Source organism: Nocardioides sp. NBC_00368 (assembly GCF_036090055.1).
Taxonomy (GTDB): Bacteria; Actinomycetota; Actinomycetes; order Propionibacteriales; family Nocardioidaceae; genus Nocardioides.
Genome location: NZ_CP107970.1, coordinates 1,924,267 through 2,379,936, shown reverse-complemented (window position 1 = coordinate 2,379,936; position 455,670 = coordinate 1,924,267). Strand labels below are relative to the sequence as shown.

Sequence of the window (455,670 nt, the reverse complement as noted above, 5' to 3'; positions counted from 1 at the left end):
CTGCTCGACGGATCCTGGTGGGTCGGTGTGGCGCTCGGCGTGGTCGCCTGCGTGATGGCCGTCCTCGGCGACCTGGTCGAGTCGGTGATCAAGCGTGACCTCGGCATCAAGGACATGAGTCAGATCATCCCCGGACACGGCGGCCTGATGGACCGCCTCGACTCGCTCCTGGCGACCGTCGCCCCGGTCTGGCTGATCCTCCACTACGCGGTTTTCTGAGGGCGCGTCTTCTGATGCTCCACCTCGTACGTCACGGCCGACCCCTCCAGGTCCGCGGCGTCGCTGCGGAGCACTGGGAGCTCGATCCGGCCGGGTTCGACGACGTCTGGGCCCTGCGTGATCGTCTCCCTGCCGTCGCGGCCTGGTACTCCTCGCCCGAGCCCAAGGCGCAGCAGACCGCTCAGCTGCTCACCGATGGTGAGGTCGGCGTGGTCGACGCGCTGTGCGAGCATCGCCGCGGTGCCGCCTGGATCGATGACTTCGGGGCCACGGTCGAGCGCGCCTTCGCGGAGCCGACCGTGCCCGCGTACGACGGCTGGGAGCCGCTCGAGGAGTGCCGGGCCCGCGTGGCCAAGGCGGTGTCCGGGATCCTCTCGGCACATGCGGGCGAGGATGTCGTGCTCGTCGGTCACGGCACCGCATGGACCATCGTGGCGAGCGAGCTCACCGGCACGGCCCCGGATCTCGCCCGGTGGCGCGACCTCGGCCTCCCCGACGTGATCACCGTCGACGCGTGACCTCGGATTCCCCGAGTTCGCCACGGCAGCGATTCTTTACCAAAGACGGGCTTGGTTCGGCGCTACGGTTGAAGAGTGACCCAGCGTCCCGCGGACCTCGACGTGGACCCCGATCCAGACGTCGAGGCTGATCACGGCCCGGAGGAGGAGTCCTCGGGGTCCGGTGGGCTGTGGGCGTGGCTGCACGACTCGCACCCGACTGTGGCCGCCCTGGTCGGGTTCTATCTCGGCCTGGCGTACGCGATCCTGGTGCCCGGCACCTGGGGTGCCCTGCTGACCTGGGTCGTCGGCCAGGAGCGGGCCGAGGAGCTGTTCCCGTGGGTCGCGCTGACCCTGCTCGTGCCGCTCGCCCTGCTGATCCCGCGCAAGACCCGCCGCCTGGCCCAGTTCGTCTGGCTGGGCATCGTCCTGACCGTGCTGGTCGTGGTCGGCGTCGGCTCTCTGGTGTTCTGGATCCTGCTCAAGACGGGCTGACCGGGCGGGCCGGATCGAGGTTTCGCCGTACGCCGCACCCCGGTGGGACACTGGAGGCGTGACCGAGCCCGACCCCGTGACCGTACCTGCCCCGCACAGCCCCGAGGCAGAGGCCGCCGCGATGGAGGGGCGTCGCCTGCCGTTGGTGATGGCGCCGCCCAAGGGTCGCGGAAAGCCGCCGCGCCACCTGGCCGACCTCGACCTGGCCGGCCGCCAGGACGCGGCGAAGGAGGCCGGGCTGCCGGGCTTCCGCGCCAAGCAGCTCTCGGTGCACTACTTCGAGCGGTTGGTCGACGACCCGGCCAAGATGACCGACCTTCCGGCCAGCCAGCGAGAAGAGCTCGTCAACACCTTCCTGCCCGACCTGATGACGCCGATCCGTCAGCAGGAGGCCGACAAGGGCACCACCCGCAAGACGCTGTGGAAGCTCTTCGACGGTGCCCTGGTCGAGTCGGTGCTGATGCGCTACACCGACCGCGCCACCGTCTGCATCTCCTCCCAGGCCGGCTGCGGCATGGCCTGCCCGTTCTGCGCCACCGGCCAGGGCGGCCTCGAGCGCAACATGTCGACCGCCGAGATCGTCCACCAGGTCGTCGTCGCCGCCCGGCAGATGGCCAGCGGCGAGATCCCCGGCGGCCCGGGCCGTCTCTCCAACGTGGTCTTCATGGGCATGGGGGAGCCGATGGCCAACTACAAGGCGCTCATGGGTGCCGTACGCCGCCTCACCTCGCCCGCGCCCGAAGGCCTGGGCCTCTCCGCCCGCCACGTGACCGTCTCGACGGTCGGCCTGGTCCCGAGGATGAAGCAGCTCACCGAGGAGGGCATCCCGGTCACCCTCGCCCTCTCGCTGCACGCGCCCGACGACGAGCTGCGCAACGAGCTGGTCCCGATCAACACCCGCTTCTCGGTCGCCGAGACCGTCGAGGCCGCCTGGAACTACGCGCGCGTGACCAAGCGCCGCGTCTCCATCGAGTACGCGATGATGCGCGGCATCAACGACCAGGCCTGGCGCGCCGACCTCCTCGCCGACGTCCTCAACTCCTACGGCGACTGGGGCTGGGTTCACGTCAACCTGATCCCGCTCAACCCGACCCCGGGCTCGAAGTGGACTGCCTCCGACCCGGCCGACGAGCGCGAGTTCGTACGCCGTCTCGAGGCCAAGGGCATCTCGACCACCGTCCGCGATACGCGGGGCCGCGAGATCGACGGTGCCTGCGGTCAGCTGGCCGCCGCCGAGTAGCCGCCTGGGCCGTGTCCTCGCGCTACGAGGACTGCACGATCGGCCGGCTCAAGCCTCTGGTTCGGGCCGTTGCTCGTGGCCGCCTCGACCTCGGGTGCGGCGGACCTCCTTCAGCTCCGACTCGTAAAGGTGACGCTTGCCTTCGACGAGAGCGTCGCGAGCCTCCTTCTCCAGCCGCTTGAAGGTCGCGTAGTAGCCGTCGTCGTACTCCTCGACGATCTGAAACGTCCACCTGCCGTAGAGCACGTTGCGTCCTACCAGCTCGCGCTCGAACGTGTCCGCCAGCTCGGTGTGGCCGGCCTCGCGCAGCTGCTGGACACCCTTGCCGAGGGTGAAGTCGGCGGTGCCGGTGATGCGATGCAGTGCGTACAGATGACCTCGGGCGATCTCGATCGCTTCAAGTGCCTCACTGATGGTGCCGAGTGCCTCGACGGTGAGGTCGTCGACGCCTTCTGGCCGGATGTGCTCATCGTCGGTGGTCATGCCGCGATCGTGGCAAGACGCACGGGCGGGCGGCAACCCCTTCGTGGCCGATCGGCATCACGTACGCGGACCGGCGCCAAGGCCCGGCCCGCGTACGTCCCCCTTCACGATGCCGCGCGCAGCACAATCGCGAGCCTAGGAACGGGGGCTTACCGACTTCTGTCGGCGACGACGGTGCGATGACAGATTTCTGAGAGTCACGCAGCGTTTCCGCTGATGACACCGCCTGGACTATCTGTCGTCCGGCACGGAGTTCTGGCCACGGTAGGTTCACCGACCCGTCAACCAAGTCGGGGATCACGTTGCCGGACGGCACTCACGATCAGAAACATGAGCATCAGCCTCGATCGGGTCCCGATGGTCGCCGCCAACTCGGAGCCGCTCCGTGTCCTCATCGTCACGGAGTCGTTCCTGCCGCAGGTCAACGGGGTGACGAACTCCGTACGCCGCGTTCTGGAGCATCTCGCGGTCGACGGTCACACCGTCGAGGTCGTGGCCCCCACCGGGCCCACCGAGTATGCCGGTTTCCCGGTGACCCGGACCCGAGGTGCGACGTTCTGGGTCTACAAGGACTTCCGCGTCGGTCTCGAGACGCGGCGCAAGCTGCGCGCGGTGATGCGCCGGTTCGCCCCCGACGTCATCCACGTCGCCTCGCCCGCGCTGCTCGGCCGGCAGGCCGTGCTGGTGGCCAAGGAGCTCGGCATCCCGAGCGTAGCGATCTACCAGACCGATCTGGTGGGCTTCTGGGACAAGTACAAGGCGGTCGGTGGCCCACAGGCCGCCGCAATGCTCACCCGGCAGGCCCACTCGGCCGCCGACCGCACCCTGGCACCGAGCTCCTCGGCCCTCACCCAGCTCGAGGGCCTCGGCGTGCAGCGCACCGGCCTGTGGCCGCGTGGTGTCGACGTCGAGCTGTTCCACCCGAGCCGCGTCGACCACGACCTGCGCGCCCGGCTCGCGCCCAACGGCGAGACGATCGTCGGGTACGTCGGCCGCCTCGCCCAGGAGAAGGAGTTGCACCTGCTGGCCGCGCTGGCGCACAACCCGGCGTACAGCGTCGTGCTCGTGGGCGGTGGCCCCCAGGAGCGTGAGCTGCGCCAGCTGCTCCCGAAGGCGACCTTCCTGGGCGTGCTGCAGGGGGAGGAGCTGGGGGCTGCGTACGCCTCGCTCGACGTGTTCGTGCACACCGGCTCCCACGAGACGTTCTGCCAGGCGGTCCAGGAGGCGCTCGCCTCCGGCGTCCCCGTGGTGGCGCCGCGCTCCGGCGGGCCGCTGGACCTGGTCGCCGAGGGCGTGACCGGGTTCTTCTACGAGCCCGGCAGCCGCGACGACCTCGGCTCACATGTCGCGCTGCTCCACAACGACCCGCAGCTGCGGCTGCGGATGGGACGCGAGGCCCGCAAGAGCGTCGCGCACAAGTCCTGGGGCGCGGTCAACGCGGCCCTCGTCGACCACTACCGCGACGTCATCCGGTCACGCCGGCTGCGATGACCTCGAGGACCTCCTCGGCGGTGTCGACGAGGTGGACGTGGTCCTCCATCGCACGGCCACGGGCGAGCGCCTGCAGGAGCGGCCAGACCGGCAGCTCCTCGGTCCAGTAGCGCCGACCGACCAGCACCATCGGCGCGACCGCGCTGATGTCGGCGTAGTAGTTCTCGCAGGCGTCCTGGAAGACCTCTTGCACGGTGCCGCCGGCGCCTGGCAGGAACACGATCCCGCCGTCGCAGACCTCCAGCAGCACCGCCTCGCGGGTGGCGTTGCGGAAGTACTTCGCGATCGCGCCGGCGAACACGTTGGGCGGCTCGTGGCCGTAGTGCCACGTCGGGATCCCCAACGACCGACCGGGCCTGCCCTCGACCTGGTTGCGTACGTCGAGGGCCACCTGTGCCCAGGCCCGGATCGAGGGCCGGAACGACGGCACCGTGGCCAGCGACTCGAGCGCGTCATCCAGGGCCGTCTTCGGTGCCCCGGCGAGGAAGGCGCCGAGGTTGGCGGCCTCCATCGCCCCGGGGCCGCCACCCGTCGCGACCACGTGGCGGCTCGCCAGGTGCTGGGCCAGGCGGGCAGCGGTCGCGTACGCCTCCTCATCCCGGTGCAGCGCGTGCCCGCCCATCATCCCGACGATCCGCGTCCCCTCGTCGCGTCGTGCGCGCACCCACGCCTCGAGTGCGGAGTCGATCGCATGGTCGTGCAAGGTGATCGCCAGCTCGTCGTCGGCGTCGAGCGGCTGCTGCAGCCAGGCGTACGCCTTCGCGTCGAGGCTCCGGGCGTAGATCGGGTCGTCGTAGAGCTCCTCGGGCGTGTAGAGCCGGGAGCGGTAGACGTCGACCGGTGCCTCCGGGATCACCGGCATGACCAGCGCACCCTCGTCCTCGGCGTAGTCGACGTCCCCGGGGGCGAACGTGCACCCGAGGAACGTCGCCCCGGCGAGCTCGGTCTCGCGCAGCGTGGCAGAGCGCGAGCTCAGATCCAGTGCCCGCAGCCGCCATCCCTTCAGGCTGTCCGCCCCGGCCGCCAGGTGCCCGTCCAGCTCCGCGACGGACTCGATGTCGACGTGCCGTCCCCGGTGATGCTTCATGAGATCAACCTACCGACCGGCAGTGGGGATATCGTCTGCACACGGCCCGACATCGGGCTGCCGGTAGGGAGGTGGTCGGGTGTCGCTGGCGAGGTTCCGCCGGGTGGCACGCTCCCACCCGGTGCTGGTGGAGATCGGCGTCGGTCTTGTGGTCTTGTGCGTCTGTCTGCTCATGGCCGGGATCGCCATCCGGGAGCTGGCTGCTGACAGCACACCTGAGATCGTCACCGACGAGAAGGCGCTCGATGCGCGACGGGAGCGGCTCGCGCCGCATCTGGAGCAGGTCAACGCGATTCCGACGCCGGAAGGTCTGCGCTGGACGCGTGACGCCGACGTCGGGGAGTGCGGCTACGACTCGTCGGACGGACGGCTGGTCCAGGCGGAGGCGTGGTTCGAGTGGAAGGCGACGGAACCCGTTGCCTACGACGAGGTGAGCCGGCCAGCGGCTGTCGGGTATGTCGAGATCCTCGACCACCTCGTCGAGCACGGATGGCGGATCAGCAAGCGTGAGAATCTGAACGGCATGGTCAGCGCGGCCAACCCCGACTTCGAATCCGCCGACCTCGTGCATCCCTCAGGCGTCAAGATGCGCACACAGCTGCTCGGCGACGTGATTCTGGGACGCCTCTTCTTCAGAGGGGCTCCCAAGGTCTGTTCGCTCGCCTGAGCCACCGCGGTGTGATGCCAGGAGCGATGTTCAGGTCGCTCCTGGCATCACACGAGCGGATTCAGAAGGCGTGCGCCATCAGGTCGGCGTAGACCTCCTGCTCATCGACCTCCAGGCCCCTGGCCTGGAACCACTTCGCGACATTGGTGATGTCGCGCAGCAGGAAGTCGAAACCCAGCGGATTGCCGACGAGGTCGATGATCTGGGGGAGGTCGATGATCACGAGCCGGTCCTGCTGGGCCAGGATGTTGTAGGGCGAGAGGTCACCGTGGACCAGGCCCGCCTGCACCATCGTGGCCAGCGCCTCGACCAGCCCGTCCCACCACATCTCCAGGACGTGGCGCTCGGGGCGGGTCTGCGCGAGACGCGGCGCCGTCTCCAGCTCGCCGTTGCCGTCGTCGACCGCGATCCACTCCATCAGGATCTCGGTCCCGTCGATCTGCACCGGATAGGGGACCGGAAGGCCGAGGTTCCAGCAGCGTACGAGCGCGTTCCACTCGGCGTTGGCCCACTCGGCCTTGGCGACCTCGCGGCCGAACGTCGAGTTCTTCTTCAGCGCGCGCTCGTCACGGGAGCGCTTGACCGAACGGCCCTCGGTGTAGCTCGCGGCCCGGTGGAAGGTGCGGTGGTCGGTGTCGCGATAGCGCTTGGCGACCATCAGCGCCTCCTGCTCGGGAACGAGCGGGTCGGCGCGCACGATCAGGAAGGCGTCGGCCTCCTTGCCGGTCTTGAGAATGCCGAGCTCGGTGTCGATGGCGCCCTGAGAGGTCACCACCCAGTCCGGGCGCGGCTCCGGTCCACGGGAGAGCGGCTCTACGGAGAGCCAGGTGGACCAGCGCTGTCCGTCCTCGAGGTCGTCGTAGGCCTGGAAGTCGAAGACGAAATTCGGGTCGATCCCTGCCAGAGAGTCGGATACGGCGGGATCAGCGGAGATGTTCTCCTGAGTCACTTCGGGTGCTCCTGATACGAGAGATGTGGTCTGTGGGCAGGCACAGGACAACGACAGTCATCGGTCTGCTCCTCTCGATCAGTGCGCCTCGTGGACGAGAACGCCGGTCGCGGTCCATGGTGGAGGACCGCGACCGGCGTACGCAACAGGTTTATTCGGTCAGGGTCAGTGACCGCCGACGAGCGGCGCGACGGCCCGGGCGACCAGGGATCCCTTGCCGGTGGCGGTCTCCTCCACGTCGGCCACGGTCATGGCGCGCAGGCCGGCGTTGACGCCGAGCCACCGCAGCGGTTCCGGTTCCCAGCGCGGGGAGACGTGGCCGACCCAGGGGAGGACGGTGAGGTCGGAGTCGGTGCCGAGGATCAGGTCACGCAGCGTACGGCCGGCGAGGTTGGTGGTCGCCACGCCGTCGCCGACGTAGCCGCCGGCGTGGGCGATCCCGTTGGCGGGGTCGTAGCCCACCGAGGCGTGCCAGTCGCGCGGGATGCCGAGGACCCCGCCCCACCGGTGGGTGATGCTGTGGCCGCGTACGGCCGGGAACAGCTCGACCAGGGTCTCCTGCAGGCGACGGTGGGTGCGAAGGTCGGAGGAGTCGGCGTGGGTGATCTTCGAGCCGAAGGAGTACGGAGCGCCCCGCCCGCCGAAGACGAGCCGGTCGTCCGCGGTGCGCTGCCCGTAGATCAGCAGGTGGCGGCCGTCGGAGAAGGTCTCGCGCTCCTCCAGGCCGATGCTCGCCCAGACCAGGTCGGTGAGCGGCTCGGTGGCGACGATGAGGGAGCGGACCGGGATGACCTCGCGCTCGAGACCGGCCAGCGTCGGGGTGTAGCCCTCGGTGGCGCGTACGACGACGTCGGCGCTGACCACGTCGCGTTCGGTCCGCAGCAGGTGCGGCTCGATCGAGGTGACCCGGGTCTGCTCGTAGATCGTGACTCCGCGGGCCTCGACGGCGCGGGCGAGCCCGCGGACGAGCTTGGCCGGGTGGATCGCGGCGCAGTCGGGGGTGTAGGTGGCGCCGAGGGTGCCGGTCGCCGCGAGCCGCTTCTCGGCGGCCTCCTGGTCCAGGAGCGAGAGCTCGGCCTCGCCGAGGCCCCAGGAGCGGGCGTGCTCGACCTCGTGCCGGGCGCGCTCGAGCTGGGCGGGCGTGCGCGCCACGACGACCGTGCCGCCCTTGGCGATGTCGGCGTCGATGCCCTCCGCCGCCGCCACGCGAATCACCTCGTCCACGGTCTCCCGCATCGCCCGGTCCTGGGCGAGCGCGGCCTCGCGGCTCGAGCCCGCCGCCACCTTGTCGAGCGAGGCGGGGAAGAGGGCCGAGCACCAGCCGCCGTTGCGGCCGGAGGCGCCGAAGCCGGCGACCTCGGCCTCGAGGATCGCGACCTTCAGGTCGGGTCTGGCCTCGGCCAGGTAGTAGGCCGTCCACAGGCCGGTGTAGCCGGCGCCGACGATCGCGACGTCTACCTCGAGGTCGCCCATCAGCGCGGGACGCGGCTCCCAGTCCTCGCCCGCGGTCTCGTGCCACAGGCTGATGCCGGCGTAGTCACTCACCGAACGCCCCAGGCGTAGGTCTGCTTGTGCAGGTGGAGGTACATGAACGTCTCGGTGCTCACCACGCCCTCGATGGCGCGGATCTTGCTGGAGACGAGGTTGAGGAGCGCCTCGTCGCTCTCGGCCACGACCTCGACGAGGAGGTCGTAGGAGCCGGCGGTGATGACGATGTAGTCGACCTCGTCGAGCTTGCCGAGCTCGTCGGCGATGCCCTCGATGGGTCCGGAGGTGCGTACGCCGATCATGGCCTGCCGAGCGAAGCCGAGCTCGAGCGGGTCGGTGACCGCGACGACCTGCATGACGCCGCTGTCGACCAGGCGCTGCACCCGCTGGCGCACCGCGGCCTCACTGAGGCCGACCTCCTTGCCGATGGCGGCGTAGCTGCGCCGGCCGTCCTGCTGGAGCTGCTCGATGATCAGCTTGTTGACCTCGTCGAGGTGAGCGCCCCCGTTGCGCTTGCGAGTGGTCATGGCGCCCAGTCAACCTGCTTGCCTTCGCCGGATGCAACGAAATCCGTCGTGTGTAACGAACAATTTCCATGATTCCGTACATTCTGTGTGGCTGAAGGCCTCCGGAGTTGTCATAGTGGGCGTCGTGAACCATGTGTCGCTGACCGATGCGAAGCCCGCCGTCTACTGGCTCGACGACCCTGCGCGACCCGCTCCGCTACCGCCGCTGCTCGGCGTGGAGTCGGCGGATCTGGTGGTCGTCGGAGGCGGCTACTCGGGGCTGTGGACGGCGCTGCTGGCCCGGGTGCGGTTTCCGTCGCGGTCGGTGGTGGTGCTCGAGGCCGGCCGCTGCGGCGATCAGGCCTCGGGACGCAACGGCGGTTTCGCCGAGGCGTCCTTGACCCACGGCTTCTGGAACGGTCTGGAGCGCTGGCCCGACGAGCTCGCGACCCTGGACCGGCTCGGCCAGCAGAATCTCGACGAGATGGCCGCGACCATCCAGGAGCACGGCATCGACTGCGACTGGCAGCTCACCGGCGCCCTCAACGTCGCCACCCGGCCCCATGAGGTCGACGACCTCGCCGAGTGGTCCGCGGCGCTGACCGAGCACGGCATCAAGCACCGGCTGCTGGACCAGGCGGGGACGCGGGCCGAGCTCGACTCGCCGACCTTCCTCGGCGGGCTGGAGGTGCTCGGCGACACCGCCACCGTCGAGCCGGCGCGGCTGGCCTGGGGGCTGCGGCAGGCATGCCTCGACGCCGGCGTGGTGATCCACGAGGGCTCCGCGGCCACCGGTCTCGCCCGCGACGGTGCCGGGATGCGGGTCTCGACCCTCACCGGGTCGGTGCGGGCCGGGCGGGTGGCACTGGCTACGAACGCCTTCCCGCCGTTGCTGCGGCGGCTGAAGATGATGACGGTGCCGGTCTACGACTACGTACTCATGACCGAGCCGCTCTCACCGGCGCAGATGGACGCCATCGGCTGGGCCAACCGGCAGGGAGTCAGCGACTCCGCCAACCACTTCCACTACTACCGGCTGACCAGGGACAACCGGATCCTGTGGGGCGGCTACGACGCGATCTACCACTTCGGCTCGAAGATCTCGCCGGAGCTGGAGACGGGTGAGACCCACGACAAGCTCGCGAGCCACTTCTTCGAGACGTTCCCGCAGCTCGAGGGGCTGCGCTTCACCCACCGCTGGGCCGGTGTCATCGACACCTGCACCCGCTTCTCGGCCTTCTTCGGCAAGGCGTACGCCGGCCGCGTCGCCTACGCGCTGGGCTACACCGGTCTCGGCGTCGGGGCCACCCGCTTCGGTGCCCAGGTGATGCTCGACCTGCTCAGCGGTGAGCAGACGGAGCGTACGTCGCTGGAGATGGTGCGCTCCAAGCCGCTGCCGTTCCCGCCCGAGCCCGCGCGCTACGCGGGGATCTCGATGATGGTGCGCTCGCTCGGCAAGGCGGACGCCGACGGCGGCCGGCGCGACCTGTTCCTGCGGACGATGGATCGGCTCGGGCTCGGCTTCGACTCCTAGGCGCGAGTCACTCGAGCCTCATCAATCACCGCGTACAGGCAGTTCCTGCACTTCTCAGGTGTTGCATTGCCTGAGAAGTGCAGGGATACCCGGTTGACCGGGTATCCCTGCGACGCGCTCAGGCCGCGTTCTGCGCAGCCGCGACCCGCTCGCGGAGCTTGGCGTGGATCTCCTCCGGCGTGCGCTGCGTACGCTGACGGTGGTTGCGCGCGATGATGACGCCTGTCGCGGTGACTCCGGCCAGACCGGCGAGACCGACGATCTTCCACACGCGTGCACTGCCCAAACCCATTGAGGACCCCCTGCTCAAGATGTCTGACGAGACCACTATCTCCCTCGAAGACGCCGTGGACCAGACCCGGACCGGCGATCTGTGGCTCTTCCGCGGCCGGTCGGTCGCCGACCGGGCGATCAGGATGCTCAGCAACGCCCCGGTCAACCATGTCGGGATGGCGGTCGTGCTCGACGACCTGCCGCCGCTGATGTGGCACGCCGAGCTCGGCAAGGGGCTGCTCGACCTCTACACCGGCACCCATCACCGCGGCGTACAGCTCCATGACCTGCGGGCCGCGGTCGAGCAGTGGGCCGGCCGCTACGAGCAGCAGGTCTGGCTGCGCCAGCTCACCGCCGACATCGACCGCGAGCGCGAGGATGCCCTGCTCCGCACGATCGCGCGCCTCGACGGCACCCCGTTCCCCTCGACGGTGAACCTGGCCGGGCGCTGGGCCCGGGGGAGGGTCCGCTCGAAGGCCGGCATCGAGCAGGTCTACTGCGCCGAGGTCGTCGCGGCCACCTACCAGGAGATGGGGCTGCTCGACGACGAGCGGCCCACCAACTACTACGACCCGGGTCGGTTCTGGTCCGGCGACCACCTGACCCTCCAGGACGGCGCGGTCCTAGGGAGCGAGGTACGCGTCGTCGGCTGACCCGCGGCCGGCAAGGCGTAGAGCGACCTCGACCTCGCCGCTCTCGACCAGAGTGCCGATCACGAGGGCACGCAGCCCGCGTAGCAGGCTGTCGGGCTCGACCAGCTCGGGGGCCGCGAGAGCGTGCAGCAGATAGCCGTGCACGAGCGCGAGCAGGGAGCCGGGATCGGTCCGGGTCGCTCCGGCGACGGTCGCCGCACGGTCCGCGACGTCGCGGCCGGCGGTGAGCACCTCGGCCACGACCGGGCCGAACTGGGGGTCGCGGGCGGCGTGGAGCAGCCCCTCGAGGAACGCGAGCGAGTCGGTCGGCGGCGAGATCAGCGCCGCCGCGAACGCCTCCGCCATCACGTCGGTGCCGGGCGAGGTCTCGGCGAGCTCGTCGGCGAGCGTACGCAGCCGGGCGACGTCCTCGGCCACGCCGGTACGCAGCGCCTCGGCGGCCAGGTCGGAGATCGAGTCGAAGAAGTAGCCGACGGTCGCCAGCGGAAGCCCGGCCCGCTCGGTGACCGCACGGTGGGTGACTCCCGCCATGCCCTTCTCCGCGGCCACCTCGATCGTGGCGCGGACGAGGGCGTCGCGTCGCTGCCTGGCGCTGTCGCCGTGCCGTCGCTTCATGGGCAGAGTGTTTCACGAGGGCAGATCGAAAGTCTGGAAGATCTTCTAGACTTTTGGGGGCGGATCCAGCACGCTGTTCGACATGACCGCACCGACCCGCGTACACGCCTTCGCCGACGACGCCCTCGGCGACCACGACGCCGTCGAGCTCGCCCGTCTGGTCCGGTCCGGTGAGCTGAGCGCGGCGGAGGTCGAGTCGGCGGCGGTCTCCCGGTTGCGCGAGGTGGCCCCGGAGCTGCACGCGATGGCGTACGAGGCCTACGACGCGCCCCGCCGCGCCGTGGACGCGAGCGGCCTCCTGCACGGCGTCCCGACCCTGCTCAAGGACAACACCGACCTGCTCGGGATGCCGACCAACCACGGATCGGAGGCTTTCCGGGCGCGCCCGGCCACCCGCGACGGGCGCTACACGACTCAGTTCCTCAGCACCGGGATGACGGTGCTGGGCAAGAGCCGGATGCCGGAGTTCGGGCTCAACGCGACCACGGAGTTCCGCAGCGGACCGCCGACGACCAACCCGTGGAACACCCAGCACTCCGTCGGGGCATCCTCCGGTGGCGCGGCGGCCATGGTTGCGGCCGGAGCGGTCCCGGTCGCGCACGCCAACGACGGCGGCGGGTCGATCCGGATCCCCGCCGCGGCTGCCGGTCTCGTCGGGCTCAAGCCCAGCCGCGGCCGGCACATCGACGGCGAGATGGCCCGCACCTTGCCGATCAACATGGTCAGCGAAGGCGTGCTGACCCGCACCGTCCGGGACACCGCGGCCTTCCATGCGGCGCTCGAGCGGCACTGGCGCAACCCGGCCCTTCCGCCGCTCGGCCTGATCGAGGGGCCCGCGCGGCGTCGGCTGCGGGTCGCGATGATCATGGAGTCGGTGACCGACGCCGTCGTGGACACCCCGACGAAGGCGGCGGTGGAGAAGACGGCCACCCTGCTCGAGGAGCAGGGCCACACGGTCGAGCCCGTTCCGATCCCCGTCGACGCGCGCTTCGGCGACGACTTTCTCGAGTACTGGGGCCTGCTCGCCTTCCTCGCCGGCAACCTGGGCCGTCTGACCATCGACCGGACCCTCGACGCCACCCGCCTCGACGGGCTCACCGGCGGCCTTCGTCGCAGCTTCACCTCCGGTGGCTGGCGCCGGACGCCGGCCGCGCTGCACCGCCTGCGCCGGGCCGCGGCGGCGTACGCGGCCGTCTTCGACCATCACGACGTCGTCCTGTGCCCGGTCGTCGCCGGGGTCACCCCGCCGTTGGGTCACCTCTCCCCGAACGTCCCGTTCGAAGATCTGGTCGACCGGCTGCGGCGGCACGTCGCGTTCACGCCGCTGCAGAACATCACCGGTGCGCCGGCGATCTCGCTGCCGATGGCGCTCAGCGAGGAGGGGCTGCCGATCGGGGTGCAGGTCTCCGCGGCGTACGGGGACGAGCGGACGCTTCTCGAGCTCGCCTATGCCCTCGAGGAGCAGTCGCCGTGGCCGCCCATCCAGGACAGCTGAGCCAGCGCTGACCCGGGTCAGAGCATCGTCGAGGCCTTCTCGAGCACCCGGCGCAGGATCTGCTCCATCTCGTCGAACTCGGCCTGGCCAACGGTGAGCGGCGGGGAGAGCTGGATGACGGGCTCGCCGCGGTCGTCGGCGCGGCAGTAGAGGCCCTCGGACCACAGCGCCTTGGAGACGTACCCGTAGAGGATCCGCTCGCACTCCTCCGCGGTGAACGTCTCGCGAGTCTCGCGGTCCTTGACCAGCTCGATGCCGTAGAAGTAGCCGGTGCCGCGTACGTCGCCGACGACCGGCAGGTCCTTCAGCTTCTCCAGCGTGGCGCGGAAGGCGGCCTCGTTGCGGCGTACGTTGCCGAGCAGGTCCTCCGCCTCGAAGAGGTCGAGGTTGGCCATCGCCACCGCGGTGGAGACGGGGTGACCGCCGAACGTGTAGCCGTGGTAGAACGTCTCGTCACCGGTCAGGAAGGGCTCCATCAGCCGGTCGGAGATGATCGTGGCGCCCAGCGGTGCGTAGCCCGACGTCAGCCCCTTCGCTGAGGTGATCATGTCGGGGACGTAGCCGAACCGCTCCGCGCCGAACATCGTGCCCAGCCGCCCGTAGGCGCAGATGACCTCGTCGGAGACGAGGAGCACGTCGTGCTCGTCGCAGATCTCCCGCACCCGCTGGAAGTAGCCCGGGGGAGGCGGGAAGCAGCCGCCCGAGTTCTGCACCGGTTCCAGGAAGACCGCGGCCACGGTGTCGGCACCCTCGGCGCGGATCGCGACGTCGATCTGGTCGGCGCACCAGCGGCCGAACGCCTCCGGGTCGCTCCCGTCCATCAGCCCGCCGGTGATCTCGTGGGCCCGGTAGATATTGGTGTTCGGCACCCGGAAGGTCGAGGGGACCAGCGGCTCGAACGGCGCCTTGATGTCGGCCAGCCCGGTGATCGACAGCGCCCCGTGGGTGGTGCCGTGGTAGGCGATGTTGCGCCCGATCACCTTGTGCTTGCCCGGCTTACCGCGCAGCTTGAAGTAGTTCTTGGCGAGCTTCCACGCGGTCTCGATGGCCTCGGAGCCGGAGTTGGTGAAGAAGACCCGGTTGAGGTCACCGGGAGCGAGCGAGGCCAGCCGCGCGGCCAGCTCGATCGCCGGCTCGTGCGCGTAGGACCACAGCGGGTGGAAGGCCAGCTGCTTGGCCTGCGCCGCGCCGGCGTCGGCGAGCTCGGCGCGCCCGTGGCCGACCTGGGTGACGAAGAGGCCGGCGAGGCCGTCGAGGTAGCGGTTGCCCTCGATGTCGTAGATGTAGGCACCCTCGCCCCGGGCGATGATCGGCACATCCGCCTCGGCGTAGCTCGAATGCCGCGTGAAGTGCATCCAGAGATGGTCCTTGGCGTCGCGCTGCAGCTGCTCGTGGTTGCCGGTCATGACTCCATGGTCACCTACCGCATCTCGCTTTCGCAAGCGAATCCGTTCCAAAGTGCGAATATCACTTCGGATTCAGTTGTGACATCCCTGTTACAGGAAGGAGTTAGTCTCTACCGCATGGCTGACCAGATCTTCAGGAACGTGATCGGCGGCGAGCTGTGCGGGGCCGCCGACGCCGCGACGTACGACGTCGTCGACCCCGCCACCGGTGAGGTCTACGCCCAGGCCCCGATGTCGACCGAGACCGACGTCGACAAGGCGTACGCAGCCGCCGCATCGGCCTTCGAGACCTGGGGTGAGACCACGCCCCAGGAGCGCAGCCTGGCCCTGCTCCGGATCGCGGACGCGATGGAGGCGCGGGCCGAGGAGCTGACCGCGGTGGAGGTCAAGGACACCGGCAAGCCCTACCAGCTGACCCTGGAGGAGGAGCTGCCCCCGACGATCGACCACCTCCGCTTCTTCGCAGGCGCCGCGCGGACGCTGGAGGGGAAGAGCGCCGGTGAATACCTGCCGGACCACACCTCCTGGATCCGCCGCGAGCCGATCGGCGTGATCGGGCAGGTCACGCCCTGGAACTACCCGCTCGCGATGATGTCGTGGAAGATCGCGCCCGCGCTCGCCGCCGGCAACACCGTCGTGCTCAAGCCCTCCGACACCACCCCGGCCAGCTCGTCCCTGCTGGCCGAGCTGGCCCAGGAGTTCCTGCCACCCGGCGTGCTCAACCTCGTCACCGGTGACCGCGACACCGGCCGCGCGCTGATCCGCCACAAGACTCCGCAGATGGTCGCCATCACCGGCTCGGTGCGCGCCGGCATGGAGGTCGCCGCGACCGCGGCGGCCGACGTGAAGCGGGTCCACCTCGAGCTCGGCGGCAAGGCGCCGGTGATCGTCTTCGACGACGCCGACATCGACAAGGCGGTCGCGGGCATCGCCGCGGCCGGCTACTTCAACGCCGGTCAGGACTGCACGGCCGCGACCCGGGTGCTGGTGCAGGCAGGCGTCCACGACGAGTTCGTCGCCGCCCTGGCCGAGGCGGCCCGCAACACCACCGTCGGCCTCCCCGCCGACAACCGCGACGTGGGTGCGCTCAACAACCCGGGACAGCTCGCCCGGGTCGCAGGCATGGTCGAGCGACTCCCGGACCATGCCACGATCGCGGCCGGGGGAGCGCCGGCACGGGTGGAGGGCGGTGAGAACGGCTACTTCTACCAGCCCACGGTCCTGGCCGGCCTGCGCCAGGACGACGAGCAGATCCAGAACGAGATCTTCGGCCCGGTGATCACCGTGCAGCGGTTCGCCGACGAGGTCGAGGCGCTCCGGTTCGCCAACGACGTCGACTACGGTCTCGGGTCGAGCGTGTGGACCAGGGACCACGGCACCGCGATGCGGGTCAGCAAGCGCCTCGACTTCGGCGTCGTGTGGATCAACACCCACATCCCCTACATCTCCGAGATGCCCCACGGTGGCTTCAAGCACTCCGGCTACGGCAAGGATCTCTCCGTCTACGGCTTCGAGGACTACACCCGGATCAAGCACGTGATGTCGTTCATCGGCGAGTAATCCGCTAGACAAACATGTGGGTGTGCGACCCTCGATGTGCGGCCCGGCAGGGTCCGTGAAAGCATCGAGCGCCGTTTCGCGTACCTCCGCGACGCGGTGCCAGCAATGGAAGCAGTCGAACCCCCCACACGAGGTGCACCCCACATGTCAGCCAAGCAATGGCGGACAGATGTCCAAGGTCTCCGGGCCATTGCCGTAGGTCTGGTCGTCGCTGCCCATGCGGGCATCCCGTACACCGAGGGCGGCTTCGTCGGCGTCGACGTCTTCTTCGTGCTCTCCGGCTTCCTGATCACCACGCTGCTGCTGCGCGAGGCCGACACCTCGGGCACGGTCAGCATCCCGCAGTTCTACGCCCGCCGCGCCCGCCGCATCCTGCCGGCGGCCACCCTCGTGATCCTGGTCGTCCTGGCGTACGCCGCCTGGCAACTACCCACCACGCGGCTGACCGACGCCGCCGCCGACGGCACCTGGGCGGCGTTCTTCCTGGCCAACGTGCACTTCGCCGCCGAGGGCGTGCAGTACTTCCAGCCCAGCGAGCCCTCGCCCTTCCAGCACTACTGGTCGCTCTCGGTCGAGGAGCAGTTCTACCTGGTCTGGCCGGTGCTGGCGCTCCTGCTCATCCCCAGGCTCGGCCGCAAGGGCTTCACCGTCATCGCCGCGGTGATCGCGGTCGCCAGCCTGGCGTGGTCGATGTACGCCACCGGCGAGAACCCCACCGCCGCCTACTTCTCCACGCCCGCACGCGCCTACGAGCTCGCCGCGGGAGCGTTGCTGGCCTGCTGGGGCGGCCGGCTCAAGGGTGCCGCGAGCGTCGCCGCCGGCCTCGGCGGAGCGGCGGCGATCGTCGTCTCGACGGTCGTGTTCAGCGAGACCACCCCGTTCCCCGGCTGGCAGGCGCTGGTGCCCACGCTGGGCACGGTCGCGCTGCTGGCCTCGGGTGCGAACGCCCCGACGGCGAAGCTGCTCGCCGTGCGCCCGCTGCGCTACGTCGGGGACATCTCCTACTCGCTCTACCTGTGGCACTGGCCGCTGATCGTGCTCGGCCCCGAGCTCCTTCGCCTCGGCAACGCCGCCCTCGAGATGACGGTCTCGGTCGCCGCCGCGCTGCTGCTCTCCGCGCTGAGCCACCGCTTCGTCGAGCTCCCGTTCCAGCGCAAGCAGGTGCCGATGCTCTCCCACGGTCTGCGCTCGCTGGTCCTGTGGCCGGTCGCGCTCGTGCTCGCGGTCGGCAGCGGCTGGCTGACGACCGGCTACGCGGCGTACGCGGAGAAGGAGCGTGCCGCCCAGGCGCGGGCGTGGTTCGCGGCCAACGAGGTCCCGGACACCGCTGCGGAGACCGGCGGTCCGCCTCAGGTGCAGCGCGAGCTTCGCGCCGCCCTCGAGATCGCCGATCGCGGCGGACCGATCCCGCCGGCCGTGATCGGCGAGGAGATCACCGAGGACCGGTGGCAGAAGACCTACGGCGGCTGCTACGCCAACTACGGCGAGACCCGCGGCGCCGACTGCACCCTCGGCGACGCCGACGCGAAGAAGACCGTCGCGGTCGTCGGCGACTCCCACGCCGGCATGTGGCTGACCGCCTTCGACGACCTCGGCAAGGAGAACGGCTTCCGGGTCGTGCCCGTCGTCAAGGTCGGCTGTGCGCCCTACCCGGTCCAGCACCGCGGCAAGAAGATGACCCAGGCCGAGTGCGACGACTTCCGCGACTGGTCCGCGGACCGCCTCGAGCGCCTCGACCCCGACGCGATCGTCTCCACGGCCCGCGGCCAGCTCTTCATGCCCAAGACCTACGACGGGATGGACCGTGACGAGCAGTGGTCGCAGGCCGTACGCAGCACGGTGAAGGCCTACCGGGAGATCTCCCGCAAGGTGGTCGTCCTCGGCGACGTCCCTTCCGTCGACCACGATCCGGCCGACTGCCTCAGCGCCCCCGAGGCCGACCAGCTGTCCTGCCTCAGCGACCGGGACTCGCGCGAGACCAGCAGCAACGAGCTCACCGAGGCGGCCCTGAAGGGCACCCGTGCGGCGTACGTCGACACCCAGCGCTTCGTGTGCGCCGAGGACCGCTGCCCGCTGATCGTGGGGGAGAAGGTCACCTACTACGACGACTCGCACCTGACCGAGTCGTGGGTCCGTCACGTCACGCCGCGGCTCGGCGTCATCCTCGCGCCGTTGATCTGACGCAGATTTAACTGGGACGCGCGTTTCAGGATTTGCCTTCACGTGCATCTTTGTGGCTTAATTGTGGCCAGACGTTGCAAAACGTTTCATGCACAGCCCTGGACCCGTGGGGGAGTCCGGGGCTGTTGCTATTTCCCATGAAGTTTTCCGGGTCGCAGCCCGGCCGCTTGGCGCCCTCTCAGCCTCTGCTGGGAGAATGATCCGGTGAACGATCAGCGACCACGCGACGTGGTGATCCTCGGCTCGACCGGGTCCATCGGCACCCAGGCGCTCGACCTGGTGCGAGCCAACCCGGACCGGTTCCGGGTCGTCGGACTGACCGCGGGCGGGTCCAACAAGGAGCTGTTCGAGGCCCAGGTGGCCGAGTTCGCGCCCAAGCTCTCCGGACTGGGGGAGGAGGCCTCGGTCGAGGCCGCCGCCCAGCCCGCCGACGTGGTGCTCAACGGGATCACCGGCGCGGTCGGACTTCGCCCCACGCTGGCCGCGCTCGAGGCCGGCAACACGCTCGCCCTGGCCAACAAGGAGTCGCTGATCATCGGCGGGCCGCTGGTCAAGACGATCGCGCGCGAGGGGCAGATCGTCCCGGTCGACTCCGAGCACTCCGCGATCGCGCAGTCGCTGCGCGCGGGCTCCGCGAACGAGGTGCGCAAGCTCGTGCTCACCGCCTCGGGTGGCCCGTTCCGCGGCCGCTCCCGTGACGAGCTCGCCCAGGTCACCCCGGCGCAGGCGCTCAAGCACCCCAACTTCGCGATGGGGCGGGTGATCACGACCAACTCCGCCACCCTCGTCAACAAGGGCCTCGAGGTCATCGAGGCACACCTGCTCTTCGACGTACCCTTCGACCGGATCGAGGTCGTCGTCCACCCGCAGCAGTACATCCACTCGATGGTCGAGTTCACCGACGGTGCCGTGGTCGCCCAGCTCGGGTTGCCGACGATGCTGGTGCCGATCTCGATGGGGATGGCCTGGCCCGAGCGGGTGCCGGACGCCGAGACGCCGATCGACTGGACCAAGGCCGCCGACTGGCGCTTCGAGCCGCTCGACGACGACGCCTTCCCCGCGGTGCGACTGGCTCGTGAGGCCGGCACCCGCGGCGGCACCCACCCAGCCGTCTACAACGCCGCCAACGAGGTCTGCGTCGACGCCTTCCACGAGGGCCGGATCCCGTTCACCGGCATCGTGGACACGATTGCGGAGGTGATGGCAGCCCACCACGGCGTACGCTCTGAAAGCACGCTCACCATCGACGACGTGCTCGCCGCCGACGCCTGGGCGCGCGAAGAGGCCACCCGCATCCTGGAGACCCGCCCATGAGCTATCTGCTCTACACGTTGGCCGTGATCGGCTTCATCGTCGCGATCCTGGCCTCGATCGGGCTGCACGAGCTCGGCCACATGATCCCGGCGAAGGCGTTCGGCGGGAAGGTGACGCAGTACTTCATCGGCTTCGGGCCGACGGTGTGGTCCAAGCAGATCGGCGAGACGGAGTACGGCCTCAAGGCGATCCCGCTCGGTGGCTACGTCAAGATCGTCGGCATGCTGCCGCCCGGCGCCGAACAGCTGGGGGAGCGCACCGAGGACGGTGCCCTCCGGGTGCGCAAGTCCAACACCGGCATGTTCACCCAGCTGATCAGCGACGCGCGCTCGGCCGAGTGGGAGCTGATCCGCCCCGAGGACGAGCCGCGGCTCTTCTACAAGATGTCGTGGTGGAAGAAGGTCATCGTGATGGCCGGCGGGCCCTCGGTGAACATCGCGATCGCGTTCTTCGTGCTGTGGGGTGTCTTCGGCATCTACGGAGTCCGTGAGCCCGTCGTCAACGAAGGCCATCCGGTCGTCTCGAGCCTGCAGGAGTGCCTGCTGAGCTGGGAGGACCAGGGCCGCGAGTGCCGCGCCGGCGACAAGCCGACGCCGGCCGCCGACGCCGGCCTGAAGCCGGGCGACGAGCTGATCTCGTTCAACGGCACCGAGCTGACCTCGTGGTCGGTCGCCCAGAAGCTGATCCGCGACAACATGGACGGCGACGCGACGATCGTCATCGATCGCGACGGTGAACGGATGACGCTGCACACCCAGACCGTCGTCCAGGAGCGGGTCAAGGACGTCGACGACACCAGCGCCGATCCGGAGACCGCGAAGGTCGGCTTCTTCGGGATGTCTCCCGAGTCGCACATCGTGACGACCAAGGAGGGCCCGGTCTACGCGCTGAAGGAGATGGGCGCGATGGCCGAGAACGCCGTCCACTCGCTCCTGCGCCTGCCGGTCAAGGTCTGGCACGTCGCGCTCGCGATCGTCGGTGTCGAGGAGCGCTCGGCCGACAGCCCGGTCAGCATCGTCGGCGGCGGCCGGATCGCCGGTGAGATCGCCGCCCACGAGGGTCTCGACGTCGCCGAGAAGGTCTCCAGCTTCGCGTTCCTGGTCGGCGGCTTCAACCTCTTCATCGGCATCTTCAACTTCGTCCCGCTGCTGCCGCTCGACGGCGGTCACATCGCGACGGCGCTGTGGGAAGGCATCCGCCGCGCCTTCGCCAAGGTCTTCCGGCGTCCCGACCCGGGGCATGCCGACCCGGCGAAGCTGCTGCCGGTGGCGTACGTCGTGGCCTCGGCGCTGCTGGTGATGGGTGTTGTCCTGATCGTCGCCGACCTCGTCGTCCCGCTTCATCTCCAGGCCTGACCCGCACGTAGAATCGGTAGACATGACGTCGATCCCCACGCCGACAAGCCTCGGTATGCCGGAGGCACCCGCCCCGGTGCTCGCCCCCCGCCGCAAGACTCGCCAGATCAAGGTCGGTTCGGTGGGCGTCGGCAGCGAGAGCCCCATCTCCGTGCAGTCGATGACGACCACGCTGACCTCCGACGTCAACTCGACGCTGCAGCAGATCGCGGAGCTGACCGCGTCGGGCTGCGACATCGTCCGGGTCGCGTGCCCGAGCCAGGATGACGCCGACGCATTGCCGGCGATCGCGAAGAAGTCGCAGATCCCGGTGATCGCCGACATCCACTTCCAGCCGAAGTACGTCTTCGCCGCCATCGAGGCCGGCTGTGCTGCGGTCCGGGTCAACCCGGGCAACATCCGCAAGTTCGACGACCAGGTCAAGGAGATCGCCGCCGCGGCCAAGGATCACGGCACCTCGATCCGGATCGGCGTGAACGCGGGCTCGCTCGACAAGCGGCTGCTGGAGAAGTACGGCAAGGCCACCCCCGAGGCGCTGGTCGAGTCGGCGATCTGGGAGGCCTCCCTGTTCGAGGAGCACGGCTTCCACGACTTCAAGATCTCGGTCAAGCACAACGACCCGGTCGTGATGGTCCGCGCCTACGAGCTGCTCGCCGAGTCCGGCGACTGGCCGCTCCACCTCGGTGTCACCGAGGCCGGCCCGGCCTTCCAGGGCACGATCAAGTCGTCGGTCGCCTTCGGCTCGCTGCTGTCCAAGGGCATCGGCGACACCATCCGGGTCTCGCTCTCCGCTCCGCCGGTGGAGGAGGTCAAGGTCGGCCTGCAGATCCTGGAGTCGCTCAACCTCCGCCCGCGCCGCCTCGAGATCGTCTCCTGCCCGAGCTGCGGCCGCGCGCAGGTCGACGTCTACAAGCTCGCCGACGCGGTGACCGCCGGCCTCGACGGCCTCGAGGTCCCGCTGCGCGTCGCGGTCATGGGCTGCGTCGTCAACGGCCCCGGTGAGGCCCGCGAGGCCGACCTCGGTGTCGCCTCCGGCAACGGCAAGGGCCAGATCTTCGTCAAGGGCGAGGTCATCAAGACCGTCCCCGAGGCCGCCATCGTCGAGACCCTGATCGAGGAGGCGATGAAGATCGCCGAGGGCATGGAGCCCGTCGAGGGCGCCGGCGCTCAGGTCTCGGTCAGCGGCTGAGGTGTGTGCGGATGTTCACCGAGGTAACTCGGTGAACGGTCACTTCCTTCGCGGAACTCCACGAGGGCAGTGCGCGCTCACCGAGGTAACTCGGTGAACATCCCGCGGCGCTCACGCGCAAGAAGGCCCGGTCCGAACTCTCGGACCGGGCCTCTTCGTCTGCTTCGCGGCGTCCCCCTCGCGTACGTCGCGAAACCATGTCGGCGGTGTCACCAGTGCATCAGCCTGGAGACGACGCCGAGGAACCCGAGGTGGAGGAGTGCTCCGACCGGGTCCGTGGTGATCAGGTGGCCCCAGGCGAGCGCGGCCTGGCCCATCTGGTTCCCGAGAGCCGTGGCGAAGCCGTCGAGCCCGCCGTGGGTCCACAGGTGGACGACGACGAACCGGAGACCCGGCACGACCAGGAACAGGACGAGTGCGGCCTTGACCGGAAGGATCCAGGGCAGCGAGCCGCTGCCGGTGGAGCTCAGGTTGCTGCTGCGCACCCAGCGGGTGCCGCTGGTGCCGTTGAAGCGGACCTTGGTGCGGCCTGCGGCGGTGGCGACGACGACACCGCGCTTTCCGGAACGGACGCCGCCGCGGGCCTTGACGGTATCGCCGAGGCGCAGGAAGTTGCGGGTCATGACAGCGCTCCTTCCGTGAGGACGACGGACACGGACGAGGTGCCGGCGGCTGCCTGGCACGTGGGCGGCTCGGCGCTGAGCAGCTGGTTGAAGCCGAACACGACAAGAAGCGTGACGGCGAAGGTGGCGATGCTGAACTTGTGGTTCCTCATGGTCATCATCTCCTTCAGCGGTGGGGCCCGGTAGGTGGGGCCGGCGCTGTCCCGGTGGGGACATCTCCAAGGTGGCGGAGCCCACATCCGTCCCGCCAGAGGGCGGGCGGGAGTGGGGACGATGTGAGGACAGTCCCAGGTGAGTTGGGACGTTTCTGGGACAGAATTGGGACGCCTGCGGGATACTCTCAACCGCGAACGCGGGCGACTCGGCGAGGGGCAATGACCGACGAATCTCTCTCACCAGAGCAGTTCAACAGCGAATTGCGCGCCTGGGTCCGGCAGGTGACCGGAAAAGCTGACGGCGGCGCCGGTGTGGCGATGGCCAGAAGCACCTTCTACCGGCGTACGTCCGGATCGAAGCTGATGCCGCTCGACGAGCTCATCCGCGTCGTCGGCGGTGCTGTGCCCCGCACCCTCGACCCGGCCCATCGCGGCGAGTGGATCCGGAAGAACACCGGCATCTGGCAGGCGAAGTGGTGGAAGGCGTACGCCTGGCGCGACCAGGACGCCGAGCCACCCGGTCCCGTGCTGACCCCGGTGGCCCCGGCGACGGCGGCTCCCGCGGCACCGATGACGGCACCCACCGCCAGCTCCCGGCTGACCTTCCCACGAGCCCGGGTGGCGGCGCTGAGCGGACTGACGACCGAGCAGGCCACGATCCCGCTGATCGAGGCGCTGGGTCGGTGGCTCGAGAACACCGAGTCCAACCTGTTCTTCCTCACCGGGCCCTCGGGCTCGGGCAAGACGATCGAGATCAGGGACTGGACCGCCTCGCAGGAGCAGGTGCGCTACATCAGCCTGCGCGACGGCGCGGTCGACTACGGCGACCTCGTCGGCGAGGACCGCTCGCCGATCGTCATCGACGACTTCGACCTGATCTCCTCCAGCGCCGAGGAGCACGGCGTCACCCGACCCGACCTGAGCGAGCTGCGCTCCGCGTTCGGCCGCGGCGGCCGGTTCGTCGTGATCAGCAAGCGCAACCTGCAGACCGAGCGCGACGAGCTCGCCGAGCAACTGCGCAGCCCGGCCCGGCTGGAGGACCTCGGGGTCGAGTCGGCCGTGGTCGTACGTGTCGAGCCGATCTCCCCGGTCGAGGTGCGCGCCCTCGGGGAGGAACGCGGCGGTGACGAGAAGCTGCGCAACCTGGCCGCGGAGATGGAGCGCGGGGGAGGGTTCTTCCCCGCGACTCCGATGGTGCTCAAACAGCTCTACGCCTCCATCGAGGAGGGCGCACCCGCTCCCCGCACCCAGTGGGACGGCTACACCGTCCACCTCAAGCACGTCTGCGGACAGCCGTGGGACCGGAAGAGCTCACGCATCCCCAGCCGGGTGCGGTTCCAGACCTACCGCGACATCGCCTGGGACCTGTTCACGGGGATGGACGAGCCGGCCTCGCAGGAGCAGGACCTGATCCCGGTCCCGCGCGTCTCGGAGTGGCTCTTCGCCAACCTGCAGCGCGACCTCGACATCACCCGGCAACGGGACTTCCTGACGTACGAGTGGATCGCCGATCTGCTCGACCACTCCGAGGTCTTCGGCGTGACCGGGCGGACCAAGGACTCGGTGGAGTCGGCGGAGTTCGCCCACGAGACCTTCTACCAGTACTTCGTCGCCGAGGGCATCCGCGACCGGCTGCGCGACGGGCACGGCATGGCCCTCGACGGCGCCCGCTTCGCCGACATGCACATGGGGCCGTTGGTGATGACGTTCCTCAAGGCCGGGTTCCAGCCCGGCGACCTCGACGCCGTGGCCCGGCTGAGCGTACGCGAGAGCCTGTCCTGGATGGACCGGTTGATCTGCCTCTACCTGACCGAGGAGCGCGAGGACTACGGCGAGCTCCTCGCCCAGGCTCCCGAGCGCTACTGGGACGAGCTGGAGTTCGTGCTGGAGGCGTTCCGGTCGCTGTTCCTGCGGAAGGCGGCGATGTACCAGCTGATCCTGCAGGGCCGGGTGCCGGTCGACGGCTACCTCGAGATCCTGGAGCGGGAGGAGGACCCCGGAGCCGTCGCCCGCGAGCGCGACGTGCTCGGCTGGGGCACCGACATCACCCAGGCCCTGGTCCGCCGGCTGCATCATCCGGTTCTGACCCCGGCGATTCCGATTACCGCGTACCGGCTGGGGCAAATGGGTGATATCACTTGCCTGAGCCATCTCGAAGGTCTCACTGGTCTGCCGCCCGCCCATGAGGACGTGGTCCGGTCGGCGATCCACCGGATCAAGGAGCGCCATGAGCACCAGCACTCAGACTGAGCGATCGCCGACGCTCGTCCTCGGCGCGACCGGCGACCTCGGCAGCGCGGTCGCGCGCCGGCTCAGCGCGGAGGGCACGCCGGTGATCCTGCATGCCTTCAGCCGCACCACCGAGCTGGCCTACCTGGCCGACGAGACCGGTGCCGTCGCGCGCGTGGCCGGCGACCTGACCACCGATGACGGCGTGAACGCCCTGGCCGAGACGCTCACCGGGTTCGACACGCTGTCGGGCCTCATCAACTGCTCCGGCATCAACCCCAGCCCCGACACCGTCGCCGAGATCGACCGCTCCGAGTGGCAGCTCACCCTCGACCTCAACCTGACGTCGGTGTGGCGCACGGCCTCGCTCGCGCTCCCGAAGCTGCGGGCGGCCCGGTCCGGCGCGGTCGTGCTGGTCAGCTCCGTCTTCGGGATCCGTACGCCCTCACGACGGGCCGCCTACGGGGTGTCGAAGCATGCACTCACCGGGCTCGCCCAGGCGATCGCGCAGGAGGAGGAGGGCATCGTCCGCGCCAACGTCGTGGCCCCGGGGCCGATGTGGAGCGAGTCCTCCCGGCAGGTCTTCGTCAAGCACGCTCGGAAGGAGGGGGTGACCGTCGACCAGTACATCGCCTACCGGGCGGCGCGCATCCCCGGACACCGGTTCGTCACCGCCGATGCCGTCGCCAAGGTGTGCGTCTTCCTCGCCTCCGACGGCGCGAGCGCCATCAACGGCCAGTGTATCGTCGCGGACGGCGGGGAGTACTGACGGGCCGCGCCCGCGACCCGAAATCTGCAATTAACCCGAGATGCCGCTGATGCGAGCTCGCACTGCTTAGGCTTCGCCTAGCGCCTCCACACGTCTTCTTCTTCCCTTCTCAGACTGGCGACAACAGTGACCAATTTCTGGCTTGCCATCGATCACGCGGACGACGCGCTGTTCCGCACCTCGGACTCCACCGACATCAGGTCCGAGCTCCTCGATCTGGTGGCCCACACCCCTGGCTGGGGCATCGTCGTGCGCCCCACGCAGGGGCACGGCGACGTACGCCGCGAGCTCGCCTGCGCCGGGCTCCCGGACATCGATGCCGTCGATGATCTCGTCGTCCCGGAGAGGTCGACGGACGCGGTGAAGGTCGGGTTCGACGACCACCGGGGCGGCTGTGCGCCGATGGCGCTGGACATCCTGGACCGCCTCCCGAGCTACGACCGGGTCTTCCTCGAGCCCTACTGCGCGACGCCGGGCTGCCTCGACGATCTGGCCGTCCTCGGCGCGCGGTCGCGGTGCGGCGGCATCGTGCTGAAGCTCAAGGTCAACGACGAGGGACTCGCCGCCATCGAGCGCGCCGACATCGGCAGCGCTCCCTGGGTCGCACGGTCCGACGGCATGGCCTGGGACGACTTCAGCGCCCGTCTGCCCCGGGTCCGAGAGCTCGGCGCCCGCGGCGTGATGGTGGGCCGGGCGGTCTGGGGAGACACCGGCGAGGCCGGCCAGGACGTACGCCTCAAGACCATCCGCGAGCGCATGCACACGATCGAACGCGCCTTTGCTTAGCGGTCGCTCCGGCGCGGTCTCTCGATCCGGCCAGCGAGCCGTGGCGCGACGTACGACCAGATTGGCCCTAGGCTCGGAGACATGCTGACGACGCGCCAGGGGATCCGCCCGCTGCATGCGGGTGATCTCGGTGCGTTCCTGGAGCTGACCGCCCTGGACCCGGTGGTGAACGTGTTCGCCGAGTACCGGGCCCGCACCACCAACCTCGAGCCCCGCTGGCTGGGCGGCGAGATCTGGGGACGCTGGGACGGCGGCGACCTCGTCGCCGCCTGTCACGTGGGCGCCAACCTGGTCCCCATCCAGGCCACCGAGGACGACGCCGCGGCCTTCGGCGAGCGCGCCCGCAGCCGGGTCCGCACCGTCTCGACGATCGTCGGGCGGCAGCCCGCGGTGCGCTCGCTGTGGGGGTCGATCGGCGATGCCTGGGGGGCGCCGCGCGACCAGCGCTGGGAGCAGCCCCACCTCGAGCAACAGCTGCAGAGTCTGGTCGAGCCCGACCCGTTCGTACGCCGCACCGTCCGCGCCGACATGGACGTCCTCTATCCGGCGTGCGTGGCGATGTACACCGAGGAGGTCGGCATCTCGCCCGAGACCGGCGGCGGCCGCGACCTCTACCGGGCCCGGGTGCTCCAGCTGATCTCACGCGGCTGGTCCTTCGCCCGGATCGAGGACGGCGAGGTCGTCTTCAAGGCCGAGGTCGCCTGCGCGACCCCCGAGGCCGCCCAGATCCAGGGCGTCTGGGTGCCTCCGCACCGACGCGGCGAGGGCCTCGCTGCCCGCGGGATGGCCGCGGTCTGCGACATCGTCCGCAGCGAGATCGCCCCTCGTATCTCCCTCTACGTCAACGAGTGGAACGCCCCCGCGCGCCGTGCTTACGAGCGGGCCGGCTTCCTCGAGACGGCCCGCTTCTCCACCATCATGTTCTGAGCTGTTCCGAGCTCAGTACGCCTGCCAGGCCCGCTCGCACACGGTGCCGTCGCAGCGGACCAGCCAGTCGACGCCTGAGTAGGGTGCCGACTCGATCAGGACCCGGGTGCTGGTCTCCCAGCCGTGCACCCAGACACCGTTGGGGTTGCGATAGTTCGCCAGCAGGGTGCCGCGGACGCTGCGGCGGCGTACGACCGACGAGTCGTCGCGCCACGCGATCGGGCTCGTGGCGATCCGGGCACCGTCGGGGGAGAAGGCCCCTACCGCCTCAGCACACGATCGCCACAGCGTCGTGCCCGGCTGGGAGATGCTCGACACGACGCTGCAGGCGTCGGAGTCGAACGGCTTCGCGGTGTAGGCCGCCAACCGGTCGGAGCCGAAGGCGCCGGCATAGGCCGCCCGGGACGCGATCGTCCGGATCGTGCCGGTGCTCCAGTTCCAGACCATCGTGCGCGCGGGGGAGAACCCGCCGATGAGCACACGGGTGCCGCTGACGTCGATCGGGTTCGGCTCGGTCGTGTTCCGGAAGGTGTGCCGGGCGACGACGGCACCGGTGACCGCGTTGCGGACCTGCAGCTGCGTACCGCTGGAGACGAAGGCCGTCCTCAGCAGATACCGGTTGTCGGCCGACATCCTGGTCAGCGACTGGTAGTGGATCCCGTCGATGAGCGTGCGCTGCGGCTTGTCCAGCTCGGCGCGGATGAGCCAGTCGGTCCGGTAGTGGACCCGCAGCAGGAACCCGTTGCCCGACCTGCCCACGAGCGTGACCGAATCGGCCTCGCCGATGGTGAACGGGGTCTTCATGCCCGTCTTCGGGTCGACCACCGACCAGGAGTCGTCGGAAGGATGGTGCAGGTAGGGGACCGCCGGCGGGCTGCCCTTCGGCAGCGACCCGGGACGTACGTCGACATCGGTGGCGGCGGATGCCGGTGAGGTGGTCAGTGAGAGCGCGGTGGCGGCCAGGGTGAGGCCCGCCAGGACGCGGATGAGTGTCGTCTTCATGTCAGGTCCTCGATGTGTCCCTTGGCGGCGCGCTCGCAGGCCGCAGCCTCGCAGCGGACGAGCCAGTTGGTCGTTCGGTCGTTGGGGTAGGACTTCAGCAGGATCCGGGAGTTGGTCTCCCAGGCCGCTGCCCAGACCCCGTTCATGTTGGTGTAGGTGGTCAGCAGGGTGCCGTTGAGGCTGCGGCGCTTCACGTTCGCGACGCCGCCATCATTCGGTTCGGTGGCGATCCGAGCGCCGTCCGGGGAGAAGGAGGCGACCTTCTCGGTGCACGTGCGCCAGGTCGTCGTCGCCGGGGTGGAGATCTTCGAGACGTACGTGCACTCCGGCTGTCCCGAGAAGTCGTCGTAGGTCGCGAGCCGGTCGGAGGCGTAGGAAGCCACGTACGCCGTCCGGTTCCCGATCGTGACGATGGCGCCGGTCCTCCAGTTCCAGGTGAGGGTCCGGGCAGGCGAATGGGCCCCGACCAGGACCGTCGTCCCGCGTACGTCGAGGGGAATCACGCGAGAGCGGACCCGGAACGTGCGGCGAGCGATCTGCTGTCCCGTCGTGGCGTCCAGGACCCGCGCCACGGCGTTGTCGTTCGGATAGGTGAGCAGCAGCAGGTAGCGGCCGTCGGACGAGAGCCTCGCGTCCTCGGCCAAGTCCAGGTCGGCGAGCTGCTTCGGAGCCTTCCCCGGCTCCACACGCACGATGCGGTGCTCCGGGAAGACGCGCACCAGATAGCCGTTGCCCGAGGCTCCGAGGAGATTGGCGTGGCCGGAGTCCGGCATCGGGATCGAGAGCCTTGTGTCCCCGTCGACGACGTCGTAGTCGCCCACCGAGCCGGCGATGTAGGGGACCGTCGGCGGTTCTCCCATGGGCAGCGGGAGCGGACGGACGCTCACGGATGTGGCGGCAGAAGCCGGCGACAGGAGCGTCACCGGGAACATGAGAGCAGCAAGGATGGCCGTGGCCAGTGCCGGGATTCGGATACCTCTCATGAAAGTAAAGATGCGCCGGGCGCCGAACCGGTTGCAACGCCAATTCCAACCGGTTCGCGACAGCGGTCCTGCGAGCCGTACGCTTGCCCGCATGATCGCCCGTATGTCGACCCTTTTCGTGCGGACCCTGCGTGAGGATCCCGCCGACGCCGAGGTCGCGAGCCACAAGCTGCTTGTCCGTGCCGGCTACATCCGCCGCGCCGCGCCGGGGATCTATTCCTGGCTGCCGCTGGGACTGCGCGTGCTCGGCAAGGTCGAGCAGATCATCCGCGAGGAGATGGCCGCGATCGGCTCCCAGGAGGTGCACTTCCCGGCGCTGCTGCCCCGCGAGCCCTACGAGGCGACCGGCCGCTGGACGGAGTACGGCGACGGCATCTTCCGGCTCAAGGACCGCAAGGAGGCCGACTACCTCCTCGGTCCCACGCACGAGGAGATGTTCACGCTCCTGGTCAAGGACCTCTACGGCTCCTACAAGGACCTGCCGCTGTCGATCTACCAGATCCAGACGAAGTACCGCGACGAGGCGCGTCCGCGCGCCGGCCTGCTGCGCGGCCGTGAGTTCATCATGAAGGACTCCTACTCCTTCGACGTCACCGACGAGGGTCTCGAGGCCGCCTACCAGGCCCACCGCGAGGCGTACGTCAAGGTCTTCGACCGCCTCGGCTTCGAGTACGTCATCGTCAAGGCGACCTCCGGCGCGATGGGAGGCTCGGCCTCCGAGGAGTTCCTGGCGGTCTCCGAGGCCGGCGAGGACACGTTCGTACGCTCGCCCGGCGGCTACGCCGCCAACGTCGAGGCGGTCACGACGCTGGCCCCCGAGCCGATCTCCTACGAGGGCGTGCCCGCTGCCCACGCCGAGGACACCCCCGAGACCCCGACGATCCAGACGCTCGTCGACCACCTCAACGAGGCGTTCCCGCGTGAGGACCGTCCCTGGGAGGCCGGCGACACGCTGAAGAACGTGCTGGTGACGCTGCGCCACCCCGACGGCACCGTCGAGCCGCTCGCCATCGGCCTGCCCGGTGACCGCGACGTCGACATCAAGCGCCTCGAGGGTCAGCTGGAGCCGATCGAGGTCGAGCCCATGGACGACGTCGAGCTCAAGAAGCACGCCTCGCTCGTGAAGGGCTACATCGGGCCCGAGGTGCTCGGCGAGAAGTCCGAGTCCGGGATCCGCTACCTGGTCGACCCGCGCGTGGTCACCGGCACCCGCTGGGTCACCGGCGCCAACGTCGACGGTCAGCACGTCATCGACCTGGTCGCGGGCCGCGACTTCACCCCCGACGGCACCATCGAGGCCGCGGAGGTCCGCGAGGGCGACCTGGCTCCGGACGGGAGCGGTCCGCTGACGCTGGCCCGCGGCATCGAGATGGGCCACGTCTTCCAGCTCGGCCGCAAGTACGCCGACGCGCTGGGCCTGCAGGTGCTCGACGAGAACGGCAAGCTGGTCACGGTCACGATGGGCTCCTACGGCATCGGCGTCACCCGCGCCGTGGCCGCGATCGCCGAGGGCACCCTCGACGAGATCGGCCTGGCCTGGCCCCGCAACGTCGCTCCGTACGACATCCACCTCGTCGCCACCGGCAAGGACTCGGCCGTCTTCGAGGCCGCAGCCACGCTCGCCGAGGAGCTCGAGGCCGCCGGCATCGACGTACTCTACGACGACCGTCCCAAGGTCTCGCCCGGCGTGAAGTTCAAGGACGCCGAGCTCATCGGTGTGCCGACCATCGTCACCGTCGGCAAGGGCCTGGTCGAGGGCAAGATCGAGGTCAAGGACCGCAAGAGCGGTGAGAAGACCGAGGTCGCCCTCGCCGACGCCGTCGCTCACCTCACCGAGGTCGTCGCCGGCTGACATAATCGGGACTTCTCCGGTGTTTCCTGCACTTCTCGGGTGTTGCATTGCCCGAGAAGTGCAGGAATACCCGGTTAACCGGGGATCCCAACCGCCCCGAATGCGGCAAGATCGACCCCATGACGGGGGACAGGATTCTTGACCGTAGGCTCGCTTGGCGAGTGGCGAGCGCGGCCGAGGCGGCCGAGCAGATCATGCCGGGGGAGACGGTCGGGTTCTCGGGCTTCACCGGAGCCGGCCACCCGAAGGCGGTGCCGGAGGCGTTGGCGCAGCGGATGTTGTCGGCACACGAGCGCGGCGAGGAGTTCCGGGTCCAGGCGTGGACCGGAGCCTCCACGGCACCGGGCCTCGACGGTGTGCTGGCCGGCGTCCACGGCGTCTCGAAGCGGCTGCCCTACAACGGCGACCCGCTGCTGAGGAAGCAGATCAACGCTGGTGAGGTCGAGTACGTCGACGTACACCTGTCCCACGTCGCCCAGCACAGCTGGTTCGGCTTCTACGGCGACCTCGACGTCGCCGTCGTCGAGGTCGCCGCGATCCTCCCCAACGGGCTCCTGGTCCCCACGTCGAGCGTCGGCAACAACAAGACCTGGCTGGAGAACGCCGACAAGGTGATCCTCGAGGTCAACAGCTGGCAGCCGCGCGGGTTCGAGGGCTTCCACGACATCTACTACGGCACCCGGCTGCCACCGCAACGAGCACCGATCCAGCTGACCACACCGATGCAGCGGATCGGCGACCCGTACCTCCGGGTCGATCCCGAGAAGGTGGTCGCCGTCGTCGAGACCGACCAGCCCGACCGCAACTCGCCCCTGCGCCCGATCGATGACGACAGCCGCGCGATGGCGGACCTCCTCGTCGACTTCCTCCGCCACGAGGTACGCAACGACCGGCTGCACCAGAGCCTGCTCCCGCTCCAGGCCGGCGTCGGCAACGTCGCCAACGCGGTCCTAGCCGGCCTCCAGGACGCAGAGTTCGAGCACCTGACCGCCTACACCGAGACGATTCAGGACGGCCTGCTCGACCTGCTCGACGCGGGCAAGCTGATCGGAGTCTCATCGACATCCTTCGGGCTCTCCGAGGCGGGCGCGCAGCGGTTCAACGACGACATCCATCACTACAAGGGGCGGATCCTGCTGCGGCCACAGGAGATCTCCAACCATCCAGAGATCATCCGCCGGCTGGGCCTGATCGCGGTCAACGGGATGGTCGAGGCCGACATCTACGGCAACGTGAACTCGACCCACGTCGCCGGCTCCTCGATCGTCAACGGCATCGGTGGCTCGGGCGACTTCGCCCGCAACGCCTATCTCAACTTCTTCGTGTCGCCCTCGACCGCCAAGAACGGCGCGATCTCGTCGATCGTGCCGTTCGTGAGCCACGTCGACCACACCGAGCACGACGTGCAGGTCGTGATCACCGAGCAGGGGCTGGCCGACCTGCGTGGTCTCTCGCCACGGGCGCGGGCACGGAAGGTCATCGCAAACTGTGCCCATCCCGACTACCGCGACCGGCTCACCGACTACTTCGAACGCGCCCAGCGGGAGCGTCCCGACGCGATGCACACGCCGCACCTGCTCGGCGAGGCGCTCTCCTGGCACCGCTCCTATGTGGAGACAGGGCACATGTGAGTCGGGGCGTCGGTAGGGTCGTGGCCATGGCGATCGACGCGGTGATCTTCGACTGGGGCGGCACGCTGACGAAGTGGCACGACATCGACTTCCACGCCGAGTCGCTGGCGCTCGCTCAGGCGGTGAGCGGTGCCTGCGACGACGATCACCCGGTCAATGCGACCAGGCTCCACCAGGCCGGCGAGACGATCTGGGCCCGGAGCCGCGACCATCAGCAGAGCTCGGCGATCGGCGACCTCTTCGACGAGGCCGGTCTCGAGCACGACCCGGAGCTGCTCGACGCCTACTACGAGTTCTGGGAGCCGCACACGCTGACCGACCCCGAGGTCGAGCCGCTGTGGGAGGCGCTCCGCGCCGACGGCGTACGTGTCGGGGTGCTGTCCAACACGATCTGGCCGCGCGCGTGGCACCGAGGGTTCTTCGAGCGCGACGGGGTGCTCGACCTGCTCGACGGTGACGTCTACACCTCCGAGGTCCCCTGGACGAAGCCGGCCGAGGAGGCGTTCCACGCGGCGATGGACGCGGTGAAGGTCTCGGATCCATCTCGATGCGTCTACGTGGGGGACAGGCTCTTCGATGATGTGTACGGTGCTCAGAAGGCTGGTCTGCGGGCGATCCACATCCCGCACAGCAACATCCCGAGCAGCCAGGTGGGCCACAGCGAGGGCCTCCCGGACGCCGTCGCCGAGCGATTGAGCGACATACACCACATCGTCCGCTCCTGGGAATGACGCCAGAAAAGTTGCAAGTTCTTGCAATGCGATTTTGCGGGTCTGGGCCGCTCTGAGCGGGGATTGCATACTTCTGCAAGAGAGGTTCCGCCAAAGGCGACTTCTCAGGCCTCGTGTCCAGGCCAAAACCTGGCCCGCGAGCCGCCCGGTCTCGGGAGACATCTCGGGAGTCTCCCGCGCCGGACGGTTCGCGGGCCACTCGGCTTTTTGGGACCTGACCGGCTCAGGTCCCCGGGAACGCGGCCGGCTCGGCACCGAGGTCGAGCTGGCGCGCGGCCGCCCGGCACAGCAGCTGGATGAGCAGGTTCCGGTCGGTGCCGGTCGCCTTCGGTACCAGCGACAGATAGGTCGCGGTGGTGTCCTTCTCCAGGCGCAGGGCCGCAGCGCCGATGCGGGCCTCCGTGCCGATCCGGCCGGGCAGGTCGTAGACGGCCGAGGGTGCGACCGGTTCGATCCCGGCGGCCACCACGCGCGCGGCCAGCGCCTCCCGGGCGTTCACGTGGTCGTCGTAGGCGTCGGTCAGCGCTCGCGCCAGGTCCGGTGCGGAGGAGGCGGAGGTGAGCCCGCCGAGCGCACCGAGGACGTAGATCGCGGCGTGCTCGACCGCGAGCGCCGCCTGGACGGCCTCGGTCGAGGCGGTGTCGGCGGTCGTCATGCGAGCCCCCGTCCGTGCAGGAGCTGCTGCTGGCCGGCGGCAGCCGAGGCGAGCAGCGTGATCAGCCGCGGGTCCGCCGCACGCCCGGCAGCGGCGGTGAGCGTCGTGACCAGGGCGACCTGGCGGTCCTGCCAGCGCCCGCTCGCCGGAGCGGCGGCCACGCCCTTGGTCGGAGCCAGTGCCTCGATGTGCACCCGATGCAGCTCGGCGAACGCCGAGGGCGCTCCGTCGTCGGCGCCGAGGATCTCCGCGACCGTGGCGTCGATCACACTCTGGTCGGGGTTGGCGGGGGCCGGGGGAGTGCTGGGTGGAGGGGCTTTGACATGATCCAGCGTCTCCGAGGCCGAACACGCCGAGGCGGCCAGCGGAGCGACCACGGCAGCACCCACGGCGGTGCGCCGAGAGAGCATCCGGGAGGCACGTGCGCTGGTCACGTGAGGAACCCTAACGACACCCGGCGGGAGCCGCGTCAGCGGCTTTCCAACACAGCCGCGCGGCGTTCGAGACACCCGAGGCGTACAGGTATGGTGTCACCAGAGGCGCCGCGTGCTCGGAGGCGCACACACAACAGGACCGGACAACAGGATGCAGGGGGAGATCGCGTTGAGTGCTGAGCGGAAGGACGCGATCGCGAGTGCCATCGAGAAGGCCCTCGCCGACCCGCTTCTGGCCCTGGGTCTCGACATCGAGGCCGTGGAGATCACGCCGGCCGGCAAGCGCCGGATCCTGCGGATCGCCGTCGACAAGGATGGCGGGATCACCCATGAGGAGGTCACCGAGGCGACCCGTGAGGTCAACCGGGTCCTCGACGAGTCCGACGTCATGGGCGAGCAGCCCTACACCCTCGAGGTGACCTCTCCCGGTGTCGACCGGCCGCTGACCCTGCCGCGCCACTGGCGCCGCAACAAGGGTCGCCTGGTCAAGGTCACCGCCATCGACGGCTCCGCGTTCACCGGACGCGTCAAGGAGTCCGACGAGGAGCGGGTGAGCCTCGAGGTGAGCGGGAAGCGCCGTGAGGTGGCGTACGCGGACGTGAAGAAGGCGCTTGTGCAGATCGAGTTCAAGCGGATCGACGAGGGGGAGTAGGCCATGGACATCGATATGAGCATCCTGCGGATGCTGGAGCGGGAGCGTGAGATCTCGCTCGATGTGCTCGTCGAGGCGATCGAGCAGGGGCTGCTGACGGCCTACCACAAGACCGAGGGCGCCCAGACCAAGGCGCGGGTCGACCTGGACCGCAAGACCGGTCACGTCCGCGTGCTGGCCTCCGAGGTCGATGACCAGGGCAACGTCATCGGGGAGTACGACGACACGCCCGAGGGCTTCGGCCGGATCGCGGCCACCACGGCCAAGCAGATCGTGCTGCAGCGGCTGCGCGACGCCGAGGACGACGTGAAGTTCGGTGAGTTCTCCGGCAAGGAGGGCGACATCCTCTCCGGCGTCATCCAGCAGGGCCGCAACCCCGACGACGTGCTCGTCGACCTGGGCCGGCTCGAGGGTGTCATCCCGCTCTCCGAGCGTGTGCCGGGCGAGGACTACGGCCACGGCACCCGGATCAAGGCCCTGGTCGTGAGCGTGCGGAAGGGCATGCGCGGCCCGCAGATCACGCTCTCGCGCTCCCACCCCAACCTCGTGAAGAAGCTCTTCTCCTTCGAGGTGCCCGAGATCGCCGACGGCACCGTGGAGATCGCCGCGATCGCTCGCGAGGCGGGCCACCGCACCAAGATCGCGGTCAAGTCGACCGTCCCCGGCGTCAACGCCAAGGGTGCCTGCATCGGTCCCATGGGCCAGCGGGTCCGCCAGGTCATGTCCGAGCTGCAGGGCGAGAAGATCGACATCGTCGACTGGTCCGAGGACCCGAAGGTGCTCGTCGCCTCCGCTCTGTCGCCCGCCCGCGTCTCCTCGGTCGAGATCATCGACGAGGTGACCAAGTCGGCCCGCGTCGTCGTGCCCGACTACCAGCTCTCGCTGGCGATCGGCAAGGAGGGCCAGAACGCCCGCCTCGCCGCGCGCTTGACCGGCTGGCGCATCGACATCCGCTCCGACGAGGAGACCCCGGTCGCCTGAGCCGGCGCGACGCTAGCCTGTGCGCATGTCCAGCGTGCGTGAGACCACTCTGACCGGCCCCGAGGGCGTCCTGCTGGAGCCGGAGGGGGCCGGCACCGGCGTACTCGTCCTCTCGGGGTCCTCAGGACGGATCGAGACCGACCGGTGCCGGATGCTCGCCTCCCACGGGGTCGCCGCGGCGTCGATCCGCTACTTCCGTGGCCCCGGCCAGCCGGGAGAGGCCCGGCTGGTGCCGCTGGAGACGTTCGACGACGTCCTCACCGACCTCCACTCCCGCTACGAGCGGCTGGTGGTGCTCGGGACCTCCTGGGGTGCCCAGGCCGCGCTGCTGCTCGGCACGCTGCACCCCGAGATCGACGCCGTCGTCGCGATCTCCCCGACGTACGTCTCCTGGGCCGGTCTCAGCGACGAGCGGCCCCAGCGGTCCTCGTGGACGCTGCGTGGCGAGCAGGTGCCGTTCGTGCCCTTCGACGACGAGGCGATCGAGGATGCGGTCAAGGAGGCGGATGGGGAGCTCCCGTCGTTCTGCGAGGTCTACCTCTCCGCCCTGGAGAAGTACGCCGACCGTGTCCCCGCCGCGACCATCCCGGTCGAGCGCATCGCCGGTGAGGTCGTCCTGGTCGCCGGGGGAGACGACGCGCTGTGGCCCTCGGTGCTCTTCGCCGAGGCGGTCCGGCGGCGACGTACGGCCCACGACCTGGAGACGATCGTGGTCACCCATCCAGAGGCGGGTCACCGGGTCGTGCTGCCGGGGGAGCCGGTGCTTCCGCCGAGCCAGAGGCTCGCCTGGGTCGGGTCGGAGCGGGCCGACCGCGAGCTCGGTCTGCTGGCCTGGCCGGAGATCGCCGCGGTCCTCTGACACCGATCTGCCCCGACCGGCCGGTGAGCGCGGGTCACGGAATAAGAACGACCTGTGCCCCGGTTTCGTCTACCGAACCCCCGAAGCGGTAGTGTTAAGGATCGGTGGCACGCCTCGAAGAAACTACGCAGCACGGACCTGTCCGTACGTGCGTGGGTTGCCGGAAGCGGGCCGCCAAGCGCGAGTTGTTGCGGGTGACCGCCGGCTCGGACCGCAACGGCCAGCCGGCCGTGGTGCCCGATCCGACAGCCACCGCACCCGGGCGAGGGGCGCATCTGCACCCCACGCGTGAGTGCTACGAACTCGCGGTGCGCCGGAAGGCGTTCACCCGGGCCCTGTTCCCGAAAGGTAAGGGGGCCGAGGGCGGGCTTTCCAGCGCACCGGTGGAGGACTACCTCGACACGCGCCAGACATCCACGACCGTCGCCGACGGTCAACTGACCAGGAATTGGAGCAAAAGCTCATGAGCACTCGATGAGTACTTCGCGATGAGCGTGTTCTACATCCACTAGTGGTCACAGTTTCACCCGGATTTGGGTCTGTGGCCAGAAGGAGAAACGTGGCTAAGACCCGAGTCCACGAACTCGCCAAAGAGTTCGGAGTCGAGAGCAAGTTCGTTCTCGAGAAGTTCAAGGAGATGGGTGAGTTCGTCAAGTCGGCGAGCTCGACCGTCGAGCTGCCTGCGGAGATGCGTTTCCGCAAGGAGATCGGCCCCGGCCTGAAGGCCGGCGGCAAGGGTGGTTCTGCGTCCACCGACGAGAAGCCCGCCCCCAAGCCCGGCCCCAAGCCGGCTGCGCCCAAGCCTGCAGCCCCCAAGAAGGCTGCCGACACGGCGCCCGAGAAGCCTGCCGAGGCGCCTGCGGCGTCCAAGCCGGCCGCGCCGAAGCCCGGCCCGAAGCCCCCGGCCAAGAAGGCCGAGGCTGCGCCGGTCGCCCCCGCGGCGTCGGCATCGGCTCCGGCCGCGGCCAAGCCCAGCCCGAAGCCGGGTGCGCCCAAGCCCGGTGCCCCGAAGCCCGGCGCTCGTCCGCAGGCCCCCGCGGCCCGCGGTGGCGCGGGTGGTACCGGTGGCGCCGGTGCCGGTCGTCCCGGACCGCGTCCGGTCGGCAAGCCCGGCGCTCCGCGCCCGGGCAACAACCCGTTCTCCTCCAACCAGGGCATGGGGCGTCCGCGTCCCGGCGGCCAGGGTGGGGGCCAGGGCGGCGGCCAGGGCGGTGCCCCGGCCGGTGGCGACCAGCGTCCGCCGCGTCCCGCGGCTGCCCGTGAGGGTGGCCAGGCCGGCGGCGGCCGTCCCGGCATGCCGCGTCCCAACCCGGCGATGATGCCGAAGTCCCCGGCTGCGTTCGGTGCCCGTCCCGGTGGCGGCCCCGGTGGTCGTGCCGGTGCCCCGGGTCGTCCCGGTGGCGGCGGTCGTCCGGGCGCCGGTGGGCGTCCCGGTGGCGGCGGCGGTGCCGGTCGTCCCGGTGGCGGCGGCTTCGGCGGCGGTCCCGGTGGCGGTCGCCCCGGTGCCGGTCGTCCCGGCGGTCGCGGAACGACCCAGGGTGCCTTCGGTCGCCCGGGTGGTCCCTCGCGTCGCGGCCGGAAGTCGAAGCGGGCGCGTCGCCAGGAGTTCGAGGCCATGGAGGCCCCGACGATCGGTGGCATCCGCGTACGCAAGGGCAACGGTGAGACCGTTCGCCTGGCTCGCGGCGCGAGCCTGACCGACTTCGCCGAGAAGATCAACGTCGACCCGGCCCAGCTGGTGCAGATGCTGTTCGGCCTCGGTGAGATGGTCACCGCGACCGAGTCCGTCAACGACGAGACCCTCGAGCTGCTCGGTGAGGAGCTCAACTACGTCGTCCAGGTCGTCTCCCCCGAGGACGAGGACCGCGAGCTGCTGGAGTCCTTCGACATCGAGCTCGGCGACGAGGGCGACGAGTCCGACTGGACGGTCCGACCGCCGGTCGTCACCGTCATGGGTCACGTCGACCACGGTAAGACCAAGCTGCTCGACGCCATCCGTGACGCCAACGTCATCGAGGGCGAGGCCGGTGGCATCACCCAGCACATCGGTGCCTACCAGGTCTCGACCGAGGTGGACGGCGACGAGCGCAAGATCACCTTCATCGACACCCCGGGTCACGAGGCGTTCACCGCCATGCGTGCCCGTGGTTCGCAGTCCTCGGACCTCGCGATCCTCGTGGTCGCGGCCGATGACGGTGTGATGCCGCAGACCATCGAGGCGCTCAACCACGCCAAGGCGGCCGGCGTCCCGATCGTGGTCGCGATCAACAAGATCGACAAGCCGGAGGCGGACCCGACCAAGGTCCGTGGCCAGCTGACCGAGTACGGCCTCATCCCCGAGGAGTACGGCGGCGACACCATGTTCGTCGAGATCTCGGCGAAGTCGCGGATCAACATCGATGGCCTTCTCGAGGCCGTCGTGCTGACCGCCGACGCCTCGCTCGACCTGCAGGCCAACGCCAGCCAGGACGCGCAGGGCATCGTGATCGAGGCTCACCTCGACCGCGGTCGCGGCCCGGTCGCGACCATCCTGGTCCAGCGCGGCACGCTGCGTGTGGGTGAGTCCATCGTCGCCGGTCCGGCCCACGGCCGTGTCCGCGCGATGATCGACGAGTACGGCCACGAGATCACCGAGGCGACCCCGTCGCGTCCGGCGATGGTCCTGGGTCTCTCGGCGGTGCCGGGTGCGGGTCAGAGCTTCCTGGTCGTCGAGGACGACCGGATGGCTCGCCAGATCGCCGAGAAGCGCGAGGCACGCGAGCGTGCCGCGCAGCAGGCCAAGCGCCGCGTACGCCGCACGCTGGAGGACTTCATGGCCTCCATGGAGAAGGGCGAGAGCCAGGAGCTCAACCTCATCCTCAAGGGCGACGTGTCCGGTTCGGTCGAGGCGCTCGAGGACGCACTGGCCAAGATCGACGTGGGTGGCGACGAGGTCTCCATCCGGGTCATCGACCGCGGTGTCGGTGCGATCACCGAGACCAACGTCGACCTGGCTGCTGCCTCCGACGCGATCATCATCGGCTTCAACGTCCGCCCGCAGGGCAAGGCGACCGAGATGGCCGACCGCGAGGGTGTCGAGATCCGCTACTACTCGGTCATCTACCAGGCGATCGAGGAGATCGAGGCGGCCCTCAAGGGCATGCTCAAGCCGGAGTACGAGGAGAAGGTCCTCGGCAAGGCGGAGATCCGTGCGATCTTCCGCTCGTCGAAGGCCGGAAACATCGCCGGTTGTATGGTCACCGAGGGCCTCATCCGCCGCAACGCCAAGGTGCGCGTGCTGCGCGACGGCGCCGTGGCGGCCGACAACCTCGACCTCGCCTCGCTGCGCCGTGAGAAGGACGACGCCTCCGAGGTCCGCGAGGGCTTCGAGTGCGGTCTGGTCCTGAAGAACTTCCAGGACATCAAGGAAGGCGACATCATCGAAGCCTTCGAGATGGTGGAGATTCCCCGGGGCTGATCCCCAACCCCTGCCGAGTCGGCGCATCTGTCCCGCACAGATGCGTCGACTCGGCGCGTTTGTCCCGGGCGTGCGAGTCGAGTCGGCGCGTCTGCCCCGGGAATACGCGCCGACTCGGCGCCAGTTCGTGAGACATGAGCGCCGACTCGGCGCTTCGAGTTGAGACATTAGCGCCGATTCGGCGCGGTTTGAGAGAGTGTGAACATGAGTAGCCCACGGGTTCGCCGGATCGCTGACCGGATCAAGGTCATCGTGGCGCAGATGCTGGAGCGGCGGATCAAGGATCCGCGGATCGGGTTCGTCACCGTCACCGACGTGCGGGTGACCGGCGACAGCCAGCAGGCGACGATCTTCTACACGGTGCTCGGCGCCGACTCCGAGGCCGAGCTGGCCGGCACGGCCGCGGCGCTGGAGTCGGCCAAGGGGCTGATCCGTTCCGAGGTCGCCAAGCAGCTCGGCACCCGCACCGCCCCGACGCTGGAGTTCATCCACGACGCGCTGCCGGAGACGGCCCGTCACCTCGACGACGTGCTCGCCCGCGCCAAGGCGCAGGACGACGCGGTCGCCGCTTCGCGTGGGGCGACCTACGCGGGCGAGGCCGACCCCTACAAGAAGCCTCGCGAGGTCGAGGACGAGTGGGACGAGGACGACGAGGACGACGACGAGTGACCTCTGCCGTCCCCGGGCTCGTCATCGTCGACAAGCCCGCCGGCGTCACCTCCCACGACGTCGTCGCGCGCGTACGCCGGCTGGCCGGCACCCGCAAGGTCGGGCATGCTGGCACGCTGGACCCGATGGCCACCGGCGTACTCGTCCTGGGGGTGGAGCGGGCGACCCGTCTTCTCGGTCACCTGATGCTGACCGAGAAGTCCTACGACGCGACCGTGCGGCTCGGGGTCTCCACCACCACTGACGACGCCGAGGGCGAGGTGACCGGGACCAGGTCGGCGGCCGGCCTCGACGAGGAGCGCGTACGCAGCGCCTTCGCCGCCCAGGTCGGCGACATCCTCCAGGTGCCGACCACCGTCTCGGCGATCAAGGTCGACGGCAAGCGGGCCTACCAACGCGTACGCGACGGCGAGCAGGTCGAGCTGAAGGCCCGGCCGGTCACCGTGCACGAGCTCACCGTCGGTGAGCTCCGGCACGGGGGCGACGTGGTCGACGTCGACATCTCGGTGCGCTGCTCCTCGGGCACCTACATCCGCGCGATCGCCCGCGACGTCGGGGAGGCGCTCGGGGTCGGCGGACACCTGACGATGCTGCGCCGCACCGCGGTCGGGCCCTACGGACTCGACGTCGCGAAGACGCTCGACGAGCTCGCCGAGGACTTCGCCGCGCTGCCGCTGGCCGAGGCCGCCCGCGCCGCGTTCACCTCCTACGACCTCTCCGAGGAGCAGGCCCAGGACGTCCGCTACGGACGCAAGCTCGGGCTCGCGCTCGACGGGATCACCGCCGTCTTCGCCCCGGACGGGGAGTTCCTGGCGCTCTACGAACCGGTCAGCGCGACGACGGCGAAGGCGAGCGCGGTCTTCGTCGGGTGACCGAGGAACGGTAAAGCCTGCGAGGATGACGCGCTTGTGAAGCAGAACGGACCTGCCGAAGCGCTACGGCTCACCGACTCGTGGTTCCGCCACAACGGCCTGACCTACTTCGTTCCCGAGGAGCGGGTCGCGGTGAGAGCGGCGATGCGGCCGCGGCGTACGGTCCGGGTGGGCTTGGTGGTCGTGGTCGTCGCGGTGGCGGCCGGGGTCGCGCTGGCGTGGACCACCGGTGACATCGGGGCGGCGCCGGCGCTCCTGCTGACCCTGGGCGGGGCCGCTGCCGGGTGGTACGCACTGACTGCGATGCGGTTCCGGCCGATCCTGGTGTGGGCGATGGGGCGTACCTTCGGGTCGCTGACCAGGCTGCTGCCGATGGCCCTGCGGGCGCTGCCGCTGCTGCTGCTCTTCATGACGTTCCTGTTCATCAACGCCGAGGTCTGGGAGATGTCGGCGAACCTCGACCTGGGTGCGTTGTGGCTGGTCACGTTGCTGTTCGCCGGGTCGGCGGCGGCGTTCCTGCTGGTCCGGCTGCCCGAGGAGGTGGACCGGATCGACGACGACGTGGACGCCGCCTTCCTGACGCGTACGTGCCGGGGAACGCCTCTGGAAACCGCCTGTGCGGAGCTCGTGGAGGATGCCCGGGAGGGCCGCGGTGCCGACCCCGCGGAGCTCGCCCAGGTGACGGGTTTCGAGCGCTGGAACCTGGTGCTGGCCCTGCTCGTCATCCAGGCGACCCAGGTTGTGCTGATCGCGGTCGCCGTCTTCGCGTTCTTCCTGCTCTTCGGTGCGATCGTGATGACCGACGGGGTGCAGATGGGCTGGACCGGTCAGCAGTCGCTGCACAACCTGTCCTGGCTGCCGAACGTGTCGGGCGAGCTGGTCAAGGTCGCGCTGTTCCTCGCCGGGTTCTCCTCGCTCTACCTCACCGTCTCGACCGTCACGGACGAGACCTACCGCGAGCAGTTCTTCGGTACGGTGCTGCGCGAGATCGAACGAGCCGTCGGCATGCGGGCGGTCTATCTCGCGCTCCGTGCCCGACAGACGGCCCAGGTCACGTCCGAGTGAGCACGCCCCGATATTCTGTGGCCGTGTTGTGGCGAAGTCTGAGTGAGGTGCCGGCCGGCCTGGGGCGCACGTGCGTCGTCGTCGGCAACTTCGATGGCGTCCACCTCGGGCACCAGCACGTGATCAGCCGGGGGCGCGAGGTGGCGGACGCCAAGGACCTCACCCTGGTGGCGGTCACCTTCGACCCGCACCCGATGGCGGTGCTGCGGCCCGAGCACGCCCCGGGTGTGCTCACCACGATGGAGGAGCGCGCCGAGCTGCTGCACGCGGCCGGCGCCGACGCCGTGCTCGCGCTGCCGTTCGACATGGAGATGGCCAACTGGTCGCCCGACGATTTCGCGCAGCGGGTCCTCGTCGACGCGCTGCACGCCGAGGCGTGCGTGGTCGGCGCCAACTTCCGCTACGGCTGCAAGGCCGCCGGCGACGTGGCCGACCTGATCGCCTACGGCAAGATCCACGACTTCTCCGCCGAGGGGATCCCGCTCGACGGCGGCCCCCAGGTGTGGTCCTCCACCTACATCCGTACGTGTCTGGCGACCGGGGACGTCACCGGTGCCGCCGAGGCGCTGGGCCGTCCCTACTCGGTGCGCGGGGTCGTCGTGAAGGGCGACCAGCGGGGCCGCGAGCTCGGCTTCCCGACGGCCAACGTGCCCACCGACTCGCTGACCGCGGTGCCGCCCGACGGCATCTACGCGGGCTGGCTGACCCGGCGCGACACGGGGGAGCGGTTCCCCGCCGCGATCTCGGTCGGCACCAACCCCACCTTCGAGGGCGTGGTCGGGCGCCGGGTGGAGTCCTACGTGCTCGACCGCGACGACCTGGAGCTCTACGGCGTCGAGGTCGAGGTCGCGTTCGTGGAGCGGCTGCGGGGCATGGTCGCCTTCGACGGGATCGATGCGCTGGTCGAGCAGATGCGCGCCGACGTGGTGCGGGCGCGCGAGATCCTCGAGCAAGGTCTTACCGAGTCGTAGATCAGGCGGCCTGTTCAGCGGGGTCCGGGTGCGGTTGAATTGTTGGTCATGGATCCCCACTCCACGCCCACGTCCGTCTACGAGACCGAGGTCGAGGCCGAGCGCGCCCGCGGCGGCATCCCGGCCTTCCTCAACGCGGTCCTCGTCACCGGTGGGCTCTGGGCCCTGCAGTTCCTCTCCGGATCGGCCCCGTTCTCGACCTGGGCCGACGAGAACGGCACCAACTCGGCCGGCTGGGTGGCCTCGCTGCTCGGCGACCGGCTCACCTACTTCGGCAACGGCGCCTTCGACGACCTCTTCGCCGGTGACGCCCTGGTGCACTCGGTGATCCTCACCGCGACCGTCTTCGTGCTCACCTGGCTGCTGACCTGGCTCGGCACCGTCGGCATCTGGCCGCGCGCGTTCTGGCCGGTGTTCCTCGGCTGCTGGTTCGCCGCGATCGTCGCCACCGCCGCCGGTCAGGCCGCCGAGAGCCTCTACGCCTACTTCAGCGACGGCCGCCCCGGCTGGCTGGTGGCCTCGCTCGACGACGTGATCGCGTCGGGGGCTGCGTACGGGCTGACCTACGGGTGGGCGATCGGGTTCCTGATCGCGCTGATCTGGCTCGCGGTGCCCGGGAAGAGGGACGAGGTGGAGGAGTACACGCCGATGTCCTCGCTCATCTCCGGCGGTTCCGGGGGTGCGCCCGGGGGAGCACCTGGTGCGCCTGGCGGGGCACCGGGCGGCTACGGCCAGCAGCTCCGTGCCAGCGTCGCCCTTCCGACCGCCCAGACGAGCCTCGCGCCCGGCTCGCCCTCCGGGCGGCCCGCGCAGCCCGTGCAGGTGCGCACCTTCACCGGCCCCGTCCGCGGCGGTTCCGGACCGGCCGGCGACACGGCAGCCTGGAAGGACTTCGTCCGGGACGTGCGCGGCCGCTCCTAGACGCCGCTCGGGGCTGGATCCTCGCCGCCGAGCTTCTCGGCGGCGCGCGGTGCAATGCTCTGGCAAGTAGTGCGCACTGCGTAGTAGTGTGCGAAGCATGGATACCACCCAGCTGCTCAAAGGGGTGCTCGACCTGACCGTCCTGGCCGTCGTCGACGGTGAGGACGCCTACGGCTATGACATCGTCCGCAAGCTCCGCGACAGCGGGCTCACGGACGTCGGGGACGCGTCGGTCTACGGGACCCTGCGGAGGCTGTACGCCGCAGGCGCCCTGACCTCCTACGTCGTGCCGTCGGAGTCCGGTCCGCACCGCAAGTACTACGGCATCACGCCCGCCGGGCAAGGCCAGCTCAAGCAGCAGAGCGAGGACTGGTCCCACTTCTCCACCACTGTCACCGAGATCCTCCAAGGGGCACGAGCATGACGACCACAGATGCAGAGGCGAACGTCGCACCGGAGGTGCGGCTCTTCCTGGCTCGCGTACGCCGTGAGCTCGCCGATCTCGACCCGGAGGTGCTCAGCGACATCACCGACGGACTCGAGGCCGATTTCACCGAGCTGGTCGAGGACCGTGGTCCGGACGCGCTCGGCGACCCGGTCGAGTACGCCAAGGAGCTGCGGGCAGCTGCGGGGATCCCGGCGGGCCAACCGGTGCCCCGGGGGTTCGGCGAGCAGGTCGACGGGTTCCTCGACGCCGGCCACGACCGCTTCGACGCCGCGGTCGCCAAGCTCGGTGAGCTGCTGCGTACGGATCTGGGGCCTGTGGTCGCCTGGCTGCGGCCGCTGTGGTGGATCGTGCGCGCGTGGGCGGCGGTCGCGCTGGTCTCCGCGGTGTTCGGGCTGAGCATGTCGAGCGCGCCGGCGGTCGTCCTCCTCATCATGGCGGTGGCGGTCAGCATGTTCATCGGCGCCGGCCGGGTCTGGCCGGGCGGCGAGCGGGGGACCCTCGCCCGGGTCGTCCTGCTCGGCCTGAATGTCTTCGCCGCGTTCGTGCTCTTCATGACCTGGGCGGCGTGGGGTGGCGGTGGCGCCGACTACGACCGTGGCTGGAGCGACGGCTTCAACGAGGCCGGCGGCGCCTATGGTGCGCCGATCGACGAACAGGCTGGCGTCTACTCCGAGGGGAAGTGGGTCAGCAACATCTACCCGTACGACGCCTCGGGCAAGCCGCTGACCGGTGTCCAGCTCTTCGACCAGGAGGGGCAGCCGATCGACGTCGTCACCCAGCCCGACTGCACCTCGACGAGCGCAGCTCCGCTGCCGCCGCTGCCTGCCGACGACCTGGACATGGCCGAGGTGGCCTGCACCGACGAGATGACCGGCGAGCCGCTCCAGGCGCGGATCTTCTACCCGTGGTCCAACGGCGCCGCGCAGCTCTACAACGTCTTCCCGCTGCCCAGCCGGGTCCAGCCGGGGACCGCGCTCGACCCGAACGCGTTCGCGGACGGGAGCGAGGACGCCCCGGCGATCCAGGAGCCCCCGCTGGCCACCGTGCCGAAGGTATCGCTGCCCGGGGTGACGACGAGTTCCCCGAGCGCATCTCCGAGCGCATCCCCGAGTGCGTCCGCGGGTACCGCCGACAAGCCATGACCCGACCGATGCAACCGATCCCGGTCCTGCAGCGTCGATCCAGATGGCGGAGAGACGAGGGCGAGGGTGATGAAGCGATGAAGCTGTGGTGGAGGTTGCGGCGGCTGGTGGCACGGCTCGTGCTCGTGGCCTGATCCGGCGGCGATTCGGGGCGCACCCCGGCTCGCTGTTAATCTTCTCGGGTTGTCGTCCCATGGGGTCGGCAGCTCAAGCCGTGAAATCGGCCGCGGACCAAGAGTGCCCCGGTGAACAGGCCCGGGCGCGCCGCGCAACGAGTAGGCCCACGGGCCGGAAGGGAGCCTTCGCATGGCAGTTGGAACTGACGCGGAGACCAAGAAGAAGATCATCGCCGAGTACGCCACGACCGAGGGTGACACCGGCTCGCCGGAGGTGCAGATCGCGCTGCTGTCGCACCGCATCTCCCACCTGACCGACCACCTCAAGGAGCACAAGCACGACCACCACAGCCGTCGTGGTCTGCTGCTGCTCGTCGGCCAGCGCCGCCGCCTTCTCAACTACCTTCAGAAGAAGGACATCGAGCGCTACCGCTCGATCATCGAGAAGCTCGGCCTCCGCCGTTGATCTCCTGATCTTCGTGAGCAACGGGCCGTCCCCACTCGGGGGCGGCCCGTTCGCCTGTTTTGGGGTGGTTCGAGCGGGTGCCTCGGGCGCAGGCTTGAGACCGTGCATCGACAGATCGCGGGGACGCTGACCGGGCCCAGGACCAAGTACGTCGTCGTGGTGCTCTGGCTGCTCGCGCTGGTGGCCTTCGGTGGATTCGCCGGGAAGCTCACCGAGGTGCAGAACAACGAGGCGGCCTCATGGCTCCCGGCCTCCGCGGAGTCGACCCGAGGCTTCGAGAGGATGAGCCCGTTCCAGAACCCCAACGCGATCCCGACCACGCTCGTCTACACCTCGACCGCGGTCACCGGGGACGACCTCGCCGCGGTCGCCTCGGGCGACATCGCCGAGCTCGGCGGGCTCGACGGGGTCGAGGGTGAGATCGCGCCGCCGCTGCTGTCGAAGGACGGCGAGGTCGCCCAGCTCACGGTGACCTTCGACCTCGGCTCGGACGGCTGGAGCAGGATGCCCGGCACCGTCGACGACATCCGTGAGATCGCCGACCACGACGACGTACGGCTGCACGTGACCGGCCAGGGCGGCTCCGCCGCCGACGCCGCGGAGGCGTTCGGCGGCATCGACACGACGCTGCTGGCGGCCGCGCTCGTCGTGGTGGTGGTCATCTTGCTCTTCGTCTATCGCAGCCCGGTGCTCTGGGTCTTCCCGATCGTCTCGGTGGTGGTCGGTCTGGGCGTGACGATGGGCCTGGTCTACTTCCTGGCCAAGGACGCGGGGCTCACGGTCAACGGCCAGAGCCAGGCCATCTTGAGCATCCTGGCGATCGGCGCCGGGACCGACTACGCGCTGCTGCTGGTCTCCCGCTATCGCGAGGAGCTGCGCAAGTTCGAGGACCGCCACGAGGCGATGGCGCACGCGCTGCACCGCGCCGCGCCGGCGATCCTCGCCAGCGCCGTGACGGTCATCCTGGCCATGCTGTGCCTGACCTTCGCCGAGATGAACTCGACCTCGGGGATGGGACCGGTCGTCGCCGTCGGGATCGCGGTGACCTACCTGGCGATGGTCACCCTGCTGCCGGCCCTGCTGGTCATCTGCGGCCGATGGGTCTTCTGGCCGAGGCGGCCGGCGTACGGATCGGCGGAGCCGACCGAGACCGGCATGTGGGCGAGGCTCGGCGCGATGATCTCGGTCCGGCCGCGCGTGATCTGGATCGCCACCACCGGTCTTCTGCTCATCGCCTGCCTCGGTCTGCTGAGGCTCGACGCCAACGGGCTGGCCTCGGACGAGACCTACACCGAGGAGTTCGACTCGATCACCGGCCAGCAGGTCCTGGTCGACCACGACATGGCCGACCAGTCCAACCAGCTGCTCGTGGTCGCCGACGCGTCATCGCAGACGCAGGTGCAGCAGGCGCTCGACGGGGTCGAGGGGCTGGTGCCCACCGAGACCCCGGCAGGGGAGGTGAAGAGCTTCCCGCTCGGCCCGGCTCAAGACGGCGTCGTCGCGATCGCGGCGGTGATCGACGCCGACGTGACCTCGCCCGAGGCGTACGACATCGTCGATGCCGCCCGCTCGGCGGTGCACGGCGTGGACGGAGCCGGTGCCCTGGTCACCGGCACCTCGGCGATGATGCGCGACACCCTCGAGGCCAGTCAGCGCGACGACCTGGTGATCATCCCGATCGTCTTGGCGGTCGTGCTCCTGGTGCTGATGGTGCTCCTGCGTGCGCTGGTCGCGCCGCTGATCCTGCTCGGCACCGTGATCCTGTCGTTCGGTGCGGCCCTCGGCATCTCGGTGCTGCTGTTCGAGTTCGTCTTCGGGTTCGCCGGGACGGACCCGTCGTTCCCGCTGTTCGCCTTCGTGTTCCTGGTCGCGCTGGGGATCGACTACAACATCTTCCTGATGACGCGGGTGCGGGAGGAGGCTCAGGTCCGAGGCACCCGGGAGGGATCGCTCGTCGGCCTGACCTCGACCGGCGGGGTGATCACGTCCGCGGGGGTCGTCCTCGCCGCGACGTTCCTGGTGCTCGGCTCGCTGCCGATGGTCTTCCTGGCCGAGATCGGGGTGACGGTCGCGCTCGGAGTCATGCTCGACACGATGATCGTCCGGTCGATCCTGGTCACGGCCATCAACCTCGACATCGGGGACCGGATCTGGTGGCCGAGCAGACTGGCGAAGCACTAACACGAGTAAGTTAGTCATGTTAATATTTGGGCATGACGCTCCCAGGTCTGAACCGACGCACCTTCCTCACCACCGCTGCGCTCGGGGCGGCCGCCGGGGGTGCGACCCAGGCGACTGACGCGGTCCTCGCCGACGCGGTGGCAGGTGTTCCCGCGATCCTCAAGCCGCTCCCGGCGGAGCGGTTCATCGACTACGGCACCAACGCCGAGACCCGGTGGGACTCGGTCGACCCGCGCCGCTACCTGACCCCGCAGGCCGACCTGTTCGTGCGCAACCACACCGCGACCCCGCGGATCGACCCGGAGACGTACGAGCTGGAGATCTTCGGCGACGGGCTGCGCGATCCCGCCGGCGTGCGCCTCACTCTCGACGACCTCAAGGCCTTCCGGCACGTCGAGACGACCTCCGTCCACGAGTGCACCGGCAACGGCCGCAGCTTCTTCACCACCCAGCAGGGCCAGGAGGTCAGCGGCACGAAGTGGAAGCTCGGTGCGGTGGGGGCGGTCCGCTGGAAGGGCGTACGCCTCCACGACGTCCTCACCGCCGTCGGTGTCCGCCGGGACGCGGTCTCGGTGCAGGCGACCGGGCTGGACGCCAGCTATGTGGACAAGGGTGTCGACCACGGCCGGGTGCGCCGCCCGTTCCCGATCGAGAAGGCCTACGACGACGCCTTGCTGGTGTGGGGCGCCAACGGCGAGGCCCTGCTGCCCGACCACGGCTTCCCGCTGCGGCTGCTGCTGCCGGGCTGGATCGGGATCGCCTCGATCAAGTGGCTCGGCTCGCTGGAGGTGTCCACGAGCGTGCTGACCTCGCCGTGGGACACGAAGTGGTACAACGTCGACGGTCCGCTGACCGTCAACCCGGTCCGCTCCGCCCTCGAGCTGGAGTGGAACGCCGAGATCCCGGCGGGGGAGCGGATCGTGCTGAGCGGCCGGTCCTGGTCCGGCGCGGCCCCCATCGCGCGGGTCGAGATCAGCACCGACGGCGGTGAGACCTGGTCGCCGGCCGTCCAGCACGCGCCGGGCCGCCCCACCGGCGGCCACGGCCTCGGCTGGGCGCAGTGGGACTTCACCTGGCGCGACCCGGCGCCGGGGGCGTACGAGATCCTCGTCCGCGCCACCGACCGCGCCGGCCGCACCCAGCCCGACGTCGCCGCCCACAACCCCGGCGGCTACTTCTTCGACGCCGTCGTACGGCACCCGGTCACGGTCGTCTGAGACACGCGTCCAGAACTCGTTACAGCCGCGCGTTCCACGTTTCGGGCGGTCGGCGGATAGGCTGGACCGAGAGTGCTACGGCCACCGGCCGGCGTACGAAGAAAATGATCATCACCAGGAGCGGCCCGCCCGTCCGGCTCGGTCCTCGGTAGTGACTCCCAGATCTCGGCAGATGCCGAGAAGGCTGAGGGTCTCGATCGAAGACCGGCCCTGTGCGTAGCGAACGCACACGCCCGGCGCGGGGGCGCTCCGCGACAAAGACTAAGGACGAAATCCTTGACCGAACCAGTCATCACTGCCGTCGAGACCACCATCGACAACGGCAAGTTCGGCACCCGCACCGTCAAGTTCGAGACCGGGCTGCTCGCCCGCCAGGCCGCGGGTTCCGTGACCGCCTACCTCGACGACGAGACGATGCTGCTGTCGGCGACCACCGTCTCCAAGCAGCCGAAGGACCACTTCGACTTCTTCCCGCTCACCATCGACGTGGAGGAGCGGATGTACGCCGCGGGCAAGATCCCCGGCTCCTTCTTCCGTTCCGAGGGTCGCCCGGGTGAGGACGCGATCCTCACCTGCCGCCTCATCGACCGCCCGCTGCGCCCGACCTTCAAGAAGGGTCTGCGCAACGAGGTCCAGGTCGTCATCACCGTCATGGCGCTCGACCCCGACCAGCCCTACGACGTGCTCGCGATCAACGCCGCGTCGATGTCCACCCAGCTCTCCGGCCTGCCGTTCTCCGGCCCGGTCGGCGGCGTGCGCGTCGCCCTGATCGAGGGCCAGTGGGTCGCCTTCCCGACCCACAGCCAGCTCGAGAACGCCGTCTTCGACATGGTCGTCGCCGGCCGCGTCACCGACTCCGGCGACGTCGCCATCATGATGGTCGAGGCCGAGTCCACCGAGAAGACCTGGGACCTGGTCCAGTCCGGTGCCCAGGCCCCGACCGAGCCGATCGTGGCCGGTGGCCTCGACGCCGCCAAGCCGTTCATCAAGCAGCTGGTCGAGGCCCAGGCCGAGCTGGCCAAGCAGGCCGCCAAGCCGGTCCAGGACTACCCGGTCTTCCTGGACTACCAGGACGACGTCTACGAGGCCGTCGAGGCCACCGTCGGCGCCGACGTCACCGACCTCTACAGCGTCAAGGGCTCGCGCGAGCGCGTCCTGACCAAGCTGGAGCGCGAGGAGGAGGGCGACCGGATCAAGCTCGCCCTGCTCGAGAAGCTCGGCGCCCAGTTCGAGGGTCGCGAGGGCGAGATCGGTGCGGCCTACAAGGCCATCACCAAGAAGGCCATCCGCACCCAGGTCCTGCGTGACAAGGTCCGCATCGACGGTCGCGGCCTGGCCGACATCCGTCCGCTGCACTCCGAGGTCGGCGTGATCCCGCGGGTCCACGGCTCCTCGCTCTTCGAGCGCGGCGAGACCCAGATCCTCGGTGTCACCACCCTCGACATGCTGAAGATGGAGCAGCAGCTCGACACCCTCTCCCCGGAGAAGTCGCGCCGCTACATGCACAAGTACGTCTTCCCGCCGTTCTCCACCGGTGAGACCGGCCGGGTCGGCTCGCCCAAGCGCCGCGAGGTCGGCCACGGTGCGCTCGCCCGCCGCGCGCTCCTGCCGGTGCTCCCGAGCCGCGAGGAGTTCCCCTACGCGATCCGCCAGCTCTCCGAGGCCATGGGCTCCAACGGCTCCACCTCGATGGGCTCGGTCTGCGCCTCGACGATGTCGCTGCTCAACGCCGGTGTCCCGCTGAAGGCCCCGGTCGCCGGTATCGCGATGGGCCTGATCTCCGGTGAGATCGACGGCGAGACCAAGTACGTCGCGCTCACCGACATCCTCGGTGCCGAGGACGCCTTCGGCGACATGGACTTCAAGGTCGCCGGCACCGCGGAGTTCGTGACCGCGCTGCAGCTCGACACCAAGCTGGACGGCATCCCGGCCGAGGTCCTCGCCCAGGCCCTCAACCAGGCCAAGGACGCGCGTACGACCATCCTGGACGTCATGCACGAGGCCATCGGCGGCGTCGAGGAGATGGCCCCGACCGCTCCGCGGATCATCACCGTGAAGGTCCCCGTCGACAAGATCGGCGAGGTCATCGGCCCGAAGGGCAAGGTGATCAACCAGATCCAGGAGGACACCGGCGCCCAGATCTCCATCGAGGACGACGGCACGGTGCTCATCGGTGCGACCGACGGCGCTGCCGCCGAGGCCGCCCGGGCGGCGGTCAACGCGATCGCCAACCCGACCATGCCCGAGGTCGGCGAGCGCTACCTCGGCACGGTCGTGAAGACGACCAACTTCGGTGCGTTCGTCGCCCTGCTCCCGGGCAAGGACGGCCTGCTCCACATCACCAAGCTGCGCGCCCTCAACGGCGGCAAGCGGGTGGAGTCGGTCGAGGACGTCGTCGAGGTCGGCCAGAAGATCCAGGTCGAGATCGCCGAGATCGACGACCGCGGCAAGCTGTCGCTCGCCCCGGTGCTCGAGGAGGAGGCTCCCGCCGAGGAGACTCCGGCTGAGACCGCCACCGAGGCCGCAGACGAGGAGTGACCTTGGCGTCACGCACCACTGAGTGGAACGCCTCTGGCTCCGCTTCGGCACGAGGGACCGGTCGACACACGGGTGTCGGCCGGTCCTCCGGCTATAACCAGGAGCCCGGCACCACCGTCACGCTCGAGCAGACCGAGGTCAACGGCGCGGTGACGTCGCTGGTGCGACGTACGGTCCACCCCTCGGGCCTGCGGATCGTGACCGAGCAGATGGCCGGGGTCCGCTCGGCGGCCGTGGGCGTCTTCATCGGCGTCGGGTCCCGGGACGAGACCGCGCGTCAGCACGGCTGCTCCCACTTCCTCGAGCACCTGCTGTTCAAGGGCACCCCGTCGCGTACGGCCTTGGAGATCTCCTCCTCGCTGGACCGCGTCGGCGGGGAGTTCAACGCCTACACCGCCAAGGAGTACACCTGCTTCCACGCGCGTGTGCTCGACGTCGACCTGCCGCTGGCGATCGACGTCGTCGGCGACATGCTGACCTCCTCGCTGATCACCGCCGAGGACGTCGAGGCCGAGCGTGACGTGATCCTCGACGAGATCGCCATGCACGACGACGATCCCGACGACGTGATCCACAACCTCGTCGCCGCCCAGGCATGGGGCGCCGAGACGCCGCTCGGGCGGGGCATCGCCGGCACGGAGGCCTCGATCTCCGCGCTGACCCGCGAGGAGATCGACGACTTCTACCGGGAGCACTACGTGGCGCCCAGGATGGTCGTCTCGGTCGCCGGCAACGTCGACCACGACGAGGTCGTGGCGATGGTGGAGAAGGCGTTCTCCGGCTCGGGCTTCCTGACAGCCGCGGCCGCTCCCGTGGCGCCGCGTGAGGGGTCACCGCTCGAGGTCGCTCCCGGCGAGACCAGCGCCCAGCGCCCGCTGGAGCAGGTCAACGTGATCCTGGCCCGCGAAGGCCTGCAGCGCGGCGACGACCGGCGCTTCGCCTTCGAGGTGGTCAACACCGCCGTCGGCGGGGCGACGTCCTCACGGCTCTTCCAGGAGGTCCGCGAGCACCGGGGCCTGGCCTACGCGGTCTACTCCTACGCCTACAGCCACGCCGAGACGGGGCTCTTCGGGGTCCAGGTCGGGTGTCTGCCGGCCAAGCTCGACGAGGTCCTCGAGGTCGTACGCTCCGAGCTGGCCGCCGTCGCCCGCGACGGCATCACCGCCGAGGAGCTCGAGCTCGGCAAGGGCCAGCTCCGCGGCGGGCTCGTGCTGGGCCTGGAGGACTCGGCCTCCCGGATGTCCCGCATCGGCCGTGCCGAGCTGGTCCACCGCGAGCTCTACTCGATCGACGAGGTCCTGGCGCGCATCGACGCGGTCACGCTGGAGGACTGTCGCGAGGTCGCCGCCGAGATCCTCTCCCGGCCCGAGATCCTCGCGGTCGTGGGACCGGCCTGAGAGCCGGGCGGCCTCAAGGGATACCCGGTCGACCGGGTATCCCTGGGGTTGACGGGCACCGAAACACCCGACAACCCCGAGAACTCCCCGTCAACCTGGCGGGAACGTCTCGGGATGTGGACGTCGGTGGCTACCGCTTGCCGATGATCCCGACCGCGGCCGGGACCTTGGAGTCGACGATGGAGACCCGGAAGCCGGCGTCGGCCAGGGCCTTGCTCGACTTCTCGATGATCTCGGGGACCTGCTCACGCTGGGTGGCCTCGTAGAAGAGGTTGACGGTGCCGCCGGGGAGGACGCGCTCGTGGAGCAGCGCGATCTCGGCGGATGCGTCCCGCACCCAGAACAGGTTGACGTTGAACGCGAAGACCTTCGTCAGCCGCTTGACCGGCACCCGCAGCGTCGCGAGGTCGATCTGGCGAACCGTGAGGCGTCCTGCCTCCAGGTATTTCGCGCAGCGTCGCTTCGTACGATCGACACCCGACTCCGAGCGGTCGATCGCAAACAGCTTTCCGGTCTCCAGCCGGCTACAGATCAGCTCGGCACCAGCCCCCGGACCGCAGCCGATCTCAAGGACATGATCGTTCGGTTGAATGTCCATGAAGTCAACGGCCCAACGGATCCGAGCAGGGATCGTCTGCACCACCATGGGTCCAAGACTGCCAGATCCTTCTACGGTTCTGCTCACGACCCTCGCCAGACAGTGTTCACCGGATGCTGGTGGATCGTTGCTCGAGCGTGATCTATAGGGTTTCGCCCATGACTAAGGTGGCTGTTCTCGGTGCACGTGGCAAGCTCGGTTCGGCGGTCTGCGATGCCGTCGAGTCCGCCGACGACCTCGAGCTCGTGGCTCGGATCGGCCGTGGCGACGAGCTGTCGATGATCACCGACGCCGGCGCCGAGGTGGCCGTCGACGTGACCACGCTCGAGGCCGTGATGGGCAACGCCGAGTTCTGCCTGTCCCACGGCGTGCACACGGTGATCGGCACCTCGGGCTTCGGCCCCGACCGCGTCGAGCAGCTCGAGACCTGGCTGGCGAAGTCCCCGGGTGTCGGTGCGATGGTGGTCCCCAACTTCTCGGTCGGTGCCGTGCTGATGATGAGGTTCGCCGAGCTCGCCGCGGCCCACTTCCCGTCGGTGGAGATCGTCGAGACCCACCACGAGCGGAAGGCCGACGCTCCCTCCGGTACGGCACGCAGGACCGCCGAGCTCGTCGCTGCGGCGCGCCGGGAGGCCGGCGTGGGCCCGGCACCCGACGCGACCACCTCGGCGCTCGACGGCGCCCGTGGCGCCTCCGTCGACGGCATCCCGGTCCACTCGCTGCGGATGGCCGGGTCGGTCGCCCATCAGGAGGTCGTCCTCGGCGGCGTCGGGGAGCTCCTGACCATCCGCCACGACTCGCTCTCCCACACCTCCTTCGCCCACGGCGTGCTCGCCGCGATCCGCGGCATCGGCTCGCGGCCGGGGCTCACCATCGGTCTCGAGGACGTCCTCGGGCTGGCCTGAGCGCGGTGGGGGAGCCGGCTCAGCGCGGGCAGAGCTCCTTGCCTCGCAGCCGGTCGGCCGTGGGCTCCCCGGCGGCCCCGGCGGCCTCGGCGGGGTCGGCGAGCAGGCTGCGGTAGTCGTCGTGCCGCAGCGGTCCGTCGGCGAGCTCGCCCGAGGAGCGCGGCACCTGCAGCGGCTCGGCGTCGTACTCCATCTCCACCCGGTCCACGCCCGGGATCGAGGTCAGCGACAGCACCGTCTGTGCCGTCGCGAGCACGACCCGGTTGGTGGCGATGGTGTCGTCGGCGGAGGCGCGGAGGTGGGCGGTGCGGTCGGTGATGGCCACGAGCTCCAGCCATCCCTGCGGGGGAAGGGCGGTGCCGAGGCCAGCACCCAGCTCGCGCCCCGAGGGGCCGTCACCGAGCTGGCCGAGAATGTCCCTCGCGACCCCGGTCAACGTCTTCGCGCAGAAGCTCGCCGCGGGCCGGCCGACGAGCCGGTCCTGGGCGTCCACCCAGTAGAGCCGCGGTCCGGCGGCCCCGGTCTCCGCGCCCGAGGGCACCTCGCCCGCGTCCTCGAGCAGGTGGTAGGGCACCTCGGAGGGATCGACGGTGCGCACCTGGTCGTCGTCCGGCACACCGCACGCCGCGAGCAGGAGCAGCCCCGCGGCCACTGCCGCCCAGGACGTACGCACCGCCCTCATGTCACCTCCCGGCCCGACCTGGACCGCGCCGTGGGCGCCAGCGGGAGGGAGAGCACGAAGTCGGCGCCGCCGGAGGCGGTGTCGCGACACCAGACCGAGCCGTCGTGGAGCTGGGCGGTCTGCTCCACGATGCTCAGCCCGAGTCCGCTGCCCGTGGTCGCGCCGCGGGCGCCCAGCCGGGCGAACCTGTCGAAGATGCGCTCTCGTTCCGCGGCGGGGACGCCGGGACCGGAGTCGACGACGTGGATCTCGGCGTGGCGGCGCCGGGAGGTGGCGCGGACGGCGGTCAGGCCACCGCCGTGGGTCTCGGCGTTGCGGACCAGGTTGGCCAGCGCCCGGTGGACCTGGAGCCGGTCGGCATAGATCTCGAGGTCGGCCGGCACCTCGACCACCACCTCGTCGCCGATGCGGGCCTCGCGGAGAGTCGCGGCGACGAGGTCGGCGACGCCCAGCAGCTCCCACTCCGACTCGCGTACGCCGGCATCGAGCCGTCCCAGCGTGATCAGGTCCTCCAGCGCCCCGCGGAACCGGGCCAGCTCGCCGGCCATCAGCCCGACGGCCGTCGCGGAGCTCGGCGAGAGGCTGCGGTCGCCCTGCAGGACACCGAGGCTGGTGGTGAGGGTGGCCACCGGCGTACGGAGCTCGTGGCTGACGTCGGCGGCGAAGCGGGCGTCGTGGTCGAGGCGTTCGACCACGGTGTCCACCATCGTGTTGAACGACCCGGTGAGCGTCGCCAGGTCGGGGTCGTCGGTCGCCTCGACCCGGGTGTCGAGCTCGCCGGCGGAGATCCGGGCAGCGGCGAGCGCGACCTGCCGCAGGGGGCGCAGCACCCGCCGGGCGGCGTACCAGCCCAGGATGCCGCCGGCGACGGTCGTGAGCGCCGCGGAGATGGCGAGGGCGTAGCCCATCGTGTCGAGCGTCTGGCTGAGCTCCTTGGCGTGGGTGACCTCGTAGTAGTCGGCACCGACGCCTTCGAGGGGGATCCCGACCACGATGTTGGGCCGGTCGCCGGCATCGTTCCAGGCCAGCGCCACGTCGCCGGCCTCGACGCTCCTGGCGACGCTGCTGGTGGCGTCGTGGACGGGAGTGGTGAGGTCGGAGGAGTACCACTGGCCGTCCTGGTGGACGAGGACCGTGGTGCGCCGCGGCTGGGCGATCTCGGTGAGGACGTCGGCCACGTTGACCCCGTTCGTACGCAGCCTCTCCTTGACCAGCGCGGCGTCGATGTAGGCCTGCTGCAGAGCGTTGCGCTCGCGCTGCACGATCAGGTAGTGACGCGCGGAGAAGTAGGTGCCGAAGGCCAGGATCAGGCTGATCAGCAGGGCTCCGGCGGCGAAGGCAGTGACCACGTTGGTGCGCAGCCCCCGGCGGGGCGGGCGCCGGCTCATCGCGGATCCAGGCGGTAGCCCAGTCCGCGGACCGTCGAGATGACGCCACGAGCCGACGGGTCGGTGTCGACCTTGGTGCGCAGCCGGCTGACGTGCACGTCGACGACGCGGACGTCGCCGTGGTGGCCCTCCGGCCACATCTGGCTGACCAGGTTCTCGCGGGTCATCACCCGGCCCGGACTCGTCGCCAGGGCGAGCAGGAGCTTGAACTCCGTGCTGGTCAGGTGGAGGTCCTCCGCTCCTCGGCGCAGGGTCGCGCCCGCGGGGTCGAAGACCAGCGGTCCGTCGGTCGAGTCGAGCACGATGCCGCCGGCGGGCGTGTAGCCGCTGGTGGAGGGGACCAGCGGGTAGTCCGGGCGCCGCAGCGCGGCCTTGATCCGGGCGCGGACCTCGGCGACGTCGAAGGGCTTGCGTACGTAGTCGTCGGCTCCCGCCTCCAGTGCGGCGACCACGTCCTTGGCGCCGTCGCGGGCGCTGATCACGATGATGGGGGCGGTCGTCCGCGGCCGGACGGAGCGGATGAAGGTGAACCCGTCGATGCCACCGAGCATCAGGTCGACCAGCATCACGTCGAACGACCGCTCGGCGTCCAGCTCGAGGGCGACCTCGGCGTCGTCGGCCTCGCCGACCGCGTATCCCTCCTGCTCGAGGAAGAGCCGGAGAGACGTACGCAGCCCGTAGTCGTCCTCCAGGATGAGCACTCGTCTGGCTGCCTCTTGCACGTCGGGCATCGTCTCACCCGGGTGGTGACGACACCGGGCTGTTGCGCTCGGCCGGCCCGAAGTGACACGAAACTGACACGAAACTGCGAAGACACCTCCATACAGCGCCGTCAGTGTGGGCCGCATGAGCGAGGCTGACTTCTACCCGGTCGAGGAGACCGTCGTCGTCCCGTTCTCGGACGTCACCTGCCGGCGGGCGATCCACAACCTGCGCTGGCGGCTGGCCGAGATGCTCGCGAGCGCTCCCGAGGCGGTCGTGGTCGACCTGACCGGGCTGACCCGGTTCTCCTCGACGACGGTCGCCGCCCTGCTCTGGGCGAAGCGGCGCTGCGGGACCCGGGGTGTGCCCCTGCGTCTCCGCAACGCCGACCCGGCGCTCGCCGGCCGGCTCCGCCGGGCCGGTCTCGACACCATCTGGGACATCCAGACGGCCCCAGCCACACCATCCCCCACCCGAGAGGTCAGTTGATGAGCAACCACGTCCACGAGACGGACCGCGAGCAGGCATCCGGCCTGCTGACGCCGGACCAGGCGATGAGCCAGGTGCGGGCGTGGACGGACTCACGTGTCGTCGGCGACCGGGCCGCGAACCGGCTCGAGGTGCTTGCCGCCTTCGGCGTGCACGTGGCCGCCTCCAGCCTGCCCGGCGAGATCTGGGTCAAGCTGGCCTGGCGTACGCCGACCCGGGTCGAGCTCTCCACGGTCTGGACGCTCACCTCGATGCCCGCCGCCACACCCGAGCCCTACATCGCCGAGAAGCTCACCGACCTGACCAGCTCGTGGAGCTTCCAGGAACGCGCCGGCGGCGCCAGCCTGGTCTGCGAGGTCGAGGACCCTCCCGGGTCCGACGAGACTCAGCGGTAGTCGTCGGGGAGCTGGGCGCCGATCTTGACCTGCGGCTTGGGCAGGCGCAGCGGACGGATCTGGATGGCCCGCATGATCGCGTAGTAGGTCGTGCCCTTGAGGTCGTTGTCGGGGAAGCGGCGCCTGAGCTCCTTGCGCAGCAGGAAGCGCAGCGCGATCAGGTTGACGATCACGGTGGCCATCACGACGAGGGTGAAGAGCTGGGAGTACATCGCCAGCTCGACGCTGACGTAGGGCACCACCAGCGCGATGATCAGCACCGGGAGCACGATCTCGGCGAAGGTGAAGCGGGCGTCGATCCAGTCGCGGATGAACCGCTTGACCGGGCCCTTGTCGCGCAGCGGCAGGTAGCGCTCGTCGCCGGTCTTCATCGCCTGGCGCATCTTGTCGCCCTGCTCGGCCCGCTGGGCGCGGTTGGCGGCGTTGATCTCCTTGCGCGTACGCGGCTGCTTGAGGCGCGCCTTGCGAGCCGCCTCCGCTTCCTTGCGCGTGGGGGTCGGTCGACCCTTGCCGGTCTCCTTGACCGGGCTCTCGGGCTCGACGACCTGCGGGGCGGGGGACTTGCGACCGAACAACTTAAGTGACCTCTTACCTGTTGGCTGGGACACACACAGGATATCCCGTGCGGCCTTGACAGCGAGTTTTGTGGACCCGACCTAAGGTGAGAGGCAACACTTGTCCTAGGACGACGAGAGTCCAGCGGCAAGCGACGACGCGGGGCGGCCGGCGGTCGGCCGCATATGAGAGGCGTAAAGGGAACCGATGAGTGTGATGAAGCGGCTGAGCCTGGTCTTCAAGGCGAAGGCAAACAAGGCGCTCGACAAGGCCGAGGACCCACGGGAGGTGCTCGACTACAGCTACCAGAAGCAGCTTCAGATGCTGCAGCAGGTGCGTCGCGGCGTCGCGGACGTCGCGACCAGCCGCAAGCGCGTCGAGCTGCAGATCAACGGGCTCAAGCAGCAGTCCGACAAGCTCACCGGTCAGGCCCAGAAGGCCATCGAGATGAACCGAGAGGACCTCGCTCGCGAGGCGCTGACCCGCAAGTCCGGTCTGACCAGCCAGATCAACGATCTCAGCACCCAGCTCGCGACCCTCCAGGGTGAGGAGGAGAAGCTCACCCTCGCCCAGCAGCGGCTGCAGGCCAAGGTGGAGTCCTTCCGCACCAAGAAGGAGACCATCAAGGCGACCTACACCGCCGCCGAGGCGCAGACCCGGATCAACGAGGCCGTCTCCGGCATCGGCGAGGAGATGGGCGACGTCGGCCTGGCGATGCAGCGTGCCGAGGACAAGACCCTCGAGATGCAGGCCCGCGCCGGCGCCGTCGACGAGCTGCTCGCCTCGGGTGCCCTCGACGACCTCACCGCCGGCCCCTCCGACGACATCACCCGCCAGCTCGACGCGCTCAGCTCGACCAACGACGTCGAGGCCGAGCTCGCCGCGCTCAAGGGCCTCAACGCCCCGCAGCAGACGCAGGCGCTGCCCGGCGCCGACGCCAACGCGCCGGTGATCGACGTGGAATCGACCGAGAAGAAGGCCGAGCAGTGATCGTTCGCATCCTGGGCGAGGGGCAGTACGACGTCGACGACGCCGCTGTCGACAAGCTCAACGAGCTCGACGCCGCTGTCGAGGCTGCCTGCCAGGGCACCGACGAGGCCGTCTTCGAGGCGGCGCTCGCCGCGCTGCTCGACAGCGTCCGTTCGCTGGGCACGGCCCACCCGGTCGACGCGATCGACTCCTCCGACCTGATCCTCCCCGGACCCGGCTCCACACTCGCCGAGGTCTCCGAGATGCTCGGCGACGAGGGCCTCATCCCTGGCTGAGCAGCATGTCACGCTTCCAGGGTGATGCCGGGCTGACCGTCCGGATGACCACGGTGATGTTCCTGCTCGGCGCGCTGTTCGTCGGGCTCATCGTGGCGCTGATGTTCGTGCTGCCCTCCCAGTGGGCGCCGATCATCGGCATCGTCGGGCTCGGCATCGCCTGGTGGCAGTGGTACTCCTCCGACACCCTCGCGATGCGCGCCATGCGCGCGCGAGAGGTGTCCGCCCAGGAGGCGCCGGAGCTGCACGCGATGATCGACCGGCTGTGCGCACTGGCCGACATGCCGAAGCCGCGGGTCGGGATCGCCTACACCGACATGCCCAACGCCTTCGCCACCGGCCGCTCGCCGAAGCGGTCCGCGGTCGTGGTGACCACCGGCATCATGCAGCGGCTGAGCGCCGAGGAACTGGAGGGCGTGCTCGCCCACGAGCTCTCCCACGTCGCCCACCGCGACGTGCTGGTGATGACGGTCGCCTCCTCGGCGGGCATCGTCGCCGGGATGCTGAGCCGCGGCTCGCAGTACGGCGCCTACGCCGGTGGCGGCCGCCGCGACAACAACAACGGTCTTCCGGTGTGGCTGGTGGTGCTGCTGGTCTCGCTCGCGGTCTACGCCGTGTCCTGGCTGCTGCTGCGGATGCTCTCGCGCTACCGCGAGCTGGCCGCCGACCGGGCCGGCGCGCAGCTGACCATGAAGCCGGCCGCGCTAGCCAGCGCGCTGCAGAAGATCACCGGCGAGATCTCCGCGATCCCGAGCCGGGACCTGCGGTCCTCGCAGGCGATGAACGCGTTCTTCATCGCCCCCGCGATCAGCGGCCAGTCGCTGCGTACGCTGACCTCGACCCATCCGTCGCTGGAGCAGCGTCTGGAGCAACTCGCCCGGATCGAGGCCGAGCTCGGCCGTCCGGCGCAGTAGGGTCGGCCCCGTGGGCTTCTGGGACGTCATCACGGGTCGTACGCGACCGAAGCAGGCCAACCTCGACGCGCTGTTCGCGGTGCCGACCGCCGCGCTCACCATGCAGACCTCGCTCGGACTGGTCCCGACCGGCGACGGCGCGGTCTGCTACCGGGCCGCGGCGGGCGCCGGGTTCGCCGGCACCCAGAACGACGTCGTCGAGCTGCTCGGCGCCTCCGAGAACGCGCCGAAGGTGACCACGAGCGTCGACGAGTTCGGCTTCACCTGGCTCAGTGTCGACCGCGAGCCGCTGGACCCGGACAACCCCGACATCACCGGCCTGGTCACCGACCTGCACGCGGTCAACACGACGCTGGAGATGAACGGCTTCGGCCCCGGGCTGCTGTGCTCCCTGATCGCCTTCGAGGGCGCCGACGGGCGGCGGGTCGGCCTGATCTACCTCTACAAGCAGGGCACCTTCTACCCCTTCGTCCCCACCGGCCCGCAGCAGCGCGACAACCTCCTCGAGATCAACGTCCGCACCGCGGTCGAAGGCGACCTCCCGGTCGAGAAGGATCTGTCCCGCTGGCTCGCTGTCTGGGGCGCCCCCGGGCTCTGACCGAGAGGCGGTCGAGATGGAACGCGCACGGAGCTTCGGAGCGGTCGCGGAGGACTACGAGCGCTACCGTCCCGGCTATCCCGAGAGCCTGGTCGCGCTGGTGAGCGAGGTCGCCGACGGACCGGTGCGCCGGGCGATCGAGATCGGCGCCGGCACCGGGAAGGCGACCCGCACGTTCGCGGGCGCCGGGATCGAGGTGGTCGCGACCGACCCCGACGCCGAGATGCTCACCGTGCTCCGCCGCGAGTGCGCCGGGCTGCCGGTGACCACCGTGCGCGCCGCACTGGAGGACCTCGACCCGGCCGACCACCAGCCGTTCGACCTGCTCTACGCGGCCGCGGCCTGGCACTGGACCGCGCCGGAGACCCGGTGGGACCGGGCCGCCGCCCTGGTCCGCGACGGGGGAGCGGTGGCCTTCTTCGGTGGTCCCTTCGAGCTCGCCGACGACGAGGTCGCCGCCGTCGAGAAGGAGATGATCGCGGCGTACGCCCCGGAAGGCCGTCACCTGCCGCCGCCGTCGCCGCCGGACGCGCCGATGCTGTTCCCCGGGGACGAGATGCTGGCCGACGACCGGCTGCGTGACGTACGCCAGTGGGAGGTGCGCCGCCGGTTCGTCCTCGCCCGCGAGGACTATCTCCGCCACCTCGACACGATCTCCGCGATCCGGATCCTCCCGGACGCCGGTAGGTCTGCGCTCTTCGCCGACCTGGCCGCGGGGCTCCCCGAGCAGGTCGAGGTGCGCGCCGACCTGATGCTCCACACCGCCCGCCGCGTGAGCGGGAGCGCGTCGGATTCACAGTCTCCGCACAGCGGGAGCCGACCTCCCGCATAGCCGCGCTCACGACAGTCCTCTCGTCAGACCTCCGGCGCCCGCCGGGGCGTAGGAGAGAGGCAGTGTGGTGCGCAGGAGACTCACGGAGCGGTGGCGGAGGCTGGGGCGTACGGCCCGGATCCTGCTCGCCGCCGGGGTGGCGGCCGTGGTGGTCGGTGGGGGAGCGGGCGCCTGGGCGCTCACCCGCGAGGACACCACGCAGTCGCAGGCGATGCAGGTCCAGGCGACGTCGGGGACGGTGAAGGAGACGGTGTCGGCCAGCGGCACCGTGGAGGCGGCCGAGACCGCCGACCTGTCGTTCGAGGTCTCCGGCACGGTGACGAAGGTCTACGTCGCCGAGGGCGACACCGTGAAGAAGGGCGACGCCCTGGCCGGGGTGGACGACACCACCCTCGTCGCCAACCGCACCGCGGCCGAGTCGGCCCTCACCGCCGCGCAGGAGCAGCTCGACACCGACGAGTCCTCGGGGGCCTCCGACGTCCAGATCGCCTCCGACCAGGCCGCCGTCGCGGCCGCAGAGGCCGACCTCGACTCCGCCCGCCAGGCCGTGAAGGACGCCGTCCTGCGGGCCACCATCGGCGGCACCGTCACCGCCTTCGACATCGCCGTGGGCGACGTCGTCGGCTCCTCGTCGGGCTCCACGGACTCGGGCTCGGGTGGGTCCGGTGGCTCCGGTTCGTCGATGGGCGGCGGCTCGGAAGACACGGGCACCGACAGCTCCACGGGCTCCTCCGACACCGGGACGGTCTCGATCGTCTCGGCGGGCAGCTTTGTCGTCGAGGCAACGGTCAGCGCCGACGACGCGGCTTCGCTGAAGAAGGGCCTGCAGGCCACGGTCACGGTCAACGGGGTCGACGAGGAGGTCTTCGGCACGGTCGCGACGGTCGGCAAGGTCGCCGAGACGAGCTCCTCGGGCGCCGCGGTCTTCCCGGTGAGCATCACGGTGACCGGGGAGCGCGACGACCTCTACCCGGGCACGTCCGCGACCGCCGAGATCACCGTCGAGCAGCGCGAGGACGTCCTCACCGTGACCAGCGCCGCGATCACGACCGAGGGCGACCAGGCGTACGTCCAGAAGGTCGTCGACGGCAAGACGGTCAAGACCAAGGTGACGATCGGTGAGGTGTACGGCACCACGACCGAGATCACCGAGGGGCTCGCCGAGGGCGACACCGTCGAGATCGAGGGCTTCACCCGTCCCGCAGGCGGGGGCTCCGGGTCCGGGAACCGCGAAGGCGGCGAGGAAGGCGGCTTCGGCGGCTTCGGCGAGGACGGGCAGCCGGGGCAGCTGCCCGGTGGCGGGCAGTTCCCCGGTGGCGGGATGACGGGCCAGACGGGAGGCGGTCAGTGAGCGCGGGCGCCGCGGTCGTCTGCCTGGGGGGCGTGCGGAAGACGTACAGCTCCGGCTCGATCGAGTTCGAGGCCCTGCGTGGTGTCGAGATGGAGATCGACGCGGGGGAGTACGTCGCCGTGATCGGCCCCTCCGGCTCCGGAAAGTCGACCCTGATGAACATCCTCGGCTGCCTCGACGTGCCGACCGAGGGCAGCTACCTCCTCGGCGGCGAGGACGTCTCGACGATGTCGGAGGCATCCCTCGCCCACGTACGCAACCGGCGGATCGGCTTCGTCTTCCAGCAGTTCAACCTGCTGCCGAGCCTGCCCGCCTGGCGCAACGTCGAGCTCCCGCTGACCTACGCCGGTGTCCCCAGGTCGCAGCGCCGCGAGCGCGCCGCCCGGGCGCTGGCGAGGGTCGGGCTCGGCGACCGGCTCGAGAACCGTCCCGGTGAGCTCTCCGGCGGCCAGCAGCAGCGGGTCGCGGTGGCCCGGGCGCTGGTCACCGAGCCGGACATCATCCTGGCCGACGAGCCGACCGGCAACCTCGACTCGGGCTCGTCCGAGGCCGTGCTGGCGCTGCTCGACGAGCTGCACGCGAGCGGGCGGACCATCGTGCTGATCACCCACGAGCACGACGTCGCCGCGCGTGCCGGCCGCAACCTGACCATCCGCGACGGCCTGATCACGGCCGACGAGCCGGTGCTCGCCGGAGGTGCGCGATGAGCTGGGCCGAGACCCTCGCGACCGCATGGGACGCGGTGCGCTCGCACCGCCTGCGGTCGCTGCTGACCATGCTCGGCATCGTCATCGGCATCGCCTCGGTGGTGCTCACCGTCGGCCTCGGCCAGGGGGCGCAGGACCAGGTCAAGAGCCAGATCAGCGTACTGGGGAGCAACCTGCTGATCGTCTCGCCGGGCTCGTCCACCGACTCCTCGGGCGTACGCGGCGGCTTCGGGTCGGCCTCCACGCTGACCCTCTCCGACGCCGAGGCGCTCGCTGACGACGAGGCCGCTCCCGACGTGAAGGCGGTCGCCCCGGTGACCACCTCCAACGCCCAGCTCGACACCGCCTCCACCAACTGGACGACCTCGCTGGTCGGCGCCACCACCACGTGGCCCGAGGTCCGCAAGCGCGAGGTCGCGACCGGCCGGTTCTTCAACTCCCAGGAGGTCGCCTCCGGCGCGAAGGTGGTCGTGCTCGGCGCCGACACGGCCGCCGAGCTCTTCACCGGGCCGGCCAGTCCGGTCGGGGAGACGGTCTCGGTCGGTGGCACCGCTCTGACCGTGATCGGGGTACTGGAGTCGACCGGAGCGAGCTCATCGGGCTCGACCGAGGACGACACCGCGGTCACCCCGATGGGCACGGCCAAGGCACTCACCGGCTCGACCGACGGCTCGGTCTCGACCGTCTACGTCGAGGCGGTCTCCGACGAGGCCCTGGCGGCCGCCTACCAGGAGATCGACGCGCTGCTGCTCAACCTGCACGGTGTCACCGCGGAGGAGGCCGACTTCTCCATCTCTTCGCAGGACTCGCTGGTCGAGACCGCCAACGCCACCAACAAGACCCTGACGGTGCTGCTCGGCGGCATCGCGGCCATCTCGCTGCTCGTGGGCGGCATCGGCGTCATGAACATCATGCTCGTCTCCGTCACCGAGCGGATCCGCGAGATCGGCCTGCGCAAGGCGCTCGGCGCGACCCCGGCCGTGATCCGGCGCCAGTTCCTGGCCGAGGCATCCCTCCTCGGCCTGGCCGGAGGCATCGTCGGCATCGCCATCGCCGCCGTCGGCGCCTGGGGTCTGCCCGGCCTGATCGACCAGCCCGTGTCCCTGTCTCTCCTCGCGACCGCCGCCGCCCTGGTCACCTCCCTGGCGCTCGGCGTCGGCTTCGGGGTCTACCCCGCCGGCCGGGCCGCTCGCCTGACCCCGATCGACGCGCTCCGCAGCGAGTGACATCACCATCTCGACGTACGAAGGAACCTCGATGACCACCACGTTCACACCCGGCGTGCGCCGGGCCGGCCCGCTGCCGTTCGTCGCCCTCGCCGCGGCCGGGCTCCTCGTCCTGAGCGGCTGTGGCGCCGCCGACGACTCCGCCACGGACCTGCAGAGGCAGGGGTACGGCCAGGGCCAGGGACAGATCCGGGGGATGGGTGGCGGGATGCCGGGCGCCTCCGGTGAGATCGCCGCCATCGACGGCAGCACCCTGCAGGTGCAGAGCAGCGACTCCCAGACCGCGGTCACCTATACCGACGAGACCACCATCAGCCACCAGGTCGAGGCCGCGCTCGCCGACGTCACGGTCGGCAGCTGCGTCATGGTCACGACTGCGGACGGCTCCGAGCCGGGCGAGACCGCCGTGGCGGCGGGCACCGTCCGGATCACCGAGAAGACCGACGGCACCTGCTCCGATGGTGGAGGGTTCGGAGGCGGGCAGCGGCCCGAGGGAGCGCCCAGCGATATCCCCAGCGATATGCCCAGTGACATGCCCGACGGGATGGCCTCGGGCGGCCCCGGTGGCAGGGGCACCTCGGGTGAGGTGACCTCCGTCAGCGCCACGGGCTTCACCGTGGCGGCGACCTCGCGCGACTCCGAGGAGACGGCCTCGGTGAACGTCACGGTCGGCGCGGACACCACCTACGCGACCACCGAGACCGCGACCAAGAGCGCGCTGACCGTGGGCAGGTGCGTCACCGCCACCGGCGAGACCGACGAAACCGGCGCGGTCACCGCCGAGCGGATCTCGGTCTCCGACCCGGTCGACGGCGAGTGCACCACCGGATTCGTGGGCCGTGGCGGCATGCCGGGCGGCGCACCGAGCCAGGACGGAGCGTCGTCGTGAGGCGCGTTTCCCGCACCTGGGTCAAGGCGGCCACCGGAGCGGCGGCACTGATCGTCGTCGCGGGTGGTGGCTACACCGCGTACGCAGCCACCACCTCCGGCTCGGCCGGCTACCGGTCCGCCGCGGTCACCACCGGTGACGTGGAGCAGACGCTCTCGCTGGCAGGCACCGTCGCGCCCAACGGCCGCACGGATCTCGCCTTCGCCACCGACGGGACCGTCGAGTCGGTCCTGACTGAGGGCGACACGGTGAAGAAGGGCCAGGTGGTGGCCCGGTTGGAGCGTACGTCGCTGAAGAAGTCGCTCACCTCCGCCAAGGCCACTCTGGCCGCTGCCCGTGCGCAGCTGCAGAGCGACAAGGAGGCCCAGGTCTCCGGCGTCACCTCGACCTCGTCGGAGACGACCGCGTCGCCGAGCTCGGCGGGCGGGTCCTCCGGTGAGAACCTCGCGGCGGTCTGGACCGGGTCGGCGTCTGCGGCCACCGCGCTCGGCGCGTCGACCGACGCCACCGCCGAGCTCGTTGCCGAGATCCGGAAGCTCCAGGACGCGGTCGTCTCGGCCCAGAAGGCGCTCGACACCGCCGACGACGAGCTCGGCACCGCGCAGGCCGACCTCGCCTCCGCTCTGGAGAAGCTGACCGCCCTGGTGGCGGCCGGCGGCACCCTCGACGAGAACGGTGAGCTCGCCACGGCGCTCGCGGCAGCCCAGGCGTCCTGTGCCGACGACACCTCGACGTCGTGCGACGAGGACCTGGAGACCGCGCTCGGCGCTCAGCGGAAGGCCGGTGGGACCGTGACCGAGGCCGCGGCTCTGCTCGGCTCGGCCCAGGGTGCCGTCGCCGAGGCGAAGAAGGCGGTGACGAGCGCGAAGGAGGACCTGAAGGACTACAGCGCGCAGCTCGACCAGGCCCTCGCGAGCGCGGGATCGCCGGGTGGAGGGAATCCGGACCAGCCCGGCGACGGGCAGACCCAGGAAGGCTCCGGGCAGCCCTCGGGCGGATCAGCCGAGATGCCCGGGGGCGCGCCGGGAGAGCGGAGCGGAGGCAGCCCGAGCGGATCGGGAGGAGCCGGCGGCTCCGACACGTCAGGCTCTCCCGGCACGTCCGACGGCGCCGGCGGAGGCGGTGGAGGCGAGAGCGTGACCGCCGCGACCCTGGCCGAGGACCAGGCCGAGATCGACCGGGCGAAGGCGGACGTCGCCGCGGCCGAGGCAGCGCTCGCGGGTGCGGTGCTGAAGGCTCCGGCGGCGGGCACGGTCGCCTCGGTCGCGGTGAAGAAGGGTGACAGCGCCTCGGCCGGCACCCAGGCGGTCACACTCATCGGGGAGGGCCTGACCAGCGTGGAGCTGACCGTCAGTGCCACCCAGGTCGAGCAGCTCGAGACCGGGCAGGTCGCGACCGTCACGCCGGCAGGAGCCGAGAAGGCTCTCCCGGGCACGGTCACCCTCGTCGGAAGGGTTCCCGACACCTCCTCGGGCAGCAGCAGGTTCCCGGTGACCGTCACCCTCGACGAGAGCGGCCTCGACCTGCTCGCCGGCAGCACGGCCACCGTGGACGTCGTCGTCGGGTCCGCGGAGGACGTCGTGACCATCCCGGCCTCCGCCCTCTCCGACGGCTCGGTGACGGTCGTCGACGGCGACTCGGCCGAGCGCACGCCGGTCACCACGGGTCTGGTCGGCGACACCAGGATCGAGGTCACCGACGGTCTCGAGGAAGGGCAGCGGGTCGCGCTGGCTGACCTGTCCCAGGACCTGCCCGGCGGCGACACCTCCGGGCAGGAAAGCTTCGGGCGCCAGGGTGGTGAGGTCCAGAGGTTCGTCGGTCCGGGCGGACAGGTGCCCGCCGTGCCAGGTGGCCGGCGATGACATCGACACACCACAGCGACCTCACAGGCGCCACACAGCAAACGGACGCATGATGGGGTCATGACCGGAGCACAGGACCTGACTCGCCCCGACGGCTCGCCCCTTCGGGTGCTCGTCGTCGACGACGAGGTGAACATCGCCGAGCTGATCTCGATGGCGCTGCGGTTCGAGGGCTGGGCCGTCACCATGGCCCATTCCGGCTCCAAGGCCGTGGCCGCCGCGAAGGAGACCGCCCCCGACGCCATCGTGCTCGACTGGATGCTGCCCGACTTCGACGGGCTCGAGGTCCTGCGCCGGGTGCGGGCGACCAGCCCGGACGTACCCGTCCTCTTCCTCACCGCCAAGGACGCGGTCGAGGACCGGGTCGCGGGGCTGACCGCGGGTGGTGACGACTACGTGACCAAGCCGTTCTCGCTCGAGGAGCTCGTCGCGCGGCTGCGTGCCCTGATGCGGCGGGCCGGCGCGACCCGGATCGAGGAGCACTCGGTGATCCGCGTCGGCGACCTCACGATGGACGAGGACTCCCGAGAGGTGCACCGCGCGGGGGAGGAGATCGGCCTCACCGCCACCGAGTTCGAGCTGCTCCGCTTTCTGATGCGCAACCCGCGGCGGGTGCTGTCCAAGGCCCAGATCCTCGACCGGGTCTGGTCCTACGACTTCGGTGGTCAGGCCAACGTCGTCGAGCTCTACATCTCCTACCTGCGCAAGAAGATCGACGCCGGCCGGGAGCCGATGATCCACACGATGCGCGGCGCGGGGTATGTGCTGAAGGCCGCTGAGTGAGCCGGCTGAAGCGGCTGGTCGCGCCGCTCATCTCGCGCCTGGTCATCACCGCGGTCTCCTTGGTGCTGGTCGTCTCGCTCCTGATCGCCACGTTCGCCACGATCGCGCTGCGCCAGACGCTGATGGAGCGTCTCGACCGGGACGTCAAGGAGATGGCGCGCTCGGTGAACCGTCCGGGGCCCGCGGGCATGGCCAACGTTCCGCCGGGTGCGATCCGCGCGGTCATCCCGGCGTCGTCCGCGCCCGACAGCCAGATCGGTGGCTTCGTCCCGGATGCGGCCGACGAGCTGTCGGACGCCGACCTCGATGTTCTCGAGGACGTACGCGTCGACGCCCGACCCCACGACGTCGAACTGCCGAATCACGGCAACTACCGTGTGGTGGCCGAATCCGGCTTCCTCGACACCGGTGAGCAGGCGGTGCAGGTCGTCGGGATGTCGACTGGCGAGGTCGAGAACACCATCGACAGCCTGATCTACTGGGAGGCCCTGCTGATCCTGCTGGGCGTCGTGGGCGCGGCAGGTGCGGGCTACCTCGTCGTACGCCGCCAGCTCAGCCCCTTGCGCGAGGTCGCCGCCACCGCCCACACCGTCGCCGGACTGCCGCTGTCCTCCGGCGAGGTCTCGGTCACCGAACGGGTCCCTGGGCGGCTCACCGACGAGGACACCGAGGTCGGCCAGGTCGGCGCCGCGCTCAACTCGCTGCTCGATCACGTCGAGACCTCGCTGGCCGAGCGCCACCGCAGCGAGCAGCAGGTACGCCAGTTCGTCGCCGACGCCTCCCATGAGCTGCGCACCCCGCTGACCACCATCCGGGGCTACACCGAGCTCGCCCAGCAGCGGCCCGAGGCGGTCCCGACGGCGCTCGGCAAGGTGGAGGAGGAGTCGCTGCGGATGACCGCGCTGGTCGAGGACCTGCTCCTGCTCGCGCGCCTCGACCAGGGTCGCCCGCTGGCTCGTGACTCGGTCGACCTGACCCGGCTGCTCCTGGAGGCCGTCGACGACGCCCGCGTCGTCGACCCCTCACACACCTGGCGGCTCGAGCTGCCCGCCGACGCCGACTCCGGTGACGCCGAGGTGATCGTCACCGGCGACGCCCAGCGGCTCCACCAGGTGATCAGCAACCTGCTCACCAACGAGCGGCGGCACACGCCGGCCGGCACCACGGTCACGGTCCGCGTACGTCCTGACGGCTTCGACGTCCACGACGACGGCCCCGGCTTCCCGCCCGCTCTGGTCCCGCACGCCTTCGAGCGCTTCACCCGGGCCGACGAGGCTCGTCAGCGCGACGGCGGCGCCGGCCTCGGCCTCGCCCTCGTCCACGCCATCGTCACCGCCCACGGCGGCACCGTGAGTCTGACCAGCGTCCCCGGCGACACCACGATCGCCGTACGTCTCCCCACCAGCTGACCGCAGCCGAGGCGTCACGCACGTCGGCCGAGGTGGCACCGGAGTGCCACCTCGGCCGACGTAGCCGACGCCTCGGCTGGAAGGGGTCAGTCGTCCTGCGTCTTGCCGGGCAGGTCGAGCATGCGCTGGAGGGCCAGCTTGGCGTAGTGCTCGGTCTCCGCGTCGACCTCGATGCGGTTGACGACCTGGCCCTCGACCAGGGACTCGAGAGCCCAGACGAAGTGGGGCAGGTCGATGCGGTTCATCGTCGAGCAATAGCACACGGTGCGGTCGAGGAAGACGATCCGCTTGTCGGGGTGGGCGGCGGCCAGGCGCTTGACCAGGTTGAGCTCGGTGCCGATCGCCCAGGCCGTGCCGGCCGGAGCGGCCTCGATCGTGTTGATGATGAACTCGGTCGAGCCGACCAGGTCGGCCTTGAGGACGACCTCGTGCTGGCACTCGGGGTGGACCAGGATCTGCACGCCCGGGATCTCGGCGCGCAGGTCGTCGATGGTGTCGGGGGAGAAGCGGCCGTGGACCGAGCAGTGGCCCTTCCACAGGATCACCTTCGCCGCCCGGAGCTCCTCGGCGCTGACGCCGCCGCCGGGCTTGAGCGGGTCCCAGACCACGCAGTCGTCCAGCGACATACCGAGCTTCAGGACCGCGGTGTTGCGGCCGAGGTGCTGGTCGGGGAAGAAGAGGACCTTGGCGTCGTCCTTCTGCTCGAAGGCCCACTCCAGCACGGCCTGAGCGTTGGACGAGGTGCACACGACGCCGTCGTGGCGGCCGCAGAACGCCTTGATGTCGGCCGAGGAGTTCATGTAGGTCACCGGCACGACCTGCTCGGCCACACCCGCCTCGGAGAGCGCCTCCCAGGCCTTCTCGACCTGGCCCAGCCGCGCCATGTCGGCCATCGAGCAGCCGGCGGCGAGGTCGGGGAGGATGACCGCCTGCGACGGCGAGGTCAGGATGTCGGCCGACTCGGCCATGAAGTGCACGCCACAGAAGACGATGTACTCCGCGTCCGGCCGGGCAGCCGCGTCACGCGCGAGCTTGAAGGAGTCCCCGGTCACGTCGGCGAACTGGATGACCTCGTCGCGCTGGTAGTGGTGTCCGAGGACGAACACCTTCTCGCCCAGCTTCTCCTTGGCGGCGAGAGCGCGCTTCACCAGGTCGGGGTCGGAGGCCGCCGGCAGGTCGCCGGGGCACTCGACGCCACGCTCGGAGTTCAGGTCGGTGCCGCGCCCCAGGGGGAGCAGCGGGAGGTCGACAGTCGTCATGATGACGATAATACATGTCGAGGGCTCGACGCCCCGGTGGCGTGGGTCACATCGTGGTCCGGGCGGTGCGCTCGTCAGGCGCGCAACGGGCGGACGGCGTCCCAGGCCGGGTCGGTGTCGACCCGGGTGATGACATCGCCGTGGACCCAGCCGCCGACCGTCTCCTCGAGCCGCTGCGGGGCAGAGGTGGTGGGGTCGACGTAGGCGTGGAGAAGGCGTACGCCGTTGGTGGTCTCGTGCGCCACGACGCGGCCGTCGGGACCGAGGTTCATGGCGAGCCGGTCCTCGAGCTGACTCAGCTCGTGCAGCGCGTCGGCCGAGGGGAGGCCGCGCTCGGCGAAGCCGACGTAGGGCACCATCACACCGACGTGATGGGTCAGGTTGGGCGCCGTCACCGGGTGCAGCGGCACGACCGCGCTCGCGATCACCGGACCCCGGGGGCTCTCCCCGTGGAGGAGCACCCAGGCAGGGTTGCCGTCGGGGTCGACGTACTCCTTGCGGAGGTTCCGCACCGCTGCCCGCAGCCCGTCGAGCCCGAAGCCGTCATGGGGACGGACCGTGGTGGTCTCGACCTCGCCGATCCACAGCTCCGTGCTGGACTCGCCCAGCGTGGTGTCGAGAGCGTGGAAAGCGACCTGCAGCCGGGCGTCCTCGGCGAGGTCGAGGAAGGCCGGGTGGAAGAGGGTGAGATCGAAGTGGGCGCCCTTCTGGCGGGCACCGACCAGCACGTCGGCGAGCCGGAGCGCGTCGCCCCCGGGCGTGGTGAGCACGGCCTCGACCGGATCGTCGACCGGCGGGCGCTGGTCGCTGAACTCCCACGGCGAGACGCCGTCGGGCTCGGGGGCGGCGAGCAGCCAGCGGCGCGCGAGCGCGCGATGGTCCGGGTTGCCGGCGGCGGAGACGACCAGCAGCCGTCCGCCCAGGGGGCCGGGGCCGACCTCCCAGCTCAGGCCCGCCTCCATCGCGTCGACCCGTCGTGCCAGCAGGGTGACCAGGGCGTCCTGGTCGTCGGCGTCGAGCGCGGCACCGCAGGCCAGCGCGCCCTTCTGGGCCCACCAGGTCCAGAAGGCGCTGATCCGCCTGCTCTCTGAGTCCCTGGCGCCGCGCCGCCCGAAGATCCGCACGAAACGACCTTAACGCGACGCATGCGCATTGGTTACGACGTCGACAGCGGTCCTGGGCCGCCCCTCGACTTCTGTGCGCGGGTAGGTTTCGGCCATGCGAGTGCTGATCGCCCCCGACAAGTACGCCGGCACGCTCACCGCCTCCCAGGCGGCCTCCGCGATCGCGGAGGGGTGGCGGCGTACGGCTCCCCGAGACGAGCTCTCGCTGGCCCCGATGGCTGATGGAGGACCGGGATTCCTCGAGCTGCTGCACGACGTGCTGGGCGGCGATCTCCGCGAGGTCGAGGTCAGGGGGCCGCACGGTGAGCCGGTGTCGGCGCAGGTGCTGGTCGACGGCGCCACCGCCTATGTCGAGTCCGCCCAGGCCGCCGGTCTGCACCTGACCGGTGGGGAGGGCGCCGAGCAGGCGACCTCGTACGGGGTGGGGCAGCTGCTCCTCGCCGCCCGCGACGCCGGGGCGAGCACGGTCGTGGTCGGTCTCGGCGGCTCGGGCACCAGCGACGGGGGAGCGGGGCTGCTGGCCGCCCTGGGCGCCACCGCGGACCGGCCGCTCGACGCCGGTGTCGCCGGGCTGGAGGGCGTCACCGAGGTCACGATGCCCGAGCCGCTGGGCCTCGACATCGTCATCGCCAGCGACGTGGACAACCCGCTGACCGGGCTCTTCGGCGCGGTCAAGGTCTACGGTGCGCAGAAGGGGCTGGCCGAGGAGACCATGCCGCGCTGGGACGGCGCGCTCCAGGACCTGGCGGCCGCGACCTCGCGCAAGATCGCGACCGAGAAGGGCGCGGGCGCGGCCGGCGGGATGGGGTTCGCGCTGCTGCTCCTCGGGGCCACGCGCCGGTCCGGTCTCGACGTCGTCGCCGACCTGCTGGGGCTGCCCGAGCTGGCCGCCCGGGCCGATCTGGTGATCACCGGCGAGGGGTCCTTCGACCCGCAGAGCGCCGCCGGAAAGGTGCCGGCCGGGGTGGCGCGGCTCGCCGAGCAGGCGCTGCGGCCCTGCATCGTGCTGGCGGGGAAGGTCAGCATGAGCGGTCGGGAGATGCGGACGCTCGGCATCGATGCCGCCTACTCGCTCGTCGACAGCGTCGGGGAGGAGCGGGCACTGAGCCAGGCGTACGACTCGCTGGTCCAGGTCGCCGCCCGGGTCGCTCGGACGTGGTCCGCCGACCACCGGGAATAACCGCGGATGTGCGACGATTGACCTTGAGACACAACCCGCACCCACGCACAGGGAGCCCAGCTACATGACCGAGCAGACGACCGAACGCCGCGCCGACTCCATCAACCTGAGCGACGTTGCCGCCGCGAAGGTGAAGAGCCTCCTGGAGCAGGAAGGCCGCGACGACCTGAGCCTGCGCATCTCCGTGCAGCCCGGTGGCTGCTCCGGCCTGCGCTACCAGCTCTTCTTCGACGAGCGCACCCTCGATGGTGACGTCGTCACCGACTTCGACGGTGTGGCCGTCGTCGTCGACCGGATGAGCGTTCCCTACCTCAACGGCGCGATGATCGACTTCGTGGACAGCATCGAGAAGCAGGGGTTCACCATCGACAACCCCAACGCCACCGGCTCCTGCGCCTGTGGTGACTCGTTCCACTGAGCCGAACCTGGTCCAGTACGTCAGCAGCCCCTGCCGCAAGGCAGGGGCTGCTGGTATTTGGTGGCCCCCGATCGGGGGCCGAGACCGGTCAGGTCAGGGCGAGATCGTCGGCGACGTGCCCGATCGCCTCGAGCATGGCGGCGTCGCGCGGCTCGCGGGACTGCATCCGCACCGCCGGCGCCGGGCGGGCCGTCTCGCGCGCCCGTGGCGCGGGCAGGCGCAGCGCGCTGTCGGCGGCGGCGCAGTCGGCGCAGAGCTGCGCGGGGCTGTCGAGGTCGTCGTACGGAACGCGCATGTCTGTCATGCAAACGACGGTAAGCACTACCAACGGGTAGTAGAAGGCCGACTCGGCGGTAATATTCATCTCCCGTCCACGGTCGAGCCTTAACGTCGCCCGAGGCCTCGCCGGTAGGGTTCCGCGCATGTCCGGTTCACTCCTGATCGCAGGCTCCATCGCCACCGACCACCTGATGAGCTTCGGTGGAAAGTTCGCCGACTCGCTGGTCGCCGACCAGCTCGACAAGCTCTCGGTGAGCTTCCTGGTCAACGACCTCGAGATCCGCCGCGGTGGCGTCGGTGCCAACATCTCCTTCGGCCTGGCCAACCTCGGCCTCGCGCCGGTGCTCGTGGGTGCGGTCGGTGAGGATTTCGCCGACTACCGCTCCTGGCTCGAGCGCCACGGCGTCAACTGCGACCACCTGCGCGTCTCCGAGACGCTGCACACCGCGCGGTTCGTGTGCACGACCGACACCGCGATGGCGCAGTTCGCCAGCTTCTACCCCGGCGCGATGGCCGAGGCCCGTGAGATCGAGCTCGGCCCGATCGCGGAGAAGGTCGGCGAGCCGGCCTTCGTCCTGGTCGCTCCTGACGACCCCGACGCGATGAAGCGCCACACCGAGGAGGCCCGCCAGCGGGGCTACACCTTCATCTCCGACCCGAGCCAGCAGCTCGCCTTCGGCGACGGCGAGCTGATCCGCGAGCTCGTCGACGGCGCCGCCTACCTGTTCACCAACGAGTACGAGTCTCACGTCCTCGAGCAGAAGACCGGCTGGTCGGCCGACGAGGTCCTGGCCCGGGTCGGCACCCAGGTCACCACGCTCGGCAAGGACGGCGTACGCATCCAGCGCAAGGGCGAGGACCCGATCCAGCTGCCGGCCGCGAAGAACGTGAACGCGATCGAGCCCACCGGCGTCGGTGACGCCTTCCGCGCCGGGTTCCTGGCCGCACTGGCCTGGGACTGCGAGCTCGAGCAGGCCGCCGAGGTCGGCTGTGTGCTGGCTGCCTACTGCGTCGAGACCGTCGGCCCGCAGGAGTACTCCTTCACCGCCGAGGAGTTCGTCGCCCGGGTCCGCGAGTCCTACGGCGACACCGCCGCCGACCAGATCGCCTCGCACATCAAGGCCTGAACTTCTCTGGCAATTCCTGCACTTCTCTGGCATTGCAACGCCTGAGAAGTGCAGGAATACCCGGTGAACCGGGTATTCCGACCGCCGCTCAGCTCAGACGGCGTATCCGATACACGGGTACGCCGTCTTCTGCCTCCACCTCGCCGACGAACTCCTGCCCGCGCATCCGGGCCCAGGCGGGCACGTCGTGGTGGGCGGCGACGTCGTCGGCCGCGACGGCGATGACCTCGCCGACCTCGACGTCGCCGAGGTGGCGGCCGAGCTCGATGATGGGCCGCGGGCAGGCCTGGCCGCGGCAGTCGAGGGTCACGACCGGGCCGTTCACAGCCCGGCCTCGGCGCGCAGGTCCTTGACGATCTCAGGCAGTGCGTCGAGCACGCGCTCCACATCCTCTCGCGTCGTGTCGCGGGTCAGCGACAGCCGAACGTTACCGTGTGTCAGCGCTCCCATGGCAGCAAGTACGCGAGACGGCTCACGGGTGTCGGAGGTGCAGGCCGAGCCGCTCGCGACACCGGCGCCGAGGCGGTCCAGGGCGGTCACCAGCGCCTCGCCGTCGACGTACAGCGCCGAGAACGTCACCAGGTGGGGCAGCCGGCCCTCGTCGGGGCCGGCGACGTCCACGTCGGGGATCTCCACCCTGACCCGTTCCCGGACCAGCGAGATCAGCTCGTGCTGGCGGGAGTTGACCTCCTCGCGCTCGGCGACGACCGCTTGGAGCGCCGCCGCGGCGGCCAGCGCCCCGGGGATGTTCGTGAACCCCTGATCCGTACGCGACCACTCATCGCCCGGGAACGGCCAGCGCCACCGCGCCGACCTGCGCACGACCAGCACTCCCACGCCGCCGGGGCCACCCCACTTGCGGGCGGAGCCGGCGATCGTATCGCCGACCGAAGGCAGCGGCAGCCGCCCCATGGAGGCGCAGGCGTCGACGAAGAGCGAGACCGGGGCGGCGGCGGAGGCGACGTCGTCGAGCGGCTGCAGCGTGCCGACCTCGTGGTTGGCCTGCTGGACGGCGACCACGTCGATCTCTCCGGTCGCGACCGCGTCCCGCACCGCGGCCACGTCGACCCGGGCCTCGCCGTCGACGGCCAGCTCGGTGACGGGGGAGCGTTGCGACCAGCGCGCGGCGTCGATGACGGCCTGGTGCTCGACGGCACTGTGACCGATGCCACGTGATCCGAGCCCCAGCAGGCCCGCATGCACGGCGGCGGTGCCCGAGGATGTGAAAAGCACCTCATCGCGACGTACACCCAACGCCTCGGCCACGACCTCGCGGGCGTTCTCGAGCAGCAGACCCGCGTTACGGGCCGGCCGGTGGAGGCGGCGAGGGTCGGCATACCCCTGCTCTGCCGCGGCCAGGAGCACGTCGCGGGCCGCCGGATGGAGCGGTTCGGCCGATGCGGCGTCGAGGTAGGTGAAGCTGTCGGTCACAGAACCCAACGTTAGAGGTTCCACGCGCGGAACCTCTGTGCCATACGCGACATGAGGAACCCCTGAAGATGAATCCGGAGGCGCTCGCGGTAGTCTGCCGACATCTGAGTGTTCGCATGAGAGAGAGGCTCGTAGTGGGTCTGCACTTGCCAGGGGCCGGATCGACTCCGTCCCACTCCCGCGCCCGACGTGGTGCGCTGGTGGCGACGCTGACGGCCGGCGCCCTCCTGCTGAGTGGTTGTTCGGACGAGGCGGCGCGTTTCGGCTTCCCCGAGCCACGTTCTGAGCAGGGGGAGCACAACCTCGCCCTGTGGCAGGGCGCATGGATCGCCGCGCTGCTGACCGGCATCCTGACCTGGGGGCTCATCTTCTGGGCGATCTGGCGCTACCGGCGCCGCAGCGACGCCGACATCCCGGTCCAGACGCGCTACAACCTGCCGCTGGAGATCTTCTACACGATCGCTCCGGTCCTGATGGTGATCGTGTTCTTCGACCACACCGTCAAGGTCCAGAACGAGATGCTGGACGAAGGGTCGCCCACCAACGTGATCGAGGTCACCGGCCAGCAGTGGCAGTGGACCTTCAACCACGGCATCGGCGAGCTGGACGCCAGCGCGGACGACAACCTCGTCGACGACGAGTTCCCCTACGACAGCTACGGCTACGTCGTGGGCACCGGCTCGCACATCCCGACGCTGGTCCTCCCGGAGAAGACCACCACGCGCTTCAACCTGCGCTCGGCCGACGTCATCCACAACTTCGGTGTCCCGGAGTTCGGCATGAAGATGGATGTCATCCCGGGTCGGGTCAACCACTACTCGATCACCACGAAGGAGGCCACGGCCACCTTCGACCCGGGTGCCAACGACCTCATCGAGGGCAAGACCTTCCGCGGCGCCTGCTACGAGCTCTGCGGCGTCTACCACGCCCGGATGATCTTCAAGGTCGCGATCCTCTCCGAGAGCGACTACAAGTCTTACGTCGACGCGCTGGCGCAGAAGGGCTTCGAGGCCGAGCGCCCGCTGCTCGGTGGTGGCAAGTCCACCCGCACCACCGACGACATCGCGAGCCACAACGAGGAGGAGGGCGAGTGACCGCCACAGCTGCGCGCCCGGTCACCGGGGGCCCCAAGCCGCTCGGTAAGCACATCTACCAGCTGCTGACCACCACCGATCACAAGCTGATCGGCAAGATGTACCTGGTCACGTCGTTCGTCTGGTTCCTCGTCGGCGGCCTGATGGCGCTGCTGATGCGCTCGGAGCTGGCCTTCCCTGGTCAGCAGGTCGTCAACGACGAGCTGTTCAACCAGCTGTTCACCATGCACGGCACGATCATGCTGCTGCTGTTCGCGACGCCGCTGTTCTTCGGCTTCGCCAACGTGATCATGCCGCTGCAGATCGGCGCCCCTGACGTCGCGTTCCCGCGGCTCAACATGTTCAGCTACTGGCTCTACCTCTTCGGTGGTCTGATCGCGGCCAGCGGCTTCTTCACCCCGACGGGCGCGGCTGACTTCGGCTGGTTCGCCTACACGCCGCTCTCCAGCGCGCAGTACTCGCCGGGTGTCGGTGGCGACCTGTGGATCATGGGCCTCTACATGGGTGGTCTGGGCACCATCCTGGGCTCGGTCAACTTCATCACCACGATCATCTGCATGCGTGCGCCGGGCATGACCATGTTCCGGATGCCGATCTTCACGTGGAACGTGCTGATCACCGCCCTGCTCGCGCTGATCGCGTTCCCGATCCTGGCCGCCGCGCTGCTGATGCTCGAGTCCGACCGCCAGTTCGGCTCCCACGTCTTCGACGCCGCCCATGGCGGCCCGATCCTGTGGCAGCACCTGTTCTGGTTCTTCGGTCACCCCGAGGTCTACATCATCGCGCTGCCGTTCTTCGGCATCATCTCCGAGATCCTCCCGGTCTTCAGCCGCAAGCCGATCTTCGGCTACATCGGCCTGGTGGCCGCGACCCTCGGTATCGCGATCCTCTCGGTCGCGGTGTGGGCGCACCACATGTTCGTCACCGGCGCGGTCAACCTGCCGTTCTTCTCCGGAATGACGTTCCTGATCGCCGTCCCGACAGGTGTGAAGTTCTTCAACTGGATCGGCACGATGTGGGGTGGGTCGGTCAGCTTCGACACCCCGATGCTGTGGTCGATCGGCTTCCTGACGACCTTCCTCTTCGGTGGTCTGACCGGCATCATCCTGGCGAGCCCGCCGCTCGACTTCCAGGTCTCCGACTCCTACTTCGTGGTCGCGCACTTCCACTACGTCGTCTTCGGCACCGTGGTGTTCGCGATGTTCGCCGGCTTCTACTTCTGGTGGCCGAAGATGACCGGCCGGATGCTCGACGAGCGCCTCGGCAAGGTCCACTTCTGGCTGCTGTTCGTCGGCTTCCACGCGACCTTCCTGGTCCAGCACTGGCTCGGTGTCGAGGGCATGCAGCGGCGTATCGCCGACTACCTGCCCAGCGACGGCTTCACCTTCCTCAACCAGTTCTCGACCGTGGGCGCGTTCCTGCTGAGCCTGTCGATGCTGCCGTTCTTCTACAACCTCTACGTCTCGCGTCACGCGCCGATCGTCGAGGTCGACGACCCGTGGGGCTGGGGCCGTTCGCTCGAGTGGGCCACCGCCTGCCCGGCGCCGCGTCACAACTTCGTCTCCATCCCGAAGATCCGCTCGGAGTCCCCGGCCTTCGACCTCCACCACCCGGAGATCGCCGCGCTGGAGCACGATGAGGACGATCTCGTCTCCACCAGCTCCAACAAGGAAGGCTGAGCCCGATGAAGTCTGAAGCCTGGATCTTCGGGGTCTGCACCGCCTTCATGGTGCTGGTCACCCCGGCCTACTGGTTCGTCACCGCGGCCTCCTCCGAGGGTGGCGACTGGACCGGCACCTCGGCGCTGGTCATGTGCACGCTGCTGTTCACCATGATCTGGATCTACCTCGGCTTCCACGCCATCAGGATGGATCCGCGCCCCGAGGACCGCGAGGACGGCGACATCGCCGAGGGCGCCGGCGAGTACGGCTTCTTCCCGCCGTTCTCCTGGTGGCCGCTGTGGGCCGGCCTCACCTTCGGTCTGGTGGTCCTCGCCGTGGCGATGGCCGCCTGGTGGCTGGTCATCATCGCCGCCGTGCTCGGCATGCTGGCCACCGCCGGCTGGAACTTTGAGTACTACCGAGGCGAGTTCAAGCACTGAGAAGTGACGTACGCGGGGCCTGATCCATCACGGATCGGGCCCCGCTGCCGTTCTTGGGCGGCTCTTGGCAATGCCCGATAGGGTTATCGCGCCCGCGTCCCGGTTCAGAGCGCTGGGTTCACAATTTCAGGTCTGGAGCAGTCTCACCGTGTCAACGCAGTCACCGTTTCGCCGCCCGTCCCTGCTGGCCCGCCGCGGGGTGCTGTTGACCACCGCGACAGCGGTCCTCACGCCCGTGCTCGCCGCGTGCGGGGCCGATCCCGCCTCGAAGGAGCCGAAGAAGCCGGCCGAGCCGACGGTGCAGATCACGCCCAACGTGGAGAACGAGGCCACCGGCGTCGCGGTCGACAAGGTGGTCAAGGTCGACGTGGTCAAGGGACGTCTCGACGAGGTGATGCTGAAGGGAGCCAAGGGCACGAAGGTGCGGGGCACCATCACCGAGGACGGCCTCAGCTGGAGCGCCGGCGAGGTGCTCGAGCCGACCGCCTCCTACACCCTCTCGGTCACCGCCACCGGCGACGACGGGCTGGAGAAGAAGAGCCAGATCACCTTCTCCACCGAGGACCTCGGCCTGGACCGTCAGACCTACCCGTCGATCGCACCGCTCGACGGCGAGACCGTCGGTGTCGGGATGCCGATCATCGTGACGTACGACCTGCCGGTGAAGAACAAGGCCGCCTTCGAGAAGAAGATGGTGGTCGAGTCGACGCCGAAGCAGGAGGGGTCGTGGTACTGGGTGAGCGACAAGGAGGTCCACTACCGTCCGCGCACCTACTGGCAGGCGAACTCCACGATCAACGTGAAGCTCAACATCAACTCGGTCCCGGCCGGCGGCGGCATCTTCGGCCAGAAGAACCGCGAGATCACCTTCAAGACCGGCGATGCGCACATCTACCGGGCCAACGCGAAGACCTACCAGATGGAAGTCTTCAAGAACGGTCAGAAGATCAAGACGATCCCGATCACGACCGGCAAGGAAGGGTTCATCACCCGCAGCGGCGTGAAGGTGATCATCGAGAAGTTCAAGCGCAAGACCATGAACTCCGAGACCATCGGGATCAACCAGGGCGACCGGGAGTACTACAACATGGAGGGCGTGAAGTGGGCCATGCGGCTCACGTTCTCCGGTGAGTTCATCCATGGCGCGCCGTGGTCGGTCGCGCAGCAGGGCAACGCCAACGTCTCCCACGGCTGCACCGGCATGAGCGACGAGAACGCCAAGTTCCTCTACGACATGACCCGTCGCGGCGACGTCGTCGAGACCGTGGGCACCAACCGCGAGATGACCTTCAGCAACGGCTGGGGCGACTGGAACACCCCCTACGAGGAATACCGGGCGGGATCCGCCCTCGCCTGACCCGGCGGCACGCCGGGCGTCGCCTGAGCCTTCGGCACGGTCCGAGTCGATAAAGTGCACTGCAGTAAATAGCGTGTGACACCAAGCGGTTGCTGCTTGCGTCCTGAAGCGTCTTTACCTACGTTCCAGTTAACACGTAATCGCGTTGCGCAGGGCCGACCCCGACGGCCCGCGCCTGGAAGGTGGACTCGTTGCCTCGGCCTGTGCTGGTGCTCGATCTGGACGGCACGGTGTGTCTCGGAGACACACCGGCACTTCTCTACGCCGAGAGGGTGGCGGCCCTCACCAAGGCCCCTGAGGCGCTCCTGGAGACCGCTGCGGCCTTCCTGGGGCAACGGCTGCCCGAGAGTGCGCCGAAGACGCTCACAGGCGCTCAGGACGGCTATGAGGCCGTCAAGATCCTCGGCCTGGCCGCTGGCGTCACCGAGGAGGAGCTGAGCGCTGCGTACGTCTTGAGCAGGGCGGAGATGAGCGCGAACCCGGGCGACATCCACACGCCCGAGGGACTGGTCGACCTGCTCGCCGGAATCGACGCGCACCGGGTGATCCTGACCAACTCGCCGGGCAGCGGGCTGGACGCGGTCCTCGATCACCTCGGTGTGCTCGACGTGGTGGACGAGGTGCGCACCGACGCGCTCAAGCCGACCCGGATGATCGGCCACCTCGACGCCTTCCTCGACGCCTTCGACGCCGTCGACAAGCCGGAGCGGCTGATGTCGGTCGGCGACATCTGGCGCAATGACCTCGCTCCGGCCGTCGAGCGTGGTTGTGTTGCTGCGTACGTTGACGCCTTCGACCGCCGGCAGGGACCGGCACATGTTCGTGCAGGATCGTTCACCGATCTGTACTCCGCAGTCTCGGACTGGTCGAATGACCCGTCGTCCTTCATCGCAGCTCACCCCCTCAAGGAGTCTGTCCAATGTTGAGAACCCCCAGGAACCGGTTGCTGGCGGTCGGTGCCGCCGCATCGCTCGCCCTCTCGCTCGCCGCCTGCGGCGGCGGTGAGGACAGCGCCGCGCCCGCGGAGGATCCCGATGAGATCGTGCTCTCGCTGGTGCCCTCCGGCGACGTCGACTCGATCACGCAGAGCGCGAAGGGCCTGGAGTCGTTCCTCAGCGACCAGATCGGGATCCCCGTACGCGCCGAGGTGACCGAGAGCTATGCCGCCGCGATCGTGGCGATGAAGGCGGACCAGGCGCAGGTCGCGATGCTCGGCCCGATCGGCATGGTGCAGGCCGAGGACCAGGCCGGCGCGGTGCCGGTCCTCCAGTCGGTGCGCTACGGCTCGGGGACCTACCACACCCAGTGGTTCACCAACGACCCCGAGACCTACTGCGCCGACGAGGTCAAGGTGGTCGAGGGCTTCAAGTACTGCAACGGCACCGATGCCGCCAAGACGGGCCCCGCCGGTGAGGAGGCGATCGCCAAGATCAAGCCCGGCACCTCGATCGCCTTCGTCGACCAGGGCTCCGCCTCGGGCTACTACTACCCGGCCACCCAGTGGAGCCAGGTCACCGGCGGCGACGCGCTCGTCGACCTGGACGCGCAGTTCGCCGGCGACCATGACGCCGCGGTGCTGGCCGTGGCACGCGGCGACTACCCGATCGGGGTCAGCTTCGACGACGCCCGCGAGGAGGTCGCGGCCGACGAGCCGAAGGTCGCCTCCGAGGTCGTGGTCTTCGCCTACTCCACCGAGATCCCCAACGACGGCATCGTCGTCGCCGGTGGCCTCTCCAAGGAGCTGCGTACGAAGGTGACCGACGCGTTCACCGCGATGGCGAAGGACCCCAAGGGTCTCAAGACGCTGGAGGCGGTCTACGAGATCGAGGGTCTCGAGAAGGTCGACACGGCTGCCCTGAAGAAGGCGAAGTCCGTGGAGGAGAACTTCGGCGAATGAGCGGCTCGGATCCCGGAGACAGGACCGCCGGTGGTCACAGCATCGTCTTCGACGATGTCTCGGTGGTCTACCCGAACGGCGCCCGCGGCCTGGACGAGGTCTCCCTGACCATCCCGGCGGGGGAGTTCGTCGTGGTCGTCGGGCTCTCCGGGGCGGGCAAGTCGACGCTCATCCGCACGATCAACGGCCTGGTTCCGGTCACGTCGGGCTCGCTGTCCGTCGGCGGGACCGAGGTGGCCACGGCACGCGGCCGCCGGCTGCGCAGGCTGCGCGCCGAGATCGGGATGATCTTCCAGGGGTTCAACCTGGTCACCCGTCGCTCGGTCATGGGCAACGTGCTCACCGGTCGCCTGCACGCCCAGTCGTGGCTGCGCTCGGCCCTCGGGCTGCACACGAAGGCCGACAAGGAGATCGCCTTCGAGGCGCTCGAGCGCGTCGGGATCGTCGAGAAGGCCTGGGTACGCGCCTCCGAGCTCTCCGGCGGACAGCAGCAGCGGGTCGCGATCGCCCGGGCGCTCGCGCAGCAGCCCTCGGTGGTGCTCGCCGACGAGCCGGTCGCCTCGCTCGACCCGCCGACGGCCAACCTGGTGATGCGCGACCTGCAACGGATCAACCGGGATCTCGGTATCACTACCGTGGTCAACCTGCACTTCCTCGATCTCGCCCGGCGCTACGCCGACCGCATCATCGGCATGCGCGCGGGTCAGGTGGTGTTCGACGGCCCCACGGCCGAGGCCGACGACGCGATCTTCGAGAAGATCTACGGTCGCTCGCTGACCGCCGAGGACGTCTCAGCATGACCCAGGCCACCCTCGAGCGCCCGAGCGGTCAGCCGCGCCCGGTCCGCCCGCAGCAGCCGCCGCCGAGCCCGCTGCTCGTCGGTGGCGTTCTCGGCGCCGTCGCGGTCACGGTGGTGGCGGGCTGGGCGATCGACTTCTCGCTCGCCCCGGTGATCGAGCAGTGGCCGAAGCTGGCGATGATCCTCGAGGAGGTGGTCCGTCCCGAGTGGAAGGAGATCACCGACCCGTCCTCGCGGCTGTGGACCGCGCTCATGGAGACGGCCGCCATCGCGGTCATCGCGACGTTCGTGGGCTCGCTGATCGCCCTCGGCGTGGCTCTGCTGGGCTCCAAGGTCAGCGCGCCGCCCGCGGTCTACCGGGTCACCAAGTCGGTGATGTCGGTGATCCGGTCGCTGCCCGACATGGCCTACGCGCTGGTCTTCGTCGCCGTCGTCACCGGTCCGCTCCCCGGGATCCTGGCGCTGACCATCTTCAACATCGGCATCGTCGCCAAGCTCACCGCGGAGAGCATCGACGCCGTCGATCCCGGCCCCCTGGAGGCGCTCGACGCCGCCGGGGCGACCCGCTGGCAGCGGGCCCGCGCCGCGATCGTGCCGCAGATCCTGCCCAACTACGCCTCGTACGTCCTCTATGTCTTCGAGCTCAACATCCGCGCCTCGGTGGTGCTGGGTGCGGTCGGGGCCGGCGGGGTCGGGCAGCTGATCATGCTCTACTTCAACCGGGCCGACTACGCGCGGCTGGCGGCGGTCGTCATCGTCATCTTCGTGGTCGTCATCGCCATCGACCTGCTCTCACAGCTCCTGCGCCGGAGGCTGGTGTGACCGCGGAGACCGTGGCGCGGCCGAAGCCACCGCCGAAATGGCCCTACACCCTGGCCGGGCTGACGCTGATCGGCATCGTGCTGATCGCCGGTTGGTCGCTGGACGACGCCAAGTGGGAGCGGCTGCCGCTGTTCCCGGGAGAGATCCTGCAGTACGCCGGCCAGATGCTCGACGGCGTGCTCACCTGGCCGGGGGCGCATCCCGAAGGCCAGGCCGACCCGGAGCTCACCTACGGAGACTGGTGGCTGCAGTCGCTGAAGCTGATGGGGGAGTCGGTGGCGCTCGCCTGGATCGGCACCTGCGTCGGAGCGCTGTTCTCCTTCCCGCTGGCCTTCCTGGCGGCCTCCAACACCGCGCCGCTCGTCCTGCGGGTCCCGGTGCGGCTCTTCTTCAACGCCATCCGTGCGGTCCCGGAGATCCTGCTCGCGGTGATCGTGATGCTGCCGCTGTTCGGGCTCAACCCGATGGCGGGGGCGATGGCGATCGGCGTCCACTCGATCGGATCGCTGGGCAAGCTGACGCTGGAGAACATCGAGGCGGTCGATCCGCGCCCGGTCGAGGCGGTCGCCGCCGCGGGTGCGTCCTGGTGGCAGCGGGTCCGAACGGCGGTGATCCCGCAGATGCTTCCGGAGACGGTGGCGTTCTGGCTCTACCGCTTCGAGGTGAACATCAGGGCAAGCGCGATCCTCGGTGTCGTGAGCGCCGGTGGAATTGGTGCGTTACTAAACCGTGTCCTTCGGGGCCGGGAGTGGGAATGGGGTGGAATCATGCTAGCTGTGATCATCATCGTGACGATCCTGGTAGACCAGCTGTCCGCAGCGCTGCGTCACCGGATCCTGCACGGCGCCGAAGCCACTGTGGTGGCGGTATGACAAGCGCGCCGGTTCTTCCAGCCATCCGAGCCGCGATGCCGCGGCTCAACCCGTCCGAGCGCGCGGTCGCCGAGGTCGTGCTGACCCGCTCGGAGTGGGCCATCGAGGCGACCACCGCCGAGATCGCCGCCGAGGCATCCGTCTCGACCGCGACCGTGGTCCGTGCCGCGCAGAGACTCGGGTTCCGCGGCTTCCCGCACCTCAAGGTGCTGCTGGCGCGCGACCTGGGTTCGGCCAAGACCGAGACGACCGAGGGAGGCAGCCCGCTGACGGTGGTGCGCTCCTTCTTCGCCGACATCGCCGACTCCGCCTCCGACATGGTGGGGCTCCTCTCCGAGGAGCAGGTCAGCCGGGCCGTGGAGCTGCTCGCCGAGGCTCGCTCGATTCTGGTCGCCGGCACGGGGGTCTCCTCGCCGGTCGCTCAGGACATCGCGATGCGGCTGGGCTCCCAGGGGCTCAGCACGGTCGCGCCGAGCGACCACCTCGACCAGCTCATCCGGGCCCGACTGCTCCAGCCGGGCGACGTCTGCGTCGTCGTCAGCGGCACCGGCGCCACCGCGCCCACGATCCAGGTCGCCCAGGCGGCCGTCGCCGGGGGAGCAGCCGTGATCGCGCTGACCTCCTTCACCGGCACCCAGCTGACCAAGCTCGCCGAGGTCGAGCTGGTCACCCCGCAGGGCGGCCGCGCCGGGTTCCGTCAGGAGCTCGACTCGATCATCCGGATCCCGCAGCTGATCCTCGGCAACGCCCTCGTCGCCGCTGTGGCGGCCCGTGACCCCGAGGCCGCGGCCAACGTACGCGCGCGGGTGCTCGAGGTCGTCGGCGGCGAGCTCGACCCCCAGGGCTGAGCCCCTCCAACCACGCCGAGTCGGCTCGTTCGTACGCGAAGAAGCGCTGAGTCGGCGCGTCAGAACGCGCCGACTCGGCATGCTTCAGAGGTACGCCGCGAGCAGCTCCGCCTCGGCGCGGAGCTGCTCCGCCTTCTCGCCCGCGCCGTGGGACTCCAGGTCCGTCGCTGCGCTCAGCCGCTCGGTCTGCTCCGCGGAGATGATGCGCCGGACGTCGTCGTCGGTCAGGGCGCGTCTCGCGGCCTCGGTGGCGCCCACGCCGCTCGTGGCGCCGGCGATCGGCCCGTCGCCCGAGAGGGCGGCCTCTGCCACCGGTAGGGCCTCTGCGTTGGCGATGGCCGACAGCGTCGAGCGGAGCACCGCTGTGGCCGCGGTGTCGCGGGACTTGCGGGCGGTCAGGAGGTCGGCTCGGAGTCGAGCCTGGAGGCCGGTCATGTGCTGGACCCTAGGACCGGCGCCGGAGCGTGGGCAACCGGGTTTCGTGCGGAAAAACGCACGTGGCGCCGTCCCCGGAGGGAACGGCGCCACGTGGCGTACGGCTTCAGCCTCAGTGGCTGAGGGGCTCCTCGATCGCCGAGTGGCGGTGATCGTCGAAGTCGTGACCGTCGACCTGGTGACCCTCGTGGGCGGCCAGCTCGTGGGCCTCGTGCTCGGCGTGGTGGTGCGCCTCGCTGAGCTCCTGAGCGGTCGGCTTGTCCACGTCGTGGTCGTAGTAGAAGGCGCGGAGCTTGGCGCGGAACGACTGCTTGCCGTTCTTCTTCAGCTCCGGCTCCTCGCCGACGCGGCCGCGGTCGCGAACCGTCATGGCGTAGGCCTCGTCCTCGGGAAGCGGCAGGTGCTTCTCGTGGTAGGCGCCCTCCGGCGTGCGGATGACCGTGCCGGTCTCGTAGCCGTGCAGCAGCTTCTCGTTGTCGTGACGCTGCAGCGAGATGCACCAACGACGCGTGATGATGAACGCCGCGATCGGACCCAGGAACACGAACGCCCGCAGGAAGTAGGTGATCTGGTTGATCGAGAGGTCGAACTTGATCGCGATGATGTCGTTGCCGCCGGCGGCCCAGAAGCCCGCGTAGAACGTCATCAGGGCGACGAACGTGGCGGTGCGGGTCGGAGCGTTGCGCGGGCGCTGGAGCAGGTGGTGCTCGCGCTTGTCGCCGGTGATCCAGGCCTCGATGAAGGGGAGCATCAGCACGACCATCCAGGCCGCCATCGGCAGCACGATGACCGGGAAGAAGATGTTCCACGACCAGGTCGAGCCCCAGAAGTGCGACTCCCAGCCAGGCATGATGCGCAGCGCGCCGTCGGGCCAGCCCATGTACCAGTCAGGCTGCGAGCCGGCGGTGACCTTGGTCGGGTCGTACGGTCCGAACTTCCACACCGGGTTGAGCGAGAAGAAGGCACCGAGCAGGGCGGTCACACCGAAGGTGATGAAGAAGAAGCCGGTCATCTTGGAGATGTAGTTCGGCACCATCGGGTAGCCGACGACGTTCTTCTCGGTGCGGCCGGGTCCAGGCCACTGGGTGTGCTTGTGGTAGATCAGCAGGATCAGGTGGGCACCGATCAGGGCCAGCAGCAGCGCCGGGATCAGCAGCACGTGGATGGTGAACAGGCGTGGGATGATGTCGTCGCCTGGGAACTCGCCTCCGAACAGGAAGAACGAGATATACGTCCCCACGATCGGGATCGCCATCATGAACCCGTCCGCGGCCCGGATGCCGGTGCCGGAGAGCAGGTCGTCGGGCAGCGAGTAGCCGGTGAAGCCCTCGAGCGTGCCGAGGAGCAGCAGCGTCGCGCCGATGACCCAGTTGATCTCACGCGGCTTGCGGTGCGCGCCGGTGAAGAAGACGCGCATCATGTGGATCATCATCGAGGCGATGAACAGCATCGCGGCCCAGTGGTGGACCTGACGCAGCAGCAGACCGCCGCGTACGTCGAAGGAGATGTCCAGCGTCGAGGCCATCGCCTCGGACATGTCGATGCCGCGCAGCGGCGCGTAGGAGCCCTGGTAGGTGATCTCGGCCATCGAGGGCTTGAACCACAGGGTCAGGAAGACGCCGGTGACCAGCAGGACCACGAAGCTCCACAGCGCGATCTCACCCAGCATGAACGACCAGTGGTCGGGGAAGATCTTGCGGGAGAGGAACTTGCTCAGGCCACCCAGGCCCAAGCGCTCGTCGGCCCAGTTGGCCGCCGCGCCCGCCTTGGTCGGCTTGCCCGCCGGCGTTGCCGGATTGGTGCCGTTGCTGGCGGCAACCTTGGACGTGTCGGTGCTCACTGTCCGCCCTCCTTGTAGCCGTACTGCTCAGCATCGGCGGCGTGGTTCTTCGACCAGTCGTCGAAGATCTCGTCGATGTCGTAGGTGTTGCGCTCCCAGTAGCTGACGCCCACAGGCTCAGGGTAGTCCGAGAGGGCAACCAGGAAGCCGTCCGCGTCGACGCCCAGCGGCAGCTGGGGCAGGTGACGGCCGGCCGGACCGAAGATGACCTTGCCGTGGTCGGCGAGGTCGAAGGTCGACTGGTGGCACGGGCACAGCAGGTGGTGCGTGGTGCGCTCGTTCAGCGAGATCGGGCAACCGACGTGGGTGCAGATCTTCGAGTAGGCCACGATGCCGTTGACCGACCAGTTGCGGGTCACGTCGTGGTCGATGTCGTTGGGGTCCATCCGGAGCAGGATGGTGGCGGCCTTCGACTTGGCGATCTGGAGCGGCGCGCCGTGCAGGCTGCCGTCGAAGATCGTCGCCGGCTCGGCGTTGACCAGGTCCCCGACCTCCAGGTCGCCCGGGCGGATCGGGGTGCCGACCACGTCGCGTACGACTCGCACGCCGGCGTCCCAGACGGTGTGCTCGAGGCCGGCGCCGGGGTAGGGCTGCTCCTCGGTGATCTGGGCGTTGGTCTGACCCAGGTCCTTGAGCATCACGATCGCGGGCAGACCCAGCAGGGCGGCCGAGCCGATCATCGCGTTGCGGATGAACGGGCGACGAGCCATACCGGACTCGTTGAGCGCGGCCTTGAGCTCGGCGATGGCGACCTCGCGGGTGGCGGGGGAGGAGGCGGCCGGGTGGCGGTCCTCCGCGTGCTCGATGTCGACGACGAGCTTGCGAGCCCACTGGATGACACCGATGCCGAGGAAGAGGAGCGCGAAGCCGAGGGTCGAGCCCAGCGCCAGGTTGGAGGCGCCGTAGCCCGCCCAGACGTCACCGTCGTAGCCGGGCTCGATGGTGAAGTAGGCGACCACGAACAGCACCGAGCAGAGCGCGGAGAGACCGAAGAAGAGGCTCACCTGACGCTCGGCGCGCTTCTCCGCCTTCGGGTCGACGTCGGTAGGACGCCAGTGATGCTCGTGCATACCCGGGTCGGGCAGCAGCGCGTCCGTGTGCGCGTTGAGCTCGGGGTGCGAGTCGTCGTGCTTCTCGATCTCGCTGAGGTCGCTGCTCACTTGGCAGATCCCTTCTTGGTCTGGTTGGTGCGCGTGGTGTGCGAGGCGATCCACACGGCGAAAGCCACCAGGACGCCGAGACCGACGACCCAGGCGACGATGCCCTCGGTCACCGGACCGAGCGAACCGTTGTTGAAGCCGCCGTAGTCGGGCTGCTCCTTCATCGACTCGACGTAGGAGATGACCGCCTTCTTCTCCTCCGGGCTGATGTTGCCGTCGGAGAAGGTGTCCATGGACTGCGGACCGGTCAGCATCGCCTCGTAGATGTGCTTCGGGTCGGTGTTGAGGATGCTCGGAGCCTCACCGCCGCGCGGCATGGCGCCGCCGGCACCGGTGAAGTTGTGGCACGCGGTGCAGTTGGTCAGGAAGATCTGGCCACCGAGGGTGACCGCCTCCTCCTTCTCCTTCTCGGACGCGTAGGTCTCCGGGTCGTACTGCTCCTCGTCCGGGATCGCCGGGCCGGGGCCGAGGCTGGCGACGTACGCGGCCATGGCGTCGATCTCGTCCTGGTTGAAGCTCGGGTCCTTGACCTCGACCTGGGCGCCGGGCTGAGCCATCGGCATCCGGCCGGTGCCGACCTGGAAGTCGACGGAGGCGGCACCGACACCGATCAGGGAGGGGCCGTAGAGCTTCCCGTTCTGGGTGGTGATGCCCTCACCGTTGGAGCCGTGGCAGGTGGAGCAGTTGATCATGAAGAGCTCTTTGCCCTCGGCGACGAGGGCGGCGTTGTCCTTCTCCTGCTCGGCCTGGGAGGCCGGGGCGAGAGCGGCGTACGCACCGCCGGTGCTCAACAGGGCGACCAGGAGCACGGCGGCACCGGCCAACGGGCGGCGACGGTGCCGCGACAGTCGACCGACGGAGCGGTTCAGTAGACGCACATTCAGTCCTTGGTCACTTGAGGAGGTAGATGGTCGCGAACAGGCCGATCCACACCACGTCGACGAAGTGCCAGTAGTAGGACACGACGATCGCGGAGACGGCCTGCTCGTGGGTGAAGCGCTTGGCGACGTAGGTCCGGCCGAGCACGAAGAGGAAGGCGATCAGACCGCCGGTGACGTGCAGGCCGTGGAAGCCGGTGGTCAGGTAGAAGACCGAGCCGTAGGGGTCGTCAGGACCGGTGATGCCCCGGTTGAGGGCGATGCCTTCCTGGACCAGGGCCGCGTACTCCGTCGCCTGACCGGCGATGAAGACCGCGCCCATGAGGTAGGTGAGGATGAACCACTCACGCAGGCCCCACAGGCGGATCGCGAGCAGGGAGCCCTTACGTCCGACCTGGCCGCGCTCGGCGGCGAAGACGCCGAACTGGCAGGTGAACGACGACAGCACGAGGATGGTCGTGTTGACCGCCGCGAACGGGATGTTGAGTCCCTCGGTGTTTGCCTCCCACACCTCGGGGCTGACCGCGCGGATCGTGAAGTAGGCCGCGAACAGCGCCGCGAAGAACATCAGCTCGCTTGCGAGCCAGATGATCGTCCCCACGCTGACCATGCTCGGACGGTCGTGATGCCCGTGCAGGCGGGCTGTTGGAAGAGTCGATACTGTCGCCACGCCCGCCATTATGTCCTGCCCCTTTCCCAGAGTCTTCTTGGGACCCTGTGTGTCGTGTCCGAGGGTGCCTTCACACCCCTTGGACACCGCTCAGGTTCGGTGTGTGACATGTGGCCGCGGACCCTGGTGTTGGCGCTAGCATCGGGGTGTGACCGACACCACCTCGAATTCTCTGAAGATCCTCGTCTACAGCGACGACATCGACGTACGCAAGCAGGTGATCCTCGCTCTCGGACGCCGTCCGCACCCCTCCCTCCCGGAGGTGGAGTACGTCGAGGTGGCGACCGAGCCGGCCGTGCGCGCGCAGCTCGACGCCGGCGGCCTGGCACTGGCCGTGCTCGACGGGGAGGCCGCTCCGGCCGGCGGGCTTGGGATCGCCAAGGCGGTCAAGGACGAGGTGCCGGACGCGCCGCCGATCGTGGTCCTCATCGGTCGTCCCCAGGATGCGTGGCTCGGCACCTGGTCGCGTGCGGAGGCCACCGTCGCCCACCCGCTCGACCCGTTCGAGCTGGCCCGGACGGTCGTGGGACTGTTGCGGCCCGTTAACGTTGGCGCATGACGTCCGCCCCCAACTCCTGGCCCGAGGTCCTCACCACGCTGGTCGCGCGACGGTCCCTGTCCGCGCACCAGGCGGCGTGGGCGATGGGGGAGATCCTCTCCGGCGAGGCGACGAGCGCGCAGATCGCCGCCTTCGCGGTGGGACTGCGCGCCAAGGGCGAGACCGTCGACGAGCTCGCCGGGGTCGCCGACGGGATGCTGGCCAAGGCCAACCCGATCTTCGTGCCCGGGCGCGTGCTCGACATCGTCGGCACCGGTGGTGACCGGTCGTTCTCGGTCAACATCTCCACGATGTCGGCGATCGTCGCGGCCGGTGCCGGCGCCAAGATCGTCAAGCACGGCAACCGGTCCGCCTCGTCCAAGTCGGGGTCGGCCGACGTGCTCGAGGCGCTCGGGATCCGGCTCGACCTCGATGTCTCGCGCGTCGGTGAGGTGGCCGAGGAGGCCGGGATCACCTTCCTGTTCGCCGCGGCCTTCCACCCCGCGATGCGTCATGCCGCCGCCGCGCGGCGTGAGATCGGCATCGCCACCGTCTTCAACCTGCTCGGCCCGCTGACCAACCCGGCGCGCCCCGCGTCCTCCGCGATCGGCTGCGCCGATGCCGCCGCGGCGCCGGTCATGGCCGGGGTCTTCGCCCGCCGTGGCGTCGACGCCTGGGTCTTCCGTGGCGACGACGGCCTCGACGAGCTCACCACCACCACGAGCTCCCACGTGTGGATGGTCTCGCAGGGTGTCGTGACCGAGGCGAGCGTCGAGCCGCTCGACCACGGCATCGCCCGCGCCACCGCCGAGGACCTCCGCGGCGACGACGCCGTCTACAACGCCTCCGTCGTCCGTCGTCTGCTGGCGGGGGAGAAGGGCGCCGTACGCGACGCCGTGCTGCTCAACGCCGGTGCCGCTCTCGCGGTCCACGACGCCGGCTCCGGCAGCGTCGACGAGCGGCTCTCCGGCGGGATCGCCCGGGCCGCGGATGCCATCGACTCCGGGGCGGCGCAGGCTGTGCTCGACCGGTGGGTCGCTGCTACTTCTCGTTGATCTAGATGATCACGCGCCGACTCGGCGGCACACGACGGGCTTGCGCCCGTTGCCCGTCAGTCCAGGCCGATGGAGAAGGCGGCTTCCAGGTCGACCTGGGAGTAGGTGCGGAAGGCGATGTGGGTCTCCGTCTCGAGCACGCCGGGGACCTTGTTGATCTTGTCGGCGACCACCGTGGCCACCTCCTCGTGGGCACGGACGCGCACCAGGGCGATCAGGTCGATCTGGCCGGTCACGGAGTAGACCTCGCTGACGCCGTCGATGGCGGCCACGGCCTCTGCCACCTCGGGGATCTGGGAGACCTCGGCATTGATGAAGACGATCGCTGTGATCACGCAGGTCACGTTAGCCGATCGGCCTAGAGGCTCGCTGCCCGCCGGCCCGCACCGCCGATCGGGCAGGTCCACTCGCCCTCGATGTGAGCGAGGCGTACGCCCGGGGACTCCAGCCAGCGCAGCACCAGCTCGGTCTCCTCGGCGCTCGCGGCCGGCACCGGCCCGGGTGCGTCCAGGACCGTCTCCGCGCTGAGCTGGAGGCCGGCGACGTAGGCGTGCGCGTTGGCGTCGCGGGGGATCACCCCGGCCGCGGCGAGCCGCCCGTGGCGGACGACGTGGACCGCCCAGCGGCCGTCTTCCTCCCGTCGGATCGCGGTGAGGTCGGGCACCCGGGTCAGGGCGCTGAGCCGCTGGGTGCGGGCTGCGGCGCGCAGGTAGGAGGTGAGCCGGTCGCGGTGGACGGCCGCCTCCTCGAACCGCTCCTGCTCGGCCAGGCCGGTGAGCCGCTCGGTGATCGTCTCGACGACCTCGTCGGGCCGGTGGAGCAGCGACTCGCGGACCCGGGCCACCAAGGTCGCGTACGTCTCGGCCGGGACGCTCTGGTCGCACGGGCTCAGGCAGCGGTGGAGCTCGGCGAGGACGCACGGGGTCTTGCGCGGGAGCAGCGGGAGCCGGTCGGAGCACTGCCGGATCGGGAACGTGTCGTGGAGCGCCTGGAGCGCCTTCTCGGCGACCTTCTTGGACCCGAACGGCCCGAGGTAGTCGGCGTCGTCGTCCAGCACTCGCTTCACCAGCGAGAGCCTCGGCCACGGCTCCTGGGTGAGCTTGACGAAGTGCATCTTCTCCGGCCGCCGTGAGCGGCGGTTGTAGGGCGGCTTGTGCTCGCCGATGAGCCGCAGCTCGCGCACCCCGGCCTCCAGCGCCGTGGCGCACTCGATGCCCTGCACGGTCGCCGCCAGCCCGACCATCTCGCCCATCCGGGATCGGGTCTCGGAGGCGGTGAAGTAGGTGCGTACGCGCGTGCGCAGGTCCTTCGAGGTGCCGATGTAGAGCACCCGGTCCTGGCTGTCCTTGAACAGATAGACGCCGGGCGCGTGCGGCAGGTCCTCGGCCAGGTGGCGCTTCTTGCGCTGGGCGGTGGTGACCTTGGCCGAGAACGCGGCCAGGTCCTCGAGCGTCAGAACGCCGAGGTTGCCGAGGCGCTCCATCATCCCGTGGAGGACGTCGACGGTCGCCCGGGCGTCCTGGAGCGCGCGGTGGTTGGGGGTCGTGGGGGAGCCGAAGACCCGGGCGAGCGAGCCGAGCTTGTGGTTGGGCGCCTCGTCGCGGGTGATCACCCGGCGGGCGATCTTCACCGTGTCGAGCACCTCGAAGCGCGGCCACGGCCGCTCCTGCTTCGCGGCGAAGTGCTTGAGGAAGCCCACGTCGAAGGGGGCGTTGTGGGCGACCAGCACGCAGCCCTCGGCGAACTCGAGGAACGCCGGCAGCACCGACTCGATCGTGGGGGAGGAGGCGACCATCGAGTTGGTGATGCCGGTCAGGACCGCGATCGACGGTGGGATGCCGGTGTGTGGGTTGACCAGGGTCTGGAACTCGCCCAGCACCTCGCCGCCGCGCACCTTCACCGCGCCGATCTCGGTGATCATGCCGCCGTTGTCGGGGCTGTTGCCGGTCGTCTCCAGGTCGACCACGCAGAAGGTGAGGTCGCGCAGCGGTCGGCCGAGCTCGTCGAAGCCGCGCTGCGCCTCCCAACGGCCAGCGGTCTCCTGGTGCCGGCGTGCCACGGCTCGGGCGCGCATCTCCTTCCGCGCCTCACGAACCGCCGCACTGCTCATGTTCGAACACACTAGCGGGTCTCACCGACAGTTCTTGATGCGATTGCTTCGCAATTCGCGCAGCGCCTGCGCTTGATCCTCGTCTTCCTCCGCTCCGTTCGTCGCTGCGCTCCTCACTGCGCTGCGTCCAGACGAGGAGCGCTCTGGCGCTGTACTTGATGCGATTGCTTCGCAATTCGCGCAGCGCTTTCGCTTGATCCTCGTCTTCCTCCGCTTCGTTCGTCGCTGCGCTCCTCGCTGCGCTGCGTCCAGACGAGGAGCGCTCTGGCGCTGTACTTGTGGCGATTGCTTCGCAATTCGCGCAGCGCCTGCGCTTGATCCTCGTCTTCCTCCGCTGCGCTCAGTCGCTTCGCTCCCTCGCTCCGCTGCGTCCAGACGAGGAGCGCTCCGGCGCTGGGTTGTCGGCGATTGCTTCGCAGTTCGCGCAGCGCGGTCAGCCGAGCAGAGGCGAGAGGGAGGAGAGGGGGACGGTGCGGGCGCCGGCGCGGCGTACGTCCTTGATGATCTCGGCGTCGTCGGTGGCGACGAGGATGATGCGGCCGGCGGGCTCGGCGTCGACGAGGTCGCGGATGACGTCGTCGGCGATGACGCCCTCGGGGGAGAAGAGGACCTTGACGCCGCGCGGAGGCACGGCGGTGGGACGTACGGACGCGGAGTGGGCGTCGAAGACGACGGTCGTCTCGGCGCCGGTGCGGGCCGCGATCGGAGCGATCGCGCGCAGCAGCCGCAGCCGCTGGGCATCGAGCGCGGAGTCGGGCCACAGGGCCTTGGAGACGTTGTAGCCGTCCACGATCAGCCGGACCCTGGGCATCGCCAGGAACTGCTCGAGGTGGGCGCTGCTGGTGACTCCGGCGCCCGCGGCGGCGTCCGCGGAGGCCAGCTCGGCCTCGACTCGCTCGCCCGGGGTGCCGGTGACCGGGGGCAGGGCGAGCTCGCGGCGGAGTCCTCCGGCCGCGTCGAGCAGGGTGTCGAGCAGGAAGCGGGCCCGCAGCGAGGCGTCCTCGCGATCCGTCTTCGAGGTGCGCCGCTCCGCGGCCGCCTCGCGCTCCAGCTTGTCGACCTGGCTGCGGAGCTGGCGCAGCTGCCGGTCGCGTGCGGCCAGCTCGTCCTGGGCGCGGGCGAGCGCCTCGCGCGCCTCGGTCAGGGCCTCGTCCAGCCCGGTGCCGGCCTCGCGGGCGGCGGCCCGGGCCTCGCCGAGCTTGCGTCGCAGCGTGGTGTTGTCGGCCTTGAGCTCGTCGAGACGGGCCTTGCGGTCGGCGCGCACCTCACGGATCTCGTCCTCCGCGGCGGCGAGCTTGCCGCGCAGGCGCGCGACCTCGGCGTCGACCGCCGGGACCGCGGCCGCGTCCAGCCGGTCCAGGGCCTCCTTGAGCGAGACCTCCCAGCCGTCGGGCCGGACGAGCCACACGACGGCGGCCGCCTCGGCCGGATCCTCGGGCAGCGTGAGGTCCTCGGCGGAGCCCTCGGAGACGTACGCCGGGCGCAGCTGGCTCCCGACCTTCTCCCGCACCTCGTCGTCGGTCTCGAGCACCGAGGCGATCATCGCGCCGCCGGCCTTGGCGCGCCGGGCGGGGGCGAAGTCGGCGATCCGCTTGAGCGCGGGCGGGAGGCGCACCACGTCGGGAAGCACCCCGGCCGTGAGCGCGACGATGCGCCCCCGGACCGTGTCGGGGAGCGTCGCGTACGCGGAGACCTCCATACGTCAAGTGTAGAGACCGGGCCGACGATCGCCGCCTCGAATACCGCGCTGCGATGGTGGTGACACGCCGCACGCAACCGTACGAAAGCAAAAATGTCGGTGGTCGGTGAGACCGTCGCAGCATGACGACGAGAATCGACTGTGACACCTGCCTCGTGCGCGGACTGGCGTGCCACGACTGCGTGGTCACCGTGCTGCTGGGCCCGCCTCCGGAGCTGACCATCGAGGACGAGGAGCGCCGGGCGCTCGACGTGCTCGCCGATGGTGGGCTGGTCCCGCCGCTGCGGATGGTGGCTCTGCCATTAGTGGAGGGTATGTAGCCGAACTTTTGGGCGTGGGTGGTTGGCAGGTGGGGGATCCCGTCGGCTAGTGTGCGCAGGAACTTGGCACTCGTGGGAGTGAGTCAACCGACTCACGCGAGTGTCGCGCTTAGTCCAGGCCCGCTTCGGGGCGGGCCAGGAGCCGGGGAACCACACCGGTCGTACGCCGCAACGCGGAGTGCGATCACCTGGGGTGCATCCGCCGCAAGGGCGATCTGGGGGACCAGGTCGAGGAGCGGTGGTAGGGCAGGTCGTGCCTGAACCCGTCAGCTCACCCGGTAGGCGTTCAACGACTACACAAGGAGACCGTCCGCTCGTGACACGCGACCGGAAGCGACTCATTGCCGGAGCAGCCGGCATCGCCGCCATCGGTGTCGCCGGGATCATTCCCGCCGCGACCCCCGCCCAGGCCGAACCAGACATCGACGACGTTCGCAAGAAGGTCGACAAGCTCTACACGCAGGCCGAGGCGGCCAACGAGGACTTCAGCAACGCCAAGCTGCGGCTGCAGGACCTCAAGGACCAGCTCGAGGACCTCAACGCCGACGAGAAGCGCCAGAGCAAGGAGCTCGACAAGATCCGCGCCGAGCTCCGCGACTCCGTGCTGCGCCAGTTCGAGGGCTCCGACGTCTCTGCCGTCGGCCAGGTGATCACCTCCGAGGACCCGCAGGAGTTCCTCGCCGGTCTCGCCACCGTCTCGTCCTACAACGCGCTGCAGGCCGACCTGCTGGCCCGCTACAACACCGAGGCCGAGGCCCTCCAGGTGCGTCGCGAGGCGACCGAGGACGCCAAGGCCCAGATGGCCAAGGTCAAGACGACCATGCAGCAGAAGAAGAGCGAGATCGACGAGAAGTTCGAGGCGGCCCAGGCCGAGCTCGACGAGCTCGAGGCCGATGAGCTGGAGGCCATCCAGTCCACCGACACCAGCATCCCGTCCAACCTGCCGCCGCCCTCGGGCCGCGCCAAGGTGGCCGTGGACTACGCCCTCGCCCAGGTCGGCGACGCCTACGTCTACGGGGCCACCGGCACCGAGTCGTGGGACTGCTCGGGCCTCACCATGGGTGCCTGGGGTCAGGCCGGTGTCTCGCTGCCGCACTCCTCCTCGGCGCAGTACAGCAGCGGCCCCCAGGTCTCGCGCGACCAGCTCGCCCCCGGTGACCTGGTCTTCTTCTACAGCCCGATCAGCCACGTCGGCATCTACATCGGCAACGGCCAGATGGTGCATGCGTCCAACCCGAGCACCGGTGTGAAGGTCTCGCCGATCGACGAGATGCCCTACACGGGCGCCGTCCGCCCGGGCTGAGTTGACCCAGGACCCCGAAGAGGCCGATCGTTCGCAGGTGCGAACGGTCGGCTCTCTTCTTTCCCGCCTCCAGGCCCGCCCCGCTCTCATCGGGGCCGCGCTGGTGCTGGTGATGCTCCTCGCCGGGTTCGTCGGGTGGCGGCTCACCGGCGGGGGCGAGTACGTCGCGCCCACTCCGACCACCGCGCCGGTGGTTCGCGCCGACACCGCGGGCGCCCGGGCCTCGCTGGAGCAGCTGGTCGCCGGCGTACGTGAGGGGGCGGAGCCCGACGGCGAGGACGCCGCCTCGGTCGCGGTGCGCAACGCGCTCGCCATCGGCCTCGAGGACGTCACCGCGAGGTACGTCGCCGAGGCGGGCAACGTGGAGCAGGACGGCTCCTTCATGGCCGACGTGGAGATGTCGTGGCGCACGCCGGGCGACCCGGCGCTGACCGAGGAGCTCAGGGTCGGTTTCGACGCCGAGGGGGCGATCACCGGGTTCTCGGCGTCCCAGGGCACCCGGATGCCGTTGTGGCTGAGCGGTCCCGTCGAGGTGCGCCGCAGCGGCTCGAGCCTCGTGATCGTCCAGGCCTCGGCCGAGGTCGCCGACCGCTACGCCGAGCTGGCCGCCACCGCGGTCACCCAGGTCCGCAAGGTGATCCCGTGGGACCAGCCGCGTCTGGTCCTCGAGGTGCCCGCCACCGGCCTCGACTCCGCGCTGGGCGCCCAGCAGGGCACCTACACCGCCGTCGCCGCGGTGACCGCGACCGTCGACGGGTCCACGAAGGCCGGGACACCCCTGCACGTGTGGGTCAACCAGGGCGTCATCGGCGACCTGGACGCACCCGGCGCCCAGGTGGTCATCACCCACGAGGCCACGCACGCGGCCACCGACGCGGCGACCAACACCCGTCGGCCGATGTGGCTCATCGAGGGCTTCGCCGACTACGTCGCGCTGCGCGACACCACGCTCCCGTTGAGCAAGACCGCCGGCCAGATCCTGGCCCAGGTCCGCGAGAACGGCGCCCCCGACCACCTGCCGGGCAAGGCAGAGTTCAACACCCGCTCGGAGCACTTCGGCGCCGAGTACGAAGCCGCCTGGCTGGCCTGCGAGGTGCTCGCCGCGGCCGGCGGCGAGCAGGCCCTGGTCGACCTCTACGAGGAGACCGGCCGCGGCATCTCGCTGGAGAAGGCGCTGCAGGCGAGCTTCGGCTTCGGGGAGGACGAGCTGACCGCCCGCTGGCGGACCCGTCTGTCACACTCTGCGTCGTGAGCGAGCGTCAGCGAGTGAACGATGTGTACGACACGGCGCCGCGTCCGTATTCTGGCGCTTGCGCTACGGACGTGGCGTCGTGAGTGAGCGTCAGCGAGTGAACCATGCGTGCGACGTGATCAGCACGCGGCGTACGTCCTGGGTGGTTCTCGTCCTCGGCGCGGTGGCGTTCGTGGTCCTCGCGTGGGCGTTGATCCCGTGGCATCCCTACCCGGGCGGCCCGCTCGACCTTCCCGACGAGCGCGACGTGTTCACGGCCGAGGAGCTGGAGCGGATGCTCGCCTACTCCGGCACCGCGCGTTGGCTCAGCCGGGCTTCGCTGGTCGTCTCCCTGGTGATCGCCTGCGTGCTCGGGTTCACCTCGCTCGGGAGGCGCCTGGTGGCTCGGCTGCGCGGACCGTGGCTGCTCCGGGTGGTGCTCGCGGTCGCCGTGGTCACGCTCCTCGGCTGGATCGCGACCCTGCCGTTCGGGGTGGCGCTCCACCGGCTGCAGGTGCGCTACGGGCTTTCCCGGCAGGCGTGGGCGCCCTGGCTGACGGACTCGCTGCTCAACCAGGTCGTCGGCATCGTGACCACGTCCCTGGCGCTGCTCGCGCTCTTCGCCTGCATCCGTCTCGGCCGGCGTTGGTGGCCGGCCCTCGCCGCCGGTCTGGTCGCCGCCCTGGTGGTGCTCGGCTCCTTCGTCTACCCGGTCGTCATCGAGCCGCTGTTCAACGACTTCGAGCCGCTGCCGCGCGGCCAGTTCCGCACCGAGGTGATGGCGATCGCCGAGCGCGAGGGCGTCGATCTCGACGATGTCCTGGTGGTCGATGCCTCCCGGCGGACGACGTCGCTCAACGCGTACGTCACCGGCTTCGGCTCCACCCGCCGGGTCGTCCTCTACGACAACCTCGTCGACTCGCAGCGAGGCGCGGCCGCGCGCGGGGCGGTCCTCTCCGTGGTCGCCCACGAGCTCGCCCATGCCAAGCACGACGACGTCCTGGTCGGCACCGTCATCGGCGCCGCCGGAGCGGTCACCGCCGTCGGTCTGCTGGGCCTGCTGCTCTCCTACCGCCGCCCGGAGGAGTACGCCACCCCCGAAGGCATCCCGATGCTGCTGGCGGTCTTCGCGCTCGCGAGCGTGCTGGCGATGCCCGTGCAGAACGGGCTCAGCAGGCAGGTCGAGGCCCGCGCCGATGTCGACGCGCTCCACGCCACCGGCGACCTGAAGTCGTTCACGCGGCTGCAGCACGCCCTCGGCGTACGCTCGCTCTCCGACCCGTCGCCGCAAGCCTGGTCGCAGTGGTGGTTCGGTTCGCACCCGACGACCCTGCAGCGGATCGCGATCGCTCGGCGGGTGCTGGACTGAGTTAAGGCCGAGTCGGCGCATCCGACCCCTCTGGCTCGCTTCGCTTCGCCAGGCACGGGGTCAGATGCGCCGACTCGACGCCACTGGAACAGCCTTTACTTTGCGTAGAGCGCGTCGACCTCGTGGCTGAACTCGCGCATGACCACGTTGCGCTTGAGCTTGAGGCTGGGGGTGAGCTGGCCACCCTCCTCGGTCCAGGAGTCGGGGATGATCACGAACTTGCGGATCGACTCGGCCTTCGAGACCGCCTTGTTGGCGTCGTCGACGGCGCTCTGGATCACGGCGCGCAGGTCCTCGTCCTCGACGAGATCCTCGATGTTGCCGGACTTGCCGTTGGCCTCGGCCCAGGTGGGCAGGGCCTCGGGGTCGATGGTGACGATGGCGCCGATGAACGGCTGGCCGTCGCCGACGACGATGCACTGGTCGACGAGCACGTGGGCGCGGAGGCGGTCCTCGAGGACGGCCGGGGCGACGTTCTTGCCGCCGGCGGTGACCAGGATCTCCTTCTTGCGGCCGGTGATCTTGACGAAGCCCTCGTCGTCGACCTCACCGAGGTCGCCGGAGTGGAACCAGCCGTCGCCGGTCTTGGCCTCGGCCGTGGCGTCGGGGTTCTGCCAGTACTCCTTGAGCACCTGGCCGCCCTTGAAGAGCAGCTCGCCGTCGTCGGCGACGCGCACCGAGGTGCCGGGGATCGGCCGGCCGACGGTGCCGATCTTGAGCGCCTCGGGCAGGTTGACGGTGAGGGCGCCGGTCGTCTCGGTGAGGCCGTAGCCCTCCAGGACGGTGACGCCGATGCCGCGGTAGAAGTGGCCGAGGCGGTCGCCGAGCGGAGCACCGCCGGAGACGGCGTAGGAGCAGTTGCCGCCGAGCGCGGCGAGCAGCTTGCCGTAGACGAGCTTGGAGAACAGCTTGTGCTTCGCCGCGAGGAGCAGCGGCGCCTTGCCGGTCTCGGTGGCCCGGGAGTAGTCGATCGCGACCTCGGTCGCCATGTCGAAGATGCGGCCCTTGCCGTCGGCGACGGCCTTCTGCGAAGCGGTGTTGTAGACCTTCTCGAACACCCGCGGCACGGCCAGCACGAAGGTCGGCTGGAAGGTGCCGAGGTCGGCGACGAGGTTCTTGATGTCGGGGGTGTGGCCCAGGCGGGTGCGGGACTTGATGCAGCCGACCTGGATGATCCGCGCGAAGACGTGCGCGAGCGGCAGGAACAGCAGCGTGCTGCGGCCCTCGATGCTGAACAGCCCGTCGAGCGAGTCGACCACGACACCGAGCTCGAACATGAAGTTGCCGTGGGTGAGCACGCAGCCCTTGGGGCGTCCGGTGGTGCCGGAGGTGTAGATCAGGGTCGCGGCGTCCTCGGGCGTGACCGCGCTGCGGCGGGCCTCGAGCTGCTCGTCGGTGATGTCGGTGCCGAGCTTGACCAGCAGGTCCACGGCGTTGTCGTTGATCGACCAGACGTTGTTGAGCGCGGTGCAGCTCGCACGGACCTCGCTGATCCGGCTCATGTGGCCGGCGTCCTCGGCGACGACCGCCACGGTGGCGGAGTCCTGGAGGATCCACTCGATCTGCTCGGCCGAGGAGGTCTCGTAGATCGGCACGGTCGTCGCGCCGGCGAACCAGATCGCGTAGTCGATCAGCGTCCACTCGTAGCGCGTCTTGGAGAGCAGCGCCACCCGGTCTCCAGCTCCGACGCCCGCCGCGATCAGGCCTTTGGCGACCGCCGAGACCTCGGCGAGGAACTCCGCGGAGGTGACGTCGACCCAGGTGCCGTCCGGGCCCGGGCGGCTGAGGACGGCCGCATCGGGCGCCTCGGCGGCGTTACGCACGACGTCGTCGCTCAGGTTGCCGGTGGGGGGAACAACGTACGTCGCGGGCGTGGAGAACTCGCGCACAAGGGCCTCCGCATACTGATGGTAGGTGGGTACGAACCGGAGGTTACCCCCGTCACAGCCCGACCATTTCACCGGGATGCTATCCGGTACGCTCCATGCCACCTAGCAAGTCAGGGAGTGAGGACACCACCGATGGCCGATCAGACCACCTCGACGATCGTGATCGAGGCCGCGCCCTCGGCAGTGATGGCGGTGATCGCGGACTTCAAGTCCTATCCGGCGTGGGCCAAAGGCATGCAGGAGGTCAACGTCATCGAGACCGGCGTCGACGGGCGGGCCGAGCAGGTCCGATTCGTGCTCGACGTCGCGCCGATCAAGGACGAATACACCCTGGCCTACGACTGGGACGACGACCGCCAGGTGACCTGGTCGCTGGTGAAGGGCAACCTGCTGCGGTCGATGGACGGCGCCTATGTGCTGCGCGACCTCGGCGGCCGCACCGAGGTCACCTACCGGCTCGCGCTCGACCTGAGCATCCCGCTGATCGGCATGCTCAAGCGCAAGGGCGAGAAGGTCCTGATCGACACCGCCCTGCGAGGCCTCAAGCAGCGGGTGGAGAAGTAGGGCATGCCTTCGTGAGAATCCTTCTCTTCACCGGCAAGGGCGGCGTCGGCAAGTCGACCGTCTCGGCCGGCACCGCGGCGATGTCCGCGGCCCGCGGGCTGCGCACGCTGGTCCTCTCGACCGACGCCGCCCACTCCCTGGGCGATGCCTTCGGCCTCGAGGCAGCGCTCGGCTCCGAGCCCGTGCAGGTCTCCGACCATCTCTACGTCCAGCACGTCGACGCGCAGCGCCGCTTCGAGGAGTCGTGGGCCGAGGTGCAGGGCTATCTGCTGAGCGTCCTGGACACCATCGGGGTGGACCGGATCGCGGCGGAGGAGCTGACGGTCATCCCGGGTGCCGAGGAGGTCTTCGCGCTCCTGGAGCTGCGCCGGATGGCCGTGTCGGGGGAGTGGGACACGATCGTGGTCGACTGCGCCCCGACCGCCGAGACGCTGCGTCTGCTCGCCCTTCCCGAGGCCCTGGGCTGGTATCTGGAGCGCATCCTCCCGGTCCAGCGCAAGATGGTGAAGGCGCTCAAGCCCGTGCTCACCAAGGCCGCCGGGGTGCCGATGCCCGGCGACTCCGTCTTCGACGCGCTCGTCCGGCTCCACGACGAGCTCGCCGACGTCCGCGCCCTGCTGTCGGGCCCCGAGGCATCCGTACGCATCGTGCTGACCCCCGAGCGGGTCGTGCTCGCCGAGGCACGACGGTCGTGGACGACGCTGTCCCTCTACGGCTACCGCGTCGACGGTGTCGTCGCCAACCGGATCTTCCCGGCGGGCGGCTCCGACGACTGGCGGGCCGGCTGGGTCAAGGCCCAGGACGACGTGCTCGGCGACATCGGCGCCTCCTTCGAGGGGCTGCCGGTGTGGCGCTCGTTCTACCGGCCCTCCGAGCCCGTGGGCGTCGAGGACCTGCGCGAGGTCGCCGAGGCGGCGTACGCCTGGTCCGGCAGCATCGACCCGCTGGCTGTCCCCGAGACCGCGGCTCCGTTCCGCACCGAGACCACGGGCGAGGCCACCGTCGTCCATCTGGCGTTGCCCGGGCTGGCCCAGTGGGTGGAGCGCGACCAGGTCCAGCTGGGCCGCAACGGCGACGAGCTGGCGATCACCGTCGGGGCCTACCGGCGGCTGCTGACCCTGCCCGCCGCACTCGCCCGGATGCGCGTCAGCGGGGCGCGCGTCGAGGGTGGGGAGCTGCGAGTAACGTTTTCTCGGCAGACGACGAACATCGAGAGCGAGTAATCGTGAGCGAGCAGCGCCACGAGTGGGCGGACGAGCCGTTGGGCTCGACCGCCGAGGAGCTCGGCCGGCTGATGGAGGCCATCGGCGAGTGGGCCAAGGACTCCCGGATCGGCCACCTCACCGAGGGGCTCGGAGAGCATCTCGGAACGGGGGCACCGGAGTGCACCTACTGCCCGTTGTGCCGTACCGTTCATGTCCTCCGGGAGTCGAGCCCGGAGGTCAAGGTGCATCTGGCCAGCGCTGCCGCATCGTTGATGCAGGCCGTGGCCACGGTGCTCAACGCGGCGGCCACGAGTCCGGGTGCTGGCCCTAGTGAAGGCGAGGATGCTCACAGTGATGGCGTGCGGGCTGAGGAAGATGCGACCCGGGACTGGGCGCGACGCTCGGAGAAGGTCGAACGGATCGATCTCGACGGCTGGAGCTGAGGCATGACGACGACGAAGAAGCTGGCCTGCGGTGTCGACGTGGGCGGCACCAAGATCCTCGGCGGCGTCGTCGACCACGACGGCAACATCATCGAGGACCACCGGGTCGAGTCGCCGGCGAAGAGCCCGGAGGCCATCGAGGCGGCCATCGTCGAGGTGGTCCAGGAGCTCAAGACCAAGCACCCGATCGAGTGCGTCGGCATCGGCGCCGCGGGCTACATCGACAAGGGCCGGTCGACGGTTCTGTTCGCCCCCAACATCGCCTGGCGGGACGTGCCGCTCAAGGAGCGCCTGGAGAAGGTCCTCGAGCTGCCGGTCGTGATCGAGAACGACGCCAACGCCGCCGCGTGGGGCGAGTTCGAGTACGGCGCGGGTGCCGAGGTCGACAACATGATGCTGGTGACCGTCGGCACCGGTGTCGGCGGCGGCCTGGTGCTCGAGGGCGACCTCTACCGTGGTGCCTTCGGCGTCGGCGCCGAGATCGGCCACATGCGGGTCGTGCCCAACGGTCACCTGTGCGGCTGCGGCAACCGCGGCTGCTGGGAGCAGTACGCCTCGGGGTCGGCCCTGGTGCGCAACGTCCGCGCCGCGGCGCGCGGCGGCTCGCTGCTCGCCCGCGAGGTCCTGGACCGGGCCGAGGGTGACCTCGACAAGATCAAGGGCCCGCTGATCACCGAGGCTGCCCGGGACGGCGACGCCTTCGCGATCGAAGCGCTGACCGACCTCGGCATCTGGCTCGGCGAGGGGATCGCCTCGATCGCCGCGGTGCTCGACCCGGCCGTGGTGGCCATCGGCGGCGGCGTGGCCGAGGCCGACGACCTGCTCCTCGGGCCTGCTCGGCGTGCGTTCCTGGCGCAGCTGACCGGCCGCGGCCACCGGCCGATGCTCGACATCCGCAAGGCGACGCTGGGCAACGAGGCAGGGCTGATCGGCGCGGCCGACCTGGCCCGCAGGTGAGCCGGATCCAGTGAGCCTTGATCCAATGAGCCGGGTCCAGTGAGCCTGCACATCGGTGTCGACATCGGTGGCACCAAGGTGCTCGCGGCGGAGGTCTCGCCGGCCGGTGAGGTGCTCCGCACCGCTCACCGCAGCACTCCGGGGCGGCGGGTCGAGCTCGAGCTGGTGGAGGACGCCCTGACCGAGGCGGTCACCGAGGTGGCCGCCGGCCGGCCCGTCGCCGGGGTCGGGCTCGCTGCGGCCGGGTTCGTCGACGCGGCGGGGGAGCGGGTCATGTTCGCTCCGCACCTGCCCTGGCGCGGCGAGCCGACCCTGAGCCGGCTGTCCGCGCGCTGGGGCACCCGGGTGGCGCTCGACAACGACGCCAACTGCGCCGCTCTGGCCGAGCTGGAGCTGGGCGCCGCCCGCGGCGTCGACTCCGCCCTGCTCATCACGCTCGGCACCGGCATCGGCGGCGCCGTGATCCTGGACGGCAAGGTCGTGCGCGGTCGCAACGGCATGGCCGGGGAGTTCGGCCACATGCAGGTCGTGCCCGGCGGGCTGCCCTGCGAGTGCGGTCTCACCGGCTGCTGGGAGCAGTACTCCTCCGGCAACGCGCTGGTCGCCTTCGTGCGCGCCCGGGTGGAGACCGAGAAGCATGCCGGTGGCCCGCTCGACGAGCTGGCCGCGGGCGATCCGCTCAAGATCACCGGCCCGGCGGTCACCGCCGCCGCGGCCGGCGGCGATGCGCTCGCGCTCGCTGCGTACGAGTCGGTGGGGTCGTGGCTGGGCGTCGGGCTGGCCGGCCTGGTGGCCGCCTTCGACCCCGAGCTGCTGGTCGTCGGCGGCGGAGTCTCGACCGCGGGCGACCTGCTGCTGGCGCCCGCCCGGACGGCCTTGGAGGCCTCGCTCGTCGGTCGCCTCCACCGCGAGGTGCCGCCGATCGTGGAAGCCGCCTTCGGTGCGGAGGCCGGGGTCGTGGGGGCGAGCATCCTGGCCCGCCGGGCCACCGCGGGCTAGACGCGGGCGCCGTCGTCCCAGGGATCGCGGGGCTCGGACGGCATCGTCATCAGCAGGTAGACGAACCCGGCGATGAAGGCCGCGACCAGGCCGCCGATGACCCAGCTGTCGAAGTGGCGGTCGGTGATCTGGGTGACCACGATCAGCACGAGCACGGCGACCGGTGCGCCGAGCACACCGATCCAGGCCAGCAGGCGCGCCGGGGTCGGCTTCGGCAGCGGCGGCGGAGGCGGCGGGACATAGCCCTCCTCGTCGTCGCGCCACATGTCCTCGGAGGGGTCCGGGTCCTCGACGGGCTCGACGATGTCGATCTTCTTCTCGAAGAGACCACGGGAGACTGGCTCCTCCTCGAGGGCGGGGCGGTCGCCGTAGTTCTCGACGATCTCGCGCCAGGCTTCCTCGTCCGACGACGGTCCGTCTGCAGGCACGGAGGCGTCGTCGGAGGCCCCGGTCGTGTCCTCGGGCCGGTCGTCTCGGTCACTCACTCTTCCAGCCTAGCCGGATCTCATGACAGGGTGCGCGAGTAGAAGTACCTGTCTCGTTATAGGCTCATCGGTCGAAGGCAATTTGGGAAGGCGATGGGGTGTCGACGAAGCTCTTCTACTCGTTCTTGAAGTGGGTCGCTGTCGGGCCTCTGCTCCGGGCTGTTTTCCGCCCGACCTGGGAGGGTGTCGAGAACATCCCGCGCAAGGGCCCGGCGATCCTGGCCGGCAACCACCTCTCCTACGCCGACTGGCTCTTCATGCCGCTGGGCTCACCGCGGATGGTGCGGTTCGTGGCGAAGGCGGAGTACTTCACCGGCACGGGCGTGAAGGGTTTCCTGCAGCGTACGTTCTTCAGCGGCACCGGCAACGTGCCGATCGACCGGTCGGGGGCGACTGCGGCCGAGGGCGCCCTGATCGCCGCGAAGCGGGTGCTCGGCGACGGCGAGCTCTTCGGGATCTATCCCGAGGGCACGCGTTCCCACGACGGCAAGCTCTACCGGGGCCGCACCGGCATCGCCCGGCTGGCTCTGGACACCGGCGCTCCGGTGATCCCGGTCGCGGTGATCGGCACCGACGTGATCGCGCCCCCGGGCAAGAAGCTCGGCAAGATCGTCCGGCCGCGGATCGTCTTCGGCAAGCCGCTGGACTTCTCGCGCTACGAGGGCATGGCCAACGACCGCTACATCCTGCGGGCGATCACCGACGAGATCGTCTACGAGATCCTGAAGCTGTCCGGTCAGGAGTACGTCGACATGTACGCCACCGACGCCAAGAAGCTGGCCACCGGTGAGAAGCCGGCGAAGAAGTCTTCGAAGTCTTCGCGGCCGACCAAGGACGTAGCCTGACGATCCACTCGTCCCACCCGTTCCCGACGCCGGAGGATCCGGTACGCCGGTGGCGCGGTCGTCTGGGTGGGCGGGTCTCGCTGTGGACCTCCGGCTCTGCTGGTTCTTGGGCCGGGCTCACGGTCTCCTCGCTGATGATGGCCAACGGGGCGCCCGGCGCCGTGCTCGGTCTGCTCGACCCCGACTCGGACCTGCGGGACGAGCTCGAGGAGACCGGCGTCGGCGTCGTGTCGCTGCTCCACTGGCGTCACCGCGACCTGGCCGAGGCGTTCGGCGGCACCGCTCCCGCTCCTGGCGGCGCGTTCCGGCTGGGGTCGTGGGAGACGACCGAGTTCGGCCGCCGCCTCACCGACGCCCCGACCTGGGCCGGCGTACGCCTGGTCTCGATGACGGAAATCGGTTGGTCGGCCCTGGCGACGTGCGAGATCGTGTCGCTCGAGGTCGGCGACGACGCCGACCCGCTGGTCCACCGGCACGGGAGGTACGAACGGTGATCGACGGCTATCTGCGACGGCTCGGCATCGAGGGACGGCCGGAGGCGACGTACGAGACGCTCGTCGATCTTCACCACCGCCATCTCGACACGCTGCCCTACGAGAACCTCTCGATCATGCTCGCCGCCATCGGAGCCACGGGGATGCCCGACGCTGTCGACCCGGCGGAGACGCTCGAGCGGGTGGCGGCCGGGCGCAACGCCGGCTACTGCTTCCACAACAACGGCGTCTTCTCGCTGGCGCTGGCAGAGCTGGGCTTCGACGTCGTACGCCGCACCGGCCAGATGCTCGAGGCGACCGGCGCCTCGGGGACCCTGGACCATCTGGCGCTGGAGATCCGCGGTCTGCCGACCGCGGCCAACCCCGGTGGCCGGTGGGTGGTCGACGTCGGCTACGGGGACGGCTTCCGCGACCCGTTGCCGCTGGTCGAGGGACATTTTCGGCAGTCCGGGTTCGTCTACCGGCTGGCCCGCGTGGGGGAGTCGGGATGGACCTTCCACCATGACCCGCACGGCTCCTTCAACGGCTCGTTCGTGCGCGGGAGCGTGACGCAGGAGGAGATCGAGACCTCCCACGTGCGTCTCTCCACCCCGCCCGACGGTGACTTCACGCGCAAGCTCGTGGTGCAGCGGCGGGACGCGTCCGGAGCTGAGACGATCCGCTCGATCCGGCACGCGCGCAGCGGCGAGGGGGCCTTCGAGCGCGAGCTGCGCGACTTCGAGCAGTGGCGCACGGCTCTCGCCGGGATCGGGCTGTCGTTCCAGGGCATCGAGGACGACGCGCTGCGCGAGCTCCACAAGCGACAGGCCGCCGAGTACGACGAGTGGTTGCTGACGCGATAGTCGGCGACGTGCTGAGATGGCGGACATGAGCGACGACGCACCTGCTCCCGACCTGCTCGACATCGCGGCCGAGCTCTACGGGCTGCCGCTGGGCGACTTCACCCCCGAGCGCGACGCCCGCGCCAAGGGGCTGAAGGGCACGCCGCTCGCGGGGCCGGTCAAGGCGCTCAAGAAGCCCTCGACCGCGGCATGGGTGGTCAACCTGCTCGTGCGCTACGAGACCGAGCAGGTGGAACAGGTGATCTCGGTCGGTGCGCTGCTGCGCGAGGCGCAGACCGGGATGGACGCCGCCCAGCTGCGCGAGCTCACCAAGCAGCGGCGACAGCTGACCGCGGCGGTGACGACCCGCGCCCGCGGCCTCGCGCGCGAGCACGGTCTGCGGGTGACCGAGGCGGTGGCGACCCAGGTCGAGGCGACGCTGACCGCGGCGATGATCGACGAGTCCGCCGCCCGGGCCGTACGCAGCGGCCTGCTCGTCTCCGCGCTGTCGGCCACCGGCGTCGACGCCGTGGACGCGGCGTCCGTCGTCGCCCTGCCGGACGCGTTGGGCTTCGAGGTCCCCGAGGTCGTCCCGCCGCCTCCCGAGCCGCTGCGGGCGGTCCCGGACCTGCCCGACACGGCGGCGCTCGACGAGGCTCGAGAGGCGCTCGAGGAGGCGGAGTCGGCGCTGTCCGGTGCCGAGGCTCAACGGGACAAGGCCGTCTCGGCGTTCAAGGACGTCGAGGCGCGTTCGCTCCAGGTGAAGTCCGAGATCGAGGAGCTCCGCCGCCGGCTGGCCGATCTGGAGGAGACGGCGCTCGAGGTCGAGGACGAGCTCACCGAGGCGGAGGACGCACGTGACTCCGCCGAGACCGCGGTCTCGGACGCGGCCGCCGCCCGGGACTCGGCGGCCGAAGAGGTGGAGCGGCTCGGCGGGTAGGCATGGCAGACTCCCGGGCCGTGAGCACCGACTGGCAGCAGTGGCACGAGCGCTACGAGGACCCGGGGTCCAGCCTCGTACGGCGCCTCGAGAACGTGCGCAACGAGATTGAGCGTCTGCTCGCAGACCGTGGTGGTGCACGCACGTATGTGGTCAGCATCTGCGCCGGCGACGGCCGCGATCTGCTGCCGGTCCTGGCATCGGCGGACGGCGACGTCCACGCCGTTCTCGTCGACCTCGACGCGGAACTCGCCGAGCGTGCGCGGGCCGATGCTGCGGCGCTGGGTCTGGACCGTGTGGAGGTGCGCACCGCCGACGCCGGGCTTGCGAGCGTGTTGGCCGGGTTGCCGCCGGCTGATGTCTTCCTGGCCTGCGGCGTCTTCGGCAACATCACCGACTCCGACCTCGAGACGACGATCAGCGCACTGCCCGCTCTCGTGGCGCCCGGGGGTGCTGTGATCTGGACACGCGGCGCCCACCTCGGAGACGACGAGTTGAGCGCGTTCGCAGGGGATCCGGCAGACCTCGTCCGAGAGATCTTCGCTCGTCACGGGTTCATCGCGGAGTCGCTCGTACGCCCTGACGACGCCGGGTTCCGAGTCGGAGTCCATCGACGCTCTGCAGATGCTTCGGCAGGGACTCTGCCGGAGCGGCTCTTCTCGTTCGCGCGTTGAGAGTCAGACGGTGACGGCTTTCCGCATCCGGACCAGCGGGACTGGAGCACCGCCGCGGTCGTCCTCGATCCGTTCGACGGCTCGGAAGCCGTACGCCTGGTAGAGAGGCTCGCCCGACAGGGTGCCCATCAGCTCGAGGGTGGTGAAGCCCTCCGCTGCCGCCGCGCGCTCGCACAGGTCGAGGATGAGCCGGCCGACGCCGCGTCGGGCGAAGGCGGGGTTGGTGTACATCGCTCGCACCCTGGCCGGGTCGGTCGCGGGATCCAGGAGCGCCGGCTCGCGGCCGGGGGTGTGGTCGCCGCCGTAGAGCGTCGCCCTCCTGCTCCAGCCGCCGCAGCCGGCGATCTCGTCGCCCTCCTCGACCACGAAGTAGGTGCCGTCCTCGATCAGCTGGGTGTCGATACCCATCACCATCCTGCTCGACGCGATCTGGGCCTCGCTCAGGAACGCCTTCTGGAGCTCCGCGATCGAGGTGTCCATGATCGCGGTCAGGGCGGGAACGTCGTCCGGTGTCGCTCTGCGGTGGGTGAAGGGCACGCGGGTGAGCCTGTCATGTCGGCGCCTGCGGGTCGTAGGGGTTTTGTGCCGACAGGATTCCTGTGTGAGGAATGTCACGCAAATCGGCTTCAATCTATTGACGCTGTAAAACGATGTCGATAACGTTTTCGACCGAGTTCGCGCGAGCTCTGAGGTACCACCGACCGCCGTTCAATCGAGAGAACAGGATCGATGATGACCCGAGTTCGAGTTAGACCCGTGCGTGCCCGGATGGCCCGAGGAGCCGCCGTCGCCGCCATGCTGATCGCCAGTGGCATCGCTGTCGTCTCTGCGGCCGCTCCGGCCCAGGCCGACGGCTCCACCCTGCAGGCCGCTGCTGCCGAGTCCGGCCGCTACTTCGGCACCGCCATCGCGGCCAGCCGGATGTCGGATTCGCAGTACACGACCATCGCGAACCGCGAATTCAACATGATCACCGCCGAGAACGAGATGAAGATGGACGCGACCGAGCCGTCGCAGAACCAGTTCAGCTTCTCCTCGGGAGACCAGATCGCCAACTGGGCCCTCCAGAACGGCAAGCGAGTCCGTGGGCACGCGCTGGCCTGGCACTCCCAGCAGCCGGGCTGGATGCAGAACATGGAGGGCAGCTCGCTTCGCAACGCGATGCTCAACCACATCGCCGGTGTCGCGGGCCACTACCGGGGCAAGATCTACGCCTGGGACGTCGTGAACGAGGCCTTCGAGGACGGCTCCTCGGGGGCCCGCCGCAACTCCAACCTGCAGCGCACCGGCAACGACTGGATCGAGGCCGCCTTCCGTGCTGCCCGCTCCGCCGACCCCAACGCGAAGCTCTGCTACAACGACTACAACACCGACAACTGGAGCCACGCGAAGACGCAGGCCGTCTACAACATGGTCCGCGACTTCAAGTCGCGCGGCGTACCCATCGACTGCGTCGGCTTCCAGGCCCACTTCAACTCCGGCAACCCGGTGCCAAGCAACTACCACGTCACGCTGCAGAACTTCGCCGACCTGGGCGTCGACGTACAGATCACCGAGCTCGACATCGCCGGCTCCGGCACCTCGCAGGCCGAGCAGTTCCGTGGCGTCACCCAGGCCTGCATGGCGGTCACCCGCTGCACGGGCATCACGGTCTGGGGCGTACGCGACACCGACTCGTGGCGCGCCTCGGACACCCCGCTGCTCTTCGACGGGTCCGGCAACAAGAAGCTCGCCTACGGCTACGTCCTCGACCAGCTCAACACTGCCGATGGTGGGACCACGCCGCCGCAGGGAAGCTGCGCGGTGACCGTCACCCGGACCGAGTCGTGGGGCGACCGGTTCAACACGGTCTTCGCGGTCAGTGGCACCAACAACTGGGTCGTCAGGATCAGCACCGGGTCGGGGCAGAGTCTGCAGAACTCGTGGAACGCCACCGTCTCGGGGACCTCGGGGACTCTTACCGCCACGCCGAACGGCAACGGTAACCAGTTCGGGATCACGCTCTACTCGGGCGGGAACACCTCGACGCCGACTGCTAGCTGTACTGCGGTCTGATCTTGAATGGGCGGGGCCTTGGTCGGGGGTTTGCGGCCGGGGTCCCGCTCGGCTTCGGGTGCGCCGTCGGAGCTGGTGGGCGGAGGCGTGTCGAGACCCGGTACGCCGGTGGTCGAGCACCGGTGGTCGAGCTTGTCGAGACCACCCCTTGAGGAAACCTCGCTTAGCGACTGCTTCTTCGATTCAGGGTTCGCCGCCGACCCGTTCTCTAGTGTTTCTCGATCGCGCGCCGCGTCAAGGACGGGCTTCGCCCGCCGCTTCGCGGTGGCCTTCGGCCATCCTTGACCCGGCACCCGATCGAGAAAGATTTCGCCTGTATCGGGGCGGCGGCGAGGGTGTGGCGCAGCACTCACGTGACTTGTTCGCAGACTGCTTAACTGGCTGCTGACCAGCAAAAATAGGTGGCACTATGCTGCTCGATAGCATATAATAAGCACTATGTACGAGACCCTCGACCGCCTCCTCGACGGGCCACCACCGGGTGCGCCCGAGGGTGAGCTGGTCGACTGGATAACTCGTCTCGAAGCGGTGAAGTGCCGCGCCGAGGCGGTCCAGGCAGAGGCTTCGGTACGTCTGGAGGAAGCTGTTCGGGCACGACAGGCCCAGGCCGGGGTTCCTGCCCGGAAGCTCGGCGAAGGGGTGGCCTCGCAGGTTGCGCTGGCGCGGCGGGTCTCACCAGCCAAGGGTGCGAAGCTGCTCGGGCTGGCGAAGATCCTCCTCGCCGAGATGCCCCACACCTTCAGCCTGATGAAGGCCGGGTTGTTCTCGCAGTGGCAGGCCACCATCCTCGCCCGCGAAACCGCCTGCCTCTCACGCGAGGACCGCCGGGTCATCGACCACGAACTCTGCGCTATCGGGTCGGACGGGCAGTCGGCGAAGGCGGTCGCGATGGGGCTGCGACAGCTCGAGAACGCCGCCAAGAAGCTCGCCATCACCCTCGACCAAGCCTCCGTCGTCGCTCGCGCCGCCAACGCCGAGAAAGACCGCCGGGTGGGTCTGCGGCCGGCGCCGGACACGATGACCTGGCTCGGCGCCCTGCTCCCGGTCAAGGACGGCGTCGCCGTGTTCGCCGCCTTGGATCAGGCCGCCAACGCCGCCCGTGCCGCCGGTGATGAACGGACCCGGGGTCAGGTCATGGCCGACACCCTGGTCGACCGCGTCACCGGCCGCGAGACCGGGGCGAAGCCGCGGATCGAGGTCAAGATCGTCATGACCGCCGACTCACTCGCCAACACCAGCGACCAGCCCGCGTTGGTGGAGGGCTACGGCCCGGTCCCCGCCAGCTGGGCGCGGGAGGCGCTGGCCGATGCCGAGGTGTTCGTGCGCCGCCTGTTCACCGACCCCGCCGGGCAACTCGTTGCGATGGAATCACGCTCCCGCAAAGCCCCCGACGGACTCGCCGAGTTCATCACCACCCGCGAGAGCGGGATCTGCCGCACCAACGGCTGTGACGCCCCGATCCGCAACATCGACCACATCGAGCGTCACGCCGATGGCGGAGAAACCAGCGCCCAGAATCTGCAGGGGTTGTGCGAACGATGCAACCAAGCCAAAGAAGCCCTCGGCTGGCAAGCCCGACCCGGCCCCGACGGCAGCATCACCACCATCACACCCACCGGCCACACCTACACCACCCCACCACCCGACACCTGGACACCCGACCCACCAACGCTGTCCCGAGACGAGTTCGTGCTGCGCGACCTACTCCTCGACTACCCGGCCGCTTGAGCGTGGCGGTGGTAGACCTTGTTCGCGATCTTCCAGGCGCCGTCGACGTGCACGAGCAGGAAGACGTCCGTGAACGTGTCGGGGCCGTGGATGAGGGTCATCGTCGCAGCGCCGACGGTGCCGTGGACCTCGACCGAGTCGAGGCGGCGTACGCGGTCCTTCTCATCCGGAGCGGGTGAGCCGGTGAAGAGGGTGGAGTAGTCCTCCAGCGGCCAGGAGACGAAAACGCCGCCGCGGATGCCTTCGATGTGGGCCGAGGGGAGGAACGCGTCGCGGAAGTGTGCCGGGTCGCCGGTGGCGTGGCCGCGTACATAGGCGTTCAGCGGGCGGAGGACACGGTGGTCCAGGCCAGCGGGCACGCCATCCGTCATCAGCAGAGTCATGGCGCACAGGTTGATGTGTCGGCTGGCCGGTGACAAACGGTTTTACCGGAAGATCACCGATATCAGAGCTCTTCGAAGGCGTCGTTGCCGGAGGCGGCGTCGTAGAGGTAGACCTGCTCACCCGCCCTCGGGTCGCGGGCGGAGATCACGTGGAAGGTGGGGGAGGCCGGGTCGGCGAGGTCGACGACGGAGGCGCCGGCACCGAGCACGCCGCGTACGAGATGTGGGGGTGCGGTGGTGTCGATGCGGGTGACGACGCCGGGGGTCACCCAGACGGGGATGCCCGCAAGGAAGCCGCTGACCTGGAAGTGGAGGTGGCCGGCGAGGAGCGCGCGTACGTCGCTGCCGCGCACCACGCGGCCCAGGGCGGAGATGTTGCGGAGGACGACGTCGGCGACCCACGGGCGGGAGGCCAGGTGGAGCGGCGGATGGTGGAGCACCAGGACCGTCCCGTCGCGCGTCGGGGTGGCCAGCTCGGCCGCGAGGCAGGCCAGCTGGTGCTCGTCCAGGAAGCCGTGGGTCTGGCCCGGGACGAGGCTGTCGATGGTGACTACCCGGAGCTCGCCGAGGTAGCTGACCGACGCGCACAGGTCCGACTCCGGGGCAAGCAGCCGACCGCGGTCGCTGCCGTCGGCGTCTCGGTGCCCGCTGCCGAGCACCTCGCGGAACGGTCTGCGGGCGTCGTGGTTGCCGGTCGAGTAGATGTGCGGGATGCCGCGCTCAGCAGCGAACGCCCCGACCCGCTCCAGGACCGCCCGGCAGCCCTCGGCCGAGCCGTCGTCGGCGATGTCACCGCTGACCACGACCGCATCCAGGCCGGGCAGGTGGCGGGCGTCGCGCAGGATCGCCTCGAGCGCGGCCACCGCGTCGACGCCATCCATGTCGACGCCGCTCGCGGAGACGTGGGTGTCGGAGAGATGCAGGATCCGGGTCAACGAGGACTCACGCCCACTGCCGGGAACGTTCGACGGCCCTGGTCCACGAGGCGTACGCCTCGTCGGCCGCGGCGCGGCGCGAGGCGTCGGGGGAGAAGGTGCGGTCCAGGGCCCAGGTCTCGCGGATCTCGTCGAAGGACGACCACACGCCGACACCGAGACCGGCGAGGAACGCGGCGCCAAGGCCGGTGGTCTCGACGTGACGTGGCCGGGAGACGTCGACACCGAGCTGGTCGGCCTGGAGCTGGCACAGCAGGTTGTTGGCGGCCGCGCCTCCGTCGACGTTGAGCGAGGCGACCGGTGTCGGCATGGTGGCCATCACGTCGCGTACCTCGAAGGTGATCGCCTCCAGGGTCGCCCGCACGATGTGGGCTCGGGTGGTGCCGCGGGTGATGCCGATGATCGTGCCGCGGGCGTCGGGGTCCCAGTGGGGCGCGCCGAGACCGGTCAGGGCGGGTACGAACACGACGCCCTCGGACGAGGTGACCGTGCTCGCCAGGGCCTCGGTCTCCGCGGCCGAGCCGATGATCTGGAGGCCGTCACGCAGCCACTGCACCGCGGCCCCGGTCACGAAGATCGAGCCCTCGAGGACGTAGGTGACCTCTCCCGACGGCGACATCCAGCCGGGGGAGGTGAGGAGCCCGGAGTCCGAGCGCTTCGCCTCGGAGCCGGTGTTGGTCAGCACGAACGAGCCGGTGCCGTAGGTGCACTTGGAGTCGCCCACCTCGAACGCCGCCTGCCCGAACAGGGCAGCCTGCTGGTCACCGGCCACGCCGGCGATCGGCAGCGAGAGGTCGAGGAACGAGCGCGGGTCGGTGACGACGCCCTCGCCCCAGTTGGGTCCGATCTCCGGCAGCGCGTCGCGCGGCACTCCGAACAGGTCGCACAGCTCGTCGGACCAGTCGTTGGCGCCGATGTCGAACAGCATCGTGCGCGACGCGTTGGAGACGTCGGTGACATGGTGCAGTCCCCGGGTCATCCGGGCGATGAGGTAGGAGTCGACGGTGCCGATCGCGTAGCGACCCGACTCCACGTGGGTCCAGGTGTGCGGCTCGTTCTCACGGATCCAGGCCAGCTTGGTGGCGGTGAAGTAGGGGTCCAGGCGCAGGCCGGTCAGCTCGCGGACCCGGGCGTCGTGGGACGCCATCGCGGAGCACATCGCCGTCGTACGCCGGTCCTGCCACACGATCGCGCGCCGAGGCGACCCCAGCGTCTCGCGATCCCAGAGCACGACCGTCTCGCGCTGGTTGGTGATTCCGATGCCGACGAGGTCGTCGCGGCCGTGGGCCGCGAGCACCGTACGGCACGCCTCGAGGGTGGCCTGCCAGATCCCCTCCGGCACGTGCTCGACCCAGCCCGGCCTGGGGAACTGCTGGTCGAACTCCTCATACCCCCGAGCCGCGACCTCGCCCTTGTCGGTGACGATCAGCGCGGTGACGCCGGTGGTGCCGGCGTCGATGGCGAGGATGGAACTCACTTCGGGGTCCTGACGATGTCGAGGATGCGCCGGTCGATCCAGGAGAGATCCTCGGCCACCCGCATCTCGTAGTTCTCGGTGGCCACCCAGGCGAGGAAGCCGGTGGCGCCCTGCGCCGCGGCGTACGTCTCCACCTCGGCCTCGATCTCCGGTGTGACCTGCACCTTCTCGGCCTCGGTCGACGCGGTCAGGTAGAAGTCGCTGAGGTCGAGGAGCCGCTTCAGCTCGGTGATCGGCGCCGCGTGGTCGTCGACGCGGAGGTCGGCCGCGATGTCGTCGTTGCCGCCGTAGCCGGCCTCCTCGCGCACGACCAGGAGGGCCGCGCTCTGCCGGCCGCGGCTGTCGCCGCCGGCCTCGTCGCCCGCGGCCAGGGCCGCCAGGAGCCGGTGCTGCAGCGGCTCGTCGGGGGAGGAGGCGAGCCAGGCGGCCTCCATCGCCTCGACCACCTCGGGGCCGGTCAGGATGTTGCCCTGGATCGCGTAGCCGTCGCCGGTGCGGCCGCCCGCCCAGTCGAAGCAGGACGGTCCGGTGTGGGAGACGGCGTTGCCGTCCACGTCGACGATGCCGACCTGGCGATGGTCGCGGCGCTCGTCCTCCTCCAGCAGCCTCTCGAGGGCGACGTCGGCGGTCGCGCCCTCGTCGAGGTGGGCGAGCGCGAGACCCTTGTAGGCGACGTTGGCCTCGGCCTGGGTCGCGATCGCCCCGACCCCGGCGACGGCGGCCGGAACGGCCGATCCGACGGCGAGGAACTTCGAGGCGACGGCCACACCCCAGGTGGGCTCCCCGGTGCCTGGATCAACTGCTCTGGCGACGATGGAGAAGGTCATGGCAGCGACCCTATCCACGAAATTTCGTCCGGTTACGGCGTGTTGACGAATTGTCGTACACCTGACGGCGAGGTTGGGCTTTGATTGAGGGATCCCTTCATCCCAATTTCGGAACTGAGTTTCGAACGTGACCAGGAAGGACATCATGACAACCCTGGCGAAAGAAGAAACACCCGAATTGAAGAGAGTGATGGGGCCCTGGCTCCTGCTGCTCTTCATCGTCGGTGACATCCTGGGAGCCGGCGTCTACGCCGTCACCGGGACCATGGCCGGTTACGTGGGCGGCATCTTGTGGCTGCCGTTCCTGCTCGCCTTCGTCGTGGCCACCATGACGGCGTACTCCTACCTGGAGCTGGTGACCAAGTATCCCAGCGCGGCCGGCGCCGCGCTCTACACGCACAAGGCGTTCGGGTTCCACTTCCTCACCTTCATGGTGACCTTTGCGGTCGCCTGCTCCGGCATCACGAGTGCGTCGACCTCGGCCAACACCCTGGCGCAGAACTTCTTCGGTGGTCTGGAGATCAACGGCTGGATGGACGCGCCCAGCGAGGGCGCCGTCACCCTCCTGGCGTTGGGCTTCATGGTCCTGCTCGCGCTGATCAACCTGCGTGGCGTGGGCGAGAGCGTGAAGTTCAACATCATCCTCACCCTCGTCGAGATGGTCGCCCTGTGCATCGTCATCGGCGTCGGCTTCTTCGTGATCGCCCAGGGCAAGGCCGACATGGCCGAGCTGATCTCCTTCGACGACTACAACAACATGGGCGTGGTCTTCGCGGTCACCGCGGCGACCTCGGTCGCCTTCTTCGCGATGGTCGGGTTCGAGGACGCCGTCAACATGGTCGAGGAGACCAAGGAGCCCGAGCGGATCTTCCCGCGCACCATGCTGATGGGTCTGGGCGCGGCGGCCCTGCTCTACATCCTGGTGGCGATCTCGGTGGTCAGCGTGCTGACGCCGGGTGAGCTCGAGACGATCCGTGAGTCCGAGGGCCGGGCCCTGCTCGAGGTGGTCGGCAAGGGTGCTCCCGACTTCCCGATCGACAAGGTGTTCCCGTTCCTGGCGGTCTTCGCCGTCGCCAACACGGCGCTGATCAACATGCTGATGGCCAGCCGGCTGGTCTACGGCATGGCCAAGCAGCGGGTGCTGCCCAAGCAGCTGGGTGCGGTGCTGCCCGGCCGTCGCACGCCCTACATCGCGATCGTCTTCACCACCCTGCTGGCCCTGCTGCTGATCTGGTACGTCTCCAGCGACCCGGACAGCAACATCGTCTCCAACCTCGGCTCGACGACCGCGCTGCTCCTGCTGTGCGTCTTCGCGATCGTCAACATCGCCTGCGTGGTGCTCCGCAACCGCCGCGCCGACACCGACAAGGCGTTCTTCACCGCACCGAGGTGGCTGCCGCCGATCGCCGCGATCCTGTGCATCTACCTGGCCGGCCCGTGGGTCGACCGCGACGGCATCGTCTACGAGATCGCCGGCGGCCTGATGGTCATCGGTGTGATCCTGTGGGCGATCACCTGGCTGATCAACAAGTTCGCCAACAAGGACGACGAGCCGCCCCACTTCACCGACATCGAGCACATGGACGTCAACCCCGAGGACGACTAGTCGCGAGGTGACACCGACCGGGGCCGGCGCACGTTCTCCTGAGGACGTACGCCGGCCCCGCCGTGTCTGAGATGACTTCGTAACAACCGGGTGATCCGCGTACCCTGAGGCTCGTGAACGACGCCTTCCCCTCCCTCGAGCAGCTGCACGCCATCGGAGCCCTTCAGCAGCCGACCTATTCCGACCCGGTCGCCCTGGCCGCGGCGGTCGAGAAGCTGAGGAACCAGCCGCCGCTCGTCTTTGCGGGGGAGTGCGACCAGCTCAAGAGCTCGATCGCCGCCGCCGGCCGCGGCGAGGCGTTCATCCTGCAGGGCGGCGACTGCGCCGAGGTCTTCGCCGAGGCGACCGCCGACAACACCCGCAACAAGCTCCGCGTGCTGCTGCAGATGGCAGTGGTCCTGACGTACGCAGCCTCCGTTCCGGTCGTCAAGATCGGTCGTCTCGCGGGGCAGTACGCCAAGCCGCGCTCCTCCGACACCGAGACCCGCGACGGGGTCACCCTGCCGGCCTACCGCGGTGACGCGGTCAACGGCTTCGAGTTCACCGCCGAGTCCCGAATCCCCGACCCGCAGCGGTTGCTGGACGTCTACCACGCGTCCTCCTCGACCCTGAACCTCGTGCGTGCCTTCACCACCGGTGGCTACGCCGACCTCCGTCAGGTGCACACCTGGAACTCCGAGTTCGTCCGCAACTCGCCCGTCGGCGCGAAGTACGAGGCGATGGGCTCCGAGATCGAGCGCGCGATCGCCTTCATGGAGGCCATCGGCGCCGACCCGGAGGAGTTCCACCGGGTCGACTTCTACTCCTCCCACGAGGCGCTGCTGCTCGAGTACGAGCACGCGATGACCCGCATCGACTCGCGCACCGAGACGCCCTACAACGTCTCGGGCCACTTCGTCTGGATCGGTGAGCGCACGCGCCAGCTCGACGGTGCCCACGTGGAGTACTTCCGCCACCTCAACAACCCGATCGGCTGCAAGCTCGGCCCCACCGCGACCCCTGATGACGCGCTCGCGCTGGCCGCCAAGCTCAACCCGAAGAACGAGGAGGGCCGGCTCACCTTCATCACCCGCTTCGGTGCGGACAAGGTGCGCGAGGGGCTGCCCGGTCTGGTCGAGAAGATCACCGCCGAGGGCGTCAACGTCACCTGGATCTCCGACCCGATGCACGGCAACACCTTCTCCACCTCCAACGGCTACAAGACCCGCCGCTTCGAGGACGTCCTGGATGAGGTCCAGGGCTTCTTCGACGTCCACCACGCCCTCGGCACCGTCCCGGGCGGCATCCTCGTCGAGAACACCGGCGACGACGTCACCGAGATCATCGGCGGCGGCGAGGAGCTCGACGAGGCCGGCCTCGTGCACCGCTACGAGTCCGTCGTCGACCCCCGCCTCAACCGCGTCCAGTCGCTCGAGATGGCCTTTCAGGTCGCGGAGATGCTGCGAAATCGTTAGTCACATGCGTCGCAGGAATACCCGGTTAACCGGGTATTCCTGCACTTCTCGGGCATTGCAACACCTGAGAAGTGCAGGTTTCACCGGTGAACCGGGTATTCATTCCCGCGCCCAGGCGAGCTGCATGATCTCCTCACCGTCGTGGAGCGTGCTGCGGTTGCCGGTGTCGGTGAACCCGGTGCGCTCGTAGAGGCGCTGGGCGCGGCGGTTGTCGGTGCGGGTCCAGACGCTGAGGCCCTCCCAGCCGCGCGCCTGGAGGTCGCGGATCATCTCGGTGCCGACGTGGGAGCCCCAGACGGCGGGATCGACGAAGACCATCGAGATGTGGCCGTAGCCGGGTAGCGGCACGCCGTCGACGAGATAGGTCTCGGCCACGAGCATGCCCGCGGGCCGGGTGCCGTAGTGGGCGAGCAGCGCGAGCTCGGCACCGGCCAGCTTCTCGCGGACCCGCCGCACACGGGCCTCCGTGGCGGTGCGGCGGCGTGCGGCGTTGGCCGCCCGCCAGACGACGTCGAGGGCAAGGGCGCGCTGGTCGTCGCTGTCGATCTCGGCGACGATGATTCTCGGCATACAGGCGCTACAGCGTCATCAGCCAGACGCCGAGCACGAACATGACGATCATGAAGATCGCCCCCACCCACAGCAGCACGATCCAGGTCGACGGGTTGTCCTCGGGCTCGGTGGCCATCAGCGAGGAGACGTACTCCTGCTGGACGCCGTAGTCACCGAAGTCCTGCTCGATCGGCTCCTGCTCGCCGGCATATCCGTAGCCGTTCTGCCAGTCGGCCCCGCCCTCGGCGGCGGCGTAGGCCTCCTCGGCGTAGCCGGTCGCATAGGCAGGCTCGGTCTCGTAGAGCTGGTCGGCCGCGCTCTCCGCCACCACCGTCTCCGGTGGCGCCCAGTGGCGGGCCTGACCGTTCCGCGCCTCCTGGACGAGCATCCCCGAAGGCTGGACGAAGGGCTGGTACGCCGCCTCCACCGTGGCCTCGGAGACCGGCTCGGGCTCGGGGTCGGGCACAGGATCGGGGCCAGGGACCGGCTCGGGCTCGGGGACGGGTCCCGGCTCGGGGATCGGGGTGGGCGTCGGCTCCGGGTCGGGGACGGGGTCGGGCCCCGGCACGGGCTCGGGCTCCGGGAAGGGCGAGGGGTCCGGGATGGGCTTCGGCTCCGGCTCCGGGATCACCGCCTCCGCTGCTGCCGGCTCGTGGGCCGGCGGGGGAGTGGACGGCGGCGGGGCGGTCGGTGGTGCGTACGACACACGGATCGCGGTGGAACCGTCGGGCTCGTCGGTGTCGAGCTTCTCCTCGACGTCGGGCGACTGACGCCTCGAGGTGCGCTCGACGGGCTCGTCGTCGGTCGTGGCGATCGACGACGCCGGTCCCGGTCGGTCCTCGTCGCCGTAGGCGCTGATCCGGGGCAGGCTCAGCGAGGTCTGCTCCGCGTCGGGCACGTCCTCGACGGCCTCCGGGGCGGTCGACTCGACGGGCTTGCGGATCACGGTGGCCTCGTTGGGCTCGTCGAGGTCGTCGTCCGCAGCGGGATCGATGGCTTCGGGCTCCGCTTCAGCGGCGTGCGTTGCTTCGGGCTTCGCTTCAGCACTGGACACGGGTGGCGTCCTTTCCTCTACATCGATGGAGTCAGCCTCGGCTGCTCGGTCGGGTTCCGTGGCTACCTCGAGACCACACACCTGACACGTCGGCTCTCCGGACAGCCGGTGTCCACACTGTGCGCAGCTGGTCATGCCACCCCCATGGCGTCGAAGATCACTCCCGTGCGTCACCAAGCCTAGGTCACACGCCTTGACGGTGCGCCGAAGCCCGCAGATCGCGGAGCAGCGGGATATCGGGGTTCTCCGCGTCGCGGGAGCCGGGCGTCTCCAGGATGAACGGCACCCCAGCAGTCGCCGGATGGGCGAAGAGCTCCTCGAAAGCCGTCGTCCCGATGTGGCCGCGCCCGATCTGCTCGTGGCGGTCGAGGTTCTTGCCGCGTACGTCCTTGGAGTCGTTGGCATGGATCAGCCGGAGCCGCCCCGCCCCGCCGATCTCGACGATCCGGTCGACGCAGGCGGTGGCGCCACCGGGCTCGTCGAGCGGAGCCCCGGCGGCGAAGACATGGCAGGTGTCCAGGCAGATCCCGGCCTTGGGGTGGAAGTCGACGGCCTCGAGGTAGGCGGACAGGTCCTCCACGCCCGCGCACAGCGACCGTCCCTGGCCCGCGGTCGGCTCCAGCAGCAGCCAGGGAGCGTCCTCGGCGGAGATCTCCTCGAGCACGGGCAGCAGCGCCTCGCGCACCTGCTTCATCGCGGTGGCGTACTTCTCCTCTGCGTCACCCTCGGGAGAGACGAACGACCCGGTGTGGATGACGACGCCCTCGGCGCCGATGTCGGCGGCGCGGCGCAGGTTGTGGGCGACCAGGGCGGCCGACTTCTCGTAGGTAGCCGGGGTCGGCGAGCCGAGGTTGACCAGGTAGGGGGCATGGACGAAGGCGCGCATCCCACGCCGTTCGAGCTCGGCCCGGAAGGCCTTGTCCTCGGCCGGCTTGCCGGCCGACAGGGCCCAGCCACGCGGGTTGCCGACGAAGATCTGCAGCGTCTCGCCGCCGACGGCATCGGTGTTGGCGAGGGCACCGGCGACGAGGCCCTTGCCGACCTGTACGTGCGTGCCGATCGGGTTGCGGAGGACCGAAGCGGAGCCCGAGAGAGGTGAGGTCAAGGTCAGTTCAGCCAGATCGTGATCTCGGAGCCGTAGGGAGCCTCGCCACCGGCGGGCTCCTGGCGGGTCACGTAGTTGAACCCGAGCGAGAAGTCGTCCTTCTCCTCCTTGACCTTGAACCCGGCGGCCTCGAGCGTCTGCTTGGCGGTGTCCTTGTCGTTGCCGACGACGTTGGGGACGGCGACCGCGTCGGGGCCCTTGGCGACGACCAGGGTCACCGTCTCGCCCTTGGGGAGGGTGCCGGAGTTGGGGCTCTGGCTGAGCACGGTGCCGGGCCGGGCCTCCTGGTTCTCCTCCTCCTGGATCTCGACGTCGAGCCCGTCAGCCTCCAGCGACTTCTTGGCGCGCTCGGCGTTGCGGCCCGTCCAGTCGACGATGTCGACGGGGGCCGGCCCCTTGCTGATCACCAGCACCACCGTCTTGCCGGGCCGCACCAGCGTGCCGGCGCGGGGCTGGGAGTTGATGACGTTGCCCTCGGGAACGTTGTCGTTGAACTTCTCGATCGGATCGCCGACGGTGAGGCCGAGGTCCTGGATCTTGTCCTGGGCGTCGTCGGCGAGCATGCCCTTGACCTTCGGCACCGAGTATTCCTCGACGCCCTTGCTCACGCTGATCTCCACGGTCGAGCCGGGCAGCGCCTTGTCGTCGCGACCGGGGTCGGAGTCGATCACGACGCCCTCCTCGACGGTGTCGGAGAACTCGGTGTTGGCCGAGACCTCGAAGCCCGCGTCCTGCAGCTGCGTGGTCGCGGCGGCCTTGGTCAGACCGGCCACCGAGGGCACCCGCTCGTAGCGGCCGTCGATGAACCACCACATCCCCGTCGCCACCAGGGCGACGGCGACCACGGCGGCGCTGATCGCGATCGGGCCCTTCCAGGTCGCCGGCATGCTCCAGCGCTGCTTGGGCTGCGTGGGTGTCGGGGCGATGCGTACGTTCTCCTCGGGCTCGCTCAGCGAGAGCCGCGTGCCGGCGGGGAGGCCGACGCCCGGAGGAGGCGGTCCCAGCGGCCCCGTGGGCCGGCCCGGCGGGGGACCTGACGGACCGGAGGGTGAGAGTCCGAGCGGGGGGAGGACGGCCGTCGACTCGGAGCTGGACTCGGCGTGGGGCCGCGCCGGGGCGTCGGTGCCGTTGCCGGCCCGGCCGCCGCGCTCGGGCTCCCCGGCCGTCGGGAGCGCCAGGTCGGCGGTGAGGTCGGGGTCGTCGAAGATGCCCGCGGACAAGGTGGCCATGACGCGGGTGACCATCCGCAGGAGGACACCCGCGTCGGCCGGGCGCAGCTCGGGGTCGCGGGCGGTCGCACGGGCGACCAGGGCGTCGACGTATCTCGGGATGCCGGGCGCGGCCTTCGAGGGCGGCGGTACGTCCTCGTGGACGTGCTTGTAGGCGATGTCGACCGGCGAGGGCCCGCTGTGGGGCTTGCGGCCGGTGAGCAGCTCGTAGAGCACGACGCCGGCGGCGTAGACGTCGGTGCGCGGCCCGGACTTCGACTCGGTGACCAGCTCGGGCGCGAGATAGGAGACGGTGCCGACCAGGTTGCCGGTGGTGGCGTCGTTGGAGTTGTTGGTCATCACCCGCGCCAGACCGAAGTCGGCGACCTTGACCCGCTGCGAGATCGAGGCGGCCCCGGTGGTGATGAGGACGTTCTCCGGCTTGATGTCGCGGTGCACGATCCCGATCGCGTGCGCGGCGCTCATCGCGCTCAGGATCGGCTCGATGTAAGCCAGCGCCTTCGCCGCGCCCAGCGGCGCCTGCGAGGCGATGGTGTCGCGCAGGGTGTGACCCTCGATGTACTCCATCGCGAGGAAGGCGACGCCGTCGTCCTCGTCCTGGTCGTAGACGGCGACGACGTTGGGGTGAGACAGCTTCGCGGCCGACCTGCCCTCGCGGACGAACCTCTCGGCGAAGTTGCCCTCCTCGTCGAGGTTCTGGTGCATGACCTTGACGGCGACGATGCGGTCCAGCCGCATGTCGTGAGCGACGTATACCGTCGCCATGCCGCCCTTCGCGACCTTCTCGACGATCCGGTAACGCATCCCCAGGACCTTGCCCAGAAGGGGGTCGGATGCGGTAGCCGAGCCTCCGCCGTGGCGCCCGATCACGCCCTCGCGGGGGTCCGCCTCACTAGCCACGCGATCCTCCTGTCTCCGGTTGGAGAAGTATTCCGGACCGGGCAATGGTACGGACCAGCGGGTCCCACTCACGACTTTCCGGCCCGGCTACCCGGGCCGGTAATGTGATCGTTATGAGCGAGATGCGGTTGGCGGAGCAGGATCTGGGTGTCCTGGTGGAGGAGTGGATCGACTGGGCCACCGCTGCGTCGTTGCTCGGCGTGACGGTGGGGAAGGTGCGCACCATGATCCGCGAGCACGAGCTCGCGGCGGCGGTGCCTCCGGGCATCAAGGGCCAGCACATCCCGGCCCTGTTCATCCAGGACGGCCTGCCGGTCAAGGGCCTGGGCGGGCTGCTGCACGTGCTCCACGACGGCGGCTACGACGACCGCGAGATCATCGCCTGGCTCTTCCTCGACGACGACCTCCCCGGCCGCCCGATCGACGCGCTTCGGGAGAACCGCGGGTCGGAGGTCAAGCGCCGGGCCCAGGCCATGGCACTCTAGGCCGACCCTGTCCGTACGTCTCGGAGGACCGTCGTGAGGTCGAAGTCTGCCCTGGCCGCCCTGCTGCTGGCAGCGGTGATGGCGCTGCTCGCCGGATGCTCCGGTTCCGGCTCGGGCGAAGTCGGCGACGGCGGAGGCGGGCGGACCGGCACCGATCCCGACAGCGGTCTGATCTGGATCGCGGAGTCCGACCTGCCGCCCGAAGGAGTGGAGACGCTCCGGCTGATCGACGACGGCGGCCCGTTCCCCTACCCGGGCAAGGACGGCAGCACCTTCGGCAACCGCGAGGGGATCCTGCCCGAGGAGCCCTCGGGCTACTACGCCGAATACACCGTGCCGACGCCCGGCTCCGACGATCGGGGTGCGCGGCGTATCGTCACAGGCGAGGGTGGGGAGTTCTACTACACCGAGGACCACTACGAGTCGTTCGCACGGATCGACCGGGGGTGATGGGGCAGATGAGTGGACTGGCAGGTCTCCTGGCCGGGAGGATCGATCCCGGCGTCTACCGCTGGCACACCGAGCTGGCGGCCGCCGACCTCGCCGAGTCGGTGACCGGTGCCGGCTGGTCGCTGAAGCAGATCGCGGACGTCGCCGAGACCAAGGACGAGGTGCTGGGCGCCATCGGCGCCGCGCTCGGTTTCCCGGCCCACTTCGGCCGCAACCTCGACGCGCTGTGGGACTCGCTGCGCGACCTCTCCGCGCCCACGGTGCTGCTGTGGGAGACCTGGGGATGCGCCGCCTATGCCGACCGCGCCGGTTTCGACAAGATCGTCGGGGTCCTGAAGGACCGCGCCGCGGAGATCTCCGAGGACCGTCCGGCGTTCACCGTGCTGCTGCGTGGCGACGGTCCCGATACGGACCTGGCCGACCTGGGCTGATCACCCGACCGTGACGGTCCGGGTGGGGTAGCCGGTGGCTCCGTCGGGAGCGGGCGGCACCTCGTTGCCGGTCTGCGGGGTGCCGGTGCGGTCGAAGGCCCGCGCCTGGATCCGGTGCTCGCCCTCGGTCGCGTCCCAGCGGTAGGTCCACTGCCGCCAGGTGTCGACGCTGTCCTCGGCGGCGAGCGTGGCGGGCTGCCAGGGGCCGTCGTCGATGCGTACCTCGACCTTGCTGATCCCACGGTGTTGTGCCCAGGCGACCCCGGCAACGGTCCGCTGACCCGGCATGACGTCGTCGCCGGGGATGTCGATGCGGCACTGGGTCTTGATCGGCCCCTCGGCGGACCAGCCGCGGTCGGTCCAGTAGGCGCGGAAGTCGGCGAAGCGGGTGACCTCGAGCTCGGTGAGCCACTTGGTCGCCGAGACGTAGCCGTAGAGGCCGGGGACGACCATGCGCACAGGGAAGCCGTGGTCCTGCGTCAACGGCTCGCCGTCCTGGGCGATCGCGAGCAGGGAGTCGCGGCCGTCGATGAGGGCCTCGAGCGGGGTGCCGATGGTGATGCCGTCGGCACCGGTGGACTTCACCGCGTCGGCATCGGGGTCGAGGCCGGCGCGCTTGAGGACGTCGCGGATGCGTACGCCGGTCCAGGTCGCGTTGCCGATCAGATCGCCGCCGACCTCGTTGGAGACACAGCAGATCGTGACCCGGCGCTCGTAGAGCGGCATCGCGAGCAGGTCCTCGTAGGTCAGCTCGACCGGGTTGTCGACGAGGCCGTGGATCTTGAGCCGGTAGTCGGCGATGTCGACGCGTGGGGTGAGCAGGGCGATATCGATGCGGTAGAAGTCGTCGACGGGGGTCAGGTGGGGCGTCAGCCCGTCGATCCGGAGCTCTGCGCCGGCCGGGAGGGGCGCGGCGGGGGAGACGGCGGCCGGGATGGCCAGCCTCGTCGCCGGACGACGGCGGGCGATGACCACCTTCGCGCCGACGCCGCCGGCCGCTCCGACCGCGGTCACCGCCGCCGCGGCGACGAGGAACCGGCGCCGGTCGAAGCCGTCGGGCGCCACCGCCTCGGTGGGTGTCTCGCCGGACTCCCGCAGACGCCGCGTCAGCAGGACCAGCGCCGCGACGCCGACCGCCAGCCCGATCACCAGCGCGACGATGCCCATGGTGCCGTTGCCGGCCCGGTCGGCCAGGAGAGCGGCGATGTCGACCGCACCGAGGAGCAGCAGCATGCCCGCGCCGAGCGCGGGGCGGCGTACGGCCAGGGCGCCGGCCACGCCGAGGAGCACCAGCGTGACCAGCGCGACGCAAGCAAGCAGGATCGGCTTGTCGGCCGTGCCGAAGGTGGCGACCGCAGCCTCCTTGAGCCAGCGCGGGGTGAGGTCGATGACCCGGTCGCCGAGCGCGAGCAGGGGAGAGGCCCCGCGCGCGAGGGCGGCGATGAGCTCGGCGACGCCGAGGCCGAGCACGCCCGCGGCGATGCCCGCGACGGGACCGCTCGGGAGACGTCCGAGGAAGGTGCGGGATGTCATGCTGTGTGTTCGTGGCCGATCGGTGGTCGGATGGGACCAATCCTCCCACTTCTCGGCTGCGAACCCGGGGTGAGATCTGTCATTCGTCGGAAGGGGTGCGTGTGCGCCGAGCGCTGCGGGTGGTGGGCGATTCGCCGGGCCCCCAGGGCCTTGACCTGGCGGGGGTGCTCACCGCGGTCGCTGGTGGCGACCTGGACGCCTTCGGGATCCTCTACGACGAGATGGCTCCGCTCGTCTTCGGTGTCGCCCGGCGGGTGGTGCGCGACCCCTCGCGGGCGGAGGAGGTGACCCAGGAGGTGTTCACCGAGGTGTGGCGCCAGGCCGCTCGGTTCGACCCCTCGCGCGGCTCGGTCCGCACGTGGGTGCTGACGATCGCGCACCGGCGGGCCGTCGACACGGTGCGCTCCTCGCAGGCGTCGCGTGCCCGGGAGGAGCAGGTCGCCCGACGCGAGCCGGCGGAGGTCGCCGGCCCCGAGGAGGCGGTGGTCACGGCGGCCGAGCACGAGGGCGTACGCCGCTGCATGGAGTCGCTCACGCCGCTGCAGTCGCAGGCGGTCCAGCTGGCCTACTACCAGGGCTTCACCTATCCCGAGGTCGCCGAGCTGCTCGGCCGGCCGCTGCCGACGGTGAAGACGCGGATGCGGGACGGCCTGATCCGGCTGCGCGACTGCCTGGCGGAAGCGGAGCCCGAGGCGAAGGCGGGAGGGGCTCGCGATGGCGCCTGACGTGCACGGACTGGTCGGGGCCTACCTCCTCGACGCCCTGGTGCCCGGGGAGAGGGCCGAGTTCGAGGCTCACCTGGCGGTGTGCCCGGAGTGCCGCGAGGAGGTCGACTCGCTGCGGGCGGCCACCGCCTCCCTCGCCGCCGAGGTCGCCGCGACGCCGCCGGTGGCGCTGCGCGGCCGGGTGCTGCGTACGGCATCGGAGACTCCGCAGCTGCGGCCCGTCGTCGCCGCGGGCAGTCCCCGCCGACGCCGGCTCATGGGCGTCGTCGCCGCGGCGGCTGCGGTGATCGTCGGTGCCGGGGTGACGGTCGGAGTCGTCGTACGCGAGGACGACCCGCCGCCGATGACCGCCGCCCAGGTGATCTCGGCCCCCGACGCCAGGATGCACAAGGAGGAGACCTCCGACGGCGAGCTGATGGTCGCGATGTCCCACGAGATGCACATGGTCGCCGTGGACACCGCCCACCTCACGCGCCCCGAGGGGATGACCTACCAGGTCTGGTGGCACACCGACGACGGCATGGAGTCCGCCGGCGTCCTCGACGAGGAGGTGTCCGTCGCCGTACCGGTCGAGGACGGCGACCTCATGGTCACCATGGAGCCCATGGGTGGCTCCGACGAGCCGTCCGAGAAGGTCCTCTTCCAGATGCCCGCCGAGCGCCTCTGACGCCTCGGCCTCAGACCGTGCGCTGGGTGGCGGCGGTCGCGAGCGAGCGGAGGGTGCCGGCGGCGCCTGCGTCGAGGGTGCCGGCGGACCTGGCGTCGTCCAGCGCGGTGAGGCCCTGGTCGGCGAGCTCCGTGATGGTCTTCTCGACCTGCTGCTCGGCGCCGGAGGTGGTGATGATCGTACGCAGCTCGGCGACCTGCTCCTCGCTGAGCGGCCGGCCGAGGGCGCTGTCGAGGCGGTCTGCGTCGGCGGGGGTCGAGCCCGCCAGGGCGAGGGCGACGAGGACGGTGCGCTTGCCCTCGACGAGGTCGTCGCCGGCGGGCTTCCCGGTGACCGAGGGATCGCCGAAGACGCCGAGGAGATCGTCGCGGAGCTGGAAGGCCTCACCGACGGGAAGACCGTAGGCGGACAGCGCCTCGATCTGCTCGCGCGAGGCTCCGGCCAGGGCGGCGCCGACGTGGAGGGGACGCTCGACCGAGTACTTGGCCGCCTTGTAGCGCACCACCTTCATCGCGGCCTCGACGTCGGCGGCGCCGCGCGCCTGCACGGTGATGTCGAGGAACTGCCCGGCGATGACCTCGCTGCGGGTGTGATCGAAGACCGACAGCGCGGCGGCGGTCTCGGCACCCCCGAACCCAGAGGTACGCAGCAGCTCATCGGCCCAGGTCAGCAGCAGGTCTCCGAGGAGCACCGCAGCGGCGTCGCCGTAGGCGCGGGACCGGCCCGGCCAGCCCGCGGCGGCGTGGTCAGCCTCGAACGCGCGGTGCGCGGCCGGCGCACCGCGCCGGGTGTCGGAGTCGTCGATGACGTCGTCGTGGACGAGCGCCGAGGCCTGGAGGAGCTCGAGCGCGGCGGCCGCCCGCACGAGCGACTCCTCCTCCGCGGGGGAAGGGGAGGGACGGACCGCGTGGAAGCCCCAGTAGCAGAACGCGGCCCTCAGCCGCTTGCCTCCGGACATCGACTCACGCGCCCGGCGCAGCAGCGGTTCGACCTCGTCGCCGAGCGGGGCCAACCGCTCGGTCTGGGTCTCGAGAAAGCTGTCCAGCGCTCCCTGGACGCGACTGCGGAATTCATCGGCGTCCCACGTTTCATTCACTCTCCGAGCCTAGGGCACTCACTACGATGGCCCGATGGTGACTGGACGTGGACGCTCCTTGGCGGAGCTGATCAACCAGGGCGAGCGCTCGTTCTCCTTCGAGTTCTTCCCGCCGAAGGACGAGGCCGGCGAGGAGCAGCTGTGGAACGCCGTGCGCGCCCTGGAGCCCTATCGGCCGACCTTCGTGAGCGTCACCTACGGTGCCGGCGGCTCGACCCGTGACAAGACCGTGGCCATCACCGGCCGGATCGCCGCGGAGACCGAGCTGCTGCCCGTCGCCCACCTGACCTGCGTCGGCCACACCCGCGAGGAGGTCGCCGGGATCCTGGACTCCTACGCCGCCCAGGGTGTCGCCCACGTGATGGCGCTGCGCGGCGACCCCGCCGAGGGTCCGCGCGCCGAGTGGACCCCGACCCCCGGTGGCCTCGACTACGCGATCGACGTGGTGCGGCTGGCCAGGGAGCGTGGCGACTTCCGCATCGGCGTCGCCGCCTTCCCTGAGGGCCACCCGGGCGCCGAGTCGATCGAGGCCGACGCTGACGTCCTGGTCGCCAAGGCGAAGGCCGGGGCGGAGTTCGCGGTCACCCAGATGTTCTTCCGCGCCGCGGACTACTTCGGTCTGGTCGACCGGGTCCGTGCCCGCGGTGTGGACATCCCGATCCTGCCGGGGATCATGCCGATCCTGAACCTCGCCGCCATCCGCCGCCAGAGCGAGCTCATCGGCGCCGAGGTGCCCGACGAGATCGTCGAGCGCATCACCGCGGCCGGTCCGGACCCCGCCGACATCCGTGCCGAGGGGATCGCGGTCGCCGCCGAGCTGTGCCAGGAGCTCCTCGACGGAGGCGCCCCCGGCCTGCACTTCTACACGCTCAACCGGTCCAAGGCGACCCTGGAGATCTTCGCCAAGCTCAACGTCACCGTCTAACGGGCCGACCCGATCGACTGCGCGACCAGCGCGGCCGACAGCCCGGCGAACGGCAGCCCGGCCCCCGGCGTGGCGTGGGCACCGGCGGCGTAGACGTTCGGGATCGGGGTGCGCGGGCCGAGGCGCTGGAACACCGTGCCGCGCCCCGCCCACTTCACGCCCAGCGGGGACCCGCGCCAGCGGCGTACGAGCTCGGCGGCGCCCAGGTCGACGCGGTGCACGACGTGCTCGCGGACATCGATCTTGTGGCGTGCCAGCGCCAGCAGGACGTCCTCCATCAGCTTGCCGTGGGAGTGGATCGTCCAGGCGTGCTGTCCTTCGGGGGCCAGCCCACGCGTGCGTACGACCAGGGTGGGCTCGCCGTGGAGAACCAGCTCGTCGGGAAGGTCGGTGAGGTGCTCGGGCAGCGACTCCAGCCCGAGGTGGAACGTCATCGGTGGGATCGCCGGCAGGGTGCGCTCCACCAGCGGCCGCAGGGCCGGCAGCGAGCGCGGGTCGAAGGCGACCACGACCGCGCCGTCGGCGCCGAGGTCGATCTCGCCGGCGGCGGTGCTGACCGCGACCGCTCGGCCCTCGCGTACGACGATGTCCTCCACCCGGGTCGCAGTCTGCACCGAGACCCGCCGCGTGGCCATCCGGGCGGTGAGCACCTCGGCGACCACGCCCATCCCGCCCTCGACGCGCCAGGCGCCGAACCGCTGCTCGAGGTAGGCGGTCAACCCCGCCCAGGCAGGTACGTCACGCAGCTCCTGGCCCGCGGCGACGAACGGGTGCGCCGCGACCAGCCGGAGGCGCTCGTCCTTGAACGTCTTGCGCAGCCGCTTGTGGAGGGTCTCGCGGGACCTGAACCGCTCCGCGACCGCGGACGGCAGCGCCGAGGGCTCCCAGGGCACCTCGAAGTAGTGCTGGCGCAGCACCTCCCAGTCCTCGCTGAACCGGGCCACGTAGTCGGTCCACAGCCGGCCCGTGCCGGGCGCCAGCTCGTCGAAGGCCGCCAGCTGGGCGCCGCGGGTGCCGCCCGGCACCGTGACCGAGGTCTTGTCGGCGAACCGGTGCTCGCGGACCACGTCCATCGGCACCAGCTCGAGCTCACGCTCCGCGGGCCGCCCGGACTTGCGGAACAGGTCGCGCATCACCGCGGGCAGCAGCGTCGAGGTCGCCGAGGCGTCCCAGGTGAACCCCTCCTCGCGCACCGGCACCAGGGCGCCGCCGAGCTGTCCGGAGGCCTCGAGCAGGGTCACCGAGTGGCCGAGCTTGGCCAGCCTGGCGGCGCTGGCCATCCCGGCGTACCCGCCCCCGAGGACGACGATGCTCGTCACTGGACCGGGTAGGGCAAGGTGTCACCGCCGGAGGGCCCGTCCGGTGGGGCGCCGCGTCGTCCGCGTCGGGTCAGCTTGCGCCAGCCACCGCGAACGGCCCGGACGATGAGATAGACCAGCACCAGCCCGGCCACCAACAGCACCGCGGCGACGCCCGCCGCGGCCAGCGGGTGCTCGGTGGCGAACCAGACCACACCGAGGACGAGGCCGTCCTCGACCACGCTGACCACCGAGTTGGAGACCGGCTCGGGGGAGGTGTTGACCGCCAGCCGCTCGCTGGCCTTGACCAGATGGGACATGAGCGCCGTCGTGCCGCCCACCACGCCGCCGACGGCCTCGTTGAGCGAGTCGGCCTCACCGGCGAGCAGGACGCCGATCACCGCGCCGATGGTGGGTCGGATCACCGTGGAGATCGAGTCCCAGGTCGAGTCGACGTAGGGCACCTTGTCGGCGACGAACTCGATCGCGTACATCAGCCCCGCGGCGGCCAGCACCGGCCACGTGCCGAGCACGTCCGGGATCGCCTCGGCCCCCGTCGTACGCTGCACGACGCCGAGCACCAGCACGACCAGGTAGGCGTTGATGCCACTGGCCCACCCACTGGAGAAGGTCAGCGCTAGAGATTCCATGAGGACATCTTGGCCTACGCCACCGACATCCGAGCCTGCGACCGCGCGAGGAACGAGCGCGGTCGCAACGGGAGGAGGTCGAGCGAGCGCAGCGACTGAGCTTGCGAAGCCGCGAAGCGTGTCGAGACCGAGTCGCGTCGGCCCGAGACCGAGCGCACGCGATCCGTATTTACCTACGTTGCACCCCGTACGGCAGAATGGGCTGATCAACGGAGACTGAACCCCCACGTCGCAAGGAGACCGGATGACCATGACGACACCCGACGAGAACGAAGGTGTGGTCGTGAGCGAGGGCCCGGAGGTCGCTTTCGAGGTGGCAGCGCTCGCTGCCGAGCCCGTACCGCGCGAGATGACGTGGGCGATCCGGCTGATCATCGGCCTGATCGCCTTCAGCGCGGTCGTGGTCGTGGTGATGGTGCTGCGCTCCGACGACCTCGTGCGCGCCTGGGCGGAGGGCAACCCCTCGGCCAAGCGCATCCTGGAGACCGAGGGCCTCGACGCCCTGATCAACCCGCCGACCGACAACCGGGTCAGCGCGCCGGCCTTCATCGCCCCCGCGATCACGCTGTTCGGGGTGATGGCCATCATGATGGGGGTGCTCGCGGTCTTCCTCCGCAACGGCTTCGAGTGGGCCCGGATCACGATCACGTTCCTGGTGTTCATCTCCGCGGTCGCCAGCATCGGCGGCATCCTGACCGGCCCGCCGGTGATCATCAGCGTGCTCACCGGGATCGCGATCGTCATCGCCGCCGGGCTGCTGGCGGTCATGTGGCTACCCGCGAACACCCGCTACATCCACCCGCCGCACCGGATCCGCGGCGCCGTCGCCGACGACTGAGCGGCCACCGGCACCACCTCGACACGCCCCGTCACCGAAACGTCTTGTGACTGTCGGTGGCGGGGTGTAGTTTGATCCCGTGTTCGAACAAATGTTCGAACAACCAGGCTCTGGCGGGCGTCGTCCTCGACCCCCGACGCCCGCCGGAGCCGTCCACTGCGGGGTCGACCTTGAGCGAGAAGGACGACCCGATGCATCTGCTGCCGGCGACGACTCACAGCTACCTCTTCCGCGCCACCGAGTCTCTCTCGGAGGCCATCGCGGCCGACGACGTGCCGAGCAGGTACGCCATGGCGCATGTCGCCGCCCTCCAGGCCGCCGCAGCGCTGATCGCCGCCCGCACCGATCCGGTCGAGGCCGCGACCCGGGCCGGCCGCCGTCGTCCCTGGAACGCCTGGGTCCGTCTCAAGAAGGTCGCGCCCGAGCTCTCCGTGTGGGCGGAATACTTCGCCGCGGGCGCCGCCAAGCGCGCCGCCGCGGAGGCCGGCTCCATCCGAGCGGTCACCGCCGAGGAGGCCGATGAGCAGGTGCGCGACGCCGACCGCTTCCTCGCTGTGGTCGAGGAGTCCCTCGGGCTGATGGCCCACACCTCCCAGGTCACCCGCCTGCGTCACGACCGCCTCGTGGGCTGATTCAGGTGAGGTGGGATCAGGGCCTACGCTTGGCCCCATGGCAGCTGGCTCCGCATCAACCAGTCGTCGGGCAGGCGCCCGGACCGTCGCCGTCTGGGACGCGCTCGACCCGGTCCTGGCCTCCGGCTCGCTCGACGTCCTCGACATCGGCGGAGGCACCGGAACCTCAGCCGTACGCATCGCCGGGCTCGGTCACCGGGTCACCGTCGTCGACCCCAGCCCGGACGCGCTGGCAGCCCTCGACCGCCGTGCCCGCGAGGCCGGCGTCACCGTCGACGCACGCCAGGGTGACCTGGCCGCCCTCTCCGACGTCGCCGACCCGGGCGGTGCCGACCTGGTGCTCTGCCACGGCGTCCTCGAGGTCGTCCCCGACCCGGAGGACGCACTGGCGGGGATCCGCGAGGTGCTCCGCCCCGGCGGCACCCTCAGCCTGCTGGTCTCCCAGCGCACCGCCGCCGTCCTCTCGCGTGCCCTGGCCGGCCACTTCGCTCAGGCCGCCGAGCTGCTCGACGACACCGCGCCGCAGGGCCGCTCCGGTCGCCGGTTCGCTCTCGACGAGGTCACCCGGCTGCTGGACGCGGCGGGCTTCGAGGTCACGGACGTCCGTGGCGTACGTGTCTTCGTCGATCATGTTCCGGGGTCGCTGCTCGATGTCGAGCCTGGTGCGACCAATGCGCTGGTCGATCTCGAGCAGGCCGTCTCCACGCGGCCGGACTACCTGCCGTTCGCGTCGCAGGTGCATTTGCTCGCTTCGCTTCGCTGAGGGCTCGCTTCGCTTCGCATTCGGCTCGCTTCGCTTCGCTGACGGCTCGCTTCGCTTCGCCCACGGGCGCCGACGCGGCGCAAAGGTCCCACCTCCGCTAGCGCTCCGGCGTGACATTTGCGCCGAGTCAGCGCTGGTCCGCGTCCTCGGAGGATCGGGGTGACCTCCTCCGCTGGCGCTCCGGAGGTCACCCCGATCCTCCATGTCGACATGGACGCCTTCTTCGTCTCGGTGGCGATCCGGCACCAGCCCGACCTCTGGGACCAGCCGGTGGTGGTGGGCGGGCATGCGCGAGGCGTGGTGACCTGCGCCAACTACCCGGCGCGGGCCTACGGCATACGTGCCGCGATGCCCGGCTCGATGGCGAGGCGCCTGTGCCCGCAGCTCGTCTCGGTCCGTCTCGACTTCGGGGAGGTCGCCGAGGTCTCCAAGCAGGTCCGCGAGATCTTCCGCCGCGCCACCCCGCTGGTGGAGGTGGTGAGCGTCGACGAGGCGTTCCTCGACGTCAGCGGGGCGACCAGGCTCTTCGGGAGCCCGGAGAGCATCGCCCAGCGGATCCGGCGCCAGATCGCCGAGGAGCTGAGCATCACCTGCTCGGTCGGCGTCGCGCCGACGCCGAGCGTGGCCAAGGTCGGCAGCCGCAAGGCGAAGCCCGACGGGGTGGTGGTCGTGCGGCCGGAGGACATCCCCGGATTCCTGCACCCGCTCGACGTCGGGGAGCTCTACGGCGTCGGGCCGAGCACGCGCAACCGGCTTCGGCGGCTCGGCTTCGAGACGGTCGGCGACATCGCCCGCACTCCCGTCCCGACGCTCCACCAGATCCTCGGTCCACGCCTCGGCGGCCACCTGCACCGGCTCGCCACCGGCACGGACCGGCGCGAGCTGACCGGACGGCTCGGCCCCGACCTGCCGGACCGGTCGACCGGCGCCCAGGAGACCTTCGGTCACGACCTGAGCGATCGCGAGGACATCGTGCGTGAGCTGCTGCGCCTCTCGGCCCGCGTCACCCGGCGGATGAGGAGGGCCGGCACGGTCGGCCGCACGATCGCGCTCACGGTCCGGTTCACCGACTTCAAGACCATCTCGCGTTCCCGCACGCTGCCCGACCCCACCGACGTCACCCAGGAGGTGCACGCCACGGCGGTCCGGCTCTACGACGAGCTGAACCTCCGCGGCCGCGCGCTACGCCTGGTCGGGGTCCGGGTGGAGCATTTGATCACCCGCGAGGGCACCGACCGGCAGCTCGTGCTGGGGGAGCGGGAGCGAGGCTGGTCCGAGGCCGACCGTGCCGTCGATCAGGTCGCCGAACGCTTCGGGTCCAGCCTCGTGCGCCGGGCGAGCCTGCTCGACCACGGCCGGGGTTGACGCAAATGCCCATTCGCTTGACACAATCGGCTGTGGTTGTGCCATGTGGCAGAACGTCGAGGGGCAAGAATTTTCCGGGCTCACTACCGCCTTCAGGATGGCGTGCCTAGACTTGGAGATGCCCCAACAGGACATGGGAGGTACGGTGCCACTCTCGGAAGAGGAGCTTCGCCTGCTCGAGCAGATGGAGCGCGCGCTCTCGGCGGAGGACCCGAAGTTCGCCTCCGCCCTCCGAGGCACGGCCCTGCGCCGTGCCCAACGTCGACACGCGGTCATCGCGGGCATCGTGCTCGCTGCTGGAGTCGCGTTGTTGATGACCGGTGTGATCTCACGGATGTGGATCGTCGGGGTGGTCGGCTTCCTGGTGATGCTGGCCTCGACCTCCGTGCTGCTCACCGCCCTGCGCGGTGCCGCCGCGGTCGAGGAGGACGACGGGAACCACGCTCCGCGCAGCTCGTTCCTCGACCGCGCCAGCGAGCGTTGGAAGCAACGCCGCCGCGGCGACAACGACCTGTAGAGATCAGGACGAGATCAGCTCCCGCTCGGACCGCGCCGCCGGTCCGTCGGTGGTCGGTGCCGCCGGTCGCCGGAAGACCGATGCCGGCCACAGTCGTGCCCGCCTCCGTGCCCGCCGGTCGGCCTGCTCCCTGAGCGCGGCCGAGACCAGGCGTACGTCGTCCCCGACCGCCGCGCTGTCGCGATGCTCCGCATAGCGTTTGCGCTCGACGGCGGCCACGATGCGCTGCAGCGCGAGCATCGGCTCGCGGCTCTGCAGGTGCGGGGCCAGGCCGGTGGCCTCCTCCCGCGGTGAGCGGGTGCCGGTCCAGGGCAGGCCGAGGTCGATCGCGGTGTCGCCGAGCTCGGTCCAGCCGGCCTCCGCGTCGCCCACGAGCCGCGTCGTCCGCCGCCGGCGCCGGATGACCGCCGGTGCCGCGAGCGCGACCATTCCGACCAGCGCCACGATGCCGAGACCTGCCCAGACGGCGCCGGTGTTGGACTCCTCGGTGCCGGTGTCGGCGACCTCGGGCAGGTCGGGCTCGTCGCGCTGTGGCCGGTTGGGCACCGGGGCCACGCTCGTGCCGGCGCTGGGAACAGGCGCCTCCGGCTCGTTGCGGGCATTGCCCAGCGCACCGGTCGTGTAGCCGGGCTCTCGGGTGTCGGCGGCCGCCGGCGTGGGCTCGAAGCGAACCCAGCCGATGTCCTCGAACCACAGCTCGGGCCAGGCGTGGAGGTCGCGGCCGCGGAACTGCCAGACGCCGTCCTCGTCCTGGTCCCCGTTCAGGAAGCCGACCGAGACCCGGGCCGGGATACCGATCTCGCGGGCGAGCACGGCCATGGCCGTCGCGTACTGCTGGCAGTAGCCGACCTTGTTGGTCGTCAGGAACTCCAGCAGGGCCGCACTGTCGGTGCCGACGTCGCGCTCCAGGCTGTAGACGAACTCCCCGCTGTGGCGGAACCAGTTCTGCAGGGCGACGGCCTTGGCGAAGGGCCGGTCCTGACCGGCGGTCCGCTCCAGGGCGATCTCCTCGATCTCGTCGGGGAGCAGCGGCAGGTCGGTCATCCCCGGCGGCGCTCCGATCCCCGGCTCGCCCGCCGCCAGCAGGCGCTGCTGGGACGGCTCGACGGGAGCTGCGGTCATCCGCCAGCTCTCGCCCGCGACGGTGTGGTCCCGGCCCTCGGTGGACATGAAGTCGAGGGTGTCCTCGTCATAGCGCCACGGACCCTTGGCGGTGATCTCGAGCGGGTGTGTGAAGACCGGGAGCCAGGTCGACTCGAACTTGTCGCTGGCCCGCATCTGGTAGGTCATGGGCTCGCCCAGCAGCGTCTCGTCGGACATCGGCGGTTCGAAACTGGCGACGCCCGTCTGGTCGGCAGGGACGTCGCGGTCGCCCGGGGTCCACTCGGTGCCGGTGAACTTCGTCAGCGTCAGGATCCGCAGGTAGGAGGGCGACGAGACGGGCTCGTCATAGACCGGGGTGGCCGTGACCATCACCTCGTCGGACTGCCTGCGCAGGTCGCCGTAGAGCCCGACGGTCGGGTTGATCACCCGCAGCTGTCCGCTGCCGTCGCCCGGCCCCAGGCCGGGGAGGGTGACGTTCGGGCTCGGCATCCAGGCCGGGGTGAGAAGAGCGATGGCGACCGCCGAGACACCGATGACGGCCGGTCCGGCGGCCGGCACGACCGGGAGATCCTCGTCGAGACGCCGCCCCCAGCGACCGAGCTGCTGGGCGCGGTCGAAGCGCAGCATCACCAGGAACGCGGTCGCGGTGAGCACGAAGACGACCCACGAGACCCCACCCCAGCCGCCGGCGCCGATGATGCTGAACGGCACCGTGAACACGCCCAGCACGACGAGGCCCATCATCGGCGGCCGCCGCAGGGAGACCGCCAGGACATCGGCCAGGAACACGGCCGCGACGCCGCCCGGGACGAGGTAGGCAGCCACCTCCGGCGCGGACATCGGCAGGTCGAAGGGGTTGAAGGCGGCGTAGGCCTCGGTCATCGCGGCCGAGACCTGAGCCCGCCCGCCCGCGGTGACGGGGAACGGGTGCTGGACGACCAGCAGGCTGGTCGCGATCGTGCCGAGGAGCAGCTGCAGCAGCACCACGACCGAGCCGTGCACGCGAAGCAGCCGCGCGGAGATGCCGGTACCGACCACGAGCAGGCCGGCGACCAGGACCGGGCCGAGGTAGGAGAAGCGGGTATTGGTGAACGAGCCCCACGAGGAGAGCGCGAACAGGACGGTCACGAAGCACGTCAGCGGCACCGCCATCGCGGGGACGACGCCGCGTACGTCGGAGGAGGTCATCATCGCGCGGCCCCCGCTCCCGCGGCCGCGCCCCGGGTGCCGAGCTCGCGCCAGCGCGTCGCCACCGAGTCGCCGATGCCGAGCTCGACCGCCTTCCAGCCGTGCTGGATGAGCAGAGGTACGCCGCTGGGCCGCCGCTGCTCGGGGGCCAGGTGCACCGCGCTCCAGCCGTCCACGGCGAGCGAGAAGGCGAGGGCGGCTCCGGTGTGGTGCCGCACCCGGCGAAGGACGCGAGCGTCCTCCTCGTCGAGGGAGCCGAGCACCGCGACGGTGACGCCGCCCTGCCCGGCCTCGCCGATCCAAGAGGCGTCGATGTGATGGTGCTGGACGGTCTCGACCACGGCGAGCGCCTCCAACAGCGCGGCCGCGTCGGCCTGGCCCTCGCGGTCGTGCCAGCCGGCGTTGATCTCGCCGGCCGCGCCGGTCCCGGGGGTGGCGCCGCCGGAGGTCACCAGGCGCACGGAGTAGCCGGCCTCGACCAGATGCACGGCGACCGAGGCGGCGACGACGACGGCCTGCTCGAAGGAGGAGCCGGCGCCCTGGCCCCGATGGACCGAGCGCCGGTTGTCGAGGAAGACGGTGGCCCGGGCCTGCCAGGGCTGCTCCTCACGGCGCACCATCAGCTCGCCGAGACGCGCCGAGCTGCGCCAGTGCACCCGCCGCAGCTCGTCGCCGCGGCGGTACTCCCGCACCGTGACGTCCTCCGCGCTGCCGCCGAGGAAGGCCCGCGGCCGGGAGTCGCCGGAGGCGGTGGCGTTGCCGGTCAGCGGCGTGGACGGCAGCGGGATCACCCGCGGCGTGACCGTGAACGGAAGCGTGGAGTGGAAGGCGCGGTTGAGCTCCACCAGGCCGAACGGGTCGGCCACGGTCACCCGCATCGGGCCGATGTCGAAGCGGCCGCGGATCTCCGAGCGGATCTGGTAGCCGAGCTTGTGACGCCAGCCGAAGCCGATCCGGTCGACCACGAAGCGCGGACGTCCGCCCAGCGCGTAGGGCACCGTCTCCTCAAGCAGGAGGGTGCCGGTGGGGATCCGGCCCTCGTTGGCGATGGTGAGCTCGACCCTGGCGGGCTGGCCGGCCTCGGTCAGGTGCGGCTCGATGTGGCGCACGAGCGCGAGCCGGTAGCGGCCCCAGGCGGCCACCACCGCGGTGACCAGCGGCAGCGCGACCAGCAGCATCCCGATCCTGGACAGCGTCGACTGGTCCAGCAGGATCCCGCAGATGATCGCGGTGATCCCGGCGGCCAGGAACGCCCGGCCCCGGACGGTCAGTCCGGACAGCGCCTCACGCATCGCTTCCCTCCGTGGGTCTCGGCCCGGCAGGTCAGGTCTGCGGCACCGGCACGGCGGACACGACGGTCTCGAGGATGTCGGTGACCGACCGGCCGTGCATCGCCGCGGAGGCACTGGGGAGGAGACGGTGGGCAAGGACCGGGCCGGTCAGCCTGCGTACGTCATCGGGAAGGACGAACTCGCGTCCGTGCAGAGCGGCATGAGCCTTCGCGGCCCGCAGCAGGTGCAGGCTGGCCCGGGGCGAGGCACCCAGGGCGAGCTCGTTGTTGGCGCGGGTCGCCGCGGTGAGGGCGACGGTGTAGCGGCGCACGGAGTCGGCGACGTAGATCTGGTTGACGACGCCGACGAGCTTGCGGATCTCCGCGGCGTCGGTCACCGGGTCGAGGTCGTCGAGCGGGTTGGACGCGCTGTGGCTGGCCAGCATCGCGATCTCGGAGCCGACCGGGGGATAGCCGATCGAGACGCGCGCCATGAACCGGTCGCGCTGCGCCTCGGGGAGGGCGTACGTCCCCTCCATCTCGATCGGGTTCTGGGTCGCGATCACCATGAACGGCGACTCCAGCTGGTAGGTCACGTTGTCGACGGTGACCTGGTGCTCCTCCATGCACTCCAGCAGCGCCGACTGGGTCTTGGGGGAGGCACGGTTGATCTCGTCGCCGACCACGATGTTGGCGAAGATCCCACCCGGACGGAACTCGAACTCCCGGGTGTTCTGGTTGAAGATCGACACCCCGGTGACGTCGCTCGGGAGCAGGTCGGGCGTGAACTGGATGCGGCGCACCGAGCAGTCGATCGAGCGCGCCAGCGCCTTCGCGAGCTGGGTCTTGCCGACTCCAGGTACGTCCTCGATCAGGAGGTGCCCCTCCGCGAGGAGCACGGTCAGCGTGGAGTCGACGACGTCGGTCTTGCCTTCGATCACCTTCTCGATGCTGTCGCGAATGCGGCCCGCGACCCGCACCAATGTCTCGATCTCTGCCCCATGCACTGGGCCCGATCCTGGGGCCTCCAACGGCGTCGTCACGTCGCGTCCTTCCGACTCACACCTGCTTATGGGAACACCGTACGGGGTAGCGCCTACGGGCGTCTGCGCCATTGACCCGACTGTGACCTGCCTGGGGGACGCGCGGCCGGCGGTCGACGACCTGGCCGCATCGGGCTGCGGGGAGCGGCAGGTGGTGCGAAAACACCTCGTGGGGGAGGAAGGTGGTTTGAATGTGGGGGATTGTGGGGTACGGTGGGGCAAAGTGGAGGAACGATCCACGTTGAGCTGACCGCGGGGGCGAGCACATGTTCTTCATGGGCACGTACACGCCGAAGCTCGACGAGAAGGGCCGGATCTTCCTTCCCGCAAAGTTCCGAGATCGACTGGCGGAGGGGGTTGTCGTGACGCAAGGTCAGGAGAACTGCCTCGTGGTGTGGCCCGAGGACGTCTTCATGCAGGAGGCGCAGCGGGCCCAGCAGACGCCGCTCACCTCTCGGGACGCACGCGACTACGCCCGTGTCCTCTTTGCGGGGGCCGAGCAGACGACACCGGACAAGCAGGGCCGGATCGGCATCCCGCCGCTCCTGCGTGACTACGCCGGGATCGTCAAGGACGTCGTCGTGATCGGTGTGATGGACCGGATCGAGATCTGGGACCCGGCCAAGTGGGCGGAGTACTCCGCGGGTGCACAGGCCAAGTTCGCAGACCTCGACGAGTCGACGGACTGATAAAGGGACAGATCGACAAAGCGACAAGCAACAAGACAAGTCAACAGCGGATCCGCAGGACGAGGTCTCAGTCCCGCTCCACTCATCCAGCCATCCGGGGCACCTTCCCCGGTTCCGGACGGCACTTGGTGGTGACGGAGCGGGCATGAGACCTGGCTCTGCGGATTCGTGGCGTTGTCAGCCCGTGGCTCTGCCGAAGAGGCGGGCGAGAACACACACCAGACGAAGCCGTGCGATGGGGGTCGAGGCGGTGACGAACCAGAAGCACGTGCCGGTGATGCTCGACCGCATCGTCGACCTGCTCGCACCCGCGCTCGCCGACGGCGGCGTCCTGGTCGACTGCACGACCGGCCACGGTGGTCACACCGAGGCGGTCCTCGAGCGGATCCCCGGGTCCCGCGTGATCGGCATCGACCGCGACACCTACGCCCTCGGCATCGCGGGGGAGCGGCTGGCGCGCTTCGGCGACCGGTGGACAGGAGTCCACGCGGTCTACGACGAGATCCTCGACGTGGTCGCCGGGCAGGGTCTGGACGAGGTCCAGGCGGTGCTCTTCGACCTCGGTGTCTCCTCGATGCAGCTCGACCAGCGTGAGCGTGGGTTCGCCTACGCCGAGGACGCTCCGCTCGACATGCGGATGGACGCCACTCGTGGCCAGACCGCGGCCGACGTGCTCAACACCTACTCGGCGGCGGACCTGACCCGGATCCTGCGGGACTACGGCGAGGAGAAGTTCGCCAAGAAGATCGCCTACGCCGTGGTCAAACGTCGGGAGAAGCAGCCGTTCACGACCTCGGGCCCGCTCGTGGAGCTCCTCTACGCGGAGATCCCGGCACCGGCCCGTCGCACTGGCGGACATCCGGCCAAGCGCACCTTCCAGGCGCTGCGGATGGAGGTCAACGACGAGCTCGGGGCGCTGCGTACGGCACTGCCGGCCTCGCTCGAGGCCGTCGGCGTCGGTGGCCGCGTGGTGGTCGAGTCCTACCACTCGCTGGAGGACCGGCTCACCAAGCGGGCCTTCGCCGAGGCGACCAAGCTGGACGTACCTCCCGACCTGCCGTTCGTGCCGCCCGACGCCGAGCCGTCCTTCCGCCTGCTCACCCGTGGTGCCGAGCAGGCGACCGAGGCGGAGATCGAGGAGAACCCGCGCGCCGCCTCGGTGAGGCTGCGCGCGGTGGAGCGCGTCAAGCCCCGATCCAACCCAAGAGACAACACAGCCAAGTCAACCCCTGGAGCAACCAGATGAGCATCGCCGCCGCGCCACAGGCGCCTGCGCGCCGCCCGGACCGGGCGGCCGAGACGACCCAGCCACGGCTCGCCGCCGTCCCGGCGCCGCTGCCGGCGCCGATGGCCCCGCGGCTGCCGTTCGTCGTGCTCGTCTCGATGCTGCTCGTCGGTGGCGTCGTGGGTCTGCTCGTCTTCAACACCTCCATGCAGCAGTCGGCCTTCCAGGAGCAGCGTCTCCAGGAGCAGGCGACCACGCTCGCCGCCCGCGAGCAGGCGCTCGACGGCGAGCTGAAGAAGATGGAGGACCCGCACAAGATCGCCGCCGAGGCGAAGGACCTGGGCATGGTCGTTCCGCAGAACGCGGCCATGCTGCGGGTCCCCGAGGCCAAGATCGAGGGCGAGGCGGCCCCGGCCGACCGGTCCGCGACGCCGCCGCTCCACCCGAAGGTCGCCAAGCCGTACAGCGTGCTGGTCGCCGAGCAGAAGGCGGCCGCGGCCGCCGCCGCGAAGAAGAAGGCGGCCGAGCTCGCCGAGAAGAAGCGCGAGCAGGAGGCTGCGGAGAAGCAGGCGACCGAGGAGCAGCGTACGTCGTCGGGCGAGGCCCGGTAGGGGAGGGGAACGATGGCCAGGCGACAGGTCCAGCGGAAGGTCCGCCGGCCGGCGCGACGGCCTGCCCCGCGGCCAGCATCCGCGGTGACGCGGCGACGCGGACCGGTGCACATCCGGCTCCGCGTCGGCTTCATCCTGGTGGCGATGGTGCTCTCGGTCTTCGGTGGCCGGCTGGTGCAGCTGCAGGGCATCGACCCGCACTCGTACGCTGCGATGGCGGCCGCCGAGAACGTCGTCGACGTCGTGCTGCCGGCCGAGCGTGGCGAGATCCTCGACCGCGACGGGGAGGCGCTGGCCGACTCCTCCGACGGGCTGATGGTGCTGGCCGACCCGAAGCAGACCAAGAAGGACGCCCCGGCGATCGCCGCGTTCCTGGCCAAGGAGCTCGGCGTCGACTACGCCTCGGCGCTCGCCAAGCTGCGCAAGGACGGCAGCCGGTTCCAGTACATCAAGCGCCAGGTGCCCGCGACCCAGGCGACCGCCGCGGTGGAGAAGGCCTCCAAGGAGGGCTACCAGGGGCTGTGGACCAGCCGCGACCCGCTGCGCAACTACCCCAACGGCGACGTCGCGGCCAACCTGGTCGGCTTCATGGGCAACGACGGCCCCCTCGCCGGTCTCGAGGCCGCCTTCGACAAGCACCTGGCCGGCAAGGACGGCCACGCCGAGTACGACGCGACCAGCCCGGTCAGCGGCACCCGGATGCCGCTGGGTACCAACAACCGCGTCGACCCCGTCGACGGCAACGACCTGACCCTCACCATCGACCGCGACCTGCAGTACTACGTGCAGCAGACCCTGATGGACGCCGTGCAGAACTCGCGCGCGGAGTCCGGGATGGCCGTGGTCATGGACACCCAGACCGGCGAGATCCTCAGCCTGGTCGACTACCCGACCTTCGACGCCCGCGACCCGGCCGCCTCTCCCAAGTCGCTGCGGGGTAGCAACGCCCTCTCCAACGTCTACGAGCCGGGCTCGGTCCAGAAGGTGCTCACCGTGGCCGGCCTGCTCGACCAGGGGCTCGTCTCGCCCTCGACCCGGATCCGGGTGCCGGAGTCCTACATGTCCGGCGGCGCCCCGATCCGCGACTGGTACCCCCACGGCGTCGAGAAGCTCACCCTCGCCGGCGTGATCGCGAAGTCCTCCAACATCGGCACCGTGATGGCCGCGGACAAGTACGCCGACGGCCAGCTGCGCGAATACCTGTCCGCCTTCGGCCAGGGCCGGCGCACCGGGCTGGGTCTGGACACCGAGTCGGCGGGCCTGCTGGCCTCTCCGGAGGCCTGGAGCGACGCCAACGAGGACCGCATCGACTTCGGTCAGTCGATCTCGGTCAACGCGGTGCAGATGACCGCGGCGCTCAACACGATCGCCAACGGCGGCGTACGGATCGACCCCAGCCTGATCGTCGGGAACGCGACCAACAACTCCGGTGCCGAGGTCGGCACCGACACCGCCCAGCGCAACCGGGTGGTGTCCCAGGAGGCGGCCTCCCAGACCGCGGAGATGATGGAGCGCGTCATCAACGACCCGGTCAACGGCACCGCCAAGCAGGCCGCCGTCCCCGGCTACCGCGTCTCCGGCAAGACCGGCACCGCGCAGCGGGTCAACTCCGAGTGCAAGTGCTACGACGGCACCAACACCGTCTCCTTCGGCGGCTTCGCCCCCACCGACGACCCGCGTTTCACGGTCTACGTGGCGATCCACAACCCCGGCAACGGCGGGGGTGGTGGCTCCGTGACCGGTCCGGTCTTCTCGCAGATCATGTCCTTCGCCCTGCGGCGCTACGGGGTCCCGCCGACCGGCACCGAGCCGTCGAAGATGCCCACTGGTTGGTGAGGCTTGTCCCAGGGATACCCGGTCGACCGGGTGTCCCTGGGGTTGACGGGCACTGAAACACCCGTCAACCCCACGATGTGCCCGTCAAGCACGCCGCGCCATCTCGCGATGCGGATCGAGCACTTCGATTGGCATCCAATACATAAGTGAGTTATGTTTTTGGGGTGAGCGCAGCATTGACCGGCCGGGACCTGGCACCCACCATGGAGCGCCTCGTGCGACTCGTGCGTGAGGTGTCGACGGCCGGCGAGGTCTCCACGACCGGTGCCGCCGTGCTCGCGCGGCTTGGCCGGCTCGGTGGCCAGCGGATCACCGACCTCGCCCGGGCCGAGGGCGTGTCCCAACCGGCGATGACCCAGCTGGTCAACAGGCTCGAGCAGGACGGGCTGGTGCGGCGTACCGCCGACCTTGCCGACCGCCGGGGAGTGCTCGTCGAGACCACCGACCGTGGTCGTGAGGTCACCACCGCCAGGCGTACGCAGCGGGCCGAGGCGCTCGAGGCGGCGCTGGAGCGCCTCGACGGGGGCGACCGGACGGCCATCGCGGCCGCCCTGCCCGCGCTCGACCGGCTCGTCGACGCCGTGCTCGATTCCTGACGCGCCGGCCTGCCGGCGACGCGTACGAACAACGTCTGAGAAGAGGCAAGAAGTATGAGCTCCCACCAAGGGGCAGCTGCCGCAAGTCCGTTCAAGCAACCTCGCGCCGTGTGGGCGGTCGCGTTCGCGTGCGTGGTGTCGTTCATGGGGATCGGGCTCGTCGACCCGATCCTGCCGGTGCTCGCCGAGGAGCTGAAGGCGACCCCCGCTCAGGTCTCGCTGCTGTTCACCAGCTATCTGGTGGTGACGGCTGTGGCGATGCTCGGGGTCGGCTGGGTCTCCAGCCGGATCGGCGCGAAGTGGACGCTGATCCTCGGTCTGGTCCTGATCGTGGTGTTCGCCGGGCTGGCCGGCACCGTCGACGGCGTGGACGGCATCGTCGGCTTCCGGGCCGGCTGGGGTCTGGGCAACGCCCTGTTCATCTCCACGAGCCTGGCGGTCATCGTCGGCTCGGCGACCGGGGGATTCGCGGGGGCGATCATCCTCTACGAGACCGCGCTCGGCCTCGGCATCGCGGTCGGTCCGCTCCTCGGCGGGGTGCTCGGCGGCATCTCCTGGCGCGGCCCGTTCTTCGGCGTCTCCGCGCTGATGGCGGTCGCCCTGGTCGCCACGCTGGTCTTCCTGCCGCCGACGCCGAAGCCGGAGAAGAAGGTCTCGCTGGTGGCCCCGCTGGCCGCGCTGCGCCACCGCGGGCTGTTGACGATGGGCATCATGGCGCTGCTCTACAACTGGGGCTTCTTCACCCTGCTCGGCTACGCGCCCTACCCGATGGGGCTGCACGACCCGCTGCAGCTCGGCTGGGTCTTCTTCGCCTGGGGCATCCTGGTCGCCGTCTTCGCCGTGTGGGGCGCGCCGTGGGCGCAGCGCCGCTTCGGCACCGCACCGACCCTCTACGTCAACCTGCTCGGCCTCGGCGTCCTGCTCGCCGTCATCGGCCTGGGCGTCTCCTCGCCGACCGTGGTGATCGTGGCCGTGATCCTGTCCGGTGTCTTCGTCGGCCTCAACAACACCCTGACCACCCAGGCGGTCATGCTGGTCTCGCCGGTGGAGCGGCCGATCGCCTCCTCGGCCTACGGCTTCGTACGCTTCATCGGCGGTGGCCTGGCCCCGTTCGCCGCGGGCAAGATCGCCGAGGCGACCGACCAGTCGGTGGCCTTCTACGTCGGCGCCGCCGCGTTCCTGGTCGCGATCCCCGTCCTGGCCAGCGGCCACAGGCTGATCACGGCCGCCGAGTCGGCCGAGACCGCCGAGCCGGTCGCGCCGACGCTGGAGCCGGTGGGACCCGTCCGCGGTGAGGGTCGCCCCGTGCTGGTCGCCGTCGGGGCCACCCTCGACGCCGACGCGGTCGTCGACCGGGCCGCCGAGATGGCCGCGGCCGAGGGCGCCCCGCTGGAGGTGGTCCACGTCCGCGAGACCGAGGTCGTCGAGGAGCTCGCGATCGACGCCGAGGAGCCCGAGACGGCCGCCGCGACCGTACGTGCCCACCTCGACCGCCTCGCCGCCCGCGGCGTGACCGCGACCGGACTCGTGCTGCACAGCGTCGGCGACCACGCCAGCGCCGGGACGGTGCTGGCCAGGTACGCCACCGAGGCCGGGGCCCGCACCATCGCGCTCGGCTCCTCGCCGCGGGGTCGTGCCGCCCAGCTCGCCGACGGTTCGATCACCTCCGCGGTCGTGCGCAACGCCGGCGTACCCGTCGTGCTCGTCGTCCCCGGCCAGGAGCCGCGCGAGCTCAGCGCCGCGGCACTGGCCCACCTGCGCCACGCCTGAGCGCCACGCCTGAGGTCGGCCCGGCGGGACCTCGTCCCGCCGGGCGGATAACCTTCGCGGGTGAGCAGTGCGTACGAGACGGCGGATCCCCAGAGCCCGACCCGCCCACGAGTGACCGAGCCGGTGACGCTGGCGGAGCTGGCCGGCGAGCTCGGCCTGGACGTACGCGGCGAGGCCCGTGTCATCGGCGTCACGCTGAGCTCCCAACGAGTGCTGCCCGGTGACCTCTACGCAGCGCTCCCCGGCAGCCGAGCGCACGGCGCGGACTACGCCGCCGGTGCCGTCGAGGCCGGAGCGGTGGCGGTGCTGACCGACGCGGCCGGTGCCGCCGCGCTGGAGGACCAGGGTCTCGGCGAGGTGCCGATGCTGCTCGTGGAGCAGCCGCGCAAGGTGCTCGGCGCCCTCTCGGCCCGCGTCTACGGCAACCCGTCCAGCAGGCTTCGGCTGATCGGCGTGACCGGCACCCAGGGCAAGACCACGACCACCCGGCTCGCCGAGAGTGCGCTGCTCGACGCCGGCCACCGTGCCGGTGTCATCGGCACGGTCGGCACCCGGATCGGCGGGCGCGACGTCAAGACGCCGCTCACCACGCCCGAGGCGCCCGACCTGCACGGGCTCTTCGCCCGGATGGTGGAGGAGGGCACCGAGGCCTGCGCGATGGAGGTCTCCTCCCACGCGCTGGTGATGGGACGTGTCGACGGGGTCGTCTTCGACGTCGCCGTCTTCCTCAACCTCGGCCGCGACCATCTCGACTTCCACGAGACGGTCGAGGACTACTACGCCGCGAAGGCCGACCTGTTCACTCCCGAGCGGGCGAAGCTCGGCATCGTCAACATCGACGACGAGCACGGCCGCCGGCTCGCGGCCGAGGCCAACATCCCGATCCTCACCTACGCCCTGCACGACGACGCCGCCGACTGGCGCGCCACCGACATCGAGCTGCGCCCCGACGGCTCCAGCTTCACCGTCCACGGCCCCGACGGCCTGTCGTTCCCGGCCGCGAGCCCCCTGGCCGGCGACTACAACGTGAGCAACACCCTCGCGGCCCTGGCGAGCATCCACCACGCGTACCAGGCTGGGCACGATGCCTCGGGCTCCGCTTCGGCAGACGTCGTACGCAGCGTCGCCGCCGCCCTCGCCAAGGGCTCCGGTGTCCCGGGGCGGCTCGAGCGGATCGACGAGGGCCAGCCGTTCACCGTGGTGGTCGACTACGCGCACAAGCCGGACGCGGTCGAGGCTGCGCTCGGCACGCTCCGCCCGCTGACCGAGTCCCGGCTGATCGTGGTGATCGGGGCCGGGGGAGACCGCGACACCGGCAAGCGGCCGATCATGGGCGAGATCAGCGCGCGCCTGGCCGACCACGTCATCGTCACCGACGACAACCCCCGCACCGAGGACCCGGCGAGCATCCGGCGACAGGTGCTGGCGGGCGCCACCGGCGGATCCGCGAGCGTCGAGGAGATCGGCGACCGGCGGGCTGCGATCGAGCGGGCGATCAGCCTCGCCCAGCCCGGCGATATCGTCGTCGTCGCAGGTAAGGGCCATGAGACGGGCCAGGAGATCAACGGCGTCACCCACCCGTTCGACGACCGCGAGGTCGTCCGCGAGGCGTTGGCGCAACACTGATCGATGCGCTGATACGGCGGGGTGCCGCAGAGCCGGCGAACCCGTAAGGAAGAATGCCTGAGGCCGGTGTCTTCGCTATGCACACCGGCCCGGGGGCAAGGACATGGAACGGCATGGCAAGGAAGGCACCCGGCTGACATGAGAGCGATCTTGCTGAGCGGAGCGATTGCGCTTCTGTTCTCGCTGCTCGGCACCCGATTTGCGATCGTACAGTTCACGAAGTTGGGCTACGGCCAGGAGATCCGCGAGGACGGGCCGACGACCCACCGCACCAAGCGCGGCACCCCGACCATGGGTGGCGTCGCGATCGTGATCTCGGTCCTCGTGGGCTTCATCGCGGCCAAGCTGCTGACCGGCGACGCCCCGAGCGCGACGGCCTACCTGCTGCTCTTCCTCCTGGTGGGCATGGCCGCCGTCGGCTTCGTCGACGACTTCATCAAGGTCTTCATGCAGCGCAACCTCGGTCTGCGCGCGTGGTCCAAGATGGTCGGGCAGACGCTGGTCGCGGTGGGCTTCGGCGTGGTGGCGATCCATCCGGCGATGGAGAACGAAGACGGCATCACACCGGCCGCCGACCAGCTCTCCTTCATCCGTGACTTCGGTCCCCATTTCCTCGGTGGCGACGGCCTGCTCTTCTGGCTCGGCGGCGCGCTGCTGCTGGCGATCTTCTGGGTGATGGTCACCGGCACCTCGAACGCCACCAACCTCACCGACGGGCTGGACGGCCTGCTGGCCGCCTCCTCGGCGATCGTCTTCGCCGCCTACACGATCATCTCGATCTGGCAGAACAACCAGCGGTGCGGCCGTCCCAGTGTGGAGATCGGCACCTGCTACGAGGTCCGCGACCCGCTCGACATGGCGATCCTCGGCGCCGCGATCAGCGGTGCCTGCATCGGCTTCCTGTGGTGGAACGCCAGCCCCGCGAAGATCTTCATGGGCGACACCGGCTCGCTCGCGCTCGGCTCCGTGCTCGCCGGCTTCGCGATCCTGTCGCACACCGAGTTCCTGCTGATCATCCTCGGCGGACTGTTCGTCATGGAGACCTCGGCGGTGATGCTCCAGGTGGGCTGGTTCAAGCTCTCCCGCCGCCTGACGGGAACACCGAAGCGGATCTTCCGGATGACACCGATCCATCACCACTTCGAGCTGCTCGGCTGGGAACAGGTCACCGTGGTGATCCGGTTCTGGATCATCACCGGCTTGTTCGTGGCCGCGGGCCTGGGAATCTTCTACGCCGAATGGGTGGCGACCATCTGATGACTGAGCCCGAGAACATGGCTGAGAAGCTCGACAAGCTCGGCCGCAACGACTCCTGGGAGGGCGTGAAGGCGGTCGTGGCCGGCTTCGGCGTCTCCGGGTTCGCCGCCGCCGACAACCTCACCCACCTGGGTGCCTCGGTGATCGCACTGGACGAGTCCCCGGGCGACGAGGAGCGACAGGAGAAGGCCAAGCTCCTCGGCATCCTCGGTGCCGACGTACGCCTCGGCGAGGGCGCCACCCACGTGCTGCCCGACGACGTCGACGTCGTGGTCACCTCGCCCGGCTGGCGGCCGACGGCCCCGCTGCTGGCGCAGGCGCGCGAGCGCGGGATCCCGATCTGGGGCGAGGTCGAGCTGGCCTGGCGGCTGCGCGACCCCGACAACGCCGCGCCCTGGCTGGCGGTCACCGGCACGAACGGCAAGACCACGACCGTGCAGATGCTCGACAACATCCTGCGTACGGCCGGGCTCCGGTCCGTGGCCGTCGGCAACGTCGGCCTGCCGATCGTCGAGGCCGTGATGGACCCCGAGCCCTACGACGTCTTCGCCGTCGAGCTCTCCTCCTTCCAGCTCCACTACACCTCCTCGATGGCCGCCGAGGCCGCCGTCGTGCTCAACATCGCCGAGGACCACCTCGACTGGTACCCCTCGATGGAGGACTACGCCGCCGACAAGGGCCGCGTCTACGAGGGCGTCGAGCGGGCCTGCGTCTACAACGTCGCCGACGAGGCCACCATGCACCTGGTCGAGGAGGCCGACGTCGTCGAGGGCGCCCGCGCGATCGGCTTCACGCTCGGCACCCCGGCCGTCGGTCAGGTGGGGGTCGTCGAGGACATCCTGGTCGACAGGGCCTTCATCGAGGAGCGCCAGACCTCCGCCGCCGAGCTGTGCCAGATCTCCGACCTGGCCTCCTCCGCGCCCCACTACGTCCAGAACGCGCTGGCCGCGGCCGCGCTCGCGCGTGCCCACGGGGTCTCCCAGGCCGCCGTACGCGACGGGCTGAAGTCGTTCCGCCCCGACGGCCACCGCATCGAGGTCGTCGCCGAGGTCGGCGGCGTCACCTGGGTCGACGACTCCAAGGCGACCAACCCGCACGCCGCCCAGGCCTCGCTGCAGGCCTACGACCCGGTGGTCTGGATCGCTGGCGGGCTGGCCAAGGGCGCCCGCTTCGACGACCTGGTCGCCTCCATCCACGACCGGTTGCGCGCCGTCATCCTGATCGGTCAGGACCGTGACGTGATCGCCACGGCTCTCGCCGCCCACGCCGGTGACCTGGAGATCGTCGAGCTCGACGACCCCGACGGCGAGGCCGCTCTCGCGGAGGCCGTCGAGATCGCCGCCGCGCTGGCCAAGCCCGGTGACACCGTGCTCCTGGCCCCGGGCTGCGCCAGCCAGGACCAGTTCCGCGACTACAAGGCCCGGGGCGACGCCTTCGCCGACGCCGTCCGCCGCACCGTCTGACCCTGCTCGCCGGCGGGGAGCCGACACGCGGGGGAGATGCGCGGGGAACGCCGCGACGGCGGCCAGAATGTAACGGACGTACTGGGACAGGAACGGGGAGGTAGGACCGTGACGACCACCAGCCCCGACCAGACCGGTGCCGGCTCGGCCGAGCAGGCCAAGGCGTACCCGAAGTCGGTCCTCGGCTACCTCAAGGCCTGGTTCCATGCGCTGCGGGTGGCCCTGAACCGGCCCCTGGCCGCCTACTACCTGCTGCTCACCAGCACCTCGCTGCTGCTGACCATCGGCCTGATCATGGTGCTGAGCGCCTCGAGCGTGTGGGCCTACCAGTACCTGGGCAACTCCTACGCCATCGTCGGGCGGCAGGTGCTCTGGGTGATCATCGGTATCCCGTGCGCGTTCATCGCCTCCAGGGTCCGGCCCAAGCACCTGCGCCGGCTCGCGTGGCCGGGCTACGTCGTGGCCTGCGTGCTGCTCTTCCTGACGATCTTCCTGGGCCACGACGTCAACGGCCAGCAGAACTGGATCGGCGCCGGCCCGGTCAAGATCCAGCCGTCCGAGATCGCCAAGCTGGCGATCGTGCTGTGGTCCGCCCACGTCTACGCGCTCAAGGACCGCCGGCTCGACAGTCTCCACGAGGTGCTGATGCCGGTCCTGCCCGGCATCGCGGTGGCCACGGGACTGGTGCTGGCCGGCAAGGATCTCGGCACCGCGCTGGTCTTCTTCGCGATCGTGCTCGGGATGCTGTGGGTGGTCGGCGCGCCCGGCAAGCTCTTCGGGATCGCGATCTCGATCATCGGGGTCTCGGTGTTGTTCCTGATCAGCACCGACACCGAGCGGCTCGCCCGGCTGACCAGCTTCGCGGACCCGTTCAAGGACTACCACGGCCAGGGGTGGCAGCCCTCCCACGGTCTCTACGCGCTCAGCTCCGGCGGCGTCCTGGGGCAGGGGATCGGAGCCTCCCAGCAGAAGTGGGGCGACCTGCCCGAGGCCCACACCGACTACATCTTCGCGGTGCTGGGCGAGGAGCTCGGCCTGGTCGGCACCCTGCTCGTGGTCGGCCTCTTCCTGACCCTCGCCTTCGCGCTGATCAAGGTCGCGCGCCAGACCGACCGGCCGTTCGTGCGCTACTTCAGCTTCGGTGTGCTGGTCTGGCTGCTCGGCCAGATGATCATCAACGTCGGCATGGTGCTCGCGCTGCTGCCGGTCATCGGGATCCCGCTGCCGCTGGTCTCCTACGGCGGTTCGGCGCTGATCCCGTCGATGGTGGCGCTGGGCGTCGTGATCGGCTTCGCCCGTCGTGAACCGGCAGCAGCGGCGGCGCTGAAGCAGCGTAAAGCCTTGGCAAAGGATCGCGCGCGCCAGGCAGCCGCTTACCGGTCCGCCCAACGCAACCGATAAGTTCGGACGCATCATGAAGGCCCTCCTCGCCGGCGGTGGCACCGCTGGACACACATCCCCCCTGCTCGCCACGGCTGACGCCCTGCGCCGACTCGACCCCAGCGTGGAGGTGACCTGCCTCGGCACGCCTCGCGGCCTGGAGAACCAGGTGGTTCCCGCCGCGGGCTACCCGCTCGAGCTGATCCCGCCGGTCCCGATGCCGCGCCAGCTCAGCAGCGACCTGCTGAAGGTGCCGGCCAACCTCAAGGGCGCGGTCGACGCGACCTACGAGGTGCTCGACCGGGTCCGTCCCGACGTCGTCGTCGGCTACGGCGGCTACGTCTCGATGCCGGCCTACCTCGCCGCGAAGCGGCGCCGCATCCCGATCGTCGTGCACGAGGGCAACGCGATGCCCGGGCTCGCCAACAAGGCGGGAGCCCGGGTCGCCGACCGGGTCGCGGTGAGCTTCCCCGACACCAAGCTGCCCAAGGCCGAATACATCGGCCTGCCGATCCGCCGGATGATCTCGACGCTCGACCGCTGGGCGCTGCGCGCCGAGGCGCGCAGCTTCTTCGGGCTCGACCAGCACCGTCCCACGATCGTGGTCACCGGCGGCTCGCAGGGCGCCCGGACCATCAACGAGGCGGTCTCCGGCGCCTACCCGACCCTGGCCAGCAACGGGATCCAGGTGCTTCACGTGATCGGCCCGAAGAACGAGCTGGCCTCGCCCGGCCCCGGCTACCACGTGCTCAACTACGTCGACCGGATGGATCTCGCGCTGGCCGCCGCCGACCTGATGATCTGCCGCTCCGGCGCCAACTCGGTGATCGAGGCGAGCGCCGTGGGTGTCCCCGCCGTCTACGTACCTCTCCCGATCGGCAACGGCGAGCAGTCGCTCAACGCGCGCGCGGTCGTCGACGCTGGTGGCGCGGTGCTGGTCCCCGACGCCGAGATGAACGCCGCGTGGGTCACCAGCCACGTACCCCCGATCGTCACGGACCGTGCCCGGCTCGAGGCCATGTCGAAGGCGGCCAGCGACCTGGTCCCGCGCGACGCCGACGAGCGGCTGGCGCGGATGATCTTCGAGGTCGTCGCAGGAGGTAAGTCGTGAGCGAGCGTCAGCGAGCGAACCGCGGGCACAACATGCCGACGCGTCCGTATCCTTTCTCTTCCGCAACGGAGGTGTCGGCATGAGGGTTCCGGTTCCCGAGCAGATCCTGCCCGCCGAGCGGCTGGGCAGGGTCCACTTCATCGGCATCGGTGGTGCGGGCCTGTCCGCGATCGCCCGGGTCATGCTGGCCCGCGGGATCGAGGTCTCCGGCAGCGACGGCGCCGACTCCTCGATGGTCGCGGCGCTGCGCGAGGAGGGCGCGACCGTCTACGTCGGCCACGAGGCCTCCCAGGTCGACGGCGTCGACACGTTGATCGTGTCCACGGCGATCCGCGAGGACAACCCGGAGTACGTCGCGGCTGTCGAGAAGGGCCTGCGGATCTACCCGCGCTCGGCCGGGCTGGCCTCGGTGATGGAGGGCCGCCGCGTCCTCGCCGTCGCCGGCACCCACGGCAAGACCACCACCACCTCGCTGCTGACCGTCTCCCTGCAGGCCGCGGGCGCCGCGCCGACCTACACGGTCGGTGGCGAGCTGGCCGCCTCGGGCACCAACGCCGCCGAGGGCTCCAGCGACCTGTTCGTGGCCGAGGCCGACGAGTCCGACGGCGCCTTCCTGGTCTACAAGCCCTACGCCGCGGTCGTCACCAACGTCGAGGCCGACCACCTCGACCAGTGGGGCACCGAGGAGGCCTACCGCGAGGGCTTCGCCCAGTTCGTGGGGCGGCTGGCGCCCGACGGGTTCCTGGTCGCGGTCATCGACGACCCCGGCGCCGCCGACCTGCGCCATGTCGCCCACTCCCTGGGCCGCCGCTTCGTCGGTGTCGGTGAGTCGGAGCTGGCCGACGTACGCGCCGTCGACGTCGTCCTGGAGGGCACCACCTCCTCGTTCACCGTCGTCGACGGGCTCGACGAGCTGGGCCGCATCACGCTGCAGATCCCCGGGCATCACTACGTCGCCGACGCGCTCGCCGCGCTGACGGTGGGCCTGCGCCTGGGTCACTCCTTCGACCTCCTGAAGGCGGGCCTGGAGTCGTTCACCGGCACCCGGCGGCGGATGGAGCGCAAGGGAGAGGCCGCCGGCGTACGCGTCTACGACTCCTACGCCCACCACCCCTCCGAGATCACCGGCGACCTGGTCTCCGGCCGATCCGTGGCGGGGGAGGGGCGGCTGATCGTGGCCTTCCAGCCCCACATGGTCTCGCGCACCCGGATCTTCGGCGAGGAGATGGGCCGCGTGCTCGGCGCGGCCGACGAGGTCGTCGTCCTCGACGTCTACCTGGCCCGCGAGGACTACGACCCCGAGGTCACCGGCAAGCTCGTCGCCGACGCGGTCCCGCTGCCGCCCGACCGGGTCGTCAGCGTCGCCGGGCTCGAGGAGGCCGCTGCCGAGCTGGCCCGCCGCGCGCGTCCGGGTGACCTGGTTCTGACTCTCGGAGCGGGTACCGTGACGGAGGTGGGCCCGATGGTGCTTGCCAGGCTACGTAAGGCCGAGCAGTAACGCTGGGGGAGGCGAGCATGGGGGACAAGGGGTCGGAGACCGAGATCGCCGAAGCCCTGGAGATCGCCCGGTCGGCGTCCGGGGAGCGCGAGATCGACCTCGAGACGGAGGAGGCCACGGCCGGGTCGAGCACCGGGTCGAGCACCGAGGAGAGCACCGAGGGGAGCACCGAGGCGGCCGGAGGGCCGGACCTGGATCCGGACGCGGAGGTGGACTCGGAGGAGGAGCGGCCGGCGGTCGATGCGGCCACCCTCAAGAGCCGCCGGGCCTTCGCCCGCCGGCAATGGCGCCGACGCTGGCTCGCGTGGCGCTACCTCATCGTCGGCACCCTGGTGATCGCCCTCCTGCTCGGCGGGATCTGGGCCGTCTACTTCTCGACCTGGCTGCAGGTCAAGGGCACCTCGGTGCACGGCACGATGAAGATGACCAGCGCCAAGGCGGTCGCCGAGTTCGCCGCGGCACCCGTCGGGGAGCCGCTGGCCACCGCCGACCTGGAGGCCGTGCAGGTGCGGGTGCTCAACGGGCTGCCCATGGTGCGCTCGGTCAACGTCTCCCGGGAGTGGCCCGACAAGATCCGCGTCGACGTCACCGAACGTACGCCGGTGGCGGTCGTCTCCATCGGCGGCCGGCTGCGGGCCCTGGACGAGACCGGCGCCGTCTTCTGGGACTACGAGAAGGCGCCGCGCGGCCTGCCGATGGTGAACACCGTGACCGGCACCAACTCCGATGCGCTTCGCGAGGCCGCCGCGGTGGCCTCGGCGCTCCCCGCCGACCTGGCCAAGCGCGTCGACTACGTCGAGGTGACCACCGTCGACTCGATCTCGCTGGAGCTGCGCAACGACAAGCGCGTGGTGTGGGGGAGCAGCGCCCAGTCCGACACCAAGGCCGACGTGCTGGTCGCGCTGATGAAGGCGGAGCCCGACGTGGCGCGCTACGACGTCTCCGTGCCCGGCCAGCCGGTCACCAGCAAGAGCGTCGGCTGATCCCGGACCGTCGATTCTCCACCGGTCGGCTCTGCCACATTGCCCCTACCGGAAGGCACGAGATCGGCACAACTGATCCGCATCCGCGTGTCGTGCCAGTTAGAGCACGTACGTCTGCCTACTGTTCTGAGAACGGCGAGGTTGACATAACTATAACCCTCAGCCTGAGGGTAAGGGTTGAGAAGCCCGCCGTAAGGACCAACCAGCGATCGAAGGGGCGACCACCGTGGGAGCTGCACAGAACTATCTGGCGATCATCAAGGTCGTCGGCATCGGTGGCGGCGGCGTCAACGCTGTCAACCGGATGATCGAGGTCGGCCTCAAGGGGGTCGAGTTCATCGCCATCAACACCGACGCCCAGGCGCTGCTGATGAGCGACGCCGACGTCAAGCTCGACATCGGCCGTGAGCTGACCCGCGGTCTCGGTGCCGGCGCCAACCCGAGCGTGGGGGAGAGCGCCGCCGAGGACCACGCCGACGAGATCGAAGAGGTCATCAAGGGCGCCGACATGGTCTTCGTGACCGCCGGCGAGGGTGGCGGCACCGGCACCGGTGGCGCCCCGGTCGTGGCTCGCATCGCCCGCAGCCTCGGCGCGCTGACCATCGGTGTGGTGACCCGCCCCTTCGCCTTCGAGGGTCGCCGTCGCGCCAACTCCGCCGAGGAGGGGATCAGCAAGCTCCGCGAGGAGGTCGACACCCTCATCGTCATCCCCAACGACCGGCTGCTGTCGATCTCGGACCGCAACGTCTCGGTCATGGACGCGTTCCGCCAGGCCGACCAGGTGCTGCTCCAGGGCGTCTCCGGCATCACCGACCTGATCACCACCCCCGGCCTGATCAACCTCGACTTCGCCGACGTGAAGTCGGTCATGTCCAACGCCGGCTCGGCGCTGATGGGCATCGGGTCCGCGCGCGGTGAGAACCGCAGCGTCGAGGCCGCCGAGATGGCCGTCTCCTCGCCGCTGCTCGAGGCGTCCATCGACGGTGCTCACGGCGTGCTGCTCTCGATCGCGGGCGGCTCCGACCTCGGTCTCTTCGAGATCAACGAGGCCGCCGCGCTGGTCGCCGACGCCGTCCACCAGGAGGCCAACATCATCTTCGGCGCGACCATCGACGACGCGCTCGGCGACGAGGTCCGGGTCACCGTGATCGCAGCCGGCTTCGACGGTGGCATGCCCAAGCGCCGCGAGGGCGCCTCGGCGCTCGGCAGCGTGCAGGGCCGGTCCACCAGCTCCCAGCCTGCCAACAACGGCGAGACCGCCGCCGTGGCCACCGCGGTCGCGACCCGGCGCGCCGAGGAGGCCGAGGAGACCCCGGCCGCTCCGGCCAAGCCCGCCAAGCCCGCGCCGGCCGCACCGGCGACGCCTCCGCCGGCGACCCCGCCGGCCGAGCCCGCTCCGGTCGCCAAGAAGCCCGCCCCGAGCGTGCAGTTCAGCGATGATGAGCTCGACGTTCCCGATTTCCTCAAGTAAGCACAGTGTGAAGTAGGGCCCTCTCTTGTATTCGTTCCGAGCCTCCGCAGGCCTCGTCGACCTGGCGTTCACCGACAGGTACGGCGGGGTCAGCCGTGCTCCGTACGCCGAGCTCAACCTGGCGGTCAACGGCTCGGACTCGCCGGAGGCCAAGGCCGAGAACCACCGGCTGCTGCTGGCCGACTTCGCCGACGGCGCGCCCTACGCCGACCTCTATCAGGTCCACGACAACGCGGTCGTCGACGCGGAGTGCGGTGCTCGCCCGGAGGCGGACGGCATCGTCACCACGGAGCGCGACCTGGTGCTGCTGGTCCGGACCGCCGACTGCGTACCCGTGCTGTTCGCCGACGAGGAGGCCGGCGTCATCGGCGCGGCCCACGCCGGACGCAAGGGGATGGCCGTCGGGGTCGTGCCCGCGACGATCGCCCGGATGCGCGCTCTCGGCGCGACCCGGATCAAGGCCTGGGTCGGACCGCACGTGTGCGGCAAGTGCTACGAGGTGCCCGCCGAGATGCAGGAGGAGATCGCCGCGGCCGAGCCGGCCACGCGCGCCACCACGAGCTGGGGCACCCCCAGCCTCGACGTCGGCGCCGGAGTGCTCGCCCAGCTGGCCCGCGAGGATGTCGAGGCGGTCGACGCCAGCCGCTGCACCCGTGAGTCCGAGGACCTCTACTCCTACCGCCGCGACGGCGCCGGCATGTCGCTGGGCGCGCTGATCCGGCTGCGAGGTGCCTGATGGCAGATCGCGCCGATGAGATCGCGGCCGGGCTCGCCGAGACCCGCGAGCGGATCGCCCTGGCGGCCAAGGCCGCCGGTCGCCCCGCCGAGGACGTCCACCTGGTCGTGGTCACCAAGTTCTTCCCCGCCTCCGACGTACGCATCCTGGCCGGACTCGGCGTCACCGACGTCGGCGAGAACCGTCACCAGGAGGCGGCGGCCAAGGCGGCCGAGTGCGCCGACCTCGGCCTGCGCTGGCACTACATCGGTGGGCTGCAGTCCAACAAGGCGGCCGCCGTGGCCGGCTACGCCGACGTGGTCGAGTCCGTCGACCGCTCCTCGCTGCTGCCCCGGCTCAGCCGCGGCGCAGGCGAGCGCGGCCAGATCCTCGACGTGCTCCTGCAGGTCTCCCTCGACCCGCCCGGGCGTGAGGGGCGTGCCGGGGCGGATCCCGATGACGTACGCGACCTCGCGGCCGAGGTCGAGGCGACCGACGGGCTCCGCCTGCGGGGCCTGATGGCGGTCGCTCCGCTGGGCGAGGACCCGGCGCCGGCCTTCGTCCGGCTGGCACGGATCCGAGAGGACTTCCTGGTCGAGTACCCCGAGGCGACGGTGCTGTCGGCAGGGATGAGTGGCGACCTGGAGGAGGCGATTGCCCATGGCGCGACACACGTACGTGTCGGGTCTGCGGTCCTCGGAGAGAGGCCAACTGTCAAGTAATGTCTCGGTCAGCAATACTTTGGGGAAGGTGGCAGCATGAGCGGCGCGATGCGCAGGTTCGGTGAATACCTCGGCCTGTTGGAAGACACCGGGTACGACGACGACGTCTACGAGGGTGATGACGACGAGACCCGCTCCCACGAGGCCGTCAAGGCGCCGGTGCGGTCGAAGCAGTCTCGTCCGGCCCCGGTGGCTGACCTTTCCGAGCGGCGACGAGCAACGGTGGTGCCGGCAGTGACAGAGCTTTCCAAGATCATCACGCTGACACCGACGTCCTACAACGAAGCGCGTCAGGTCGGCGAGAACTACCGCGACGGCACGCCGGTGATCATGAACCTCACCGAGATGAACGATGCCGACGCAAAACGGCTTGTCGACTTTGCGGCCGGCTTGATCTTTGCTACCTATGGGAACATCGAGAGGGTCACCAACAAGGTGTTTCTTATCTCACCTGCGAACGTTTCGGTCACGGCTGAGGCCAAGCAGAGGATCGTTGAGGGCGGCTTCTTCAACCAGAGCTGAGGCCTTCGACACCTGCCTGTGGGTGCCTGGATGCGGTCCGCATCTGGCATGTCTACGGACAGGCGCTAGAGTTTCGACAGCATTAACCTGATGCCGCCCCCCGGCGGTGCAGTCCGTACGTCTGAGTCAACCGAGTAATGAATGGGTGAGGTCATGCCGCTGACGCCAGAGGACGTGAGCAACAAGCGCTTTACTCCCGTCCGGCTCCGCGAGGGCTACGACATGGGCGAGGTGGACCAGTTCCTCGACGAGGTCGAGGCCGAACTGGCACGTCTCACCCGGGAGAACGACGACCTTCGCGGGAAGTTGGCATCTGCGCAGTCGGGTGGGGGTCCGTCCTTCCCGATGGCTCCCGAGCCGCCTGCGCCTGAGCCGATGCCGGCCCCCGAGCCGGTCTCGCACCAGATGCCGATGTACCAGGAGGCACCGCAGACCGGCGGCATCGAGACGATCCGGGTCGAGACCGTGCCGGAGGCCTCCAACGCCGCGGCGCGGCTGCTCGAGCTGGCCACGCGCAACCACGACGCGCTCATCGACACGGCCAAGAACGACGCCGACAAGATCGTCGGGGAGGCCCGCACCAAGGCCGAGCGCCTCGAGGCCGAGTCGAAGGCGAAGGCCGACCGCATGGAGGCCGACGCGCGCACCCGTGCGCAGATGCTCGACAGCGAGACCGCCGAGCGTCGTCAGCAGCTCTTCGGTGAGCTGGAGCGTGAGAAGGACAACCTGACCACCGAGGTCGACACGCTGCGCAACTTCGAGCGTGAGTACCGTTCGCGCCTGAAGAGCTACTTCACGCAGCAGCTCGACGCACTGAACAACTCGGCTGAGTCTCAGGCGCCCGTCATGGCGGCCGCCGTCAACGAGTCGGGCCCGGCGCCGAAGCGTCTGCGCTCCATCCTGGGGGAGGACGAGGGCTGAGGTCCTCGTAGTCAGGCTTCCATCGGCCGGTCCCGCGACGCGGGGCCGGCCGATGCGCATGTCCGCGCCCTCTGACGGGTACGGCGCAGAAACGCGTTGTAGCAGGTGAGATGGGTCCTGTAAGAGGATTCCGCGGTTTTTCCGCGCTGCGGACCAATATGAGTGCAGTTTCGGTGTGTTAGTTGAGTGGAGCCCGATCCCGGGCTACATTCCGGGCACGCACTCCGCACCGACTCGGCGGCGCGAAGTGATGGCAGGAGAAAGGGGACTCCATGTCCGTACCTATGAACGGTCGCGTCGTCGCGACCGTCGGGCGCGTCCACGCGATGCCGCCCGAGCTTTCTGGGAATACCAGTCTCGCAGTCATGGCTTCCACGTCGGTGGCCACGGCGAGCGCCTAGCCAAACCTTGATCACCGTGCGGCCCGGGGGGCCGTGTCTCACACCAGAAAGCGAGTGCCGTGCCTAAGAAAGCAACCAAGACCGTCGTCTCTCCTGACCAGCTGAAGGTCAAGGACGGCGAGGACCCGTGGACCAAGGACGAGCTCAACGAGGTCGTCGACGAGCTCCACGAGATGAGGGCTCACAGCCTCGAGGTGCTCACCGCTCTCGAGGCCGAGCTGTCCGGCCTGATGAAGGACTCCGGCGACGGCGCCGGCCAGGACCAGGCCGACATGGGGGCGACCAGCTTCGAGCGTGACCACGAGCTGACCGTGGTCAACAGCGAGAAGGACAAGCTGGCCCAGATCGAGCGGGTCCTGGGATACCTCGAGGACGGCACGTACGGCATCTGCGAGTCCTGCGGTGAGCCGATCGGCAAGATGCGGCTCATGGCGTTCCCCCGTGCCACACTGTGCATGACATGCAAGCAGCGCGAGGAGCGTCGCTGAGCGACGCACACACCGGTCCAGAGTCCGACGTGCGCCCTGTTCGGTGGGCAGAGTTCGCGACCGTTGCAGTGCTTCTCCTGGTCACCGACCAGCTGACGAAGCTCTGGGCGGTCGCGACGCTCGTTCCCGGGCAGCCGCAAGAGCTGATCGGCTCCGTGCTGCAGCTCAACATCATCCGCAACCCGGGAGCCGCCTTCTCGACGGGGACCGGGTTCACCTGGTTCTTCACGACGCTCTCGATCGTGGCCACGATCGGCGTGCTCTGGTTCGCGCGCCGGGCGCGCCACCGGGGCTGGGCGTTCGCGCTCGGCATCCTCGTCGCGGGCATCAGCGGCAACCTGATCGACCGGCTGCTGCGTGAGCCCGGGTTCTACGTCGGCCACGTCGTCGACTTCCTGCAGCTGCCCAACTGGCCGATCTTCAACGTCGCCGACATGTGCATCAACGTCGCCGCGGTGATGATCGTGATCCTCTCGTTCAAGGGGATCGGGCTCGACGGGTCCGTCGACGGCGGCGCTGCGGACAAGGCCGAGGACGCCTCCGAGGGCGAGGCGAAGTGAACTTCGGTCACGCCGACCAGCGCACGCTGCTGGTCCCCGACGGTCTGGAGGGGGAGCGGGTCGATGCCGCCATGGCGCGGCTGTTCGGCCTCTCCCGCACCCGGGCCGCCGAGCTCATCGCCGACGGTCTGGTGACCGTGGACGGCTCGGTGGTGGCCAAGAGCGACCGGGTCAGCGCCGGGTCGATGCTCGACGCCACCATCCCGTCCCAGGCCGACCCGCTGGAGATCAAGCCCGAGATCGTCGAGGGCATCAAGATCATCTACGACGACGACGCCTTCGTGGTGATCGACAAGCCCGTCGGCGTGGCCGTGCACCCCTCGCCGGGCTGGCAGGGCCAGACCGTCGTCGGTCACCTCGCCGCGGCCGGCTTCCGGATCTCCACCTCGGGGGCCAAGGAGCGCGAGGGCATCGTCCAGCGCCTCGACGTCGGCACCTCGGGCGTGATGGTGATCGCCAAGTCCGAGCATGCCTACTCCGTCCTCAAGAACGCGTTCCGGCAGCGTACGGTCGACAAGACCTACCACGCCCTGGTCCAGGGCCACCCGGACCCGCTCGAGGGGACGATCGACGCCCCGATCGGGCGCAACCCGAAGTACGACTACAAGTTCGCGGTCCGCGCCGACGGCCGCCACTCGGTGACCCACTACGAGACGCTCGAGGCGCACCGCTTCGCCTCGCTGCTGAAGATCCACCTCGAGACCGGGCGCACCCACCAGATCCGCGTCCACATGTCGGCGCTGAAGCACCCGTGCGTCGGCGACCTCACCTACGGTGCCGACCCTGCCCTCGCCCGCCGCGTCGGGATCGAGCGGCAGTGGCTGCACGCGGTCCAGCTCGGCTTCGAGCACCCGGAGACCGGCGAGTACGTCACGTTCGAGTCGACCTACCCCGACGATCTCCAGCACGCGCTCGCCTGGATCCGTGAACAGCACTGAATCCGCGACTCCCACCGAGGCGGTGCTCCGCCCGGCCGAGGCCGAGGACATCGCCGAGATCGTCAGCACCTACGTCGAGGCACGTGCCGCCGCGCCGATGCCGCCACCGATCTACCCGGTCTCCGACATCCGGGAGTGGCTCGCGGTGAAGGTGCTCGCGCCCCAGAAGGGATCACAGGTCTGGGTCGCGGAGGTCGCCGGCGAGGTCTCGGCCTTCGTCGCCTTCACCCCGACCTGGCTCGACGACCTCTTCGTCCACCCCCGTGCCCAGGGCACCGGCGTCGGCACCATGCTGCTCGACCTGGTGAAGTCGCTGGCCCCCGACGGCTTCGGCCTGTGGGTCTTCGAGATGAACACGCCCGCGCGAGCCTTCTACGCCCGCCGCGGTCTGCGTGAGGTCGAGCGCACCGACGGCTCCGCCAACCAGGAGAAGACCCCCGACGTACGGATGGCCTGGCCCTAGCCGAGGCGTCACGCCTCGGCCTGCAGGTGGGACATCTCGGAGGCGATGAGGGCGATCTCGGCCGGACCGACGCGGCAGCAGCCGCCGAGGTACGTCGCGCCGGCCCGCGCCCAGGAGAGCGCCTCTCCCGGCCGGAAGTGAGGGGTGCCGGTCCAGGCGCCGTCGGCGTAGGTCTCGCCGGTGTTGGGGTAGACGACGGCGGGCTCGCCGGTGGCGGTGGCCAGCTGGACGGCGGCGGGGACGTCGGCCGGGTCGCAGCAGTTGACGCCGACGGCGACCACGGAGCGGATCCCGGCGGCCAGCGCCAGGGCGTCGGCCAGCGGCTGGCCGGCCCGGGTGCGGGTGCCGGCGCAGGAGTAGGAGAACCAGACCGGCAGGCCGATGTCGTCGAGGAGGTCGACGAGCACCTCGGCCTCCTCGATGTCCGGGATGGTCTCGACCGCGATGAGGTCGGGGTCCTCGGTCTCCAGCAGCGCCAGCCGAGGCGCGTGGAAGTCGCGCAGCGTCGCCGCGGAGACGCCGTAGCGGCCGCGGTACTCCGACCCGTCGGCCAGGTGGGCGCCGTAGGGTCCGACCGAGGCGGCGACCAGACGCCCGGGCGCCTCGGCGGCGACCTCGCGGGCGACGCGGACGCTGCGGCGCAGCAGCTCGGTGGCGTACGTCTCGCTCATCCCGGCCTCCACGAAGCCGGGCACGCTGGCCTGGTAGCTGGCGGTCGTGGCGACGTCGGCCCCGGCGGCGTAGTAGGCGCGGTGGACGGCGGCGATCTCGGCGGGTGACTCATCCAGCAAACGGGCCGTCCACAGGGCCCCTGAGACATCGTGACCGCGCGCTTCCAGCGCGTTGGACAGGCCGCCGTCGAGGATCGTCACCACAACTGAAGACTGTACGGCCAGCCGCCCGAAAAACTGTCGGTGGCGCCAGATAGTCTGTAGTCCTTCCCCCAGGTCGTCCGTTGTTGAGCACGGGCTCCTGCGCCCGCTCCATCCGTTCGACCTCGAGGAGGGCTCCACGCCAATGGCGGCCGGCTCCAAGGACTCATTCGTCCACCTGCACGTCCACACCGAATACTCGATGCTGGATGGTGCCTCGCTCCTCGACGGACTGTTCAAGCGGACCAGCGAGCTCGAGATGCCGGCGATCGCGATGACCGACCACGGCAACATGCACGGGGCCTATGACTTCTGGAAGAAGGCGAAGGCCCACGACGTCAAGCCGATCATCGGCATCGAGGCCTACATCACCCCCAACACCCCGCGCTCGGAGCGCAAGCGGGTGCGGTGGGGCAAGGGCGACGCGGCTCAGGAGGGCGGCGACGACGTCTCGGGTGGTGGCGCCTACACCCACATGACGATGTGGGCGGAGAACACCGAGGGGATGCACAACCTCTTCCGGCTCTCCAGCCGGTCCAGCCTCGAGGGCTACTACTTCAAGCCCCGGATGGACAAGGAGATCCTCGCCGAGCACTCCAAGGGGATCATCGTCTCCACCGGCTGCCCCTCGGGCGCGATCCAGACCCGGCTGCGGCTGGGCCAGTGGGAGGAGGCGCTCAAGGAGGCCGGGGAGCTGCAGGACATCTTCGGGAAGGACAACGTCTTCCTGGAGCTGATGGACCACGGCATCTCCATCGAGAAGCGGGTCCGCGACGACCTGCTCAAGCTCGGCAAGACCATGGGCATCCGCCCGGTCGCCACCAACGACTCCCACTACAACAACCCCGAGGACGCCGGCGCCCACGAGGCGCTGCTGTGCGTCCAGTCCGGCAGCCGGATGACCGAGCCGCCCTACTCCAAGGGCGGCAAGCGGTTCGCGTTCGAGGGCAGCGGCTACTACATCAAGACCGCCGCCGAGATGCGCGAGCTGTGGGGCCAGCAGGACCTGATCGAGGCCTGCGACAACACCCTGCTGATCGCCGAGCGCTGCGACGTCGAGTTCACCGAGTCGACCGGTGGCTACATGGCGCGCGCCGACATCCCCGAGGGCGAGACCGAGGAGTCCTGGCTGCGCAAGGAGACTTGGCGCGGCATCGAGCTCCGCTACCCGGGTGAGAAGCTGACCCAGGAGGTCAAGGACCGCGTCGAGTTCGAGATCGACGTCATCCTGCAGAAGGGCTACCCGGGCTACTTCCTCGTGGTCGCCGACTTCATCCAGTGGTCGAAGAACAACGGCATCCGGATCGGACCGGGCCGTGGTTCGGGTGCAGGGTCGATCGTGGCGTACGCGTTGAAGATCACCGACCTCGACCCGCTCGAGCACGGGCTCTTCTTCGAGCGGTTCCTCAACCCCGAGCGTCCCTCGATGCCCGACTTCGACATCGACTTCGACGACCACCGCCGCGGCGAGACGATCAAGTACGTCACGGAGAAGTACGGGGCGGAGAAGGTCGCCCAGATCGCCACCTTCGGGCGGATCAAGGCCAAGCAGGCGATCAAGGACGCCGCCCGCATCCTCGACCACGGCTTCGCGATCGGCGACCGGATCACCAAGGCGCTGCCGCCCGACGTGATGGGCAAGGGGGTGCCTCTCAAGGAGCTGTTCAACCCCGACCACAAGCGCTACGGCGAGGGTGGCGACTTCCGTACGCTGCACGACACCGATCCCGACGTCCGCAAGATCTACGAGACCGCGCTCGGTCTCGAGGGCCAGATCCGGCAGACCGGCATCCACGCGGCGGGCGTGATCATGGCCTCCGAGCCGATCATCGACATCGTCCCGCTGATGGAGCCCAAGCAGGACGGCCAGGTCGTCACCCAGTTCGAGTATCCGACCTGTGAGTCGCTCGGCCTGGTCAAGATGGACTTCCTGGGCCTCTCCAACCTCCACACCCTCGAGGACGCGCTCGCCAACATCCGGTCCAACCGCGACATCGACCTGGTGCTCGAGGAGGTCCCCTTCGACGACAAGCCGACCTACGAGCTGATGCAGCGCGGCGACACGCTCGGCGTCTTCCAGCTCGATGGTGGTGGCATGCGCGCCCTGCTGCGGTCGATGCTTCCCGACCGCTTCGCCGACATCACCGCGGTCTCCGCGCTCTACCGGCCCGGCCCGATGGGCGCGGACTCCCACAACAAGTACGCGCACCGCAAGAACGGCCGTGAGCCGATCGTGCCGATCCACCCCGAGCTCGAGGAGCCGCTCGCGGAGGTGCTGGGGGAGACGTACGGCCTGATCGTCTACCAGGAGCAGGTGATGTCGATCGCCCAGGTCCTGGCGGGGTTCTCGCTCGGACAGGCGGACAACCTGCGCCGCGCGATGGGCAAGAAGAAGAAGGCCGAGCTCGACAAGCAGTACGCCGGGTTCCAGGCCGGCATGCTCGAGCGCGGCTACTCCCAGAGTGCGATCGACACCATCTGGGAGATCCTGCTCCCGTTCTCCGACTACGCGTTCAACAAGTCGCACTCGGCGGCCTACGGCGTGGTCACCTACTGGACCGCCTACCTGAAGGCCAACTACCCGACCGAATACATGGCGGCGCTCTTGACCTCGGTCAAGAACGACAAGGACAAGATGGCGATCTACCTCAACGAGTGTCGCCGGATGAAGATCGCGGTGCTGCCGCCCGACGTCAACGAGTCCTCCCACGACTTCACCGCCGTCGGCAGCGACATCCGCTTCGGCCTGACCGCGGTCCGCAACGTCGGCGCCCAGGTGGTCGACGGGATCGTGGAGGCGCGCACCAGCAAGGGCCGCTTCGAGGACTTCAACGACTTCCTCGCCAAGGTGCCCGACCGGGTCTGCAACAAGCGCGTGATCGAGTCGCTGATCAAGGCGGGCGCCTTCGACGACATGAAGCACCTGCGCCGCTCGCTGGTGGCGATCCACGAGACCGCGGTGGACCAGTACGTCGACATCAAGCGCAACGAGGCGATCGGCCAGGACTCCCTGTTCGGTGGTCTCGACGACGGCGACGGGGTCGAGTTCGGGGTCTCGGTCGCCATCCCCGAGATGGACGAGTGGGACAAGATGACCCTGCTCGGCCACGAGCGCGAGATGCTCGGCCTCTACGTCTCCGACCACCCGCTGATGGGGCTGGAGCACGTGCTCGCCAACGGCACCGACTGCACCATCGGCCAGCTGATGACCGACGAGTCGCGGCCCCACAACTCCACCGTCACGGTCTCCGGCCTGGTCACCAACGTCAACCGGCGCATCACCAAGAAGGGCGACGCCTGGGCGACGGTGACGCTGGAGGACCTGGAGGGCTCGGTCGAGGTGCTGCTCTTCCCCTCGTCCTACCAGCTGGCGGCGCCGCACCTGGTCGAGGACTCGATCATCCGGGTCAAGGGCCAGCTCTCCCGCGACAAGGACCAGCCCGAGCTGCGCGGCCAGGAGGTCACCGTCCCCGACCTGACCGGCGGGCCGGGTGCTGCCGGGGGACCGGTGGTGATCACGCTGCCGTCGACGCGGTGCACGCCGCCGGTGATCGCATCGCTGCGTGACGTACTGACCACCTACCCCGGAGTTGCCGAGGTCAGGCTACGGTTGATGACACGGGACGCGACCCGGGTCATGAAGCTCGACGACCGGCTGCGGGTTACACCGACTCCCGAGCTGTTCGCCGACCTCAAACACCTCCTCGGACCAGGATGCCTGACAATCTGATCGTGCCGCCGCCGCCCAGTCTCTACGTGACCGGCCGCCGCTCCGCCCGCCCCGACCTGTCCCGCCCGGTGCTGGTGCAGGTGGCGATCATCGTCGTCGCCTTCGTCGTCGGCGGTCTCGCCGCCGGTCTCGCCGCGGCGACCCTGTGGACCCCGCCGACCGGGATGGTGCTCGAGGACAAGTGGTACCGAGGACTCATCGCGATCGACCCGCCGACCATCGCGCAGAACATCGACCAGGGTGTCTTCGCGGCGACCGCCTGGTTCTCGGTCTGCGCGATCGTGCTCGGCCTGCTGGTCGGCATCGCGGCCGCGGTCTGGCTCAATCGCTCCGAGCTCGTCACCCTCGCCGCGGTGACGATCGGGGGTGCGGTCGGTGGTGGCCTGATGCTGCTGGTCACCTCGCTGCTCTCACCCGAGGACCCCAACGGTCTCGCCAAGGGAGCCGCCGACGGCACCGTGCTCCAGGACAGCTTCCAGCTGGCCTCGCCGTGGCTGGTCCTGCTCGTCCCGGGCTCGGCGATGCTGGCGCTGATGGTGATCTTCCTGATGTGGGCGCCCCACGAGGACGCCGACCCGGAGCGCCTGCCCCACTCCTGAGCATCGAGTCGGCGCGTCATGACGAGCCGACTCGGCGGGTCATCTGGCGATCGGGGCGGTGGTGGCGTCGGTGATCTTGATCAGGTCCGTCGGGGCCAGCTCCAGGTCGAGGCCTCGGCGGCCGCCGGAGACGTAGACGGTCTCGTACGCAGTGGCCGACTCGTCCACGACGGTCGGATGCGGACGCTTCTGGCCGACGGGTGAGATCCCGCCGGCGACGTACCCGGTGGCGCGCTCGGCCGTGGAGACCTCGGCCATCTGCGCCTTGGAGCCACCCAGAGCGCGAGCCAGGGCCTTGAGGTCGAGCTGGCCGGTGACGGGGACGATGCCGACGACGAGCTTTCCGTCCAGCGACGCCATCAGGGTCTTGAAGACCCGCGCGGGCTCGACGCCGAGGGCCTCGGCGGCCTCCAGGCCGTAGGACTCGGCGCGTGGGTCGTGCTCGTAGGGGTGGAGGACGTAGTCGATCCCGGCCTGAGTGAGGGCGACGGTCGCCGGGGTGCCGCCACCGGCCTTCTTCTTCGCCATCAGTTGGGCGACCACTTCGTGCGTGCGACCTCGGTGGCGGGCAGCGAGGGGATCACGTTCATCGCCCTGAGCTCGGCTCGGAGCAGGTCGGTGGCCATGCCCAGGCGCAGGGCGGCGTCGGGTGCCTCCAGGAGAGCCTGCCGGTCGGGCATCGGCAGGGGAGTGGTGGCGGAGATGGTCCAGGAGAGGAACTCCGGGTCCTTGGGGAGCGAGCCGGTGAACGGGTCCTCGCGGAACTCCAGCAGCGCAGCGCGGTAGGCGGTGAAGGTCGCCCGGGCGGTGTCGACGACGCTGCTCGGGACGGTGACGTGGTCCTCGGGGAGCTCCTCGACGTCGGCGACGGGGAAGTCGCCCGAGCTGACCAGGCTGTCCATCCGGATCCGGTCGACGGCGAGCACCTCGAGGTCGAAGGAGCCGTCCTTGTGCTGCTCGACCTCGGTGATCAGCAGCCGCACACCGACGCGGTAGAGCGACTGGGCGCCGGTCTCGCCGACCTCGTAGCCCTCGCGGATCGCCACCGAGCCGAAGTGGCGCTCCTCCTCTTCCTGGCGGAGCAGGTGGTGCACCATCGCGCGGTAGCGGTCCTCGAAGACCCGCAGCGGCAGTGTCACGCCGGGGAAGAGGACCGCATTGAGCGGGAACATCGGGAGTCGCTCATTCACGGGACCAACCTATGGGTGCCGCGGGGGTGTTCGCCCGCGAACCCCCGCCCCGTGTCTCCTTCTGTTCCCGCTCCGCCTGGTCCGAGCTGTCAGTCCTCGTACGCCGCGCGGTCGATCTTGATGTGGTAGCGCTGGCCGGTGGCTGCCCCGAGGAGCGCCCCGACGAGCATCACGACCAGGAGCACGACACCGGCGATCAGCGCGCCCCAGCCGAGCTGGTCGGTGCTCACTCCCACGTTGGGCAGGTCGAGCCGCTGCATGATGTCGTAGCTGGAGCCGAACAGTGCGCCGGCGACGGCGGCGATGATCATCACCGCGATGGCGACGATCCACACACCCAGGCCCTGCCTGCGGGCGTCGAAGCGGGACATCCGGGCGGCTACGTACCCGCCGGCGTAGTAGCCGACGAACATCACCACGGCGAGCGTGATCGCGGCCGCGATCCCGACGGAGTCGGCCATCGACTCCAGGTCGGTCTGGGTCCAGTTCTGGTCGGCGCCGATCGCGGAGGCGACGGCGCTGATGATCGCTCCGAGCAGGACGGTCACGCCGACCGCGACCAACCAGCCGAAGAAGCAGGCGCCCCAGTTGATGCCGCCGTAGGTGTCGTGGAGGGCGGCGCGGCGGCTGTCCTCGGCGTGACGGTAGTGCTCGACGCCGGCTGCCTCGTAGCCCCTGCCGGTGCCCCCTGAGGTGTCCCTGTCATGCACGTGGCCGACATCCTCGTTGGCCCGGTGCGGGCGCTCGACGTTGTCGTCGTGGCCGACGACCGCGGGGCCGCCGGGGTAGGGATCACGAGTCTCGGCGTGGTTCACGTCGGTCTCGGGGTAGCTCTCGTCGGCATGCTTGTCGTGTCGGTGGAAAAGTCCAGGGCGTGCCATGGCGATCCTCCTTCGTGGGTCAGTCCTCCGGGTACCCGGATCGGCGCGCCGTATGCGCTTCCCGGCCGCGTCCACGTGGCGTCGGCAGATCGGCTCACGGGCCTGCCGACTCGTAGACTTGGGGCATGATCCGCCGCATCGACCTGAGGGGTGCCGACAGAGGCACCGTCGACTACCGCGCCGCCGTGCCGCGCGCCGAGTTCGACATCGAGGCGGCCACTCATGCGGTGCAGCCGATCATCGACGCCGTCCGCGAGCGCGGACAGGAGGCGATCGCCGAGTTCTCCGAGAAGTTCGACGGCGTACGCGTCGACGACATCCGGGTGCCGCCAGCCGCGCTGACCAAGGCTCTCGACGAGCTGGACCCCGAGATCCGTGCGGGGCTGGAGGAGTCGATCGCGCGCCTGCGGGCGACCTGCACCGCCGAGCTCGAACAGGACGCGGTCACCGATCTGGCGCCTGGCGCCCGGGTGACCCACCGCAAGGTGCCGGTGGGACGCGTGGGACTCTACGTGCCCGGCGGCCTGGCTCCGCTGGTCTCCTCGGTGCTGATGAACGTCGTCCCGGCCCAGGTCGCCGGCGTGCCTTCGATCGCGCTGGCCTCGCCGCCGCAGAAGGAGTTCGGTGGGCTGCCGCAGCCCACGATCCTGGCCGCGTGCGCACTGCTCGGCGTCGACGAGGTCTACGCCGTCGGCGGCGCCCAGGCGATCGCGATGTTCGCCTACGGCGTCGACCCCTGTGAGCGCGTCGACATGGTCACCGGGCCCGGAAACATCTACGTCGTCACCGCGAAGCGCCTGCTCAAGGGCCAGGTCGGGATCGACTCCGAGGCCGGTCCGACCGAGATCGCGATCCTCGCCGACGACACCGCCGAGGCCGCCTACGTCGCTGCCGACCTGATCTCCCAGGCCGAGCACGACCCCCTCGCAGCCTCGGTGCTGGTCACCGATTCCGAGACGCTCGCCGCCGACGTGGAGGCCGAGCTCGAGAAGCAGGTCGCTGCGACCAAGCACGTCGAGCGCATCCGTACGTCGCTGACCGGCGCCCAGTCCGGCATCGTGCTCGTCGACGGCGTCGACCAGGGCGTCGATGTCGTCAACGCCTACGCCGCCGAGCACCTCGAGATCCACACCGCCGACGCGCTCACGGTGGCCGGGCGGATCCGGAACGCGGGGGCGATCTTCGTCGGTCCGTTCGCGCCGGTGTCGCTGGGCGACTACTGCGCCGGGTCCAACCACGTGCTGCCCACCGGCGGCTGCGCCTGCCACTCCTCGGGCCTCTCGGTGCGTGCGTTCACCAAGTCGATCCACGTCGTCGACTACTCCCGCGAGGGGCTGGCGGCGGTCAAGGACCACGTCGTCACGCTGGCCGAGGCCGAGGACCTCCCTGGTCACGGCGCCGCGGTGTCGGTGAGGTTCTCGTCATGAGCTGGCCACCGATCCGTGCCGAGCTCGCCGGGATCGAGCCCTACGGCGCGCCGCAGCTGGATGTCCCGGTCCAGCTCAACGTCAACGAGAACCCCTACCAGCCTTCCGCAGAGACCGTCGCCGACATCGCGGCCAGCGTCGGCGCCGCGGCGCGCAACCTCAACCGCTATCCCGACCGCGAGTTCGTCGCGCTGCGGGAGGGGCTGGCCGCGTACCTCCGGGCCGACGTGCCCAAGGCGCAGATCACGCGCGAGCAGGTATGGGCGGCCAACGGGTCCAACGAGGTGATGCTGCAGCTGCTGCAGGCTTTCGGTGGGCCGGGGCGCACCGCGATCAGCTTCGCGCCGACCTACTCGATGTATCCGGAGTACGCCCGCGACACCAACACCGAGTGGGTCGTCGGGCACCGCGAGACCGACTTCGCGATCGACCTGGAGAAGGCGCGGGCGCTGGTCGAGGAGACCCAGCCCCACGTCGTGCTGCTGCCCTCGCCCAACAACCCCACCGGCACCGCGCTGCCGCCGGAGGCGGTCACCGCGCTGTGCGAGGCGGTCGGTGACAGTGGGATCGTCGTGGTCGACGAGGCGTACGGCGAGTTCCGACGGACCGGGGTGCCCTCGGCGCTCGAGCTGCTCTCCACCCACCGCAACCTGGTGGTCACCCGCACGATGTCGAAGGCCTTTGCCGGGGCGGGGCTGCGGCTCGGCTACCTCGCGGCCGACCCCGCGATCTGTGACGCGATCCGTGTCGTACGACTGCCCTACCACCTCTCCGCGGTGACCCAGGCGGCGGCGAGCGCCGCACTGCGGCACGCGCCGGAGCTGCTGGGATATGTGGCCTCGCTCCGTGCGGAGCGGGACTCGCTGGTCGAGTGGCTGCGCGGCGAGGGCCTGGAGGTGGCCGACTCGGACGCCAACTTCGTCCTCTTCGGCCGCTACGCCGACCGGCACGCGGTGTGGCAGGGGCTGCTCGACCATGGCGTACTGATCCGCGAGACCGGGCCCGAGGGGTGGCTGCGGGTCTCGGTCGGTACCCCGCGCGAGATGAACGCCTTCAAACAAGCTTTGACCGATGTGAACGGAGCACGCGCATGAGTTCGGCAAGGACTGCCCGCATCGAGCGGGAGACCTCGGAGTCGAAGGTCGTCGTCGAGGTCGACCTCGATGGCACCGGACGGGTGGACGTCTCGACGGGAGTCGGGTTCTACGACCACATGCTGACCGCGTTCGGGCGCCACTCGCTGGTCGACCTGACCGTCCACTCCGAGGGCGACGTGCACATCGACGCCCACCACACCGTCGAGGACACCGCGATCGTGCTCGGCCAGGCACTGCGCCAGGCGCTCGGTGACAAGAAGGGCATCCGCCGCTACGGCGATGCGACCGTGCCGCTCGACGAGGCGCTCGTGCGCTGCGTCGTCGACGTCTCCGGGCGGCCCTACTCGGTCCACACCGGTGAGCCGGAGGGGCAGCAGTACGTGCTGCTCGGCGGATCCGGGGTGCCTTATCTCGGCTCCCTGACCCAGCACATCTTCGACTCCATCGCCCACCACGCCCACCTGACCATGCACGTCAACGTGCTTGCCGGGCGCGAGCCCCACCACATCGTGGAGACCCAGTTCAAGGCGTTCGCGCGGGCGTTCCGCGACGCGATCGCCTACGACCCGCGCGAGACCGGGATCCCGTCGACGAAGGGTGCGCTGTGAGTGCTCCTTCGGTGGTCGTGCTCGACTACGGGTCGGGCAACGTACGTTCCGCCGTCCGCGCCGTCGAGCGTGCCGGTGCCTCGGTAGAGCTGACCGGTGACCTCGACGCCGCGATGGCGGCCGACGGCTTGCTGGTGCCTGGTGTGGGCGCGTTCGAGGCCTGCATGAAGGGCCTGCGGGCGATTCGCGGCGAGCGGATCATCGCCCGGCGGCTGGCCGGTGGGCGTCCCGTGATGGGCATCTGCGTCGGCATGCAGATCCTCTTCGAGACCGGCATCGAGCACGGGGTCGAGACCGAAGGGTGCGGCGAGTGGCCGGGCGTCGTCGAGCGCATCCAGGCGCCGATCGTGCCCCACATGGGCTGGAACACGGTCGATGTCCCCGCGGGCTCGTCGCTGTTCGCCGGCGTCGAGAAGGAGCGGTTCTACTTCGTCCACTCCTACGGCGTGCGCGACTGGACCCTGGTCACCAACGACCGCACCGTCGCCCCGCTGGTCACCTGGGCCGAGCACGGTGGTGACCGGTTCGTGGCGGCCGTCGAGAACGGGCCGCTGAGCGCCACCCAGTTCCACCCGGAGAAGTCCGGCGACGCCGGCGCCGCGGTGCTCCGCAACTGGGTGCAGTCCCTGAAGGCGGCATAGGTGGCCCAGACCGGGGCCCGCGCGAAGGCCCGTGCCGAGCGCGAACGGCTCGCCGCGGCCGCCGCCGAGTCCCGGGCCGCGCGCGAGGCCAAGGAGGCCGCGCGCCGGGCCCGGCGGAAACGGCTCCTGGGGTGGGTTCCGGCTCGCCGGTCCCGGCCGGCGAGTGCGCTCGCGGAGCGCCGGCGGCGCAACGTACGGATCCTTGTCGTCGTCCTCCTTCTCCTCAATGCGCTGGTCTACCTGGTCACCGAGGACGTCGGCACGACGGTCTTCGCGGCCATCGCCTCGGTGCTGGTCGCGCCGGTGGTCTACACGCTGTTGTTCCGCCGCTAGAGTGGCGGGATGGCGGCCAAGACGACCTGGACCGACGCGGACCCGGTGGGTTTCGTCGAGGCCGTCTCGCCTGAACCGCGTCGTCGGGACGCAGTTACGCTGCTGGAGCTGATGCGACGCGCCACCGGCGCCGAGCCACGGATGTTCGGGACCTCGATCGTCGGCTTCGGCGAGTATCACTACACCTACGCCAGCGGCACCGAGGGCGACGCGCCGGCCGCCGCCTTCGCGCCCCGCAAGGCAGCCTCGGTCGTCTACCTCAACGACGGCATCTCGGCCCACCACGAGCGCCTCGACCGCCTCGGTCCCCACCGGACCGGCGTCGGCTGCCTCTACCTCAAGGACCTCGCCGCTGTCGACCTGGAAGTCCTTGAGGAGATCGTCCGGCACTCGTACGTCACGCTGACCCGCGACACCTACGGCAAGCGCGCCGCGGAAGGATGAGCGTGGTGATCGACGACTTCGCGAAGGCTCATCTGCACGACAAGCTCCGCGGTGTCCGAGAGGCGCTGGTGTGGAAGCTCGAGGGGCTGCCGGAGGATGACATCCGCCGCCCGATGACGCCCACCGGCACCAACCTGCTCGGCCTGGTCAAGCACAACGCCCTCTCGGATGCGCGCTACTTCGGCGAGGTCTTCGACCGCACACCGCCGATCGACCTCCCACCGTGGGACACCGCTGGGTGGTGGGACGCCAGCCATCGGGCCACTGAGCACGAGAGCCGCGCCGACATCCTCGACCTCTCCCACAGCGTCTGGACGCACGTGGACGCCACCGTCGAGGCACTCCCGATCGACGCCCCCGGCTACGTACCGTGGTGGGACGAGAAGGTCGTGCTCTTCAACGTCATGGCCGCGCGTCTCTGCGACGCCACCCGTCACGCGGGCCACGCCGACATCCTCCGCGAGACCATCGACGGCTCCGTCGGTGTCAACCCCGAGAGAGCCTGAGTGCCGGCGTCAGGGGTGCATAGCTGGGCGATACCCGACCCGGACCGCGCTGGAGGCACGCGATGGCGACCTGCTCGTCGACAAGACCGAAACGAGCGCGCTCTTTCCGGGCAGCTGCGGTATCGCACGATCCTGGTCGCCGATGCCACCGCTGGTCGCAACGACGAGTCCCACAACGCGACGCTGACGACCATCTATCGCACCTTTGGAGACGTACGCAGCACCGAAGACGTTCTCGAACTCGTCGCCGCAGGCGTACTGTCGTGACATGACCGACTACGAGGTCTCCAGGTCCGGGGTCCTGCCGTGCGACATCGGACGCGCTCACGCGCTGCTCGACGACTTCCACGAGTGGCCGTCGTGGTCGCCGTGGGAGGAGCTCGATCCGGACATGTCGCGCACCTACTCGGGTGCGGACTCCGGTGTCGGCGCCCGCTATGCCTGGTCGGGCAACAAGCGGGCGGGCGCCGGGGCGATGGAGATCGTCGAGTCGAGGCCCGAGCACATCGAGGTCGCGCTGGAGTTCCTGAAGCCGTTCAAGAGCCGGAGCACGGTGAGCTTCGACCTGGCCACCGTCGCCGACGGCACGCGCCTGACCTGGACCCACACCGGCTCGGTGAGCGGGGTGATGGGGCTGATGACCAAGTTCTACTCGATGGAGAAGGCGATCGCGCCCGACATGGAGAAGGGACTGGCCAAGCTCGCGACCGTGGCTGCACGGCCTGCGAACGCCGACTGATCTGCCGCGATCCGGCTATCCGTCGAGGTCCTCGCTCCGGTCGACTCTGTCGTACGGGTCGATCGAGCCGGTGACCTGACGGCCGAGTCCGGTGAACTCGGCCTGCTCGGCCAGCTTCTCGTTGCCGTCCCATTGGAGCGGGATCTCGGTGACGGCCCAACGGTCGAACTCGATCATCCTGCCGTTCTTCATCCAGCTGTGGCCCGACCGGTACGGGTCATCGACCTCGCCGGTCAGCCGATCGCCGTCCACCTCGACGATCTTCAGGTAGGGAGTGTCACCGTGCCATGCGTCCACCGGGTCGGACGGTGTGGCCGGTGCTCCATCAGGTGAGGTCGCCTGGATCTGGATGCGCACGATGTTGCCCAACCCGATCGACTGCCTGATCTTGGGATCCAGCTGTTGCCCGGACCAGTCGTTGATCTCCTCGGGTCGCGGCTGAAACACCTCGAACTCATCCGTCACATCCGTCAACCTAGTTCGGCGCCATGGACTTTCTCGGCATTCAGGTGGGCTCCCGAGTGGCTCCGAATCCGGTTGTGCAAGCGGCCGGTCAGGTCCTACGTTGCCGGTCATGACACCTCGGCGGTTCGGGATCTGCATCGACGCCAACGACCCGGAGCGGGTCGCGGGATTCTGGGCGGCGGTGCTGGGCCGCGAGATCGAGACCGGAGACGACGAGGTCAGGCTGGCGCCACGGGCCGAGGAGGATCTCCGGATCCGGTTCCTGCCCACGGACACGCCCAAGACGTTGGCGAACCCGCACCATCTCCACCTGACCAGCCGATTGCCCGAGGACCAGCAGCGGACGGTGGACCGGCTGATCGGCCTCGGCGCCACCCACCTCGACGTGGGCCAGCTGCCGGAGGAGGACCACATCGTGCTCGGCGACCCGGAGAGCAACGAGCTGTGCGTCATCCCGGCCGGCAACAGCTGGCTGGCCGGCACCGGGTTCCTCGGCGAGGTCGCTGCCGACGGATCCCGGGAGAACGGGATGTTCTGGAGCGCCGCGCTCGGCTGGCCCCTCGTCTGGGACCAGGACGGCGAGACCGCGGTCGCGACCCCATCTGGAACTGCCAAGGTCGCCTGGGGCGGGCCGCCGCCGGTGCCGCGCGGACCCCGGGACCGGTTCCGTTTCGACCTGATCGCGACCGAGGAATCGGTTCCCGAGGACGAGATCCGTCGCCTCGTCGATCTCGGTGCGACCCTGATCGACGAGACCGGCGGTGCGGGTCGATGGGCGAGGATGACCGACCCGGATGCGTACGAGTTCGAGGTGCTGGCGCCTCGCTGAGTCGGTCTGTTCATCAAGGTATGCAGCCGAAGCATCGCTTCCCGTGAGGAGCTCCACGAGGGAAGTGACGGTTGGCCTGCATACCTTGCTGAACATACCGCCGTCTCGCAGCCGGACGGCGGGGCGGGGGTGGCGGCGTACAGAACATAGGATCGTCCCCATGGGTGACTATCTCGAGCTCCTGCCGGCCGTCGATGTGAAGGGCGGGCAGGCGGTGCAGCTGGTCCAGGGCGTGGACGGGTCGGAGAAGCGGTTCGGCGATCCCTTCGAGGCCGCGCTGAGGTGGCAGGAGACCGGCGCCGAGTGGATCCATCTGGTCGACCTCGACGCCGCGTTCGGTCACGGCAACAACCGGGAGATCCTCGCAGGGATCGTCGGCAAGCTCGACATCAAGGTCGAGATGAGCGGTGGGATCCGCGACGACGAGTCGCTCGAGGCCGCGATGGCGACCGGCTGCCGCCGCGTCAACATCGGCACCGCCGCGCTGGAGAACCCGGAGTGGACCCGGCAGGCGATCGCGACCTACGGCGACCGGGTCGCGGTGGGTCTGGACGTCCGCGGCCGCACCCTCGCCGCGCGCGGCTGGACCAAGGACGGCGGCGACCTCTACGAGACCCTCGCCCGCCTCGACTCCGAGGGCTGCGCGCGCTACGTCGTCACCGATGTCAACAAGGACGGCATGCTCCAGGGCCCCAACCTCGACCTGCTCCGCGCGGTCTGCGAGGCCACAGACCGTCCGGTCGTGGCGAGCGGGGGAGTGACCACGATCGACGACATCGAGGCGCTGATGGGCCTGGTGGCGGTCGGCGTGGAGGGCGCGATCGCCGGCACGGCGCTCTACACCGGCTCGCTGGACCTCGCCGACGCGCTCGACCTCACCCTCGGTCGGCAGCGCGGGGACCTGTCATGAGCCTTGCCGTACGCGTCATCCCGTGCCTCGACGTCGACGCGGGTCGCGTCGTCAAGGGGATCAACTTCAAGGAGTTGCGCGACGCCGGCGACCCGGTGGAGCTGGCCGCGACGTACGACAAGGAAGGCGCCGACGAGCTCACCTTCCTCGACATCTCCGCCTCCCACGAGGGGCGGGCGACGACGCTCGAGATCGTCACGCGTACCGCCGAGCAGGTCTTCATCCCGCTGACCGTTGGCGGCGGGATCCGCAGCGTCGACGACGTCGACCGGATGCTCCGCGCAGGGGCGGACAAGATCGCGGTCAACACCGCGGCGATCGTACGTCCCGAGCTGATTGCCGAGATCGCCGACCGCTTCGGCAACCAGGTCCTGGTGCTCTCCGTCGACGCCAGGCGGGCGCCGGGGACCGACTCCGGGTTCGAGGTGACCACTCACGGCGGCCGCAAGTCGGCCGGGATCGACGCGATCGAGTGGGCGGCGAAGGCCGTCGAGCTCGGCGCCGGCGAGATCCTGCTCAACGCGATGGACGCCGACGGCACCGAGGACGGCTTCGACATCGACCTGATCAAGGCCGTACGCAGCGAGGTGACCGTCCCGGTCATCGCCTCCGGCGGCGCCGGCAGGTCCGAGCACTTCCCGCCCGCGGTCGAGGCCGGCGCGGACGCCGTCCTCGCAGCCACCATCTTCCACTTCGGCAAGGTGCGGATCGGCGAGGTCAAGCAGGCGCTCTCCGGCGCCGGCGCGCCGGTTCGCTGACGAGTCGCCGCAAGCACTTTCCCGCCATGGCGGGGAAGTGCTCTGTCTGTGCGCCGGATGACGCCGCAGAGTCCCGTCATGACGGGAATCTGCGGCGTCAGACCGGGATTATCCCGGCGCGCTATCGCACAGCCTCGTCGCCAGTGCCGCCATTGCACAGCCGCCGCGAAGCGCGGACCCCGGCCCCGAGGCCGGGACCGGGCTCCCGGTGCCTAGCCGAGCAGCGAGCTCGGGATCTGCCCGTGGCGTACGCGCTGGGGGTGGTTGCCGACGTCGAGGTAGGCGAGCTCCTCGCCGGTGCGGAAGTCGATCACGGCGACCGCATCGGCGTCCGAGAGCGACGCCCAGCAGGTGTGGCCGAGGCCCTCGGTGGTCCAGTAGGGCTTGCCGTAGTAGTGGCCGGTGGTCTCCTCGTCGAGGGTCTTGAAATCACCCGTCGCACGGTCGACCATCGCGACATAGTCGTCCATCGTGCCCGCCGCGCACAGCGTCTCGCCCTTGGCGTCGATCGAGAGACCGTGGTGGGCGGAGTCGTTGACGTAGAGCTCGCGCGGCAGCTGGGTGCGCTTGGGGAGCGGGATGACGCGCGTGACGGCACCGGTGCGGGGCTCCTCGATCGCGCCGGTCGAGTAGCCGACCTTGCCGTCGATGTCGGCCGCCCGGGTGTCGAACTCGACCAGGCCGTGCAGGAACGACATCTGGAAGTAGATGAACCGCTCACCGGGCGCGACCGCCATGGGACGTACGGCTGAGGAGATCGAGGGATAGCCGGCCTCCTCGAGCTCCTTGCCCATCTCCCAGCGCTGGGAGATCTCGAAGGTGGACTCGTCGACGATCTCGAACCAGCGATCGCCCTTGATCGCATCGTGGATCGGGCCGATCTTGACCGGCGGGAGCAGGTCGGTGCCGGGGATGGTGCCGAGGCCGAGCTGATCGAGGCTGATCAGCGGTAGCGAGTCGAGGGAGATCTCCTTCTGGTCGCCGGGGAGGTAGACGCGGCCGATCGAGGCGTGAAAGATGCGCGAGCCGTCCTCGGAGTAGTTGTTCTCGTGGGGCGTCTCGCCCGACTCGAACGTACGCAGCCGTTCACCCGTCCGCGGGTCGCCCGCGCCACCCATCCAGTACTCGTGCACCGTCCGCGAGGTCGAGTCGGAGACCAGCAGCTTGGTGCCGTCGGGGGAGAGGCCCATGTGGTCGGTGCGGTGACCGTCCATCTGCTGCTCGACCACGACGGAGTCCGGGGAGCCCGCGAGCGCCTTCTCGATGTCGATCCAGACCACGTCGGCGAGGCTCGGCCGCGAGACTGCCAGCAGCTTGCCGTCCCTGGTGGTGAACATGTCGTCCACGAGCTGGTCGTTGCCTTCGCCAGGGCCGTAGCGGACCAGGTAGTAGTAGGCCAGCCGCTCGGGATCCTGGTGGATCTCGGCGATCTCCTCGTCCTTGTCCGGCACCAGGTCGATGCCTTTGCGCAGCACCTCGAAGCTGCGGGCATCGACGATCGAGGCGGTCCCGTCCCAGTTGTTGCCCACGAGCATCACGTCCCGCAGTTCCGGGCTCGCGCTCATCGCTGGGCCGGCTGCGGTGAGCGAGAAGACGAAGAGCATGGCGACGGTGACTGCTGCCGCACGACGCATCGTGGGACCTCCTGGGGGATTCGGTTATCTGAGACACAACGTCTCGGGCCGCCGGGAGGTTACGGCCGCCACATCGGGAACAGGTCGTAACAAGGATGCATCCGAAGAAGGTGTGCGCGTCATCGCGACAGCGACAGGCGCACTGCTGCCGGGCGGGGCCGCCTCTGGGTCCCTCCCCGATGCGGATCAGGCCGGCGACTGCATCAGCTCGGCGAAGGTCATCGCGTCCTTCGGGGCCTCGATCTCGTACGTCTCGCCCCAGCCGGTCATGATCATTTCGAAGCTCTGACCGGCGATCCCGAAACTCACCTTCTGCATCAGATCATCTGCGTCGAGCCAATAGTCATAGACCAGGCCGTCTTCGAGGTCGACCTTCTTCAGGATCTCAGGATCGATGCCGGCGTCCTCGGGAACTTTCTCGGGGTCAACGGTCACCTCGTAGTGGGTGGTGCTTGTGCCCGCGAGTTTCTCCTCGCCGATCTTCTTCACGTCAGTGACCGCGGGCTTGATGTCCTCGGCCTGGGATGCCGGGTTCAGCGAGCCCATCTCCGAGATCGCTGCGCCGAACGGGTCGTCGGGGTCGTCGGGGTCGCTGACGATCCACCGATCGCCAAGGTCGGCGCTGTGGACGTACCACTTCTCCTTGACCAGCACGATCTTCATCTCGTCACCATCGAAATCAACGATCATGTCCACGGCCAGGTCAGCCTCGTTCTCGGTGAGGACCAAGTCGGCCTCCATGCCACCCGCTGTGCCCATATCCATGACGAGGTGGACACTGCCCTCGTCGAGGCTTGCCGCGACGATCCGGTCCATGAACTCCGCCGGCGTCGGTGACGCGGCTGACCCGCCGCCCGTCCCTGTCGATCCGCAGGCACTCAGGACCAACGTGGCCGTTCCGGTTAGGGCGGCGATACGGACCGGATTCGTAGGTTTGCACATGTGTCTTTTTCTTTGCATGAGGACCCGAAGAATGGACAGCAAATAAGATCAGATTTGCGAGTACCCAGCCATAGTCCGTTCGGGCTTTGTGGGATAGCTCGAACGGCTATGCGAAGCAGTTCGCGGTGCGAAGCTGCGCGGCGTGAGCTGAAGAAACGCTGGACCGCGGAGCCAGTGATCTCGAATGGACCTGACGAAGCGGTACGTCAGGAAGACTCGAGCATTCCGAGTTCGGCTGTGGTGCGCGCCGCGATCGGCGCCTCGACGTCCTTCGGCATGCCCCACTCGGACATATGCACCCTGTCGGTGCGGTCTGCAACGTCGAAGGTGACCTCGACCATCAGGTCGTTTTCATCGATCCAGAACTCATAGACGAGCTTGCCCTGATGGCCTTGGGCACGCAGTCCCTCGGCATTGATCGTGCTACCACTGGTCGCCAATTCGGGATCAAGGGTCATCGAATAATGAGTGGTGTTGGTTCCATCGACGACCTCGGTCCCCACACGGGTCAGCGCAATGGCGATGTCACGCGCGTCCTTGACCAGCGTCACTGGATTCAGAGTCCGCACGTAGCCGAACTGGGCTCCGACGGGATCGCGAGGATCGGTCGGATCGGCCGCGACCCAGCCTTTGGCAAGAGACTTGTCCTTGATGTAGATGCGCCCGTTCTTCCACCGCACGAGGAGCGGTTGGCGGGTGGACATGCTCAGATCGGATGCAAGCATGTCCGACTCGTCGTTGAGCACGATGTCAGCCCTGATGCTGTCGCCACCGCTGTCGATGCGCATTTGCAGGGTGTTGGCCTTGAGAGCGGCACTGATGACCCGATCAGCGAACTCCTCGCGACCGATCGCCGAACTGGTGTCAGGAGTGGCGTTGCCGCAGCCGGTGATGGCAAGGACGGTAGCGGTAGCGATCAGGAGACGGGCCCGACCGCGGAGGCCGTAAGAGCGCGGCTGATGGCTCGTGTGCATGAGGCTACTTCCGTCGTAGAACCTGAATGTGCAGGTCAACCTAGCAATGTAGGGGCGCACCCCGGCGAATTCAAAAGCCGAGACTGGCATTCTCCAGCTGAGTGATCCGCTCAGCCGGACCATCGAAGGACAAGCCGCGTACTTCATGACGGCCGAAGCAGAAGAGCATGAGCTCGCCGACCGGGCCGGTGATGGTGACGGGCTCGTCGCCGGATCGGAGGGTGGCGGTGTCGGTGCCGTTGCTGATCACCACCGGGGTGCCGGCGGAGCGGACCAGGCCCTTGCCGACGAGCTTCAGGGTGCGCCAGAGGTCGCGCTCGGCAGCGGCGGGGAGCGTACGCGGCTCCCAACCCGGCTGCGCACGGCGGAGATCCTCGTGGTGGACGAAGAACTCCACGGTGTTCACGGCCTTCTCGATGGGGCCGAGCGCGAAGGGCGTGCCCTTCGGGTCGCGGAGGCGGGCCGCGAGGGCGTCGAGCGGCTGAGCGGCGTATGCAGCCTCCGCCTTCCGCAACACCGGCGCGAGCGGCGGCAGGAGGATGCCCGCGGCGGCCCACGGGCGGCGCTCGCGCACGAGCAGGTGCACCAGCAGGTCCTTGACCTCCCAACCCTCGCAGAGCGTCGGGGCCGCAGGCCCCAGCGAGACGGCGGTGTCGCACAGGGCGAGGCGCTCGGAGCGCGCGAAGGAGACCACGGCCTGCACCCTATCGACCCCTTCCAGGGTGGGTGGTTCAAAAAAATTCGTCCCATTCACCGCACTGACCTAGGCTTTACCCGAGATGAGCGACGATGATCCGACACCCCAGAGGGCGACGACGACCGACGGGTTCAAGGTTCTCGGAGTCGCCATCCGGCGCGAGCGGGCGGTCTTCACGCTCTCGACCCTCGGGTCCGCGCTCTTCGGTGCGCTGACGGTTGCCGACGCGTGGGTGCTGGGCTGGTCCACCGACCACGTGCTGGTGCCGGCGCTGCGCGACGGCGAGATCGGTGCCGGCTGGCTGTGGGCGGTGGTCGGACTCTTCGTCGGAGTCGCGATCCTGCGTGCGGTCGGGGTGGTGGCGCGGCGGCTGGGTGCCGGAGTGATGCAGTACCGCATGCAGGCGCACTCGCGCCGCGCGGTCACCCGGCAGTATCTGGCGCTCCCGCTCGCCTGGCACCACCGGCACCCGACCGGTCAGCTGCTCTCCAACGCCAACTCCGACGTCGAGGCGTCCTGGTCGCCGATCGCTCCGCTGCCGATGGCCGTCGGCACCCTCGCGATGATGGTGATCGCGGTCGGGCAGATGTTCTGGACCGACGTCGTGCTCGCGTCGGTCGCGATCCTCGTCTTCCCCGCGGTCGTGGTCGCCAACCTCGTCTTCCAGCGTTTCTCCTCGCCGCTGATGACCCGCGCCCAGCAGCTGCGCGCGGAGCTCTCCGGGATCGCCCACGAGTCCTTCGACGGCGCCCTTGTGGTCAAGACGCTGGGGCGTGAGGCCGAGGAGACCACCCGGTTTCGCGAGAAGGCCCAGGAGCTGCGCGACGTCAACATCCGCGCCGGCCGGCTCCGTGCGGCGTTCGACCCGATCCTGGCCGCGCTTCCCAGCATCGGCGTCCTGGCCGTGCTGGCCGTTGGCGTCGGGCGCGTCTCGAGCGGCGGCGCGGCACCCGGCGACGTCGTCCAGATCGGCTTCCTGCTCACCATCGTCGCCTTCCCGATCCGCTCCTTCGGGTGGCTGTTGGGAGAGTTCCCGCGCAGCGTCGTCGGCTACCGGCGGGTGCGGAGGGTCCTGGATGCGACCGGCCGTCTCGCCTACGGGTCGGCGCGCACCAGGCGCGAGCCGACCGGTGCGCGGGTGCAGGTCGACGGCGTCTCCTACGCGTATGCCGACGGCCCGACGCTTCTCGACGGCGTCGACTTCGAGGTCGAGCCCGGCCGCACGGTCGCGATCGTGGGCGAGACGGCCTCCGGCAAGAGCACCTTGACGATGCTGCTGGCCCGGCTGGTCGACCCGGCGACGGGCCGGATCACCCTCGACGGCACCGACCTGCGCGACCTGGCCCCGGGGGAATGGGCCCGAGTGGCGGCGCTGGTGCCGCAGACCGCCTTCGTCTTCGACGACTCCGTGCGCGGCAACGTCACCCTCGGCGCCGACCTCACCGACGACGAGGTCTGGTCAGCCCTGAAGGCGGCCCAGGCCGACGGGTTCGTCGCCGCGCTGTCGAACGGCCTCGACACCACCCTCGGCGAGCGCGGTGCGAGCCTCTCCGGCGGGCAGCGTCAGCGCCTCGCGCTCGCGAGAGCCCTCGTCCGCCGCCCACGGCTGCTGATCCTCGACGACGCCACCTCGGCGGTCGACCCCGAGGTCGAGCAGCGCATCCTCGCGGCGCTCCGTGACGGCGCCGGCGACACCAGCCTGGTCGTGGTGGCTTACCGCAAGGCCACGATCGCGCTCGCCGACGAGGTCGTGCACCTCGAGGACGGCCGGATCCGCGACCGCGGTACCCACACCGAGCTGCTCGCCCGCGACGAGTCCTACGCCCGCCTCGTCAACGCCTACGAGACCCCGGAGACGGCCCAGTGACCGCGACCCTCGAACCCGAGACCCGGGTCGGCAGCGGCGAGGACCTCGGCGCCTTCGAGACCATCCGCCGGGGGATCAAGCACTCCCCGGAGTTGGTCGAGGGCATCCGCGGCACCTTCGCGCTGGCCGTGCTCGCGAGCATCGGCCAGGTCGTCGTCCCTGTCGTCGTCCAGCAGACCCTCGACAACGGCCTGAGCGGTCCGGACGGACCCGACCTCGGCTACGTCCTGCGGGCCGGTCTGGTCGCGCTGGTCGCCATCGCCGTCACGGGCGTGGCCTCCTACCTGATGACCAGCCGGCTCTTCACCGCCGCCGAGCGGGGCCTGGCGACGCTGCGTACGAAGGCCTTCCGGCACGTCCACGACCTGCCGATGCTCACCCAGTCGACCGAGCACCGCGGCGCGCTGGTCTCGCGGGTCACCAGCGACGTCGACCAGGTCAGCCAGTTCATCGTCTTCGGCGGGCTGCTCTTCATCGTCAGCATCGGGCAGATGCTGATCGCCACCGTCGTCATGGTGGTCTACTCCTGGCAGCTCGCACTGCTGGTGTGGCTCTGCTTCGGCCCGCTCTTCCTGAGCCTGCGGTTCTTCCAGCGCAAGCTCTCCGCGGCATACACGCTGTCGCGCCGCCAGGTCGCCAAGATGCTCTCCGCGGTCTCCGAGCCGGTCGTCGGGGCGGCCGTGGTCAAGGCGTACGCCGTGGAGGACCGCACCCAGCAGCGCATCGACCGCGAGATCGACGCCACCAGCGCTGCCCAGACCAGGGCCCAGGCCTACACCTCGATCTTCTTCAGCCTCGGTGGTCTCTCAGGCGGTCTCGCCAACGCCGGTGTGGTCGTCGGCGGCGTGCTGCTCGCGCTCGCCTACCGGGGCACCGGCGGCGAGCTGAGCGTCGGCGAGATTCTGGCGTTCGCCTTCCTGGTGACGCTGTTCGTCGGCCCCGTCCAGATGGGTACGCAGATCCTCACCGACGCGCAGAACGCGATCGCCTCCTGGCGGCGCACGATCGGGATCCTGGACACGCCCGCCGACCTCGTCGACCCGGGTGCCGACGGGGCGGTCCTGCCCCGCGGCCCGCTCTCGATCGAGTTCGACGACGTCACCTTCGCCTACCCCGGCGGCCGCCCGGTCCTCCACGACATCTCCTTCGAGATCGCCCCCGGCAGCCGGGTCGCGGTGGTCGGTGAGACCGGGTCGGGGAAGTCGACGATCGCCAAGCTGCTCACCCGGGTGATGGACGTGACCTCGGGGAAGGTGAGCCTCGACGGCGTCGACGTCCGCGACATCGGCAACGCCTCCCTGCGCACCAGCGTCGTGCTCGTCCCGCAGGAGGGCTTCCTCTTCGACTCCACGCTCGCCGAGAACGTCCGCTACGGCCGCCTGGACGCGACCGACGAGGAGATCGTCGAGGCCGCCGGAGTGCTCGGCCTGGGCGACTGGCTGGCCGGTCTGCCCGACGGGGTCCGGACCCACGTCGGGCAGCGCGGCGAGTCACTCTCGGCCGGCGAGCGTCAGCTCGTGGCGCTGCTGCGGGCCCAGCTCGCCGACCCCGACCTGCTGGTCCTCGACGAGGCCACCTCGGCCGTCGACCCGCGTCTGGAGATGCGGATCAACCGTGCCCTGGAGCGGCTGATGAGCGGCCGCACCTCGGTCACCATCGCCCATCGACTCTCCACCGCGGAGGCCGCCGACGAGGTCATCGTCGTCGACGCCGGCCGACTGGCCCAGCGTGGACCGCATAGCGATCTGGTGGCGCAGGCCGGCTCGACGTACGCGCGCCTGCACGCCTCGTGGGTCGCCCAGCAGGGCAGTTGACTCTTGCCGGAGTGATCAGGCGGCCAGCACCGTGAACGGCGGCCAGGGCAGGTTGCGGAGGACCGTGAAGACGACAGTCAGCGCCAGCCAGGTGTGGAGCGCGGCGGGGGAGCGGGCCCAGCCGGGGGCCGGGCGGCCGCCGACGCGCCCGCGGAGCCAGAAGAACCAGAGCAGTGCGAGCATCGGCAGCCCGAGCAGGACCATCAGCGCGTTGTGGCCGACCGCGCCGGCGACGTCGCCCGACAGCAGGGACATGGTTCCGCGGGTCATCCCGCAGCCGGGGCAGTCGATACCGGTGAGCGCGTGGATAGGGCACGGCGGAACGTAGACGACGAGCCCGGGGGAGGTGGCGAAGACGGCCGCGAGGCCCGCCCCGCCGGCCACGACGGCCAGCGGGACGAGCCCCGCGCGCACCCGTGAGGGTGTGGTGATCACATGCTCCCCGACTGGGCGGCCATGCCGAGCCCGAGGACGACCGAGGCGATGATGTAGAGGACGATCACGACGACGCCGGTGACGGCGCCGATGATGCCCCACTTCTTGGCGCCCTCGGCGTCACCCTGAACGGCCTTGACGATCGAGACGATGCCGAAGGGCAGGCAGCAGAAGATCGTGACCAGGATGCCGATCACGAGGGCGCTGGTGTCGGTCTGCTTCGCCGGTGCCGGCTGCGGGGTGGGGTTAGCCATGATGCGGTGTTCTCCAGTTTGAATAGTCGACCCTGAGGGTCGGCTGACAGGGCCGTACCGAGACCCGGCCCAGATGACCGAGAGAGTGTGGCAGGCCGGCGCGCCGACGGCCTTCGATTGGCGTCACGACATGCCGGTTGTGTCCGTACTGTTGCCCAGCGGGATACTGGAGGCGTGACTACTGGACCTACGGGCGAGGGACTCGACCCCGCCATCGCCGACCGGCTCAAGCGCGACCCCGACGGGCTGGTGCCCGCGGTGGTGCAGCAGCACGACACCGGCGAGGTGCTGATGCTCGGCTACATGGACGACGAGGCCCTGGCGCGCACGCTCGCGACGGGCCGGGCGACCTACTGGTCCCGCAGCCGTCAGGAGTACTGGGTCAAGGGGGAGACCTCCGGCCACCGGCAGTACGTCAAGGAGGTCCGCCTGGACTGCGACGGCGACACGATCCTGCTCAAGGTCGGCCAGGAGGGCCCCGCCTGCCACACCGGCGACCACACCTGCTTCGACGCCGGCCTGATCTCGTGAGGTCGTTCGGCCTCACCGTCACAGCCGGCCTCGCCGGCGCGGCTCTGGCTGCCTGGGCCGGCTCCAACGAGTGGGTGAAGGTCACCGCGCCGGCCCAGATGCCGGCCGACCTCAACGACTCCCCGGCCACCACCGGCCTGGCCCTGGTCGCCCTCGCGGCCTGGGGCGTGATCCTGGTCACCCGAGGTCTCGTACGCCGTCTGGTGGCGGCCCTCGCGGGCCTGGCCGGGATCGGCGTGATCATCACCTTCTTCGGCCACGCCGGGATCGACGCACTGGGCCGGGCGATCGACTCCGAGGTCGTCTGGGGTGAGACCGAGCACACCACGACCCCGTGGCCCTACCTCGCGCTCCTCGGCGCGGTCCTGACCGTCGCGGCGGCCGTCGCGGCCGTACGCCTGGCTCCCTCGTGGCCCGAGATGGGCCGCAGGTACGACGCCCCCGCCGACGCCAAGCCGGAGCGGAAGCCGCTGGAGGAGCAGTCCACGATCGACGTCTGGAAGTCGTTGGACGAGGGTCGGGACCCGACAGCCGGGGATCAATGAATACACTGCACCCAAGCAAAGTGAACTCGTAGAGGAGCATCGAATGTCCGCCAGCCACGGCAACACCCCGGCAGCCTGGATCGCAGTCGCGGTCGGCCTCCTCGGCTTCCTCATCGGCAGCGTCGCCATGATGCTCGACCCGATCAGCTGGCTCGTCTTCTGGGTCGGCGTGGCCGTCACCGTCGCCGGTGGTCTGCTCTTCATCGTGCTCGCCAAGCTCGGCTTCAACGTCGAGTCACACTGAGCCTGAGACAGCGAGGCCCCCGGCGGATCCGCCGGGGGCCTCGCTGATTCCAAGAGCCGAGCTCAATGGGCCGAGCTCAGTAGGTGCTGGTGCTGCCGCTGAAGTCGAGTGCACCGGAGAGGTTCAGGATGATCCCGATGATGCCGAGGACGACGGCGACGATGCCGAGGATGAAGCCGGCGGTGGCCATGCCACGCCCGCCCTGCGCGCCGCCGGAGGCGTCGATCTCGTTCTGGGCCATCTTGCCCAGGATGATCGCCGGGATACCGGTGAAGAAACCACAGCAGACACAACCGAGGATGCCGAGGACAAGTGCCCAGATCGCCTTCTTGTTGTTGCCCGCAGGCTGGCCGGGCTGCCCGGGTGCCGGCGAACCGTACGGCGGCGGTGGCGGCGGAGTTCCGTAGCTCATGTGTCTGACCTCCAAAGTCAGGCGAGTTGGGTTGAGGTGAAAGAAACTTAACGTTTCCCGCCCGCACTGTGGCGCCAAATCGGGCGTGTCACGGTTCGGGTGAGAGGCTTTGCACGTGGGTCTTACCCAGAAACGAGAGGTTTAAACATGTCGGTGCTCGAAAAGATCATCGACGGCGTACGTCTGGACCTGGCACAGCGTCAGGAGACGGTGTCGGAGGCGGACCTGCGGGCCCGGCTGGCCGACGTCGACGCGCCGCGCGACCCGATGCCGCACTTCCGTGCGCCGGGCAGCAGCGTGATCGCCGAGGTGAAGCGGAAGAGCCCCTCCAAGGGCGCTCTGGCCGACATCCCCGACCCGGCCGAGCTCGCCCAGAAGTACGCCGCCGGCGGTGCCGCCGCGATCTCGGTGCTCACCGAGGAACGCCGCTTCGGAGGGTCGCTCGCCGACCTGGTCGCGGTCCGCGCGGCCGTCGAGACGCCGATCCTGCGCAAGGACTTCATCGTCGAGCCCTACCAGCTGCTCGAGGCCCGGGCCGCCGGAGCGGACCTGGCGCTGCTGATCGTGGCCGCGCTGGACGACGACACCCTGCGCCGCCTCTACGACCGGGCGGGTGAGCTGGGGCTGACCGTGCTGGTCGAGACCCACGACGAGGACGAGGTCGCCCGGGCGGTCGACCTCGGCGCCGAGCTGATCGGCGTCAACGCGCGCAACCTGAAGACCCTGGAGATCGACCAGGACGTCTTCGGGCGGCTCGCCCCGCTCATCCCCGAGGACCGGGTGAAGGTCGCCGAGTCGGGCATCTTCACCGCCACCGACGTCAAGCGCCACGTCTCCGAAGGGGCCCGCGCGGTCCTGGTGGGGGAGGCGCTGGTCAAGCACGGCGACCCGCAAGCCACGGTCGCCGAGTTCACCGGAATCCAAGGCTGAGGCCAAGAGTAGATCCGAGAGCAGATACAGCCATGACAACTCACATCCACGAGACGACTTCCTACGACGCCGACGAGTTCGGCTGGTTCGGTGGTGAGGCCGAGGGGTTCGGCGGCCGCTTCATGCCCGAGGCGCTGATGAAGGCGCTCATCGAGCTCGACGACGCCTGGCAGAAGGCGAAGGCCGACCCGGAGTTCGTGGCCGAGTTCGACGCGATCCTGCGGGACTACGCCAACCTGCCGAGCCCGCTCTACCACGCGACCCGGCTCTCCGAGCAGCTCGGCGTACGGGTCCTCCTCAAGCGCGAGGACCTCAACCACACCGGCGCTCACAAGATCCGCAACGTGCTCGGCCAGGCCCTGCTCACCAAGCGGATGGGCAAGACCCGGGTGATCGCCGAGACCGGTGCCGGCCAGCACGGCGTCGCCTCCGCGACCGCGGCCGCCTACTTCGGCCTCGACTGCACCGTCTACATGGGCAAGGTCGACACCGACCGCCAGGCGCTCAACGTCGCCCGGATGCGGCTGCTCGGCGCCGAGGTCGTCCCGGTGCCCTCCGGCAGCGGCACCCTCAAGGACGCCATCAACGAGGCGCTGCGCGACTGGGTCGCCAGCGTCGACCACACCGCCTATCTGTTCGGCACCGCCGCCGGGCCCCACCCGTTCCCGACGCTGGTGCGCGACATCGTGCGCGGCATCGGCGACGAGGCCCGGGCGCAGTCCATCGAGCAGTTCGGCGGCCTCCCGAACGCCGTCGTCGCCGCGGTCGGTGGCGGCTCCAACGCCATCGGCCTCTTCACCGCGTTCCTGGACGACGAGGATGTCGAGATCCATGGTTTCGAGGCGGGGGGAGACGGCTTCGAGACCGGCCGTCACGCCGCCACCATCCAGGCCAACGACCCGGGCGTGCTCCACGGTGCCCGCACCTACGTGCTCCAGGACGAGGACGGCCAGACCATCGAGTCCCACTCGATCTCCGCCGGTCTCGACTACCCGGGCGTCGGCCCGCAGCACGCCTGGCTGGCCAAGTCCGGCCGGGCGCGCTACACGAGCATCACCGACAAGGAGGCGATGGACGCCTTCGCGCTGCTCTCCCGCACCGAGGGCATCATCCCGGCGATCGAGTCGGCCCACGCGATCGCGGGCGCCATCAAGATCGCCCCGGAGATCAAGGAGCGCCACGGCGAGGGCGCCACGATCCTGATCAACCTGTCCGGTCGCGGCGACAAGGACATGGGCACGGCCATCGAATACTTCGGGTTGGGCGACGAAGGAGCCCAGGCCCGAAGCGACAAGCACAGCGGATTGGGAGACGCAAAGTGAGCACGTCGGTAGCGTTCGAGAAGGCGAAGGCCGAGAACCGTGCCGCCCTGGTCGGCTACCTGCCGGCGGGTTTCCCGTCGGTCGAGGGCTCGATCGAGGCGCTGACCACGATGGTCGAGGCCGGCTGCGACATCATCGAGATCGGCCTGCCCTACTCGGACCCGGTCATGGACGGCCCCACGATCCAGGACGCCGTGCAGCAGGCGCTCGACGGCGGCGTACGTGTCGACGACGTGTTCCGCGTCGTCGAGGCCGTGGCCGCGACCGGGGTGCCGACCCTGGTGATGACCAGCTGGAACCCGATCGAGCGTCGTGGCGTGGACCGCTTCGCCCAGCAGCTGCAGGACGCCGGCGGCGCGGGGCTGATCACGCCCGACATCACCCCCGACTTCGCGCCGGAGTGGATCGAGGCCGCCGACGCCCGCGACCTCGACAAGGTCTTCCTGGTCGCGCCGAGCAGCACCGACGAGCGGATCGCGATGACCACGGCCCAGTGCCGCGGTTTCGTCTACGCCACCGCGGTCATGGGCGTCACCGGCGCGCGTGCCAAGACCTCCGACCTGGCCGCCCCGCTGGTCGCCCGTACGAAGAAGACCACCGACCTTCCCGTCGGCGTCGGCCTCGGGGTCAGCAACGGCGCCCAGGCGGCGGAGATGGCCGCGTACGCCGACGGCGTCATCGTCGGCTCCGCCTTCGTGCGTACGCTGCTGGACAACCGCTCCGACGAGCAGGCGGCGCTCAAGGCGCTGGCGAGCCTGACCGAGGACCTGGCCGCGGGAGTCCGCGCGCGTTGAGGTTTCTCGTCCTACCCGTCCTGCTCGCTCTCGTCGGAGTCCTCAGCGGCTGCGGCGCGGCCGGCACCGGCCAGGCGCCGGCCTCGGCGATGACCGGGCAGGAGCACACTCCCTACCGGCTCTCCGACACCGCGCTGACCGACACCGACGGTGAGCCCTTCTCGCTGGCCACCGACGCCGACAAGCCGTTGACGCTGGTGTTCTACGGCTACACCCAGTGCCCCGACGAGTGCCCGCTGGTGATGTCGAGCCTGACCGCCGCCCTGACCCGCCTCGACGACACCGACCGGGAGAAGATCGACGTCGTGTTCGTGACCACCGACCCGGCGCGCGACACGACCGAGGTGCTCGAGAAGTACCTCGAGCGCTACGACGACGACTTCATCGGCCTCACCGGAGACCTGAAGGACATCGTCACCCTGGCCGAGTCGATGCGGCTCTACATAGGGGAGGCCGACCGGCTACCCAGTGGGGGCTACGATCTCGGGGTCCACGACACCCACGTCTCCGCAGTCACCGGGGGAGAGGCGCGGGTCGTGTGGTCGATGAACACCTCGCCCAAGCAGTTCGCCGACGACATCCACCACCTTCTTGAGGAAGAAAACGCCGCATGATGCTCCCGATGTCCATCCCCAGCCCGGCCGAAGGCGTGCTCTGGCTCGGGCCGGTTCCGCTGCGCGGCTACGCCTTCGCGATCATCCTCGGCATCATCGTCGCCGTCTGGGTCTCCGAGCGGCGCTGGCAGGCCCGCGGCGGCCGGGCCGGCGACATCCAGGACATCGCGCTGTGGGCGGTGCCGTTCGGACTGGTCGGTGGCCGGATCTACCACGTCATGACCGACTGGCAGCTCTACTTCGGCGACGGCGCCAACCCGATCGAGGCGCTCTACATCTGGCGCGGTGGTCTCGGCGTATGGGGTGCGATCGCGCTCGGCGCCGTGGGCGCCATCATCGGCGCCCGGACCAAGGGCATCAAGATCGTCCCGCTGCTGGACACCATCGCCCCGACCTGTCTGCTGGCGATGGGCATCGGCCGCTGGGGCAACTGGTTCAACCAGGAGCTCTACGGCAGGCCCACCGACCTGCCCTGGGGTCTGGAGATCGACCCGTCGCGCTTTCCCGACGGCCCCAGCCAGTTCCCCGTCGGCACCACGTTCCACCCGACGTTCCTCTACGAGTTCCTCTGGGACATCGCGCTCTTCTTCGTGATCGTCTACCTGCAGAAGAAGCTGCGCCTGGGCGGTGGCCGCGTGGTCGCCCTCTACGTGATGGCCTACTGCCTCGGCCGCGGCATGATCGAGACCCTGCGCATCGACAACGTCCAGCTGGTCGACGTGCTCGGCCTGCGCTGGAGCGAGTGGATGTCGATCATCCTGTTCGTGCTGGCCGCAGCATGGTGGGCGTACGCCACCTTCACCGGCCGGGGTAAAGTCGAGGACGAGGTCTACAGCGATCCTGCCAAGGCCCCGGCGAACGAGACCGAGATCGACACCGAGATCGAGACCGACAGCGACTCCGTCGGCGATGATGCCGACAACGGGACCGACGACGAGGAATCCTCGACAAAGGCCTGATCAGACGCAGATGTTGGGCGCAAAGTCGCGCCCGGCGGGAGGGTGTCCGTGGATGGACCCTCGTTCGCAACCTACGCGTGACACAGTGGTAACCTAGCCGCACTCGCGCGGGCCAACGCTGTCCCCTGCAGATTGCCAGTTTCATCCCCGCAAGGGCGCGCGCACCTGTCGCAGAACATCCCCACGCTCCGGACCCGGCTCGAAGCAGAGTCGGAAATCCGGGGCTATTGGGCTGCGTCGGATCGTGCGTTCCCGAGCCCGGACAGACGGGAGATCCCGGTGCCGTACGAGCACTCGTATCCATCCCCCCAGGGCCTCTACGACCCTCGGTTCGAGAAGGACGCCTGCGGCGTCGCCATGGTTGCAACACTGACCGGCGTCGCCAGCCACGACATCGTGAAGCAGGGCATCCGTGCCCTGGTGAATCTCGACCACCGCGGCGCCGCCGGCGCCGAGACCAACTCTGGCGATGGCGCCGGGATCCTGCTGCAGGTTCCCGACGCGTTCCTGCGTGAGGTCGTCGACTTCGACCTTCCGGCCGAGCGTGCCTACGCCGTCGGCACCGCCTTCATCCCGGGCGACGTCGACCAGGTCGAGCGCACCATCAAGCTGGTCGAGGACATCGCGACCGAGGAGGGCCTCGAGGTCCTCGGGTGGCGTGACGTACCGGTCAACCCGGAGTCCCTCGGCGCCACCGCGAAGGCGGTCATGCCGACCTTCCGCCAGCTCTTCGTCGCCGGCGCCAAGCAGCGCGTGACGGGGCTGGCCCTCGAGCGGCTCGCCTTCTGCCTGCGCAAGCGCGCGGAGAAGGAGACCGACGTCTACTTCCCGTCGCTGTCGAGCCGCACCATCGTCTACAAGGGCATGCTCACCACGCCCCAGCTGGCCGAGGTCTTCCCCGACCTCCTCGACGAGCGGGTCGCCTCCGCGATCGCCGTCGTCCACAGCCGGTTCTCGACCAACACCTTCCCGAGCTGGCCGCTGAGCCACCCGTTCCGGTTCATCGCCCACAACGGCGAGATCAACACCGTGATGGGCAACCGCAACTGGATGAAGGCCCGCGAGGCGCTGCTCTCCTCCGAGCTGATCCCGGGTGACCTGGAGCGGCTCTTCCCGATCTGCACCGAGGGCGCCTCCGACTCGGCCTCCTTCGACGAGGTCCTCGAGCTCCTCCACCTGGCCGGCCGCAGCCTGCCGCACGCCATGCTGATGATGATCCCGGAGGCGTGGGAGAAGCACGAGGAGATGGACCCCGCCCGCAAGGCGTTCTACGAGTTCCACTCCTCGCTGATGGAGCCCTGGGACGGCCCGGCGTCGGTCGTGTTCACCGACGGCACCCAGATCGGCGCGGTCCTCGACCGCAACGGTCTGCGTCCCTCCCGCTACTGGGTCACCGAGGACGGCCTGGTCGTGCTCGGCTCCGAAGCCGGCGTGCTCGACGACATCGACCCCGCCACCGTGGTCCGCAAGGGCCGCGTCCAGCCGGGCAAGATGTTCCTGGTCGACACCGCCGAGCACCGCATCATCGAGGACGACGAGATCAAGTCAGAGCTCGCCGCGGAGCACCCCTACGACGAGTGGCTCCACGCCGGTCTCGTACGCCTCGAGGACATCCCCGAGCGTGAGCACATCGTCCACACCCACGCGAGCGTGACCCGCCGCCAGCAGGTCTTCGGCTACACCGAGGAGGAGCTGCGGATCCTGCTCGCGCCGATGGCCAACACCGGCGCCGAGCCGATCGGCTCGATGGGCACCGACAGCCCGATCGCGGCGCTGAGCGACAAGCCGCGGATGCTGTTCGACTACTTCGCCCAGCTCTTCGCGCAGGTCACCAACCCGCCGCTGGACGCGATCCGCGAGGAGCTCGTCACGAGCCTCAACGGCACCATCGGCGCCGAGTCCAACCTGCTCAACCCGGGCCCGGCCTCGTGCCGGCAGATCGTGCTGCCGTTCCCGGTCATCTCCAACGACGACCTGGCCAAGATCCGTCACATCAACCGTGACGGCGACATGCCGGGCTTCCAGGTCCACATCGTCCGCGGCCTCTACGAGGTCGACGGCGGTGCCGAGGCGCTCCGCACCCGCCTGGACGAGATCTCGGCCGAGGTCTCCCAGGCGATCGAGGACGGTGCCCGGATCATCGTCCTCTCCGACCGCCACTCCACCCAGGAGATGGCGCCGATCCCGTCGCTGCTGCTCACCGGCGCCGTGCACCACCACCTCGTCCGCGAGCGCACCCGCTCGCAGGTCGGCCTGCTGATCGAGGCCGGCGACGTACGCGAGGTCCACCACGTCGCCCTGCTGATCGGCTACGGCGCCGCGGCGGTCAACCCTTACCTGGCGGTCGAGTCCGTCGAGGACCTCGCCTACGAGGGCTACTACGTGAAGGCCGACGCCGAGAAGGCGATGGCCAACACGATCAAGGCGCTCGGCAAGGGTGTCCTCAAGGTGATGTCGAAGATCGGCGTCTCCACGGTCGCCTCCTACACCGGCGCGCAGATCTTCGAGGCCGTCGGCCTGTCGAAGGAGGTCGTGGACCGCTACTTCACCGGCACCACCTCCAAGCTCGGCGGCATCGGTCTCGACGTGATCGCCGAGGAGGTCGCCAAGCGGCACGCCACGGCCTACCCGCGCGACGGCGTCGCCAACGCCCACCGCGCGCTGCCCATCGGCGGCGAGTACCAGTGGCGTCGCGAGGGCGAGCCGCACCTGTTCGACCCGGAGACGGTCTTCCGTCTGCAGCACGCCACCCGCAGCGGCCGCTACGACGTCTTCAAGCAGTACACCGACCGCGTCAACGAGCAGTCCGAGCGGCTGATGACGCTGCGCGGGCTCTTCAAGCTCAAGAGCGCCGAGGAGCTGGGCCGCCAGAAGATCTCGATCGACGAGGTCGAGCCCGTCGAGGCGATCGTCAAGCGCTTCTCCACCGGCGCGATGTCCTACGGCTCGATCTCCAAGGAGGCTCACGAGACGCTCGCCGTCGCGATGAACATCCTCGGCGGCAAGTCCAACACCGGTGAGGGCGGCGAGGACCCCGAGCGGCTCTACGACCCCGAGCGGCGCTCCTCGATCAAGCAGGTCGCCTCGGGTCGATTCGGTGTGACGAGCGAATACCTGACCAACGCCGACGACATCCAGATCAAGATGGCCCAGGGCGCCAAGCCCGGCGAGGGCGGTCAGCTGCCGGGTCACAAGGTCTACCCGTGGGTGGCCAAGACCCGTCACTCGACGCCCGGCGTGGGACTGATCTCCCCGCCGCCGCACCACGACATCTACTCGATCGAGGATCTCGCTCAGCTGATCCACGACCTGAAGAACGCCAACCCGAGCGCTCGCGTCCACGTGAAGCTCGTGGCCGAGGTCGGCGTCGGCACCGTCGCGGCGGGTGTCTCCAAGGCCCACGCCGACGTGGTCCTGATCTCCGGTCACGACGGTGGCACCGGTGCCTCCCCGCTCACCTCGCTCAAGCATGCGGGTGGCCCGTGGGAGCTCGGCCTCGCCGAGGCGCAGCAGACGCTGCTCCTCAACGGCCTGCGCGACCGGATCGTGGTGCAGACCGACGGCCAGCTCAAGACCGGCCGTGACGTGGTCATCGCCGCGCTGCTCGGCGCCGAGGAGTTCGGCTTCGCCACCGCGCCGCTGGTCGTCTCCGGCTGCGTGATGATGCGGGTCTGCCACCTCGACACCTGCCCGGTCGGCGTCGCCACCCAGAACCCGGTCCTGCGTGAGCGGTTCACCGGCAAGGCGGAGTACGTCGTCAACTTCATGCGCTACATCGCCGAGGAGGTCCGCGAGCTCCTCGCCGAGCTGGGCTTCCGCAGCATCGACGAGGCCGTCGGTCACGCCGAGGCGCTCGACGCCCGCGACGCGATCGACCACTGGAAGGCCTCCGGGCTCGACCTCTCGCCGATCTTCACCCGCGTGGAGTCGCCGCAGCAGTTCTCCGACCAGGCCCTCTACAACACCAAGGGCCAGGACCACGGTCTGGAGAAGTCGCTCGACGTCAACGAGCTGCTGCCGCTCGCGGCGCCGGCACTCGAGCGCGGCGAGCCCGTACGCGCCCAGCTGCGGATCCGCAACGTCAACCGCACCGTCGGCACGATCCTCGGTCACGAGATCACCAAGCGCTACCGCGGTGAAGGCCTGCCCGAGGGCACGATCGACATCACCTTCACCGGCTCCGCGGGCCAGTCCTTCGGCGCGTTCATCCCCAAGGGGCTGACGCTGCGCCTGGAGGGCGACGCCAACGACTACGTCGGCAAGGGCCTCTCCGGCGGCCGCGTGGTCATCCGACCGGAGCGTACGGCCGGGTTCAGGGCCGAGGAGCACATCATCGCCGGCAACACGCTGGCCTACGGCGCCACCAGCGGGCGGATCCACATCCGCGGTGGCGTGGGGGAGCGGGCCGCGGTCCGCAACTCTGGTGCCAGCATCGTCACCGAGGGTGTCGGCGACCACGGCTGCGAGTACATGACCGGTGGCCGTGTCGTCGTGCTCGGCCCGACCGGCCGCAACTTCGCGGCCGGCATGTCCGGCGGCATCGCCTGGGTCCTCGACTTCGCGGAGCAGCGGCTCAACGGGGAACTGGTCGACGCCACCGGCGTCGAGGAGAAGTACGCCGCCGAGCTCGAGCAGCTGGTGCGCGACCACCTCGAGGAGACCGGCTCGGCCGTCGCCGAGGCGCTCCTGGCCGACTGGCCGAACTCTCTGACCCGCTTCACGCAGGTCATGCCCAGTGACTACAAGCGCGTGCTCGAAGCCCAGGAGGAGGCCCTCGAGGAGGGCCTCGACGAGGACGAGGCCGCGCAGCGAATTATGGAGGTCCTCCATGGCTGACCCGAAGGGTTTTCTGAAGAACGGGCGTGAGGTCGCGACCCGTCGTCCCGTCGACGAGCGGGTCAAGGACTGGCACGAGGTCTACCCGGGCAAGATCGGCAAGACCCTGCTGCCGATCATCAACACCCAGGCCTCGCGCTGCATGGACTGCGGCATCCCGTTCTGCCACCAGGGCTGCCCGCTCGGCAACATCATCCCCGAGTGGAACGACCTGGTCTGGCGCAACGACTGGGAGGGTGCCTCGGAGCGTCTGCACGCGACCAACAACTTCCCCGAGTTCACCGGCCGGCTCTGCCCGGCTCCGTGTGAGGCCGCCTGCGTCCTGGGGATCAACCAGCCCGCGGTGACGATCAAGAACATCGAGGTCTCGATCATCGACAAGGCCTGGGACTCGGGCTTCGTCAAGCCGCAGCCGCCCGAGTGGCTCTCCGGCAAGGCGGTCGCCGTCATCGGCTCCGGGCCCGCGGGCCTGGCCGCCGCCCAGCAGCTCACCCGGTCGGGCCACACTGTGGCCGTCTACGAGCGGGCCGACAAGATCGGTGGGCTGCTGCGCTACGGCATCCCGGAGTTCAAGATGGAGAAGTCGCAGGTCGACCAGCGCCTGGCGCAGATGCGCCGTGAGGGCACGGTCTTCCGGGCGGGCGTGAACGTCGGCACCGACATCACCGGCGCCCAGCTCCAGGACCGCTACGACGCCATCGTGCTGGCGAACGGCTCCACCGTCGGCCGCGACCTGCCGGTCCCCGGGCGCGAGCTCGACGGCATCCACCAGGCGATGGAATACCTGCCGCAGTCCAACCGGGCCTCGCTCGGCGAGGCGGTCCCCGACCAGATCCTGGCCGAGGGCAAGCACGTCGTCATCATCGGTGGCGGTGACACCGGCGCCGACTGCCTCGGCACCGCGATCCGTCAGGGCGCCGAGTCGATCACCCAGCTGGAGATCATGCCGCGTCCGCCGGAGGAGCGCCCCGAGGGTCAGCCCTGGCCGACCTACCCGATGACCTATCGGGTGGCCTCCGCGCACGAGGAGGGTGGCGAGCGGGTCTACTCCGTGTCCACCAAGGAGTTCCTCGGCACCGAGGACGGCCGCGTACGTGCGTTGAAGCTCGTCGAGGTCGAGTTCATCGACGGCAAGCTGACCGAGAAGGAGGGGACCGAGAAGGAGATCCCCGCCGACCTGGTCCTGCTGGCGATGGGCTTCACCGGCCCGGAGAAGGACGGCCTCCTCACCCAGCTGGGTGTGGAGTACGACGCTCGCGGCAACGTCGCCCGCGACGACTCCTTCGCCACCTCCGTCCCCGGCGTGTACGTCGCCGGCGACGCGGGCCGCGGCCAGTCGCTGATCGTATGGGCGATCGCCGAGGGCCGTGCCGCCGCGGCCGCGGTCGACACCTACCTGACCGGCTCGACAAACCTGCCGGCGCCGATCCGTCCGACGGACCGGCAGCTGACCGTCTGAGGCCGACAGGCCTAGGCACAACGGCGTGCCGACCACTGGCCCGGCACCTCCCCTTCGGAGGTGTCGGGCCAGTCGGGTCTCAGCCACCGGATCGGACGATCCGACAGAGTTCGTACACACTTGTGACGACGAGTTTGTGGCACACGTGCATTGCCCGGGTCTGCGGTGAGCCGCTAGCTGCCGGCGACCTCGCGCCGGGCCCAGCGTGGAGGGACGACATCCGACGCGGACCAGGGCGAGAACCTTGGATGAACGGCCTGATCAGGACGTGGTCCGGGTGCTGGTTTGAACGATCCAGAGGGGTAGTCTGGGCTCCCGTGAGAAGAGCGAAGATCGTCTGCACCCTGGGACCCGCCGTCGGGACGGAGCGTCGCATCCGCGAGCTCGTCTACGCAGGCATGGACGTGGCCCGGATGAACATGAGCCATGGGTCCCACGACGACCACTCCAGCAACTACGCGCTGGTGCGGGAGGCGGCTGCGGCGAGCGGGCACAGCGTCGGCATCTTCGCCGACCTGCAGGGGCCCAAGATCCGCCTCGAGCGCTTCGAGGAGGGGTCGACCACCCTGCACCGGGGTCAGGCCTGGACCATCACCACGCGGGACGTGACCGGCACCGACAAGATCTGCGGCACGACCTACAAGGGCCTTCCGGGCGACGTGAAGGTCGGCGACCCGATCCTGATCGACGACGGCAAGCTGCGCCTGCGGGTCACCGCGGTCGACGACACCGACGTCCACACCGAGGTGCTGGTCGGCGGCCCGGTCTCCAACAACAAGGGCATCAACCTGCCCGGCGTCGCGGTCTCCGTCCCGGCCCTGTCCGAGAAGGACGAGGAGGACCTCCGGTTCGCGCTCCGGCTCGGCGTCGACATGGTCGCGCTCAGCTTCGTGCGCAACGCGAAGGACTACGAGGACGTCCGCAAGATCATGGACGAGGAGGGGCGCGTCGTCCCGGTCATCGCCAAGATCGAGAAGCCGCAGGCGATCGACAACCTCGACGAGGTCATCGCCGCCTTCGACATGTTCATGGTCGCCCGCGGCGACCTCGGCGTGGAGTGTCCGCTCGAGGAGGTCCCGTTCCTGCAGAAGCGGATCATCGAGCTGGCGCGCCTCAACGCCAAGCCGGTCATCGTCGCCACCCAGATGCTCGACTCGATGATCTCCAACCCGGCGCCGACCCGCGCCGAGGCCAACGACGTCGCCAACGCCGTCCTCGACGGCGCCGATGCCGTGATGCTCTCCGCCGAGACGAGCGTGGGCGACTATCCGATCCACACCGTCGAGACGATGGCCCGCATCATCGCCGCCACCGAGCGCCACGCCTTCTCCCGGGACGGCTCCGCCGCCGCCGAGCTGAGCCGCATCGACTGGGACCCGCACACCCGCTCCGGTGTCATCGCCAAGGCCGCCGCCGAGGTGGCCGACCGGGTCGGCGCCAAGTACCTGGTCGCCTTCACCACCTCCGGCGACTCCGCCCGCCGCCTCTCCCGGCTGCGCGGCTCGATCCCGCTGCTCGCGTTCACCCCCTCCGATGCCGTACGCAGCCAGCTCGCGCTCAGCTGGGGCACCGAGACCTTCCGCACCGACGAGGTCGAGCACACCGACGAGATGGTCCGCCAGGTCGACGAGAACCTGCTCAAGCTCGGTCGCGTCGAGGAGGGCGAGCTCGTCGTCATCATCGCCGGCTCGCCTCCCGGCATCCCCGGCTCCACCAACGCCCTGCGCATCCACCGCATCGGCGACGCGATCAACGAGGTCGCGCCCGCCTACGAGCGCAAGGGCTAGCTCTTCGGGCCGATCAACGCGTCGAGCGCCGCGACCGCCTCGCGGCGCGAGACGCTGATCGTCTTCCAGGAGGACTGGCGCCACGGGATGTCGACCAGGTCGAGCGCCCAGGTGCACAGGCCGCGGATGTCGTCCGAATGATTGACGAACTGCCAGCGGCCGTACTCGTAGCGCTTCTTCTCTCCGGCGACGATCCGGGTCGCCCAGTTCGACACCCGGCACCCGTCAGAATGGAACAGCCCACGGAGGAACGGGCCGGGGTGGGCTGACACGATCTCCTGCTGCCATGGCTCCAGGACGATCTTGCGTTCGTGCTTGCGGCCGGGGCCGTGCTGCGGGAAGAGGCAGGGCAAGTGCTGCCAATTCAGCTGAACGTCCACACAGCCGGGCTTCCTGACGATGAATACGTTGCCGCCCGGCCTGATTCGGCCGAGCAGGTCGACTACGTCGTCGATGATCCGGGGATGGGCCAGGTCGCACGTGATCCGGAGGAAGTAGTAGCGCGCGGCTTTCGCGATGTGGCCGTCGCCGAGGTAGAAACCGAGAAGCGCGGCGTACGCCTCCTGGTCGATCGGACGGCCGTCGCACCGCGGACAGGCGCCCGGTCTCTCACCCGGCTTGCTGTCTCGCCACTCGCGGATCGTAGATCGGGCAACTCCCGTAGCCCGCGCCGCTGCAGACAGCGACTCGCCCTTGAAGCAGGGCGAGTGCCTCGACGCGGACACGGGCTGCGTACATGGTCGTAGTCTGCGCTCGAGCACCGACACTTTCATGGAACGTACGAGCGAATTCTGTGCCCCGGGTCGGATTCGAACCGACACTTGATGTGGTTTGAGCACATTTCCTCTGCCGTTGGGATACCGGGGCTCCCGGGAGCCAGAATGGGCTCCGCGCGGGAAAATCTACCGGACCGTGGGCGGAATCACTGCACCGGGACGTGCCCGTGATGGCCTAGTCTGTGCTCGTGACGGAGAGCAACCCCAGCAGCACCCCGGAGACCCAGGCGCGGCGTACGGTCGTGATCGCGGAGGACGAGGTCCTGATCAGGATGGACCTCAAGGAGATGCTCACCGAGGAGGGCTACGAGGTCGTCGGTGAGGCCGGCGACGGCAAGGCCGCGATCGAGCTCGCCACCGAGCACAGACCCGATCTGGTGATCCTCGACGTGAAGATGCCGGTGCTCGACGGGATCGCGGCCGCGGAGGCGATCGCGCGCGACCGGATCGCCCCGGTCGTCATGCTGACCGCCTTCTCGCAGCGTGACCTCGTGGAACGGGCCCGCGACGCGGGGGCGATGGCCTACCTCGTCAAGCCGTTCAACATCACCGACCTGGTGCCCGCGATCGAGCTGGCGGTGAGCCGCTTCCAGGAGCTCGCCCAGCTCGAGAAGGAGGTCGCCGGTCTGACCGACCGGCTGGAGACCCGCAAGGCGGTCGACCGGGCCAAGGGGATCCTCCAGGAGGGGCTCACCCTGAGCGAGCCCGAGGCGTTCCGCTGGATCCAGAAGACCGCGATGGACCTGCGTCTGTCGATGCGCCAGGTCGCCGAGGGCGTCATCGAGCACGGCGTCAGCGGGCCGCGTACCTGAATCCGTGTAAACGGCACGTCACAGATCGGTTGCGGTCTCAGATGAGGGCGAACCTGTGGCTTGTTCGTGGGTGAGGTCGGCCTAGACTGCCCGCGCGGATCCGGCTGACCAGCGTGTTCGGCTGGTGTCAGGATCCGTCTTCAGGACACACAGGCAGGAGTACCCACGTGCGCAAGCGGCTCTACAGAGTCCTCGTCGCGCTCATCGGTGCGCTGATGGTGCTGTTGGTAGGGAGCGCGGGTGCCGCACAGGCAACCGACACCCCACCGCCGGATGCCACCGCGATCCAGGTGACGCTTCAGGACGAGGCCAACAAGGATGCCCAAGGCAATCCGAAACCGATCTCGGGAGTGACCCTCGAGGTCAGCAAGGACGGCGAGAAGGCCGGCGAGGGCGTCACCGACGCCAAGGGTGTCGCGATCATCGTGGTCGAGGAGCTCGGCAAGTACACGGTGACCCTCGACGAGAAGACCCTTCCCGAGGGGACGGTCCTCGACGAGAACACCAAGAACGAGGCCACCGTCCAAGTACGCTTCCAGGGCCCCAACAACCGGGCGATCTTCCCGATCGGCGTCACCGCCGGTGAGCAGTCGAACTTCGCCAAGGACCTCGCCCAGAACCTGCGCGCCGGCATCGTCTTCGCTCTGGTCCTGTGTCTGGCCGGCCTCGGCTTCTCGCTGATCTTCGGCACCACCGGCCTGTCCAACTTCGCCCACGGTGAGCTGCTCACCTTCGGTGCGGTGATGGCCTGGACCTTCGACCAGATCTTCAAGACCGGCGGTCTGGCCACGGTCTCGGTGATCCTGGCCGGCATCATCGCGGTCATCCTCGGCGGTGTGGGTGGCTACGTGCAGGACAAGGTCCTGTGGGGCCCGCTGCGCCGCCGCGGCACCGGTCTGATCGCGATGATGATCGTCTCGATCGGTCTGGCGATCTTCCTGCGCTACCTGTTCCAGTACTTCTACGGCTCCTCGACCCGCTCGCTGTCGCAGTACAGCGGCCAGCAGCGCGAGCAGCACTGGTACTACCTCGGTCTCTCGCTCTCCGACCGCGAGGCGGTCATCGTCCTCATCGCGATCGTCACCATCACCGTGGTGTGCGTGTGGATGGCCAAGAGCCGGATGGGCAAGGCGATGCGCGCGGTCTCGGACAACCCCGCGCTGGCCGCGTCCTCGGGCCTTCGGGTCGACAGCGTCATCACCAACGCGTGGGTGATCGGTGGGGCGCTGACCGCGCTGTCCGGCGTGCTCTACGCGATGCAGCTTCAGGTCAACAGCTTCATGGGCATGCGGATCCTGCTGGTCATCTTCGCCGCGGTCACCCTCGGTGGTCTCGGCACGATCTGGGGTGCCCTCGTCGGCTCGATGGTGATCGGGCTCGTCTACGAGCTCGGGCCGCTGTTCGGCGTACCCAGCTCGATCAAGGAGGTCGGCCCGCTGCTGATCATGATCGTGATCTTGCTGGTGCGGCCCCAGGGCATCCTGGGTCGTAAAGAGCGGCTCGGGTAGGAGAGACAATGGACATTCTCGACATTCTCCGGGCAGGGCTGCAGCAGGCGCTCGGCCCGCAGGCGATCGTCTTCGCCCTGGCCGCGATCGGCCTCAACATCCACTTCGGCTACACCGGGCTGCTCAACTTCGGCCAGGCCGGGTTCGTCGCGGTGGGTGCGTACGGTCTGGCCGTCTCCGTGGTCACCTTCGACGCCCCGTTCTGGCTCGGCATCATCATGGCGCTGGTGGCACCGCTGGTGCTCGCCGTGATCCTGGGTGTGCCGACCCTGCGTCTGCGCGCCGACTATCTGGCGATCGTCACGATCGCGGCGGCCGAGGTGCTGAGGTTCGTCTTCGGTGCCGTGGAGACCAAGGACACCTTCGGTGGCTCCAACGGTCTCAACGGCTTCGCCCGGCCCTTCCAGGAGGCGAACCCTTACAACAGCGGCATCGACCTGGGCATCATCTCGTTCGGCCGCAACGACCTGTGGTCACTGACGGTGGGCTGGATCCTGGTCGCGCTGTGCTGCGTGCTGGTGTGGGCGCTCATGCGCAGCCCGTGGGGCCGCGTGCTGCGCTCGATCCGCGAGGACGAGGATGCGGTGCGCTCGCTGGGCAAGAACGTCTTCGCCTACAAGATGCAGGCCCTCGCCCTCGGTGGCGTCATCGGTGGTCTGGGCGGCATGTTCCTGGCTCTCAAGCAGGCCTCGGTCGTGCCGAGCGACTACTCGACGCTGATGACCTTCTACGCCTTCGCCGCGCTGCTCCTCGGTGGCGCCGCCCGGGTGATGGGCCCCGTCATCGGTTCGATCCTGTTCTGGTTCCTGATCGCGGGGCTAGGCTCGTTCTTCAGCCAGTCGGCTGGTGAAGGTGGCTGGATCCCGTCGGTGATCATGACCGACACCCAGGCCAGCGTGATCCGCTACATCGTGCTGGGTCTGGCCATCATGCTGCTGATGATCTTCCGACCCCAGGGGATCTTCGGCGACCGTAGGGAGATCGCGATCGATGGACGCTGACATGACTGACCAGACGAACGCAGAGAAGAACGCAGAGATCAAGACCGGGCCCGCGGGCCTGGCCGGTGTGAGCACCGAGCCGGGCGCCAAGAAGCCCGACCCGATCCTGGTCGCCGACAACATCACGCGTACGTTCGGCGGCCTCACCGCCGTCGACGTCGACCACGTCGAGATCCAGCGGGGTGCGATCACCGCGCTGATCGGCCCCAACGGGGCCGGCAAGACGACGTTCTTCAACCTGCTGACCGGCTTCGACCAGCCGAACACCGGCTCGTGGAGCCTGGAGGGCAAGTCCCTCAAGGGCGTCGCTCCCTACAAGGTGGCCCGCCTCGGGATGGTGCGCACCTTCCAGCTCACCAAGGTGCTGGCCAAGCTCACCGTGATCGAGAACATGCGCCTGGGCGCCACCGGGCAGAAGGGTGAGCGGTTCTGGGCCGCGCCGTTCAAGTTCCTGTGGGGCAACCAGGAGAACGCCGTCACGGAGAAGGCCGACGACCTGCTCGCCCGCTTCCTGCTCGACAAGAAGCGCGAGGACTTCGCCGGGTCGCTCTCCGGCGGCCAGCGGAAGCTGCTGGAGATGGCCCGCGCGCTCATGGTCGATCCGGAGGTGGTCATGCTCGACGAGCCGATGGCGGGGGTGAACCCGGCCCTGAAGCAGTCGCTGCTGGGCCACGTGAAGTCTCTGCGCGACGAGGGCCGCACGGTCCTCTTCGTCGAGCACGACATGGACATGGTCCGCGACATCTCCGACTGGGTCATCGTGATGGCGCAGGGCAAGATCGTCGCGGAGGGCACCCCGGAGTCGGTCATGGCCGACCAGCGTGTCATCGATGCCTATCTCGGGGCCCACCACGACACCGACCTGAGCGATCTCGACGAGGAGCAGCTCGAGGCCGAGGTCGAGGCCGAGATCGCCCAAGAGGAGGACGCGAAGTGACTTCCACCGATGCGGAGAAGTTCCGCGAGAAGCACCTGAGCGAGGCCGAGGGTGCGGTGCTCCGTGCCGACGGGCTCATCGCCGGCTACCTGCCCGGGGTCAACATCCTCAACGACACCGACCTCTACTGCCAGCCCGGCGAGCTGGTCGGCATCATCGGCCCCAACGGCGCCGGCAAGTCGACCCTGCTCAAGGCGCTGTTCGGCCTGGTCAAGATCCACGAGGGCACGGTCAAGCTCAACGGCGAGGACATCACCGGCAAGCGTGCCGACGAGCTGGTCAGCCGGGGGATCGGGTTCGTCCCGCAGACCAACAACGTCTTCCCGAGCCTGACCATCGAGGAGAACCTCGAGATGGGCTGCTACCAGGCCCCGAAGAAGTTCGCGGAGCGGTTCGACTTCGTCACCGCGATCTTCCCGGCCCTCGGCGAGCGGCGCAAGCAGCGTGCCGGCGGGCTCTCGGGCGGTGAGCGCCAGATGGTCGCCATGGGCCGGGCGCTGATGATGGAGCCGTCGGTCCTGCTGCTGGACGAGCCCTCCGCGGGGCTCTCGCCGGTCATGCAGGACGAGGTCTTCGTCCAGACCCGCAAGATCAACAAGGCCGGTGTCTCGGTCGTGATGGTCGAGCAGAACGCCCGCCGCTGTCTGCAGATCTGCGACCGCGGCTACGTGCTGGACCAGGGCCGTAACGCCTACACGGGCGCCGGCCGCGAGCTCGCCGACGACCCGAAGGTGATCGAGCTCTACCTCGGCACCCTGGGTGCCAAGGAGGACTGAGGGCGTACGTCCCGAACGACCGAGGCCCCGGAGCGCGCTGCTCCGGGGCCCTGGTCGTCTTCTGCTGTCGGGTGGCTCAGGCGACGGTGTGCGAGCGTCGCTGGGAACGGCGGGCGGCGAGCAGCTCGCCGACGGCGCTGGACTGCTTCGGGCTGCGCTGCAGGCGGGCGTGGTGGGGGAGGGCCCGGCCGAGGACGTTGAGCCGGGAGCGTACGACTGCCGTCGGAGCCACCCGCATGACCGCTTGGGCGCCGAGGCCGAGCCGGGCGAGGAACCGGTTGCCGTCACGGCCGCCGGCGGTGGCCGCGGCGGCGATCGTCCTGACCCCGCGCTCCTCCGCGAAGGCGACGGCCGACTCCATCAGCATCCGGCCCACGCCGCGGCGGCGGAAGCTGGGGACGACGTGGGGCGCGAAGATCTGCACGGTCGGCTCCAGGTTGAGCGGACCGAAGGTCGTGGCGCACAGGTAGACCGCGCCGACGGGCTCGCTGCCGCACTCGGCGACCAGGAGGCGCTGGTCGGGGGAGGCGTCGGCACCGCGGATGATGCTCTCGAGATCGCCCAGCTGCTCCTGGGCGTCGGCCATCCGCAGCGCGTCCTGCCAGATGCCGAGGAGGAAGAGCGCATCGTCGGCTCGCGCCTCCCGCAGCGTCACCGGCACCCTGCTCATCGAGTCGGTCCTCCATGGGCGCCGTGCATACAGATCATCACAATTCCTCCACGATCGTGCCTGTTCCTGGCGGGAATCGGGTTCCCCGAGTGATCATGGGTCACCTCGGCCCCGATGATACGGAGCCGATCATGGCGGCAACCCAGGCAATGATGCCATGGGGGAGATGTAACGGATTGGTGAAAAACAGGTCGCTCGGGTGATTCGCCTTCCGACCGTCTCTAATGTGTCTCCGCAAGGTCCGACGTGAGCCGGGCCAGCCCATACGAAAGAGGGACAAAGCAGTGAACTCATCATCCTCTACCTGGATGAAGCTGACCGCGGGCGCCGGCGCCTTGGCGCTCAGCTTCACCCTCGCCGCCTGCGGCGGCGAGACCGCTTCCGAGGAGCCGGAGAAGAAGGCTGCCGCCAAGGGCGACGGCACTCTCACCATCGGGCAGCTCCTCCCGCAGACCGGCAGCCTCGCGTTCCTCGGCCCGCCCGAGTTCGCCGGATCCGACCTGGCGATCCAGGACATCAACGCCGCCGGTGGTGTGCTCGGCAAGGACGTCGTGTCCGTCGTGGCCGACTCCGGTGACACGACCTCCGCGATCGCGCCGACCGAGGCCGACAAGCTCATCGACGCCAAGTCCGACGTCATCGTCGGCACGGCCTCCTCGGGCGTGTCGATGACCGTGATCGACAAGATCATGTCGTCCGGCACCGTGATGTTCTCCCCGGCCAACACCTCGACCGAGTTCGACGAGGGCGACTTCGCCAAGCCGGACCTCTACTTCCGCACGGCTCCGTCCGACATCCTGCAGGGCGCCGTCATGGCCAACCTGCTGCTGGAGGACAAGCGCACCAACGTCGCGATCCTGGCCCGCCAGGACGCCTACGGTGAGACGCTCGCCGAGGAGGTCAAGGCCAACCTCGAGGGTGCCGGCTCCAAGGTCGCCACCACGGCGTTCTACTCCGAGGACGCCACCTCGTTCGACGCCCAGATCAACGAGATCGCGGGCGCCGGTGCGGACGCGGTCGTCGTGATCGCGTTCGAGGAGACCAAGAAGCTCATCCCGCAGCTCATCGCCGCGGGTGCCGGCCCGGCCAAGCTGCCGACCTACTTCGTGGACGGCAACCTGTCGGACTACTCCAAGGACTTCACCAAGGGTGAGCTCAAGGGCGTCAAGGGCACCCTGCCCGGCGCCGAGACCACCGGTGACTTCAAGGAGCAGCTGCTGAAGGTCGACCCGAAGCTGGCCGACTACTCCTACGCCGCCGAGTCCTACGACGCCACCATCGTCTCCGCGCTGGCGGCGGTGCAGGCCGACAACGACAACGGTGAGGCGATCGCCAAGGAGATCGTCGACATCACCACCGGTGGCGAGAAGTGCGAGACGTACGCCGACTGCGTCAAGCTCATCGAGGACGGCAAGGACATCGACTACGACGGCAAGTCCGGCCCGATCGAGCTCGGCGAGACCGGTAGCCCGACGGCCGCGTCGATCGGTATCTACCAGTACAACGACAAGGCGACTTACGCGCCCGTCAAGTACATCGCTGGCGAGGTCTGAGCCTGTGAGCCTGCGACGACGTCGCAGGCTCACAACGCGAAGAGATCGAGCGAGCGCAGCGGGTGAGCTTGCGAACCCGCGAAGCGGGTCGAGATCCAGCCGCTGAGCGCAACAGCTGAAGAGGGGCCCCGGAGCGACACGCTCCGGGGCCCTTTGCTCGTCAGTTCGAGATCTGCGGGGCCGCGATCAGCGCACAGGTGATCCGCGAGGTGCAGACCCGCTTGCCGCGCTCGTCGGTGATCACGATCTCGTACGCCGCGGAGTTCCGCCCCAGATGGATCGCCGTCGCGGTGCCGGTGACGATGCCGGAGGTCGCCGAGCGGTGGTGGGTGGCGTTGATGTCGACGCCGACCGCGATCTTGCTCAGCGAGTGGCCGTGGATGCCGGAGCCGATCGAACCGAGGGTCTCGGCGAGGACGACCGAGGCGCCGCCGTGGAGCAGACCGTAGGGCTGGGTGTTGCCGTCGACCGGCATCGTGCCGACGACCTTCTCTGCGGAGATCTCGATGATCTCGACGCCCATCTTCTCGTTGAGTGCGCCCGCGCCCTGGGGGAGCGATCCCACGAACTTCGCGATCTCGGTGGGGTCGGTGGTGTGGAGTGCATCGGTCATGGATGCATGTTCGCACGCGGCGGTTGAGCCTGTTGTCGGTGGTCGTGGATAGAGTCGGACCGTGGCTGATGTGACGCGTGACCGACTGCTCCTTCTCGATGGGCACTCGCTGGCCTACCGGGCCTTCTTCGCCCTGCCGGTGGAGAACTTCTCGACCGTCACGGGGCAGAACACCAATGCCGTCTACGGCTTCACCTCGATGCTGGTCAACGTGCTGCGCGACGAGACCCCGACCCACGTCGCGGTCGCCTTCGACCTGTCGCGGCAGACGTTCCGGCTGGAGGAATACTCCGAATACAAGGCCAAGCGCAACAAGACTCCCGACGAGTTCAAGTCCCAGCTGCCGCTGATCCAGCGACTGCTCGACGTGCTGCACATCCGCCACCTGTCCGTCGCCGGCTACGAGGCCGACGACATCATCGCGACCCTGGTGACCCAGGGGCTCGAGGCCGGGATGGAGGTGCTGATCCTGACCGGCGACCGCGACTCGCTGCAGCTGGTCACCGAGTCCTCCACCGTGCTCTACCCGATGCGCGGCGTCTCCGACCTGGCGCGGATGACGCCGGAGGCCGTCGAGACGAAATACGGCGTCCCCCCGCACCGCTATCCCGAGCTGGCCGCGCTGGTGGGCGAGGACTCCGACAACCTGCCCGGCATCCCGGGAGTGGGGCCGAAGACCGCCGCCAAGTGGATCAACACCTACGACGGCCTCGACAACGTGATCACCCACGCCGACCAGATCAAGGGCAAGGCCGGCGACAACCTGCGCGCCCACCTCGGTGACGTGATGCGCAACCGGCGGCTCAACGCGCTGGTGCGAGACCTGCCCCTCGAGGTCGGCCCGACGGATCTCGGCCGGGTCGAGTGGGACCGGGCGGCCGCGCTGGAGCTCCTCGACGAGCTCGAGTTCCGTGGGGAGATCCGCACCCGGATCACCGACGTACTCGCGCCCGAGGACGACGTCCCGGTCGACGAGAGCGGGTTCGCGCTGGAGGGCGAGACGCTGGCCCCCGGCGCCGTGGGGGCATTCCTGGACGACCTCGGGACCACGCCCGTCGGTCTGCACGTGCGCGGAGCCTGGGGTTCCGGCACCGGCCGCGTGGACGGGTTCGGTTTCGCGACGCAGGAGCGTGCTGCGTACGCGGGGGTGGAGGGGTTGACCCCCGAGGACGAGGCGGCGTTGGCCGACTGGCTCGCGGATGCCGCCAAGCCGAAGATCATGCACGACGCCAAGGGGCCCGAGCTGGCGATCGACGCCCACGGCTGGTCGCTGCGCGGGCTGGTGACCGACACGGCGCTCTCGGCCTACATCGTGGCTCCCGACCAGCGTTCCTACGACCTCGCCGACCTGACGCTGCGCTATCTCAAGCGTGAGCTCAAGCAGGAGGACGACGGTGGTCAGGAGTCGCTCTTCGGGGACGACGAGGTCGGTGGCGACGGGGTGGCGACGACTTCGATGCTCTACGCCAGGGCCGTGCTCGACCTGGCCGCCGAGCTCGACTCGGCCGTCGAGGCCGCCGGCGGACACCGGCTGCTCTCGGAGGTGGAGCTTCCTCTGCTGCACCTGCTGGCCAGGATGGAGAAGACCGGCATCGCGGTCGACACCGAGCATCTCGACGCGCTGGAGCGCCACTTCGCCGGCCAGATGAAGCAGGCCGCCGACGAGGCCTACGGCGTGATCGGCAAGGAGATCAACCTCGGCTCGCCCAAGCAGCTGCAGGTGGTGCTCTTCGACGAGCTCGACATGCCGAAGACGAAGCGCACCAAGACCGGCTGGACCACCGACGCCGACGCGCTCCAGCAGCTCTACGTGAAGACCGAGCACCCGTTCCTGCTCGCGCTGCTGCGCCACCGCGACGTCACCCGGCTGCGGGTCACGATCGAGGGCCTGCTCAAGACCGTGCAGGACGATGGACGGATCCACACCACCTTCAACCAGACCATCGCGGCCACCGGCCGGCTCTCCTCGACCGAGCCCAACCTGCAGAACATCCCGGTACGCACCGAGGAAGGCCGCGGCATCCGCAAGGGCTTCGTCGTCGGTGACGGGTTCGAGTCGCTGATGACCGCCGACTACAGCCAGATCGAGATGCGGATCATGGCTCACCTGTCCGAGGACGAGCTGCTCATCGAGGCGTTCCGTTCCGGGCGCGACTTCCACTCGATCACCGCGGCCCGGGTCTTCGGCGTCGACCCCGACGCGGTCTCGGTGGAGCAGCGGGCCAAGATCAAGGCGATGAACTACGGGCTCGCCTACGGCCTGTCCGCCTTCGGTCTCTCCCAGCAGCTCGGCATCGAGCCGAGCGAGGCGCGCGGGCTGATGGAGGAATACTTCGAGACCTTCGGCGGCATCCGCGACTACCTGCGCAGCCTGGTCGAGGAGGCCCGGCGCACGGGTTACACCGAGACCATCATGGGTCGCCGCCGCTACCTCCCCGACCTGCTCTCCGACAACCGCCAGCGCCGCGAGACCGCCGAGCGGATGGCGCTCAACGCCCCCATCCAGGGTTCCGCCGCAGACCTGATCAAGGTCGCCATGCTGCGGGTCCAGGCCGCCATCGACGAGGCCGGCCTCTCGTCCCGGATGCTCCTCCAGGTCCACGACGAGCTCGTCTTCGAGGTCGCGTCCGGCGAGCGGGAGCCGCTGGAAGCTCTCGTGCGCGAGCAGATGGGCTCCGCCGCCGACCTCAACGTCCCCCTCGACGTCTCCGTCGGCACCGGTCTCTCCTGGCACGAAGCCGCCCACTGATAGCCGAGGCGTCACCCGCGTCGGCCGAGACGGCAGTTTTGGCGTACGAATCGGTAGTTCTGTAGGTCGAATCTGTCGTTGTGGGCGACGAAACTCGATCTTCGTCGCCCACAACTACGGTTTCGGCCGCCATTACTGCCGTCTTGGCCGACGTACCTGCCGCCTCGGCCGGCGGGGTGACGGCTCGGCGGAGGGGTCAGTCGGTGGGGGCGGCGGTGGTGATGTCGTTCTCGCTGGCCCAGGCGCCAAGGTCGCGCTTGTCGATGGCGGCGGCCATGAGGTCGGGGAAGAGGTCGGGGGTGCAGGCGAAGGCGGGGATGCCGAGCTCGGCGAGGGCGGCGGCGTGGTCGGCGTCGTAGCTGGGGGCGCCGGAGTCGCTGAGGGCGAGGAGGGCGACCATGGTGGCGCCGGAGTCGGTGATCTCGCGTGAACGACGCAGCATCTCCTCGCGGATACCGCCCTCGTAGAGGTCGCTGATCAGGACCAGGACGGTCTCCTCGGGCTGTTCGATGAGGCTCTGGCAGTAGGCGAGGGCGCGGTTGATGTCGGTGCCGCCACCGAGCTGTACGCCGAAGAGGACGTCGACGGGGTCGTCGAGATCCTCGGTCAGGTCGATGACCTCGGTGTCGAAGGCGACCAGCTTGGTCTCGACCGAGCGGAGCGAGGCGAGCACGGCCCCGAAGACGCTGGAGTAGACGACCGACTCGGCCATCGAGCCGGACTGGTCGATGCACAGGATGATGCGGCGCTGGGTCTGCTGCGCCTTGCGGGCGTGGCCGACGAGACGCTCGGGTACGACCGTGCGGTGCTCGGGGAGGTAGTGCTTGAGGTTGGCGGCGATCGTACGTCCCCAGTCGATGTCCGCGGGCCGCGGGCGACGCGTGCGCGCCGCCCGGTTGAGCGCACCGGTGACCGCCTGCACCGTCTGGGAGCGGAGCCGGGCCTCGAGCTCGTCGGTGACGGTGCGTACGACGGCTCGGGCCGACTCGCGGCTGTGCTCGGGGATCACCCGGCCGAGACCGATCAGGGTCGAGACGAGGTGGATGTCGGGCTGGACCGCGTCGAGCATCTCGGGCTCGGTGAGGAGCTGGTGGAGACCGAGGCGGTCCATCGCGTCGCCCTGCATCACCTTCACGACCGAGGTGGGGAAGTAGGTGCGGATGTCCCCGAGCCACCGCGCGACCCGCGGAGCGGACCCGCCGAGCCCGGCGCTGCGGCCCTTCGGCTGCTCGCCGTAGAGCTGCTCGAGCGCCTCGTCGCGAGCACGGTCCTCGGCGGTCAAGGACATGGGTGTTCCGCCGGTCCCGGAGCCCAGCGGCTCCTCGGCGTCTCCGCCGAGCACCAGGCGCCAGCGGGTGAGGCGGTCGCGTTCGGGGGTCATGCGGGCTCCAGCTGCAGCAGGTCGGCGACCCGTGCGGCCGCGGGCAGCGCGAGGTCGAGGTCGAGGGTGGCGGTGTGATGGAGGTCGGTGACGGCGTCGAGGTTGCGTACGCGGCCACCGATCTGGCGGCGCTCGGGCGACTGGAAGCGCGAGAAGGTGCGCCGCAGCAGCGGCAGCAGGTCCTCGAAGGTCTCCTCCGCGACGCCTGCCACCCACTCGTCGAGCAGCCTGAGCAGCTCGAGCTCGTGGAGCAGGAGCAGCGCCTCGCCTTCGAGCAGTCCGTCGACCCAGGCGGCGGCGTCCTCCGGGGAGGTGCCGCGGGAGAGCTGACGGCTGAGCCGCGTGGAGACGGTCTCGATGCCCACCTGCTCGGAGTCGAGGAGGATGCGGTTGACCCGACCGGCGACCAGCCCGTGCACCTGGTCGTCGGCGGCGAGCGTGACGAGCGCTTGCTCCCAGGTCGCGACCCACACCGGAGCCGAGGATCCGGCTGGCGCCTCGCCGACCAGCGACACGCTGCGGTGGGCGGCATCGAGCGCGCCCTTCATGGCTGCGGCCGCGTCGTCGTCCAGCGAGGTGCAGGCGGCCCGCAGCCCGGCGGCGGCACGGAGCACCACGGTGTGGAGCACTCCGGCGACCACGGCGGTGTCGGACCCGCGTACGTCCCCATACCGCTGGGTCCGCGCCAGCGGCTCGATAGCCCGCAGCAGGGAGAGGGTGTCGTGCTGGTGCGCGGTGCGTTCGGCGAGCGCCGTGATCGCGGCCTCGAGCCCGGCCGGGAGGTCGGCGACCAGCGCCTGGTCGATGAGCTCGGCGAGCGTGCCGAGGTCCTCGGCCCTCGCCGCCCGCTCGGCCACGAGCCCCTCGGCCGCGGCGACCACGGTGGTGCCGTAGAGGCCGGCCTCGACCAGGCGTACCGCGAACTCCGGCTGCCACTCCAGCGTCCAGGCTTCCTTGAAGGTGCCCTTGGTGCCGCCGCGGTCGGCCTCGGTGGCCCAGTCGATACCGAGCAGCCGCAGCCGATGGAGCAGCAGCGACCGCTCGCGCTGGGCCTCACGGCGCAGGTCGAGCACGACGGTGGTCTCGGCGGCGGACGGCTTGAGGCGGAGCCGCTTCTGCTGGCGGGCGAGATCCTGGGCGAGCGGCACCAGCGGCGCCGACTCCGGCACCTGGCCGAGCTCCTCGCCGACCACGAGCGTGCGCTCGACCAGCGCCAGCGGCAGCCGCGAACCCTCGCACAGCACGGCGACGGTGGCGTCCTCGAGCTCCTCGAGACCGGCCGAGGGGCGGCCGCGGACGGCGGCGAGCGCCTCGGCGAGGCGTACGGCCTCCACGACCGTCGCGGGAGCCGCGGCGAGTCCTTCGGAACGGAGCACCCGGGCGACCCGGGTGAGCCAGCCCGGCACGACGTCGGCCGGGGTGCCGGCGTGCCAGTGGGCGTAGAGGTGCTGGTACCAGCCGGGCGAGGTGACGCCCGCGCCGTAGCCGGACTCGGTGGCCAGGCGGCCGGCGGTCCAGGGCGCCCACGTCGCGGTCACCTTGATCTTCGGCAGGCCCTTGAGCAGGGCGTTGTCGTCGGCGACCTTCGGCCAGGCCGACGGATGCAGGACCGGGGCGTGGTAGGCGCCGCAGACCATCGCCACCCGCTCGCGTCCCTCGCGCCTGGCCGCGCGCAGGACCTTGCGCATGTAGGCCTCCCGCCGGACGTCGCCCGCAGAGCCCGGGTCCTCCGCGCGGATCTCGGCCATCGCCTCGCGGATCGCGGTGAACCGGCTCAGCGAGGACTCGGCGCGATGCTCGACCGCGTCCTCCCAGAAGCGCTCCGGGTCGTCGTAGCCGGCCGCCCGGGCGAGCCGCGAGATCGGGTCGGAGCCCACCGGGCGAGGCTCGGGCACCTCGTCGGGCGCGTTCGCCGGGGCCAGGAAGTGCGTCGCCGGAAGATCGGCGAAGCGAACCTCGACGCCGTGCTCCAGCGCCCATCGCATGGCGACCCACTCGGGGGAGAAGAACGCGAACGGGTAGAACGCCGAGCGCCGCGGCTCCTCGACCGCATAGACCAGCGCCGCGACCGGCGGGACCAGCTCCGGGTCCCCGGCCAGCTCGAGCAGCGAGTCGAGCTCGGGCGGCCCCTCGATCACGACCAGGTCGGGGGAGAGCTCCTCGAGCGCGGCCGCGACGGACCGGGCGGAGCCCGGCCCGTGGTGGCGTACGCCGAGGATCTCGAAGGCGCAGCTCCGGTCGGTCACACCAGCTCCCGGCAGGCGCGATAGAGATCGGCCCAGCTCGGACGGTCGCGGACCACGGTGTCGAGGTATTCCTGCCACACGATCCGGTCCTGCACCGGGTCCTTCACCACCGCGCCGACCAGCCCGGCCGCCACGTCGTCGGCCCGCACCACGCCGTCGCCGAAGTGCGCGGCCAGCGCCACCCCGTTCGTCATCACCGAGATCGCCTCGGCGGTCGAGAGGGTGGCGGAGGGCGACTTCACCGACGTACGTCCGTCGGCGGTGACGCCCGAGCGGAGCTCGCGGAAGATGGTGACCACGCGCTCGATCTCGGCCAGCTGGCTCAGGTCGGCGGGCAGCGCGAGCGAGGCACCGAGCTGCTCGACACGGCTGCGGACGATCGAGACCTCGTCGTCGAGGGTGTCCGGCAGCGGCAGCACGACCGTGTTGAAGCGCCGCTTGAGCGCGGAGGAGAGGTCGTTGACGCCCTTGTCGCGGTTGTTGGCGGTGGCGATCAGGTTGAACCCCTGCCGCGCCTGCACCTCGTCGTCGAGCTCGGGAACCGGCAGCGTCTTCTCCGAGAGGATGGAGATCAGACCGTCCTGGACGTCGGCGGGAATGCGGGTCAGCTCCTCGATGCGTACGAGGGCGCCGGTCTCCATCGCCCGCATCACCGGGCTCGGCACCAGCGCGTCGCGGGAGGGGCCCTCGGCGAGCAGGCGGGCGTAGTTCCAGCCGTAGCGCAGCGACTCCTCCGGCGTGCCCGCGGTGCCCTGGACGACCAGCGTGGAGTCACCTGAGATCGCCGCGGCCAGGTGCTCGCCGACCCAGGTCTTGGCTGTGCCGGGTACGCCGAGCAGCAGCAGCGCGCGATCGGTGGCCAGGGAGGCGACCGCGATCTCCATGAGCCGGCGGGCACCGACGTACTTCGCGCTGATCGCGGTGCCGTCGGGCAGCTCACCACCGAGGAGATAGGTGGTCACGGCCCAGGGGGAGAGCCGCCAGCGGGGCGGCCGCGGGCGGCCGGTCTCCGCATCGTGGGCGGCCAGAGCGGTGAGCTCGGCGGCGTAGGCGTCCTCGGCGTGGGCGCGAAGAATGTCGGTCACTGGAAGGCCTCCGTGATGGCGTGGACGAGGGAGAGGTGCTGGATCAGCTGGTTGCGCTGCCGAGCGAGCGAGTCGGGCAGCCGGTGCAGGTCGGGAACGATCTCGGGCGGCATCCGCGCGGCCAGGACGGCGACCGACCTGGCGAGCTCGCGTTCGCGGGCGGCGAGGAGATCGAGGATCGTACGGCTGAAGTCGAGGCTCCATGGACCAGGAAGGGCGCCGAGCCGGGCAGAGATGGTCGTCCCGCCCGCGCCCGCGCCCCACCCCGTGCCGGTGACGAGCTGGCGCAGCACGAGTGCCTCCCGGTCGGCGCTCGGCACGATCTCGAGGAGCTCGCCGCGGTGGACGTCGCCGAGCAGCGCACGGGCCCAGACGGGGTCGCGGCGGGCGATGACGGCGCTGATGATGCCCGCGCGGGCGTCGGCGTCGGTGATCATCGCCCAGGTCTCATCGGGGTCGCTGCCGGTGGCGTCGGTCCAGACCTCGAGCGGGGCACCCGCGGCGAGCTGCCGCAGCCAGTGGCCGCCCTGGGAGCGGCCCCTCGGGGCCTTGTCGAGCCCGTCGCGTACCGCTGCGGCGTCGGCCTCGGCGGGCAGCTCGACCTGGACCGTCTTCCGCACGATCCCGGCGACGGTGACGAGTGGGCGCAGCAGAGCGCCGAGCCGCTGTCCGCGCGCCGAGTCGGGCAGGGCGTCGAGAAGGTGCCGAGCCGAGTGACGTACGTCGGCACCTCGGTCATCGAGCGCGCGCTCGAGGAACGGCTCGTCCTCGAGGCTCAGCCCGGTCCGGAGCGTCTTGATCAACGCGGCCCGGTCGGCGGCCTTCTCGGTGGCCCAGACCGACTCGAGCCGCTCCCGCGCAGCAGCCGGGTCGACGGCACGCAGCTGGGCCAGCATCTCGGCACGAGCGGCGGTCGGCTCCTGCGCCCAGGTGGCCGCGTCAGCCTCCTCGCTCGCGCCCGTAGCGCGCGCCGAGGCGATCATCGGCCGCCACCGGCGCCGGTTGGCGACCAGCCAGACCCCGCGCGCATCCGCCGCGGTCAGCGCGTCCCGGTGCAGCTCAGGCCGGGGCAGCGCCTGGTCGAGCAGCCGGGGGAGCAGCCGAGACGGCACCCGGTATCCGGCCGCGTTCGCACAGGCCAGCCAGTGAGCGAGGAGGTCGCCCCGCAGGTCGGCGCCGCCCGGAGTCTGGTTGAGCACCAGCTCCAACAGCTGTACGCCACCAGCCGGCGCCACCGGAAGCCGGTCGCCCGGCGCCGCTGCCGGTGCGGACCCGGTGCGAAGCGGCCGGCCGGAGCGCACCATCGCTCCGCCGACGGCCGCGGCGTCCAGCAGCGCGGTCTGCGCCGAGGCATCGCGTCGATCCGGCACCGGCACCGCAGCCGGTGCCGACGGCACCCCGCGCCGGGCCGTTCCCAGCACCGCAGCCGCCGCGACCGCGTCCCACCACTCCTCAGTCGTGCTCACAGCGCCACCAGCATCCCGTCGTCCTCATCACCCACGACCGTCAGCACCCGCAGCCCGTCGTCCTGGATCTCCCCGAACACGGTCACCGGACGGCCCCCGGTCAGCGCGAGGAGGCGCCACCACGTCCCCGGATCGCCGAGCAACGGCACCTGGTGACCGGCGTGGTCCACCACGAACGGCGGCTCGTCGGCCTCCGGCACCGACGCGGCGACGCTGACCACGACCGGAGCCCGGTCGGCCCACGGGTTGCCGGCCCGGAGCGCCGCCAGCGCGGCTCGCGCGCCGGCCAGATCGGTCGCTGTCCCCAGGTCGGACGTGGCCGGAAGGGCCACCGGCTCGGAGGCGAGCACCACCCGGCGTGGCGCGTGGCCCGGATAGAAGCCCACCGACGCCTCGAGCCGCGCCCCGGCCAGCCGGGCGATGGGCAGCGGGTTGCCACCCGCGGCGAAGTCGAGGAGAAGCACGGTCTCACCCGAGTCCGAGCGCAGCCAGGTGCGCTGCTCGATCAGGTTGCCGCGCTCGTCGCGATGGGCCCCCAGCACGGTCCACACGTCCGCGTGCACCCCGGCGTCCAAGACCTGGGCGGTCGGTGTCGCCCAGCCGATCACCGCGCGCAGGTCGCCCTGGGTGTCGGCGTCCAGCGAGTCCCAGGACCGCCAGGCCTGCGCGGCGGTCCACCAGCGGCCCACCTCGATCAGCAGATGCTCGGCCCAGTCCTCGCGCCGGTTGATCGCTGCGGCCATCTCCCGGATCCGTTCGCCGAGCCCGGGCAGCTGCGCGTCGACCAGCCGGGAGGCGGCGGCGTCCCACCAGGTCCACGGCTGCGCCTTCGCGGTGGCGAGCCCGCCTCGCACCAGGTCCTCCAGCCACAGCACCAGGTCCTCGACGCCGCCGTCCATCAGTGCGCGGCGCTCCGCCGCCCGCCGCGCCTGGGCGGCCTTGTCCACCGGCTTGGCCGGTGCCGAGGCCCGCTCAGCGGCGCCCGCGGCACGGGCCGCGCGCTGCGAGGCCCACTCCGAGGCGTACGCCTCCGGCTGGTCGACCTCGCCCACCTGCGCCCCGGCCCACAGCAACAGCAGCGCGAGGGCGTGCTTGCACGGGAACTTCCTCGACGGGCACGAGCACTTGTAGGCGGGGCCGGTGAGGTCGACGCTCACCTGGTAGGGGTTCTTGCCCGAGCCCTGGCACTTCCCCCACACGAGCACGTCGGTGGCACCCGTCTCCGACCAGGGCCCGGGCGTGGCGAGCTTGCGGGCGGCGTTGAGCGACCCGGTGTCGGGAGCCGCCTTCTCCACGGCGTCGATTGACCAGCGAGGCATGATGCGCACATCTAAGCCTGCCCCGCCGACAGTTTGGGGAAATCGCAGATCAGTCGCGGTGAGCCGGCCGGCTGAGCCGCCAGAAGGTGGCCGCCAGCAGCACGGCCACGAGGGTGGCGTCGATGCTGAGGACCGCCCAGACCAGGCCCTCCGCGGTGGTCTGCACGGCACCCAGCCCGAGGACGGCGACGACGGCGATCCAGAGAAGGTACGCCGAGAGCCGGCTGCGCCGGGCCAGCACCGAGTAGACGAGCAGCTGAAGCACGGACAGCACCGTGCCGAGGATCGCGAAGACCCAGAGCAGTCCCTCGATCTCGGCGTAGTCGGGGCCGCCGATGAAGATCATCGCCAGCCAGGACAGCAGCCACGACCCGGCGGTCGCGCACGCGCCGAGACCGGCGACGAGCGCCAGGGACTTGAGCAGCGCGGAGCGTCGGCTCGCCTCGGCCGACATCGACGGGAAGGCGATGATCACCACGAACTGAGGCAGGAACAGGACCGCCTTGGTGAGGATCAGGCCACCTGCGTACAGGCCGGAGACGTGGTCGGAGAGCACGTTGCGCGCGATCAGGATGTCGGCGTTGGAGAGCGCGAAGAAGCCGAGCAGCGCGAAGGACCCGTGCAGCATCTCCACGACGACGGGCTTGATCGGACCGGGTTTCGCCTCGACGGCGGAGGACGTACGCCGCCGCAGCACCCACCAGCCGACGATCGCCGGCGCGAACTGGGCCAGCGCGACACCGGCCATCGCGGCGCCCTCGGTCGGACGGACCCACATCGCGGCGGTGGCGACCACCACCCGGGGGATACCGAGCGCCAGGTAGATCATCGCCAGGCCGAGCCAGCGGCGCTCGCCCTGCAGCACCCCGGCCTGGCCCCCCATGATCGTCAGCGGCACGGCGCACACCGCGACCAGCAGCGCGGGGTAGATCGAGTCGAGCCGCAGCATCCGCCACACCAGCGGCGAGGCGATGAGCATGACCGCACCGACGACGATGGCCGCCCGGTAGGTCGCCCGCAGCACCGTCCGCTCGATGGCGCGCTCCTGGCCGGGGGTCTCGGTCACCCGCCGGGACGCCGTCGCCTGCATGCCGAGCTGGACCACGCCGGCGACGAGGAGCAGCGACATCATCGAGGCGACGCCGCCGTACTGTCCCGGGCCGAGGATCCGGGCGGCGATGATCTGGAAGCCGTAGGTCGCGACGTTGGTGACCATGATGCAGACCGCGAGGAAGCCGCTGCTGCGGACGAGCGCGGACAGCCGGCGCCGGCGGGCGCTGGTCGGGCTGGCGGTCATCGTGGGCACTTGGAAAGCCTAGGGTGCAACAGGTCACATGCCGGCACCGGCATGCGCCCAGGATCGGAACTCGTTCGCCACAAGTGACGTCTCGGCCTGCAGAAGTGACGTCTCGGCTTAGGGTGGCGGCGTGAGCGAGCGGGTGGTGCCTACCTTGTGGGCGGGCGTGCTCGCTCTGCTGATGCTGGGGCCGGCGCTCCGGGTGGGCTTCGTGCTCAGCTACGACATGGTGTGGGTGCCCGACCTCGCGCTGACCCGCGACGTGCTCGGCCTCGGGTCGGGGCTGCCGCGGGCAGTGCCCTCGGATGCGGTGGTCGCGGTGCTCGACGAGATCGTGCCGGGCCTCGTGCTGCAGAAGATCGTCCTGCTGGGGGCGCTGGTGCTGGCCGGAGCCGGAGCCGCGGAGCTGGTGCGCGAGCGCTCGCTCGCCGCCCGGCTGGCGGTGGTGAGCCTGACCGTCTGGAGCCCGTACGTCGCCGAGCGGCTGTGGATCGGCCACTGGCCGATGCTGCTGGCCTATGCCGCCGTGCCCTGGCTGGTGGTGGCCGGCCGCCGCCGGGCGGCGGGGGAGCGGAGCCCGGTGTGGATGCTGCCGGCCCTGCTCGCCGGGAGCCTGAGCGCGAGCGCCGGCATCGTCGCGGGTGCCGTCCTCCTCGCCACCGGTCTGCGCCGTGGCCGCCGGCCGGTCCTGCTGCTGGCCGTGGTGGTGGCGGTCAACGCACCCTGGCTCGTCGCCGGCCTGACCCGCACCGCAGAGGCCGCGTCGGCCACCGGGTTCGACGTCTTCGCGCTGCGCGGCGACGCGCTGCCGGCCCCGCTGGCGGCGCTGTCGCTCGCCGGGATCTGGAACACCTCGGTCGTCCCGGCGAGCCGCGAGGGCTGGACGGCCTGGGCGGGCCTGCTGCTCCTCCTGGTGCTCGTCGCGGCCGGTCTTCGCCGGTGGTGGATCTCCGACGGTCAGCGGGTGGCGGTCCTGGCGCTCTGGGCCGCCGGCCTGGCGATCGCGGTCGCCGGCTGGGCGGGACCGGCGGCACTCGGCGCCCTCGCCCAGGACGTCCCCGGCCTGGCGCTGCTCCGCGACAGCAGCCGCCTGCTGCCGCTCTGCCTGCCACTGCTGGTCATGACCGTGGCCACCGGCGTCGACACCCTCACCGAGAGACTGCGCGGCACCGCGCCCCGCTGGGCGGCAGCGGTCGTCTTCGCGCTCGCGCCCGTTGCCGTGCTCCCCGACGCCGCGTGGGGCCTCGCAGGCGGCATCGGCGCCGCCGACTACCCGACCGAGTGGCACCAGGCACGCGCGGCGCTCGCCGCCGAGAGCGCCCCGGGTGACGTACTCGTCCTGCCCTGGTCCGCCTACCGCGCACCCTCGTGGAACGGTGGCCGGCCCGTGCTCGATCCGCTGCCGCGGATGATCACCCGCCCGAGCGTCGTCGACGGTGATCTGACCATCGACAGCACGGTGGTCCCGGGGGAGGATCGGCGGGCGGAGGCGGTCGCCGATGCGCTCACCGGGACCGACGCCGTGGAGCAGGTCGACGCCCTGCGCCGGCTCGGGATCGGGTACGTCATCACCGCCCGGTCCGCGGGCGACGCGCCGCGGATCGCCGGCGACGTCGTCTACGAAGGTGATGATCTGCTCGTGCAGCGACTGCCCGGAGGCGATCACCTCACACCCGAGGTGAAGGCCGGTCCGGCGGTGATCGGGGCGTGGGTGGCGTACGGCCTGGTCTTGCTCGGCGCCACAACATCAACAGTTTTGCTACTGATCAGTATGGCTCGCCGGCCGGCTGCTAATGTTCGCGACTAGGAGAGGGAGGTCACATATCCATGGGCAACATCATTGCCATCGTCGCCAGCATTCTTGTCGGCGGCGGAGTCGCCGCAGCGACCATCGTCGGAGTCGTCACCAGCAGCACGGACAAAACCGTCGAGAATCCTCCGAGCGTCTCTGAGTCGACGGTTCAGTACGGCACCAACGACTGAACCCAGACACACACGAAAGGGCCCGGCGGTTATCCGCCGGGCCCTTCTCCGTCTTCTCCGTCTCGATGGTCAGTCCGCGCCGACCACGTGCCCCTGCAGCGCCGAGGCGAGCACGGCGTTGAAGTTGAGCTGGCTCTGCTCCCAGGTGTGCTTGCGGGCGTGCCAGCGAGCACCCTCGGCCAGCTCCTTGCGGCGGATCTCGTCACCGAGCAGGTGGTCGAGCGCGGCCACGAAGCCGGCCTGGTCCTCGACCAGTACCCCGGACTCGCCGTCGTCGATCGACTCCGTCGTCCCGCCGGCATCGCGGAACGCGACCGTCGGGGTGCCGTGCTGGGCGGCCTCGGTGATCACCAGGCCCCAGCCCTCCTTCAGCGAGGGCAGCGCCATCAGCCAGGACCGCTCGTAGACCGCCTCCTTGGTCTCCTCGTCGACGTGCCCCAGCATCTCGACGAAGTCCCCGGCCCCCACCCGGGAGACGTACGCAGCCAGCTCGTCGGCCCACCAGCCACCGCCCACGATGGTCAGCCTCAGGTCGGGGTAGGTCGCCCGCAGCGCCACCACCGCGTCGACCGCGAGCTCGACCCGCTTGTGCGGCACCAGCCGCCCGACGACGCAGATGGAGGGGTGCTCGGTCTTGGCCGGCCGGTCGCTCAGCGCGGGCGCGGCACCGTTGTGGACGACGGCGACCCGGGCGGGGTCGACGCCGAGCGTCGCCAGCTCGGCCCGGGTGGCACGGGAGACCGCGACGTACTGCTTGCGACGGTAGAGCCGCGGCGCGAGCCACGACTCGACCCACCAGCCGATCCGCCCGGACAGCCCGGGGTAGACCACCGGCCACTGCTCGCGGTGGACGTGGTGGACGAGGACGGTGACCGGTGCCCGCGTGCCGAGCGGGGTGAAGAACGGGAGACCGTTCTGCACGTCGATGACCGCGTCGACGCGGCCGATCGGGCCCAGCCGGCCCAGCGCCAGCAGCAGCACGCCCCACAGGTAGATGCTGAGCTTGCCGCCGCGGCGTACGTAGCGGACGCCGTCGCGCTCCTCGCGGGCACGGGCGCCCGGGTAGGCCGCGGTGAAGACGGTCACCCGCGCCCCGGCGTCGACCAGTCCGGCGGTGATCTGGTGGAGGTAGTGCTCGGCCCCACCGGCTTCTGGGTTGTCAGAATCACGCCAGCTGAACACGGCGACATGGCCGCCGTTCAGCTGCGCTCGCTCGTTGGCGCGCAAAATACAGTGCTCCCCTGGATCTCGCAGTTCCCCGCTGCTGAGTGCTCCCTCCCCAGGGGTCACGCAGTTACTGGAGAGTAGGACATTTCGTGACCAAATGCACACCCTCTGGGGTAATCGGTTAGGGTTCCCGCCGTGCCGAACCTTCTGGACCCCCAGCGCGACGCCCCGGCCGGCAACGGCTGGAAGGCGACCCTGCGGCGCTCCGTGCGTCTCTTCAGCGACTTCCGCGTGGAGCAGACCGACCCGGCACGTTTCTACACCGCGCTGGCGGCCGACTCGGTCGGTCAGCTGGCCCACTACACCGATGGCGAGACTCTCGAGGGCACCGTCCTGCTGGACGTCGGCGGTGGCCCGGGCTACTTCCGCGACGCGTTCATGAGCGCGGGCGCGACCTACCTGGCGCTCGATGCCGACGCCGGTGAGATGCAGGGTGCCGGGATCGTCGCCGAGGGCAGCATGCTCGGCGACGGGATGCGGCTCCCGGTCCGCACCGGCTCGGTCGACGCCTGCTACTCCTCCAACGTGCTCGAGCACGTGCCGACCCCGACCGCGATGCTCGACGAGATGCTCCGGGTCACCAAGCCCGGCGGCGTCGTCTTCTGCTCCTACACGCTGTGGTGGGGTCCGTGGGGCGGCCACGAGACCAGCCCGTGGCACCTGCTCGGCGGTCGCTACGCGCGGCGGCGCTACCAGCGCAAGCACGGCCACGAGCCCAAGAACAAGTTCGGAGAGTCGATGTACGCGGCGACCGCCGCCGCCGGGCTGCGCTGGGCGCGCGCCCAGCGCAAGGCGGGCAACGCCGAGATCCTGGCTGCGGTTCCGCGCTACCACCCTGCGTGGGCGGCGTGGCTGATGCGGGTCCCGGTGGTGAGGGAGGTGCTCTCATGGAACCTCCTGCTCGTGCTGCGCAAGACGTGAGCCCTCCTTCGGCTACATCCCCTCTGCGGATCTCGGCGTACGTCGCGATCCTGACCGCGATCACGTTCACCCAGGCCCCGGGCCGGATCGTCGCGGACACCAAGTTCGACCTCAGCGCCGACCCGTGGGCCTTCCTGGCCCGGGCGCTGAACATGTGGGACGCCCAGGGCGCCTTCGGCCAGGTGCAGAACCAGGCCATCGGCTACGTGTGGCCGATGGGGCCCTTCTACGGCCTGGGCCAGCTGGCCCAGCTGCCGGAGTGGGTGATCCAGCGGCTGTGGTGGGCGCTGCTGCTCAACCTGGCCTTCCTGGGAGTCCTGATGGTCGCCCGGGAGCTGCAGCTGGGGCGGCCGTGGGCGCAGGTCGCGGGTGCCGCCGCGTACGTCCTGACGCCGCGCGTGATGACCATCCTCGGCGCCAACTCCGTCGAGCTGTGGCCGACCGCGGTGGCGCCGTGGGTGCTGCTCGCCGTCATCCGGGCCAGCGGCACCACCACCACGAAGGACCTCCTGCGCTGGAGCGCGCTGGCCGCCCTCGCGGTCGCCTGCGCGGGCGGCGTCAACGCGACCGCGGTCTCGGCCGTGCTGGTCCCGGGCGTGGTCTTCCTGCTGACCCGCACCGGGATGCGGCGGTTCGCCGTCCTCGTCCTGTGGGGCGTGTTCACCGTCCTCGCCACCCTGTGGTGGACCATCCCGCTGGTCCTCCAGGGCCGCTACATCCCGCCGTTCCTCGACTACATCGAGACCGCGGCGGTGACCGCCTCGACCACCGGCCTGCTGCCGACGCTGCTCGGCACCTCCGACTGGGTCGCCTACGCCGACCCGATCTACTACCCGGCCGGGCAGAGCCTGCACGCCACGCCCTACCTGGTCCTCGACGCGGCCGCCGTCGTCGCCATCGGGCTCGCCGGGCTGGCCGGGGTGGGCCGGGCCCGCCGCCACCCGGAGAGCCGGTTCCTCATCGGCTGTGTGCTGGCCGGCGTCGTCCTCGTCGGGATCGGCTACACCGGCGCGCTGGCCGGCTGGGGCGCCGAGGCCCGCCAGGACCTCGTCGACGGTGCCCTGGCCGCGGTCCGCAACAGCCACAAGTACGACGCCGTGCTCCGCCTCGGTCTCGCGGCCGGTGTCGTGCTCGCCGTCGAGACCATCCTCTTCCGGGCCGGTCTGGCGCGTGCCTCGGGGACGAGCACCAAGGCCGCGCAGTGGCTGCGGACGGTGTTCGTCATCGCCGTGGCCGCCTCGCTGGCCGGTCTCGCCGTGCCCTGGGTGCGTGGTCAGGTCCCGCCGCCGGGGTCGATCGAGAACGTGCCGGGCTTCTGGACCGACGCCGCCGACCACCTCTCCGAGAACGACGACGGTGGCGTCACCCTGGTGCTCCCGGCCGCCCGGTTCGGCGACTACCTGTGGGGCAGCACCCACGACGAGGTCCTGCAGCCCTACGCCGACTCCCGCTGGGCCGTACGCGGCGTGGTGCCGCTGGCCGAGCCCGGCAACGTCGTCTGGCTCGACCGGGTCACCGAGGAGCTCGAGCGCGGCACCCCGAGCGCGGACCTCGCGCCGATGCTGGCCAAGGCCGGCGTCACCCGGCTGCTGGTGCGCAACGACCTGCACTGGGGCACGACCGGCGCCCCGCCGCCCTCCCTGGTGCACGCCACCCTCGACCAGTCGCCCGGCCTGACCCGGGAGGCGAGGTTCGGCGCAGACTTCGGCAACACCACCTACCACCGCGAGGACGGCACCCGGGTGCTCGTCGACGGTGGACTGGCGGGGGAGTACCCGCCGATCGAGATCTACCGGGTCGAAGACGCCGCTCCCGGCGCGACCCTGATCCCCGCCCGGACGACCGTGATGGGCGACCCCGGCGAGCCCGCCAGCGGCGCCCAGGCCGTGCTGACCGCCGACGACCTCCGGTCGAAGGAGGACGCGGCCGGGGAGAGGCCCGACGTCATCCTGACCGACGGGCAGCGGCGGCGTACGACCATCTTCTCCGGTGTCCGCGCCAACTCCTCCTCGACCCGCACCGCCGAGGAGGGCGTCGACTCCGACCAGCCCGAGAGCTTCCACCGCTACCTGAAGAACCAGGAGCGGTGGCAGAGCACCATGGTCTGGCGCGGCGTCGAGGCCGTCGAGGCCTCCAGCTCCGCGGCGACCCCGAGCGACGTCCCGGTCGACCGCGGCCGGGCACCCTCGGCCGCCCTCGACGGCGACCCCGACACCGCATGGCGCACCGAGACCGGCTGGGGACACAGCCCCGAGGGAGCCTGGCTCCGGGTGCGGTTCGAGGACGAGACCGACCTCGGCAGGGTCACCATCAGGCTGCCCGACAACGTCGTCGGGGTGGAGCGGCTCGAGCTCGTCGCCGGCGCCCAGATGCGCAAGGTCTTCGCGCCGCAGCCGGGGGCGGAGGCGACGTACGACCTCACCGGGTTCAGTGCGCGCAACCTCACCATCACCGCCCGTGGTGCCACCGCCTACGGTCCCTGGGGGATCAGCGAGCTCGACATCGAGGGCGTCGAGGCGCAGCGCCTGGTCGCGCTGCCGCAGCCGCCGAAGGACTCCACGATCCGCAAGATCCGGCTCAGCCGCGACACCGACCGCAGCGGCTGCATCGATCAGGACAGGGTGCTCTACTGCGAGCCGTTCCTGGCCGATACCGGAGACGATGGTGACAACCTCGACCGCCTGGTCACGCTGACCCGAGGACAGTCCTTCCGCGTCAGCGGCACGGTGTCGCTGCGCCGCGACGACGCCTATGCCGAGGCCGCCGCCGCCCTCACCGGTGTCGACATCACCGCGCCGAGCCGGGGCGACATCGCCCAGTCGGCGCTCGCGATGATCGACGGCGACGACGGCACCTCGTGGCGCGCGCCGTCGACCGACCCGGCCGCGGTGACCCTCCGGCTGCCCGAACGGCAGCGGATCCGGTCGCTGCGGCTCCTCGTGAACGAGGCCGCCCCGGTCAGCATCCCCACCGAGGTCGAGATCACCGATCTGCGCCGGCCCAAGCGCACCGTCACCCGCGAGGTCGGCGAGGACGGCGACGTCGCCGTCCCCGCCGGCTGGCGCACCGACCGCCTCCGGATCCGGATCACCGAGACCGACCCCGCCTACGACCAACCCTCGAGCCTGGCCGACGCCACCGAGCTGCCCGCCGGCATCTCCGAGCTGCAGGTCAACGGCCGTGCGCTCGGCGACGGCAGGCTCCAGGCGGGCTGTGCCGACGGGCCTCACATCCGGGTGGGCGACCGGCTGCTGCGTACCTCGGTCAACGGGTCGCTCGCCGATCTGCTGCGCGGCGGCGAGGCCTCGCTGAGGGTCTGCGACACGGCGCCGATCACCCTGGCCGCCGGCGAGAACACGCTGCTCGCCGACCCGGCCCCGATCGCCTCGGGCTCCGCTTCGGCAGGTGGCGCGCTTCGGTTCGACAGCCTCGAGCTCAGTGCCGAGGTGATCGCCGACGCCGAGCCGCCGGTCGCGGTCGAGGTCGAGCGGGACGAGCGCGACGCCGCGGTCTCGGCGACCGTCTCCGCGGAGACCTACGACCGCGTCCTCGTCCTCCCGCAGAACATCAACCCCGGCGCCACCGCCACCCTGGACGGCGAGACCCTGCGCGCCCAGCGGGTCGACGGCTGGCAGCAGGGCTGGATCGTGCCCGCCGGAGCCGAGGGAGAGGTACGTTTCGGCTTCGCCCCCGAGGGCACCTACCGTGCCGGGCTGCTCGCCGGTGCGGGCGGCGCGGCGCTGGTCCTGGCGCTCGCGCTGGTGACCTCATGGCGCCGACGCGGCACCCCGCCCAGCCTCGAGCTGTTCCCCGTGGCCGCGCCGTGGCGGTGGTACGACGGCGGGCTGCTGGTCCTCGTCGCCGGTCTGCTCGCCGGCTGGTGGGGTGCGCTGGCCGCCGTGGTGGCCTGGCTGCTGCCGCGCCTGACCGGCCGCCGGCCAGCGGTCGTACGCCTCCTGGCCATCGGCTCCGGGGCCGCACTGCTCGCCGGCGCCCTCGCCGTCGAGATCCTCCCGACCGCCTGGGACCTGCCGTGGGACCCGCCGGCCTGGACGGCTCAGGCGCTCTCGCTGGCCGCCGTCGTGCTCGCGGCGGCCTCCGCCTCCGCGGGACCACGCTCGGAGGAGACATCCTTGCGCGAGGGCCTCAGCGCCGGCGGGCGCCAGTTGCGCAGCCGCATCACCCGGCGCTCGAACAAGCCGTAGGAGAGCGCCGCGATCGGGATCGTGACCACGAGAGTCATACCGAGGACGGTCCAGAAGCGGTCGGCGAAGACCTCGAAGCCGAGGACCTCCATGCCCATCAGCAGCACGAACATGTGGATCGAGAAGATGCCGTAGGAGATCTCGCCCAGGGCGCTGGGCACCGGGCTTGCCAGCCAGCGGCGCACCGGGCCCTCGAGCTCGGGCCCGAAGACCAGCGGGAACATCACGCACACCGCGACCGCGCCGTAGAGCACGCACTTGAGCGCCGACTCGGCCGGCGTCGGCGCATCCACGAGACCCGTCGGGCCGGTGATCGGCGTGCAGGCCGCGACGAAGAGCCCCAGCGCCAGCAGCCACCAGCCGGCCAGGTCGCGGGCCGCGCCATCCAGCCGCGCCCGCATGCCCGGGTCGACCGAGCACGCCGCGAGCGCGGTGCCGGCCAGGAACCACGGCAGGTAGGCCGGCAGCCACTCGGCCGCGAGCGGCTGCTCGAACCAGCTCCGGGCGCCGGCCGCGAACACCACGCCGCCGACCGAGAGCAGCAGCGAGACGACCAGCACGCGCCGTACGTCCAAGCGGTCGCGGGGCGTCAGCAGCCGCACCACCAGCGGCAGCGCGAGGTAGAAGGCGACCTCGGTGCACAGGCTCCACATGTGCGCCAGGCCGTAGGCGTGGGAGTCCTGGGTGTAGATCTGGGTCAGGGTCAGATTGGAGAGCCAGCCGCCGAGACCGACGTCGGAGTTCGCGGGGGCGGCGAGCAGGCAGACGATCACCACGACCCAGTAGAGCGGCAGGATCCGCAGCGCGCGCTTCCACAGATAGCGGCCCGTGCTCGGCGGGGGAGTTCCCGCGGCGCTGGCCGCGAACCACGGCCTGGCCAGCAGAAACCCGGAGATCACGAAGAAGATCGCCACGCCGAGGTCCAGGTGGGCGAGCATCGCCCCGGTCCAGCCACGCGGGTAGCGGCCGGTCTGGAACCCGACGTGGGTGAGCACCACCATCAGCGCGCCGACCGCGCGCAGGGCGTCGAGGGTGAGGAAGCGGCGGTCCATCAGTCACCTTCCTCGGCGCCCGAGATCGGGTCGCCGAACGGAACCACCTCGCCGACCTCGATGCCGCCCAGGCACGGCTTCGACCCAGGCGTCAGGCTCTGGAACCCGATGGAGTCGAACCGGCCCTCACCGGTCCGTACGTAGAGGCTGCGGTAGCCGGGCTCGATATCGACGTCGTAGGAGTGGTCGCCGGCCGTCACCCGCATCCGGCCGACGTCCTCGGCGCCCGCGGCGTAGGCGATCCGGACCCACCACCCGGCACCGGCGACGCCGCCGTCCAGACCCACCTCGAGCGGCGTCTGCCGCACCCGCAGCGGGCACTGGTCCGGGCTCGGGCTCGCATCGACGGCCCCGATGGAGCGCCGCTCGGGGTCGACGGCGGCAGGACGGATGTGCCCCTTGTCGTCGACCATGTAGAGATGATCGGTGCTGGCCCGCGGAAATGCCATCTTGTCCCCGAGCGGGCGCAGCACCCGGCTCACCTGGTTGTAGGGGTAGGAGGCGCCCCAGATCATCCACCCGGGCACCGGCCCGTCGGCCATCGGCAGCGGCTCGTCGACATCGGCCAGGTCGGCTTGAACCGTCTCGATGTAGCGCCGGGTGTTGTCGTCGTCGTGCCAGCCCTGGGCGTAGGAGTAGGACGAGAAGAGCCCCAGCGCCGCGACGACCGCGGTGGCGACCGCCACCCGCTTGGGCACGTCCAGGAACGGCGAGGTACGCGTCGGAGCCAGCGTCTCCACCGCCCCGCGCAGCGGCAGCGTGGCCAGCGCGAGCGCCATCGCGGTGACGGCGATCGTGTCGGTGAGATAGCGGTAGGCGAGCGCGATGTCGGCGCCGACGGCGCCTGCCCGGATGGCGGTGATCAGCGCGATGTCGACGACGAGGATGCCGCCCACGAGCCACCAGGCCCGCAGCGCGATCGAGCGGGTCCGGGCGAGCTCGTAGGTCAGCAGCGCCAGCACGCCGACCGCGAGCACCGAGACCACCGCCCCGGGCTCGGCCCAGCCCGCCGAGTTGCCCTCCAGCCAGGTCCAGCGCAGCGGGCCGCCGACCACGCCCGGCGCCCACGACTCGAACAGGAACCGCTGCGCGACCAGCGCGAACCCGTTGGCGTCCGAGCTGCCCGAGGCCTCCGAGGAGCCGGCGCCGAGGACGAGGTAGGCGACCACGGAGCCGATCGAGACGACCCCGTAGAGCAGCACGCCGGGTAGGTAGCGGGTCAAGACGGTGCGCAGCCGGGTCAGGATGTCGCCGGTGGCGAACCAGCCCAGCGCCAGCACGGCGTAGGGCCAGAACACCAGCATCGCCTTCTCGCCGAAGGCGATCGCGGCCAGGGTGATGACCATGGTCAGCAGGGCCCAGCGGAACCGCCGCGTACGCAGGTAGTTGAGGTGTGCCCACGACCCCCAGAAGATCGCGGCGAGGAACGGCAGCTGGGTGATGCCGGGGCCCCAGGACAGGAACGCCGGCAGGCTGATCGAGGAGAACAGGAACAGGGCCAGCGGCGGCAGGATCCCGCGCCGCGGGCCGAACGCGGAGCAGAGGAACACCAGCGCGCCGAGGCTCGCCACCGCCTGCAGCACCAGCAGCTCGACGGCCGGGTAGACCCAGGCGTACGGGTCGAGCGAGAAGTTCCAGGCCGTCAGCGCGAACGCGCCGGGCATGAGGTGGCCGGCGAAGCCGTGGAAGAGCAGGTCGGCCGAGAGCCCGTCCGACATCAGCTTCGACATGAAGTTGGCGTCGTCGAAGCGGTACCACGAACCGCTCAGTGCCCAGGCGCGGAAGGCCAGCTGGGCCACGATCAGGGCGAGCGCGGCCGTGACGACATGTCTGGGAGTCGCCAGCACGCCGTCGGCAGCGGGCGCGTCAGCGGGCCCGCCGGTGTGCCCGGCAGCGGTGGTCGTGGGGTGGGAGGAGGACACGAAGAGGAAGTGTCGCACAGCAGTTTGTGACCCGTTGCACACCTGGCCGGGTATTGCTGCTACGGTTCGCGGATCGAGGGGGGAACTGAGGCCTTGGGAGGGGCAGAAACATGCGAAGAGTGATTGGTTACGTCTTCTTGCTGGTCGGCGCGTTCGCGCTGGTCGCCGCCGCAGTAGCCGGCTTCTGGGGCAGGGACGCCGCGGCGACCGTGCCGCTCAACGTGAACACCACGACCGTCCTGGACGGCACCGCCAGCGGCGCGCTGGCCAAGTCCGACACCCCGGTTCCGGTGAGGTACACCCGGACCACCGAGGCGGCGCCGAAGGAGTCGACCGACGACGTCGTCGTCTTCGTCGAGGCCGGCTGCATCATGATCCAGGAGGGCGAGACGCCTCCGTGCGCCCGTGCTGAGGACGACGACCGCGTCGTGATCACGACCGAACGCGCCTACGCCATGGACCGCAAGTCCTCCGAGGTCGTCGAGGACCAGGCCAAGTACGTCGGTGAGGACCGCGCCGTCGAGGGCATGACCGGCCTGGCGGGCAAGTTCCCGTTCGAGACCGAGCGCCACGACTACGAGTACTGGGACGACACGCTCGGCACGACCGTCATCGCCACCTACGTCGACGACGTCGAGATCGAGGGTGTGAAGACCTACCAGTTCGAGGTCTCCGCCTCCTCCGACGACGAGATCCTGTCCAAGGGCGAGGACGGCGAGCCCGACACCGACGACGACGTCCGTGGCTCCTACGAGGCCACCCAGACGATCTACGTCGAGCCGACCACCGGGTCCTACATCGACCAGAGCGCGACCCAGAAGATGGTCACCAGCAGCGGCATGGTGCTGATCGACGCCGACATGAGCTACTCCGACGAGACGGTGTCCAACAACGCCCAGGACGCCAAGGACAACATCGCCCAGCTCAAGCTGATCGGCACCTGGATCCCCGTCGGCGGCGTCGTAGCCGGCCTGATCCTCCTGCTGGTCGGCCTGTGGCTGACGGTGCGCGGCCGCAAGCCCAACGGTGGCTCCCACGCCGCCGCCGACGACCGCACGCTGGTGGATGCCTGAGGCTCACCGCACACCGGAACCGACGTTCGCGGGCTCGAAGGCTGATGGCCTTCGGGCCCGCGCTCGATTTCGGTGGGGTGCGGCCGCCGGTGTCTAGCTCGCCAGATCCGCACCGAAGATCGCGGTGCCGGGGGTCAGCAGCCCCCGGGTCCGCGACCAGCCGCCCCAGATGCGCTCGTGGTCCTCGGGCCACTCCGGCTCGACCAGGTCGGTGATCCGGAACCCGGCGCCGGCCAGCAGCGAGACCCAGTCGCCGAGGGTGCGGTGGTGCTCGACGTACGACACCTTGCCGGTCTCGTCGTCGACCTCGACGTAGGGGGTGCGGTCCCAGTAGGACTGCGCGGCGATGAGGCCCTCGGGGCCGGGGTCGTCGGGGAACATCCACCGTGTCGGGTGGGTGATCGAGAAGGCGAAGCGGCCGCCGGGCCGCAGGACGCGGGCGGTCTCGGCGATCGCGTGGGCGATGTCGCTGACGAACTGCAGCGCGCCGAAGGAGCAGAAGACGATGTCGAAGGAGCCGTCGGCGAAGGGCAGGTCGGTCGCGGTGGCCTGCACCGCGGGCACGGCGACACCGGTCTGCTCGTCGAGGCGCCGCGAGTGCTGGAGCTGGCGGCCGGACAGGTCCAGGCCGATCGCGCGCCCGCCCTGGATGTTCACCCACCGCGAGCACTGACAGGCACCGGAGCCGAGCTCGAGCACGTCCTTGCCGCCGACGTCGCCGAGGACGCCTAGATCGGCCTCGGTCAGGCCCTCGGGGCCCCAGACGAACCCGGCCTCGCCGAGGAAGGGTCCGTGGGTCGCCTGGTACTCGTCGGCGTACCTGTCCCAGTCGGGGCCGTTGGCGCGGCGTGACTCGGCTTCGCCGACCGTACGCCGTTCGGCTCTGACGACCGGGCCGGTGGTGTCGATGGTTTCGATCGCGCCGAAGGGATCGATGGGCGCCTCCGGCCGGACGACCGGGGTGATGGCTTGGTCCACCCCCACAGCGTATGCCCCGCGAGGTGACGCCGACAGTTGGACGGAGCCTGTGACTGGAGCGTAGGCTTGGAAACTGCGTCTGAAGTCTGCCCGGGTCCCGGACCTAGTGGACCTTGGCCTGCTACCTCGACAGCCGGTTCACACCGGGCGACGAAGCCTGTTTGTGCTGGTGCCGGCGAGGGGCTGCCGACCCGAGACTCCAGATGTGTGTGACCCGACGATATCTGTCCACCCAAGGAAACCACCTCCCTTATGACGAGCACGCTCAACATTCCTCTTCCTGACTACGACGCGCCTCAGGTCGCGATCAACGACATCGGGTCGGAAGAGGACTTCCTCGCCGCGATCGACGAGACCATCAAGTACTTCAACGACGGCGACATCGTGGACGGTGTCATCGTCAAGGTCGACCGGGACGAGGTCCTGCTCGACATCGGTTACAAGACCGAAGGTGTCATCCCGTCGCGCGAGCTCTCGATCAAGCACGACGTCGACCCGTCCGAGGTTGTCGAGGTCGGCGACAAGGTCGAGGCCCTGGTGCTCCAGAAGGAGGACAAGGAAGGCCGCCTGATCCTGTCCAAGAAGCGCGCGCAGTACGAGCGCGCCTGGGGCACGATCGAGCAGGTCAAGGAGGAGGACGGCGTCGTCGAGGGCGCGGTCATCGAGGTCGTCAAGGGTGGTCTCATCCTGGACATCGGCCTGCGTGGCTTCCTCCCCGCCTCCCTCGTCGAGATGCGTCGCGTCCGCGACCTGCAGCCGTACGTCGGCCAGACCCTCGAGGCCAAGATCATCGAGCTCGACAAGAACCGCAACAACGTGGTCCTGTCGCGCCGTGCCTGGCTCGAGCAGACCCAGTCCGAGGTTCGCCACGGCTTCCTGACCCAGCTCCAGAAGGGTCAGATCCGCAAGGGTGTCGTCTCCTCGATCGTCAACTTCGGTGCGTTCGTGGACCTGGGCGGCGTCGACGGTCTCGTCCACGTCTCCGAGCTGTCCTGGAAGCACATCGACCACCCGTCCGAGGTCGTCACCGTCGGTGACGAGGTCACCGTCGAGGTTCTCGACGTGGACATGGACCGCGAGCGTGTCTCCCTGTCGCTGAAGGCGACGCAGGAGGACCCGTGGCAGCACTTCGCCCGCACCCACCAGATCGGCCAGATCGTCCCGGGTAAGGTCACCAAGCTGGTGCCGTTCGGTTCGTTCGTCCGTGTCGAGGAGGGCATCGAGGGCCTCGTGCACATCTCCGAGCTGGCCGAGCGCCACGTGGAGATCCCCGAGCAGGTCGTCCAGGTCAACGACGACGTCATGGTCAAGATCATCGACATCGACCTCGAGCGTCGCCGGATCTCGCTCTCGCTCAAGCAGGCCAACGAGACGGTCACCTCGACCGACGTCGAGGAGTTCGACCCGACCCTCTACGGCATGCCGGCGACCTACGACGACCAGGGCAACTACATCTACCCCGAGGGCTTCGACCCGGAGACGGGCGAGTGGCTCGAGGGCTACGACGAGCAGCGCGCGAAGTGGGAGGAGCAGTACGCTCAGGCCCACGCTCGCTGGGAGGCCCACATCAAGCAGCAGCAGGAGGCCGCCGAGAAGGCTGCCGAGGCCGGCGAGGCCACCTCCTACTCCTCGGGTGGCTCGGTCGACGAGACCGTCTCCGAGGACGAGGGCGGCTCCCTCGCCTCCGACGAGGCGCTCCAGGCTCTCCGCGAGAAGCTGACCGGCGGTCAGTGAACGCGTGAGCTTCTGAGCTGATGCTCTGAAAACGCACGAATGCCCGGCCCCTTTCGAGGGGCCGGGCATTCGCCTTTTAGGGCCACCTGGCGGCAGGCAGGCTGCTGCGGGGTTCGAAGGCCGGGTCGATGGCGTGGGACCGGGGCGCGGCCTTGGGGCGGTCGCCGTGGACGACGGCGAAGGTGGCGTAGGTGGCGAGGGCGAACAGTGCGAGGAGGATCAGTGCGGTGGTCATGGCAGTAATTCTTCGCTACCAGGTATTCCTGCCACATTGGCAGAAATGCCTAAGTTGCGCGATTTCCTGCCAACTGGCACCCTTCTGAGGTGCTTAGGAACGTCGCTGCGGTGATCTGGGACGGTGTCGCCCCCTTCGAGTTCGGTGCGGTCTGCGAGGCTTTCGCCATCGACCGCCGCGACGACGGGGTGCCCTACCTCGACTTCGCCGTGTGTGCGCCGACGGCCGGGATGGTGCGCACCAACCTCGGGTTCAAGGTCGAGGCACCCAACGGCCTGGAGCGCCTCGAGGAGGCCGACCTGATCGCCATCCCCGCGTTCGGCGGTCCCAGCGGCACCCTTCCCGTGGAGGTGAAGGACGCGCTGCTGCGCGCGCACGCCCGCGGGGCCCGGTTCCTCACCGCCTGCTCCGGCGCCTTCGCGCTGGGGGAGGCGGGCCTGCTCGACGGGATCGAGTGCACCACCCACTGGAAGTACGCCACCGAGCTGCAGCGCCGGTTCCCGGAGTCCCGGGTCGTCCCCGAGGTGCTCTACGTCGACACCGGCCAGATCGTCACCAGCGCCGGCACCGCCTCGGTGCTCGACGCCGCTCTGCACATCTGGCGCCAGGAGTACGGCGCCGCGGTCGCCTCCGCCGTCGCCCGTCGGATGGTCGTGCCGCCGCAGCGTGACGGGGGACAGGCGCAGTTCATCTCCCACCCGGTCCCCGAGCCCGACGCTGAGACGCTGGGACCCCTGCTGGCCTGGATCTCGTCCCATCTCCACGAGGAGCTCGACGTGGACTCGCTCGCCCGGCAGGTGCTGATGTCGCCGCGTACGTTCGCGCGACGGTTCCGCGCCGAGACCGGGGCCACGCCCTATGCCTGGATCACCGCCCAGCGGGTCCGCCGTGCCGAGGAGCTGCTGGAGCGCACCGAGCGGTCGGTGGAGTGGATCGCGGGTGAGGTCGGCTTCGGCAACGCCGCGGCCCTGCGCCACCACTTCACCCGGGTGCGAGGTCTCTCGCCCCAGGCCTACCGGCGCCGGTTCGCCTGCGGGGAGCCGGCCAGCGCCTAGTAGGTTGACGCCATGCGCGTAGGACTCACCGGCGGGATCGCCTCGGGGAAGAGCACGGTGTCGGAGCTGCTGGCCGGGTTCGGGGCGGTGATCGTCGACTCGGACAAGATCGCCCGTGAGGTCGTCGAGCCGGGCACGCCCGGCCTCGCGGCCGTCGTCGAGGAGTTCGGGCCGTCGGTGCTGACCGAGTCCGGGGAGCTGGACCGCGCCAAGGTGGGCGAGATCGTCTTCGCCGACGAGAGCGCCCGCGAGCGGCTCAACGCGATCGTGCACCCGCTGGTCGGGGCGCGCTCCGCGGAGCTCGAGGAGACCGCGCGGGCGGCGGGGAGGCTGGTCGTCAACGACATCCCGCTGCTGGTCGAGGTCGGCTACGCGCCGTTCTTCGACGAGGTGATCGTCGTCGACGTGCCGGTCGAGACCCAGGTCGAGCGCGCGGTCGCGCGCGGGATGACCGAGGCCGACGCCCGCGCCCGCATCGCCGCGCAGGCCAGTCGTGAGGATCGGCTCGCGGTCGCGACGTACGTCATCGACAACACCGGCACCCTCGAGGACCTGCGCAAGCGGGTGGAGGAGATCTACGACGCCCTCGCCAGTTCGTGAGATAGGCGGGGGTTGCTGACATACTCGGCCGCGTGACTGGGGGCAAGCACACCGAATCAGAGGATCAGCAGCGTCGTCCGAGGCGTTGGGTGCGACCGGTGATCGCGGGGGCGGTGCTGGCCCTGGCGGCCGGCGCTGGCGCGGCGGCGGTGACCGTCGGCATGCCGACGAGGGTCGAGGACGAGCCGAACAGGCCGGCTGCTGCCACCACGAAGACCGACCCGAAGAAGGACACCACGCCCCTGGGCTGGGGTCCGACGCGCGGAGAGCTCGCGACCGCTCGTGAGCTGGTCGCGGGCTGGGACGAGAAGCAGCTCGCCGGACAGGTGATCGTCGGCCGCTACCACGGCACCGACCCGGCCAAGGCCGCGAAGATGGTGCGCAAGCTCCATCTCGCCGGCGTCAGCGTGACCGGCGAGAACGTCGTCGACGAGGCGCAGGTGCGCGAGACGACCGCGGCGGTCTCCCGCGCGGTGGCGGCCGACGGCCGTACGTTCCCCGCGGTGATCGGCGTCGACCAGGAGGGTGGCGTCGTCTCCCACCTGCGCGGCGTGGCCACCGAGTTCCCGGAGTTCGCGCGCACGGGTGACGCCATCGAGGCGAAGCCGCGCAAGGGCATCGCGGCGACGACCGAGGCGGCGCGTACGACGGCGCTCGAGCTGCGCGACCTGGGCTTCACCTGGGCCTTCGCGCCGGTCGCCGACGTGACCGTCGGCGCGGCCGACCCGACGATCGGGTCGCGCTCGCCGAGCGAGAAGCCCCGGGTGGCAGCCACGGCGGTCTCCGCCGCGGTGCAGGGCTACAACGAGGCCGGTCTGGTCTCCACGACCAAGCACTTCCCGGGTCACGGAGCCGTCACCGGCGACACCCACCTCGGGCTCCAGGAGCTCGACTTCGGGATGAAGAAGCTCGAGCGCCGCGACCTGGTGCCGTTCGACGCCGCGGTCGATGCCGGGGCCCCGGCGGTCATGATCAGCCATGTCGACGTCAAGGCGGTGGCTCCCGGGAAGCCGGCCAGCATGGCCGCGCCGATCTACGACCTGCTCCGCGACGACCTCGACTTCACCGGCATTGCCGTCACCGACTCGCTGGGGATGGGCGCGGTGACGACCACCACGAAGAAGCCCTCGGTCGCGGCCCTGGAGGCCGGCGCCGACCTCCTGCTGATGCCGGCCAACTCCAAGGCCGCCCACCGCAGCGTGGTCAAGGCGCTGCGTTCCGGCCGTCTCGATCGCGGTCGCGTCGAGCAGGCGGCGGCGAAGGTCGTCGCCATGCAGCTGTGGCAGCAGCGCACCGCCGGAGCGGTGCCGGTGCCCGGTGACGTACGCGAGCAGGCGGAGAAGGCCTCTGCGGCGCTCTCCGAGGTGGCCTCCGAAGGCTGACGCCCTCGCTGGTGCGTTCGTGGCACCATCGACGCATGAGCGTCGTGCTGCACGTCGACCTGGACCAGTTCATCGCGGCGGTGGAGGTGCTGCGGCGGCCCGAGCTCGCCGGGAAGCCGGTGATCGTGGGCGGTCGTGGGGACCCGACCGAGCGGGCAGTCGTCTCGACGGCGTCCTACGAGGCGCGGGCGCACGGGGTCGGCTCCGGGATGCCGCTGCGGCTGGCGGTGCGGAAGTGTCCCGACGCCGTGCTGCTGCCGGTCGACCACACCGCCTACGACGAGGCCTCGGCGGGCGTCATGGACACGCTGCGATCGCTGGAGTGGGGCGGCGTACCCGTCCTCGTCCAGGTCCTCGGCTGGGACGAGGCCTTCCTCGGCCCCGGCCCCGGCCACGGCGGCCTGGGGGATCCGGTGGCCTTCGCCCAGGACGTACGCCACCTCGTGCTCGAGCGCACCCGACTGCGCAGCGGGGTCGGTGTCGGCGACAACAAGCTGCAGGCGAAGCTCGCCACCGGGTTCGCCAAGCAGCGGGTCGACGGTGCGGTCGCGCGAGAGGCCGGTGCGGGCGGTCACGAGCCCGGACCGGACGGACAGCTGCGGGGGACCGGCGTCTACCGGATCACCCATGAGACCTGGGCCGCCGAGATGGGCCACCGTCCCACCGACGCGCTGTGGGGGATCGGGGCGAAGACCGCCAAGCGGCTCGCCCGGCTCGGGATCGAGACGGTCGCCGACCTGGGCGCGGCCTCGGCCGAGCGGCTGGCCGCCGAGATCGGCCCGACGACCGGTCCCTGGCTGCGCAGGCTCGGCCGCGGCGCCGACACCAGCCCGGTGGACCCCTCGCCGTGGGTCGCCCGTGGCCACGGCCACGAGGAGACCTTCCAGCAGGACCTCGTCGAGTGGCCCGACATCGTGGCCGCCACCCGCCGCCTGTGCGCCGAGTGCCTCGCGGACGTGGTCAAGGAGGGCCGCCCGGTCATCCGGGTCGAGATCAAGGTGCGGTTCAAGCCGTTCTTCACCGTCACCCGCGGCCACAAGCTCCCCGAGCCCACCCTCGACCCCGACCGCCTCGCGGACGAGGCCGAGGCGCTCCTGGAGCGGGTCGAGAAGGACCGCCCGGTCCGCCTCATCGGCGTACGTCTGGAGATGGCTCCGCCGCCCGGCGGCTACTGACCGCCGAAACCGTAGTTGTGGCGAGTCGAATCGGTAGTTGTGGGCGACGAGACTCCACATTCGTCGCCCACAACTGCATTCTCGCCCGCCACAACTACAGATTCGGCGCCCCTCTTACGAGGAGCGCCGAATCTTGGGCGTCTGCCGCCCCGATCTCCGACCTGTCGGCTACGCCGCCAGGTCGGGATCTGCGAAGCGGCGGAGCTTCTGCAGGGCCTCGCGCTCGAGCTGGCGCACGCGCTCGGCGGAGATGCCGTGCTTGACGCCGATGTCGGCGAGCTTGTGCTGACGGCCGTCGGTGAGGCCGTAGCGGGAGCGGACGATGTCGGCAGAGCGCTCGTCGAGCTGGCCGACCAGCGAGTTGAGCCGCTCACGCGACTCGACGTCGATGACGTCCATGTCGGGCGACGGCGCCGACTCCTGGGCCATCAGGTCACCCAGGGAGGTGTCGCCGTCCTCGTCGATCGGGGTGTCGAGCGAGACGTGGTCACGACCCCAGGAGAGCAGGTCGAGGACGCGGTCGATGTCCATACCGAGCTCGGCGGCGATCTCCTCCGGCTCCGGGTCACGGCCGAGCTGACGCTCCAGGGTGCGGCGGGCGCCGCCGACCTGGTTGAGCTCCTCGACGACGTGGACCGGGAGCCGGACCACGCGCGCCTGCTGGGCGATGCCACGGGTGATCGCCTGACGCACCCACCAGGTGGCGTACGTCGAGAACTTGTAGCCCTTGGTGTAGTCGAACTTCTCAACGGCCCGGATCAGGCCGGTATTGCCTTCCTGGATCAGGTCCAGCATCGGCATCTGGGCGCGACCGTACTTCCGTGCGATCGACACCACCAGACGCAGGTTGGCGTTGATGAACTCGCGGGTGGCGCGGTGACCCTCCTCGGCCAGCCACTCCAGCTCCGCTCGGGTGGCTCCACCGGGTGCCTTCTTGCGGCCTACGCGGCCCTCGGCCAGGAGATGCTCGGCCATCAGGCCGGCCTCGATCGCCTTGGACAGCTCAACCTCTTTGGCAGCATCCAGGAGCTCGTTGCGGGCGATCTCGTCGAGATACAGCCCGACGCTGTCACGCCCCTCGATCTCTCGGGTGGCGGTTGCGGTGCGTGTCGCCATGGGAACCTCCTCACGGTGAGGTTTGTGGCCTCACGGTGGTTTCAACGCTTCGCCCCTCCCAGGTGTTCCCTGGTAGAGCGCCTTGTCATCGAATCCGTCTTCGATCTCTTGTCCGGTTCGACGTACGCGGCAGGCGATAAGTTGCATCGCGAGGTGAATCTCAGGGGTTTCTCATGGAGTACCCCGAGATCCCCGCAGATATGCCCAGGCCGTGTCTCCCGAATCCACGCCCGCTACGCGACGTTTCGCATCCGATCTGGCTGCGTTGGCGCCGCTCGAAAGCCTCCAGGCTGCCTTCGCAGCGCCGCCTTGCCAGATCGGCCCGAAACGCCGCTCGCGGCCGCCGTGTCTTCGAGAGACACGGCCTACGAAGAGGTCACCTGGTCGATCATCCAGGCGAGGCTGAACGCCCGGTCCTCCCACGCCTTGTAGCGCCCCGAGACCCCACCGTGTCCGGCCGCCATCTCCGTCTTCAGCAGTACGTCACCCGGATTCTCGGCCGTCGCGCGCAGCTTGGCGACCCATTTCGCCGGCTCGACGTAGAGCACCCGGGTGTCGTTGATGCTGGTCTCGGCCAGGATCGGCGGGTAGTGCTGTGCGGTGACGTTCGTGTAGGGGTCGTAGGAGGACATGTAGTCGTAGATCTCCTTGTCGGCCTCCGGGTTGCCCCATTCGTCGTACTCGGTCACCGTCAGCGGCAGCGTCGCGTCGAGCATCGTGGTCAGCGCGTCCACGAACGGGACGGCCGCGACGACGGCGCCCACGGCGTCGGGCGCCTGGTTGGCGACCGCGCCCATCAGCAGCCCGCCGGCGGAGCCACCCTCCGCGATGATCGTGGACGGCGTCGACCAGCCCGACTCGGCGAGGTGGCGCGCACAGGCGATGTAGTCGGAGAAGGTGTTCTGCTTCTTCAGCATCTTGCCGTCGTCGTACCAGGCCCGGCCCATCTCGCCACCACCACGGATGTGGGCGATCGCGAACCCGATCCCGCGGTCCAGCAGGCTCAGCCGCGCGATCGAGAAGTAGGGGTCCATGCTGGCCTCGTAGGAGCCGTAGGCGTAGAGCAGCACCGGGATCGGGCCCTGCTCGTGCAGCCCCTTCTTGGCCACGATCGAGATCGGCACGCGTACGCCGTCCTCGGCCGTCGCCCACAGCCGGTGCTCCTCGTAGTCGTCGCGGTCGTAGCCACCGAGCACCGGGGCCTGCTTGCGCAGGGTCAGCTCGCGGCTGCGTACGTCGTAGTCGTAGACGGAGGCCGGGGTGCGCATCGTGGTGTAGCCGAGCCGCACGACGGGGGTCTCGAAGGTCGGGTTGGAGCCGGAGCCGATGGTGTAGAGCTCGTCGTCGAACTTCACCAGGTAGTCGTCGGCCACGCCGTCCACGCCGAGCTCCAGGATGCGGAGCTGGGTCAGGCCCTCGCTGCGCTGGTGCACGACCAGGTGGCCGGCGAAGGCGTCCACGTCCTCCAGGCGTACGCCGGGGGTGTGGGCGATCAGCGGCCGCCACTCGGAGCGCGGGGTCGGCGCGACCGGCGCGGTGGCGATCTCGAAGTCGGGGCCCGAGGCGTTGTGGGTGACGAGGAAGACGTCCTCGCCCGCGATGGTGGCGTGCTCAACCGAGTACTCGACACCCTCCTCGCGGGCGGCGAAGACCTGCCAGCCGGCGTCGGGGTCGTCGAGGTCGAGGAAGCGGTACTCGGCGGTGATCTTCGCGGCCGTCCCGATGAACATGAACCGGTCGGACTTGGTGCGTCCCACGCCGACCCAGAACCGGTCGTCGGTCTCGTGGAAGACCAGCTCGTCCTCGTCCTGGCTGGTGCCGAGGCGGTGGCGCCAGATCTTGTCGGCGCGCCAGGACTCGTCCGCGGTCGTGTAGTAGAGGTTGGCGGAGTCACGGTCCCAGGTGGCGCCGCCGTGGACGTTGGTGAGCTCGTCGGTCAGCAGCTCGCCGGTGGTGAGGTCCTTGACGCGTACGGTGTAGCGCTCGTCGCCGGTCACGTCGGTCGCGTAGGCGAGCAGCGTGGTCGACGGGCTGACGGAGGAGCCGCCGAGGCTGAAGAAGTCGTGGCCCTCGGCGAGTGCGTCCAGATCGAGCAGCACCTCCTCACCGGGGAGGGCCGGCTGGTCGTGGGTGACGTCGGCCGGGGTCGGGGGAGTCCAGTCGTCGGGGTCGGCGACCTCGACCCGGCAGCTCGCGCCGTACTGCTTCCCCTCGAAGCTGCGGCCGTAGTACCAGTAGCCGCGCGAGCGCGTCGGGACGCTCAGGTCGGTCTCGAGCGTGCGCGCCTTGATCTCCTCGAAGATCTGCGAGCGCAGGTCGGCCAAGTGGTCGGTCTGCTCCTTGGTGTAGGCGTTCTCGGCCTCGATGTAGGAGATGACCTCGGGGTTCTCCTTGTCGCGGAGCCACTCGTAGTCGTCGGTCCGGGTCAGGCCGTGGAACTGCTTCGACGAGGGCTTCTTGGGAGCGATCGGCCAGGGCATCGAGGAGCGGTCTGCAGACATGAACGAGACCCTATCCTCGCGACCCTCGAACGCCCGACCGCAGCACCGGCGCGCCTGGCGCATCGCATCGCGCTATCGCACACCCGGGTCGCTCGGCGCAATAGCGCACCACCGGCCACGACGGCGGGATCCCAGGCCGGGGGAGAGGGCTCAGGACTCGGTGTAGGGCTGCAGGTCGGGGTCGTCGGTGGCGTAGGACCTCACCGGGCCGGCGGGAGTCTCGGCGGTCTCGAAGCGCACGGTCACCACGCCTCGCCCCGATCCCCAGACCCAGCCGCGGCCCATCTCCGTGTGGACCACGTCCATCCCGGCCGCCCAGGTGGGACGCCGTGCGGGCTCGGGCAGTGGGAGCTCGGGCTCGGTGTCGTCCTCGGCGTCGTCGCCGAAGAGGTCTTCCTGGATCCAGTCGGCGAGACCGGAGACGCCGACCCCGAGAAGGCGTACGCCGCCGGCCGTCTCGCCCGCGGTGAACAGCTCGCCGAGCAGGGTCCTGGCCAGGCGGGCGATGGTGCCGGCCTGGTCGGTGGGCGCTGGCAGGGTCGCGGAGCGGTTGATCGTGGTGAAGTCGTAGAGCCTGACCTTGATCGTGATCGTGCGGCCCGAGAGCCCGTTCTTCTTCAGGCGGGCGGCGACCTCCGTGGCCTGCCGGGTGAGGATCTGCTCCATCAGCGGCCGGTCCGTCAGGTCGGTGTCGTAGGTGCCCTCCACGCTGACCGACTTGGTCTCGCGCTCGGGCTCGACGCGCCGGTCGTCCTGGGCACGGGCCAGCTTGTAGAGGTTGGTGCCGTGGGACTTGCCCACGAGGCGTACGAGCTCCTCGACGCTGACCTGCTCCAGATCGGCCACGGTGTGGATGCCGGCCCGGCGCAGGCGCTCGGCGGTGGCCGGGCCGACGCCCGGGATCACCTTGACGTTCATCGGGCGGAGCAGGTCGAGCTCGGTGTCGGGCGCGACCACGACCAGGCCGTCGGGCTTGTCCAGGTCGCTGGCGATCTTGGCGATGAACTTCGAGCTGGCGAGGCCGACGCTCGCGGTCAGACCGCCGGTGACCTCGGCGACCTCGGCGCGGATCCGGGCGGCGGTCTCGGTGACCGTCTCGACCTCGAGGTCGGGCAGGTCGGCCGCGGCGAGATCCACGAAGGCCTCGTCGAGCGAGAGCGGCTCGACCAGCGGGGACAGGTCACGCAGGATCCCGAAGACCTGCTCGCTGACCTTCTTGTAGGCGTGGAAGCGCGGGTAGAGGAAGGCGGCGTGGCCGCACAGCGCGCGGGCCTCGCGTGTCGACATCGCCGAGCGAACCCCGAAGGTCCTGGCCTCGTAGGAGGCGGTGCTGACCACGCCGCGCCCGCTGATGCCGCCCACGACCACAGGCTTGCCGCGCAGGGACGGCTTGTCGCGCTGCTCGACCGAGGCGAAGAACGCGTCGAGGTCGAGGTGCATCACCGACGCGTGCGCTCTCATGGTGGCAACCTATCGGGCAGCGGGGACAATCCGTTCCGGGCCAGTTGTCGTCCACACGATCGATTGAGGACGGAGTTGTCCACAGGCACCGGTTTTGTCCCGGAAACTGTCGGTGGGTCGCGGGGAGTGTGGTCCGCATGACCACGAAACTCTCCATCGCCCGTCCCGAGGACGTCCTGGCGGCAGTTCCCATCCTGCTGGGCTTCCAGCCCGAGAAGTCGATCGTCATGCTGACCTTCGGCGGTGAGCACCAGGTGCACGGCCGGATCGACCTCCCACCTCCGGGAGAGGTCGAGGGCTGCCTCGACAGTCTCCTCCTGCCCGCCGTCCGTCATCAGGTGCGCGGGGTCCTGCTCGTCCTCTACGACAGCGGCCCGCGCTTCGGGCTGAAGATCGCCCGGCGGCTGGCCGAGAGGCTCGCCGAGTGCGACATCGACCTGATCGGCTGCCTCCGCGTGCAGGACGGCCGGTGGTTCGACCCGCTCGGGTTCCACGGCGTCCCTGACGACGGCGTCCCATTCGACGTCGGTGCCCACCCGTTCCGTGCCCAGGCGGTCTACGACGGGCACATGATGCGCCGCTCACGCACCGAGCTCGCTGCCTCGATCGCCGCGGTCCCGGCGGCCGTCGCCGAGACGGAAACGGCGCTGGCCCAGGCCTCGTCGATGAAGATCTACGAGGTCGGCCGCCTGGTCGACGACGCAGTCGCCGGGACGGTGCTGTCGGCCGACCAGATCGCCTCCCTGCTGCTGGCCCTGTGCGACCCGCAGCGGCGAGACGCCGCCTGGGGCGGGATGACCCGGGACGAGGCCAGGGCCCACGTGCGCCTGTGGACCGATGTCGTACGCCGCAGCCCCGAGGACCACGTGGCCTACCCGGCGGCGGTGCTGGCCTTCGCCGCCTGGCTGGGCGGAGACGGCGCGCTCGCCTGGTGTGCGCTGGACCGGTGCTTCGCGAGCGAGCGCCACCACGGTCTCGGGCTGCTGGTCGCCCAGATGCTCGAGGGCGCCGTTCCGCCGACCGCCTGGGAGGAGGCGCTGAGCCGGTCGGACCTTCCCGCCTAGTCGTTGCGGTAGCGCAGCCGCTTCCACCGGCGGCTCAGCCCCGAGCGCGGGTCTACCCAGGCGTTGCGGGTGACCACGACGTACGTCAGGGGTGCCCCGAGCTCGCGAAACGCCTGCCGGGCAGCTGCGAGCCAGCGGAGGTCGACGTCCTCGACGTCCAGGCCTCCGGCGCGGGTCAACCACACGATCGGGTCGGGCACGCCGACCCGGCGCCGCATGCTGTGGATGATGTCGGCCCGCAGCCACTGGTCGGTGGGCTCGTCCTCACGGTGGGCGTGCACGACCTCCTTGCCGCCGGGGACGCCGAGGTGGACCAGCGCCAGGAACGACCGCCGGTGCTCGGTGGCGGTGTGGTCGAGCACCGCTCGTCTGAGCCGCTTCTCCAGCACGGGGGAGAGCGGCTCGTGCAGCCCTTCGACGGACGTCTCTGACAGGACGGACATAGTGGCCATGGGCCCAGCGTGCAACGGATCCAGGATCGGCGCGACCCGCTATCCACAGGCATGAGCAGGTGCTGCACCGCGAGATGAGGCAGGATGTCCCTTATGCCTTCGCTCCACATCACCGGCGACGAGGCCGCCGACAAGCTGCTCTCCGAAGACCCGTTCGCGCTGCTGCTGGGCATGGCCCTGGATCAGCAGTACCGGATGGAGGATGCGTTCAAGGGAGGTCACAAGCTCGTGACCCGACTCGGACATCTGGATCCCGCCCGGATCGCCGAGATGGACCCCGAGGAGTTCAAGACGATCGCCTCCACCCCGCCGGCGATCCACCGGTTCCCCGGCTCGATGTCGGCGAAGGTGCAAGGGATCGCGGCCATCGTCACCTCTGACTACGGCGGCGACGTCACCCGGCTGTGGACCGAGGCCACCAGCGGCAAGGATCTGCTCAAGCGGGTTCAGGCGCTCCCGGGGTTCGGGAAGCAGAAGGCGCAGATCTTCGTCTCGCTGCTGGCCAAGCAGCTGGGCGTGCGGCCCGAGGGCTGGGAAGAGGCCGTCGGGGACTATGCCCTCGATGGTTACCGTTCTGTGGCTGACGTCGTCGACGTTGCGTCGTTGCAGAAGGTGCGTGACTACAAACAGCAGAAGAAGGCCGCAGCCAAAGCAGCCGGATGAGTTGGCAGGTGAGACGATGCCCCGGATGGGGACTGTTCACCACCACCGTGGCAGAATGAATCTGCGGCTCTTGACGACCCCGGGCCCTGCCGCGCCCAAACTGAGTTTTTGATAAGTCTCGACCAAGTTCGACGGAGAGGTGTTCGTGTCCTCGAACGCGCGCAAGATACCCGCTGAGGTACTCGCCCACCCTGCCGTGAAGGCACTGATCGACCAGGCCAAGCCGACCGGACGTGTGAGCCCCGACCAGGTCCGCCAGGCCAGCGAGGATGCTGCGGTCGAGCCCAGGCATCTGAAGGCACTGCTCGGTCACCTGAGCACGCTCGGCATCTCGGTGGACCTCGGCACCGCAGTCACCGGCCGTGCCGCGGCGGCGACGACCTCGACCCGCAAGACGACCACGGCGAAGGCGCCGGCCAAGAAGGCCGCCGCCAAGAAGGTCGCTGCCGAGGCCGAGAAGCCGGCGGAGAAGCCGGCCAAGGCCGCGGCGAAGAAGGCCGATGAGCCGGAGCCCAAGAAGACGACCGAGATCGACGAGGACGGCGAGGAGATCGTCCTCGAGGACGTCGAGGTCGACGTCGACGACGTCGACGAGATCGATGTCGACGACTCGGACGACTCCGACGACTCCGACGACGAGGCCACGGTCGTCCAGATCGGTCCCGACGGCAAGAAGGTCCTGCCCGACATCCCTGACGAGCAGTTCGAGAAGGACGTCGCCGCCGATCCCACGATCAAGGAGGACGAGAAGGAGGCCGAGAAGCAGAGCTTCGTGGTCTCCACCTCCGACGACACCGACGAGCCCGAGCAGACCGTCATGGTCGCGGGCGCGACCGCCGACCCGGTCAAGGACTACCTCAAGCAGATCGGCAAGGTCCCGCTGCTCAACGCCGAGATGGAGGTCGAGCTCGCCAAGCGGATCGAGGCCGGTCTCTTCGCGGAGGAGAAGCTCGGCAAGGGCGGCAAGATCACCCCGAAGATCCTCGACGAGCTCGAGTGGATCGCCGAGGACGGCAAGCGTGCCAAGAACCACCTCCTGGAGGCCAACCTCCGACTGGTGGTCTCGCTGGCCAAGCGCTACACCGGCCGCGGGATGCTCTTCCTCGACCTGATCCAGGAGGGCAACCTCGGTCTGATCCGTGCGGTCGAGAAGTTCGACTACACCAAGGGCTACAAGTTCTCGACCTACGCGACCTGGTGGATCCGTCAGGCCATCACCCGCGCGATGGCCGACCAGGCCCGCACCATCCGTATCCCGGTGCACATGGTCGAGGTCATCAACAAGCTGGCCCGCGTGCAGCGCCAGATGCTCCAGGACCTGGGCCGCGAGCCCACCCCGGAGGAGCTGGCCAAGGAGCTCGACATGACCCCGGAGAAGGTCATCGAGGTCCAGAAGTACGGCCGCGAGCCGATCTCGCTCCACACCCCGCTGGGCGAGGACGGCGACTCCGAGTTCGGTGACCTGATCGAGGACTCCGAGGCGATCGTCCCGGCCGACGCGGTCTCGTTCACGCTGCTTCAGGAGCAACTGCACGCGGTGCTCGACACGCTCTCCGAGCGTGAGGCGGGCGTCGTGAGCATGCGCTTCGGCCTGACCGACGGCCAGCCGAAGACTTTAGACGAGATCGGCAAGGTCTACGGGGTCACCCGCGAGCGCATCCGTCAGATCGAGTCCAAGACGATGTCGAAGCTGCGACACCCGTCGCGTTCGCAGGTTTTGCGCGACTATCTCGACTGATCTGGCTAAGATCACCCCGAACGCCTTCCCGGACATCTGGGAGGGCGTTCGCCATTTCCGCGGAGAAGCGGGGGCCGAGAAGGTAGTTGTGGGCGACGAAACCACAGTTTCGTCGCCCACAACTACCTTCTCGGCCCGCCAGAACTACCGACTCGGCGGGGGCGGGGTCAGGTGAGGAAGAGCCCGACGACCCAGGTGATGGTCGCGAGGGTCGCGGCGGTGGCGTCGATGAGGATGAACAGGCCGATCGCCTTCAGTGCGTGCCAGGTGGAGGCCCAGGCGTCGCCGGCGTCGCCGCCGTGGCGGCGCAGCTCGGCGAGGAAGACGCCGAGCGGAAACCCGACGAAGACGCCGACGACCGGGATCACGAAGAAGCCGATGATGGCCAGGATCGCGCCGACGATCTGGGTGGACAGCGGCATCCCGGAGTCCTTGAGGCGCTTGCCGGGGATGGCGTACTTGGTGATCAGCCCGATGGCGATGAGGGCGGCGGAGATGCCGAAGATCACCCACCCGGTGGGCTCTCCCAGCCAGATGGCCCAGCCCAGGATCGCGGCGGCGACGAGGAGCGCTCCGCCGGGGAGGACCGGGACGATGATGCCGGCGATGCCGAAGGCGATGACCAGCGCGACGAGAACTTCGACGAGACTCACGGGGCGACCCTAGCCGTAGAGGCCAGGGAAGATGCGCCGGAGGCCCGGACCGTCGTGGTCCGGGCCTCCGGGGGAGTTGGTGGGTGGGGTCAGTTCTTCTCGGTGAGCTTGTGCGTCTCGTCGGTGATCGAGCTGGCGATCTCCTTGAGCTTCTCACCGTGCTCGCGGGCGTGATGGGCGCAGAACAGCAGTTCGCCGCCGGAGTGGAGCTCCGCGCGTACGTAGGCCTGCGCTCCGCACCGGTCGCAACGGTCCTCGGACGTGAGCGGCGAGCTGGTGGCAACGGCAGTGGTCACATCGGCCTCATTTCTGAATCATGATTGCGCCGGGATAACGTACGTGAGTCGTGGAAGATTCCCTAGATCGCTAGCGTTTCCTCGCGGACTCTTACCTCCGTCGCACCTCTAATCCTTGCAGTTGTCGCTCCGGGTTGGGGATCCGGGTCGGACCTACCCCACGGGACATCGCTGTCCGTGACAGACATTCTTACCTGTCAATCGATCATTTCGTGCATCGAAACCCGCAAGTTCCGCGTAACGGACCGATCACGACGTACGTGTGCCGCCGGATGGTGCCGGGGCCGGTTGCCGCGTGCCTGCGTGAGACCCGGGCGTGTCGCACGGTAGATTTCATTCGAGCAACACCCCGCCGCACCCCCCCGAGCAACATCGCAGCAACGCAGTACAGCCAGGAGCCGATCATCTCTGACAACACCTACAACGCCGCGCACCTCCTCGTCCTCGAGGGCCTGGAGGCGGTTCGCAAGCGTCCCGGTATGTACATCGGCTCGACCGACACCCGGGGTCTCATGCACTGCCTGTGGGAGATCATCGACAACGGCGTCGACGAGGCGCTGGCCGGAGTGGCCGGCCACGTCGAGGTCACGATGCACCCCGACGGCTCGGTGGAGGTCTACGACGACGGCCGCGGCATCCCGACCGACAAGGAGCCCCGCACCGGGCTCCCGGGCGTCGAGGTGGTCGCGACCAAGCTGCACGCGGGCGGCAAGTTCGGCGGTGGCTCCTACAACGCGACCGGTGGTCTGCACGGCGTCGGCCTCTCGGTCGTCAACGCGCTCTCCAGCCGGATGGACATCGACGTCGACCGCTCCCCGGCCCAGCAGGGGATGTCGTTCCGTCGCGGTGTGCCGGGCGTGTTCGACGGCGACGGCCCCACAGCCGGCTTCACGCCTCAGAGCGGCCTGAGCCGCAAGGGCAAGCGGGTCGCCAAGGGCAAGACCGGCACCAGGGTCAGGTTCTGGCCCGACCGGCAGATCTTCACCAAGGACGCCCGCTTCGAGCTCGACGGCCTGCTCGGCCGTGCCCGGCAGACCTCCTTCATCGTCCCCGGCCTCGAACTGGTCATCCGCGACCTGTCCGGAGCGGATCCGGTCGAGGAGAAGTTCCGCCACGACGGCGGCATCGCCGAGTTCGTCGACTTCCTGGCCAAGGACGAGCCGGTCAGCGGCGTACTCCGCCTGCAGGGGTCGGACACCTTCACCGAGACCGTGCCGATGCTCGACGACGCCGGCCACATGACCCCGCAGGACGTCGAGCGCGAGCTCGGCGTCGACATCGCGGTGCGGTGGGGGAGCGGCTACGACACCGAGATCCGCTCCTTCGTCAACGTGATCGCCACCCCGAAGGGCGGCACCCACGTCAGCGGCTTCGAGAACGCGCTGACCAAGACCTTCAACGACGCCATGCGCGCGGCCAAGGTGCTCAAGGTCAACGACAAGGACATCGTCAAGGAGGACGTCCTCGAGGGCCTGACCGCCGTGGTGACGGTGCGCCTGGCCGAGCCCCAGTTCGAGGGCCAGACCAAGGAGATCCTCGGCACGCCAGCGGCTCGCAGCGTGGTGCGCAAGGTCGTCGCCGCGGAGATGAAGACGTTCCTCACCGAGTCCCGCGGTGCCCAGAAGCAGCAGGCCAAGCTGGTGATGGAGAAGGTCTACGCCGCCTCCAAGACCCGGCTCTCGCTGCGTCAGCAGAAGGAGAACCAGCGGCGCAAGAACGCGCTGGAGTCCTCCGCGCTGCCCTCCAAGCTCGCCGACTGCCGCACCACCGACGACCGTGCCGAGCTCTTCATCGTCGAGGGTGACTCCGCGCTCGGCACCGCCAAGGTGGCGCGCAACTCGGAGTTCCAGGCGCTGCTGCCGATCCGCGGCAAGATCCTCAACGTCCAGAAGGCCTCGGTCGGCGACATGCTGAAGAACGCCGAGTGCTCCTCGATCATCCAGGTGGTGGGGACGGGCACGGGGCGCAGCTTCGACCTGGACGCGGCGCGCTACGGCAAGATCATCTTCATGGCCGACGCGGACTCCGACGGCGCCCACATCCGTACGCTGCTGGCGACGCTGTTCTTCAAGTACATGCCCGAGCTGATCGCCGCTGGCAAGGTCTACACCGCGGTCCCGCCGCTGCACCGGATCGAGATCTCCAACCCGAAGAAGGGGATGGAGAAGTACATCTACACCTACTCCGACCCGGAGCTGCAGCGGAAGCTCGCCGAGCTGAAGAAGAAGAACGTCAGCTGGAAGGACCCGGTGCAGCGCTACAAGGGTCTGGGTGAGATGGACGCCGACCAGCTGGCCGAGACCACGATGGACCCCCGTCACCGGACGCTTCGCAGGCTGACCCTGGACGACGCCGACGAGGCCGCGGCGGTCTTCGACCTGCTGATGGGCTCCGATGTCGCCCCGCGCAAGGAGTTCATCGTTGCCGGGGGCGGTCAGCTCTCCGAGACCGACCTCGACTTCTAGGCGCCACGGTGGACCAGAAGGCAGCACGGACAGCGGCGACCAAGGCGTTCAAGGCCGGCGGGATGCCGCTGCGCAAGGGCCATCACCGGCTCGGTGACCCGAAGAGCGACGACATCGTCTGGTACATCGACCTGCGCGCTCAAGGGGCCGGCCCGACCGCGCCGCTGCGCTTCGAGATCGGCTGCTGGGTCGCCGCCCTGGGCCACCCGGAGCCCGAGGGCGGTCCGGTCGACTGCCCGCTGCTCCTGGACCGGCCGGTCGCGGCGACCACCCCCGCCGAGATCGGCGAGGAGGTCGGTGAGCTCGTCGGCCTCGTCGGTGACCTGGATTCGGTCTCCGCGTTGCGCGACGCGCTGACCGATGGAGCGCTCGGGCGGCCGCTGGTCGACCAGTCGCTGCGTACGTATCTGGAGGGTTAGCGCTCAGCGAGCAGCGCGAAGAGGTCGCCGACCTCGCCCAGGTGGCCGAGCTTGTCCGGGTTGAGCACGTTGTGCATGCGGACGATCCGGCCGCCGTCGACGTCGAGCGCGATGACGCCGAGCAGGGCGCCGTCGGCGCCACGGGTGAGCATCGCCGGCTGGCCGTTGGCGTGGGAGATCTCGAGGCGGACGCCGAAGCGCTCGCCCTGACGCATGAGCCCGAGCAGGAAGCGGGCGACGGCGACGGCGCCGAGCATCGGCTTCTGGATGGCGGGCGCTCGGCCGCCGCCGTCGGCGACGAACACGACGTCGTCGGCGAGCAGCCGCTCCAGGCCGCTGACGTCGCTCGCGGACAGCGCGGCGACGAACTGGGCGGCGAGCTGGTCGCGGCGCTCGGCTGAGGGCTCGAAGCGTGGCGTGCCGTCGGCGATCCGTTTGCGGGCGCGGGTGAAGATCTGACGGCAGTTGGTCGCGCTCTTGTCGACGATCGGGGCGATGTCCTCGTAGTCGTAGCCCATCACCTCGCGCAGCACGAACACCGCGCGCTCGACGGGCGTGAGCGACTCCAGCAGGACCAGGAACGCGGTGCTCACGGTCTCGTCGAGCTCGATGCGGTGGCTCGGGTCCTCGTCGGAGACCAGGATCGGCTCGGGCAGCCACGGCCCGACGTACTGCTCACGTCGATGGCGGGCCGAGCGCAGGGTGTCGATGGCGATCCGGGTGGTGACGGTGGTCGCGTACGCATCCAGGTTGTCGACCTCGCCCGACTCCTGTGTGCTGCGGTGCATCCGCATGAACGCCTCCTGCACGATGTCCTCGGCCTCGGCGACGCTGCCGAGCATCCGGTAGGCGATCGAGAACATCAGCGGGCGAAGCCCGTCATGGGCGGTTGCGAGGTCCACGAGTGCAGGACCTTACGCCAGCTGTCACAGGAGCGCAGGTCGTTTCGTCGGTGGGATCAGACAACGACGAGAGGAACATGAGATGCGCATCTTCATCGCAGGCGGAACCGGCGCGGTCGGCATCAGGATGGTGCCGCTGCTGGTGGCCGCCGGACACGAGGTGTACGGCTCGACCCGCCACGAGGCTGGGTGCGAGACCCTGGCCGGCCTGGGCGCGACCGGGATCGTGATGGACCCGCTGGACCCGCAGAGCGTCGCCGACGCCGTCACCAAGGCTTCGCCCGAGGTGATCGTGCACCAGCTCACCGCGCTGGGCAGCCTCAGCGGGAACCTGAAGAAGTGGGACCAGGACTTCGCGATGACCAACCGGCTGCGCACCGAAGGCACCGACCACCTGCTGGCGGCGGCTCGCGCGGCCGGCGTGCGGCGGTTCGTGGCGCAGAGCTTCGGCGGGGGCTGGACCCTCGAGCGCACCGGCGGCTGGGTCAAGGACGAGACCTCATCGCTCATCGCAGACCCCGGCAAGGAGGCGCGGGGCACCCTGGCGGCGATCCGCCACCTGGAGTCCGCAGTCACTGCGGCGACCGACCCTTCGACAAGCTCAGGACACCGCCTCGAGGGCGTCGTGCTGCGCTACGGCAACTTCTACGGCCCCGGCAACGCTGCGTCCCGTGACGGTGCCATCGGTGAGCTGCTGCGCAAGGGCAAGATGCCGGTGGTCGGCGGCGGCACGGGGGTGTGGTCGTTCGTCCACATCGACGACGTGGCCTCCGCGACCGTCGCGGCCATCGACCGGGGCGCGCCGGGCATCTACAACATCGTCGACGACGAGCCCGCGCCGGTGAACCAGTGGATGCCGTACCTGGCCGAGCAGGTCGGTGGCCGGAACCCGATGCGGCTCCCGGCCTGGCTCGCACGGCCGCTGATCGGTGAGTTCGGGGTCGCGCTGATGACCTCGGTGCGGGGGTCGTCCAACGCCAAGGCCAAGCGGGAGCTCGGCTGGACGCCGTCCTACCCGACCTGGCGCGAGGGCTTCCGGACCGGGATCGGCTGATGCTGGTTATGGTGGCGCGGTGAAGATGATCGCGTTGCAGGACGAGTGGTGGCCGGCGATGACCTGCTTCGGGTGTGGGCCGGCCAACGCGGAGGGGCTCCAGCTGAAGAGCTATCCGCAGCTGGACGGGAGCGTGACCGCGACCTTCCAGCCGTGGCCGCAGCACGACAACGGCGGCGGGTTCCTCAACGGCGGGATCATCGCGACCCTGCTCGACTGCCACAGCGCTGCCGCGGTGCACCAGGAGGCCTTCCTCAACGGCTGGATGCCCGCCGAGGGGGAGTCGCTGGCCTACGTGACGGCCGGGATCGACGTACGCTACCGTCGGCCGGCCCCGCTCCGGGAGCCGGTCACGCTCGTCGCCTCCACCAAGGACGCCAGCGAGGACCAGATCACCTCGCTGGTCCGGCTGGAGTGGGACGGGAAGGTCCGCGCCGAGGGCGAGGCGCTGTGGAAGCGGTGGCGTCCGCGCAGCTAGTGGGATCAGTAGAAGCAGAAACGGCCCCCAACAGGTTGGGGGCCGTTCCTTGTCGTGTCAGTCGAGCAGCTCGGTCACGGTGCCGGCGGCCACGGTGCGCCCACCCTCGCGGACCGCGAAACCGAGACCGACCTCCATCGCGATCGGCTTCTCCAGCTCCACCCCGAGCTCGATCGTGTCGCCGGGCATGACCAGGGCGATGTCACCCAGGTCGATCCCGCCGGGCACGTCCGTGGTCCGGAAGTAGAACTGCGGCCGGTAGTCCGCGGCGAACGGGGTGTGCCGGCCGCCCTCTGCGGTGGACAGCGCGTGCAGGTTCGCCCGGAACTTCCGGTGCGGCCGTACGCTGCCCGGCAGCGCCACCACCTGGCCGCGACGGACCTCGTCGCGCTTGACGCCACGCAGCAGCACGGCCGCGTTGTCGCCCGCCTCGGCGGACTCCAGCGACTTGCCGAACGTCTCCATACCGATCGCCGTGCTGGTGATCATCGAGCCGAGGCCCACGACCTCGACCGCGTCGCCGACCTTCAGCGAGCCGCGCTCGACGGCACCGGTGACGACCGTGCCGCGGCCGGTGATGGTCACGACGTTCTCGATCGGCATCAGGAACGGCTCACCGAGCTCACGCTCCGGAACCGGCACGTAGTCGTCGATCGCGTCCAGCAGGTCGCCGATCGCGGCGGTCCACTCCGGGTCGCCCTCCAGCGCCTTCAGCCCGGAGACCCGGACCACGGGCACGTCGTCGCCGGGGAACCCGTACTCGGAGAGGAGGTCACGGACCTCCAGCTCGACCAGGTCGAGCAGCTCCGGGTCGTCGACGGTGTCGGCCTTGTTGAGCGCCACCACCAGGTACGGCACACCCACCCGGCGCGCGAGCAGCACGTGCTCCCGCGTCTGCGGCATGGCGCCGTCCTGCGCGGAGACGACCAGGATGGCGGCGTCCACCTGGGCGGCGCCGGTGATCATGTTCTTCACGTAGTCGGCGTGCCCGGGCATGTCGACGTGGGCGTAGTGCCGGGTGGCGGTCTCGTACTCGACGTGCGAGATGTTGATCGTGATCCCGCGCTGCAGCTCCTCCGGAGCACGGTCGATGCCGTCGAAGGCGATGAAGCGGTTCACGCTCGGGTCGCGCTCCGCGAGCACCTTGGTGATCGCGGCGGTCAGCGTCGTCTTGCCGTGGTCGACGTGACCCATCGTCCCGATGTTGAGGTGCGGCTTGGTCCGCACGAACTGGCTCTTGGCCATGAGGGTTCCTTCGTTCGTCAGAAGATTTCGGGGTGAGCCAGGACCCTCCGGCAAGCCCTCACAGCGCTGTCACCGCGATGAGGGGGCCGGTGCGGGCCACCCTCCTCCGCGGGTCCTGCGAGGCAGGAGGAGGGTCAGCTTCGAGCGCCGGTGCAATCGACTGACGGAGCCCACGTGGGAGCGCCCGTCAGGCTCTTGCCTGACAGGTCGAACTCGGAAACCACGCGGAACATGCGCATCACGTTAGGTGCCAACACGGACACCCGCAATGTAATTCCCGGCTAGCGCGCCTCCAGGCGGACGACGACGGACTTCGAGGTCGGGGTGCGGCTGCCGTCGGCGAAGGAGTCGAGCGGGATGAGGACGTTCGCCTCCGGGAAGTACGCCGCGGCCGAGCCGCGAGGGGTGGCGTAGGCGACGACACGGAAGCCCTCGGCGCGACGCTCGCCGTCGGTCCAGACCGAGACGATGTCGACGGTGTCGCCGTCGGCGATACCGAGCTCGAGCAGGTCCTCGGGGTTGACGAAGACGACGTGGCGCCCGCCCTTGATGCCGCGATAGCGGTCGTTGTAGCCGTAGACCGTGGTGTTGAACTGGTCGTGTGAGCGCAGCGTCTGGAGCACCAGGTGTCCCGGGGGAGCGGTGACGGCGGTCAGCGGGTTGGCGGTGACCCGGGCCCGCCCCGTAGCGGTGTTGAAGGTGCGGGAGTCGCGGGGGCCGTTGGGCAGGGCGAATCCGCCGGGTGCCTTCAGACGTTTTTCGAAGTCCTCGAACCCGGGGATCACCGCCGAGATGTGCCAGCGGATCCGGGAGTAGTCCACACCCATCGTGGCCCAGTCGATGCCCTGGTCGGAGCCGAAGAGTGCCTCGCCGATAGCGCAGATGATGCCGACCTCGCTGCGCAGCTCCTTCGAGCCCGGGAGCAGGCGGCCGTAGGAGGCGTGGACCATGCCCATCGAGTCCTCGACGGTGACGTACTGCTCCCGCCCGCCGGTCTCGTCGCGTTCGGTGCGGCCCAGACAGGGCAGGATCAGGCCCTCGCGGCCGTGGTGGAGGTGGCTGCGGTTGAGCTTGGTCGAGATCTGGACAGTGAGACCGACGTCGGCGAGTGCCGCGGTGGTGACCGCGGTGTCGGGGGTCGCGGCGGCGAAGTTGCCGCCCAGGGCGAGGAAGACGTCGACGGCGCCGGCACGCATCGCCTCGATCGCGGCGACCACGTCGTAGCCCTCCTCGCGCGGCGGCGTGATGCCGAACTCGTCGCGGATCGCGTCGAGGAACCACGCCGGCGGCTTCTCCCAGATGCCCATCGTGCGGTCGCCCTGCACGTTGGAGTGGCCACGGACCGGGCAGGCGCCCGCACCGGGCTTGCCGATGTTGCCGCGCAGCAGCAGGAACGAGGCGATCTCGCGGATCGTGGCCACCGAGTTCTTGTGCTGGGTCAGGCCCATCGCCCAGCACACGATGACGCGCTCGCGGGACTCGACCAGATCGGTCAGCGACTCGATCTCCTCACGGGAGATGCCGCTGAGCCGGGTGATCTCGTCCCACTCCATCGCCGCCCACGTCTGTGCCGCGACGTCGAAGCCGTCGGTGTGCTCCTCGATGAACGGGTGCGCGACGGCGTCGCGCTCGACGAGCAGCTTGTTGATCCCGGCGAAGAGAGCCAGGTCGCCGTTGACCTGCACGGGCACGTGGACATCGGCGAGCTGGGTGCCGACACCGGTGACGCCGCGTACGGTCTGCGGGTTGCGGAACCGCCCGAGCCCGGCCTCGCGCAGCGGGTTGACCGACACCACCATGGCGCCGTTCTCCTTGGCGGACTCGAGCGCGGTCAGCATCCGCGGGTGGTTGGTGCCGGGGTTCTGGCCGACCACGAAGATCAGGTCGGAGTGCTCGGCCAGGTCGTCGTAGGTCACGGTGCCCTTGCCGATGCCGATCACCTCGCCGAGCGCCGTGCCGCTGGACTCGTGACACATGTTGGAGCAGTCGGGCAGGTTGTTGGTGCCGAGCTGGCGGGCGAGCAGCTGGTAGGCGAAGGCGGCCTCGTTGGAGGCCCGGCCCGAGGTGTAGAAGACCGAACGGTCGGGTTCGGCGGCGCGCATGCGGTCCGCGATCAGGTCGATCGCGTCGGCCCAGGAGATGGGGGAGTAGTGGGTCTCGCCGGGGCCGATGTACATCGGCTCGGTCAGCCGGCCCTGCGACTCCAGCCAGTGGTCGTCGCGCTCGTCGAGCGAGGCGACCGAGTGGGTTTCGAAGAAGGCGCGGTCGACCCGCTTGCGGGTCGCCTCCCACGCCACCGCCTTGGCGCCGTTCTCGCAGAACTCGGCCGCCTTGCGGTGGTCGGGGTCGGGCCAGGCGCACGAGGGGCAGTCGAAGCCGCCGACCTGGTTGACCTTGAGCAGCGTCTGCAGACTGCGTCTGGGGCCCATCTCGCGCAGCGCGTACTCCATCGAGTGCGCCACGCCGGGGATCCCCACCGCGGCCGTCTCCGGCTCGCTGACGCGGAGGGTGGGTTCGGGCAGGTCTGCGCGGCGCTCGTTGCTCACCCCCGCAGGCTACTCCGTGGCGATCGCCTCGAGGACGTCTTCCCTCCCGGCGCGGATGGCGGGCAGGAGAGCGGCCAGCACCCCGACGACCACCGCGATCCCCAAGAAGACGGCCAGCTGGTCGAGCGGCACCCACAGGCTGGTCAGGTCCTCGCGCAGCGCGTCGCGCAGCAGCACGCCGAAGAGCACGCCGAGGCCGAGCCCGAGCACCGCCCCGAGCACCGAGATGGTCACCGACTCGAGGGTGATCATCCGGCGCAGCTGGCCGCGGGAGAGTCCGATGGCGCGCAGCAGGCCGATCTCGCGGGTGCGCTCGATGACGCTGAGGCCGAGGGTGTTGACGATGCCGATCACCGCGATCACGATCGCCAGCGCGAGCAGGCCGTAGATCATGTAGAGCAGCTGGTTGACCTGCCCCTTGATCGACTCGGCGAACTCGTCCTTGTCCTGCACCGCGACCACGGGGCGGTCCTCGACGAGCTTGTCGAGACGGTCGTGGACGACGTCCGGATCGGCTCCCCGCGCGAGCAGGATGCTGAGCGAGGCGTCCTCCCGCGGCACCTTGGCGGCCACGAGGTCCTCGATGCGCAGGGTGATGTCCCCGGTCACCTGGCTCTGCGCGATGATCCCGCTGATCTGGGGGTGGGCCTGGCGACCGCTGACGAAGGTGAGATCGATGCGGTCACCGAGCCGCCACTTGTGCTTCTTCGCGGCCTCGTCGGTGACGAGCACCTGACCCGGCTTGACGTCGTCGCTGCCCTCGAGCACGTCGAGGTCGTAGACCTTCGACAGGTGCTGGTCGACGCCGAAGAGGAACGTGGCCTCGTTGTTCTTCGGGTTGCGCAGATCGACCTCGCCCACGACGGCCTGGGCGATCTGGGAGCGGGAGACGGTGGCCACGCCCTCGACCTTCTCCATCTCGTCGCCGATCGAGGTCGGGAACGGGGTGAAGGTCGGGCTCTGCACGACCAGGTCGGGCTTGAACTGCTCCTCGACGACATCGGTGATCGAGGCGTTCATCGAGGCGGCGAGCACCCCGATCAGCGAGACGAGCGCGAGCCCGATCATCAGTGCGGAGGCGGTGGCGCCGGTGCGCCGGGGGTCGCGCATCGCGTTCTGCCCCGCCAGCTTGCCGGTCATCCCGAAGACCGCCCCTGAGACCGTACGCAGCGCCGCGAGCACGGGGCGGCCCAGGAACGCGCTGATCCAGGCGACCGAGAGGATCGAGACCCCGGCACCGACGCCCACCCACAGGGCTGGACTGGTGGGCACGTCGAAACCACCCGGCAGGCTGATCTCCGGAATCCCGATTCTCGGCATCGCCGCGAGCACGAGGCCGGCGGCCAGCAGGACGAGCCCCACCGACGTACGCAGGATGGTGGACCTGGCCGGAGGCTGGGTGTCCTCGCGCATCGCTGCCACCGGCGGCACCTTGGCGGCCCGGCGGGAAGGGAGCAGGGCGGCGGCGAGCGTGACGCAGACGCCCACGGCGTAGGAGATCCAGATGGTGCGCGGGGTGAGGACGAGCACGTCGGAGGCGATCTCCAGCCCCGCCTGGCGGAAGGCGGCGGCCAGTCCGTGGGCGAGTCCCCAGCCGGCGAGGATGCCGAGGGTGGCCGCGACCAGCGCCATCACCAGCGCCTCGAAGAGGACCGAGGCGGTGACCTGGCGGCGGGAGGCACCCAGGGCCCGCAGCAGCGCCAGCTGACGCGAGCGCTGCGCGATCAGGATCGAGAAGGTGTTGACGATGATGAAGGCGCCGACGATCACCGCGATCACCGCGAAGACGATCAGGAAGACCGAGATCACGTCGAGGAACTCACCGATGGCGTCCTCGGACTCTTCGACCACCTTGTCGCCGGTGACGGCCTCGAAGCCCTTCGGGACCACCGTGTTCGCGGCCTCGGCGAGCTCCTTCTGGCTGACGCCGGGGGCGGCGGTCAACGAGATCCCGGAGTAGACGTCCTTGCCGTCGGTGAACAGGCTCTGCGCGCCGGCTGTGCTGAAGATCAGCAGCTGCGCGCCGGCGGTGCCACCCCCGTTGAAGGCGGCGATGCCGGTGAGGGTGACCTTGCGGCGGGTCTCGCCCTGGGGCGCGATCAGCGTGACCGAGTCGCCCACCCGGTAGCCGGCCTTCTCCGCCGTCCCCTCGTCGAGGACGAGCTCCTTGTTCCCGGTCGGCCAGCTTCCCAGGGTGAGCTCGAGCGACGGCTCGCCGAGCAGGTTGGGGGTGCCGGTGTGGTTGAAGGCCAGCGTCGGCGCGCCCGAGCTGCTGACCAGCTTGTCGTCGGTGTCGAGGACGTAGAGGCCGAACCCCTGGACGACGCCGTCGGCGCGGGCGACCTCGGGGAGCGTACGCAGCCTCTCGATGGTCTCGGGCTCCAGCATCGCCGCGCCGCCACCGCCGGGGCGGCTGGCCTCGGCCGAGCTGGCGCTGTTGACCGGCCGCACCTGGCCGTCGGGCGTGGAGCCGTTGATGATCCCGGAGAAGGTGCGGTCGAGCCCGTGGGAGAAGGTGAGCACGCCGGCCAGGAACGCCACGCCCAGGACGATGGCGAGCGTCGACATGATCAGGCGCACCTTGTGCGCGGCGAGGTTGCGCAGCGTCAGCCGGAGCACCTCAGGCGCCTTCGCCGATCGGGGTCAGTCCCATGGCCCGGGACTGCAGGTCGGACATGTGCGCGAGGATCTCCTCGCGGGTCGGCTTGGCCAGCTCGTCGACGATGCGGCCGTCTGCCAGGAAGACCACGCGGTCGCAGTAGGAGGCGGCGACCGGGTCGTGGGAGACCATGACGATGGTCTGGCCCAGGTCGTCGACGCTACGGCGCAGGAAGTCGAGCACCTGGGCGGCCGAGGTGGAGTCGAGGTTGCCGGTCGGCTCGTCGGCGAAGACGATGTCGGGCCTGGAGACCAGCGCGCGGGCACAGGCGACCCGCTGCTGCTGGCCACCGGAGAGCTCGCTCGGCTTGTGCTTGAGCCGCGGCCGCAGGTCGACCGTGTCGATGACCTGGTCGAACCACTCCTTCTCGGGCTTCTTCCTGGCCAGCGAGAGCGGCAGCAGGATGTTCTCCTGCGCGGTGAGCGTCGGCACCAGATTGAACGCCTGGAAGACGAACCCGATCTTGTCGCGACGCAGTGCGGTGAGCCGGCGGTCGCGCATCCTGCCGAGCTTGCGACCGCCGACGATCACCTCGCCGGTCGTGGGCTTGTCGAGCGCCGCCAGGCAGTGCATCAGCGTCGACTTGCCGGAGCCCGAGGGCCCCATGATGGCGGTGAACTGTCCCGCGTAGAGGTCCAGGCTCACGCCGTCGAGCGCGCGGACCTCCGCGGCGCCCTTCCCGTAGGTCTTGTGCAGGTCGATCGCCTGGGCGGCGATCTCGAGTCGGTCTGCGTCGGTCACGACCCCAACTCTGGCTCACCCATGGTGAACGCGCATCGGGGTTTGCACCGATTTCGTCGACCGCGACCCGCTTCGCGGGTTCGCGGGCTCAGACTTTCTGAGTGAGCAGACCCGTGTCGACGTCGTAGATGAACCCGCCGACCTTGACGTCCTCGGGGACGAACGGGTGCGAGCGGACCTTGGCGACGTCCTCGGCGAGGGCGCGGACCTGGTCGTCGACGACGACGGTCAGGTCGAGCCAGGAGGCGTCTTGGCCGGCGGACTCGGCGAGCTTGGCGCGCAGCTCGCCCTCGGTGTTGGAGGCGACCGCACAGCGGGTGTGGGGCACGACCAGGATGCGCTTGACGTTGAGGAGGTGCACGCCGAGCACCAGCGCCTCCATCGCCTGCGGGGTGACGCGGCCGCCGGGGTTGCGGAAGATCTTGGCGTCGCCGAGGCCCAGGCCCAGCAGGGCGAGCGGCTCGATGCGGGAGTCCATGCAGGTCACGATGGCGACGCCGGCATGGGCGACGCCGTCGAAGCCTCCGTTGTCGAACTTCTCGGCGTATTCACGGTTCGCGGCAAGCAGGTCATCGAAATCGGCCATGGGGCCAAGGTAGCCGATATCGCGGCGACGGCTTCGGGCTGTGTCAGATAGCGTGCGCGATGTGATCCACGCCCTACTCGAGCCCAGCGACCTGCCCCACCGACTGCCCCGATTCGCGGACATCTCGATCGACGACTACGGCCCGGCGATCGAGCGCGGGATGGCCGAGCAGCTGGCGGCGCTCACCACGATCACCTCCTCCGCCGAGGAGCCGACCTTCGAGAACACCCTCGTCGCCCTGGAACGGTCGGGGGAGACGCTGGACCGGGTCCTGCGGGTCTTCTTCTCACTGCTGTCCGCGGACTCCTGCGACGCCCTGGACGAGCTGAATGCTGCGTACGCTCCTCGGCTGGCGGCCCACCACGACGCGCTGCTCCTCGACGACGCGCTCTTCGCACGGGTGAACGCCGTCTACGACAAGCGGGACGAGCTGGAGGGCGAGGACCGCTACCTGGTCGAGCGCTACCACCGCGACTTCGTGCTCGCGGGGGCCGCGCTGGGAGCCTCGGAGAAGGCGCGACTGCGGCTGCTCAACCAGGAGATCTCCGGGCTCGAGGCGGCCTTCGCGCAGGCTGCGCAGGCCGACTCCAACGACCTGGCCGTGGTCGTCGACACCGTCGAGGAGCTCGCCGGCCTGACCCCGGGCGAGATCTCGGCGGCAGCCGCGGCGGCCGAAGGAAGAGGACTGGCGGGCAAGTACCTGATCACGCTGACCCTGTTCACCGCCCACCCCTACCTGTCGGTGCTGGAGAACCGGGAGCTGCGTCAACGGCTGTTCGAGGCAGAGCTCGCGCGGGGCTCGCGGAGCAACGACCACGACACCCGCTCCATCGCGCTCGACGCGCTGCGGCTGCGGGCCGAGAAGGCGCAGCTGCTCGGCTTCGACAGCTACGCGGGGCTGGTGACCGCCGACAACACGGCCGGCACGCCCAAGGCGGTCCGCGACATGCTGGAGCGGCTGGCGGTGCCGGCCGCGCGCAACGCCCGCGCCGAGCAGGCCGCGCTCGAGGGGTCCGCGGGTGGGCCGATCGAGGCCTGGGACTGGCCCTACTACGCCGAGAAGGTCCGGGCCTCGGAGTACGACGTCGATCTCGCCGTGCTACGGCCGTGGTTCGAGGCCGACCGGGTGCTGCGCGACGGCGTCTTCTACGCCGCGGGCCGGCTCTACGGTCTGACCTTCGAGGAGCGGCCCGACCTGCAGGGCTACCACCCCGAGGTACGTGTCTTCGAGGTCTCCCGCGACGGCGAGCCGATCGGGCTCTACCTGCTCGACCTCTACACCCGCGACTCGAAGAAGGGCGGGGCCTGGATGAACTCCTACGTCACCGCCAACACGCTGCTCGGTGAGCCGTCGGCGGTCGTGACCAACAACCTCAACGTGCCCAAGCCGGCCCCCGGTGAGCCGACGCTGCTGACGTTCGACGAGGTCAACACGCTCTTCCACGAGTTCGGGCATGCGCTCCACGGGCTGCTGGCGCGGGCCACCTACCCCCGGTTCGCGGCGACGTCGGTCTACCGAGACTTCGTCGAGTACCCGTCCCAGGTCAACGAGATGTGGATGCTCTGGCCCGAGGTGCTCGCCAACTACGCGGTGCACTACGAGACCGGGGAGCCGATCCCGGCCGACGTGCTGGGCAAGCTGGAGGCTTCCGCCACGTTCAACGAGGGGTTCGCCACCTCCGAATACCTGGCCGCAGCGCTGATCGACCTGGCCTGGCACGAGCTCGGCCCCGCCGACGTACCGACCTCACCGGAGGCGGTGGGGGAGTTCGAGGCAGCCGCACTGGCAGCGGTCGGTCTGGACAACCCGGCGGTGCGGCCGCGCTACTACACGGCCTACTTCAAGCACATCTTCGGCGGCTACGCCTCGGCCTACTACTCCTACATCTGGTCCGAGGTCCTCGACGCCGACACGGTCGCGTGGTTCAAGGAGAACGGCGGGCTGACCAGGGAGAACGGCGAGGCGTACGTCCGCTATGTGATCGGCATCGGCGGCACCCGCGACCCGCTGGAGTCCTATGCGGAGTGGCGCGGCCGGCCGGCCCCGATCGCTCCGCTGCTGGAGCGCCGGGGCCTGGCCTGAGGGTCGCGCGATCTCTCAGCGGTCCCGCGGGTCCGCCGGGCCTGCCCAGCTGGACTGCGGGTCGCTGGCGGGGAACGTCTCTTCCTCGGTCTCGTCCTGACGATCGCGATCTTCGCCTTCCTCCTCGACCCGCTCGGGGGTGGGGAAGGGGATCGGGGCCTCGGTGCTCTCGTCGGCGCCGGTCACGGGGTCCTGGGTTTCCTTCTCGACCATGGTTCTGCTCCCATCTGAGGACTTCGATGTTGTCGTCGATGCCGTTCGGCATCCACTGTGCCACGTCACGATCGGCTCAGCGCGTCCTTGACGCGGTCGACGACGGAGTGGAACGGCATCGTGGCCAGTTGCTTGGGCACCGAGCCCGCAGCGCCGGGGTGCGGGTGGGTGGGGGCGACCATCTCGGCCGCGGTCAGCCGCTTGCCCATCATGTGGCGGGAGGTCTCGTCGAGCGTCGTGAGCAGCAGCGGGAACTCGACGCGCTCCTCCTCCTCGGTGTGCTGCTCGACCACGATCTGGAAGATCGGGAAGCTCTCGTCGAACTCGGGGCTCTCGACGCCGAACTCCTCGAGCCGGGCCAGCATCTCGCTGGCTTCCTTCTCATCGGCGTTGAGCGCCTTGGCCAACGTCTCCCCGCCGTGGGTGGAGGTGACCGGGTGGACGACGAGCTCCTCGGCGGTCTCGTGCACGGCGAGCAGGACGCGGAGGTCGTCGAACGCCTGACGCTTGGCCGGGCCCTCGGAGCTGCCCACCGTCGAGCAGAGCTGACGGATGCCGGCGTGCTGGTGCAGCAGGATCCTGACCACATCGCCCTCGGGCAGCTCGGCGGCTTTCTTGAGCTCTTCGGTCACGTGCGACATGAGTTGCTCCTGTCTCAGGGCGTCTGGATGGACGTCTTCCCTGGTACCCGCGGCGTGTTCTGCCCATACACCTGTCCAACTGACCATCGATCTGAGAAGGTTCAGGTGTGATGAGGCAGGGGGTTTTGCGGGTAGCCGTGGTCAGCCCGCAGGAAGTGGTGATGCGGGGTCTCACGACCATGCTCGCGGACTATCCCGACAGGCTGGTCGTGACCGCCCTACCGTCGGTGCGCAGCAAGGCGCCGGGTGTCGACGTGATCCTCTACGACACCCTCGGTCTGCACCTGGCCGACGGCTCCGATCTCGTGCATCTGCTGCAGGAGACCGACGCCAAGGTGCTGATCTTCAGCCGTGACATGCGGCCCGATCTGCGCGTCAAGGCCTACTCGCTCGGTGCCCAGGCCTGGGTCTCGATGAGCGTGCACGCCGGTGATCTCGTACGCACCATCGAGATGACCGCGGCCGGTGAGCCGATCGTGGAGCGCGAGGACCGGCTCGGCACGGTCGCCGGGCTCACCACCCGCGAGGTCGAGGTGCTCGCGCTGATCACCCAGGGACTGTCCAACAAGGACATCGCCGACAAGCTCGTCGTGAGCGTGAACACGCTCAAGAGCCACATCCGTCAGGCCTACCGAAAGATCGAGGTCACGACTCGCAGCCAGGCGGTCAGCTGGGCGATCACCCATGGGTTCGCGCCACCGGATGAGAATTCTGTGGAATCGGGTGCATCCGTAGGGGCCAGGATGGTTACCGATACCGTATCGACAGAGCAGTCTGGGTGACTTCCCTGTGTTTCGGCTTGGGGAGTGACACCACGACGGCGCTGTCGGTGCCGCGGTCTCGGTAACGGACCCGGGACCGCGGTTCTAACCCTCAGGGGTGGGTGTGCTGTGGGGGTTGAGCTCACCCCTGGGGGCCATTTCTCCTCTCAGCAGGGGCTTCTGGCCGTTTCACGCGCCAGACTCGGAGTATGGACAGCAACCAGCAGGACCCAACGCTTCTGGCTCCGCGGCAGCAGGAAGACCTGGTCGTACGCCACCTCCCGGTGGCACGCTCGCTGGCTGCCCGCTACTCGGGCCGTGGCATCGAGGTCGAAGATCTGCGCCAGGCCGCGCGGATGGGGCTGGTGAAGGCCGCCCGCCGCTACGACCCCGCGCAGGGTGAGTTCCTGAGCTACGCCGTACCGATGGCCAAGGGCGAGATGCGTCGCTGCTTCCGGGACCTGGCCCGCTGCGTACGTCACCAGCAGGTGCAGGACGACGAGTCCGGGCCGCTCGTGGAGCAGGTGGGAGAGGTCGACCCCGGCTTCGACCGTGCCGAGGCGCGAGTGCTGGTGGAGGAGGCGCTGGTGGGGCTCGACGAGACCGACCAGATGATCCTGCGGCTGCGCTACGCCGAAGGCCTGACCCAGGCCGAGATCGGCGAGCGGATCGGCGCGACCCAGGCGCAGGTCTCGCGTTCGCTCGCGCGGATCCTGCGCCGGATGCGGGTCGCGGTCGCCGCGTAAGAGAGAGCCGATCTGGGTACCGCTCATCCATGAGTACTCCAGCCGTCATCTTCACCGTGATCGGGGTGATCGTCGTCCTGGTCGGTATCACGGCCTGGCTCTACGACGCCCGCCGCAACAAGCGCGTCGCCGATGACGAAGAGCGCTTCGACCAGCCGAGAACGAGGCCGAGAACGAGAAGGAGGAGCTGAGATGCCGCAACGTGCCTGGAGCAAGAAACGAGAACGCCAGTACGAGCACATCAAGCAGGGTCTGCTCGACCGCGGCGAGAACGAGGACACCGCCGAGGAGATCGCGGCTCGTACGGTGAACAAGGAACGTGCCCGTGAGGGTGAGTCCCGCGAGCGCAGCCGCACCTCGACCAAGGACATCTCCTCCGGTCGCCGTGGTGGGCTCCGCAGCCACCGTGGTCCGGGTGGGCGCACCAAGGCCCAGCTCTACGAGGAGGCCAAGGACAAGAACGTCAAGGGCCGCTCGAAGATGAACAAGGCCGAGCTCGAGAAGGCGGTCGGCCGCTAGGGCCGACCGTTCCGGCTTCTGGAGACACCGACCCCGCCGCGTCGCCCCTCACCCGGGTTGACGCGGCGGGGTCGCTCTGGGCGCACCACAAGATCCGGCGTCCGCCGGACAAGAAACGGCGGCCGCCGGCTCGAGGGGCCGGCAGCCGCCGAGGAACGGGTGACGAAGAGGCTACGGATGCGGCCGCGACACGTACGCCGTCGATGTGCGCTCGACGAAGCCGTCACCGGCCTCCGACGGCTCCGTGGTGCGGGCCCGGTGGTCACCGGCATGGCCGAACCGGAGCGTCATCGTGCCGATCCGATCACGGGCCATGCCGACGGTGACGCCGGCTCCGTCGCGTAGCGTCTCGTAGGTCGCGGCCGGGTAGCGGCCGACGATGTAGCCGGCCACGCCACCCAGCGCGAAGGTGAAGAGGCTGCGTTTCGTTCTCACTTCTTCCGACCTCCCTTGAACCTTCGCGTCAGTGCGTCGGTTCCCTTCTTGCGGATGACCGTGGTGGCGACGGCCATCACCGCGGGGGCCAGGAAGGCGGCGACAGCCGCGATCCGCTTGCCCCAGGACGACTCCTGCCACTTGGTCTTGGGCGTGCCGTTCCACAGCGAGCGCTGGGCGGTGTCGTCGCGCTCACCGGTGATCGTCGAGTACGTCATGCCAGATCTCCTTTGTCGGGGTCGGCTTTCGTGGTCCCGTACCCGGGCCGGGTGCGGGTCATGCGGCGATCCCCACGCCCTCGAGCTGGACGCGGAGCTCGTCGATGATCCGGGTCAGGATGCGGGAGACCTGCGTCTGGGTGACGCCGATGGCCTCGCCGATCTCTGCCTGACTGCGGTCCTCCAGGAAGCGGAGCCGTACGACGAGCTGGTCGCGCGGGCACAGCGCATGGATCGCCTGCTCGAGCGCGAGACGGGTCTCGCAGTCGGACAGCCCGCCGTCGATGCCCGGCAGCATGTCGCCGATCGTCGCCTCTCCCGAGGACTGGGAGTCGCTGGGGCGCAGCGGCGCGTCCAGCGAGGAGGGGGTGAAGCAGCCACGGGCATCGAGTGCCTCCCGTACCTTCTGCTCGGGCACGTCGGCGATCTCCGCCAGCTCGGAGGTGGGCAGGTTGCCGCGCTCGGAGCCGATCCGCAGCAACGTGCTCTGCAGCTCCTGGATGGGGCGCGGGGGGCGCACGGTCCAGCCGTGATCGCGGAACCAGCGCTTCACCTCACCGCGGATGGTGGGTACGGCGTAGGTGAGGAAATCGTCGGCACGGTCCGGATGAAAGCTCTTCGCGGCCCGGACCAGGGCGATGTAGGCCACCTGTTCCAGGTCGGCGCGGGGGATGCCACGACCGGTGTAGCGGTGGGCGATCGAGCGGGCGACCGCTGCGTTGAGCAGGATCACCTGCTCGATGAGCTGGTCCTGCTCCTCTCCTTCCGCCTCGTGTGCTGCCGCCAACAGCTCTGAGGTCAGACGCTGGCGCTCGGCTCGGGGGAGGTCTGTCTCGAAAGTTGTCGTCGTCATATTTGGGTAGTGCCCGAAATGAGCCAGTCCCAACGGCTCAGGAGACAAGTTCACCCCGTCGGGTGTGCGCCTCGTGAGCCGCAACCACCCTTTCGGGTGGGAAGTCGGACGGCCGGGCTGTGACGGGTGAGTGCGGGTACCGGTTCGGTCAGACGCACCAGACGCCCTCTGAGAGGAACACCATGAACGGAACCAACGGCACGAACAGTCTCGACGGCAGGGTCGCACTCGTGACCGGTGCCGGGAGCGGCCTGGGACGGGCGACGAGCCGGGTGTTGAGCGTCTCCGGAGCGTACGTCGTGGTCAGCGACCGCGACCCCGAGGCCGCCAAGGAGACCGTCGAGCTGATCCGAGGTGAGCCTCGGCGGGGTGAGACCGAGGCCGTCGACCTGGACGTCACCTCACCCTCGGCCGCCGACGAGACGGTCGCCGACCTCTCCGCGCGGTTCGGGAGCCGGTTCGACCTGCTGATCAACAATGCGGGCACCGACCGTGGCTCGGACCTGGTCGACATCGAGGACGACCAGTGGGACGACGTCTTCGGCGTCAACGTCGACGGCCCGATGCGGCTCTCCCGTGCTTTCGTACGTCACCGGCTGGCGCTCGAGGACGGGCCGAAACAGCCCGTGGCTGACATCGTCAGCATCGCCTCGATCAGTGCGCTGACGGTGGGGGCGGGTGCTGCTGCGTACAACTCCTCCAAGGCCGCGCTGCTCAAGCTCACCGAGGTGATGCAGACCGAGGCGCGTGAGCGGGAGTGGCCGGTCCGGGTGAGTGCGATCAACCCGGCGGCGATGGCCACGCCGATGATGGACCAGTGGGGACTGGCGCCGGAGCGGATGATGGACCCGACGATCGTGGCGGAGCTGATCCGGTTCGCGGTGACGCTTCCGGAAGAGGCCTGCCTGCAGAGCGCCGTCGTCATGTTGCGGAACGAGGGCTATCCGCGATGAACGACTGGGAGGAGTCGTTGCGAGGGGCCCGGGTGGTGGTCACCGGCGGAGCCGGCTTCGTCGGGTCGTGGCTGAGCGAGCGTCTTCTGGACGCCGGGGCGCAGGTGTGGATCGTCGACAACCTGCTGACCGGCTCGGCCGACAAGATCGAGCACCTCTTCGGCCGGCCGGGCTTCGCGATCACGATCGCCGACGCCAGCCATGCGATCCCCGACCCCGGCGGGGTCGACCTGGTGATGCACCTGGCCTGTCCGGCCTCTCCGGTGCACTACCAGCGGCTGCCGCTGGAGACGCTCCGGGTGGCGAGCGAGGGTACGGTCAACGCGCTCGAGCTGGCTGACCGCCACCACGCGCGGTTCGTGCTCACCTCCACCTCCGAGGTGTACGGGGAGCCCGAGGTGCACCCGCAGCGCGAGGAGTACTGGGGCCACGTCAACCCGATCGGCCTCCGCAGCGTCTACGACGAGGGCAAGCGGTTCGCCGAGGCGACCACCATGGCATACGCCCGCGAGCGCGGCGTCGACGTCGCGGTGGCGCGCCTCTTCAACACCTACGGTCCCCGGATGAGCCTGGACGACGGCCGGGTCGTGCCGGCCTTCCTCGGCCAGGCCCTGAGCGGGGAGCCGCTGACGGTCGCCGGCGACGGCTCGCAGACCCGGTCGCTGTGCTGGGTCGAGGACACCGTCGAGGGCCTGCTGCGACTCGCCTGCGCGGATGTGGCGGGACCGGTCAACATCGGCAACGACCACGAGGTCACCATGCTCGAGCTGGCCCGGATGATCATCGAGCTGACCGGCTCCGAGTCGCGGATCCACCACGTGGCACTGCCGGCCGACGACCCGCACGTACGCCGCCCCGACCTGACCCGCGCCCGGCTGCTGCTCGGCTGGGAGCCGGAGATGTCCCTCGAGGAGGGGCTCAAGCGAACCGCACGCTGGCGCGAGGACGTCACCCCCGAGCCGACAGCATACGCAGCGCCGCGTCGTTGACCTCGTCGACGCGCAGGCGCAGCAGGGCCGGGTCGGTCACCGCGGCGTGCGGGTCGCCGAGGCCGTCGCCGCGCCAGAGCGCGATGTGAGGGCCAGGAGGCGGTCCCCAGCGCGAGGGCGGGGTCGGTCCGAACAGGACGACCGACGGTGTACCCAGGGCCGATGCCAGGTGGGCGACGCCGGTGTCTCCGCTGATGAGCAACCGGGCCGCGCCGACCAGGGAGGTGAGCGCCATCAGGTCGGTGCTGCCCGCGACGTTCGCCTCGGCCGGGAGACCGGCCCGTGAGCGTACGTCCTCGGCAAGGTCGCGCTCGGCGGGAGAGCCGGTGACCAGGACGGGCGCGCCGGTGAGCGTCATCCGGGTGGCGACGGCGGCGAACCGGTCCGTCGGCCAGCGGCGGCTCCCGGAGGCGGCGCCGGGATGGATCAGGATCGCGTCCGGCTCGGGAGGCGGCTCCAGACCGGGAGGGGGGAGGCGGACGTCGTCGGGATCAGCGGTGGTGTCCGCGTCGAGCGACTCGGCGAGCAGCCGGCACCAGCGGTGGCGCTCGTGCTCGTCCGGGTCCCAGGCGGGCCCACCGGGCTCGTCGAAGCCGATCAGGCGGCCGGGGTCGAGGACCCGGAGCAGGTCGCGGGAGGCGGGACCGTTGCCGTGCAGGTCGATGGCCAGGTCCGGCGGCGGGCCGGTCCAGGCGACCGGCTCGAGCTCCTCGGTGGCGATGACCTCGTCGGCGACGGCGGCGAGGGTGATCAGCCCGGTCTGGGCGGCGGGAGCGGCGAGCACGATGCGGTGGCCGGGCAGCGCCCGGCGGAGCATGCGGAGCGCCGGCACGCCGGTCAGCAGGTCACCGAGGCCCAGCGCGCGATAGACGAGCGCCGTCCGCATCAGACCGGCATCGCCCTCGCGGTCTCGATGAGTGAGGTGGTGGAGTGGCCGTCGTGGAAGGGCACCACGACCGTCCGCCCGCCCCAGGTCGCCAGCAGGTCGCACTCGGGGAGGTCGTCCTCGGCATAGTCACCACCCTTGACCCAGATGTCGGGGCGGAGGCGGGCGAGCACGTGCATCGGGGTGTCCTCGTCGAAGACGACCACGTCGTCGACGCAGTCGAGGGCGGCGAGCAGCCGGGCGCGGTCCCGCTCGGGGACGACCGGGCGGTCCTCGCCCTTGAGCCGGCGCACGGAGTCATCGGAGTTGAGGCAGACGACCAGGCGGTCGCCGAGCCGCCGTGCCGCCTGAAGGGTGGCGACGTGCCCGGCGTGGAGGAGGTCGAAGCACCCGCCGGTGGCGACGAGCGTGCGGTCCGTGGTCCGCCGTTCGGCGGGTGCGAACGAGCCCGCTCCGCCAGCGGCCACGAAGTCACCGGCCGCCTCGACGGCGGTCTTCACGGCGACCTCCGTCGCCGAGGTGCCGGTGAGACTCGCCGTCACGGTGGCCGCGAACCGGTCGCCGGCACCGCAGGTGTCCCGCGGGCCGACGCGGCGGGCGGGGATCGCGGTCGGCGTCCCCTCGCCCTCGGCCAGGACGGCGCCGTCCGCGCCGAGAGTGACGCAGACGGCCCGGGCTCGCCAGGCGTCCCTCAGGGCGGCCGCGTGCTCGCTCGCGCCCGCGCCCGTACCCGTGCCCGCAGCCTGTCCCGCGAAGGTGGCGGCCTCGGCCCGGTTGGGAGTGGCCAGATGTACGCCCGGGATCGGCGCCTCCCCGCGCGGATGCGGGTCCCACACGACCGGCGTCGAGGTCGTGGCGATGCTGCTCAGGGCGCGGCGGAGGTTGTCCACGCTCGTCAGCCCCTGGCCGTAGTCGGAGACGAGGATCGCATCGGCCGCGCCGATCGCGTCGAGGGCATCGGCCGGGACCGGCTCGATCGGACCGCAGCCACCCTCGTCCAGGCGCGCGACCGGCTGCTGCTCGGCGATGATCCGGCGCTTGACCGGAGTCGTGCCGTGCTGCGGGACCGCGAGGACCGTGATCCCGGCGTCGCTGCACAGCTCGTGGATCCGCGAGCCCGCCGCGTCGGCCGCCAGCGCGGTCACCAGGACGACCTCGTGGCCATCGGCGGCTGCGAGGGCCGCCGCGAGGCCGGCGCCACCGGGACGCAGCCGCTCTCGGGGGTCGTCGATGACCGGCGCGTCCGCCTCCGGCAGCCGGCGGCGTACGTCTCCGGTGACGTCCACGTCGAGCAGGACGTCGCCGACGATGACCATCCGGATACTCATCGCAGTGCCTCCAGGTCCTCGGTCGAGACCTGCGCCGGGACGCCGACGCCGAGCTCGCGATCGAGGGCGGCGCACATGATGTGCAGCGCGACCAGGTGCATCTCCTGCACGGTGGCGGTGTAGCGCGCTTCGACGGAGCAGTGCTCGTCGGAGAGGTCGGCGAGCGGGTTGGGGAGCGGGCCGGTCATCGACCAGACCTGCAGCCCGGCGCGCCGTCCGCGGCGGGCGGCGGCGAGCAGGTTGCCGCTGCGTCCGCTGGTGGACATCAGGACGAGCACGTCGCCGGGCCGGCCGTGCGCCTCGACCTGACGGGCGAAGAGCTCCTCGGGCGGGTAGTCGTTGCCGATGGCGGTCAGGCTGGAGGTCTCCGCGGAGAGACAGATCGCCGAGAACGGTGCGCGGTCCTCGCGATAGCGGCCCACCAGCTCGGCGGTCAGGTGCTGGGCCTGGGCTGCGCTGCCGCCGTTGCCGGCCGCGAGGAGCCGCCCGCCGGACTCGAGGACGGGCGCGAGACGCACACCCCACCGGTCGGCGATGTCGACGCAGCCGTCGAACCTCCGCAGAGTCTGGCTGAGCTCGGCGAGGTGCTCGTGGGCACATGGGGTCGTGGTCATCGGACTGCCTCCTTCGCATCGATGGATCGGGTGGATCTGACGGGTCGGGTGACCCGCTCGTAGAGGTCCTCGGTCGCAGCCACGACGTGGCGCCAGTCGTAGCGCTCGACCGCACGCCGCCGCCCGGCCTCGCCGTAGCGCCGCCGTCGGTCGGGGTCGCGCATCAGCGCCGCCAGGACACGCGCCAGCTCGACGGGCTTCCTCGGCCGCACCAGGTCGCCGGTGACGCCGGGCACCACGGTGTCGAGCAGCCCGCCGACGGCCGTGCCGACCACCGGGCGGCCGCAGGCCATCGCCTCGACCGGGACGATCCCGAAGGGTTCGTACCAGGGCACGCTGACGACGGCGTCGCTGCTGCGGATCAGACCGGGCACGTCGTCGCGGTCGACGCTGCCGAGGAAGGTCGTCCGGCCGGCGACATGGTGGTGCTCGGCGATCCGCCGCAGCCGCTGCGCCTCCGGGTCGGAGTCGAGGTCCTTGCGCGACGGGCCGCCCGCGACGACCAGCTCGACGTCGAGCCCCTCGTCGTGGACGAGATGGGCGAAGGCCTCGATCACGTTGCCGAACCCCTTGCGGGGCACCATCCTGCCCAGGACGAGCAGCCGCAGCCGGTCGGCGAGGCGGCCCGGTCCGGGCCGGAACAGGTCGGTGTCGACACCGCACGGGATGATCGTCGCGCGGCCGTCGGGCAGGCCGAGACGGCGAAGCTCGCGGACCTCGTCGGTGCAGGTCGCGATGACGGTGTCGGCCTCCGCGCACAGCCGCCGCTCGTGTCCGATCCGCTCGGGCGGGCTGGTGTCGGCCTCGCCCTGCTGGCGGCGCTTGACCGATCCGAGGGCGTGGAAGGACTGCACCAGCGGGACGCCCTGCTGCCGGACGCCGGGGACCGAGGCCAGCCCGCTCATCCAGAAGTGGGTGTGGACCAGGTCGGGCGGCTCGAGGAGCCAGGCCTCCTGCAGGTGCCTGGCCAGCTCCGGGATGTAGGGGAGGAGGTCGTCCTTGGCGACCTCGGCCGGCGGGCCGGCCCGGACGTGCTCGACCACGTAGCCGTCGGTCCGGACACGCGCCGGCGTGCCGAGGTCGTCGCGCCTGGTGTAGACGGTCACCTCGTGACCGCGCTCCGCCAAGCCGGCGGCCAGCGCGGCGACATGGACGTTCTGACCACCGGCGTCCTCACGACCGAGGGCGGCGAGCGGGTTGGCATGTTCAGAGACGAGTGCGACGCGCATCAGCGGCTCCTTCCCACGAGATCGGGTGGACGTACGCCGAGGGTGCCGAGCGCGTTGACGACATGCTCCGGCGTGACGCTTGTCAGGCACGGGTGCCCGGGCACCGGGCACTCCCGGGCGCGGGTGTCGCGACAGGGAGCGTGCTGGTCGCCGAGGAGCACACGGTCGACGCCGTAGGGTGCCCAGCGCTCGGCGCTGATCGTCGGGGCGTAGAGCGAGACGACCGGGGTGCCGACGGCTGCGGCCAGATGGGCGGGGCCGGTGTTGGCGACCACCACCGCCTCGGCCCGGGCGAGGACGCCGGCGAGCTCGTCGAGGGCGAGCTCGCCGCCCAGGTCGGTGCTACGGCCCCCGGCGACGTACGCCGTCAGCCGCCGTTCCGCGGGGCCGCCGGTCACGACGACACCGATCCCGAGCGCGCTCAGCCGTCGGCACAGGTCACGGAAGCCGTCCGCCGGCCAGGCGCGTGCTGGTGCCGAGGTGCCCGGATGGAGGACGACGTACGGAGCCAGAAGGTCGTTCGGAGCCCGGCCGGCCCTGACCGCGAGCCGGCCGTCGTCGCCGTCGGGCAGTCGGCCGCCGCAGGCGATGGCGACCGCGAGCGCCCGTTCGGGCTCGGGGATGTCCTCCTCGACGCGCACCCGGTGGTCGAGCAGCGAGCCGGGATAGTCGGTGCTCACCGCGGCCAGCCGGCCGATCCCGGCGAGCCTGAGGACGAGTGCGGTCGGTAGCGGCGACTGGTGGAAGCTGGTCAGGATCACCGCCCGGTCGAACAGCCCGGCCTCGAGCCGTTTGCGCAGCAGGTCGACCTCGTCGGCATCGACCGGTGGCGGGTCCGCGGCGATCCACGGTGCCTCCCAGCACAGCACCTCGTCGACGCCCGGCAGCAGCTCGGCGGCCTCGCGGCCGAGCGGGCCGCACAGCATCGTCACGTGGTCGCTGGTCGCGGCCATCGCGCGCACCGCCGGGCCGGCGAGAAGCACGTCGCCCATCGAGTCAAGGCGTACGACGAGGGTCCTCACCACACGCCTCCCAGCATCAGGTCGACGGCCTGGACGAGGCCCACCGCGGTGCGCGGGGCTGCGTCGATCTCCTCGCGGCGGGTCCGCAGCGTCGGGACCAGGCAGCCGCTCACGCCGGCGTGCTTCGCGGCATCCATGTCGCTGCCGATGTCGCCGACCATGATCGCCCGGTCCGGATGTACGTCGGTGCTGACGAGAGCGCGTTTGATCAGGTCAGGGGCGGGTTTGCGACACCCGCAGCGGTCGTCGGGGGAGTGCGGGCAGCGGAGCACCGCCTCGAACGGGCCGAGGAGCTCGACGACCCGCTGGTCCACGGCGTCGACCTGCTGCTCGCTGATGACGCCTCGGCCGATGCCGGACTGGTTGGTCACGATCATGAGTCGTACGCCCTCCGCACGGAGCCGGTCGAGGGCCTCGCGCACCCCGGGGAGCGGGCGTACCAGGTCGGGGTCGCCGTTGTAGGGCACGTCCTCGATCAGGGTGCCGTCCCGGTCGAGCAGGACCAGCTCCGGGATTCCTCGCCACGGCGTCGCGCGATGGTGGCGACGTACGCCCCGGAGCAGATGCCAGGTCGCCGCCGCCGGGATCGCGGCGCTGGTCAGCAGCATGCGCCGGATCTCGGCGGGAGTCCGCGGACCGGGCGCGATGCGATGCCAGGCGAGCTCGGCGGTGCCCGCGAGCCACCCCAAGGCCCCGGCCCTGGCGAGCAGGCGCCGTCGCGACAGCAGGCCGGCGATGGCGAGCGCCCCCGCCGCCGTGGTGGCCAGGTGGGCCTTCCGGCGCCCCTCGGGAGCCTTCGCGCGCTCGTGCCAGCCCGGTCCGTGGACGGCCCGCATCAGGATGTCGTCGGCATTGCCCGCCTGGGCACGCAGGCTGGCCCAGTCGTCGGAGGGCCGCACGGGGTGGGTGACGTGGCGGCTGCCGGCGACGATCCGGCCGCGGTCGGCGCCGAGGCGCAGAGCCAGGTCGGCGTCCTCACGGAAGGCCCGCTGGAAGCGCTCGTCGAACCCGCCCACCGCGGCGATCCGGTCGCGGCGGTAGCTCATGTCGGCGGTGATCCACGCCGACGTCTCCAGGCTCGCGGTGCCGCGCTCCCAGTCGGTGGGGCGTCGATCCTCGGGAAGCGGGACGGTGAGCCGGCCCTGGCTCCCGACGATCTCCTGCTCGGGGTAGTCCTCGAGCAGACGCAGGTCGGCGATGAGGTCGCGATACCAGGACACGTCCGGCACCACGTCGTCGTCGAGGAACGAGACCCAGGGCGTGCGGGTGTGCCGCCAGCCGATGTTGCGGGCGCGGGCCGGGCCGCCGCCTCCGGTGCGGATCACCTCGACGTCGATCGACCGGTCGCCGACGATCAGGTCTTCGCCGTCAGGGCGGTCGTCGACCACGAGCACGGGGTGGTGCAGCGGCACCGTCTGCCTCGCCAGCGCGTCCAGCAGCACGCCCAGGCTCGGTCGGCCGACGGTCGGGATGACGATGGTGGTGTCGATGGTCATGGATTCGTCCTTGCGCGGCGTACGACGAACGGGCCGATGGCGAGCAGGTCGATCGGTGCCGACCCGAAGCACTCCAACGCGTCCCGCGGCGAGTCGACCATCGGCCGGCCCGCGGTGTTGAGGCTGGTGTTGACGACGACGGGCAGCCCGGTCCGGGCCTCGAACTCGGCGAGCATCCGCGCCACCAGTGGTTCCTCCTGAGGGTCCACGGTCTGGACCCGGGCGGTGCCGTCGACGTGGGTCACCGTCGGGATCAGCGTGTGCCACTCCGCGGTGACGTCGTGGACGAACAGCATGTAGGGCGAGGGCAGCGGTCCGCGCTCGAAGATGTCGGCCGCGCGCTCGGCGAGCACCATCGGCGCCACCGGCCGGAACTGCTCGCGGCCCTTGACGTCGTTGATCCGCTCGAGGTTCTCCTGGCGGCCGGGGTGGGCGAGCAGCGAACGGTGCCCGAGCGCGCGGGGCCCGAACTCGCTTCGTCCCTGGAACCACGCGACGATCCCGTTGCCGGCCAGGCTCTCGGCCACGGTCGCGGCCAGGTCGCGGGGGCGCTCGTAGGCCACATGGGCCGTACGCAGCGTCGCCTCGATCTCCTCCTCGGACCACTCGCGGCCGAGGGCGGCGCCCGGCATGGGCTCGAGGCGGTCGCCCTGGTCGGCAGCGATCTGCAGGGCCGCCCCGAGCGCCGTGCCCGCGTCGCCGGCGGCAGGCTGGACCCAGATGTTCTCGTACCCGCTGCGCTCGACCAGCCGGGTGTTGGCCACGCAGTTGAGCGCCACCCCGCCGGCGAGGGTCAGGTGGTTGCCGCCGGTCCGTGTGCGGAGCCACCGGGCGAGCTCGACCAGCACTTCCTCGAAGCGCAGCTGCACGCTCGCGGCCAGGTCGGCATGGTCGGCGGTCCAGTCCTCGCCGGGCCTCAGCCGTGGTGCCAGGGCGGACCAGTCGATGGGCTCGGTGATGAAGCCGCCGTCCCCGGTGAGCCGGATCCGCTCGGTGAGCTCGTCCATCCGGTGGCCGCTGGAAGCGAACGGCTTGCCGTAGGAGGCGAGCGCCATCACCTTGTACTCGTCGTTGGCGCGCAGGAACCCCAGATGCTCGGTGAGCTCCTCGAAGACCAGGCCGAGCGAGTGCGGGAGCTCCTGGGTGCGCAGGGTCATGAGCGACCCGTTCTGGTCGTAGCGCCCGGCGAGATGGCTGTGGCACTCACCGCGGCCGTCGAGGACGAGCACGTCGCTGCCCTCGGCCACGTACGGCGAGGCCAGCGCCGCGGAGGCAGCGTGGGCGACGTGGTGGGGCACGAAGCGTACGTCGTCCCGGTCCAGGCCGGGCAGGACGTTGGTGAGGAAGTCGGCTGCGTGCGAGGCGTACGCCTGGCGCAGGCCGTCCCACGGGTCGTGCAGCCCCATGTCGGCCGCCGGCCGGGCCAGGGAGCAGTCGTAGGAGTACGCCACGGCGTCCAGGTCACCCGGCTCGAGCCCGGCCTCCTCCAGGCACCATCGGATGGCGTGGTCGGGGAGCTCCCAGGCCGCGAACGGCACCGGCCGGTGGCCGTGCTTGCGGCGAGAGAAGCGCTCCTCCTCGGTCGCCGCGACGGTCCTGCCGTCGATGACGAGCGCTGCGCTGGGGTCGTGGAAGAGGGCGTTGACGCCGAGGACCTTCATCTGTGCTGCCTTCCGGACCGGATAGGGATGCGAAGTGGTTCCCGTACCCGACGCGAAACGCTTTGAGTCGCCTCATCGCCGAACTTGTCCTGCCCCGCCGCATCACCGAAGGTGCTCCCGGGCACCGAGGGGGAATGAGAATCCTGATCTGGCACGTGCACGGCTCCTGGACGACGGCGTTCGTGCACGGTCGCCACGACTACCTCCTGCCGACCACGCCCGACCGCGGCCCCGACGGGCTCGGCCGGGCCCGCACCTGGGACTGGCCCTCCTCCGCCCGCGAGGTGAGCATCGAGGCGCTCGCGGAGGAGGAGGTCGACGTCGTCGTCCTCCAGCGTCCGCACGAGGTCGAGCTGGCCGAGCAGTGGCTCGGCGGACGGCGGCCCGGTCGGGACGTACCGGCCATCTACCTGGAGCACAACACCCCGGCCGGTGCCGTGCCCGACACCCGTCACCCGATGGCGGGCGGCGACATCCCGATCGTGCACGTCACCGGCTTCAACGACCTCGTCTGGGACTGCGGCGGCACCCCGACCACCGTGATCGAGCACGGCATCGTCGACCCGGGCCGTCGCTACACCGGCGACATCGAGCGCGCCGGGGTGGTCGTCAACGATCCGGTACGCCGAGGCCGCTCGGTCGGCGCCGACCTCATCCCGGCGCTGGCCGAGGGCGTCGGCGCCGACGTCTTCGGCATGCGCGTCGAGCGCCTGCCCGACTACCAGGGTCTGCGGACGTACGAGAACTACTCGCAGCAGGATCTGCACGACCACCTCGCGCGACGACGTGTCTACGTCCACCTCAACCGCTGGACGTCGCTGGGGCTCTCCCTGATCGAGGCGATGCACCTGGGCATGCCGGTCGTCGCCCTGGCCACGACCGAGACCCCCCTCGCGGTGCCGCACGAGGCCGGCTTCGTCACGACCCGCCGCGACGAGATCGTCCCGGCCGTACGCCACCTGATGAAGGATCCTGACGTCGCCGAGGAGGCCGGGCTCATCGGGCGCCGTCACGCCAGGAGGCGCTACGGCCTCGACCGGTTCCTCGACGAGTGGGACGACGTGCTCCGCTGGGTCGCCAGCAGCGGCAGTTGAGGACGGTCAGGCCGGGAGGGTTTGCCGGGGCGCGGGGTGGGTACCGGGTGGGACGTACGCAAGAGAGAACTCATGAGGAGTGATCCGCATGACCACGAAGAGCGTTGAGACCGGAACCGTCACGGGTACCCCTGACAAGGACTACAACCTCATCTGGTTCACCGAGGCCTGCCTGGACAACGCGCTGCGTCTGAACACCTACATCGAGGACGCGCGCCGTTCGAAGGACACCGACCTGGAGGACCTGTTCGTCCGCGCCCAGGCCAACTCCGTTCAGGGTGCCGAGGAGGCGAAGGCACTGCTCCGTAGCCGCTTGGACGGGAACGTCTGAGCATCCCCCGCAACAACTACACACCGAGGTGAGATCAAGATGGCATTAATCCTATGGCTGATCGCGGCAGTCCTGGTGATCGGCGGAATCCTTGCGCTGGTCCGTGGCCAAATCCTGTGGGGAGCTGTCCTCATCGTGGTCGGTCTGTTGGTCGGCCCCGGTGGGGTGAGCATCTTCACCTAGAGACTGTGCGGCCCGGTGCCCTCGAGGGGCCCCGGGCCGCGCGGTGTCCGGAGTGAAGTCCGGTGATGAAGTCGATGGAGAGGACCGATCATGGGTAAGTGCGCCACGTGCGGCAACGAGTACGACGAGAGCTTCGAGGTGACCACGGCCTCGGGTGAGCACCACGTCTTCGACTCGATCGAGTGCGCGGTGTCCGTGATCGCGCCGGTGTGCGTCAACTGCGGCACCCGCATCCTCGGGCACGGCGTGCAGAACGAGCAGCACATGTTCTGCTGCGCGCACTGCGCGCACGAGGTCGGAGTGACCGGTGTGAGCGACCGGGTCACCAGCGGCTCCTGACGGCGGCCCGGATGACCCGAGATCTCGCCGCGGACCTGCTCCGGCACGGCTACCATGCGATCCCCGACGCCCGCCGCCGGGCCGGCGACCCGCCCGCCTGCCCTGTCAAGCTCCTCGGGGACGATGCGCTGGTGGTGAGCGGTCCCGCCTCCGTACGCCGTTTCTACGACCCCTCGCTCATCCGACGCACCGGCGCGGTGCCGGTCCCGCTGGCCGCCCTGCTCTTCGGTCGTGGCGCGGTCCACGGCCTCGACGGCGAGGAGCACCTGCTCCGCAAGGCGCACTTCCTCGCCCTGCTCGACGATGCCGACACCACCCTCCTGGATCTCGTACGCCGCCACCTCGGCTCTGCCCTGGCAGAACGTCGCGGCGAGACGGTGAGGGTGTTCACGCTGCTGTCCGAGGTCTACGCCCGGGCGGTCCTGGAATGGGCCGGCATCACGGTGCGCAACCCCGGCCGGGTCGGTCGGCGGCTGGCCGCGATCGTGGACGGGTTCGGCTTCTCGGGCACGTCCTACCCGACGGCGTGGGCGGCTCGGCTCTGGGCCAACCGCTGGGCCCGGGAGCTGATCCGCGAGGCGCGGGCGGCCCGGACCCCACCCTCGACACCTGTGGAGGTCATCGCCGCCTGGCGGGACCCGAACGAGGAGCTGTTGCCGGTCGCGGTGGCCGCCGTCGAGCTGCTCAACGTGCTCCGTCCCGCCGTCGCGGTGGCCTACCTCGGCACCTTCGCCGTCCAGGCCGTCGACGACGAGCCGCGGCTGCGCCCGTCGCTCGCCGAGGATGCCTCGCAGCGCCATGCCTTCACCCAGGAGGTACGCCGCATCTTTCCGTTCGTCCCGGCGCTCGCCGGGGTCGCGCGGCAGCATGCCGACTGGGACGGCCAGATCGTCTCTCCGGGGCAGCGGGTCGTCCTCGACGTCCCCGGGACCAACCTGGACCCCGGATCGTGGTCCGCCCCCTACACCTTCTCGGCCGGGCGGTTCGTCGGCCGTGACGTCGACGCGTTCGAGCTCGTGCCGCAGGGCGGCGGAGACCCGGCCGAGGGCCACCGATGCCCCGGCGAGCCTTCGACGATCGCGATGATCTCCGCCACCGTCGAGATCTTCGCCGCTGCCTCCTGGAGCGTCGTCGACCGCGGGAGCACCTATCCGCGGATCCCCGCCCGCGAGCGTCTGCAGATCCGGGTCGGGTAGGCCGTGTCTCCCAAAGACACGGCGGCCGCGAGCGGCGTTTCGGGCCGATCTGGCAAGGCGTCCGCCGTGAAGGCATCCTGGAGGCTGTCGAGCGGCGGCAACGCAGCCAGATCGGATGCGAAACGTCGCGTAGCGGGCGTGGATTTGGGAGACACGGCCTAGGTCAGCGGCGCCCAGCGAACCGCAGTGCGCTGTGGTGCTCGTGGGCCAGTCGGCGCAGGCAGAGCAGGAACTCGCCGAGGACGACCTGGCCCAGCACCATCTGCTCCATCATGGCCTCGCGGTCCTGGGTGGCGTCGATCTGGTCGAGCTCGTAGGCGGCCATCGCGTCCACGAGGGGCAGGTAGGTCGCCGCACCCTCGGGATCGGTGGGCAGGCCGCTGTCGAGGATGACGCTGATGATGCCGGCGAGGCGGTCCCGCTCGGGGGCGTCGGGTCTGACCTTCGTCCACCCCGCCCGATCGACGATCTGGTCGGCGAGCTCGCGGAGATGGAGGTCGCTGGTCTCGGGGACGGTCGTCTCGGTGCGGAGCGCGTCGCAGGCCTTGCCGAACATGTCGTGCACCGACGCGCCGCGATCCTGGGTCGCGTCGACCAGTGCCTTGAGCGCTCCGACCGGGACGGCGCCGACGTCGCGCAGCACGCGGAGCAGGCGCAGCCGGCGTACGTGCTGGTCGTCGTAGTCGGCCAGGCGCTCGGAGATCTTTCTGCCGGGGGAGAGGAGGCCCTCGCGCACGTAGTACTTGATCGTCGCGACGCTCACGCCGGTGGAGTCGGCGAGCTCGGAGATCCGCATGGTTCCTCCCTGAAACCGGTTGACACACCTGCTGGATAGGAGCACTATCCTAGACTAGATACTGTCACTATCTAGCGAGGAGACGGGGATGTCCAAGATCGCCAGGGCCTACCGGGAGGCTCCGAAGAACGTGCCGAGCGGCGTCACGCCCGGCCACCGCGTCGCCGATGTCGGCACCGGCGAGGTCGTCGTGTTCCTGATCGGGATGCGCGTCAACCGCTGGCGCAAGGTGCGCAGCTGGTTCCCGGTGCTGGTCGCGATGCCACGGATGCTCGCCGAGCTCGCCAAGAACCCGGACCTCGGGCTGCTCTCGGCGCGCAGCTACTGGTCGGGGAGGGTGCTGATGACGGTGCAGTACTGGCGCAGCGTCGAGGAGCTCGGCCGGTTCGCCAAGGACCCGTCGCTCACCCACGCTCCGGCCTGGACGGCCTTCAACCGGCGCGCGGCCTCGACCGGCGACATCGGGATCTGGCACGAGACCTACCGGGTCCCGGCCGACCAGGTCGAGACGCTCTACGGCAACATGCCGACGTTCGGTCTCGGAACCGCCCTCGGAGTGGTCGAGCGGGCCGGCGGGCGTCGGAACGCGACCCACGAGCGGATGGGCTCCACCCGCCCGGAGTACGTCGAGACCTCCTAGAGCGCGGTGACGGTCTCGCTCGGCGACAGTGCCCGGGTCGGCGCGCCCCGCAGCAGCACCACGGAGAGGACGGCGGCGATCGCGGCGCAGACGGCGGCCCCGGCGAAGACCGTGTGCTCCTGGGCGATGGCGGCGCCGATGAGCAGGTCCTGGTAGTCCTGGCACATGCCGCCGCCGGTGCAGACCGAGGACAGCGACGGCAGGTCGGCCTGGGCGGCGTAGTAGCTGCGCAGGCCGATCGTGGTCAGCGCCGAGATGCCGACCAGCATGCCGACCATCCGGGCCACCACGGTGAAGGACGTGGTCAGGCCGTGCATCGACTGCGCGGTGGTGGCCAGGATCGCGGCGTTGACCGGCGCCAGGGCGAGACCGAAGCCGAGGCCGCCCGCGACCAGCACGACCGTCGCCGCGATCGAGCGCAGCGCGTCGGCGTCCCAGCGAGCCATGAACACGAACGCCACCGCCGCCAGCAGCATCCCGGCCCCCGCGATCACCCCCGCGGGCAGCCGCCGGGTCAGGAAACCGCCCGCGACGGCGCCCACCGGAAGCGCGACCAGGAACTCCAGCAGCACCAGCGCGGCCTTGAGCTGGCTGTCGCCGTAGATCGTGGTGCGGGCGAAGAGGGGCACGTCGATCAGTGCGGCCACCAGCGCCGCCCCGACGAAGAACGAGATCAGCACCGAGCCCCAGGCGGGCGTCCGGGCGAACGCACCGCGCGGCACGATCGGGTCCTGCGCCCGGCGCAGGTGGAAGACGAAACCGAGCAGCGCCAGCCCGCCGGCGACGAGGTACCAGACGCCCTGCTCGGAGAAGACCGCCACCTCGGGGTCGGCGGTCGCGAAGGCCAGGATCACTCCGGCCAGGGCGATCGAGAGCAGCAACGCCCCGAGGAGGTCGACCTCGGCGGTGATCCGGCCCAGCACGCTGCGTACGCCGGGCCGCAGGCCCCACTTCAGCACGAAGCCGAGGGTGGCGATGATCGTGATCAGGCCCAGCGGGGTCAGCCAGCGCGTCGACCCGGCCGCAGGCACGTAGAGCGCGCCCCAGGTCAGGTCCTGGACGAGGGCCGCCGGCTCGATCGCCAGCAGCACGAACGCGATGCCGGCGAGCAGCAACAGCAGCAGCGCGATCAGGTCCGGTCGGGTGGACCGGGCGAGCGCCGGGTCCGAGCGGCCCAGTCGCCGGATCGTGACCGCCAGCACGACGCCGACGACGAGGTTGAGCAGGAAGATCGCGCGCCAGTCAGCGACCGCCAGCACACCCGCCCCGATCAGCGGTCCGAGCACGGAGCCGAGCTCCTGGACCGCCGAGACCAGTCCGAGCGGGACCCCGCGGCGCTCGGTGGGGTAGAGCGCCGCGACCAGGGCGAGGGTCGCCGGGACCAGCGCGCCACCGCCCAGCCCCTGGAAGAACCGGCCGACCACCATCGCCGCCAGGTCCCACGACAGCGCGGTCAGGAACGAGCCGAAGGCGAAGACCACCAGGCCGCCGACGAGCACCGGTAGGTGGCCGAGGAGGTCGGCGAGGCGTCCGATCAGCGGCAGCACCGCGACGTAGCCCAGCAGGAAGCCCGAGATCAGCGGCGCGGCCCGCTGGAGCTCCTCGATCGAGAGCCCGACGCCCGCCATCATGTCCGGCAGCGCCAGCACGACGACGTAGGTGTCGGCGGCGGCGAACGCCACCGCGATCGCGGCGAGCCAGAGGATCACCCTCACGGCTTGGCGATCTCCTTCTCGACGTCGTACTCGGTGATGTCGATCGTGTAGGAGTACGCCGCCTCCCCCTCACCGCTGAAGTGGCCCTCGATCGTGGCCTCGGTGAGCTCGTCGGAGTTGTTGATGATGTAGGTGACGTCGAAGTCGCCCGCCGCGCCGGCCAGGATCTTCTGGACCGCCGTGTCCGGCAGGGTGCCGGTGTAGGTCGAGAGGATCTCGTCGTTGTCGGCGCCGCCGCGCACCGACTTGCCGATCTTCACGTCCTCGGTGGCCGAGAGCAGCGAGGAGATGCCGGTCTCCGGCGCGATCAGCGCGGCCGGGTCGGGCACGCCGTAGTCGGCCGGGTCGAGCTCCTGGAAGGCGGTCGTGAACGGCAGCTTCGCGTAGACGACGCCGTCGACCGAGACCACGTCGACCTGCGCCTCGGCGCCCATCACCGGCACCGTGAGCTTGCCCTCGAACGCCGGCTCGCGGGTCAGCGTGCCGGTGGCGGCCTTCAGCGTCGTGATGCCCTCGGGCAGGTCGTCGGAGGCGAGCGAGAAGTTGATCCCGCTCGTCTCGTCGAGGTGGCTCTTCGCGGCCGCGAGCACCTGCTTGGGCGTACGTCCCTTGGCCGGGTCGTCCTCGCCGCAGGCGGTCATCACGAGAAGCGCGGCCAGAAGGGCGAGGAGAGCGAACGCGAGGCGGGGCAGGCTCAGGGGCATGCTGGTCAGAATGCCACGTCCGGCAACCCTCACGGTGTCCAGGTGGCCTCCTCGGCGGTGCTGACCGGGCGTGGAGTCTCCAGGCACCGCCGGATGGTGGTGACGATGCTGCCGGCGGTGAAGAGCTCGTTGTCGGGCGAGTCGCCCACGCGTACCTCCTGGATCCGGTCGACGAGCGCGGACAGAGCGTCCTGCGCGTCCGCCTTGACGTCCGGGTCCGCGGTGCGCCCGTCTCCGGACCGGACCAGGTCCGCGAGAGCGAACAGTGTTCGCGCCGTGTGCGGCCGCAGCTCGGGGCCGAGCCCGACAAGATCGTTCTCCGCCCGCTCCTCCTCCTCGAGAAGCTGGGTGAGCTCCTCGACCAGGAGGCACACCCTCTCCAGGCTGGCCGCCTGCTCGAGCTGTCGTTCCAGACGGAGTCGGTGGGGCTCTCGACGCCTGTTGGCGCGGGCCGCTTCCACGACGAGCTGTCGGGCCGCACGCATGTTCTGCACGGCTGGCTCCAGCTGCGCCCGATGTTCGCTCCACTCGTTCTCGGTCGGCGGCCTGCCCTCGTGCAGCGCCTGCGCGAGCCGCCGGAGTTGGACGAACACCTCTGCGCGTACGTCGGTGATCGCCCGCTCCATCGGCGCGAGAGGCAGCTGTGGGAAGAGCACCGTCATCAGCACGCCGATGGCAGCCCCGATCAGGGTGAGTCCGCCGAAGGCGCTCACGAACGCCACCGGATCCTCGGTGCCGATGATCAGGACGAACAGGGCTGCCGTCGGGACCCAGTGGCCGGTGTCGTCGAGCCAGCTCCAGGTCCCCGCGATCGTTCCCACCGCGATCACCAGCGCCACGGTCGCGGGACTGGGCGAGAGGACCGCCCCGACCGCCAGGGCGATCGCCGAGCCCAGCCAGATGCTGACGATGCTCTGGACGGACTTGCGTACCGAGCCCATCACGGTCGACGACATCGCCACCACCGCGCCCAGGGGCGCATAGTAGGGGAATTCCCCCGCCGGCCCCGGGAAGACGGCGCCGACCCAGAAGGCGATGGCGCCGGCGGCCCCAGTCGTCAGGGTCTGCCCCCACGGAAGCCGCCGTGCCCGCGCGGCCACGGTGACAGGTGTGAAGGCAACGGTCATGGCATGCTCCCTCTGCGGTGACGGCCGGCCTCGTACGGTCGACTGATCTGGTGCCCGGACCGGTACCCGGGGAATGCCGGTTCCTCACCTCCGCGACGCGAGGAGGAGCTCAGCCGATGGATCGAGCTCCTTGGTTCAGGCGGCGAGGGCGACGTCGCGGGTGAGGACGCGCCGAGTGAGGAGGGCGACGAGGATGGCGACAGCGCCGACGAGGACGACGGCGGCGCCGAGGCCGCCGAGGGCACCGGTGAAGGCGACGACCAGGAGCGGGCAGACGAACTCGCCGAGGAACAGGGCGGCGGTCCACAGGCCGGTGCCGCGGCCGCGCTGCTCGAAGGTGAGCCCGGACTGTGCCCACACCAGCAGGGTGGGCAGCATCAGGCCGGTGCCGGCCGAGGCGATGACAGCGCCGAGCACGATGACCAGCACCACCGAGGTGGCCCCGAGCACCACCAGACCGATCCCTGCCAGTCCGAAGGCGATCGGCAGCAAGGTGGCGGTGCCACGGCTCGAGACCCGGCCGAAGGCGTACGCGCCACCGGCTGTCGCGAGCGAGGCGAGCGCGGTGAACGCGCCGATGGTGGGCACGGCGGTGATCCCGGCCGCGTCGAGCACGTAGGGCAGCTCCACGATCGGGGTGTAGAAGACGATGCCACCGATGACGCTGACCGCGCACGGCAGCGCGAGGGCGCGGGTGGGCAACGGTGGGAGGGGTGCGCGCTCGCCGGCCCGGGTGGTCTCGCCGGCGGGCTGCCAGATGAGTGCCGCAGCGAGGACGAGGAAGAGCAGGCTGGAGGCGTAGAGCCAGAACGGGGTGCGCCAGTCCTGGGCACCCAGCGCACCGCCGAGGGCGAAGAACACGGTCGCCGACAGCGACGCGAACACGGTCTGCATGCCGAGCCAGCGGTCGCGCTGGGTGCCGGAGAAGTAGTCGGAGATCAGCGTCGTGCAGCAGGTCATGATCGCGGCCTCTGCGACGCCGACCCCGGCGCGGCTGAGCACGATCGCGGCGAGACCGTCCAGCCACAGCGGCGCGGTGCCGAAGACGGCGTAGACCACCAGGCCGGTCAGCAGCAGTCGCTTGCGACCGAACCGGTCCACGATGCGGCCCGCGAACGGCGCCAGCAGCGCGATCATCAGCGCCGGGACGGTGAGCGAGAGCGGCACCAGCGCGGTCGCCGCGCCGCTGTCGCCGAAGTGGTCCTGCATCCGCGGCAGGACGGGAGCGAGCAGCACGGCGCCGAGGACGGGCAGGCAGCTCATGAACATCAGCAGGAAGCCCTGAGGGCGTCCGGCTCGCCGGGATGGCGCGATGGTGTCGGGCATGGGGTCTCCCACGGTCGGCCGAGATGATGTGACAGCAGTCACAGAATCGTCGGAGACGCGGAAGGTATTGCGGAAGCCAAACCTGCTTCTGTCGGGTATCAGCCCCGTCGATGGTTTGGGGTCAGTCCGGCTGGCCCAGCTGCGCCGCGGCACGGGCCATCATCCGGCGCAGCCAGCCGTGTCCCGGGTCGGCGCGGTGGGCGGGGTGCCACCAGAACGCCTCCTTGAGCGGGAGGACGTCCCAGGGGCAGTCGAGGGTGCGTACGCCGGCGGCGCCGGCCAGCCGGGCGGCGAGCTGTTGCTGCAGCAGGGCGACCCGCGGGGTCCCGGCGACCAGGAACGGGACCGGCAGGAAGCTCTCGGTCACCACGTGGACGTCGGGGTCGACCCCGATCATGCTGAGCTGGCGTACGGCCGGGGTGAAGGCGGTCGGGGCATGGTGCGTGACGACCCACGGCATCTCGGCGAGCTGCTCCATGGTGATCTCGTCGCCGACGGCGTCGTTGTCGGCGGAGACGACCAGCACCCAGCCGTCGGTGTGGAGCTCGACGGCGGGCACGTCGTGGACGAAGCCGTGGGGGAGGATCATCCCGTCCACGTGTCGCAGCGACTCCGGCGCCTGGTCGACGTCGTTGTGGGTCTGCAGCTGGAACCGCAGGCGTACGCCGGGGGCGTCCCGCGCCACCTCGGTGGCGAGGTGATCGCCGAGGACGGTGGCGGAGTAGTCCGAGGCGACGACGGTGAACTCGCGGGTCGAGGTCGCCGGGTCGAAGCCGGGCTCGGCCTCGAAGACCCGGCGAACGCCGACGAGCGCTGTCGTCGTGGTGCCGCGCAGCTGGGTGGCCAGGGGTGTGAGGTCGTAGCGGTTGCCGATGCGGACGAGGAGCTCGTCGCCGAAGTGGCGCCTCAGGCGTCGCAGCGCTGCCGAGACCGCCGGCTGGCTCAGTCCCAGCCGCTCCGCCGCGCGGGTCACGTTGCGCTCCTCGAGCAGTGCGTCCAGGGAGAGCAGCAGATTGAGATCGAGGTTGCGGAGCGGATCGACGGCCATGCTCCGACTATAAACACCATGTATAAGCGGGATAGGAGATCTGCTCTTCCTGAATAGTTTCGCGGAAGTCAGAGTGGTGCTCGTCACTCCACCCCCGCACCTCCAGGGAGATCTCATGCCCGCCATCAGCTCGGTTCTCGTCATCGGCGCCGGAACCGCCGGAACGGCGACCGCGATCCTGCTCGCCGAGCGCGGCGTCTCGGTCGACCTCGTCGACGCCAAGCCGGATCTCTCCGCCCTCGGCTCCGGGATCACGCTGCAGGGCAACGCGCTGCGCGTGCTCCGCGACCTAAGCGTGTGGGAGCGGGTGCGGGCGGAGGGCTACGGCTACGACACCCTCGGGCTGCGTGCGCCCGACCCGGCCGGGACCCTCCTGGTCGAGCTCGAGGACCACCGCACCGGCGGGCCGGATCTGCCGGCGACGATGGGGATGTACCGGCCCGCGCTGGCCCGGATCCTCCTCGACCGCGCCGTCGCGGCCGGCGCCAAGGTGCGGTTCGGGGTCTCCCCAGCGGGCATCGAGCAGGACGCAGCGGGCGTCGACGTCGCCTTCGCGGACGGCTCGCACGGGCGCTACGACCTCGTCGTCGGCGCCGACGGGGTGCGGTCGTGGACGCGTCGGGCGATCGGGATCGAGGTCGAGCCCGAGCCGGTCGGCATGGGGATCTGGCGCGCCTTCACCCGGCGCCCGGCCGACGTCACCCGCACCGACCTCTTCTACGGCGGACCGTCCTACATCGCCGGCTACTGCCCGACCTCTCCGGACTCCCTCTACGCCTACATCGTCGAGCCGGCCCAGGACCGGGCCGACCTCTCGCCGGCGGCGGGCCTGGCGGTGATGCGCGAGCTGGCCGAGGCGTACCACGGGCCGTGGGACGAGATCCGCGCGTCGCTGACCGACGCCGAGCGGGTGAACCACACCCACTTCGAGAGCCACGTCGTCGACGGCCCGTGGAACCGCGGCCGGGTCGTGGTCATCGGCGACGCCGCCCACAGCTGCCCGCCGACCATGGCCCAGGGCGCGGCCCAGGCGCTCGAGGACGCCGCGGTGCTCGCCGAGCTGCTCACCGGTCTCGACGATCTGGACGCCGTCTGGCCCGCGTTCACCGAGCGCCGGCTGCCGCGCGCGAAGGCCGTCGTCGAGGCCTCGCTCCAGCTCTGCACCTGGCTGAAGGCGCACGAGCGCGGCGACGTGCCCGGCCTGATGGCCCGCGTCGCCGACCTCGTCAGCGACCCGGCCTGACCTCATCCACCTCACGAACCTGCCTCACGAAGGAGAACACCGTGACCATCATCGACCCCGCCGTCGAGACCCCGCCCGCCGAGCGGCTGATCACCCACCTGCGCCACGTCGACCTGGCCGTGCCCGACTACGAGCGGCAGCTGGAGTTCTACACGAACACCTGGAAGCTCACGGCCGAGACGACCGACAGCGGACTGGCGTTCCTGGCCGCGGAGGGCTCCCCGGAGCACTACTCCGTGCGCCTGCGCCGCGCCGACGACAAGCGGCTGGACCTGATCGCCTTCGGCGCGGCCAGCCCGGCCGACGTGGACGCGATGGCCGAGCGGCTCGGGCGCGCCGGCGTGAAGCTCGTCAGCGAGCCCGGCCCCGTGCTGACCCCGGGCGGCGGCTACGGGTTCCGCTTCTTCGACAACGACGGACGTACGGTCGAGGTCTCCTGCGATGTTGCCGTGCGGCAACATCGACAGATCGAGGAGGGGGAGTCGGTCCCGGTCAAGCTCTCCCACGTCGTCATCAACTCGCCGAACCCCGAGCAGACGGTGGCGTTCTACCAGCGCCACCTCGGCTTCGCGCTCTCCGACACCCTGATGCACCCGCGGCTGGGCTCGATGATGTGGTTCCTGCGTACGAACACGTTCCATCACAGCCTCGCGGTCGCCCGCGGGCCGCACGTCGCCCTGCACCACGCCTCCTTCGAGATGCGCGGCCTGGACGAGTACATGCGCGGCACCGGACGGCTGCTGCGCGCCGGCGTGGAGAAGATCTGGGGGCCGGGGCGGCACCTGGCCGGCAACAACACCTTCAGCTACTTCCTGGACCCGCACGGCAACACGATCGAGTACACCACCGAGCTCGAGGAGCTCGTCGAGGATACCTGGCACCCGCACCTCTACGACTTCAGCGACCCCGAGGTCACCGACCAGTGGGGCACCGCCAACCCGATGAACGAGCTGATCGCCGGCAAGTCCTTCAACGACCCGGACAAGGGCGTCTTCGTCGCCCCGCCGGTCTGAGAAGGGGGCCGGATGAAGCTCGCCACCTTCCTCGACCGAGGTCTGCGCGTGCCCCGCGTCGGCCTGGTCACCGACGACGGCCTGCACCCGTTCGCCGTCCGGCACACCATGCGCTCACTGATCGCCGCGGGGCGCGACGTGCTCGACCGTGCCGCCGACCATGCCCGGGCGGCGGACCCCCTCGACCCCGCCGACGTCGAGCTGCTGGCGCCGCTGGAGCCCGCCTCGGTCCGTGACTTCGTCGCTTTTGAGGAGCACGTCGAGGGGGTCCGCCGCTCGGTCGACGGCGCGGTCGGTGTGCCCGATGCCTGGTACGACGCCCCTGCCTTCTACTTCACCAACCCGCACGCGATCCTCGGGCCGGATGCGGAGGTCGCGTTCCCGGCGGCCTGCGAGGCCCGGGACTTCGAGCTGGAGGTCGCGGTGATCATCGGCTCCGAGGGCCGGTCGGTCGCGCCCGAGGAGGCTGGGACGTACGTCTTCGGCTACACGATCCTCAACGACTGGTCGGCCCGCGACCTGCAGGGTCGCGAGATGCAGGTCGGTCTCGGGCCGGCGAAGGGCAAAGACTTCGCGACCACGCTCGGGCCGTGGATCGTGACCGCCGACGAGCTGGAGCCTCACCGCGACCAGGACGGTTTCCTCGACCTGCTGTGCACGGTGTCGGTCAACGGCACCGAGGTCGGCCGTGACCGCCTCTCGAACATCGGCTGGACCTTCGAGACGATGATCGCGTACGCCTCCCGCGACTCCCGTGTGGTCGCCGGCGACGTCCTCGGCTCGGGCACCGTCGGCAACGGCGGGTGCCTGGCCGAGCTCTGGGGTCGTCGTGGCGCGCAGGAGCCGAAGCCGCTGCAGCCCGGTGACGTGGTCACCCTCGAGGTCGAGGGGATCGGCACCCTCACCAACACCGTCGTGCTCGCCCCGTCCGCTTTCGAGCTGCCGCCGGTGCGCCGCCGCGACGGTGCGGCCCGGGCCGCTGCCCGCCAGGCGTCCCGATGAGCTCGCTGGCCGGACGTACGGTCGTCGTCACCGGCGCCGCCTCGGGGATCGGCGCGGCGGTCGCCGCCGCTGTCACCGCGGTCGGCGGGGCGGTGGTGGGCGTCGACCGCGACTCCGCGCCCGGCGTACGGGCCCTCGACGTCCGCGACGAGGACGCCTGGGCCGAGCTGGCGAACGAGCTCGCCGGGCCGATCCATGGGCTGGTGAGCTGTGCCGGTGTGACCCGGCGCGCCCGGGTCGGCGCGGCGAGCGTCGCCGACATGCGGGATGCCCATGACGTCAACGTGCTCGGGCCGCTGCTCGGCATCCAGGCGCTGGTGCCGCTGATGCCGGCCGGCGCGTCGATCGTCACCATCGGCTCGCTCGCCGCGCTGCAGGGGCACTATCCGGTGGCCTACACCACCAGCAAGTGGGCCGTTCGCGGGCTCACGCACACCGCGGCACTCGAGCTGGGGGAGCGGGGGATCCGCGTCAACGCCGTGCATCCCGGCTTCATCGAGACCGCGATGACCGCCTCCGCGCCTGACGCGTTCCGCGAGGCCTCGGTCGCCGCGGCCCCGCTCGGCCGCGTCGGCACCCCCGAGGAGGTCGCATCGGTCGTGGTCTTCCTGCTCGGTGACGGGGCGGCGTACGTCACCGGTGCCGAGATCCCCGTCGACGGCGGGGTTGCCTCGCACGCCGGCGCCAAGCCCCTCTCCGACGCGCTGCGCTGAGATCCATCACAACCAAGAGGACAAGAGATGTTCGAGTACTTTCCCGGCAACTACGTCTGGAACCTGGGCGTGGTCGCCACGCTCAACTCCGGCGGACTGATCGACGAGGTCGACCGCGCCTGCCGGCCGCTGCGCGAGCTCGCCGCGCAGGGCTCCGACGTCGGCACCGCCGAGTTCATGGCCGCCTGGCGCCGCGTCGCCGACCAGCTCGAGGAGCAGGCCGGCGAGGCCGAGAAGGCCGGCCACCGGCGTACGGCGGGGCAGAAGCTCTTCCGTGCCTCGGTCTACGTCTCCCAGGCCGAGCGGATGCAGAGCGCGAAGGACCCGGGCCGCAACGCCGAGTACCAGCGCAGCGTCGACCTGCTCGTCCGCTTCTTCGAGCTGCTCGACCAGCCGACGGTGAAGGTCGCCATCCCGTACGCCGAGGACGGCCGTGAGACCAGCCTGCCCGCCTATTTCCACCCGGCGAACGCCGACGGCCGCCCGGCGCCCGTCATGATCGTGTGGAACGGGCTCGACTCGACCAAGGAGATGATGGTCGGCTCCGGCGTCCACACCGAGCTGGCCGCGCGTGGCATCTCGACGCTCATGGTCGACTGCGGCGGCGCCGGGGAGGCGCTGCGCCTGGACGGGCTCACCGCTCGCGTCGACACCGAGGCTTGGGCCGCGGCCTGCGTCGACTGGCTCGAGACGCGCTCGGACGTACGTGCCGACCGGATCGGGCTCGTGGGCTGGTCGCTCGGTGGCTACTACGCGCCTCGCGCGGCTGCGTACGAGAAGCGGCTGGCGCTGTGCGTGGCCTGGGGTGCCAACCACGACTGGGGCGCGGTGCAGAAGCGCCGCCTCGACCGGGAGGGAGAGAACCCGGTGCCGCACTACTGGGACCACGTGCTGTGGGTGTGGGGGCAGCCGGACATCGACACGTTCATCCGGTTCGCCGAGGACGTCAACCTCGACGGAGTGGTCGAGCAGATCACGGTGCCGTTCCTGATCGCCCACGGTGAGAACGACCGGCAGATCCCGCTCTCCTACGCCCATCGCTCCTACGACCAGGCTGTCAACAGCCCCAAGCGTGAGCTGAGGATCTTCACGCCCGAGGAGGGCGCCACCGAGCACATCGGCCTGGACCACCTCCCGCACGTCACCGGCTTCATCGCCGACTGGGTCGCGGACACCTTCGCCGAGCTGGACGCGTCGTGACCGTCCTGGATCGCAGTGATCCCGAGGGCGAGATCGCCAAGACGGTCGCCCGGGTCTCCAACTGGGGCCGCTGGGGCGAGGACGACGTCCGCGGGACGATGAACTTCCTCACCGACGCGAAGCGGGTCTCGGCCGCCGGGCTGGTCCGCACCGGCCGGTCCTACTCGCTCTCGCTGCCCTTCGACATGGACGGGCCGCAGAACGGCTGGCGGCGGCGTACGAATCCGGTGCACACGATGCTCGACACCGGCACCGACGCGGTCGCCGGAGTCCAGGGCTTCCCGCACGGGATCGGCGGCGCCGACGACGTGATCGCGATGCCGCTGCAGTGCTCGACGCAGTGGGACGGCCTCGGCCACATCTTCGACCACGGGCGCGCCTGGAACGGCCGCCCGGCGGAGGCGGTGGTGACCTCGCTGGGCGATGGTGTCACCGGGATCGAGACGGTCGCCGACGTCGTCTGCGGCCGCGGGGTGCTGCTCGACGTCGGTCGCGCGGTCGGCACCGACGGTGAGCTCCCCGACGGCTTCGCGATCACCGAGGAGCACCTGGAGCAGACGATCCGCGCCCAGGGCGCCAGTGCCGCCGTCGGCCGCGGCGACATCGTCCTCGTACGCACCGGGCAGCTCACTCGCGCCCGCCGGGGCGTCGCGGCCGGACAGGGCTGGGGCGGCTACGCCGGGGGCCCTGCCCCCGGGCTGTCGTTCACCACCGCCGACTGGCTGCACCGCACCGAGATCGCCGCGATCGCCACGGACACCTGGGGCTTCGAGGTGCGGCCCAACGAGTTCGATGACGCCTTCCAGCCGCTGCACCAGGTCGCGATCCCGCACCTCGGGCTGTTCCTCGGGGAGATGTGGGACCTGGACGGCCTGGCGGACGCGTGCGCGGAGGACGGTCGCTACCACTTCCTGCTCACCGCGGCACCGCTGCGGGTGACCGGAGCCGTCGGAGCGCCGGTGAACCCGATCGCGCTGCGCTGAGGGTCGGGATGCTCACCGAGTTACCTCGGTGAGCATCCGCTTCCCTCGTGGAACTCCGCGAGGGAAGCGTGCGTCGACCGAGTTACCTCGGTGAGCATCCACCTACCCGGCAGAAACCGAGAACGTGTGGGCGACGGGCCCGGCGACGGCGTCGATGGGCTGCTCCAGCGGCACCCCGGAACCGTCCCGGCGCGGGTCGATCTCGGGCAGCTCGATCGGCGCCCCCGAGGCCGCGGAGGCCATCGCAGGAGCGGCGCCGACCCAGGCGAAGACGAGGGTGTCCTCGCCCTTGAGGTAGCGATGGGCGCGTACGCCGCCGGTGGCCCGGCCCTTGGCCGGGAACTCGCTGAACGGCGTGGTCTTCACGCTGCCGGTCTCCGTCCCGGGCAGAGCCGAGGACGACCCGGCGACGGTCACGACCGCGGCACCCTCGGGGGCGTCGGGGGAGACGACGCCGAAGAAGACGACCTTCGAGCCGTGGGCCATCCGGACCCCGGCCATCCCGCCCGCGCTGCGACCCTGCGGCCGCACCGTGTCGGCCGGGAAGTGGAGGAGCTGGGCGTCGGAGGTGACGAAGACCAGCGACTCGGTGCCGGTGCGCAGCTGGGCCGCGCCGACGACCTCGTCGCCGTCGGCGAGCTTGATGACCTCCCACTCGTCCTTGTTGAGCAGCACCTCGGGGTTGACCCGCTTCACGACACCGAGGCGGGTGCCGAGCGCGATGCCCGGTCCGTCGGTGGCCAGCGTGGTGAGCGCCAGCGCCCGCTCGTCGGACTCCAGCGAGAGCAGCGCGGACAGGGGAAGACCACCGGACAGGTTGGGGTCGCCGTGGGTCGGCGGCATCGCCGGCAGGTCGAGCACCCCGAGACGTACGAGACGGCCGCGGGAGGTGAGCACACCGATCTGGCCGCGCGCGGTCGCCGGGACCACCGAGACGATCACGTCGTGGTTGGCGCGCGCCGAGCCGGTGGTGAAGGGCTCGGCGTCGGAGGAGCGGGCCAGCAGCCCGGTCGAGGAGAGCAGCGCGAAGCACGGGTCGTCGGCGACCTCGAGGCTCATCGCCTCCAGCGCCGGCGTCCCGGCCGAGGCCAGGAGTACCGTGCGGCGCGGGGTTCCGAACGTCTTGGCCACCTCGCCGAGCTCGTCGGAGACGACCTTCCGGAGCATCTCGTCGTCGCCGAGGATCGAGTCGAGGTATTCGATGGTGGCCTGGAGCTCGTCGCGCTCCTTCTCCAGCTCGATCTTGGAGAACTTCGTCAGCCGGCGAAGGGCCATGTCGAGGATGTACTCCGCCTGCGGCTGGCTCAGGTCGAAGACCGACATCAGGCGCTCGCGAGCCTCGCCCGCGTTGTCGGAGGAGCGGATCAGCTGGATGACCTCGTCGATGTCGAGGATCGCGATCAGCAGGCCCTCGACCAGGTGCAGCCGGTCGGCAGCCTTGTCGCGACGGAACTGCGAACGCCGGCGGACCACGTCGTAGCGGTGGCCCAGGAAGACCTCGAGCAGCTCCTTGAGGCCGAGGGTGCGCGGCTGGCCGTCGACGAGCGCGACGTTGTTGATGCCGAAGGAGTCCTCCAGGGGCGTCATCTTGTAGAGCTGCTCGAGGACGGCCTCGGGTACGAACCCGTTCTTGACCTCGATGACGAGCCGGGTGCCGTGCTCGCGGTCGGTGAGGTCCTTGAGGTCGGCGATGCCCTGGATCTTCTTGGACTGCACCAGCGTCTTGACCCGCTCGATGATCTTCTCGGTGCCGATGTTGAACGGCAGCTCGGTGATCACGATGCCCTTGCGGCGCCCGAACGGCTCGATCCGTGTGGTGGCCCGGATCTTGAAGGAGCCCCGGCCGGTCTCGTACGCATCCCGGATCCCGTCGAGGCCGACGATGGTGCCGCCGGTGGGGAGGTCGGGACCGGGGACGAACTTCATCAGCGTGTCGAGCTCGGCGCCCGGGTGCTTGATCAGGTGGCGCGCGGCGGCGATGACCTCGACCAGGTTGTGCGGGGCCATGTTGGTGGCCATGCCGACCGCGATGCCGGTGGCACCGTTGACCAGCAGGTTGGGGATCGCGGCGGGGAGCACGCTCGGCTCCATCTCCCGCGAGTCGTAGTTGGGCCGGAAGTCGACGGTGTCTTCCTTGATGTCATCGGTCATCGCCAGCGCGGCGGGGCCCATCCGGGCCTCGGTGTAACGCATCGCCGCGGCCGGGTCGTCGCCGCCGGGGGAGCCGAAGTTGCCGTGACCGTCGATCATCGGCAGCCGCATCGCCCACGGCTGCGCCATCCGGACCAGGGCGTCGTAGATCGCGCCGTCGCCGTGCGGGTGCAGCTTGCCCATCACCTCACCGACGATGCGGGCACACTTCACGTGGCCGCGGTCGGGACGTACGCCCATGTCGTTCATCGTGAACAGGATCCGCCGCTGCACGGGCTTGAGACCGTCCCGGGCGTCGGGCAGTGCCCGGGAGTAGATGACGGAGTAGGAGTACTCCAGGAATGAGGACCGCATCTCGTCCCCGATGTCGGTGTCGAGGATGTGCTCCTCGAAGTCGTCGGGTACGTCCTGTTTGGTCTTGCCGCGTGCCATAAGGGGCATTGTCTCGAATCCCTGTGCGAGTCCGCCATCGGGGCTCGCCGTAGGCGCGTGGTTGTCGAAATCGCTTCCGCATTCGGATTCGTCGGGTTTAGCGTCCGGCCGTGAGCATCGCCAAGACGCCCGAGCCGCCCTACACGGCCGTCATCTTCACCTCCCTGCGTACGCCGACCGGTGACGGGTATGCGGAGACCGCCGCCCGGATGGAAGAGCTCGCCGCCGAGCAGCCGGGATTCCTGGGTATCGAGTCGGCCCGCGACGGGATCGGCATCACCGTCTCGTACTGGACCGACGACGAGGCCGCCCGGTCTTGGAAGACCGTCGCTGAGCACCGTCGTGCCCAGCAGACCGGTCGGAGCCTGTGGTACGAGGACTACCAGGTACGCGTCGCCACCGTGACTCGCGCTTACGGCATGGGTGGCTGTTAGCGGAGGGGGTCCGTTCGCAGCCCTTGGGCGCGTACGCTGGATGGATCAGGACATCACCCGCTGACGCACACGGAGGTGCTGACGATGGCTGTCACCCAGATTGAGCTCGACAACGAGCTGCTCGCGGAGGTCCAGCGGATCTCCGGCGCGACCACGCCCCAGGAGGCGGTCGAGTTCGCCGTGCGCGAGCTCGTCCTGCGCAACCACGAGGGAGATGCTCCCAGGCACGCCCAGAAGCTGGCGCGGAACTGGGACTACGACGGCTGGCGGGTGCTCAACGAGCGCGACCGCGCCAACGCCGTACGTCACTGACGGCGAGGGCCTGTCCTAGACAGGCACCACCGTGACGATGTGCTCGAGGCCCTTGAAGTCCCCGGGATTACGCGTGAGGAGCGCAGCCTTGGCGTGACGGGCGGTAGCCGCGATCATGAGGTCGGCTGTTCTGCTCCGTGGATTGCGTCCGCCTGTCTTCACGGCAGCGGCTATCGCGCCATACCAGTGTGCGACCTCGACGCTGTAAGGGATCGGGTCGTACGCCGCGAGGACGGTCCTATAGCGATGCTCGCGTTCCGCGGACTTGATCGGGTCCGATGTGTGCAGCCCGAATGAAAGCTCGCCGACCGTGACGGCCGAGATGGCTACGTGGGCCGCGAGGTCGGCGAGATCGGGTGGCGGTGCGATGACGACCGAAGTGTCGAGGAGGCCAAGATCGTGGATACTCATCCCTGCTGCTCTTCCCACGGATCACGAATGGTGTCGTCGATAAATTCGTCGAGACTACGAATGTCGGCGAGCCAATCGCGGGCGACATCGTCGTTCGCATCGGGCTCGTCCCAGCGAGGGATGTTGTCGGAGCTGCGCCAGACCGGGGGCTTCGTGCTCGGGACGTGAGGCACGAGATCTGCAACCGGGATGCCGTCGCGGGTCACGGTGAACGCTTCTCCGGCGCGGACGCGGTCGATGATCTGAGCGTTGTGGTTGCGAAGATCGCGTTGCGGAATCGTCGTGCTCATACCGACAGTGTAGCAAGATCTGCTACGACTGTGTCGCGGTCGGCAACTGGTGCGTACCGCTAGATTTCTCTCGTGACCGCGCAGCAGACTCCGCCGTACCCCTCCCACTGGGAGGCGGACGTGCTGCTGCGCGACGGGCGGACGGCACACATCCGGCCGATCAGGTCGGCGGACAAGGACCTGCTGGTCGACTTCTACGACCACCGGGTCAGCGACGAGTCGAAGTACTACCGCTTCTTCTCACCGATGCCGCACCTCTCGGCCCGCGACGTCGCGCGCTTCACCGAGGTCGACCACAAGGACCGGGTCGCCTTCATCCTGACCCTGCGCGGCCGGATGATCGCAGTCGGCCGCTACGACGTGGTCAAGCCCGGCGAGGCCGAGGTCGCCTTCCTCGTCGAGGACGACTACCAGGGCCGCGGGATCGCGCAGATCCTGCTCGAGCACCTCGCCCAGGCGGGGCGCGAGCGCGGGGTCACCAAGTTCACCGCCGACGTGCTGCCCGACAACGCCCGGATGATCCAGACCTTCCGCGACGCGGGCTACAAGGTGGCCAGCGTCTACGAGGACGGGGTCATCTCGCTGCAGTTCGGGATCGACGTCACCGACACCGCGGTCGGCCGCCTCGCGCTGCGCGAGCACGAGGCCGAGGCCGCCTCGATCCACCGCTTCTTCAACCCGCGCTCGGTCGCGGTCATCGGCGCCAGCCGGAGGCAGGAGACCGTCGGTCAGGCGCTCGTACGCAACCTGGTGATCGGTGACTTCACCGGCCGGGTCTACATGGTCAACCCCAGCTCCAGCGCGGTCAGCGGGATGCCCGCCTACAAGAGCGTCCAGGACATCCCGGACGACGTCGACGTGGCGATCGTCGCGGTGCCCGCCGACGCCGTGCAGGACGTCGTGCTCGACTGCGCCGCCAAGGGCGTGCACGGGCTCGTGGTCATCTCCAGCGGCTTCGCGGAGACCGGCGAGGAGGGTCGCCAGCGGCAGCGCCGGCTGGTGAATCTGTCCCGGTCCTACGGCCTGCGGCTGATCGGGCCCAACGCGCTCGGCGTCATCAACACCGACCCGCAGGTCAAGATCAACGCCAGCCTCGCGCCGACGATGCCGCCGCGCGGGCGTGCGGGCTTCTTCTGCCAGTCGGGTGCGCTCGGCTCGGCGATCCTGGAGAAGGTCAACAACCGCGGCCTCGGTCTGTCGACCTTCGTCAGCGCCGGAAACCGCGCCGACGTCTCCGGCAACGACCTCCTCCAGTACTGGGAGGAGGACGTCTCGACCGAGGTCGTGATGATGTACCTCGAGTCGATCGGTAACCCGCGGAAGTTCTCCCGCATCGCGCGCCGGGTGTCCCAGCGCAAGCCGATCGTCGCGGTCCGCTCGGGCCGCACCACCCAGGGTGTGCCGATGGGCCACGCGGTCCGCAAGATCAGCGCCCCGCCGGCGGCGGTCGACGCGATGTTCCGCCAGGCCGGGATCATCCAGGTCGACACCCTCGACGAGATGTTCGACGTCGCGCAGCTGCTCGCCCACCAGCCGCTCCCGCGCGGTCGGCGGGTGGCCATCGTCGGCAACTCCGACGCCCTGGGCCTGCTGGCCGCCGACGCCGCGGTCTCGGTGGGTCTGCAGGTCAACAAGCAGGTCCCGCTGCCCACCGAGCCGTCGGCGGAGGACTTCGAGGACGCGCTCGACGCGGCCATCGACGACCCCGAGGTCGATGCGGTGATCTCGGTCTACATCCCACCGCTCAACGTCTCCGGCGAGGAGATCGCCAACGTGCTCGCCGCGGTCGGCGAGCAGTCCGACAAGCCGCTGGTCACCAGCTTCCTCGGCGCCGAGGGTGTCCCCGAGCTGCTCCGCGTCCCCGACGTCGCGGGGTCGACCGCGGGTCGCGGCTCGGTGCCGTCCTACTCCTCGGTCGAGTCGGCCGTACGTGCCCTGGCCAAGGTCGTGGAGTACGCGGTGTGGCTGCGCACCGCCGACGGCGAGACCCCCTGGCTCAGCGCCGAGGAGTGCGACCCGCGCACGGCACGCAAGATCGTCACCGACGTGCTCGCCGCACGCCCCTCGGGTGGTGAGCTGAGCCGCGAGGACCTGACGATGGTGCTGGCTGCCTACGGGATCAAGCTGTGGAACACCCACAAGGTCACCACCCTCGAGGAGGCGATCGCCGCGGCCGAGGACCTCGGCTGGGACGTCGTGCTGAAGGCGACCGTCGAGAGCGTCCGGGAGCGGCCCGACCAGGCTCACGTCGCACGTAACATCGACGACGTCGAGGAGATGACCGAGGCCTGGGAGCTGATCACCAGCCGGATCTCGCCGGAGACCGGCGGGTTCGCGGTGCAGCGCACCGCACCGCCGGGTGTCCCGGTCTCGATCCGGTCGATGGAGGACCCGCTGTTCGGGCCCGTCGTCTCCTTCGGCATCGCAGGTCCCATCACCGAGCTGCTGGCCGACCGCACCTACCGGATCCCGCCGCTGTCCCAGCGCGACGCGGCCTCGATGGTGCGCGAGATCAAGGCCGCCCCGATGCTCTTCGGCTACCGCGGCGGCGACATGGTCGACGTCGACGAGATCGAGCGGCTCGTCCTCAAGGTCGCCCAGCTGCAGAACGATCTGCCCCAGATCTCCTCGCTCGACCTGTCCCTGGTCCTGGTCGGTCTGGAGTACTCCGCCGTCCTCACCGCCACCGCCCGGGTCGACCTGGTCGCCGATCCCCGCTCCGACTGGTTCGTACGCCGCCTCAACCCGGCGGTCGGCGACACGCTCCCCGGCTAGCCGCCACCGAGCCGATCACGGCCGCCGACCTCGGGTGCCGACGGATCAGGTGCGGCGGTGGTGGCGAGCAGCTCGTCCAGCAGCGATCGGGTGTGGGTGAGCTGGTCGATGTCGCCGGTGATCCGGCGGCGCTCCGCCATCAGTCGTTCGCGGCAGTCGTCCAGCAGGAGTGACTCGCCGGACAGGCATGCCAGGATCTCGCCGATGAGATCCATGCCGAGACCTGCCGCTAGCAGCGTCTGGATGTGCGCCACCCGGTGGATGTCGGAGTCGGCGAAGATGCGATATCCGCTGTAGGTGCGGTCCGGGGCCAGGACACCCTTCTCCTCGTAGTAGCGCAACGACCGCACGCTGACTCCGGTCCGGTCCGCCAGCTCGCCGATCTTCACGGGACTGCTCCTTCGCGCCTCGGCTTGACCCTCACATTGATGTGAGACTTTAGCGTGCCGGTCATGCTTCGACTCGCCATCCTCATGTTCTGCGTCTTCAGCATCACCACCGGGGAGTTCGTGGTCGCCGGGATCCTGCCCGAGGTCGCCACCGACCTCGGGATCACCGTGGGGTCCGCGGGGCTGCTGGTCACGGCGTACGCCGTCGGCATGATCATGGGCGGTCCGGTGCTCACGGCTGTGACCGCCGGTGTCGACCGGAAGCGGCTGATGCTCTCGCTCCTGGCCGTCGCGGCCCTCGGAAACGCGGTCTCCGCTCTCGCCCCCGGGTTCTCGTTGCTGCTGGTGGCTCGGGTGGTCACCGCACTGGTGACCTCGACGTTCTTCGCCCAGGCCATCGTGATCGCGGTGCAGTCGGCGCCACCGGAGCGGGCCGGGAGCACGGTGGCCCGGCTGGCGTTCGGGATGAACCTCGCCATGATCCTCGGTGCGCCCGTCGGCACCCAGATCGGCGGCCAGTGGGGGTGGCGGGCGACGTTCGCCACGATCGCCGTGGCGTGCCTGATCGGTCTCGCCCTGGTGCTCTGGCAGCTGACCCCGCCACCCGAGGCGGGCCGTACCTCCGCGGTCTCCGAGCTGCGCGTGCTGCGCCGGACCCCGGTGCTGCTCGCGCTGGCCGTCACGGCGGTCGGCAACGTCGGTGTGCTCATGGTGTTCAGCTACCTCGCGCCCCTGCTCACGGGTCTGGCCGACCACCCGGTGAGCCGGCTGCCCCTGCTGCTGCTCGCCTATGGGGTAGGCGCGACGATCGGTAACCTCGTCGGCGGCGCGCTCCACGATCGCGACCCGAGACTGTTCCAGCCCGGCCTGCTCGGCATGTTGGCTGCGACGCTCCTCGCCGCCTGGTTCGTCGCGACCTCGACCGCGCTCACGGGCGCGGCAGTCGTCGTGATCGGTCTGTTCGGGTTCGCGATCATCCCCGGCATGCAGGCCCGCGTGATGGCCACAGCGGGGGAGGCGCCGACACTGGCGATGGCCGTCAACGCCTCCGGCTACCAGGTCGCCGCCGCCTGCGCCGGACTCGTCGGCGGACTGATCGCCGACTCGGCTGCCGGGCCCCGGCCCATCTACCTCGCCGGGGCGGTGCTGACCGTGTGCGGCCTGGCCCTCACGATCGTGGCCACCCGCGCCTCGCGCGGGAGGTACCACGGCTAGGCGGCCTGTGGCGGCCCGTGGAAGGATGGGCGTCATGAGCACCCGCACCGATGATCTCGACCGCGCCGACGACCTGCGCGCCGAGATCGACCGCACCGGCTACTACCCCGAGGTGGTGGCCGACTGCGTCGCGTCCGCCGTGGCGGGGGAGAAGGTGTCCTCCTTCTTCCTGCACCACGAGCCGACCTTCGACCGTGACGAGGTGCGCCGCCACCTCTCCGTGCTGGTGCTGACCCCGTCCCGGCTGATCCTGGCCCACACCGACGAGCACGCCGGCGACGACCTGCTGCCCGAGCCCTACACCTCGACCTCGACCGAGGCCGTGCGCATCGACTCGGTCAACTCCGTGGTGGTGACCCGGATGATCACCAACCCGACCAAGGGGTCGAGCAAGCCGGCCGAGGTCGTCATGACCATCGGGTGGGGCGGCGTCAACCGCGTCGACCTGGAGCCCGCGGGCTGTTCCGACCCCAACTGCGACGCCGATCACGGCTACACCGGCGTCCTCACCCCCGACGACTTCTCGCTGCGCGTCTCGGCTGCCGCCGACGGTCACGACTCGGTCGCGCGCCTGCTCTCCTTCGCGGAATCGCTCTCGGCTCGCACCCACAACCGGTGAGCAGGTGACCGGGTTTCTCGCGCCCGCCTACGGGGAGCGCTCACTGGGTGACGTCCTGCCGGCGGTCGCCGCCGCCATGGACGTCCCACTGGGCACCGCGGAAGCACGGTCTGGTCTCGAGCTGCCCTCGGCGGCTGCGTACGTCGTCTTCCTGGTCGACGGGATGGGGACCAACCTGCTGCGGCGCTATGCGCACGCGGCGCCGTTCCTGGCTTCGCTGAGCGAGGACCAGGAGGCGGGTACGGCCGGGGTGCCGTCGACGACGGCGACCAGCCTCACCTCGTTCGGGACCGGGCTGACGCCCGGTGGCCACGGGCTGGTCGGCTACACCTCGCGCATCCCCGGCACCGAGCACCTCCTCAACGCGCTGCAGTGGCGCAAGGACGTCGACCCCGTCGAGTGGCAGCCCAACCAGACCGTCTTCCAGCGGCTGGGCGAGGCCGGGGTGCCGGTGACGGTCATCAACAAGCGGGCCTTCGGCGGCTCGGGGCTGACCATCGCCGCCCACCGGGGCGCGGAGTTCGTCGGCGCCGACCGGGTGGGGGAGCGGATCGCCTCGGCGGTCGCGCTCTCGCGGGTTCCCGGCTCGCTCACCTACCTCTACGACGGCGACCTGGACTGGACCGGCCACAAGTACGGGGTCGCCTCCTCGCCGTGGCTGCAGCAGCTCTCGATGATCGACGCCGAGGCCGAGCAGCTGCGGGACGCCCTGGACCCGTCGGTACGCCTCCTGGTGCTCGCCGACCACGGCATGGTCGACTCGCCGGCGGCCTCCCGCACCGACATCGACGACTTCCCCGAGCTCCGCGACGGCGTGGCGCTGGTCGGTGGCGAGGCCCGCTTCCGCCATCTCTACTGCTCGCGCGGCGCGGTCGGCGACGTGGTCGCGACCTGGTCGGAGAAGCTGGGCGACAAGGCCGAGGTGATGACCCGGGAGACCGCGATCGGCCGTGGCTGGTTCGGACCGGTCACCCCGTCGGTGCTGCCGCGGCTCGGCGACGTCATCGTCGCCTCCCATGGCGAGCATGCGGTGGTCTCGACGAGCCTGTTCAACTACGAGACGACACTGGTCGGGCTGCACGGTTCGCTGACGCCCGACGAGATGCTCATCCCGCTGCTTGTCTCCTAGGGAATGAACCTCGTCTCTAATGGTTACACCCTGTGTATCCATTAGAGACGACTCGCCGCATGCGGCGGGAAGGGGTGCCATGGGTGAGCACGGAGTCGAGGGCCGGCGATGACCGGGCGCTACGGGCAGGTCGCGTTCACGCCGTTGGTGACCGAGCACCAGGAGATCCACGGGAGCGCAGCTGCGTACGCGCGGATGGTCGAGGCGGGCGGTGAGCGGGACCGGATCGGGCGGGGCGAGGCGGCGTTCATCTCCTCGCGGGACAGCTTCTTCCTGGCGACCGTCAGCGAGACCGGCTGGCCCTACATGCAGCACCGCGGCGGGCCGCCCGGGTTCCTCAAGGTGATCGACGAGACCACACTGGGCTTCGCCGACTTCCGGGGCAACCGGCAGTACATCACCCGCGGCAACCTCGACCACGACGAGCGGGTCTCCCTGTTCCTGATCGACTACCAGCTGCAGGCCAGGATGAAGATCTTCGGCCGCGCGCGGGTCGTCGAGCTCGAGGACGATCCCGAGCTGGTCGACTCGCTGGCTCCGGTCGGGAGCTCGGCGCGGATCGAGCGCGGGATCCTGATCGACGTCGAGGCGTACGACTGGAACTGCAAGCAGCACATCCCACAGCTGGTGCCCCTGGCGGCCGCCCGGCAGACCGTCGCCGAGCTGGCCGAGCGGATCAGCGAGCTCGAGGCCGAGCTGGCCGTCGCCCGCGGTGCGGTACCGTCTGAGACATAGCCTTACCATTAGATCGATGACGGAGGAGATCGCCGTGGAGCTCCAGGTGCCGGTGCTGTACCCGACCCAGCCCCGGGCCGTACGTCTGATGAACACGATCTGGGCCGACCGGTCGGCCGTGCACGACTCGCTGGAGAGCGTGGCGCACCTCCGGGCCTGGGCCGAGGAGGCGGGGCTCGGCCGTCACCAGGACCTGAACGACCACGACCTGGGCCGGGCCCGGGCCCTCCGGGACGCCCTGCGCCGGCTGGCCGCCGAGGTGACCGGCGACAGCCGGCCGCACAGCGTCCCGGAGGGGCTCGGCACCGAAGCGGCCCTCGCCGTGCTCAACGAGTTCGTCTCCCACTGCACGTCCGTCCTGCGCCACGGTCCACAGGGCGGCTACGTGCGGGAGTGGCTCGCCGACGGCTCCGGCCTGCAGCGGGAGCTGAGCCTGGTCGCGCTGGAAGGGTCCGAGGTGCTGGCCGGGCAGGCTCCCCACGAGCTGAAGGCGTGCGGCGGCCCCGGCTGCGTCCTCTACTTCGTACGCGACCACCCACGGCGCGAGTGGTGCTCCGAGGGCTGTGGCAACCGGGCACGGGTCGCGCGCCACTATCGGCGGAGCAAGTCCAGCGTCGAGGGTCCTGCCACGAGCCGGGGCGCGGACCACTAGGCTTCCGCGAGTGGCTGAGCTGACCTTCTGGACCGGGACGATGGACGCGGGGAAGTCGACCCTCGCGCTGCAGACCAACCACAACCACGCGGCTCGCGGCAGGGTGGGGCTGATCTTCACCGTCCACGACCGCTCCGGCGAGGCGGTGGTCACCTCTCGCCTGGGCCTGACCCACGACGCGATCGAGGTCACCGACGACTTCGACTTCTGGCGTCACGCCGTCGACGCGCTGACCCACGGCGCCCGGATCGACTACCTCATCTGCGACGAGGCCCAGTTCTACACCCCGGAGCAGATCGAGGCGCTGGCCAAGATCGTCGACGAACTCCAGATCGACGTGTTCTGCTTCGGCATCCTCACCGACTTCCGCACCCGGCTCTTCCCGGGCGCCGCCCGTCTCGTCGAGCTCGCCGACCGTACGGAGGTGCTGCAGGTCGAGGCGCTGTGCTGGTGCGGCAAGCGGGCCACCCACAACGCCCGGGTCGAGGACGGCGTCATGGTCACCGAGGGCGACCAGGTCGTCGTCGGCGACACCGACCGTGAATCCGGCACCGCCCCCAGCGCGGTCTCCTACGAGGTCCTCTGCCGCCAGCACCACCGTCGCCGCCTCACGGCGGCCCGGGCACAGTCCGTCTCCCTGGTGCCCGAGCCCCTGCCGTTCGGATAGCGATTGCTTCGCAATTCGCGCATCGCGGCGCTTTCAGCACTCGTGGACGTCGGCTCCGCTCAGTCGCTGCACTTCCTCGCTCCACCTCCTTTCGACGAGCGCGCGCCGCTCTGGGGTGGCGGAGTCGATTTCAGCGGTTGAGCGTGGGCATGTCGACGGCGGCGTACTTCGTCCCGACCGGCGCGTTCTGGGTGTCGAGCTGGACGCCGGGGCGGCCGTTCTCGACGACGTAGGTCGCGCGGGTGGAGATCGGCGCGCCCCGGCGCTCGACGTACGGCACGACCCGGAAGTCGCTGGAGAGCTCGTCGGGCGTGACCTTCACGCGGACGTAGCCGCGCTGGCTGTTGAAGAACTTCAGGTGGTCGTTGGCGCGCAGCAGGGTCTCGCCGCCGGTGGTCATGTCGGCGCCGTCGCCACCGCTGGCGATGGAGGTGCCGACGAACTCGCTGCCGACGACGGCCGACTCGGGGTCGTCGTAGTCGGCCAGCAGGTTGCTGGCGTAGTTGTGGTGCCGATCGCCGGTGATGACGACGAGGTTCTCGATCCCGCTGGTGCGGGCACCCTCGAGGAGCCGGTTGCGGTTGGCGACGTAGCCGTCCCACGGGTCCATGTAGAGCGTCTTGGCCTCGGTCTCGTCGAGGTCGGTCTCGGCCATCGGCGCCTGGTTGGCGAGCACCTGCCAGCGGGCGGTCGACTGCCGCCAGTTGCGCTGCAGCCACGCCTCCTGCTCGAGACCCATCATCGAGCGTGACGGGTCGTAGATGTCCGGCGTCAGCTCCGGGGAGGCGGGATCGGACCCGTCACCGTAGGCCTGGTCGTCGCGGTACTGCCGGGTGTCGAGCACGTTGAAGTCGACGAGGTCGCCGTAGCGCAGGTTCCGGTAGATCTGCATGTCCGGCCCGTCCGGCAGCGAGCTGGCGCGGAACGGGAGGTGCTCGTAGTAGGCCTGGAAGGCAGCCGTACGCCGCGGCATCCACAGCGCACCCTGCGACTGGCTGCGCTCCTCCGGGACCTCGTCGGCCCAGTTGTTCTCGACCTCGTGGTCGTCGGGGGCGACCACGAACGCGTGCGACTGGTGGGCGGCCATCAGGTCCGGGTCGGACTTGTAGAGGCCGTACTGCTGACGGTATCGCGCCAGGTCGAGGGTCTCACCGGCCAGCGAGGGGTCGACCGTGGTCCGGCGCCAGTTGTTCTCGGCGGTGACGCCGGACTCGTACAGATAGTCGCCCAGGTGGAAGACGACATCGACGTCCTCGTCCGCCAGGTGCCGGTAGGCGGTGTAGAAGCCGTGGCTGTAGAGCGCGCACGAGGCGAACGCGAAGCTCATCCGCGACAGCGGGGAGCCGTACGCCGGGGCGGTCCGGGTGTGGCCGGTCTGGCTGACCTCGCCGGCCGCCATGAAGCGGTACCAGTAGTCGCGGCCGGGGCGCAGACCCCAGACCTCGGGGTGGACCGAGTGCCCGAAGTTCGGGGTGGCGGTGACGGTGCCGGCCTTGACGATCTTGCGGAAGTGAGGGTCCTCGGCGACCTGCCAGCGGACCTTGACCGGCTCCTGCGGCATGCCGCCGAGACCGTCGACGGCGAGCGGCTCGGGGGCGAGGCGGGTCCAGAGCACGACGGAGTTGGGGAGCGGGTCGCCGGAGGCGACGCCCATGGTGAACGGGTAGCCGGAGAGCGGCTTGGCGCTCTTGACGGAGACGGCGTCGGCGGGGATCGAGCCGGTGCCGAGCAGCATGGCGGCGGTTGCGGTGAAACCGGTCGAGGCGGTGCCGGAGAGGAGGGAGCGTCGGCTCAGCGATTCGGGCAGGAGCATCGGGGGGCCTCCGAGAAAGGTGGAAGGTGCTTGCCTCCACTCACTTCATCGGTGGCGCATGAACGCCGACCGACCCCAGCCCGACACTGGTCGGTCGGCTCCCCAACGCATCACGGACCGGCCGATGGCCGGTCCGTGAACGTGGTGTGAGGAGTCTGTCAGTCCTGCTTGCCGCCGCCGAACATGATCTCGTCCCAGCTCGGCACCGAGGCCCGCTTGCGGCGCGATGACGCCTTCTTGGCGGGCTTCTGCGGGGCCTCCTCGGCGGGCTCGGCCTCGGCGGCCTCGACGGCTGCCGGTTCCGGCATGGGCTCCGGCATGGGCTCCGGCTCGGCCGGGACGGGCTCCTGCTTCTCCGTCGGGCTCTCGTCGCCCAGGAACGCCTCGAGCGGGGTGTCCACGTCGACCGGGTCCGGCTTCGCGGCCTTGGCCGCCGGGACCGGCTTGGGAGCCGGGGGAGGGGTGGCCGGTGCGGCCGGGGCCGGGCTCTTCGCGCGGCGCCGGCGGGCGGCGAGCATGTCGTCGGTGACGACCGGCTCCGGCTCGGGCGCAGCGGCCTCGAGCTTCTCGCCGGTCAGCCACCGGGCGTCGTCGTTGTCGAGCTCGACGTAGTTGCCAGGGGCGTCGTAGGTCAGCTCGGCGATGCCGGAGCGCTCGGCGGTCTCGTATTCGCCGGTGAGCTTCCAGCGCCCGTCGGGGCGCCGGTAGGAGTCCCAGTTGACCGACTCGGGGTCGACGTACATCGTCTGGAAGTGGGCGCTGACGGCCTCACCCAGGGTGCGGGCAGTGCTGGCGGCCTCACCGGGCCGACGGCGTACGGAAGCCTGCTGGGCACGCTGCGCCATGTGCTCGCGCTCGGCGAGGACGGGACCGGCGAAGGCCAAGATCTTCTCGACCGTGGTGCCGGCGACAGCGGCGACCTCCTCGGCACTCTCGCCCGCACGGATACGGGTCTGAATGTCACGGGGCCGCAGGCTGCTGCTCGGGGTCTTGTTCACGGTTTGCTCCGATCGGCGGGTCGACACAGCCTCGAGTGCTGCACGGAGACGGTCGTCGATGTCGGCGGTGTATTCACGATCCTCGTCATCGACGAGAAGCATGCGTAGACCATCGTCACTGACCGAGATGAGCCGCAGAAGGACGGGACCAACCTCATCCGGTGCCTGCTCTTCGAGCTGGCCCGGAGTCAAAGGCAATCCTTCGGCCGACATCCTCTTCTCAATTCTAGAAACGGTTGTGACGACCCTACGCCACTGACTGTCATCGTATGGGGTGCCCATGCCGCGAGGCCGTGGCATTTGGGGATTTTGGGACCGACGAGGCGACCATTTGGCAGTGGAACAGACGCTGACCCTTCTCGTGCTCGACCTGGTCGGGTGCTTCGTCTTCGCGCTCTCCGGCGGTCTGATGGCGGTCCGCAAGGAGCTCGACATCTTCGGCGTGATCGTCCTCGCCTGCGTCACCGGTCTCGGCGGCGGCTTCCTGCGTGACATGGCCATCGGCGCGACGCCGGTCGCCGCGCTCTCCGACTGGCGCTACCTCGTGGTGCCGATGACGGCCGGCCTGCTGACGTTCTTCTTCCACCCGGCGCTGGGCCGCCTGGAGCCCATGGTCAACGTCTTCGACGCCCTCGGGCTGGGGCTGTTCGTCATCGCCGGCGCGGTCAAGGCGCTCGACTTCGGGCTCTCCCCGCTCGCGGCCGCGATCATGGGCCTGGCCACCGGCGTCGGCGGCGGCGCGATCCGCGACGTCCTCGCCGGCCGGGTCCCGATCATCCTGCGCCGCAGCGTCTTCTACGCGATCCCGGCCTTCGCCGGCGCCGCGGTCGCGGCCTTCGGGCTGTTCGCCGGTGTGCCGGCGACGCTCGTCATGGCGGTCGCGTTCGTCACCTGTTCCGGGTGGCGGCTCCTGGCGATGTGGCGCCACTGGGAGGCGCCGCTGCCGCGGGGCTCGGCGTCGGTCTGAGGCTCGTCACTCAGAGGCTGGTCTCAGTGGTCGGAGCAGCAGGGGATCTGGTGGCGGGCCTCGAATGGCACCAGCCCGGCGGCCGCCCGCTGGACCAGGAGCACGCACCGCCCCTCGCGCCACACCGGCCGCGCGAACCCGGTGAGGTCGAGGGTGTCGCCGGGGTCGAGGTCGATCCCGGCCAGCCCCTCCACCGCGTCGACGACGCTGCCGGACTCGACCGCGGCCACCGTGGTCACGGTCTCGATGCTCGTCCGGCCGGGATAGCGGGCCAGGCGGCCGGCGGTCCGGGCCTCCGCCTCGGCGATCGCGGGGGAGTCGAGGGTGACGTACGCCTCGGGGAGCCGGTCGGCGAGGAGTGCGGTCAGCTCCTCGGTCGGAGGGCCGTCGGGCCAGTCCAGGACGGCCACGAAGCGAGCAGTCGGCTCGCGCACGACATGGGTGCTGATGACGTACGCGTCCTCGGGCCGGCCCCCGCCGAGCACCTCGTCCAGGCGATGGACGAGGTGCTCGGCGGCGGCGAGGTCCCGGGCGTCGGCGTCGACGGCCAGGCGCTGGGTGGTCATCGAGTGGGGACGACCCAGACCGGGTTGGTGTAGAACCACAGGTCGACCCACGGGTCGGCGTCGCCGACGACGTCGATCGCGGGACCGGCCGGGTCGATGTTCGCACCGAGGTAGCCGGGCTGGGACCGATTGGCGTCGGTGCCGCGCAGGCGCACGTAGAAGGCCTCCTCCAGCTCGCCGAGGCCGTAGCGCAGCGTGTAGGTGCCGGTGCGGCCGGAGACGTCGGTCTGCTTGATGACCCGGGTGTCCGGGGCGGTCATCGTGTCGGCGTCACCGGACGCGTGGTCGACGTCGACTGCCCCGCGGATCACGTCCACGCGGTTGAGCTGCGGGATGAACTGCGACCAGTTCGGGACGTCCTGGGCCGTGATCGTGACCACCAGCTCGACGCGGCTGCCGCGTGGCGCCTGCAGCGTGCCCCCGAGGGTCTCGGAGACCGTCCCGCGGCGGCTGGTGGCGACCACCCGGACGTCGAGACTCTTGACCAGGCTGCCGTGGTCGACCCAGACCCGGCCGTCGCGCATGCCGCGCATCACTGCGCCGTAGTCGCGGGTGCTGGCGCCTACGTGGGTTCGGCTGTAGAAGCCTGGCCAGAAGTCGGCCAGGTCGAGCTGGATCCCGCCGCCGTAGACCGGGTCGTCGTAGCGTCCGTTGGCGTTGAAGTCGCCGCCACCGCGGACGGCCGTGTCGCTCCAGTTGCGGTGCGAGTCGGAGTTCGCGGTGATCGACCAGGGCTTCCCTTCGGCGAGCAGGGAGTCCCACAGACCGCCGACGGTCGAGGTGTAGAAGTCGAAGCCGCCCCAGGAACGGTAGCTCTCCGGCGGGTAGCCCGGGAACGAGTCTGCACCGGCAGAGTTGCCGTAGCCGCCGCGCGCGCTGCCCGGACCGTAGCCGGTCGGCAGCCCGCCGGCCTGGTGTCCGGGTGCGCCTTCCCAGCCGATCGCGATCCGAGGATCGGCGTCGCGCCAGGCCCGCACCTCATGGGGGCTGTCGATGCCGTTGCGGGCTGGATGGTTGGCGAGGAACAGCGCATCCTCGATCCGGCGCTTGGCCTTCTGGGTGCCGAGCCACTGGATCCCGGCGACGGCGAGCGCCTCGTTCTCCGGGGTGTTGGCGCGAGCGTTCTTGACGCTGCCGTCGTAGTCGTTCTCGAACTGCTTGAGCACCGCGACCTCGTTGCGCCCCGGAGCGACGAAGACCGTCCCGTGCTCTGCGGCCGGGATGTTCCACTCCAGACCCTGGAAGATCAGTGTCTCCGGGAGGATCTTGCGCGCTGCGACGATGTCGGGGTTGACCAGGTCGACGCCGAGCTTCGCGTGGGTCGCGCCGCCGTGGTCGGTGATGACCAGCCAGTCCAGGCCGTACGCAGCGCCGTGCTGCGCCTGGTCGATGACTCGGTACATCCCGTCCGAGCTGTACTGGGTGTGGATGTGGTGGTCGCCCGCGAGCCAGTGCCGGATCGTGGCCCGGTTGCCCGTCCGGGCGGTGGCGGTGGCGGCCTCGGCCATCGCCGGCGTCACGCCGGTCATGCCCGCCATCCCGGCGGTCACGGCCCCGGCGATACCGGCGGCGCGAAGCAGGTTGCGCCGAGAGACCTCGGCAGGACGCAGGTCGCCGTCGGACGCGTCCGAGGAGGCGGCGAGGGTGATCTCGTCGACCTCGTGGGAGTGAGAGTGGGAGTGGCTGTGCTCGTGGTCGTGGTGGTGCCCGTCGGGCCCGTGCGAGTGGGGGTGGTGCTCGTGTGACACGTTGAAACCTCCGCTGGGGGTAAGCCGTCTCCGCGTGCCCGAGCAGCGGCGCTCAGAGCCAATCGGCGCCGGATGGCCGGGGTACGTCGCCCGGTTGCCCTCCCGGTGAAATTTTGCCAAGGCGTCGCCCCCGCAGGCCGAGGCGTCACCCCGCCGACCGAAGCGTCACCAGCGCAGGCCGAAGCGTCGCTTCTGCAGACCGAGGCGTCACGACCGCTTGCTAGTAAGGTTACCCTTACTCGCGTGACGACGACCGACCGCCGCAACGACGACGCCGAGACCCTGGCCGACCTCCTCGGAGGCGCCCGCGGCGCGATCGACGCCACCGTCCCGCCGGTCGCCTTCGTGGCCGGCTGGCTGGTCAGCGGGGAGCTGTGGGTCGCGACGGTGGTGGCGCTCGGCCTGGCCGCGGCGGTGGCCGTGTGGCAGTGGCGCAAGGGCCGCAAGCCGCGCGCCGTCCTGCTGGGCGTCGCCGGGGTCGCGGTCGCAGCGATGATCGCGCTGCGTACCGGGCGGGCGGAGGACTTCTTCGTGGTCCAGCTTGCGGCCAACGCGGCCAGCGCTCTGGTGTGGGCGGTCAGCATCGCATTCCGCTGGCCGCTGCTCGGCGTGGTCGTCGGCCTGGTGCTGCGCCAGCGCGGCGCCTGGCGCCGCGATCCGGTGCTGCTGCACGGCTATGCGTTGGCGAGCTGGGTCTGGGTCTGTCAGTACGTCATCCGGGTCGCCATCTTCGGCCCGCTGTGGTGGTCCGGCGACGTGGTCGCCCTGGCGATCGCCCGGGTCGCGCTCAGCTGGCCGCTGGTTGCGTTGTGCCTTCTGGTGAGCTGGTTCGTGCTGCGTCGCTCGCTGCCCGACGGCCACCCCGGGCTGCGCCATCCTCAGGTCAGCGCGGCCTGAAGCAGGCCGTAGAGCCGGCGGGTGGCGCGCTGCTGGTCGCCCTCCCGGATCACGAGCGCCAGCCCGGCGCGCACCTCCGCATCCACGATCGGCGTCGCGACCAGATCGCTCCCGGCAGCCATCGACTCCGCCAGCACACAGACCCCCAGTCCGCGTGCGGTGAGCCCGAGCAGCGTCTCCGGGTTGGAGCCGGACAGGTCGACCTTCGGCTCGACGCCGGCCCGGGCGCACGACCGCTCCAGAGCTGTCCGTACGCCGGTCCCCGGTGGGATGCACAGCACCGTCTCCTCGTGGACGTCGGCGAGCCGAGGCTGAGCGCCGGCGAGGCGATGGCCGGCCGGTGTGATCACCGCGAGCCGCTCGTCGCTGACCGACTCCGTGGCCAGGCCGTCGCTGACAGGTCCCGCGTGCGAGATCAGGCTCAGGTCGAGCTCGCCGGCCAGCGTACGTTGCTGGAGGCGGTCGGAGGTGTCCTCGACGAGCTCGACGCCGACGCCGGGATGCTCGCGGTGGAAGGTGGCCACGGCGTCGAGGAAGCCGGGGATCGTGCAGCCCGCGATCATCCCGAGGCGTACGTGGCCGTGGATCAGGTCGCTCAGCTCGTCCGCGCTCTGCCGCACGCCCTCGATCGCCCGGATCGCCTCGCGGGCGCGGGGGAGAAGCGTCTCACCGGCGTGGGTGAGCCGTACGCTGCGGGGACCTCGGACGAGCAGCTCGTGCCCGAGCTCGCGCTCGAGCTTGGCGAGCTGGGCGCTGATGCCCGACTGGCTGACGTGGAGGCGCTGCGCCGCGGCCGTGAACGAGCCGTGGTCGACGACGGCGACGAAGTAGCGGAGCTGTCCGATCTCCATAAGTATTGATGCTAGCAACCAGCAGAACTATCTGTTTGAGTGTTGGATCGGCTCCGGTCAGGCTGGGTGGTGAAAACCGAATCGACCTGAGGAGATCCCGATGACCGCATCCGCTGCCGAGCTCGCCGAGGCGTACTTCACCGCCTGGCAGGAGCGCGACTTCACCCGCCTGCGCTCGTTGCTGGCCGACGACGTGAGCTTCGCCGGCCCGCTCGCCACGATCGAGGGAGCCGGCGGCTGCGTCGCGGGCCTGGAGGGGATGGCACAGGTGCTCGACAGGATCGAGGTGAAGGAGCGGCTCGCCGCCGGGCCGAGCGTGATCACCTGGTTCGACCTGCACACCACCGTCGCCGAGCCCGCCCCGACCGCCAACTGGATGCGCGTCGATGACGGGCTGATCACCGAGATCCGGGTCGCCTTCGACCCGCGCGAGATCCTGGCGGCGCGCGGCTAGGCGACCTGCTAGGCGATCTGCTGGTCGCGTGGCTGCGTACGAGCGGTCTCGCGGATGACCTCGGCCACCAGGTCGGGGTCGTCGTTCATCGGTACGTGGCCGCAGCCCGCCAGCCGGCGGTGGGTCGCGTGCGGGAGACGCTGCGCGGCCACCTTCGCCTGGTAGGGGAGCAGGGTGAGGTCGCGGGAGGCCCAGGCGATCGTGGTGGGGACGTCGGGCTCGGGCGGTCCGGGGTAGTCGTAGCGGTAGACACCGCTGAAGAACGTCTTGATCCCTTCCCGCGAGGCGACCATGTTGGCCGTGTCGGCGGCCGCGACCGCCGGGTCGATCCGCTCCGGGTGGGCGAAGAAGGGGCTCATCGTGACCGTACGCGCCACCCGAGACTGCAGCACCGTCCCCGCCACCGGCGCCAGCGGCCGCGCCACCGCCTGGATGCCGGCGAACAGGCCACGCACGTAGAGGTAGTCGACGCGGTTCATCCAGAACCCGGCGGGGGAGAGCGCCGTCACCGTACGCGCGTGCCCCGCATCGCCCATTTCCAGTGCGAGCAGCCCACCGAGGCTGTTGCCCGCGACGTGCGGCCGCTCGACCCCGAGCTCGCTGCGCAGCGCATGGAGCTCCGCCGTCACCGCCTCCCGCACCGTACGTCCCGCCAGATCGAACGCCGGCGACTCGCCGTGCCCGGGCAGATCGACCGTGATCACCTCGAACTCGTCGGCCAGCCGCTCGACCACCCCCGCCCACGCCTGCCGGCGGTGCGCGATGCCGTGGATCAGGAGCAGCGGCTCCCCGCTGCCGGTCCGTTCGTACGCGAGCATCCTCGCTCCTTCCGGTTGCCTCCGGGTGTCGTGCCGATGGCTCGGAGCCTACGTCCGGCGTGTCCCCGAACGTGTCTCCACGCCGATGCACATGTTGTCCGCTGACCGGAGGCTGTCCGAGTAGGCCGAGGCAGGAGACCCGGATCAGGCCGTGGTCGCCGAGCTGTCACGGGGCAGCTTGGCGGATATCTCCCTTCGTGAGGAGATGCCGAGCTTCTGGAACACCTTGCGCAGGTGCCATTCCACCGTGTGGGGGCTGAGGAACAGCCGCGCGCCGATCTCGGGGTTCGTCAGCCCCTCGCCGGCGAGCCGCGCGATCTGCTCCTCCTGCGTGGTCAAGGCCGCCTTCGAAGCGATGGTCTGTTTACGCCGAATGGTTGCACCGGTCGCTCGGAGCTCGCGCTCGGCGCGTCCGGCGAAGGCTTCGAGCCCGAACTGGGTCAGCATCTCGTGCGCCGTGGTCAGTTGGACCCGGGCATCCGTGCGACGACCCTCGCGCCTGAGCCACTCGCCGTACGTGAGATGCGCGCGAGCCAGGTCTACGCGAGCCTGGGTCCTACCCAGGCGCTCGATGGCCTCGATGGACAGCTGCTCCGCTTGGCCATCCGGACTGAGCAGCGCACGCGACCGCGCCTCGAGGCCGAGTGCCCACTCGGTTCCGCTGGCCCGGGCGACCTGCGAGAGCTGCTCCAACGTGTCGGAGGCGAGCTCGCGGTCGTTGCTGTACGCCGCCGCCTCGACCAGCTCCGGCAAGGCCCACCTCGCCACCCCGAACTGTTCATGCGAAGCCGCTGCCTCGCTGGCGGCCGCCAGCGCTTCCTCATAGCGGGCGAGACCGTTGCAGAGCACCGCCCGGGCCCAGTGAGTCACCACAACCGCGGCACCCTGGCCGCGCGGCACCGCCTCGCTCATCATCGTGTCGATGAGAGAGCGAGCCTCCCGTTCGCGGCCTCGGAAGGACGCCAGGACGAGCGGTTGCACGCGCGCCGTCTGACTGCCGATCGCCTCGCTCACCATGTCCACCTCACCTATGAGAGCCGCGCCAGCCGCCAGCTCTCCGGCCAGAATGTGGACCAGACTTCGCGAGTCGAGCGCGTGCGGCAGCTCTGTGAGCGCTCCGGCGTTGCGGGTGATCGTCACGTGTCGTGTCGCCAGGAGGTCCCAGCTGTGGTCGTCCCACAGGTCGGCCGCTATCACCTCGGCCAGCCATACCCAGCGCGATGAGCTTCGGTCCGAAGTGTCGTCGCGAAAACGCTGGAGAACCCGCTTCTTGATGTCTGCGGCAGCTGAATAGCCGTCCGCCATGCTCACGGCCAGGGCCTGCAAGAGATCGTCGGGAAGTTCCGGTGCTTCAGGTCGAGGCGCAGATCGGGCGGCGGCGATCACCTCGCGGATGCCCGGTCCACGCGCTAGAGGGCCAGCGAAGACCGCTGCCAGGACGGCCTCCAGATAGGTGTCGCGCGCCAGCGTGAGGTCGATCTGCTCGAGCCGTCGCGCGGCGGCGAGCAGCAAAGGTGGTGCTTCCTCGCCCCGATTCTGGGCGAACGCAATCTGAGCGCGAAGGCGGTGGGCCAGTGCTAACCGGAGCTCGTCGGGCGGACCGGACTCGGCGATGGCGAGAAGGCCGGCCGCGGCGTCGAACTCGCCGGCCTGGAGCTTGGCCTGTGCGGCGTCCAGGGCGCGCCGGGCACGCTCGGCCGGATCGGGCGTGAGCGCCGTTGCTCGCTCGAGAAACGCTGCGACTGAGGCATTGCTGCCCCGAGCCCGGGCCCGCTCCGCCGACTGCTGGAGTTCGGCGGCCACCCCTTCGTCAGGCCCCGTTGCCGCCTGTGCCGAGTGCCAGGCCCGAAGATCGAGATCAGCACCTATGTCGATTGACTCGGCGAGTACCCGATGCGCCTCTCGGCGTTCGCTCGCGGATGCCGCCCGGTACACCGCCGACCGCACCAGTGGGTGTCGGAACCGGACCTTGGTGCCCAACGTAATCAGTTCAGAGACGTCGGCATGCTCGATGGCGGCCTCGATGTCGATCCCGATGCGCTCGGCCGCGCGGCGTAGCAAGGTTGCGTCACCGAACGGCTCGGCGGCGGCGATGGACAAGACGAGTCGGGCGTCCGCGGGAAGGGACTCGATCCGGCGTTGAAACCCTTCCTCGAGCTTGACGGGCAAGGGGCGCGCCTCGGCACCGACGAGTCCGCCCGCCAGCTCGGCAGCGGTGAGGCTGCGGGGCAGCTCGAGCAGTGCCAGCGGATTGCCGTCGGCCTCGGCCAGGAGACGGTCGTGCACATGCGGGTCGAACGGGCCGGGAGTGACCGAGGCGAGGAGGGCTCGGGCGTCGTGATCAGAGAGGCGCGTGACATGCAGCTCTGGCAAGCCGGTAAGCGCCCCAGCGGGGGCGGGCTCACGACCCGCGAAGACCAGCACGACGGACTCGGCCAACAGCCGACGGGCGACGAAGCCCAACGTGAGTGCCGAGGCCTGATCCAGCCACTGCGAATCGTCGATCAGGCAGACGAGGGGTCGGGTTGACGCCGCGTCAGCGAGCAGACTCAACGCCGCCAGCGCGACGAAGAACTGGTCGGGCGCCGGCCCCGCGCGCATGCCGAACGCCGTGGCAAGGGCCTCGGCCTGCGGCTTGGGAAGGCGGTCCAGTCCGGTGAGCAGGGGCATGCAGAGCTGGTGCAGACCGGCGTATGACAGTTCCATCTCGGACTCGACGCCCGCGGCTCGCAAGACCCGGCAGTCGGAGGAGCTCCGATGAACGTGCTTCAGGAGCTCGGTCTTGCCTATCCCCGGTGCTCCGCGGAGGACCAGGGCTGCACTACGCCCCGCCCTTGCTCCTGCCAGCAAGTCGTCGAGAGTCTGACACTCGTCCATCCGCCCGATCAGGCCTGCATGTGGACCTAGGGGAGTCACCTGCCGCCTCCTTTCGGGAGGATACACACGGTTTTGAACCGCCCGATCGGCCGCGATTGGTTCGCATCAGTGTGCCACGAGAACCCACTCGTCGTGTCCTGACAAGCCGGGTCCGGCAGACGTTGATCGACCTGGAGCGGCAGCTGCGTCGAGGGTCACCATGCCCTTCCGAGCCACCCGGGGGAGGAACCTCTGCCTCCAGTCTGGCCGGGGAGGTCCTGGTCTGTCCCGGGCTCAACGGTGTCCGGATCCCTGCATGGTGTTGCCCCATGCCAGGCGAAACGTAGGTACCGGGTCGTGTCGCGCCGAGATTGCAGGCGCCCTGGGTTACGTGAGGTTGCGGATGACTACCGCTGGGTCCCCGCTCGATGAAGCTGACCGGCCATCGCGAAGACCGTCGCGGGCAGGAGGATGGTCAGCAATGAGTTGGTCGCCGTGAGAAGTATGGCGTCTGTGGTGCTCATGTGCTCGAGATGGAGGGAGTGGAAGAGCAGGTGTGGGAGGCCGAACGCGATCACTGCAGTGGCCGCGGTCCGCACGATCAGCGGGCTCATGACGATCGCCGCAACGACGGAGATCACGGTGACGGCAAGGTTCATGAAGCCGTAGTCACGGACCAGGTGCTCGTTGTACGGCGGCAGCATCGCCACCCAACCCGTGTCGAGCAACGGGACCGGCCCGTGTTCGTAGAAGGACTTGGGCCAGAACCCGGCCCACAGCCCGATCGTGCCGGTGAGGGTGCCCATGACGATGACCAGCGACCTCGTCCACACTCTCATCTCTGCCACCCACCCGAGCGGGGCGGCGACCCGAGGTCGCCTCGAGTCGTCTGGCAGGCGATCAGCACCATCACGGCGTCCGAGGGACGAAGTCAGAAGCTGCTCCCGACCGCAGCCAGGCATCGAACGTCTCGGTGCCGTGGTCTGCGCCAGGGCCAGGGATCAGAGTGCCGTCGCGCAGTGCCCGTCCCACCGCCCCTGGCAGGGGTGTCGGAACGACCCAACCCTTCATGCCGGTCGCGGCCTTGAGAGCCCGCACCATGTCGACCATCTGCTCGTCCTGCGGACCGCCGAAGTCTGGGACTCGTCCGGCGGGGCCGGCCTCGGCGAGGTCGATGAGGCGCGCTGCGACTTCCCGGGCCGACACCGGTTGGCAGCGCATCTTGGGGACGATCAGGAAGGGGCCACGCCTCAACCGTTCGGTGATCTGCCCGGCGATCTCGTGGAACTGGGTGGCCCGCTGGATCGTCCACGGCACCTTGCTCTGTGAGACGAGCTGTTCCTGAAGTGCTTTGCCCGAGTAGTAGCCGTACGGGGCTTCGACGGCCCCGACGATGGACAGCGCGAGATGGTGCGCGACGCCTGCGGCTGTCTCTGCTGTGAGGAGGTTGCGCGTGACCGTCCTGTAGAACGTGTCCGATTCTCGCGCGGACTGCGTGGGGATCGAGGTCACGTCCACGACCACCTCGACTCCGTCTAGCGCTGCGGCCAGTCCGGTGCCGGCCACGAGGTCCACACCCTGCCCGCGTGCAAAGACGACGGCGTCGTGGCCGCGCGCCTGCGCCACCTCCACGACGTGCCGTCCGAGCACTCCAGTTCCGCCGGCCACTGCGATCCGCATGTCAGCTCCCTTCATCCTTGGCCCTCTGTCTCCGTATGACCCCGCGTGGGGCGCAGATGTGACATACGCAGGCCAGGGGCGGAGTCACGGGCGTGTAGGAGGTACAGGAGGAGCCGGCCGGCGAGTTCGCTGGCGCGAGAGAGCACGGTGCCTGGAGGGCCGCCTTGCCTTCCCGCGCAGACTGAAGAAGGCTGCCTCGGTCTCGGGCCCCGCGGCTCGTCGACCTCGTGAGCGCTCGGGATCCCGGTCCGGGTGAGAAGCCTTACCTGTCAGTTGGGATTCGGGTGGGCGAAGTAGCGCTGAATCGTCGGCGCCACCCACCTGATCACGTCATCGGGTGGCAGGGTGGCGAGCCGATCGAAGCGAAGCAGGTACCTGGCGGCACCGAGCCCCAGGAGCTGCGAGGCGATGAGACCGGCTCGCAGCTCGGCATCTTCGATCTCGAACGCCTGGATCAGCGGCACGAGCAGGCGAACTTGGAGAAAGTCGCGCAGCATGTGCTCCGAGGCCTGCTGCCCCAGGGCGCTTCGCATGAGCGCGACGATCGGGTTGCGTCCTTCGTCGGCATCCCAAGTCTCCAGGAAGAGTCTGACGAGCTGCTCTCCGGCGCCTTCCAGGCCGCCTGCAGCGACAGCTGCGATTCGTTCGTCCGGGTCGAAGGGCCACTCGACGCACGCCTCGAACAGCTGCTCCTTGGAGCCGAAGAAGTGCATCACCAGAGCCGGATCGACGTCTGCTTCGTGTGCTACCGACCTGATCGTCGTCGCAGCGAACCCGCGCTCCGCGAACAGGCTCAACGCGGCTCTACGGATGCGATCGCGGCTCTCGCCGGGGGAGACCTGCGCTCTGCGGCCCCGCTTGCGTGGTTCCGAGCCCCGCGGGCTTTTGACAGACACATCGCCAAGGTATCAACATCGTTGTATTCAATGCCGTTGAATTAATCGCGCTTCGTTCTCCTGGAAGGTTCCGATGAGCTCCCAGACAGCCCAGACCACCTCCGAGCAGAGCGCCGATGGCTTCGACCTCTGACAACGCCTCGGACATCGGGACGCCCGTGACGAGCATGCGTCCTATCCCGATCTCGAGTCGTAGGAGCGATGGCCCTGGTGGAGGGCGATGCCTCCTCGGTGTGCCGCGTCCGGTTTGCGATGTGCCCGTCGTCTGTCACACGTCGGCACGCAGATCGGTCGAACCTCATGACCACCACGAGGCCGACAGAAAGTGATGCGCATGGACGCCAACCACAGCGAGATGCTCGCGCCGACTGCTCGATCCGCAGTCGCGGTCGCCCGCGCACCGCGCTCGAGCCTGGATGACCTTCCCCGGCCGGTCGCAGTCGTCGTCAGCGGTGGAGGCGTCCTGGGAGCCGCTCACGCCGGCGTCGGCTACGCCCTCGAACAGCGAGGTTTCGTCCCCGACCTCATCGTCGGCACGTCCGTGGGCGCGCTCACTGGTGCCGTCGGAGCGGCACACCCGCATGACGCCGCCCAGCGGCTACAGGACGTGTGGGTCGGCCTGTCGCGCCGCGACGTGTTCCCGGTGGGATACTTCCCGGCCCGAACCAGCGTGTGCGGCGACCGCGGACTGCGCCGACTCATCGAGCGCGCCGATGTCCCAGCCCGCATCGAGCAGCTCCCCGTTCCGTTCGTAGCGGTCGCCACCGACCTCGCCACCGGAGACGAGGTGACGCTCGACCACGGGAACCTCACGACCGCGCTGCTGGCGAGCACAGCCATCCCCGGCATCCTGCCGCCGGTCGAACGTGACGGTCGCACCCTCGTCGACGGCGGCGTCGTCTCCTGCGTCCCGGTGCGCGCAGCCCGACTGGCAGGTGCCGCCAGCGTGCTCGTCCTGACCACTGGCGCTTGGACCCCGGACGGCGGCGCCCTGCGCGGTCGCAGTGCGACTGCGGTCGCGCTCCGCGCCTATCGTCTGCGCCTTCAGGACCAGGTACGACGCGACCTGCGCGAAGTCGCCACCGCAGTCCCGACCGTGGTCCTGCCCACGGGGGTGGACGCCTGGCCCGCGGCGTGGGACTTCGACCACTCACAGCGGCTCATCCGCACTGCGTACGAGACCGCCTGCCGGTTCCTGGACGATCTGCGCATCGACGGTCCCGGTCTGTACACGACCACCGAAAGGGCCCGATGAGCACCATCTCGTTCCTCAACATCTCCATGCATGGTCGGGTCAACCCGACACTGCCGTTGGTGGCCGAACTGGCACGGCGCGGGCACACGGTCAGCTACCACACCGCACCGGCCTTCGCCGACGAGATCCGCGCCGCAGGCGCCACCGTCCACCCCTACGACGGTCCCGACCACCCGCTCCCGGACCCGCCCACGCCGCTGGGCCTCGTCGCCGGCCTGGCAACCATGGCCGTCGACTTCCTTCCCGGGGTCATCCGAGACCTCTGTGAGATCGAACCCGACCTGGTCGTCCACGACTCCGCGTGCCTGTGGGGTGCAGTGGCTGCTCGCGAGCTCGACGTGCCGGCGGTCTCGTCGTTCACCACGTTCGCCTTCGGGTTCGGCGTCCCCAGCCCCACCGAGGCCGCCCACGCCCTCCGCGACGCCTTCACGGCACCGGGCGCGTTGCGCGATCTCCTCAAAGCTCGAGGGGCGCTGCGGCGCTACGACATCCTCGGTATCCCCGTCGTTGATCTCGGCAACCTGACCCAGCCTCTCAACCTGGTGTTCACCTCGCCGGAGTTCCAGCCGCACGCCGACCTGTTCGACCACAGCTACCGGTTCGTCGGCCCCAGCATCGGCGCACGTCCCGTCGACAACACCTTCGCTGTCGAACATCTCGTGGATCCGGTGCTCTACCTGTCACTCGGCACCGTCTTCGGCGCCGATCCGGCCGTCTTGCGGAGCCTCGCACTCGAGATCGCTCCCCTCGGCGGATCGGTCGTCGTGTCGACCGGGCAGACCGACCCCGACCAGCTCGGCGCCCTCCCGGCGAACGTCATCGTCCGTCGTACCGTCCCTCAGTTGGAGGTGCTGTCGCGTGCCGCGGCTTTCGTCACCCATGGCGGGATGAACAGCGTCAACGAAGCTCTGCTTCACGGCGTCCCCCTCGTCGTCATCCCCCAGGGAGCCGACCAGCCCATGGTGGCGGCGCGAGTCGCCGACCTCGATGCGGGCATCGCAATCAGACCGGCCGATCTGGCCGACGGAGTAGTCCGGACCGCGGTCCGGCGAGTGCTCGTCGAGGACCGGTTCCGTGTCGCCACCGCCGAACTCCGCTCGGCGCAACGCCGCGCCGGCGGGCATCTCCGAGCCGCGGACGAGCTCGAGCATCAGCTCCAGGCGGTGGTGTGAGCCGATGTCGGTCGTTGTCGTCCTCCTGCTGCTCGCCGGCCTGTCCGAGGCGGTCGGTCGGTTGCTGCCGGTGGTGTCTCGCCGGCCGGGTGCCTCCGAGTGGTTCGTCGCCATCTCGCTGGCCACGGGTACGCTCGTCGAAGCCGCGGTCTTCACCTCCTGGCCGTGGGTATCCGAGCTGCTTGCTGCCCGCCTCGGCGGCGACGAGGTCGCGATCGAGTGGACGTCGCGCATGGTCGCGCCGCTGCTGCTCAGCGCCATCCTCGCGTTCCCGCTCCTCGGTCCGTTCCTCCACACACTCCTGATCACCGGCGTCGGCATTCGCCTCGCTCAAGTCCTCCACGCCGAGTCCGACATCGGATGGTGGCCCGCGCTGATGTGCGTCGCCGTCGCCGGCGTCGGCCTCACCGCCGCAGTCACCGCCATTCGGTGGGGTGTCGCGTGGGCCGTCACCCCGCGAACCCGGGCGGCAGTCGCATGAGCGGACTGCTGCCGTGGGTCCTTCTCGTCGGGCTCGCCCTTGTTGTCGAAGCCCTCCTTGCGCGCCACGAGGTGCTGACCTACAGCATCGGGCTCCGCACGCCCGCCTCCACGCTGACCGAAGGGATGCCCTACGCCCGCGGTGCCCTTCCTGATCGGCCGCCGGATGGCTACCTGGTCTACCTCGACGGCATCGGAAAGCGCCGGTTCGCCGACAGCCGTGATGGTGGCCAGCTTGTCCGCGCCCTCATCGATGCCGCACCCGAGCTCCGGATACTCGGTCAGGTACAGCCGTACTCCCCATTGAGCCATCCGCTCGCCGACCGACGGGCCTGGAAGTTCATCCGTCGCCGCGCCGGGATCCTGCTGTTCCTGCACAACGTGATGCAGATCTTCGTCGCAGCCGACCGGCGCTATCGGCCCTTCTACAACAGGGCCGTCGGTACCCAGATCGCCGCCCAGCTCCAGCTCGCCGGCTATCGGCCTGGCAGCGGCATCCCCATCGTGCTCCTCAGCTACAGCGGCGGCGCTCAGGTCGCGACGGGCGCGGTCGACCGGCTACGAGCAGATCTCCTCGCACCGCCGGTCCTGCTCGTCGCCATCGGTGGGTTCCACAATGGAGCGAACGACCTCGCTGGCATCGCCCATTTCCACCGGATCACCAGTCGAAGCGATCGGATCGAGCCGGTCAGTACGTGGCTGTTCCCGCCGCGATGGCGCCTGTGGCGCACCAGCCCGTGGAACAGGGCTGTCCGCGCCGGTAAGGTCACCGTCCACTGGCTGGACCCTTCCTCGCACGTCGGGCCACACAGCTACATCAGCCCGGACGCACGGTTGCCCGACGGGCGGACCTACCTGGCCCGCACCACGGACCTCATCGTCGACGTCGTCCGCGACTTCCACATGACTCATTCAAGGTGAGCGTTGTGCCGCGAGCAGGCGCAGCTGACAGCGGCGGTTGTCACGGGCATGGCGTGCGTTCGGTCAACTCAGGGAGTCGACATCCCTGTCGGCTCCTCTCCGGGCAGCACACTGCTGCCACGGTCCTTCTCGGACGCCTTTCCCGGGCGTGTACCGGCAACCCGGAGCTGTCCCGCGCTGTTGAAAAGGACATCCACATGAGAAACCCCACCGCTCGAACGTCGCGGCGGACATCGACGTACCCGCGCACCGTGGCGCTGCTGTTGTCGGCGCTCGCACTCCTGACCGCTGGCCTTGCCCCGGCGCACAGCATCCCCGAGAGCCACGCGCCGGCCGCGAAGCCGACCGTCGTCCTGGTCCACGGCTCCTGGGCCGACGCGGCCAGCTGGACACGAGTCATCACCACGCTGCACAGCGACGGCTACAAGGTTCGCGCGCTGCCGAACCCGCTCCGGTCGCTGTCCGGCGACGCCGCCTCGGTCCGGGCGTTCCTCGACACCATCCCTGGCCCCGTCGTCCTGGTCGGGCACTCCTACGGCGGGGCCGTCATCACCAACGCCGCCACCGGTGCTCCGAACGTCGAGGCGCTCGTCTACATCAACGCGTTCCAGCCCGACGCCGGCGAGAGCGTCGTCCAGCTCGCCGGACCTGACTCCGCGCTGTCCGCAGATCCGACCACGATCTTCGACTTCGTGCCCGCCACCCTCCCACCCACCCCGGACACCGAGGTCTACCTGAAACGGTCCACCGTGTTCGCCTCGTTCGCCACCGGGCTGGACGGCACCGACAAGAGCATCGTCCACGCGACACAGCGGCCTGCCACGCTCGCCGCTCTCAACGAGCCGTCGGCCGAACCTGCCTGGGCGACGATCCCGTCCTGGAGCCTGATCGGCACCCAGGATGTGATCATCCCCGCCAGCGTCCAGCGCACGATGGCCGAGCGCGCCGGGTCGAAGGTCACGGAGTACAACGCCGGACATGTCGGCCTCATGACGAACCCCGGCGCTGTCGCCCGCATCATCGAGCGAGCAGCGGCGGCTTCCTGACCACCAGGTCTCAGGTCGGCGTCCCGGACGTGCGCAACGCTCGCGTCCGGGGCGTCGAGGTTCTGCTGTGCGTGAGATCTCGAGGGCGCTGCCGTTGAACGGTCAGGGAGAGTGTCACGTGCCCGGCTCCAGCTCGGTCACATCGGTATGCCCAACATCTCTCCCATCGAGACCGTCGATGACCTACGTGAACATCTCCAGTGGGCCATTGAGCTGGAGCATTCCACGCTCCCGCCGTACTTGTGCGCCCTGTACTCGCTCGATCCGGCCCGAAATCCCGAAGTGGTCGAAGTCGTCACCAGCGTCTTCGTCGAGGAGATGCTCCACCTCACCCTCGCCGCAAACCTGCTCAACGCCGTCGGCGGCGCGCCGCTCATCGACACGCCGCGGATGTTGCGCGGGTACCCCACAACGCTCCCGCACGGCGACCGCTCCGTCGCGGTGTCGCTCGGGTCGTTCGGACCAGAGGCACTGGAGCTGTTCCTGCGAATCGAACAGCCCTCGGCAGTTGACGCGCCCGCCGAGAGCGACAGCTACGAGACCATCGGGCAGTTCTACGCCGCTATCCGCTCCGGCCTGCTGACCCTCTGCAGCCGTCTCGGGGAGGCAGCCGTCTTCACCGGGAAACCAGCCCGACAAGCCACGGACGAACAGTTCTACGGCGGCGCCGGCCGGATCATCGCCGTCACCGACCTCCCCAGCGCGCTCCAGGCACTCGACGAGATCGTCGAACAAGGCGAAGGCGCAGCGCACCACGACGTGTGGGACGGCGATCACGACATGTTCCACCCCGAGCGAGACGAGGTCGGCCACTACTACCGCTTCGTCGAACTGAAGACCGGCCGGCGATTCCGGCGGGGCGATACGCCCGCCACCGGGCCCACCGGCGACCCGGTCCACATCGACTGGGACGGCATCCACACCATGCCGAGCAACCCACGCACCGCCGACCATCCGCCCGGCAGCGCCGTGCGGGTCGCGCAGGAAGAGTTCAACCACACCTACTCCGCACTGCTCCACCTCCTCGAGCGCGCCTTCAACGGTAGTCCCCGGCTGCTGTCGGTGGCGACCGGCGAGATGTACGGACTGCGCGCCCAAGCACTCGCGTTGTTCGAAATCGGCTCCGGCCCGACGTTCGAGTACGTCATCCCCGCCGACCGGCGATTGCGCAGCGAAGACTCCCGCCTCATCGAGGTCCTGCCCGACGGTCCGTACTTGGTGCACGGCCAGATCCCCCTCCAGCGGAAGGTGAAGGTCGTCGCCCCGGAGAACGACGACTCCCTCGACTGGCACCGCACCGAGACGATCCCCACCGAGGAGATCTACGCCCTGTGCCGGTGCGGCCGGTCGGGTGCGAAGCCGTTCTGCGACGGTTCCCACGCCCGAACCAGCTTCGACGGCACCGAGACCGCCAAGACCGGCAGCTACACCGACCGGATGTGGCGTCAAGAAGGCGAAGGTATTTCGATACGCCGCGTCGGAAGCCTGTGCATGCACGCCGCGTTCTGTGTCGGGCGGACCAAGCAGCTCGACGACTGGCTGCCCGACACCACCGACTCTGACGCCCGTGCCCACGTCATGTGGATGGTCGACCGATGCCCCTCGGGCTCCTACACGTACGCTCTCGAACCTGACGCAGAAGCGATCGAGCCCGACCTGCCGATGGCGGTCTCGGTGATCGAGGAAGAGCACGGCCTGGCCAGTGCCTTGTGGGTCACGGGCGGCATCCCCATTCTCCGCGCGGATGGACAACCGTGGGAGATCCGCAACAGGGTCATGCTGTGCCGGTGCGGACACTCGGGGAACAAACCACTGTGCGACGGCACGCACCGCAGCATCGACTTCCGCGAATAGTGTTCTCCGAGAGGCTGCACCCCTCGGGTCCTCAAGCCTCCGAGGACTCGGTGGGAAACCTCGCCGAGGACTCCAACGGGGACTTCTCCGGGACGGCCGTGACCTCCACCGTCACCTCGACGCCAGACACCGCAGTGTCCAAGTCGGTCCTCTCGACCGCCACCGCGGCGTCGTGAAGACTGTGCAGCCGGATCTCGTAGGGGGCGCGCTCCGGTTCGTCGTTCCCCTCGAGGTCGGCGCTCGCCTCGACCTCGGTGATCTCCAGGTCGATCTCGACATGCAGCGGGATGGGCTCGTTGTTCATGACTGTGCTCCTCTGTTCAGGCGGACCGGGGCAGGGCGGACTCAGATGGCAGGCATGTCCGACGGCGGTTCCGCTGGATCGTGAAGGCCGCATGTTGAGCGAGAAGGTCGGCCAGGGGCGACACATCGCCCAGGCGGACGGCCACCAAGAACGCGTCGGTCAGACGCCGGTGGAGATCTGCAGCGACGGGTTGGTCCGCACCGGCCTCGAGCCGTTGCTGCGCGCGACGTGCCAACTGGCGCGCATTCGTCGCGGTGGTCCGTAGCAGGTGTGCTATCTCGTCGTAGGGGTAGTCGAACCCTTTGCGCAGAACGTACGCCGCGAGCTCGGCCGGGCTCAGCCGCGCCGTCAGCACACGCAGGGTTTCCTCGACCGCCACAGCTTGTTCGACCCGGAAGGTAGGGTCTTCGCCGAGGTCACTCCTCGCCGTCTCCGGGGCGTCCATGGGCATCTCGTGGCGATGCCGAGCCGACTGGACCACGTTGATCGCCAGCCGGGTCGTGGTCGTGGTCAGGAAGGCTGCCGGGTTCCTGATCTTCCCTCGGTCCGTGCGCTGCCACCGCAGCCACGCCTCCTGGACCACGTCCTCGGCGAGCGAAGGGTCGCCGACGATACGAAGTGCGATGCCGAACAGCCTCACCCGCTGCGATAAGAAGGCACGCAATGCATGGTCGAGTTCCGTGGTGACACCCTCGCAGGGCTCGGTCTGGGTCATCTTCGGGCTGGGTGTGGACATCCTGGTCTCCAGTTCGTGGTCGACTTGAGGCTGAGATGTGCTCACCCTCCGCCGCCCCGGTGACGGTCCGCGCCACGGAAGGTCCGTAGTCATTCCGTGGTCACCATGGAGACCACGGACCAGGGCCGGGGCGGGCTCAGCACGCCCGTAGCGATGTGCCCGACCCAGCGTCGGACGGGGCCGGCCTGAGACGGTGGACAGGTCGCCGATTCAGCCTTCCCAGTCCAGGTCACCGTGCCTGATCCTGTAGACCCGGTAATGCCTTCCTGTCGGCTGGTTGAGGTCGGTGACCCACTCCATGCCGATCCGCACGGCGGTTTCGAGCGCGCGCGCGTTTCCGGGATCGACGATTGCGAACACCTCCATGACGCCGCCCTCGTGCATCGCCCACCGGACCAACGCGTTGGCGGCCTCGGTGGCGTACCCATTCCCCCATGCGTCAGGAGCGAGCGCCCACGCGACCGCCACGCTCTCGCTCGCGTGCGGAGCCGGCTGCAGCGACAATCCGCCCACGACCTCGGGGCTCGAGCGCAGGGTCACAGCCCAGTGCCCCAGACACCCTGGGCTCGCGCTGTCGGCGGCGACCCACGTGGCCAACAGCGTCTTCAAGTCGTCTGGGGGCCCGACCACGGTGGCTGAAGGCAGCCATCGGGTCACTGCAGGTGCGGCGTATATCGACCGGGCGCCTTCGAGGTCCTCAGTTGTCCAGGGGCGCAGCTCGAGGCGCGGAGTTTCAATGATTCTGCTCATGGTCCACCGACCAGACAGCCCATGTCGGCGTGACTGTCACACAGCGGACCACACACGGACCGGATGGTGGCGGGTCGCATGAGCGCTGGGTCGAGGGCCCGCACGAGCGTGCGGTGGGGCCTGAGGACCAGCTCAGGTCGATTCAGCGTCCGTTGTCACGCCGCAGGCCGCCGTCCGGTCATCTCTTGCAGGCCCGCCCTTACCCGGAGCCACCATGAGCACGCACTACCTGACAGGAGATCGTCATGAACGACAAAGCCCCGACAGTCGTCCTCGTGCACGGCGCGTTCGCCGAATCCGCGAGCTGGAACGGCGTCATCGAGCGCCTGCACGGCGCCGGTGTCGACGTCGTCGCCGCAGCCAACCCGCTTCGCAGTGTCGCCGGCGACGCCGCCTACCTCCGCGACGTGATCGGCGGCCTCGACGGTCCCGTGCTACTGGTCGGCCACTCCTACGGCGGCATGGTGATCACCGAGGCCGGTGCCGACAACCCCAACGTCATCGGGCTCGTCTACGTCGCTGCGTTTGCACCCGACTCCGGCGAGAGCGCCTTCCAGATCTCCACGCTCCACCCGGGCAGCACCCTCGGCGAGGCGCTCAGCGCCTACCCGGTCAGCACCGGCGGCAACGAGCTTGCGATCCGCCTCGACGCATACCCGGGCCAGTTCGCCGCGGACCTTCCCCTCCCCGTCGCCGGGAAGATGGCCCGCACCCAGCGGCCTGTCACCGAGTACGCCCTACGCGAGGGATTGCCGACCAGCACCCCTGCATGGCGGACCGTGCCGTCCTGGTTCGTCCTTGCCGGGCTGGACCGCAACATCCCAGTCGCCGTACAGCGCGACCTGGCCACTCGTGCCGATGCGCGCGGTGTCCGCGAGATCGAGGGCGCCTCGCACGCAATCGCGGTCTCATGTCCCGACGAGGTCGCTGAGATGATCCTCGAGGCGCTCGCCGCCTCCGCCGTGACGGACGCTGCCTGAGCCGGTGGGAACGCGCTGGCGCTCGGAGCCGGACTCACCCGTGACCGGCCACCGCGCCGCGGGCTGGGTGCTTCGAAGCACATCACAGAGGCACCTGGCCGGGTTGATCCACGAGCTCGAGAGACGTGCGGCTCGAGGCACAACCGTGATTCGCGTCCACGGTACGCCGCCCGACCGGAACGTCGCCTTCGCAGGCCTGCGTCGAGTGTGTGCTCCGCTGCTCACCAGGTTCGGCGACCTTCCGCAGGCTCAGCGCGACGTCCTCCAGCACGTGATCGAACCGGCTGCGAACAACCCCACTCCGAACCCGGTCCACCTCGGCCTCGCCGTCCTCACCTTGCTCACACCACGCGCCGCCAGCGATGCCGTGCTGGTGCTCGTCGAGAACGCCGAGGAGGTCGACGACGCCTCACTTCACGTGATTGCACTCGCCGCGTGCAGCGTTCTGGCAGAACCCATCACGATCGCCTTCGCGGTCCATGAACCCGCAGGTGCGTTCCCTTTCCTCGACCTTCCCCAGGTCCAGACTGACAGCGACACCGGCGCCGCCTCCGTGGGACAGCTCCTCGAGCCGCTGTTCGCTCGCACCGAGGCGATCGCGAGCGCCCGCCCGTGGGTGCCCGAGCAACTCGTTCGCAACGACACTCGTCCCGAATCTCCTTGCTTGAACCGAGTGTGGGAGCAGTACGCGCTCCGATGGGAGACATTGCCGACCGCAGCGCGGATGCTGGTTCTGCTGGCCTCGACTGACCAGGCGGCCACCCCAGCCCTCCTTCGGCGAGCCGCGGCTGAGCTCGACCTGCCGTGGGACCTGGGCCCGGCCGAAGCCGCGGGCCTCGTTATCCCAAACAGCGAGCTGCGGTTCGCCCACCCGCTGGCAGCCTCGGCGGTCTATGCCCGCGCCGGTCCACGCCACCGCCGTACAGCACACGCCGCACTGTCGCGTGTCAGCGAACCATCGCAGGACGCGGATCACCGGACATGGCACGCCGCTTGCGCCGCCACCGGCCCCGACGAAGAGATCGCCGCCGCGCTCGAGGAATCCGCCGAACGTGCCCGGCGTCGCGGTGACCCGGGTGGCGCTGCACGCCTGCTCACGCACGCCACCGCGATGACCCCGGACTCGTTCCGACGAGGCCCCCGGGCGCTCGCGGCAGCGGAAGCGCACCTTTCCGCCAACGCACTCGACGAGGCGGCCGGTCTGATCGCGGTCGCCACCACGTGCCGGCTCGAGGACACCGAGCAGGCACGCCTCGCACGCGTGCGCGCTCGCGCGCTCCTCGCACTCCGCAGCGCTCCCGAGGCCGCGGCTCTCCTGCTGGTGCACGCGGCCGAGCAGCTCGCCGCCGTGGAAGCCGCCCCTGGTAGCGCCATGGCCGCCACCGTGCAGTCTGCTGCCCGGCAGACCTACCTGGAGGCGCTGAGCGCAACGGCGCTCGCCGGACGCGTCCAGGGTCAGGGCGGAGCACACGCGGTCGCGGCCTCAGCGCGGCATCACGTCGTCGGCCGGACGGTGACGCCGACCGACCTCCTCCTCGAGGGGCTGTCGACCCTTCTCGCCGACTTCCCCCACGACGGCGTCGGGGCCGTACGCCGCGCGTTGGCCCCCTTCGCAGCCGAGACCCCTCTGGGCGACGACGCCACCAGCCGGTGGCTCATGCTGGCTCCGCTGGCGCAGCAGACCTTCGTCCACCACCTGTGGGACTTCGCAGCGTGGGCGCGACTGTCCAGTCGGGCGACCCGCCTTGCCCGCGTCGTCGGCGACCTGAGCATCCTGCCTGCGGAGCTCATGTGCTCGGCCGGCGCACACCTGCATCGTGGCAAGGTCGCCACCGCGGCCGCACTCGTGGCCGAAGCCGACTCCATCAGCGCAGCGACCGGAGCAGCGCCCTATACCGACGCGGCCCTCATCCTTGCAGCTTGGCGCGGTGAGGAAGCCCACGTGCTGCGCATGCTCGATGAAGGCCGAGACGGCGGGATGCTGCACGGGGAGATCTCGCTCCGCGGCGTCGGGGGCTACGCCTCGGGAGTTCTCTACAACGGGCTGAGCCGCTTCGACCTCGCCATGGACGCGACCCGGGACGGATTCGAGTACGACCAGTTCAACTTCACCGGCTGGTCGCTGGCCGAGCACGTCGAGGCGGCGGCCCGAGTCGGCGATCGAGCCGCGGCCACGGCCTCGCTCCGTCAGTTGGCCGAGCACACCCGGCCCGCCGGCACCGCCTGGGCCCACGGTATCCAAGCCCGCTGCGAGGCCCTCGTCGCCGGCGGCCGCCAGGCCGAGGAGAAGTTCCAGCAAGCCCGACACGATCTCTCCCGGGCGGGGATCGAGATTCAGGTGGCGCGCACCCATCTGCTCTACGGCGAATGGCTGCTGCAGCGGCCTGGGCGCAGCACGGACGCCGAGGATGAACTCCTCACCGCACACCGCGACTTCACTGCCATGCATGCGCACGCCTTCGCCGCCCGAGCCGGACGAGCACTCACATCATCCGGGCGGGCCGTGCCCTCCTACGATGCTGGCTCGGTCGCCGCACTGACACCACAAGAGCTCCAGATCGCGCAGCGCGCGGCCCGCGGCCTCACCAGCGAGGCGATAGCGGCCGAGCTCTTCCTCAGCGTGCAGACCGTCGAGTTTCACCTGCAGCAGGTCTACGCCAAGCTCCATGTCCACGATCTGCTCCACCTGCGCGAGGTCGTTCCGACAGACGACGACTAGCACGGAGCCGGTGCGGCCACACGGTCCGTGCTCTCCGCTGGCGGAATGCCACATGGCGCCTGACGGCGCGACAGGTGCCGACAGAGGTGACTTCGAAGTGGCTTCGGGGTGGCCGCGCACAGCCCAGGTTCTTCAGCGCTTCCCGCGGTCGCTGGGTTCCGTCGGCGCCATGGAGTCCGCAGTGACCGCGGCCGTCACAGTGAGCGCAACCAGACAGATGCCGGCGACGAGACCGACCCGATCCGCGACGAGCACCACCGCGGCGAGGGCCAGAAGTGCCACGACCGTCGACGGACGGAATCGTGCCGTCCCTGCGGGCACGCGGAGGACCTCGACCATCACGATGACCACGGCGACCGGGATTCCGACCGCGGCCACGGCACCGTGGACGCTGAGATGGCCAGCGTGCCCGACGCTGGCAGAGACAGCGACCTCCAATCCTGCCCCGAGCGCGGCGAGGGCAGCGAAAGGAAGGTAGTGACCGTACCCCCACACGAATGACCACTGCCGTCGCCCCTCGAGGCCTGCACCAGCCGGGACGGCGAAGTACAGCCACCACAGACCTGCGACGATCACGAGGCTGGCCGCCGACACGGCGAGCAGTGCTGGGCTTGCGGAGTCCTCGACCACAGCGACCACCGCAGTCGTGCCGGCGAACACACTCTCGCCGAGCAGGATGATGGTGAACAGCGCGTAGCGCTCGGCGATGTGGTGGGGGTGCCAGCTGGTCGGACCGCGCCGCTCGGCCCAGACAGGCACCAGGAGCTCGAGGACGGCTAGCGCCAGGAACGTCGCCACCGCGACTCGGCCATCGAGCTCGAGCCGGCCCAGCCACAGGACGGTCAGCACGGCCAAGCCTCCGGCGTAGCGCAGCGCAGTCTCTCGGCCGGCCGGATGCTCGATCGCGGCGCGGATCCACAGGCCCAGCAGTCCGACCCGCATGATCGCGTACCCGAGGGTGACGGCGGTGTAGGTGCCCTCGTCGAACGCGCGGCCGGTGCCGGCGGCGAGAGTGAGGACGCCGGCCATCTGGACGAAGGTCGCGAGCCGGTAGGTCATGTCGTCGGTGTCGTAGGCGGAGGCGAACCAGGTGAAGTTCATCCAAGCCCACCAGATGGCGAAGAAGACCATCAGGAACGGGCCGACGGCCGACGGTGCGTGGCCGTCGACTGTCGCGTGCGCGAGTCGGGCTGCGAGTTGGGCGACCGCGGCGACGAAAGTGAGGTCGAACAGCAGTTCCAGCGGGGTTGCGGTTCGGTTGGCCTCGTCCACCGGGCGCGCGCACATCACCCGGCGCACGGGTCGACGACCTTCATGGTGAACACCTCACTTGTCGGGACCGCACTTCTTGTCGAGTCGGCGCTGCATCTCTGACCGCCGAGAGGTTCACGGCGTGACAGCTCGGCGCCGTCGGTGCGCGTGCCACCGGAGTGCTTGTCACGCGGGTCAGCGGCCGCTAGCCATCGTCGGCCTTGTTCTCGCCTGCTGCGTGCGCCAGGGCGACAGCCTCACGAAATGCCCGGGTGACGTACCGCGGCACCGGCAGCCCGTGGTCCCGGGCCCAGAGGAGGTCACGCTCGGCGCGGATGATCTGGGCAGCGAATCCGTCGAGGTCGCGGTCGATCCCGAGTCGCGCCATCACGTCGCCGAACCGTGCTCGCTGCACATCGTTGTTCACGCCCACCGGCGAGAAGGACTGGCTACGCATTCGGCGGGTCAGCCACCGCTGCCACGGCGACAGCTCGGTCCACAGGCCGCGCGCAGACATCAGATAGAAGGCGTAGTGGCCGGGTTCCTGGCGTCGAATCGGTGCCAGGACGCTGTGGGCGACCGCGTCCTCGCCGAGCTCGAGCACTCCGTCGTGGAGGAGGTTGTAGGCCAGGACCGCGGAGCGTTCGGTGACCATGCCGGTCAGGTAGTACAGCATGCGGCTGATGTCCTGCATGGATTCGAGGTGACCGAGAGCTCCCAGCACCTGGAGCTTCACACTGACCGATGTCAGGTCGGCCGGTTCGGCGATGCCACCGAGGTGGCGGTGGAGCTGATCGAGGATCTGCCCGTGCCGTTCTTCCTGCGGGCCCCACACGTCCCGGTAGAAGTGCCGGTCGATCTCGGGAGGGTCAGGGATCAGCGTCTCGAGCTCGAGCACGTTGCGCTCGACTTCGATCTCTACGCGCGCCATGTACGCAAGGACCGGGCCGTAGCGGCTACGGAGCGCGGCCGGATCGCGAACGGTGAAGTCGACCGACGCGACGTCGATGGGTGGGTGGGCCAGCGCGATCCGGTCGACGTGCTGATGCAGCCGAGCCTCTTCCGCGCTACGCAACGCGGTGCTCTCCATTCGCGTCCGCACGTTCGGGCACCGACGGGCGGGTGAGCAGCGGGCACGCGGAGGGGACGCGGCGCTTCGACCGGATGGTGAGGGACATCTGTGGCCCCTTTCTCTGGCTGACGGTTGTCGAATCGACCGCGCAGCCATGGCGATTGTGACCGAGCACTGCTCATCCGGCCGTGGTCATCCCCCGTCGCAGGGCAGCTGCTGGTGGAGGCTAGGCCGAAGTCGACGTCGTCTCGGGAAGCGCGGTAACGATCTCTCTGCGCGAGGAGATGCCGAGCTTGGAGTAGACCTTGCGGAGGTGCCAATCGATCGTGTGAGGGCTGAGGAAGAGCCGGGCACCGATCTCGGGGTTGGTGAGGCCGTCGGCTGCCAAGCGAGCGATCTGCTCCTCCTGAGCGGTGAGGTCGGTTCGACTGACCGCAGACCGTCTGCGAATCGTAGCCCCCGTGGCCTTGAGCTCGCGACGAGCGCGTTCAGCGAATGCTTCCGCGCCGAACTGCGTCAGCAGCTCGTATGCTTTGCCGAGTTGTGCGCGGGCATCCCGGCGGCGATCCTCGCGGTGCAGCCACTCACCGTACAAGAGGTGCGTGCGCGCCAAACCGACCCTGACGTCGGTCCGCGAAAGCCTCTCGATCCCTTCTCGGTAGAGGTCTTCGGCAAGCGGCCCCTTGCTGAGGAGCGCGCGGGAGGTCGCTTCGACACCGAGCGCCCATTCCGTACCGCTGGTCTGGGTCGCAGCAATCAGTTCCTCGAGCGCCTCGTTGGCCACATGTGTTGCACCCGTTCGTGCAGACGCCTCGACCAGTTCGGCCAACGCCCATCGAGGTGCGCCGTAGTCCTGCGGCTGCGCGCCGGCCGCTCGGGCTGCAGAAGCCGCCTCCTCGTACTGCGCAAGACCGTTGCAGAGCACCGCGTGGTGGTATCGCGCGACCGTGACGCCGAGTCCCTGGCCCAGCGCTGTCGCACCCTGGACGGTCCCCTCGATGAGCGCACGTGCCTCGCTTTCGCGGCCGCGAATGGCGGCGAGCGCGAGCATGCCGAATGGCGGTTGGTTGGCCCCGATGGCCGCACTCACCGTCGCCACCTCGTCGACGAGTGACGACGCGGTCGCCAGCTCCCCGGCGAAGACGTGCGTGACAGCGCATGAGTCGAGGGCAAGAGGAAGCTCGCTGAGTGCACCGGTGTCGCGGGTGATGGCGACGTGTCGCGCCGCGACGTCGTGCCAGCGTCCGAGGTCCCAGAGGTCAGCAGCGAGGATCCCTGCGAGCAGCAACCAGCGCTGCGATTGCTGAGCGGAGGTGTCTTCCTCGCTGAGGATCTTGAGGACTGCCGAAACGCTCCGCATCGAGACTGCGTAGCCATCAGCGAGACGTGTTGCAAGAGCGTCCAACAGCATGTCAGGAGCGAGCGGTCCCCGCGAGAGCGGCGCGGCGCGTGCTGCCATGCCGACGTCGCGCCCGCTGGGGTCGTGTGCCAGGTTTCCGGCGAAGATCGCGGCTGACACAGCCTCGAGGTAGGTCTCACGGGCCAGCACGACGTCGAACCGTTCGAACTGCCGGGCAGCGGAGAGCAGCAGGGGAGTGGCTTCGCTACCACGTCCATAGGCCAACGCGATCTGGGCGTTGAGCAGGTTCGTTCGTGCGCGCCTGTACTCGTCGTTCGGGCCGGACTCCGCGATCTCCAGAAGAGCGGCTGCCTGCTCGAAAGCTCCGGCGCGGATCTTGGCTTGCGCTGCATCCAGCGCGCGCTGCGATCGCGTTGCGGGATCGGGGGTCAGTGCCGACGCCGTCTCCAGGAAGGCGGCCATCGCCGCAACTCCGCCGCGTGCCTGAGCCCGCGCCGCGGATCGTTCCAACTCGATGGCCACGTCTTCGTCCGGGCCAGGCGAAGCCTGGGCACGATGCCAAGCTCGGCGATCCGGATCGACGTCCGCATCGGTCGACTCTGCAAGCACCCGATGCGCCTCCAGGCGGTCAGCCACAGGGGCGGTTCGATAGATCGCCGAACGCACGAGCGGGTGCCGAAACCGTACGTGCGTGCCGACGTCGACCAGTTCCGCTGCGTCGCCCTGCGACAGTGCAGTGTGGAGATCGACTCCGAGGCGCTCGGCGGCACTTCGCAGCAAGGCGGCGTCGCCCACCGGATCTGCGGCCGCGGTGACGAGGATCCGCCGAGTGTCCTCTGGAAGAGATTCCACGCGGCGGTGGAATCCTTGCTCGATCTGGCCCCGCAGGGGCCGCGCGTCTACTTCCCCGAATCCTTCGGCGAGCTCGACCGCCGTCAACCCGTAGGGCAGCTCGAGGATGGCCAGCGGGTTGCCACGGGCCTCGGCCAGGATGCGGTCGCGCACGGCGTTGTCCAAGCGTCCGGGAACGACGGAGTCGAGCAACTGACGTGCTGCGCTCCTGGAGAGGCCGGCGACCGTCAGCTCCGGGAGGCCGGCGAGAATCTCGTCGAGTGCCTCGTGACGGACGGCGAAGACGATCAGAACAGATTCTGCGAGCAGCCGGCGTGCGACAAAGGCGAGGGTGAGCGCCGAAGCCTGGTCCATCCACTGCGCGTCGTCGACGATGCAGACCAGAGGCTGCTTCTCCGCGGCGGCAGCAAGCAGACTCAGCGTGGCGAGGCCGACCAGGAATCGGTCTGGGACGTCGCCCGTACGCAGGCCAAATGCCGTGGCGAGTGCGTTCGCCTGGGGCTCGGGAAGGCGATGCAGCTCCGTGAGCAAGGGTCCGCACAGCTGGTGGAGGCCGGCATAAGAGAGTTCCATCTCCGACTGGATGCCGGTAGCGGTCAGCGTCCTGCATCCCGATGAATGCTCGAGAAGGTACTGCAGCAGCTCGGTCTTCCCGATCCCCGCTTCCCCGCGGAGAACCATGCTTGCGCTACGACCGGCCCTGACGCTCGACACGAGTTCGTCCAGCACACGGCACTCTTCTCGGCGCCCCAGCAAGCCGCTCGAATCCGCAGGTGCCACTAGCTCCCCCTCCGGCCCTGACTATAACCGAGGGGAGGAGCAAGTGACGGGCTTCGCTGGGGCAGACCTCAGCCGCGATCGGCCGGCGCGATGTAGGCGAATGTCGGGCCGGCCGTGAGCGACCCATCGCCGATCGGCATCTCCATGAGCGCCTGCGCCTGCGCCTTGAGCCCGTGCATCTGCTTCACACTCGCGCCGAGCGTGTTCGGCCGGCCGTTGAAGGTGCGATCGAGTGCGCCGAGCAGGTCGCTATAGAGGAGGTTGAAGTCGTCCTGGGCGTCGCGGACGGGTGTGTCCGTCTCCGCCGCCGTCGGGTTGGCCTGCATCGGGCGTACGCCGGTCCAGTCGACTTCGATCGGCGGGCCACTCGGCCCGGAGAGGGGTGTGTCGCCCCGCCGGTACCTCCGGCCGAGGCGGAGCTCCTCGATCCGGAAGTAGTGGCCGACCTCGTCGCGGTCTGGATGGAACATGTCGTGGTCGCCGTCCCACACCTCCTGGTGTCCGGCACCCTCGCCCTGCTCCACGATCTCCCGCAGCGCGTCGAGCGCGGAGGCCAGGTCCGTGACCGCGACGATGGCGCCGCTGCCCGGGTAGGGCTGGGCGGCGTCAACCTGTCGCGCCGGGTCTCCGGAGAAGACCGTCGCCTCGCCGAGGCGCTCGCACAGGTCCTGGATGCCCGCCTCGATCGCCTCGTAGAACTGCCCGATCGTCGCGTAGTGATCGCCCTCTGCGGGGGCACCTCGCGGTGCCGGTTTCTCGAGCTCGAGGAAACGCTCGATCGCCTGCGGGCCGAACGGCAGCAGCTCGAGGGCGAAGGAGCCGTCGCCGTGCGGCACCGTCCGTGGAAAGGACTCCATCAGTTGCGGCGCGTCGAGGACGGGCCGGCCTCCGACCGCGTTCAGCAGATTCGCGGCGAGGGTCAGGTGCAGCATCTCCTCCATGAAGACGCTGGCCAGGACTTCGACCGCTGCGGGGTTGCGCTCGGCATCGAGCGAGTACGTCGCGCACAGGTAGGGCGGGATCGTGGAGTGCTCGAGCTCGATCGCCCACTGCAGGTGGGTTCGGAGGCTCTCGAGGGTGTCGATGGGTGCCCGTACCGGCCGTCGGGTCTGATCCGGTGTCGTCGTCATCTGATGGCATCGGTGAGGAAGGCGACCGCCTGCGCGATCGCGGCTCGGGCGGCGTACGTCTCGTGGAGAGAGTTGACCATGACGAAGTCGTGCACGATGCCCTGGTAGCGCACTGCGGTGACCGGTACGCCGGCGGCGCGGAGATTTGCGGCGTAAGCTTCGCCCTCGTCCCGCAGGACGTCGGCCTCAGCGGTGATGACCAGCGCCGGGGGCAGCCCGGTGAGCTGTTCGGTGGTGGCGCGCAGCGGTGAGGCCGTGATCTGGGCGCGGTCGGACTGGGAGGTCGTGTACTGGTCCCAGAACCACTTCATGCCCTCGCGGGCCAGGAAGTAGCCTTCGGCGAACTGGTGGTAGCTCCCGGTGTCGAACGCCGCGTCGGTGACGGGGTAGAACAGCACCTGGCCGGCGAAGCTGACGTCGCCACGTTCCTTGGCCAGCAGGGTCAGCGCGATCGTCATGTTGCCGCCGACCGAGTCGCCGGCGACGGCCATCCGGGTGCTGTCGAGGCCTTTCGAGGCGCCGTCGGTCGTGATCCACCTCGCGGTGGCGTAGGCCTGCTCGATGGCGTGCGGGTAGCGGGCCTCGGGGGAGCGGTCGTACTCGACGAAGACAATGGCGGCCTCGGCGCCGACGGCGAGGTCGCGAACCAGCCGGTCGTGGGTGTGCGCATCGCCGAAGACCCACCCGGCGCCGTGCAGGTAGACCACCACCGGCAACTCACCGACGGCGCCGAACGGCTTGACGATGCGAATCTTGACGGTGCCGGTCGGGCCCCCGGCGATCTCGACCCACTCCTCGTCGACCGCCGGCTTGTCGATCGGTTCGGACTGCACGCCGTCTACGGCCTTGCGGCCCTCCTCGGGCGAGAGCTGGTAGAGGTACGGCGGGTCGGCGGTTGCCTCGACGAAGGCCTGCGCAGCAGGCTCGAGCGAGATGTGGTGCGGGTTGGCGGACATGAGGGTCTCCTTGACACTGACGATGGACTTGCGATGGGCAGATGACGTGCACGAGGGCACGCCCACCGAGAGCAGGCGCTACTCCCGGAAACTGGTGGGGCTCTGCGCGAGCCGGCAGCCCGGCCCGGCGAGCGATGCCACGGGCAGCAGGTACCAGTGCCCGCGAAGGCACCGCACCCGGGCATGCTCGACTGGCCCGTCGGTGCTCTCCATGACGGCGCGCCACTCCACCTCGGCAGGCGCGCCGCAGTCGGGACAGAGGGTCAGGTCGAGGCTCATGGCTGCTCCTCGTCTTCGGCACGCCGGATCAGGCCGGCAGAGGCGGCCACCGAGGCTCGTACGTCCGGGCTCAACGGTGCGTGGGCCTCGGTGTAGCCCCCGTCGGTCGCCCGCATGACCCGGCCGGTCTCGTAGCCGCGCAGGACGGTCTCGCGCTGGCGTGCCCGGAGCTCGCGGCACATCGCAACCGTGACCACGTAGGCGACGACGGGCCCCAGGACGAGAGCAGTCCGGAGTGCGTACACCTGGGTCTCGAAGCTGACGTGGAAGATCGTGGCGATGATGTCCGTGCTCGCCGAGAGCCACAGGATCCCGAAGAAGACGATCCCGGCAACGCCCAGGCCGGTTCGCCGAGGGCGGTCCCGCGGCCGGTCGAGAATGTGGTGCACAGCTCGGTCGCCGGTGACCCGCTCCTCGATCATCGGATAGAGCGTCAGCGCACCGAGGAACGCCACGGCGACCAGCTCGGGGACCAGCACCGAGAGTGCCCAGGTGCGGCCCAGCCATGAGAAGTCCCAGTCGGGTGGCACGAGCCGGAGCGACCCGTCGAGCCAGGCGGTGTACCAGTCGGGCTGGCTGCCGGTCGAGGCACTGGCCGGGTTCGCCGGGCCATAGCGCCAGATCGGAGAGACGGTGAGCAGTCCACCCATGGTCACCAGCAGACCGCAGGTGAGAAGGAACATCCCGACTGTTCGGGCCGCGACGGCGGGCCCGGGCAGGCCGACGAGGTTGGTCGCCGTGCGCCCGCGGCCGGGGAGCTGAGCAGGTCGGATACGCCGGGCGAGACGCAGCCGAAGGGACAGCACGATCGCGAGCAGCACGGGTATCCCCACGACGTGGAGCCAGTACAGGTGCGGCACCACGTCGCTGGGGAACTCACCGCCGAAGATCAGCAGGGTCAGCCAGCTGCCGAGGAACGGCGTCCCGACCAAAATGCCCTCGAAGATCCGCAGCCCGGTGCCGGAGAGTGCATCGTCGGGGAGCCCGTAGCCGCTCCAGCCGGCGCCGAGGGCGAGGAGGAAGGTCGCCACCAGCAGCACCCACGCCAGCCGTCGCGGCCGCCGGAACGCGCCGGTGAAGAACGCGGTTCCGATCTGCAGCATCAGCGATGCTGGTAGGACGAGAGCCGCCCAGTGATGCGACTGCCGGACGAGCAGCCCGCCGTTGACCTCGAGTGAGTAGTGGAGCATCGAGTCGTACGCTCGGGAGACCTCCACACCTCGTAGCGGGGCGTAGCTGCCTTGGTAGATGACTGGCTCGACCGAGGGGTCGTAGGCCACCGTCAGCAGGATGCCGGTGATCGCCAGGACCACGAGGCAGGCCGCGGAGATGGCTGCGAAGAGCGCAGCCCAGAGGTTCGGGACCACCCGGTGGCCGAAGCGACCGTACGTCTCTGCGTACCGCAGCGGGTGCAGCTGGAAATGTAAGGTCCTGATGTCCGAGGTGGCGGTCCGTTCGCGGGGTGTCGTCGTGGTCATCGTCACTCCGCGGTCATTCCACCAGCTTGCCCATGCTGGAGACTTCGACGATCAGCTGGGAGATCTCCTCGGGCACGGCGGCGATCGGCTCACGGACGACGCCGTCGGCAGGCGACCAGACCAGGTTGACCTGGAAGGCTGGGTCGGTCGCCGGGTAGTCGCTGCGGTTGTGGCAGCCGCGGGTCTCGCGCCGTTCGAGCGCCGACTCCAGGGTCGCCCGCGCGGCCAGTAGCGAGGCCTTGAGGTCGAAGGCGTGGGCGAGGTCGGCGAACCCTGCGATGTCGGGGTGGATGCCGAGTGACGCCGCCCGGCCCTCGATCTCGCTGATGCTCTGCAATCCCTGCTTCAGCCCGGTCTCGTCGCGGACCACGCCCGCATGCTCGGTCATGGTGTTGCGCACGGCCCGCTGCAGGGCGCGTACGTTCTCGTGGCCGTCCTCGGCCAGCAGCCCAAGGATCTCCTCGCGCGCCTGGCCCTCGGCTTCGTGCGAGCGCCGGTGGACCACCAGACCGGCCGAGTACGCAGCGGCGGCCTGCCCGACGATCCGGCCGTAGACCAGCAGCTCGACCAGCGAGTTACCGCCGAGCCGGTTGGCTCCATGAAGCCCGCTGGCGGCCTCGCCGATGGCGTAGAGGCCCTCGACGTCGGTGCCGTGGTCTTCGTGGCGCACCCAGACTCCGCCCATCGAGTAGTGGGCGGTCGGTGCGACCTCCATCGGCTCGGCGGTGATGTCGAGCATCTGCAGCTCGAGCATCTGCTGGTGGACCCGGGGGAGGCGGGTCATGATGGTCTCGCGGGGGAGGTGGGAGACGTCGAGCCACACCCCGCCGTGCGGCGTACCGCGGCCCTCCTTGATCTCGGTGAACCCCGCGAGCGCGACTCGGTCACGCGTGGAGAGCTCCATCCGCTCGGGGTCGTAGCGCTCCATGTACCGTTCGCCGAGCGCGTTGCGTAGCACCCCGCCCTCTCCGCGAGCCGCCTCTGAGACCAGCGTGCCGGCCGCGTCCTCCGGCTCGAGGATGCCTGAGGGGTGGAACTGCACCAGTTCGGCATCGCGCAACCGTGCGCCTGCGTCGACGGCGAGCCGGAAGGAGTCGCCGGTGTTCTCGTCGCGTCGCGAGGAGGTACGCCTCCAGATCCTGGTGTGCCCGCCGGCGGCCAGGATCACGGCGTCGGCGTGGATGAGGTACCGGGTTCCGTCGACGAGGTCGAAGCCGTACGCACCGGACACGGTGTTGTCGTCGGTCAGGATGCGGGTGACGTACAGGCCGTCCAGGATCGGGATCTGCAGCTGTTCGGCCCGGCCGATGAGCGCTCGCTGGATCTCCAGGCCGGTGTAGTCCCCTGCGAATGCGGTCCGTCGGTACTTGTGGGCGCCGAAGAAGCGCTGCGAGATCCGGCCGTCGTCCTCGCGGGCGAACTGCATGCCGAAGCGGACGAGGTCGCCGATGGCCTGCTCGGCGCCGCGGGTGACGACCTCGACGGTACGCGGGTCGGCGAGGTAGTAGCTCTCCTTGATGGTGTCGGCTGCGTGTTGCTGCCAGCTGTCGGCCGGGTCCATCGTGCCGAGAGCGGCGTTGATGCCGCCGGCCGCGAGGGACGTGTGCGCGTCCAGGCGGGGCCGTTTGCCGACCGCCAGCACGTCCACCCCGTGCTCGGCCAGTTCGATCGCGGCCCGCAGGCCGGCCCCTCCGGTGCCGATGACGAGCACGCTCGTCGTGATCCGTCGCTCCTTCGCGCGCATGGTGTCCCCTCGTTGTCCATGGCCACTCCTGATGTGGCGTGTGCACTCTCGACCGGACGCGGGTTCGGTTCGTGACGGTGTCACGCCGAACGCCACTGGTCGGTCGTATCCAGTGACCTGCCCGTCGGAGGGGAATGGGCAGGGAAGGTATCCACACGACAACGAAGGAGATGCACGATGAGGATCGTGGTCATCGGTGGAAGCGGGCTCGTGGGCTCGCAGGTCGTCAAGCTGCTGGGCGAGCATGGGCACGACGCCGTCGCAGCCTCGCTCGAGACGGGCTGCAATGTCATCACCGGCGAGGGTCTCGACGCGGCGCTCGAGGGCGCCGACGTCGTGGTCGACGTGTCGAACTCACCGTCGTTCGCGGACGAGGACGTGATGCGGTTCTTCGCCACCTCGACCGAGAACCAGGTCGCCGCCGAGAAGAAGGCGGGGGTCAGGCACCATGTCGCGCTCTCGATCGTCGGGTGCGACCGGGCGCCGGACAGCGGCTACCTGCGTGCCAAGGTCGCGCAGGAGGCGCTGGTGGAGAAGTCGGACGTTGCGTACTCGATCGTGCGGGCGACCCAGTTCTTCGAGTTCGGCAAGGCGATCGCCGACTCGGCCACCATCGGAGACGAGGTACATCTCCCGCCCGTCGGCTTCCAGCCGGTCGCCTCCGAGGACGTCGCGCGGCTCGTGGGGCGGACCGCCGCGGGGAGCCCGGTCAACGGGATCGTCGAGATCGGTGGGCCGCAGCGCTACCGCTTCGACGAGTTCGTCGCTGCGGCGCTGAAGCGGGTCGGTGACCCGAGGCGGGTCGTCACCGATCCGCAGGCACCATACTTCGGCCAGGTGCTCGCCGACGACACGCTCGTGCCTGACGAGCGTGCCGAGCTCGGCACGACGACGTACGACGCGTTCGTGCAGGCGATGTCGCAGCGCTGAGCTTTCTGGCCTGTCACATCGGTGGCCGCTGCCTGGTCGCATGCGTATGGACACAGTCAATCAGGCGGCGGCCGGCAGGCCGAGGCGCATCGTCATCGTCGGCGGCGGATACGCCGGCTTCTACACGGCGCGGAAGCTGGAGAAGTACCTGCGGCGCAGCGAGGCGGTCGTCACCGTCGTCGACCCGCTTCCGTACATGACCTATCAGCCGTTCCTCCCGGAGGTCGTCGCCGGGTCGGTCGAGGCCCGCCATGCCGTCGTCTCCCTGCGCCGGCACCTACGGCGTACGCACGTGGTGAGCGGAGCGGCGACCTCGATCGATCATGCCAACCGCACTGTCCGCGTGCACCTCATCGGCGGCGGGGAGACGGCGCTGGAGTACGACGAGGTGGTCGTCACGACGGGCAGCATCACCCGTACGTTCCCGGTGCCCGGGATCCCTGATGAGGCGATCGGGCTGAAGCGGATCGAGGAGGCGGTCGCGATCCGCGACACGATGCTCACCTCGCTCGACATCGCCGCGGACCTTCCGTCGGGGCCAGACCGGGAGAGGCTGCTGACTGTGACCGTCGTCGGTGGAGGGTTCGCCGGGGTCGAGGGTTTCGGTGAGCTGCTCGGCCTGGCGCGAGCCGTCGCCCGGCGCCGCTACGGCATCGCGCGCGACGAGCTCCGCTTTCACCTCGTCGAGGCGGCCGACCGGATCCTTCCCGAGGTCACGCCGGAGGTGAGCGCGTGGGTCACGCGCAAGTTGCGAGCCAAGGGTGCGCACGTCCACCTGGGCACGACAGCTACCTCCATCTACGACAGCGTGGTCGAGCTCGCGAGCGGGGAGAGCTTCGAGTCCGGGCTGGTCATCTGGGCGACCGGGATCACAGCCACCCCGGTGATCGCCAACCGGACCGACCTGCCGACCACCGCCCGCGGCTTCATCGAGGTCAGGTCCGACCTGCAGGTCGGCACCGAGGCGGGACCGGTCGCGGGCGCATGGGCGGCGGGTGATGCGGCGGCCGTGCCGGACCTGGTCGTCGGCGGTACGGCGGTCGCCCCGCCGAACGCCCAGCACGCCGTGCGCCAGGCCAAGCGGCTCGCCAAGAACATCACCGCCTCTCTGCGTGGGCGTCGTACGCGGCCGTATCAGCATGCCGATCTCGGGGTGATCGCGACGCTCGGGCTCGGCTGGGGCGTTTTCCAGAGCGGCCCGTTCCTGATCAAGGGCTTCCCGGCCTGGCTGCTCCATCGGGCCTACCACGTCATGGTGATCCCCACCTGGGAGCGGAAGCTGCGGGTGCTCTCGGTCTGGCTGCTGGCGGCGTTGCTCGGTCGCGACATCGTCTCGCTGCGCTCGGTGCAGCAGCCGGGCTACGGCTTCCGGCACGAGGGGCAGGTCTGGTTCCCCGACGCCCGTCGGCAGTCGGTCGAGGCGGCCGTCGTCGAGACCACTGCTCCGGTCGAGAGCGGAATCCACGGCGACTGAGATCGTCCCGCGCATGCGCTGGCGGGGATGACGACAGGGCGTCGGTGGGGCCCGTTTCGGAATGCCTATTCCCAGGGGGTCACCGAGATGACCCAGGAGAGCCTTCGGCGCCACGTCACCAGGTCGTCAGCCGTGAACGGTGGGCTCATGGGACGTGCGTCCTCGGAGGCCGGCTCACCGAGGATGAGCGGTCGCGCGCCCGCCAGGAGCAGGTTGCACAACAGCTCGCTACCGATCTCGCTGACGCTCGGCCGCCCGCACTCCGGGCATTCATAGATCAACTCGCCGCACGCCGTCGCGGTGACGTCGACGCGCAGCACCACGCTGCCCAGCCACACAGTGATGTCGGTGAGGCAGCGGGGACAGGTCATCAAGATCGTGGTCATCGGCATTGCTTTCCGCTCGGTTCCACTCTTTCGACCGAGCGAGCGGATGCGTTGTGACGACCTGGGCAGCGGGTGCTTCAAGCGGCGGTGGCCAGCGAGCCGGGCAGCGGGGGCGGGACACAACCGCATGTCTCGCTGCACGGTAGGTATGTGTGGCTCGCGTGTCCGCATCGGGGGCACGGGGGATCGTGTGACAGGTGCGGATGCCTGGTGGTTTCCGGGATGTCCCACATTTTCGAGTCCTCCTGGTCGGCCGGTCCGTGGTTCATCTCGTCGAAGTGCTCGACGAAACCGCGGCCGCTGTAGGCGTGGATGCCAGTTCGCAGCGAGCCGGCGGCCTGTGGGCTCTCAGGCGGTGTTCCTCTCGCTGCGACGTTGCTCATCTTCTCGACCGAGCCGGGGACTTGGACGTGACGTCACACCCAGCAGGGAAGCCCGGTCACTGAGGGCGGCGGAGCAGGGTCGAGTCGCAGGTAAGGACGAGACTCACCGGGTTTCACCGGGGCGGACCGAGACGCGAGTCCGGCATGCCGGAAGCAGAGAGCGACTGGACCCGCTCGTCACCCTCCTCCGCCGACTGCCGGCCGCGTGGGTGCGGATCCTTGCGCGCGGGCTCGAGGGGTGTTTTCTGGCTGGTCAGAAGCCATACCGGTTGGGTCCTGGCTCGAGCAGATCGGCCATCCGGGGGAGTGGCGAATGTGAACCGAGAGGTGGGATGCGGTAATGTTCCGACAGCAGCGAGCCGCTCTGGCGGCAGCGAATGCGTGATTGGCGCAGTGGTAGCGCACTTCGTTCACACCGAAGGGGTCACTGGTTCGAACCCAGTATCACGCACCATCCGATGAACCCCGTCTGATCTGGTACTTCTCCGATCGGGCGGGGTTTCTTCATTTGAAAAGTGCTACCAGGATGCTACATCGCGTCGGGCTCGAGATCTCGACCCAGGCGTCGAAGACGGCGCAGCTGGCGACGCCGACGAGGGCCAGGCTGGCCCCGCAGGCGGCCACCGGCCGAAGAACGGCCTGGTGCTGAGCTGTGGCTGCCCCAAAGTCCCTCAAGATCCGCGCCTCGGCCACGGTCGTCGAGCTCGGCCCGATCCTGTGCGACGCGTGCGGCCTGGAGTTCGCGCCTGCCAGCTGACACCTGCGGTGCAGTCAGCCCGCGACGTTACCTCTGGCCGTCATGTCCCATCGGCCTCGAGCTCGCACCTGCCTCGAGTGAGGCACCGCGAGGGAGAGGGAATCCGACCAATGACGCCACGTCACGAAACCGGCCCGCTGACCACCTACCCTAAACGTGAAGGCACCACACTGCCCGCGGGCAACCCGATGATCACCCCGACTACGTGGGCCGCGTGGTCGCCGCCCGCGCCAACGCTGGCGCTGCTCTCGGTCTGGCTCGCCCGCTTGGACGTAAGCGCGCGTCGATGAGCGCGCAACCCGCCGTGCTGGCTGGTCTCCGAGGGAGGCCGGCGCGGCGGGAGCAAGATGTACGTTACGGGCACCATAAGCCGGTTAGGGCCCGCCGAGAGCGCGGGCCGGGCGACGTACGATCAGGCGGTGTCCGTAGTCCTGACCTTCCGACCTCGCCCGAAGTTGAGTGCCCCCGACGTCGACGAGCACGAGCCGATCGAGCTCACCGGATCTGGGGACACCTACGAGGCCGCGAGACGGCCCTGGATCCCGGCTGCCCGCGGGATGGGGATGGGTGCTGGTCGGCATCGGCCGACACAGCGAGAACTGGCGCATGGCCTCTCTACGTTCTCGGCATGGTCGAGTTCGTGTCCCGGCACCGGTGGAGCAATCCGGCGTTCCAGTGTGTCGGCTGGGCCGCCGCCATCGTGACCCTGGTCGCGTTCGCCGAGTCGGACGGCTCGATGCTCGCCGTCTTCCAGAGCTGGGGATACGACCAGCCCCTGGCGGTCATCGCGCCGCTTGCGATCGACCTCGGAATCACCGTCGCCGGGCTCGCCCTGGTCGACGCCAAGCACAAGACCACCTCCTGACCGGGCTGTGCCCGTTTCACGGTTCGCCCCGCTACCCACCCCGGGTAGCGCGGCGCTTTGCCGACCTGACCTGGAACAACGCCCGGGCGCGGCCCGGCCGGATACCTCTACCCTTTTACGTTGTGCCGACCATCGCCCCGCTCTCGGAGCTGCTGTCCGCGACCACGCCGACCCTCCACATCGGATGGGTCATCGCATGCGGTGTCGCCGGGCTCGTCCTGGTCCTCACCCCGGCCCGCCTGATCGTCGTCCTCCACTACGAAGCGGGCCACGCCATCGCGGCCATCGTCTCGGTGCCGGGTTCGACGGGATCGAGCCGCACCGCGATGGAACCGGCTGGACTACCTCCTCGGCCTACTCCATCCCGGGCGCGATCGGCATTAGAGTCGCGGGGTACGTCGCGCCCGGCCTGTTCGGTCTCCTCACCGTCTGGGCCTACGCAGTCGGGCGCACGGCTCTGGTCCTCGCTGCGCTCGCCCTCATCTGCGGCGTAAACGCGATCAAGTCCGGCAACCTGTTCGGGTTCCTCTTCTCCGGTGTCCTCGCCGCAGTCGCTGGATGGGTCCTCCTCGACGGTGCCGCCCTCGTACAGTCCATCCTGGTCCTGCTCCTGGCGTGGATGCTGCTCCTCGGCGGCCTCTTCGACTCCATCAGCCACCTGCTCGGCGGCTAAGATCACGAGCTGCTGGAGAGCTTCACCGGGGTCCCCGGGGTTCTGTGGGGCTCGGGTTCATCGCCGTGCACGGCTGGGCGGGTTTCAACGGGGCGCGGCTGCTGCTCGCCGTCTGACACCCTCGCGGAGCGCCCCGTTACCCGTCTCGGGAGGCGGGGCGCTCTTGCGCATTCCGGTCGCGGGACGAGGTCGCGCCCACTAGCGTTCGCGACCTACCTTGCGAAGGAGCCTGACCCCCAGATGACTCGCATCTTCTTCCTGCTCTACGGCCTGCTCTCGGCCGCCGCGCTGCTCTACATCGGGATCATCGACCCGGCATTCGTCCACCGCCTCGACCCCAGAGCTTCCGGGATCCTCGGGCTCCAGGCCTTGGGGAGCGTGCTCGTCTCCTCGGCTGGCTTGTGGACGCTCGCGAGGTACGACGCCGGGCTAGACCGAAGCAGGCGCGACACCATCGCCTTCTACGCGGGCGTGTGCCTCGTCGTCGGCCCGATCATCTTCCTGGTGTTGGACCACTACGTCTAACGACCTGTGACAGGCTCAAGCCGTCGTCACGGCCACACTTAGCCGACCCTAGCGAGACCCAGCGATGAGCCTCAGGGACATCAACGAGATCGCCACCAACCTGGCCGAGCAGTTCGACCGGGGCGCAGGCCTCGACCACGAGTAGATGCGCGTCATGGGGATGGACTCCGGTGCCCCGTCACCCGCGGCCGACTGGAACCAGGTCCAAGTCCTCGAGTTCGGATCCGTGATGGACGTGAAGCTGTTCGACCTCAAGAGGCGGACCCAGCCGCACGGCGGGGCTGGTGCTGGACCAGGCCGGAAACGCCGCGGCGGCGGCATCGACCCCCGCGACCGCGTCGTCGACGCTCCCGGCTGCGGCGACGGTGACGACTTCGCCGGTCACGGGGTTGCGGCGCTCGAAGGTATGCCCGAGGGCGGCCTCCATGTGCTGGCCGCCGATGGACAGCAGTACGCGATCGGTCATCGGTGTTCCTTGCTCAATCTCTTGACTGGTCGTGAAGTTCTGCCGCAGGTCATTCGGCGACCCGGGTGGAGTGGAAGGGGCACGCGGAGGCGTCGACGAGCCGGGGCTCGCGGTGCTGCTCCTTGATGTCACCCGTCGCCCGTGCCTTCTCGGGTGTGCTCTGCCGGGGATCAGCCTGGATGTGCTCGGCCAGCCAGATCTTTGTGGCCAGCGCTCGACGGATGAGAAAGGCCGCGACGGGGTTGGGATCGCCCATCTGGTGCAAGGCCCGGATGTGCGGTGCCTGGACGGTGAGGACGAGCTGGCGCCCCAGGCCCCACAGCGGTTTCGGCAGCTGGGCTTCGTTGAACTGCTCGATGACGTATTGGCCGAGCTCACGACCAGTCTCGGTCTGCTCCCACGGTCGTGCCTCGAACTCGGCGACAAACTCCTCCATCTCGGCAAAGCTCGCCGGATAGCCATGGATCGCACCGTGAGGTCCCCGCATCCTGGCCGTCACCGCGGCCCAGAAGAGGTGCGCGGCTGCCTTCTGCTTCTCGGTGAACCCGGGAAGTCCCAGGTCGAGTCGGAGTCGGTGGAGGAAGGTGGCCAGCCAGGACGTGGTGTAGATGAAGTCGTCATTGCTGAACGCCTCTTCGACGATCTTCCACATTGCGGTGTGGATGCGGTTGACCATCTCGATCGAGCGCTCGGCTTCGATGTGCTCCGGTCCATACTCAAACCATCGCCAGAAGTGAGCGAGTGTGTCCCAGGCGCGCTCGTGCTTCTTCTCCTTGGCCTTCTTGCTGCGCGCGATCAGGAGCTCGCTGCCGAAGGGGCTCTGCGTGAAGCACGGCATGCCGGTCGCGTACAGCAGGTTCACGAGCACGTCATCGCCGTAGTAGATCGTGGTCAAGGCCCAGATCCGCGCGTAGTCGGACTCGACTTCGAGAACTTCGATCTCTCGCGCGATCCACTTGCGCCCCTTGGGCTGGGTGAGCTCACTGGCCCCGGCCGGGGGCGAGACGGCAGTACTCATGCTGGTTTTCTCCTATTTCATTGGACGCGACCAACGCTAGGAGTGACGGCGCTCACACTCGTGGGCTGATGCGCAGACCTCTTGTGTGAGAGCGAAGAACGCGACGACGTGCGACGGGTGTGACGCTTAGCGGTCTCGAGGGGCGTGCTGTGCCTGACGCCACTGGGTCGCGGTGCACGCAAATTTCTCGTGAAAGGAGCGGCTGAAGTGGGAGACGTCGCCGAAGCCAACGGTGAAGGCGACGCGAGCGATCGATGCGTCCGGGTCGCTCAGCAGCAGGTCTGCGGCGCGTGCGAGTCGGCGCTCGCGGGCTGCGCGGCTGAACGTCGTGCCCGCGGATGCAACCACCATCTGGATGTGCCTGGGGCTTGCGCCTAGGGCTTCCCCCGCGGTGCGCGCACTCAGGTCTGGATCCGTTAAGTGTGCGTCGATGTAGGCAAAGATGTCGTCGCGCCACCTGGCGTGGGAGCCACTGATGTATCGCTCGTTGGACATCCCTTCACCCCAGCACGCTGTGAGGGAGTCGTGGACCAGCCGTGCGTAGACGCCAGGATCGGCACCTGCTGTCACGCCTGCGTGAGCCCACTGACGAATCAAGGCATGGATCAAGCCGTCCTGTTGCTCGTCACGGGCCGCGCCAGTCGCCAATCCCCAGTCCACTCTGCGCACCTGGTCAGGCAGGTGCGTCACCACCATGTGGTTGTGGCTGAAGAAGCTGATCTCGTAGGGCACCGCTGACCGGATCACCGTCAGTTGACCGGCGTTGAGCACGACCTCGTGCTCGTCCTGGTGTACGACCGCAACGCCTTGCTCGTTGAGCAGAATGAAGCGGCCTGGTCTTGTGTCACGAGAATTCGCTCCACGGACGATCGCGGCTGCTGAGCTAACCGACGCCAAGCCGACCGGACCGGAACTGCGGCGCACCATACGGGCATCGAAGTCGTCTTCGTCGACAGGTGTGATCGCGATCGGGCCGAAGGTGCTCGACGTGACCGAGTTCCACATCTGAACACGTTCGCGCGGTGCCGCTCCTGCGATCTCGAAGACTTCCATCACGATCCTTGCGCCTGCGACTTCAACCCAGTATCACACAGCGTCGACCTGCGTCCTAGACGCTCGTCGAGACTTGTGGAGCTGGCTGTTCAGGAGCGGAATTCGGTCCGGCCCGGACCCTCATGGCCCAACAGAGGTCCGGCCGGAGGGGAAGCCACCTTCGGCAGCAGCCCCAGCGACCAGGATCGTAGACAAGGATCTGTCCGAAGCGGTCATCGAGCAGTTCGCGAACCGCTGGTTCCCCCGGCGCTTCCGCTGGATCGCCCGCCGGATGCTGTATGCCATGTGGGACGAGCCGGTCCGCCGTGTCCACCGCATTCCCGAGACGTCGACGCTCAAGCGCAAGTTTCTCCGAGTTCGGATTGAAGACGGTTTTCGTTTGCAGGAGCGTGTCCTGCCTTGCCTGAAGCGGTCGACTCCCGAGAAGAAGCGTGCCCGGCAGCGACGACGGTTGTCCGCAGCGGCCTGACTCGAAGGCGGGGCCATGAACTGGCTCAGGCGCTCAACACGGCGGTCAGACTTGCCGGCACGACCTCACCGACGCTGCCGGTGCTGCCCAGTGGCAGAGGTTCTGATTACCGTGAGCCCGGGAGCCCGCGGTGACGTTCGGGGTCAAACAGCAGCCTTGTCGGGTGACTCGGTGCCGCTGCATCGATCGCTTCCTACTTCGAGGCCTGTTGACGGCCTCAACACGGGGCTCGCGTTCCGCGCATCTCCCATGGTCTCTCCGCACCGTGGGCGATTCGCTTGAGGCGCCTTCGCGCAGATTGTCTTCATCCGCACGCTCATCACTGGAAAGCAGGGCTCGGAGCCCGGCCGTTCCATTGAGCAGGTCCCAACACGGGTCAGTACTTGTAACCTGTGTCGACCGCTAATCGGCCCGCCACCTGCGAAAAGGGTGGCAGGCTGGTTGCTGTCGCTGGTGATATCGGTTGGCTCGACAGGTTCTCGTCGTCCGTGCCGCACCGCATCAACGCTGAGGCCCTGAACTCCGTGTTAACCGTGTGTCACGCAGCAGAGTTGGCATCGGCGCCTCTGTTCGGGAAGTGACAGAGCGTGTCAAGACAGCAGGGCCGTCTTCGCGCCCTTGAACTCGATCGCGAGGTCGAGCACACCGATGCCGTCCGCCGCCATTGGGATACGTCAGAGCGAGAGCCATCGCACGCGCAGACCCGATCTCTTGTGCGTCTTTCTGCGATGCCTTCGTATGCCGGTTCGTAATGTCATCTGGCGGGTCTGTCGCGGTGGCTGCCTCTGTCTCGCACTCAAGTCGCGGCTTGGCAGGGTTGGGACATCGCGTGGCAGGAGCTCTGCGGTATCGCAATCTCTTGCTATGCCGGCGCCCGGGTTGATGCCAAACTCACGCCTCCGTGATCTGTTGGAAACATCGCAGATGTCTACTGTGTATAGACAATGATTCATACCAGTGGACACAATGGAGTTGTGATGACGGAGAAGAACGAGCTGGCCGCCCTGTGCGAGTCCACCGGAACCACGTTCATCCTCGCCCTGTTCGTGGACCTGCGCGGCAAGCCCTGCGCCAAGCTCGTGCCGGTCGAGGCCGTCGACGAGCTGGCCGAAGACGGGGTGGGTTTCGCCGGCTACGCGGTCGGTGCGATGGGTCAGGAGCCGAAGGACCCCGACCTCGTGGCGATCCCGGACCCCGCGTCGTTCACGCCGGTGCCCTTCATCAAGGAGGGCCTGGCGATCGTCCACTGCGATCCCTATGTCGAAGGCAAGCCGTGGCCGTACGCGCCGCGCAACATCCTCAAGGCGCTCATCGACCAGGCCGCGGACGCGGGGTTCGAGCCCTGGGTGGGCGCGGAGGTGGAGTACTTCCTGCTCAAGCGAGGCGCTGACGGCTCCCTGGCAACGGCGGACGACCACGACGACGCAGCTCAGCCCTGCTACGACGTGCGAGGCCTGACCCGGATGTATGACCACCTCGCCGCGATCTCGACGGCGATGAACACCCTGGGCTGGGGCAACTACGCCAACGACCACGAGGACGGCAACGGCCAGTTCGAGCAGAACTTCAAGTACGCCGAGGCGCTGGTAACGGCCGACCGGGTCGTGACGCTGCGCTATCTGCTCTCCATGATCGCCCACGAGGCCGGGATGATCGCGACGTTCATGCCCAAGCCCTTCGCAGACAGGACCGGTTCGGGCCTGCACTTCCATCTCTCGTTGACCACCGCCGGCACTCCGGCGTTTCCGGCGGCGCCCGGCGAGGACGACCCACGTGGCCTGGGGCTCTCGGCGACGGCGTACTCCTTCGTCGCGGGGCTGCTCGAGCACGCTCCGGCGCTGCAGTCGGTCATTGCGCCGACGGTGAACTCCTACAAGCGCACGGGGGCGGTCTCCACCACCTCGGGCGCGTCATGGGCGCCGCGCAAGGCGACGTACGGCGGCAACGACCGCACACACTACGTCCGGGTCCCCGACCAGCACCGCGTCGAGCTGCGCGGCGGTGACGGCTCAGCGAACCCGTACCTGGCGATCGCAGGCGCGCTCGGTGCCGGCCTCGACGGCATCAAGCGGAGCGCCGCGCTCGGCCCTGTCGGTTCCGGTCCTGAGGATGCAGGGGAGCTGCCGCTCACGCTGCTCCACGCCGTGGAGCAGCTCGAAGCGGACCCGGTCCTGAGCGCGGTCCTCGACGCCGGCATCCCAGAAGGTGGCGATCCCGCCACCAGCGTCGCGGCGTACTTCGCCCGGCTCAAGCGCGAGGAGTTCTTCGACTACCACGCGGCGGTCTCCACCTGGGAGATCGACCACTACCTCACTGCTTTCTGAACCGCCTTCTGAAAGGACCCGATCCCATGTGTGGAATCGTCGGGCTGCACCTGCGCAGCCCGGAGCTCTACCCCCGACTGGGGGAGCTGCTCACCGGAATGCTCTGCGAGATGGAGGACCGCGGTGCGGACTCCGCCGGGATCGCGGTGTACGGCAACGACGCCTGGTCGCCCGCAGGCAGGGGCACGGTGTCGTTGATCGACATGGCTCTCCCGGCCGAGGAGGTGGCTGCGGCGCTGACCGCCGACGCTGGCGAGGTCATCGAGACCACGGTCGTCGGCAACGTGCTGCTGGCGAGTGGTCGTTTGGGCTCCGAGGTGCTGCTCGCCGCGGTCCGGAGGGTCTACCCGGGCGTGCTGGTCGGTGGCTTTGGTGAGGATCTCGCCGTGCTCAAGGGCACCGGCTCGCCCCGGACGCTGGCCGAGAGCTGGGGCCTCCCGAGGGCCGAGGGCTGGCAGGGCGTCGGGCACACCCGGATGGCAACCGAGTCGGCCGTGACCTCGGCGGGCGCGCACCCGTACGCGGTCGGCCCGGGGGAGTGCCTGGTGCACAACGGGTCCTTCTCCAATCACGCCTCGATTCGCCGCGATCTCAAGGCGGCGGGGGTCCTGTTCGACTCCGAGAACGACACCGAGGTCGGCGCCCGCTTCGTCGCTCACAAGCTGGCCGGCGGTAAGGCTGTGGACGAGGCCCTCACCGACCTGACGAGGACGTTCGACGGCTTCTACACGCTGCTCGTCTCCAACCGCGACTCGTTCGCTGTCGTGCGTGACGCGATCGCGTGCAAGCCCGCCGTCATCGCCGAGACCGACGACTGGGTAGCGATGGCGAGCGAGTACCGCGCGCTGGCCCACCTCCCTGGCGTTGAGAACGCCCGCATCTGGGAGCCCGAGCCCGAGGTCATCTACCACTGGAACCGACAGGAGGCGCTGGTATGAGCACGACCCTCGACCGCACCGTCACCACGTACGACCTCGCGAGCACGCCGCTGCGCGAGGTCAACCAGGCCCTGCATGCCGACGACGTCGAGGGGACGTACGTCATCGAGAACCCGCGCGGAGCGCACAACGTCGCCGTGGGGCTCGACGCGCCCGTGGAGGTGACAGTGCGCGGGCATCTGGGCTACTTCGCCGCAGGCATGAACCAGCAGGCCGAGGTCACCATCGAGGGCAACGCCGGTCAGGGCGTCGCCGAGAACATGATGAGCGGCAGCGTCCGGGTCACAGGCAACGCATCGCAGTCCGCCGGTGCCACGGGCCGCGGCGGCCTGCTGGTCATCGATGGCGATGCCGGAGCCCGGTGCGGCATCTCGATGAAAGGCATCGACATCGTCGTCGGCGGCTCGGTCGGCCACATGAGTGCGTTCATGGCCCAGCGGGGTCGCCTGGTCATCCGCGGCGACGCAGGCGACGCCCTCGGTGACTCGATCTACGAGGCCCGGATCTACCTGCGTGGCCACTCCGCCTCCCTCGGCTCCGACTGCGTCGAGAAGGAGATGCGGGCCGAGCACCTCGAGGAGCTCGCCGGCCTGCTGAAGGCCGCAGGCTACGAGGACGACGACCCGGCGGCGTACAAGCGCTACGGCTCGGCCCGCACGCTCTACCACTTCACCCACGAGAACGAGTACTGAGGCAGGACGCGATGAACCTCTCCGCCGACGACCGAGCCCGGATGGGCCTGCGCGAGTCCGCCACCTTCGACCGCACCACCATCGCCGCCATCCAGCGGGCCGCCGAGACCGGCATCTACGACATCCGCGGCTGGGGGGCCAAGCGGGCGCTGCCGCACTTCGACGACCTTCTCTTCCTGGGGGCTTCGATGTCGCGCTACCCCCTCGAGGGCTACCGCGAGAAATGCGGCACCGACGTGGTGCTGGGGGCGCGCAACGCGAAGTACCCGATCCACCTCGACATCCCCGTCACCATCGCAGGCATGTCCTTCGGCGCCCTGGGTGCGAACGCGAAGGAGGCCCTCGGCCGGGCGGCATCGACGACCGGGACCTCCACCACGACCGGCGACGGTGGCATGACCCCCGAGGAGCGAGGCCACTCCAAGACCCTCGTCTACCAGTACCTGCCCAACCGCTACGGCATGAACCCGGACGACCTGCGCCGCGCCGACGCCATCGAGGTCGTGCTCGGACAGGGTGCCAAGCCAGGTGGCGGAGGCATGCTGCTGGGCCAGAAGGTCTCCGAGCGGGTCGCCGGCATGCGCGACCTGCCTGCCGGCATCGACCAGCGCTCCGCCTCCCGGCACCCCGACTGGACGGGACCGGATGACCTCACGATCAAGATCAACGAGATCCGCGAGATCACCGACTGGGAGAAGCCGATCTACGTCAAGGTCGGCGCCTCCCGCACCTATTACGACGTCAAGCTGGCCGTCCACGCCGGCGCCGATGTCGTCGTGGTCGACGGTATGCAGGGCGGCACCGCAGCCACCCAGGATGTGTTCATCGAGCACGTCGGCATCCCGACGCTGGCCGCCATCCCGCAGGCCGTTCAGGCGCTGCAGGAGCTGGGTGTGCACAAGAAGCCGGATGGGGTGCAGCTGATCGTCTCCGGTGGCATCCGCTCCGGTGCCGACGTGGCCAAGGCGCTCGCCCTCGGGGCCGATGCCGTCGCCATCGGCACCGCCGCGCTCATCGCGCTGGGTGACAACGACCCGAAGTACGCCGCGGACTACGAGCGACTCGGCAGCGCGGCCGGCTTCTACGACCAGTTCCAGGCAGGTCAGGACCCGGCCGGTATCACCACCCAGGACCCCGATCTGCAGAGCAACCTCGACCCCGAGGACGGTGGCCGCCGCGTCGCCAACTACCTGCGCGTGCTGACGATGGAGGCGCAGACCATCGCTCGGGCCTGCGGCAAGGCGCACGTCACCCACCTCGAGCCCGAGGACCTCGTCGCTGTCTCCATCGAGGCGGCCGCCATGGCCCGCATCCCGCTCGCCGGAACCTCATGGATCCCCGGCCAGACCGCCGGAGGAACATACTGATGAGCAACGCCACACCCCGCAACGCGATCATCATCGGCGGCGGCCTGATCGGCCTCGCGATCGCCCGTTCCCTCACTGACCGGGGACTCTCCGACGTGCTCGTGCTCGAGCGTCACCAGCTCGCCGGCGGCGGCACCGGCAAGTCCTCCGGTATCGTCCGGGCCCATTACGGGGTGCCGTCGATCGCCGCGATGGCCTGGCGCAGCCTGCCGGTCTTCGAGAGGCTGGGAGCCGAGGTCGGCTTCCGTCAGGTCGGCTATTCGGTCATCGTGGGGGAGGAGAACATCGAGCCTCTGAAGGCCAACATCGCCACCCACCAGGGCCTCGGCGTCGACGTCGATCTCATCGACAACGACCGGCTCAGCCAGCTGTGGCCGATGATGAACACCGAGGACGTCGCCCTCGCGGCGTACGAGCCTCGTGGCGGCTTTGCGGACGCCACCCAGCTCGCACTGCACTTCGGACAGGTCGCCCGGCAGCAGGGTGCGCGGATACGGCAGAACACCTCTGTCGCCCGGATTCTGACCGAGGGCGACAAAGCCACCGGCGTCGAGCTGGACGATGGTGAGGTCATCGAGGCCGACCTGGTCGTCGTCGCCGCGGGGTGGTGGTCGAAGAAGCTGCTCGGCGACCTGGACGTCGACTTTCCGGTCGAGGCCTACCGTTCCGAGCTGCTGATCGTCGATGCCGGCGAGCCGCTGCCCGACCTGCCCGTGGTCTCCGACCTGGTCAGCCTGCAGTACTGCCGGCTGGAGGGCAGCGGGCAGTTCCTGGTGGGCAACAGCGACCACGCCGACTTCCAGAAGAAGTTCGTCGACCCCGACAGCTACTCCAACATCGCCGGCGAGGCCAGCATCATGAAGTACGCCGAGAAGGTCATGCACCGGTTCCCGGGCTTCCCCGAGCCCTCGGTCACCCACACGTACGCCGGCGTCTACGACGTGCCGCCGGACTGGAACCCGGTCATCGCACCGGTCGGCGGCCTCGACGGCCTCGTTCTCTGCGCCGGCTTCGCCGGACACGGCTTCAAGATCAGTCCGGCGGTGGGGGACCTGGTCGCGGACCTCGTCTTCGAGGGCGACAGCACAGACGCCGACATCCCCGCTGCGGATTTCCGCCTGGAACGCTTCGCCGAGGGCAAGCCGCTCGCCAGCCCGCACCCGTACATCGGCGCCGGCGAGATGCGGTGAACGCTGTGCTCGATCCGGCCGCGGTGGCGCCGGTGCCGTGGGACAACGGCGCCGGCTTCACCCGCGAGCTCGCGGTCGCGCATGGACCCGACGGGAAGGTGCTCTGGCGTGTCAGCGTCGCTGACCTTGTCCATGACGCCGAGTTCTCCCGCTTCCCTGACCTCGACCGGCTCTTCGTCGCTCTCGGGCCGCTCGTGCTGTCCATCGGTGGACACCCGACGACGATGGGTGCAGGGGATGCCATCCGGTTCGCGGGCGAGGCCGAGGTCACGGTCAGACCTGATCGTCCCACCCGAGCGTTGAACGTCATGACGAGGCGCGACGCCGTCCGAGCCGACGTGCATCTTGGTGACCATGGCGAGCCCGCGCATCCGGGCGTAAGTCTGCGTATCGACGTTGGTGACCGAGTCGCCGAGGTGCACCTGGAAACCGTCCTCCCGAACCACACCGACCAGCCGACGCGCCCTACCGAAGGACCTCGATGACCGACACCGTTGCCTCCCTCATGGCCGAGATCGCCGATGTAGGCACCGACCCAAGCCGCGGCGGATACTCCCGCCCGGTCTACTCCACCGCCGAGCTGGATCTGCGCTCCTGGTTCGTCGAGCACGCCGAGCGTCGCGGGCTCGATGTCCAGACCGACCGCAACGGCATCATCTGGGCATGGTCGGGTGGCGTCGGCGAAGGCGCCGTCGTCACCGGCAGCCATCTGGACTCCGTGCCGGGTGGGGGCGCCTACGACGGCCCGCTCGGGGTGGCCTCGTCCCTGGTTGCCTTCGACCGGCTGGCCGAGCGAGGTGTGCCGGGTCGCCGCGCGATCGCGGTCTTCCCCGAGGAAGAGGGGTCGCGATTCGGGCTGGCCTGTCTGGGGTCGCGCCTGCTCACCGGCGCGATCGACCCCGACCGGGCCCGCACGCTCACCGATGCCGACGGCACGACCTTCGCGGAGGCGACCCGACGCGCCGGTCTCGACCCCGCCCGCCTCGGCCCGGACCTCGAGACGCTGGCACGCATCGCTACGTTCGTCGAGCTCCACGTCGAGCAGGGTCTCGGCCTGGTCGATCACGACCGACCGGTCGCGGTGGCCTCCTCCATCCTCGGCCACGGCAGGTGGCGGATCGGTTTCACCGGCGAGGGCAATCACGCCGGGACCACCCTGATGTCCGGCCGGCGGGACCCGATGGTCGCGGCGGCGGTGCTCATCAGCGACGTGCAGCGGCTCACCCGACGCGTCCCAGATGCCCGGGCGACCGTCGGCCGGTTGGTTCCCACGCCGGGCGGCACCAACGTCATCGCCTCCCACGTCGACGTGTGGCTCGACGTACGTCATCCGGACGACGCTGTTACCCGCATCCTCGTCGCGGAGATCGAGGCCGCGGCCAAGGCCGCAGCCGCCGAGCAGGACTGCACGGTGGTGATCACCGAGGAGTCGTTCAGCGCCACCGTCGACTTCGACCCGGTGCTGCGCGATCGGCTCGCCGACCTGCTCGACGACGCGCCCCGGCTCGGCACCGGAGCCGGACACGATGCCGGCATCCTCAAGGACCACGTCAGCACCGCCATGCTCTTCGTCCGAAACCCCACCGGTGTCTCCCATGCGCCTGGCGAGGCGGTCGAGGACGCCGATGCGGAGACCGGCGCGGAGGCCCTGGCCGACGGCCTCGAGGCTTTGCTGGGGGCGTCATGACACGTGCGGGGGAGACGTCCACTGGGAGTGGACGACGGTGCGTTACGGTCGCTCCATGACCAGCGACGAAGCGCTGCTGCGCAATACCGGCACGACCCGCGCCCGGCGTCCGGAGGAGTCGGTCGAGTCCCTCGAGCTCGAGGCGGCGATCGCGCGCAATGTCCGCGAGCTGCGGCAGAACGCCGGCCTCTCTGTGGGCGACATGGCCGCGCACGTCGGCATCTCCAAGGCGATGTTGTCCAAGATCGAGAACGCCCAGACGTCGTGCTCGCTGGGCACCCTGGCACGCCTGGCCCGCGGTCTCGACGTCCCGGTCACCTCGCTGCTCCGCGGTGCCGACACCGAGCGGCCCGCGGCGTACGTGAAGTCCGGGCGTGGCACCCCGATCGTGCGCAACGGCACCCAGGTCGGGCACGAGTACGAGCTGCTCGGCGGCTTACGCGGTGAGCACAAGCGGCTCGAGTGCCTGCTGGTGACCCTGTCCGAGACGAGCGAGGTCTACCCGCTCTTCCAGCACCCCGGCACCGAGTTCATCTACATGCTCGAGGGCGTCATGGACTACGGCCACAGCCGTTCCACCTACCGGATGGAGCCCGGCGACTCCCTTCAGCTCGACGGTGAGGGAGCCCACGGTCCGGTGCACCTGGTCGAGCTTCCGATCCGCTTCCTCTCGGTCATCGCCTTCCCCGACGCGGGCGTCTGAGAGCGTACGTCTAGGAGAACAGCTTCTGCATCCGCGTGACGCCCTCGATGAGGTCGTCGTCGCTCAGCGCGTAGGAGAGTCGCAGGTAGCCGGGAGTGCCGAAGGCCTCGCCCGGAACGACTGCGACCTCGGCCTTGTCGAGGATGTAGCCCGCCAGGTCGGCCGAGGTGTCGATGACCCGACCGTCGTACTCCTTCCCGAGCAGGCCCTTGACCGACGGGTAGGCGTAGAAGGCACCTTCGGGGGTCGGGCAGTAGACACCATCGATCTCGTTGAGCATCGCGACGATCGTCTGCCGGCGCCGGTCGAAGGCGACCTTCATCTCCTCGACCGCGGTCAGATCGCCGGTCAGCGCCGCGATGGCGGCGCGCTGGGCGACGTTGGCGACGTTGGAGGTCGCGTGGCTCTGCAGGTTGGCGGCAGCCTTGACCAGGTCGGTGGGACCGATCAGCCAGCCGACCCGCCACCCGGTCATCGCGTACGTCTTGGCGACCCCGTGCACGATGACGCAGTGGTCCTGCAGCGACGGACAGAGGACAGGCAGGGAGCCGGTCGAGACGCCGTCGTAGAGAAGGTGCTCGTAGATCTCGTCGGTCAGCACCCAGAGCTGGTGCTCCTCGACCCACTGACCGATGGCCCGGATCTCGTCGGCGGTGTAGACCGCACCGGTCGGGTTCGACGGGGAGACGAAGAGCAGCACCTTGGTGCGCTCGGTGCGCGCCGCCTCGAGCTGCTCGATGGTCACCTTGTAGTCCTGGGTCTCGTCGGCCACCACCTCGACGGCAACTCCGCCGGCGAGCTGGATCGACTCGGGGTAGGTCGTCCAATAGGGCGCCGGGACGATCACCTCGTCGCCGGGGTCGAGCATCGTGGCGAAGGCCGCATAGATGGCCTGCTTGCCACCGTTGGTCACCAGGACCTGCGCCGGCGTGATCTCCAGGCCCGAGTCGCGAAGGGTTTTGTCGACGATCGCCTGCTTGAGCTCCGGAAGGCCACCTGCGGGCGTGTAGCGGTGGTTCTTCGGGTCGCGGGCCGCCTCGACGGCGGCATCGACGACGTAGCCCGGCGTCGGAAAGTCGGGTTCGCCGGCCCCAAACCCGATGACCGGGCGGCCCTCTGCTTTGAGCGCCTTGGCCTTGGCGTCGACCTTGAGAGTGGCGGACTCGGCGATGGCGCCGATTCGGGCGGAGACGCGACGGTCACGGGGCGAAGTCATGATGGTGATCCTAGGTTGGTGGCCACCCCAGCCAGGCTGGCCGGGCAGTTGAAGGCCGGGACTGGACCCGCCAGGACGCACCTTTCGGTGCGTCCTGGCGGTTCAGGAGAGCCGATCGGACGTGGTCACAGTCACCAACGGACCGAGTGTGTCCAGGAGCGTCAGTGCCTGCTCGTGCAGCGCAACGGTGGCGCCCGCACACGCGTCGGCGACCACGGTGACACGACGGCCGGCGTCAGCGGCCGCGTACGCCGTGCCGAGGACACAACATTCGGTCGCCACGCCGCACATCACCAGCGGTGCGTCTCCTACGATCGACTCGAGGTCAGGACCCCACTTCGAGAAGGTGGGACGCGAGACGATGGGTGCGGTCTCGGAGATCGGGAGCGTGAGCTCCCATGCCGGGTCGTCGGGCGGCAGCCGGAACTCCGACCAGCGGTCGTAATAAGCTGACCAGCCGAGTTCCTCCTGTGCGTCGCGGACGAACCTCGTCCACACGACCCGGTCACCGAAGACTTCGGCGAGGTCGGCCACTGCTTGTTCAGCGGCGGGATAGCCCTCTGCGGCCCAGCGGGATGCCGGATCTCCGAACACGACCTGCATGTCGATCACGACCAGCCATGGCCGGCCGGTCACGACACACCCGTCACGTCGGGAGTCGACTCACTACCGACCGGGGTCTTGGTGTGCCACAGAGCAGGCATTCGGTAGGTCGCGAGGTACGCCGCACTCGCCGCGGCGAATCCGACGAACATGCTGAGGTCGCCACCGCCGATGGAGTCAGCCAAAGGACCGGTGTAGAGCGACGACTGCCAGAAAGGAACCGAAGCGAGGACGCCGATCGCCCAGGCAACGAACCCCCACTCGAGGATCCGCCTCCGATCGAACAGTTCGGGGATGCGCGTCTTGTCATTGCGCCCGCCGACGAAGTAGTCGAGGAGGATCACCGCGACGTACGGGGCAATGAAGTACGCGGTGAGGTTGAGGAACACCGTGAACTTGTCGTAGACACCCGCCTCCGCCCAGAGGCTTACGCCGAACGCCGCGACACAGATCAGGACGACGGCCTGCTGTCGGTTGACGGGGATGCCGAGCGTCTGCAGTGAGATCGCACCGCCATAGACGTTCAAGAAATTCTGCGAGAACGAGGACAGCAAGATGGCCAGGAGCGCCGGAAATGCCCACGGCCCAGTGAGCTCGCGCACCGCAGCGATTGGGTCGACTGCCGTAGCTGCACCTGCGACGACGGCACCCGCGATACCCAGCCAGGACAGGGTGAGGAAGTTGCCGAGGCCGGTGAACAGTCCCGCCTTGAGACTGACGGCCCGGTCGTCTGGAAGGTATCGAGAGTAGTCCGAAGCGAATGGGGTCCACGCCACCAAGAAGGCGATGAACCATCCGAACAACGTCAGCCAGCCGCCGAACGCACCGATGTAGCCGCCGGCGTCGGGGTTCGCTTCTAGCGTCGTGGAGCCTCGTGCGATCGCCACCGCAGTCAGCAACGCGAACAACACCACGAGCACGAAGGAGAGCAGCTTCTGCAGGAAATGGATCATGTTGTAGCCGAAGACGGCGACAACCAGCTGCACAGCGACCAACCCGATCGCCGAGACGACGAACGGAATGCCTGTGAGCTCGCCAAGAGCTTTCGCGCCGAGGATCACCGTCAACGCGGCCCATCCGACGCCGGCGAAGACATTGATGTACGCGACCGGGAGCATGTTGCCCACGAACCCCAGCGGTCCTCGGGCCTGCATCTGTTGCGCGACACCGAGGTGGACCCCCATTCGGGACAGACCCCCCATGAGCAACGAGCCGACGGCAGCCCCCGCGACCACTGCCGTCACCGCCTGCCACAGACTCAATCCAAACCAAGCCGCGCTGAAGCCCAGGATCATGATCGGGAAGTTCAGCCCTGCGGCGAACCAGACGTAGAACTGCGACAGCGGATTGCCATGCCGTTCGACGTCGGGGATGTGGTCGACACCGTAGGGCTCGACCTTCGCGACTGCGTCACGGTATCCGCGGTCGGGCGAGCTCGCCTGCGCGTCCCCATGATCGGGAAAGTGGGTCATTCGTTCCTCCTGTACTTCAAGGCTGCATCTTGTATGCCAGATCTGGAGTCTGGACCGGCCTCGCATCCCTGTCAATATGTAACTGACGCCACTTTTTCTGGCGCGGCCTGAAGCCAAATAGCCGCCTGAAGAGGCTTGTTGTACGTCGATCCGTCCCAATCCACTTGCTGCCGGAGGTGCCCGACCGTAGGATCTGTACCATGCAAGAAACAATGGCTGCCGAACAGTTTCGGGCAACCCCGCTCGCCGGGCCCAGCATCCGGAGTCGCGTCGTCGATGAATTGCGCGCCCGGATCATCAGCGGCGAGCTCGCGCCCGGTACGCACTTGTCCGAGATCTCGCTTGCAGAGGCGTTTCAGGTCAGCCGTACGCCAATTCGAGAAGCGCTCAAGCAGCTGCAGACCGAAGGGCTGGTCGAGATCCGGTCACGGGTCGGCACCTTCGTCAATGCTCCATCCCGTCGGGAGATCACCGAGCTGTTCCAGATGAAGGAGCTGCTTGAAGGCGCCGCGGCCCGTCTCCTGGCTCAGCGGGGCCGGTGCGCCGAACTCGATGCACTCAGGGAGAACGTCGAGCGCGCAGACGAGGCCGTCACTTCGGGAAGCATCGAGGGGTACGCCGCGCTCGTACACGAGTTCCACGACCTGCTGATCGCGGGCGCCGACAACACGAAGCTGAGCGCCCACTACCAGACCCTGATGAACCAGCTCGCCTACCAGCGGCTTGTCTTCACGTCACTGAGCCAGCCGAACCGGCCGAAGCAGTCCGACCGAGAGCACCACCGGGTGCTCGAGCTGATCGAGGCCAAGGACTCCGAGAGCGCTGAGCGGGTCATGCGTGAGCACGTACGTGCCAGCCACAGGGCTCTGATGGCCGGGCTCGACGCAACTCCACCTACTTGAGCGATTCGCCAACGGCGACGCGGACGCAGTCAGTCGTCGCTCAAGCCGGCCAGGAGCGCACTGCGGCTCGCGCGTACGTGATCGCGCATGACCCGCTCGGCGCTGTCGCCGTCCTTGGCGATGATGACCTCGAGGACGAGGTGGTGCTCTCGGTCGGACTGGAGGGCCCGACCGGGCTGGCTGAGCGAGGTCGTGACCAGGCGGGCATAGGCGAGCTGGTTCATCAGGGTCCGGTAGTGGGACTCCAGCTTGCCGTTGTCGGCGCCGCGGATCAGCAGATCGTGGAACTCGCCGACGAGGCGGGCGTAGCCGTCCCGGTCGTCACGGGCGACCGCGGCGTCGGCCTCGCGAAGATTCTCCTCCAGGGCGTCGATCTCGGGCACCCGGCCGCGCTGTGCGAGCAACCGGGCGGCGGCACCCTCCAGCAGCTCCTTCATCTCGAAGAGCTCGGTGATCTCACGACGCGACGGCGTGGTGACGAACGTGCCGACCCGCGGACGCACCTCGACCAGCCCCTCGGTCTGCAGCTGCTTGAGCGCCTCGCGCACCGGAGTGCGGCTCACGCCGAACTCCTCGGCCAGCGCGAGCTCGGACAGCGGCGCTCCGGGGTCGATGGCGCCGGTGATGATCCGCTCGCGGAGTCCCTCGATGACGCGGCCCTGCATCAGGCTCGACGTCCCGTTCTGACGTGGGCTCATCCGACTCTCCCCTTGTATTCGCGCCATCGCCGACCCTGCCTCTGCTCGACCCGGTCAGGCCAGGCTCGGCAGCGCCGAGCCGTCGTAGAACTGGCCGGAACTGTAAACCATCGCAGCTCTCTCGGAGGCCGTGGCGTGAAGGACACGGCAGATGAACACGGTATGCGTACTGGCCTGCAGCCGCTCGCGGATCTCGACTTCCATCTGGGCGCTGCTGCGCTCGATGAGCGGGCTGCCGTTCGGACCAGGCACCCAGTCCACCTGCGCGAACTTGTCCGGTGACTTGCCCGCGAACACGTTGACGACGTCGAGCTGGTCGACCGAGAGGATGTTGATCGCCAGGTTGTCGGTCGTGTAGAGGCAGTCATGGGTCGAGGACGTACGTTGCACGCAGATCATCACGGTCGGCGGGTCGAGCGAGATGCTCGCGAACGCGTTGACGGCCAGGCCGCGTGGCGTCTCCTCGTCCATGGCGGTCACGACGGTGACACCGGTGACGAACTTCCGGTTGACCTGCTTCATGGTGTCGAGGTCGGGGCTTGTGATGGTCATGTCAGTTGTCCTCTCCGACGTGGATGATGCCGAGCGCGGCCAGCAGCGCGCGGGGGTCCCAGGTGACGTGCTCCTCGACGACGAGGCCGTCCTCGAAGCGAGCGAAGGTCGCGCCACTCACGACGACCGTCTTGCGTGTCGGGGGCACACCCAGGAAGCCATGTGTATGGGTGCCCGTGCTGTGCCACCGGATGGCTGCCAGGTCGCCCTCGACGACGACGTCGTCGACGGTCGTGATCAGGTCCGGGAACGAGGAGCGGGTCGTGAGGATCATCGCCTTGAGGCCGTCGCGGTCCTGGGCCTCGGTGTTGCCGCTGGTCACCCGTCGGTAGGACGGTGCGAGGAGCTGGTCGAGCACGTCGACGTCGCCCTTGTCCCAGGCGGCCCCCCAGGCCGTCACGATCGCCTGCCGCCGCGCATCGCGGTCGCTCATTGTGGATCTCCTTCAGATCTCGTTGGTCGCAGTCAGTTGAAGTCGGTGGTGGTCGCTGAGGTCTCGCGGTCCGCTCGGGCCTCGCGTGCCGCGCGGCGGTCGGCGGAGAGCTCCTTGTAGAAGGAGACCGCAAGTCCGGCGATGATGACCAGGAACGGCAGCGAGGTGACGATCACCGTGTTCTGCAGGGCGCTCAGACCGCCGGCGAGCATGAGGACGATGGCGGTGATCCCGGTGAGCACGCCCCACAGGATCAGCACCCAGCGACGCGGGTCGAGCGAGCCCTTGGAGGTCATCATCGACAGGACGTACGTGTTGGCGTCGGCGCCGGAGACGAAGAACATGACCACCAGCAGGATCGCGATCGCCGAGGTGATCCCGGCGAGCGGGAAGTGGTCGAGGGTCGCGAAGAAGGCGCTGTTGATGTCGGTCGCGGTCTGCTTCGCGATGTCACCGCCCTCGTAGAGGTCGATGTGGATCGCGGTTCCGCCGAAGACTGTGAACCAGGTGAAGAACACGACGCTGGGGACCACGAGCACACCCACGATGAAGCCGCGGATCGTACGTCCCTTGGAGATGCGCGCGAGGAAGACACCGACGAAGGCGCCCCAGGACACCCACCAGGCCATCATGAAGTAGGTCCACCACTGCATCCACTCCAGGCCGCCGAACGCCGTGCCCTGCAGGCTCATCCGGAAGAAGTCGCTGGCCCACATGCCGATCGACTCGGTGTAGAGGTTGGCCAGGAACACCGTCGGACCGACGACGAGGATGAAGACGAAGAGCGCTACCGCGAGGACCGAGCTCGCCTGGCTGAGGTATTTGATGCCCTTGCTGACCCCGGTGACCGCCGACATCGTGAACGCCGCAGTGACGGCGGCGATGATCAGGACCTGGCTCACCGACGTGACCGGCATGCCGAAGAGGCGCGCCAGACCGTTGTTGACCTGCAGCGCCCCCAGACCGAGCGATGTGGTGGTTCCGAAAAGGGTCGAGAAGACGGCGAGGACGTCGATCAGCTTGCCGATCGGGCCGTTCACGCGCTCTCCGAGCAACGGGTAGAACAGCTGGCTCACGAGCGTGGGGCGGCCCTTGCGATAGGTCGAGTAGGCGATCGCGAGACCGAAGATGGCAAAGATCGCCCAGGCCTGCAGGCCCCAGTCGAAGTAGGAGTACTGCATCGCGCGCACTGCGGCCGCCGGCGTGTTGGGGTCGGCCAGGCCGTGCGGCGGCGTCGCCAGGTGCGAGATCGGCTCGGCGACACCGTAGGACACCAGGCCGATGCCCATGACCGCGCTGAGGATCATCGCGAACCAGGTGACGGTGCTGAACTCCGGGCGATCGTGATCCTTGCCGAGTCTGATGTCGCCGGCCGGGCTGAACGCCAGGAACACCAGGAAGATCAGGATCGCCAGCGTCACCACGAGGTAGGTCCAGCCGAACGTCGAGGTGACCCAGTTGAGCGAGCTGGCCGTGACGGCGTTGAGGTTGTCGGTGAACAGCACGGCCCAGGCCACGAAGATCGCCGAGACACCCACGCTGGCCCAGAAGACTGATCCCAGCCGGTTGGCCCTATCGCCGCTGTCGTTCCCTACAGAGCGGGGCGGCAGATCATCGACGGCAACAGCCGCCGCTGTATCGAGATGGTCAGTCATGGGGGAACTCCCTTGTCAGAGTTGAAGTGTGGAAGTCGGTGGGCCAGTCGTGACGGTCTCTGGCATACAAGAAGACGTTACGCACGTCACAATTGCACTGTCAAGAGTTGGCATGCAACGAGATTCTGGGCGCTTCACGACTGGCCAAGCCGTCCTGAGGATCTTCGCTGACCGTGATGTTTCCGCAGGTTAAGCGCCTGTAAATACTCGTGCGCTCCCGTGGCTCGAACTGAAGAAGCGCTGACGCGCGGCGAGCTTCGCTATCGGATCCTTGACGTATACAAGAGACCCGTTCTATGGTCTGTTGCATGCAAGAGATTCCCTGGCTGCGCAAGCTGGTCACCTATCGCGACGAGGTCGTGCTCGAGGCCGGTCACGCCCCCGTCGTTCCCGCCCGGCGCGCCAGCGTCGCGGCCGTCATCAGCAACCCGTGGCTGGGCACTGGTCCCGAGCACGACCTCAGCGAGGTGGTCTCGGACATCGCGCCCACCCTCGCCCGACTGCTGACCGACCGCCTCGTCGACTCACTCGGCGGTGTCGACGCCATCGAGGCGTTCGGCAAGGCCGCGCTGATCGGCTCCGCCGGCGAGATCGAGCACGGCGGCGCCCTGATCCACACGCCCTACTTCGGCAACCTGATGCGCGAGTTCCTCGGCGGTGAGTCGATCATCTGCTTCGCCGACACCCGCGCCGACGCCGGCCAGCCGCTCGTCGTCCCGCTGTGGCACAAGACCCACGCGGCCACCCGCAGCCACTACCAGACCGTCGACGTACGCGTCTCCGACGCTCCTCGCGCCGGCGAGATCGTCGTCGTCGCGGCCGCCTCCACCGGCCCCCGGCCGCACCCGCGGATCGGCGACCGCTCCACCGACCCCGCCATCACGTCCCTCACCCTGGAAGGTGCCCCTTCATGAACGTCCGCAAGATCGTCACCGTCGTCGAAGAGATCCGCTCCGAGGGCGGCCGGCCGGTGTCGCCGCCCGCCAAGGTGGCGATCGTCGCCGCCGTCATCGACAACCCGTGGGCCGGCCAGGGCTTCGTCGAGGATCTCGGTCCCGGCATCGACGAGAACGCCTCCGACCTCGGTGCGCTCATAGCCCCGCTCGTGATCGAGGCCCTCGAGGGGGAGCCGGAGGCGTACGGGAAGGCGGCGATCGTCGGCCTGGACGGCGAGGTCGAGCACGGCTCGGCGCTCATCCATACGCTGAAGTTCGGTGACCACTTCCGCAAGGCGGCCAACGCGACCACGCTGCTGCCGGCCGTCGAGAAGCGCGGCCCGGCGGGCGTGCTGTTCGACATCCCGCTCAAGCACATCACCGACGCGACCATCCGATCCCACCACCAGACCGTCGAGGTCCGGATCGCCGACGCACCGCACCCCGGCGAGATCGTCGTCGCGCTGGCCGCAGCCGCGCAGGGACGCCCCCAGCAGCGACTCGCGGCGCTCTCGACCGAGCAGTGAGCTGACATCGTGGCCCGCCCCACCATGGTCCTCTTGCACGGAGTCGGTCTCGACCGCTCCGTGTGGGAGCCGCTCACCGAGCTGATCGGGGAGCAGCACGACGTCGTCGCGCTGGATCTGCCGGGCCACGGCAGCCGTTCCCCGGTGTCCGCCGGAATCACCCTGCGCGATCTCGCCGACGGTGTCGCAGAGTCGATCCCAGCCGGCTCCCACCTCGTCGGGTTCTCGCTCGGTGCCCTGGTCGCGCAGCACCTCGCCGTCCACCGGCCAGACCTCGTCAGCACGCTGACCTGCGTGAGCTCTGTGTGCGACCGCACCCCCGACGAGCGGACCGCGGTGCTGGCCCGGCTCAGCGTCGCCGAGGCCGCCCTCGCCGCCAGCTCAGAGGCGTCGATCGTACGTTGGTACGACGGCACCGACGTACCCGAGTCGATCATCGCCCACACCCGCGAGGTCCTCCTCGCCAACGACGAGGAGTCCTTCCTCGCCTGCTACCGGGTGTTCGCCACGGCGGACGCCGAGATCGCGCCCCACCTCGGCTCGATCGCTGTCCCAACCCTTGCGATCACCGGCGCCGACGACCCCGGCTCGACCCCGGAGATGTCGCGGCGCCTCGCCGCCGCGGTCCCGGAAGGATCGGTGGTCATCGTGCCCGGCGCCCGTCACATGCTGCCCGTCCAGGACCCAGCCGCCCTCGCGGCTCACCTGACCGCCTTCATCGGAGAATCCGCCCATGTCTGAGACCACGCGCTACCAACACTTCATCGGCGGCGAGCACGTCGCCCCCACCTCCGGCGAATACTTCCCGAGCATCAATCCCGCCACCCGTAACGTGCTCTATGAGGCCGCACGCGGCGGGGCCGACGACATCGACCGTGCCGTACGCTCCGCCCGCGCCACCTTCGAGGACCCGGCCTGGCGCGACCTCAGCCAGACGAAGCGGGGCCACCTGCTGCGCCGGCTGGGCGACCTGATCGGCGAGAACGCCGAGGAGCTCGCCCGGATGGAGTCGAGCGACAACGGCAAGCTGCTGCGCGAGATGCGAGGGCAGCTGGCAGGTCTGCCCGAGTACTACCTCTACTACGCCGGGCTGGCCGACAAGATCCATGGCTCCGTGATCCCGACGTCGGACCGCAGCGTACTCAACTACACGAAGCGCGAGCCGCTCGGTGTGGTCGGCGCGATCACCCCGTGGAACTCGCCGCTGACGCTGACCACGAGCAAGCTCGCCCCGGCGCTCAGCGTCGGCAACACGGTGGTGATCAAGCCGTCCGAGTACACCTCCGCCACCGTCCTGCGGCTGGCCGAGCTCGTACTCGAGGCCGGATTCCCGCCCGGCGCGGTCAACGTGGTGACCGGCTTCGGTGCCGAGGCGGGCCAGGCGCTGGCCGACCACCGCGACATCGCGAAGATCTCCTTCACCGGCAGCACGGCGACCGGTGCTCGGATCGCCGCCAACACCGCCAGCCGGTTCATCGGGTCGACGCTGGAGCTGGGCGGCAAGTCCCCGAACATCGTCTTCGAGGACGCCAACGTCGCCAACGCCGCGATGGGCGTCGTGGCCGGCATCTTCGCCGCCGCGGGCCAGACCTGCATCGCCGGCAGCCGGGTCTTCGCCCACCGTTCTGTCTACGACGAGCTCCTCGAACGCGTCACCGAGCGTGCGCGGACCATCAAGATCGGCGACCCGCTCGACGAGGCGACCGAGCTCGGCCCGCTCGCCTTCGAGGACCAGCGCGACAAGGTCGCCGGCTACGTCGACCTCGGCCGCTCCGAGGGCGCCAAGGTCCTGACCGGCGGCAACGCCACCGATGCCGGCCTCGGCGGCTTCTTCTACGAGCCGACCGTCCTGGTCGACGTCGACAACGACATGCGCGTCGTACGCGAGGAGATCTTCGGTCCGGTCGCCGCGATCATGCCCTTCGAGACCGAGGAGGAGGTCGTCCGGCTCGCCAACGACACCGAGTACGGGCTGGCCGCCGGGGTCTGGACCAGCAACCTCTCGCGTGCTCACCGGGTGGCCGACCGGCTCGAGGCCGGCACCATCTGGATCAACACCTACCGCGCCATGTCGCCGATGTCACCGCGTCAGGGCTTCAAGAACAGCGGCGTCGGAGTCGAGCACGGCACCGAGACCATCAAGGAGTACACCCGCCTCAAGAGCGTGTGGGTGAACACCAGCGAGGACCCCGTCGCCGACCCGTTCGTGCTGCGGAGCTGAGCGATGCCCAACGTCGAGATCACCCTGGGCGCGGGCCGCTCCCCTGAGCAGTTGCGCGACCTGATCCACGAGGTGCACGACGCGGTCCTCCGCACCGTCGGCACCCGTCCCGAGCACGTCCGCGTCGTCGTACGCGAGGTCCCTCGGTCGCTCTGGGCGACCGGCGACGCCACCCTCGCTGAGATGGACGCAACCACCACCACCGAGATGAAGGAGCCGTCATGAGGTTCTCGTTGTTCGTGCACATGGAGCGCTGGGACGAGCAGGTGACCCATCGTCAGCTGTTCGAGAACCTCACCGAGCTCACCTTGATGGCCGAGGCCGGCGGGTTCAGCACGGTGTGGATCGGCGAGCACCACGCGATGGAATACACGATCTCCCCCAGCCCGATGCCGCTGCTGGCCAATCTGGCCGCGCGTACCTCGACCATCCGTCTCGGCGCAGGCACCATCATCGCGCCCTTCTGGCATCCCCTCCGGGTCGCGGGGGAGTGCGCTCTCCTGGACGTGATCAGCAACGGCCGGATGGAGGTCGGGCTGGCGCGCGGCGCCTACCAGATCGAGTTCGACCGGATGGCCGACGGACTGGCCGCCTCCGACGGCGGCAAGCACCTGCGTGAGCTGGTGCCCGCGGTGCGCGAGCTGTGGCAGGGCGACTACGCCCACGACGGCGAGATCTGGCAGTTCCCGACCTCCACCAGCGTGCCGAAGCCGGTCCAGCAGCCGACCCCACCGATGTGGATCGCCGCGCGTGACCCGGCCTCCCACGACTTCGCCGTCGCCAACGGCTGCAACGTCATGGTCACTCCGCTGATGAAGGGCGATGAGGAGGTCGTGGCGCTCAAGGAGAAGTTCGACACCGCGGTCACCAACCATCCCGAGGTCGAGCGCCCCGACCTGATGGTGCTGCGTCACACCCACGTCCACTCGACCGACGACCCCGAGGGCTGGCGCCCGGCCGCAGCCGGCATCTCGCGTTTCTACCGCACCTTCGACGCGTGGTTCGGCAACAAGACCACTCCCGTCAACGGCTTCCTCGAGCCCAGCCCTGAGTCGAAGTTCGAGGGCCGCCCCGAGTTCGAGCTCGAGTCGCTGCACCGCACCGCGATGATCGGCACGCCCGACGAGGTCATCGAGCGTCTGCGCGAGTACGAGGACCTCGGCATCGACGAGTTCAGCTTCTGGATCGACAACAGTCTCACGCACGAGGAGAAGCGCGCGTCTCTCGAGCTGTTCATCAAGGAAGTCGTGCCGGCCTTCGCCTAGGCCGTCAGCCCGACTCGAGAGTGCGGGCACGGTCACGCTGATGACCGTGCCCGCCACGGGCGAAACGACTGTGCTCTCCGCTATCGGTGTCGGGCGACCAGCCAGCGCATGAAGGCGCTGTTGGCGGCCAAGGCGTCGGCCGACAGAGCCCGCGGGTGGGCGCCGAACTTGGCGACGACGACCTCGTCTGTGGGGTCGATCCAGAGGTACTGGCCGTGGATCCCGGCACCGTAGATGGTGCCGTGGTCGTCGCCTGTGATCCACCACTGGCTGCGGTAGCTGCCGCGGGGATGCACTGTATGGAAGTGCGAGCCACTGGCGGCCGTGGTGTCCCCGCCGGCCAGGATGTCCTCGACGTACGAACGTGGTACGACCTGCTGGCCATTCACGGCGCCCCTGTCGAGGACGAGTTGGCCGAGCCGTGCCAGGTCACGGGTCGTGCATACGAATCCTCCGTTGGCGAACGCGAAGCCTCCACGGTCGACGGTGATCCCCGCGTCGTCCTGGGTCGGCAACCGCGACCACAGTCGGGTGGAGAGCACGTTGTGGTAGCGCTCGCCGGTGACCGCCTCGACCACCCATGCCAGGACGTCGGTCGTCGCTGAGCAGTACTGGAGGCGCTCGCCGTGGGGACCGGCCGACCGTAGCGACGTCAGGAACTCGTAGGTGTCGGCCGGGTCGTCTGGGCGTGCGGGGCGCCATCCGGCGACGCGGTCCTGTTGTGCGACGTGCGCGGTCGGGTCGTGGTACGTCTCGTCGTACTCGACGGCGACTTGCATGTCCAAGGCTTCCCTGATGGTGGCGTTTCCGTACGCCGATCGCTTCAGGCGCGGCATCACCCGTCCGATCTCCGACTGCTCTTCGACAAGACCTTCGTCGATCAGCTGGCCGATCACCAGTCCGCACAAGCTCTTCGACACTGACATCAGTGCATGCCGCGATGTCGGCGCCATACCGGGCCTCCACGCCTGGAGCGATGGCCTGGCGATGCGGGTCGCTCCGCTCGGGGTTGTTGCCAACGGCGACCGCGAACTCGCGGCGCGCCTCGCTACCGAAGACGGGCACGTCAGCCACAACGGCGAGGGAATCTACTCCGGCGTCGCCGTCGCCGTGGCCGTGACTGCCGCCATGGCTGGCGCTGATGCACGCGAGTGCTTCCAAGCTGGCCTCGACGCCGTCCCGGAAGACTCGTGGACGGCACGCAATCTGCGCGACGGCAGGGTTCTGGTGGACTCCGGCCTGGGACATGACGAACTCGCCATCGCGTTGCACAACCGGCTCGCGGTTCACAACTACTTCTGGGCAGACGTGGCCCCTGAGGCTGTGGGCTTGGCCCTGTCCAGCCTGCTCGTAGGTGGCGGCGAGTTTGCTCCCAGCATGCTGTTTGCCGTGAACATGGGCCGCGATGCGGACACGAACGCCGCCATCGCCGGCTGTATCGCCGGGGCGATCTCCGGAGTCAACTCGTTCCCCGAGGAGTGGATCGACGGCCTCAGGCCCGTGGAAGGGTCCTGCATCCGATCCACCGCAGGAATTCACCCCGTTGCCGCGGCCGACGACTTGGTCGCCCTGATCGAAAGCGAGAACCGATGAACACCCAGACACAGCTGGTCGCCCACGGGCTGCTCGCAGGCGACGCCGCCTCGGCTATGAACGCCGAGTTCCAGGTCTACGGCGTCCCGGCACGGCGTCTCAGCCGCCTCCGAGCGCTCAGTAAGCTCTCCGACGACGACAACACGACCAACATCCCGCGGCCCTTCGTCCACGCAAGTCCCCCGGCTCTTCTTCACCCGGCGCCTGCGGAGGCGAGCGAGTGGTTCGCCTATGCGTTGTGGCAGCACACGCAGTTCAGTTCGCGCGAGGAGAGACTCGCAAACTGGCAGGATCTGGCCGGGCTCGAGCCGTCGATCAAGACGCGGATCGGCTTGCGCAGCGCCTTGACGAATCTCAACCGGGGGCTGACTGCGCCGCAGTCTGGGAATGACAACCCGCACTACTTTGACGACTTGGCCATGCCGCGCGCCGTGGCCGTCGCCGTCACCCACAGTGACGACGCCACCCTGCTCGACGCAGTTCGTGCCGACGCTGAGATCACCCACGGTCGTGACGGCGTCTGGTGCGCACAGGCCACCGCAGTACTGATCCGCCACCTCCTCAATGGTGCATCGGCTATGAGCGCTGTCCAGCAGGCCACCGCCGTTCTCCCGGAAGGAACGTGGAGCAGGCGACTGGCCGAGGAGAGTCTGTCGGCCGCAGCCGAGACCAGCGGGGGGCTGCAGCGAGCTCTCGTGCTCAGCACCAAGATCGGAGACTGGATCTACAGCTACCCGGTCGCGGCGCCGGAGACCTTCGCGTTCCTCCTTGCCCACGTCGCCCAGGCAGGATCCGCCGAGGACCTCCTGCTCGGAGCTCTTGCGCAGCCCCGCAACGGCGCCGTTCTGGCGGCACTTGCTGGTGCAGCGGCCGCCGCAATGTTCGGAACCGGATGGGCGCCCGCCGCGCTGGATGCCGGCGCCGCCGTGCTCAAGGGACATTCTCTGCCCACGCTGCAGGGCAAGACCCTCGCAGAGATCACCGCAACGCGATGAGTTCCGGCCGCGTCGTCGTCATCGGAAGTGTCAACTGCGATACCTCAGCGCGAGTGTCAGCCATCCCCCGGCCGGGCGAGACGGTACTCGCTCGGACACTGGAGAAGTCCGGCGGGGGTAAAGGGGCTAACCAAGCGCTGGCGGCGGCGCGCGCCGGCGGTGCACCAACCACCTTGATCTCACGCATAGGCGACGATGAGGAGGGTTCTCTACTCGAGAAGGCGTTGTCCAATGGGGGAGTGACGACGCAGCTTCAAATTGTCCCCGCGACCCATACGGGTCAGGCGTTCGTCACCGTGTCCGAAACCGGTGAGAACTCAATCGTCGTGGTGCCCGGCGCGAACAATTCGGCGCTGCCGTTGAACGCCGACGAGCGGGCCGCCGTGGCCCAGGCAGATGTCGTGCTCCTTCAGCTCGAGACCCCCACCGACTACATCCGTCAGGCTAGGCACGCCATGCGAAAAGACGGGCTGCTTATCCTCAACGCTGCTCCAGTGGTCCCGATGACGCACAGCGAGTGGGATGCCGTGGACGTGCTGGTCGTCAACCAGCACGAAGCACAAGAGATCACTGGGGCGGGCGAGCCCCCACTTGCTCTAGACATTCTCCGGCGTCGCGCCGGGGACGTGATCATGACGCTAGGTGGCGAGGGCAGCCTCCACAGCGATCACGAAGGCAACGTCACACGCATCCCGCCCTTCGCGACCAAGGTTATGGACACCACAGGTGCCGGTGACACTTTCTGTGGGGTGCTCGCCGCTCACCTGGCGAACGGTGCATCGATCACGGTTGCACTGCTCAACGCGAGTGCGGCAGGTGCGCTCAGCGTCACCAAGCGGGGAGCCCAGCCCTCGATCCCAACTCTGGATGAGGTCCGCGCGCTCGTGGACAGCGGCGACTGAAACCATATTGGGGCGAGGACTCGCGGCAGCTGTCGGCGCCCATGGACGCGAAAGCAATCCGAACCGTCTTCTCCAAACCCACCGGCCTGGCTTGTGAGCAGATCACCGAGCGCTCGGACTCAAGATCGGCGACCCGCTGGACAGGGCGACCGAGCTCGGCCCGCTCGCCTCCGAGGACCAGCGCGACAAGGTCGCCGGATACGTCGACCTCAACCGCGACGAGGGTGCCGGGTTAGTCGAGGTCGCCGCGGGCTTGGCGCACGCGGAGGGCGAGGTGGATCTCGAGACGACGGGGGGAGGCGTCCCAGCCGGCGCCGAGCAGGGTGGTGATCCGCTCGAGTCGTTGGCGGATGGTGTTGCGATGCACGTGGAGTAGTTGAGAGGTGCGGGCGATGTTGCCATCGGTCTCGAGGTAGTGGAATGCGGTGTGAGCCAGGTCGGTGCCTCGGGCGGCGTCGTAGTCGAGGAGCGGATCGATGATGGCCGTGAGTCCACGTGGCAGGTGACCGCGGCGGTCGAGGTCGAGGAGAGCTCCGAGCATTCCGAGCTCTGACCCGTCGATCACGCCCTCGCGTCCCAGGGTCGTCAGCGAGCCGAGGGCGAGCTCGGCTGAGCGGTGGGCGTCGGCGATCGCGCGGACATCGGTGCTCGGCCCACCGAAGCCGGCACGCAATGGCCAGTTTCGCTCCGCGAACAGGCGCGTCAGGCTCGCACGCCAGTGTGGGTCGGAGGTCAGGATGCAGACGTGGTCGCGATGGACGATCATGGCGCCGCGTACGCCTGCAGTCCTCATCGCCTGCAACCGGCGCCTGGCCTCGCCCATCGGGGCCTCGATCGCGATGGTGAAGAGACCGTCGGTGGGGCGCAGGCCCCAGTGGTGCATGCGGCGTTCGACGCGCTCGCGTGCCGCGATGCGTCCTTCCAGCAGATCGTCGAGCAGCTCGGATTGCAGCCGCAGCTCGGTGTCCTCCTGCGCACGGGCGAAGAGCATCGCGAGCGTGACGTGCACCGCGACCCGTTCGAGAAGGGTGACGTCGTGATCTGAGAGGACCACCGGCGCGACGATGCTGCCCAGTTGCTCGGCCGCGGCGGTGACGGGAACGACTGTGGCCGATGGCAAAGGGGGGATGTTCTCGGCAGCGGCGGTGTCTTCGGTAGCAGTGACGACGACTCTGCCTTCGGGATCGAGCAGCTGGAGGTCGCAGCCCAGCGCGGACCGACCCATTCGCAGGATCCGATGTACTTCGGGCGCCACCATCACCGCATCCATGAGCCGACGGTCGAGGTCGAGCACGTCGGTGATCACGGCGAGCTCCTCGGCGCTGCGCTCCTGCTGACGCCCCAGGTCCTCAGCGATCCGCTCGGTCGCCTCGAACCGCATCGAGTTGTCGAGCGCGACCGCGGCGTGGGTGCCGATCGAGTCCACGATGTCGACCTCTTCGGCGCTGAAGCTCCGCGGGCGGCGCTCGGCGACGACGAGTGCCCCGATCACGCGGCCGACCACGGTCAGCGGAACCCCCATGATCGCGTAGACGCCTTCGGCCCGGACCACCTCGTCAACCGCGGGCAGGTGCTTGATGGTGTCGTCGGTGAGGTAGTCAGCCGTCTGGTACGGCGCAAGCCCGGTGGCCACCTGGCCCAGCACGCCGGTGCCAAGGGGCATCCGGATCGTCCGGTACGCAGCGGTGGCCACACCTTCGGATGCGCGAATGTAGGTCTCCCGCCGACCGGCGTCGTTCAGGCTCACGTACGCCATGTCCGAACCGACGATCGCGCGAGTCCGGCGAACGATCGCCTGGAGCACTGCCTCGACGTCTCGAAGCGCGGTGAGGTCGGCCGCGGTGTCCAGAAGGACCCTGAGCAGGTCCTCTCGGGAGCGCGAAGACATGGCATCCATGCACATAAGACTCCCACACACATGGAGCCACACCCATAGTGCAGGCGGTCGGCGCGGGAATAGCGTGACCGTCATCACCAAAGAAGCCGAGGAGGCCAACATGCGGATTACCGGAGCCGTTCTGGAAGAGCTTGGACGTCAGCGCCCCTATGCGCAGTCGCGCCCGATCACCATCACCGAGCTCGACCTCGCTCCTCCGGGGCCCTCTGAAGTGCTGGTGCGGATCGAGGCCGCGGGCGTGTGCCACTCCGACCTCTCGGTCGTCGAGGGAAATCGCCCACGACCCGTTCCCATGCTGCTCGGCCACGAGGCGGCCGGGCTCGTCGAGGCCGTCGGTGCCGACGTCGGGGACCTCCGCATCGGCCAGCGGGTCGTGATGGTGTTCCTGCCGCGATGCCAGGAATGCTCTGGCTGCGACACGAATGGACGGATGCCCTGCGAACGTGGCTCGGCCACCAACGCCGCCGGCACTCTCTTGTCCGGCGCCCAGAGGCTCACCCGGGACGGCGAAGAGGTGCACCACCACCTCGGGGTGTCGGCCTTCGCCACCCATGCCGTCGTCGACCGCGCCTCGGTGGTGCCGGTGGATGACGACGTGCCTCCCGACGTGGCCGCGATCCTCGGCTGCGCCGTGCTGACCGGCGGGGGAGCACTTCTCAACGCCGTTCAGCCGACCGCCGGCGACAGCGTCATGATCGTCGGCCTCGGCGGTGTCGGCATGGCAGCACTGCTGGCCGCGGTCGCGCAGGACGCCGGCGAAGTGATCGCGGTGGACAACAACCTCGACAAGCTGCAGCTCGCCCGCGAGCTGGGGGCCGACGCCGTCTACACCGCTACGGAAGTGGCCAAGCTCGGCGTCACGGCCTCCCATGTCCTCGAGTGCGCTGGTGACGCCCGTGCCTTCGAGACCGCGTACGCCGCCACCGCGCCGGGCGGCCGCACCGTCACCGTCGGGCTTCCCCGAGCTGAGGCGCGCAGCGAGATCTCACCGCTCACGCTGACCATGGAGTCGCGCACAGTCCTCGGTTGCTACCTCGGCTGGGCTGTGCCCTCACGCGACATCCCTCGCTTCGTCCAGTGGTGGCGCAGCGGCCGCCTGCCTGTCGAGAAGCTGATCAGTCGGATCCGGCTCGACGAGATCAACGACGCCATGGACGCACTCGCGAACGGCGACGCCGTACGCCAGGTGATCGTCCTCGATGAGCCGTGAGCGGCCCACACATCCACCGGGTCTGACCGACCTACTCCCACCCGCCCTCGAAAAGAGAGTTCACATGCCCAACCTCAACACCCCTGACGTGAGTTCGCCCCCGAAGGGCAAGCGACCGGTCAGCGTCGTCAGAGTCGTATTCGCCTCCTTGGTCGGCACCGCCGTCGAGTGGTACGACTTCTTCCTCTACGGCTCGGCGGCCGCGCTCGTGTTCGGCAAGCTGTTCTTCCCCGAGTCCGAGCCGGTCACGGCAACCCTGCTCGCCTTCGGCACGTACGCGCTGGGCTTCGTCGCCCGGCCACTCGGCGGCATCGTCTTCGGCCACTTCGGTGACAAGGTCGGCCGAAAGAAGATGCTCGTCTTCTCGCTCATGATGATGGGCCTGTCCACCATCGCGATCGGGCTGCTGCCGACGTACGCCGCCATCGGGCTGGCTGCGCCTCTGCTACTGCTGGCGTGCCGACTCCTGCAGGGGTTCGCCGTCGGGGGCGAGTGGGGTGGCGCGGTGCTGATGGTCGCCGAGCACGGCAAAGACACCCACCGCGGATTCTGGTCATCCTGGGTCCAGGCGGGCGTACCGCTGGGCAACCTGCTCGCCACCGGGGTGCTGTGGCTGCTCGCCATGATGCAGTCCGACGACGCGTTCAACGCCTGGGGCTGGCGGATTCCGTTCCTTCTCAGCGCCGTGCTCGTCGGCGTCGGACTGTGGGTACGCCTGCAGATCGAGGAGTCTCCGGTCTACGCGGAAGCGCGGGCCGAGATGAGCCACAAGAAGGCTGAGGCGAACCACATGCCGCTCCTCGAGGTGATCCGCAAGTACCCGCGCGAGGTCCTGGTGGCGATGGGCATGCGGTTGGCCGAGAACATCTCCTACTACATCTTCACGATCATCTCGATCACCTACCTGGTCGACTATGTCGGCGGGGAGAAGGGCCCCATCCTCCAGGCGCTGTTGCTCGCCTCCATCGTCCACTTCGTCGCGATCCCGATCATCGGAGCACTCTCCGACAGGGTCGGTCGGCGCCCGCTCTACATCGTCGGCGCGATCGGCGTTGCCGCGTGGTCCTGGGTGTTCTTCGACCTGATCGGCAGCAAGGACGACTCCAAGATCGTCCTTGCCGTGGTCGTGGGTCTGCTGCTGCACGCACTGATGTACGCACCGCAGGCGGCGTTCTTCTCCGAGCTGTTCGGCACCTCGGTGCGCTACACCGGGGCCTCGGTCGGCTACCAGTTGGCCTCGATCTTCGCCGGAGCACTCGCGCCGATCATCGCCCTGAAGCTCCTCGGCGACGTCGAGGCGCCCAACACGACCGCTGTCGCGGTCTACGTGACGATCGCCGCGGTCCTCACCCTGGCAGCCGTGCTGACCGCCAAGGAGACGGCGCGGTCCTCGCTTCGGCACGACCGGGTGCTCGACGAGGCCTGACATCACCTGACCATCTCGCAACGAAAGGCACTCATCGTGAACCCCGATCTGTTGACCAACTACCTGGACAAGCACCGCCCCAGCCGTCGTGACGCGCTTCGAATGGCTGGCGCTGTCGGCGCGGCCGCGGCGCTCGGCACCCACGCTGACGCCGGCGCGGCAGCGGCGATGCCGTCGGCCCGGGGGAGGCGGCCCTCGACGCCGCAGGACTTCGACGACATCCCGTTCGACTACGCCGATCCCTCGAAACTGTCCGACTGGGCACCTGGCCCGTACGGCCCCGAGGACCAGCGAGGCAGCTTCAACGAGGTCACCGACCTGAAGACCGCTGCCGCAGTCGGCCTGCTGAAGCGACACCGACCGGTCAAGACGTACAACCTGGGCGAGCTCATGTGGAACGGGTTCCCGGCCTTCAAGACCAACCCGCCCCGCAACTACGAACAGCGGCTCACCATCGCCGGCTACGAGCCGCCGCCCGGATTCGTCGACGACGGAGGCGTCCTCGTCGGGGTCGACCCACTCGGCGAGAACAAGCTCAGCATTCACGAGGAGCGATTCCAGGGGTTCGCCTCCAACAAGCACCCCGCTCCGCTTGCAACGACCTATCAGATCGGTTCTCAGTTGGACAACCTCAACCACATCGGGGCAGGGGAGTACTTCTACAACGGACACCGTGGGCCCGAGATCGCGAAGAGCCACGGCACGACCAAGCTCGGGTCAGAGCACATGGGGCCGATCGCAACGCGGGGCGTGCTGCTCGACATTCTCGGGGTCAAGCTGGCGCAGAACGCCACCTCCGACCTCGCCGAACCCGCAGCCAACAACAAGCCGCTGCTCCGCGAGGGTTACCGAATCACGGTCGAAGACATCGAACAGGCGATGGAGTTCGGTGGGATCTCCCAGATCGAGCCCGGAGATGCCCTCCTCTTCCACACCGGATGGAACGAGCTCCTCAAGACCCGAGACGAGGCCGACATCCGCCGGTGGGAAGGCGCCTCCGGCCTGCCTGGAATCTACCTGCGCGAGGCACGCTGGCTCGCACAGTTCAGACCTGCGATGGTCGGCAGCGACACCTGGGCACTCGAAGTTCTGGGGAACTCCGTCAACAATGACTGGACGGCCTTCCCCGCCCACCAAGAACTACTCATGCGCAACGGAATCCGGATCGGCGAGTCCTACGTCTCCGAAGAGCTCGCCAACGACCACGTGTACGAGTTCGTCTTCATGGTCACGCCGCAGTACGCCGAGGGCGCCACGGCTGGCAACACGCCACCGATGGCGCTCGCCCAGCCCAAGCAATAGAACGCGCTGCACGGGCCGTCGCGCGGATTCCTGACGTGAACCCGGCATGCTGGAGGCATGTCCGTCAGACAGACACGTCGCCGAGGCGCGACGCTGGAGAAGGCGATTCTGGACGCAGCCTGGGAAGAACTGGCTGAACGCGGCTGGGGTCGTTTCTCGATCGAGGGGGTTGCCGTCCGCGCCGGCACGGCGAAGACGGTCCTCTATCGCCGTTGGGACAACCGGGTGCAGCTCGCCCAACAGGTGCTGCAGCGTGCCAACCGGATGTACCTGTCGGATTCCGCCACCGGCGCCGGACTGCGTGAGGACTTGCTCCAGTTCGTACGCGACATGTCGGAGCTGCTTCGCGGTCCGTTCGGGGAGGCGGTGCGGGGAGTCATCAGCGAAGGTGACCGGTCGACGCAACAGAGCCTGTTCGCGGGCTCGGTGGTCGTCACTCGCGTCGACGAGATCATCGGCCGTGCGCGGGCCCGGGGCGATCTGCCCAGCGACCCGGACCCGCTCACGGCGAACCTCGGTCATGCGATCGTGATGTCGGAGTTCCTCCACACCGCCTCGCCGCCGCCCGACGAGGGGCTGGTGGCACTGGTCGACAAGGTCTGGTTACCGGCGCTCATCGGATCGGCACGTCCCGGTACGGCGTGATCCGGATCGGGCCGATCAACCCGGCGCGCTGCCAGTCGGGCAGCTGGTAGTTGCTGTCTCCGGAGGCGCGGACCGCGTTGAACATCGTGGTTGCGACCCGCACGGTGATCGTGTTGGCACCGGGCCTCAGCGTCGCGCCGAGGTCGATCCTGCCGCGGTCTGCCTGGTTCACCACGACGTTGGTGCCGTTGACCGCGACAGAGGCCGTGTCCAGGACCTTGCCGAGGTCGAGGTGAGCCCCGTCCTCAGGGCGCCAGCTCTCGGGGAGGGTGAGTGTCGTGCGGTACGTGGCCACTCCGGACGCGGTGCTGAGGTCGACCGGCGAGGTGATGTCCCGCCACGAGGGAAGGCCGTTCGGGCCTGATGTCAGAGGGATCTCCGGTTGGTCTGTCTTGACGCTGGTGTACTGGTTCGCTCCTGGTGTCCAGGTCTGCGGGCGCAGCGTCCAGTCCGTCAGCTCGTGCGGCTGCGCCAGGCCGTCGACCTCTGTGACGACCCGCTTGCCGTTGCTGAGCGTGGTCACGTAGTCGCCGTTCACCGACGCCCTCAGCGAGAGTGCCTTACCACCGGTGGCGAGCAGCTCGCCCGTGCTGCCGACCGCGTGCACGCCCGGCGTCGGACCCAGTGCACTGCCGTTGCCGGCGAGGGCGATGACCACGTTGTCGTACGGCGCGATCCTGACCGGCACCGTGACGCTGCGCCCGTCGGAGGTGTACTCCGCGATGGGCTCGATCTTGCCGGTCCAGGTGTTCAGTCGGTACGGCCGGCCTGACCCGGTCAGGGTCAGGTGCTGCTCGACGGGCTTGGCGGAACGGTTGTAGATGAAGTCGTAGCTGATCCCGCTTCCCTGACGCCGCACGAGTCCGAGCGCCGCTGTCGGCGTCTCTGGAGTGACGTGGGGGCGGATCCCCGCTGCCCGCAGCGCCGCCGGGAGCTGGGTCTCGGTCCTGACCTCGTGGACCGACGGCTGGGCCAGCAGATCGGTGACCAGCCCGGCGAGCTGGTCCTCGTCAGGTGCCGCACCCGGGGTCGCGCTCGGGGCGCTGCCGATGATGAAGATCCGCATGCCGTCTCTCGCGAGCTTCAGGAGGCGCTTCGCGCTCGCTACCGACATCGACTTCTGGTCGTTGAGAACCAGCGCCTTCTCCTTGGCGGCGCCTGCCCTGTAGCTGCCGTCGTCAGCGACGGTGACGTGCGGCTTCTCGAGGAACGCCGGCGCCAAGTAGTCGTAGGTGTACCCAGCAGACGAGGTGGCGGAGTCGTTTCCGAGCAGGTGCTGGGCGATGCCGGGAACGACGTGGTCGGCGTTGCCGATGTCGTCGTAGTAGATCCCGAGGTCGACGGAGCTCCGGCCCTGGCGCAGCACCAGCTGAGTGCGCGCCAGGTTGTCGTTGACGTTCCTGTAGTCGGGCCAGTTCGGCTGCCGCGGACCGAACTCGTCGTTGACGTTTAGGACGCCGAAGATGTCCCACGGGTGGTAGCCGGGCCACGAACCGTCGCGTCCGGGGGTGCCGACTCCGGCCGGGGCGTCGCGGTAGGGATAGCCGTGCCAGACCACCTGGTTCACTCCGCCGGCGTATCCCTTGTACACGCTGTCCAGCACCCCGTTGGAGTACTTGCCGCCCACCTGGGAGCCGTCGCCGCCTTCGCCGTACATGCCGGGCAGTTGTGGGCCGGCGACGCTGGACCGGTAGTTGCCGAGGAACGCCGCGCAGCACTCGCTGGACACCACGTTGCGGCCGGCGACGTGGGCACCGGAGGCGAGGGCGCGGAAGCCCTGCTCGGGTCCGACTGTGCCGAGAAAGTTCCCCATCCCGAGCGACTCGCCCTCGGTGACGCCGGCGGCCGCGGACGCGGCACCGGCCGCGATCGGGAGGCCGTAGGGCTGCACCCGGAAGTCGAGTCCGTGGCCGCTGGCCCACTCCTGCATCGGTGCGACGTACTGGTCGGTGTAGAGGTCACTGAGGGTCTCGCGGTAGTCCGCCCTGACCTTCGGGCCGATGCCGGGGAGCTCGAACGCCGGCGCCTCGTTGGCCTGCTGGCCCGAGCCGAGCAGTGCGGGCAGCAGCAGCGCCGGGTCGTAGCCGTGACGCTGCTGGAACGTCTCGAGGAGCTTCCAGGTCCACTTCTGAGTGGTGCCCATCTCCAGGGAGTCTTCGAAGACCGCTCCGTGGCCGATGCGGTCGAGGTTGGCGCGGACGGCGTCGGTGAGGATGTGCTCGTCCCAGTAGTCGGCCTGGATCTCGACCCCGCCGCGGCTGAGGTGATCGGGGACGTAGTTGGGCTGGGTCGCGGTGTAGCCGCCGCGCTGGGCGATGAGGCCAGAGGCGGTCTGCTGAAGATCGATGAGCACCCACGGGTTGCCATTGCCGTTCCCAAAGGTGTGGCTAAGTCGGCCATCGACGACCTCGTCGGTCACCTCCCTGACCGACGACGGCACCAGTGCGACCGGCTTGGCAGTCTGCGGTCCGCACTCGGTGGCGCACTGAGCGACGAGGGTCCGGATCCGGGTCGTGCGAGCGACGTCCACGACGGACTCGGCTTCCAGGTGGGGCTTGCCGACGCCAGACGTCGTCAGGTCAGCACAGGCCGACGTCCGGTCGCCGAGTCCCGACACCGTCACCTTCTCCATGGTCGCGCCCGCGCCCACCGTGATCGTGTCGCCGACAGCAAGCCCGCCGAGACTCTTGAGCCGCAGCACCGTGTCGCCGACCGCCGCGGGCGCGCACAGCTGCGTGGTCACCGACGGCGGAGCCGTGGTCGGAGACGGCAGGGGACCGGTTCGCGTGCTGCCCGGCTGACCGAACTCTCTGCCGTAGATCAGCTGCTGCTCGGCCTCGGGCTGGTTGAAGCTGTTCAGGCTGGGAACGGTCGCGGGGTAGTGCGGGCCGAGGTTCTGGTCGACGACCAGGCCGAGATCGGCCGCCTCGGCGGTGATCACCTCCATCTTGTGCGCCCACCTGGGTGTGCCCCAGCCGTACTCGGCGAGGAAGGAGTTGTCCTGGTGGCCGGCTCCCGGCACCGCGAACGGAACCACCTCGACGCCGCCACCGCCGGAAGCCGCGATGTCGCGTAGCTCCTCCCTGAGCACCTCGTCGTCGGTGTACGCCAGCGGCATCCACCAGCGGTACATCGGACGCACACTGGTCGGCGGGTTTGCGAACGTTTCAGCGGTGAGTGTCCGAGGCTGCTCATGGGTCTGGGCGAGCGTCGAGGCCCCAGCCGACGACCGGGCCTCTGCTGCCAAAGAGGCTGGACTGAGTGGCGCCGCGATGGCGATGGCCAGCGTGGCCGGTACCGCATACGCGGCGAGGCGACGCACGACTGGCTGGGTCGACAGAGACTGAACCATGACGGACCTCGATATGAGTGAAAGGTTTCAAGTGACCGTGGTCACAGTAGATGGACGCGACTCGCCGGTCAATAGGATACGAAGAGTCTCTAATGACGCCAGTGTCGCCGTTTGCTGTAAGCGATCGCCGCTGGCGGAACTCACGATGTGCGTTGGCGTCGGGGCAGGCACCAAAACCCGTGCGTAGCTGTCTACGTACGGCCGGTGGATCAGGAGGACGTTGTGGAAGCTTCGGTTTCGGATTCTGGTTGCCCACTTGGGTGCTCGGCGCGAGTCCAGCGCCGGTGGCCAGGCTTTCGACTCCGTGACCATCTGCTCTGAACCCCTGACTCTGGCGGACTGCAGCCGCGTCACTACTACAGCGACGTGACGCTGAACCGGGACGGCTGGCGGTGAGGCAGCCAGCACCCAACAACTCCTGGCCACGCGGTCGGCTACATGAGGAGGAGTCGGCGACCCTGAGGAGGTACCGGGTCGCCGTCTCGCGCGATGTAAGTGCGGTAGGAGTTAGAGTTGCTCGCCCAGCTTGAATCCGCGCTCGGTGTCGCCTTCTCGAGTGTAGGAGAACCCATCCGCGCCGATAGTCACTGCCATCTCGCTGGCGTCGGTGCGCTCGACCAGGGGCTGAAGGTTGCCATCGAGGTCGAGCACGCGCGAGGCATCGCTGTACCAGCTGGGGACAACCTGGTTGCCCCACCAGTCACGGCGCTGGTTGTCGTGCACGTCCCAGGTGACCAGCGGGTTGTCGGGGTCGCCGGTCCAGTAGTCCTGGGTGTAGATCTCGATGCGGTGGCCATCCGGATCTCGCAGGTAGAGGTAGAAGGCGTTGGACACTCCGTGGCGCCCCGGACCACGCTCGATCATGTCCGAGAGCCTGAGGGCGCCCATCTTGTCGCAGATGGCGAGGATGTTGTGCTTCTCATGGGTGGCGAAGGCGACGTGATGCATGCGCGGGCCGTCGCCGCCGGTCATAGCGGTGTCGTGAACCGTGGGCTTGCGGCGCATCCACGCGGCGTACACCGTGCCCTCGTCGTCCTCGATGTCCTCGGTGACGCGGAATCCGAGACCCTCCATGAACTTCATCGCCTTAGGGACGTCTGGGGTGACCAGGTTGAAGTGGTCCAGCCGCACGAGAGTGCCCGCCGTGTGGAGCTCGTAGCGCCAGGCGAGGCGCTCGACCTTCTCGATCTCGTAGAAGTACTCCACGGGGAATCCGAGGGGGTCGATCACGCGCAGCGCCTCACCGATTCCCTTGACGAAGCCGCCCGGCTTGCGGCGGGTCTCGCATCCGATCTCGTTGTAGTACGCCTCGGCCTTGTCAAGCTCCTCGGGGCTGCGCACACGGTAGGCGAAGGCGGCGAGGGCCGCCTCGGGGCCCTTGCGCAGAACGACGTTGTGATGGATGAACTCCTCCATCGACCGGAGGTAGATCGCGTCCTCGGTCTCAGCGGTGATGACCAAGCCCAACACGTCGGCGTAGAAGTGCCGGGACGCGTCGAGGTCGGTGACGATGAGCTCCATGTAGGCGCAGCGGATGATGTCGAAGGGGGGCTCGGGTAGCGGTGCGGGGTGAGTCACGGTGGGCATCTGAGGTTCCTTACTTCTGGGTCTTGAAGGACGTGGCCGCGTCGGGTCCGCGACCGAAACGTGGGGAGTGGGCATCGTTGAGGCTGATGTGGACGGCCTGGCTGTCGGTGTAGAAGTCGATGGAGCGGTAGCCGCCCTCATGACCAAGACCGGAGGCCTTGACGCCGCCGAAGGGCGTACGCAGGTCGCGGACGTTGTTGGAGTTGAGCCAGACCATCCCGGCCTCGACGTCCTGGGCGAAGTTGTGCGCGCGGCGCAGGTCGTTGGTCCAGATGTACGCCGCGAGGCCGTACTCCACGCCGTTGGCCAGAGCCAGGGCTTCTGCGTCGCTGTCGAAGGGAGTGATGGCGACGACAGGCCCGAAGATCTCCTTCTGGAAGATGCTGGCGTCCGGCTTGACGTCGACGAAGACGGTGGGGGCGACGTAGTTGCCGACGGGGAAGCCGTCCGGGCGGCCGCCGCCGGCGACGAGCCGGGCTTCGCCCTTGCCTAGTTCGATGTAGCTCATCACCTTGTCGTAGTGCTCGGGGTGAACGAGTGCACCGACCTCGGTGGCGGCGTCGCCCGGGTCGCCGACGATGATGTTCTTGGCGCGCTCGGCGTACTGCTCGACGAACTCGTCGTAGACCGACCGCTCTACGAGGATCCGGCTGCCGGCGGTGCAACGCTCTCCGTTGAGGGAGAAGACGCCGAAGACCGTTGCGTCGAGGGCAGCACCGAGGTCGGCGTCGGCGAAGACAACCGCGGGCGACTTGCCGCCCAGCTCCATCGACAGTCCCTTGAGGAAGGGGGCGGCGTTGCCGAAGATGACCTGGCCTGTCCGGCTCTCACCCGTGAAGGAGATGAGCGGGACGTCCGGGTGCTTCACGAGCGCGTCTCCCGCGGTCTCGCCGAAGCCGTTGACCAGGTTGAAGACGCCATCGGGGACGCCCGCGTCGCGGAAGGTCTCGGCCCACAGGGAGGCGGAGAGTGGCGTGAACTCAGCCGGCTTGAGAACGACGGTGTTGCCGGCGGCGAGGGCAGGCGCCAGCTTCCACGACTCGAGCATGAACGGCGTGTTCCAGGGTGTGATCAGCCCCGCGACGCCCTTGGGTTTGCGGTTGACGTAGTTCACCTGCCGACCGGGGACCTTGTAGGTGTCGTCACTCTGGGCGACGATCAGGTCGGCGAAGAACCGGAAGTTCTCCGCGGCACGCTGTGCCTGGCCGAGCGCTTGGGTGACCGGGAGTCCGGTGTCCCAGGTCTCCAGCTCGGCGAGTCGCTTGTCCTGGCTCTCGACGAGGTCGGCGATCTTGTGCAGGATCCGGGAGCGCTGGCGCGGGAGCATCATGCGCCACGGGCCGTCATCGAAGGCACGCTTGGCCGCGCTTACAGCCAGGTCGATGTCAGCCTGCTTGCCCGACGCGGCCTGGATGTAGACCTCGTTCGTCGAGGGGTTGAGGACGTCGAAGGTGTCTCCGTCGATGCTGTTGACGAACTGGCCGTCAATGTAGTGCTGGATGCGGTCGGGCAGGCCAGCGGGGGCGTTCCGCGTCATCTTCTCTCCTTGGGTTCTGGTGTCGTCGGGCCGGTTGTTAAGCCTGGGTGCCTGTCTGAGCGCGGTAGCGGGCCAGCCATTCGGCATTGGGTGGGAACAGGCCGTCGACCGGGTGACCTTCGGCAACCCGCGCCGCGACCCAGGCGTCTTGCGCTTCCTGCTGTGCGGCAGCTCTTGCCACCTCATCGAGCAGGTGCTCCGGGATCACCACGACGCCGTCGTCATCGCCGACGAGGATGTCTCCCGGTTGTACGGCGACGCCACCGCACGTGATGGTGGTGTCGCCCTCCCAAGGCACGTGGCGGCGGCCGAGGACAGAGGGATGCGTGGTTTGGGCGAACGTCGGGATACCGACATCCGCCACTGCTACCGAGTCGCGGGCGGCCCCGTCCGTGACAATTCCGGCTGCGCCGAGAGTGTGCGCGCGGATCGCGAGGACATCGCCGACGGTTCCGGCGGTGGCGTCTCCGCGGGCCTCGATCACCAGCACCTCGCCGGCCTTCAGCGAGTCGAAGGCGCGCTTCTGTGCGTTGTACCCGCCGCCGTGCGACTCGAAGAGGTCCGGACGATGAGCGACGAACCGCAGCGTGCGGGCGGTGCCGACCATTCGGGTGCCGGGCACCAGTGGGTGGACTCCGTCGACGGTGGAGTGCGGGTGGCCCCGCTTGCGCAGCTCGGCGCTGAGCGTCGCGACAGCGACTCCGCTGAGCATGGTGCGCAGATCCTCGGTGAGCACTGGCTGTGGCACCGTGACGCCGGCCGCCGAGGCGTCGCCCCAGGCCTCGATTCGTTGCACATCGTCCACGGAGGGCTGGGCGCCGTACTTCTCGAATGGCGTGGTGCCCTCGATGACGTGAGTCACGAGGCGGCCGGTCGTCGGTGCACCTGGCGCCGTTGGGGAGTCGACCTCGACCTCCACGACGTCGCCCGGAAGGGCCACCGACGAGCCGGCGGGGGTGCCAGTCAAGATGACGTCACCAGGCTCGAGGGTGATCAGCTGGGAGAGATCGGCCACGAGGACGCCGAAGGGGAAGGTCAGGTTTGCAGTCGTGTCGTCCTGCCTCAGCTTGCCGTTGACCCAGGTGCGCACGCGGAGCGCTGCTGGATCGATCGTGTTCGCGGGGATGACCGAGGGCCCGAGCGGGGTGAAGCCGTCGCCGCCCTTGTTGCGCAGGTTGGAGCCCTTGTCCACGCTGCGCAGGTCGTAGACGCCCCAGTCGTTGGCGGCGGTCACGCCGGACACGGCGGCCCATCCGTCCTCAGGGGTGACTCGACGTACGCGGCGACCGATGATCAGCGCGATCTCGCCCTCATACGCGAGCAGCTCGGTGCCGGCGGGGCGCTCGATCGCGTCGCCGCTCGAGGCCACGGAGGTGGTCGGCTTGAGGAAGAACGACGGATACGCCGGTGTCCGACCCCGTTGGGCGATGCGGGACGGGTAGTTGAGGTGGAGGGCGACGATCTTGCCGGGCCGTTCGATTGCGTTCATCACGCGTCCTTGGTGTTTGTGGTGGGGATGTGATCCACCGCGAGCTTCTCGCTGCCTCGGGCGAGCAGTTGCACGTCGGCGCCGACGAGGATGAAGTCGGCGCCCTGGGCGAGGTAGCGCCGTGCGAGCTCTGGCGCGAAGGCGTTGACCCCGACCTTGACGCCCGCGGCACTGGCTGCGGAGATGCATCGCTCGACGGCGGCGATGACGTCGGGATGGCCCTGCTGCCCGAGGAGGCCCATCGACGCGGCGAGGTCGGAGGGACCGACGAAGATCCCGTCGATGCCTGGTGTGGAGAGGATCGCCTCGACGTTCCCGACGGCTGCGCTGCTTTCGATCTGGACGAAGACCGCGATCGTCTCCCGCGCGACGTCGAGGTAGTCCACAACCCGGTTCCAGCGAGAGGCTCGGGCCAGCGCACTGCCGACGCCGCGTACGCCCGCCGGCGGATAGGAGACTGCGCGCACGACGGCGGCCGCCTCGGCAGCAGTGTCGATCATGGGGACCAGCAGGTTCTGCACCCCGAGGTCGAGGTACTGCTTGATCGTGACCGTGTCGGCTGACGGGGGTCGCACCAGCGGCGTCGCAGCGTATCCGTGCACTGCCTGGAGCTGTGCAAGCAAAGACTCCAGGCCGTTGGGGCTGTGCTCGGCGTCGATCAGCAGCCAGTCCAGGCCGCTGTCGGCGCAGATCTCTGCCACGAGGGGGCTCCCGCTGCACACCCACATGCCGATCAACGGGCGGTTGGCGGTGGTGAGCGCCTCGCGGAACGTGGGGTCTACTCGAAGAGGCATGTGATGGCTCCCAGGCTTCCGTAGTCGGCGTGGATGCTGTCGCCGCGTTCGACCCACATCGGACGAGTGAACGATCCGGCCAGGATGATCTCGCCGGCAGCGAGGGTGGTGCCGTGGGCGAACAGCTTGTTGGCCAGCCAGGCGACGCCGCTGGCAGGGTGATTGAGCACGCCGGCGGCGATGCCCGTCTCCTCGATCGTCTGGTTGCGGTAGAGGAGAGCCCCGACCCAGCGCAGGTCGATCTCGTCGACGGCCACGGGACGCCCGCCGAGGACCATGGCGCCCATCGCGGCGTTGTCGCTGATGGTGTCCACGATGGTGCGGCCCTGCAGCTCGACGTGAGAGTTCAGGATCTCGAGTGCCGGCACGACGTACTTCGTCGCCGACAGGACGTCGAAGATCGTGCAGGCCGGCCCGCTCAACGGCTTGTCCAGGACGAAGGCGAGCTCCACCTCGATACGGACGTTGGAGTAGTTGTCGAATGGGACTACCGCGCCGTTCTCGAAGACCATGTCGTCGAAGATCACGCCGTAGTCCGGCTCGGTGATTCCGGTTGCCGCTTGCATCACCTTGGAGGTGAGGCCGATCTTGTGGCCGACCACGCGGTGTCCCGACTCGGCTCGCCGCTTCGCCCACAGCGCTTGCACGGCGTAGGCGTCGTCCACGGTCATTCCGGGGTGGTGTGCCGTCAGGAGCGGCACGACCGACCGTCCCCTGTCCGCGGCAAGGAGCTCGTCCGCGATGTGCTCGATCTGAGCTGGTTCCAGCACGGGTTATCCCTTCAGTGTGAGGATGAGAAGTACGACGTTGAGGCCGACAATCGCTGTAGCGACCACCGCGCCGGCCACCCGCAGGGGGACTCCGTTGACGAACTGGCCCATCACCGCCCGGTCGGCTGTCAGTCGTACGAGCGGCACCAGAGCGAGGGGGATCCCGAGCGACAGGACGACCTGACTGAGCACGAGCGCTCGAGTGGGATCCAGACCGACACCGAGGATCACGAGTGCCGGGACGATGGTGACCGCGCGGCGCACCAGAACGGAGACCTGGACGCGGAGCAGTCCCGCCATGATCTCCGAGCCGGCATAGCCGCCGACGGCGGTCGAGGCGAGGCCGGAGGCGAGAAGCCCGATGGCAAAGACGAGCCCGATCATCGGTGCGATGTGGTCGCTCATGGCGCGGGCGGCGCCCTGGAGCGTGTCGGTGCCGGGGATCCCGCCCAGGGCTGCGGCCGCTAGGAGAAGCATCGCGAGGTTGACGCTCCCCGCAACGCCCAGGGCGGCGCCCACGTCCCACCTGGTTGCCTGCAAGAGGCGCTTGACGCGCCAGGAAGGTGCGTAGCGTCCAGGCGGACAGTGACGGTCTCGCGCCAGGCTGGAGTGGGCGTAGATGGCATGCGGCATGACGGTGGCGCCGACGATTCCGGCGGCGAGCAGCACGGACTCGGTGTCGTCGAAGCGAGGAACCATCCCGCCGAGGGCGCCGAGCCAGTCGACGTGGCTTACCGCGAGTCCAGATGAGAACCCGATGGTGATGATGGCGAGCATGCCCAGGATCACGAACTGGAACGAGTTCTGTCGGTGCCGTGACTGCAGCATCAGGATGCCGAAGGAGACTAGGGCGACGACCGATCCTCCGATCACCAATGGAAGACCGAAGAGGATCTGGAGGGCGATCGCCCCGCCGATCACCTCGGCCACCTCGGTGGCTGCGATCGTGACCTCCGCCTGGGCCCAGTAGAGGAGCCGCCGCTTGGTGGGAAGCCGCTCGCCGAGAACCTCCGGGAGGCTGCGGCCGGTGACGATGGCGAGCTTCGCGGAGAGGTATTGGGCAACAACGGCCGCAGCGCTTGCGAGCAAGAGGACCCAGACGAGCAGATAGCCGTACTTGGCTCCGGCAGTCAGGTTCGTCGCGACGTTTCCGGGGTCGACGTAGGCAATGGCGGCGATGAAGGCAGGTCCGAGCAACCGGAACAGCTGCCTTTCGGATCGAGCGCGGACATGGCGCTCGGCGACTTGTCCGGCAGTCATCGGCTCGACCGACTCTGTATGAAGATGCCGTCGAAGAAGGTCGCGAGCTCTTCGGTCGCGGTCAGCGGCACCACGTTGGCCACGTACTGGTCTGGGCGTACGACGATGACTGCACCGCCGCAGTCGATCTCGCGCTCCTCGAAGATGTCCTGCCCGTCCTCGGTGGCGTAGACCTTCTCCCAGTTGACCAAGGAGCGCTTGCCGGCGCGGGGAAGGAAAACTCGGGGCACCAGCCGCAGGTCGACGTCTTCGAACCGCTGTTGGTAGATGACCTTGACGTCGAAGTACGCGTCGATGTCAAGGTCAGGTGGCGTGTGCGCCTTGAGGGGAGATGCCGGATCGGTCTCCAGCCAGGCTGCGAGGTCGTTCACCGGGCCGATGCCCGGGGACGAGGCGTCTGCGAAGACGTAGATCCGCCATCGGCCATCGGCGCGTGCGTGATGTCCCAGGTGGATCGGGACAGTGTCCGCGACGCGGTTGACCAGAGCGGACTTGAAGCGCTTCCCGATCGGATATCCGGCTGCCAGGTGCTGGTGGGTCGGCTCCGCGACGAGCATCGAAGGTCCGTACTGAGTCATGAACCCTGCGGGGAACTCGAAGGTCTTGACGTAGAACTCCTCGAGAGATGACGGTTCTGCCAGTTCCTCGGCCGGTGTGGCCATCAGAGTCGACCACTCCTTGTCGAAGTCGATCAGGTCCTGGGCGATGACCTGCCGCTCCGCGGAGTAGGTGTGCAGCAGCGTCGCTGGAGCACGGCCGTCGAGAACGTGTCCGAGCTTCCAGCCGATGTTCCAGCCGTCCTGGATGGAGACGTTCATCCCCTGGCCGGCCTTGGCTGAGTGAGTGTGGCAGGCGTCCCCCGCGATGAACACCCGCGGTGTCCTCGTCTCGTCGTCCGCAGGCACGTTGTCGAACTTGTCGGTCAGGCGGTGGCCGACCTCGTAGATGCTCCACCAGGTGACCTGGCGGACCTGGATGGAGTACGGATGCAAGATCTTGTTCGCGCGGGCAACGACAGTCGCCAGCGGCGTCTGCCGCACGGCTCCATCGTTGTCTTCGGCGACCTCGCCCAAGTCGACGTAGAACCGGGTGAGGTAACCGCCCTCGCGAGGGATGAGCAGGATGTTGCCGCCGTCGTGCGACTGGATCGCGCACTTGGTGCGGTAGTCGGGGAAGTCGGTCTCCACCAGGACGTCCATGACGCCCCAGGCATGCATCGCCGCCTGGCGCACCAGCTTTCGACCGATGGCGTCGCGGACGCTGCTGCGCGCCCCGTCGCAACCCACGACGTACTCCGCCTGGATCGTACGAATCTCGCCCGTTCGCGGTCCGACAGTGTGACGCACGTCCACGTCGACGGGATGGTGAGCGCGATCGGTCACCCGCAGTCCGAGGAACTCGACTCCGTAGTCAGGGGTGGCGCGGCTCGGCGAGTTGGCGGCGAACTCGGCGAAGTAGTCCTGGACCCGGGCCTGGTTGATGATGAGGTGCGGAAACTCGCTGACCCCTTGGGGGTCGTCGGGCACCAAAGACGTGCGGACGATGTGCTTGGGTTCGAGAGGGTCCGGCTTCCAGAACGCCATCGAGTAGATCCGGTAGGCCTCTTCGGTCAGACGATTGGCGAACCCGAACGCTTGGAAGCTCTCTACGCTGCGGGCCTGGATCCCGTCAGCCTGTCCGACCGCGAGGCGATCGGGTCGACGCTCGATGAGGCGGGCGTTGACATTGGGGAACTGCGCCAACTGGGCGAGGGCGGTGACGCCGGCGGGACCTGCCCCAACGATCAAGGCGTCGACACGGTCCGGAAGATCCTCCGGACGGTCGACTCCGACACCTGCGGCTGGCTCTACACGCGGATCGCCAGACACATAGCCGTGGTCGTGGAACTGCATCAACACTCCCTATGAGTTCTATTATCGAATAGGCATATCGGATAACGGCGACACCGAGTACGATACGTATCGGATCAGTCGGACACAAGACTTTCGAGGAGGAATTTGTGGCGGAGCCCACGTCGCTGCAGACGCTGTCGCGAGGAATCAAGGCACTCGAGGTGCTTGCGGAGGCCGACAGCCCTTTGTCGGTGACTGAGTTGTCCGCCCGACTCCAGCTGCACCGGTCCATCACCTACCGAATCGTCAGGACGCTGGAGAGCCACGGCCTGGTTTCCAGGGATGCCGCGGGCGATGTCCTCCTGGGCGTGAGCTTGGCGTCTCTGGCCCGCAACGTCTCTCGTGATCTACAGACGGCAGCGCTTCCAGAACTGACGCTCGTTGCCAACGAGCTCGGGATGACGGCGTTTCTGGTCGTTCTGGACCGAGAGGACGCGGTGACCATCGTGCGCGTCGAGCCACGCGCTGCCATAGCGGCGGTGGCCCAGCGACCTGGGACGCGTCATCCGCTGGACCGCGGTGCCCCGGGAAGAGCCGTCGGACGGTTGGTCCATACGGACACGTGGGACCTCCCGTACGAGACGAGTCACGACGAGATGATCCATGGACTGTCGTCTGTTGCCGCACCGCTCGCGGTGCCTGGCCAGCAGCCTGCGGCCATCGCGGTGGTCTATCTGACAGGTCCGGCCGACGTCGGGCGGATCGGTGAGCGCCTCATCGATGCAGCGTCGGCGATTCGGAACGACATTCGCTGAGCGTTGCGGCTCGAGTCAGGCAACGGAGAGCCGCGACTCGAGCGCCTTGCGAGCCTGCATGTGCTCCCTCGGTTGGTTGACCGACTCCACCGCGATGAGCGACGAGCCGCGATAGTGACGTATGGAGAAGGCGCCATCCGGGTTGCCCGCGAGTTCACTGTTGTCGGATCCGGTCCAGGTGCCGACGATCTGGAGCCGATTCGGCCCCAGGTGACTCCAGAAGCGGGGGACATGTGCGTACTGTTCCGCTGTCTTGCCGACGATGCGCTGTGCGACATAGCGGGCCTGGTCGGCTGCGTTCTGAACGCATTCGGTTCGTGCGCCTGTCGAGGAACTGACCGCCAGGTCGCCGACGGCTGTGATGTTCGGATCGCTGGTGAGCAACGCTGAGTCGACGACGATGCCGCCGTCGACTTCGAGTCCCGCCTCGTGGGCGAGCTCGTCGCGGGGTACGACACCGATACCGATGACGACCAGGTCGGCATCGAGGTCGCCATTCGAGGTCAGGACTCGACGGACGTGGTCTTCCCCTTGAAAAGCCAGGACCGAGGTCTCAAAGCTGAAATGCGTGCCGGCGGCTTCCAGGCGGCTGACAAGGGCGGCTGCCGTCACGCTGCTGACTGAGCGCGCGAGAGCCCGGCCTGCCGGGTCCACAACCGTCACGTCGAGTCCGGTCGCACGGGCCGCGCACGCGAACTCGAGGCCGATGAAGCCCGCGCCGACAACGACAACCCGGTTTGATCTAGCGAGCGGCGCTCGGAGCCCCTTCGCGTCGTTCAGGGTCCGCAGCGTATGGATCCCGGCGAGGGTGGACCCTGGCACGTCGAGTGTCCGGGCGCGGGCTCCCTGCGCCAGCACGAGATGGTTCCAGCCAAGGGCACTGCCATCCTCGAGGTGCACCCGTCGTCGCTCCCGATCGATAGACGTTGCCCGAGTGCCCGTGTGGAGGGTGACGTCGTGAGCGGCGTACCACGATGCGCCCTTGAGGGGGAGAGGCGCCATCTCGGTGCCCGTCATGAACTCCTTGGACAGGGGCGGACGCGAGTACGGGAGGTGCTCTTGCTCGTCGATCAGGACGATGCGCCCTGCGAAGCCCTCGGTCCGAAGAGACTCTGCGAGTTGAACTCCGGCGTGCCCGGCGCCGATGCAGGCAACGGTTTCGTCGAGAGTCATGCTCACACCTGCCGTGCGGGGATTTCGACTTCGATGGCTTCGAAGTCGCTACCCGCCTTGAGCTGACAACCCAGGCGGCTTCGGGCAGGGTCTCGTGGGGCGGCGGTGCACTCCAGCATCTCCTGCTCCTCCTCGGCGATCGGTGGCAGTTCGGGAGTCGACCCCACGTACACGTGGCACGTGGCGCACATGGCTTGGCCTCCGCACTCGCCGATGATTCCTCGAATATCGTTCTCCAACGCGGCCCGCATCACTGAGGTCCCATCGCTCACTGCGACGCTCAGGGTGGATCCGTCGGGTTGCCGGTAGGTGATCGTCGGCATCTGCTTCACTGCTCCGTTCGGTAGGGGTGAGAGGGGGAGTCGCTGCGACTACCAGGTCACCGGAAGGCTGGTGACGCCGCGGAAGACCCAGCCCTCCCAGGTCGTCATTCGTCGTTCGTCAACGCGAAGGTTCGGGAACCGCGCGTAGAGCATGGGCAGCGCGACCTCGCCGACGGCGGTCTTCGCTGCCCATCGGCCCGCACACATGTGCACCCCGTTGCCGAAGCCGACGTGACCGCGGGCATTGCGCTCGATGTTGAAGGAGTTGGCGTCCGCGAAGACCGCCTCGTCCCGATTCGCGGACGCGAGGAGCAGCCCGATGTCGGCGCCTGCCGGGATGTGGTGGCCGGCCCAGTCGACGTCACGCGTGGTCTCTCGCGGAAGCATGCCGATCGGCGAGAGCCACCGCACGGCCTCCTCGAAGGCATCGCCCCAGCTGACCTGTCCATTGCGGATGAGGTCGAGCTGGTCAGGGTGACCCGACAGCGCCCACACCAGGTTGGTGATCATGTGCTGGGGCTCATTCATCCCTCCCGAAATGGTGAGGAAGACATTCGCCCGCACCGTCTGCTCGTCCAGTCCGACCTGGAGCAGATGAGAGGTGATGGAGGCGTCGGGCTCGCGTGTGAGGTGCGGTAGGAGCTCGTCGAGAACGGCGTGCGCTTCCGCCTGACTGCGGTCGCACCGGGCCCAGATCTCCGAATCGTCCAGGACGTTTCCGATCCCGGCGATGAAGTCGGTCGACCACCGGGCAACGTCCCGAACGTCGACCGCCTTCGGGAGCCCCAACAGGTCGAGAAGGTTCTTGCTCGCGACCGGCACCGCGAAGTCTCGATTGAGATCCGCGTTGTCGGGTCCGATCTCCTCCAGGCGATCAAGCCAGTGCTCGACGTTCTCGCGGAAGTGCGGAGACCACGTCTCGTGCACCGGCTTCGGTCGAAGCGTGGGGTTGATGGCACCTCGCTCAACGGCGTGCTGAGGGTCGTCCTTGCGCAGCATGGGGCGGGCGCCGAAGGCTCGAACCATCGTCGGCCGCGAGGCGTGTGCCGTGAAGATCTCCGGATTGTTCTCAGCGGACGTGACGGCCGCGTGAGTGGTCAGGAGGTAGCGTCCGATGGCGGGCACGTGGACGACCGGTGCCAGATCCCGCATCTGCGCGAAGTCGGCGTACGGATCAAGCATCATGCGTTCTTGGTCGAACCGCTCGAACACGGGGGCGTCCTGAGCGGCGACGGCGGGGCTGCTGTTACTCACGTCACAGGAGTATGCAGGCGGGGAAGGGACAATGCACACGGTGATTTCCGGGGTACTTCACCGGATGAACCGGTGTTCCTCGATCAGTGCTGGGCTCAGCGTGCGCAAGGTCTCCACGACTGCCCGCACGCGCCCGGAGAAGTGCTCCTGGCGCCAGAGGGCCAAGATGTTGACCATGCGGGGTCGTGGCGTGATGGGAATGAAGACGACCTCAGACCTGTCCCATGTCTGCCGCGCGTAGTCACGCCACATCAGCAGGGTGTATCCGTGCCCTCGGCCGACCAATGAGCGGCACAGTTCATAGTTGCTGGTGTGGATGACCGTCCGTGGCGTGACTCCCGCGTTGGACATCAGCTCAAGTGTGTGCGTACGGCTCGGTGCGATGTCGAGGAGCACCATCGGCTCGTCGGCGATCTCCTCGAGTCCCAGGTGAGGACGTGACGCGAAGGGGTGCGATGAGGAGAGCACCACGCATGCTTGTGTCTGGTAGAGCGCCTCTCTGCTCAGATCTGGAGAGACGTCGAGGTCGTAGCTGATGAGAAGGTCGAGGTTGCCTTTGAGGAGCTCCGCCATGAGCGTGGGCTGATCGTCAGTCCTGATGTCGGGGCGGAGCCCGGGATGTGAATGAGCAACCATCGTCAAGAGGCGAGGCACAATCACCGGTGCCAGCGTCGGGATGGCCCCGATCCGGACGGCACCCGTACGCGAGAGCACCCCGTCTCCGACCGCATCGACGATCTCTTCGGCGCCCTGCAGCAGTCGTCGCCCGGCCGAAAGGACGGCGATGCCGTCGGAGGTCAGGGTGATGCCGCGTGATCGATGCCGTTGGACGAGGCTCGTCTTGAGCGACCTCTCAAGAGTGGACAACGAGTCCGCGATGGCCGACTCAGAGACGTGAAGCTCGGCGGCGGCGCCGGAGATCGTGCCCACGTCTGCGACCGCCACGAAGTACTCCAGCTGACGGAGTGTGTAGGGCGCCTGGCGAGGAAGGTGCACGGCGATGTCGCTCCTCCCGGAGATGGGCACTGGACAGGGCGCGCTCGGCACGCCCCGTCCGACGGATATGTCAGGCCGGGTTGCGACCGATGAAGAAGTCCTTCAGCGGTTCGTTCGGGATGTCGAAACCTGCCTCGAGCAGGGCGTTGCGGTAAGCCCGCATCTGCTTGTCCTGCAGACGCATCGTGGGCATTCGCAGAGGACCACCGTTGTAGCCCTGCAACCAGCCCTGGAACTTCCACCCCATCCGGTTGAGCACGGAGCCGCCGTGCACGGCGGCGAAAAGACCGTTCTTGGCGACCCGGGCCGGGTGCAGCTTCCAGAACAGCTCGGTGGCCCTGTCGTTGTCTCCGGCACGAATCAGCTTCATGATCTGGGGGATCACGGGGCCGTAGTACTCGTGGTCGCTCGTCGCCGACAACTGGATTGGGATCACCTGCGACAGCGGGATCAGGTCTGCCTCGATCGGGACCGATATCACCACCTCATCACCGAACAGACGGTGGCACTCGACCGCGTTCATGATATTCGGGTAGCCGCCCTCGGCCTTGATCACCGCGACGTTGGGTGCGTCGTCGAGGATGCGACGGATGAGGCCCGTCGAGATGTCGGAGGGGTGGAGCCGCGAGAAGTTCCAGATCGTCATCGGGAACAGGATGATCGCGAGGTTCGTCGAGTCGGCGAAGGTTCTCGTGAACTCGAGGACCTCGTCCTCGCTCTCCGGGTAGAAACTCGGCGGGTAGCTCAGCAGGATCAGGTCGGCGCCCGCCGCCTCGGCCAGCTGCGCCATCTCGATGTTCTCTTCGAGGGTGTTGAAGCAGGCGTGGTGGCAGATGAAGAAGTCCTCGCCGCCCTCGTCCTTGGCGATCCGGATGAAGTCGATGTACTCCTCCGGCGTGATGCTGACCTCGCCAATAGCGAGGCTGCCGATGAAACCGTGCTCCTTCGCCAGGGCGATGTCGTGCCGGATGCCCTTCTCGTTCAGACCTTTCAGATCTGCGGTGAACGACGGGATCGTGCAGTTCACCGCGCCGACGAGCTTCTCGCGAGCCCAGGTGCGGGACTCAGCCTTCGTGTAGGTAGCCATGTCTCTTCTCTCCTCGGGGCTCAGCCCCGAGCTCCTTCCCAGGACAGATACTTGATCTCGAGGTACTCATCGATGCCGTAGACCGAGCCCTCGCGCCCGATGCCGGACTGCTTGACGCCGCCGAACGGAGCGACTTCGTTCGAGATCAGGCCCGTGTTGATGCCGACCATGCCGGCCTCGATGGCCGCAGCCACACGCCAGATGCGTTCGCTGTCGACGCTGAAGAGGTAGGACGCGAGTCCGAACTCGGTGTCGTTGGCCATCCGAACGGCATCCGCTTCATCGGTGAACCGGATGAGCGGGGTGATCGGCCCGAAGGTCTCCTCGTGGGCGATGAGCATCTCCTGCGTCACACCCGTCAGGACAGTCGGCTCGTAGAACAGGTCCCCGACGTCGCTGCGACGGCCGCCCGCTGCGAGTGTCGCGCCCTTCGAGACTGCGTCCTTGACGTGCTCGTCGACCTTGTCTACGCCGGCCGCATCGATGAGCGGCCCGATGCTGACGCCTTCCTTGAAGCCGTCGCCGATGACCAGCCTGGCGGCGCGCTTCGCGTACTCCTCTGCAAAGCGGTCGTAGATGCCGTCCTGGACGTAGACGCGGTTCGCCCCGATGCACGACTCGCCGGTGTTGCGGTACTTGGCTGCCAGGACGCCAGTCACGGCGGTGTCGAGGTCGGCGTCGTCGAAGACGATGACCGGTGCATTGCCGCCGAGCTCCATGGAGACCCTCTTGATCGTTGCTGCGGTCTCCTCCATGAGCTGGCGACCGACCTCGGTGGATCCGGTGAAGGTGAGCTTCTGGACGATCGGGTTGCCGGTGAGCTCCGGGCCGATGGTGCGAGCGCTGCCGACGACGACGCTGAGGACTCCGGCGGGGATACCGGCACGCTCGGCGAGCTCGGCAAGCGCAAGCGCCGTCAGTGGGGTCTGAGACGCAGGCTTGACCACCATCGTGCAGCCGGCAGCCAGAGCCGGTGCGGCCTTGCGGGTGATCATCGCGGCCGGGAAGTTCCACGGAGTGATCGCGGCGCACACGCCGATCGGCTCCTTCAGGACGACGATCCGTCGCGTCGCGGTGGGGGCTTCGAATACGTCACCGCGGATCCGCTTCGCCTCCTCGGCGAACCACTCGATGAAGGATGCGGCGTATGCCATCTCGGCCTTGGCTTCCGACAGCGGCTTGCCCTCCTCGAGAGTGATGATCGCGGCGAGATCGTCGGTGTGCTCGACGACGAGGTCGAACCAACGACGCAGGATCTGCGAGCGCTCCTTGCCCGAGAGGGCACGCCAACTCACCTGCGCGCGCTGGGCGGCCTCGATAGCGGCCCTTGTCTGCTCTCGGCTCAGCGAAGGCAGCTCGGCGACCTGCTCTCCCGTCGACGGGTTACTGACGGTGAAGGTGCCGCCATGCCCCTCCGCCACCCACTCCCCGTTGACGTAGGCAGCGGTCTTGAACAGACCCGGATCGTTGAGCACCGATGTGACGTCGGCGCGGTTGCTTGGGGCGAGAGTCATGGGTGACCTACTTCGTGACGGGCTGGATGCGGATGGGAAGTGGAGCGCCGAGCCCGAGGGCTGCGGCCCGCTCCGCGCACATGGAAGCGACGGCGAGATCCTGAAGACCGGCGCCGACAGACTTGTAGAGGATTATCTGCCGTTCGTCTTGGCGACCCTTGACGTTGCCGGCAGCGAGATCGGCCAGGGAGAACGCCTTGTGCTCGGCGTCGATGTTGTCGGCCTTCGCGGCGAGGAGATCACCGGTCTCGTGGAGGACCTCCGAGAGGACGTCGGCGATGATGACGTCGGTTCGCTTGATGGTCTCGGTGTCGACCTCCCGCTGCTCCGCGACCGTCGACCCGATCGAGATCACGGTCTGCCCAGGCTGGAGCCACTCACCCAGCAAGGTGGGGGTCTCGTCGTACGACCGTGCTGCACAGACGACGACGTCGACCTCCGAGATGGCCTCTCGAGCAGACTCTGCGGCTGAGACCGGGACGTTGAGGTCGGCGAGCTCGGAGGCGAAGCGGACGCGCGACTGCGGGCGAGGAGAGAACACCTTCACCGCTTCGAGACGGCGCACAGCCGCGAGCGCGCGAACATGCTTCTGCGCTTCGAACCCGGATCCTATGACTCCGACCGAGATCGTGCCTGGCCTTGCGAGCAGGTTGGTGGCGAGCGCAGACGTGGCGGCCGTGCGGAAACCTGTGACGGAGTTGCCGTCCATCAGAGCGACGAGCTCGGCGGTGTCCTGGTCGAAGAGCGAGATGAGGTAGGCCACCTGGCGATTCGCCCAGGCCCCCGCAATGATCTTTGCGCCCATCGGGCTGCCATCAGCGGGGATCCCGGTGAGCGACCTCAGCCAATTGATCCCGCCCTTGGCGACGGTTCGGTTCGGGTAACGACTGGCCGTCCCGGCGGCTGCGTACGCCGCGTGCAGCGCCTTGATGGCCAAGCCCCAGTCGAAGGACTCGCGCACGTCTTCGTCGCTCAGTACAAGGGTCACAGAAGGCTCCTAGCTTTTCGGTACGGTTCGTACCGTACCGCTGGTGATGGCGATCACACAAGCGGGCTGGCAAGAGCCGGCGCATGGGAGGAGTCAGACCCAGCGCGCCGATGGGAACCCAAACGCCTCCGGTTCCGGATCCTCGCCATCGCCGGACGCATCATCCGCACCGGCCGCCGAAGACGGCTACGGCTCCTCCCACGTGACTGGCCATGGAACCAGCTCATCGACACCGGCTGGCACACGCTCCGCACTGCCTGACGGCACCACTCCCAACCACCCACGACCAGGAACAGGAGAACCGGCGACACCAGCGCCGGGGATTCTCCACGCCCACCTCACCCCACGACCAAGTGAGCCCGAGCCGAACGGCTCGGGCTCACTCACGAAACATCGAGGCTAGGCGCCCTCGCCAGCCGGTCGGAAGGTAGAGGATGAATGCTCGCCGCGCCCGACCCCAGGGGCTGCCGATTGCCGCGCTCGCCTCTGCCGCGGGCTCGCTCGGGCTGCTTCGCCTACACGCCGCGGGCTGCTCGTGCGTGGGCACAGCGACAAGGCGCGGTCGGCGTGGTTCGAACGCCACGACTTGGCCGCCCCCGCTCTCGCTGGGCACGAGAGTGGGGGCGGTGCGCCCTGGCGCGGCCGTTGGCTGGCTGCTGTCGACCTGGTCTGGCGACTGGTCGAGGCAGGGCACGTGGTCCGCTATGTGCATGACCTCGAGGCCCTGCACGAGGCCCGCGGCACCGTGCGCGGCTGGCTCGGTCGCAAGCTTGTCTACGGGACCGGCGGCGCCGAGCTCGGGCGTCGTCACGCGCCTAGACCGCGCCCGGAGCTTCCCTCCGGGCCGGGGTCGTCGTCGGAGCGACCGGTGCCAGCTCTTCCTTGAATCCGGCTCGTGAGTCGGAACCCGTCCGCTTGGCTTCGATCTTCAAACCCCCGAGGGATCCGAGCAGAATGCCGATGGGAACAAGCAGCGCGACGAAGAGGCCGCCGAGGCCGAGCCCGGCTCCAATCAGTGCGCCGCCGACCGCGCCACCCGTGGCCGAGCCGATTCGTGCGGCGAACTCGGTCACGCCGACTCCGGTGCCGCGGACCTTCGTCGGATAGGCTGCGGCTGCGAGGACGGTTCTCGTCGGTCCCAGAGCGGTCGGCAGGATGAGCCCGGTGATCGTGAGCAACACCAGCAGCGTCCCGAACCTAGGGTTCGGGACGACCCCGATCACGAGCACGATGACGGCGGAGAGGCCCAGCGCGAGACCGATGATCAGGAACCGCGACACCTTCGCCAGGATGGCCGCGAGTACCAACCCTCCGACGACGCTCGCGAATCCGTACACGCCCACAATCGTGCTGCTCTGCACGGTGTCGAGGCCCGGAAGCGGCAGCTGGAGCAGCGTCGGAAGGTACTGGGCAACGAGCAGTTGCGTACCGAGCGAGAAGAACCCGAACACGAACAGCAGCACGGTGCTAGGCGCGAATCGCTTGGACAGGATGACGGTCAGCGTCTCCTTCCGGTCCTGCTTCGCCGGGGGCTCCAGTTCGACACTGGTGACATCCACGCCCGGAGCGAGGCGTCGAAGTGTGCGCTGCGCCCTGTCGACGGCTCCGCGAGCGGCGTAGAACGCCGGCGACTCCGGGACGACGATCGCGAGCACCAGAATGAGACCGAGCGGGATCACCCCGCCCGCGACGAGCAGCGCACGCCAGCCGCCAGTCGGGATCAGGATTCCGGCGAGCGTCGCGCCGACTGTCACTCCGAGTCCGACCCCGGCGTAAGCGGCAGCCAGCATGGCGGAGCGTCGCGTCGCCGGTATCAGATCCGCGAGGAGCGTGTTCCCCGTTGCCATCGCGGCGCCCATACCGAGGCAGGCGAGAAGGCGCCAGACCGTGAACGTGGTGAAGTCGCCAGACGTCGCGCCAAGGATGGTGCCGCTGCCGAAGACGAGCGTGGCGCCGACCAGCACGGCCTTGGGCCCCCACTGGTCCGCGAGGCGACCGGCGACGAGGGCGCCGAGGCCCATAGCGATGAATCCACCGGTGACGACCAGCGCGATCCCGCCCCCGATCGATACACCCCACCCCTGAATCAGCGAGGGGAAGATGTGGCTGACGATCGTGACATCCATTCCGTCGGTGAGGAGGATGAGCGTTATGAGAGCGAAGTAAACCCAGTGGCGCCAGGTGAGGCCTATGGATTCGGTTACCTCCGCCAGTGTGCGGGGAACGTCGGTGGATGCAGGCATGGTGGTGAATGAACCTCTCTGTTCGATAGCAACGAACGATGCTGGTCGTGTTGTGACCTCGATCACGTCTGCGTAAGGAAAGCACGCCCGATACGATCCGTCCAGTACCGCATAGCTTGAGCAGGTGGCTAACGAAGACGAGAGACGTCGTTCAAGGTGCGCAAATCGGTCGTCCCCTCAACCTGCTGTCGCGCTGGACCCGATCCTGGCCAAGCGCAACATCACGAGGGCCGCCAGACGGCTGCACGTCAGCCAGCCGACGGTCGGCAAGGTCCTGACGGTGAAGGACCTGCAACGGACAACAGAAGCGAGCCGGGTGAACGTGGCGGCGTCTCGTCTTCGAGTTCGGCCGGGGCTGGTTCTGGCCCTCCCGAAAGCGCAGCACCGCCGGGCCCGGCGTTCGCAAGAAGAGAAGGAGACCTGACCGTTGCCGGGCGCATCGGGTTGCCGGCCGCCCTGTTCGTGATCAGGCTTGAGATCAGGAACCGCATATTCCTTGCATCTCTGAAATCGTCTGGTGCGACCATGACATGTCACCGAGCGCGACCGCCGCCTCCTGCGCGCGACGGATGCTGGACATCGCGGTCGCCATAAGAACCCCGGGAAGTCGGATGTGGTGCCCGAGCGTGCGGCTCGCACTCAGCGGGTCCAATGCTCGGGCGGCCGGCAATAACGCACTCATGACTGTCGCGGGCAAGCTAGTTCGAGGCCGGCCGGGAGCCGCAGATCCAGGCGGTCGTCCGCGGCGTCTGCTCGCTCCGGGGCTCAGGCCGAGATGCCGTGCAGAACGGCGTCTATGAGGTGGCCTGTCGTGTCGGCGTCCAAGTCACTGGTCTGGAACAGGAGTCGGAAGTAGATGGGGCCGTAGATGATCTCTGCGACGTGGTCGGGGTCGAGGTCGGCGCGGATGTCGCCCTCGGCCTGCGCGCGCTTGATGAGCGCGTTGACGGCTTCGGTGCGACCGCGCCAGAACTGACCCTTGAAGGTCTCGAGCGTGACGGCGTCGTACTGGCACTCGGCGATCAGTTGTGCGACCAGCTTGCCCTCCGGCCCGGCGTAGACCTTGGTCAGGGCGGCTGCGTGCGCCCGAAGTGCCTCGACGGCACGTCCTTCGGTCGCGATCGGCGTCTGCGCGATGTGGTTCTCGAGGAACGCCTCGATGACGAGTTCGGCCTTGTTGGCCCACCAGCGATAGATCGTCATCTTGCTCACGCCGGCCTGGCGCGCGATTCCCTCGATCGAGAGCTTCTGCAATGTCAGGGGGCCTGGCGGCTTGTCGCCGAGGAGCTGCAGGGCTGCGTCCAGAACCGCCTTGCGGCTGCTTTCGCTGCGAATTGCCATGGGAGCATCGTAGCGGATGGTGGCCGTATCGTATCGAATCCTGGAGATGACAGTGGTGCAGGTCACGCGAGCCTGTTAGAGTTCGGTGCGTATCGTATCGAATGGAGGATTCAATGAAACTCGGTCGCATCAGCGTTCCGACTCCCGATGGTGCTCAGGCCCGCATCGTCGCTCTCACCAACAACGACAGCTCTGTCGTGGACCTCTCGGTGGCGTACGCCGCATCCCTGCGACGTCGGGGCGCCAACTCAGAAGGTGCGCTCCGCCTTGCGCGTGCGCTCTTTCCGTCGAGTATGTCCCAGGCGATCGCGGCCGGCGACGTATTCCTCGACGCCGCTCATGAAGCGCTCGGCTACAGCGACGAGGCCACCAAGTCCGTGGAGGAGGTCTCCTGGATCGCAGCTGTCGACTCGCCGGTGATTCGCGACTGCCTGACGTACCCGACGCACATGCAGAACTTCCTGGAGAAGGTCGGCAACAAGCCTGACCAGCAGGCGTTCAAGACACCTCCCTTCTTCAAGGGCTCCGCCAGCCGCATCTATGGCACCGGCGAAGTGCTCCCTTACCCCGGTTTCACTGAGTACCTCGACTGGGAGTTCGAGGTCGGGATCATCGTCGGCAGGCAGGGTCACAACCTCACGGCGCACGATGCGGAGAAGCACATCTTCGGTTACACCATCTTCAACGACTGGTCGGCCCGGGATGTGCAGCCTCGGGAGATGGCCATGGGTATGGGACCGCAGAAGTCGAAGGACTTCGCCTTCGGCATCGGTCCAGTGATCGTGACCGCGGACGAGCTGCCCGAGATCGACGGCCTCAAGGGACAGGTACGTCTCAACGACGAGGTCATCTCGACGGTCGAGTCGACCCCGCGAATCTTCAGCTCGGCGGAGCTCGTCGCGTGGGTCTCGGTCGCGGACGCTGTCCTCCCCGGTGACCTAATCGGGACGGGAACCATGGGCTTCGGATCGGGCTTCGAACTGGACAAGCGACTCTCTCCAGGAGATGTGCTCGAGCTGGACCTGGAGAAGGTCGGTGTGCTCAAGACGCCGATCGGAGAGATCGAGACAACCCCATGGTGGCCGGACGAGAAGCCATTCGCCTGGGACGAGAACTGGGAGCGAGTGGGCTACTGATGAGTGCTGATAAGGGCGTCGGACGGGTCCGGCGCGTGGTGACCGGGGTCAACGAAGCTGGTCGGTCCTACATCGTCAGTGATGGTCTCGCGCCGAACGCCTTCCTGTCCCCGGACGTTGAAGGCTTCGGCGCATCTGTCGCCTGGTATTCGCCAGCCGGTCCGCTCACCAACGACGGCGCCGCCGACACTGCCGCCGCCGACGCCGTGGTCCCCATGTCGCCCAACCTCGGTGAAGTGATCTTCCGAGTCGCAGACTTCCCCCCGGACGAGGCATATGGCAAGGCCGGGGAGGAGCGCCTCTTCGACTCCATCACCGGCGGCGACGAGGCACGTGACGGCGCGGCTCACAGCAGCCACAAGCACTTCTGGTTCCACAAGACGGACACCATCGACTTCGCCGTCGTGCTCGACGGCGAGATCTCGTTGCTTCTGGACGACGACGAGTGCCTCCTCCGATCCGGGGATGTCGTTGTCCAGCGTGGAACAGCTCACTCCTGGTCCAACAGGACCAATCGCACCTGCCGCATGGCGTTCGTGCTCGTCGGCGCGCTGCCTGTGTCAGCGGGGGAGTCCGCGGAGGATGCACTGGCGGCGGGTCACTCGTGAGCGTTGAAGTCGGTGACGTGATCTGGCGTCCGCACGATGAACGTATCGAGGGCAGCGAGTTCCGAAAGTTCACCAAAGCACTCGTCGCCGAGGGTCTGCTTGGCGCGGCCGATCCGACTGACTACCTCTCGGTCTGGCGTTGGTCCGTCGAGAATCCGGCGGAGTTCTGGCGCGCATTGGCGAAATATGTCCGAGTCGACGTTTCCGCGGCTGGTGACAGCGACATCATGCCGGGCAAGCTCGGGGCAGAGCCGGAGGACGGCCGTTGGTTCCCAGGCGTCTCTCTGAACTACGCCGCGGTCGCCTTGGCCCAGGAGCGACGGGGCGATGCCATCATCGGCGTCGACGAGGATGGTACGCGGCACGTGCTCAGCTGGCGCGAGCTCAGGACGCGTGTCGGCGCGCTGGCAGGATTCCTGCGCGACGCTGGCGTCAGGCCCGGCGATCGCGTCGCGGCCGTCCTGCCGAACCGGGCCGAGGCGGTCATCGGTCTGCTGGCCTCGGCGTCAGTCGGCGCCGTCTGGTCTGTCGTCGCACCCGAGTTCGGCGCAAGTGCGATCGTCTCCCGGCTGCAGCAGTTGCAGCCGGTGGTTCTCTTGGCGACCGCCGCCTACGACTACAACGGGCGTTCCATCGACCGTGGCGATGTATTGCGCGAGGTGATCGCCGGCCTGCCAGACCTTCGCGAAATCGTGTGGGTGGGCGAGCCGGTCAGCGATCCTCAGACCCCCGCGCGCTCGCATCGCTGGGACGATGTCATCGCGGTCGAACGGCCCTGGGTGGCCGACGCGGTGGACTTCAACCATCCGCTATGGGTCCTGTTCTCTTCAGGCACCACCGGTGTGCCGAAGGGCATCGTTCACGGCCACGGCGGCGTGGTGCTCGAGGAGTTGAAGACCCTCACGCTCCACACCGAACTGAGCCCGGGCGACCGGTTCTTCGTTGTTGGCTCCACCAGCTGGGTCGTGTGGAACACGCTGGCGTCAGGCCTCCTGCGCGGCGCCACGATCGTGCTACTGGACGGCAACCCCGCTTACCCCAGCCTCGAGCGAGTCTGGCAGGTCGCGGCACACGAGCGGGTCTCAGTGCTTGGTGTCGGGGCCGCCTACCTTCACAGTTGCATGCGCGCCGGCCTGATGCCGGGGACAAACCACGACCTGGCGGCGCTCCGCATGATGCAGGTCACCGGCTCGCCGCTTTCCCCGGATGCGTACAACTGGGCCTATGAGTCCCTGGGCGAGGTGTGGCTGGCATCCGTGAGCGGCGGTACGGACATCGCGGGCATCTTCATTGGCGGAGCCCCAACGGAGCCTGTCCGAGTCGGGCGGCTGCAGCCGCCAGCCTTGGGCGTTGCCGCCGCTGCCTGGAACGCGGAGGGTGAACCAGTCACCGACGAAGCCGGCGAGCTGGTGATCACCGTCCCGATGCCCTCGATGCCTCTCCGATTCTGGAACGACCCGGACGGTTCACGTTACCGGTCCAGCTACTTTGAGACCTACCCGGGCGTGTGGCGCCATGGCGATCTCGTCGAGTTTGGCAGTGACGGCAGCTCAGTCATCGTCGGCAGATCAGACTCCACGCTCAACCGCAACGGCATCCGGTTCGGTCCCGCCGACCTCTATCGCGTGGTCGAGGCGCTTCCCGAGGTCAAGGAGGCAATGGTCGTAGGGGTCGAGAAACCGGAGGGCTACTACATGCCGCTCTTCGTCGCGCTGGAAACCGATGCCGACGAGGACGCAGTGGCTGCGACGATCCGCAACGCCATCCGCGGCGCCCTCTCACCGCGCTACGTGCCGGACGAGATCATCGTGCTCTCCGCGATCCCGCACACCCGCACCGGCAAGAAGCTCGAAGTCCCGGTGAAGCGCATCTTGATGGGTGCGGCGGTGGACGACGTCGTAGATATCGGTTCGGTCGACTCGGTCGCAGTTCTGCACGAAGTCCACGAGGTGGCTCGTCGGCGGGTGCCGGCATGAGCGCGACGACGCGACTGACCGGCACGATCGCACCAGCCGTCCTGGAACTGCTAGCAGCCGACAGGTCGCTTTCTTCGTTCGGCATCAGCACCCTGCACGCCCACCAGGGACGCGCCACGTTGTCCGTCACGGTCACGGAGGAATTCAGCAACGGGCACGCGTTGGCGCACGGTGGGTTGATCTTTGCGCTTGCGGACACGGCTCTCGCTTTCGCGGCGAGCTCGCTGGCGCCCGGGGCCGTGACGGCGGAGTCGTCCATCATCTACCTCACCCCCGCTCGTGTGGGCGAGGAGCTGGTAGCCGAGGCCGAGGTGCGCAGCACGAGCGGGAGACATAGCGTCGTGGATGTGACCGTCCGCGCGGGGGACAGGGTGGTCGCGGAGTTCCGCGGCCGAGGAACAACAAGGAAGGGCAAATGATGACCCAGCAGCGCTTTGCGATCGGCACATACGAGGCTGGCCAGGGCCCTTTCCCTGGGCTGGTGGTCGATGGCACGGTCTACGACATCAGTGCTTTCACAGCGTATCGGTCGACGGCGGAACTGCTGGTCGACTGGGACGCCGCGTTCACCGCTTTGACCCGGGCCGCGGAACGGCCTCCGGTCGCGGGCATTCCTGAGGGGACTTTGCGAACGCTGCCCCCGGTGAGCCCGCCGGGACAGATCTTCGCGGCTGGGGCCAACTATCGAGAGCATGTCGTCCAGATGGCGGTTGCACACAAGCTCGGGCGGGAAGATGCGACCGCAGCGGAGCTGGCTGCCGAGGCAGGTCGCGAGATCGACGAGCGCAAGTCCAGCGGGAGGGTTTACGTGTGGACCGGTGTCTCGTCGTCGATCAGCGGCGCGTTCGATGACATCCTGCTTCCAGCGGAGTATGACGACCACGACTGGGAGCTCGAGCTCGGAGTCGTCATTGGGCGGAAGGCTCGCAACGTCTCGGTCGATCGAGCTCTCGACTATGTTGCTGGATACACCATCTGCAATGACCTCACGACGCGCAGCCTGGTGCCACGCAAGGACATCCCGATGATGGGTACGGACTGGATGCGAGCGAAGAACTTCCCCACCTTCTTCCCGACCGGCCCGTGGCTGGTCCCGGCGGCATTCGTCCCGAATCCGCTCGACCTGGGCATCCGCCTGCGGCTGAACGGTGCGACGATGCAGGAGAGCAACACGGGCGACATGATCTTCGGGCCCGCGGAGCTGATCTCCTATATCTCACGGTTCGCGGAGTTGCAGCCAGGAGACATGGTGATCACGGGTTCGCCGCCAGGAAACGGGTCGCACCACGGCCGCTTCCTCCAGGCCGGAGACGTCATGGAGTGTGAGATCGACGGCTTGGGGATGCAGCGGACCCGTTGTGTCGCTGGTCCGTAACTCACAGCTGAGACACGAAGGGCCCCGCCGGTGAGCGGAATCCAGGGTCCACGCAACCCCTGATGACCTAAGCGGTTGTCAGTAGATCACGCAGACGCTCGGCTGGGATACCCCAGCCGAGCGTCTGCGTGATCGGCCGTTTGTGGGTGGTGATCTCGGCCTTGGCAGACGCTGAAGAACCTCACCTTGAGCTCTGCTGAAAGCACGGTCCCCGCAACTCCCTGATTCCCAGGGTGTTGCGGGGACCGATTAGAACCGTAGGATCCCACGCGGGGTCGCGGGCCTTCGTGTTCCGGATTTCAGCTGGGGTCAGACAGGCGGCGGAATGAACAGCCCCTTGTCCAGGGTGTTGAACATCTTCTCGGTGATGAACTCATTCATGTCGTTGGCGGTGCCCCACTGGTCGGCCGTCTCTGGTTCCATGACGTCGAATACCGAGGGGTGCCAGGTGTCCTCGTCGAGGGTGAGCAGCTCGGTGGTGTACTCCATCGTGTTGCCGTTCGGGTCGAGGAAGTACGTGAAGGTGTTTTCGCCGGCGCGATGACGACCGGGGCCCCAGAGCTTCTCCCATCCAGCACGAATCATTCGTCCCGACCCGTACATGTACTCGTCGATGCCGCGCATCTCGAACGAGATGTGCTGGAGGGCCACGTGCGGTCCTCGGGAGATGGCCAGCGAGTGATGCTGCGCGCTGCAGCGAAGGAAGTAGAAGATCGGACCGACGCGCGGATGCGTGTTGGTGTCGGAGAGCCGGAAGCTCAGGTGCTTCTCGTACCAGGCCAAGAGAACTTCGGGCTGGGGTGAGTTGACCACGACGTGCGAAAGACGGACTGGCACGTCTTCCTTCGGCTCGATCTTGCGGTGCTTGCGAGTGGCGACATCCGAGGAGACCTCGACAGCACGTCCCTCGAGGTCGAAGAACCGGAAGCCGTATCCGCCTCCAGGTGTCTGCAAGTCCTGGGGTTCGTGGATCAGGGAAACGCCTTCGACGGCGAGCTTCGCGGCCAGGGCGTCCACGTCGGAGCGGCTCGCCGCGCCGAAGGAGATCAGGTCGATGCGCTTCTCGGTTGCCGCGCGTACGCGCACGACGTACTGCTCGGGCGAGCCGACAGCTGCGAAGTAGGTCAAGCCGGTCTCGCCACCGATCGGCGACAGACCCCAATGGTCACGGTAGAACTCCACCTGCTTGTCGTAGTCCGGCACGGCGATGTCGACGTGCCGCAGGTGGGTGATCAGGCTGAAGGACATGGGAAGCTCCTCTGGAGGTTGGGCCTCACGCCGACTGCGGCGTGAGGGTGTGGGCGAGGGACGGGATGAGGCGGAGCAGTTCCTCAAAGCGCTCGGCAGAGTTCGCGGCTCCGAGGACGTAGCGGTCTGGGCGTACGACGACGGCTGTTGCGTCGTAGGCCTCAAGAAGGCCTGTCACCTTGGCGGGATCGGTGACGACCACGACGTGCTCGTCCTTCGTGAGGGCGGCCCGAACCCGCGGCGGGAGAGTGTCGAGGGTGGCAGAGGCGCACGCCACGAGGAAGCGCAACCCCACCTCGTCGTCGAGGCGGCGCTGGCCGTCGTAGGTGGGCTGGGGCGAGAGGACGCCCGCGTACTCATCGGTGCGACCAGAATGCAGACCCGGCCCGAGGATGGGGGACTTCGGGGCAGCATCCTGCGGGTTGGCGCGGATATGGGCGTCGCGGCCGGCCGCGACCTCGGGGTCGGTGGTCTGAACCAGCGTCGCCATGGTGGACGCCTGCTCGACCCACGAGCGCGCGTGCGGGCGCCGCTCGGACTCGTAGGTGTCGAGGAGCGAGTCATCCGCCAGGCCGTCAGCTACCAGGGCAAGCTTCCACACCAGGTTGGCGGCATCACGCATGCCAGCGCACAGGCCCTGGCCGAAGAGCGGCGGCGCCTGGTGAGCGGCGTCTCCGGCGAGGAAGACGTTGCCGATCCGCCACTTCTCCGCGACGCGAGCGCGGAATGTGTAGATCGCGATCCGGTCGGCCTCGAACTTGTCGACCGGAAGTACTCCACGACTCAGGCGCTCCACGCCCGCCGCAGTGGTGATCTCGTCAGAGTCGTCGCCCGGCATCACCTTGAACTCCATCCGGCATCGCTCGCCAGGAAGGTTGACCCAGAGGGCAGGCCGTGTGTGGTGGCCCAAGAACACCATGTCGCCATCCAGGCCGTTGATGTCGTGAAGGAGCCCATCGACCACGAGCCAGGGGTCGTCTGTGCCGAGCTTCTCGGTGGTGACACCTAGCTGCCCTCGGATGGTAGAGGTGGCGCCGTCTGCGGCGATGAGCCACTTGGACCGGATGGTCTCCTTGGATCCGTCCGGGGCGACGACGGTGCAGGTGACACCGGATTCGTCCTGCTCAAGCGATTCATAGGTAGCGCCCGACCTCAGGGTGACTGACGGGAAAGCGTCGAGTCGCGCACGGAGGATCGACTCGATTTCGGGCTGGTGGAACATGACGTCGTCGAACCACGCCTGCGAACCGAATGCGCCGCTGGGGAAGGCCATCAAGGTCTCTCCGGCCTCGTTCTCCATGCGATAGGAGCTCATCGGCTGGAAGTGGGTCAACGCCTGGTCAGCCGTGCCGATCGCCTGCAGGGTGCGGACGGATTCGCCGTCGAAGTGGACGGCTCGGGCGGTGTGCCACACGTTCTGCTCGCGCTCGATGCCCAGCGCACGCAGACCAACGGCGCCGAGGAGTGCGAGTGTTGTGACTCCCACGGGCCCTCCACCGACGACCAACACGTCGTAGTCGTGTTTCACGGAAGCTCCATTCTGTACTGGACGTCTCGTATCTGTCCGAGTACTGTAACCCCATGCGACGTTCGTCACAATCCCATCCGGTGACTTGGTTCACAGAACGCCTCCCATTCCTGGGAGTTGCCCGATGAGGCGCCTGGTCGAGTCGGTCTTCGTGCCTCCGGCGGCGTCGGTCATTGCCGGCCGTCGCGGGTTCTTCGCGAAGCACGGGCTCGAGGTCGTTCAGTCGCCCGTGGCCTCATCGCGTCAGCAACTCGACGAGCTGATGAGTGGCCGTGCCGACGTGGCCGTCACGGCCACTGACAACCTCTTGGTTTGGAATGGCTCAGGCGCCGACCTTGCGGTTGTCGGTCAGGTGGACGCGACCACGGAGCTGGTCCTGCTGCTGCGGCCAGGTCTGGTTCGACCAGAGGACGTCGGTGTGCTCCGCTTGGCAGTGGACGCGCCTACGAACGGCTTCGCCGTAGTTGCCTACTCGATGATGGAGCACCTCGGGCGAGACAGATCTGCGTATGAGGTCCTTGAGGTCGGTGGCGTGGCCCAGCGCTTCGAGGCTCTCGTCGACGGCACCGCAGATGCCACCCTCGTTGCGGCGCCGCTCGATGAGATCGGCCAGTCGCAGGGAATGGTTGCGTTCATGCGTGTGCGGGACATCGTTTCGGCCTACCCCGGACTTGCGATCGTGGCGCGGCGATCGAAGCTCGACCGTTCCGTTACCGGTGTTGCTTCCTACCTTGCTGCCCTCGAGGAGGCGGTGCACTGGTGCCGAGCAGCACCATTGATCGATGTCGGCGCGGAGCTCGGTTCTGCGGGCTTCGGGCCGAGCGCCGTGAAGGCCGTGTTGGCAACCCTCCCGATCTCCGTCGCTCCGTCCGACGCGGGATTCGCACAGCTGATCGCGCTGCGCCGCCGCGTGGACATGACGATCCCCGGCGCTCCAGACCCGAACCGATTGATCGACACCCGGGCGGCCGCGGCCGCCGGGCTGCTGAGGCCTCACCAAGGAGAAGTCAATGTCTGACGCTGTCATCGTGGCAACTGCGCGCACGCCTATCGGACGCGCCTACAAGGGGTCACTCGCCTCCATGCGACCGGACGAACTTGCGCTCCAAGCGATCGAGGCGGCGTTGGACAAGGTGCCCTCGCTTCCTCCCACTGAGCTTGAAGATCTGATTCTTGGTTGTGCCCAGCCCGGTGGCGAGGCCGGCTACAACCTGGCGAGGGTGGTCGGCGTGCTTGGCGGGATGGATCACCTGCCCGGGACAACGGTCAACCGCTTCTGCGCCTCCAGCCTTCAGGCGATTCGGATGGCCACCCATGCGATCCGCTCGGGCGAGGGTGATGCGTTCATCGCCGCGGGTGTGGAGGCCGTCAGCAGGTTCACGAAGGGGAACGCCGACAGTCACCCGGATACCGAGAATCCGCGCTTCGACTCAGCACGGGCCCGAAGCGCCAGCATCGCGGCAGGGGAGCGCACCTGGTCCGATCCCCGTCGGGACGGAGAGCTTCCCGACATCTATGTCGCCATGGGGCTCACGGCCGAGAACGTTGCTGCCCTCGAGCAGGTGACACGCCGGGCCCAGGACGAATATGCCGTGTTGAGTCAGAACCGAGCCGAGAAGGCCACCGTCGATGGCTTCTGGCAGCGCGAGATCACTCCGGTCACACTCCCGGATGGGACCGTCGTCAGTGCCGATGACTGTCCGCGGCCGGGCGTCACGCTCGAGAGCGTCTCAGGGATCAAGCCGGCGTTCCGCCAGGACGGGACGGTTACGGCGGCAAACGCGTGCCCCCTCAACGACGGTGCGGCCGCCGTGGTGGTCATGTCGGACACGCGGGCCCGTGAACTGGGGATCGCGCCATTGGCGAAGGTGGTCAGCACTGCCGTTTCCGGTCTGTCGCCCGAGATCATGGGACTCGGCCCAGTGGACGCCAGTCGACGCGCACTGGCCCGTGCCGGTCTCACCGTGGCGGATATCGACCTCGTCGAGATGAACGAGGCCTTCGCAGCGCAGGTCATTCCCTCTGCCCGCCATCTCGGCATCGGAGAGGACAAGCTCAACGTCTACGGCGGGGCCATCGCGATTGGGCATCCATTCGGATCGACCGGCGCGCGGATCGCCACTACGTTGATCCACGGGCTGCAGGAGCAGGATGCGGAGTTCGGTCTCGAAACCATGTGCGTTGGCGGCGGCCAAGGCATGGCGATGGTCATCCAGCGACTGTCCTGACCACGGCACCACTTGGAAGCGTGACAAGGCTGGCGACACACGACGCGTTAGATGCGAAACCCGCAACCAGATCGATACGCCGGTCGTGGAACGGCATGTTGAGCGTTGCCGCGGCGGCTGCGCGGTCGATCCGCATGCCTCGTACGAGGCATGTAGCCGCGGGTCAGGCCTGCCAGGAAGGCCATCGTCCCAGTCGCCGGCAGGCTGGTGTCGTTGGCCCCGGTAGGGGTGAGTAGGTAAGCAATGTCGCGCACAAGAGCGGCCAACGCGGCCGTCTGGGACACGCAGTGAATGAGTTTGTGGAGTGTGTTGCGAGAAGTGAGTTAATCGGGATAGCTAGCGGCAACGCCGGGCGAGACGTATGGGCGGTGGCTGCTGCCGAGGTGTTCGTTCGGCTCGACTCGAATGACGACGCCGAAGGTCGCCGACTCAAGTGTGAATCGAGGAGCCAGAAATTCTCGGCGGTTTGATGGTCACATGGGCGAAGAGGCTCCCGTGCAACCTGCGAGGCGAGGAAAGTTCAAAGGCGGCGTCGATAGCGTCGAGTAGGAATGAGACGTGGTGACGGTGCAGAGCTTTGCTGGCGGTGGATGAAATGGCGGCATGGGATCTGGGAGCCGCCGCGATCCGTCGCGAGGACCTGCAACCATCTCAGGGCCTATGGTCGAGGAGCCGCTGACGGCCGAGCGGTCGGGTGGAAAGCCGGCTGTCGGCCGCCGGCGGTGATTCCTGTCGTCCGGGAGTCCGCGGACGTGATGCCCATGGACAGACTTGGAGGCGTAAACATCGGCCCGGGGTGTGCGTTGATCCGATCTACGCGGGCACGGGCGTACGACGCACGATCGCTGTCGCGTTCGGTACTCGCCTCGATAGCCGCGTGAGCGAGCACGCCGTCCGACAGGCAGAGACACTTGTTGATCCGGCCTAGCTCATCAGGCCAGCTGTCGGGGCCACGTGCTGCGAGGACGTCAGCGGCGCGGGTGATCAGTTCCTGCCGCACCGCAGGTTCTGTCCATGCTCCCGCCGTCTGAGCAAGATGCTGATCGATGATTGCTTCGCCCAGAGGCCGGCGTGCGGCGAGGGCGGCCGTCAGGGCGTCGGGGCCACGAGTCCGAGCGAGCTCGGCAGGGTCCAAGCCATTGGGCAGGGCAGCGAATGTGGGATCGAGGTCGGCGCTGGTGAGGTGCCAGAAGGCCGTTCGGGCGGCCTTCCATCCGGCGGTGTCGTTGTCGTACGCGACGGCGATCCGGTCGCGGCCGGTCTCGAGGTTGATGTGTCGGAGTAGGAGCTTGATCTGTTCGGTGGTGAGGGCGGTTCCCATCGGTGCGAGGCCGACGGCGGTGCCTCCGGTGGCGAGGGTGATGGCGACCGCATCCATCGGTCCTTCGACGATGACAGGGAGCGCGCCAGCGGCGAGGCTGTCTCGGTTCTCCGCGTAGCCGAAGAGCGCTTCGCCCTTGGTGAAGACCGAGGTCGTGCGGGTGTTGAGGTACTTCGGGCCCGCGTAGTCGTCGTCGGTCTTGCTCGGGTTGCGGCGGCCGATGAATCCGATCACGCCGGCTCCGGACGGGTCATGGATGGGCAGGATGACGCGGTCGCGGAAGACGTCGACCCACTCGCTGGTGCCGTCGCGGTGGTTGCGGGCGCGGATCAGTCCGGCCTGCTCGAGCTCGTCGAGTGTGGCGCCGGTCGCGGTGAGGTGGGTGAGCAGGCTGCGGGGTCCTTGCGGTGCGTATCCGACCGAGAACTCGGTGTGGTTGGACAGGTCCGTGGCGAGGCGATCGGTCATATAGGCGGGTGCCCAGGAGCGGGGATAACAGGACCGGAAGTACGCCAGCGCCTGCTGATTCAGGTCGAGGATTCGTTCCGCGGGGATCTCGCCTGGTTCTGGGAAGGCGTGCTCGACGTCGGCCGGGCCGCTGGCGGGAAGCGGGGGAGCGTACGGATCCTTGACTAGTGCTGCGTAGGCGGCCTGTGCCGGATCGATCCGTTCGATGGTGCGCCCAGCGGCCGTGTCGTCGAGATCTCGATGGACCTCGGTCATGAAATTGTCGAGGTCGTCGGGGCGGTCCAAGTCGTCTGGTGCGTCGTCGGCGTTTGTGGGCGGGTCGGTGAGTGTCGCGATGCGGAGCACGATGGCGTCGGCGACCTCGTGGCCGGTCAAGCTCCCGTCGTCGGGGAGGCCGCTGATCGCATCGCGGAGGATCTCGCGTGGGGTCCAGTTGTGATGTGCACATGCTTCGTCGACGGCAGCGACGAGCGCAGGCCAGACGGGGGCGTGCCGGAGGTAGTTGGCTCGATCTTGACCGACGAGGTCATTGACGGTGTCGTTCCAGGTGGGGGTCAGGAGGTCGTACGTGTGGGCGCTGGCCTCGAGGGCCGCTGGACCGAGGTGCGGGACGAGGCGCCACCACAGGGCCGCGGCCTGGTGCTCGTCGGGAAGCGGTCGGCGGCCACACTGGCCGGTCGGGTCGTCTGTGAGCGCTTTGGTGAGGTAGTCGGTGACGGGAAGACCGGCGCGCTCGAGCTTGGCCAGGCGCTCACAGAGCGGCGTGATCCAGGGGTCGTGGCGTACGGACTTCGGCAGTGCTTGATACCAGGCGCGTTGGGAGTGGGGGTAGGACGGGCGGGCTGCGCGTACGGCTTGGTTGAGGTCGGCTTGGTGGTCGCCCGGGGCGCCGATCCTGCTGGGACCGGTTGGGCGTCGGTCGACATCGTCGACGTCCATGGCAGCGCGCCAGATGGCCAGCTTTGTTCGAAGGCCAGCGTCGGTGTTGTCGAGAAACGGTTTGGCCCAGGCCGGTGCGGAGCCACCGGTCCAGGATCGGGCGAGGTCGCTGACCGCGGAGATAGCTGTGTTGACCTGGGAGCGTCGCGCGGTCAGATACGGACCCCAGTCGACGTCGCCGGCGAGTTGTGCCGGGATCGAGGGAAGCCAGGGGAGTTGTCCGAGGTGTCTGGATCTGTTCGGCTCGGATAGATCTGTTCGGCTGGGCGTGATCCGATCGAGCCGTGCATTGAGCACTGCGGCGGCGTCACGGGCGTCGTCGAGAGCGCCGTTGCCGAGTGCCTCGGTCAGGAGGTCGATGGGCTCGTGCCCATCGAGTGCGATCAGCGCGAGATGGGACCGCAACGTTGGCCACGCCGGGGCGTTGGTCAGGCCGTCGACGAGCGCCTCGGCGACGTGGTCGAGATCGTCCAGGCGTCGGCTGCCGAGAGTGCTCTCGGCAGCGACGGAGACCGCGTCTTGATATCGCGCGACGGCATCGCACAGCACTTGGCGCGGATCCTCTATCGCACGCATCTCGCTCGTCGCCGAGACCGGGGAGCCATCCCGTTCCAGCATCGCGATCAGCTCGTCGAGTGCAGTCGGCGGGATCAGTGCCTCGGGCCGGACCAGTTCGTGCGGATCCCCGTTGTGACCGCTGGCCAGATAGAGGTGGTTCGCGAAGCGGCCGCGGGAGAGGCCGACGTAGAGCAGGTTGCGGTCCTCCTCTCCGGTCAGGACCAGGTGGCAGGTGTCGACGGTGGCTCCTTGAGCTCCGTGCACGGTGGTGGCGTAACCGAGCTGGACGGAGGTCGAGACGTACGCTGCGGGCAGCCGGACCTGCTTGCGAAGCTTGTCGTGTCGTACGGTCATCGAGCCGTCGTCGTGGACCTGGGTCACCGTCCAGCGGTCGCGGTTCTTGACCCAGTCGGTCGCGGAGATCGCGAGCATCCGGTTGTTGGAGCGGGTGATGATCGCGTCGCCTGCCGAGGCGCGAGTGCCGTCGGTGAGGGTGACCGTTCGGCCGATCTGGGTGGGGGAGAGGGCGGAAATCCGGTCGCGTCGAGCGCGGGTGTTGAGGTCGGCGACGAGCTCGTTGGTCGGGGCGATCAGCAGGGAGTCTCGGCCGGCGGCTCGGTCTTCATGCCACGCAACGTATGCCTGATCGGCCGCTGTGCCGAGGTCGCCGACGTGGATGCGGCCGCGGTCGGCGTAGAAGGCGATCGCCGACGGGTCGCCGTCGCGGATCGCGAGTGTCGCTGCGGCCTCGGCGGTGTTGAGTGAGCCGTCGGGGTTGAGGAAGCGGCGGACCTCGGTGAGGGTGACCGCGCCGGTCTCGTGGGCGAGATCGCGCAGGACCCCGCCCGCGGCCACGGAGGCGAGCTGCTTGTCGTCACCGACCAGGCGCACACAGGCGCCACGGGCGACGAGGTGGTCGATCGCGGTCGCGAGGTCGGGAGTCGAGGCGGCGCCGGCTTCGTCGATGAGTACGAGCGTGCGGTGGTTGGTCGCTTGCATCCAGGGTGGTTCGTCGCCGTGCTCGAGGTGCCAGACGAGCTTGGCGAGGGTGTCGCTGTGCCCGACGCGATCGTGATCCGGCGGGTTGATCGCGGTGTCGAGCTCTTGGGCGGCGACGGCCTGGGGAGCGAGTCCGATGACGTTGCCGCCGGCGTCACGCCAAGCACGTGCAAGGACCTCCATTGCCGTGGTCTTGCCCGTCCCCGCAGGGGCGAGTGCGAGCTGTACTCGCTGCCCGCTCGTCGCGAGCTCCCGCACCATCGCGGCCTGGGCTGAGTTGAGAGTGACGCCGTTGGCGGCGGTCTCGGCGATTGCGATGCCGACACGTACGTCACTGATCCGGCGCCCGCCAGTCTGTTCGGCTGCGACGAGGATGCGCTGCTCGGCTTCAAGCACCGCTTTCGACGTGAACCGCTGTGCACCGTGAACGCTGTAGACAGACTCCCCGTCGCTCCGGGTCAGCGCGACGGGCACATCGACGCCGAGCCTCTTGGCCCGTTCCGGGTCGATCAGCGGGTCGGGCTCGACGAACGCGATCGAGTGCTCCTCGATCGCCCGCTCGACGACTCGATCGACCGCCGTGGCGACGTCGACGAGGCGTACGCCTGCGGTCCTGACCTGCCGCTGCGCTTCAGCGCGGAGGTGCCAGACCTGCCACGTGGCACGTTTGTCCTGAACCTTCGCCACGACGGCCGCAGCCGTCTCCCGGATCCACTTCGACGAGACTCGTTGAAAGCCGTCGCCCCGGCCGAGCGCCGCGGTGACAACCTGGATGACGGCGGCATCAGAGCCGAGGATGCGTGCGGCCTCGGACCGCCAAGTCTCGCGCTGCTCAGCCTCGGAACGCGGCGCGTGCTTGGCCCGCCGGGTGTCCGCCCACGCCTGTCGCGTGAGCCCGACGGCCTCACCCGCGGTCGGCGGACGCCCGTGCGTGTCCTGAAATTCGGCCGTCAGCTCACGACGGCGCGCCTCGATGTGCCGGTTCCGTGAGGACCACGCCACGGCAAGGCGCGGGTCGACGCCGACGATCTCACGTACGACCCCCTTCTCCTTGTTCGCGGTCGGACCTTCGCGCGGCTCGAACCGCACCCCGAGGCGCGCGATGAGCTCACCCTCGAGGAGGGTGTTGTACGTCTCCGAGAGCGTCACGTTCGCCTTGTGCAGAACCCGCCCGTCGACGGCGAGCCACCGCCCAGTTGGATCCTGGACCTTGTTGCTCAGCGCGACGTGGGTGTGCAGATGCGGGTCGGACGACCGTGAGTCGCGGTGCGTGAACAGGGCGGCGATCATGCCGCGGGTCTTGACCTGCTGTACGCCGCCCCGGCCTCGTCGGGTGAACAACACGTTGTTCTCGAGCCAGGTCAGTGTCGTCTTGACAGCGGCGTGGTGAGCTGCCTCGATCTGGCGGGCCACGTCGCGGTTGGCGAGCGCCCACAGCGTCGAGACCGACTTCACCGGTGTGAACGTGAGGTCGAAGCCGGCCACTGCCTTCGTCCTCTGCCTCGTCGCCTGGGCGAGGAAGCCAGCACGTTCCCGGTCATCGAGCGGTTCGCGCCTGTGCTCCTCGGCGAACATTTCGTTCGCGATCTGTGTGCGAATCTGTGCTCTGGCACCAGTTGGGACCGGCGTTCTCCAGTGCAGCCCGTGGGCGCGGTTGTAGGCGATGAACTTCCGCGCGGTCTCCTGCACGAAGTCCGGTGCATTCCCGGTGCAGACCGCGAACGCATTGCCCAGGTTCGCTGCCTTAGCGGCCTCGACGGGGCTCGCTCCTTGGTCGAGCGCGTCGCGTTCCAGCCGTTCGGCGTCGGGGTGGCGACCCTGGCCGAATAGGTTCTTCATCTGCTGCTCGTTGACCTCATCGCCTGGTGCGAGGTCTACGCTCGGCAGCCCTGATCCCCACCATCGGCCCGGCGATTCACCTTTCTCGGAGTAGTACTCACCCAGGCCGGTGTGGCCGCGGTCCGTCGCGTCATGCACTGCGACGCTGCGGGTCAGGTAGGTGTACCCGTCCCCGGCTGTCAGTTTGTGCAGGCCCATCACGCTCACGACGGCACCTCTGGCGCGCCAGCGCCGGACGGGAGGTGAGCCGCTCCGCTCCGACGGTGCATGAGGTGCGTGGTGTGTGAGGGGTGTTCAGGAGCAGGTCGGAGTCGAGACGCGGCGCGGGCGTAGCGGATGGCCGGTGACTCGAGCTCGACGTGGTGTTCGTCGTTGCCGGCGAGATCGTGCTCGAGGACGGCGACGAAGAGTCGGAGTCAAGGAAGGTCTAGCGTACGTAGTCCCTTGTCGGCGCACTGATCGCGGCACACACGCGGCGGACAGACGCGCGTTGAATGCAAGCGTTGATCTTCATGTGGTCGGGCGTCCGCGCGGCCCCAACGAATCATGGGCGAGGTTGGCCAGCCTCGGATTGACCTCAGTGCTGACACGCAGCTGGGCTGAGTCCAGGTTGACTAAGGTCGATCCGGGCGAGGTCATGCAGTGTTTGTGACAGTGTCGCTCGCGATGAGCTCCTCCGCGGTGGGGAGAGCGTCGCGCTCTCGTGCAGGCGGAAGTGGCAGCTCCGTAACACTGGCCAATTCGGGCACGCGCCTGAGTTGGCTCAAGTGGTTAGTGCGTGAGGTTAGGCGTGCTCGAGCGCGTCGAGGATGGCTTGCTGTGGTTCGGGGATGATGGGGGCGAAGGTCTGCTGGGTGCCGTTGATCGCGATGGTCGCGGACCGCAGTGGCCGTAGTTGGCGAACGACGTTGCGGATGGCGAGCCCGGTCCGGGCTTGGACCTCGCGGCTGACCGCGAGCGCGGTGAACACGATGGTGAGGTGGGCCTCGATCGCGTCGCGGGTGTGGTGGAACATCGGCCGGGCGCGGAGGTCGGTCTTGGACATCCGGAAGGACTGCTCGACCTGCCATAGGGCGTGGTAGCTGGCGATGACCTCGCCGGCGGGCATCACCGTGGCGGGGATGTTGGTGACGTAGCCCTTCAGCCCGACCAGTCGCCGGGCTCGGGCCAGCGATGCCTCGTCAAGCTCGGCAGCGCCGTTGCGGGTCTTGACGAACCGGGGCGTGCGGGCGGCCTTCTCGCCCGCGACGACGGCTTTGGCCTTGTTCTCCTGCAGGGTCAGCGTCCGGTTGTCGCGCACTGCGCGCTTGGTCGAGTAGGCCCACACCGCTCGCCACGAGCCGGGATGGTGCTCGGGGTCCCAGACCGGTTCGGCCTTCTGCTTCGGGTCGTTCTCGATCTTGTGCCCGGTGCGTGGGGTGATGGTGTCGATGACTTGGGCGTCGGTGAAGGCGTCGCCGTGCCAGCGGAAGTGGGACTCCAGATCGTTGGGTGCCTTGGTCACTCGCGATCCCACGATGAACCGCAGGTCAGCCTCGTCCAGGTCGCGCAGATTCGTGGCTGCCAGCATCCCGGCGTCGGCGACGATCACGATGTCAGCCAGCCCGTGCCGGGTCTGGAACTGCTTCACGATCGGGATCAGCGTGAGCGTCTCGGCCTTGTTGCCCTCGAAGCAGCCGATCTCGAGCGGGAACCCGCGTCGGTCGACCAGCAGGCCCACGACGATCTGGGGGTCGACGCGGCGTTCCTTGGAGTAGCCGACCTTGCGCAGTTCGTCTTCCTTCTCTGCCTCGAAGTAAAGAGTGGTGACGTCGTAGAGGATCAGGCTGATGTCGCCGCGGGTGGCGGCGTGAGCGAAGCAGGCGGTCGCGATCTGGTCGCGGTAGCTGCTGCCCTTCTTCGCGCCGCCCGTCGTCGCGGGCTTGGTCTTGGCGTGTGCGCGGCTCAGGGTGCGCTTCATCGTCGCGTAGCTGGCTGGGGTTCGGCCCAGGTCCTTCAACACGCGCCCGGTGTCAAGCAGTGAGGTCGGCTCTACGATCCGGGCGATCACCAGGTCGCGGAAGACCGGATCGTCGAGGATGTTGAACCCCAAACTGTCGAAGACCGTCGCGAGGGTCTCGTGCAGGAGTCGGGAGTCAGTGCTCACGACCCGACCGGGTTCATCACGCCGCGCCCTCACCGGCCGTGGAACCGGGTCGAGGACGCCCTGTGCAACCGGTTCGGACACGAGTTCCGCGACCCGCGGCGTGGGCGCGACATCCAGGTCGAGAGCGTCCTGTCCGGGATCGGCCAGCAGGCTGCGTGCCTGTTCAAGCAGGAGCCCGAGCTCGGCATCAGTGTGCGCCGAACCAAGGTGCTTCACGATCCGCTGACGCCCGCCGGCGTATTCAGCGATCTGGACCGCGGTGGCACCCGACCCGGTCCTCACCCGCCGAATGAACGCCACCCCGCGACCCTAGACCGCGCCCGCTTAGTGCGTGAAAACGTACTAAGCGTCATCCATACCCGCAGGTCAGCGACATCTCGTCCCGCCCATCCCCGACCGGTGAGCCAAGTCAGGTCGGATTGACCTCAGTGCTGACACGCAGCTGGGCTGAGTCCAGGTTGACTAAGGTCGATCCGGGCGAGGTCATGCAGTGTTTGTGACAGTGTCGCTCGCGATGAGCTCCTCCGCGGTGGGGAGAGCGTCGCGCTCTCGTGCAGGCGGAAGTGGCAGCTCCGTAACACTGGCCAATTCGGGCACGCGGTCAGGGAGCCGGGCTTCGTCCAGGAGCTGTTCAACGGTGACGAGTCGGATATCTAGGCCATCCTGAACGCGGGCCCGGGCCACCTCTTCCCGAGCGCCGCGGGTGAAGGAGAAACCGACGATGTAGCCAGCGTCGTGGCCGCCGCGGCGCATCGCGGTCTCGAAGTTGTCGATCACGTTGCGGCCAACACTGTACGAGCGTTTGACCTGGATCGGGTTTCCGACCAAGAGACTGTAGCCATCGATGCCCATATCGCCGGACTTACGAGGTGAGTGAGTGCCGAAGAACTTGCGAATGGCCCAGTTCTGGAACTCGAACGGTCGAAGTTCGTAGAGGCTGCTTGGATCCTCTGGGAGTCCGATATATCGGACGCGGGTCGCACCGGGGATTCGGTTAAGTCGGGCACTGATTATGTTGACGGCGGTGAGCGATACGTCGATTCCCAGCCATCGCCTACCAGTCTGCTCGGCTACGCTGATTGTCGTTCCGCAGCCGCAGAAGGGATCCAGCACGATGTCGCCCGGGTTGCTGCTGGCCTCGATGATCCGCCGGAGGAGGGCCTCGGGTTTCTGTGTGGGGTATCCGAGCCGTTCACGTGCGCGGCTGTTGAGGGGGCGGATATCGGTCCACACGTTGCCGATAACCGGACCCGGCTGTTCGTCGAGGTACCGTTTGAGCTGTGGCCGGTTGTTCTTCGAGGCCGGATACCAGATTCGTCCTTCTTCATGAAGGCGTTGCATCGTCTCGAGGGAGTAGCGCCAGCCCTTTCGGGGTGGCTTGTGGCCCAGCCATTCGTAGGTGAGGTTGGGGCGCTCGGTCGGGCTGGTCATGTTGTCGAGGCGGTACAGGCGGCCGTCGGCGTCTTGGTGGCGATACTTGCTTGCTACGTAGGTGGGGTCGTGTGGGCCGTGGGCCGGGTTCCACGTAACTGAGCCGGACTTGCCATAGTAGAGAAGGGTGTCCGAGTTAGGGCTCCAGCGTCTCGCGTCGTTATGTGTCGTCGTCCTAAGCCAGGTGATCTCGCCGCGGAAGCGCGCCAGGCCAAAGATGTCGTCGAGCATGACCTTGAGGTAATGGCTCGCGGTCGGGTCGCAGTGCAGGTAGAACGAGCCAGTGGGTTTGAGAACTCGGTGGAGTTGGCGGGCACGCTCCCGCATCCAGAGGATGTAATGCATGATGCCGCCGTCCCATCTGTCCTCAAAAGATCGGACCTCCGCCTCGTCGCCCCAGATGACCTCGTAGTTCTTGTTTGAGAAGAAGGGCGGGTCGAGGTAGACAAGATCAACCGAATCAGACGGCAAGCGAGAGAGCGCGAGCAGGTTGTCCTCGCGGTAAATGACACCCGTTTCTAGAGCTGTCACGGCGTCCCCCTCGGCTGAGCACTGATCGAAGTGAATCAGCACGACTGGGGCGGGGCCGTGGAATGCTGGAACTGGCGTCAAGTTTCCACTTCGGGTGCTATGAATATGCCGGACAGCGGAACAGTGTGGCCCAAGAACCGTCGAGTCGCCCCAAGGAGACCCCGGCCAGTTCGGTGGTCGTCATCGACAGTGGTTGGAGCGGCAGCAGCTTCGATGTGGCGGACATGCGACACCTCACGCGACCACCCACAGCGAGTCCTGGCCATCCTCGCCTCGATCTGGCTACCGGGAAGCTCGGTGGTCAGCATCGCTGCTTCTCTCCACGCCTGTCTGCCCTTTAAGCGAACGGGGGACGCCACGGTCGATGCATGCGTCGTAGTCGACGCGTATGGGTGCTGCCGCGCTCCGGTGTCGATTGGAGTCGCTACTTGGTCAGATGCGTGAGGTCGACAGGGTTACGGTAGGCGCCTGCGCGTGCCAGCGCCACCAGTAGGTCACGCACAGTTGCTGAGCCCTCGTTGTGCGCGATCTGGTCTCCAAACATGACTCGCACCAGTCGTTCCTCATCGGCGAGTCCGTAGCGAAGAGTGACCTGGTCGACGTAGTAGCGATCCTCGACCGATGACAAAATGGCGTCGGTGTCGTCCGCGACGTCGCCGGATTCCTCGGCGTCGATGCGAATGGACCGCGCCAGTCCTCGTAGAACGATCTGCATGAGTCGCGCATCCTGGAGGCCGTCTCGAATGGCCTCCCAAGTCGCACTCGATACGGACCCGCGGGCTTTGAGTGCTTGGCCGTAGGTGGGGAACCTGAACGCCGCGTCGCCGGTCTCGTATGTCAGCAGCTTCCCGCGCATGAACCACCCGTCGCCTGAACGGTCCTCGCCCTGGGCGCGCATCGACAACCCGAGCGATCCGCCCTTCGCCCACCAGGTGGACCACCCCTGGTTGCACAGGGGAGACAGCTCGATGTCGGCCAGCTCCTCGGCGAGCTCCTCGAGGTGATGCACGGTCACGCGTTCGGCGATGAACTGCCAGAAGTCAGTGTCGTCGGTCACCCCGTCGCTACGCAGCAGCCACGGCAAGAGCTCGCGCGCCTCCTGCATCGAGAACAGGGCAACGTCGTCGCCTGCCATAGGCAGGTCGGCGCCAAACGCGGCGGAGACGACAGCGGCAACCTTTGTCACCCTCGACAGACCCTCCGGGTTCAAGACCTCGGCCAGGTGAGCAAGCACGTCAGCGGAGCCGTCAATTACGGGCGCCGCGGTCTCCTGGTCGACCAGCCCCTGGCCGGTCGGGAGGATCGCGGACGCGACGGCTCCGGCGAGGGGTGAGGCAGAGCCAACGTGTGACTCGGTGAACATGTCGACAGTCGCCGCGTTGGTCACCAGCACGGATCGATTCTCAGGCCGGGCCACGCCGAGGCGCTGGAGGTTCTCGCTTCGGTCGCCTCGGTCCTGTCGGCCGACGGAGAGGAAGACGGGCGCGACCTCGGCGAGCCGTTGCACGTCGTGGCCGGCGGCGAGCTCGTCGTAGGACCGTCTCACGTAGAGCGGCCGCTCCTCGCGTTGTCCCGGCCAACTCAGGACCAAGTCCGGAGCCGCGCTGTGATTGAAGTGACCCGTGTCGTTGATTTTGACCGTCGGGTTCATCTCCTCAACCGAGCGGATCACGGCACTCTTGACCTGACGGATGTACTCGAACAGGTCGGTCTCATTCTCGGCTGCGGCCATCGCATCGCTCAGTGCTGCCACAGTCCAGGCCCCTCTCGCTCAAGCACTGTCATAACCTTCTTCAGCTCGCTGGCGGTCAGGGTCACGTCCATCTGCCGCTCGTCGAAGACCAAGAGCCAGATGCCCGACGCAACCGTTCGCGCCAGCTTCTCGTCGACTTCGTGATCCTCACCAAGGACATCCGCGTTGGCCTCGTCCGCGAGCGCGTCAAGCATGTGTTCCTCCGAGCGAAGGTGGGCCCACTCGATCTTGGTGTTGTCGAAGGGGTTGCTCGTCACCCACAGGAAGTCCTCAGCGAGCGGTCCGCCGAGAAGTTCAATCTGCTTCGCGTGGAAGCTGTACGCGATCGCCAGGAACCGCCGGTATTCCTTGAGTTGGCCGCCCTTGGTCCTGTAGCGCTTACACTCGACAGTCAAGCCACGCCGCTGGTGCTTGTGGCCCAGATGATGACCACGTAGATCGAACTTCTTCTTGCCGGCGAGAAGCGGGACGGTGCATCTCAACCCGTCCTCGTAAGCATTGACCGGGAATTCCATCCACGTGGTCGCTTCTAGCCAGGCCTTGACCATGCCCACGCCTTCGCGACCACGTTCCTGGACTTCCTCGTCGGGCATGCGGTACTAGGTCCTCACGTAAGTCTCCGGCGCGTGGCGCGCTGGAGATGTCGCCATAAGACTCAGGCCAATACACCCTGCGTTAGACACGAGCACGGCGGCACGTCGGGCGCGTTTGGCTGCGTAGCAGTATGGCGCAAGCGAGACGGACTGGCGTGCAAATCTGGAGAGTTGGGGGCCGCAGCATGGTCAGCCGACGGGCTGTTCTGACGGGGACAACGAGCAGGGGCCGACCCTTCAATTGCAACCTCCCATTGCGAACTTGGCGGGGGAAACACCTCCCCACGATTCCAATCCGAGCCCTTTGTGGGCGGACTGACGCACATGTATCGAGGTTCTCGTCCAGTCAGTGCCATCCTGTCGTGCTGTCGAGGGAGTAGGCGCCGGCATGGCCCGGCGCGAGTCTCGACAGCTGGTGATCACGATGGTTTGGGAGCAGACGCAGAGCAGCGCCGAGCAGGTCCCCGCAGGGTGGGTGGAGTACGACGCGGCAGAGGACCGGTGGCCGGGGAAGTTCTTCGGGTTCCGGCGGGTCGCAGATGGACTGGTGTGCCGGATCGAGCCGGGGGATCACAACTCGTTCATCGCTGACGGGTTCCAGTGGCGGGTCGAGCCGGATCGAAGTAGCCGGGATCCGGAGGCGAGGACGCCGTGGCGGAGTCGGTACGACGACGAGGGCCACGCTGACACCGTTGACGAGGCGGTCGCGGCGGCCGACCGGAGCGTTACGTACGTGACATCCGGCCGCGCGGCTGATGACTATTTCAGTGAGCTTGTCGCCGAGGCGACCGAGCGACGTCGGACTGGCGGGTTGGTGGAGTACGACACCGTCGGCTCCACCCCGCAGGCTGAGTCACGTGCGAAGCAGTCGCGCGAGGAAAAGCTCGAGGCAGTCCAAGAGAAGCTGACTGAGTCGGTCAGCGCTCTGCTGACGGGGGAGGACTGGAAGCGGTCGCTGACGTTCGCAGCGCAGTTTCGGTCGAGGTCCTGGCGGAACACGATGCTGATCGCGGTGCAGCACTTGGGAGCGTACGAGAAGGGGTTGGTTCCTGAGCCGTTCCCGACCTACGTGGCCGGCTATCGGCAGTGGCTCCAGATGGGGCGGCAGGTGATGAAGGGGCAGACGGGGTACGCGATCCTGGCGCCGGTGACGGGGAGGTTCGCGTCTGCGACTCCTGAGGATGATCGGTCGTGGCGGCGGCTTGGTCGGGGTGAGCAGCCGGCGGCGGGGGAGACGGTCAGGTCACGGATGATCGGGACGCGTTTGGCGACGGTCTTCGATGTCTCTCAGACGGATGGCGCACCTTTGCCTGAGCCGCCGCAGCCGAAGGTTCTGGAGGGGCAGGCGCCGGACGGCCTGTGGGACGCGCTCGCCGATCAGGTCACCCAGCGTGGGTTCGAGCTGCGCCTGGTCAACAGCGCGGAGGCGATCGGTGGGGCGAACGGGCTGACCGATTACATGCTCGGCGAGGTGTCGGTGCGTACGGACATGGACGATGCCGCGCAGGTGAAGACGCTCGCGCACGAACTGGGGCATCTGACGCTGGGCGGCCCGGACAGTGTTGACGCCTCGCTGCACCGGGGGATCCAAGAGGTCGAGGCGGAGAGCTTCGCGCTGATGATCGCGGCCGCGCACGGGATGGATACGAGCGACTATACGGTGCCGTACGTCTCGACCTGGGCGAGCCGGGTGCCTGGCAAGGAGCCGGTCGAGGTCGTGCAGGAGACCGCGGAGCGGGTGCGGAAGAGCGCAATTGCGACGCTGGACAAGCTCGGGACGTTCCAGGTCGGTGACGGCAGTCCGCCAGCGCCGGATGAACGGCCGGCGATCGCGCCACCGTCACCGCCTGAGTCGCAGTTGAGGAGTACGGATCTGGATGTCTCGCCGAGGGCACCCAGGCGGGCGGGGATCAGCAGGTGAGGCCGACGATCGCGGACCCAAGAGCGTTCGGCCAGGTTGTCCGCAACCGGAGGTCGTATGCCCGACCACATCCAGCGACACGTGAGGGAGTTAACCGGAGCAGAGAGGACCCGACCGATGAGCGTGAAGCTGGAGAAGGACACGGTGCTGGAGACGGTGTCGCTGCTGTTGTTCGCTGCGGTTCAAGCGACGGGCGAAGCGACGTACACGCCGGGCCTTTCGTCTCTGACCGTCGGCCTCGAGGCGGCACGGGCTGAGGTTTTGAACCTGCTTCCGTCGGGACATTCGTTCTCAGAGAAGTCGCATCACCTGGCCGAGACGGCCGAGGCGGGAGAACGGAGCGTGCTTGAGGTCCTGGAATCGGCTTGGAAGCTGGTCTCCGAACTACCCGTCGAGCCTGGCCTGACCGAGCTGGTTGTCGAGATCAGCAATCTCCTCCGCGAGGCGCGCCATGTCGGGCAGCCGTCGCTCTGAGGCGTTCCGTCGAGGGGTCGTCGAGGTTCTCCAGTCCACGCCTTCAGTGAGCGTGCGACGGATGGAGGAGATCGTCGGCGTACGGCACGGCACGCTCAAGCGCTGGGTCGATGCCCTCGCGGACCTCGACGTGGAGCCCGAGCCGGAGGCGATGTCGCTACGCGATGCGGTGCTGGCGCGCAAGACTGGCTTGGGCGGGATGACCGCGGTCAAGGTTGCGCTGGGTCTTGCTCGGCTTGGTCCGCTCCATCGGGCGGCGCAGGAAGGCGACCGGATCGAGGAGTTCCGGTCGGCGATCGGGGTCGTCCGCAGTCTCCTGGACGATGTCGATCCGAGCTCGCCGGTCGCTGGTTGGGTGCACGACCACCTCGATCAGCTCGTCACCGAGATCTCGCCGGTCGGCATCAACGGACGGCGAGTGGCCGAGATGGCGCCAGAGGAGCCGTTGTTCGAGGTCACAGCGACGATGGCTGCTCGGTATCCACTCAGCGTCGGCGAGCTGCTCGAGGACGCATCGTCGACGGCGCGTCAGATTCTTTACGACCCCAAGGCCACCCAGGCGCCGGGCATGGTGAGCAGCTGGGTGCGCGCGATCGACGCCACGAGTGAACTGCTTGCAGCACTGCCCGGTGTCGCCGCCGTGCCACCGCCCGGTCATGAGCGCTTCGCCGATGCGCTCGCGCGCTGCGCGATCGGTTTTCAGCAGAGTGTGAGCGGCGCGGGTTGGACATCGGGGGATGCTTCCGATGTCGGCCTCGAGATGGTGGTGCGCAATCTCCGCGACGCGACCGGAATCTTGCGAACCCGTCCCGACCATCATCAACCGGTCCTTCTGGAGCATGTCGATGACGTTCGCGCTGCGCGTCATTCGGCGCTGCAGACGCTGTACGTCGCCACCCACGCAGTCGGGGTCACCCTCGACGCGTTCCGCGGCGAGTCGGCCTTGCCGAGCGGGCCAGGGCATGGTCGAGGGCGGCCGGCGCATGGATGGAGGAGCCGGGTGGAGTCGTTCGAGCGGTTCCTGCACGCCGAGCTCGAGAGCAATGCACGACCTGGTCCGATGCGGTTGGGATCCGACGACACAGCCAATCGGCTGGAGGTCGCTCTCGCGTCCTGGGAAGCCGAGGTCGGACGAGTCCTGGCGGCCGGCCCCGGGCCGAGGACGGTTGGACTCATCGCACACATGCAGAGTCTCGTCGCGGAGACGGCCGGGACGGTCCTCGCCGGAACCGTCGACTCCGATCTCGTGGACCCTCACCGGATCGAGCGATCTGCCGGCGCGTCACAAGAAGCATGGCGTCGTCTCGGCCACCGCTGGTTCGACCTGGCCGGGCACACGGACCGGCCGGACGAGGCGATCGTGGTGGTTGGGCGGGAGGTACGTACGGCTTCCAACAACCTCCTGCACGCGTCGTCGAACTCAGAGGACTTCACCGAGGCGGTCGGCGTCCTCTGTGCCGCCGTGAGTTCAGGCGTCGAGATCGCCGCTCGTGTCCAGTACGCATCCGAAGATGCTCGCCTCCGCGGCCCGGCGCGACAGGTGATGCGGCTCAATGAGCAGGAAGCCGACCGCCTCGGACTCAGGTTCGAGGCGTACGTCGCCCCGTCGGCGATCCGAGAGAACAGCCTCGCACGCCTCCCGCTTCTCGTCAGTCGTGCTCTGGCTCGTGCCGGCTACGAGAACTCCGCCGCGGCAGAGTCGTTCGCCGCGGCAACTCACGTCCGTGTCGCAGACCCCGTGGCCATCGGCCCAGCGCTCCAGCAGGCGGTCCTCCTGCCGCGAGTGCGACCAACGGCGAATGTGCAGGAGGAGGCTCCACAAGTTGAGCGAGAAGTCAGGTCGGTCGCCAGATGAGTCCGGTTGATCGACGGTGTGGTCCACCAAGCCCGGCGTCGGCGTGCTGTGGACGGCATGGGCAACTCGATCTGGAACCGCACTGCCCGGCTGGGCAGTGCGATCGTGTTGGTGTGCACCGGTGCCGGTTGCGCATCTGGAGATGGCCGCGATCAGCACGAGGCGGCCGGGACGATGCGCACGAAGGACGGGCTTCGCACATTGCTTCTGCAACAGAGCGACTTGCCGGGGGAGTGGCGGCAGGTCCGGACGACAACGCCGGCGGTCGACGGTAGCGCCGGTCACGTCGGCCCAGCGGCCTGTGCGCATGCTGGCGAACGGCTCGAGAGAGCCCGAACGAGGTGGACCGGGTCCGGCGTGGTCGAGGTGTCGGTGGCGTACGCCTCAGACGCCGCCGACCTCAAGGAAGAGATCGTCTCTGCCCCTGGCGCAAACCCCGCAGGGTTGATGGGCGCACTCGACGCCATGGTCGACGCCTGCCGCCACTTCACGGTGACAGCACCCGGCAAGCAGACCTTCACCGGCGAGAGGTCGCCGGCCGACTTCGGGCAGGGCGATGGCGGGTTCGGGATGGTCGAGTCGCTCGGCGATCAGCACCTGGCATACGTCTACCTCGTCGATGACGACACGGTCGCCGTGCTGGTGCTGAGAGCCCACGCACAGTTGGCGAGTGACCCAGACATCGCTCGGATCGTCGCGGCCGCCCGCGACCGGCTCGTGGGGTGAGCGTCCCAGCGCGACCAAGCATCGGTGCTGTCGAAGACGTGAACATCGTCGACGAGGGGAGACCCAGCATGTCGAATTGCGATCGACCGTCCGTGTTGTCCGACCGGGTGACTGACCTGACCCGTGAGGTGGGCGAGCTCTGCGCGGTAGTCCATCGCCTGGCCACCGTGCTCGCCGAAATCGATGCTGGCGCCGAGCCGCGGAGTGAGCGGCGATGAGACCGATGAAAGTCGCTTCGTAAGGTCCAGAACGCCGTCGGCAACGCCGAGGAAGCCCTGCGTCACGCCGGCCTCGTGTTGATCGAGCTCGATACGGTCGCTGAGTCGTCCGTCGGCGTGCTGAACGAGGCGTCGCTGGAGGCATTCCGAGCTCGGGACGAGAAAGATCCCGTACGTCGCGCCGAGCGCCTCCACGACGTCACCGACGCGCACCTCCTGCGCCTGCGGACGCGCGCGGACTTCATCGCCAATGGCAGCCGCGATCTGATCGAGCACCTCGACCGCGCCACGGTCGCGGCCGACTACGTGAGCCGAACCTTGGAGACGATGACACCCGTCGAGGGCCACCGCGAAGATCTCGCGCGGCTGCGGGCTCACGTCGCCCGGATCGGCGCCGTGCTCACCCACGCGGTCCCGCTTGCCGAGCAGCTCGCGCAGCACGGCGACGCGATCCTGAAGCTCACGGGTGTCGCGAACGACCCGATGGACCAGCGCCTTCTCGAGACGCACCAGCGAGTCGGTCGGACTGTCGAGAGCGTCGACCTGCTGCGTTCGCTGATCGTCGGCGGTCACGCCAGCTCCAAGACCGCACTCGGGCTGACGGGCGACCTGACGTACGACCTCGCCCGAGCTACCGACGTCGGTCCCGGTGATCCGGGCGTTGTTCGTGGCCGACACGTCGCTCCGCGCAGGTGATCCGCTCGTGTCCGATCGCACTGTCCCAGGCCCGCTGTTCTGGGAGTCGAGGCTCTCAGTCTCCGTTCTCTGAGAGGTCCACCTGGTCGAGGGTCTCTGCGGTCTTCTTGGCCAGTTCGATCCGGGCCTGGTCGACGCCGCAGAGACGCAGGCACGAAGATGCGATCCAGGCGGCCTCGTCGAGGTCGATGCGGCTTCCGGCGCTGCGCAGGCTGATCACCTCCTCGACTGTGTGGACCAGCTGCTTGCCGAGCCGTGAGGTGCCCAGTCGGCCCAGCACCTCCGGAGAGGTGATCGGCTCGGCCAAACGGGCGTAGGTGGCTGCCAGGTCGTCTCGGGCGGCGGTGAACTCCTCGAAGCCCTGGACTTGGGTGACGTCGGGGGCGAGGTATCCGATGTTGTGCGGCGCCCGCGCCAAGGTGCGTACGTCGGTCAGCGCGACGAGGTAGAGGGTCGTGTCGGGGTCGTCGGTGATGGATTCGATCCGGGCAACGCTGTCCACGGTGGGCCGGATGGTCTGGCTGAGCAGTTCGGAGAGGATCTCGTCCTTGCCGGCGAAGTGGTAGTAGAGCGAGGCCTGGCGAATCCCGACTGCCTCGGCGATCTCGCGTGTCGAGGTCGCGGCGAAACCTTTGCTGGTGAACAGGCGGGCTGCCGCATCGAGGATCTGCTCACGCGGCGTGCCTGAGTGGTGTTGGGGCAGGAGGCGAGGCCGCCCGGGCCCTCCGCGTCGTTTACCGCTGGCTGGTGCTGAACTCACGCCGGTGCTCCGTGCTGTCAAGGTGGGGACGGCTACTGATTGATGACCCCGGCACCGGTGACTCGGCAGGACCCGTGGCGGAGGCGCTCGCGGGAGACTGCGATGGCCAGCTCCGAGGGTCGTCGTTCGGCCAGTGCCGGGTGTCGTTCTCAAGCCTGCTCAGCGTGAGGACCGCTCGGAATGCTCGAGTGCTGCCCTTCCGCTGCCCTTGCCCTGCCCATCAGCGCTCAAACCTGATTCAATGCCGGGGGTGGAGACGTGGACGGGAGCAGAGGCGCGGTTGCTGCGTAAGGTGGCGCTGCGGCTGAGCCTGCGTGACTTCGCCGATCGCTTAGGCATCCCCTCGCGCACCATCTCGAAGTGGGAGGCGGCCGGTTCGGCCAGGGTCCCGCGGCCGCACATGCAGGCCATGCTCGACACCGTTCTGGATCGCGTCGACTCCGCTGCACGGCTCCGGTTCGAGGCAGCCCTGGCAGAGCGCCGGGTGGCGCTCACCCATCCCGCGGCCGTGACGGACGACGTCGTCTCGGATCAAGCGCACGGCCCGGAGTTCGACGATCTGAGCCGCCGCGAGTTGCTGCGGCTGATGACGATGGCCGGAACCCTCATCGCGATGGCCGGGCTCGAGGACGGCATCGACTGGGAACGCATCGAGCACATCGGCCGGATCGGTCCTGAGACCCTCGACGAGTACGCCGCGCTCAACGGCCATCTGTGGCGCGTCTTCGCACTGGCGAAGACGAAGCGCCACACCTACCCGCTCGTGCGCGAGCACCTCGGCGTGCTGGTCTCGGCGCTGCAGCGTACGCACAGCGAAGACGTGCATCGGGAGCTGTGTTCCCTGATCGCTGACCTCTTCCAGCTCGCCGGGGAGATCTTCTTCGACAGCAACCGCTACACCGACGCGGCGCACTGCTACACCCTGGCCGCCTCGGCAGGGAAGGAAGCCGGCGCGCATGACGTGTGGGCGACCGCTTTGACGCGCCATGCGTTCATCGGCGTCTACGAGAATCAGCACGCCGACGCCCGGCCCATGCTCGACCTGGCCGCGCGGGTCGCGTCCAAGGGCAACCCGGGTCTGTCGACGCGCTTCTGGGTGAGCACAGTCCAGGCACAGGTACACGCCGGGCTCGGCGATCTGGCCGCCTGTCAGCGCTCCCTCGATCATGCCGATGACGTCCGCCACCTGGCCGGCCGGATTCACACCGACGGCTGGCTTCGCTTCGACGGCTCCAGGCTCCCCGAAGAGCGTGGCGCCTGCTACGTCACCCTGCAGCGCGCTGACCTCGCCGAGCAGGCCCTCGACACAGCCCTGAGTACGGACATCTCAGCCCGTCGACGCGGCGGTGTCCTGACCGACCTCGCGATGCTCGGGCTCCAGCAGGGAGACCTCGACCAGCTCGTGGTCCACGCCGACGCCGCGATCGAGGTCGCGAGGGCCACCGGCTCGGGATGGGTCGAGCGCAAGCTCACTGGCCTGAACAACCAGCTCGCGCCGCTGATGGGCGAGCCGCGGGTGAACCAACTCAGCCAGAAGTTGGCGTCGATCACGGCGTCATGACAACAACGAAGGAGAACGCTTTGTCGGTCGACCAGGGACGAGTCTTTCGCGAGGCTTGGATCGCCGGGATCAACAAGCACTACCCGGGCGAGCCGAAGCCGAGCTACGTGGCCCCGTGGGATGAGACCCCCGACTGGGAGCGCTCGAGCGCGGCTGCGGTCTATCAGCAGGTCCGTGCCTTCGTCGAGACCTCAGGCGGCGCGACGGCCAAACTCACTCGTGAGCAGAAGGGCCGGTTCGTAGCCCTCTGCTGGATCGGGCAGATCTTCAAGCACTTCCCCGACCCGAAGCCGTCCTATGTCGCCGACTGGGCGGACATGCCGGAGTGGCAGCGCGAGACCGACGCGGACATCTTCGAGCACATCGAACAAGCCGCGTAGCCGTACTTTGCTCGTCCGCGGGGGTACGTAGGTGTCGGTGACTCAACCGCCGATCACCGAACGGGGAGTGCCCTGACCGCTGCGACAGCGTGCGGGCAAACATGCGGGCATGGTCCATTCGAATCGCCTCGGGTGTGCTGTGGAAACCAGAGGAACGTCGCCACTTCGGAGGGAGATCATCATGACGACGACGAGGATGCAGCAGGACCCGATGGCGTCGTACTCACTCGCCGAGGCGGCGGAGATCCTTGGGGTGACGGACCGGACGCTGCGCAACTACATCGCACGCGGGAAACTGCCTGCATATCGGATCGGTGCGCGCATCGTGCGGGTGAGGCGAACGGATCTGGAAACGCTGTTCCACAGGATCCCGGTCGTTACCGGCGACCGCTGAGTGTCGGTCACGTGGGCGGATTGGTCTCTGCCGGATAACCAGCCAGGACGGACATCCTGGCAGCGAGGTCCTGCATACGGTCGGCGACGGCGTGTTGGTAGCGGATCGCGGCGGTGGGCGTCGTGTGGCCGGCTAGAGCCATGAGTTCAGCCAACGTCGCGCCGGCGATCGCGGCGTTGGTCAAACCGGTGTGGCGCAAGTCGTGGAAGTGGAGCATGGGGCGGCCGGCGAGCCGGCGGGCTTCGTGCCAGCCGTAGCCGGAGCGCTTCACCTCGCCCTTCTTCGGGCCCTTCGTGTGGAAGGTCGTCGCGGCACCGTAGAAGGGCTTGGCGTTGAGGTGGTTGCCGGTCTTTGCGGCGAAGAGCAGTCCGTCGGCGCCTGGCTGAGTGTGAATGTCGAGGTGGTCGCGGAGGTCCTGGATGAGGTGTGGCGGAATGGGTACGTCGCGGACCCCTGCTTCGGTCTTCGGCGGTCCGATCACGCAGCTCGGCCGGCACCCGCAGAGTCGGGAATCGGGTGGGAGGTCACTGGTGTCCTTTACCCGGGTGACGCCCCGCTGGACCTTGATGACCTTGCGGTCCAGGTCGATGTCCTTGCGACGGAGCTCGGTGAGCTCGCCGAAGCGGAGGGCACACCAAGCCGCGACCGGGAGCATGAGTCGGCGACGCTCGGGCATGACGGTGACCATCATCGCGAGCTCCTCGTTGTTCACTGGCTCGACCTTGTGTCGCCGCGTGGACGTCCCGCCGCCGCGTACCTTGGCAGGGTTGGAGGTCGTGATCAGGTCGCGTTCTACGGCGGTGCCGAGGATCGTGCGGAGCAGTCCGTAGGCGCGGGCGCGCTGGGTCGGCGTCCGCTTCGCAGTGACCTGATACCAGTTGTCGATCATCGGGGTGCTTATCGCAGTCAGCGGGAGGTCGCCGAAGGTCGGGAAGATGTGATTGTCCAGAAGGCGTCGGTATTCGTCGCGAGTGCGTCCTGCGAGCGGACGCCCTTTGACCTTGCGGTTGGCGAGCCACTCGTCGGCGTACGGGCCGAACTTCAGGACGCCGGATTCTGTTGCGCGCTTGCGAGCGAGCTTGCGCTCGGCCGGGGGCGTCCAAGTGCCGTTCGAGATAAGCCTGCGCTCATCGAGAAGCCAGGATTCGGCATCGAGCTTGGTGTCGAAGGTGTGCGGGCCGTTGTGGCGCACAGGGGTGGGCTTCCCGCTGGCGGAGAGCCGGACCGCGCCGTACGGGTCGTTGTAAAATGCGTGCCATCGCCCGGAGCGTGCGCCCTTGGTCGGCGGCAACTGCCGGACGCGGCCGAAGCCTCGCTTCGTCTTGGTCGTCATCGTTCCTCCAAAGTGCTACGTGAGTGCTACTTCGGATGGCACGCGGTTCCGGAACATGCCGGACGGGACCGAGTTCGCAGGATCATAAAGTCCCAGGTCGGCTGCTGGTTTTCCTGGTGATTCCGCAGGGTTCATGATCCAGGTCCGACCCCTTCGAACCCAGTATCACGCACCACCTGGAAAAGGCCGCCTGACCTGCTGATAAGCAGGTCAGGCGGCCTTTCTTCTGTCGAGACGTGCTGCGCGGATGCTGCCTCGCGTCGGGCTCGAGGTCGCACCTCGCCTCGCCCGACGTGGGCGTCGACGCTGGCGCCGGTGAGTCCGACAGCGGAGATGGTCGCCGGCTGTCGGCGATGGTCGATCGATCCAGCACATCCGAGAGGCAGGACTCGCGTGCCCGGCCGAGTCAGGGACGCTCGGTCGGCGACGCGAGGCCGTGGGCGATTGCCCAGCTGACCGCCTGGCTGCGGGTGGTGACCTTGATCTTTCGGTAGGCCCGCCGGACGTGGCTCTTGAGGGTGTTCCCGCTCATGGCGAGCCTTTCCGCGATCTCTTGGTTGGACCACCCCTGGCTGATCAGCATGAGGACCTCGATCTCCCGGGCGGTGAGCCCCGCTGCTGTGCCCTGCCGGTCGCTGCGGGGCTCGTTGATCGGCTCGCCGGCGGCGGTGAGTTCGATACTGCGTACGAGTTCGTGGGCGTGCGCGCTCATCGAGATCCAGGCTCTGGCGCCCAGTGCGTGGGCCCGGGCGTGTAGGTCGGGGCGTAGGTCTCGGCTGCAGATCAAGACCTTCGCATCGGTCTCGTGCAGCAGGTGGGCGAGTTCACGCTCGCCGGCGAGGAACAGGCCGAAGGTGTCGTACACGATCACATCGACCCGGGCGGTGTGGCAGTGGGCGCATGGAAGTGCGGTCACCGCCACGCGGTCGGGATAGTCATCGAGCATCGTGGTGAGCCCACGCCTGACGACCTCCTGCGGACTGATCACCGCAACTCGCACCAACTTCGGCCCGGTCACATCCTGACCTTCTCAGAACGGAGCGGGTGGCGTGGCCGGAATGGCCGTTTCCACGGGCACGCGGGTTCTCGAATCGGACGTTCGAGGCTGACCGCGAGTTCGGCTCAGGCGACTGTGAAACACGATGATCGGTTGCATGTAGGGGTGGGGGCGCGACTACCGTGGGTTCACCCGATGAAAGGTCTGGGTGACTTCTTTCCTGCCGCAAGGTGCGGAAGTGACACCACGATGGCGTCGTCGGGTGCCGCGACCTCGACACCTGCTCGGGGTCGCGGCCCGGCGCCCCGATGTGGCGTCAGGTGTCAGCCCTGCTCGCGGCTCAGTGACTGCGGCGGCAGGAGCGGGTGCGGCTGGAGGTCGACACGACGTACGCCGCACCGGGCGCAGCGCACGTAGAGAACTCGACCCTCCGACGTCTGATGGCTGGACTCGGTGAGCCAGCCGTGCTCGTGGAGGGCGTCCACGTCCCGGGACTGTTCGATTGCGCTGTCGGTCATGGTCGCCACTTTGCTGTAATGGTCTTATGCATCTCAACCCTTACGGCGAGTACGCCGTGCTGATGGCCGGTTCGCTGGCCGACGACTGGCCCGAGGACCGGGCCGGGATCGAGGCTCGGACCCGGGAGTTCGGGATGACGATGGACTTCGGTGAGTCTGCGGACGACCACCGACGTACTCGGGAGGTGATCGACGAGTGGCTCCGTGTCGTCGATGCGCAGGAGCCGGCGGAACGGGCGCGGTTGCTCAACGAGCTGATGGCGCAGGCGACCGCGTACCCGAGGCTGACCGACCACGACGAGGAGGGGTGGCACATCCACTTCCGTGACGACACCAACGATTCGCTTCCCGACGTGCTGCGAGCGGTGATCAGCGTGGGCACGGCGCTGCACCTGACCACTCGCGGGATCCACCGCCTGAGCAGGTGCGCCGCGGGGCAGATCGAGGGGGACTCGTGCACCGCGGTGGTCGTGGACGTGACCCGCAACGGACGCCAGCGCTACTGCTCGGTCCGCTGTGCCAACCGGGCTGCGGTCCGCCGCCACCGGGCCCGGCGATCCGGCGTCAACTGATCGGCCCTGTCGAGATCAGTGACGACTGGGGGAGGCGCGGGGCAGACTGGGCCCATGATCTCTGTGCCCGACAGAGGCCGTCCTGAGCTGCGGGTGCGTCTCTCCGCCGAGGCCGCCAGCGTGCCCGGTGCGCGCAGATTCGTCACCGACGGGCTCCGGGAGTGGGGCCGTCCGCATCTGGTCGACGACGCCGCCCTGTGCGTGACCGAGATGGCGGCGAACTCCGCGCTGCACAGCGGCAGCCCCTACATGCAGGTCCGGATGCGTGATCTCGAGCCCGGGGTGCGGCTCAGCGTCGAGGACGACGGCGCACTGGTTCCGCTCCCGGCCGTGGCTCCGCCGCCCGTCGAGAGTCAAGGCACCACCGGGCGCGGGCTGGCGATCGTGTCGGTGCTGGCGAAGTCATGGGGGATCGAGGAGCGTGTCGACGGCCGGAGGATCTGGGCAGACCTCGTCGGCGACGGGGTCGAGCACGACGTACGACCTCCCGCGGTCGAGTTCGGCGAGCAGCCGATGGCGGAGCCGGTCGTCCTGCCAGCGGACTGGGTCACCGTCCGGTTGCCTCGCTGCCCGGTGCAGCTCGGTCTCCAGATCGACCAGCGCCTCGACGATCTGGTCCGTGAGCTCCAGCTCATCGACTCCGACGACGGCCCGACCCCGCCGCGCGAGCTCGGCCAGCTCATCGAACGCCTGGTGACCCGGCCGGCCTTCGCGCGTCACATGGGTCGTCGGATCGCCCTGGACGCAGCCGCGGCGGGGCTGGAGTACGTCGACATCGAGATGACCCTTCCGCGCGAGATGGCGCCCCTGCTCCGTGAGCTG

The 455,670-nt window shown here is 69.3% G+C and carries 425 protein-coding genes, 2 tRNA genes, 3 pseudogenes and 1 riboswitch (2 of these 431 cut by a window edge); of the genes and pseudogenes, 256 read left to right on the top strand and 174 right to left on the bottom strand.

Going from position 1 to position 455,670, the window contains the following annotated elements; all coding sequences use genetic code 11:
* From OG984_RS11355 to rlmN, 4 genes are all read left to right on the top strand, one after another.
* A protein-coding gene (locus OG984_RS11355; protein ID WP_328531687.1) for a phosphatidate cytidylyltransferase crosses the window boundary here: on the top strand, window positions 1–219 show its end. It extends 690 nt beyond the left edge of the window; the window shows 219 of its 909 coding nt (coding positions 691–909); the start codon falls outside the window, past its left edge; the stop codon is at window positions 217–219.
* Between the two features lie 14 nt (window positions 220–233).
* On the top strand, window positions 234–737 hold the full coding sequence (locus tag OG984_RS11350; RefSeq protein ID WP_328531686.1) for a histidine phosphatase family protein: 504 nt from the start codon (window positions 234–236) through the stop codon (window positions 735–737).
* 75 nt (window positions 738–812) lie between these two features.
* Window positions 813–1,211, top strand: a complete 399-nt coding sequence (locus OG984_RS11345) for a hypothetical protein (RefSeq protein WP_328531685.1) — start codon at window positions 813–815, stop codon at window positions 1,209–1,211.
* Between the two features lie 121 nt (window positions 1,212–1,332).
* On the top strand, window positions 1,333–2,451 hold the full coding sequence (rlmN, locus tag OG984_RS11340; protein ID WP_328532349.1) for a 23S rRNA (adenine(2503)-C(2))-methyltransferase RlmN: 1,119 nt from the start codon (window positions 1,333–1,335) through the stop codon (window positions 2,449–2,451).
* A 48-nt stretch (window positions 2,452–2,499) separates the two neighbouring features.
* Here the strand turns inward: rlmN and OG984_RS11335 are convergent, their stop codons facing one another.
* Window positions 2,500–2,934, bottom strand: a complete 435-nt coding sequence (locus tag OG984_RS11335) for a hypothetical protein (protein ID WP_328531684.1) — start codon at window positions 2,932–2,934, stop codon at window positions 2,500–2,502.
* Between the two features lie 330 nt (window positions 2,935–3,264).
* Between OG984_RS11335 and OG984_RS11330 the strand changes: the two genes are divergently transcribed.
* Entirely contained in the window at window positions 3,265–4,425 is a 1,161-nt protein-coding gene (locus tag OG984_RS11330; protein WP_328531683.1) for a glycosyltransferase family 4 protein, read from the top strand.
* Here the strand turns inward: OG984_RS11330 and OG984_RS11325 are convergent.
* Window positions 4,400–5,512, bottom strand: coding sequence for an LOG family protein (locus tag OG984_RS11325; protein ID WP_328531682.1), 1,113 nt, complete (start codon window positions 5,510–5,512; stop codon window positions 4,400–4,402). The two genes, OG984_RS11330 and OG984_RS11325, sit on opposite strands and share 26 nt — an antisense overlap.
* Window positions 5,513–5,633: 121 nt before the next feature.
* On the opposite strand from OG984_RS11325, the gene OG984_RS11320 reads away from it, so the two are divergent.
* The gene (locus tag OG984_RS11320) at window positions 5,634–6,179 is read left to right on the top strand and encodes a hypothetical protein (protein ID WP_328531681.1); all 546 of its coding nucleotides are present in this window, start codon (window positions 5,634–5,636) and stop codon (window positions 6,177–6,179) included.
* Between the two features lie 61 nt (window positions 6,180–6,240).
* Here OG984_RS11320 and OG984_RS11315 read toward each other — a convergent pair whose 3' ends face one another.
* The 3 genes from OG984_RS11315 to OG984_RS11305 all read right to left on the bottom strand — a co-directional run bounded on the left by OG984_RS11315 (window position 6,241) and on the right by OG984_RS11305 (window position 9,143).
* Complete coding sequence (locus OG984_RS11315) at window positions 6,241–7,128, bottom strand: serine protein kinase RIO (RefSeq protein ID WP_328531680.1); 888 nt, start codon at window positions 7,126–7,128, stop codon at window positions 6,241–6,243.
* A 165-nt stretch (window positions 7,129–7,293) separates the two neighbouring features.
* Window positions 7,294–8,673, bottom strand: coding sequence for an NAD(P)/FAD-dependent oxidoreductase (locus tag OG984_RS11310; RefSeq protein ID WP_328531679.1), 1,380 nt, complete (start codon window positions 8,671–8,673; stop codon window positions 7,294–7,296).
* Window positions 8,670–9,143, bottom strand: coding sequence for an Lrp/AsnC family transcriptional regulator (locus tag OG984_RS11305; RefSeq protein ID WP_008363265.1), 474 nt, complete (start codon window positions 9,141–9,143; stop codon window positions 8,670–8,672). The genes OG984_RS11310 and OG984_RS11305 overlap by 4 nt, the downstream gene beginning before the upstream one ends.
* A gap of 124 nt (window positions 9,144–9,267) precedes the next feature.
* On the opposite strand from OG984_RS11305, the gene OG984_RS11300 reads away from it, so the two are divergent.
* A complete protein-coding gene (locus OG984_RS11300) occupies window positions 9,268–10,656 on the top strand; it encodes an NAD(P)/FAD-dependent oxidoreductase (protein ID WP_328531678.1) in 1,389 nt (462 codons plus the stop codon).
* Window positions 10,657–10,774: 118 nt separating this feature from the next.
* Here OG984_RS11300 and OG984_RS11295 read toward each other — a convergent pair whose 3' ends face one another.
* Window positions 10,775–10,948 (bottom strand): hypothetical protein, encoded by a 174-nt coding sequence (locus tag OG984_RS11295; protein ID WP_328531677.1) that lies wholly within the window; start codon window positions 10,946–10,948, stop codon window positions 10,775–10,777.
* A 19-nt stretch (window positions 10,949–10,967) separates the two neighbouring features.
* On the opposite strand from OG984_RS11295, the gene OG984_RS11290 reads away from it, so the two are divergent.
* Window positions 10,968–11,582, top strand: coding sequence for a hypothetical protein (locus tag OG984_RS11290; protein ID WP_328531676.1), 615 nt, complete (start codon window positions 10,968–10,970; stop codon window positions 11,580–11,582).
* Here the strand turns inward: OG984_RS11290 and OG984_RS11285 are convergent.
* A complete protein-coding gene (locus OG984_RS11285; RefSeq protein WP_328531675.1) occupies window positions 11,553–12,197 on the bottom strand; it encodes a TetR/AcrR family transcriptional regulator in 645 nt (214 codons plus the stop codon). The genes OG984_RS11290 and OG984_RS11285 overlap by 30 nt on opposite strands.
* 82 nt (window positions 12,198–12,279) lie before the next feature.
* Here OG984_RS11285 and OG984_RS11280 point away from each other — a divergent pair, with 82 nt between their 5' ends.
* Complete coding sequence (locus OG984_RS11280) at window positions 12,280–13,692, top strand: amidase (protein WP_328531674.1); 1,413 nt, start codon at window positions 12,280–12,282, stop codon at window positions 13,690–13,692.
* 17 nt (window positions 13,693–13,709) lie between these two features.
* Here OG984_RS11280 and OG984_RS11275 read toward each other — a convergent pair whose 3' ends face one another.
* Entirely contained in the window at window positions 13,710–15,098 is a 1,389-nt protein-coding gene (locus tag OG984_RS11275; RefSeq protein ID WP_328531673.1) for an aspartate aminotransferase family protein, read from the bottom strand.
* 117 nt (window positions 15,099–15,215) lie between these two features.
* Between OG984_RS11275 and OG984_RS11270 the strand changes: the two genes are divergently transcribed.
* From OG984_RS11270 to ispG, 5 genes are all read left to right on the top strand, one after another.
* Complete coding sequence (locus tag OG984_RS11270; RefSeq protein ID WP_328531672.1) at window positions 15,216–16,658, top strand: gamma-aminobutyraldehyde dehydrogenase; 1,443 nt, start codon at window positions 15,216–15,218, stop codon at window positions 16,656–16,658.
* A gap of 144 nt (window positions 16,659–16,802) precedes the next feature.
* The gene (locus tag OG984_RS11265; protein WP_328531671.1) at window positions 16,803–18,839 is read left to right on the top strand and encodes an acyltransferase family protein; all 2,037 of its coding nucleotides are present in this window, start codon (window positions 16,803–16,805) and stop codon (window positions 18,837–18,839) included.
* A 204-nt stretch (window positions 18,840–19,043) separates the two neighbouring features.
* Window positions 19,044–20,153: a 1-deoxy-D-xylulose-5-phosphate reductoisomerase gene (dxr, locus tag OG984_RS11260; RefSeq protein WP_328531670.1), complete on the top strand. Its 1,110-nt coding sequence runs from the start codon at window positions 19,044–19,046 to the stop codon at window positions 20,151–20,153.
* Window positions 20,150–21,508 (top strand): M50 family metallopeptidase, encoded by a 1,359-nt coding sequence (locus OG984_RS11255; protein ID WP_328531669.1) that lies wholly within the window; start codon window positions 20,150–20,152, stop codon window positions 21,506–21,508. The genes dxr and OG984_RS11255 overlap by 4 nt, the downstream gene beginning before the upstream one ends.
* 22 nt (window positions 21,509–21,530) lie before the next feature.
* Window positions 21,531–22,697, top strand: a complete 1,167-nt coding sequence (gene ispG, locus OG984_RS11250) for a flavodoxin-dependent (E)-4-hydroxy-3-methylbut-2-enyl-diphosphate synthase (RefSeq protein WP_328531668.1) — start codon at window positions 21,531–21,533, stop codon at window positions 22,695–22,697.
* Between the two features lie 209 nt (window positions 22,698–22,906).
* On the opposite strand, the gene OG984_RS11245 is transcribed toward ispG, so the two are convergent.
* Both OG984_RS11245 and OG984_RS11240 read right to left on the bottom strand, forming a co-directional pair.
* Window positions 22,907–23,320 carry a hypothetical protein gene (locus OG984_RS11245; protein ID WP_328531667.1) on the bottom strand — a complete coding sequence of 138 codons (414 nt, stop codon included), beginning with the start codon at window positions 23,318–23,320 and terminating at the stop codon, window positions 22,907–22,909.
* Window positions 23,317–23,472 carry a hypothetical protein gene (locus OG984_RS11240; protein WP_328531666.1) on the bottom strand — a complete coding sequence of 52 codons (156 nt, stop codon included), beginning with the start codon at window positions 23,470–23,472 and terminating at the stop codon, window positions 23,317–23,319. Before OG984_RS11240 ends, OG984_RS11245 begins: the two co-directional genes overlap by 4 nt.
* A gap of 222 nt (window positions 23,473–23,694) precedes the next feature.
* Here OG984_RS11240 and OG984_RS11235 point away from each other — a divergent pair, with 222 nt between their 5' ends.
* The 4 genes from OG984_RS11235 (at window position 23,695) to OG984_RS11220 (ending at window position 28,186) form a co-directional block, all read left to right on the top strand.
* The gene (locus OG984_RS11235; RefSeq protein WP_328531665.1) at window positions 23,695–25,725 is read left to right on the top strand and encodes a hypothetical protein; all 2,031 of its coding nucleotides are present in this window, start codon (window positions 23,695–23,697) and stop codon (window positions 25,723–25,725) included.
* Window positions 25,703–26,473 (top strand): SDR family NAD(P)-dependent oxidoreductase, encoded by a 771-nt coding sequence (locus OG984_RS11230; protein WP_328531664.1) that lies wholly within the window; start codon window positions 25,703–25,705, stop codon window positions 26,471–26,473. Before OG984_RS11235 ends, OG984_RS11230 begins: the two co-directional genes overlap by 23 nt.
* Window positions 26,474–26,599: 126 nt before the next feature.
* A complete protein-coding gene (locus OG984_RS11225; protein ID WP_328531663.1) occupies window positions 26,600–27,259 on the top strand; it encodes a hypothetical protein in 660 nt (219 codons plus the stop codon).
* Window positions 27,260–27,340: 81 nt separating this feature from the next.
* Entirely contained in the window at window positions 27,341–28,186 is an 846-nt protein-coding gene (locus tag OG984_RS11220; protein WP_328531662.1) for a GNAT family N-acetyltransferase, read from the top strand.
* Between the two features lie 12 nt (window positions 28,187–28,198).
* Here OG984_RS11220 and OG984_RS11215 read toward each other — a convergent pair whose 3' ends face one another.
* Both OG984_RS11215 and OG984_RS11210 read right to left on the bottom strand, forming a co-directional pair.
* Window positions 28,199–29,188 (bottom strand): hypothetical protein, encoded by a 990-nt coding sequence (locus OG984_RS11215; RefSeq protein ID WP_328531661.1) that lies wholly within the window; start codon window positions 29,186–29,188, stop codon window positions 28,199–28,201.
* Window positions 29,185–30,171 carry a WD40 repeat domain-containing protein gene (locus tag OG984_RS11210; RefSeq protein ID WP_328531660.1) on the bottom strand — a complete coding sequence of 329 codons (987 nt, stop codon included), beginning with the start codon at window positions 30,169–30,171 and terminating at the stop codon, window positions 29,185–29,187. The genes OG984_RS11215 and OG984_RS11210 overlap by 4 nt, the downstream gene beginning before the upstream one ends.
* 91 nt (window positions 30,172–30,262) lie before the next feature.
* Here OG984_RS11210 and OG984_RS11205 point away from each other — a divergent pair, with 91 nt between their 5' ends.
* The 3 genes from OG984_RS11205 (at window position 30,263) to OG984_RS11195 (ending at window position 34,385) form a co-directional block, all read left to right on the top strand.
* Window positions 30,263–32,023, top strand: coding sequence for a proline--tRNA ligase (locus OG984_RS11205; protein ID WP_328531659.1), 1,761 nt, complete (start codon window positions 30,263–30,265; stop codon window positions 32,021–32,023).
* A gap of 119 nt (window positions 32,024–32,142) precedes the next feature.
* Complete coding sequence (locus OG984_RS11200) at window positions 32,143–33,654, top strand: acetyl-CoA hydrolase/transferase family protein (RefSeq protein WP_328531658.1); 1,512 nt, start codon at window positions 32,143–32,145, stop codon at window positions 33,652–33,654.
* A gap of 26 nt (window positions 33,655–33,680) precedes the next feature.
* A complete protein-coding gene (locus OG984_RS11195) occupies window positions 33,681–34,385 on the top strand; it encodes an HAD family hydrolase (RefSeq protein ID WP_328531657.1) in 705 nt (234 codons plus the stop codon).
* A gap of 223 nt (window positions 34,386–34,608) precedes the next feature.
* Here OG984_RS11195 and OG984_RS11190 read toward each other — a convergent pair whose 3' ends face one another.
* Both OG984_RS11190 and OG984_RS11185 read right to left on the bottom strand, forming a co-directional pair.
* Complete coding sequence (locus tag OG984_RS11190) at window positions 34,609–35,040, bottom strand: DUF4439 domain-containing protein (RefSeq protein ID WP_328531656.1); 432 nt, start codon at window positions 35,038–35,040, stop codon at window positions 34,609–34,611.
* Complete coding sequence (locus OG984_RS11185) at window positions 35,037–35,474, bottom strand: hypothetical protein (RefSeq protein WP_328531655.1); 438 nt, start codon at window positions 35,472–35,474, stop codon at window positions 35,037–35,039. Before OG984_RS11185 ends, OG984_RS11190 begins: the two co-directional genes overlap by 4 nt.
* Before the next feature lie 169 nt (window positions 35,475–35,643).
* On the opposite strand from OG984_RS11185, the gene rimP reads away from it, so the two are divergent.
* The 17 genes from rimP (at window position 35,644) to OG984_RS11100 (ending at window position 55,426) form a co-directional block, all read left to right on the top strand.
* Entirely contained in the window at window positions 35,644–36,126 is a 483-nt protein-coding gene (rimP, locus tag OG984_RS11180; protein ID WP_442940979.1) for a ribosome maturation factor RimP, read from the top strand.
* 3 nt (window positions 36,127–36,129) lie between these two features.
* The gene (nusA, locus tag OG984_RS11175; protein WP_328531653.1) at window positions 36,130–37,107 is read left to right on the top strand and encodes a transcription termination factor NusA; all 978 of its coding nucleotides are present in this window, start codon (window positions 36,130–36,132) and stop codon (window positions 37,105–37,107) included.
* Window positions 37,108–37,132: 25 nt separating this feature from the next.
* Window positions 37,133–37,966, top strand: a complete 834-nt coding sequence (locus OG984_RS11170) for an alpha/beta fold hydrolase (RefSeq protein WP_328531652.1) — start codon at window positions 37,133–37,135, stop codon at window positions 37,964–37,966.
* 104 nt (window positions 37,967–38,070) lie between these two features.
* Window positions 38,071–38,433: a YlxR family protein gene (locus OG984_RS11165; protein ID WP_328531651.1), complete on the top strand. Its 363-nt coding sequence runs from the start codon at window positions 38,071–38,073 to the stop codon at window positions 38,431–38,433.
* A gap of 92 nt (window positions 38,434–38,525) precedes the next feature.
* Window positions 38,526–41,423 carry a translation initiation factor IF-2 gene (gene infB / locus OG984_RS11160; RefSeq protein WP_328531650.1) on the top strand — a complete coding sequence of 966 codons (2,898 nt, stop codon included), beginning with the start codon at window positions 38,526–38,528 and terminating at the stop codon, window positions 41,421–41,423.
* A 198-nt stretch (window positions 41,424–41,621) separates the two neighbouring features.
* Window positions 41,622–42,092 (top strand): 30S ribosome-binding factor RbfA, encoded by a 471-nt coding sequence (gene rbfA / locus OG984_RS11155; protein WP_328531649.1) that lies wholly within the window; start codon window positions 41,622–41,624, stop codon window positions 42,090–42,092.
* Window positions 42,089–42,964: a tRNA pseudouridine(55) synthase TruB gene (gene truB, locus OG984_RS11150; RefSeq protein ID WP_328531648.1), complete on the top strand. Its 876-nt coding sequence runs from the start codon at window positions 42,089–42,091 to the stop codon at window positions 42,962–42,964. The genes rbfA and truB overlap by 4 nt, the downstream gene beginning before the upstream one ends.
* Before the next feature lie 36 nt (window positions 42,965–43,000).
* On the top strand, window positions 43,001–44,029 hold the full coding sequence (locus OG984_RS11145; protein ID WP_328531647.1) for a hypothetical protein: 1,029 nt from the start codon (window positions 43,001–43,003) through the stop codon (window positions 44,027–44,029).
* A 23-nt stretch (window positions 44,030–44,052) separates the two neighbouring features.
* The gene (locus OG984_RS11140; protein WP_328531646.1) at window positions 44,053–45,000 is read left to right on the top strand and encodes a bifunctional riboflavin kinase/FAD synthetase; all 948 of its coding nucleotides are present in this window, start codon (window positions 44,053–44,055) and stop codon (window positions 44,998–45,000) included.
* 48 nt (window positions 45,001–45,048) lie between these two features.
* The gene (locus OG984_RS11135) at window positions 45,049–45,921 is read left to right on the top strand and encodes a hypothetical protein (RefSeq protein WP_328531645.1); all 873 of its coding nucleotides are present in this window, start codon (window positions 45,049–45,051) and stop codon (window positions 45,919–45,921) included.
* A 97-nt stretch (window positions 45,922–46,018) separates the two neighbouring features.
* Window positions 46,019–46,345, top strand: coding sequence for a PadR family transcriptional regulator (locus OG984_RS11130; RefSeq protein ID WP_176884102.1), 327 nt, complete (start codon window positions 46,019–46,021; stop codon window positions 46,343–46,345).
* Complete coding sequence (locus tag OG984_RS11125) at window positions 46,342–47,511, top strand: hypothetical protein (protein WP_328531644.1); 1,170 nt, start codon at window positions 46,342–46,344, stop codon at window positions 47,509–47,511. Before OG984_RS11130 ends, OG984_RS11125 begins: the two co-directional genes overlap by 4 nt.
* A gap of 306 nt (window positions 47,512–47,817) precedes the next feature.
* Entirely contained in the window at window positions 47,818–48,093 is a 276-nt protein-coding gene (gene rpsO / locus OG984_RS11120; protein WP_008363208.1) for a 30S ribosomal protein S15, read from the top strand.
* A 102-nt stretch (window positions 48,094–48,195) separates the two neighbouring features.
* Complete coding sequence (locus OG984_RS11115; protein WP_328531643.1) at window positions 48,196–50,274, top strand: MMPL family transporter; 2,079 nt, start codon at window positions 48,196–48,198, stop codon at window positions 50,272–50,274.
* A 32-nt stretch (window positions 50,275–50,306) separates the two neighbouring features.
* A complete protein-coding gene (locus OG984_RS11110) occupies window positions 50,307–51,491 on the top strand; it encodes a molybdopterin-dependent oxidoreductase (RefSeq protein WP_328531642.1) in 1,185 nt (394 codons plus the stop codon).
* A gap of 276 nt (window positions 51,492–51,767) precedes the next feature.
* Window positions 51,768–54,029 carry a polyribonucleotide nucleotidyltransferase gene (locus OG984_RS11105; RefSeq protein ID WP_328531641.1) on the top strand — a complete coding sequence of 754 codons (2,262 nt, stop codon included), beginning with the start codon at window positions 51,768–51,770 and terminating at the stop codon, window positions 54,027–54,029.
* Window positions 54,030–54,031: 2 nt separating this feature from the next.
* Complete coding sequence (locus OG984_RS11100; protein WP_328531640.1) at window positions 54,032–55,426, top strand: M16 family metallopeptidase; 1,395 nt, start codon at window positions 54,032–54,034, stop codon at window positions 55,424–55,426.
* 130 nt (window positions 55,427–55,556) lie between these two features.
* Here the strand turns inward: OG984_RS11100 and OG984_RS11095 are convergent, their stop codons facing one another.
* The gene (locus OG984_RS11095) at window positions 55,557–56,072 is read right to left on the bottom strand and encodes a class I SAM-dependent methyltransferase (protein WP_091049846.1); all 516 of its coding nucleotides are present in this window, start codon (window positions 56,070–56,072) and stop codon (window positions 55,557–55,559) included.
* A gap of 110 nt (window positions 56,073–56,182) precedes the next feature.
* On the opposite strand from OG984_RS11095, the gene dapB reads away from it, so the two are divergent.
* Entirely contained in the window at window positions 56,183–56,929 is a 747-nt protein-coding gene (gene dapB / locus OG984_RS11090) for a 4-hydroxy-tetrahydrodipicolinate reductase (protein WP_328531639.1), read from the top strand.
* A 19-nt stretch (window positions 56,930–56,948) separates the two neighbouring features.
* On the opposite strand, the gene OG984_RS11085 is transcribed toward dapB, so the two are convergent.
* Genes OG984_RS11085 through OG984_RS11075 form a run of 3 tightly spaced genes read right to left on the bottom strand, consistent with a single transcriptional unit; the run spans window position 56,949 to window position 59,730 of the window.
* Window positions 56,949–57,602 (bottom strand): GerMN domain-containing protein, encoded by a 654-nt coding sequence (locus tag OG984_RS11085; RefSeq protein ID WP_328531638.1) that lies wholly within the window; start codon window positions 57,600–57,602, stop codon window positions 56,949–56,951.
* 5 nt (window positions 57,603–57,607) lie between these two features.
* Complete coding sequence (locus tag OG984_RS11080; RefSeq protein ID WP_328531637.1) at window positions 57,608–58,999, bottom strand: sensor histidine kinase; 1,392 nt, start codon at window positions 58,997–58,999, stop codon at window positions 57,608–57,610.
* Window positions 58,996–59,730, bottom strand: coding sequence for a response regulator transcription factor (locus OG984_RS11075; protein ID WP_328531636.1), 735 nt, complete (start codon window positions 59,728–59,730; stop codon window positions 58,996–58,998). Before OG984_RS11075 ends, OG984_RS11080 begins: the two co-directional genes overlap by 4 nt.
* Window positions 59,731–59,845: 115 nt before the next feature.
* On the opposite strand from OG984_RS11075, the gene OG984_RS11070 reads away from it, so the two are divergent.
* Window positions 59,846–60,190, top strand: coding sequence for an STAS domain-containing protein (locus OG984_RS11070; RefSeq protein WP_328531635.1), 345 nt, complete (start codon window positions 59,846–59,848; stop codon window positions 60,188–60,190).
* Complete coding sequence (locus tag OG984_RS11065) at window positions 60,190–60,585, top strand: hypothetical protein (protein ID WP_328531634.1); 396 nt, start codon at window positions 60,190–60,192, stop codon at window positions 60,583–60,585. Before OG984_RS11070 ends, OG984_RS11065 begins: the two co-directional genes overlap by 1 nt.
* Here the strand turns inward: OG984_RS11065 and OG984_RS11060 are convergent.
* On the bottom strand, window positions 60,576–61,160 hold the full coding sequence (locus OG984_RS11060) for a DUF3043 domain-containing protein (protein WP_328531633.1): 585 nt from the start codon (window positions 61,158–61,160) through the stop codon (window positions 60,576–60,578). The two genes, OG984_RS11065 and OG984_RS11060, sit on opposite strands and share 10 nt — an antisense overlap.
* 187 nt (window positions 61,161–61,347) lie before the next feature.
* On the opposite strand from OG984_RS11060, the gene OG984_RS11055 reads away from it, so the two are divergent.
* The 12 genes from OG984_RS11055 (at window position 61,348) to OG984_RS11000 (ending at window position 72,976) form a co-directional block, all read left to right on the top strand.
* A complete protein-coding gene (locus tag OG984_RS11055; RefSeq protein ID WP_328531632.1) occupies window positions 61,348–62,130 on the top strand; it encodes a PspA/IM30 family protein in 783 nt (260 codons plus the stop codon).
* Entirely contained in the window at window positions 62,127–62,405 is a 279-nt protein-coding gene (gene pspAA, locus OG984_RS11050) for a PspA-associated protein PspAA (protein ID WP_328531631.1), read from the top strand. Before OG984_RS11055 ends, pspAA begins: the two co-directional genes overlap by 4 nt.
* Window positions 62,406–62,410: 5 nt before the next feature.
* Window positions 62,411–63,319, top strand: a complete 909-nt coding sequence (htpX, locus tag OG984_RS11045; RefSeq protein ID WP_328531630.1) for a zinc metalloprotease HtpX — start codon at window positions 62,411–62,413, stop codon at window positions 63,317–63,319.
* A 10-nt stretch (window positions 63,320–63,329) separates the two neighbouring features.
* Window positions 63,330–63,917: a PspA-associated protein PspAB gene (pspAB, locus tag OG984_RS11040; protein WP_328531629.1), complete on the top strand. Its 588-nt coding sequence runs from the start codon at window positions 63,330–63,332 to the stop codon at window positions 63,915–63,917.
* 16 nt (window positions 63,918–63,933) lie between these two features.
* Window positions 63,934–64,749 carry a class I SAM-dependent methyltransferase gene (locus tag OG984_RS11035; RefSeq protein WP_328531628.1) on the top strand — a complete coding sequence of 272 codons (816 nt, stop codon included), beginning with the start codon at window positions 63,934–63,936 and terminating at the stop codon, window positions 64,747–64,749.
* A gap of 67 nt (window positions 64,750–64,816) precedes the next feature.
* A complete protein-coding gene (locus OG984_RS11030; protein WP_328531627.1) occupies window positions 64,817–66,100 on the top strand; it encodes an efflux RND transporter periplasmic adaptor subunit in 1,284 nt (427 codons plus the stop codon).
* A complete protein-coding gene (locus OG984_RS11025; RefSeq protein ID WP_328531626.1) occupies window positions 66,097–66,807 on the top strand; it encodes an ABC transporter ATP-binding protein in 711 nt (236 codons plus the stop codon). Before OG984_RS11030 ends, OG984_RS11025 begins: the two co-directional genes overlap by 4 nt.
* Window positions 66,804–68,033 carry an ABC transporter permease gene (locus OG984_RS11020; protein WP_328531625.1) on the top strand — a complete coding sequence of 410 codons (1,230 nt, stop codon included), beginning with the start codon at window positions 66,804–66,806 and terminating at the stop codon, window positions 68,031–68,033. Before OG984_RS11025 ends, OG984_RS11020 begins: the two co-directional genes overlap by 4 nt.
* A 31-nt stretch (window positions 68,034–68,064) precedes the next feature.
* Window positions 68,065–68,922 (top strand): DUF5666 domain-containing protein, encoded by an 858-nt coding sequence (locus OG984_RS11015; protein WP_328531624.1) that lies wholly within the window; start codon window positions 68,065–68,067, stop codon window positions 68,920–68,922.
* Window positions 68,919–70,784 carry an HlyD family efflux transporter periplasmic adaptor subunit gene (locus tag OG984_RS11010; protein WP_328531623.1) on the top strand — a complete coding sequence of 622 codons (1,866 nt, stop codon included), beginning with the start codon at window positions 68,919–68,921 and terminating at the stop codon, window positions 70,782–70,784. Before OG984_RS11015 ends, OG984_RS11010 begins: the two co-directional genes overlap by 4 nt.
* 60 nt (window positions 70,785–70,844) lie before the next feature.
* On the top strand, window positions 70,845–71,567 hold the full coding sequence (locus tag OG984_RS11005) for a response regulator transcription factor (RefSeq protein ID WP_328531622.1): 723 nt from the start codon (window positions 70,845–70,847) through the stop codon (window positions 71,565–71,567).
* A complete protein-coding gene (locus tag OG984_RS11000; RefSeq protein WP_328531621.1) occupies window positions 71,564–72,976 on the top strand; it encodes a sensor histidine kinase in 1,413 nt (470 codons plus the stop codon). The genes OG984_RS11005 and OG984_RS11000 overlap by 4 nt, the downstream gene beginning before the upstream one ends.
* 86 nt (window positions 72,977–73,062) lie before the next feature.
* On the opposite strand, the gene nadA is transcribed toward OG984_RS11000, so the two are convergent.
* Window positions 73,063–74,235, bottom strand: a complete 1,173-nt coding sequence (gene nadA, locus OG984_RS10995) for a quinolinate synthase NadA (protein WP_328531620.1) — start codon at window positions 74,233–74,235, stop codon at window positions 73,063–73,065.
* 74 nt (window positions 74,236–74,309) lie between these two features.
* Window positions 74,310–75,359, bottom strand: a complete 1,050-nt coding sequence (locus tag OG984_RS10990) for a DUF695 domain-containing protein (RefSeq protein WP_328531619.1) — start codon at window positions 75,357–75,359, stop codon at window positions 74,310–74,312.
* Between the two features lie 94 nt (window positions 75,360–75,453).
* On the opposite strand from OG984_RS10990, the gene OG984_RS10985 reads away from it, so the two are divergent.
* Both OG984_RS10985 and erpA read left to right on the top strand, forming a co-directional pair.
* Complete coding sequence (locus OG984_RS10985) at window positions 75,454–76,539, top strand: glycerate kinase family protein (RefSeq protein WP_328531618.1); 1,086 nt, start codon at window positions 75,454–75,456, stop codon at window positions 76,537–76,539.
* A gap of 64 nt (window positions 76,540–76,603) precedes the next feature.
* Window positions 76,604–76,957, top strand: coding sequence for an iron-sulfur cluster insertion protein ErpA (erpA, locus tag OG984_RS10980; protein WP_328531617.1), 354 nt, complete (start codon window positions 76,604–76,606; stop codon window positions 76,955–76,957).
* A gap of 88 nt (window positions 76,958–77,045) precedes the next feature.
* Here the strand turns inward: erpA and OG984_RS10975 are convergent, their stop codons facing one another.
* On the bottom strand, window positions 77,046–77,261 hold the full coding sequence (locus OG984_RS10975) for a hypothetical protein (RefSeq protein ID WP_328531616.1): 216 nt from the start codon (window positions 77,259–77,261) through the stop codon (window positions 77,046–77,048).
* A gap of 118 nt (window positions 77,262–77,379) precedes the next feature.
* On the opposite strand from OG984_RS10975, the gene OG984_RS10970 reads away from it, so the two are divergent.
* On the top strand, window positions 77,380–78,363 hold the full coding sequence (locus tag OG984_RS10970) for a carbohydrate kinase family protein (protein WP_328531615.1): 984 nt from the start codon (window positions 77,380–77,382) through the stop codon (window positions 78,361–78,363).
* An 88-nt stretch (window positions 78,364–78,451) separates the two neighbouring features.
* Here the strand turns inward: OG984_RS10970 and OG984_RS10965 are convergent, their stop codons facing one another.
* Complete coding sequence (locus OG984_RS10965; protein ID WP_328531614.1) at window positions 78,452–78,688, bottom strand: sulfurtransferase TusA family protein; 237 nt, start codon at window positions 78,686–78,688, stop codon at window positions 78,452–78,454.
* On the bottom strand, window positions 78,685–79,794 hold the full coding sequence (locus OG984_RS10960; RefSeq protein WP_328531613.1) for a cysteine desulfurase family protein: 1,110 nt from the start codon (window positions 79,792–79,794) through the stop codon (window positions 78,685–78,687). Before OG984_RS10960 ends, OG984_RS10965 begins: the two co-directional genes overlap by 4 nt.
* A gap of 200 nt (window positions 79,795–79,994) precedes the next feature.
* On the opposite strand from OG984_RS10960, the gene ctaC reads away from it, so the two are divergent.
* The 10 genes from ctaC to OG984_RS10910 all read left to right on the top strand — a co-directional run bounded on the left by ctaC (window position 79,995) and on the right by OG984_RS10910 (window position 89,584).
* Window positions 79,995–80,888, top strand: coding sequence for an aa3-type cytochrome oxidase subunit II (ctaC, locus tag OG984_RS10955; RefSeq protein ID WP_328531612.1), 894 nt, complete (start codon window positions 79,995–79,997; stop codon window positions 80,886–80,888).
* Window positions 80,885–82,567: an aa3-type cytochrome oxidase subunit I gene (ctaD, locus tag OG984_RS10950; protein ID WP_328531611.1), complete on the top strand. Its 1,683-nt coding sequence runs from the start codon at window positions 80,885–80,887 to the stop codon at window positions 82,565–82,567. Before ctaC ends, ctaD begins: the two co-directional genes overlap by 4 nt.
* Before the next feature lie 5 nt (window positions 82,568–82,572).
* A complete protein-coding gene (locus OG984_RS10945) occupies window positions 82,573–82,989 on the top strand; it encodes a cytochrome c oxidase subunit 4 (protein WP_008363158.1) in 417 nt (138 codons plus the stop codon).
* A gap of 148 nt (window positions 82,990–83,137) precedes the next feature.
* Window positions 83,138–84,346 (top strand): L,D-transpeptidase, encoded by a 1,209-nt coding sequence (locus OG984_RS10940; protein WP_328531610.1) that lies wholly within the window; start codon window positions 83,138–83,140, stop codon window positions 84,344–84,346.
* A gap of 191 nt (window positions 84,347–84,537) precedes the next feature.
* Window positions 84,538–85,272, top strand: a complete 735-nt coding sequence (locus OG984_RS10935) for an HAD family hydrolase (RefSeq protein ID WP_328531609.1) — start codon at window positions 84,538–84,540, stop codon at window positions 85,270–85,272.
* Complete coding sequence (gene phnD, locus OG984_RS10930) at window positions 85,266–86,243, top strand: phosphate/phosphite/phosphonate ABC transporter substrate-binding protein (RefSeq protein WP_328531608.1); 978 nt, start codon at window positions 85,266–85,268, stop codon at window positions 86,241–86,243. Before OG984_RS10935 ends, phnD begins: the two co-directional genes overlap by 7 nt.
* Entirely contained in the window at window positions 86,240–87,043 is an 804-nt protein-coding gene (gene phnC, locus OG984_RS10925; protein ID WP_328531607.1) for a phosphonate ABC transporter ATP-binding protein, read from the top strand. Before phnD ends, phnC begins: the two co-directional genes overlap by 4 nt.
* Window positions 87,040–87,864, top strand: coding sequence for a phosphonate ABC transporter, permease protein PhnE (phnE, locus tag OG984_RS10920; protein ID WP_328531606.1), 825 nt, complete (start codon window positions 87,040–87,042; stop codon window positions 87,862–87,864). Before phnC ends, phnE (OG984_RS10920) begins: the two co-directional genes overlap by 4 nt.
* Window positions 87,861–88,736, top strand: a complete 876-nt coding sequence (gene phnE, locus OG984_RS10915) for a phosphonate ABC transporter, permease protein PhnE (RefSeq protein ID WP_328531605.1) — start codon at window positions 87,861–87,863, stop codon at window positions 88,734–88,736. Before phnE (OG984_RS10920) ends, phnE (OG984_RS10915) begins: the two co-directional genes overlap by 4 nt.
* A complete protein-coding gene (locus OG984_RS10910; RefSeq protein ID WP_008363150.1) occupies window positions 88,733–89,584 on the top strand; it encodes a MurR/RpiR family transcriptional regulator in 852 nt (283 codons plus the stop codon). Before phnE (OG984_RS10915) ends, OG984_RS10910 begins: the two co-directional genes overlap by 4 nt.
* Window positions 89,585–89,668: 84 nt before the next feature.
* Here OG984_RS10910 and OG984_RS10905 read toward each other — a convergent pair whose 3' ends face one another.
* The 5 genes from OG984_RS10905 to ctaE all read right to left on the bottom strand — a co-directional run bounded on the left by OG984_RS10905 (window position 89,669) and on the right by ctaE (window position 94,576).
* Window positions 89,669–90,019, bottom strand: coding sequence for a hypothetical protein (locus tag OG984_RS10905; RefSeq protein ID WP_328531604.1), 351 nt, complete (start codon window positions 90,017–90,019; stop codon window positions 89,669–89,671).
* A gap of 112 nt (window positions 90,020–90,131) precedes the next feature.
* Window positions 90,132–91,859 carry a cytochrome bc1 complex cytochrome b subunit gene (qcrB, locus tag OG984_RS10900; RefSeq protein ID WP_328531603.1) on the bottom strand — a complete coding sequence of 576 codons (1,728 nt, stop codon included), beginning with the start codon at window positions 91,857–91,859 and terminating at the stop codon, window positions 90,132–90,134.
* Window positions 91,856–93,019 (bottom strand): cytochrome bc1 complex Rieske iron-sulfur subunit, encoded by a 1,164-nt coding sequence (gene qcrA / locus OG984_RS10895; RefSeq protein ID WP_328531602.1) that lies wholly within the window; start codon window positions 93,017–93,019, stop codon window positions 91,856–91,858. Before qcrA ends, qcrB begins: the two co-directional genes overlap by 4 nt.
* A complete protein-coding gene (qcrC, locus tag OG984_RS10890) occupies window positions 93,016–93,897 on the bottom strand; it encodes a cytochrome bc1 complex diheme cytochrome c subunit (protein ID WP_328531601.1) in 882 nt (293 codons plus the stop codon). Before qcrC ends, qcrA begins: the two co-directional genes overlap by 4 nt.
* A 13-nt stretch (window positions 93,898–93,910) precedes the next feature.
* A complete protein-coding gene (gene ctaE / locus OG984_RS10885) occupies window positions 93,911–94,576 on the bottom strand; it encodes an aa3-type cytochrome oxidase subunit III (protein ID WP_328531600.1) in 666 nt (221 codons plus the stop codon).
* A gap of 139 nt (window positions 94,577–94,715) precedes the next feature.
* On the opposite strand from ctaE, the gene OG984_RS10880 reads away from it, so the two are divergent.
* Together OG984_RS10880 and trpD are read left to right on the top strand one after the other, a co-directional pair.
* Window positions 94,716–95,126 (top strand): hypothetical protein, encoded by a 411-nt coding sequence (locus OG984_RS10880; protein ID WP_328531599.1) that lies wholly within the window; start codon window positions 94,716–94,718, stop codon window positions 95,124–95,126.
* Window positions 95,123–96,160 (top strand): anthranilate phosphoribosyltransferase, encoded by a 1,038-nt coding sequence (trpD, locus tag OG984_RS10875; protein WP_328531598.1) that lies wholly within the window; start codon window positions 95,123–95,125, stop codon window positions 96,158–96,160. The genes OG984_RS10880 and trpD overlap by 4 nt, the downstream gene beginning before the upstream one ends.
* Before the next feature lie 56 nt (window positions 96,161–96,216).
* Here the strand turns inward: trpD and OG984_RS10870 are convergent, their stop codons facing one another.
* The 3 genes from OG984_RS10870 to OG984_RS10860 form a co-directional block, all read right to left on the bottom strand.
* Window positions 96,217–96,495 (bottom strand): Lrp/AsnC family transcriptional regulator, encoded by a 279-nt coding sequence (locus OG984_RS10870; protein WP_328531597.1) that lies wholly within the window; start codon window positions 96,493–96,495, stop codon window positions 96,217–96,219.
* 23 nt (window positions 96,496–96,518) lie between these two features.
* Complete coding sequence (locus OG984_RS10865) at window positions 96,519–98,270, bottom strand: DEDD exonuclease domain-containing protein (RefSeq protein ID WP_328531596.1); 1,752 nt, start codon at window positions 98,268–98,270, stop codon at window positions 96,519–96,521.
* Between the two features lie 433 nt (window positions 98,271–98,703).
* Window positions 98,704–99,969 carry an NYN domain-containing protein gene (locus OG984_RS10860; RefSeq protein ID WP_328531595.1) on the bottom strand — a complete coding sequence of 422 codons (1,266 nt, stop codon included), beginning with the start codon at window positions 99,967–99,969 and terminating at the stop codon, window positions 98,704–98,706.
* A gap of 122 nt (window positions 99,970–100,091) precedes the next feature.
* Here OG984_RS10860 and OG984_RS10855 point away from each other — a divergent pair, with 122 nt between their 5' ends.
* From OG984_RS10855 to OG984_RS10840, 4 genes are all read left to right on the top strand, one after another.
* The gene (locus OG984_RS10855; protein WP_008363129.1) at window positions 100,092–100,289 is read left to right on the top strand and encodes a hypothetical protein; all 198 of its coding nucleotides are present in this window, start codon (window positions 100,092–100,094) and stop codon (window positions 100,287–100,289) included.
* Window positions 100,290–100,385: 96 nt separating this feature from the next.
* A riboswitch (cyclic di-AMP (ydaO/yuaA leader) is annotated at window positions 100,386–100,590 on the top strand.
* 15 nt (window positions 100,591–100,605) lie between these two features.
* Window positions 100,606–101,592 (top strand): C40 family peptidase, encoded by a 987-nt coding sequence (locus tag OG984_RS10850; protein ID WP_328531594.1) that lies wholly within the window; start codon window positions 100,606–100,608, stop codon window positions 101,590–101,592.
* Between the two features lie 37 nt (window positions 101,593–101,629).
* Entirely contained in the window at window positions 101,630–102,844 is a 1,215-nt protein-coding gene (locus OG984_RS10845) for a hypothetical protein (protein WP_328531593.1), read from the top strand.
* A 97-nt stretch (window positions 102,845–102,941) separates the two neighbouring features.
* Complete coding sequence (locus tag OG984_RS10840) at window positions 102,942–104,192, top strand: M48 family metallopeptidase (protein WP_328531592.1); 1,251 nt, start codon at window positions 102,942–102,944, stop codon at window positions 104,190–104,192.
* Between the two features lie 95 nt (window positions 104,193–104,287).
* On the opposite strand, the gene OG984_RS10835 is transcribed toward OG984_RS10840, so the two are convergent.
* The gene (locus OG984_RS10835; RefSeq protein ID WP_328531591.1) at window positions 104,288–106,081 is read right to left on the bottom strand and encodes an AMP-dependent synthetase/ligase; all 1,794 of its coding nucleotides are present in this window, start codon (window positions 106,079–106,081) and stop codon (window positions 104,288–104,290) included.
* Between the two features lie 132 nt (window positions 106,082–106,213).
* Here OG984_RS10835 and OG984_RS10830 point away from each other — a divergent pair, with 132 nt between their 5' ends.
* The 5 genes from OG984_RS10830 to OG984_RS10810 are packed head-to-tail and all read left to right on the top strand — an operon-like array spanning window position 106,214 to window position 110,249.
* The gene (locus OG984_RS10830; protein ID WP_328531590.1) at window positions 106,214–106,645 is read left to right on the top strand and encodes an SRPBCC family protein; all 432 of its coding nucleotides are present in this window, start codon (window positions 106,214–106,216) and stop codon (window positions 106,643–106,645) included.
* Window positions 106,646–106,656: 11 nt separating this feature from the next.
* Window positions 106,657–107,868 carry an ArsA family ATPase gene (locus tag OG984_RS10825; protein WP_328531589.1) on the top strand — a complete coding sequence of 404 codons (1,212 nt, stop codon included), beginning with the start codon at window positions 106,657–106,659 and terminating at the stop codon, window positions 107,866–107,868.
* 2 nt (window positions 107,869–107,870) lie between these two features.
* On the top strand, window positions 107,871–108,293 hold the full coding sequence (locus tag OG984_RS10820) for a DUF5304 family protein (RefSeq protein ID WP_328531588.1): 423 nt from the start codon (window positions 107,871–107,873) through the stop codon (window positions 108,291–108,293).
* A 3-nt stretch (window positions 108,294–108,296) separates the two neighbouring features.
* Window positions 108,297–109,250, top strand: a complete 954-nt coding sequence (locus OG984_RS10815) for an ROK family glucokinase (RefSeq protein WP_008363120.1) — start codon at window positions 108,297–108,299, stop codon at window positions 109,248–109,250.
* Between the two features lie 39 nt (window positions 109,251–109,289).
* Window positions 109,290–110,249, top strand: coding sequence for an ROK family protein (locus OG984_RS10810; RefSeq protein WP_328531587.1), 960 nt, complete (start codon window positions 109,290–109,292; stop codon window positions 110,247–110,249).
* Here the strand turns inward: OG984_RS10810 and OG984_RS10805 are convergent.
* Window positions 110,246–110,734, bottom strand: a complete 489-nt coding sequence (locus tag OG984_RS10805) for a hypothetical protein (protein WP_328531586.1) — start codon at window positions 110,732–110,734, stop codon at window positions 110,246–110,248. The genes OG984_RS10810 and OG984_RS10805 overlap by 4 nt on opposite strands.
* A gap of 98 nt (window positions 110,735–110,832) precedes the next feature.
* On the opposite strand from OG984_RS10805, the gene OG984_RS10800 reads away from it, so the two are divergent.
* The 5 genes from OG984_RS10800 to OG984_RS10780 are packed head-to-tail and all read left to right on the top strand — an operon-like array spanning window position 110,833 to window position 114,508.
* Complete coding sequence (locus tag OG984_RS10800; RefSeq protein ID WP_328531585.1) at window positions 110,833–111,579, top strand: lysophospholipid acyltransferase family protein; 747 nt, start codon at window positions 110,833–110,835, stop codon at window positions 111,577–111,579.
* Complete coding sequence (locus tag OG984_RS10795; RefSeq protein WP_328532348.1) at window positions 111,576–112,073, top strand: flavin reductase family protein; 498 nt, start codon at window positions 111,576–111,578, stop codon at window positions 112,071–112,073. The genes OG984_RS10800 and OG984_RS10795 overlap by 4 nt, the downstream gene beginning before the upstream one ends.
* Window positions 112,070–112,915 (top strand): arylamine N-acetyltransferase family protein, encoded by an 846-nt coding sequence (locus OG984_RS10790; RefSeq protein WP_328531584.1) that lies wholly within the window; start codon window positions 112,070–112,072, stop codon window positions 112,913–112,915. Before OG984_RS10795 ends, OG984_RS10790 begins: the two co-directional genes overlap by 4 nt.
* A 25-nt stretch (window positions 112,916–112,940) precedes the next feature.
* The gene (locus OG984_RS10785) at window positions 112,941–113,834 is read left to right on the top strand and encodes a hypothetical protein (protein ID WP_328531583.1); all 894 of its coding nucleotides are present in this window, start codon (window positions 112,941–112,943) and stop codon (window positions 113,832–113,834) included.
* A gap of 20 nt (window positions 113,835–113,854) precedes the next feature.
* On the top strand, window positions 113,855–114,508 hold the full coding sequence (locus tag OG984_RS10780; RefSeq protein ID WP_328531582.1) for a class I SAM-dependent methyltransferase: 654 nt from the start codon (window positions 113,855–113,857) through the stop codon (window positions 114,506–114,508).
* Between the two features lie 3 nt (window positions 114,509–114,511).
* Here OG984_RS10780 and OG984_RS10775 read toward each other — a convergent pair whose 3' ends face one another.
* Window positions 114,512–115,045, bottom strand: a complete 534-nt coding sequence (locus OG984_RS10775; RefSeq protein WP_328531581.1) for a GNAT family N-acetyltransferase — start codon at window positions 115,043–115,045, stop codon at window positions 114,512–114,514.
* Between the two features lie 219 nt (window positions 115,046–115,264).
* Between OG984_RS10775 and OG984_RS10770 the strand changes: the two genes are divergently transcribed.
* Window positions 115,265–116,563 carry an endo-1,4-beta-xylanase gene (locus OG984_RS10770; RefSeq protein ID WP_328531580.1) on the top strand — a complete coding sequence of 433 codons (1,299 nt, stop codon included), beginning with the start codon at window positions 115,265–115,267 and terminating at the stop codon, window positions 116,561–116,563.
* Window positions 116,564–117,001: 438 nt separating this feature from the next.
* Window positions 117,002–118,291 (top strand): HNH endonuclease, encoded by a 1,290-nt coding sequence (locus tag OG984_RS10765; protein ID WP_328531579.1) that lies wholly within the window; start codon window positions 117,002–117,004, stop codon window positions 118,289–118,291.
* Here the strand turns inward: OG984_RS10765 and OG984_RS10760 are convergent.
* The 4 genes from OG984_RS10760 to OG984_RS10745 all read right to left on the bottom strand — a co-directional run bounded on the left by OG984_RS10760 (window position 118,276) and on the right by OG984_RS10745 (window position 121,913).
* A complete protein-coding gene (locus tag OG984_RS10760; RefSeq protein ID WP_328531578.1) occupies window positions 118,276–118,674 on the bottom strand; it encodes a nuclear transport factor 2 family protein in 399 nt (132 codons plus the stop codon). The two genes, OG984_RS10765 and OG984_RS10760, sit on opposite strands and share 16 nt — an antisense overlap.
* A 62-nt stretch (window positions 118,675–118,736) precedes the next feature.
* Window positions 118,737–119,609 carry a metallophosphoesterase gene (locus tag OG984_RS10755; RefSeq protein ID WP_328531577.1) on the bottom strand — a complete coding sequence of 291 codons (873 nt, stop codon included), beginning with the start codon at window positions 119,607–119,609 and terminating at the stop codon, window positions 118,737–118,739.
* A 7-nt stretch (window positions 119,610–119,616) separates the two neighbouring features.
* The gene (locus OG984_RS10750) at window positions 119,617–121,086 is read right to left on the bottom strand and encodes an FGGY family carbohydrate kinase (RefSeq protein ID WP_328531576.1); all 1,470 of its coding nucleotides are present in this window, start codon (window positions 121,084–121,086) and stop codon (window positions 119,617–119,619) included.
* Entirely contained in the window at window positions 121,083–121,913 is an 831-nt protein-coding gene (locus OG984_RS10745) for a DUF1028 domain-containing protein (RefSeq protein WP_328531575.1), read from the bottom strand. Before OG984_RS10745 ends, OG984_RS10750 begins: the two co-directional genes overlap by 4 nt.
* Before the next feature lie 190 nt (window positions 121,914–122,103).
* Here OG984_RS10745 and OG984_RS10740 point away from each other — a divergent pair, with 190 nt between their 5' ends.
* Together OG984_RS10740 and OG984_RS10735 are read left to right on the top strand one after the other, a co-directional pair.
* Window positions 122,104–123,519 carry an APC family permease gene (locus OG984_RS10740; protein ID WP_328531574.1) on the top strand — a complete coding sequence of 472 codons (1,416 nt, stop codon included), beginning with the start codon at window positions 122,104–122,106 and terminating at the stop codon, window positions 123,517–123,519.
* Between the two features lie 113 nt (window positions 123,520–123,632).
* Window positions 123,633–124,973 carry a class II 3-deoxy-7-phosphoheptulonate synthase gene (locus OG984_RS10735; protein WP_328531573.1) on the top strand — a complete coding sequence of 447 codons (1,341 nt, stop codon included), beginning with the start codon at window positions 123,633–123,635 and terminating at the stop codon, window positions 124,971–124,973.
* Window positions 124,974–125,072: 99 nt separating this feature from the next.
* Here OG984_RS10735 and OG984_RS10730 read toward each other — a convergent pair whose 3' ends face one another.
* The 4 genes from OG984_RS10730 to pknB form a co-directional block, all read right to left on the bottom strand.
* On the bottom strand, window positions 125,073–125,543 hold the full coding sequence (locus OG984_RS10730; RefSeq protein WP_328531572.1) for a GNAT family N-acetyltransferase: 471 nt from the start codon (window positions 125,541–125,543) through the stop codon (window positions 125,073–125,075).
* A gap of 7 nt (window positions 125,544–125,550) precedes the next feature.
* Complete coding sequence (locus tag OG984_RS10725; RefSeq protein ID WP_328531571.1) at window positions 125,551–126,579, bottom strand: hypothetical protein; 1,029 nt, start codon at window positions 126,577–126,579, stop codon at window positions 125,551–125,553.
* A 184-nt stretch (window positions 126,580–126,763) separates the two neighbouring features.
* Window positions 126,764–127,684, bottom strand: a complete 921-nt coding sequence (locus tag OG984_RS10720) for a deoxyribonuclease IV (protein WP_328531570.1) — start codon at window positions 127,682–127,684, stop codon at window positions 126,764–126,766.
* 2 nt (window positions 127,685–127,686) lie between these two features.
* The gene (gene pknB, locus OG984_RS10715) at window positions 127,687–129,813 is read right to left on the bottom strand and encodes a Stk1 family PASTA domain-containing Ser/Thr kinase (protein WP_328531569.1); all 2,127 of its coding nucleotides are present in this window, start codon (window positions 129,811–129,813) and stop codon (window positions 127,687–127,689) included.
* Between the two features lie 113 nt (window positions 129,814–129,926).
* Between pknB and OG984_RS10710 the strand changes: the two genes are divergently transcribed.
* From OG984_RS10710 to OG984_RS10700, 3 genes are read left to right on the top strand one after another with little or no spacing between them, the layout of a single operon-like run.
* Window positions 129,927–130,298, top strand: a complete 372-nt coding sequence (locus tag OG984_RS10710; protein ID WP_008363073.1) for an Rv2175c family DNA-binding protein — start codon at window positions 129,927–129,929, stop codon at window positions 130,296–130,298.
* Window positions 130,299–130,331: 33 nt separating this feature from the next.
* The gene (locus OG984_RS10705) at window positions 130,332–130,748 is read left to right on the top strand and encodes a ribonuclease domain-containing protein (RefSeq protein ID WP_328531568.1); all 417 of its coding nucleotides are present in this window, start codon (window positions 130,332–130,334) and stop codon (window positions 130,746–130,748) included.
* A gap of 8 nt (window positions 130,749–130,756) precedes the next feature.
* Window positions 130,757–131,179, top strand: a complete 423-nt coding sequence (locus tag OG984_RS10700) for a barstar family protein (protein WP_328531567.1) — start codon at window positions 130,757–130,759, stop codon at window positions 131,177–131,179.
* Here OG984_RS10700 and OG984_RS10695 read toward each other — a convergent pair whose 3' ends face one another.
* On the bottom strand, window positions 131,180–132,712 hold the full coding sequence (locus tag OG984_RS10695; protein WP_328531566.1) for a molybdopterin-dependent oxidoreductase: 1,533 nt from the start codon (window positions 132,710–132,712) through the stop codon (window positions 131,180–131,182).
* 101 nt (window positions 132,713–132,813) lie between these two features.
* Between OG984_RS10695 and sigK the strand changes: the two genes are divergently transcribed.
* Together sigK and OG984_RS10685 are read left to right on the top strand one after the other, a co-directional pair.
* Window positions 132,814–133,437, top strand: a complete 624-nt coding sequence (gene sigK / locus OG984_RS10690) for an ECF RNA polymerase sigma factor SigK (protein WP_328531565.1) — start codon at window positions 132,814–132,816, stop codon at window positions 133,435–133,437.
* Window positions 133,427–134,104, top strand: a complete 678-nt coding sequence (locus OG984_RS10685; protein ID WP_328531564.1) for an anti-sigma factor — start codon at window positions 133,427–133,429, stop codon at window positions 134,102–134,104. The genes sigK and OG984_RS10685 overlap by 11 nt, the downstream gene beginning before the upstream one ends.
* Window positions 134,105–134,114: 10 nt before the next feature.
* Here the strand turns inward: OG984_RS10685 and OG984_RS10680 are convergent, their stop codons facing one another.
* Window positions 134,115–135,200 (bottom strand): polyprenyl synthetase family protein, encoded by a 1,086-nt coding sequence (locus OG984_RS10680; RefSeq protein ID WP_328531563.1) that lies wholly within the window; start codon window positions 135,198–135,200, stop codon window positions 134,115–134,117.
* 34 nt (window positions 135,201–135,234) lie between these two features.
* Between OG984_RS10680 and metF the strand changes: the two genes are divergently transcribed.
* Window positions 135,235–136,125 carry a methylenetetrahydrofolate reductase [NAD(P)H] gene (metF, locus tag OG984_RS10675; RefSeq protein WP_328531562.1) on the top strand — a complete coding sequence of 297 codons (891 nt, stop codon included), beginning with the start codon at window positions 135,235–135,237 and terminating at the stop codon, window positions 136,123–136,125.
* On the opposite strand, the gene OG984_RS10670 is transcribed toward metF, so the two are convergent.
* Both OG984_RS10670 and OG984_RS10665 read right to left on the bottom strand, forming a co-directional pair.
* Entirely contained in the window at window positions 136,122–137,444 is a 1,323-nt protein-coding gene (locus OG984_RS10670; protein WP_328531561.1) for a phytoene desaturase family protein, read from the bottom strand. The genes metF and OG984_RS10670 overlap by 4 nt on opposite strands.
* On the bottom strand, window positions 137,441–138,073 hold the full coding sequence (locus OG984_RS10665) for a DUF4126 domain-containing protein (RefSeq protein WP_328531560.1): 633 nt from the start codon (window positions 138,071–138,073) through the stop codon (window positions 137,441–137,443). The genes OG984_RS10670 and OG984_RS10665 overlap by 4 nt, the downstream gene beginning before the upstream one ends.
* Before the next feature lie 244 nt (window positions 138,074–138,317).
* On the opposite strand from OG984_RS10665, the gene OG984_RS10660 reads away from it, so the two are divergent.
* The 5 genes from OG984_RS10660 to OG984_RS10640 all read left to right on the top strand — a co-directional run bounded on the left by OG984_RS10660 (window position 138,318) and on the right by OG984_RS10640 (window position 142,188).
* Window positions 138,318–138,911, top strand: coding sequence for a hypothetical protein (locus OG984_RS10660; protein WP_328531559.1), 594 nt, complete (start codon window positions 138,318–138,320; stop codon window positions 138,909–138,911).
* Window positions 138,912–139,081: 170 nt separating this feature from the next.
* On the top strand, window positions 139,082–139,543 hold the full coding sequence (locus OG984_RS10655) for an SAV_6107 family HEPN domain-containing protein (RefSeq protein ID WP_328531558.1): 462 nt from the start codon (window positions 139,082–139,084) through the stop codon (window positions 139,541–139,543).
* A 37-nt stretch (window positions 139,544–139,580) separates the two neighbouring features.
* Window positions 139,581–140,306, top strand: a complete 726-nt coding sequence (locus tag OG984_RS10650) for a methyltransferase domain-containing protein (RefSeq protein WP_328531557.1) — start codon at window positions 139,581–139,583, stop codon at window positions 140,304–140,306.
* A 159-nt stretch (window positions 140,307–140,465) separates the two neighbouring features.
* Window positions 140,466–141,671, top strand: a complete 1,206-nt coding sequence (dinB, locus tag OG984_RS10645) for a DNA polymerase IV (protein WP_328531556.1) — start codon at window positions 140,466–140,468, stop codon at window positions 141,669–141,671.
* Between the two features lie 145 nt (window positions 141,672–141,816).
* Window positions 141,817–142,188 (top strand): DUF3040 domain-containing protein, encoded by a 372-nt coding sequence (locus OG984_RS10640; RefSeq protein ID WP_328531555.1) that lies wholly within the window; start codon window positions 141,817–141,819, stop codon window positions 142,186–142,188.
* A 3-nt stretch (window positions 142,189–142,191) separates the two neighbouring features.
* Here OG984_RS10640 and OG984_RS10635 read toward each other — a convergent pair whose 3' ends face one another.
* From OG984_RS10635 to OG984_RS10625, 3 genes are read right to left on the bottom strand one after another with little or no spacing between them, the layout of a single operon-like run.
* The gene (locus OG984_RS10635) at window positions 142,192–144,483 is read right to left on the bottom strand and encodes a transglutaminase family protein (protein ID WP_328531554.1); all 2,292 of its coding nucleotides are present in this window, start codon (window positions 144,481–144,483) and stop codon (window positions 142,192–142,194) included.
* Entirely contained in the window at window positions 144,480–145,772 is a 1,293-nt protein-coding gene (locus OG984_RS10630) for a DUF58 domain-containing protein (protein ID WP_328531553.1), read from the bottom strand. The genes OG984_RS10635 and OG984_RS10630 overlap by 4 nt, the downstream gene beginning before the upstream one ends.
* Before the next feature lie 31 nt (window positions 145,773–145,803).
* A complete protein-coding gene (locus tag OG984_RS10625) occupies window positions 145,804–146,757 on the bottom strand; it encodes an AAA family ATPase (protein ID WP_328531552.1) in 954 nt (317 codons plus the stop codon).
* 302 nt (window positions 146,758–147,059) lie between these two features.
* Between OG984_RS10625 and mraZ the strand changes: the two genes are divergently transcribed.
* The 22 genes from mraZ (at window position 147,060) to OG984_RS10515 (ending at window position 170,039) form a co-directional block, all read left to right on the top strand.
* On the top strand, window positions 147,060–147,482 hold the full coding sequence (mraZ, locus tag OG984_RS10620) for a division/cell wall cluster transcriptional repressor MraZ (RefSeq protein WP_008363047.1): 423 nt from the start codon (window positions 147,060–147,062) through the stop codon (window positions 147,480–147,482).
* 235 nt (window positions 147,483–147,717) lie between these two features.
* Window positions 147,718–148,728, top strand: coding sequence for a 16S rRNA (cytosine(1402)-N(4))-methyltransferase RsmH (rsmH, locus tag OG984_RS10615; protein WP_328531551.1), 1,011 nt, complete (start codon window positions 147,718–147,720; stop codon window positions 148,726–148,728).
* Window positions 148,725–149,318 (top strand): hypothetical protein, encoded by a 594-nt coding sequence (locus tag OG984_RS10610; protein ID WP_328531550.1) that lies wholly within the window; start codon window positions 148,725–148,727, stop codon window positions 149,316–149,318. Before rsmH ends, OG984_RS10610 begins: the two co-directional genes overlap by 4 nt.
* Window positions 149,319–149,402: 84 nt before the next feature.
* Window positions 149,403–151,154, top strand: coding sequence for a peptidoglycan D,D-transpeptidase FtsI family protein (locus OG984_RS10605; protein WP_328531549.1), 1,752 nt, complete (start codon window positions 149,403–149,405; stop codon window positions 151,152–151,154).
* Window positions 151,155–151,318: 164 nt separating this feature from the next.
* Window positions 151,319–151,750, top strand: coding sequence for a MarR family winged helix-turn-helix transcriptional regulator (locus OG984_RS10600; RefSeq protein ID WP_328531548.1), 432 nt, complete (start codon window positions 151,319–151,321; stop codon window positions 151,748–151,750).
* Window positions 151,751–151,894: 144 nt separating this feature from the next.
* Window positions 151,895–153,520 (top strand): MFS transporter, encoded by a 1,626-nt coding sequence (locus tag OG984_RS10595; RefSeq protein WP_328531547.1) that lies wholly within the window; start codon window positions 151,895–151,897, stop codon window positions 153,518–153,520.
* A gap of 138 nt (window positions 153,521–153,658) precedes the next feature.
* A complete protein-coding gene (locus OG984_RS10590) occupies window positions 153,659–155,146 on the top strand; it encodes a UDP-N-acetylmuramoyl-L-alanyl-D-glutamate--2,6-diaminopimelate ligase (RefSeq protein WP_442941007.1) in 1,488 nt (495 codons plus the stop codon).
* A gap of 138 nt (window positions 155,147–155,284) precedes the next feature.
* Window positions 155,285–156,403 (top strand): phospho-N-acetylmuramoyl-pentapeptide-transferase, encoded by a 1,119-nt coding sequence (mraY, locus tag OG984_RS10585; protein ID WP_040757062.1) that lies wholly within the window; start codon window positions 155,285–155,287, stop codon window positions 156,401–156,403.
* Complete coding sequence (gene murD, locus OG984_RS10580) at window positions 156,403–157,866, top strand: UDP-N-acetylmuramoyl-L-alanine--D-glutamate ligase (protein WP_328531546.1); 1,464 nt, start codon at window positions 156,403–156,405, stop codon at window positions 157,864–157,866. The genes mraY and murD overlap by 1 nt, the downstream gene beginning before the upstream one ends.
* A 108-nt stretch (window positions 157,867–157,974) precedes the next feature.
* Window positions 157,975–159,267: a putative lipid II flippase FtsW gene (gene ftsW / locus OG984_RS10575; protein ID WP_328531545.1), complete on the top strand. Its 1,293-nt coding sequence runs from the start codon at window positions 157,975–157,977 to the stop codon at window positions 159,265–159,267.
* Between the two features lie 13 nt (window positions 159,268–159,280).
* Window positions 159,281–160,357 carry an undecaprenyldiphospho-muramoylpentapeptide beta-N-acetylglucosaminyltransferase gene (gene murG / locus OG984_RS10570; RefSeq protein WP_328531544.1) on the top strand — a complete coding sequence of 359 codons (1,077 nt, stop codon included), beginning with the start codon at window positions 159,281–159,283 and terminating at the stop codon, window positions 160,355–160,357.
* A gap of 79 nt (window positions 160,358–160,436) precedes the next feature.
* Complete coding sequence (gene murC, locus OG984_RS10565) at window positions 160,437–161,855, top strand: UDP-N-acetylmuramate--L-alanine ligase (protein ID WP_328531543.1); 1,419 nt, start codon at window positions 160,437–160,439, stop codon at window positions 161,853–161,855.
* Between the two features lie 17 nt (window positions 161,856–161,872).
* Window positions 161,873–162,838 carry a cell division protein FtsQ/DivIB gene (locus tag OG984_RS10560; RefSeq protein WP_328531542.1) on the top strand — a complete coding sequence of 322 codons (966 nt, stop codon included), beginning with the start codon at window positions 161,873–161,875 and terminating at the stop codon, window positions 162,836–162,838.
* Between the two features lie 226 nt (window positions 162,839–163,064).
* On the top strand, window positions 163,065–164,309 hold the full coding sequence (gene ftsZ, locus OG984_RS10555) for a cell division protein FtsZ (RefSeq protein WP_328531541.1): 1,245 nt from the start codon (window positions 163,065–163,067) through the stop codon (window positions 164,307–164,309).
* A gap of 25 nt (window positions 164,310–164,334) precedes the next feature.
* The gene (pgeF, locus tag OG984_RS10550; protein ID WP_328531540.1) at window positions 164,335–165,045 is read left to right on the top strand and encodes a peptidoglycan editing factor PgeF; all 711 of its coding nucleotides are present in this window, start codon (window positions 164,335–164,337) and stop codon (window positions 165,043–165,045) included.
* On the top strand, window positions 165,045–165,746 hold the full coding sequence (locus OG984_RS10545; RefSeq protein WP_328531539.1) for a YggS family pyridoxal phosphate-dependent enzyme: 702 nt from the start codon (window positions 165,045–165,047) through the stop codon (window positions 165,744–165,746). Before pgeF ends, OG984_RS10545 begins: the two co-directional genes overlap by 1 nt.
* Window positions 165,747–165,782: 36 nt before the next feature.
* Window positions 165,783–166,268 (top strand): cell division protein SepF, encoded by a 486-nt coding sequence (locus OG984_RS10540; protein WP_328531538.1) that lies wholly within the window; start codon window positions 165,783–165,785, stop codon window positions 166,266–166,268.
* A gap of 153 nt (window positions 166,269–166,421) precedes the next feature.
* Window positions 166,422–167,189, top strand: a complete 768-nt coding sequence (locus tag OG984_RS10535; RefSeq protein WP_040757109.1) for a DivIVA domain-containing protein — start codon at window positions 166,422–166,424, stop codon at window positions 167,187–167,189.
* Window positions 167,190–167,649: 460 nt separating this feature from the next.
* Complete coding sequence (locus tag OG984_RS10530; RefSeq protein WP_328531537.1) at window positions 167,650–168,078, top strand: TraR/DksA family transcriptional regulator; 429 nt, start codon at window positions 167,650–167,652, stop codon at window positions 168,076–168,078.
* A gap of 29 nt (window positions 168,079–168,107) precedes the next feature.
* Window positions 168,108–168,638, top strand: a complete 531-nt coding sequence (gene lspA / locus OG984_RS10525; protein ID WP_328531536.1) for a signal peptidase II — start codon at window positions 168,108–168,110, stop codon at window positions 168,636–168,638.
* On the top strand, window positions 168,635–169,576 hold the full coding sequence (locus tag OG984_RS10520) for an RluA family pseudouridine synthase (RefSeq protein ID WP_328531535.1): 942 nt from the start codon (window positions 168,635–168,637) through the stop codon (window positions 169,574–169,576). Before lspA ends, OG984_RS10520 begins: the two co-directional genes overlap by 4 nt.
* The gene (locus OG984_RS10515; RefSeq protein WP_328531534.1) at window positions 169,563–170,039 is read left to right on the top strand and encodes a GNAT family N-acetyltransferase; all 477 of its coding nucleotides are present in this window, start codon (window positions 169,563–169,565) and stop codon (window positions 170,037–170,039) included. Before OG984_RS10520 ends, OG984_RS10515 begins: the two co-directional genes overlap by 14 nt.
* A gap of 8 nt (window positions 170,040–170,047) precedes the next feature.
* Here the strand turns inward: OG984_RS10515 and mmuM are convergent, their stop codons facing one another.
* Window positions 170,048–170,914, bottom strand: a complete 867-nt coding sequence (gene mmuM / locus OG984_RS10510) for a homocysteine S-methyltransferase (RefSeq protein WP_328531533.1) — start codon at window positions 170,912–170,914, stop codon at window positions 170,048–170,050.
* 142 nt (window positions 170,915–171,056) lie between these two features.
* Here mmuM and dnaE point away from each other — a divergent pair, with 142 nt between their 5' ends.
* Both dnaE and OG984_RS10500 read left to right on the top strand, forming a co-directional pair.
* Complete coding sequence (dnaE, locus tag OG984_RS10505) at window positions 171,057–174,641, top strand: DNA polymerase III subunit alpha (RefSeq protein WP_328531532.1); 3,585 nt, start codon at window positions 171,057–171,059, stop codon at window positions 174,639–174,641.
* Window positions 174,626–175,240, top strand: a complete 615-nt coding sequence (locus tag OG984_RS10500; RefSeq protein ID WP_328531531.1) for a hypothetical protein — start codon at window positions 174,626–174,628, stop codon at window positions 175,238–175,240. Before dnaE ends, OG984_RS10500 begins: the two co-directional genes overlap by 16 nt.
* 39 nt (window positions 175,241–175,279) lie before the next feature.
* Here OG984_RS10500 and ybaK read toward each other — a convergent pair whose 3' ends face one another.
* The 3 genes from ybaK to OG984_RS10485 all read right to left on the bottom strand — a co-directional run bounded on the left by ybaK (window position 175,280) and on the right by OG984_RS10485 (window position 177,311).
* Window positions 175,280–175,768, bottom strand: coding sequence for a Cys-tRNA(Pro) deacylase (ybaK, locus tag OG984_RS10495; RefSeq protein WP_328531530.1), 489 nt, complete (start codon window positions 175,766–175,768; stop codon window positions 175,280–175,282).
* A complete protein-coding gene (locus OG984_RS10490) occupies window positions 175,768–176,430 on the bottom strand; it encodes an LON peptidase substrate-binding domain-containing protein (protein ID WP_328531529.1) in 663 nt (220 codons plus the stop codon). Before OG984_RS10490 ends, ybaK begins: the two co-directional genes overlap by 1 nt.
* A gap of 89 nt (window positions 176,431–176,519) precedes the next feature.
* The gene (locus OG984_RS10485) at window positions 176,520–177,311 is read right to left on the bottom strand and encodes a hypothetical protein (protein WP_328531528.1); all 792 of its coding nucleotides are present in this window, start codon (window positions 177,309–177,311) and stop codon (window positions 176,520–176,522) included.
* 125 nt (window positions 177,312–177,436) lie between these two features.
* Between OG984_RS10485 and hisD the strand changes: the two genes are divergently transcribed.
* From hisD to OG984_RS10445, 8 genes are all read left to right on the top strand, one after another.
* On the top strand, window positions 177,437–178,738 hold the full coding sequence (gene hisD / locus OG984_RS10480; RefSeq protein ID WP_328531527.1) for a histidinol dehydrogenase: 1,302 nt from the start codon (window positions 177,437–177,439) through the stop codon (window positions 178,736–178,738).
* The gene (locus tag OG984_RS10475) at window positions 178,735–179,832 is read left to right on the top strand and encodes a histidinol-phosphate transaminase (protein WP_328531526.1); all 1,098 of its coding nucleotides are present in this window, start codon (window positions 178,735–178,737) and stop codon (window positions 179,830–179,832) included. The genes hisD and OG984_RS10475 overlap by 4 nt, the downstream gene beginning before the upstream one ends.
* Window positions 179,829–180,443, top strand: a complete 615-nt coding sequence (gene hisB / locus OG984_RS10470; protein WP_160024307.1) for an imidazoleglycerol-phosphate dehydratase HisB — start codon at window positions 179,829–179,831, stop codon at window positions 180,441–180,443. Before OG984_RS10475 ends, hisB begins: the two co-directional genes overlap by 4 nt.
* Window positions 180,440–181,084, top strand: a complete 645-nt coding sequence (hisH, locus tag OG984_RS10465) for an imidazole glycerol phosphate synthase subunit HisH (protein ID WP_328531525.1) — start codon at window positions 180,440–180,442, stop codon at window positions 181,082–181,084. The genes hisB and hisH overlap by 4 nt, the downstream gene beginning before the upstream one ends.
* Window positions 181,085–181,417: a hypothetical protein gene (locus OG984_RS10460; RefSeq protein ID WP_328531524.1), complete on the top strand. Its 333-nt coding sequence runs from the start codon at window positions 181,085–181,087 to the stop codon at window positions 181,415–181,417.
* A gap of 9 nt (window positions 181,418–181,426) precedes the next feature.
* The gene (locus OG984_RS10455) at window positions 181,427–181,861 is read left to right on the top strand and encodes a DUF1801 domain-containing protein (protein ID WP_328531523.1); all 435 of its coding nucleotides are present in this window, start codon (window positions 181,427–181,429) and stop codon (window positions 181,859–181,861) included.
* A gap of 5 nt (window positions 181,862–181,866) precedes the next feature.
* Entirely contained in the window at window positions 181,867–182,367 is a 501-nt protein-coding gene (locus OG984_RS10450; protein ID WP_328531522.1) for a DinB family protein, read from the top strand.
* 268 nt (window positions 182,368–182,635) lie between these two features.
* A complete protein-coding gene (locus OG984_RS10445) occupies window positions 182,636–183,106 on the top strand; it encodes an SRPBCC family protein (protein WP_328531521.1) in 471 nt (156 codons plus the stop codon).
* Window positions 183,107–183,121: 15 nt separating this feature from the next.
* Here the strand turns inward: OG984_RS10445 and OG984_RS10440 are convergent, their stop codons facing one another.
* A complete protein-coding gene (locus tag OG984_RS10440; protein WP_328531520.1) occupies window positions 183,122–183,571 on the bottom strand; it encodes a hypothetical protein in 450 nt (149 codons plus the stop codon).
* 109 nt (window positions 183,572–183,680) lie between these two features.
* On the opposite strand from OG984_RS10440, the gene OG984_RS10435 reads away from it, so the two are divergent.
* From OG984_RS10435 to hisF, 3 genes are all read left to right on the top strand, one after another.
* Window positions 183,681–184,400 (top strand): VOC family protein, encoded by a 720-nt coding sequence (locus OG984_RS10435; RefSeq protein ID WP_328531519.1) that lies wholly within the window; start codon window positions 183,681–183,683, stop codon window positions 184,398–184,400.
* A gap of 160 nt (window positions 184,401–184,560) precedes the next feature.
* Window positions 184,561–185,310 (top strand): bifunctional 1-(5-phosphoribosyl)-5-((5-phosphoribosylamino)methylideneamino)imidazole-4-carboxamide isomerase/phosphoribosylanthranilate isomerase PriA, encoded by a 750-nt coding sequence (priA, locus tag OG984_RS10430; protein WP_328531518.1) that lies wholly within the window; start codon window positions 184,561–184,563, stop codon window positions 185,308–185,310.
* Window positions 185,307–186,068, top strand: coding sequence for an imidazole glycerol phosphate synthase subunit HisF (hisF, locus tag OG984_RS10425; protein ID WP_328531517.1), 762 nt, complete (start codon window positions 185,307–185,309; stop codon window positions 186,066–186,068). The genes priA and hisF overlap by 4 nt, the downstream gene beginning before the upstream one ends.
* Before the next feature lie 212 nt (window positions 186,069–186,280).
* Here hisF and OG984_RS10420 read toward each other — a convergent pair whose 3' ends face one another.
* The 4 genes from OG984_RS10420 to OG984_RS10405 all read right to left on the bottom strand — a co-directional run bounded on the left by OG984_RS10420 (window position 186,281) and on the right by OG984_RS10405 (window position 190,312).
* The gene (locus OG984_RS10420) at window positions 186,281–187,702 is read right to left on the bottom strand and encodes a YncE family protein (protein WP_328531516.1); all 1,422 of its coding nucleotides are present in this window, start codon (window positions 187,700–187,702) and stop codon (window positions 186,281–186,283) included.
* Window positions 187,703–187,888: 186 nt separating this feature from the next.
* On the bottom strand, window positions 187,889–188,518 hold the full coding sequence (locus OG984_RS10415) for a hypothetical protein (protein WP_328531515.1): 630 nt from the start codon (window positions 188,516–188,518) through the stop codon (window positions 187,889–187,891).
* 332 nt (window positions 188,519–188,850) lie between these two features.
* The gene (locus tag OG984_RS10410) at window positions 188,851–189,618 is read right to left on the bottom strand and encodes a hypothetical protein (RefSeq protein WP_328531514.1); all 768 of its coding nucleotides are present in this window, start codon (window positions 189,616–189,618) and stop codon (window positions 188,851–188,853) included.
* 70 nt (window positions 189,619–189,688) lie between these two features.
* Window positions 189,689–190,312 (bottom strand): TIGR03085 family metal-binding protein, encoded by a 624-nt coding sequence (locus tag OG984_RS10405; protein ID WP_328531513.1) that lies wholly within the window; start codon window positions 190,310–190,312, stop codon window positions 189,689–189,691.
* A gap of 85 nt (window positions 190,313–190,397) precedes the next feature.
* Here OG984_RS10405 and OG984_RS10400 point away from each other — a divergent pair, with 85 nt between their 5' ends.
* The gene (locus tag OG984_RS10400) at window positions 190,398–192,182 is read left to right on the top strand and encodes an ABC transporter ATP-binding protein (RefSeq protein WP_328531512.1); all 1,785 of its coding nucleotides are present in this window, start codon (window positions 190,398–190,400) and stop codon (window positions 192,180–192,182) included.
* A complete protein-coding gene (locus tag OG984_RS10395; protein WP_328531511.1) occupies window positions 192,179–193,996 on the top strand; it encodes an ABC transporter ATP-binding protein in 1,818 nt (605 codons plus the stop codon). The genes OG984_RS10400 and OG984_RS10395 overlap by 4 nt, the downstream gene beginning before the upstream one ends.
* Window positions 193,997–194,011: 15 nt before the next feature.
* Here OG984_RS10395 and OG984_RS10390 read toward each other — a convergent pair whose 3' ends face one another.
* Together OG984_RS10390 and OG984_RS10385 are read right to left on the bottom strand one after the other, a co-directional pair.
* Window positions 194,012–194,431, bottom strand: coding sequence for a DUF2752 domain-containing protein (locus OG984_RS10390; RefSeq protein WP_328531510.1), 420 nt, complete (start codon window positions 194,429–194,431; stop codon window positions 194,012–194,014).
* Window positions 194,428–194,685, bottom strand: a complete 258-nt coding sequence (locus OG984_RS10385) for a CD225/dispanin family protein (protein ID WP_008362969.1) — start codon at window positions 194,683–194,685, stop codon at window positions 194,428–194,430. The genes OG984_RS10390 and OG984_RS10385 overlap by 4 nt, the downstream gene beginning before the upstream one ends.
* Before the next feature lie 174 nt (window positions 194,686–194,859).
* On the opposite strand from OG984_RS10385, the gene hisI reads away from it, so the two are divergent.
* Genes hisI through OG984_RS10370 form a run of 3 tightly spaced genes read left to right on the top strand, consistent with a single transcriptional unit; the run spans window position 194,860 to window position 196,005 of the window.
* Window positions 194,860–195,216, top strand: a complete 357-nt coding sequence (gene hisI, locus OG984_RS10380) for a phosphoribosyl-AMP cyclohydrolase (protein WP_328531509.1) — start codon at window positions 194,860–194,862, stop codon at window positions 195,214–195,216.
* Window positions 195,213–195,761: a Trp biosynthesis-associated membrane protein gene (locus OG984_RS10375; RefSeq protein ID WP_328531508.1), complete on the top strand. Its 549-nt coding sequence runs from the start codon at window positions 195,213–195,215 to the stop codon at window positions 195,759–195,761. Before hisI ends, OG984_RS10375 begins: the two co-directional genes overlap by 4 nt.
* 43 nt (window positions 195,762–195,804) lie before the next feature.
* Window positions 195,805–196,005, top strand: coding sequence for an HGxxPAAW family protein (locus tag OG984_RS10370; protein WP_328531507.1), 201 nt, complete (start codon window positions 195,805–195,807; stop codon window positions 196,003–196,005).
* 76 nt (window positions 196,006–196,081) lie between these two features.
* Here the strand turns inward: OG984_RS10370 and OG984_RS10365 are convergent, their stop codons facing one another.
* Complete coding sequence (locus tag OG984_RS10365) at window positions 196,082–196,417, bottom strand: DUF4190 domain-containing protein (protein WP_328531506.1); 336 nt, start codon at window positions 196,415–196,417, stop codon at window positions 196,082–196,084.
* Between the two features lie 147 nt (window positions 196,418–196,564).
* On the opposite strand from OG984_RS10365, the gene trpC reads away from it, so the two are divergent.
* The 8 genes from trpC (at window position 196,565) to pyk (ending at window position 209,118) form a co-directional block, all read left to right on the top strand.
* A complete protein-coding gene (gene trpC, locus OG984_RS10360) occupies window positions 196,565–197,347 on the top strand; it encodes an indole-3-glycerol phosphate synthase TrpC (RefSeq protein ID WP_328531505.1) in 783 nt (260 codons plus the stop codon).
* A gap of 32 nt (window positions 197,348–197,379) precedes the next feature.
* Window positions 197,380–198,669, top strand: a complete 1,290-nt coding sequence (trpB, locus tag OG984_RS10355) for a tryptophan synthase subunit beta (protein ID WP_328531504.1) — start codon at window positions 197,380–197,382, stop codon at window positions 198,667–198,669.
* A complete protein-coding gene (gene trpA / locus OG984_RS10350; RefSeq protein WP_328531503.1) occupies window positions 198,666–199,463 on the top strand; it encodes a tryptophan synthase subunit alpha in 798 nt (265 codons plus the stop codon). The genes trpB and trpA overlap by 4 nt, the downstream gene beginning before the upstream one ends.
* Entirely contained in the window at window positions 199,460–200,077 is a 618-nt protein-coding gene (locus OG984_RS10345; RefSeq protein ID WP_328531502.1) for an SCO family protein, read from the top strand. The genes trpA and OG984_RS10345 overlap by 4 nt, the downstream gene beginning before the upstream one ends.
* A gap of 8 nt (window positions 200,078–200,085) precedes the next feature.
* Window positions 200,086–201,036, top strand: a complete 951-nt coding sequence (gene lgt, locus OG984_RS10340; protein ID WP_328531501.1) for a prolipoprotein diacylglyceryl transferase — start codon at window positions 200,086–200,088, stop codon at window positions 201,034–201,036.
* A gap of 279 nt (window positions 201,037–201,315) precedes the next feature.
* On the top strand, window positions 201,316–205,872 hold the full coding sequence (gltB, locus tag OG984_RS10335; protein WP_328531500.1) for a glutamate synthase large subunit: 4,557 nt from the start codon (window positions 201,316–201,318) through the stop codon (window positions 205,870–205,872).
* Window positions 205,865–207,331: a glutamate synthase subunit beta gene (locus tag OG984_RS10330; protein ID WP_328531499.1), complete on the top strand. Its 1,467-nt coding sequence runs from the start codon at window positions 205,865–205,867 to the stop codon at window positions 207,329–207,331. Before gltB ends, OG984_RS10330 begins: the two co-directional genes overlap by 8 nt.
* A 317-nt stretch (window positions 207,332–207,648) precedes the next feature.
* On the top strand, window positions 207,649–209,118 hold the full coding sequence (gene pyk / locus OG984_RS10325; RefSeq protein WP_328531498.1) for a pyruvate kinase: 1,470 nt from the start codon (window positions 207,649–207,651) through the stop codon (window positions 209,116–209,118).
* On the opposite strand, the gene OG984_RS10320 is transcribed toward pyk, so the two are convergent.
* Together OG984_RS10320 and OG984_RS10315 are read right to left on the bottom strand one after the other, a co-directional pair.
* A complete protein-coding gene (locus OG984_RS10320) occupies window positions 209,115–209,885 on the bottom strand; it encodes a transcriptional regulator (RefSeq protein ID WP_328531497.1) in 771 nt (256 codons plus the stop codon). The genes pyk and OG984_RS10320 overlap by 4 nt on opposite strands.
* 27 nt (window positions 209,886–209,912) lie before the next feature.
* Window positions 209,913–209,985 (bottom strand) — tRNA-Leu (locus tag OG984_RS10315).
* A gap of 181 nt (window positions 209,986–210,166) precedes the next feature.
* On the opposite strand from OG984_RS10315, the gene OG984_RS10310 reads away from it, so the two are divergent.
* From OG984_RS10310 to OG984_RS10290, 5 genes are all read left to right on the top strand, one after another.
* Complete coding sequence (locus OG984_RS10310) at window positions 210,167–210,706, top strand: response regulator (RefSeq protein WP_206443621.1); 540 nt, start codon at window positions 210,167–210,169, stop codon at window positions 210,704–210,706.
* A 167-nt stretch (window positions 210,707–210,873) separates the two neighbouring features.
* Window positions 210,874–212,214 (top strand): ABC transporter permease subunit, encoded by a 1,341-nt coding sequence (locus tag OG984_RS10305; RefSeq protein ID WP_328531496.1) that lies wholly within the window; start codon window positions 210,874–210,876, stop codon window positions 212,212–212,214.
* A gap of 8 nt (window positions 212,215–212,222) precedes the next feature.
* Complete coding sequence (locus tag OG984_RS10300; RefSeq protein ID WP_328531495.1) at window positions 212,223–213,215, top strand: branched-chain amino acid ABC transporter permease; 993 nt, start codon at window positions 212,223–212,225, stop codon at window positions 213,213–213,215.
* Between the two features lies 1 nt (window position 213,216).
* Window positions 213,217–214,152 (top strand): ABC transporter ATP-binding protein, encoded by a 936-nt coding sequence (locus tag OG984_RS10295; RefSeq protein ID WP_328531494.1) that lies wholly within the window; start codon window positions 213,217–213,219, stop codon window positions 214,150–214,152.
* On the top strand, window positions 214,149–214,928 hold the full coding sequence (locus tag OG984_RS10290) for an ABC transporter ATP-binding protein (RefSeq protein WP_328531493.1): 780 nt from the start codon (window positions 214,149–214,151) through the stop codon (window positions 214,926–214,928). The genes OG984_RS10295 and OG984_RS10290 overlap by 4 nt, the downstream gene beginning before the upstream one ends.
* Window positions 214,929–215,004: 76 nt before the next feature.
* On the opposite strand, the gene OG984_RS10285 is transcribed toward OG984_RS10290, so the two are convergent.
* Window positions 215,005–215,598 (bottom strand): GNAT family N-acetyltransferase, encoded by a 594-nt coding sequence (locus OG984_RS10285; protein WP_328531492.1) that lies wholly within the window; start codon window positions 215,596–215,598, stop codon window positions 215,005–215,007.
* 308 nt (window positions 215,599–215,906) lie between these two features.
* Here OG984_RS10285 and OG984_RS10280 point away from each other — a divergent pair, with 308 nt between their 5' ends.
* Window positions 215,907–217,151, top strand: coding sequence for an ABC transporter substrate-binding protein (locus OG984_RS10280; protein WP_328531491.1), 1,245 nt, complete (start codon window positions 215,907–215,909; stop codon window positions 217,149–217,151).
* Between the two features lie 160 nt (window positions 217,152–217,311).
* On the opposite strand, the gene OG984_RS10275 is transcribed toward OG984_RS10280, so the two are convergent.
* On the bottom strand, window positions 217,312–217,764 hold the full coding sequence (locus OG984_RS10275; protein ID WP_328531490.1) for a hotdog fold thioesterase: 453 nt from the start codon (window positions 217,762–217,764) through the stop codon (window positions 217,312–217,314).
* Between the two features lie 61 nt (window positions 217,765–217,825).
* Between OG984_RS10275 and polA the strand changes: the two genes are divergently transcribed.
* Window positions 217,826–220,513 (top strand): DNA polymerase I, encoded by a 2,688-nt coding sequence (gene polA, locus OG984_RS10270; protein ID WP_328531489.1) that lies wholly within the window; start codon window positions 217,826–217,828, stop codon window positions 220,511–220,513.
* A 196-nt stretch (window positions 220,514–220,709) separates the two neighbouring features.
* Here polA and OG984_RS10265 read toward each other — a convergent pair whose 3' ends face one another.
* The 6 genes from OG984_RS10265 to OG984_RS10240 are packed head-to-tail and all read right to left on the bottom strand — an operon-like array spanning window position 220,710 to window position 229,307.
* Window positions 220,710–221,894 (bottom strand): VWA domain-containing protein, encoded by a 1,185-nt coding sequence (locus OG984_RS10265; protein ID WP_328531488.1) that lies wholly within the window; start codon window positions 221,892–221,894, stop codon window positions 220,710–220,712.
* Complete coding sequence (locus tag OG984_RS10260; RefSeq protein WP_328531487.1) at window positions 221,891–224,140, bottom strand: DUF5682 family protein; 2,250 nt, start codon at window positions 224,138–224,140, stop codon at window positions 221,891–221,893. Before OG984_RS10260 ends, OG984_RS10265 begins: the two co-directional genes overlap by 4 nt.
* A complete protein-coding gene (locus tag OG984_RS10255) occupies window positions 224,137–225,225 on the bottom strand; it encodes an ATP-binding protein (RefSeq protein ID WP_328531486.1) in 1,089 nt (362 codons plus the stop codon). The genes OG984_RS10260 and OG984_RS10255 overlap by 4 nt, the downstream gene beginning before the upstream one ends.
* Window positions 225,222–226,691, bottom strand: coding sequence for a DUF5691 domain-containing protein (locus OG984_RS10250; RefSeq protein WP_328531485.1), 1,470 nt, complete (start codon window positions 226,689–226,691; stop codon window positions 225,222–225,224). Before OG984_RS10250 ends, OG984_RS10255 begins: the two co-directional genes overlap by 4 nt.
* Window positions 226,688–228,010 (bottom strand): SWIM zinc finger family protein, encoded by a 1,323-nt coding sequence (locus OG984_RS10245; protein ID WP_328531484.1) that lies wholly within the window; start codon window positions 228,008–228,010, stop codon window positions 226,688–226,690. The genes OG984_RS10250 and OG984_RS10245 overlap by 4 nt, the downstream gene beginning before the upstream one ends.
* Window positions 228,011–228,059: 49 nt before the next feature.
* Window positions 228,060–229,307, bottom strand: coding sequence for a lipopolysaccharide biosynthesis protein (locus OG984_RS10240; protein WP_328532346.1), 1,248 nt, complete (start codon window positions 229,305–229,307; stop codon window positions 228,060–228,062).
* 130 nt (window positions 229,308–229,437) lie between these two features.
* On the opposite strand from OG984_RS10240, the gene OG984_RS10235 reads away from it, so the two are divergent.
* Window positions 229,438–231,114 carry a hypothetical protein gene (locus OG984_RS10235; protein WP_328531483.1) on the top strand — a complete coding sequence of 559 codons (1,677 nt, stop codon included), beginning with the start codon at window positions 229,438–229,440 and terminating at the stop codon, window positions 231,112–231,114.
* 20 nt (window positions 231,115–231,134) lie between these two features.
* Window positions 231,135–231,290 (top strand): hypothetical protein, encoded by a 156-nt coding sequence (locus OG984_RS10230; protein WP_328531482.1) that lies wholly within the window; start codon window positions 231,135–231,137, stop codon window positions 231,288–231,290.
* A gap of 69 nt (window positions 231,291–231,359) precedes the next feature.
* Here OG984_RS10230 and OG984_RS10225 read toward each other — a convergent pair whose 3' ends face one another.
* Window positions 231,360–232,517 carry a glycosyltransferase family 4 protein gene (locus OG984_RS10225; protein ID WP_328531481.1) on the bottom strand — a complete coding sequence of 386 codons (1,158 nt, stop codon included), beginning with the start codon at window positions 232,515–232,517 and terminating at the stop codon, window positions 231,360–231,362.
* A gap of 135 nt (window positions 232,518–232,652) precedes the next feature.
* On the opposite strand from OG984_RS10225, the gene OG984_RS10220 reads away from it, so the two are divergent.
* Window positions 232,653–233,438, top strand: coding sequence for a class I SAM-dependent methyltransferase (locus OG984_RS10220; protein WP_328531480.1), 786 nt, complete (start codon window positions 232,653–232,655; stop codon window positions 233,436–233,438).
* Window positions 233,405–236,608, top strand: a pseudogene (locus tag OG984_RS29520) (alpha-(1->3)-arabinofuranosyltransferase domain-containing protein); the annotation flags it as partial. The gene OG984_RS10220 and the pseudogene OG984_RS29520, both read left to right, overlap by 34 nt.
* An 887-nt stretch (window positions 236,609–237,495) precedes the next feature.
* Here the strand turns inward: OG984_RS29520 and OG984_RS10210 are convergent.
* Window positions 237,496–238,695, bottom strand: coding sequence for an acyltransferase family protein (locus tag OG984_RS10210; RefSeq protein WP_328531479.1), 1,200 nt, complete (start codon window positions 238,693–238,695; stop codon window positions 237,496–237,498).
* Entirely contained in the window at window positions 238,695–240,617 is a 1,923-nt protein-coding gene (locus OG984_RS10205) for a hypothetical protein (RefSeq protein WP_328531478.1), read from the bottom strand. Before OG984_RS10205 ends, OG984_RS10210 begins: the two co-directional genes overlap by 1 nt.
* Window positions 240,618–240,727: 110 nt before the next feature.
* Between OG984_RS10205 and OG984_RS10200 the strand changes: the two genes are divergently transcribed.
* Window positions 240,728–241,690 carry a porin PorA family protein gene (locus OG984_RS10200; RefSeq protein WP_328531477.1) on the top strand — a complete coding sequence of 321 codons (963 nt, stop codon included), beginning with the start codon at window positions 240,728–240,730 and terminating at the stop codon, window positions 241,688–241,690.
* Between the two features lie 93 nt (window positions 241,691–241,783).
* On the opposite strand, the gene OG984_RS10195 is transcribed toward OG984_RS10200, so the two are convergent.
* The gene (locus OG984_RS10195; protein ID WP_328531476.1) at window positions 241,784–242,668 is read right to left on the bottom strand and encodes a class I SAM-dependent methyltransferase; all 885 of its coding nucleotides are present in this window, start codon (window positions 242,666–242,668) and stop codon (window positions 241,784–241,786) included.
* Window positions 242,669–242,920: 252 nt separating this feature from the next.
* Here OG984_RS10195 and rpsA point away from each other — a divergent pair, with 252 nt between their 5' ends.
* On the top strand, window positions 242,921–244,402 hold the full coding sequence (rpsA, locus tag OG984_RS10190; RefSeq protein ID WP_008361841.1) for a 30S ribosomal protein S1: 1,482 nt from the start codon (window positions 242,921–242,923) through the stop codon (window positions 244,400–244,402).
* A 76-nt stretch (window positions 244,403–244,478) separates the two neighbouring features.
* Here rpsA and OG984_RS10185 read toward each other — a convergent pair whose 3' ends face one another.
* Window positions 244,479–244,637 (bottom strand): hypothetical protein, encoded by a 159-nt coding sequence (locus tag OG984_RS10185; RefSeq protein WP_328531475.1) that lies wholly within the window; start codon window positions 244,635–244,637, stop codon window positions 244,479–244,481.
* Between the two features lie 89 nt (window positions 244,638–244,726).
* Here OG984_RS10185 and OG984_RS10180 point away from each other — a divergent pair, with 89 nt between their 5' ends.
* The 4 genes from OG984_RS10180 to OG984_RS10165 are packed head-to-tail and all read left to right on the top strand — an operon-like array spanning window position 244,727 to window position 248,849.
* Complete coding sequence (locus tag OG984_RS10180) at window positions 244,727–245,692, top strand: helix-turn-helix domain-containing protein (RefSeq protein WP_328531474.1); 966 nt, start codon at window positions 244,727–244,729, stop codon at window positions 245,690–245,692.
* Window positions 245,693–245,704: 12 nt separating this feature from the next.
* Window positions 245,705–246,292, top strand: coding sequence for a dephospho-CoA kinase (gene coaE, locus OG984_RS10175; protein WP_328531473.1), 588 nt, complete (start codon window positions 245,705–245,707; stop codon window positions 246,290–246,292).
* 32 nt (window positions 246,293–246,324) lie between these two features.
* Window positions 246,325–247,674 carry a glycoside hydrolase family 3 N-terminal domain-containing protein gene (locus tag OG984_RS10170; protein WP_328531472.1) on the top strand — a complete coding sequence of 450 codons (1,350 nt, stop codon included), beginning with the start codon at window positions 246,325–246,327 and terminating at the stop codon, window positions 247,672–247,674.
* A gap of 35 nt (window positions 247,675–247,709) precedes the next feature.
* Window positions 247,710–248,849, top strand: a complete 1,140-nt coding sequence (locus tag OG984_RS10165) for a DNA polymerase IV (protein WP_328531471.1) — start codon at window positions 247,710–247,712, stop codon at window positions 248,847–248,849.
* Between the two features lie 168 nt (window positions 248,850–249,017).
* Here the strand turns inward: OG984_RS10165 and OG984_RS10160 are convergent, their stop codons facing one another.
* The 3 genes from OG984_RS10160 to OG984_RS10150 all read right to left on the bottom strand — a co-directional run bounded on the left by OG984_RS10160 (window position 249,018) and on the right by OG984_RS10150 (window position 253,927).
* Window positions 249,018–249,965 carry a sigma-70 family RNA polymerase sigma factor gene (locus OG984_RS10160; protein ID WP_008361835.1) on the bottom strand — a complete coding sequence of 316 codons (948 nt, stop codon included), beginning with the start codon at window positions 249,963–249,965 and terminating at the stop codon, window positions 249,018–249,020.
* A 365-nt stretch (window positions 249,966–250,330) separates the two neighbouring features.
* On the bottom strand, window positions 250,331–252,445 hold the full coding sequence (locus OG984_RS10155; RefSeq protein ID WP_442941004.1) for a S9 family peptidase: 2,115 nt from the start codon (window positions 252,443–252,445) through the stop codon (window positions 250,331–250,333).
* Window positions 252,446–252,616: 171 nt separating this feature from the next.
* Window positions 252,617–253,927 carry a DNA polymerase IV gene (locus tag OG984_RS10150; RefSeq protein ID WP_328531469.1) on the bottom strand — a complete coding sequence of 437 codons (1,311 nt, stop codon included), beginning with the start codon at window positions 253,925–253,927 and terminating at the stop codon, window positions 252,617–252,619.
* Between the two features lie 137 nt (window positions 253,928–254,064).
* Here OG984_RS10150 and OG984_RS10145 point away from each other — a divergent pair, with 137 nt between their 5' ends.
* A complete protein-coding gene (locus OG984_RS10145) occupies window positions 254,065–254,991 on the top strand; it encodes a DUF4192 domain-containing protein (protein ID WP_328531468.1) in 927 nt (308 codons plus the stop codon).
* Here OG984_RS10145 and OG984_RS10140 read toward each other — a convergent pair.
* Complete coding sequence (locus OG984_RS10140) at window positions 254,988–255,443, bottom strand: hypothetical protein (protein WP_328531467.1); 456 nt, start codon at window positions 255,441–255,443, stop codon at window positions 254,988–254,990. The genes OG984_RS10145 and OG984_RS10140 overlap by 4 nt on opposite strands.
* An 84-nt stretch (window positions 255,444–255,527) precedes the next feature.
* Here OG984_RS10140 and OG984_RS10135 point away from each other — a divergent pair, with 84 nt between their 5' ends.
* Complete coding sequence (locus tag OG984_RS10135) at window positions 255,528–256,106, top strand: HhH-GPD-type base excision DNA repair protein (RefSeq protein ID WP_328531466.1); 579 nt, start codon at window positions 255,528–255,530, stop codon at window positions 256,104–256,106.
* A 196-nt stretch (window positions 256,107–256,302) separates the two neighbouring features.
* Window positions 256,303–257,844 carry an RNA polymerase sigma factor gene (locus OG984_RS10130; protein ID WP_442940978.1) on the top strand — a complete coding sequence of 514 codons (1,542 nt, stop codon included), beginning with the start codon at window positions 256,303–256,305 and terminating at the stop codon, window positions 257,842–257,844.
* Between the two features lie 167 nt (window positions 257,845–258,011).
* Here OG984_RS10130 and OG984_RS10125 read toward each other — a convergent pair whose 3' ends face one another.
* Both OG984_RS10125 and OG984_RS10120 read right to left on the bottom strand, forming a co-directional pair.
* Window positions 258,012–258,497 (bottom strand): DUF456 domain-containing protein, encoded by a 486-nt coding sequence (locus OG984_RS10125; protein WP_328531464.1) that lies wholly within the window; start codon window positions 258,495–258,497, stop codon window positions 258,012–258,014.
* A gap of 89 nt (window positions 258,498–258,586) precedes the next feature.
* A complete protein-coding gene (locus tag OG984_RS10120) occupies window positions 258,587–258,793 on the bottom strand; it encodes a DUF7455 domain-containing protein (RefSeq protein WP_040756289.1) in 207 nt (68 codons plus the stop codon).
* Between the two features lie 479 nt (window positions 258,794–259,272).
* Between OG984_RS10120 and OG984_RS10115 the strand changes: the two genes are divergently transcribed.
* Entirely contained in the window at window positions 259,273–261,258 is a 1,986-nt protein-coding gene (locus OG984_RS10115; RefSeq protein WP_328531463.1) for a DNA gyrase/topoisomerase IV subunit B, read from the top strand.
* 8 nt (window positions 261,259–261,266) lie between these two features.
* Entirely contained in the window at window positions 261,267–261,677 is a 411-nt protein-coding gene (locus OG984_RS10110; RefSeq protein WP_328531462.1) for a hypothetical protein, read from the top strand.
* Here OG984_RS10110 and OG984_RS10105 read toward each other — a convergent pair.
* Window positions 261,674–262,579, bottom strand: a complete 906-nt coding sequence (locus OG984_RS10105; protein WP_328531461.1) for an RNA polymerase sigma-70 factor — start codon at window positions 262,577–262,579, stop codon at window positions 261,674–261,676. The genes OG984_RS10110 and OG984_RS10105 overlap by 4 nt on opposite strands.
* A gap of 82 nt (window positions 262,580–262,661) precedes the next feature.
* Between OG984_RS10105 and OG984_RS10100 the strand changes: the two genes are divergently transcribed.
* Both OG984_RS10100 and OG984_RS10095 read left to right on the top strand, forming a co-directional pair.
* Window positions 262,662–263,633, top strand: coding sequence for an NAD-dependent epimerase/dehydratase family protein (locus tag OG984_RS10100; protein WP_328531460.1), 972 nt, complete (start codon window positions 262,662–262,664; stop codon window positions 263,631–263,633).
* A 25-nt stretch (window positions 263,634–263,658) separates the two neighbouring features.
* The gene (locus tag OG984_RS10095) at window positions 263,659–264,111 is read left to right on the top strand and encodes a PaaI family thioesterase (RefSeq protein WP_328532345.1); all 453 of its coding nucleotides are present in this window, start codon (window positions 263,659–263,661) and stop codon (window positions 264,109–264,111) included.
* 57 nt (window positions 264,112–264,168) lie between these two features.
* Here OG984_RS10095 and tuf read toward each other — a convergent pair whose 3' ends face one another.
* The 5 genes from tuf to OG984_RS10070 form a co-directional block, all read right to left on the bottom strand.
* Window positions 264,169–265,356: an elongation factor Tu gene (gene tuf / locus OG984_RS10090; protein ID WP_328531459.1), complete on the bottom strand. Its 1,188-nt coding sequence runs from the start codon at window positions 265,354–265,356 to the stop codon at window positions 264,169–264,171.
* Window positions 265,357–265,637: 281 nt separating this feature from the next.
* The gene (locus tag OG984_RS10085; RefSeq protein ID WP_328531458.1) at window positions 265,638–267,902 is read right to left on the bottom strand and encodes an FdhF/YdeP family oxidoreductase; all 2,265 of its coding nucleotides are present in this window, start codon (window positions 267,900–267,902) and stop codon (window positions 265,638–265,640) included.
* A gap of 9 nt (window positions 267,903–267,911) precedes the next feature.
* Window positions 267,912–270,521 (bottom strand): ABC transporter permease, encoded by a 2,610-nt coding sequence (locus OG984_RS10080; protein WP_328531457.1) that lies wholly within the window; start codon window positions 270,519–270,521, stop codon window positions 267,912–267,914.
* A 1-nt stretch (window position 270,522) separates the two neighbouring features.
* Window positions 270,523–271,302, bottom strand: coding sequence for an ABC transporter ATP-binding protein (locus tag OG984_RS10075; RefSeq protein WP_328531456.1), 780 nt, complete (start codon window positions 271,300–271,302; stop codon window positions 270,523–270,525).
* A gap of 88 nt (window positions 271,303–271,390) precedes the next feature.
* Window positions 271,391–271,888, bottom strand: coding sequence for a beta-class carbonic anhydrase (locus OG984_RS10070; protein WP_328531455.1), 498 nt, complete (start codon window positions 271,886–271,888; stop codon window positions 271,391–271,393).
* A gap of 61 nt (window positions 271,889–271,949) precedes the next feature.
* Between OG984_RS10070 and OG984_RS10065 the strand changes: the two genes are divergently transcribed.
* On the top strand, window positions 271,950–273,971 hold the full coding sequence (locus OG984_RS10065) for a M3 family metallopeptidase (RefSeq protein WP_328531454.1): 2,022 nt from the start codon (window positions 271,950–271,952) through the stop codon (window positions 273,969–273,971).
* Window positions 273,972–273,986: 15 nt separating this feature from the next.
* Here OG984_RS10065 and OG984_RS10060 read toward each other — a convergent pair whose 3' ends face one another.
* Together OG984_RS10060 and OG984_RS10055 are read right to left on the bottom strand one after the other, a co-directional pair.
* Window positions 273,987–274,184, bottom strand: coding sequence for a hypothetical protein (locus OG984_RS10060; RefSeq protein WP_328531453.1), 198 nt, complete (start codon window positions 274,182–274,184; stop codon window positions 273,987–273,989).
* Window positions 274,185–274,249: 65 nt separating this feature from the next.
* Window positions 274,250–274,825: a hemerythrin domain-containing protein gene (locus tag OG984_RS10055; RefSeq protein WP_328531452.1), complete on the bottom strand. Its 576-nt coding sequence runs from the start codon at window positions 274,823–274,825 to the stop codon at window positions 274,250–274,252.
* A gap of 161 nt (window positions 274,826–274,986) precedes the next feature.
* Between OG984_RS10055 and OG984_RS10050 the strand changes: the two genes are divergently transcribed.
* The 4 genes from OG984_RS10050 to OG984_RS10035 all read left to right on the top strand — a co-directional run bounded on the left by OG984_RS10050 (window position 274,987) and on the right by OG984_RS10035 (window position 276,851).
* Window positions 274,987–275,607 carry a response regulator transcription factor gene (locus OG984_RS10050; RefSeq protein WP_328531451.1) on the top strand — a complete coding sequence of 207 codons (621 nt, stop codon included), beginning with the start codon at window positions 274,987–274,989 and terminating at the stop codon, window positions 275,605–275,607.
* A gap of 188 nt (window positions 275,608–275,795) precedes the next feature.
* Window positions 275,796–276,332, top strand: coding sequence for a sigma-70 family RNA polymerase sigma factor (locus tag OG984_RS10045; protein WP_328531450.1), 537 nt, complete (start codon window positions 275,796–275,798; stop codon window positions 276,330–276,332).
* A gap of 29 nt (window positions 276,333–276,361) precedes the next feature.
* A complete protein-coding gene (locus tag OG984_RS10040) occupies window positions 276,362–276,523 on the top strand; it encodes a hypothetical protein (protein ID WP_328531449.1) in 162 nt (53 codons plus the stop codon).
* Window position 276,524: 1 nt separating this feature from the next.
* Complete coding sequence (locus OG984_RS10035; protein WP_328531448.1) at window positions 276,525–276,851, top strand: plasmid stabilization protein; 327 nt, start codon at window positions 276,525–276,527, stop codon at window positions 276,849–276,851.
* Window positions 276,852–277,022: 171 nt separating this feature from the next.
* On the opposite strand, the gene OG984_RS10030 is transcribed toward OG984_RS10035, so the two are convergent.
* From OG984_RS10030 to OG984_RS10020, 3 genes are read right to left on the bottom strand one after another with little or no spacing between them, the layout of a single operon-like run.
* Window positions 277,023–277,286, bottom strand: coding sequence for a hypothetical protein (locus OG984_RS10030; protein ID WP_328531447.1), 264 nt, complete (start codon window positions 277,284–277,286; stop codon window positions 277,023–277,025).
* Window positions 277,283–277,504 carry a hypothetical protein gene (locus OG984_RS10025; RefSeq protein WP_328531446.1) on the bottom strand — a complete coding sequence of 74 codons (222 nt, stop codon included), beginning with the start codon at window positions 277,502–277,504 and terminating at the stop codon, window positions 277,283–277,285. Before OG984_RS10025 ends, OG984_RS10030 begins: the two co-directional genes overlap by 4 nt.
* Window positions 277,505–277,562: 58 nt before the next feature.
* Window positions 277,563–278,357, bottom strand: a complete 795-nt coding sequence (locus tag OG984_RS10020) for a sigma-70 family RNA polymerase sigma factor (protein ID WP_328531445.1) — start codon at window positions 278,355–278,357, stop codon at window positions 277,563–277,565.
* A 182-nt stretch (window positions 278,358–278,539) separates the two neighbouring features.
* On the opposite strand from OG984_RS10020, the gene OG984_RS10015 reads away from it, so the two are divergent.
* Window positions 278,540–279,310 (top strand): SDR family oxidoreductase, encoded by a 771-nt coding sequence (locus OG984_RS10015; RefSeq protein ID WP_328531444.1) that lies wholly within the window; start codon window positions 278,540–278,542, stop codon window positions 279,308–279,310.
* Window positions 279,307–280,299 carry a UDP-glucuronic acid decarboxylase family protein gene (locus tag OG984_RS10010; RefSeq protein WP_328531443.1) on the top strand — a complete coding sequence of 331 codons (993 nt, stop codon included), beginning with the start codon at window positions 279,307–279,309 and terminating at the stop codon, window positions 280,297–280,299. The genes OG984_RS10015 and OG984_RS10010 overlap by 4 nt, the downstream gene beginning before the upstream one ends.
* Here OG984_RS10010 and OG984_RS10005 read toward each other — a convergent pair.
* The 7 genes from OG984_RS10005 to OG984_RS09975 are packed head-to-tail and all read right to left on the bottom strand — an operon-like array spanning window position 280,259 to window position 288,535.
* Window positions 280,259–281,185 carry a glycosyltransferase family 9 protein gene (locus OG984_RS10005; protein ID WP_328531442.1) on the bottom strand — a complete coding sequence of 309 codons (927 nt, stop codon included), beginning with the start codon at window positions 281,183–281,185 and terminating at the stop codon, window positions 280,259–280,261. The two genes, OG984_RS10010 and OG984_RS10005, sit on opposite strands and share 41 nt — an antisense overlap.
* Window positions 281,185–282,513: a D-glycero-beta-D-manno-heptose 1-phosphate adenylyltransferase gene (rfaE2, locus tag OG984_RS10000; RefSeq protein WP_328531441.1), complete on the bottom strand. Its 1,329-nt coding sequence runs from the start codon at window positions 282,511–282,513 to the stop codon at window positions 281,185–281,187. Before rfaE2 ends, OG984_RS10005 begins: the two co-directional genes overlap by 1 nt.
* The gene (locus OG984_RS09995; RefSeq protein WP_328531440.1) at window positions 282,510–283,127 is read right to left on the bottom strand and encodes a D-sedoheptulose-7-phosphate isomerase; all 618 of its coding nucleotides are present in this window, start codon (window positions 283,125–283,127) and stop codon (window positions 282,510–282,512) included. Before OG984_RS09995 ends, rfaE2 begins: the two co-directional genes overlap by 4 nt.
* Window positions 283,124–284,356, bottom strand: a complete 1,233-nt coding sequence (locus tag OG984_RS09990; RefSeq protein WP_328531439.1) for a glycosyltransferase — start codon at window positions 284,354–284,356, stop codon at window positions 283,124–283,126. The genes OG984_RS09995 and OG984_RS09990 overlap by 4 nt, the downstream gene beginning before the upstream one ends.
* Window positions 284,356–285,378: a glycosyltransferase family 9 protein gene (locus tag OG984_RS09985; RefSeq protein WP_328531438.1), complete on the bottom strand. Its 1,023-nt coding sequence runs from the start codon at window positions 285,376–285,378 to the stop codon at window positions 284,356–284,358. Before OG984_RS09985 ends, OG984_RS09990 begins: the two co-directional genes overlap by 1 nt.
* On the bottom strand, window positions 285,375–286,874 hold the full coding sequence (locus OG984_RS09980) for an HAD-IIIA family hydrolase (protein WP_328531437.1): 1,500 nt from the start codon (window positions 286,872–286,874) through the stop codon (window positions 285,375–285,377). The genes OG984_RS09985 and OG984_RS09980 overlap by 4 nt, the downstream gene beginning before the upstream one ends.
* Window positions 286,871–288,535, bottom strand: coding sequence for a carbamoyltransferase family protein (locus OG984_RS09975; protein WP_328531436.1), 1,665 nt, complete (start codon window positions 288,533–288,535; stop codon window positions 286,871–286,873). The genes OG984_RS09980 and OG984_RS09975 overlap by 4 nt, the downstream gene beginning before the upstream one ends.
* 134 nt (window positions 288,536–288,669) lie before the next feature.
* On the opposite strand from OG984_RS09975, the gene OG984_RS09970 reads away from it, so the two are divergent.
* The 5 genes from OG984_RS09970 (at window position 288,670) to OG984_RS09950 (ending at window position 291,678) form a co-directional block, all read left to right on the top strand.
* The gene (locus tag OG984_RS09970) at window positions 288,670–289,629 is read left to right on the top strand and encodes a glycosyltransferase (protein WP_328531435.1); all 960 of its coding nucleotides are present in this window, start codon (window positions 288,670–288,672) and stop codon (window positions 289,627–289,629) included.
* Window positions 289,630–289,717: 88 nt separating this feature from the next.
* Complete coding sequence (locus OG984_RS09965) at window positions 289,718–289,960, top strand: hypothetical protein (RefSeq protein ID WP_328531434.1); 243 nt, start codon at window positions 289,718–289,720, stop codon at window positions 289,958–289,960.
* A 39-nt stretch (window positions 289,961–289,999) separates the two neighbouring features.
* Window positions 290,000–290,143: a GPGG-motif small membrane protein gene (locus OG984_RS09960; protein ID WP_328531433.1), complete on the top strand. Its 144-nt coding sequence runs from the start codon at window positions 290,000–290,002 to the stop codon at window positions 290,141–290,143.
* 90 nt (window positions 290,144–290,233) lie between these two features.
* Window positions 290,234–290,482, top strand: coding sequence for a hypothetical protein (locus OG984_RS09955; RefSeq protein ID WP_328531432.1), 249 nt, complete (start codon window positions 290,234–290,236; stop codon window positions 290,480–290,482).
* Between the two features lie 11 nt (window positions 290,483–290,493).
* On the top strand, window positions 290,494–291,678 hold the full coding sequence (locus OG984_RS09950; RefSeq protein ID WP_328531431.1) for a hypothetical protein: 1,185 nt from the start codon (window positions 290,494–290,496) through the stop codon (window positions 291,676–291,678).
* A gap of 163 nt (window positions 291,679–291,841) precedes the next feature.
* Here the strand turns inward: OG984_RS09950 and OG984_RS09945 are convergent, their stop codons facing one another.
* Window positions 291,842–292,474, bottom strand: coding sequence for a MerR family transcriptional regulator (locus tag OG984_RS09945; protein ID WP_328531430.1), 633 nt, complete (start codon window positions 292,472–292,474; stop codon window positions 291,842–291,844).
* A gap of 88 nt (window positions 292,475–292,562) precedes the next feature.
* Between OG984_RS09945 and OG984_RS09940 the strand changes: the two genes are divergently transcribed.
* A complete protein-coding gene (locus tag OG984_RS09940) occupies window positions 292,563–293,114 on the top strand; it encodes a DUF4188 domain-containing protein (protein WP_328531429.1) in 552 nt (183 codons plus the stop codon).
* Here the strand turns inward: OG984_RS09940 and OG984_RS09935 are convergent.
* From OG984_RS09935 to OG984_RS09915, 5 genes are all read right to left on the bottom strand, one after another.
* Complete coding sequence (locus OG984_RS09935; protein ID WP_328531428.1) at window positions 293,111–294,829, bottom strand: MFS transporter; 1,719 nt, start codon at window positions 294,827–294,829, stop codon at window positions 293,111–293,113. The two genes, OG984_RS09940 and OG984_RS09935, sit on opposite strands and share 4 nt — an antisense overlap.
* Entirely contained in the window at window positions 294,826–295,533 is a 708-nt protein-coding gene (locus tag OG984_RS09930; protein WP_328531427.1) for an LppX_LprAFG lipoprotein, read from the bottom strand. The genes OG984_RS09935 and OG984_RS09930 overlap by 4 nt, the downstream gene beginning before the upstream one ends.
* Before the next feature lie 29 nt (window positions 295,534–295,562).
* Window positions 295,563–296,660: an FUSC family protein gene (locus OG984_RS09925; protein ID WP_328531426.1), complete on the bottom strand. Its 1,098-nt coding sequence runs from the start codon at window positions 296,658–296,660 to the stop codon at window positions 295,563–295,565.
* A gap of 135 nt (window positions 296,661–296,795) precedes the next feature.
* Complete coding sequence (locus tag OG984_RS09920) at window positions 296,796–297,986, bottom strand: MFS transporter (RefSeq protein WP_328531425.1); 1,191 nt, start codon at window positions 297,984–297,986, stop codon at window positions 296,796–296,798.
* A 121-nt stretch (window positions 297,987–298,107) separates the two neighbouring features.
* On the bottom strand, window positions 298,108–299,034 hold the full coding sequence (locus tag OG984_RS09915) for a LysR family transcriptional regulator (RefSeq protein WP_328531424.1): 927 nt from the start codon (window positions 299,032–299,034) through the stop codon (window positions 298,108–298,110).
* Between the two features lie 115 nt (window positions 299,035–299,149).
* Between OG984_RS09915 and OG984_RS09910 the strand changes: the two genes are divergently transcribed.
* Genes OG984_RS09910 through OG984_RS09885 form a run of 6 tightly spaced genes read left to right on the top strand, consistent with a single transcriptional unit; the run spans window position 299,150 to window position 305,188 of the window.
* Window positions 299,150–300,277 (top strand): FAD-dependent monooxygenase, encoded by a 1,128-nt coding sequence (locus OG984_RS09910; RefSeq protein ID WP_328531423.1) that lies wholly within the window; start codon window positions 299,150–299,152, stop codon window positions 300,275–300,277.
* A gap of 41 nt (window positions 300,278–300,318) precedes the next feature.
* Window positions 300,319–301,290: a VOC family protein gene (locus OG984_RS09905; protein WP_328531422.1), complete on the top strand. Its 972-nt coding sequence runs from the start codon at window positions 300,319–300,321 to the stop codon at window positions 301,288–301,290.
* Between the two features lie 12 nt (window positions 301,291–301,302).
* Complete coding sequence (locus OG984_RS09900) at window positions 301,303–302,292, top strand: fumarylacetoacetate hydrolase family protein (protein ID WP_328531421.1); 990 nt, start codon at window positions 301,303–301,305, stop codon at window positions 302,290–302,292.
* Window positions 302,289–303,005 carry an SDR family oxidoreductase gene (locus OG984_RS09895; RefSeq protein ID WP_328531420.1) on the top strand — a complete coding sequence of 239 codons (717 nt, stop codon included), beginning with the start codon at window positions 302,289–302,291 and terminating at the stop codon, window positions 303,003–303,005. Before OG984_RS09900 ends, OG984_RS09895 begins: the two co-directional genes overlap by 4 nt.
* Window positions 303,006–303,032: 27 nt before the next feature.
* A complete protein-coding gene (locus OG984_RS09890; RefSeq protein ID WP_328531419.1) occupies window positions 303,033–304,205 on the top strand; it encodes an alpha/beta hydrolase family protein in 1,173 nt (390 codons plus the stop codon).
* Window positions 304,202–305,188, top strand: coding sequence for a cyclase family protein (locus tag OG984_RS09885; RefSeq protein WP_328531418.1), 987 nt, complete (start codon window positions 304,202–304,204; stop codon window positions 305,186–305,188). Before OG984_RS09890 ends, OG984_RS09885 begins: the two co-directional genes overlap by 4 nt.
* Window positions 305,189–305,290: 102 nt before the next feature.
* Here the strand turns inward: OG984_RS09885 and OG984_RS09880 are convergent, their stop codons facing one another.
* Window positions 305,291–307,771, bottom strand: coding sequence for a DNA gyrase/topoisomerase IV subunit A (locus OG984_RS09880; RefSeq protein WP_328531417.1), 2,481 nt, complete (start codon window positions 307,769–307,771; stop codon window positions 305,291–305,293).
* Window positions 307,772–307,881: 110 nt separating this feature from the next.
* Here OG984_RS09880 and OG984_RS09875 point away from each other — a divergent pair, with 110 nt between their 5' ends.
* Window positions 307,882–308,205: an antibiotic biosynthesis monooxygenase family protein gene (locus OG984_RS09875; RefSeq protein ID WP_328531416.1), complete on the top strand. Its 324-nt coding sequence runs from the start codon at window positions 307,882–307,884 to the stop codon at window positions 308,203–308,205.
* Window positions 308,206–308,289: 84 nt separating this feature from the next.
* Window positions 308,290–308,517 carry a type II toxin-antitoxin system VapB family antitoxin gene (locus OG984_RS09870; protein WP_328531415.1) on the top strand — a complete coding sequence of 76 codons (228 nt, stop codon included), beginning with the start codon at window positions 308,290–308,292 and terminating at the stop codon, window positions 308,515–308,517.
* 15 nt (window positions 308,518–308,532) lie between these two features.
* Here the strand turns inward: OG984_RS09870 and OG984_RS09865 are convergent, their stop codons facing one another.
* On the bottom strand, window positions 308,533–308,928 hold the full coding sequence (locus OG984_RS09865; protein ID WP_328531414.1) for a PIN domain-containing protein: 396 nt from the start codon (window positions 308,926–308,928) through the stop codon (window positions 308,533–308,535).
* A complete protein-coding gene (locus OG984_RS09860) occupies window positions 308,925–309,218 on the bottom strand; it encodes a type II toxin-antitoxin system Phd/YefM family antitoxin (RefSeq protein WP_328531413.1) in 294 nt (97 codons plus the stop codon). Before OG984_RS09860 ends, OG984_RS09865 begins: the two co-directional genes overlap by 4 nt.
* 72 nt (window positions 309,219–309,290) lie before the next feature.
* On the opposite strand from OG984_RS09860, the gene OG984_RS09855 reads away from it, so the two are divergent.
* Entirely contained in the window at window positions 309,291–311,993 is a 2,703-nt protein-coding gene (locus OG984_RS09855; RefSeq protein ID WP_328531412.1) for a bifunctional acetate--CoA ligase family protein/GNAT family N-acetyltransferase, read from the top strand.
* Here the strand turns inward: OG984_RS09855 and OG984_RS09850 are convergent.
* Window positions 311,990–312,382, bottom strand: a complete 393-nt coding sequence (locus tag OG984_RS09850) for a MerR family transcriptional regulator (RefSeq protein ID WP_328531411.1) — start codon at window positions 312,380–312,382, stop codon at window positions 311,990–311,992. The genes OG984_RS09855 and OG984_RS09850 overlap by 4 nt on opposite strands.
* A gap of 63 nt (window positions 312,383–312,445) precedes the next feature.
* On the opposite strand from OG984_RS09850, the gene OG984_RS09845 reads away from it, so the two are divergent.
* The 6 genes from OG984_RS09845 to OG984_RS09820 all read left to right on the top strand — a co-directional run bounded on the left by OG984_RS09845 (window position 312,446) and on the right by OG984_RS09820 (window position 317,399).
* Window positions 312,446–313,597, top strand: a complete 1,152-nt coding sequence (locus tag OG984_RS09845; protein ID WP_328531410.1) for an MFS transporter — start codon at window positions 312,446–312,448, stop codon at window positions 313,595–313,597.
* Window positions 313,598–313,631: 34 nt separating this feature from the next.
* Window positions 313,632–314,216 (top strand): DUF5998 family protein, encoded by a 585-nt coding sequence (locus tag OG984_RS09840; protein WP_328531409.1) that lies wholly within the window; start codon window positions 313,632–313,634, stop codon window positions 314,214–314,216.
* Window positions 314,217–314,220: 4 nt separating this feature from the next.
* Window positions 314,221–315,345 (top strand): alkaline phosphatase family protein, encoded by a 1,125-nt coding sequence (locus OG984_RS09835; RefSeq protein WP_328531408.1) that lies wholly within the window; start codon window positions 314,221–314,223, stop codon window positions 315,343–315,345.
* A 108-nt stretch (window positions 315,346–315,453) separates the two neighbouring features.
* Window positions 315,454–316,080: a pyridoxamine 5'-phosphate oxidase family protein gene (locus tag OG984_RS09830; protein ID WP_328531407.1), complete on the top strand. Its 627-nt coding sequence runs from the start codon at window positions 315,454–315,456 to the stop codon at window positions 316,078–316,080.
* Between the two features lie 16 nt (window positions 316,081–316,096).
* Window positions 316,097–316,732, top strand: a complete 636-nt coding sequence (locus OG984_RS09825) for a CGNR zinc finger domain-containing protein (RefSeq protein WP_328531406.1) — start codon at window positions 316,097–316,099, stop codon at window positions 316,730–316,732.
* Between the two features lie 10 nt (window positions 316,733–316,742).
* Window positions 316,743–317,399 carry a thymidine kinase gene (locus tag OG984_RS09820; RefSeq protein WP_328531405.1) on the top strand — a complete coding sequence of 219 codons (657 nt, stop codon included), beginning with the start codon at window positions 316,743–316,745 and terminating at the stop codon, window positions 317,397–317,399.
* A 130-nt stretch (window positions 317,400–317,529) separates the two neighbouring features.
* Here OG984_RS09820 and OG984_RS09815 read toward each other — a convergent pair whose 3' ends face one another.
* Together OG984_RS09815 and sepH are read right to left on the bottom strand one after the other, a co-directional pair.
* Window positions 317,530–319,212: an alkaline phosphatase D family protein gene (locus tag OG984_RS09815; protein WP_328531404.1), complete on the bottom strand. Its 1,683-nt coding sequence runs from the start codon at window positions 319,210–319,212 to the stop codon at window positions 317,530–317,532.
* Between the two features lie 158 nt (window positions 319,213–319,370).
* Window positions 319,371–320,423, bottom strand: coding sequence for a septation protein SepH (gene sepH / locus OG984_RS09810; RefSeq protein WP_328531403.1), 1,053 nt, complete (start codon window positions 320,421–320,423; stop codon window positions 319,371–319,373).
* A 124-nt stretch (window positions 320,424–320,547) separates the two neighbouring features.
* Between sepH and OG984_RS09805 the strand changes: the two genes are divergently transcribed.
* Window positions 320,548–321,177 carry a trimeric intracellular cation channel family protein gene (locus tag OG984_RS09805; protein ID WP_328531402.1) on the top strand — a complete coding sequence of 210 codons (630 nt, stop codon included), beginning with the start codon at window positions 320,548–320,550 and terminating at the stop codon, window positions 321,175–321,177.
* A 23-nt stretch (window positions 321,178–321,200) separates the two neighbouring features.
* Here the strand turns inward: OG984_RS09805 and OG984_RS09800 are convergent, their stop codons facing one another.
* Together OG984_RS09800 and OG984_RS09795 are read right to left on the bottom strand one after the other, a co-directional pair.
* A complete protein-coding gene (locus tag OG984_RS09800) occupies window positions 321,201–321,743 on the bottom strand; it encodes a hypothetical protein (protein ID WP_328531401.1) in 543 nt (180 codons plus the stop codon).
* Window positions 321,740–323,491, bottom strand: a complete 1,752-nt coding sequence (locus OG984_RS09795) for a PHP domain-containing protein (protein WP_328531400.1) — start codon at window positions 323,489–323,491, stop codon at window positions 321,740–321,742. Before OG984_RS09795 ends, OG984_RS09800 begins: the two co-directional genes overlap by 4 nt.
* 243 nt (window positions 323,492–323,734) lie before the next feature.
* On the opposite strand from OG984_RS09795, the gene OG984_RS09790 reads away from it, so the two are divergent.
* A complete protein-coding gene (locus OG984_RS09790; RefSeq protein ID WP_328531399.1) occupies window positions 323,735–324,388 on the top strand; it encodes a DUF3159 domain-containing protein in 654 nt (217 codons plus the stop codon).
* Here OG984_RS09790 and OG984_RS09785 read toward each other — a convergent pair.
* Window positions 324,370–325,239: a LysR family transcriptional regulator gene (locus OG984_RS09785; protein ID WP_328531398.1), complete on the bottom strand. Its 870-nt coding sequence runs from the start codon at window positions 325,237–325,239 to the stop codon at window positions 324,370–324,372. The genes OG984_RS09790 and OG984_RS09785 overlap by 19 nt on opposite strands.
* A 100-nt stretch (window positions 325,240–325,339) precedes the next feature.
* Between OG984_RS09785 and OG984_RS09780 the strand changes: the two genes are divergently transcribed.
* Complete coding sequence (locus OG984_RS09780) at window positions 325,340–325,693, top strand: nuclear transport factor 2 family protein (RefSeq protein WP_328531397.1); 354 nt, start codon at window positions 325,340–325,342, stop codon at window positions 325,691–325,693.
* 8 nt (window positions 325,694–325,701) lie between these two features.
* Here the strand turns inward: OG984_RS09780 and OG984_RS09775 are convergent, their stop codons facing one another.
* The 5 genes from OG984_RS09775 to OG984_RS09755 form a co-directional block, all read right to left on the bottom strand.
* The gene (locus OG984_RS09775; RefSeq protein WP_328531396.1) at window positions 325,702–326,511 is read right to left on the bottom strand and encodes an alpha/beta fold hydrolase; all 810 of its coding nucleotides are present in this window, start codon (window positions 326,509–326,511) and stop codon (window positions 325,702–325,704) included.
* 144 nt (window positions 326,512–326,655) lie between these two features.
* A complete protein-coding gene (locus OG984_RS09770) occupies window positions 326,656–329,427 on the bottom strand; it encodes an ATP-binding protein (protein ID WP_442940977.1) in 2,772 nt (923 codons plus the stop codon).
* 347 nt (window positions 329,428–329,774) lie between these two features.
* On the bottom strand, window positions 329,775–330,206 hold the full coding sequence (locus OG984_RS09765) for a hypothetical protein (protein ID WP_328531394.1): 432 nt from the start codon (window positions 330,204–330,206) through the stop codon (window positions 329,775–329,777).
* A gap of 70 nt (window positions 330,207–330,276) precedes the next feature.
* Window positions 330,277–331,047, bottom strand: a complete 771-nt coding sequence (locus tag OG984_RS09760) for an SDR family oxidoreductase (protein ID WP_328531393.1) — start codon at window positions 331,045–331,047, stop codon at window positions 330,277–330,279.
* Between the two features lie 269 nt (window positions 331,048–331,316).
* Window positions 331,317–331,943, bottom strand: a complete 627-nt coding sequence (locus OG984_RS09755) for a TetR/AcrR family transcriptional regulator (protein ID WP_328531392.1) — start codon at window positions 331,941–331,943, stop codon at window positions 331,317–331,319.
* 334 nt (window positions 331,944–332,277) lie between these two features.
* Between OG984_RS09755 and OG984_RS09750 the strand changes: the two genes are divergently transcribed.
* The 6 genes from OG984_RS09750 to OG984_RS09725 all read left to right on the top strand — a co-directional run bounded on the left by OG984_RS09750 (window position 332,278) and on the right by OG984_RS09725 (window position 338,671).
* Window positions 332,278–333,198 (top strand): patatin-like phospholipase family protein, encoded by a 921-nt coding sequence (locus OG984_RS09750; RefSeq protein ID WP_328531391.1) that lies wholly within the window; start codon window positions 332,278–332,280, stop codon window positions 333,196–333,198.
* The gene (locus OG984_RS09745; protein WP_328531390.1) at window positions 333,195–334,370 is read left to right on the top strand and encodes a macrolide family glycosyltransferase; all 1,176 of its coding nucleotides are present in this window, start codon (window positions 333,195–333,197) and stop codon (window positions 334,368–334,370) included. Before OG984_RS09750 ends, OG984_RS09745 begins: the two co-directional genes overlap by 4 nt.
* Window positions 334,371–334,374: 4 nt before the next feature.
* Window positions 334,375–334,851 carry a hypothetical protein gene (locus OG984_RS09740; protein WP_328531389.1) on the top strand — a complete coding sequence of 159 codons (477 nt, stop codon included), beginning with the start codon at window positions 334,375–334,377 and terminating at the stop codon, window positions 334,849–334,851.
* Window positions 334,848–335,771 carry a hypothetical protein gene (locus tag OG984_RS09735; protein WP_328531388.1) on the top strand — a complete coding sequence of 308 codons (924 nt, stop codon included), beginning with the start codon at window positions 334,848–334,850 and terminating at the stop codon, window positions 335,769–335,771. Before OG984_RS09740 ends, OG984_RS09735 begins: the two co-directional genes overlap by 4 nt.
* A gap of 197 nt (window positions 335,772–335,968) precedes the next feature.
* Window positions 335,969–336,817, top strand: a complete 849-nt coding sequence (locus OG984_RS09730) for an alpha/beta fold hydrolase (protein WP_328531387.1) — start codon at window positions 335,969–335,971, stop codon at window positions 336,815–336,817.
* A 147-nt stretch (window positions 336,818–336,964) separates the two neighbouring features.
* Window positions 336,965–338,671 carry a ferritin-like domain-containing protein gene (locus OG984_RS09725; RefSeq protein WP_328532344.1) on the top strand — a complete coding sequence of 569 codons (1,707 nt, stop codon included), beginning with the start codon at window positions 336,965–336,967 and terminating at the stop codon, window positions 338,669–338,671.
* Window positions 338,672–338,702: 31 nt separating this feature from the next.
* Here the strand turns inward: OG984_RS09725 and OG984_RS09720 are convergent, their stop codons facing one another.
* The 3 genes from OG984_RS09720 to OG984_RS09710 form a co-directional block, all read right to left on the bottom strand.
* On the bottom strand, window positions 338,703–338,975 hold the full coding sequence (locus OG984_RS09720) for a hypothetical protein (RefSeq protein ID WP_328531386.1): 273 nt from the start codon (window positions 338,973–338,975) through the stop codon (window positions 338,703–338,705).
* Window positions 338,976–338,991: 16 nt separating this feature from the next.
* Window positions 338,992–339,690 (bottom strand): sigma factor, encoded by a 699-nt coding sequence (locus OG984_RS09715; RefSeq protein ID WP_328531385.1) that lies wholly within the window; start codon window positions 339,688–339,690, stop codon window positions 338,992–338,994.
* Window positions 339,691–339,921: 231 nt separating this feature from the next.
* Complete coding sequence (locus OG984_RS09710; RefSeq protein WP_328531384.1) at window positions 339,922–340,461, bottom strand: GNAT family N-acetyltransferase; 540 nt, start codon at window positions 340,459–340,461, stop codon at window positions 339,922–339,924.
* Window positions 340,462–340,706: 245 nt separating this feature from the next.
* On the opposite strand from OG984_RS09710, the gene OG984_RS09705 reads away from it, so the two are divergent.
* A complete protein-coding gene (locus tag OG984_RS09705) occupies window positions 340,707–341,441 on the top strand; it encodes an alpha/beta fold hydrolase (protein ID WP_328531383.1) in 735 nt (244 codons plus the stop codon).
* Between the two features lie 145 nt (window positions 341,442–341,586).
* Window positions 341,587–344,160, top strand: coding sequence for a LuxR C-terminal-related transcriptional regulator (locus OG984_RS09700; protein ID WP_328531382.1), 2,574 nt, complete (start codon window positions 341,587–341,589; stop codon window positions 344,158–344,160).
* A gap of 132 nt (window positions 344,161–344,292) precedes the next feature.
* On the opposite strand, the gene OG984_RS09695 is transcribed toward OG984_RS09700, so the two are convergent.
* The 8 genes from OG984_RS09695 to OG984_RS09660 form a co-directional block, all read right to left on the bottom strand.
* Window positions 344,293–345,459: a low temperature requirement protein A gene (locus OG984_RS09695; protein ID WP_328531381.1), complete on the bottom strand. Its 1,167-nt coding sequence runs from the start codon at window positions 345,457–345,459 to the stop codon at window positions 344,293–344,295.
* A gap of 157 nt (window positions 345,460–345,616) precedes the next feature.
* Window positions 345,617–346,513: a GTP-binding protein LepA gene (locus OG984_RS09690; RefSeq protein WP_328531380.1), complete on the bottom strand. Its 897-nt coding sequence runs from the start codon at window positions 346,511–346,513 to the stop codon at window positions 345,617–345,619.
* 196 nt (window positions 346,514–346,709) lie between these two features.
* Window positions 346,710–349,475 (bottom strand): helix-turn-helix transcriptional regulator, encoded by a 2,766-nt coding sequence (locus OG984_RS09685; protein ID WP_328531379.1) that lies wholly within the window; start codon window positions 349,473–349,475, stop codon window positions 346,710–346,712.
* Between the two features lie 68 nt (window positions 349,476–349,543).
* Window positions 349,544–350,605 (bottom strand): ferritin-like domain-containing protein, encoded by a 1,062-nt coding sequence (locus OG984_RS09680; protein WP_328531378.1) that lies wholly within the window; start codon window positions 350,603–350,605, stop codon window positions 349,544–349,546.
* Window positions 350,602–351,561, bottom strand: coding sequence for an alpha/beta hydrolase (locus OG984_RS09675; protein ID WP_328531377.1), 960 nt, complete (start codon window positions 351,559–351,561; stop codon window positions 350,602–350,604). Before OG984_RS09675 ends, OG984_RS09680 begins: the two co-directional genes overlap by 4 nt.
* A 78-nt stretch (window positions 351,562–351,639) precedes the next feature.
* On the bottom strand, window positions 351,640–351,840 hold the full coding sequence (locus tag OG984_RS09670; RefSeq protein WP_328531376.1) for a hypothetical protein: 201 nt from the start codon (window positions 351,838–351,840) through the stop codon (window positions 351,640–351,642).
* Window positions 351,837–353,318, bottom strand: coding sequence for a cytochrome b (locus OG984_RS09665; protein ID WP_328531375.1), 1,482 nt, complete (start codon window positions 353,316–353,318; stop codon window positions 351,837–351,839). The genes OG984_RS09670 and OG984_RS09665 overlap by 4 nt, the downstream gene beginning before the upstream one ends.
* A gap of 13 nt (window positions 353,319–353,331) precedes the next feature.
* The gene (locus OG984_RS09660) at window positions 353,332–355,062 is read right to left on the bottom strand and encodes an FAD-dependent oxidoreductase (protein WP_328531374.1); all 1,731 of its coding nucleotides are present in this window, start codon (window positions 355,060–355,062) and stop codon (window positions 353,332–353,334) included.
* A gap of 177 nt (window positions 355,063–355,239) precedes the next feature.
* Between OG984_RS09660 and OG984_RS09655 the strand changes: the two genes are divergently transcribed.
* Both OG984_RS09655 and OG984_RS09650 read left to right on the top strand, forming a co-directional pair.
* Window positions 355,240–355,992, top strand: a complete 753-nt coding sequence (locus OG984_RS09655; RefSeq protein WP_328531373.1) for an SDR family oxidoreductase — start codon at window positions 355,240–355,242, stop codon at window positions 355,990–355,992.
* 40 nt (window positions 355,993–356,032) lie between these two features.
* Window positions 356,033–357,466: an NAD(P)/FAD-dependent oxidoreductase gene (locus OG984_RS09650; RefSeq protein WP_328531372.1), complete on the top strand. Its 1,434-nt coding sequence runs from the start codon at window positions 356,033–356,035 to the stop codon at window positions 357,464–357,466.
* Window positions 357,467–357,531: 65 nt separating this feature from the next.
* On the opposite strand, the gene OG984_RS09645 is transcribed toward OG984_RS09650, so the two are convergent.
* A complete protein-coding gene (locus tag OG984_RS09645) occupies window positions 357,532–357,852 on the bottom strand; it encodes a hypothetical protein (RefSeq protein WP_328531371.1) in 321 nt (106 codons plus the stop codon).
* 762 nt (window positions 357,853–358,614) lie between these two features.
* On the opposite strand from OG984_RS09645, the gene OG984_RS09640 reads away from it, so the two are divergent.
* The 4 genes from OG984_RS09640 to OG984_RS09625 all read left to right on the top strand — a co-directional run bounded on the left by OG984_RS09640 (window position 358,615) and on the right by OG984_RS09625 (window position 361,055).
* A tRNA-Val gene (locus OG984_RS09640) sits at window positions 358,615–358,689 on the top strand.
* A gap of 931 nt (window positions 358,690–359,620) precedes the next feature.
* On the top strand, window positions 359,621–359,857 hold the full coding sequence (locus tag OG984_RS09635) for a hypothetical protein (protein WP_328531370.1): 237 nt from the start codon (window positions 359,621–359,623) through the stop codon (window positions 359,855–359,857).
* A gap of 184 nt (window positions 359,858–360,041) precedes the next feature.
* A complete protein-coding gene (locus tag OG984_RS29515; protein WP_442940976.1) occupies window positions 360,042–360,530 on the top strand; it encodes a M50 family metallopeptidase in 489 nt (162 codons plus the stop codon).
* Window positions 360,531–360,770: 240 nt separating this feature from the next.
* Window positions 360,771–361,055 (top strand): hypothetical protein, encoded by a 285-nt coding sequence (locus OG984_RS09625; protein WP_328531368.1) that lies wholly within the window; start codon window positions 360,771–360,773, stop codon window positions 361,053–361,055.
* 178 nt (window positions 361,056–361,233) lie between these two features.
* On the opposite strand, the gene OG984_RS09620 is transcribed toward OG984_RS09625, so the two are convergent.
* The 3 genes from OG984_RS09620 to OG984_RS09610 form a co-directional block, all read right to left on the bottom strand.
* On the bottom strand, window positions 361,234–361,521 hold the full coding sequence (locus OG984_RS09620) for an aldehyde dehydrogenase family protein (protein ID WP_328531367.1): 288 nt from the start codon (window positions 361,519–361,521) through the stop codon (window positions 361,234–361,236).
* Window positions 361,522–361,570: 49 nt separating this feature from the next.
* Window positions 361,571–362,539 (bottom strand): hypothetical protein, encoded by a 969-nt coding sequence (locus OG984_RS09615; protein WP_328531366.1) that lies wholly within the window; start codon window positions 362,537–362,539, stop codon window positions 361,571–361,573.
* Window positions 362,540–362,665: 126 nt separating this feature from the next.
* Window positions 362,666–363,592 (bottom strand): helix-turn-helix domain-containing protein, encoded by a 927-nt coding sequence (locus OG984_RS09610; RefSeq protein WP_328531365.1) that lies wholly within the window; start codon window positions 363,590–363,592, stop codon window positions 362,666–362,668.
* A 1,446-nt stretch (window positions 363,593–365,038) separates the two neighbouring features.
* Here OG984_RS09610 and glnT point away from each other — a divergent pair.
* From glnT to OG984_RS09570, 8 genes are read left to right on the top strand one after another with little or no spacing between them, the layout of a single operon-like run.
* The gene (gene glnT / locus OG984_RS09605; RefSeq protein WP_328531364.1) at window positions 365,039–366,385 is read left to right on the top strand and encodes a type III glutamate--ammonia ligase; all 1,347 of its coding nucleotides are present in this window, start codon (window positions 365,039–365,041) and stop codon (window positions 366,383–366,385) included.
* A 26-nt stretch (window positions 366,386–366,411) separates the two neighbouring features.
* Window positions 366,412–367,323, top strand: coding sequence for a hypothetical protein (locus tag OG984_RS09600; RefSeq protein ID WP_328531363.1), 912 nt, complete (start codon window positions 366,412–366,414; stop codon window positions 367,321–367,323).
* Window positions 367,320–368,015: a hypothetical protein gene (locus tag OG984_RS09595; RefSeq protein WP_328531362.1), complete on the top strand. Its 696-nt coding sequence runs from the start codon at window positions 367,320–367,322 to the stop codon at window positions 368,013–368,015. The genes OG984_RS09600 and OG984_RS09595 overlap by 4 nt, the downstream gene beginning before the upstream one ends.
* Before the next feature lie 11 nt (window positions 368,016–368,026).
* The gene (locus OG984_RS09590) at window positions 368,027–369,382 is read left to right on the top strand and encodes an FMN-binding glutamate synthase family protein (RefSeq protein ID WP_328531361.1); all 1,356 of its coding nucleotides are present in this window, start codon (window positions 368,027–368,029) and stop codon (window positions 369,380–369,382) included.
* Complete coding sequence (locus OG984_RS09585) at window positions 369,382–370,572, top strand: NAD(P)/FAD-dependent oxidoreductase (protein ID WP_328531360.1); 1,191 nt, start codon at window positions 369,382–369,384, stop codon at window positions 370,570–370,572. Before OG984_RS09590 ends, OG984_RS09585 begins: the two co-directional genes overlap by 1 nt.
* Complete coding sequence (locus OG984_RS09580) at window positions 370,569–371,057, top strand: HutD/Ves family protein (RefSeq protein ID WP_328531359.1); 489 nt, start codon at window positions 370,569–370,571, stop codon at window positions 371,055–371,057. The genes OG984_RS09585 and OG984_RS09580 overlap by 4 nt, the downstream gene beginning before the upstream one ends.
* On the top strand, window positions 371,054–372,259 hold the full coding sequence (locus OG984_RS09575; RefSeq protein ID WP_328531358.1) for an allantoate amidohydrolase: 1,206 nt from the start codon (window positions 371,054–371,056) through the stop codon (window positions 372,257–372,259). Before OG984_RS09580 ends, OG984_RS09575 begins: the two co-directional genes overlap by 4 nt.
* Window positions 372,260–372,314: 55 nt before the next feature.
* On the top strand, window positions 372,315–372,962 hold the full coding sequence (locus OG984_RS09570; RefSeq protein ID WP_328531357.1) for a helix-turn-helix domain-containing protein: 648 nt from the start codon (window positions 372,315–372,317) through the stop codon (window positions 372,960–372,962).
* 10 nt (window positions 372,963–372,972) lie between these two features.
* Here the strand turns inward: OG984_RS09570 and OG984_RS09565 are convergent, their stop codons facing one another.
* The 3 genes from OG984_RS09565 to OG984_RS09555 form a co-directional block, all read right to left on the bottom strand.
* Entirely contained in the window at window positions 372,973–374,178 is a 1,206-nt protein-coding gene (locus OG984_RS09565; protein ID WP_328531356.1) for a pyridoxal phosphate-dependent aminotransferase, read from the bottom strand.
* 102 nt (window positions 374,179–374,280) lie between these two features.
* Window positions 374,281–374,814 carry a cysteine hydrolase family protein gene (locus OG984_RS09560; RefSeq protein WP_328531355.1) on the bottom strand — a complete coding sequence of 178 codons (534 nt, stop codon included), beginning with the start codon at window positions 374,812–374,814 and terminating at the stop codon, window positions 374,281–374,283.
* Entirely contained in the window at window positions 374,811–376,253 is a 1,443-nt protein-coding gene (locus tag OG984_RS09555; RefSeq protein WP_328531354.1) for a purine-cytosine permease family protein, read from the bottom strand. Before OG984_RS09555 ends, OG984_RS09560 begins: the two co-directional genes overlap by 4 nt.
* Before the next feature lie 200 nt (window positions 376,254–376,453).
* Here OG984_RS09555 and OG984_RS09550 point away from each other — a divergent pair, with 200 nt between their 5' ends.
* Window positions 376,454–377,155, top strand: a complete 702-nt coding sequence (locus OG984_RS09550; protein ID WP_328531353.1) for a GntR family transcriptional regulator — start codon at window positions 376,454–376,456, stop codon at window positions 377,153–377,155.
* 29 nt (window positions 377,156–377,184) lie between these two features.
* On the opposite strand, the gene OG984_RS09545 is transcribed toward OG984_RS09550, so the two are convergent.
* From OG984_RS09545 to OG984_RS09530, 4 genes are read right to left on the bottom strand one after another with little or no spacing between them, the layout of a single operon-like run.
* Window positions 377,185–377,853: a GntR family transcriptional regulator gene (locus tag OG984_RS09545; protein ID WP_328531352.1), complete on the bottom strand. Its 669-nt coding sequence runs from the start codon at window positions 377,851–377,853 to the stop codon at window positions 377,185–377,187.
* 54 nt (window positions 377,854–377,907) lie between these two features.
* On the bottom strand, window positions 377,908–378,405 hold the full coding sequence (locus OG984_RS09540) for a flavin reductase family protein (protein ID WP_328531351.1): 498 nt from the start codon (window positions 378,403–378,405) through the stop codon (window positions 377,908–377,910).
* A 1-nt stretch (window position 378,406) separates the two neighbouring features.
* Window positions 378,407–378,838, bottom strand: coding sequence for an ester cyclase (locus OG984_RS09535; protein WP_328531350.1), 432 nt, complete (start codon window positions 378,836–378,838; stop codon window positions 378,407–378,409).
* Window positions 378,839–378,870: 32 nt separating this feature from the next.
* Window positions 378,871–380,493, bottom strand: a complete 1,623-nt coding sequence (locus tag OG984_RS09530; protein WP_328531349.1) for a BCCT family transporter — start codon at window positions 380,491–380,493, stop codon at window positions 378,871–378,873.
* A 308-nt stretch (window positions 380,494–380,801) separates the two neighbouring features.
* On the opposite strand from OG984_RS09530, the gene OG984_RS09525 reads away from it, so the two are divergent.
* Genes OG984_RS09525 through OG984_RS09500 form a run of 6 tightly spaced genes read left to right on the top strand, consistent with a single transcriptional unit; the run spans window position 380,802 to window position 385,441 of the window.
* Complete coding sequence (locus OG984_RS09525) at window positions 380,802–381,407, top strand: amino acid synthesis family protein (protein WP_328531348.1); 606 nt, start codon at window positions 380,802–380,804, stop codon at window positions 381,405–381,407.
* A complete protein-coding gene (locus tag OG984_RS09520) occupies window positions 381,404–381,955 on the top strand; it encodes an amino acid synthesis family protein (protein WP_328531347.1) in 552 nt (183 codons plus the stop codon). The genes OG984_RS09525 and OG984_RS09520 overlap by 4 nt, the downstream gene beginning before the upstream one ends.
* Window positions 381,956–381,964: 9 nt before the next feature.
* Window positions 381,965–382,696 carry an alpha/beta fold hydrolase gene (locus tag OG984_RS09515; RefSeq protein WP_328531346.1) on the top strand — a complete coding sequence of 244 codons (732 nt, stop codon included), beginning with the start codon at window positions 381,965–381,967 and terminating at the stop codon, window positions 382,694–382,696.
* Window positions 382,689–384,176 carry an aldehyde dehydrogenase gene (locus OG984_RS09510; RefSeq protein WP_328531345.1) on the top strand — a complete coding sequence of 496 codons (1,488 nt, stop codon included), beginning with the start codon at window positions 382,689–382,691 and terminating at the stop codon, window positions 384,174–384,176. Before OG984_RS09515 ends, OG984_RS09510 begins: the two co-directional genes overlap by 8 nt.
* A 3-nt stretch (window positions 384,177–384,179) precedes the next feature.
* Complete coding sequence (locus tag OG984_RS09505) at window positions 384,180–384,401, top strand: tautomerase family protein (protein WP_328531344.1); 222 nt, start codon at window positions 384,180–384,182, stop codon at window positions 384,399–384,401.
* On the top strand, window positions 384,398–385,441 hold the full coding sequence (locus OG984_RS09500) for an LLM class flavin-dependent oxidoreductase (RefSeq protein WP_328531343.1): 1,044 nt from the start codon (window positions 384,398–384,400) through the stop codon (window positions 385,439–385,441). The genes OG984_RS09505 and OG984_RS09500 overlap by 4 nt, the downstream gene beginning before the upstream one ends.
* Window positions 385,442–385,521: 80 nt before the next feature.
* Here OG984_RS09500 and OG984_RS09495 read toward each other — a convergent pair whose 3' ends face one another.
* Window positions 385,522–386,337, bottom strand: a complete 816-nt coding sequence (locus OG984_RS09495) for a serine hydrolase domain-containing protein (RefSeq protein WP_328531342.1) — start codon at window positions 386,335–386,337, stop codon at window positions 385,522–385,524.
* On the opposite strand from OG984_RS09495, the gene OG984_RS09490 reads away from it, so the two are divergent.
* The 4 genes and pseudogenes from OG984_RS09490 to OG984_RS29510 all read left to right on the top strand — a co-directional run.
* Window positions 386,219–387,034, top strand: a complete 816-nt coding sequence (locus OG984_RS09490; RefSeq protein ID WP_328531341.1) for an ADP-ribosylglycohydrolase family protein — start codon at window positions 386,219–386,221, stop codon at window positions 387,032–387,034. The two genes, OG984_RS09495 and OG984_RS09490, sit on opposite strands and share 119 nt — an antisense overlap.
* A complete protein-coding gene (locus OG984_RS09485; RefSeq protein ID WP_328531340.1) occupies window positions 387,031–388,029 on the top strand; it encodes an ADP-ribosylglycohydrolase family protein in 999 nt (332 codons plus the stop codon). Before OG984_RS09490 ends, OG984_RS09485 begins: the two co-directional genes overlap by 4 nt.
* Window positions 387,927–388,931 carry a ribokinase gene (locus tag OG984_RS09480; RefSeq protein WP_328531339.1) on the top strand — a complete coding sequence of 335 codons (1,005 nt, stop codon included), beginning with the start codon at window positions 387,927–387,929 and terminating at the stop codon, window positions 388,929–388,931. The genes OG984_RS09485 and OG984_RS09480 overlap by 103 nt, the downstream gene beginning before the upstream one ends.
* Window positions 388,932–389,055: 124 nt before the next feature.
* Window positions 389,056–389,109 (top strand): annotated as a pseudogene (locus OG984_RS29510) (hypothetical protein); the annotation flags it as partial.
* A 54-nt stretch (window positions 389,110–389,163) separates the two neighbouring features.
* Here the strand turns inward: OG984_RS29510 and OG984_RS09475 are convergent.
* Window positions 389,164–390,930: a helix-turn-helix domain-containing protein gene (locus OG984_RS09475; protein ID WP_328531338.1), complete on the bottom strand. Its 1,767-nt coding sequence runs from the start codon at window positions 390,928–390,930 to the stop codon at window positions 389,164–389,166.
* Here OG984_RS09475 and OG984_RS09470 point away from each other — a divergent pair.
* From OG984_RS09470 to OG984_RS09455, 4 genes are all read left to right on the top strand, one after another.
* Complete coding sequence (locus tag OG984_RS09470) at window positions 390,929–392,038, top strand: zinc-binding dehydrogenase (protein WP_328531337.1); 1,110 nt, start codon at window positions 390,929–390,931, stop codon at window positions 392,036–392,038. The two genes, OG984_RS09475 and OG984_RS09470, sit on opposite strands and share 2 nt — an antisense overlap.
* Before the next feature lie 64 nt (window positions 392,039–392,102).
* On the top strand, window positions 392,103–393,464 hold the full coding sequence (locus tag OG984_RS09465) for an MFS transporter (protein ID WP_328531336.1): 1,362 nt from the start codon (window positions 392,103–392,105) through the stop codon (window positions 393,462–393,464).
* 36 nt (window positions 393,465–393,500) lie between these two features.
* Entirely contained in the window at window positions 393,501–394,766 is a 1,266-nt protein-coding gene (locus OG984_RS09460; protein WP_328531335.1) for a cyclase family protein, read from the top strand.
* Between the two features lie 57 nt (window positions 394,767–394,823).
* Window positions 394,824–395,411: a TetR/AcrR family transcriptional regulator gene (locus OG984_RS09455; protein WP_328531334.1), complete on the top strand. Its 588-nt coding sequence runs from the start codon at window positions 394,824–394,826 to the stop codon at window positions 395,409–395,411.
* Here OG984_RS09455 and OG984_RS09450 read toward each other — a convergent pair.
* The 8 genes from OG984_RS09450 to OG984_RS09415 all read right to left on the bottom strand — a co-directional run bounded on the left by OG984_RS09450 (window position 395,380) and on the right by OG984_RS09415 (window position 408,092).
* Window positions 395,380–398,763: a glycosyl hydrolase gene (locus OG984_RS09450; RefSeq protein ID WP_328531333.1), complete on the bottom strand. Its 3,384-nt coding sequence runs from the start codon at window positions 398,761–398,763 to the stop codon at window positions 395,380–395,382. The two genes, OG984_RS09455 and OG984_RS09450, sit on opposite strands and share 32 nt — an antisense overlap.
* A 507-nt stretch (window positions 398,764–399,270) precedes the next feature.
* A complete protein-coding gene (gene hpaD, locus OG984_RS09445) occupies window positions 399,271–400,350 on the bottom strand; it encodes a 3,4-dihydroxyphenylacetate 2,3-dioxygenase (RefSeq protein WP_328531332.1) in 1,080 nt (359 codons plus the stop codon).
* A gap of 10 nt (window positions 400,351–400,360) precedes the next feature.
* The gene (hpaE, locus tag OG984_RS09440; protein WP_328531331.1) at window positions 400,361–401,887 is read right to left on the bottom strand and encodes a 5-carboxymethyl-2-hydroxymuconate semialdehyde dehydrogenase; all 1,527 of its coding nucleotides are present in this window, start codon (window positions 401,885–401,887) and stop codon (window positions 400,361–400,363) included.
* A 37-nt stretch (window positions 401,888–401,924) separates the two neighbouring features.
* Window positions 401,925–403,376 (bottom strand): fumarylacetoacetate hydrolase family protein, encoded by a 1,452-nt coding sequence (locus OG984_RS09435; RefSeq protein WP_328531330.1) that lies wholly within the window; start codon window positions 403,374–403,376, stop codon window positions 401,925–401,927.
* The gene (locus OG984_RS09430) at window positions 403,376–404,170 is read right to left on the bottom strand and encodes an HpcH/HpaI aldolase family protein (RefSeq protein ID WP_328531329.1); all 795 of its coding nucleotides are present in this window, start codon (window positions 404,168–404,170) and stop codon (window positions 403,376–403,378) included. Before OG984_RS09430 ends, OG984_RS09435 begins: the two co-directional genes overlap by 1 nt.
* Window positions 404,155–404,940 (bottom strand): 2-oxo-hept-4-ene-1,7-dioate hydratase, encoded by a 786-nt coding sequence (hpaH, locus tag OG984_RS09425; protein ID WP_328531328.1) that lies wholly within the window; start codon window positions 404,938–404,940, stop codon window positions 404,155–404,157. The genes OG984_RS09430 and hpaH overlap by 16 nt, the downstream gene beginning before the upstream one ends.
* A 3-nt stretch (window positions 404,941–404,943) precedes the next feature.
* The gene (locus tag OG984_RS09420) at window positions 404,944–406,200 is read right to left on the bottom strand and encodes an Nramp family divalent metal transporter (protein WP_328531327.1); all 1,257 of its coding nucleotides are present in this window, start codon (window positions 406,198–406,200) and stop codon (window positions 404,944–404,946) included.
* Complete coding sequence (locus OG984_RS09415; protein ID WP_328531326.1) at window positions 406,197–408,092, bottom strand: FAD-binding monooxygenase; 1,896 nt, start codon at window positions 408,090–408,092, stop codon at window positions 406,197–406,199. Before OG984_RS09415 ends, OG984_RS09420 begins: the two co-directional genes overlap by 4 nt.
* 107 nt (window positions 408,093–408,199) lie before the next feature.
* Here OG984_RS09415 and OG984_RS09410 point away from each other — a divergent pair, with 107 nt between their 5' ends.
* On the top strand, window positions 408,200–408,847 hold the full coding sequence (locus tag OG984_RS09410) for an IclR family transcriptional regulator (protein WP_328531325.1): 648 nt from the start codon (window positions 408,200–408,202) through the stop codon (window positions 408,845–408,847).
* A 15-nt stretch (window positions 408,848–408,862) separates the two neighbouring features.
* Here OG984_RS09410 and OG984_RS09405 read toward each other — a convergent pair whose 3' ends face one another.
* The 7 genes from OG984_RS09405 to OG984_RS09375 all read right to left on the bottom strand — a co-directional run bounded on the left by OG984_RS09405 (window position 408,863) and on the right by OG984_RS09375 (window position 416,182).
* On the bottom strand, window positions 408,863–410,020 hold the full coding sequence (locus tag OG984_RS09405) for an NAD(P)/FAD-dependent oxidoreductase (RefSeq protein WP_328531324.1): 1,158 nt from the start codon (window positions 410,018–410,020) through the stop codon (window positions 408,863–408,865).
* 2 nt (window positions 410,021–410,022) lie between these two features.
* Window positions 410,023–410,343, bottom strand: a complete 321-nt coding sequence (locus tag OG984_RS09400; RefSeq protein WP_328531323.1) for a 2Fe-2S iron-sulfur cluster-binding protein — start codon at window positions 410,341–410,343, stop codon at window positions 410,023–410,025.
* Between the two features lie 48 nt (window positions 410,344–410,391).
* Complete coding sequence (locus OG984_RS09395; protein WP_328531322.1) at window positions 410,392–411,597, bottom strand: cytochrome P450; 1,206 nt, start codon at window positions 411,595–411,597, stop codon at window positions 410,392–410,394.
* 57 nt (window positions 411,598–411,654) lie between these two features.
* The gene (locus OG984_RS09390) at window positions 411,655–412,593 is read right to left on the bottom strand and encodes a LysR family transcriptional regulator (RefSeq protein WP_328531321.1); all 939 of its coding nucleotides are present in this window, start codon (window positions 412,591–412,593) and stop codon (window positions 411,655–411,657) included.
* 70 nt (window positions 412,594–412,663) lie between these two features.
* Window positions 412,664–413,680 carry a dihydrodipicolinate synthase family protein gene (locus OG984_RS09385; protein ID WP_328531320.1) on the bottom strand — a complete coding sequence of 339 codons (1,017 nt, stop codon included), beginning with the start codon at window positions 413,678–413,680 and terminating at the stop codon, window positions 412,664–412,666.
* A 20-nt stretch (window positions 413,681–413,700) separates the two neighbouring features.
* On the bottom strand, window positions 413,701–415,194 hold the full coding sequence (locus OG984_RS09380; RefSeq protein ID WP_328531319.1) for an NAD-dependent succinate-semialdehyde dehydrogenase: 1,494 nt from the start codon (window positions 415,192–415,194) through the stop codon (window positions 413,701–413,703).
* Window positions 415,195–415,201: 7 nt separating this feature from the next.
* On the bottom strand, window positions 415,202–416,182 hold the full coding sequence (locus tag OG984_RS09375; protein WP_328531318.1) for an ornithine cyclodeaminase family protein: 981 nt from the start codon (window positions 416,180–416,182) through the stop codon (window positions 415,202–415,204).
* A 102-nt stretch (window positions 416,183–416,284) separates the two neighbouring features.
* Between OG984_RS09375 and OG984_RS09370 the strand changes: the two are divergent.
* Window positions 416,285–416,443, top strand: a pseudogene (locus tag OG984_RS09370) (IS1380 family transposase); the annotation flags it as partial.
* A 554-nt stretch (window positions 416,444–416,997) separates the two neighbouring features.
* Here the strand turns inward: OG984_RS09370 and OG984_RS09365 are convergent.
* Window positions 416,998–418,425: an MFS transporter gene (locus tag OG984_RS09365; protein WP_328531317.1), complete on the bottom strand. Its 1,428-nt coding sequence runs from the start codon at window positions 418,423–418,425 to the stop codon at window positions 416,998–417,000.
* A gap of 765 nt (window positions 418,426–419,190) precedes the next feature.
* On the bottom strand, window positions 419,191–419,832 hold the full coding sequence (locus OG984_RS09360) for a TetR/AcrR family transcriptional regulator (protein WP_328531316.1): 642 nt from the start codon (window positions 419,830–419,832) through the stop codon (window positions 419,191–419,193).
* Window positions 419,833–419,879: 47 nt separating this feature from the next.
* On the opposite strand from OG984_RS09360, the gene OG984_RS09355 reads away from it, so the two are divergent.
* From OG984_RS09355 to OG984_RS09335, 5 genes are read left to right on the top strand one after another with little or no spacing between them, the layout of a single operon-like run.
* Window positions 419,880–420,902, top strand: a complete 1,023-nt coding sequence (locus tag OG984_RS09355; RefSeq protein ID WP_328531315.1) for a fumarylacetoacetate hydrolase family protein — start codon at window positions 419,880–419,882, stop codon at window positions 420,900–420,902.
* A 35-nt stretch (window positions 420,903–420,937) separates the two neighbouring features.
* The gene (locus OG984_RS09350; protein ID WP_328531314.1) at window positions 420,938–421,510 is read left to right on the top strand and encodes a cupin domain-containing protein; all 573 of its coding nucleotides are present in this window, start codon (window positions 420,938–420,940) and stop codon (window positions 421,508–421,510) included.
* Window positions 421,507–423,486 carry an acetoacetate--CoA ligase gene (locus OG984_RS09345; RefSeq protein ID WP_328531313.1) on the top strand — a complete coding sequence of 660 codons (1,980 nt, stop codon included), beginning with the start codon at window positions 421,507–421,509 and terminating at the stop codon, window positions 423,484–423,486. The genes OG984_RS09350 and OG984_RS09345 overlap by 4 nt, the downstream gene beginning before the upstream one ends.
* Window positions 423,483–423,905, top strand: coding sequence for a hotdog domain-containing protein (locus OG984_RS09340; RefSeq protein ID WP_328531312.1), 423 nt, complete (start codon window positions 423,483–423,485; stop codon window positions 423,903–423,905). The genes OG984_RS09345 and OG984_RS09340 overlap by 4 nt, the downstream gene beginning before the upstream one ends.
* Window positions 423,902–424,861: a fumarylacetoacetate hydrolase family protein gene (locus OG984_RS09335; protein WP_328531311.1), complete on the top strand. Its 960-nt coding sequence runs from the start codon at window positions 423,902–423,904 to the stop codon at window positions 424,859–424,861. Before OG984_RS09340 ends, OG984_RS09335 begins: the two co-directional genes overlap by 4 nt.
* Before the next feature lie 309 nt (window positions 424,862–425,170).
* On the opposite strand, the gene OG984_RS09330 is transcribed toward OG984_RS09335, so the two are convergent.
* Together OG984_RS09330 and OG984_RS09325 are read right to left on the bottom strand one after the other, a co-directional pair.
* On the bottom strand, window positions 425,171–426,109 hold the full coding sequence (locus tag OG984_RS09330; protein WP_328531310.1) for a VOC family protein: 939 nt from the start codon (window positions 426,107–426,109) through the stop codon (window positions 425,171–425,173).
* A gap of 25 nt (window positions 426,110–426,134) precedes the next feature.
* Window positions 426,135–427,637, bottom strand: a complete 1,503-nt coding sequence (locus OG984_RS09325; RefSeq protein WP_328531309.1) for a bifunctional 3-(3-hydroxy-phenyl)propionate/3-hydroxycinnamic acid hydroxylase — start codon at window positions 427,635–427,637, stop codon at window positions 426,135–426,137.
* 124 nt (window positions 427,638–427,761) lie between these two features.
* Here OG984_RS09325 and OG984_RS09320 point away from each other — a divergent pair, with 124 nt between their 5' ends.
* Window positions 427,762–428,655, top strand: coding sequence for an ABC transporter substrate-binding protein (locus OG984_RS09320; RefSeq protein WP_328531308.1), 894 nt, complete (start codon window positions 427,762–427,764; stop codon window positions 428,653–428,655).
* Window positions 428,648–429,865 (top strand): acetyl-CoA C-acetyltransferase, encoded by a 1,218-nt coding sequence (locus OG984_RS09315; protein WP_328531307.1) that lies wholly within the window; start codon window positions 428,648–428,650, stop codon window positions 429,863–429,865. Before OG984_RS09320 ends, OG984_RS09315 begins: the two co-directional genes overlap by 8 nt.
* 658 nt (window positions 429,866–430,523) lie before the next feature.
* On the opposite strand, the gene mobF is transcribed toward OG984_RS09315, so the two are convergent.
* From mobF to OG984_RS09290, 5 genes are all read right to left on the bottom strand, one after another.
* Window positions 430,524–436,187, bottom strand: a complete 5,664-nt coding sequence (gene mobF / locus OG984_RS09310) for a MobF family relaxase (RefSeq protein WP_328532343.1) — start codon at window positions 436,185–436,187, stop codon at window positions 430,524–430,526.
* Window positions 436,188–436,773: 586 nt separating this feature from the next.
* Window positions 436,774–438,435: an IS1634 family transposase gene (locus OG984_RS09305; RefSeq protein ID WP_328527560.1), complete on the bottom strand. Its 1,662-nt coding sequence runs from the start codon at window positions 438,433–438,435 to the stop codon at window positions 436,774–436,776.
* A 183-nt stretch (window positions 438,436–438,618) separates the two neighbouring features.
* The gene (locus OG984_RS09300) at window positions 438,619–440,097 is read right to left on the bottom strand and encodes a DNA methyltransferase (protein ID WP_328531306.1); all 1,479 of its coding nucleotides are present in this window, start codon (window positions 440,095–440,097) and stop codon (window positions 438,619–438,621) included.
* 424 nt (window positions 440,098–440,521) lie between these two features.
* A complete protein-coding gene (locus OG984_RS09295; protein ID WP_328531305.1) occupies window positions 440,522–441,850 on the bottom strand; it encodes a hypothetical protein in 1,329 nt (442 codons plus the stop codon).
* On the bottom strand, window positions 441,838–442,443 hold the full coding sequence (locus OG984_RS09290; protein WP_328531304.1) for a hypothetical protein: 606 nt from the start codon (window positions 442,441–442,443) through the stop codon (window positions 441,838–441,840). Before OG984_RS09290 ends, OG984_RS09295 begins: the two co-directional genes overlap by 13 nt.
* 388 nt (window positions 442,444–442,831) lie before the next feature.
* On the opposite strand from OG984_RS09290, the gene OG984_RS09285 reads away from it, so the two are divergent.
* Both OG984_RS09285 and OG984_RS09280 read left to right on the top strand, forming a co-directional pair.
* The gene (locus OG984_RS09285) at window positions 442,832–444,364 is read left to right on the top strand and encodes an ArdC-like ssDNA-binding domain-containing protein (RefSeq protein WP_328531303.1); all 1,533 of its coding nucleotides are present in this window, start codon (window positions 442,832–442,834) and stop codon (window positions 444,362–444,364) included.
* Window positions 444,365–444,481: 117 nt separating this feature from the next.
* Entirely contained in the window at window positions 444,482–444,838 is a 357-nt protein-coding gene (locus tag OG984_RS09280; RefSeq protein ID WP_328531302.1) for a hypothetical protein, read from the top strand.
* Between the two features lie 157 nt (window positions 444,839–444,995).
* Here OG984_RS09280 and OG984_RS09275 read toward each other — a convergent pair whose 3' ends face one another.
* A complete protein-coding gene (locus OG984_RS09275; RefSeq protein ID WP_328531301.1) occupies window positions 444,996–445,199 on the bottom strand; it encodes a hypothetical protein in 204 nt (67 codons plus the stop codon).
* A gap of 57 nt (window positions 445,200–445,256) precedes the next feature.
* Here OG984_RS09275 and OG984_RS09270 point away from each other — a divergent pair, with 57 nt between their 5' ends.
* The 3 genes from OG984_RS09270 to OG984_RS09260 all read left to right on the top strand — a co-directional run bounded on the left by OG984_RS09270 (window position 445,257) and on the right by OG984_RS09260 (window position 448,333).
* Window positions 445,257–446,693 carry a hypothetical protein gene (locus OG984_RS09270; protein WP_328531300.1) on the top strand — a complete coding sequence of 479 codons (1,437 nt, stop codon included), beginning with the start codon at window positions 445,257–445,259 and terminating at the stop codon, window positions 446,691–446,693.
* 174 nt (window positions 446,694–446,867) lie between these two features.
* The gene (locus OG984_RS09265; RefSeq protein WP_328531299.1) at window positions 446,868–447,419 is read left to right on the top strand and encodes a hypothetical protein; all 552 of its coding nucleotides are present in this window, start codon (window positions 446,868–446,870) and stop codon (window positions 447,417–447,419) included.
* 293 nt (window positions 447,420–447,712) lie between these two features.
* Window positions 447,713–448,333 (top strand): hypothetical protein, encoded by a 621-nt coding sequence (locus tag OG984_RS09260; RefSeq protein ID WP_328531298.1) that lies wholly within the window; start codon window positions 447,713–447,715, stop codon window positions 448,331–448,333.
* Window positions 448,334–448,388: 55 nt separating this feature from the next.
* On the opposite strand, the gene OG984_RS09255 is transcribed toward OG984_RS09260, so the two are convergent.
* Window positions 448,389–449,093, bottom strand: coding sequence for a TetR/AcrR family transcriptional regulator (locus OG984_RS09255; protein WP_328531297.1), 705 nt, complete (start codon window positions 449,091–449,093; stop codon window positions 448,389–448,391).
* 250 nt (window positions 449,094–449,343) lie between these two features.
* Between OG984_RS09255 and OG984_RS09250 the strand changes: the two genes are divergently transcribed.
* From OG984_RS09250 to OG984_RS09240, 3 genes are all read left to right on the top strand, one after another.
* Window positions 449,344–450,654 carry a helix-turn-helix domain-containing protein gene (locus tag OG984_RS09250; RefSeq protein ID WP_328531296.1) on the top strand — a complete coding sequence of 437 codons (1,311 nt, stop codon included), beginning with the start codon at window positions 449,344–449,346 and terminating at the stop codon, window positions 450,652–450,654.
* Entirely contained in the window at window positions 450,651–451,034 is a 384-nt protein-coding gene (locus OG984_RS09245) for a hypothetical protein (protein WP_328531295.1), read from the top strand. The genes OG984_RS09250 and OG984_RS09245 overlap by 4 nt, the downstream gene beginning before the upstream one ends.
* 181 nt (window positions 451,035–451,215) lie before the next feature.
* A complete protein-coding gene (locus tag OG984_RS09240) occupies window positions 451,216–451,428 on the top strand; it encodes a helix-turn-helix domain-containing protein (RefSeq protein WP_328531294.1) in 213 nt (70 codons plus the stop codon).
* 7 nt (window positions 451,429–451,435) lie between these two features.
* Here the strand turns inward: OG984_RS09240 and OG984_RS09235 are convergent, their stop codons facing one another.
* The 3 genes from OG984_RS09235 to OG984_RS09225 all read right to left on the bottom strand — a co-directional run bounded on the left by OG984_RS09235 (window position 451,436) and on the right by OG984_RS09225 (window position 454,276).
* On the bottom strand, window positions 451,436–452,761 hold the full coding sequence (locus tag OG984_RS09235) for a tyrosine-type recombinase/integrase (protein ID WP_328531293.1): 1,326 nt from the start codon (window positions 452,759–452,761) through the stop codon (window positions 451,436–451,438).
* A 406-nt stretch (window positions 452,762–453,167) separates the two neighbouring features.
* On the bottom strand, window positions 453,168–453,749 hold the full coding sequence (locus tag OG984_RS09230; RefSeq protein ID WP_328531292.1) for a response regulator transcription factor: 582 nt from the start codon (window positions 453,747–453,749) through the stop codon (window positions 453,168–453,170).
* Between the two features lie 332 nt (window positions 453,750–454,081).
* Window positions 454,082–454,276 (bottom strand): hypothetical protein, encoded by a 195-nt coding sequence (locus OG984_RS09225; protein WP_328531291.1) that lies wholly within the window; start codon window positions 454,274–454,276, stop codon window positions 454,082–454,084.
* Window positions 454,277–454,302: 26 nt separating this feature from the next.
* Here OG984_RS09225 and OG984_RS09220 point away from each other — a divergent pair, with 26 nt between their 5' ends.
* Entirely contained in the window at window positions 454,303–454,848 is a 546-nt protein-coding gene (locus tag OG984_RS09220) for a CGNR zinc finger domain-containing protein (protein WP_328531290.1), read from the top strand.
* Window positions 454,849–454,902: 54 nt separating this feature from the next.
* Window positions 454,903–455,670, top strand: partial view of an ATP-binding protein gene (locus tag OG984_RS09215; protein WP_328531289.1) — the 5' portion only. Its footprint extends 183 nt past the window's final position; the window shows 768 of its 951 coding nt (coding positions 1–768); the start codon lies at window positions 454,903–454,905; its stop codon lies beyond the right edge, outside the window.

Excerpts from the sequence above, each read along its gene's own strand:
- rfaE2 (WP_328531441.1), bottom strand. The coding sequence starts at position 282,513 with ATGAGTATCCGGATGGTCATCGTCGGCGACGTCCTGCTCGACGTGGAC.
- OG984_RS10910 (WP_008363150.1), top strand. The coding sequence starts at position 88,733 with ATGACAAGCGCGCCGGTTCTTCCAGCCATCCGAGCCGCGATGCCGCGG.
- OG984_RS11275 (WP_328531673.1), bottom strand. The coding sequence starts at position 15,098 with ATGACCGGCAACCACGAGCAGCTGCAGCGCGACGCCAAGGACCATCTC.
- OG984_RS09555 (WP_328531354.1), bottom strand. The coding sequence starts at position 376,253 with ATGACCCACTTTCCCGATCATGGGGACGCGCAGGCGAGCTCGCCCGAC.
- nusA (WP_328531653.1), top strand. The coding sequence starts at position 36,130 with ATGGACATCGATATGAGCATCCTGCGGATGCTGGAGCGGGAGCGTGAG.
- OG984_RS10155 (WP_442941004.1), bottom strand. The coding sequence starts at position 252,445 with ATGCCCTGGCCGATCGCTCCCAAGAAGCCCTCGTCGAAGCAGTTCCAC.
- OG984_RS10160 (WP_008361835.1), bottom strand. The coding sequence starts at position 249,965 with ATGGCGACACGCACCGCAACCGCCACCCGAGAGATCGAGGGGCGTGAC.
- OG984_RS09355 (WP_328531315.1), top strand. The coding sequence starts at position 419,880 with ATGAAACTCGGTCGCATCAGCGTTCCGACTCCCGATGGTGCTCAGGCC.
- OG984_RS09470 (WP_328531337.1), top strand. The coding sequence starts at position 390,929 with ATGCGGATTACCGGAGCCGTTCTGGAAGAGCTTGGACGTCAGCGCCCC.
- OG984_RS09750 (WP_328531391.1), top strand. The coding sequence starts at position 332,278 with ATGGACGCCAACCACAGCGAGATGCTCGCGCCGACTGCTCGATCCGCA.
- OG984_RS09675 (WP_328531377.1), bottom strand. The coding sequence starts at position 351,561 with ATGTCCGCCAACCCGCACCACATCTCGCTCGAGCCTGCTGCGCAGGCC.
- tuf (WP_328531459.1), bottom strand. The coding sequence starts at position 265,356 with ATGGCCAAGAGCCAGTTCGTGCGGACCAAGCCGCACCTCAACATCGGG.
- OG984_RS09975 (WP_328531436.1), bottom strand. The coding sequence starts at position 288,535 with ATGAAGGTCCTCGGCGTCAACGCCCTCTTCCACGACCCCAGCGCAGCG.
- OG984_RS11245 (WP_328531667.1), bottom strand. The coding sequence starts at position 23,320 with ATGACCCGCAACTTCCTGCGCCTCGGCGATACCGTCAAGGCCCGCGGC.
- OG984_RS11255 (WP_328531669.1), top strand. The coding sequence starts at position 20,150 with ATGAGCTATCTGCTCTACACGTTGGCCGTGATCGGCTTCATCGTCGCG.
- phnE (WP_328531606.1), top strand. The coding sequence starts at position 87,040 with ATGACCCAGGCCACCCTCGAGCGCCCGAGCGGTCAGCCGCGCCCGGTC.
- OG984_RS09455 (WP_328531334.1), top strand. The coding sequence starts at position 394,824 with ATGTCCGTCAGACAGACACGTCGCCGAGGCGCGACGCTGGAGAAGGCG.
- OG984_RS10185 (WP_328531475.1), bottom strand. The coding sequence starts at position 244,637 with ATGACCACCGCACTGATCCTCCTCGCACTGTTCGCCCTCGCCACCTAC.
- OG984_RS09870 (WP_328531415.1), top strand. The coding sequence starts at position 308,290 with ATGGCTGTCACCCAGATTGAGCTCGACAACGAGCTGCTCGCGGAGGTC.
- OG984_RS10140 (WP_328531467.1), bottom strand. The coding sequence starts at position 255,443 with ATGGCCACTATGTCCGTCCTGTCAGAGACGTCCGTCGAAGGGCTGCAC.
- OG984_RS10545 (WP_328531539.1), top strand. The coding sequence starts at position 165,045 with ATGGCAGATCGCGCCGATGAGATCGCGGCCGGGCTCGCCGAGACCCGC.
- OG984_RS09500 (WP_328531343.1), top strand. The coding sequence starts at position 384,398 with ATGAGGTTCTCGTTGTTCGTGCACATGGAGCGCTGGGACGAGCAGGTG.
- murD (WP_328531546.1), top strand. The coding sequence starts at position 156,403 with ATGACTGAGCCCGAGAACATGGCTGAGAAGCTCGACAAGCTCGGCCGC.
- OG984_RS09740 (WP_328531389.1), top strand. The coding sequence starts at position 334,375 with ATGTCGGTCGTTGTCGTCCTCCTGCTGCTCGCCGGCCTGTCCGAGGCG.
- OG984_RS11230 (WP_328531664.1), top strand. The coding sequence starts at position 25,703 with ATGAGCACCAGCACTCAGACTGAGCGATCGCCGACGCTCGTCCTCGGC.
- trpD (WP_328531598.1), top strand. The coding sequence starts at position 95,123 with ATGACGTCCGCCCCCAACTCCTGGCCCGAGGTCCTCACCACGCTGGTC.
- OG984_RS10815 (WP_008363120.1), top strand. The coding sequence starts at position 108,297 with ATGACGACGACGAAGAAGCTGGCCTGCGGTGTCGACGTGGGCGGCACC.
- OG984_RS10400 (WP_328531512.1), top strand. The coding sequence starts at position 190,398 with ATGAGCGACGATGATCCGACACCCCAGAGGGCGACGACGACCGACGGG.
- OG984_RS09815 (WP_328531404.1), bottom strand. The coding sequence starts at position 319,212 with ATGCTCCTGCCCGAATCGCTGAGCCGACGCTCCCTCCTCTCCGGCACC.
- OG984_RS09960 (WP_328531433.1), top strand. The coding sequence starts at position 290,000 with ATGGCATTAATCCTATGGCTGATCGCGGCAGTCCTGGTGATCGGCGGA.
- OG984_RS09635 (WP_328531370.1), top strand. The coding sequence starts at position 359,621 with ATGGTCGAGTTCGTGTCCCGGCACCGGTGGAGCAATCCGGCGTTCCAG.
- OG984_RS10435 (WP_328531519.1), top strand. The coding sequence starts at position 183,681 with ATGACACCTCGGCGGTTCGGGATCTGCATCGACGCCAACGACCCGGAG.
- OG984_RS10015 (WP_328531444.1), top strand. The coding sequence starts at position 278,540 with ATGAACGGAACCAACGGCACGAACAGTCTCGACGGCAGGGTCGCACTC.
- OG984_RS10415 (WP_328531515.1), bottom strand. The coding sequence starts at position 188,518 with ATGGACCGGATCGTCGCGGCAAGCCTCGACGAGGGCAGTGTCCACCTC.
- OG984_RS10710 (WP_008363073.1), top strand. The coding sequence starts at position 129,927 with ATGAGCGAGATGCGGTTGGCGGAGCAGGATCTGGGTGTCCTGGTGGAG.
- OG984_RS11170 (WP_328531652.1), top strand. The coding sequence starts at position 37,133 with ATGTCCAGCGTGCGTGAGACCACTCTGACCGGCCCCGAGGGCGTCCTG.
- OG984_RS11235 (WP_328531665.1), top strand. The coding sequence starts at position 23,695 with ATGACCGACGAATCTCTCTCACCAGAGCAGTTCAACAGCGAATTGCGC.
- hpaD (WP_328531332.1), bottom strand. The coding sequence starts at position 400,350 with ATGCCCACCGTGACTCACCCCGCACCGCTACCCGAGCCCCCCTTCGAC.
- OG984_RS10660 (WP_328531559.1), top strand. The coding sequence starts at position 138,318 with ATGACCATGACGACACCCGACGAGAACGAAGGTGTGGTCGTGAGCGAG.
- OG984_RS09650 (WP_328531372.1), top strand. The coding sequence starts at position 356,033 with ATGCGTATGGACACAGTCAATCAGGCGGCGGCCGGCAGGCCGAGGCGC.
- OG984_RS09420 (WP_328531327.1), bottom strand. The coding sequence starts at position 406,200 with ATGACTGCCGGACAAGTCGCCGAGCGCCATGTCCGCGCTCGATCCGAA.
- OG984_RS11215 (WP_328531661.1), bottom strand. The coding sequence starts at position 29,188 with ATGAAGACGACACTCATCCGCGTCCTGGCGGGCCTCACCCTGGCCGCC.
- OG984_RS09590 (WP_328531361.1), top strand. The coding sequence starts at position 368,027 with ATGAACCTCTCCGCCGACGACCGAGCCCGGATGGGCCTGCGCGAGTCC.
- OG984_RS10740 (WP_328531574.1), top strand. The coding sequence starts at position 122,104 with ATGGGGCCCTGGCTCCTGCTGCTCTTCATCGTCGGTGACATCCTGGGA.
- OG984_RS09745 (WP_328531390.1), top strand. The coding sequence starts at position 333,195 with ATGAGCACCATCTCGTTCCTCAACATCTCCATGCATGGTCGGGTCAAC.
- OG984_RS11220 (WP_328531662.1), top strand. The coding sequence starts at position 27,341 with ATGCTGACGACGCGCCAGGGGATCCGCCCGCTGCATGCGGGTGATCTC.
- ybaK (WP_328531530.1), bottom strand. The coding sequence starts at position 175,768 with ATGGCGAAGAAGAAGGCCGGTGGCGGCACCCCGGCGACCGTCGCCCTC.
- OG984_RS09480 (WP_328531339.1), top strand. The coding sequence starts at position 387,927 with ATGGGCGCCCGCCGCGCTGGATGCCGGCGCCGCCGTGCTCAAGGGACA.
- ispG (WP_328531668.1), top strand. The coding sequence starts at position 21,531 with ATGACGTCGATCCCCACGCCGACAAGCCTCGGTATGCCGGAGGCACCC.
- OG984_RS09910 (WP_328531423.1), top strand. The coding sequence starts at position 299,150 with ATGCCCGCCATCAGCTCGGTTCTCGTCATCGGCGCCGGAACCGCCGGA.
- priA (WP_328531518.1), top strand. The coding sequence starts at position 184,561 with ATGGGTGACTATCTCGAGCTCCTGCCGGCCGTCGATGTGAAGGGCGGG.
- OG984_RS09595 (WP_328531362.1), top strand. The coding sequence starts at position 367,320 with ATGAGCACGACCCTCGACCGCACCGTCACCACGTACGACCTCGCGAGC.
- OG984_RS10050 (WP_328531451.1), top strand. The coding sequence starts at position 274,987 with ATGCGGGGTCTCACGACCATGCTCGCGGACTATCCCGACAGGCTGGTC.
- OG984_RS10665 (WP_328531560.1), bottom strand. The coding sequence starts at position 138,073 with ATGGAATCTCTAGCGCTGACCTTCTCCAGTGGGTGGGCCAGTGGCATC.
- OG984_RS10685 (WP_328531564.1), top strand. The coding sequence starts at position 133,427 with ATGGCGCCTGACGTGCACGGACTGGTCGGGGCCTACCTCCTCGACGCC.
- ctaE (WP_328531600.1), bottom strand. The coding sequence starts at position 94,576 with ATGGCGGGCGTGGCGACAGTATCGACTCTTCCAACAGCCCGCCTGCAC.
- OG984_RS09610 (WP_328531365.1), bottom strand. The coding sequence starts at position 363,592 with ATGGAAGTCTTCGAGATCGCAGGAGCGGCACCGCGCGAACGTGTTCAG.
- OG984_RS11095 (WP_091049846.1), bottom strand. The coding sequence starts at position 56,072 with ATGGTGGTGCAGACGATCCCTGCTCGGATCCGTTGGGCCGTTGACTTC.
- hisD (WP_328531527.1), top strand. The coding sequence starts at position 177,437 with ATGATCCGCCGCATCGACCTGAGGGGTGCCGACAGAGGCACCGTCGAC.
- OG984_RS10830 (WP_328531590.1), top strand. The coding sequence starts at position 106,214 with ATGGCCGATCAGACCACCTCGACGATCGTGATCGAGGCCGCGCCCTCG.
- OG984_RS10745 (WP_328531575.1), bottom strand. The coding sequence starts at position 121,913 with ATGACCTTCTCCATCGTCGCCAGAGCAGTTGATCCAGGCACCGGGGAG.
- OG984_RS09505 (WP_328531344.1), top strand. The coding sequence starts at position 384,180 with ATGCCCAACGTCGAGATCACCCTGGGCGCGGGCCGCTCCCCTGAGCAG.
- OG984_RS10865 (WP_328531596.1), bottom strand. The coding sequence starts at position 98,270 with ATGAGCAGTGCGGCGGTTCGTGAGGCGCGGAAGGAGATGCGCGCCCGA.
- OG984_RS09895 (WP_328531420.1), top strand. The coding sequence starts at position 302,289 with ATGAGCTCGCTGGCCGGACGTACGGTCGTCGTCACCGGCGCCGCCTCG.
- OG984_RS09475 (WP_328531338.1), bottom strand. The coding sequence starts at position 390,930 with ATGTTGGCCTCCTCGGCTTCTTTGGTGATGACGGTCACGCTATTCCCG.
- OG984_RS10760 (WP_328531578.1), bottom strand. The coding sequence starts at position 118,674 with ATGACTCTGCTGATGACGGATGGCGTGCCCGCTGGCCTGGACCACCGT.
- OG984_RS10420 (WP_328531516.1), bottom strand. The coding sequence starts at position 187,702 with ATGCGTCGTGCGGCAGCAGTCACCGTCGCCATGCTCTTCGTCTTCTCG.
- OG984_RS10135 (WP_328531466.1), top strand. The coding sequence starts at position 255,528 with ATGTCCCTTATGCCTTCGCTCCACATCACCGGCGACGAGGCCGCCGAC.
- OG984_RS10985 (WP_328531618.1), top strand. The coding sequence starts at position 75,454 with ATGCGAGTGCTGATCGCCCCCGACAAGTACGCCGGCACGCTCACCGCC.
- OG984_RS10240 (WP_328532346.1), bottom strand. The coding sequence starts at position 229,307 with ATGACCGCCAGCCCGACCAGCGCCCGCCGGCGCCGGCTGTCCGCGCTC.
- OG984_RS10005 (WP_328531442.1), bottom strand. The coding sequence starts at position 281,185 with ATGCGGACGGCGCTCGTCTATCGCGCGCTGGGCCTCGGTGACCTGCTG.
- OG984_RS10410 (WP_328531514.1), bottom strand. The coding sequence starts at position 189,618 with ATGCACACGAGCCATCAGCCGCGCTCTTACGGCCTCCGCGGTCGGGCC.
- OG984_RS11335 (WP_328531684.1), bottom strand. The coding sequence starts at position 2,934 with ATGACCACCGACGATGAGCACATCCGGCCAGAAGGCGTCGACGACCTC.
- OG984_RS09720 (WP_328531386.1), bottom strand. The coding sequence starts at position 338,975 with ATGAACAACGAGCCCATCCCGCTGCATGTCGAGATCGACCTGGAGATC.
- OG984_RS09535 (WP_328531350.1), bottom strand. The coding sequence starts at position 378,838 with ATGAGCGACCGCGATGCGCGGCGGCAGGCGATCGTGACGGCCTGGGGG.
- OG984_RS11325 (WP_328531682.1), bottom strand. The coding sequence starts at position 5,512 with ATGAAGCATCACCGGGGACGGCACGTCGACATCGAGTCCGTCGCGGAG.
- OG984_RS11005 (WP_328531622.1), top strand. The coding sequence starts at position 70,845 with ATGACCGGAGCACAGGACCTGACTCGCCCCGACGGCTCGCCCCTTCGG.
- OG984_RS10040 (WP_328531449.1), top strand. The coding sequence starts at position 276,362 with ATGAGTACTCCAGCCGTCATCTTCACCGTGATCGGGGTGATCGTCGTC.
- OG984_RS10070 (WP_328531455.1), bottom strand. The coding sequence starts at position 271,888 with ATGGCCGATTTCGATGACCTGCTTGCCGCGAACCGTGAATACGCCGAG.
- rpsA (WP_008361841.1), top strand. The coding sequence starts at position 242,921 with ATGACGAGCACGCTCAACATTCCTCTTCCTGACTACGACGCGCCTCAG.
- OG984_RS09840 (WP_328531409.1), top strand. The coding sequence starts at position 313,632 with ATGAGCACCCGCACCGATGATCTCGACCGCGCCGACGACCTGCGCGCC.
- dapB (WP_328531639.1), top strand. The coding sequence starts at position 56,183 with ATGACTAAGGTGGCTGTTCTCGGTGCACGTGGCAAGCTCGGTTCGGCG.
- OG984_RS09575 (WP_328531358.1), top strand. The coding sequence starts at position 371,054 with ATGACCGACACCGTTGCCTCCCTCATGGCCGAGATCGCCGATGTAGGC.
- OG984_RS10310 (WP_206443621.1), top strand. The coding sequence starts at position 210,167 with ATGGACCTCAAGGAGATGCTCACCGAGGAGGGCTACGAGGTCGTCGGT.
- OG984_RS10280 (WP_328531491.1), top strand. The coding sequence starts at position 215,907 with ATGAAGCTGACCGCGGGCGCCGGCGCCTTGGCGCTCAGCTTCACCCTC.
- trpB (WP_328531504.1), top strand. The coding sequence starts at position 197,380 with ATGACAACTCACATCCACGAGACGACTTCCTACGACGCCGACGAGTTC.
- OG984_RS09775 (WP_328531396.1), bottom strand. The coding sequence starts at position 326,511 with ATGCTCGCGTACGAACGGACCGGCAGCGGGGAGCCGCTGCTCCTGATC.
- OG984_RS09785 (WP_328531398.1), bottom strand. The coding sequence starts at position 325,239 with ATGGAGATCGGACAGCTCCGCTACTTCGTCGCCGTCGTCGACCACGGC.
- OG984_RS09625 (WP_328531368.1), top strand. The coding sequence starts at position 360,771 with ATGACTCGCATCTTCTTCCTGCTCTACGGCCTGCTCTCGGCCGCCGCG.
- OG984_RS11330 (WP_328531683.1), top strand. The coding sequence starts at position 3,265 with ATGAGCATCAGCCTCGATCGGGTCCCGATGGTCGCCGCCAACTCGGAG.
- OG984_RS11295 (WP_328531677.1), bottom strand. The coding sequence starts at position 10,948 with ATGGGTTTGGGCAGTGCACGCGTGTGGAAGATCGTCGGTCTCGCCGGT.
- OG984_RS10475 (WP_328531526.1), top strand. The coding sequence starts at position 178,735 with ATGAGCTGGCCACCGATCCGTGCCGAGCTCGCCGGGATCGAGCCCTAC.
- OG984_RS10560 (WP_328531542.1), top strand. The coding sequence starts at position 161,873 with ATGGGGGACAAGGGGTCGGAGACCGAGATCGCCGAAGCCCTGGAGATC.
- OG984_RS09465 (WP_328531336.1), top strand. The coding sequence starts at position 392,103 with ATGCCCAACCTCAACACCCCTGACGTGAGTTCGCCCCCGAAGGGCAAG.
- sepH (WP_328531403.1), bottom strand. The coding sequence starts at position 320,423 with ATGTCGGCCGAAGGATTGCCTTTGACTCCGGGCCAGCTCGAAGAGCAG.
- OG984_RS09265 (WP_328531299.1), top strand. The coding sequence starts at position 446,868 with ATGCGCACGAAGGACGGGCTTCGCACATTGCTTCTGCAACAGAGCGAC.
- OG984_RS09730 (WP_328531387.1), top strand. The coding sequence starts at position 335,969 with ATGAGAAACCCCACCGCTCGAACGTCGCGGCGGACATCGACGTACCCG.
- OG984_RS11125 (WP_328531644.1), top strand. The coding sequence starts at position 46,342 with ATGACGACCACAGATGCAGAGGCGAACGTCGCACCGGAGGTGCGGCTC.
- OG984_RS10245 (WP_328531484.1), bottom strand. The coding sequence starts at position 228,010 with ATGCCTCGCTGGTCAATCGACGCCGTGGAGAAGGCGGCTCCCGACACC.
- OG984_RS09965 (WP_328531434.1), top strand. The coding sequence starts at position 289,718 with ATGACCACGAAGAGCGTTGAGACCGGAACCGTCACGGGTACCCCTGAC.
- OG984_RS11280 (WP_328531674.1), top strand. The coding sequence starts at position 12,280 with ATGACCGCACCGACCCGCGTACACGCCTTCGCCGACGACGCCCTCGGC.
- OG984_RS10210 (WP_328531479.1), bottom strand. The coding sequence starts at position 238,695 with ATGGACCGCCGCTTCCTCACCCTCGACGCCCTGCGCGCGGTCGGCGCG.
- OG984_RS10300 (WP_328531495.1), top strand. The coding sequence starts at position 212,223 with ATGGACATTCTCGACATTCTCCGGGCAGGGCTGCAGCAGGCGCTCGGC.
- OG984_RS11020 (WP_328531625.1), top strand. The coding sequence starts at position 66,804 with ATGAGCTGGGCCGAGACCCTCGCGACCGCATGGGACGCGGTGCGCTCG.
- OG984_RS09490 (WP_328531341.1), top strand. The coding sequence starts at position 386,219 with ATGTCCAAGGCTTCCCTGATGGTGGCGTTTCCGTACGCCGATCGCTTC.
- OG984_RS10650 (WP_328531557.1), top strand. The coding sequence starts at position 139,581 with ATGGCAGCTGGCTCCGCATCAACCAGTCGTCGGGCAGGCGCCCGGACC.
- OG984_RS09520 (WP_328531347.1), top strand. The coding sequence starts at position 381,404 with ATGAACGTCCGCAAGATCGTCACCGTCGTCGAAGAGATCCGCTCCGAG.
- hisB (WP_160024307.1), top strand. The coding sequence starts at position 179,829 with ATGAGTTCGGCAAGGACTGCCCGCATCGAGCGGGAGACCTCGGAGTCG.
- OG984_RS09240 (WP_328531294.1), top strand. The coding sequence starts at position 451,216 with ATGACGACGACGAGGATGCAGCAGGACCCGATGGCGTCGTACTCACTC.
- OG984_RS09830 (WP_328531407.1), top strand. The coding sequence starts at position 315,454 with ATGACCGGGCGCTACGGGCAGGTCGCGTTCACGCCGTTGGTGACCGAG.
- OG984_RS10055 (WP_328531452.1), bottom strand. The coding sequence starts at position 274,825 with ATGTCGCACGTGACCGAAGAGCTCAAGAAAGCCGCCGAGCTGCCCGAG.
- OG984_RS11305 (WP_008363265.1), bottom strand. The coding sequence starts at position 9,143 with ATGACCACTCGCAAGCGCAACGGGGGCGCTCACCTCGACGAGGTCAAC.
- OG984_RS09525 (WP_328531348.1), top strand. The coding sequence starts at position 380,802 with ATGCAAGAGATTCCCTGGCTGCGCAAGCTGGTCACCTATCGCGACGAG.
- OG984_RS11075 (WP_328531636.1), bottom strand. The coding sequence starts at position 59,730 with ATGCCCGACGTGCAAGAGGCAGCCAGACGAGTGCTCATCCTGGAGGAC.
- OG984_RS09680 (WP_328531378.1), bottom strand. The coding sequence starts at position 350,605 with ATGACGACGACACCGGATCAGACCCGACGGCCGGTACGGGCACCCATC.
- OG984_RS10540 (WP_328531538.1), top strand. The coding sequence starts at position 165,783 with ATGAGCGGCGCGATGCGCAGGTTCGGTGAATACCTCGGCCTGTTGGAA.
- OG984_RS09400 (WP_328531323.1), bottom strand. The coding sequence starts at position 410,343 with ATGCCGACGATCACCTACCGGCAACCCGACGGATCCACCCTGAGCGTC.
- hpaE (WP_328531331.1), bottom strand. The coding sequence starts at position 401,887 with ATGACGCGGAACGCCCCCGCTGGCCTGCCCGACCGCATCCAGCACTAC.
- OG984_RS09920 (WP_328531425.1), bottom strand. The coding sequence starts at position 297,986 with ATGCCCGACACCATCGCGCCATCCCGGCGAGCCGGACGCCCTCAGGGC.
- OG984_RS10500 (WP_328531531.1), top strand. The coding sequence starts at position 174,626 with ATGCCTGACAATCTGATCGTGCCGCCGCCGCCCAGTCTCTACGTGACC.
- OG984_RS11290 (WP_328531676.1), top strand. The coding sequence starts at position 10,968 with ATGTCTGACGAGACCACTATCTCCCTCGAAGACGCCGTGGACCAGACC.
- OG984_RS09940 (WP_328531429.1), top strand. The coding sequence starts at position 292,563 with ATGTCCAAGATCGCCAGGGCCTACCGGGAGGCTCCGAAGAACGTGCCG.
- OG984_RS10785 (WP_328531583.1), top strand. The coding sequence starts at position 112,941 with ATGAGCGACGACGCACCTGCTCCCGACCTGCTCGACATCGCGGCCGAG.
- OG984_RS09955 (WP_328531432.1), top strand. The coding sequence starts at position 290,234 with ATGGGTAAGTGCGCCACGTGCGGCAACGAGTACGACGAGAGCTTCGAG.
- OG984_RS10970 (WP_328531615.1), top strand. The coding sequence starts at position 77,380 with ATGTCCGGTTCACTCCTGATCGCAGGCTCCATCGCCACCGACCACCTG.
- OG984_RS10275 (WP_328531490.1), bottom strand. The coding sequence starts at position 217,764 with ATGACCGATGCACTCCACACCACCGACCCCACCGAGATCGCGAAGTTC.
- OG984_RS10630 (WP_328531553.1), bottom strand. The coding sequence starts at position 145,772 with ATGCGTGAGGCGCTGTCCGGACTGACCGTCCGGGGCCGGGCGTTCCTG.
- OG984_RS09415 (WP_328531326.1), bottom strand. The coding sequence starts at position 408,092 with ATGCAGTTCCACGACCACGGCTATGTGTCTGGCGATCCGCGTGTAGAG.
- OG984_RS09235 (WP_328531293.1), bottom strand. The coding sequence starts at position 452,761 with ATGACGACCAAGACGAAGCGAGGCTTCGGCCGCGTCCGGCAGTTGCCG.
- OG984_RS09380 (WP_328531319.1), bottom strand. The coding sequence starts at position 415,194 with ATGACTCTCGCCCCAAGCAACCGCGCCGACGTCACATCGGTGCTCAAC.
- OG984_RS11130 (WP_176884102.1), top strand. The coding sequence starts at position 46,019 with ATGGATACCACCCAGCTGCTCAAAGGGGTGCTCGACCTGACCGTCCTG.
- OG984_RS09950 (WP_328531431.1), top strand. The coding sequence starts at position 290,494 with ATGACCCGAGATCTCGCCGCGGACCTGCTCCGGCACGGCTACCATGCG.
- OG984_RS10855 (WP_008363129.1), top strand. The coding sequence starts at position 100,092 with ATGACGACGAGAATCGACTGTGACACCTGCCTCGTGCGCGGACTGGCG.
- OG984_RS11080 (WP_328531637.1), bottom strand. The coding sequence starts at position 58,999 with ATGAGCCGGCGCCCGCCCCGCCGGGGGCTGCGCACCAACGTGGTCACT.
- OG984_RS11110 (WP_328531642.1), top strand. The coding sequence starts at position 50,307 with ATGACGCTCCCAGGTCTGAACCGACGCACCTTCCTCACCACCGCTGCG.
- mraZ (WP_008363047.1), top strand. The coding sequence starts at position 147,060 with ATGTTCTTCATGGGCACGTACACGCCGAAGCTCGACGAGAAGGGCCGG.
- OG984_RS10150 (WP_328531469.1), bottom strand. The coding sequence starts at position 253,927 with ATGAGAGCGCACGCGTCGGTGATGCACCTCGACCTCGACGCGTTCTTC.
- OG984_RS09780 (WP_328531397.1), top strand. The coding sequence starts at position 325,340 with ATGACCGCATCCGCTGCCGAGCTCGCCGAGGCGTACTTCACCGCCTGG.
- OG984_RS09970 (WP_328531435.1), top strand. The coding sequence starts at position 288,670 with ATGAGAATCCTGATCTGGCACGTGCACGGCTCCTGGACGACGGCGTTC.
- hisF (WP_328531517.1), top strand. The coding sequence starts at position 185,307 with ATGAGCCTTGCCGTACGCGTCATCCCGTGCCTCGACGTCGACGCGGGT.
- OG984_RS11190 (WP_328531656.1), bottom strand. The coding sequence starts at position 35,040 with ATGACGACCGCCGACACCGCCTCGACCGAGGCCGTCCAGGCGGCGCTC.
- OG984_RS10100 (WP_328531460.1), top strand. The coding sequence starts at position 262,662 with ATGCGCATCTTCATCGCAGGCGGAACCGGCGCGGTCGGCATCAGGATG.
- OG984_RS10695 (WP_328531566.1), bottom strand. The coding sequence starts at position 132,712 with ATGACATCCCGCACCTTCCTCGGACGTCTCCCGAGCGGTCCCGTCGCG.
- OG984_RS11015 (WP_328531624.1), top strand. The coding sequence starts at position 68,065 with ATGACCACCACGTTCACACCCGGCGTGCGCCGGGCCGGCCCGCTGCCG.
- OG984_RS09655 (WP_328531373.1), top strand. The coding sequence starts at position 355,240 with ATGAGGATCGTGGTCATCGGTGGAAGCGGGCTCGTGGGCTCGCAGGTC.
- OG984_RS10485 (WP_328531528.1), bottom strand. The coding sequence starts at position 177,311 with ATGGCACGCCCTGGACTTTTCCACCGACACGACAAGCATGCCGACGAG.
- OG984_RS11205 (WP_328531659.1), top strand. The coding sequence starts at position 30,263 with ATGATCGCCCGTATGTCGACCCTTTTCGTGCGGACCCTGCGTGAGGAT.
- OG984_RS09660 (WP_328531374.1), bottom strand. The coding sequence starts at position 355,062 with ATGCGCGCGAAGGAGCGACGGATCACGACGAGCGTGCTCGTCATCGGC.
- OG984_RS09995 (WP_328531440.1), bottom strand. The coding sequence starts at position 283,127 with ATGACCACGACCCCATGTGCCCACGAGCACCTCGCCGAGCTCAGCCAG.
- OG984_RS10385 (WP_008362969.1), bottom strand. The coding sequence starts at position 194,685 with ATGGCTAACCCCACCCCGCAGCCGGCACCGGCGAAGCAGACCGACACC.
- OG984_RS09565 (WP_328531356.1), bottom strand. The coding sequence starts at position 374,178 with ATGACTTCGCCCCGTGACCGTCGCGTCTCCGCCCGAATCGGCGCCATC.
- OG984_RS10010 (WP_328531443.1), top strand. The coding sequence starts at position 279,307 with ATGAACGACTGGGAGGAGTCGTTGCGAGGGGCCCGGGTGGTGGTCACC.
- OG984_RS11070 (WP_328531635.1), top strand. The coding sequence starts at position 59,846 with ATGAGCGAGGCTGACTTCTACCCGGTCGAGGAGACCGTCGTCGTCCCG.
- OG984_RS10285 (WP_328531492.1), bottom strand. The coding sequence starts at position 215,598 with ATGAGCAGGGTGCCGGTGACGCTGCGGGAGGCGCGAGCCGACGATGCG.
- murC (WP_328531543.1), top strand. The coding sequence starts at position 160,437 with ATGAGGGTTCCGGTTCCCGAGCAGATCCTGCCCGCCGAGCGGCTGGGC.
- OG984_RS09430 (WP_328531329.1), bottom strand. The coding sequence starts at position 404,170 with ATGCCTCTTCGAGTAGACCCCACGTTCCGCGAGGCGCTCACCACCGCC.
- OG984_RS10635 (WP_328531554.1), bottom strand. The coding sequence starts at position 144,483 with ATGATGACCTCCTCCGACGTACGCGGCGTCGTCCCCGCGATGGCGGTG.
- OG984_RS09710 (WP_328531384.1), bottom strand. The coding sequence starts at position 340,461 with ATGAGCAGAATCATTGAAACTCCGCGCCTCGAGCTGCGCCCCTGGACA.
- rsmH (WP_328531551.1), top strand. The coding sequence starts at position 147,718 with ATGGGGGTCGAGGCGGTGACGAACCAGAAGCACGTGCCGGTGATGCTC.
- OG984_RS09765 (WP_328531394.1), bottom strand. The coding sequence starts at position 330,206 with ATGAGAGTGTGGACGAGGTCGCTGGTCATCGTCATGGGCACCCTCACC.
- phnD (WP_328531608.1), top strand. The coding sequence starts at position 85,266 with ATGTTGAGAACCCCCAGGAACCGGTTGCTGGCGGTCGGTGCCGCCGCA.
- dnaE (WP_328531532.1), top strand. The coding sequence starts at position 171,057 with ATGGCGGCCGGCTCCAAGGACTCATTCGTCCACCTGCACGTCCACACC.
- glnT (WP_328531364.1), top strand. The coding sequence starts at position 365,039 with ATGACGGAGAAGAACGAGCTGGCCGCCCTGTGCGAGTCCACCGGAACC.
- rpsO (WP_008363208.1), top strand. The coding sequence starts at position 47,818 with ATGGCAGTTGGAACTGACGCGGAGACCAAGAAGAAGATCATCGCCGAG.
- OG984_RS09290 (WP_328531304.1), bottom strand. The coding sequence starts at position 442,443 with ATGCCCGACGAGGAAGTCCAGGAACGTGGTCGCGAAGGCGTGGGCATG.
- OG984_RS09585 (WP_328531360.1), top strand. The coding sequence starts at position 369,382 with ATGAGCAACGCCACACCCCGCAACGCGATCATCATCGGCGGCGGCCTG.
- OG984_RS11270 (WP_328531672.1), top strand. The coding sequence starts at position 15,216 with ATGGCTGACCAGATCTTCAGGAACGTGATCGGCGGCGAGCTGTGCGGG.
- OG984_RS11265 (WP_328531671.1), top strand. The coding sequence starts at position 16,803 with ATGTCAGCCAAGCAATGGCGGACAGATGTCCAAGGTCTCCGGGCCATT.
- OG984_RS10730 (WP_328531572.1), bottom strand. The coding sequence starts at position 125,543 with ATGCCGAGAATCATCGTCGCCGAGATCGACAGCGACGACCAGCGCGCC.
- OG984_RS10370 (WP_328531507.1), top strand. The coding sequence starts at position 195,805 with ATGTCCGCCAGCCACGGCAACACCCCGGCAGCCTGGATCGCAGTCGCG.
- lgt (WP_328531501.1), top strand. The coding sequence starts at position 200,086 with ATGTCCATCCCCAGCCCGGCCGAAGGCGTGCTCTGGCTCGGGCCGGTT.
- OG984_RS09340 (WP_328531312.1), top strand. The coding sequence starts at position 423,483 with ATGAGCGCGACGACGCGACTGACCGGCACGATCGCACCAGCCGTCCTG.
- OG984_RS10595 (WP_328531547.1), top strand. The coding sequence starts at position 151,895 with ATGGGGATCGGGCTCGTCGACCCGATCCTGCCGGTGCTCGCCGAGGAG.
- OG984_RS09715 (WP_328531385.1), bottom strand. The coding sequence starts at position 339,690 with ATGACCCAGACCGAGCCCTGCGAGGGTGTCACCACGGAACTCGACCAT.
- OG984_RS11195 (WP_328531657.1), top strand. The coding sequence starts at position 33,681 with ATGGCGATCGACGCGGTGATCTTCGACTGGGGCGGCACGCTGACGAAG.
- OG984_RS09925 (WP_328531426.1), bottom strand. The coding sequence starts at position 296,660 with ATGACCGTTGCCTTCACACCTGTCACCGTGGCCGCGCGGGCACGGCGG.
- OG984_RS09220 (WP_328531290.1), top strand. The coding sequence starts at position 454,303 with ATGCATCTCAACCCTTACGGCGAGTACGCCGTGCTGATGGCCGGTTCG.
- OG984_RS10145 (WP_328531468.1), top strand. The coding sequence starts at position 254,065 with ATGACCACGAAACTCTCCATCGCCCGTCCCGAGGACGTCCTGGCGGCA.
- OG984_RS11285 (WP_328531675.1), bottom strand. The coding sequence starts at position 12,197 with ATGAAGCGACGGCACGGCGACAGCGCCAGGCAGCGACGCGACGCCCTC.
- OG984_RS10265 (WP_328531488.1), bottom strand. The coding sequence starts at position 221,894 with ATGACCCCCGAACGCGACCGCCTCACCCGCTGGCGCCTGGTGCTCGGC.
- OG984_RS09890 (WP_328531419.1), top strand. The coding sequence starts at position 303,033 with ATGTTCGAGTACTTTCCCGGCAACTACGTCTGGAACCTGGGCGTGGTC.
- OG984_RS09945 (WP_328531430.1), bottom strand. The coding sequence starts at position 292,474 with ATGCGGATCTCCGAGCTCGCCGACTCCACCGGCGTGAGCGTCGCGACG.
- OG984_RS09990 (WP_328531439.1), bottom strand. The coding sequence starts at position 284,356 with ATGCGCGTCGCACTCGTCTCTGAACATGCCAACCCGCTCGCCGCCCTC.
- OG984_RS09725 (WP_328532344.1), top strand. The coding sequence starts at position 336,965 with ATGCCCAACATCTCTCCCATCGAGACCGTCGATGACCTACGTGAACAT.
- OG984_RS09335 (WP_328531311.1), top strand. The coding sequence starts at position 423,902 with ATGATGACCCAGCAGCGCTTTGCGATCGGCACATACGAGGCTGGCCAG.
- rlmN (WP_328532349.1), top strand. The coding sequence starts at position 1,333 with ATGGAGGGGCGTCGCCTGCCGTTGGTGATGGCGCCGCCCAAGGGTCGC.
- OG984_RS09385 (WP_328531320.1), bottom strand. The coding sequence starts at position 413,680 with ATGGCTACCTACACGAAGGCTGAGTCCCGCACCTGGGCTCGCGAGAAG.
- OG984_RS09900 (WP_328531421.1), top strand. The coding sequence starts at position 301,303 with ATGAAGCTCGCCACCTTCCTCGACCGAGGTCTGCGCGTGCCCCGCGTC.
- OG984_RS10905 (WP_328531604.1), bottom strand. The coding sequence starts at position 90,019 with ATGACCGGCCTCCAGGCTCGACTCCGAGCCGACCTCCTGACCGCCCGC.
- OG984_RS09450 (WP_328531333.1), bottom strand. The coding sequence starts at position 398,763 with ATGGTTCAGTCTCTGTCGACCCAGCCAGTCGTGCGTCGCCTCGCCGCG.
- OG984_RS09600 (WP_328531363.1), top strand. The coding sequence starts at position 366,412 with ATGTGTGGAATCGTCGGGCTGCACCTGCGCAGCCCGGAGCTCTACCCC.
- OG984_RS10860 (WP_328531595.1), bottom strand. The coding sequence starts at position 99,969 with ATGGAGGTCTCCGCGTACGCGACGCTCCCCGACACGGTCCGGGGGCGC.
- mobF (WP_328532343.1), bottom strand. The coding sequence starts at position 436,187 with ATGGGCCTGCACAAACTGACAGCCGGGGACGGGTACACCTACCTGACC.
- OG984_RS11065 (WP_328531634.1), top strand. The coding sequence starts at position 60,190 with ATGAGCAACCACGTCCACGAGACGGACCGCGAGCAGGCATCCGGCCTG.
- OG984_RS09365 (WP_328531317.1), bottom strand. The coding sequence starts at position 418,425 with ATGCCTGCATCCACCGACGTTCCCCGCACACTGGCGGAGGTAACCGAA.
- OG984_RS09845 (WP_328531410.1), top strand. The coding sequence starts at position 312,446 with ATGCTTCGACTCGCCATCCTCATGTTCTGCGTCTTCAGCATCACCACC.
- OG984_RS09620 (WP_328531367.1), bottom strand. The coding sequence starts at position 361,521 with ATGACCGATCGCGTACTGCTGTCCATCGGCGGCCAGCACATGGAGGCC.
- OG984_RS09315 (WP_328531307.1), top strand. The coding sequence starts at position 428,648 with ATGTCTGACGCTGTCATCGTGGCAACTGCGCGCACGCCTATCGGACGC.
- OG984_RS09735 (WP_328531388.1), top strand. The coding sequence starts at position 334,848 with ATGAGCGGACTGCTGCCGTGGGTCCTTCTCGTCGGGCTCGCCCTTGTT.
- OG984_RS09860 (WP_328531413.1), bottom strand. The coding sequence starts at position 309,218 with ATGAGCACGACGATTCCGCAACGCGATCTTCGCAACCACAACGCTCAG.
- OG984_RS10165 (WP_328531471.1), top strand. The coding sequence starts at position 247,710 with ATGAGCGTCGTGCTGCACGTCGACCTGGACCAGTTCATCGCGGCGGTG.
- OG984_RS11200 (WP_328531658.1), top strand. The coding sequence starts at position 32,143 with ATGACGGGGGACAGGATTCTTGACCGTAGGCTCGCTTGGCGAGTGGCG.
- OG984_RS11350 (WP_328531686.1), top strand. The coding sequence starts at position 234 with ATGCTCCACCTCGTACGTCACGGCCGACCCCTCCAGGTCCGCGGCGTC.
- OG984_RS10945 (WP_008363158.1), top strand. The coding sequence starts at position 82,573 with ATGAAGTCTGAAGCCTGGATCTTCGGGGTCTGCACCGCCTTCATGGTG.
- OG984_RS09285 (WP_328531303.1), top strand. The coding sequence starts at position 442,832 with ATGGCCCGGCGCGAGTCTCGACAGCTGGTGATCACGATGGTTTGGGAG.
- OG984_RS10200 (WP_328531477.1), top strand. The coding sequence starts at position 240,728 with ATGCGAAGAGTGATTGGTTACGTCTTCTTGCTGGTCGGCGCGTTCGCG.
- OG984_RS10610 (WP_328531550.1), top strand. The coding sequence starts at position 148,725 with ATGAGCATCGCCGCCGCGCCACAGGCGCCTGCGCGCCGCCCGGACCGG.
- OG984_RS09665 (WP_328531375.1), bottom strand. The coding sequence starts at position 353,318 with ATGACCACGACGACACCCCGCGAACGGACCGCCACCTCGGACATCAGG.
- OG984_RS09615 (WP_328531366.1), bottom strand. The coding sequence starts at position 362,539 with ATGAGTACTGCCGTCTCGCCCCCGGCCGGGGCCAGTGAGCTCACCCAG.
- phnC (WP_328531607.1), top strand. The coding sequence starts at position 86,240 with ATGAGCGGCTCGGATCCCGGAGACAGGACCGCCGGTGGTCACAGCATC.
- OG984_RS09330 (WP_328531310.1), bottom strand. The coding sequence starts at position 426,109 with ATGTCCTTCAGCCTGATCACCCACCTGCGGCACGTCGACATCGCCGTG.
- OG984_RS09570 (WP_328531357.1), top strand. The coding sequence starts at position 372,315 with ATGACCAGCGACGAAGCGCTGCTGCGCAATACCGGCACGACCCGCGCC.
- trpC (WP_328531505.1), top strand. The coding sequence starts at position 196,565 with ATGTCGGTGCTCGAAAAGATCATCGACGGCGTACGTCTGGACCTGGCA.
- OG984_RS09550 (WP_328531353.1), top strand. The coding sequence starts at position 376,454 with ATGCAAGAAACAATGGCTGCCGAACAGTTTCGGGCAACCCCGCTCGCC.
- OG984_RS09485 (WP_328531340.1), top strand. The coding sequence starts at position 387,031 with ATGAACACCCAGACACAGCTGGTCGCCCACGGGCTGCTCGCAGGCGAC.
- OG984_RS10700 (WP_328531567.1), top strand. The coding sequence starts at position 130,757 with ATGAGTGGACTGGCAGGTCTCCTGGCCGGGAGGATCGATCCCGGCGTC.
- OG984_RS09670 (WP_328531376.1), bottom strand. The coding sequence starts at position 351,840 with ATGAGCCTCGACCTGACCCTCTGTCCCGACTGCGGCGCGCCTGCCGAG.
- OG984_RS09530 (WP_328531349.1), bottom strand. The coding sequence starts at position 380,493 with ATGACTGACCATCTCGATACAGCGGCGGCTGTTGCCGTCGATGATCTG.
- murG (WP_328531544.1), top strand. The coding sequence starts at position 159,281 with ATGAAGGCCCTCCTCGCCGGCGGTGGCACCGCTGGACACACATCCCCC.
- OG984_RS10060 (WP_328531453.1), bottom strand. The coding sequence starts at position 274,184 with ATGGTCGAGAAGGAAACCCAGGACCCCGTGACCGGCGCCGACGAGAGC.
- OG984_RS09930 (WP_328531427.1), bottom strand. The coding sequence starts at position 295,533 with ATGCCCCTGAGCCTGCCCCGCCTCGCGTTCGCTCTCCTCGCCCTTCTG.
- OG984_RS10365 (WP_328531506.1), bottom strand. The coding sequence starts at position 196,417 with ATGAGCTACGGAACTCCGCCGCCACCGCCGCCGTACGGTTCGCCGGCA.
- OG984_RS09705 (WP_328531383.1), top strand. The coding sequence starts at position 340,707 with ATGAACGACAAAGCCCCGACAGTCGTCCTCGTGCACGGCGCGTTCGCC.
- htpX (WP_328531630.1), top strand. The coding sequence starts at position 62,411 with ATGTCACGCTTCCAGGGTGATGCCGGGCTGACCGTCCGGATGACCACG.
- OG984_RS10095 (WP_328532345.1), top strand. The coding sequence starts at position 263,659 with ATGATCGCGTTGCAGGACGAGTGGTGGCCGGCGATGACCTGCTTCGGG.
- OG984_RS09245 (WP_328531295.1), top strand. The coding sequence starts at position 450,651 with ATGACAACAACGAAGGAGAACGCTTTGTCGGTCGACCAGGGACGAGTC.
- OG984_RS09545 (WP_328531352.1), bottom strand. The coding sequence starts at position 377,853 with ATGAGCCCACGTCAGAACGGGACGTCGAGCCTGATGCAGGGCCGCGTC.
- erpA (WP_328531617.1), top strand. The coding sequence starts at position 76,604 with ATGACCGAGCAGACGACCGAACGCCGCGCCGACTCCATCAACCTGAGC.
- OG984_RS09320 (WP_328531308.1), top strand. The coding sequence starts at position 427,762 with ATGAGGCGCCTGGTCGAGTCGGTCTTCGTGCCTCCGGCGGCGTCGGTC.
- OG984_RS09980 (WP_328531437.1), bottom strand. The coding sequence starts at position 286,874 with ATGACCATCGACACCACCATCGTCATCCCGACCGTCGGCCGACCGAGC.
- OG984_RS10035 (WP_328531448.1), top strand. The coding sequence starts at position 276,525 with ATGCCGCAACGTGCCTGGAGCAAGAAACGAGAACGCCAGTACGAGCAC.
- OG984_RS10765 (WP_328531579.1), top strand. The coding sequence starts at position 117,002 with ATGTACGAGACCCTCGACCGCCTCCTCGACGGGCCACCACCGGGTGCG.
- OG984_RS10045 (WP_328531450.1), top strand. The coding sequence starts at position 275,796 with ATGGACAGCAACCAGCAGGACCCAACGCTTCTGGCTCCGCGGCAGCAG.
- OG984_RS09800 (WP_328531401.1), bottom strand. The coding sequence starts at position 321,743 with ATGACCACCCAGCGCCTGGCCGTCGACGCCGACGCCCGGGACCTCGCC.
- mraY (WP_040757062.1), top strand. The coding sequence starts at position 155,285 with ATGAGAGCGATCTTGCTGAGCGGAGCGATTGCGCTTCTGTTCTCGCTG.
- OG984_RS11240 (WP_328531666.1), bottom strand. The coding sequence starts at position 23,472 with ATGAGGAACCACAAGTTCAGCATCGCCACCTTCGCCGTCACGCTTCTT.
- OG984_RS09645 (WP_328531371.1), bottom strand. The coding sequence starts at position 357,852 with ATGACCACGATCTTGATGACCTGTCCCCGCTGCCTCACCGACATCACT.
- OG984_RS11035 (WP_328531628.1), top strand. The coding sequence starts at position 63,934 with ATGGAACGCGCACGGAGCTTCGGAGCGGTCGCGGAGGACTACGAGCGC.
- OG984_RS10330 (WP_328531499.1), top strand. The coding sequence starts at position 205,865 with ATGGCTGACCCGAAGGGTTTTCTGAAGAACGGGCGTGAGGTCGCGACC.
- nadA (WP_328531620.1), bottom strand. The coding sequence starts at position 74,235 with ATGACGACTGTCGACCTCCCGCTGCTCCCCCTGGGGCGCGGCACCGAC.
- OG984_RS09435 (WP_328531330.1), bottom strand. The coding sequence starts at position 403,376 with ATGAACGCAATCGAACGGCCCGGCAAGATCGTCGCCCTCCACCTCAAC.
- OG984_RS10230 (WP_328531482.1), top strand. The coding sequence starts at position 231,135 with ATGGGCAACATCATTGCCATCGTCGCCAGCATTCTTGTCGGCGGCGGA.
- OG984_RS09280 (WP_328531302.1), top strand. The coding sequence starts at position 444,482 with ATGAGCGTGAAGCTGGAGAAGGACACGGTGCTGGAGACGGTGTCGCTG.
- OG984_RS09880 (WP_328531417.1), bottom strand. The coding sequence starts at position 307,771 with ATGGCACGCGGCAAGACCAAACAGGACGTACCCGACGACTTCGAGGAG.
- metF (WP_328531562.1), top strand. The coding sequence starts at position 135,235 with ATGGTGACTGGACGTGGACGCTCCTTGGCGGAGCTGATCAACCAGGGC.
- OG984_RS10455 (WP_328531523.1), top strand. The coding sequence starts at position 181,427 with ATGGCGGCCAAGACGACCTGGACCGACGCGGACCCGGTGGGTTTCGTC.
- OG984_RS09405 (WP_328531324.1), bottom strand. The coding sequence starts at position 410,020 with ATGACTCTCGACGAAACCGTTGCCTGCATCGGCGCCGGGCACGCCGGA.
- OG984_RS09865 (WP_328531414.1), bottom strand. The coding sequence starts at position 308,928 with ATGAGTATCCACGATCTTGGCCTCCTCGACACTTCGGTCGTCATCGCA.
- OG984_RS29515 (WP_442940976.1), top strand. The coding sequence starts at position 360,042 with ATGGGTCATCGCATGCGGTGTCGCCGGGCTCGTCCTGGTCCTCACCCC.
- OG984_RS10295 (WP_328531494.1), top strand. The coding sequence starts at position 213,217 with ATGACTGACCAGACGAACGCAGAGAAGAACGCAGAGATCAAGACCGGG.
- OG984_RS09915 (WP_328531424.1), bottom strand. The coding sequence starts at position 299,034 with ATGGCCGTCGATCCGCTCCGCAACCTCGATCTCAATCTGCTGCTCTCC.
- OG984_RS09225 (WP_328531291.1), bottom strand. The coding sequence starts at position 454,276 with ATGACCGACAGCGCAATCGAACAGTCCCGGGACGTGGACGCCCTCCAC.
- OG984_RS09825 (WP_328531406.1), top strand. The coding sequence starts at position 316,097 with ATGACGGAGGAGATCGCCGTGGAGCTCCAGGTGCCGGTGCTGTACCCG.
- OG984_RS09540 (WP_328531351.1), bottom strand. The coding sequence starts at position 378,405 with ATGACCATCACAAGCCCCGACCTCGACACCATGAAGCAGGTCAACCGG.
- OG984_RS10115 (WP_328531463.1), top strand. The coding sequence starts at position 259,273 with ATGTACATCGGCTCGACCGACACCCGGGGTCTCATGCACTGCCTGTGG.
- OG984_RS09760 (WP_328531393.1), bottom strand. The coding sequence starts at position 331,047 with ATGCGGATCGCAGTGGCCGGCGGAACTGGAGTGCTCGGACGGCACGTC.
- OG984_RS10535 (WP_040757109.1), top strand. The coding sequence starts at position 166,422 with ATGCCGCTGACGCCAGAGGACGTGAGCAACAAGCGCTTTACTCCCGTC.
- OG984_RS10445 (WP_328531521.1), top strand. The coding sequence starts at position 182,636 with ATGACCGACTACGAGGTCTCCAGGTCCGGGGTCCTGCCGTGCGACATC.
- OG984_RS10020 (WP_328531445.1), bottom strand. The coding sequence starts at position 278,357 with ATGACGACGACAACTTTCGAGACAGACCTCCCCCGAGCCGAGCGCCAG.
- OG984_RS11135 (WP_328531645.1), top strand. The coding sequence starts at position 45,049 with ATGGATCCCCACTCCACGCCCACGTCCGTCTACGAGACCGAGGTCGAG.
- OG984_RS09510 (WP_328531345.1), top strand. The coding sequence starts at position 382,689 with ATGTCTGAGACCACGCGCTACCAACACTTCATCGGCGGCGAGCACGTC.
- OG984_RS10025 (WP_328531446.1), bottom strand. The coding sequence starts at position 277,504 with ATGACGTACTCGACGATCACCGGTGAGCGCGACGACACCGCCCAGCGC.
- OG984_RS11055 (WP_328531632.1), top strand. The coding sequence starts at position 61,348 with ATGAGTGTGATGAAGCGGCTGAGCCTGGTCTTCAAGGCGAAGGCAAAC.
- OG984_RS11210 (WP_328531660.1), bottom strand. The coding sequence starts at position 30,171 with ATGAGAGGTATCCGAATCCCGGCACTGGCCACGGCCATCCTTGCTGCT.
- coaE (WP_328531473.1), top strand. The coding sequence starts at position 245,705 with ATGCGCGTAGGACTCACCGGCGGGATCGCCTCGGGGAAGAGCACGGTG.
- OG984_RS10975 (WP_328531616.1), bottom strand. The coding sequence starts at position 77,261 with ATGACAGACATGCGCGTTCCGTACGACGACCTCGACAGCCCCGCGCAG.